Raw genomic sequence first — 452,474 nt, 5'->3', positions numbered from 1 at the left:
ATCGTAGGCCAGGCCTTCGAACCCCTTGTTGCCGCTCATGTGCACGCCGAGGGTCATCTGCTCCGCATCGGCCGCATCGAGGAACGTGGTGTCCTGCTCCAGGTGGATCTTGATCAGCCGCTGCTGGCGCTCGTCGGTGATGACGTAGGTGTCGGCGCTGATGAACTCCACCGCCTCCGGATCGCCGAAGCCGATCAGCGCCACCCGGCGCAGGATCCGGCCGTCCAGCGACAGTTCGATCAGCTCGGCGTTCTTGTTGGTGACGGTGAACAGGCTGTTGCGCACCGGATCGTAGGTCAGGGCCGACACATCGTCGTCCAGCCCGTCGATGGTTTTCGCCTCGACGTCCACCCGGTAGCGGTCAAGGCCGATGGCCTCGGCGCTGTGCGGCTGCCACAGCGCATGCAGGTTGAACCAGGCCCGTTCGAACAGGCGCAGGTACTGGCCGACGGCGATCAACGCGATCAAGGCCACCGCGGACAGCAGAATGAACAGGGGTTTGGGACGGGCGAATCGGCGCATGCGGACGGGCTCGGAATCAAAACGGGCGGATGGAATATCACGCCCGTCTGAACTGAAGCTTAATGGCCGCCGGCCCGTGAGGACAACCGCGCGCCTGGGGCGCCGGGGTCACTTCTGCTTTTCGAAGCGATAGAACAGGTTCGGCTCGCTGACGATGTACAGCGTACCCGCCTCGTCCATGGTCACGCCTTCGGCGCGGGGGATGGTTTTCTTCAGGCCGTTGAAGCCGCCGAGCAAGGTCATGAAGCTGACCTGCTCGCCCTTTTCGTCCAGCTCCAGCAGCAGGTGCGAATCGGCGGACAGCACCAGGGTGTGGCCGGTGCGCGGGTCGACGGCCAGGGCCGAGAGATTGCGCAGGTCCAGCTCGTCGCTCGGCAGCTTCTGCTTGTCACCCTTGAGGGCCTGGCTGCCGTCGCTGCTCCAGGTGAACAACGCCGGCGGACGCTCCTCGCCCAGCAGCAGGCGTTGGTTGCGCTTGTCCCAGGTGATGGCCTCGAACGCCTTGTTCTGATCCTTGGACGGGCCCAGGTCGTACTTCGGATAGTCGTCGCGCTTGAGTTCGCGGGTGGCGGCGTCGACCTTGACGATCGACAGCAGGTGGTCGCGTTCGTCGACGATGGCCAGCAGGCCGTTCTCCATCACGGTGACGCCTTCCGGATTGCTCCAGCCCACCAGCGGCATCTTGCGCAGCACATCGCCCTGCAGGGTCAGCTCGACCAGGAAAGGGTTCTTGCCCATCACCGAAAACAGGGTTTTGGTCTGCGGGTCGTAGGAGAGATCCGACGCCTCGTCCTTTTCCATCCCCGGCAACAGCTTGGCGTCGATCACCGCGCGGTAGTCGGGCAGCCAGATGCTTTCCTTCTGCTCGGCGGCGCTCTCGAAACGCTCCTGCACCCACAGCAGGCCCCGGTCGTCCCAGTGCATGGCGTACGCCAGGCCATAAGCGACGGCGCCCACCAGCAGCAGCCAGGAATACCCACGCATGACGAACCGCGGGCGGCGGGCGGATTTGAGCTTGGGCAGCGATTGAGATGACATCAGAGGACGCGTTCCGAAAATTCAGGCTATGGGTAATAGCACAAAGGGGCCGGCTCAGACGCCAGAATGACCGGAATTATCCGTACAGGATGTGAAAAAAACGGCAAATGGCGGGATCGCCTTGCCTGTGGGGGCCGCTGCACCGATCCATCCCTTGCGGTGGCTGATCCAGCGAATCGCCAGCAGGCTGGCTCCCACAGAGGCCCCCCCGATATCCGCAAGATACCTGACAGGCCCCAAGACCCTGTGGGAGCCTGCCTGCCGGCGATGGCGTCAGCGGCAATGACGGATCAGCGCACGCTGCTGGTGAAGCGGCTGGCGCCCGGCAACTCCAGCACGATGTCGTCGCCGACGTTCAGCGGCCCGACGCCCACCGGCGTGCCGGTGAGGATCACGTCGCCGGCCTGCAGCGAGAAGCAGCCTGCCATGTGCTGGATCATCGGCACGATCGGGTTGAGCATCGCGCTGCTGTTGCCGTCCTGGCGAACTTCACCGTTGATGGTCAGGCGGATGCCGATGTCGGTCAGGTCGGCGAAGGTGCCGGCGGCCACGAACGGGGCGATCACCGCCGCACCGTCGAAGGACTTGGCGATTTCCCACGGCAGGCCCTTGGACTTGAGCTCAGCCTGCTTGTCGCGCAGGGTCAGGTCCAGCGCCGGGGCGAAGCCGGAGATGGCGTCCAGCACTTCCTCGCGGCTCGGCCGGGTGGACAGCGGCTTGCCGATCAGCACGGCGATCTCGGCCTCGTAGTGCACCGAACCGCGCTCGGTCGGAATCTTGAACCCGCCCTCCAGCGGCACCACGCAACTGCCGGGCTTGATGAACAGCAACGGCTCGGTGGGCACCGGGTTGTCCAGTTCCTTGGCGTGTTCGGCGTAGTTGCGGCCGATGCACACCACTTTCCCCAACGGGAAGTGAATCCGCGTACCGTCGACGTATTGGTGCTGATAGCTCATTTACCGACTCCTGCCTTCATTGATTCACAAGGGTTGCGCTCAAACCGCGAAGATCTTGCCCGGGTTCATGATGCCGTTCGGGTCGAACACCGCCTTGACCGCTTTCATGTACTCGATTTCCGCCGGCGAGCGGCTGTAGGTCAAGTAATCGCGTTTGGTCATGCCCACGCCGTGTTCGGCGGAGATCGAGCCGTTGTACTTCTCGACGGTCTCGAACACCCACTTGTTGACGGTGGCGCACTTGGCGAAGAACTCGTCCTTGCTCAGGTTGTCCGGCTTGAGGATGTTCAGGTGCAGGTTGCCGTCGCCGATGTGGCCGAACCAGACGATCTCGAAATCCGGGTAGTGCTTGCCGACGATCGCGTCGATTTCCTGGAGGAACGCCGGGACTTTCGCCACGGTGACCGAAATGTCGTTCTTGTACGGCGTCCAGTGGGAGATGGTTTCGGAGATGTACTCGCGCAGCTTCCACAGGTTCTGCAGCTGGGTTTCGCTCTGGCTCATCACGCCGTCGAGCACCCAGCCCTGCTCCACGCAGTGTTCGAAGGTCTCCAGGGCCAGGTTGGCCACCTCTTCGGTGGTCGCCTCGAACTCCAGCAGCGCGTAGAACGGGCAGTCGGTCTCGAACGGCGCCGGCACGTCGCCGCGGCCCAGCACCTTGGCCAGCGCCTTGTCGGAGAAGAACTCGAACGCGGTCAGGTCGAGCTTGCCCTGGAAGGCGTGCAGCACCGGCATGATCGAGTCGAAGTCCGGGGTGCCGAGCACCATCGCGGTCAGGTTTTTCGGCGCCCGGTCCAGGCGCATGGTGGCCTCGACCACAAAGCCCAGGGTGCCTTCGGCGCCGATGAACAGCTGCCGCAGGTCGTAGCCGGTGGCGTTCTTGATCAGGTCCTTATTCAGTTCCAGCACGTCGCCCTTGCCGGTGACGACTTTCATGCCCGCCACCCAGTTGCGGGTCATGCCGTAGCGAATGACCTTGATCCCGCCGGCATTGGTGCCGATGTTGCCGCCGATCTGGCTGGAACCGGCGGAGGCGAAGTCCACCGGGTAGTACAGGTCATGCTCTTCGGCGGCGTTCTGCAGCTGCTCGGTGACCACCCCCGGCTGGCAGACGGCGGTGCGGTCGGTGAGGTTGATGTCGAGGATGCGGTTCATGTAGTCGAACGACACGACCACCTCGCCGTTGGCCGCCACCGCGGCGGCGGACAGCCCGGTGCGCCCGCCCGACGGCACCAGCGCCACCTTGTGCGCATTGGCCCAGCGCACGACGGCCTGCACCTGTTCGATGGTCTTGGGGAACACGACGGCGCTCGGCGCCGGGGCGAAATGCTTGGTCCAATCCTTGCCGTATGCGTTCAGGGAGTCGGCGTCGGTGAGGACTTTGCCGGGCTCGACCAGGGTCTTCAGTTCATCAATCAGGGCAGGATTGGTCATCGACAGAACTCTCGAACAATTCATGGTCATCCTGAAGACGCTTCACGTCGCAGGAATGAGTGATTAGCGGGGTGGCTATGCTAGCATACCGACCCCGCAGGCCAGTGCCCAACGGCGGTTCTGCGGCGACGGCTTTCCTGCCGTCCGGGTCAGCATCTGTTGACCATTTCCTGCCATTTTTCTCCGGGATACAGGTTTACGCAGATGAGCAAGACTTCTCTCGACAAGAGCAAGATCAAGTTCCTTCTCCTCGAAGGCGTCCACCAATCGGCTGTCGACGTCCTCAAGGCGGCGGGCTACACCAGCATCGAGTACCTCACAGGCTCCCTGCCGGAAGACCAGCTCAAGGAAAAGATCGCTGACGCTCACTTCATCGGCATCCGCTCGCGCACCCAACTGACCGAAGAGATCTTCGATCACGCGAAGAAGCTGGTGGCGGTGGGCTGTTTCTGCATCGGCACCAACCAGGTCGACCTGGAAGCGGCCCGCGAGCGCGGCATCGCCGTGTTCAACGCGCCGTACTCCAACACCCGCTCCGTGGCGGAACTGGTGCTGGCCGAGGCGATCCTGCTGCTGCGCGGCATCCCCGAGAAAAACGCTTCCTGCCACCGTGGCGGCTGGATCAAGTCCGCGGCCAACTCCTTCGAGATCCGCGGCAAGAAGCTGGGCATCGTCGGCTACGGCTCCATCGGCACCCAGCTGTCGGTCCTGGCCGAAGGCCTGGGCATGCAGGTGTACTTCTACGACACCGTGACCAAGCTGCCGCTGGGCAACGCCGTCCAGGTCGGCAACCTGCACGAGCTGCTGGGCATGTCCGACATCGTCACCCTGCACGTGCCTGAAACCGCCGCCACCCAGTGGATGATCGGCGAGAAGGAAATCCGCGCCATCAAGAAGGGCGGCATCCTGATCAACGCCGCCCGCGGCACCGTGGTCGAGCTGGACCACCTGGCCGCCGCGATCAAGGACAAGCACCTGATCGGCGCCGCCATCGACGTGTTCCCGGTGGAGCCGCGCTCCAACGACGAAGAGTTCGAAAGCCCGCTGCGCGGCCTGGACAACGTGATCCTGACCCCGCACATCGGCGGCTCCACGGCCGAGGCGCAAGCCAACATCGGCCTGGAAGTGGCGGAGAAGCTGGTCAAGTACAGCGACAACGGTACGTCGGTATCGTCCGTGAACTTCCCGGAAGTGGCCCTGCCGGCCCACCCGGGCAAGCACCGTCTGCTGCACATCCACGAGAACGTCCCGGGCGTGATGAGCGAGATCAACAAGGTCTTCGCCGAAAACGGCATCAACATCTCGGGTCAGTTCCTGCAGACCAACGAGAAGGTCGGCTACGTGGTGATCGACGTCGACGCCGAGTACTCGGAGCTGGCGCAAGAGAAGCTGCAGCACGTCAACGGCACCATCCGCAGCCGCGTGCTGTTCTGACCGGTCGCTGAGCAACAAAAAAGGGAGCTCCTCGGAGCTCCCTTTTTCATGCCCGCAGAACCGTCATTTCACCGTGATGGTGATCTTCTCCGAAACGATCGGCGGGTCGAACGCCATGTGGTTCTTGTCGCCCAGCTCCAGCTGCAGGGTGTGCTGGCCCGGAGCAAGTTTGATTTCTGCGAACGTCTGGGCCTTGCCGAAATGCATATGGTTGGCGTCGGTCGGCACCACTGCGCCGACCGGAACAGTCTCCTTGGCGTCGATCAGCAGATGGTGGTGACCGGTATTCGGCGTGGCATCACCAGCCGGTGCCAGCGCGACATCCTTGGTGCCGAACTTGACGGTGAAGGTCTGCGAAACCGTGGCTCCGTCCTCGGGAGAAACGATGAACACTTCGGCTCCCTTCGGCGCCGGCGTGGCCGCACTGGCCAGCACCGAAACGCCCATCAGCAAACCAGCCAAAGCAGCACGTGACATGAATGTTTTCATTCTCTTCTCCAGTTTTTCCGTAAAATCCGCGCGGTCATGACAACTTCATGACCATTCGTTGTCGAAGGCACTCGTCAACCATAGCAAAGCGAGCCTGAACATCAGGCCGCGACAATGATTTCAAAGGAGTGACCATGCGTTTCCTGCCTGGCCTGATCTGCCTGCTTCCCCTTCTGAGCCCCCTGGCCCATGCCGAACTGATGGATGACATCAACGACCGCGGCGAGTTGCGCATCGCCCTTGAGGCTAATACACCGCCCTTCAATTTCAAGGACGGCGACACGCTCGCGGGGTTCGAGGTCGAGCTGGGGCAACTGCTGGCCAACGAGCTGGATGTGCGGGCCGACTTCACCGTCACCGACGAAGGCGACCTGCTCCAGGGCGTCGAAAGCGGCAAGTACGACATCGCCCTCAACCACATGGCATTGACCCCGGCGCTCAAGGATCGTTTCGACGTCAGCGAACCCTACGGCCAGGTCAACCCGCGGTGGCTGGCCAAGAAGGACGAGCAGCCGCGCCCGCTGGTGCTGGTGCAGGCCCTGACCGAGGGCAAGCCCAAGGACGAAGCGCCGGTGGCGCTGGCGATTCCGTACCAGAAAGGCAACCCGGCGTTCCACGCGAGCCTGGAGAACGCGTTGCAGCGGATCAAGGCGGACGGCCGGCTGGCGACGCTGACGCAGAAGTGGCTGGAGCAGCCTGCCGAAAACCCATGAGCCTGTAGCCCTGCGGCGCCTTGGCGGACGCCATCGCCAGCAGGCTGGCTCCCACAAGGATCCAGGCTGAGTGCAGCGTCCGCGGTCAACGCAGAAGCGGGGTTCGCCCGCGAAGGCATGGGGTCAGGCGCCGGTGATGTCGGAGGTGCCGGCCCAATCGCCGGCAAGCCGGCTCCCACAGGTTTTGTGCTTGGGCACCGGATCTGTGGGAGCCAGCCTGCTGGCGATGGCGGCAGCGGGAGCGCCGCAGGTCAGTCGAGCGTTGCCAGGGCCTCGGCGGCCTGCGGCAGCTCCAGTTCGCTGAACACCTGCACGCCGTGGCGCTTGAGCAGCGCCGCGGTGACCCCTTCGCCTGAGACCTTCACCCCGCTGAACGTCCCGTCATAGGTCAGCCGGTTGCCGCAGGACGGGCTGTTGGCCTTGAGCACGGCGATCCGGATGCCGTGGCGGCGCACCAGCTCCAGGGCCTGCTGCGCCCCGGACAGGAACTGCGCGCTGACGTCCTCGCCGTCGGTGGTGATGACCGCGGCGGTGCCGTCCAGCACTTCACCGCCCTGCCCGCCCGGGATCTCCGCCGCCGCCCGGGGCGTGGGCAGACCGCCGGCCACCTCGGGGCACGTCGGCACCACGCGCCCCTCGGCCACCCATTGCTCCAGCAGCCCGAACGGCCCGCCGGCCCCGCCGTCGTAACGCACGGGGTGGCCGAGCAGGCAGCGGCTGACCAGGATCCGCTCCATCTCAGAACGGCTCGTTGCCGCGGCGGCGGAACCAGCCGGTCAGCGACAGGCGCTCGCGGTTGGCCGGCAGCACTTCGTGGGGCACGTCGCCGGAGAGGAACACCACCAGGCAACCGCCCGTGGGCTGCACGTCGTGGATGCGTTCGTCGTCCAGGTACATGCGCAGCTGGCCGCCGTCCTCCGGCAGCCAAGCGTCGTTGAGGTAGATCACCGCCGAGACCGCACGCCGGTCGTCGTCGCGGAAACGGTCGACGTGCCGGCGGTAGAACGCCCCCGGCGGATACAGGGCGAAGTGGCACTCGAAGTCTTCGAGGCCCAGGAACAGCCCGCGGTTGAGCGCCTCGCGCAGGCTGTCCATCAGGTTCAGGTAGCGGTCGCTGGCCGCGTCCTGGCCCGGTTCGAGCCATTGGATATGGTCGCCGCGAATGCCTTCGCGGACTTCCGTGGAGGCGCCGCGCCCGACCGCCGCCGGTGCCAGTTCGCCCTCGGCCGCGCGCTTGCGGCACTCGGCCGCCAACGCGCGGGTCAGGTCCTGGGGCAGGAAAATGTTCTGCTGCGACCAGCCATGGTCGGCGAGGTCGTCGACGATGCGCAGCAGCAGCGGGTGATCAGAGGATATGGGCATGGCGCGCATAGTATGCCGGCGGCGAGAAATCCGACAGAGCCACGCGGCGGCCTGATACGAATTCTCGACAAGTACCGGCACCGCACGGAGAATAGTCGGCTGCTGACAGGAGTCCTTATGCGCCGTTTGTTTTTCTCACTGTTGATGTTCTGCGTGTTGCCCGCCTGGGCAGACAGCCACGACCAGCTGTACAAGGTCGCCGGCTGGCCGGAACAGCGCGCGCATTTCAACGACGCCCTGAGCGCCGCGCAGCAGCGCTATCAGAACAGCCTGCCGCCGGCGGTGTTCCAGGCCCTGGTCAACAACAGCAACCAGCGTTTCGCCCCTCAGTCCGTGGATCGGCGCGCCGAAGCGCAACTGCGCCAGAACCTCGCCGACCCGAAACCGGCCCTGTCCTTTTTCCAGTCGCCGCTGGGCAAGAAGATCGTCGCCGCCGAGCTGCTGGCAACCCGCCGCGACCAACTGGCGAAGAACGCCAAAGGCCTGCCGAAGATGCCGGCCAGCGACAGCCGCCTGCTGATCATCGGGCACCTGGCCCAGGCGCTGCCCGCCCGCGAGGCCGGCGCTGAAGTCAGCCTGGCGATCGCCGGTGTGGCGGCCGACAGCCTCAGCTCGATGATTCCCGGCCTGCTCGGCGCCGGCCAGGCCCAGGGCATGCTCGACGGCCAGCGTCAGCGGCTGATGGAGCAGATCGGCGCCGACCTGAACAACACGCTGCTGTACGTCTACCGCGACCTGTCGGACGAAGAGCTGGAAGAGTTCGCGACCTTCGCCGAGTCCGCCGAGGGCAAGGCCTATTACCAAGCGGCGCTGGCGGCGATCCGGGCGGGGCTGGCGGTCGGCCAGAGCGCGTCGAACCTCGGCCAGTGATCCGTATCGCCTTCCGGGCCCTATCGCGGGCAAGTCGAATCGTCGCACCGCCGCTCCCACAGTGATCGCGGTCGTTCAAAAACCTTGTGTACGCCTCGAAACCTGTGGGAGCGGGCTTGCCCGCGATGGCGCCCGGAAGGCCGCTACCGCTGGTTGCCCTTGATCCGCTTGCTCAGGAACTCGAAATACTCCTCGCGCATCTCCACCACCTCGTTGGCCAGGTGATGCCGCGCCTGCGGCAGCATCAGGATCTGCGGCCGGTCGAACTTCCACTTCAGCACCTGAAGGTTGTGCGGCCAGTCCACGGTCATGTCCGCCTGGCCCTGGACGATCAGCGGCCGGCGCGGGCTCTTCTTGGCGTATTCGATGCGCTCGATCCAGCGCGACAGCGCCCCGACCCACTTCGTCGGCAAACGCTTTGGCTGCAGCGGGTCGGCCTGCAGGAACGGCAGGAACGCCGGATCGTTGGTGTTCTCGCTGAAGCGCCGGGCGATGCCCCGGACGAAGGGCCGCAGCAGGTAGTAGCTCAGCTGCGACCAGCCCCAGGCCCGCGGCCGCACCAGCGGCGCCAGCAGGATCACCTGGCCCTGGGCGGGGCTCTCGACGCTTTGGTCGAGCAGATGATCGACCACGATCGCCGCACCCGTGCTTTGCCCGCACAGGTGCCACGGCTGCGGCAAGGCGATCGAGCGCGCCTCGGCGAACAGCCCGTGCAGGGCGTCCTGGTACTCGGAGAAGTCGCGGATGCTCGCCCGCTCGCCGCTCGACAGCCCGTGCCCCGGCAGGTCGCAGGCGATCACCGCGAAGCCCTGGTCCAGCGCCCAAGCGATCACATGCCGGTAGAGCCCGGTGTGGTCGTAGAAGCCGTGGAGCAGGAACAGCGTGCCCTTGGCGGTCTCCGGCCACCAGCAATGGCTGACCAGTTCGTAGCCGTCCACCTCGAAGCGGCCCATGCCGCGCCACACGTCGCGCTCGGGGAAGTCGGTGCGGTAGAACCGCTGGTACGCCTTGGCCTCGTCCGACAGCGGCTGCCACTGGGCCAGGGGCCGCAGGCCGGCACGCAGATGATCGGGGTTGAAGGTCGCAGACATGGGCACTTCCAGAACGGTGAACAGACTTTATCGGCCTGCGATATTCATCTGTCGCGGCAGGCATGGCAAGCTAGCCGGCCTTCGAGGATCGAAAACCATGCGTCCGCCCTACCGCACCGCCCTGTTCGCCAGCCTGCTCGCGCTCGTGTGCGCCGGGGTGCTGTGGGCGGCGTACGACTGGTTCCAGGGCCGTTACCTGCGTGCCTTCAGCTCACACACGGCGGTGTTCTCCGGCGATCCGCTGCGCCTGCCGGACGACCTCGCCGGTCCCGGCAGCATCCGCCTGGTGCATTTCTGGGATCCCGCCTGCCCGTGCAACGTCGGCAACCAGCAGCACCTGACGGAGATGGTCGAGCGCTTCAGCGCCAAGGGCGTGGAGTTCTTCGCGGTGCAGAAGGCCGGCAGCCACGGCCAGTTGCCCGCCGGCCTCGGCAACCTCAAGACCCTCGACGCGCTGCCCGGCGCCGAACAGATCCCCGCAAGCCCGGCGGTGGCGATCTGGGACCGCAGCGGCAAGCTGGCATACTTCGGGCCGTACAGCGAAGGCCTGACCTGCAACTCCGCCAACAGCTTCATCGAACCGATCCTCAATGCGCTCAGCGAAGACCGCCCGGTCAACGCCACCCACACGCTGGCGGTCGGCTGCTATTGTCCGTGGCCGGCGACCGGGCCTTAAGGCATTCCGGACTTTTCGAAAGACAGCGATGCACGGCGCACAAGGTCTGTGCTAATTGTTGACGGCCCCCATGGGCGGGGATCCCGAACGCACAAGGAGTCACCATGAAACGCGTCTTCACCGTTCTTGCCTTGCTCATCGTCGCGCTGCTCGTCGCCGCCGGCGGCTACGTGTACAGCAAGCAGCCGACGCGTCAGGGCCAGATGGCGCTGCGCAACCTGCAAGGCTCGGTGACCGTGCGCTACGACGAACGCGGCGTCCCCCACATCCGCGCCGAAAGCGAAACCGACCTCTACCGCGCCCTCGGCTACGTGCACGCCCAGGACCGGCTGTTCCAGATGGAAGCCATGCGCCGCCTGGCCCGAGGCGAGCTGGCCGAAGTGCTGGGGCCCAAGCTGCTCGACACCGACAAGCTGTTCCGCAGCCTGCGCATCCGCGAACGGGCCGCCAGCTACGTCGCCGGCCTCGACCGCCAGTCACCGGCGTGGAAGGCCCTGGAAGCCTATCTGGACGGCATCAACCAGTATCAGGACAGCCACGCCGCCCCCCTCGAGTTCGACGTGCTGGGCATCCCCAAGCGGCCGTTCACCGCCGAAGACAGCATCAGCGTCGCCGGCTACATGGCGTACAGCTTCGCGGCGGCGTTTCGCACCGAGCCGTTGCTGACCTACGTGCGCGACCGGCTCGGCGCCGACTACCTGAATGTCTTCGACCTCGACTGGCAGCCCAAGGGTGTGCTGGCCAAGGGGCGCAGCCCTTCGGCGCTGGCCCTGGCCGCCAGCGACTGGCAAGACCTGAACGCCCTCGCCCGACTCAGCGAACAGGCGCTGATCGACCACGGCCTGCCGCAGTTCGAAGGCAGCAACGCCTGGGCGGTCGCCGGCAGCCGCAGCAAGAGCGGCAAGCCGCTGCTGGCCGGGGATCCGCACATCCGCTTCTCGGTGCCGGCGGTGTGGTACGAGGCGCAGCTGTCGGCGCCGGGCTTCGAGCTGTACGGCTATCACCAGGCGCTGGTGCCGTTCGCGTTCCTGGGGCACAACCTGGACTTCGGCTGGAGCCTGACCATGTTCCAGAACGACGACCTGGATCTGGTGGCCGAAAAGGTCAACCCGGACAACCCGAACCAGGTCTGGCACCGCGGCCAGTGGACGGACATGGTCAGCAGCGAGCAGCAGATCGCGGTGAAAGGCCAGGCGCCGGTGACCGTCACCCTGCGCCAGTCGCCCCATGGCCCGATCGTCAACGACGCCCTCGGCACCGCCGCCGGCAAGACACCCATCGCCATGTGGTGGGCTTTCCTCGAAACGCCCAACCCGATCCTCGACGGTTTCTACCAGCTCAACCGCGCCGACACGCTGGCCAAGGCCCGCGCCGCGGCGGCCAAGGTGCAGGCGCCGGGGCTGAACATCGTCTATGCCAACGCCAAAGGCGACATCGGCTGGTGGGCGGCGGCCCTGCTGCCCAAGCGTCCGGCCGGGGTGAAGCCGGGCTTCATCCTCGACGGCGCGAGCAGCCAGGCGGACAAGGACGGTTACTACCCCTTCAGCGCCAACCCCCAGGAAGAGAACCCGGCGCGGGGCTACATCGTGTCGGCCAACTTCCAGCCGGTGTCGCCCACCGGCCTGGAGATCCCCGGCTACTACAACCTGGCCGACCGTGGCCAGCAGCTCAACCGCCAGCTCGCCGACAAGTCCGTGAAGTGGGACAATGAGGCCAACCAGAAGCTGCAGCTGGGCACCGCCACCGCCTACGGGCCGCGCCTGCTGGCGCCGCTGCTGCCGGTTCTGCGTGAGGTAGTGAGCGACCCGGCGCAGCTCAAGCTGATCGGGCAACTGACCCAGTGGCAAGGCGACTATCCGCTGGATTCGGTCAGCGCGACGGTGTTCAACCAGTTCCTGTACGACCTCGCCGACGCGGCGATGCGCGATGAGCTGGGCAACGACTTCTTCGAGACGCTGCTGTCGACCCGGGTGATCGACGCCGCGTTGCCGCGCCTGGCGGCGAACGCCGACTCACCGTGGTGGGACAACCGCGCCACCCCGGAAAAGGAAACCCGCGCCGACACCGTCAAGGCGGCCTGGCAGGCCAGCATGGCGCACCTGAAGCAGACCCTGGGCGACGACCCGGCGCGCTGGCAGTGGGGCACGGCGCACACCCTGACCCACGGCCACCCGCTGGGCCAGCAGAAGCCCCTGGATCGGATCTTCAACGTCGGCCCCTACGCCGCGCCGGGCAGCCACGAAGTGCCGAACAACCTCTCGGCGAAGATCGGCCCGGCGCCGTGGCCGGTCACCTACGGGCCGTCCACCCGGCGCCTGATCGACTTCGCCGACCCGGCCCACAGCCTCACCATCAACCCGGTGGGCCAGAGCGGCGTGCCGTTCGACAGCCACTACGACGATCAGGCCGAGGCCTACGTGGACGGGATGTACGTGCAGGCGCACTTCAGCGACGAGGAAGTGACGGCCAACACCCGCAGCACCCTCAAGCTGCTGCCGGCGCGGGCGGCCCAGTAACCTTCAGCGCGGCGCCTGGCAAGTCGAGTCGTCACACCGCAGCTCCCACAGGTATCGAGGATCACCGAAGACCACTGTGGGAGCGGGCTTGCCCGCGATGAGGCCCGCCGGATCGCCCCTGCCCCTCAGACCTGCAACGCAAAGTGCTGCCGGAACTGCAGCGGCGTCACGCCGAGCCTGCGGTTGAACACATTGCGCATGTGCTGCGCATCACGGAAGCCGCACCGGTAGGCGACGGTCTTGAGCGGCAAGGCCGTGCTCTCCAGCATCACCCGCGCCGCATCCACCCGTGCCCGTTCGACGAACTCCGCCGGGGTGACCTGCGCCTCACGGGCAAACACTCGGGAAAACGTGCGTGCGCTCATGTTCGCGGCCTTCGCCAGGTCAGCGATGGCCAGGTTCCCGTCCAGATGGGCCAGCACATACTGCTGCACCTGCGCGACCGCCGACGTCGGCTCGGCGTGGGGCGTCAGGAACGGGCTGAACTGCGACTGGCCGCCGGCGCGCTGGGTGAACACCACCAGGCGCTTGGCCACGTTCAGCGCCACGTCCGCGCCGTGGTCGCGCGCCAGCAGATACAGCGTCAGGTCGATCCCCGCCGTCACCCCTGCCGAGGTGTAGAGCGCGCCGTCCTCGACATACAGGCGGTCCGCTTCGACCCGGGCCTGCGGACACAGCTGCGCCAGGGCCTGGGCATCGTTCCAGTGGGTGGTCACCGTGCGCCCCTCCAGCAGGCCGGCACGGGCCAGCATGAACGCGCCGTTGCAGATCGAACCGAAGCGCCGCGCCCGCCCGCAGGCCTCGCGCAGCCAGCCATCGAACGCCTCGCCGAAGGTTGTGAACGGCAATTGCGGTCCGCCGGCCACCAGCAGCAGGTCGTAGGTTTGCGACGCTTCGCGAAAATGCCGGTCGGGGGTCAGCGCCAAGCCGTTGGAGCAGCGCACCGGCCCGGTTTCGGTGCCGATCACTTCCAGGCGGTAGTGATCCTCCGGCGCCAGAAAGCGCCCGGCCTCGGCCAGCACGTCCATGGGGCCCGTGACATCCAGCGACTGCACGCCGGGGAACACCACGATGGCGACGGTTCTGTTCATGGTTCAGGCAAATCCCTGTGGCGAGGGCCCAAACCTTAGCCAATCCGCGCTCCGGAAGCGAGCTGGCACGATTTGCAGGCGCATTGGCAAGGATCGCAGCCATGGGTCGATTGTCCCGTTCCGGGCCGGGGAACAGACTTTGTCCATCAGCGCCGCCACGGCGTTTTCCACGAGGACGACTCCCATGAGCACCACCATCGCCGGCATCAGCATCCCCGACAGCGCACTGGCCCGCGCCACCACCGAATACATCCGCGACATCGAGTCCGACCTGCTCTATCACCACTCGCGCCGGGTGTTCCTGTTCGGCGCGCTGAGCGGCGAACGCCGGCAACTGGCCTACGACCCGGAGCTGCTCTACGTCGGCGCGATGTTCCACGACCTGGGCCTGGTCGAAGGCCACCGCAGCGACGACGAGCGCTTCGAGGTCGACGGCGCCAACGCGGCCGCAGCCTTCCTCAAGCCTTACGGCTTGAGCGACGACGACATCGAGCAGGTGTGGCTGTCGATCGCCCTGCACACCACCCCGGGCGTGCCCAAGCACTTGCGCCCGACCGTGGCGCTGGTGACCGCCGGCGTGGAGATGGACGTGCTGGGCATGGACTACGCCGCGTTCACCCACGTGCAGCGCGAAGCCGTGGTGCATGCGCACCCGCGGGGCGAGGGGTTCAAGGAGTGCATCATCTGCGCGTTCGCCGACGGCTTGCGCCACCGTCCGCAGACCACGTTCGGCAATGTGAAGACCGATGTGCTGAAGGATCAGGAACCGGGGTTCAAGCCGATGAACTTCGTCGAGGTCATCCGCCACTCACCGTGGATTTCCTGATCACATAAAAACCTGTGGGAGCGGGCTTGCCCGCGATGACGTCATAACAGCCAACAAATTTGTTGAATGTCAGACCGCTATCGCGGGCAAGCCCGCTCCCACAGGGATTGGGGACAACCACAGAACTGTGATCTCCCCCGGATTCAAGCCACTTCCGGGGTGGCCGAGCGGCGCACGTCCGGTTGCTTCCACGAATCGGCAGCGCTTTCCTCGATGGCTTGCTGGATCGCCTTGCGGCGCGCTTCCTCGGCACGGCGGCTGAAGAACCAGACCAGGAAGGTCACCAGCGACACCGCCAGCAGGATCAGGCTGGCCACGGCGTTGATCTCAGGCTTCACGCCCAGGCGCACCGCCGAGAACACTTCCATCGGCAGCGTGGTCGAGCCGGGGCCGGACACGAAGCTGGCCAGCACCAGGTCGTCCAGCGACAGGGCGAACGACATCATGCCGCCCGCCGCCAGCGACGGCGCGATCATCGGGATGGTAATCAGGATGAACACCTTCCACGGCCGCGCGCCGAGATCCATCGCCGCCTCTTCGATCGACAGATCCAGCTCGCGCAGGCGCGCCGACACCACCACCGCCACATAGGCCGCGCAGAACGTGGTGTGGGCGATCCAGATGGTGACGATGCCGCGCTCCTGGGGCCAGCCGATCATCTGCGCCATGGCCACGAACAGCAGCAACAGCGACAGGCCGGTGATCACCTCAGGCATCACCAACGGCGCGGTGACCAGGCCGCCGAACAGCGTGCGGCCCTTGAAGCGGGTGATGCGGGTCAGCACGAACGCCGCCAGCGTACCCAGCGCCACGGCGGCGATCGCGGTGTAGCAGGCGATCTCCAGCGAGCGCACCACCGAACCCATCAGCTGGGTGTTGTCGAGCAGGCCGACGTACCACTTCACCGACCAGCCGCCCCACACCGTCACAAGCTTCGAGGCGTTGAACGAGTAGATCACCAGGATCAGCATCGGCAGGTAGATGAACAGCAGGCCCAGCACCAGCATCAGGCTGGAGAAACGGAAGCGCTTCATTCTTTACCCTCCATTTCCTTGGCCTGGCTGCGGTTGAACAGGATGATCGGCACGATCAGGATCGCCAGCATCACCACCGCCAGGGCGGAGGCCACCGGCCAGTCGCGGTTGTTGAAGAACTCTTGCCACAGCACCTTGCCGATCATGAGCGTCTCGGGGCCGCCGAGCAGCTCAGGGATCACGAACTCGCCCACCACCGGGATGAACACCAGCATGCAGCCGGCGATGATGCCGTTCTTGGACAGCGGCACGGTGATTTTCCAGAAGCTGTTGAAGGTGCTCGAGCCCAGGTCGGACGCGGCCTCCAGGAGGCTCGGGTCATGCTTCACGAGGTTGGCGTAGAGCGGCAGGATCATGAACGGCAGGTACGAGTAGACCACACCGATGTACACCGCAAGGTTGGTGTTGAGGATCTGCAGCGGCTCATCGATAAAGCCCATGCTCATCAGGAAGCCGTTGAGCAGGCCGTTGTTGCTGAGGATGCCCATCCACGCATAGACGCGGATCAGGATCGCCGTCCAGGTCGGCATCATGATCAGCAGCACCAGCACGGTCTGGGTTTCCTTGCGCGCGGTGGCGATGCCATAGGCCATCGGATAGCCGATCAGCAGGCACAGCAGCGTGCTGAAGAACGCCATCTTCAGCGAGCCGAGGTAGGCCGACAGGTACAGCTCGTCGTCGCCCAGCATCGCGTAGTTGCCCAGGTTCAGCAGCAGCTGCAGCTTCTGCTCGGCGTAGCTGTAGATCTCGGTGTACGGCGGGATGGCCACGTCGGCTTCGGCGAAGCTGATCTTCAGGACGATGAAGAACGGCAGCATGAAGAACAGGAACAGCCAGATGAACGGAACCCCGATCACCAGCTGGCGGCCACCGGGAACGATCCGGTTGAGGCGACGCTTGAGTTTGCGCATGTTCATGAGCGAAGCACCACGCCGCTGTCGTCTTCCCACCACACGTAGACCTGGTCGCCCCAGGTCGGACGCTGGCCGCGGCGCTCGGCGTTGGCGACGAACGACTGCACCAGCTTGCCGCTCGGCAGCTCGACGTAGAACACCGAATGGCCGCCCAGGTAGGCGATGTCGTGCACCTTGCCGCTGGACCAGTTGTACTCGCAGGTCGGCATGTCGGCGGTGACCAGCAGCTTCTCCGGACGGATCGCGTAGGTCACGGACTTGTCCTGCACCGAGGTGCTGATGCCGTGGCCGACGTAGATCTGCCGGTCCAGGTCCTTGCAGGTGATGGTCGCGTGGCCTTCGGCGTCGTCGATCACTTCGCCTTCGAAGATGTTCACGTTGCCGATGAATTCACAGACCAGGCGGCTGGTCGGGGTTTCGTAGATGTCGATCGGGCTGCCGATCTGGGCGATCCAGCCCAGGTGCATGATCGCGATGCGCTCGGCCATGGTCATGGCCTCTTCCTGGTCGTGGGTCACCATCACGCAGGTCACGCCCACGCGCTCGATGATCTCCACCAGTTCCAGCTGCATCTGCGAGCGCAGCTTCTTGTCCAGCGCGCCCATCGGTTCGTCGAGCAGCAGCAGCTTGGGCCGCTTGGCCAGCGAACGGGCCAGGGCCACACGCTGACGCTGGCCGCCGGAGAGCTGGTGCGGCTTGCGCTTGGCGTACTGGCTCATCTGCACCAGCTTGAGCATCTCGGCCACGCGGGCGTCGATCTCGGCGGACGGGATCTTGTCCTGCTTGAGGCCGAAGGCGATGTTCTGCGCCACGGTCATGTGCGGGAACAGGGCGTAGGACTGGAACATCATGTTGATCGGACGCTCGTACGGCGGCATGTCGGTGATGTCGACGCCGTCGAGGAAAATGCGCCCCTCCGTGGGCCGTTCGAAGCCTGCCAGCATCCGCAGCAGGGTGGACTTGCCCGATCCCGAGCCGCCGAGCAGGGCGAAGATCTCGCCCTTCTTGATTTCCAGGGACACGTCGTCCACGGCAACCGTCTCGTCGAACTTTTTCGTGACCCGGTCGATTTTGACCAGCACCTGTTTCGGTGTCTGGTCGCCCTCGAGGGCTTTCTTGTAGGCGCCGGAGGCAACTGCCATTTACGAAACTCCCAACAGAATGTGCAGTTCGCCCACGCAAGACGAACGCTGGATAGTTTGATCCTTGAAGTTATTTGCCCGACTTGACCGTGGTCCAGCTGCGGGTCATCAAACGCTGAATCTTGGGCGGCAATTCCTTCGACACGTAGAGCTTGTCGAGGATGGCCTGCGGCGGGTAGACCGCCTCATCGGTGCGGATGGACTGTTCCATCAGCTTGTCCGACCCCGGGTTGGGGTTGGCGTAACCGACGTAGTCGCTGACCTGGGCGATCACCTCAGGCTTGAGCAGGTAGTTGATGAAGGCATGGGCCTCTTTGACGTTGGTCGAATCCTTGGGGATCGCCAGCATGTCGAACCACAGCGCACCGCCCTCTTTCGGGATCGCGTAGGCGATGTTCACGCCCTTCTTGGCCTCTTCGGCGCGGTGCTTGGCCTGGAAGATGTCGCCGGAGAAGCCGACCGCCACGCAGATGTCGCCGTTGGCGAGGTCGGTGATGTACTTGGAGGAATGGAAGTAGGTCACGTACGGACGCACCGCCAAAAGCTTCTCGGTGGCCTTCTTGTAGTCGGCCTCGCTGGTGCTGTTGGCGTCCAGGCCCAGGTAGTTGAGCACGGTCGGCATCATTTCGTCGGCCGAGTCGAGGAACGCCACGCCGCAGCTCTGCAGCTTCTTGATGTTCTCAGGCTCGAACAGCACGCCCCAGGAATCGATCTTGTCGACGCCCAGCACGGCCTTGACCTTGTCGACGTTGTAGCCGATGCCGTTGGTGCCCCACAGGTACGGCACGGCATACAGGTTGCCCGGGTCGTTCTGCTCCAGGCGCTTGAGCAGCGCCGGGTCGAGATTGCCGTAGTTGCCCAGCTGGGACTTGTCGAGCTTCTGGAACGCCCCTGCCTTGATCTGCTTGCCCAGGAAGTGGTTCGACGGCACGACCACGTCGTAGCCGGTGCGGCCGGCCAGCAGCTTGCCTTCCAGGGTTTCGTTGGAGTCGAACACGTCGTAGACCGGCTTGATCCCGGTGGCCTTCTGGAAGTCCGCCAGGGTGGTCTCGCCGATGTAGTCCGACCAGTTATAAATATGCACCGTACCGGCGGCCTGGGCTCCGACAGCGAAGGTCAGGCCGACTGCGGCCAGCAGGGCATTGCGCAACGAAGAAAAAATAGGCAAGTGAAGGTCCTCTAAAATCAGTTGGGCCCAAGTTGCCCCGCATTGCATGACAGCCGTGGCTGCCCGGCAACAAAACCGGCGCGCAACTTACCCTCGAAAAACCGTTCAAGCAAAACTTTCAGTCATTTAATTGCGCCGCTGGCCGCCCTCGCGGGGACGACGGCCAGCGGTCGCTGCCTCAAACCGGCTTATTTGCCGGACTTGATCTTGGTCCAGCTGCGGGTCAGCTCACGCTGGGTCGCGGCCGGCAGGTCGGCGATCGCATACAGCTTGGCCTGCACGTCCGCCGGCGGGTAGATGCCCGGATCGCTGGTGATGTCCTTCTCCACCAGTGGCGTGGCGGCGGCGTTGCCGTTCGGGAAGCGTACGGCGTTGGTGATGCCGGCCATGACTTCAGGCTTCTGCAGGAAGGTCATGAACTTGTAGGCGCCTTCAACGTTTTCGGCATCCTTCGGAATGGCGACCATGTCGAAGAAGCTGCCAGCGCCTTCCTTCGGAATGGCGTAGCTGACTTTCACCTTGTCACCCGCCTCGGCGGCACGGGACTTGGCCTGCTGCACGTCACCCGAGTAGCCGACCGCTACGCAGATGTTGCCGTTGGCCAGGTCCGAGATGTACTTGGAGGAGTGGAAGTAGGTGATCGAAGGACGGATCTTGAGGAACAGTTCCTCGGCCTTCTTGATGTCGTCTTTCTTCTGGCTGTCGGTCGGCAGGCCCAGGTAATGCAGCGCGACCGGGATCATTTCGGTCGGCGAATCGAGGAAGCTCACGCCGCAGCCCTTGAGCTTGGCGATGTTCTCAGGCTTGAGCAGCACGTCCCAGGAATCGATCTTGTCGGTGCCCAGCGCCGCCTTGACCTTCTCCGGGTTGTAGCCGATGCCGATCGAGCCCCACATGTACGGGAAGGCGTGCTTGTTGCCCGGGTCGCTGACCGACACGGCCTTGAGCAGATCCTGGTTCAGGTTCTTCCAGTTCGGCAGCTTGGAGGTGTCCAGCTCCTGGTAGACGCCGGCCTTGATCTGCTTGGCCAGGAAGTTGTTCGACGGCACGACCACGTCGTAGCCGGACTTGCCCGCCAGCAGCTTGGCTTCCAGGGTCTCGTTGCTGTCGAACACGTCGTAGACGACCTTGATCCCCGACTCCTTCTCGAAGTTGGCGATGGTGTCCGGCGCGATGTAGTCCGACCAGTTGTAGACGTGCAGCACTTTGTCGTCCGCGTGGACCGCACCCGCCATCATGCCCGCCACGGACAGGGCGAGCAGTGTCTTGCCAGCAAGCTTTTTACCTAATGCCTTCATGCGTCATGCTCCAAATTTTTCTTTTTTGAACCACTTTGTTCAGCGGCCGAACCCCGACAACCGGAACCGCGGCTAGTCTGGCAAGATCCGGGCCGGTCTTTCAAGGAAAGACCGGCCTTTCTGACAGCTCCGTGCGCGCATGCCGGCGGCACCCACGCAAAGAGCCTAGCACTTAGCCTTGCAACGCACTCAGGGTCAGATCCAGGCATTTGCGCGCCTTGGTCACCAGCTCATCGATTTCCGCCTTGCTGATCACCAGCGGCGGGGCAATGATCATGGTGTCGCCCACGGCGCGCATGATCAGCCCGTTGTCGAAGCAGAACTGGCGGCAGATCATGCCCACGCCCTTGCCTTCGTAGCGCTTGCGGGTGGCCTTGTCCTGCACCAGCTCGATGGCCCCCAGCAGGCCGACCCCGCGCACTTCCCCCACCAGCGGGTGATCGTTGAGTTCACGCAGACGCTTTTGCAAATACGGTGCCGTTTCCTCGTGGGCGCGCTCGATGATCTTCTCTTCGCGCAGGATGCGGATGTTCTCCAGCCCCACCGCCGCCGCCACCGGGTGGCCGGAGTAGGTGAAGCCGTGGTTGAAGTCGCCGCCCTCGTTGAGCACCGCCACCACTTCGTCGCGCACGATCAGGCCGCCCATCGGGATGTAGCCGGACGTCAGGCCTTTGGCGATGGTCATCATGTGCGGCTTGAGGCCGTAGAAATCGCTGCCGAACCACTGGCCGGTACGGCCGAAGCCGCAGATCACTTCGTCCGCCACGAACAGGATGTCGTACTTGGCGAGGATCTCCTTGATGCGCGGCCAGTAGGTGTCCGGCGGAATGATCACGCCGCCCGCGCCCTGGATCGGCTCGGCGATGAAGGCGCCGACGTTGTCCACGCCGATCTCCAGGATCTTCTCTTCCAGCTGGTTGGCCGCCCAGATCCCGAACTCTTCGGGGGTCATGTCGCCGCCTTCGGCGAACCAGTACGGTTGGGCGATGTGGACGATGCCCGGGATCGGCAGGTCGCCCTGCTCGTGCATGTAGGTCATGCCGCCCAGGCTCGCGCCGGCCACGGTGGAGCCGTGGTAGCCGTTCTTGCGGCTGATGATGACTTTCTTGTTCGGCTGGCCCTTGATCGCCCAGTAGTGGCGGACCATGCGCAGCATGGTGTCGTTGCCTTCGGAGCCGGAGCCGGTGAAGAACACGTGGTTCATGCCCTCGGGCGCCACGTCGGCGATGGCCTTGGCCAGTTCCAGCGCCGGCGGGTGGGCGGTCTGGAAGAACAGGTTGTAGTACGGCAGCTCGCGCATCTGTTTCGCGGCGGCGTCGGCCAGTTCGTCGCGGCCGTAGCCGATGGCCACGCACCACAGGCCGGCCATGCCGTCGAGGATCTTGTTGCCCTCGCTGTCCCACAGGTACACGCCCTTGGCATTGGTGATGATCCGCGGGCCCTTCTCCTTCAACTGCTTGAAGTCGCTGAACGGAGCCAGGTGATGCTCGCTGCTCAAGGTTTGCCACTCACGGGTTTGCGGGTTGTTGCTGGTCATGCCAATTCTCCTTGTTATCGGTGAAGGCGCGGCGTGCGACGGCCGCGCCGGGCGCGTCAGACGGCGAACAGCAGGTATTCGCGCTCCCACGAACTGATCACGCGCTTGAAGTTTTCATGCTCGGCCCGCTTGACCGCGACGTAGCCGGTGATGAAGTTCTTGCCCAGGTATTTCTCGATGGTGGCGCTCTTCTCCATGCGCTCCAGGGCATCCTCGATGGTCAGCGGCAGGCGCAGGTTGCGGCGCTCGTAGCCGCGGCCCACCACCGGCGCGCTCGGGTTGAAGCCCTCGACCATGCCGATGTAGCCGCACAGCAGGCTCGCGGCGATGGCCAGGTACGGGTTGGCGTCGGCGCCCGGCAGGCGGTTCTCCACCCGGCGGTTCTGCGGGCCGGCATCCGGCACGCGCAGGCCCACGGTGCGGTTCTCTTCGCCCCACTCCACGTTCACCGGCGCCGAGGTGTCCGGCAGGAAGCGGCGGAACGAGTTGACGTTCGGCGCGAACAGCGGCAACAGCTCGGGGATCAGCTTCTGCAGGCCGCCGATGTGGTGCAGGAACAGCTGGCTCATGGTGCCGTCTTCGTTGGAGAAGATGTTCTTGCCGGTCTCGATGTCGATGATGCTCTGGTGCAAGTGCATCGCACTGCCCGGTTCGCCGGTCATCGGCTTGGCCATGAAGGTCGCGGCCACGTCGTGCTTGAGCGCGGCTTCGCGCATGGTGCGCTTGAACACCAGGATCTGGTCGGCCAGGGACAGCGCGTCGCCGTGACGGAAGTTGATTTCCATCTGCGCGGTGCCGTCCTCGTGGATCAGGGTGTCCAGGTCCAGCTCCTGCAGTTCGCACCAGTCGTAGACGTCTTCGAACAGCGGGTCGAATTCGTTCGCCGCCTCGATGGAGAACGACTGGCGGCCGATCTCCGGACGCCCGGAGCGGCCCACCGGCGGCTGCAGCGGATAGTCGGGGTCGTCGCTGCGCTTGGTCAGGTAGAACTCCATCTCCGGCGCCACGATCGGCTGCCAGCCCTTGTCGGCATAGAGCTTCAGAACCTTCTTGAGCACGTTGCGCGGCGACAGCTCGATGGGGTTGCCCTGCTTGTCGTAGGTGTCGTGGATCACCTGGGCGGTCGGCTCGATGGCCCACGGCACCAGGTACACCGCGCTCTGGTCGGGACGGCAGACCATGTCGATGTCCGCCGGGTCGAGCAGTTCGTAATAGATGTCGTCTTCGACGTAGTCGCCGGTCACGGTCTGCAGCAGCACGCTCTCCGGCAGGCGCATGCCCTTTTCGGCGATGAATTTGTTGGTCGGCGAGATCTTGCCCCGGGTGATGCCGGTCAGGTCGCTGATCATGCATTCGACTTCTGTGATCTTGTGGTCTTTCAACCAATCGGTGAGCTGGTCGAGGTTGGTGCTCATAAGTGCCTCTGGGCTGTCGCCTGACGCGTGTCAGGCCTTGTTTGACGCACGGGGCGTCGCGTTAAAGGGGGCTTGCGTGCGCGCAGTGCCGGCTTACGCCGGGCACCGCGCATCGACAATGAAGGAGGAGCTTACCTGCCCTTTACGCTGGCGTTGCATTTCCTGTGCGAACCTTGGGTGTGCAGAATCGTGTGCACCGCGCCGGGCACCGCACAGGCCGGAGGAATGAAAGCGATCTATATTGAAAGGAGAACCGCTGAAGGGGATGCCGCCGCGTGCGTCCTCAATACCGGACGCCGACGCTTTTCCCGCCGGGGACAGGAGTCCCTTCGACAGGCCACGGGCCTTGCCGGCCGCGCTGCGCACGGACGTGTCGCCACTGATGTGATGAGCATGCTGGCCAGACGGCTGGAAGCCGTCGGTGACGCCGATGATCGGCAGGCGAGACATGAAGCACCCCGGTATTATTGCTGTTATGGGTTTGACCCGAGCTTAGCCTTGTTCATTTTTTTACACAACACCCCCGTAAAAAATACAACACGGCCTGCTCAAGCCCGCGGGTGGCGTGAATTCCGCGGACAAAAAAAAGCCCCAAAGCGCCCCATAAATGCCCCCGTGGCGCTTTTTTAGGGCAAAAAAGGCCTCGCTTGACTTCGGCAGGCCGTTCGGGTTGACTGAAACCCGAAAAGATCAATGATTGATATTTTTAACAAAAAAGGTGTTGCATCATGTCGGTACCCCCGCGTGCCGTTCAGCTCAACGAAGCGAACGCGTTCCTTAAGGAACATCCTGAGGTTCTGTACGTCGACCTTCTGATTGCGGATATGAATGGTGTGGTGCGCGGCAAGCGCATCGAACGCACCAGCCTCCACAAGGTTTACGAGAAAGGCATCAACCTGCCGGCCTCCCTGTTTGCCCTGGACATCAACGGCTCGACGGTGGAAAGCACCGGCCTGGGCCTGGACATCGGCGACGCGGACCGCATCTGCTATCCGATCCCCGATACCCTGTGCAACGAACCCTGGCAGAAGCGCCCGACCGCGCAGCTGCTGATGACCATGCACGAACTCGAAGGCGATCCGTTCTTCGCCGACCCGCGCGAAGTGCTCCGTCAAGTTGTCGCAAAGTTTGACGAACTGGGCCTGACCATCTGCGCCGCGTTCGAGCTTGAGTTCTACCTGATCGACCAGGAGAACGTGAACGGCCGTCCGCAGCCGCCGCGCTCGCCGATCTCCGGCAAACGCCCGCACTCGACCCAGGTCTACCTGATCGACGACCTCGACGAATACGTCGACTGCCTCCAGGACATCCTCGAAGGCGCGAAGGAGCAAGGCATCCCGGCCGACGCCATCGTCAAGGAAAGCGCCCCGGCGCAGTTCGAGGTCAACCTGCACCACGTCGCCGACCCGATCAAGGCATGCGACTACGCAGTGCTGCTCAAGCGCCTGATCAAGAACATCGCCTACGACCATGAGATGGACACCACCTTCATGGCCAAGCCCTACCCGGGCCAGGCGGGCAACGGCCTGCATGTGCACATTTCGGTACTCGACAAGGATGGCAAAAACATTTTTGCCAGCGAGGATCCCGAGCAGAACGCCGCGCTGCGTCACGCGATCGGCGGTGTGCTCGAGACCCTGCCCGCGCAGATGGCTTTCCTCTGCCCGAACGTCAACTCGTACCGTCGCTTCGGCGCGCAGTTCTACGTGCCGAACTCGCCGAGCTGGGGCCTGGACAACCGCACCGTGGCCCTGCGCGTGCCGACCGGCTCCGCCGACGCGGTACGCCTTGAGCACCGCGTAGCGGGCGCCGACGCCAACCCGTACCTGCTGATGGCTTCGGTGCTGGCGGGCGTGCACCACGGCCTGACCAACAAGATCGAGCCGCCGGCCCCGACCGAAGGCAACAGCTACGAGCAGAACGAGCAGAGCCTGCCGAACAACCTGCGCGACGCGTTGCGCGAGCTGGACGACAGCGAGGTGATGGCCAAGTACATCGATCCGAAGTACATCGACATCTTCGTCGCGTGCAAGGAAAGCGAGCTGGAGGAGTTCGAGCACTCCATCTCCGACCTTGAGTACAACTGGTACCTGCATACCGTCTAAGCGGATTGCGGTGATCGAGAACGCCGTCGGCTGAGTCAGCCGACGGCGTTTTTTTATGGCCGCCTGCGGCGGATCGCTGGCAAGCCAACTCCCACAGGGATTAATGGTGCTTACACAATATGTGTTTATCCCGGGACCTTGTGGGAGCTGGCTTGTCGGGTCGCCGCACCGCAGCGATGGCGTCCGGGCAGACAACGCACAGGCCGCCTCGTACAATGCCCGCTGCCCCGCAGGAGACTTCCATGACGCGCCCCGCCCCCGTCCGCAAACCCCGTGCCCGCAGCCAAGCGCGGATCGACTCGATTCTCGATGCCGCACGCACGTTGCTGGCCGCCGAGGGCGTGGGCAGCCTGTCGATCTACAGCGTCGCCGAGCGCGCGCAGATCCCGCCCTCCTCGGTCTACCATTTCTTCGCCAGCGTCCCGGCGCTGCTCGAAGGGCTCACGGCGGATGTCCACGCCGCGTTCCGCGCCTGCCTGCAATTGCCCATCGACCACGAGGCCCTGCGCGACTGGCGCGACCTGTCGCGGCTGGTCGAGCAGCGCATGCTGGAGATCTACGACCAGGACGCCGCCGCCCGCCAACTGATCCTGGCCCAGCACGGCCTCACCGAGGTCACCCAGGCCGACCGCCAGCACGACCTGGAACTGGGCGACCTGATGCACAAGCTGTTCGACCGCCATTTCGAACTGCCGAAACTGCCGGACGATGTGGACGTGTTCGCCCTGGCCATGGAACTGGGCGACCGGGTCTACGCCCGCTCGGTGCAGCAGCACGGGCAGATCACCCCGCGCATGGCCGAGGAAGGGATGCGGGTGTTCGATGCCTACATCGGGCTGTACCTGCCGCCGTACCTGCCCAAGCGGGTTCTCTAGGGCCCTGCCCCACTCAAGCCAGGCACAAAAAAACCCGAAGGGTTCGCACCCTTCGGGGTTGTCTGTATCCACAGCCTCACAACTTGGCGATGGACACCTCGGTAGACTTCACGAAGGCGATCACTTCGCTGCCCACGTCCAGTTCCAGCTCCTTGACCGAGCGGGTGGTGATCACTGAGGTGACGATCCCGGAGGCGGTCTGCACGTCGATTTCCGACAGCACGTCGCCCAGGACGATTTCCTTGATGGTGCCTTTGAACTGGTTGCGTACGTTGATGGCTTTGATGGTCATGGCATGGTTCCTGTCGTTTGCTTGCGTTATTGGGCCCAGCGCAATTGCGTGGGCAAGGGTGAAACAGGTTCCGGCGCCGGCGGTTCGCCGGGCAGGGACAACACGCGGTTGAGCACTTCGGTTTCCAGCGCCGCCAGCCGGTGCGAACCGCGCACCCGCGGGCGCGGCAGCTCCACGGCCAGGTCGAGGCCGACTTCGCCGTCCTCGATCAGGATCACCCGGTCGGCCACCGCCACCGCCTCGCTGACGTCGTGGGTCACCAGCAAGACGGTGAAGCCGTGCTGCTGCCAGAGGCGTTCGATCAGTTGCTGCATTTCGATCCGGGTCAGGGCATCCAGCGCGCCCAGCGGCTCGTCGAGCAACAGCAGGCGCGGCTGGTGGATCAGCGCCCGGGCCAGGGCCACGCGCTGCTTCTGCCCGCCCGACAACGCCGCCGGCCACTCATCGGCCCGGTCCGCCAGGCCCACCGCGTCCAGCGCTTGCAGCGCCTGGGCCCGCCAGTCACCCTTGAGGCCCAGGCCGACGTTGTCGATGATGCGCTTCCACGGCAGCAGCCGGGCTTCCTGGAACATCAGGCGGGTGTCTTCCCGCGCGTCGCTCAGCGGCGCCGCGCCGGCCAACAGGTCGCCGCCGGTGGGCCGGTCGAGGCCGGCGAGCAGACGCAGCAAGGTGCTTTTGCCGCAACCGCTGCGCCCGACCACCGCGACGAACTGCCCCGCCGGGATGTGCAGGTCGATGTCGCGCAGCACCTGCCGCGCGCCGAAGGTCTTTTGCAGGTTGCGCAGCGCCAGCGGGATCCCGCGCAGCAGGCGCGGAGGCTGTTGAGCGGTCATGCCGCACCTCCTTTCACCGACTGATAGGCCGGATGCCAGCGCAGCCACACACGTTCCAGCCCCCGGGCCGCGAGATCGGCCAGCTTGCCGAGCACCGCGTACATCAGGATCGCCAGCACCACCACGTCGGTCTGCAGGAACTCCCGGGCGTTCATCGCCAGATAGCCGATGCCGGAGCTGGCGGAGATGGTTTCGGCCACGATCAGCGTCAGCCACATGAAGCCCAGCGCGAAACGCACCCCCACCAGGATCGAAGGCAGCGCCCCCGGCAGGATCACCTGCCAGAACAGGCCGAACCCGGACAGGCCGTAGCTGCGGGCCATCTCCACCAGCGCCGGATCGACGTTGCGGATGCCGTGGTAGGTGTTGAGGTAGATCGGGAACAGCGTGCCCAGCGCCACCAGGAAAATCTTCGCCGACTCGTCTATCCCGAACCACAGGATCACCAACGGGATCAGCGCCAGGTGCGGCACGTTGCGGATCATCTGCACCGAGCTGTCGAGCAGGCGCTCGCCCCACTTCGACAGGCCGGTGATGAAGCCCAGCGCCAGGCCGATGCCGCCGCCGATGGTGAAGCCCAGCGCGGCGCGCCAGCCGCTGATCGCCAGGTGCGTCCAGATCTCGCCGCTGCGCACCAGGCTGACGCCGGCCTCGACCACCGCCACCGGCGCCGGCAGGATCCGCGTCGACAGCCAACCGGCCGACACCGACAACTGCCACACCGCCAGCAACAGCACCGGCAACGCCCAGGGCGCAAGGCTGTGGATAAGCTTCTTCATGGCGACGCCTCAGCTCTGGGACGCGGCTTTGGGAAGGATGTCGTTGGCCACCATCTCGCCGAACGGGCTGACGTAACCGGCGCTTTTCGGCACCTCCGGCCGTTCGATGTCCAGGTGCGGGAACAGCAGCTCGGCCACCCGGTACGACTCTTCGAGGTGTGGATAACCGGAGAAGATGAAGGTGTCGATGCCCAGGTTCGCGTACTCCTTCACCCGGGCCGCCACGGTCGGGCCGTCGCCGACCAGCGCCGTGCCGGCCCCGCCGCGCACCAGGCCGACACCGGCCCACAGGTTCGGGCTGACTTCCAGGTTGTCGCGGCTGCCGCCGTGCAGCGCGGCCATGCGCTGCTGGCCTACCGAGTCGAACCGCGCCAGCGAGGCCTGGGCCCGCTTGATGGTGTCGTCGTCCAGGTGCGAGATCAGCCGGTCCGCCGCCCGCCAGGCCTCGGCGTTGGTTTCGCGCACGATCACATGCAGGCGGATGCCGAAGCGCACGGTGCGGCCGAGCTTGGCGGCCTTGGCGCGAACCTGTTCGATCTTCTCGGCCACCGCCGCCGGCGGTTCGCCCCAGGTCAGCACCATTTCCACCTGCTCGGCGGCCAGGTCCTGGGCCGCCTCCGACGAACCGCCGAAGTACAGCGGCGGACGCGGCTGCTGGATCGGCGGATAGAGCAGCTTGGCGCCCTTCACGCTGATGTGCTCGCCGTCGTAGTCCACGGTTTCGCCTTCCAGCACCCGGCGCCAGATCCGGGTGAACTCCACCGAGGCCTGATAACGCGCTTCGTGATCGAGGAACAGGCCGTCGCCGGCCAACTCTTCCGGGTCGCCGCCGGTCACCAGGTTGAACAGCGCGCGGCCGCCGGACAGCCGGTCCAGCGTCGCCGCCTGACGCGCCGCCACCGTCGGGGAAATGATCCCGGGGCGCAGGGCCACCAGGAACTTCAGGCGCTGGGTCACCGGAATCAGCGATGCGGCCACCAGCCAGGAGTCCTCGCAGGAACGGCCGGTGGGGATCAGCACGCCGCCGAAGCCCAGACGGTCCGCCGCTTGCGCGACCTGCTGCAGGTAGCCGTGGTCGACGGCGCGGGCGCCTTCGGCGGTGCCAAGGTAATGGCCATCGCCGTGGGTAGGCAGGAACCAGAAAATGTTGAGGCTCATGGAGTGGTCTCCTTGGGAATTCGAGTTAAGGTGCCTTGGCCACGGCGGCCGGCGGGGTCCAGATCACGTCCTTGATGCTCAGCGGCTTGGGGATCAGCTTGAGCTGGAAGAAGGTGTCGGCGATTTTCTGTTGCGCGGCGACCACGTCCGGCGTCAGGAACAGCGCGCCGTAACCCTGGCGCTTCACCGAGGTCAGGGTGATGTCCGCCGGCAGGCCGAGCAGCGGCGAGACTTGGCGGGTGACGTCTTCGGGGTTGGCCTTGGACCATTCGCCGACCGCGCGCACTTCCTCCACGAGGGCGGTGATCACCTCGGGATGCTTCTGGGCGTAGGGTTTGGTCGCCAGATAGAACTGGTGGTTGTCGACGAGGCCTTTGCCGTCGCGCAGGGTGCGCGCCTGCAATTGCTGTTCGGCGGCGGCCTGGTACGGATCCCAGATCACCCAGGCGTCGACGCTGTTGCGCTCGAACGCCGCACGGGCATCGGCCGGCGGCAGGTAGACGGTCTGGATGTCGCTGTACTTGAGGCCGGCGTCTTCGAGGGCGCGCACCAGCAGGTAATGGACGTTGGAGCCCTTGTTGAACGCGACTTTCCTGCCTTTCAGATCCGCGACGGTTTTGATCGGCGAGTCCTTCTGCACCAGGATCGACTCGCTGTCCGGCGCCGGCGGCTCATAGGCCACGTAGAGCAGATCGGCGCCGGCGGCCTGGGCGAAGACCGGCGGGGTTTCGCCGGTGACGCCGAAGTCGATCGAGCCGACGTTCAGGCCTTCCAGCAATTGCGGACCGCCGGGGAACTCGGTCCACTGCACGTCCACGCCTTGGGCGGCCAGACGCTTTTCCAGGGTGCCCTTGGCCTTGAGCAGCACCAGCGTGCCGTACTTCTGATAGCCGATCCGCAACGTCTCGGCCTGGGCCTGGGTGATGGCGCCGAAGGACACAGCCGCAGCAAACAGAGCGACCAGACCGCGACGCAAAAATACAGTGCGCATAGCGCTCTCCTTTTTGCAGTTGGTTTTGGCTGCACCTGCTTGCCCGTTGGCGGGCGAGTAAGGCCAGTGATGTCAGATTCGGGTGAAGCTCAAATGCTCCAGCGGGCACTCAGCAGACGTTCGTTCAGCAGGCCCGGCACCAGAGGCTGGGGACGGCGGGCCATGGCCGCGACGAACAGTTCCAGGGCTTCATGCAGCCGCTGCTCCAGCGCCGGCGCAAGCTGCGGCTGGGCACTGCCTTCGCCATAGGCGATCTGGCTGTCTTCGGCAAAGATGCCCTGCAGCATTTCCTGGGCCTTGAGGGCCGACAGCACCGGCTTGAGGGCGTAGTCGACCACCAGCATGTGGGCGATGCTGCCGCCGGTAGCCATCGGCAAGACGATCTTGTGGCTCAGGGCTCGTTCGGGCAGCAGGTCGAGCACGGTCTTCAGTGCGCCGGAAAACGAGGCCTTGTACACCGGCGTGGCGATCAGCAGGCCGTCGGCGTTTTCGATCTGCCGCAGCAGGTCGAGCACCTTCGGACTGTCGAAACGGGCGTGGAGCAGATCCTCGGCGGGAAAGTCCCGCACCTGGTAACTCACCACCTCCACACCGTGCTGCTGCAACCAGCGTTGCGAACGCTCCAGCAACACCCCGGAACGGGAGCGTTGGCTGGGACTGCCTCCGAGCGATACCACCAGCATTCAAATGATTCCTTGCCTGTTGCGGGCGATTCGCGGGTTGCGGTCTCGCTTGATGGAGTGACCTTACCAGCTCATTTATATATCCATAAATCATATTTATTCATTTGGTTATTCCCTGTAGAGATATGCGCGATCATTTCCTCCAGGCAAAAAAACAGGCCGTCGAAACGGCCTGAAACCCTGCTTTGCGGGTACTGCACTTGAAGTCTGCGTCGAACGGGCCGGCCTCATCGCGGGCAGGCACGCTCCGGGGAATCACTTGTTCGGCTGCGGCGTCAGGCGCAGGTACGGCTTGATCGCCCGATAGCCCTTGGGAAAGCGCCGTTTGATTTCTTCCGGATCCTGGAGCGACGGCACGATCACCACCTCGTCGCCGTCCTGCCAGTTGGCCGGGGTGGCCACCTTGTGGTTATCGGTGAGCTGCAGCGAGTCGATCACCCGCAGGATCTCGTGGAAGTTGCGCCCGGTGCTCGCCGGGTAGGTGATGGTCAGGCGGATCTTCTTGTTCGGGTCGATCACGAACAGCGAGCGCACGGTGAGGGTGTCGCTGGCGTTGGGGTGGATCAGGTCGTAGAGGTCGGACACCTTGCGGTCGGCGTCGGCCAGGATCGGGAAATTGACGACCGTGTTCTGGGTTTCGTTGATGTCTTCGATCCACTTGTGGTGCGAGTCCACCGGATCCACCGACAGCGCGATGGCCTTCACGCCGCGCTGGGCGAACTGATCCTTGAGCTTGGCGGTGAAGCCCAGTTCCGTGGTGCACACCGGGGTGAAGTCTGCCGGGTGGGAAAACAGCACGCCCCAACTGTCGCCCAGCCATTCATGGAAGCGGATCTTGCCGGCGCTGGAGTCTTGTTCGAAATCGGGGGCGATGTCGCCGAGTCTGAGGCTCATGGTGCTGCTCCTGATGAGTGGGTGGAGAAGACAACTGTAGCTCGGCTTTTGATCTTCTGAAAAAGAATAAATAACTAGATATTTAGATCAAACAGAAATATTAAACATCTGTTCACTGGACGCCTCCAAGCATCGCGACCACCATCGGCCCCAAGGTTCGAGAAGGCCTTGAGTTGCAGTAAAGAGGGAAACCTCGGGAAGGGTCTACGGGGGTGGGCCCGACCCGAAACGCAAAAGCCCCGTCCGGCGCAATGCCGGACGGGGCTTTTTTTCATCGGCGACTCAGGCGTGCTATTACAGCAGCGGGATCGAGTAGCTGACGATCAGGCGGTTTTCATCCTGGTCACGCTGACCTGGGATGTCGTTGCGCCAGGTGGCGTTTTTCCACATCAGGCCCAGGTTCTTCAGCGGGCCTTCCGGCACGACGTAGCCGATGGTCAGGTCGCGTTCCCACTCGGAGGCGCCATTGCCGTTTTCGCGGCGGTTGGAACCCACGGTGTCGATGTCGCTGCCGCGCAGGTAGACCATGCCGGCGGTCAGGCCAGGCACACCGATCTTGGCGAAGTCATACGAGTAGCGCGCCTGCCAGGTTTTCTCGCCGGCACGGCCGAACTTCTGGATCTGCATGTCGGTGATGGTGTAGTTCGACGAGCCATCGCCCTGGTTCAGCCAAGGGAAGTCGGAGCTGCCGTTGGACACCTGGTAGCCGCCACCGAAGGTGTGACCTTCAACGGTGTACAGGAACAGGCCGCTGTACAGGTTGTTGTCGATCGGGCCTTTGCCGCTGACGTTGCCGACGTAGTTACCGTTGCCGAAGTAGGCCGCGGTGTTGCCGTTCTTGCCGTCATCGCTGCTGTGGAAGTAGCGGAAGTCGGACTTCAGCACGCCCGGGCCGATTGCCCAGTTGTGCACCAGACCCAGGAAGTGCTGCTTGTAGAAGTCTTCCAGGTTGCCGTAGTAGTACTGGGCAGTCAGGTCTTTGGTGAGCTTGTAGTCACCACCGGCGTAGTAGAACTTGTTGCTGTTGGCCACACGAGCGTTCGCACCGCCGACGGACAGGTTCTCGTTGTTGCTGGAGTTACGGCCTTTCACGGCTTCGATCTGACCGCCGACCAGGGTCAGGTCCTTGATCTCGCCGGAAGTGATCTGGCCGCCCTGCCAGGTCTGCGGCAGCATGCGGCCGTCGTTGGTCACGATGACCGGGTTTTTAGGCTGCAGGGTGCCCAGCTTCAGTTCGGTCTGGGAGATCTTGGCCTTGGCGGTCAGGCCCAGGCTGGAGAAGTTGTCCACGGCTTCGCCGTTGGACTTGCTCGGGAACACGGTGCCGCCGTAGGAGGTCGCGGTGGCGCCGTTGGTGCCGCCGCCCGAATCCAGCTTCACGCCCAGCAGGCCGATGGCGTCGAGACCGAAGCCTACGGTGCCTTGGGTGTAGCCGGAGGTGAAGCGCAGGTCGAAGCCCTGGCCCCATTCTTCGTTCTTGCTTTGGGCGCCTGCGGCTTTGGTGCCGGAGTCACGGTTGTCGGTGTTGATGTAGAAGTTACGCAGCCCCAAGGTGGCCTTGCTGTCTTCGATGAAACCGGCGGCGCTTGCCTGCTGCGCCAAAACCCCTACGGCCACAGCCAGGGCCAAGGTGGACTTGTTCATGTAACGCTCCTCTCGTTTCTAATTCTTGTGTTCCTGGTCCGGGGTCTGATGCCCCTGGATCCTAAGATGCGCGATTAGCGCCAGACCGTGACTGACAAGTCAATCGCAACCTTGTGCGCCTACGACCAAGGTCTAATCGCAGTGATTCGGTCCCTGCAGGGTAATGATTTCCTGATACAGCCAAAAAGAATTTATTGATTCTTTTTAATACCATTATGGAATATTGCCATCCACTGGCCACCACGCCGGGCTACAACGTATCGGCGCCTAAGCTCATTCCTAAACGGTATTTTGTCGCCTTTTTTTAGATCGATTAGCGTTGACACAACCCCAATACGTCAATCCCTTTCGAAAAGGCGACGCCATGATGGCTAAACGCGCACTATCTAGTCAATTTGTTACAGTTTGTGTGTCGGCGATGATTTCTTTTTCTGTCCAGGCATTCGGTCTCACGGTCGGGTATCAGACCGGCATCGACCCGAGCAAGGTGCCCCAGGCCGACGGCACCTATGAAAAGGCCCTCGGCGAGAAGATCGACTGGCGCCGCTTCAACAGCGGCCCGGAAGTTGTGACAGCCATCGCCTCCGGCGACGTGCAGATCGGTAACCTCGGCTCCAGCCCGCTGGCGGCGGCCGCCTCGCGCCGCCTGCCGATCGTGGCGTTCATCGTGTCGGCCCAGATCAACAGCGCCGAAGCCCTGGTGGTGCGCAACGGCAGCGGCATCGACACACCCCAGGACCTGATCGGCAAGACCATCGCCACGCCGTTCGTCTCCACCTCCCACTACAGCCTGCTCGGTGCGCTTAAGCACTGGGGCCTGGACGCCTCCAAGGTCAAGGTGGTGAACCTGCAGCCCGCCGAGATCGCGGCGGCCTGGAAGCGCGGCGACATCGACGGCGCGTTCGTCTGGTCGCCGGCGCTGGGGGAAATCCGCAAGACCGGCAAGACCCTGACCGACGCCGCGCAGGTCGGCCAGTGGGGCGCGCCGACCTTCGAGGTCTGGGTCGCGCGCAAGGACTACGCCGAGAAACACCCGGACGTTGTCGCCGGGTTCGCCAAGGTGACGCTCGATGCGTTCGCCGACTATGCGGCGCATAAGGACAGCTGGACCGCCGACTCGGCGCCGGTGCAGAAAATCGCCAAATTGACCGGTGCCAACGCAGCGGACGTGCCGGAACTGCTCGCCGGCTCGGCGTTCCCCGACGCCCGGGCGCAGCAGACCGCCGCGCTGCTGGACGGCGGCACGGCGAAGGCGATCGGCGAGACGGCGAAGTTCCTGAAGGAACAGGGCAAGGTCGAGACGGTGCTGGCGGACTATTCGCCGTATGTCAGCGCGAAGTTTGTCGCGCCATAAAAGCTTCGCGGGCAAGCCCGCTCCCACAAGGATCGCATCCGTCCTTAGGGAACGGGCCTGCCCGCGATAGGAACGACGCGGTTACAGGCTTTTTTCGAAGATCTTCGAATTGCGCTGATAGTTGTACAGCGACGCCCGCGCCGCCGGCAGGCGTTCGACGCTGCTCGGCTCGAACCCGCGCTCGCGGAACCAGTGCGCGGTGCGGGTGGTGAGCACGAACAGGGTCTTGAGGCCCTGGGCACGGGCGCGGGTCTCGATGCGCTCCAGCAGCTCGTCGCCGCGGCCGCCGTGGCGGTACTCCGGGTTCACCGCCAGGCACGCCAGCTCGCCGGCGTCCGAATCGGCGATCTGGTACAGCGCCGCACAGGCGATGATCATGCCTTCACGCTCGACCACACTGAACTGCTCGATCTCGCGCTCCAGCACCTCGCGGGAACGGCGCACCAGAATCCCTTGCTCCTCCAGCGGGCTGATCAGGTCGAGCAGGCCGCCGACGTCCTCGATGGCCGCCTCGCGCACCAACTCGAACTGCTCCTGGGCCACCAGCGTGCCGCCGCCGTCACGGGTGAACAGCTCGGTGAGCAGCGCACCGTCTTCGGCATAGCTGACGATATGGCTGCGGGCCACGCCGCCGCGGCAGGCTTCGGCGGCGGCGTCGAGCAGTTCCGCCTGATAGTTGCTGCCCAGGCGTTGCAGATGCGCCGGCACTTGCTGCGGACGCAGTTCACGCACCAGGTGGCCGTGCTCGTCGATCAGGCCCAGGTCGGCGCCGAACAGCAGCAGCTTGTCGGCCCCCAGGTCGATGGCGGCGCGGGTGGCGACGTCTTCGCAGGCCAGGTTGAAGATTTCGCCGGTCGGCGAGTAGCCCAGCGGCGACAGCAGCACGATGGAGCGCTCGTCCAGCAGGCGGTTGATGCCCTTGCGGTCGACCCGGCGCACTTCTCCGGTGTGGTGGTAGTCGACGCCTTCGAGCACGCCGATCGGCCGCGCGGTGACCAGGTTGCCGCTGGCCACCCGCAGACGCGAGCCCTGCATCGGCGAGGAGGCCATGTCCATCGACAGGCGCGCCTCGATGGCGATGCGCAGCTGGCCGACGGCGTCGATCACGCATTCCAGGGTGGCGGCGTCGGTGATGCGCATGCCGTGGTGGTAATGCGGGGTCAGGCCGCGGGCGGCCAGGCGCGCCTCGATCTGCGGGCGCGAGCCGTGCACCAGCACCAGGCGCACGCCGAGGCTGTGCAGCAGCACGATGTCATGGACGATGTTGCCGAAGTTCGGATGCTCCACGCCGTCGCCGGGCAGCATGACGACGAAGGTGCAGTCGCGATGGGCATTGATATAAGGGGACGCGTGACGAAGCCAATTGACGTATTCGGGCATGAACCTGGGCCTGTAATAAATAGCAGCCGGAAAAGGGGCGGAACGGAAAACGCACAGCGGGCTGATGGTTATCGTCGGAACAGGCTTGGCGACACGCGCGCTCTCCTCATGAATACGGGTTGGATTGGCGGCAATTTACCGCGTTTGTCTGGATAAAACACAGCGGGTGCCTACAGGTTTTTGTCCGGGGTCAGGCAGTAATGTTCAATCAATTGCCGCAACAGTTGCACGGTAGGCTGCAGACGTGACATTTCAAGGTATTCGCCCGGCTGGTGCGCGCAGGCGATGTCGCCCGGACCCAGCACCAGGGTCTCGCAGCCCAGGCGCTGAAGATAAGGCGCTTCGGTGCCGAACGCCACCGCTTCGGCGGCATGGCCGGTAAGCTTCTCGGCGATGCGCACCAGTTCGCTCCCTTCGGCCTGCTCGAACGGCGGCACCTCAGGGAACAGCGGCCGGTAGTCGATCTTCACCCGGTGCCGTTCGGCGACCGGATTGAGCTTCTGCAGGATCTCGGCCCGCAGCACCTTGGGATCCATGCCCGGCAGCGGCCGCAGGTCGAACTCCAGCGAGCACTGGCCGCAGATGCGGTTGGGGTTGTCGCCGCCGTGGATGCAGCCGAAGTTGAGGGTCGGCTGCGGCACGCTGAACTGCGGATTGTTGAACTCGCGCTGCCACAACAGGCGCAGGCCGCGCAGCTCGCCGATGGCGTCGTGCATGGCCTCCAGGGCGCTGTGGCCCAGACGCGGATCCGACGAATGGCCGCTCTGCCCGAGGATGTCGATGCGTTCCATCATCACGCCCTTGTGCAGGCGGATCGGCTTGAGCCCGGTGGGTTCGCCGATCACCGCCGCCCGCCCCAGCGGCCGCCCGGCTTCGGCCAGGGCCCGGGCGCCGGCCATCGAGCTTTCCTCGTCGCAGGTGGCGAGGATCAGCAGCGGTTGCTTGAACGGCCGCTCCAGCAGCGGTTGCACGGCTTCGATGACCAGGGCGAAGAAGCCCTTCATGTCGCAGCTGCCCAGGCCGATCCAACGGCCGTCGGCCTCGGTGAGCTTGAGCGGGTCGGTCTGCCACAGCGCGTCGTCGTAAGGCACCGTGTCGCTGTGCCCGGCCAGCACCAGGCCGCCGGGGCCGCTGCCGAAGCTGGCGAGCAGGTTGAACTTGCCGGGGCTGACCTGTTGGATGTCGCAGGCGAACCCCAGATCGCCCAGCCATCCCGCCAGCAGATCGATCACGGCCCGGTTGGACTGGTCCAGGCTGGGCTGGGTGCAACTGACCGACGGCACGGCGATCAGCGCGGCGAACTGGTCTTTCATGGACGGCAAAGGCATCGCTGGCTCCCACTCCCGGATTGAAGTCCATCATAGAGCCATCCGGCGCCCGGAATAAACCGCCGCAAGGCGCAGCCCCCGTGAGTCCTGTACACTGCACGGCCTTGGCAGCCGCGCATCCCCCGGCTGCGCTCCCGATCCTGGATTTTCCGGCCATGCAGAAAGAAACCGAAATCAAACTCCGCGTCAGCCGCGAAACCCTCGCCGCCCTGCGCGAGCACCCGCTCCTGAAGAAACGCAACAAAAATGGCTGGGAACGCCGTGAGTTGATGAACCAGTACTTCGACACCCCCGAGCGCGACCTGGCCCAGGCCAAGGTCGCCCTGCGCCTGCGCAAGGACGGCGACGAAGTGATCCAGACCCTCAAGACCCGCGGCCAGAGCGTCGCCGGCCTGTCCGAGCGCAACGAGTACGACTGGCACCTGGCCAAGGCCAAGCTCGATGTGAAGAAGCTCGACGGCGAATGCTGGCCCGAGTCCCTCGCGGAACTGGACAAGAAAACCCTCAAGCCGATCTTCACCACCGATTTCGTCCGCGAGCGCGCCGAGATCGCCTGGGGCCGCGGCAAGGCCAAGGTGGTCATCGAAGCCGCCCTCGACCTGGGCCACGTGGTGGTCGGCAAACAGAAAGAAGAAATCTGCGAGCTGGAACTGGAACTGCGCGAAGGCGAACCCGCCGCGCTGCTGGAACTGGCCGCCGAACTGGCCGAGACCCTGGCCCTGATGCCGTGCGACATCAGCAAGGCCGAGCGCGGCTACCGCCTGTACGACGCCGGCAGCTACTCGCTGAGCCTGCCGGCGCCGCAACTGACCGCCGAGACCCCGCTCGACGACGCGTTCGCCGCCCTGGGCTGGCACCTGCTCGGCAGCAGCCAGCGGCTGGCCGAACAGTATCGCTTCAACGGCCACTGGCGCCTGCTGCAGGACTGGGTCGAACAATTGGCGGAACTGCGCGCCCTGCTCAGCAGCCTCGGCCAGGCCGCGCCGCGACCGTCGACCCACGACCTGCGCGCGGCGCTCGACGCCCTGCTGGAAGACTGGCGCCCGCTGGTGCAGGCCGGCCTGGACGACGAAGACGTGCGCAAGGCCGCGCCGGAACAGTTCCTCGAAGAGCTGGAAGACCCGCGCTGGGGCCTGTTCTCGCTGAACGCCTCACGCTGGCTGCTGGCCCGCGGCTGGACCGCCCAACGCACCACCCGCGGCGACCGCCAGGGCTCGGCCCAGTTGCAGAGCTGGCTGCCTCGCCTCTTGAGCGAAGAAGCCGGTTCGCTGCAGTTGCAGCGCTACCAGCAGCAGCCGGAAGACCTGGCCGAACAGCTGCCGCGCATCGAGCGCATCCAGGTGTGGCTGCACCACGCGCGCGACGTGCTGGAGATCGCCGAAATGGATCGCCTGTACGGCGAACTGAACAAACTGGCGCAACTGGCCAACCAGCCGATCACCGACGAAGCGCTCGATGCCCGCAAGCATCAGGCGATCGCGGTCTATCAGAACCGCGCCTGGAAGACCCTGCTGCGCCTGTGATCCCGCCATCGCCGGCAGGCCGGCTCCCACAAATCCCCTGTGGGAGCGAGCCTGCTCGCGATGAGGCCCTCCCCCTCGACGAAGACCCTCAGACCGGCAGACTGGTGGTCGACTTGATCTCCGACAGCGCCACGATCGAATTCACCTCCTGAATCCCCGGCACCAGCGACAGCTTCTCGAAGAAGAACCGCTCGTACGCCTCGATGTCCGCCGCGACGATGCGCAGCATGAAGTCCACCGCCCCCATCAGCACGTAACACTCCAGCACCTCCGGGAAGCCGCGGATCGCCTCGGTGAACTCGGTGAAGTTCGAGCGGCCGTGGGCGTTGAGCTTCACCTGGGCGAAGATCTGCGTGTTCAGGCCGATCTTCTTGCGGTCGAGCAAGGTCACCTGGCCGCGGATGATCCCCTCCTCCTTCATCCGCTGGATCCGCCGCCAGCAGGGTGACTGCGACAGCCCCACCTGTTCGGCGATCTGCGCGCTGGACAAGGAAGCGTCCGCTTGCAGCAGGGCGAGAATGCGCCGGTCGTAGCTGTCCAGCTCGCTGTGCATAAATAATCCTCACAATCATCAGATGCGAAATAGAACCTGTCGGCCAATCCGCCAATTTGCCCATCTTAGATAAGAAATGCCCGGCGCAGCGTGCAAAAATTTCTCCACCGAATCCGGAGAGCCGCCATGCCCCACCTCGAAGCCGTGAACACCCCCTCGCCCCGCGCCGATGCGTGGAGCGCGCGCAACGCCCATTGCCTGGCGCAATACCGGATCCTCGCCGAAGCCGAACCGGATCTGCCGGTGCGCGTGCTGAACCTGTTCGCCCTGCAATGCCTGACGCCTGAACAGTTCAACCTGCAGCGGCTGGACGACCTGCTGTCGATCGACATCGTCATGGGCGGGCTGAGCTGGCACCGCGCCCAGGTGATCGCGCAGAAGCTGGGCAACCTGGTCAGCGTCTGTTCGGTCACGCTGCACAATGCCGATGCGGCGCGGACGGCACCGGTGCAGGCGGCTGGCTGAAAGATCCCGAAACGGCTTGCGCCCGGTAGTGGCCCAACGGTCTGCGGGGCCGCGGCTATCCTTTGGCGCACTGTCGTTCAAAAGGTGTCCGCATGTCCGTTCAACTCGCCGCTCAGGATCGCTGGCTGGATCTCAACGATGTCTTGCGTGAACTGGTGGCCCAGGGCTTCATCAGCCAGGACGCCGCCGAACAGGCGCTGAACGCGCGCCGCCGCCAAGGCGCCCACAACCCCCTGCACCCGCTGGAGTTCATCGCCGGCCAGCAGCTGGACGACCTCAGCCGCCCGGGCCGGCACCTGGACCTGGAAGGCCTGACCCTGTGGCTGGCCCAGCAGGCCGGCCAGCCGTACCTGCGCATCGACCCGTTGAAGATCAACGTGGCGGCCGTCATTCCGCTGATGTCCTACGCCTTCGCCCAGCGCCACAGGATCCTGGCGGTGGCCGTCGACCGCGACGCGGTGACCGTGGCCAGCGCCCAGCCCTACGTCCGGGGCTGGGAGGCCGACCTGACCCACGTGCTGAAGCTGCCGGTCAAGCGGGTGGTGGCCAACCCGGCGGACATCCAGCGCCTGAGCGTCGAGTTCTTCCGCCTGGCCAAGTCGGTCAGCGGCGCCAGCAGCGCCGACCAGCAGGGCGGCCACCTGGGCAACTTCGAACAGTTGCTCAACCTCGGCGCCAGCGACCAGGAGCCGGACGCCAACGACGCGCACATCGTCAACATCGTCGACTGGCTGTTCCAGTACGCGTTCCAGCAGCGGGCCAGCGACATCCACATCGAGCCGCGCCGCGAGCAAGGCACGGTGCGCTTTCGCATCGACGGCGTGCTGCACAACGTCTACCAGTTCCCGCCGCAGGTGACGATGGCCATCGTCAGCCGCCTCAAGAGCCTGGGCCGGATGAACGTCGCCGAAAAGCGCAAGCCCCAGGACGGCCGGGTCAAGACCAAGACCCCGGACGGCGGCGAGGTCGAGCTGCGCCTCTCGACGCTGCCCACGGCGTTCGGCGAGAAGATGGTCATGCGGATCTTCGACCCCGAAGTGCTGCTCAAGGACTTCGACCAGCTGGGCTTTTCCGCCGACGACCTGCGCCGCTGGCAGGACATGACCCGCCAGCCCAACGGCATCATCCTGGTGACCGGGCCCACCGGGTCGGGCAAGACCACCACGCTCTACACCACGCTCAAGAAGCTGGCGACGCCCCAGGTCAACCTCTGCACCATCGAAGACCCGATCGAGATGGTCGAGCCGGCGTTCAACCAGATGCAGGTGCAGCACAACATCGACCTGGGGTTCGCCGCCGGCGTGCGGGCGCTGATGCGGCAGGATCCTGACATCATCATGATCGGCGAGATCCGCGACCTGGAAACCGCCGAGATGGCGATCCAGGCCGCCCTCACCGGGCACCTGGTGCTGTCGACCCTGCACACCAACGACGCGCCCAGCGCCATCAGCCGCCTGCTGGAGCTCGGCGTGCCGCATTACCTGATCAAGGCCACAGTGCTCGGGGTCATGGCGCAGCGCCTGGTGCGCACCCTGTGCCCGCACTGCAAGGCGCCGCTCACCCTCGACGACGACGGCTGGCAGTCCCTGACCCGGCCATGGCAGGCGCCGCTGCCGGGCAACGCGCAACGCTCCGTCGGCTGCCTGGAATGCCGCGACACCGGTTACCACGGACGGGCCGGCGTCTACGAGATCATGCAACTGAGCGACGGCCTCAAGGCCCTGATCACCCCCGACACCGACCTCACGGCCATCCGGCGCCAAGCGTTCAAGGAAGGCATGCGCAGCCTGCGGCTGTCGGGGGCGCAGAAGGTCGCGGCGGGGCTGACGACCATCGAGGAAGTGCTGCGGGTGACGCCGCAGAGCGAGCAGCGCTAGCCGTCACGGAACTCGACCCGGGAGCGGCGATCCAACGGCACAGTCATCACCCCCCAGCGGAGTCATCCACCATGCGTCTCAAACTTGCTGTCGCCACCCTTGCCCTGCTGTCCCTTCCCGTTGGTTCAGCGATGGCCGACAGCTTTTGGCGTAACGTCATCTCGTCCGGCGCCACCACCGGCTCGACCTACCTGACCTTCAAGGACCACAAACTGATCGTCGCCGCCCAAGACGATGCCGGCAGCTTCGTCGCCAGCGAAGGCAGCATCCGCGGCCCGTACCTGGAAGCCGCGATGCAGAAGGTCCGCGCCGACAACCCGGGCCTGCAGGCGTCGGACATGGAACTGGCGAACGCGATCCTGGCGAAGAACGCCGTGGCTTCCGAGTAAGCCTTGCCCCACAGAAATGCCGCTCCCGGGAGCGGCATTTTTTTTGCCCGCGTTTCTGCGGGAACGACTGGGTGGGTTTCGCCCTGTGGGGCCTGGGCTGACGCCATCGCCAGCAGGCTGGCTCCCACAAAGTGCGCGGAGCGCATGCAGGATCTGCGGCCACCGCAAAGACCTGTGGGAACTTGCCTGCAAGCGATGAGGCCGGCACATCCAGCATCACCCGTGCCTGACCCACCGCCAGCGACCACAGGGGTTCAGCGGTAGTCGTCCACCGGCACGCACGCGCAGAACAGGTTCCGGTCGCCGTAGACGTTGTCCACCCGGTTCACCGCCGGCCAGTACTTGTGCGCCCTGGTGTGCGCATCCGGGGTGATGCCCTGCTCGATGCTGTAGGGCCGTTCCCACACCCCGGTGATGTCCGCCAAGGTATGCGGCGCGTGCTTGAGCGGGTTGTCCTCGGCCGGCCAGTTGCCGTTCTGCACTTCGGTGATCTCTGCGCGGATGCTGAGCATGGCGCCGATGAACCGATCCAGTTCGGCCTTCGACTCGCTCTCGGTCGGTTCGACCATCAGTGTGCCCGGCACCGGGAAGGACATGGTCGGCGCATGGAAACCGTAATCCATCAGACGCTTGGCGACGTCCTCCTCGCTGATGCCGGTGAGGGCCTTGAGCGGCCGCAGGTCGAGGATGCACTCGTGGGCCACCCGTTCGTTGCGGCCGGTGTACAGCACGGGAAAGGCGCCGGACAGGTGCCGGGCCAGGTAATTGGCCGCCAGGATCGCCACTTCGCTGGCGTCCGCCAGTTGCGGCCCCATCATGGCGATGTACATCCAGCTGATCGGCAGGATGCTCGCGCTGCCCCACGGCGCGGCGCTCACCGCGTCGTTCTGCGGTTGCGGGCCGTCGAGCGGCACCACCGGATGGTTGGCGACGAACGGCGCCAGGTGCGCCCGCACGCCGATCGGGCCCATGCCCGGCCCGCCGCCGCCGTGGGGAATGCAGAAGGTCTTGTGCAGGTTCATGTGCGACACGTCGGCGCCGATGTCCGCCGGCCGGGCCAGCCCGACCTGGGCGTTGAGGTTGGCGCCGTCCATGTACACCTGGCCGCCGTGCCGGTGGATCACTTCGCAGATCTCGCCGATGCCCTCCTCGTACACGCCGTGGGTCGAGGGGTAGGTCGCCATCAGGCAGGACAGCTTGTCCCCCGCCTCGGCCGCCTTGGCCTTGAGGTCATCCAGGTCGACGTTGCCGGCGTCGTCGCACTCGACGATCACCACCCGCATCCCCGCCATCTGCGCCGACGCCGGGTTGGTGCCGTGGGCCGAGGACGGGATCAGGCAGATGTCGCGCCCGCCCTGCTGCCGGCTCTCGTGGTATTTGCGGATCGCCAGCAGCCCGGCGTATTCGCCCTGGGCGCCGGAGTTGGGCTGCATGCAGATCGCGTCGAACCCGGTGATCGCGCAGAGCCAACGCTCAAGCTCCTCGATCATCAGCGTGTAGCCGACTGCCTGCTCCCGGGGGGCGAACGGGTGCAGATGAGCGAACTGCGGCCAAGTGATCGGGATCATCTCGCTGGTGGCGTTGAGCTTCATGGTGCAGGAGCCCAGCGGGATCATCGACTGGTTGAGCGCCAGGTCCTTGTTCTCCAGCTGCTTGAGGTAGCGCAGCATCTCGGTTTCGCTGTGGTGGGCGTTGAACACCGGGTGGCGCAGGTACGGCGTGCTGCGCTGCAGGGCGTCAGGGATCCCGGACACCACGTTCTCCGCGTCGAGCGCCTCGACGCTCAGGCCGTGATCGGCCCCCAGCAGCACATCGAACAATTTCGCCACGGTCTGTTCGTCGCAGGTCTCGTCGAGGCTCAGGCCCAGCCGTCCGCGGCCGAGGATCCGCAGGTTGATCTGCGCGGCCTTGGCGCTTTCGATGATCGCGGTCTGCGCACCGCCCACCTCCAGCGTGAGGGTGTCGAAAAAGTGGTCGTTGACCCGGTCGACGCCATGCCGGGCCAGACCGGCGGCGAGGATGCACGTCAGCCGGTGCACCCGCTGGGCGATCCGCTTGAGGCCCTCCGGCCCGTGGTACACCGCATAGAACCCGGCGATGTTGGCCAGCAGCACCTGGGCGGTGCAGATGTTCGAGTTGGCCTTCTCCCGGCGGATGTGCTGCTCGCGGGTCTGCAGGGCCATGCGCAGTGCGACGTTGCCGCGGGCGTCCTTCGACACCCCGATGATCCGCCCCGGCATCGCCCGCTTGTGCTCCTCGCGGGTGGCGAAGTACGCCGCGTGCGGGCCGCCGTAGCCCATCGGCACGCCGAAGCGCTGGCTGGAGCCGAACACCACGTCCGCGCCCAGTTCGCCCGGCGGGGTCAGCAACAGCAGGCTCAGCGGATCGGCGGCCACGCAGGCCAGCGCCTGCTGCGCGTGCAGGTGGTCGATCAGCGGCCGCAGGTCGCGGACTTCGCCGTGGGTGTCGGGGTACTGGAACAAGGCGCCGAACACCTGATGCTGCTTGAGGTTATCCACAGCCTCGACAATCAGCTCGAAACCGAAGCCTTCGGCGCGGGTGCGCACCACGGAAATCGTCTGCGGGTGGCAATTCTCGTCGACGAAGAACAGGTTGCTCCTGGACTTCGCCACCCGCTTGGCCAGCGCCATGGCCTCGGCGGCGGCGGTGGCTTCGTCGAGCAGCGAGGCGTTGGCCAGTTCCAGGCCGGTGAGGTCGATGATCAGTTGCTGGAAGTTGAGCAACGCTTCGAGCCGGCCCTGGGCGATCTCCGGCTGATACGGCGTGTAGGCGGTGTACCAGCCGGGGTTCTCCAGCACGTTGCGCAAGATGACGGCCGGGGTGACGGTGCCGTGGTAGCCCATGCCGATGAGGCTGATCCAGACCTGGTTCTGCTCGGCGTACCCGCGCAGCTTCGCCAGGGCGGCCTGTTCGTCCAGCGCCGGCGGCAGATCCAGTTCACGGTTGAGGCGGATGCCCGGCGGCACCGTCTGCTCGATCAGTTCGACGCGGCTGCCCAGGCCCAGGCTGTCGAGCATCGCCTGCTGTTCGGCGGCATCGGGCCCCAGGTGGCGACGGAGGAAGGCCTGGGGGTCGCGTAACTGGCTCAAGGACGGCATCTTGGACATGACGGGCTCTCTTCTTGGCTGGCGCTCGGCGTCAATGCGACACGGTCAAACCAGCATAGCAGCCGATGCCGTCACGGACGGCTTGGCGCGACGCGCCGGGCAGGCGCATGCTGTGCAGCCTGCATCCGGCCCCACCAATGGACGACCGATCCCCATGAGCCAACCTCCGTTCCTGCCGTTCTCCAAACCTGTCATCGACGACGCCACCATCGCCGCTGTGGGCGATGTGCTGCGCTCGGGCTGGATCACCAGCGGGCCGAAGGTCCAGGCCTTCGAAGCGCAACTGTCAGACTACTTCGGCGGGCGCCCGGTGCGCACGTTCAACTCCGGCACCTGCACCATGGAGATCGCCCTGCGCATCGCCGGCATCGGCCCCGGGGACGAGGTGATCACCACGCCGATCTCCTGGGTGGCCACCGCCAACGTGATCCTGGAGGTCGGGGCGACACCGGTGTTCGCCGACATCGACCCGGTGACCCGCAACATCGACCTTGACCGGCTGGAAGCGGCGATCACCCCGCGCACCAAAGCGGTCATCCCGGTATACCTGGCCGGCTTGCCGGTGGACATGGAGCGCCTGTACGCCATCGCCCGCAGGCACAACCTGCGCATCGTCGAAGACGCCGCCCAGGCCCTGGGCTCCAGCTGGAACGGCCGGCGCATCGGCGCCACCGGGGACTTCGTGTCGTTCAGCTTTCAGGCGAACAAGAACGTCACCTGCGCCGAGGGCGGTTGCCTGGTGCTCAACACCCCCGAAGAGGCACGGCTGGCGGAGAAGTACCGCTTGCAGGGCGTCACCCGCAACGGCTTCGACGGTCTGGACGTCGATGTGCTGGGCGGCAAGTTCAACATGACCGACGTGGCCGCCACCATCGGCCTGGGCCAGTTCGCCCACATCGAGGCCCTGACCGCGCACCGGCGCGAACTCGCCCGGCACTACTTCCGCTGCTTCGGCGACGACTTCGAAGCGACCTTCGGCGCACAGCTGCCCCCGGCGGACTTCGAGAACAGCAACTGGCACCTGTTCCAGCTGGTGCTGCCGGAACGCCAGGACGGGCAGCCGGCGCGGGCGACTTTCATGGAGCAGATGCAGGCCCTGGGCATCGGCATCGGCTACCACTACCCGCCGATCCACTTGCTGAGCCTGTACCGCGAGCGCGGCTTCAAGGAAGGCATGCTGCCGGTGGCGGAACGGGTCGGCCGGCTGATCGTGTCACTGCCGATGTTCACCGCCATGACCCTGGCGGACGTCGAACGCTCGGTGGCGGCGGTGAAGGCCGTGCTGCGCGGCGCCTGAACGGCGGGCATGAAAAAGCCCCGACGGATCGGGGCTTCGGGGTGTCGCGCTGGGGTTACTCGCCGATTTCCTTCTTGTAGGCGGCGGCGTCGAGCAGCTTGTCCAGCTCGGACTTGTCGCTTGGCTTGAGCTTGAAGATCCACGAGTCGTAAGGTTCTTCGTTCAGCAGCTCCGGCGAATCGGCCAGTTCTTCGTTGACCGCGATCACCTCGCCGCCCACCGGCGCATAGATGTCGGAGGCAGCTTTCACCGACTCGACGACGCCGGCCGCATCACCGGCGGCAAAGACCTTGCCCACTTCAGCCAGCTCAACGAACACCACGTCGCCCAGCGCAGCCTGGGCGTGGTCGCTGATGCCCACGGTGACGGTGCCGTCGGCTTCCAGGCGGGCCCATTCATGACTTTCGGCGTAACGCAGGTCGGCGGGGATATTGCTCATCTTCGGTGTCCTCAAGGATTAGGTCAGCGGTCGTACCCGCCGCAATAGATTAGATCAAGGTTTTGCCGTGGCGCACGAAGGTCGGCTTGACCACCCGCACCGGATACCATTTGCCGCGGATTTCCACTTCGGCGCGGTCGGCGGTCGCCATCGGCAGACGCGCCAGGGCGATCGACTTGCTCAGCGTAGGAGAGAAACTACCACTGGTGATCTCCCCTTCGCCAACATCGGCGATGCGCACCACCTGATGGGCGCGCAAAACGCCGCGCTCCTCCAGCACCAGGCCCACCAGTTTGTGCTGCACGCCGGCGGCCCTTTCGGCCTCCAGCGCATCGCGGCCGATGAAGCGGCGGGTGGCCGGCTCCCAGGCGATGCTCCAAGCCATGTTCGAGGCCAGCGGCGAAACGTCCTGGTGGATGTCCTGGCCGTACAGGTTCATGCCGGCCTCGACCCGCAGGGTGTCGCGGGCGCCCAGGCCTATGGGGGAAATGCCAGCGCCCACCAGGTCGTTGAAGAAATCCGGCGCCTCGGCGGCCGGCAGGACGATCTCCAGCCCGTCCTCGCCGGTGTAGCCGGTGCGGGCGATGAACCACTCGCCGTCGGCGCGACCTTCGAAGGGCTTGAGGTGATGGATCAGGTTGGCGCGGGACTGGCTCACCAGTTCAGCCACCTTGTGCCGGGCCTGCGGGCCCTGGATGGCGAGCATCGCCAGTTCGGGACGCTCGCGCAGGCGCACGTCGAGGCCGGGCAGGTGCGCCTGCATCCACTCCAGGTCCTGGTCGCGGGTGGAGGCGTTGACCACCAGACGGTAACCGTCGTCGAGGCGGTAGACGATCATGTCGTCGACGATGCCGCCGCGCTCGTTGAGCATGGCGCTGTACAACGCACGGCCGGGGCTGTGCAGGCGTTCGACGTCGTTGGCCAGCAGGTACTGGAGCCAGGCCTTGGCCTGGGGGCCGGTGACATCGAACACGGTCATGTGGGAAACATCGAACACCCCGCAATCGCGGCGCACCTCGTGGTGCTCCTCGACCTGCGAGCCGTAATGCAGTGGCATGTCCCAACCGCCAAAATCGACCATCTTCGCGCCGAGGGCGAGGTGAAGGTCATACAGAGGCGTACGCTGTCCCATGGGTTTCTCCTTCCGGGCGTGGCGAAGGCGCGGGCAGCCGCTGCACAGGATGAAAGCCTTGGAACACAAGGCCTTGAGCCGATCTCAGCAACTGTTTCTGTCAGACTGACCGCACCGAATGCCGCGCATTGTAGCCGCAAGGCACGGGGCTGGCACCTAGCCGTTTCGGTGGGCCGAACGGCGGATCAGGCCGATGACCGGCAACAGCCCGACCAGCACCAGGGTCAGCGCCGGCAACGACGCCCTCGCCCACTCGCCTTCGCTGGTCATCTCGAAGATCCGCACCGCCAGCGTGTCCCAGCCGAACGGGCGCATCAGCAAGGTCGCGGGCATTTCCTTGAGCACATCGACGAACACCAGCAGCGCTGCGCTCAACGTGCCCGGCAGCAACAGCGGCAGATACACTTTGAAAAACAACCGCGGCCCACCCACCCCGAGGCTACGTGCCGCTTCGGGCAAAGAAGGCCGTATACGCGCCAGGCTGCTTTCCAGCGGCCCGTAGGCCACCGCCATGAAGCGCACCAGGTACGCCAACAGCAACGCCGCCAGGCTGCCCAGCAGCAACGGCTTGCCCGCCCCGCCCAACCAGGCCGACAGCGGAATCACCAGCACCCGGTCCAGGTAACTGAAGGCCAGCATGATCGACACCGCCAGCACCGACCCGGGCAAGGCGTAGCCGAGGTTGGCGAGGCTGACGCCGGAGCGGATCGCCGGCGTCGGCGCCAGGCGCCGGGCGAAGGCCAGCAGCAGCGCCACACCGACGGTGATCAGCGCCGCCAGCGCCCCCAGGTAAAGCGTGTGCAGGATCAGTCCGGCGTAGCGCTCATCCAGGTCGAACCGCCCGCGCCGCCAGAACCACACCGCCAGTTGCAGCACCGGGATGACGAACGCGCAAGCGAACACCAGGACGCACCACCCGGTCGCCGCCCAGGCCTTGGGGCCTCGCAGGTGATACAGCGCCTTGACCCGCGGCCGCTCGTTGCCTGCCCGGTTGGCGCCGCGCGCACGGCGCTCGCCGTACAGCACCAGCATCACCGCCAGCAGCAACAGGCTGGCCAGCTGCGCCGCGCTCGACAGGCTGAAGAAGCCGTACCAGGTCTTGTAGATGGCGGTGGTGAAGGTGTCGAAGTTGAACACCGACACCGCGCCGAAATCCGCCAGGGTCTCCATCAGCGCCAGCGCCACGCCCGCGCCGATGGCCGGCCGCGCCATCGGCAGCGCCACCCGCCAGAACGCCTGCCACGGCGACTGGCCGAGCACCCGCGCCGCTTCCATCAGGCCCTTGCCCTGGGCCAGGAACGCGGTGCGCGCCAGCAGGTAGACGTAGGGATAGAAGACCAGCACCAGCACCACGATCACCCCGCCGGTGGAGCGCACCCGGGGCAGGCGCAGGCCGCTGCCGAACCACTCCCTCATCAACGTCTGCACGGGGCCGGCGAAGTCCAGCAGGCCGACGAACACGAACGCCAGCACGTAGGCCGGCACCGCGAACGGCAGCATCAGCGCCCAGTCGAGCCAGCGCCGGCCGGGGAACTCGCACAGGCTGGTGAGCCAGGCCAGGCTCACGCCCAACAGCGTCACGCCGACGCCGACGCCGAGCACCAGGGTCAGGGTGTTGCCCAACAGGCGCGGCATCTGGGTGTCCCACAGGTGCGACCAGATCTGCGCATCGACGCTCTGCCACGACAGCAGCAGGACGCTCAGGGGCAGCAGCACCAGCGCGGCGATGGCGAAGACGATGGGATACCAGCGGCGTTGGGCGGGGTGGGCCAAGTAAAGACTCTCGTTCAAATGACTGTGCCCACGCTCGGCGTGGGCACACATTCTGTGACGCGCTGCGTCACGCTTTCGGCGATGCGACGCAGGGTACGGGAATGGTCGGTATCAGTTCCAGCCGGCCCGGTCCATCATGCGGATCGCCTCGGCCTGGCGCTTGCCCGCCACTTCCACCGGCAGGGTGTCGGCCACGAACTGACCCCAGGCCGCCACTTCCTCGGACGGTTTCACCGCCGGGTTGGCCGGGAACTCCTGGTTCACGTCGGCGAAGATCTTCTGCGCCTCAGGCGTGGTCATCCACTCCACCAGCGCCTTGGCCGCTTCCGGGTGCGGCGCATGCTTGGTCAGGCCGATGCCCGACAGGTTGACGTGCACGCCGCGGTCCGCCTGGTTCGGCCAGAACAGCTTCACCGGCAGGTCAGGCTTCTGCTTGTGCAGGCGGCCGTAGTAGTAGGTGTTGACGATGCCCACGTCGCACTGGCCGGCGTTGATCGCCTCCAGCACCGCGACGTCGTCGGAGAACACGTCGGTGGACAGGTTGTTGACCCAGCCCTTGAGGATCTTCTCGGTCTTCTCGGCGCCGTGGGTCTCGATCATCGTGGCGGTCAGCGACTGGTTGTAGACCTTCTTCGCCGTGCGCAGGCACAGGCGGCCTTCCCAGTTCTTGTCGGCCAGGGCTTCGTAGGTGGTCAGTTCGCCCGGCTTCACCCGCTCGGTGGAGTAGGCGATGGTGCGGGCACGCAGGCTCAGGCCGGTCCAGGCATGGCTGGAGGCGCGGTACTGCTGCGGGATGTTGGCGTCGATGGCCTTCGAGGTGAACGGCTGGAGAATGCCCATCTGCTCGGCCTGCCAGAGGTTGCCGGCGTCGACGGTCAGCAGCAGGTCGGCGACGGCGTTGTCGCCTTCGGCCTTGATCCGCTGCATCAGCGGCGCTTCCTTGTCGGTGATGAACTTGATCTTCACTCCGGTCTTGGCGGTGTAGGCGTCGAACACCGGCTTGATCAGTTCGTCGATGCGCGAGGAGTAGACCACCACCTCGTCAGCGGCCTGGGCGGCGGTGCTGCCGATCAGGGTCAGGGCCAGTGCGGTCAGAAGACGCTTGGGTGCCAACATGGGAGCGGTCTCTCGGTCGGGAAAAGTGGGCCAAATGATAAGGACTCACATTTACCGACTCAATCGAACGCTGTTCGAAGGAGTTACCAGATGTTGCACAGCCCGGGATTCGCCATCACCCCGCATCCGGGTGGGAGCCAGCCTGCTGGTGATGGCGGCGGGTCAGCCGCCATCCCTTTCTCAGGCCTTGGCCAGGTCCGGCAAGTCCCCGGTCAGCCCCAGCGCCTGACGCACGAACAGTGCCTTGGCCTCCGGCATCTGCTCCACCATCTTCAGCCCGGTGTTGCGCAGCCAGCGCAGCGGCAGCGGATCGGCCTGGAACAGGCGCTCGAAGCCTTCCATCGCCGCCATCAGCGCCAGGTTGTGCGGCATTCGCCGGCGTTCGTAGCGGCTCAGCGTTTTCACGTCCGCCAGGCGTTCGCCGCGTTCGGCCGCCTGCAGCAGCACCTCGGCCAGCACGGCGGCGTCGAGGAAACCGAGGTTCACGCCCTGCCCGGCCAACGGGTGAATGGTGTGCGCCGCATCGCCGATCAGCGCCAGGCCTTCGGCCACGTAACGCTTGGCGTGCCGCTGGCGCAACGGCACGCACAGGCGTGGGTCGGCGCTGACGACCTCGCCCAGGCAGCCTTCGAACGCCCGCTCCAGCTCCCGGCAGAACGCCGTTTCATCCAGCGCCATCAGGCGCTCGGCCTCGCTTGGGGTGGTCGACCAGACGATCGAGCACCAGTCCTGCTGCCCGTCACGCTCAAGCGGCAGGAACGCCAGCGGGCCGTGGTCGGTGAAGCGCTGCCAGGCGGTCATCCGGTGCGGCTTGGCGCTGCGCACGCTGGTGACGATGGCATGGTGCATGTAATCCCATTCGCGGGTGGCGACGCCGGTCAGGCGGCGCACCGCCGAGTGGGCGCCGTCCGCCGCGATCACCAGCGGCGCGCGCAGGGTGCGGCCGTCGGCCAGGGTCAGCAGCCAGTCGTCGCCGGAGCGGCGCATCTGCTCCAGCCGGGCATTGGCCAGAAGGCCCAGGTCGCAGTCGTGCAGACGGTCGAGCAAGGCGTCCTGCACCACGCGGTTCTCGACGATGTGGCCGAGCACGCCGGCGTGCACGCTGCTGGCCGAGAAATGGATCTGCCCGGTGCCGCTGCCGTCCCAGACGTGCATGTCGGTGTAGGGGCTGGTGCGGCGCTGGACGATGCCGTCCCACACGCCCAGGCGCTCGAGGATGCGCTGGCTGGCCGCCGACAGGGCGCTGACCCGCGGTTCGAACGGCGCCTGCGCATCGAAGGGTTTGACGCTCAACGGGCTGCCGTCGAGCAGCAGGACTTCCAGCCCGCTGCCCTGCAACGCCAGCGCCAAGGCGCTGCCGACCATTCCGGCTCCGACAATCAGCAGATCTGCGCGCATTTCCATGCTTTAGGCCTGTCTCGCTTGCGGCTTGAGCCGCACGTAAAGGGTTTTTCCGACCCGCGCCACCAGGGTGCCGGCGCCGTCATGAATGTCGACCTGCAACTGCGGCAGGTACTTGTCGCCGTTGGCGGTCTGCCGGCGGACGTCGTCCAGCAGCGCGTCGTCGATGCTGAACCTTGCGAACACAGGGCCCTTGCCCGGTGAGATGAAATCGATGTCGGCGGCCTTGTCCCAGACGATGTAGCGCGGCCCGAGGTTCTCCATCAGCATCAGCATGAAGAACGGGTCGACCATCGAATACAGACTGCCGCCGAACTGGGTGCCGACGTAGTTGCGGTTGTGCCAGCCCAACCCCATCGACACCCGGATGTCGCGAAAGTCATCGCTGATGTGCCGCACCCGGACGCCGGCGCCCAGATACGGCGGGTAGAACGTCAGGAACCAGCGCATCAGCCGCGCCTTGCCGAAGCGGCGCATCAGCCACTTACGCATCCGGCCGCGTCCCCAGCCCCATGGCCTGGCGGGCGAACCAGCGCTTGGCCGGCGGCAGCAGATCGAGGCCGAGCAGGCCGATGTTGCGCCCCAGCGCCACCAGGGGCTGGGTGCTGCCGAACAGGCGGGTGACCTGGTCGGAGAAGCCCACGGTGAGGGTCTGGTCCAGGCGTTGGCGTTCGCGGTAGGCCTGCAGCGTGGCGAAATCGCCCAACGGCTTGTCGCTGGCCAGCAGCGCGGCCGCCAGCGCATCGGCATCGCGCAAAGACAGGTTGAAGCCTTGCCCGGCGATCGGGTGCAGGCTGTGGGCGGCATTGCCGAGCACGGCCAAATGCGGGCGCACCTGTTCTTCGGCCTCCACCAGCGCCAGCGGGTACAGGTGCCGGGCGCCGACCTGCTTCAGGGTGCCGAGGCGATAGCCGAACACACCTTGCAGTTCGCTGAGGAAATCCCGCTCGCTGAGGCCGGTCAGGCGCTGCGCGTCCATCCCCAGCCGTGTCCAGACCAGTGCGCAGCGGTTGTCCGGCAGCGGCAGCAAGGCCATCGGGCCGTCATCGGTGAAGCGCTCGAAGGCCATGCCGTTGTGCGCTTCGCTCGGGGTGATGTTGGCGATCAGCGCGCTCTGGTTGTACGGACGCTTGCGCACGTTGATGCCCAACTGCTCGCGCAGGCCGGAGCGGCCGCCGTCGGCGAGCACCGCCAGGTCGCATTCGACCGTGGTCTCGTCGTTGAGGGTCAGGCGGTAACCGTCGGGCAAAGGCTCCAGGCGCGTGACCTCCGCCGGGCAGCGCCAGCTGATCACGTCCTTGTCCAGGTGCTGCCACAGGCACTGGCCGAGCCAGGCGTTCTCCACCACGTAACCGAGGGCCGGCACACCCTCCTCCATCGCCGACAGGCGGGCGGTGGAGAAGCGTCCGCGGTCGGACACATGGATCTGCTTGATCGGCTCGGCGCGGCGGGAGATCTCCTGCCACACGCCCAGCCGCTGATAGATCTGCCGCGAGCCGAACGACAGCGCCGACGACCGGGCGTCGTAGCTCGGCTGCCAGGTGTCGCCGGGGGCGAACGGTTCGATCAGCACGATTTTCCAGCCCCGGGCCTTGGCCCCGGCCTGCAGGGCCAACGCCAGGCTGGCGCCGACCAGGCCGCCGCCGATGATCGCCAGATTGACCCGACTCATGCCGCGTCCGCCCGGGCCTGCGCCATCAGGGCCTCGATCTCGGCGACGGTCTTCGGCACGCCGCCGGTCAGGATTTCACAACCGTTCTTGGTCACCACCACGTCGTCCTCGATGCGCACGCCGATGCCGCGCCATTTCTTCGCCACGTTCAGATTGTCCGGGGCGATGTAGATGCCCGGTTCCACGGTCAGCGCCATGCCGACCTCCAGCACCCGCCATTCGCCGCCGACCTTGTACTCGCCGACGTCGTGCACATCCATGCCCAGCCAATGCCCGGCGCGGTGCATATAGAAGGCCTTGTAGGCTTCGGACGCGATCAGCTCGTCGACCTCGCCCTGCAACAGCCCCAGCTCCACCAGCCCGGCGGTGATCACCCGCACCGTGGCTTCGTGCGCCTGGTTCCAGTGCCGGTTCGGGGCGATTTGCGCGAACGCGGCTTCCTGGGAGGCCAGCACCAGCTCGTAGATCGCCTTCTGCTCGGCGGAAAACTTGCCGTTGACCGGCCAGGTGCGGGTGATGTCGCTGGCGTAGCAGTCGATCTCGCAGCCGGCGTCGATCAGCACCAGGTCGCCGTCCTTGAGCAGCGCATCGTTCTGCTGGTAATGCAGGATGCAGCCGTTGCGCCCGGCGGCGACGATCGAGCCGTAGGCCGGCATCTTCGCCCCGCCCTTGCGGAACTCGTAATCGAGCTCGGCTTCCAGGCTGTACTCGTGCAGGCCGGGCCGGCCTGCACGCATCGCCCGGATGTGGGCCTGGGCCGAGATCCGCGCGGCCTCGCGCATCACCTTCACTTCCGCCGCCGATTTATACAGGCGCATGTCGTGCAGCAGGTGATCCAGGGCAACGAATTCGTTCGGCGGCTGGGCGCCGAGGTGGGCCTTGGAGCGGATCACGTTGATCCAGTCCATCAGGTGCCGGTCGAACTCCGGGTTGCTGCCCATGGCCGTGTACACCCGGTCGCGGCCTTCGATCAGGCCCGGCAGGATGTCGTCGATGTCGGTGATGGGGAACGCGTCGTCGGCGCCGTAGTCGCGGACCGCGCCTTCCTGGCCGGCGCGCAGGCCGTCCCACAGCTCGCGCTCGGGGTTGCGCTCACGGCAGAACAGCACGTATTCGCCGTGCTCGCGGCCGGGCATCAGGACGATCACGGCCTGGGGCTCGGGGAAGCCGCTCAGGTACTGGAAATCGCTGTCCTGGCGGTAGACGTGCTCGACGTCGCGGTTGCGGATGGCCACCGCGGCGGCGGGCAGGATGGCGATGCTGTTGGGTTCCATCTGCGCCATCAGCGCCTTGCGGCGACGGCCGTACTCCGCTTTCGGGATATGGATCATGGGCAGACGGACGTCCCTGTTCGGCGATCAGTGCAGAGAAGGCTTGGCGGCCGGTGCGCCAACCTGCTTGTTGGTTTCGGTGAACAGCAAGAGCGGAGCGACCCGCAGGTACTCCATGACTTCCATGTAGTCGCTCTCGCCGTCTTCGGAGTCTTCCAGCGCATCCTGGACCTGGGAGATCGCGACCAGATCCTGCAGCACTTCAGTGGCTTCGGTGCTCAGGCTGCTGCGGTCGGGCGAGTTCTGGCCGAAACCGGAAATGAAGCCCTGGCACCACTGGCCCAGCGCGGCGGCGCGTTCGGCCAGCGGCGCGTCGTCGGTCGGCAGCAGCAGGACCACGGCCATGTCTTCGCCGGTCAGTTCGCTCTTGACCATTTCCTGGAGGCCGATCAGGGCGTTGCGCACGTTGTCCCCAGGCTCGGTCTCGAGCAGGGAGGCCACGTCGCTCAGCCAGCCGTCGACGTCGAAGCCGGCGCCGGCGCAGCTGCGGCCGAGCAGCAGGCCGTGCAGTTCGGCGGGCGAGACGGGATGGCCACTGGCGCTCAGCAGGGTGGCGAAGGCTTGATAAGGGGAATTCTGAATGGGCATGGGCAGCTAGGCGCCAGACGGCGCTATGTCTAGAATGAAGGCCTTGTATCCTACATCGACAGACCCGCCAAGACCATTAAAGGCTGACCGCCAGCCAGGCGCCCGCCTCCGTCAGACACGAAATCAGTGGACACAATGGAAGACATCGACCTGCAAGCGCTGATGGCCAGACTCGAACTGCTGATTGACCGAGTCGAGCAACTTAAGAGGCAAAACGCACTCTTAACAGCTCAGGAAAAGACCTGGCGCGAGGAACGCGCGCATCTCATTGAAAAAAACGAAATCGCCCGGCGTAAGGTCGAATCGATGATTTCGCGTCTCAAGGCCCTGGAGCAAGACTCATGAGTTCAAGCAATAGCGTCACCGTGCAGATCCTCGACAAAGAGTATTCGATCATCTGCCCCCAGGAAGAGCGCAGCAACCTGATCAGCGCCGCCCGCTACCTGGACGGCAAGATGCGCGAGATCCGCAGCAGCGGCAAGGTCATCGGCGCCGACCGCATCGCCGTGATGGCCGCGCTGAACATCACCCACGACCTGCTGCACAAGGAAGACCGCCCGGCCCTGCAGGCCAGCGGCTCGACCCGCGAGCAGGTGCGCGACCTGCTCGAACGCGTCGATCTGGTGCTGGCCACCGATCCGGACGTCAGCAAGGGCTGATTCGCCGGGACGCTTGAGGTATACTCGCGGCACTCCCTGGGGTGCTTGCCAGTTGACGATGTCCCTGAGCCGATTTGCACTACCCTGGGGGTTGCACGTTGGGCTGGTGTGCATGTCCGCCAGACGGAAAGCCTTAAAGCCTACTGCATCCTCCACCTTGAACTCTCGGGTTCAAGGGCTAAGTCGACAGCGGCTCATCCGGGGAGCCTGATTCGAATCCGATGCCGGTGCATGCCGGCATCGGATTTTTTATGCGTACGTTTTCGCACCCCTTCGCCGAAGCCGAACCATGACCGAACCCGCGCCGCCGACCCGCCCCCAATTGCGCCGACAGCTGCGCAAGGCCCGCCGCTCGCTGACGCCGAGCCAGCAACGCGAGGCCGCCGAAGGCCTGTACCGGCAATTGGCGCAGCACCCGCAGTTCCGCCGCGCCAAGCATGTTTCCCTGTACCTGCCCACCGACGGCGAAATCGACCCGCGCCTGCTGCTGCGCGCCGCCCAGCGCCGGGGCAAGGCCACCTACCTGCCGGTGCTCAGCGCCTGGCCGCGGACCAAGATGGTGTTCCAGCGCATCCGCCCCGGCGAGAAGCTTGCGCCCAACCGTTTCCGCATCCTCGAACCGCGGATCAACCCGGCCCGCCAGCGCAGGATCTGGGCGCTGGACCTGGTGCTGTTGCCGTTGGTGGGGTTTGACGATGTCGGCGGACGCCTGGGGATGGGCGGCGGCTTCTACGACCGCAGCCTGGCCTACCTCGCTCGGCGCAAGAACTGGCGCAAGCCGGTGCTGCTGGGGCTGGCCCATGAATGTCAGAAAGTGGGGCGTCTGGCGCAGGCCAGCTGGGATGTGCCGTTGCAGGGCACGGTGACGGACAAGGCGTGGTACGTCGCAGAATAGACGCCGCGAGGGAAAAGGCAGCGTCGCAAGAAGGGGTTCAGCGCTTGAAGGCGGTCGACTGCTGGACCTGCTGCGCCACTTCGACCGGTGCGTCGGCCTTGTTGGCCCACAGGCTCTGCGCATAACCGGTGGTCACGACGCCGAGACCGAACAAGATCACCAATGTCCAAAGCAAATCCGGTTTGCGTTTCATCGATTGCCCCCCTCAAGGCACATCATCACGATGACAGCAGCGGTTTCCGTTCGTAGCCGTGCAGCAGCGTCAAGCTTTAAAGGCCGGCATTTTGCGACAACGTGAACCGCCGCGCAAACGCTGACGTCAACCGACCGTCGGTTTGTCATAAAATTGCCGACGACCTGCCCGACGACCCCAGCGAGGAGCAAGAACCATGGCCTATTGGCTGATGAAATCCGAACCCGACGAGCTCTCGATCAAAGGCCTGCAGCAGCTCGGCAAGACGCGCTGGGACGGCGTGCGCAACTATCAGGCGCGCAATTTCCTGCGTTCCATGGCGGTCGGCGACCTGTTCTTCTTCTATCACTCCAGCTGCCCGGAGCCGGGCATTGCCGGGATCGGCCGGATCGTTCAGGCGGCCTACCCGGATCCGACGGCGCTGGAGCCGGAAAGCCACTACTACGACCCGAAGGCCACACCCGAGAAAAACGCCTGGAGCGCGATCGATGTGGAGCACGTCGAGACGTTCGCCCGGGTGCTCAAGCTCGATTACCTGAAGCAGCAGACCGCGCTGGCGGAAATGCCGCTGGTGCAGAAAGGCTCGCGGCTGTCGGTGATGCCGGTGACGCCGCAGCAGTGGGCGGCGGTGGTTGCGCTCAAGCCTTGAGCCGTTCGTCGGCGCAAAGAATGCCTTGCGATCGATGCTGCCCGGCGGCGCCTCGACTGGCGCCATCGCCAGCAGGCTGGCTCCCGCAGGGTATAGCGGATGAGCAGGATCTGCGTCACCACCAAAACCTTTGGGAGCTTGCCTGCAAGCGATGAGGCCGGCGCAGTCACCCCGTCATTTACTGAATGATCAGGTTGTTGAACAGCAGATCCTCGACCACCGGCTTGCCGGTTTCGTCGTTCATCACCTGCTGGGTCTGCTTCAACGCTTCCTGACGCAGCTTTTCCTTGGCTTCGAGGCTGTTCATGGTCTCGGTCGACTGCTGGGCGAACAGCGCCACCAGTTGATTGCGGATCAGCGGCTCGTTGGCCTTGACCAGCTTGGTCGATTCCTCGCCGGTCACGCGCAGCGCCACGTCGGCCTTGTAGACCTTCAGCTTCGGCGTGCCGTCCAGCCCGTAGTTGCCCACGAACGGCGGGCTCAGGGTGATGTAGTTGACCTTCGGCGCCTCGCCTTCTTTGGCTTCTTCGGCCAGCGCTGCCACAGGCAGAGACAGGGCCAGCAACAACATGATCCACGCTTTCACAATTCGCTCCTTATCCGGTTTGCGGCCTAGCATAACGGCCCGCCGCGCAAGCACAAGCTTATGGCGGACTATCAGGGCCGGGCATGCTCGTTGACCCGTCGACGGCCACACCTACACTTATCGGCCATCACTCCCAAAGGAATAGCCCTGATGAAAGCCGTGCTGTGCAAAGCCTTCGGCCCTGCCGAATCGCTGGTGCTGGAAGAGGTCGCCAGCCCTGCCCCGAAGAAGAACGAAATCCTGCTGGAGGTGCACGCCGCCGGGGTCAATTTCCCGGACACGCTGATCATCGAGGGCAAGTACCAGTTCAAGCCGCCCTTCCCGTTTTCGCCGGGCGGCGAAGCGGCCGGCGTGGTGCGTGAAGTCGGGGAGAAGGTCAGCCATCTCAAGGTCGGCGACCGGGTGATGGCGTTGACCGGTTGGGGCAGCTTCGCCGAGCAGGTCGCGGTGCCGGGCTACAACGCGCTGCCGATCCCGCCGTCGATGGACTTCAGGACGGCCGCCGCCTTCAGCATGACCTACGGCACCTCGATGCACGCCCTCACCCAGCGCGGCAACCTGCAACCGGGCGAAACCCTGCTGGTGCTCGGCGCGTCCGGCGGCGTCGGCCTGGCCGCCGTGGAAATCGGCAAGGCCCTGGGCGCCCGGGTGATCGCCGCCGCCAGCAGCGCCGAGAAGCTCGCGGTGGCCAAGGCCGCCGGCGCCGACGAACTGATCAACTACAGCGAAACCAGCCTCAAGGACGAGATCAAGCGCCTCACCGACGGCCAGGGCGCCGACGTGATCTACGACCCGGTCGGCGGCGACCTGTTCGACCAGGCCATCCGCGCCATCGCCTGGAACGGCCGCCTGCTGGTGGTGGGTTTCGCCAGCGGACGCATCCCTGAACTGCCGGTCAACCTCGCGCTGCTCAAGGGCGCTGCGGTGCTCGGCGTGTTCTGGGGCTCCTTCGCCCAACGCCAGCCCCAGGACAACGCCGCGAACTTCCAGCGACTGTTCGGCTGGTTCGCCGAAGGCAAGCTCAAGCCGCTGGTGTCGCAGGTGTATCCGCTGAGCGAGGCGGCGCAGGCGATCAATGACCTGGGCCAGCGCAAGGCGGTGGGCAAGGTGGTGGTGCAGGTGCGCTGAGCCGGCAAAGTACCGTCAGATCCGGGGCGACATCGCTCCGTCACCCGGCAGCAGGTGCTCCTGGACCTTCTCGCTGCGTGACGGAATGAGTCGCCCCTTGTCGTCGAAACGCAGGACGATCACCCAGTCGTAGACCCCGTCCGGCCACTTGCGCTGGCCCATCAGCGCCGTGGCGTCGCCGCCGAACGCCTTGATCAGCTTGTCGATGTGCCCGTGGTGCCAGGCGATCAGCACCGTCGGCGCCTTGTTGCCTTTGCGCAGCAATTTCACCAAGTCATGGACATCGCCGTTGATGTAGGGCTGCTCGACCGACAGGTTCAGACGCCGGGCCAGCGGGGTCAGGGTCAGGCGCGAGCGGACGCTTTCGGGGCTATCGCCGGCGGCCAGCAGGCGCTGGGGCGTCAGCGCCTGGCCATCCAGCTCCAGCGGGTTGAAGTAATCGGCATAGGCCGCGGCACGCTGCTCGCCCCGGGCGTTGAGTTCGGTTCCGACGTCGGGCTTCTCGGCATGCCGGATGATCAGCACCGTGGCATTGCGCAAACCGGAATGCCCGGGATGGTCAGTGAAGACCAGCGCCAGCAAGCCGGCGGTGAGAACGGCCGCCACCAGCAGGCGGACCACAAGCATGCGCACCTTCAAAGCCATCATTCATCTCTGCAGAACAGTCGGTCGACGGATCGCGAGTCTAAGCCGCCCGATGTTCACAAGTGGTGAAAACGCCCCGTTCTTACAGCTGAGCGACAGGTTCGTAAAAGAACGTGCGTTTTCCAACATTTCCGCTGTTTTGCGGATGGCAGGCGGTGCTATTTTCGGTAACGAAACTGTAACATTCACATCCGCAGTCAAAACAAGAATTCTGGAGCTCTTGAATGTTTGCTTTCTTTCGACCTGCCGCACATCAGGCTCCCCTGCCTGAAGAAAAAATCGACAGTACCTACCGACGCCTGCGCTGGCAGATCTTCGCCGGCATCTTCTTCGGCTACGCGGGCTACTACCTGCTGCGCAAGAACTTCTCCCTGGCCATGCCGTACCTGATCGACCAAGGCTACAGCCGCGGCGACCTGGGCCTGGCGATGTCGGCCATCGCCATCGCCTACGGCCTGTCCAAGTTCCTCATGGGCCTGGTGTCCGACCGTTCCAACCCGCGCTACTTCCTGCCGTTCGGCCTGCTGGTGTCCGCCGGGGTGATGTTCATTTTCGGTTTCGCGCCATGGGCGACCTCCAGCGTGACCATGATGTTCATCCTGCTGTTCATCAACGGCTGGGCCCAAGGCATGGGCTGGCCGCCGAGCGGACGCACCATGGTGCACTGGTGGTCGCAGAAGGAGCGCGGCGGCGTGGTGTCGGTGTGGAACGTGGCGCACAACGTCGGCGGCGGCCTGATCGGCCCGCTGTTCCTGGTCGGCATGGGCCTGTTCAACGACTGGCACGCCGCGTTCTACGTCCCGGCGGCGGTGGCCCTGGCGGTGGCGGCGTTCGCCTTCATCACCATGCGCGACACCCCGCAGTCGGTCGGCCTGCCGCCGATCGAGAAGTACAAGAACGACTACCCGGAAGGCTACGATGCCAGCCACGAAGACGAATTCAGCGCCAAGGAAATCTTCGTCAAGTACGTGCTGCGCAACAAAATGCTCTGGTACATCGCCATGGCCAACGTGTTCGTCTACCTGCTGCGCTACGGCGTGCTGGACTGGGCGCCGACCTACCTCAAGGAAGCCAAGCACTTCGACGTCGACAAGACGTCGTGGGCGTACTTCTTCTACGAGTGGGCGGGGATTCCGGGCACCCTGCTGTGCGGCTGGATGTCGGACAAGATCTTCCGCGGCAACCGCGGCCTGACCGGCATGGTGTTCATGGCCCTGGTGACCGTGGCGACCCTGGTGTACTGGCTGAACCCGGCCGGCAACCCAACCGTCGACATGATCGCCCTGTTCTCCATCGGCTTCCTGATCTACGGCCCGGTCATGCTGATCGGCCTGCAGGCGCTGGAATTGGCGCCGAAGAAAGCCGCCGGTACCGCAGCGGGCTTCACTGGCCTGTTCGGTTACCTGGGCGGTTCGGTCGCGGCCAGCGCCGCAATGGGCTACACCGTCGACCACTTCGGCTGGGACGGCGGTTTCGTGCTGCTGGTGGGCGCCTGCCTGCTGTCGATGGCCTTCCTGGCCCCGACCCTGCTGCACAAGCAAGCCGCCAGTCAGAGCCGCGAAGCGCTCGCCTGATCGGCCTGTGACCGGCAGCGCCTGAGCCGCGCCTCCAGATTGCGGTCTGGCATGGCGTGGCTGCGCAGGGCGTGGGCGGTCTGCTCGACATAGTCGCGCGTCGTGCCGTAGCGCCCGCAGGCGCTTTCGAACACCTGGCTCAGCACATGGTCCGGCAGGTTGCCGGCATAGCTGGGCAGGTGCCGCTCCAACACGAACCCCAACGCCTGAACCTGATTGCCATCCTCCAGACGGCAATTGAGCCAGTGCGGCCGGTAGGACGGAAACGGCATCTCGCGTTTCCACAGGGCATACAGCGCGCTGTCGAGATTGTCTTCCGGCAACCGGTAGGCGAAGCCGCTGCACGAGCCCCCACGGTCCAGGCCGAACACCAGCCCCGGCATCTCCGGCGTGCCGCGGTGCTCGTGAGACCACAGGTAAAGGCCGCGGTGATAGCCGTGCACCCGCCCGCGCACCCGTTCGACCGCCGTGCATTCCGGCCGCCAGATCAGCGATCCGTACGCGAACAGCCACACCGGCCCGCCCTTGTGGCGCGCCATGGTCGATTGCATGGAGAGGAGAAGCTGTTCGTGGGTCAGCTGCGGCCCGAGATCGAGCCGCGGAGGGTAAGCCGGATGCGAAAAACCGTTTTCGATGGCGCTCATGGCGAATAGCGTTCAGCTCCCCGCGGGTGAAGAATTACTAAATAGAACGCACCGCTGTAACAATAAGGCACATATGTTTTAAGGCAATTGAAGTGCCAGGCGCTTTCATTCATCCATTGCCGGATTGATATATAACCTACCGGTATTCATGCAATTACATAAATACCGATCGGCTATATATGGAGGTATATCGAACTTATCCCCGAGGGGCGTAGGCGAACACGTCGGCGCGCATCTGATGGGCGTCCATCCCGGCCTCGACCAGCGCATCGAGCGTGCCGTAGACCATGGCCGGCGAGCCGCTGGCATAGACGTGCAAGGCCTTGAGGTCGGGGAAATCTTCGCACACCGCTTCGTGCAGCATCCCGCAGCGCCCTTCCCAGCCGCATTGATCGCTGACGACCTTGTGCAGGAACAGGTTGGGCAACTTCAGCCATTCGTCCCAATGTTCGATGCGGTAGAAGTCTTCCGGCCGGCGCACGCCCCAATACAGGTGCACCGGGTGCTTGAAGCCGTTGGCCCGGCAGTGTTCGATCAGGCTGTGGATCTGGCCCATGCCGGTGCCGGCGGCGATCAGCACCAGCGGCCCCTCGGGCAGTTCGGCCAGGTGGGTGTCGCCGAACGGCAGCTCGACGCGCACCAGCGGGTTGCGCTGGAGCTGGTCGATCAGGCTCAGCGCGCTGTTCTCACGCGCCAGCACGTGGATCTCCAGGTCGCGGCCGGCGTGGGGCGCCGAGGCCATGGAGAACGCCGATTTCTCGCCGTTCTCGCGCTCGATCATCAGGTACTGCCCGGCGTGGTAGCGCGGCGGCTTGCCGGCCGGCGCCCGCAGGCGCACCCGCCAGGTATCGCCGCCGACGTCCCGGCATTCGACGACCTGACACGACAGGCTGCGCACCGGCAACTCTCCCAGCGCGAGCACGCCATCCCACAGCACGATGCAGTCTTCCAGCGGCTCCGCTATGCAAGTGTAGAACTCGCCGTGGTCATGCACCTTGCCGGCCTGTTCGACCCGGCCTTCCACCAGCAGCGCCGCGCACACATGGCAATTGCCGTTGCGGCAGCTCTGCGGGCATTCGTAGCCCAGGCGCCGCGCACCATCGAGAATCCGCTCGCCGGGCCGTATCTCTAGCACCGCTCCGGAGGGCTGAAGGGTTACACGCATCAATCTATTCCTAACTGATTCCAGATGGCATCGATCCGTTGGGTGACGGCGTCGTCCTTGACGATGACGCGGCCCCATTCGCGAGTGGTCTCGCCCGGCCACTTGTGGGTGGCGTCCAGCCCCATCTTCGACCCCAGCCCCGACACCGGCGAGGCGAAGTCGAGGTAGTCGATGGGCGTGTTGTCGATCATCACCGTGTCGCGCTTGGGGTCCATGCGCGTGGTGATGGCCCAGATCACGTCGTTCCAGTCCCGGGCGTTGATGTCGTCGTCGGTGACGATAACGAACTTGGTGTACATGAACTGTCGCAAAAACGACCAGACACCCAGCATCACGCGCTTGGCGTGCCCCGGATACGACTTCTTCATCGTCACCACGGCCATGCGGTACGAGCAGCCCTCGGGCGGCAGGTAGAAGTCGGTGATCTCCGGGAACTGCTTCTGCAGGATCGGCACGAACACTTCGTTCAGCGCCACGCCGAGGATCGCCGGCTCATCCGGCGGCCGGCCGGTGTAGGTGCTGTGGTAGATCGGCTTGATGCGGTGGGTGATGCGCTCGACGGTGAACACCGGGAAGCTGTCCACCTCGTTGTAGTAGCCGGTGTGGTCGCCGTAAGGGCCTTCGTCCGCCATCTCGCCCGGGTGGATCACGCCTTCCAGGATGATCTCGGCGGTGGCCGGCACCTGCAGGTCGTTGCCGCGGCATTTCACCAGTTCCGTGCGGCTGTCGCGCAGCAGGCCGGCGAAGGCGTATTCGGAGAGGCTGTCCGGCACCGGCGTGACCGCGCCGAGGATGGTCGCCGGATCCGCGCCGAGGGCCACGGACACCGGGAACGGCTGGCCCGGATGCTTCTCGCACCACTCGCGGTAGTCCAGCGCCCCGCCCCGGTGGCTGAGCCAGCGCATGATGACCTTGTTGCGGCCGATCACCTGCTGACGGTAGATGCCCAGGTTCTGGCGATCCTTGTTCGGGCCTTTGGTGACGGTCAGGCCCCAAGTGATCAGCGGCGCGACATCGCCCGGCCAGCAGTGCTGGATCGGCAGCGTAGCCAGGTCGACGTCGTCGCCCTCGATGACCACTTCCTGGCACGGCGCGTCCTTCACGACCTTTGGCGCCATCGCGATGATCTTGCGGAAGATCGGCAGCTTCGACCACGCATCCTTCAGGCCCTTGGGCGGCTCGGGCTCCTTGAGGAACGCCAGCAGCTTGCCGATCTCGCGCAGTTCGTCGGTGGACTCGGCGCCCATGCCCATCGCCACCCGCTGCGGGGTGCCGAACAGGTTGCCGAGCACCGGGATGTCGAAGCCGGTCGGATTCTCGAACAGCAGCGCAGGCCCCTTGGCCCGCAGGGTGCGGTCGCACACCTCGGTCATCTCCAGCACCGGCGAGACGGGCACCTGGATGCGTTTCAACTCTCCGCGCTGCTCAAGCTGCTGCACGAAATCCCGAAGATCCTTGAATTTCATTGACGATGGCACCCTCAAAATAGGCGTACATCCTACCTGCTATGCCGCCCGCTGGCAGCCCGTCAGGCCTCACTTGGCTGCATTGGCCTGCCCTTTGCGAAGGTTCGCCCCGGCCTGCAGGCCGACGAACAACGGTTCGAGGACCGGCGCCACGAACCGCGCGCCGACTTCCGAGAGGTGATTGTCGTCGGTGTACAAGGAATGGCCGTCGAGTTCGGCGCGGCAAAAACCTTCCGCGTCGCACAGCCGCGGCGCCGGATCCACCACCCGCACCGCCGGATCCTGCGCCAGCTGGGCGAACAGCCCGCTGATGAAAGTCTGCCGCTTGAGGTGCTCGCCGAGCGCCAGGCCGACATCGTCCACCGGGCGGTTGAGCATCGCCAGGCGCGTGAGCCGGTACGGCGGGCTGAACGCCTGCAGCGGCGCCTCCTTCACCAGCCAGACCCGATGCCCGCCGGCCCGCAGCTGCGCCACCCGCGCCCGCAGGCCATCGGCCAGGCGCTGCTCGGCGACGGCGCGGTCGTAGTGCCCGTCGGCGGCCTTCAGGGCGTGGGCCAGATCGCCCTTGGCGTCGCCGTAGAGGTAGAGGCTCCAGCGCGCCACCAACACCACGTCGCTCACCGGCGGCGCCAGGGCATGCTCGACCCGCTGGTTGAAGCGCGCGCAGCGGGCGTCATGCTCGAGGCCCTGCACCGGCACGCAACCGGGGGAACTGGCCAGCATCACGCTCACGGCATGGGCCTTGGCGCCGTCGTCGAACACCGGGATCAGCGCGGTGGCGTGGCTGTCGCCCCAGACCAGGGTGCGGGCCGGACCGTTCGCGGCGCCGTAATGGCAGAACAGTTTGTCGTCCGGCGTCTTGTCGTCGGCCAGGCAGGCCATCAGCTCCGGCCGCCACTCGCGCCCCTTGGCGTACTGCAGCGCCTGCTCGGACAGGCGCCACGGCAAGCCGTCGGTCCAGCGCAGGCTCTGTCCGGCCAGGCCGATCACCAGCACGCCGCAGGCACCGGCCAGCAGGATCTGCCGACGGCCGGCGAGCAGGCGACGCTCGCGGAACGGCGTCTCGACGAATTTCCAGGACAGATAGCCCAACACCAGCGTCAGCAGAATCAGGCCCAGGGTGTCGAACGCGCCCGGCTCATCGACACTGGCGTAGCGGGAGAACACGAACACCGGCCAGTGCCACAAGTACCAGGAATACGACACCAGGCCGAGACCGACCATCAACCGGCTGCTCAGGAGCTCGCCGACCCAGGTCCGGCGGTGCCCGTTGGCCAGGATCAGCGCCACCACGCCCAGCACCGGCAGCAGCGCCGCCGCACCGGGGAACGGCGTGGCCTTGTCGTAGCCGAACACCGCCAGCAGGATCAGGGCCAGGCCGAGCAGGCTCAGGCCCTGGGCCGCCATCGGCTTCAGGCGCCAGGCGCTTTTCGGCGCCACCGCCAACATCGCTCCGGCCAGCAGCTCCCAGGCGCGCATGGGCAGCAGGAAGAAGGCTTTTTCCGGGTGGTGGCTGACGGCCCAGACACTCAGGCCGAAGGACACCAGCAACACGCCGAACAGCGCCAGCCGCCAGTGCTTCAGGCGCCCGGACAGCACGGTCAGCAGCAATGGGAAGAGAATGTAGAACTGCTCCTCCACCGCCAGCGACCAGGTGTGCAGCAGCGGCTTGAGGTCGGAGGCGACATCGAAGTAGCCGTCCTGCCGCATGAACAGCAGGTTGGAGACGAACATCACCTGGTAGCGCACCGAGCGCCCCAGCTCTTCGTAGTCCTTTGGCGCCAGCAGGAACCAGCCCACCGCCAGCACGACGAGTATCATCGCAAACAGCGCCGGCAAGATCCGCCGGGCGCGCCGGGCCCAGAAGTCGACGAAGCTGAAGCGCCCGGCCTGGCGCTGGTTCCAGATGATCGAGGTGATCAGGTAGCCGGAAATCACGAAGAACACGTCCACGCCGACAAAACCGCCGGTAAAGCCCGGAACCCCGAAATGGAACAGCACGACGGCGATCACCGCGACTGCGCGCAAGCCGTCGATATCCCTTCGATAAGCGAGAGTGCTCATAATTTGTTCAATGCCGATCAGATGGTTGTTTTCTGTGCGGCCGCGACGCTCTCCATGAGCCGCCCGCACTCGCTGCCTGTTGTTATGCCCAGTCACTGACCATACCAGATCGCGAACCTCCCATCGCCCAGACAAAAAAACAGGCAAAAAAATGGCGCCCCGCAGGGCGCCACTTTTCGGACTCGACCGTCTATGTCACTTGCGCTTCATCGACAGGAAGAATTCGTCGTTGGTCTTGGTCGTCTTCAGCTTGTCGACCAGGAACTCGATGGCCGCGACTTCGTCCATCGGGTGCAGCAGCTTGCGCAGGATCCACATGCGCTGCAGCTCGTCGTCGGCGGTCAGCAACTCTTCGCGGCGGGTGCCGGACTTGTTGATGTTGATGGCCGGGAACACACGCTTCTCGGCGATGCGGCGGTCCAGCGGCAGCTCCATGTTGCCGGTGCCCTTGAACTCTTCGTAGATCACTTCATCCATCTTCGAGCCGGTCTCGACCAGCGCAGTGGCGATGATGGTCAGCGAGCCGCCTTCTTCGATGTTGCGCGCCGCGCCGAAGAAACGCTTCGGCTTCTCCAGGGCGTGGGCATCGACACCACCGGTCAGCACCTTGCCGGAGCTCGGGATCACGGTGTTGTAGGCGCGGGCCAGACGGGTGATGGAATCCAGCAGGATCACCACGTCCTTCTTGTGCTCGACCAGGCGCTTGGCCTTCTCGATCACCATTTCGGCCACTTGCACGTGACGGGTCGGCGGCTCGTCGAAGGTCGAGGCGACCACTTCGCCGCGCACGGTGCGCTGCATTTCGGTCACTTCTTCCGGACGTTCGTCGATCAACAGCACGATCAGGTGAACTTCTGGGTTGTTACGGGCGATGTTCGCTGCGATGTTCTGCAGCATGATCGTTTTACCGGCCTTCGGCGGCGCCACGATCAGACCACGCTGGCCTTTGCCGATCGGCGCGCACAGATCGATCACACGACCGGTCAGGTCTTCGGTGGAACCGTTGCCGGCTTCCATCTTCATGCGCACGTTCGGGAACAGCGGGGTCAGGTTCTCGAACAGAATCTTGTTCTTCGCGTTCTCGGGACGGTCGAAGTTGATCGTGTCGACCTTGAGCAGGGCGAAATAACGCTCGCCTTCCTTCGGCGGGCGGATCTTGCCGACGATGGTGTCGCCGGTGCGCAGGTTGAAACGGCGGATCTGGCTCGGCGAGACGTAGATGTCGTCGGGACCTGCGAGGTAGGAAGCGTCAGCGGAGCGCAGGAAGCCGAAGCCGTCCTGGAGAATCTCCAGCACGCCATCACCGGAGATTTCCTCACCGCTTTTCGCGTGCTTTTTCAGCAGGGAGAAAATCACGTCCTGCTTGCGCGAACGGGCCATATTTTCTATGCCCATGTCTTCGGCCAGCTGGAGCAGGTCGGTAATCGGCTTTTGCTTGAGTTCAGTCAGATTCATATAGGAATGACGTAATCATTTATAGAGGGGGGAAATTAAGCTTTTGGCTTAATGAGGCCGCGCCGCGGAGAAGGCGACAGGATCGCGTACTTGTTCGAAAGGAGTGCGTCGGCGACGGCTAGCAGGGGGCAGTGGAGAAACCAGTGCGGGGCCGAATGTATCACCTGAGTTTCGGAGCGTCTAGCCCTGAATAAGCAAAAAGCCCCGCAATTTGCGGGGCCTTTTTCAGCGGACTTTACAGCGGCGCTCAGAGGCTGGCGTCGAGGAAAGCCTTGAGCTGGGACTTCGACAGCGCGCCGACCTTGGTCGCTTCGACGTTGCCGTTCTTGAACAGCATCAGGGTCGGGATGCCGCGCACGCCGTGCTTGGCCGGGGTTTCCTGGTTCTCGTCGATGTTCAGCTTGGCGACGGTCACCTTGCCCTGGTACTCGGCGGCGATGTCGTCCAGGACCGGAGCGATCATCTTGCACGGGCCGCACCACTCAGCCCAGTAGTCGACCAGGACAGCGCCTTCGGCCTTGAGTACGTCAGCTTCGAAGCTAGCGTCGCTAACGTGTTTGATCAGATCGCTGCTCATGGAATTCTCCAGGTTGTAAGCAAAAAAACGTGGCCCATCATAGCCGCCCTTCCCCTGTTCAGGAAGCCGCAGATGATTGAGTCTCGCTATGGTGGCTCATGAGTTTGGGTATAGCTCAAACCGCGCGTCGCCGGGGCCCCGGCGAAAGGCGGCAGCTCAGGTCGGCCAAGGATCTTGCGCGAATCTGCGCAGGATCAAGGGTTTGGCCCCTGCGCGTTGGCGGCGGCGTTTGATCGTGGCACGATGTCGGGGTTATCGACCGAGACCCCCTGACCATGCCCCAGAACCAAGCCAAGAATCTGTCCCTGATCGCCGCGATCGACCTGGGCTCCAACAGCTTCCACATGGTCGTGGCCAAGGCCCAGAACGGCGAGATCCGCATTCTCGAACGCCTCGGGGAGAAGGTCCAGCTCGCCGCCGGCATCGACGAAGAGCGCCACCTCAACGAAGAATCCATGCAGCGCGGGCTCGACTGTCTCAAGCGCTTTGCCCAACTGATCAACGGCATGCCCCTGGGCGCCGTGCGGATCGTCGGCACCAACGCCCTGCGCGAGGCGCGCAACCGCGTCGAGTTCATCCACCGCGCCGAAGAGATCCTCGGCCATCCGGTGGAGGTCATCTCCGGCCGCGAAGAAGCGCGCCTCATCTATCTGGGCGTCTCCCACACCCTCGCCGACACGCCGGGCAAGCGCCTGGTGGCCGACATCGGCGGCGGCAGCACCGAATTCATCATCGGCCAGCGTTTCGAGCCGCTGCTGCGCGAAAGCCTGCAGATGGGCTGCGTCAGCTTCACCCAGCGCTACTTCAAGGACGGCAAGATCACCCCGGCCCGCTACGCCCAGGCCTACACGGCGGCGCGGCTGGAGATCATGAGCATCGAGCACGCCCTGCACCGCCTGACCTGGGACGAGGCCATCGGCTCCTCGGGCACCATCCGCGCCATCGGCCTGGCGCTGAAGGCCGGCGGCCACGGTTCGGGCGAGGTCAACGCCGAAGGCCTGGCCTGGCTCAAGCGCCGGCTGTTCAAGCTCGGCGACGCGGACAAGATCGACTTCGAAGGCATCAAGCCTGACCGCCGGGCGATCTTCCCGGCAGGCCTGGCGATTCTCGAGGCGATCTTCGACGCCCTCGAACTCAAGCGCATGGATCACTGCGAAGGCGCGCTGCGCGAAGGCGTGCTGTACGACCTGCTGGGCCGCCACCATCACGAAGACGTGCGCGAGCGCACCCTGACGTCGCTGATGGAGCGCTACCACGTCGACCTGGAACAGGCGGCGCGGGTCGAGCGCAAGGCCCTGCACGCCTTCGACCAGGTCGCCGCGGACTGGGACCTGGAGGACGGCATCTGGCGCGAACTGCTGGGTTGGGCGGCGAAAGTGCACGAAGTCGGCCTCGACATCGCCCACTACCACTACCACAAGCACGGCGCCTACCTGATCGAGCACTCGGACCTGGCCGGGTTCTCCCGCGAGGACCAGCAGATGCTGGCGCTGCTGGTGCGCGGCCACCGCCGCAACATCCCCAAGGACAAGTTCGCCGAGTTCGACGACGACGGCATCAAGCTGATCCGCCTGTGCGTGCTGCTGCGCTTCGCCATCCTGTTCCACCACATCCGCGGCACCCAGGCGATGCCGCAAGTGGCGCTGCACGCCAACGGCGACACCCTCGATGTGGAGTTCCCGGAACACTGGCTGGACGACAACCAGCTGACCCAAGCGGACTTTGCCCTGGAGGCGGAGTGGCTGACGCGGGTCGGGATCGTGCTGACTGTCCACTGACCGGTGGCGACCGACCCGCCACAGGAAACCGGCGAAACAAGAAGGCGATCCCGAGGGATCGCCTTTTTTGTGCCTGGCCGTCGGTCAGCTGCTGACCGGCAGGATCGGGCTGCCCAGCCGCTCCAGCAGCGTCGCCTGGGCGCTGCGCGGGTTCTGGTTGCCCGTCGGCGTGTTGCGGATGTAGCGGCCGTCCGACTGCAGGCTCCAGCTGTGGGTGTTGTCGGTCAGGTACAGCTCCAGCTCCTTCTTGACCCGGGTCAGCAGCTTCTTGCCTTCCACCGGGAAGCAAGTCTCGACCCGTTTGTCGAGGTTGCGCTCCATCCAGTCGGCGCTGGAGAGGAACATCTGCTCCTCGCCGCCGTTGAGGAAATAGAACACCCGGGTGTGCTCCAGGAAGCGGCCGATGATCGAACGCACGTGGATGTTGTGCGATACCCCGGCGATGCCCGGACGCAGGCAGCACATGCCGCGCACCACCAGGTCGATGCGCACGCCGGACTGGCTGGCCTTGTACAGCGCGCGGATGATCTTCGGATCGGTCAGCGAGTTGAACTTGGCGATGATGTGCGCCGGCTTGCCGTCGAGGGCGAACTGCGTCTCGCGGGCGATCATGTCGAGCATGCCCTTCTTCAGCGTGAACGGCGCATGCAGCAACTTCTTCATGCGCAGCGTCTTGCCCATGCCGATCAGTTGGCTGAACAGCTTGCCGACGTCTTCGCACAGGGCATCGTCGGAGGTCAGCAGGCTGTAGTCGGTGTAAAGGCGGGCGTTGCCGGCGTGGTAGTTGCCGGTGCCGAGGTGGGCATAGCGCACGATCTCACCCTGCTCGCGGCGCAGGATCAACATCATCTTGGCGTGGGTCTTGAAGCCGACCACGCCGTAGATCACCACCGCGCCGGCCGCCTGCAGACGGCTGGCCAGCTGCAGGTTGGACTCTTCGTCGAAGCGCGCGCGCAGCTCGATGACCGCGGTCACTTCCTTGCCGTTGCGCGCCGCGTCCACCAGGGCATCGACGATTTCCGAGTTGGCGCCGGAGCGGTAAAGGGTCTGGCGCACCGCCAGGACGTGCGGATCCTTGGCCGCCTGGCGCAGCAGATCCACCACCGGCGTGAACGACTCGAACGGGTGCAGCAGCAGGATGTCCTGCTTGCTGACCACACTGAAAATGTTCTCGCTGTTCTGCAGAAGCTTGGGGATCTGCGGGGTGAACGGGGCGTTCTGCAGCTCCGGATGGCTGTCCAGGCCAGTGATGCTGAACAGGCGGGTCAGGTTGACCGGGCCGTTGACCTGATACAGCTCGGTCTCGCTCAGGTTGAACTGCTTGAGCAGGTAGTCGGACAGATGCTTAGGGCAGGTGTCGGCGACTTCCAGGCGCACCGCGTCGCCGTAGCGGCGCGAGAACAGCTCGCCGCGCAGGGCCCGGGCCAGGTCTTCGACGTCTTCGGAGTCGAGCGCCAGGTCAGCGTTGCGGGTCAGGCGGAACTGGTAGCAGCCCTTGACCTTCATGCCCTGGAACAGGTCATCGGCGTGGGCGTGGATCATCGACGACAGGAACACGTAGTTGGCGCCCGGGCCGCCGACCTCTTCCGGCACCTTGATGATCCGCGGCAGCAGGCGCGGCGCCGGGATGATCGCCAGGCCCGAGTCGCGGCCGAAGGCGTCGATGCCTTCGAGCTCGACGATGAAGTTCAGGCTCTTGTTCACCAGCAGCGGGAACGGGTGCGTCGGGTCGAGGCCGATCGGGGTGATGATCGGCGCGATCTCGTCGCGGAAATAGCGGCGCACCCAGGTCTTGAGCTTGGTGGTCCAGTAGCGCCGGCGGATGAAGCGGATCTGGTGCTTTTCCAGCTCCGGCAGGAGGATGTCGTTGAGAATCGCGTACTGGCGGTCCACGTGACCGTGCACCAGTTCGCTGATCCGGGCCAGGGCCTGGTGCGGCTGCAGGCCGTCGGCGCCGGCCTGCTCACGGGCGAAGGTGATCTGCTTCTTGAGGCCGGCGACGCGGATCTCGAAGAATTCGTCGAGGTTGCTGGAGAAGATCAGCAGGAACTTCAGCCGCTCCAGCAACGGATAGGACTCGTCCAGCGCCTGTTCCAGCACGCGGATGTTGAACTGCAGTTGCGACAATTCCCGGTGGATGTACAGGCTGCTGTCATCCAGGCCCGGAATCGCGATCACCGGGGCCGCGGCGGCTTCGGCGGCCGGCGCGGGTGGCGCGGGCTCGAGCTCCGGTGGCGTCTCGGTGATCTGCTCGACCACAGGTTGAGCGTCTTTTACGGCAACTTCAGTGAGTCCTTCGGTATTCATCGAATGTTCCTGGGAGGGCTATTTCTGCTCTCGTAACAATTGGGCGGCACGGACAGCAAAGTAAGTCAGGATGCCATCAGCGCCCGCACGTTTAAAGGCGGTCAGGGATTCGAGGATCACGCCTTCGCTCAACCAGCCGTTCTGGATCGCCGCCATGTGCATGGCATATTCGCCGCTGACCTGATAGACGAAGGTCGGCACCTTGAAGGCATCCTTCACCCGGAACAGGATGTCCAGGTACGGCATGCCCGGCTTGACCATCACCATGTCCGCGCCTTCAGACAAGTCGGCGCCCACTTCGTGCAGGGCTTCGTCGCTGTTGGCCGGATCCATCTGATAGGAGGCCTTGTCGGCCTTGCCCAGGTTCGCCGCCGAGCCCACCGCGTCGCGGAACGGCCCGTAATAGGCACTGGCGTACTTGGCCGAGTAGGCCATGATCCGCACGTTGACGTGGCCGGCCACTTCCAGGGCCTCGCGGATCGCCTGGATGCGCCCGTCCATCATGTCCGACGGAGCCACCACCTGGGCGCCGGCCTCGGCATGGGACAACGCCTGCTTGACCAGCGCATCGACGGTGATGTCGTTCTGCACGTAGCCGCTTTCGTCGAGGATGCCGTCCTGGCCGTGGGTGGTGAACGGATCCAGGGCGACGTCGGTGATCACGCCCAGTTCCGGGAACCGCGCACGCAAGGCCCGGGTGGCGCGCTGGGCGATGCCTTCGGGGTTCCAGGCTTCGGCGGCGTCGAGGGACTTGAGCCCGGGCGGGGTGACCGGGAACAGCGCCAGCGCCGGAATGCCCAGCTCAACCCACTTGGCCGCCTCTTCCAGCAGGAGGTCGACGGTCAGGCGCTCCACACCCGGCATCGAGGCCACGGCTTCACGGCGGTTCTCGCCGTCGAGCACGAACACCGGCAGGATCAGGTCGTCGACCGTCAACACGTTTTCACGCACCAGCCGACGGGAAAACCCGTCACGGCGGTTGCGGCGCAGGCGGGTGGCTGGGAACAAGCGGTTGGCAGGGGTAAAGCTCACGGCAGACTCCTGAGCCCGCGCAGACGGGCGAGCGTGACAGTTATAAGCGGCCATTATGACGGTCGTATTACAGTTATGTGCACCCCTGTGACAGGTAGTCGCATTCCATTGTCAGTGTAGGAATTGTTCACGTCGAGACACATTTCGACACTTTCCTGAATGTGTCCGAAGGGTTAGGCTGCGCGTTCATTTCGCCAGCACCCAGACAATGCTCCAACAACTTCTGCATGACTTCGGCTACTTTGCCTTGTTTCTCGGCACGTTCTTCGAAGGCGAAACCATCCTGGTGCTCGCGGGCTTCCTCGCGTTCCGTGGCTACATGGACATCAACCTGGTGGTGGTCGTGGCGTTCTTCGGCAGCTACGCCGGCGACCAGCTGTGGTACTTCCTGGGCCGCAAGCACGGGCGCAAGCTGCTGGCGCGCAAGCCGCGCTGGCAGATGATGGGCGACCGGGCGCTGGAGCACATCCGCAAGCATCCGGACATCTGGGTGCTGAGCTTCCGCTTCGTCTACGGCCTGCGCACCGTGATGCCGGTGGCGATCGGCCTGTCGGGCTATCCGCCGGGACGCTACCTGCTGCTCAACGGCATCGGCGCGGCCATCTGGGCCGCCGCGCTGGCCGCCGCCGCGTATCACTTCGGCGCCGTGCTCGAAGGCATGCTGGGCAGCATCAAGAAGTACGAACTGTGGGTGCTCGGCGGCCTGCTGGTGCTGGGCCTGCTGCTGTGGCTGCGCCGACGCTTCAAGAATGCGCGGCTGGCCAAGCAGGTCTACGAAGACGAACAGGCCGCCAAGGCCGAGCGGCGCAAGGCCGAACTGGCCAGCGCGGCCGAGACCAAGACGCCTAAGACGCCAGCCGAGTGAGTCGCTGGCGGCAGCAGTACAGGCCGATGCCGCTGAGCAAGGTGTAACTGAGCAGGCCGATCCACGCCACCGGGCTGGCCGGCCACAGCCCCACCAGCGGCGCCAGCCACACCAGCGGCAGGTTCGAGGCCAGCCGCAGCAGCTCCACCCGCAACGCCCACGGGCGATTCTCCAACGCCGTGCCCAACGCGAACAGCCCCAGCGCCACCGCGCCCCAGCCGAGCACCAGCGCACCGGCGGGCAGGCTGTGCTCAAGGTTCATCAGGTAGCTGCCCAACGCAATGTAGACGCCGAACTGCAGCACCACGTACCACTGCTGGCGGCCGTCCAGCGGCACCTCGAACTTGCGGAACTGGCTCAGGTCCGGCTTGCTCATCGGGTACTGCGCCGCCACGTCCGCCGGGCGCCAGCCGGTGCGCATGAACCAGATCCGCAGCTTGTCCCATCTGCTGCGCGTGCGTCGCGCGTCGTCCCACAATTGCGCATAGAACTGCAGGTTGGCCCACAGCGGGTTCCAGCTCGCCAGCGGCGTGGTCACGCCGAAAATCACCGGTTCGTTGTCGTCCTCTTCCTGGAACGAGCCGAACAGCCTGTCCCAAACGATGAACACCCCGCCGTAGTTGCGGTCCATATAGAGAGCGTTCTGCGCATGGTGGGCCCGATGGTTGGACGGCGTGACGAAGAACCACTCGAACCAGCCGAGCTTGGGGATGTGCCGGGTGTGCACCCAGAACTGGTACAGCAGGTTCAGCGCCGCCACGCTGACGAACACCGGCAGCGGCACCCCGGCCAGCGCCATCGGCAGGTAGAAGATCCAGCTCAACAGGAACCCGGTGCTGGTCTGGCGCAGGGCCGTGGAAAGGTTGTAGTCCTCGCTCTGGTGATGCACCGAGTGGGCGGCCCACAGGATGTTGCGCTCATGGCCCATGCGGTGCAGCCAGTAGTAGCAGAAGTCATAGAACACGAAGGCGAACACCCAGACCCAGACGCTGTCGGCCGGCAGCCGCAGCAGGGCCATGTGATCCAGGGCGAACGCATAGGTCACCAGCCCCACGCCCTTGGTCAACAGGCCGGTGGTGGTCGACAGCACGCCGGTGCTGATGCTGTTCACCGCATCGGCCACGCGGTAGTTGCTCACCCCGCGCCAGCGGTCGGCGACGAGCTCCGCCGCGATCAGCACAAAGAAGAACGGTACCGCATACAGAATGAAATCCATGACGCGCCCTGATCGTGATCTTTGAGGACAGATCCTAGGTGTAGCCGCGAATTATCCCTATGGCAACGAGTGACAAATTAGTGGACATTTAACGCCATGAATCTGGAGAAAGCCCCATGAGCAAGAAAATCGCAGTGATCCTGTCCGGCTGCGGCGTGTACGACGGCGCCGAGATCCACGAAAGCGTCATCACCCTGCTGCGCCTCGACCAGCGCGGCGCCCAGGTGCAGTGCTTCGCCCCGAACATCGCGCAACGGCATGTGATCAACCACCTGACCGGCGAAGAGATGCCCGAGTCGCGCAACGTGCTGGTGGAGTCGGCGCGCATCGCCCGCGGCGAGGTCAAGGACCTGCGCGAGGCCGACGTCGAGGACTTCGACGCGCTGATCGTGCCCGGCGGCTTCGGTGCGGCGAAGAACCTGTCCGACTTCGCCGTCGAAGGCCCCGGCTGCACCGTGCAGCCTGAGGTGCTGGCCCTGGCCGAAGCCTTTGCCGAAGCGGGCAAGCCGGTGGGGCTGATCTGCATCTCGCCGGCGCTGGCGGCGAAGATCTACGGCCCGGGCGTGACCTGCACCATCGGCAACGACGCCGACACCGCAGCGGCCATCGGCAAGATGGGCGCCACCCACGAAGACTGCGCGGTGACCGACATCGTCGAAGACAAGGCACGCAAACTGGTGACCACCCCGGCCTACATGCTGGCGAAATCGATCGGCGAGGCGGCTTCGGGGATCAACAAGCTGGTCGACCGCGTGCTGGAACTGACCCACGAGAACGACGCCTGAGCGCAAGCGCCCCTTTGTGGCGAGGGAGCTTGCTCCTTCGCCACCCTGCCTTCTGGGGTCAGGCCGTCGCCCGCCGCTTCTCCGCCACCCGGCTGCGGCCGTAAAGAATGATGATCGCCGCGATCGCCACGGCCTGGGCCGTCAGCGAGTAGGCGTCGGCATGGATCCCCAACCAGTCGAACTCGAAGAACGCCACCGGCCGCGTGCCGAAGATGCCCGCCTCCTGCAACGCCTTCACGCCATGCCCGGCGAACACCACCGACAATGCGCACAGCAGGCCGGCGTTGATGCTGAAGAACAGCGCCAGCGGCAGTTTCGCCGAGCCGCGCAGGATCACCCACGCCAAGCCGACCAGCAGCACCAGCGCCGTGGCGCCGCCCGCCAGCACGGCGTCATGCCCGGCGGGGCCGGCCTGCAGCCACAGGGTTTCGTAGAACAGGATCACCTCGAACAGTTCGCGGTACACCGAGAAGAACGCCAGCACCGCGAAACCGAAGCGCCCGCCGCCGCCCACCAGGCTTTGCTTGATGTAGTCCTGCCAGGCCGCCGCGTGACGGCGGTCGTGCATCCACACTCCGAGCCACAGCACCATCACGGCGGCGAACAGCGCGGTGGCGCCTTCGAGCAGCTCGCGCTGGGAACCGCTGACGTCGATCACGTATGCCGCCAGCGCCCAGGTGCCGAGGCCGGCCAGCAAGGCCAGGCCCCAACCGGCATTGACGCTGCGCACCGCCGACTGTTGGCCGGTGTTGCGCAGGAACGCGAGGATCGCCGCCAGCACCAGAATCGCTTCCAGCCCTTCGCGCAGCAGGATCAGCAGCCCGGAAATGTAGCTCAGCGACCAGCTCAGGCCATCGCTGCCCAGCAGGCCGGCGGACGCCTTGAGCTTGGCCTTGGCCGCGTCCAGGCGCTGTTCGGCCTGGGCCACCGGCAAGCCGTCCTGCAGGGACTGCCGGTAGGCCATCAGGGACTTCTCGGTGTCCTTGCGCACGTTGGCGTCGACGTTGTCCAGGGAGCTTTCGACCAGTTCGAAGCCTTCGAGATAGGCGGCCACCGACAGGTCGTAGGCCTGGTCGCGTTCGCCGGCACGATAGGCGGCGAGGCTTTTGTCCAGGGTCGCGGCGGTGTAGTCGAGCAACTGCGCCGGGCCGCGCTTGACCTGCGGCGGCTGCGCCCGCTGCGCGCGGAACACCGCAGCGGCCTGCGGGCCTTCGGCCGCCTGCACTTCGGCCGGGGTCTGACGGGCCAGGTCGGCGATGTTGTAGGTCTTTTCGGATTTCGGCACGGCCGAATCAGCGCTGAACTGGGCGATGTAGGTCGCCAGGTCCCAGCGCTGACGGTCGTCGAGCTGGTCGGCGAAGGCCGGCATGTCGGTGCCTTCGACGCCTTGGCCGAGGGTGCTGTAGATCGCGTACAGGCTCAGGCGATCCATGCGCACGGCGTCGCGCAGGTTGGCCGGGGCCGGCGTCAGGCCGACGCCCGCCGGGCCGTCGCCGGCGCCGGTCTCGCCGTGGCAGACCGAACAGTGCTGGGCGTAGAGCGGCGCGCCGCGGGTCGGATCGGGGGTGATCACCGGCGCCTGGCTGACCTCGTAGGCCACCGCCAGTTGCGCGCCGAGCTGCCGGGCCTGGCGGGCGACATCCGCGCCGTCCTGCCTGGCCGCGATGGCCCCACGCAACGCGCTGACGCCCTGCTCCAGCCCGGCCTTCTCGGGCTTGGCCGGCATGGCCGCGATCAGCCCTTGCAGCACCTGGGTGAATTCCAGCTGCTCACGGTATTCCGCGTCGTCGATGACCTTGCCGGCCGCCACCGTCGGCGGGTAGTCGGCGCTGATGTAATCGAGCAGGTGCAGCGCCTGCGGCGCGCCTTCCACGGTATCGGCCAGCAGGTCGACGCTGCCCAGCACGCAAAACGGGAACACCAGCCAGGCCAGGAATCGGGACGCGGCAGTCATGAATGAGTCTCAAATGGAAATGCGAAGTTACATATTGTTCACGTCGAACGCATTTCCCTCAAGCTTTCTTGCCGATGCAAAGCACATGGCCAGCACCCGTCCCTATAATGCGCCACCCCAACGCTCAAGGAAGAACCGTTTCCCATGCGCCACTGCCTGCTGCTTCCCTTGCTGTTCAGCCTTCTGGCGCAACTGGGCGGGTGTGCCGCCTACCGCAACTACGACCTGGAAATGCAGCAGACCAACGACCAGCTGATGATGGGCAACCTCGACAACGCGCTGTACCTGATCGAGCGGAACAACCCATGGGAAGACAAGGACCTGCTCTATTACTTCGAGAAAGGCGCCGTCCTCAGCCTCGGCAATGCCCTGCCGGAGAGTCAGGCGACCTGGCGCAGCGCCGACCAGATGATTGTCCGCCGCGAAGAAGCGGTGCCGTCCGCCCCGGTGAAGCTGCTCAACCGCTTCTACAAGGAAATGGGCATGATGCTGGTCAACGACAAGCTGCAGCGCTACGACGGCTACGATTACGAAAAGGTCATGCTGACCACCCAGATGGCCCTCAACCAACTGGCGATGAATGACTTCGACGGTGCGCGGGCCGACATCAAGAAGACCCACGAGCGCGAAACGCTGATCGCCAGCCAGCGCGAACGGCAGTACGAAGAGGTCGAGAACCAGGCCAAGGCCCAAGGCACCCGGCTGCACTACAAGGATCTGCAGGGCTATCCGGTGACCACCCTGGAGGCGCCGGCGGTCATCGAGCTGAAAAACGGATATCAGAGCGCGTTCAGCCATTACCTGGCCGGGTTCACCTATGAAGCGCTGGGGGAACGGACCCTGGCCGCGCCGGGCTATCGGCAGGCGATCGAACTGCGGCCCAACCTCCCCTTTCTCGAACAGGCGCTGCGCAACCTCGACAAACCGCCGGCCAAGGCCGGCGAAAGCGATGTCCTGATTGTCGTGCAGAGCGGCCTGGCGCCGGCCCGGGCGTCCGTCACCGTGCCGATTCCCGTGCGGCTCAACGAGAACCTGGTCATCGTCGCGCCGATCTCGTTTCCGGTGATGATCCCGGACGCGGTCACGCCCAAGTTCGACCACCTCACGGTGGACGGCCGCAAACGCTCGCTGGCCCAGGTCAACAGCGTCACCGACATGGCGGTGCGCACCTTGCGCGACGACATGCCGGCGATCATTTCCGCCGCGATGTTCCGCGCCAACATGGCCGCGATCGGGCAGGCCAACGAAAACGAGCGCAACCCGGCCAAGGCCTCGCTGACGGTGACCGCCAAGGATCCGTTCGAGGAAGCCGACACCCGCACCTGGCGCACGCTGCCGGACAAGACCTTGGTGGCGCGCCTGCGCCTGAAAAAGGGCGAGCACACCCTCGTCCTGCCCAACGCAAAGCGCACGCCGCCGATCACGGTGCGCATCGACCAGGATCATCAGGTCATCAACCTGCGGGCGTTCGGCGATCTGGCGTTCATCATCGGCGCGGCCTACGTGCCGCCGCAGGCGGTATCGAACACGACACAAGTAATGGCACCTCACTAACTAGTGAAATTAAAAAGCTATTACATAGCCAGCACCGCGGACCTATAATGCCGCGCCCTCGCTATCGCGAAACGGCATTAAAGCTCCTCTTTTGATGAGGAATCGGCAGGACGCCAACACCCCTGCCGATCGGTCCCTGCAGCCCGACCCGCACCGGGGCTGTCGCCACTCATGGAAGAAGTACCCCCATGGCATTCCGCGCTCCCACCCTGCTCGCGCTCAGCGCCGTCACCCTGCTGTCCGGCTGTTCGGCGTTTCGCAACTACGATTCCGAACTGGCCCAGACCAACCAGCAACTGGCCGCCGGCAACGTCGACGCCGCCCTGACCCTGCTGGAAAAGAACAATACCGGTCCCGACAAGGACTTGCTCTACTACTTCGAGAAAGGCGAACTGCTGCGCGCCAAGGGCGACCTGTCCGGCAGCCAGGGCGCCTGGACCGCCGCCGACCAGGTGGTGGGCAAGTGGGAAGACTCGGTCAAGCTCGACACCGACAAGTACCTGGCCCAGTTCGGCAGCTTCCTGGTCAACGACAAGGTGCGCCGCTACGAAGGCTACGACTACGAAAAGGTCATGCTGACCACCCAGATGGCCCTCAACCTGCTGGCGGTCAACGACTTCGACGGCGCCCGCACCGCGATCAAGAAGACCCACGAGCGCGAAGCGGTGATCGCCGAGCTGCGCGACAAGGAATACCTCAAGAGCGAGGAAGAGGCCGAGAAGGAAGGCATCAAGACCCAGTACAAGGATCTGCAGGGCTACCCGGTCGCCAGCCTCGACGCGCCGGAAGTGGTCGGCCTGAAGAACAGCTACCAGAGTGCGTTCAGCCATTACCTGGCCGGCTTCGTCTATGAAGCGCTGGGCGAGAAGGACCTGGCCGCGCCGGGCTACCGCAAGGCCGCCGAGCTGCGTCCGAACACACCGTTGCTGGAACAGGCGCTGGTCGACCTCGACAAGCCGGCCAAGTCCGACGACAGCGACATCCTGATCGTGGTGCAGAGCGGCCTGGCGCCGGCCCGCGACTCGATCCGCGTGCCGTTGCCGCTGCCGATCGACAACAACCTGGTGATCACCCCGCTGTCGTTCCCGGTCATCAAGCCGGACACCTCCACCGCCCCCTTCGCCCAGATCGGCGTAGACGGCCGGCAACTGGACCTCACCGCCCTCAACAGCACCACCGCCATGTCCCGCCGCGCCCTGCGCGACGACATGCCGGGGATCATCGTGCGCACCGCCGTGCGGGCGATCACCAAAGGCGCGGCCCAGAAGAAGCTCAACGAAACCAACCCGCTGGCGGGCCTGGCGGTGGGCATCTCTTCAGCCGTGCTCGAAGGTGCCGATACCCGTACGTGGCGCACGTTGCCGGACACCACCCAAGTGGTGCGCCTGCGCCTGAAGAAGGGTGAGCACCAGGTGACCCTGCCAAGCGTGGCCGGTGGCTCGCAGGTCAAGGTCACCGTCGATCAGCGATACCAGGTCATCACTCTGCGCGCCGTCGGCAGCCAGGTGTTCGCCGCCGGCAACGCCGCCCACGTGATCCCGGGCGCCAACGCCACCGCCGTGGCCAGCCTCAAACAACCTTAAGAACGGAGTCTTTGCATGCGTTTCAAACTCTTCGCCGTCGCCGCCCTCGCCCTGTTGGCGAGCGGCTGCGCCACCCCGCCGCCACCGGAACCGGGCAGCGCCGCGAGCAAGGTCGTGGCCATGGGCCCGCAGAAGCACATTGTGGTCGGCGCCATGCGCGTGGCCCGCGAGAACGGCTTCATGACCGTCAACGTGCAGTTGAGCAACACCCTCAACAGCAACAAGACGTTCTACTACCGCTTCGCCTGGCTCGGCCCTGAAGGCTTCCCGGTCGCCGAAGAAGAAGTCTGGAAAAGCCAGATGATGTACGGCGCCCAGACCAGCTTCATCCAGGCCATCGCCCCGACGCCCAAGGCTGTGGACTTCCGCCTGGAACTCAAGACGCCTTAAGCCCGACACCCCATTCCCGATTTAGAGAGCATTCCCATGTTTGCACGCTTTTCCTGCATCGCCGTCCTCGCCCTGCTGGCCACCGGCTGCGCCAACACCTCGCCGACCCTGGGCAGCAAGAACATCAGCTACGGCGACACCAAGGCCGTCGAGACCGTGACCAACGAATTCGGCTCCACCGACCTGCAGATGATCGCCGAGTCGATGACCCGCTCCCTCGCCCAGTCCGGCATCCTGCAGGGCCGTCCTGTGGTTCAGGTCTACGACGTGAAGAACAAGACCAGCGAGTACATCGACACCCGCGAGATCACCACCAGCATCAAGACCCAGCTGATGAAGTCCGGCACCGCCCGCTTCGCCAGCGACAACACCGCGATGCAGAGCCAGGTCGACCAGCTCAAGCTGCAGAACCAGAGCGGCCTGTACAAGAAGAGCACCGTGGCCAAGACCGGCAACATGATCGCCGCCAAGTACCGCCTGGAAGGCTCGATCAGCTCGATCGTCAAGCGCAGCAGCGACTACAAGGACGTCTTCTACAAATTCAGCCTGCAACTGATCGACGTCGAAAGCGGTCTGGCCGAGTGGATGGACGAAAAAGAGATCCGCAAAACCACGGAGCGTTAACCGATGCGCGCATGGATTGGCATGATGGCCCTGGCTTGCGCGTTCGGCGCGCAAGCGGCCCCGAAAGTCGCGGTGACGGACCTGGCGTACCAGGAGCGTGTGGAGCAGTACATCCACATCGTTTCGGCCCAGAACAACTACCGCGAGGGTTACTACAGCGCGAGCGGCTCTTCGAGCTACAACGAGCTGGAGGCCACCACCAGCTACATCGAGCAGGGCGAGCTGCGCAAATTCACCGGCGACATCAAGGGTGAGATCCTGCGCACCGGGATGTTCCAACTGGTGCAGGGCACGCCCTACACCGCCTCGTCCAAGGGCGACGTCTACGACGTCATCAAGCGGATCAAGGCGGGTAACTTCAAGGGCGCCGACTACGTGCTGTTCGGCACCGTGTCGGACATCGACTTCACCCAGGACATGAACGAGCTGGCCCACACCGACAGCTACTCGGCCGTGCTGGGCCTGACGTTGGTGGCGGACTTCAGCCTGATCAACACCAAGACCTACGAGATCACTTCGGCCTTCACGGCGATGGGCGAAGCGCAGGACACCAAACTGGTGAACGGCCGCGACATCAAGATCTCGCTGAACCGCCCGCGGGTGGTGCGTGACGTGTCCAAGGCGCTGGGCGAGGACGTGGCCGGGCAACTGAGCATGCAACTCGGCGGCGGCGGTTACGAGCAGCCGCGCGAGCCGCAGCAGCGCAACAACCTGCCGCGCGACACGGCGCCGGTGATCCTCAAGTGATTGCCCGCTGACGCAGGGAAACACCCGCGGCGGGGAAGGATCCCGAGCCAAAAAAAAGGCGACCTGAACAGGTCGCCTTTTTTTGTGGCCGCAGGATTCAGGCGGCGGCTTTGCGCAGCGTCGCCATGAACGCCGCCGCGCCGATGAACAGCCCGGCGAAGGTACGGTTCATGCGCTTCTGTTGCTTGGGCGTGCGCAGCAGGCGCAGCACCTTCGAGGCCAGGCCGGTGTAGCCGGCCATGACGATCAGGTCGACGCAGATCATGGTCGCGCCGATCACCAGGTACTGGATCAGCAGCGGCGCATGAGGGTCGATGAACTGCGGCAGCACCGCCAGCATGAACACCAGGGCCTTGGGGTTGCTGATGTTCACCAGGAACCCGCGGAACACCAGCGCCATCGGCTTGCCGATCGGCCGCACGGCGGCATCGTCGCTCATGTCGCTGGGCAGCGCACGCCATTGCTTGACCGCCAGGTAGACCAGGTAGGCCACACCGAACCACTTGATCGCGTAGAACGCCGTGGCCGAGGCCGTCAGGATCGCGCCGACGCCGGCGCCGACGATCGCGATCTGCAGGGCCAGCCCCAGCTGCAGGCCGAGGGCGTTCCAGTAACCGCGCCAGAAACCGTACTGCAGACCGCTGGACATCGACGCGATCGCGCCGGCGCCCGGAGACAGGCTGATCACCCAACAGGCGGCGAAGAACGCCAGCCATGTTTGAAACTCCATCGCACACCTCGACTCAGACTCGTGACAGACGTCCAAGCTAATGCGGATCCGGGCGGATGACCACCGATTTTTTGCAGGATGTTGCAGCTTGCCGACCAACGTTTACGGGCCGATGGCGCCTTCACCTTGCCGACGCCACATGACCTGTGCGAGCCAGCCTGCTGGCAATGGCGCCAGCCCAGGCGACGCAGGACAGAAGACTTACTTCTCGAACCCGCTGGAAGGAAACACATCGCTGCCCCGCCAACGCCGCACCGAACGCTGGAAGAACAGGCTGTTGGGCACCTGCACCATGGCGCTGCCCGTGCCGAGCTCCTCGGCCTCGATCAGCGTGGTGTACAGCAGGTTGATCGCCACCACCCGCCCCTTCACCCCGGGCTTGTCGGTGGTGTCCACCAGCTCGACCACATCGCCCAGGCGGAACGGGCCGACGGTGAAGATCAGGATCGCGCAGAGCAGGTTCGACAGCACGCTCCACATGGCGAAGAACGCCACCGCCGCCACCGCGACGAAACCGGACAGCGCCGTCCACAGCACGGTGGCCGACACCCCGAGGCGCTCCAGCACGAAGATCAGCGCGCTGCCCATGATCAGCCAGCGCAGGCCGCCGCGCAGCGGCATCAGCAACTGCGGCGGGAACGGGTAACGCTCGCCCAGGCGGGTCAGGCATTTGGCGACGAAGCGCTGGGCGAAGTAGGCGGCCAGCAGAATCAGCAGGATCTGCACGCCGAGCCAGATCGGCTCGACCCACACCGCCGGCAGCGGCAGCTTGAACGCCTCCATCAAGACAGCGTCTCCAGCTCCGCCTGCATGCTTTCCAGGGTTTCCAGCGCTTGCATCCACGCCTCTTCCAGCTCGGCTTCCCGCGCTTTCAGCTTGGCCTGTTCGGCCAGCAGGTCACGCAGTTCGTTCTTGCGGGCCGGGTCGTAGATGTCGCTGTCGCCGAGGCTGGCATCGACCTTGGCGAGCTTCTCGTGCAGCTTGCCCAGCTCCGCTTCGAGCTTGTCGGCTTCGCGCTTGTGCGGCGCCAGTTGCTGGCGCAACGCGGCGGCGGCCTGGCGCTGGGCCTTCTTGTCGGTCTTGTCCGGGTTCACCGGCGTGCTGCTGACCGGTGCGTTGCGCTGGCGGTAATCCACCAGCCAACGGGCGTAGTCGTCGAGGTCGCCGTCGAACTCTTCGACCTTGCCGTCCGCCACCAGGTAGAAATTGTCCGTGGTGCTCTTGAGCAGGTGCCGGTCGTGGGACACCACCAGCACGGCGCCGCTGAACTCCTGCAACGCCATGGTCAGGGCCAGGCGCATTTCCAGGTCCAGGTGGTTGGTCGGTTCGTCGAGCAGCAGCAGGTTCGGCCGCTCCCAGGCGATCAGCGCCAGGGCCAGGCGCGCTTTCTCGCCGCCGGAGAAGTTCAGCACCGGCTCGTCGATCCGCCCGCCGCGGAAGTCGAAACCGCCGAGGAAGTCGCGCAGGGTCTGCTCGCGTTCGGTCGGCGCCAGACGCTGCAGATGCAGCAACGGGCTGGCCTTGGCGTCCAGCGAGTCGAGCTGATGCTGGGCGAAGTAGCCGACCACGGTGTTCTCGCCGCGGGTCAGGCGCCCGGCCAGCGGCGCGAGCTCGCCGGCGAGGTTCTTGATCAGGGTCGACTTGCCCGCGCCGTTGGGGCCGAGCAGGCCGATCCGCGCCCCCGGGGTCAGCTGCAGCTTGACCTTCTCCAGGATGGTCTTTTCGCCGTAGCCCAGGCGGGCGTCGGACAGGTCGATCAGCGGACTCGAGATTTTGGTCGACTCGCGGAACACGAAGTCGAACGGCGAATCGACGTGGGCCGCCGACAGCTCTTCCATCCGCTCCAGGGCCTTGATCCGGCTCTGGGCCTGACGGGCCTTGGTGGCCTGGGCCTTGAACCGGGCGATGTAGCTTTCCATGTGCGCACGCTGCGCCTGCTGCTTCTCGTAGGCCTGTTGCTGCTGGGCCAGGCGCTCGGCGCGGGCGCGTTCGAACGCGGTGTAGCCGCCGCGGTAGAGCACCAGCTTGCGCTGGTCGACATGGGCCACGTGATCGACGACTTCATCGAGGAAGTCGCGGTCGTGGGAAATCAGCAGCAGGGTGCCGGGGTAGCCCTTGAGCCACTCCTCCAGCCAGATGATCGCGTCGAGATCCAAGTGGTTGGTCGGTTCGTCGAGCAGCAGCAGATCCGACGGGCACATCAAAGCCTGCGCCAAGTTCAGACGCATCCGCCAGCCACCGGAGAAATCTCCTACCTGACGATCCATCTGCTCATTGGTGAACCCGAGGCCGGCCAGCAGCTTGCGCGCACGCGCATCGGCGGTGTAGCCGTCGGCGCTGTCGAGTTCGGCGTGCAGGCGGGCCAGGGCCTCGCCGTCATGGGCCGCTTCGGCCGCCGCGAGGTCGCGCTGCACCTGGCGCAGGCGCAGGTCGCCGTCGAGCACGTAGTCGACCGCCAGGCGTTCGAGCGTGTCGACCTCCTGGCGCATGTGGGCGATGCGCCAGTCGGCCGGCAGCAGGCAGTCACCCGAGTCCGGGTGCAGCTCGCCGCGCAGCAAGGCGAACAGGCTGGATTTGCCGGCGCCGTTGGCACCGATGAGACCGGCCTTATGGCCGGCGTGCAGGGTCAGCTCGGCGTCTTCTAGCAGACGCTGCGGGCCACGCTGTAAAGTCAGGTTCTGAAGTCGGATCATAATGGCGGCGGAGTCTACCAGCTTCGCCCGCAACTGGCGCGAGTAGCACGATGTCCTCTGACCTGTGGAGCTTTGCCCTGGCCGTCTACGCCCGTCCGGACGTGGAGGCCGCCTGCCTGCGCCTGCAATCGGCGGGGGCGAACGTGTGCCTGATGCTGTGCGGCCTGTGGCTTGAACAACGAGACGCGACCTGCGACGACGGGCGCGTGCACCAGCTTCGGCACATCACCGACCCTTGGGACCGCGACGTGGTCCAACCGCTTCGGGCGCTGCGCCTGCAATGGAAAGAGGCGGCCGACACCGACCCGCTGCTCAAGGGCATGCGGGAGCAGATCAAGGGGCTGGAACTGGAAGCGGAGCGCGCGCTGCTGTCGCGGCTGGAAGGCGTGGCCCAGGGTTGGGCGCGGAACTCGAAAGAGTCGAGCGACTGGCTCGAAGGCCTGGCCGGCGAGGCGGCCAACCTGAACCGCGACGCGCTGCGGGTGCTGCGCGTCGCGGCGGCCGGCGCTTAGGAGGCGCTGGTCGGGGTGCTGGCGACGCTCGACACGGCGGCCGGCGCAGGTGTGGGTGCGCTGGTCGGGGTGGCGGCGGTTGGGGCGGTGGCGGCTGCAGGTGCAGCAGCGGCCGGCTTGGCGGCGGCAGCGGTCACCGGCTTGGCGACAGGCTTGGCGGCGGCCGGTTTTTTCGCGGCAGGTTTGGCTGCTGGCTTGGCCGCAGGTTTTGCAGCCGCAGGCTTGGCGGCGGTGGTCGCAGGCTTCGCCGCAGCGGCAGGTTTGGCAGGCGCTTTTGCCGCAGGTTTGGCTGCGGGTTTGGCGGTGGCCGGCTTGGCGGCAGGTTTCGCGGCAGCGGTCTTCGCAGCCGGTTTCGCTGCGGGTTTCGCCGCAGGCTTGGCTACGGGTTTCGCTGCGGGTTTAGCGGCTGCGGTCTTCGCCGGGGCGGCTTTGGCGGCTGCCGGTTTAGCGGCGGCCGGCTTGCTGGCGGCAGCCTTGGCCACAGGTTTAGCGGCGGGTTTGGCCGCAGGCTTGGCGGTGCTGGCCACTGCCGGTTTCTTCGCGGCAGGTTTGGCGGCAGCCTTCGCCGGCGCTTTGGCGGCTACAGGTTTCGCGGCAGGCTTGGCCGGTGCCTTGGCGGCAGCGGTGTTGGCGGCGGCAGGTTTTGCAGCGGGTTTCGCAGCCGGTTTGGCGGCGGCTTTCTTGGCCGGTGCGGCGGCTGCCGGTTTGGCCGTACGGGCAGACAGCGCCTTGCCGGCGGCTTCCTGCACACGACCCACGCCCTGGGCCAGTTTCAGGCTTTCCTGGGCATCGCGCTTGAGTTGCAGGATGTAGCTGCGGGTGTCGGACTGACGGCCCTTCAGCGCGTCGAGCAGGTCTTCGAGTTCCTTCACGGCCGACTTGGCCTTGGCCTGCGCCTTGGCTTTGCCGGCGGCGGCGGCGTCTTGCAGTTTGGTGCGGGACTTGTGCAGTTTCTCTTGCGCCTTGCCGCGTTGCTTCTCCAGTTTGGCGAGCAGTTTTTCAGCATCAGCCAAGGCTTGGGAGCATGCGTTTTCCAGATGTTCGAGCAGGCTGCCCGAGAGCTGTTGGAGTAAGTGCAACGGAGTGTTTACGGGCTTCTTGGTGGCCGACATGGTTTACCTCCTGGCTGACGTGAGTGCGGCTCATACTAGACCTCTGCTGCTACCGCCGCTAGGGCATGTTGACAGTATCGAAAGCGCTCGGTTGCAGCGCTGCGCAAAACTTCTGCGCACAGACAAAAGCAGTTCACCGTTGCAGGTGTCTGCGCTGGCATAATCCACCGCAATTCAGGATGGAGAGTGCCCATGCCGCGCTACCTTTTTTTATCCCTCTGCCTGGTTTTTTCCGTCGCCCAGGCCGACGAGAAAACCACTGCGAACGATGCCCATGACCTGGCCTACAGCCTGGGCGCCAGCCTCGGCGAACGCCTGCGCCAGGAGGTGCCGCAACTGCAGATCCAGGCGTTGATCGACGGTTTGCAGCAGGCCTACCAAGGCAAGCCGCTGGCCTTGAGCGAGGCGCGGATCGAGCAGATCCTGGCCGACCACGAATCGCGCAACGCCGAGCAGGCATCGCAGCCTTCGAGCGAGGCCGCGATGGAAAACGAGCAGCGTTTCCTCACCGCCGAAAAGGCCAAGCCCGGCGTGAAGGAACTGGCCGACGGCATCCTGATGACCGAGCTTGCGCCCGGCACCGGCACCAAGGCCGGCCCCGACGGCAAGGTGCAGGTGCTGTACGTCGGCCGACTGCCGGACGGCACCGTGTTCGACCAGAACACGCAGCCGCAGTGGTTCAACCTCGACAGCGTGATCGCCGGCTGGCGCACCGCGTTGCAGAACATGCCGGTGGGCGCGAAATGGCGACTGGTGATCCCCTCCGATCAGGCCTACGGCGCGGACGGTGCCGGCGACCTGATCGCACCGTTCACGCCGCTGGTGTTCGAGGTCGAATTGAAGGGCGCGACCGGCTGACCGCGCAAACGAAAAACGGTGCGCCATGGCGCACCGTTCTGTGTGTCTTGCCCAAGGGTCGCCGTCAGGCCTGAACCGGGGCTTCTTCCTTGTGGGCGTTGTGCAGCACTTCGATCAGGCAGTCTTCCAGCTCGAAGCGTTCGTGCAACAGCACGCCCAGATTCTTCAGCTCTTCCGCGAAGCGCTCGGTGTCATTGCACTGGCCCTTGTGGCAGTGGTCATTGAAGTCCAGGGCAAGCTGCGTGATCTCGTCGATGCGCGGCCCGATCTGCTCCGCAAGTTTCAGCCCGCGCTTGTCATGGAACGCCTTGGCTTCATCGCTCAATTGTTCATGCACTTCGAAGTGCCAAGCGGACACGTAATCGACGAGGATCTGGCAGAACCGGCCGTTCTTCGACTTGTCGGCGAACGCGGGTTTGGCATCGCGCAGTTTGCTGAACGCGGTCACCAGCTCCTCACGCTCCTGGAGCCAGCGGTCGATCAGCTGATGAACTCCACCCCAACGTTCCTGAGCACTCTGACAACTTTCGAGCATGGCGATCTCTCTTCCCTTGTGGGTCACTGCTCTACACCCGCGCCCCTCTTGTGAAAACGGATTCGGAGGCTGCCGGGCAGAGCGTCATTGAGCAACTGAATTGCAATGACACGTGCGGGCCAGATTATTCCCGCAGGCCAGTGGCTTCAAGGTACGCAGGCGACAAAGTTCATACAAGCGTTTAATCCCGAATCAACAGCCGGTGCGACGCTTCGCCGCCGAACGGACGCTGCACCGCGCCCCAGAGCAGACGCAAGAGCTGGTAGACCGCCAGGATCGACATGCCGAGGAAAAACAGCAGGCTCCACTCCGGAATGCTCAGGTCGAACAGCGTCCAGGAGATCTCGGCGCAGTCGCCGTGGTCGTTGAACATGCCTGACAGCGCGCACATCCACGACAGCGGCGTTTCTGGGGCCGGTATGCAGTTCGCCAACTGGTGCAGCGGGTCGCTCTGCCACAGCACCTGGCGCCAGGCGGCGGTCATGCCCCCGGCGCTGGCGGCCAGCGCCGACATCCAGTAAAGCGACAGGCCCACCCGCCGCGGCCCATGCACCGCCGCCACACCGCAGCAGACGAACAGCGCGACCAGGAACAGGCGCTGCACCAGGCACAGATGGCAAGGCGTCAGGCCGACCGTGTATTCGAGGTAGTAGGAAGCCCCCAGGGCCAGAGCCCCTGCCATGAAAGCCATGAAAAACAGGGAGCGTGAGCAGGTCAACGACATGGCTTATCCGCAACAGTAAAGACAGGCAGTTACGGTAGAGGAAAGCGCGCCGGCCTTTCAAGGCGGGGCACTGCCGACACTTCACCAGAGGTGTAGGGAAATCCCGACAGGTGCGAGAGGATTAGATGTAGTCCCGTGTAGGACGCTGCCTAAGACCCAGATCAGCAGTAACTTTTCTGGCGTCGGGCGTTAACGGGGAGCACGCTCCCCGTCACTCCTTCAGGCACGGGCCGGCACCGGCAACGGTGCGGCCAGCAGACGGTCATCCAGCAGGCCCAGCCCTTCCTGGAACAGCTGATTGCTGCGCTCGGTGTCGCCGAGACGGGCCAACAGGCGGGCGAGTTCGGCACAGGCCTCCGGGTTGCGTTGCGTGCGCAGGCTGCTTTCCAGGTAGTCCCGCGCCTTGCCCCACAAGCTGGCTTGCAGGCACAGGCGACCCAGCGTCAGCAGCAGGCTCGGATCGGCGGGATGTTCCTTGAGCCACCCCTCCGCCGTCTGCAACTGACGCGCCGGATCGTTGCCGCGCACCAGACCGTACAGGCGCGCCAGGTGGCTGTCGTACTGGCGCTTGAGGGCATTGCGCAGCACTTCTTCCGCCTCGACCTGCGCGCCCAACTGACGCAACTGCTCGGCGTAGGCCAGCACCAGCGGCGCCTCCTGACGCTGGGCGGAGGTGAGCTGCTGCCAGGCCCGCTCAAGGGATTGCTGGCCGACCGTGCCGTCCTCTTCACGCTGGGCCGCCAGCGACAGGTTCTGGCCCCAGGCACGGCGTTCCAGCTCCGTCAGTTCGGCCGGCGGCAAGACTTTGTCCTTGCGCAGTTCCGGCAACAGCCGGATCACGGCCGACCATTCCCCGCGCTGCTGATGCAGCCGTTGCAACTGGCGCAGGGTCTGGGCGTTGTGGGGATGGCGCCCGTGCATGGCCTGCAGCGTTTCCAGGGCGCCGTCGGTGTCGCCGCGGTCGGTCTGCAACTGCGCGTGGCTCAGGGCGATCGCCAGTTCGGCCTGGGGCTGACGCTCCAGGGCGCGCTCCAGCAAACGGTCGCATTCGTCATAGTTGCCCTGCTCGTTGGCGGCACGGGCGGCGCCGAGGTAATACAGCAACGGCTGGCGCTCGGCTTCGGCGGCCCGGTACAGGTGACGCTGGGCGCTGGCCCAGCGGCCTTCGGCCAGATCCAGCTGCCCGTGCTCGATCGCCACCTGCACGCGCCGGCTGCGGTTGCGCCGCGACCACGGGTTGACCACCCCGCCGGACGTCAGCACCAGCTCGACCAGCGCCTTGACGGCCCAGATCAGCAGCCACAGAACCGCCACCAGCGCCAGGGTCGCCCACAGGCTCGACTCATAGCGGAAGCTCTTGTACGCGACCAGCACGTAACCGGAATGCTGGGCGATCGCCAGACCCAGCGCCGCCGTGACGGCGATGGCCAGAAACACGATCACATACAGGCGCTTCATGGCGTGGCCTCCTGCGCCGTGCCGGCGGCCGGTTTGGCGAACGGCTTGACCGAGTCTTCGGCATTGACGTTGCGCCGCTCGAGATAGGCCTGCACCGCGCTCAGGGTGCCGGCCAGATCCGGCGTGCTGACCGTCACCGGCTGCTGGCTCAGTTCGGCCACTTGCTCCAGCATGATTTTGCTTTGCGGGTTGTCCGGATTGAAGTTGCCCTTGAGCACGTCCCGCGCCTCGGCCAGCGCCTGGGCGTAGACCGGCGCCTGCCCGTTGAGCGCTGCCCACTGCGCCTGCTCCAGCGCCAGGCTCAGGGCCAGGCGCACCTGGCTCAGGCTCTGCCCGGCCAGCAGCGGCCGCACGTTCTTGTCGGCGTTGAAGTCGATGCGGATGTACCGCGAGACCTGATCCCACCATTGCGCCCAGCGGCTGGCCCCGTCGCCGTCGGCCGTCAGGCCCAGCAGGGATTCGCCGCGGTCCTTGTACTCGGGCGCCAGTTCGGTGAGTTCGATGACCTGATCGCGCAGGGCGCCCAGGCGCAGGAACAGGCCGGTGCGGTCCGGCTGCGCGGTGCTGCGCAGGGCCACCAGGGTTTTCGCCACTTGCTCGCGGGCGGCGAACGAACCGGGATCGTTCTGTTCGCGCAGGATCTCGTCGGCGCCCTGCACCAAGGCCTGGGCGCTGCTGACGTCCTGCAGCGCCGACAGGCGCAGGCTGGCCAGACGCAGCAGGTGCTCGGCCTCGGCCAGGCGCCAGTCCTTGCGGCTGGCGCCGAGGACGGTTTCCAGACGCTGGTTGAGACGTTGCTGATCGCCCTGCAACTGCGTCACCAGCCGCTGGCGCTCATCGAGCTCGTCGGCGCCCGGCAATTGCCCGAGACGTTCGGTCAGGCGCTGCTCGTTGAGCTTGAGCGACTGCGCCTGATCGTTCAGCGCCTGCACCTGGTCCAACTGCTGCCGGGTGTCGGCCTGCAGGTGACGCACCTGCCACACGCCCCAGCCGCCGACCGCGACGCCGGCGGCGCCCAGCAGCAATGCCACGATGGCCAGTCCGTTTCCCCGACGCGGTTCCCGGGCCGGTGGTGGTGGTACGTCAACCGGTGCATCGATCACAGGTTGAACATCATCTTTAGGCAAGGCTGTTTCGCTCACGTATCCATCCTTTGCATTAGAGAACGGGCACGGGATGCTCCCGTAACGCCGTCAGCAAGGCCGCGGCACTGGCGCCGCGGCAATCCACAACTGTTCGGGCCCCGGCGGCACGCGCCTGTTCGGCGACCCTTGGGCTTGGAACAAACAACGGCAACTGCGCCACCTCGGGCCAGGCGTCGCCGGCCAATTGGCGCAGGTGCTCGAAACCCTGTCCACTGCTGACCACCAGCCCGTTCAGGCGTTCCGATCCGATCCTGCGCGTCAGCTCCCCTGGCGCGCAGACCGGCAGGTCGCGGCGGTACAGCTCCAGATACTCGACACTAGCACCAAGCGCGCGCAGGCGCTCGGCGAGCAGCTCGCGCCCGCCCTCGCCGCGCAGGATCAGCACCCGCGAACCGGGCCGCGCCACCGCCTCGCGCAAGCGCTCCAGGCGCAGCAGTGCTTCGCTGTCGTCGCCCTCGTCCGGGAAGTGGGTGTCCAGCCCCCGGTCCTTCAGAATCTGCGCCGTCGCCGCGCCGACGCTGAACCAGGGCAACGACGGCGGCACGTCTGCGCAAGCGTCCAGCAGTTGCACGGCCAGGCGCGCCGCCGGTTTGCTGACCACGATCACCGCAGCGTACTGCGCCAGTTGCCCCAGGGTCCGGCGCATTGTGTCAGAGACCGCCAAAGGGACGATCTCCAAAAGCGGCAGGCAGCTGCTGAAAATCCCCTGCTGCGCCAACACCTCGGCCAGCGCCGTGCAGTCATCCGCCGGACGGGTCAGCAGCAGGCGCCAGCCGGTCACTCGTGACCTGCCTCGCCGTACACTGCCTTGAGGATGTCGTCGGCGCCCTGGCCGAGCAGGTCTTCGGCGACCTGCACGCCCAGCGACTCGGCCGCCTCGCGCGGGGCCCGGGCCTGGGCGCTGAGCAGCTTGCCGCCGCTCGGTTCGCCCACCAGGCCGCGCAGCCACAGCTGATCGCCTTCCAGCACGGCGTAGCAGGCGATCGGCACTTGGCAGCCGCCGTTCAGGTGTTTGTTGAGGGCACGTTCGGCGGTCACCCGCGAAGCGGTGTCGGCGTGATGCAGCGGCGCCAGCAAGGCATGGATTTCGCGGTCGGCGCTGCGGCATTCGATGCCCACGGCGCCCTGGCCGCCGGCGGGCAGGCTGTCGTCGACGCTGATCGCCGAAGTGATGCGGTCTTCGAAGCCGAGACGGATCAGGCCGGCCGCCGCGAGGATGATGGCGTCGTACTCGCCTGCGTCGAGCTTGGCCAGACGGGTGTTGACGTTGCCGCGCAGGAAGCGGATCTCAAGATCCGGACGGCGGGTCAGCAATTGGGCCTGGCGGCGCAGGCTGGACGTGCCGACGATGCTGCCGGCCGGCAGCGCGTCGAGGCTGGCGTAGGTGTTGGAGACGAAGGCGTCACGCGGGTCTTCACGCTCGCAGATGCAGAACAGGCCCAGGCCCTCGGGGAAATCCATCGGCACGTCCTTCATCGAGTGGACGGCGATGTCGGCTTCGTTCTCCAGCAGCGCGGTTTCCAGTTCCTTGACGAACAGCCCCTTGCCGCCGATCTTCGACAGCGGCGAGTCGAGCAGCTTGTCGCCGCGGCTGACCATGGGCACCAGCGTCACCTGCAACCCCGGGTGGGCCGCTTCCAGACGGGCTTTGACGAATTCGGCCTGCCAGAGGGCCAGAGCACTTTTGCGGGTGGCGATGCGGATTTCGCGAGAGGACATGGATCAATCCGTACTGAATAGATACGGCGGATGATAACAGCTCAGCCAAATCCACTTTGACTTGAATCAGCAAGCGCACGGCCTCCCTGGCCCGTGTGCCTGACAGGAAGAAGCGACGGACGCCGGGTCAGAGCCCCTGCATCATCTTGCGCACGCCCGCCACATGCCGGCGGCTGACGATCAAGGCATCGCCGTTCAGGCCTTTGAGGTAGAGCTGGAAGTGCCCCAACGGCGTGCGCTGCAGCCGCTCGATGCGCTCGCGCGCCACCAGGGCGTTGCGGTGGATCCGCACGAAGCGCTCGCCGAACTCGTCCTCCAGCGCCTTGAGCGGCTCGTCCAGCAGGACTTCGCCGTGCTCGTGGCGCAGGGTCACGTATTTGTGGTCGGCGATGAAGTACACCACCTGATCCAGGGGAATCAGCTCGATGCCTTTGCGGGTCCGGGCGCTGATGTGGCTGCGCGGACCGTTGCCGCTTTCGGCGGCGGGACGGGTCAGGGCCGAGAGCTGGGCCCGGTTGGGACGTTCGGCCCTTTTCAGGGCGTCCTGCAAGTGTTCGGTTCGCACGGGTTTCACCACATAGCCCACGGCACCGGCCTTCAGGGCCTCCACGGCAAATTCATCGGAACCTGTGCAGAACACCACGGCGGGCGGGGTTTCTCGTTCGCACAGACGGGCAGCGACCTGCAGGCCATCCAGGCCCGGCATGCGGATATCGAGCAGCACGATATCCGGCTTGTGACTGTCGATCAGGGCCAGCGCCTCTTCGCCATTGGTGGCGCTGGGCTCCAGGACAGTGTAACCCCCGAGTTCGCTCACCATTCGGCTGAGGCGCTCGCGGGCCAAGGGTTCGTCATCAACGATCAGGACATTCATATTGCGCTGGATTCCTGCGTGAGTCTCGCACAAGGATAGCGTAGACAGGTGGAGTGACGTCCGTCACCGCGAACCACGCTAAGACTAGCGCGGACGCCGAAAAGTGCCGTACGTCGGCCGGCAAAATTTGCCGGTGCCCGGATCCTGCGCCTTGCGCAGGGCTTGCCGATGACCAAAGCTCCCACCCCTCTCTTTTTCTTGGCCGGCGCCCGAACCGCATTTGCGCCGACCCTTCAGTCCAACTGTAGACGTTCGTCGGGCCGACATTGCTCAATCGGAAAATATCGTTGCGCAAATCGCGACGGCGACGGCGGCGATTGTGGCGCAGGGGATGAGAAAAAAACGTTTCGACCAGTGTCAGCGACAGGATCGGCAACCCTGTTATCATCCGCGCCAGCATTTGCAGCCTTCTTTCTCCAAGCCGATACGAGCGAATTCATGAGCACTGACAAGACCAATCAGTCCTGGGGCGGCCGCTTCAGTGAGCCCGTCGACGCCTTCGTCGCCCGCTTCACCGCCTCCGTCACTTTCGACCAGCGCCTGTATCGCCACGACATCATGGGCTCGATCGCCCACGCCACCATGCTGGCCAAGGTCGGCGTGCTGACGGATGCCGAGCGCGACAGCATCATCGACGGGCTGAAGACCATCCAGGGCGAGATCGAGGCCGGCCAGTTCGACTGGCGCGTGGACCTGGAAGACGTCCACATGAACATCGAAGCCCGCCTGACCGACCGCATCGGCATCACCGGCAAGAAGCTGCACACCGGCCGCAGCCGCAACGACCAGGTCGCCACCGACATCCGCCTGTGGCTGCGCGACGAGATCGACCTGATCCTGGCCGAGATCACCCGCCTGCAGAAAGGCCTGCTGGAGCAAGCCGAGCGCGAAGCCGGCAGCATCATGCCGGGCTTCACCCACCTGCAGACCGCTCAGCCGGTGACCTTCGGCCACCATATGCTGGCCTGGTTCGAAATGCTCAGCCGCGACTACGAGCGCCTGGCCGATTGCCGCAAGCGCACCAACCGCATGCCGCTGGGCAGCGCCGCGCTGGCCGGCACCACGTACCCGATCGACCGCGAATACACCGCGCAGCTGCTGGGCTTCGACGCCGTGGGCGGCAACTCGCTGGACAACGTGTCGGACCGCGACTTCGCCATCGAATTCTGCTCGGCGGCCAGCATCGCGATGATGCACCTGTCGCGCTTCTCCGAAGAGCTGGTGCTGTGGACCAGCGCGCAGTTCCAGTTCATCGACCTGCCGGACCGCTTCTGCACCGGCAGCTCGATCATGCCGCAAAAGAAGAACCCCGACGTGCCGGAGCTGGTGCGCGGCAAGACCGGCCGCGTGTTCGGCGCCCTGATGGGCCTGCTGACCCTGATGAAAGGCCAGCCGCTGGCCTACAACAAGGACAACCAGGAAGACAAGGAACCGCTGTTCGACGCCGCCGACACCCTGCGCGACTCGCTGCGCGCGTTCGCCGACATGGTGCCGGCGATCAAGCCCAAGCACGCGATGATGCGCGAGGCGGCCCTGCGCGGCTTCTCCACCGCCACGGATCTGGCCGACTACCTGGTGCGCCGCGGCCTGCCGTTCCGCGACTGCCACGAAATCGTCGGCCATGCGGTGAAGTACGGCGTGGACACCGGCAAGGACCTGGCGGAAATGAGCCTCGAAGAACTGCGCACGTTCAGCGACCAGATCGAACAGGACGTGTTCGCCGTGCTGACCCTGGAAGGCTCGGTCAACGCCCGTGACCACATCGGCGGAACCGCACCGGCCCAGGTCAAGGCTGCCGTGGCCCGCGGCCAGGCCCTGCTCGCCGCCCGCTAAGGGCCAAAGGCATCGCCGCTTCCTTGTCCGCCGCGATCTTCTGCACGTGCGGATTCTCCTCCAGCTGTTCCAGCAGCGCCTTGGCCTTCGGCATCTCTGCCAACAGATCCACCCCGAACAGCTTTTGTCCGACCGCGCAGGCCAGCGGTACGCTGTACAGGAAATACAGATCCGCCACACTCAGGCGGTCGCCCGCCACGTACGGCGCGAACTTGCCGTGCCGGCCCAGGGCGGCGAAGCCCAGCAGCAGTTCGGCCTTGGTCTTCTCCTTGATCGCCTCAGGCACCGTCGCGCCGAAGAACGCCTCGCCGTAGCAGGCACGGCCCGGCAGCTCGATGTACAGCTCGATCTCCTTGGCCAGCGCCAGCACCTGCGCCCGCTCGAACGGGTCGGCAGGCAGCAGCGGCGCACCTTGGCCGGTCTGTTCGAGGTATTCGAGGATCACCGATGTCTCATTGATGTAGCCGGGGCCGGCCCCCAGCACCGGCACCTTGCCGCGGGGGCTGATGGCCAGTGCCTCCGGGGTCTGCGTCGGGTAGAACGTGACCTCTTCGAAGGGCAGGCCTTTCTCCAGCAGCGCCAGCTTGACCATGTTGTAGTAGTTGCTGACAGCGAATCCGTACAGTTTGAACATCACATAGCCTCCAGGCCGTGCGGGGTGGGCAGTGCCTGTTTATAGATCCTGCGGGGGATTCGCGCCACCGGCATCACGGCGCTGAATGAGGGTAGACTGACGCCTTTTGCACAGGAGCCTGCCATGAGCGAGCCAACCGACATCGACAACGACGAAGAAGCCTTCACCGAGTCCACCCTGATCGAGGCCGTCGAGAACCAGATCGAAAGCGAGAACCCGCCGGCGGCCAAGGCCACGTTCAACAAGCTGACCCTGGTCGGCTACGAACGCGAGGACATCCTCAACCTGATGGCCCATGTGCTGGCCTACGAGATCGACGCCATGCTCGACGAAGACCGGGCGTTCGACACCCAGTGGTACGAGACGGCCTTGCGCGCGCTCCCTGAGCTGCCGCCGGAAAAGCAGTGAGCCCGACCCAGTGGGAGCGCGCCCGCTCCCACACAATTTGTCACCCATCTCTGCGGCCCGGCGCCGGCGCCTGACTACACTGGACTCCACCCCCAAGAAGGAAAAAACCCGGTCGGCGGCACTGGACAGGCCGCAACGGCAGGTTCACCTTAGGGGCGCTGTCGCTCAATTCCTAGAAAGTCTGGAGTCCTTATGTCGCTTACCCCTGAGTTGGTTGCCGAACTGGAAGTCCTCGCACTCTTCAACCTGGACAGTTCCCAGGAAGGTCTGAAGATTCATCAGACCGCCGCCCCGAAACACATCGCCGCCGCCAAGAGCCTGTTCCAGAAAGAACTCATCGACCAGGTCGACGGTGGCTACCTGACCAGCCTGGGCCGCGATGCCGCAGAACACGTGCAGAGTCTGCTGACCATCCTCGACGTCGCCGAAGAAACCGCCTGACCTTCTCCCCCATTGCCCACGGAAACCCCTGCCACGGGCTTTCCGCGGGCCAGCCCGGCGGCCTGCCGGTGCCGGCGCTGGAAAAATGGCGCCAAAAAACAAATTCAGCTTAATGATTCCCCCGCCCAGGCGCTAAACTCCCCGGCATTGCGAGCCCCTCTGCCCCCGAGCCCTGCGAGCCGACATGCCCCGCACCCACGAAATCCGCCCCGACCTGGACGAAGGCATCGACCGCAAGGTGCTCAGCCAGCTGCGCGCACGCTTCCTCAAACTCAACGAAGGCCGCCTGGACCGGGCACGGGAAGGGCTTTCGCCCCGTCAGCAAAGCGTGCTGACCCTGTTGCCGCTGTTCTTCCACGTCAACCATCCCCTGCTGCCCGGCTATGTGTCGGGCAGCACGCCGGCAGGGCTGTCGAACTATGAGCCGGACGCCGACACGCTCACCGAGGCCCAGCGCCTGACCCGGTCGTTCTCCTACAAGCCGCGCCACGGCAGCAACCCGCCCCGGCCGATCCACGGCCTGTTCCTGATGGGCAGCCTCGGCACGCTGGCCCAGGCCGACCAGAGCGACATGGACGTGTGGGTCTGCCATGCCCCGGACCTGGGCGACAGCGAACTGGCCGAGCTGCGCAAAAAGTGCCAGGCCCTCGAAGCCTGGGCCGCGAGCCAAGGCGCCGAGGCGCACTTCTTCCTGATCGACCCGGCCCGTTTCGTCAAAGGCGAGCGCGACAGCCAGTTGAGCTCCGAAGACTGCGGCACCACCCAGCACTACCTGTTGCTGGACGAGTTCTACCGCACGGCCATCTGGCTGGCCGGCCGCACGCCGATCTGGTGGCTGGTGCCGGTCTATGAGGAAAGCGCCTACGCGCAGTACACCCACACCCTGATCTCTAAGCGTTTCATCCGCACCGACGAAACCCTCGACCTCGGCCACCTGGCGCACATCCCGCCGGGGGAGTTCATCGGCGCCGGGCTGTGGCAGTTGTTCAAGGGCATCGAATCGCCCTACAAGTCGGTGCTCAAACTGCTGCTGACCGAGGTCTACGCCAGCGAGCACCCGCACGTGCAGTGCCTGAGCCTGCGCTTCAAGCAGGCGGTGTTCGCCAACCGGCTGGACCTGGACGAGCTGGATCCGTACATGGTGGTGTACCGGCGGATCGAGGAATACCTCACGGCACGCAACGAACCGGAGCGGCTGGAACTGGTGCGCCGGGCGCTGTACCTCAAGGTCAACCGCAAGCTCACCGGCAACACCCGCACCCAGAGCTGGCAGCGCTCGCTGCTCGAGCGCCTGGCCGACGAATGGCACTGGGACCGTCGGCAACTGGCGCTGCTCGACAGCCGCAGCCAATGGAAAGTGCGCCAGGTCAGCGCCGAGCGCCTGGCGCTGGTCAACGAGCTGAACTACAGCTACCGCTTCCTGACCCGCTTCGCCCGCACCGAGCAGACCGTCAGCCTGATCAACAAACGCGACCTCAATGTGCTGGGCCGGCGGCTGTACGCGGCCTTCGAGCGCAAGGCCGACAAGATCGAATTCATCAACCCCGGCATCGCCCCGGACCTGGCCGAAGACACCCTGACCCTGGTGCAGTCGCCCAACAAGAAAGAACCGGGGCAGACCCAATGGGGCCTGTACAACGGCAGCCTCACGGCGCTGGAATGGGAGCACTTCGCACCGATCAAGCGTAGCCGCGAATTGCTGGAGCTGCTGACCTGGTGCCACCGCAACGGCGTGATCGACAGCAGCACCCGCCTGGCGCTGCACCCCGGCACCAGCGACCTGAGCGAGTTCGAGCTGTTCAACCTGCTCGGCAGCCTGCAGCAGAGCATCGTCCTGCCCTTGCCCACCGTCGCCGAAGAACCGCTGCTGCACGCCAGCGTGCCGAGCGAGGTGCTGTTGCTGGTCAACGTCGGCGTCGATCCGCTCAAGCACCACCGCGACCTGAACATCCTGATGACCACCGAGCGCACCGACTCCCTGAGCTACGCCGGGGTGCGCGAGAACCTGGTGCTGACGCTCGACCAGGTCACGCTCAACAGCTGGAACGAGGTGCTGGTCAACCGCTTCGACGGCCCCCACGCCCTGCTCGACTGCCTGCGCGACTACCTGAACAACCTGCCGACCGGCGCCCGGCAGCCGAAGCTGCGGGTGCGCTGCTTCTGCCACAACCGCGCGCAGTTCATCGCCCGGCGGGTGGAAGAGATTCTCGACACCGCCCAGACCCTGCTGCTCAGCGGACTCAACCACCGCTACCTCATCCAGGTCCAGCAGCACTATCACGTCCTGGAGCTGGTGCCGGGCCAAGTCAGCCACGCGGCGCTCGCCACCTTGCCCGCGCTGCTGGATTACCTGGGCGAAGAGCTGCCGCACTACAGCCCCCTGCACCTGGATCCGATGGCGCTGGAGGACCACGACCTCGCGCTGATCCTGCCCATGGGCCAACCCGAATGCATTCAGGTGTTCTACCGGGTGACCGAACGGCAGGCCGAGCTGTACGTGCTGGATGAGTTCAACGCGCTGTGGCAGCAGCATTTGCCCTACCACGACGAGCAGAGCCTGTTGGTGCCGCTGCAGCGCTTCCTGCAATCGATCCAGTTCCGCCGCGAGACGCAGGCACCGATGGATCAGGGCCCGGCCCCCGACCTCGAGATTTTGTATTACCAGTTATTGCCCCAGGGCCCCGGACGGGCGCGGCGGGTCGAAGCGCGGGCGGCGCCGCAGACCCCGGCCGACGAACCGTACTACGACGTGCAGGCCATCATCGGCAAGGCCGCACCCGGTCAGGTGCAGGTCACGCTGTACTGCAACCAACGGGAATTCAGCGAGCTGGAGCACGGCGACCAGCTGTTCGGCGTGGTCGCCCGAGAGATCATCGGCCAGCGCCGGGAAACCGAACGCTACCGCTGCTACATCACCGACCTGGACCTGTCAGGCCTGCTCGGGGACGGGCAGAGTTCGAGCAATCTTTACCTGCGCTACAAGGCCGACCTGGAGCGCGCCCTGAACGAGGCGCTCGAACAGGCCTGAGGCGGGGTCACACCGGGAAGTCGCCCCCGTTGGCCGGCTGCGACTCGACTTCGAGCAGAGTCAGCTTCAGGGTCTTGCCGCCCGGCGCCGGCCAGTCGATGTGCTGGCCGACCTTGAGTCCCAGCAGCGCGCTGCCCACCGGCGCCAGGATCGAGATCTTGCCCTCGTCGGCGTTGGCGTGCTTCGGATACACCAGGGTCAGGTGGTAGTCCTTGCCGCTGCCTTCCTCGCGGCAGTGCACGCGGGAATTCATGGTGACGACGTCAGCGGGCACGTCATCGTGGCTCACCAGCGTTTCGGCGCGGTCCAGTTCGGTTTGCAACTCATCAACGCCACGGGTGCCTTCAGGCAATCTGTCGATCAGCTGCTCCAGACGTTGCACGTCCAGACGGGTAAGGGTGATGGATGGTGCGGTCATGATCCGGGCAGACTCCTTTCTTCTGCGCAAAAAAGCAAAACCCCGCCAAAAAAGACGGGGTTCTTACCGGGCCTCGATGGGTTGAGGCGTGTCCGGACACTATCACAGCTCAAAAAATATACAAGCCACCCAAAGCCGGACACAAACCTGCGCCGGTCAGGCCCGGGCCTTGCGGGCCACCGCCTGCGCGCAGATCGCTCGGCGGCGTTCGTCATCCGCCGAGCGCCATTCGCGGATGTCTTCGACATGGCGGAAACAGCCCAGGCAGACTTTCTGCTCGTCCAGCCGGCAGACACCGCTGCACGGCGAAGGCACCGCCGGGCTGACGTTGCTGTAGAGCGGCTTGGCAGGCCGGATCTCGGTGCTCATCTCAGATCTCGTCGAAGTCGAGCTTCTCGCCGGCGCGCTCCCAGACGATGCGTTCGAGCATTTCGCCCAGCAGCTCTTCGGTCTTCTCGCACACCCACTTGCCGGCCTGCTCGTCGTAGTCGAAGTGGAAACCGCCGGAACGGTCGGCCAGCCACAACTGGCGCAGCGGCTCCTGGCGGCTGAAGATCAATTGGCTGCCGCTGTCGAACTTGACGGTCAGCACACCGGCCGAGTTCTCCATGTCCAGGTCCAGGTCGCTGTCGTCGAAGATGTCCTCCAGCGCCTGCTGGGTGGCATCGACCAGATCGTGGAAACGGGCTTCGGACAGACTCATTGCGGCAACCTCGGGAAATGACGGATCAGGCTCAAGGGCCGCAAGATACGAGCGACGGCGCCCGATTGCAAAGAATAACGACCGGGCGGGTTCCACGGCCTCCCTCGATTCCTGTGGGAGCCAGCCTGCTGGCGACGGCGCCGGCCAGGGCGCCGCAGGAGTCGCTTGCGCCGCCGCAACAGGCCCCGCCGGACGGGAACCCCGTCGCATAGGCAATCCGCCGGGTCGCCGGTATACTCCGGCGCAATTAACGCATTTTCAAGGATTTCGCCATGAAGCGCCTGATCTCTTCCCTCGCGGCGCTCGTCGCGGTTGCCTGCCTCGTCTCGGCCTGCGGTCAAAAAGGCCCGCTGTACCTGCCCGACGAAGATCAGGACCCGACCGAGCAAGCCAAGTCGTCGCAGCATCAGCCTGCTTCCAAGGCACACAAGCACGACGTCTACTAAGGGATCGCCATGGACGCTTTCAACTACCGTGGCGGGGAGCTGTTCGCGGAAGGCGTGGCGCTGTCCGCCATCGCCGACCGCTTCGGCACGCCGACCTACGTCTACTCCCGCGCCCACATCGAGGCCCAGTACCGGGCCTACGCCGATGCGCTGGCCGGCATGCCGCACCTGGTCTGCTTCGCGGTCAAGGCCAACTCCAACCTCGGTGTGCTGAACGTCCTGGCCCGTCTCGGCGCCGGTTTCGACATCGTTTCCCGCGGTGAGCTGGAACGCGTGCTGGCCGCCGGCGGCAGCGCCGACAAGATCGTGTTCTCCGGCGTCGGCAAGACCCGCGACGACATGCGCCGCGCCCTGGAAGTCGGCGTGCACTGCTTCAACATCGAGTCCACCGACGAGCTGGAGCGCCTCCAGGCCGTGGCCGCCGAGCTGGGCGTCCGCGCACCGGTCTCGCTGCGCGTGAACCCCGACGTCGATGCCGGCACCCATCCGTACATCTCCACCGGCCTCAAAGAGAACAAGTTCGGCATCGCCATCGCCGACGCCGAAGACGTGTACGTGCGCGCCGCGCACCTGCCGAACCTGGACGTGATCGGCGTCGATTGCCACATCGGCTCGCAGCTGACCACCCTGGCGCCGTTCCTCGACGCCCTCGACCGCGTGCTGGACCTGGTCGACCGCCTCGGCGACTGCGGCATCCACCTGCACCACATCGACCTGGGCGGCGGCCTCGGCGTGCGCTACCGCGACGAAGAGCCGCCGCTGGCCGGCGACTACGTCAAGGCCGTGCGCGAACGCCTCGCCGGCCGCGACCTGGCGCTGATGTTCGAGCCGGGCCGCTACATCGTCGCCAACGCCGGCGTCCTGCTGACCCGTGTCGAGTACCTCAAGCACACCGGGCACAAGGACTTCGCCATCGTCGACGCGGCCATGAACGACCTGATCCGCCCGGCCCTGTACGAGGCCTGGATGGACATCGCCGCCGTGCGCCCGCGCGACACCGCGGCGCGGACCTACGACGTGGTCGGGCCGATCTGCGAGACCGGCGACTTCCTGGCCAAGGAACGCGAACTGGCCCTCGAAGAGGGTGACCTGCTGGCCGTGCATTCGGCCGGTGCCTATGGCTTCGTGATGAGCTCCAACTACAACACCCGCGGCCGCGCCGCCGAGGTGCTGGTGGACGGTGACTCAGTTTTCGAAGTGCGCCGCCGCGAAACCGTGGCCGAGCTGTATGCCGGCGAAAGCCTGCTGCCGGAGTGACCCCATGCTGCTGCGTTTTACCAAGATGCACGGCCTGGGCAACGACTTCATGGTCCTCGACCTGGTCAGCCAGCACGCGCACATTCAGCCCAAACACGCCAAACAGTGGGGCGACCGCAACACCGGCATCGGTTTCGACCAGTTGCTGATCGTCGAGGCGCCCAGCAACCCGGACGTGGACTTCCGTTACCGGATCTTCAACTCCGACGGCTCGGAAGTGGAACAGTGCGGCAACGGCGCCCGCTGCTTCGCCCGCTTCGTGCTCGACAAGCGCCTGACCGCCAAGCGTCGGATCCGCGTCGAGACCAAGGGCGGCATCATCGAGCTGGACGTGCGCAACGACGGCCAGATCGGCGTGAACATGGGCGCCCCGCGCCTGGTGCCCGCCGACATTCCGTTCGATGCACAGGCCCAGGCCCAAAGCTATCCGCTGCAGGTCGACGGCGTCACCGTCGACATCGCCGCCGTGTCGATGGGCAACCCGCATGCCGTGCTGCGAGTGGAAGACATCCACAGCGCACCGGTGCATGAGCTGGGGCCGAAGATCGAACACCACCCGCGCTTTCCGGCACGGGTCAACGTCGGCTTCCTCCAGGTCATCGACCGCCACCGCGCGCAGTTGCGCGTCTGGGAGCGCGGCGCCGGGGAAACCCAGGCCTGCGGCACCGGCGCCTGCGCCGCTGCAGTGGCCGCGATCAGCCAGGGGTGGATGGATTCGCCGCTGTCGATCGACCTGCCGGGCGGGCGCCTGTCCATCGAATGGGCAGGCCCCGGCCAACCGGTGCTGATGACCGGTCCGGCAGTGCGTGTATACGAAGGACAAGTGCGTCTTTGAGCGAGCAGAAGCCATGACCGACAAGCCTCAAGCCCCCGCCAGACCGTCCGCCGGATCCGCCGCCGAAAACCTGGAGGCGGCCGCCGTCGCCGCCTACCTGGAGGCCCATCCGGACTTCTTCGCCGAACACGAGGAACTGCTGCCGTCCCTGCGCATCCCCCACCGGCGCGGCGACACCGTGTCGCTGGTCGAGCGCCAGATGGCGATCCTGCGCGAACGCAACATCGAGATGCGCCATCGCCTCTCGCACCTGATGGACGTCGCCCGGGACAACGACCGGCTGTTCGAGAAGACCCGGCGCCTGATCCTCGCGCTGATGGACGCCGCGACCCTCGAAGACGTGGTGATCAGCGTCGAGGACAGCCTGCGCCAGGACTTCCAGGTGCCGTTCGTGAGCCTGATCCTGCTCGGCGACAACCCGGCGCCGGTAGGCCGCTGGGTGACCCACGCCGACGCGCAGACCGCCATCGGCGGCCTGCTCACCGAGGGCAAGAGCGTCAGCGGCAGCCTGCGCGAGCATGAGCTGGACTTCCTGTTCGGCGAGGAGCAGCGCAAGCAGATCGGCTCCACCGCCGTGGTCGCCGTCAGCCATCAAGGCATCCACGGCATCCTCGCCATCGCCAGCCGCGACCCGCAGCACTACAAGAGCTCAGTGGGCACGCTGTTCCTGAGCTACATCGCCGAAGTCATGGGCCGCGTGCTGCCACGGGTCAACAGCTCCCTGCGCAAGGTGCGCTGAACATGGAACGGCAACTGGACGCTTACTGCGAACACCTGCGCAGTGAGCGGCAGGTGTCGCCCCATACCCTGTCGGCCTACCGCCGCGACCTCGACAAGGTGCTCGGTTGGTGCGCCAAGCAGAACATCGGCAGCTGGCAGGCGCTGGACATCCAGCGCCTGCGCAGCCTGATCGCCCGCCTCCACGCCCAGGGCCAGTCCTCGCGCAGCCTCGCCCGCCTGCTGTCGGCGGTGCGCGGGCTCTATCACTTCCTCAACCGTGAAGGCCTCTGCGACCACGACCCGGCCACCGGCCTGACGCCGCCCAAGGGCGAGCGCCGCCTGCCCAAGACCCTCGACACCGACCGAGCGCTGCAACTGCTCGAAGGCGCGGTGGAGGACGACTTCATGGCCCGCCGGGATCAGGCGATCCTGGAGCTGTTCTATTCCTCCGGCCTGCGCCTGTCGGAGCTGACGGGCCTGAACCTCGACCAGCTCGACCTCGCCGACGGCATGGTCCAGGTGCTCGGCAAGGGCAGCAAGACCCGCCTGCTGCCGGTGGGCGCCAAGGCCCGCGAAGCGCTGGAGCACTGGCTGCCGCTGCGCGCCCTGGCCAATCCGGCGGACGACGCCGTGTTCGTCAGCCAGCAAGGCCGGCGCCTCGGCCCCCGGGCGATCCAGGTGCGGGTCAAGCTCGCCGGCGAACGGGAGCTGGGGCAGAACCTGCATCCGCACATGCTGCGGCATTCCTTCGCCAGCCACCTGCTGGAGTCATCGCAGGACCTGCGCGCCGTGCAGGAGTTGCTCGGCCACTCGGACATCAAGACCACCCAGATCTACACCCACCTGGACTTCCAGCACCTGGCGGCGGTCTACGACAGCGCCCATCCACGGGCCAAACGCACCAAAGGCGAGGATTCATGAGCATCCAGTTGATCACCTTCGACCTCGACGACACCCTGTGGGACACCGCTCCGGTGATCCTCAGCGCCGAAGCGGTGCTGCGCCAATGGCTCGGCGAACATGCGCCGAACCTGGGCGCGGTGCCGGTGGAGCACCTGTGGGCCATCCGCGAACGGGTGCTGGCCGGCGAGCCCGGGCTCAAGCACCGCATCAGCGCGCTGCGTCGGCGGGTGCTGTTCCATGCGCTGGAAGAGGCCGGCTACGCCCATGGCGAGGCCTCGGACCTGGCGGACAAGAGCTTCGAAGTGTTCCTCCACGCACGGCACCAGATCGAGGTGTTCCCCGAGGTCGAGCCGGTGCTGGAGATCCTCGCCAACCACTATGCCCTGGGCGTGGTCACCAACGGCAACGCCGACGTGCGCCGGCTGGGGCTGGCCGACTACTTCAAGTTCGCCCTGTGCGCCGAAGACATCGGCATCGCCAAGCCGGATGCGCGGCTGTTCCATGAAGCCTTGCAGCGCGGCGGCGTGAGTGCCGAGGCGGCGGTGCACATCGGCGACCACCCGGGGGACGACATCGCCGGGGCGCAGCAGGCCGGGCTGCGGGCGATCTGGTTCAACCCGGCGGGCAAGGCCTGGGAAGCGGAGCGCCTGCCGGATGCCGAGATCCGCAGCCTGACCGACCTGCCGGCCGTGCTCGCGCGCTGGAACGCCCTCTCCCACTGATGCCACGCCCGTGCAGGAGCCAGCCTGCCGGCGATCGGGCCTGCCCGATGGTGGTGACTGATCCACTGCTATCGCCAGCAGGCTGGCTCCCACAAGGGATGGCTCAAAAACCCGTTGCCACCTCTTTCAGCCGCCCATGAAAAAGCCCGCAGCGACGGCGGGCTTTTTCGGCAAGCGGGCGACGCGCCTCAGATAGGGCGGCTGCCGTACTTGTTGTCGGGCTTCTTGGGCGGGTCGGCGACCACATTGGCCTCCACCTCAACCACTTTGCCGCCACGGGCAAGGAATTCTTCCATGGCCTTGGCCAGGGCATCGCGTTCCTTGTTCTTGGCTTCCATGCTCGGCAGCTCGTCGACCGAGACCGCAGCCTTGGCCTTGCCTTTAGCGGCCGGGGCAGGTGCATCGCCGCCGTCATCGCTGTCCTCGGCGACATCGTCGGCCGCCGCTTCCAGACCTTCTTCGGTATCGTCTTCGTCGCCTACTTCGAGGTCGTCGTTTTCCAGATCATCGTCGCTCATGTTCTACCTCATGACTTGCGAAAAGCAGATTAGTTATAGACCAGCTTAGGCAACTGTCGAAAGTCGCCGGAAAAAATCATCCGCCGCTGCTGACCAGCGGCTCATGCCCCTTCACCGTGGAGGGTGGCGAGGACTTTGCGGGCGCCGCCATGATCGCGGTGCTCGCCCAGGTAAACGCCTTGCCAGGTACCCAGCGCCAGCTTTCCCGCCGAAACCGGCAGGCTCAACTGACAGCCCAGCACGCTGGCCTTGAAGTGCGCCGGGAGGTCGTCCAGGCCTTCGTCGTTGTGCTCATAGCCGTCCGTTCCTTGTGGGACCAGACGATTGAAAAACCGTTCGAAGTCGCGACGTACCGCCGGATCGGCGTTCTCGTTGACAGTCAACGACGCCGAGGTGTGCTGCAGCCACAGATGCAACAGACCGACCTTGCATGCCTTGAGTCCGGGCAGGCCGGCCAGCAACTCGTCCGTCACCAGATGAAAGCCCCGGGGCCGTGCCCGCAGGGTTATCAGAGTCTGTTGCCACATACAGTTCTCCGCACGTTTCGGGGCGCATTCTAGCGCGCTCTGGAAAAAAACAAAGGCCCTAATATTCCTTCAGCGGTGTAAGCCATTGGCCGCATAAACACCCCTGCCTTCGACGGCGCCGAAGCCGCACGCGAAAACCTTCCGGCGGTGTCACGGATGACAAATTCCGGACAAAAAAATGCCCGGCGGACCGGGCAATTTTTTCAGGTCGCTGGCTTACAGGTTGTAGCCACGCTCGTTGTGCTGAGCCAGGTCCAGGCCCACCGACTCTTCCTCGTCGGTCACCCGCAGACCCATCACCGCGTCCAGCACCTTGAGGATGACGAAGGTCACGACCGCGGTGTAGATCACCGTGAAGCCGACGCCCTTGCACTGGATCCAGACCTGCGCCGCGATGTCGGTGACGGTGCCGAAACCGCCCAGCGACGGTGCGGCGAACACGCCAGTGAGGATCGCGCCGAGGATGCCGCCGATGCCGTGCACGCCGAAGGCGTCCAGGGAGTCGTCATAGCCGAGCTTGCGTTTCAGGCTGGTGGCGCAGAAGTAGCAGACCACGCCCGCCGCCAGGCCGATCACCAGCGCGCCCATCGGGCCGACGGTGCCGGCGGCCGGCGTGATCGCCACCAGGCCAGCCACCACGCCCGAGGCGATGCCCAGTGCGCTCGGTTTGCCGTGGGTGATCCACTCGGCGAACATCCAGCCCAGCGCCGCGGCGGCGGTGGCGATCTGGGTGACCAGCATCGCCATGCCGGCGGTGCCGTTGGCGGCGGCGGCGGAACCGGCGTTGAAGCCGAACCAGCCGATCCACAGCATCGCCGCGCCCATCAGGGTGTAACCCAGGTTGTGCGGCGCCATCGGGGTGGTCGGGAAGCCTTTGCGCTTGCCCAGCACCAGGCAGGCGATCAGGCCGGCCACACCGGCGTTGATGTGCACCACGGTGCCGCCGGCGAAGTCGAGCACGCCCCAGTCCCACATCAGGCCGCCGTTGCCGGACCAGACCATGTGCGCGATCGGCGCATAGACGACGGTGAACCAGATGCCCATGAACACCAGCATGGCGGAGAACTTCATCCGCTCGGCGAACGCACCGACGATCAGCGCCGGGGTGATGATCGCGAAGGTCATCTGGAAGGTGACGAACACCGCCTCGGGGAACAGCGCTGCCGGGCCGGTCAGGCTGGCCGGGGTGATGCCGGCGAGGAACGCCTTGCCGAAGCCGCCGACGAAGGAGTTGAAGTTGACGACGCCCTGCTCCATGCCGGTGGTGTCGAACGCGATGCTGTAGCCGTAGATGACCCACAGGACGCTGATCAGACCGGTGATGGCGAAGCACTGCATCATCACGGAAAGGATGTTTTTCGAACGGACCATGCCGCCGTAGAACAGCGCGAGGCCGGGGATGGTCATGAACAGCACGAGGGCCGTGGAGGTGAGCATCCAGGCCGTGTCGCCGGAATTGAGGACCGGGGCCGCCGCTTCGTCTGCCGCCATGGCCAGGCCGGGCATTACGATAGGCAACAGGGCTCCTAGCCCTGCGAATTTACGCAGAGTCATTTTGTTTTCTCCTGGGGCGTTGGGTTTGTGGCGGCTTAGATGGCGTCGGTATCGGTTTCGCCGGTACGGATGCGGATCGCCTGTTCCAGATTGACCACGAAGATCTTGCCGTCACCGATCTTGCCGGTGTTGGCAGCCTTGGTGATCGCCTCGATGACCCGGTCAAGGTCCTTGTCGTCGATGGCGACGTCGATCTTCACCTTGGGCAGGAAATCGACCACGTATTCCGCGCCGCGGTACAGCTCGGTGTGACCCTTCTGCCGGCCGAAGCCTTTGACTTCAGTGACGGTAATGCCCTGCACGCCGATTTCGGACAGCGACTCGCGCACGTCGTCCAGCTTGAACGGCTTGATGATGGCAGTGACTAGCTTCATGAAACTCTCTCCCGAATTGGTGGACTTGCCCCAGGAAAACAAACCCGACTCAAGTCTAAGCGCAGTGCCTGGCTTTGTAACGCATCGTCGGCCCTCCCGGCCCGACCGACGCCAGCTAACCGCATCAGACGAAACTCCCCGCTCCGTCTGCCGCACTGCATTCATCACAGCGACTGCATCAGTGCATGGGTCACCACCGACTAAGCAGAAAGCTTGCCACCTTGCCAAAACCCACTGATTTCAATCCCTTGGCCGCGTCGGCAGAGGCCATCACTTAAATGGCACCGGGGATACGCACAACAACGGTGCGCCGCCGTCCGGCCGCTTGCGCGAAAAGCGTGCATCCCTGCCGGCGCCAATGACTATAGACACTGCGTGATACACTGCCGGCCATTGTTTCCAGGACATTTCCCATGCTCGCGCCCAAAGACTTCCTCGACGCCCTGAGCGGCACCGCCTCCCGTCTGTTCAGCGGCGATACGCCCTTGCCCAAAGCCGAAATCGAAAGCCAGTTCAAGATGCTGATGCAGAGCGCCTTCAGCAAACTGGACCTGGTGAGCCGCGAAGAGTTCGACAGCCAGATGGTGGTGCTGGCCCGCACCCGCGCCCGCCTCGAAAGCCTCGAGGCAAAAGTGGCGGAGCTCGAAGCGAAGCTGAACCCGCCGACCGAGTGAGGCCGCAGCCTGCCGGGCTACGGATCGGCAGCCCATGAAAAACCCCACACCTTCCGGTGTGGGGTTCGCGTATCCGGTGAAGGCGTCCCGCGCCTCAGGCGCCGCGCTTGACCACCCGCCGGTGGCAATCGGCCGGAGACAGCACCTTGCCCGACCTTGAGCGGACCGCAAGGGTCTCGATCGGTTCCGACAGTTCGTCGTCCAGCAGCACCGAATGGCACTCGCCTTCCTTGAAGAGGAAGCGCTCCCCCCACTGGCGCAGGCTGACCACGATGGGAAACACGGAGCGCCCCATTTCGGTCAGCACGTATTCCTTGTAGGCACTGCCGTCGGACGCCGGCTGCACCTCGAACACCCCCAACTCGACCAGCATCTTGAGCTTGACCGTGAGGATGTTGCGGGCCAGGCCCAGGCGTTTCTGGAATTCCGTGAACCGGCGGACGTCGTCGAAGGCGTCGCGGATGATCATCAGCACCCAGCGGTCGCCGATGGCTTCGAGCGTTCGGGCCACGGGGCATTCGCTTTGCGCCAGTTGCTGCTGTCGGGCCATGGTTCTCCGGATTCAATCGGCAAGAAGGAAAAAAGACGCTGCGGGCGTCAGGGTAAGTGCTTCGAACAACTGGTTGTATATTAAAACTTGATTGGGTAAAAATTCACGCATCGGTTTTGTTTCGAAACCACATCAGCTCAAGGATGGATGTCGCGATGCCGGATTCTCAAACGCCCTCGACAATGGATCGCGAGACCGCTGCCCTGGCTGCTCGGGAACACCCGGCGCCGACGCTCGGCCGCTACCGGACGCTGCTGTTCGCCATCACCTGCGCCATGGCGGTGGCCAACGTGTATTTCGCCCAGCCGCTGCTGGAGTCCATGGCCGCGAGCCTTGCGGTCGCGCCCGGCGCCATCGGCGTCGTGGTGACCGCCACCCAGGCCGGTTACGCGGCGGGGCTGCTGTTCATCGTGCCGCTGGGCGATCTGCTCAACCGCAAGCGACTGATCCTGACGCAGATGCTGACGTCCGCCGTCGCCCTCTGCGCGGTCGGCCTGTCGCAGGACTGGCTCACGCTGCTCGGCGCGATGGTGCTGGTGGGTTTGATGGCCGTGGTGGTGCAGGTGGTGGTCGCCTACGCCGCCGCCCTGGCCAGCCCGGAACAGCGCGGCCAGGCCATCGGCACCGTCACCAGCGGCGTGGTGCTGGGCATTCTATTGGCCCGCTTCGTCTCCGGCGCCGTGGCGGACCTGGCGGGTTGGCGCGGTGTGTATTTCGTCTCGGCCGCCCTGATGGCCGGCATGGCGCTGGTGCTGCACCGCACCCTGCCGGCGTCCGCCGCGCCACCGGCCGCCGGCGGCTACCGGCAGTTGCTGCGCTCGGTCTTCCAGCTGTACCTGAGCGAACGCACCCTGCGCGTCAGGGGCACCTTCGCCCTGCTCATCTTCGCCGCGTTCAGCGTGCTGTGGACCTCGATGGTGCTGCCGCTGAGCGCGCCGCCCCTGTCGCTGTCGCACACCCAGATCGGCCTGTTCGGCCTGGCCGGTGTCGCCGGTGCCCTGGCCGCCGCCAAGGCGGGACAGTTGGCCGACCGGGGCCTGGGCAACCGCACCACCGGCATCGCCCTGGCGCTGCTGACCTTGTCCTGGCTGCCCACCGCGTTCGTCGAAAGCTCGCTGCTGGCCATGGTCATCGGCGTGGTGCTGCTGGACTTCGCCGTGCAAGCGGTGCACGTGACCAACCAGAGCCTGATCTTCGCCGCCCGGCCCGACGCGCAAAGCCGCCTGGCGGGCGCCTACATGTGCTTCTACTCGGTCGGCAGCGGCCTGGGCGCCGTAGCGGCCACCTACACCTACGCCCATTACGGCTGGGTGAACGTGTGCCTGCTCGGCGCCGCCATCAGCGGCGTCGCGCTGCTGTACTGGGCATGCCTGAACCGGACTTCCGCCGCGCGATAACCCTCGTCCTCCCCGGAGGTAAACCACCGTTGAGCCATTGCACGTAGCGTTGGCCGTCCTGATCGCGGCCATCGTGGCGTACAACGAAAGCGTGCCGCTGAACAAAGTGCTGGCGGTGATTCTGATCGTCCTCGGCCTCATCGTCGGCCTCTACGGGCCGCGCATCCGCAACGCTGTGCTGGCGCGGCCTGCGCGCACTTAGGGCTGAAACGGCAGGCGTCCGGGAAGACGCCTGCCGCAACATCCGGTGAAGGTTTGCCGCCCCGCGCCCGCCGCCGGATCCGTTTCCCCCGTCTACCCTTGAAGCACCGCAGGAAGCGGCCCGCCCATTTCAAGGAACGCCCATGTCCCTCGCCATCGTCCACAGCCGCGCCCAGATCGGCGTGGAGGCCCCCGCCGTCACCGTCGAAGTCCATCTGGCCAACGGCCTGCCGTCGCTGACCATGGTCGGCCTGCCCGAGACGGCGGTGAAGGAGAGCAAGGACCGGGTGCGCAGCGCGATCATCAATTCCGGGCTGCAGTTTCCGGCGCGGCGGATCACCCTGAACCTCGCCCCGGCGGACCTGCCCAAGGACGGCGGGCGGTTCGACCTGGCCATCGCCCTGGGCATCCTTTCGGCCAGCGTACAGGTGCCGACCCTGACCCTGGACGACGTGGAGTGCCTGGGCGAACTGGCGCTGTCCGGCGCCGTGCGCCCGGTGCGCGGGGTGCTGCCGGCGGCGCTGGCGGCGCGCAGGGCCGGCCGCTCGCTGGTGGTGCCGCGGGCCAACGCCGAGGAAGCGTGCCTGGCGTCGGGGCTGAAGGTGATCGCGGTGGATCACCTGTTGCAGGCGGTGGCGCACTTCAACGGGCACACGCCGGTCGAGCCGTACGTGTCGGACGGCCTGATCCACGCCGCCAAACCCTACCCCGACCTCAACGAGGTGCAAGGCCAGGCGGCCGCCAAGCGCGCCTTGCTGATCGCCGCGGCAGGCGCCCACAACCTGTTGTTCAGCGGACCGCCGGGCACCGGCAAGACGCTTCTGGCCAGCCGCTTGCCGGGGCTGCTGCCGCCGCTGACCGAAAGCGAAGCGCTGGAGGTCGCGGCCATCCAGTCGGTCGCCAACGGCGCGCCGCTGACCCATTGGCCGCAGCGCCCCTTCCGCCAGCCGCACCACTCGGCGTCCGGGCCGGCCTTGGTGGGCGGCAGTTCGAAACCGCAGCCCGGGGAAATCACCCTTGCCCACCACGGCGTGCTGTTCCTCGACGAACTGCCGGAGTTCGACCGCAAGGTGCTGGAGGTGCTGCGCGAGCCGCTGGAGTCAGGCCACATCGTGATTGCCCGGGCCAAGGAACGGGTGCGCTTTCCGGCGCGCTTCCAACTGGTGGCGGCGATGAACCCGTGCCCCTGTGGATATCTTGGCGAACCCACCGGCCGCTGCTCATGCACGCCGGACATGGTGCAGCGCTACCGCAACAAGCTGTCGGGGCCGCTGCTGGACCGGATCGACCTGCACCTGACGGTGGCGCGGGAAGCCACGGCGCTGAATCCGCTGGTGAAACCGGGGGAGGACAGCGCCAGTGCCGCCGGGCAAGTGGCCGAGGCCCGGGAGCGCCAGCAGAAGCGCCAACGGTGCGCCAATGCCTTTCTGGATTTGCCGGGGCTGCGGCACCATTGCGGGTTATCCACAGCCGACGAGGCGTGGCTGGAATCGGCCTGCGAGCGCCTGACGCTGTCGCTGCGCTCGGCGCACCGCCTGCTCAAGGTGGCGCGGACGCTGGCGGACCTCGAACGCTGCGACGGCATCCGCCGCGAGCATCTGGCGGAGGCGCTGCAGTACCGGCCGGCGACGCAGTAGGGGCGGGAACCGCGTCGGGCCCATCGCGAGCAGGCTCGCTCCCACAGGGGATTGGAGGTGCCGGCAAACTGTAGGAGCCAGCCTGCTGGCGATGGCGGTCTGTCCGGCACATCGATGTCGGATGTTCCGCCGCCATCGCGGGCAAGCCCGCTCCCACAGGGCGCGCGGTGAGGCGGCTAGAACTGTGGGAGCCAGCCTGCTGGCGATGGCGGTCTGTCCGGCACATCGATGTCGGATGTTCCGCCGCCATCGCGGGCAAGCCCGCTCCCACAGGGCGCGCGGTGAGGCGGCTAGAACTGTGGGAGCCAGCCTGCTGGCGATGGCGGTCTGTCCGGCACATCGATGTCGGATGTTCCGCCGCCATCGCGGGCAAGCCCGCTCCCACAGGGCGCGCGGTGAGGCGGCTAGAACTGTGGGAGCCAGCCTGCTGGCGATGGCGGTCTGTCCGGCACATCGATGTCGGATGTTCCGCCGCCATCGCGGGCAAGCCCGCTCCCACAGGGCGCGCGGTGAGGCGGCTAGAACTGTGGGAGCCAGCCCTGCTGGCGATGGCGGTCTGTCCGGCGCATCGATGGCGGGGGCGACTCAGCGGAAGCGGTCGACCTCGGAGCGCAGATCCGCCGCCAGCTTCTCCAGCTCCTTGGCGGTGACCGCCAGGTTGGACACCACTTCGCGCTGTTCGCTGTTGGCCAGCGCGATGCTCTGCAGGTTGCTGCTGAGCAGGGTCGCGGTGCTGCTCTGCTCCTGGGTCGCGGTGGTGATCGCCGCGAACTGCTGGCCCGCCGAGCGGCTCTGCTCGTCGATGCGCGCCAGGGCCGAGGCGACGTTGGCGTTGCGCGACAGGCCTTCCTGCATCAGCGCATTGCCCTGCTCCATGGTGCTGATGGCGTTGCCGGTCTCCTGCTGGATGCTCTGGATCATGCCGGAGATCTCGTCGGTCGCCTGACGGGTGCGCGAAGCCAGGTTGCGCACCTCGTCGGCCACCACCGCAAAGCCGCGACCCTGTTCGCCGGCGCGGGCCGCTTCGATGGCGGCGTTGAGCGCCAGCAGGTTGGTCTGTTCGGCGATCGCGGTGATCACGCTGACGATGCCGCCGATTTCCTGGGAACGCTGACCGAGGGTGTTGATGACGGTCGCGGTGGTGTTCAGCGCGCCGGCGATCTGCTCCAGCGACGAAGACGCTTCTTCCATCGAGGTGCGGCCGATCTGGGTCTGCTGTGCGTTTTCCTGGGCCAGGCGCTGGGTGTTGCCCATGTTGTCGGCGATGTTCAGCGAGGTGGCGCTGAACTCCTCGACCGCGCCCGCCATGCTGGTGATTTCGCCGGACTGTTGCTCCATGCCTTCGTACGCGCCGCCGGACAAGCCCGACAGCGCCTGGGCCCGGCGGTTGACCTCTTCGGAGGAACGGCGGATGTGCTCGACCATGGTCGACAGGGCCTGGCTCATCTGGTTGAAGGCGCGGGCCAGCTGACCGATCTCGTCGTTGCTCGAAACGTCCAGGCGCACGCTCAGGTCGCCGGCGCCCAGCGCCTCGGCCTGCCGCACCAGATCCCCCAGCGGCTGCAGCTTGCTGCGCAGCAGCCAGACCACGGAACCCACCGCCAGCAGCATCGCCAGCAGGCTGCCGATGGCCAGTTGCGTGCCGACGCTCCAGGTCACGGCGCGGATCTCGCTTTTCGGCATGCTCGCCACCACCGACCACGGCCCGCCGTCGAACGGTACGGCGATGCTGTAGAAGTCTTCGGCGCTGTCGCTCCAGAAGCGGCCCTTGCCCGGGGTCTTCGCCAGACCGGCGACCACCGACACCGCTTGCTCCGGCGCCTGCACGCCGGCCGGGGCCACCAGCCATTTGCCCTGCTCGTCCAGCAGCGCCAACGAGCCGGTCTGGCCGATGCGGAAGCGCTTGAGGTTGTCGAACTGGGCGTTCTGCGCATCGGTGTAGTCGAAGCCGACGAACAATACGGCGATCACCTTGCCGTCAGCGTCGCGCACTGGGGTGTACTGGGTCATGTACAGGCGCTCGAACAGCAAGGCGCGGCCGACATAGCCCTGCCCCGCCATCAACCGCGCGTAGGCCGGGTGGGCGTGGTCGAGCACGGTGCCGATGGCCCGGGTGCCGTCCTGCTTGCTCAGGGAGGTGCTGACGCGGATGAAGTCTTCGCCGCTGCGCACGAACAGCGTGGCGACGCCGGCGGTCATCTGCTTGAACTCGTCGACTTCCTTGAAGTTGTTGTTCAACACCTCACCGCCCAGGTGCAGGCCCGGCGTGCGGGTGCCGGCGACGGTCACCGGTTCGTCCGGGTGGATGCTCAGGCCCGCGCTGAAGCGCTTCTCGAACAGCCCGCTCAGGCGCTGGGTACTTTCGCGCAGCGTGCCGTGGAAGGTGCTCAGTTGGTCGGCCAGCAGGCGCGCCTCGCTGGCCAGGTGCTCTTCACGGGTGGCGAGGTTGGCCGAATCCAGCGAACGCAAGGCGAACACCGTACTGCCGCTGATGACGACCGCCAGTATCACGGCGAGCGCGAGGCCCAGCTGCGAGGCGATCCGGGCGCGGGGTTGAGACATGGACAGCTCCTGGCCGGGCCTGCGGATCCTCCCTGATCACGGCTCGGAAAATATTCTAATAATGGGGGTGTATCGTGGACCGGCACGACGGTTCCACTTGGACGTATTCGGCTGTGAAAACGAATACTTGAGCGCACAACAGGGTTATGCCCCAGGGCCGGCATTGTGGTGGCTCGAACGATTCAGCTCAAGCGCGCGACCTGCGGCAGTTCCATCGCCCGGACTTCGCCCTGAAGGAAATCGCTGAGGCGGCGTAAACGTTCACCGCCCGGACGGGTCTTGGGCCACACCAGGTAGTAGTTCAGGCCGCTGGCGACGGCGGTGGGCCACGGCAGGCTCAGCCGTCCCTGGGCCACGTCCTCGGCCACCATCAGCAGGTCGCCCATCGATACGCCGTAGCCCCGTGCCGCTGCGATCATTCCCAGCTCCAGGGTATCGAACACCTGCCCGCCCTTGAGCGACACCTGCTCGGACAGGCCCATGCGCTCCAGCCAACTGCGCCAGTCGCGCCGGTCGGGGGTCGGGTGCAGCAGTTCGGTGGCGGCCAGCCGCGCCGCGTCCCAGGGCCGGTCATCAGGCAGGTTGGGCGCGCCCACCGGGATCAGTTCTTCCGGGAACAGCAGGCTGGCTTCCCAGTCCGGGGGAAAATGCCCGTCGCTGAGCAGCACGGCGCAATCGAACGGTTCGTTGTTGAAGTCCACCGAATCCACGTCCATCCAGGCACTGGTCAACTGCACCTCGTTGCCCGGCTGCAGATGGCGGAACCGGCTGAGCCGCGCCAGCAGCCAGCGCATGGTCAGGGTCGACGGGGCTTTCATGCGCAGGATGTCGTCTTCGGCGCGCAAGGTATTGCAGGCCCGCTCCAGCGCCGCAAAACCTTCACGGATGCCGGGCAACAGCAGGCGCGCCGATTCGGTCAGCTGCAGGTTGCGGCCGCTGCGGTGGAACAGCCGGCAGGCGAAGTGCTCCTCGAGCGTGCGGACATGCCGGCTGACCGCACTCTGAGTGATCGACAACTCTTCGGCGGCGCGGGTGAACGAGCTGTGCCGCGCCGCTGCTTCGAATGCGCGCAGGGCATACAAGGGCGGCAGACGACGGGACATAGACAAGGCTCCGGTTGCGGGATGGCGTCAACTTAGCAGAAATGCCCCTGGATGAGTTTTAATCATGCCACCCATCCTTTTTATCCCTTTGTGCCAACCCCGCCGAACCGCGAGAATCGACGGTCTCTTGCTCCCTCGATTAAAAGGATGTGACGACCATGCAGCGTCCCGTGCGTACCGAACTCTGGGCCATCCTCCGGCTGGCGGGGCCGCTGATCGCCTCGCAGTTGGCGCACATGCTGATGGTGCTGACCGACACCCTGATGATGGCGCGCCTGAGCCCGGAGGCCCTGGCCGGCGGCGGCCTCGGCGCGGCGAGCTATTCGTTCGTGTCGATCTTCTGCATCGGCGTGATCGCGGCGGTCGGCACCCTGGTGGCGATCCGTCAGGGCGCCGGCGACATCCTCGGCGCCGCGCGGCTGACCCAGGCCGGGCTGTGGCTGGCCTGGCTGATGGCCCTCGGCGCCGGTCTGCTGCTGTGGAACCTCAAGCCGGTGCTGCTGCTGTTCGGCCAGACCCAAACCAACGTCGACGCCGCCGGGCAGTTCCTGCTGGCCCTGCCGTTCGCCCTGCCCGGCTACCTGAGCTTCATGGCCCTGCGTGGCTTCACCAGCGCCATCGGTCGGGCGACGCCGGTGATGGTCATCAGCCTGGCCGGCACCGTGGCCAACTTCCTGCTCAACTACGCGCTGATCACCGGACTGTTCGGCCTGCCGAAGCTGGGGCTGACCGGCATCGGCCTGGTCACGGCGATCGTCGCCAACTGCATGGCGCTGGCGCTGGCCTGGCACATCCGCCGGCATCCGGCCTACGACGCCTACCCGCTGCGCCAGGGCCTGTCGCGCCTCAACCGGCAATACCTCAAGGAACTGTGGCGCCTGGGCCTGCCGATCGGCGGCACCTACGCCGTGGAGGTCGGGCTGTTCGCCTTCGCCGCGCTGTGCATGGGCACCATGGGCAGCACGCAACTGGCGGCGCACCAGATCGCCCTGCAGATCGTCTCGGTGGCGTTCATGGTGCCGGCGGGGCTGTCCTACGCGATCACCATGCGCATCGGTCAGCATTACGGCGCCGGACAATTGCTCGACGCGCGGATGTCCGGGCGGGTCGGGATCGCCTTCGGCGCGGCGGTGATGCTGTGCTTCGCCATGGTGTTCTGGCTGTTGCCGGATCCGCTGGTGGGCCTGTTCCTGGATCATGACGACCCGGCCTTCGCCGAGGTGATCCGCCTGGCCGTCAGCCTGCTGATGGTGGCGGCGTGGTTCGAACTGTTCGACGGCGTGCAGACCATCGCCATGGGCTGCATCCGCGGGCTCAAGGACGCCAAGACCACGTTTCTGGTCGGGCTCGGCTGCTACTGGCTGATCGGCGCGCCGGCGGCGTGGCTGATGGCGTTCCATCTGCACTGGGGGCCGACCGGCGTCTGGTGGGGCCTGGCGCTGGGGCTGGCGTGCGCGGCGGTGTGCCTGACGCTGGGGTTCGAGTGGAAGATGAAGCGGATGATCCGGCACGAGCCTTCGGATTCGTTCGCGGTCGCCCAGGCTGAATGATCTATTCACGCGGCGTCTGGACTGGCGCCATCGCCAGCAGGCTGGCTCCCACAGGGTTTAGCGGTGCCCCGCAGTTCTCTGCGGGCGCCAGCCTGCTGGCGCTGGCCTCAGCCGAAGCACTGCACCTGCCGGAGTGATCCGCTCAGACCACGACGTCCAGCGCCGGCTCTTCGCCGGAACCGACCGTGAGGTAAGCCACCAGCTCCGCCAGCGGCAGCGGCTTGCTGATCAGGTAGCCCTGCACCTGGTCGCAACCGTACCCGCGCAGCAACGCCATCTGTTCAGGGGTCTCCACCCCTTCGGCCACCACTTCCAGGTGCAGGTTGTGCGCCAGGTTGATCATCGCGTGCACCAGCTTGCGGTTCTCTTCGCGCTGTTCCATGCCGCCGACGAAGCTCTTGTCGATCTTGAGCAAGGTAATCGGCAGGCTGTTGAGGTGCACGAACGAGGAGAACCCGGTGCCGAAGTCGTCCAGCGAGAAGCGCACGCCGAGGCGGCCGAGGGCGTCCATGGTCTGCTTGACCAGGTCGCTGCGGCGCATCACGGCGGTTTCGGTGAGTTCGAACTCCAGCCACTGGGCCTCGACGCCGCGTTCGGCGATCAGGCGACTGAGGGTGGGCAGCAGCTGGCTGTCCTGAAACTGGCGGAACGACAGGTTGATCGCCATGTGCAGCGCCGGCAGGCCGTGTTCGCGCAGGGCCTGCATGTCGCGCAGGGCCCGGGAGATCACCCAGTAGCCCAAAGGCACGATCAGCCCGCTCTGCTCGGCCAGCGGCACGAACTCGCTGGGCGGCAGCAGCCCGCGCTCGCTGTGGCGCCAGCGCACCAGGGCCTCGAGGCCGACGATCTGCCCGTCCGCCAGGTTCAGGCGCGGCTGGTAGTGCAGTTCCAGTTCGTCGCGGCGCAAGGCCCGGCGCAGCTCGCTTTCCAGGTCGGCCATGCTCCGCGCGTTGCGGTTGATCCGTTCGTTGAAGATATGGAAGGTGCAGCCCTGGGTGCTCTTGGCCTGCTGCATGGCGATGTGCGCGTGCCACATCAGCGGGTCGGCGCCGGCATGGGCGCGGGCATGGGCGATGCCCAGGCTGGAGCCGATCAGCAGGCTCTCGCCGTCGATCCAGTAGGGTTCGGCCAGCGCTTCGGTGATGCGCTCGGCCATCCACTCGGCGCGCTGCGGGGCGCGGCGCGTGTCGATCAGCAGGGCGAATTCGTCGCTGCCCAGCCGGGCCAGCTGATCGCCGGCCTCCAGTTGGCTCTTGAGCCGCGCCACCACCTGCAGGATCAGGCGGTCGCCGGCCTGGTGGCCGAGGGCGTCGTTGGCGTGGCGGAAGTTGTCCAGGTCCAGGTGCCCGAGGGCCAGGCCGCGGCCGTCGTTTTCGGCCAAGCGGGCCGTGAGCAACGTCTGGAAACCCTGGCGGTTGGCGATCCCGGTCAGCGGATCCTGTTCGGCCAAACGCTGCAGGGTGTTCTCCAGCACGCCCCGCTCGCGCACATGGCGCAGGCAGCGGCGCAGCATGCCGGTGTCGAGCGCGTCGCGCACCAGCCAGTCGCTGACGCCGTCGGGCGGGTTCGCCGGCTCGTGCTCCAGCAGCAGCACCGTCGGCAGGCTGCAGCGCCCGGGCGCCGGCTGCAGGGCCGGCACGGTCAACAACACCGCGTGGCGGTTGTCTTCGAACAGGCGGCTGACCGAATCCCAGTCCGGCGCGCCGATCAGCACCTCCGAGCTGCCCATCGGCGCCAGGCACTCGCGCAACAACGCTGTCCAGGCCGGCTCTTCGGCCAGCAGCAGCAAACGCAAGGGTTCGACAGGCGTAGACAAGCTGACTCCCTAGACTCTGCAATGATGTGGGCGGCGGGCATTATGCCGTTGCGCCGGCCAATGACCAAATGACATCGGTTATCAAATCGTCGTTTTGTGTCACGAATGAGAACATTAGACGCAAAATCTCCGCACATCCTGCGTGAAAGTATCAAAACCGGCAAACTGTAACCGCGTGCTGCGTCACAAGTCGGACAGGTGCGGCACAATTCGCTGAGCCTGTTAAAATGCCGCCCCATTTCGTCAACGACTCCCGAATTTCCGTATGTCCCGACTCAATCCCCGGCAGCAAGAGGCCGTGAACTACGTCGGCGGCCCTCTTTTGGTGCTCGCCGGCGCTGGCTCCGGCAAGACCAGCGTGATCACGCGCAAGATCGCGCACCTGATCCAGAACTGCGGCATCCGCGCCCAGTACATCGTCGCGATGACCTTCACCAACAAGGCCGCCCGCGAAATGAAGGAGCGGGTCGGCACCCTGCTGCGCGCCGGCGAAGGCCGCGGCCTGACGGTCAGCACCTTCCACAACCTGGGCCTGAACATCATCCGCAAGGAGCACGAGCGCCTGGGCTACAAGCCCGGTTTCTCGATCTTCGACGAGACCGACGTCAAGTCGCTGATGACCGACATCATGCAGAAGGAATACTCGGGCGACGACGGCGTCGACGAGATCAAGAACATGATCGGCGCCTGGAAGAACGACCTGATCCTGCCGGCCCAGGCCCTGGAGAACGCGCGCAACCCCAAGGAGCAGACCGCCGCCATCGTCTACACCCACTACCAGCGCACGCTCAAGGCGTTCAACGCGGTGGACTTCGACGACCTGATCCTGCTGCCGGTGAAGCTCTTCGAGGGCCACGCCGACATCCTCGAAAAGTGGCAGAACAAGGTGCGCTACCTGCTGGTGGACGAATACCAGGACACCAACGCCAGCCAGTACCTGCTGGTGAAGATGCTGATCGGCAAGCGCAACCAGTTCACCGTGGTGGGCGACGACGACCAGTCGATCTACGCCTGGCGCGGCGCGCGGCCGGAAAACCTGATGCTGCTCAAGGAAGACTACCCGTCGCTCAAAGTGGTGATGCTGGAGCAGAACTACCGCTCCACCAGCCGCATCCTGCGCTGCGCCAACGTGCTGATCTCCAACAACCCCCACGAGTTCGAGAAGCAGCTGTGGAGCGAGATGGGCCACGGCGACGAGATCCGCGTGATCCGCTGCCGCAACGAGGACGCCGAGGCCGAGCGGGTGGCCATGGAGATCCTCAGCCTGCACCTGCGCACCGACCGGCCCTACAGCGACTTCGCGATCCTCTACCGCGGCAACTACCAGGCCAAGCTGATCGAGCTGAAGCTGCAGCACCACCAGGTGCCGTACCGCTTGAGCGGCGGCAACAGCTTCTTCGGCCGCCAGGAAGTGAAGGACCTGATGGCCTACTTCCGCCTGATCGTGAACCCGGACGACGACAACGCCTTCCTGCGGGTGATCAACGTGCCGCGCCGGGAAATCGGCTCCACCACCCTGGAGAAGCTCGGCAACTACGCCACCGAGCGCAAGATCTCGATGTACGCCGCCACCGACGAGATCGGCCTGGGCGAACACCTGGACAGCCGCTTCACCGACCGCCTGTCGCGCTTCAAGCGCTTCATGGACAAGGTGCGCGAGCAGTGCGCCGGCGAGGATCCGATCTCGGCCCTGCGCAGCATGGTCATGGACATCGACTACGAGAACTGGCTGCGCACCAACAGTTCCAGCGACAAGGCCGCGGACTACCGGATGAGCAACGTCTGGTTCCTGATCGAAGCCTTGAAGAACACCCTGGAGAAGGACGAAGACGGCGAGATGACCGTCGAGGACGCCATCGGCAAACTCGTGCTGCGCGACATGCTCGAACGCCAGCAGGAAGAGGAAGACGGCGCCGAGGGCGTGCAGATGATGACCCTGCACGCGTCCAAGGGCCTGGAGTTCCCTTACGTGTTCATCATGGGCATGGAAGAGGAAATCCTGCCGCACCGTTCCAGCATCGAGGCCGACACCATCGAAGAGGAACGCCGCCTGGCCTACGTGGGCATCACCCGCGCCCGCCAGACCCTGGCCTTCACCTTCGCCGCCAAGCGCAAGCAGTACGGCGAGATCGTCGACTGCGCCCCGAGCCGCTTCCTCGACGAGCTGCCGCCGGACGACCTGGCCTGGGAAGGCAACGATGACACCCCGACCGAAGTCAAGGCCGTGCGGGGCAACAACGCATTGGCTGATATACGCGCGATGCTAAAGCGTTAGAATCGACCACTTTTTTACTAGACCTTCGGCGCACACGGCGCCAGTAGAGGAACGCTTCATGGAAGCACTGCACAAGAAAATCCGCGAAGAAGGCATCGTGCTTTCCGACCAGGTCCTGAAAGTCGACGCCTTTCTGAACCATCAGATCGACCCGGCCCTGATGAAGCTGATCGGCGACGAATTCGCCGCGCTGTTCAAGGATTCGGGCATCACCAAGATCGTCACCATCGAAGCCTCGGGCATCGCCCCGGCGATCATGACCGGCCTGAACCTGGGCGTACCGGTGATCTTCGCCCGCAAGCACCAGTCCCTGACCCTGACCGAGAACCTGCTGTCGGCGACCGTGTACTCGTTCACCAAGCAGACCGAAAGCACCGTGGCCATCTCCCCCCGTCACCTGACCAGCAGCGACCGCGTGCTGATCATCGACGACTTCCTGGCCAACGGCAAAGCGTCCCAGGCGCTGATCTCGATCATCAAGCAGGCCGGCGCCACCGTGGCGGGCCTGGGCATCGTCATCGAAAAGTCGTTCCAGGGCGGCCGCGCCGAGCTGGACTCCCAGGGCTACCGCGTCGAATCGCTGGCCCGGGTCAAATCGCTGAAGGACGGCGTCGTCACCTTCATCGAGTAACCCGCACAGCAGTGCCCTTGCGGGAGCCAGCCTGCTGGCTCCCGCAGTTGTTTTGGCTGCTGATCTCATTGCGCGGTGGCCTTCAGGCCGGTGAGCAGCAGGCGCTGGAACAGGTCTTCCTTGAGGCCCTCCGGGGCTGTCAGTCGCATCCGCTCAAGGTGCGCGGGGAACGCCGACGCCTGCGGCGCATCCAGCGCCGCTTTCCCCAACTCAAGGACTTCGCTCAGCTTGAACTTGCTCTTGAGCCAGTTCAGCGCCCGCAGCAGATCCCGTTCGGTCTCGGTGAAATCGCACCCCAGCGGATACTCCGGAAACAGGTTCGGATGCCGCGCGGCCATCCCCTGCAAACGCTGCGGGGTGTTGTCGGCGAAACGCGGATCGAGGCGAAAATCCTTCGGCAGTTTGCCGGCCTTCTGCGCCCGCTCGGTCAGCTCCGGCTGAAAGCGCGAGTCGCTGATGTTCAGCAAGGCCTCGATCACCGCCGCGTCGGACTTGCCGCGCAGGTCGGCGATGCCGTACTCGGTCACCACGATATCGCGCAGGTGCCGCGGAATCGTGCAGTGGCCGTACTCCCAGACGATGTTCGAACTGACCTCGCCGCCGGCCTCGCGCCAGCTGCGCAGCAGCAGGATCGACCGCGCCCCCTCCAGCGCGTGGCCTTGGGCAACGAAGTTGTACTGCCCGCCGACGCCGCTGAGCACCCGCCCGTCCTCCAACTGGTCGGCCACACCGGCACCGAGCAGGGTCATGGTGAACACCGTGTTGATGAACCGCGCATCGAGGCGCTGCAGGCGCTTGAGCGCTTCCTGACCGTACAGCTCGTTGATGTAACTGATGCGGGTCATGTCGAATTCGAGGCGCTTACCGTGCGACAGCTCGTGCAAGCGCTCGTAGAAACTGCGCGGCCCGAGAAAGAAGCCGCCGTGCACCGAAACGCCGTCGGATTGCGCGGCCTCATCGAGGGTGCCGGCGTTGGCCTGTTCCTGGGTCGGCACATCCGGGTAGACCTTGCGCCGGATGATCCCCGCCTCCGCCAACACCAGCAGGCCGTTGACGAACATTTCGCTGCAACCGTACAGGCCCTTGGCGAACGGTTCGAGACCGCCCTCGCCCTCGATCAGCCGCGCCCACGGGCTGAGGTTCACCTCGGCCAACAGGCTGCGGTATCCGGCGTTGTCGGCCTGGCGCGCCAGCAGGGCGGCGGTCAGCGCATCGCCCATCGAGCCAATGCCGATCTGCAGCGTGCCGCCGTCGCGCACCAGCGCGCTGGCGTGCAGGCCGATGAAATGATCCTGAAACCCCACCGGCATGTTCGGCGTGGAAAACAGCGTGCTGCTGTCCTTCTCGTCGACCAGCAGGTCGAAGGTGTCGATGTCCACCTCGGCGTCGCCGGGCATGTACGGCAGCTCGGTGTGCACCTGGCCCACCAGCAGGATGGTTTCCCCGGCGGCCCGGCGCTTGGCGATCATCGGCAGCAGGTCGAGGGTGATGTCCGGGTTGCAGCTCAGGCTCAGGCGGTCGGGATGCTCACTGCTGCTGGCCAGCAACTGCGCCACCAGGTTCAGCCCGGCGGCGTTGATGTCGCGGGCCGCGTGGCTGTAGTTGCTGCTGACGTAGTCCTGCTGTGCCTGCGTGCTGTGCAGCAGGCTGCCGGGCTGCATGAAGAACTGCTCGATGCGGATGTTGGCCGGCAGGCTGTCGCGGCGCAGGTCGGCGAGGAACTCCAGTTCCGGGTAATCGCCGAAGACCCGCTCCACGAAGGGCTCCAGGAAGCGCTTCTGCAAACCGTCGCCCAGGGCTGGACGGCCTAGGCACAGGGCCGTATAGACCGTCAGCCGGCGCTGCGGCAGGCCCTTGATGCGCCGGTACAGCGCATTGACGAAGCGGTTAGGTTTGCCCAGCCCCAGCGGCAGGCCCATGTGGATATGCACCGGCAACCGCGCCAGCACATCGTCCACGGCCTGTTCGATCGAACACAGCTGCACCATCTGAAGCCTCCCGCCCGTTCCATGAATAGAGGTACGACCGAGCTTGCCGCCAGATTGCTGCAATGACCAGCCTCAGAGCCGGATCGCGGGCACAAAAAAACCGTCCGAAGACGGTTTTTTCGAGGATGCGGGGCCTTACTTCAGGCCGGACATCTTCTGGATCGCGCCCTTGAGCTCGGCGTCGGAGCAATCGGCGCAGGTGCCCTTCGGCGGCATCGAGTTGATGCCGGTGATGGCCTTGGCCAGGATGCCGTCGAGGCCGCCCTGGTGGTCGGCACGGTCTTTCCAGGCCGCCGTGTCGCCGATCTTCGGCGCGCCCAGCAGGCCGGAGCCATGGCAAGCGTTGCAGTGCTTGGCGATCACTTCGTCCGGCGTCTTCGCGCCGCCACCGCCGCCTGCGGCTGCGGCGACTTCCATCCCCTTGCACTCCTGACCCTGAACGCAGACCTGGCCGACCGGCTCGAGGCGTTTGGCGATATCGTCGTTGGTCGCAGCTTGAGCGCTGGCAGCCCAGAGGGCCAGTACGGTTGCTGGTGCGGCCAGCATTTTCATAATTAGGTTCACGCGTTCACCCTCAATGGTGGCTATTCACGCCTGCGGCCACGGTTCGCAGGCGGGCGCAAGTATAGCGGTAAGCCCGCCACACTGAAACAACCCCAAAGTTGAAGGGGTTTTGTCGCGCATCGGTCAAACGGTTCGCACGCCTTCGCCGCAACGGCCTGGCGCCTCTCGGTTCAGAAGTTCGCCGGCGTGGCTGCGCTGATTAGTCGCGCCGGGGCATCGAACGGATTGCGGAAGCGATGCGGCTTGGTACTTTCAAAGTAGTAGCTGTCGCCCGCTTCGAGGATAAAAGTTTCCAGGCCCACCACCAGTTCCAGGCGCCCTTCCACCAGGATCCCGGTTTCCTCGCCTTCATGGGTGAGCATCTCTTCGCCGGTGTCGGCGCCCGGCGGGTAGATCTCGTTGAGGAAGGCGATGGCCCGGCTCGGGTGGGCGCGGCCGACCAGCTTCATGGTCACGGCGCCGTCCGAAATGTCGATCAGTTCGTTGGCCTTGTAGACGATCTGGGTCGGGACTTCCTGCAGGATCTCTTCGGAGAAGAACTCGACCATGGACATGGGAATCCCGCCCAGCACTTTGCGCAGCGAACTGATCGAAGGGCTGACGCTGTTCTTTTCGATCATCGAAATGGTGCTGTTGGTGACGCCCGCACGCTTGGCGAGTTCACGCTGGGAAAGCCCTTTGAGCTTGCGGATCGATTGCAGCCGTTCGCCGACGTCCAAGGCACGCGCCTCCTGAGGTTGTAGAGATAGTGAGCGTTATCATGGCGACAGCGTTCAGTATTTACAACACTTGGGCCCGGGCCCCGGAGGGGCATGCGGTCGGCGGCGACGGCTTCGGGGCGTCAATCCCCGGAATAGAGCCTCGGCACCCGGCGCAGGTTGCAGAAGATCTGGTACGGGATGGTGTCGGCCCACTTGGCCACGTCGCTGGCGAGGATGTTTTTGCCCCACAGCTCCACGGTGGAACCGAGGCCGGCCTGCGGCACGTCGGTCAGGTCGATGCACAGCATGTCCATCGACACGCGGCCCAGGATGCGGCTGCGCTGGCCGGCCACCAGCACCGGGGTGCCGGTCGGCGCCTGGCGCGGATAGCCGTCGGCGTAGCCCATGGCGACCACGCCGATGCGCATCGGCTTGTCGGTGATGAACCGGGCGCCGTAGCCGACCGGCTCGCCGGCCGGCAATTCGCGCACGCTGATGACCTTCGATTCGAGGGTCATCACCGGTTGCAGGCGCTCGGCCACGGCGTTGGCTTCTTCGAACGGCGTGGCGCCGTACAGCATGATGCCCGGGCGCACCCAATCGCTGGGGATCTGCGGCCAGCCCAGCACCGCCGGCGAGTTGCGCAGGCTGATTTCCGCCGCCAGGCCCTTGCGGGCGGCCTCGAACACCGCGACCTGATCGGCGCTGCTCTGCTCGTGCAGCTCATCGGCGCGGGCGAAGTGGCTCATGAGCACGATCTTGGCCACCTTGCCGCTGGCCAGCAGCCGCTGGTAGGCCGACTGATAATCCTTGGGATGCAGGCCCACGCGGTGCATGCCCGAGTCGAGCTTGAGCCATACGGTGACCGGTTTGCTCAACGCCGCCTGCTCGATCGCTTCGAGCTGCCACAGCGAATGCACCACGCACCAGAAGTCGTGCTCGACGATCAGCGCCAGCTCGTCGGCCTCGAAAAAGCCTTCGAGCAGCAGCACCGGCGCGCGGATCCCGGCGGCGCGCAGTTCCAGGGCCTCTTCGATGCAGGCCACGGCGAAGCCGTCCGCTTCGGCCTCCAGGGCTTGGGCGCAGCGCACCGCGCCATGGCCGTAGGCGTCGGCCTTGATCACCGCCAGCGCCTTGGCTCCGGTGGTCTCGCGGGCGATACGGTAGTTGTGACGCAGGGCTTGAAGGTCGATCAGGGCACGGGCAGGACGCATGGCGGCAGACTTCTGGGCGGTCATGGGAAGAAAAACCGGCGTCGGCTGGCGTTGACCGCCAACAGCGCCGGGAGAGGGATTTTTCAGCGTCGGATCAAGGCTGTGCGGCGATCACCGAGATCTCGACCAGCACATCGGGGCGGGCCATCTTCGCTTCGACGGTGGCGCGGGCCGGGGCGACGCCCTTGGGCAGCCACTGGTCCCAGACCGCGTTCATGGCGGCGAAGTGCGCACCGATGTCGTTCAGGTAGATCGTCGCCGACAGCAGGTGGTGCTTGTCGGTGCCGGCCAGGTCCAACAGCCGCTCGATGTTGGCCAGCACGTCACGGGTCTGCTGTTCGACCCCGGCGCTGAAGTCGTCGCCGACCTGTCCGGCCAGGTACACGGTGCCGTTGTGGGTGACGATCTGACTCATGCGCTCATTGGTGAGCTGGCGCTGGATTGCCATGCTTGGCGGACTCCTGGGTGGTGTTGCCGTAACGGGAAATGTCGAGGCCTTCGGCGCTGATCTGCGGCTTTTTCTTGGCCATAAGGTCAGCCAGCAGACGGCCGGAGCCGCACGCCATGGTCCAGCCGAGGGTGCCGTGGCCGGTGTTCAGGAAGAGGTTCTTGAACGGGGTGGCGCCGACGATCGGGGTGCCGTCCGGGGTGGTCGGACGCAGGCCGGTCCAGAAGCTCGCCTCGGCCAGGTTGCCGCCCTGAGGATAAAGGTCGTTGACGATCATCTCCAGGGTTTCGCGCCGGCGCGGATTGAGCGACAGGTCGAAACCGGCGATCTCGGCCATGCCGCCGACGCGGATGCGGTTGTCGAAACGGGTGATCGCGACCTTGTAGGTCTCGTCGAGGATGGTCGACGTCGGGGCCATCGCCGGGTTGGTGATCGGCACGGTCAGCGAGTAGCCCTTGAGCGGGTACACCGGGGCCTTGATGCCCAGCGGCTTGAGCAGTTGCGGCGAGTAGCTGCCCAGGGCCAGCACGTAGCGGTCGGCGGTCTCCAGCTTGCCGTCGATCCACACGCCGTTGATGCGGTCGCCGGCGAAGTCCAGGCGCTGGATGTCCTGGCCGAAGCGGAACTCGACGCCGAGCTTGGCGGCCATTTCCGCCAGGCGGGTGGTGAACATCTGGCAGTCGCCGGTCTGGTCGTTCGGCAGGCGCAGGGCGCCGGCCAGGATGTCGGTGACGTTGGCCAGGGCCGGCTCGACCCGGGCGATGCCGGCGCGGTCGAGGACTTCGAACGGCACGCCGGACTCCTTCAGCACGGCGATGTCCTTGGCGGCGCCGTCCAACTGGGCCTGGGTGCGGAACAGCTGAGTGGTGCCCAGGCTGCGGCCTTCATAGGCGATGCCGGTCTCGGCGCGCAGTTCGTCGAGGCAGTCGCGGCTGTACTCGGACAGCCGCACCATGCGCTCCTTGTTCACCGCGTAGCGGCTGGCGGTGCAGTTGCGCAGCATCTGCGCCATCCACAGGTACTGGTCGATGTCGGCAGTGGCCTTGATGGCCAGCGGCGCGTGACGCTGCAGCAGCCACTTGATGGCCTTGAGCGGCACGCCCGGCGCAGCCCACGGCGAGGCATAGCCCGGCGACACTTGGCCGGCGTTGGCGAAGCTGGTCTCCATGGCGGCCGCCGGCTGGCGGTCGACCACCACGACTTCAAACCCGGCGCGGGCCAGATAATAGGCACTGGTGGTGCCGATGACGCCGCTACCCAAGACCATGACGCGCATTTTTTGTATCCCTCGCCGCGGCCAGACCGCGAACCTGTTGTCAGAGCAATGATGCGCGCAGTGTAAGAAAGAATCGCCAGTGCTTTTCACTGTATAAGCGCCTATATTTGGCGACAATTCTCGGCAAAAACCCTTTTCACGGAGGCGCATCCCCTATGCGTACCAACACTCAGACCAAACGCGAGCTGGACAAGATCGACCGCAACATCCTGCGGATCCTTCAGGCGGATGGGCGGATCTCCTTCACGGAGCTTGGGGAAAAGGTCGGCCTGTCGACCACGCCGTGCACGGAGCGGGTGCGGCGGCTGGAGCGCGAGGGGATCATCATGGGCTACAACGCCCGGCTCAACCCTCAGCATTTGAAGGGTAGCCTGCTGGTGTTCGTCGAGATCAGCCTCGACTACAAATCCGGCGACACCTTCGAAGAGTTCCGACGCGCGGTGCTGAAACTGCCCCATGTGCTGGAGTGCCACCTGGTGTCAGGGGATTTCGACTATCTGGTGAAGGCGCGGATTTCCGAGATGGCCTCGTACCGCAAACTGCTGGGCGACATCCTGCTCAAGCTGCCCCATGTGCGCGAGTCCAAGAGCTACATCGTGATGGAAGAGGTGAAGGAGAGCCTGAGCCTGCCGATTCCCGACTGACATTTGCGGTGCCTGATCCGGCCCCATCGCTGGCAAGCCAGCTCCCACAGGGTCAAAAGGTGTTCGCAGAATCTACGCTCACCTCTGGACTTGTGGGAAGAGAGCCTGAGCCGGCCGGCCTTATCACTGGCAAGTCACTCCCACAGGGTCAATAGGTGTTCGCAGAATCTACGCTCACCGCTAGACTTGTGGGAGCTGGCTTGCCAGCGATGGGGTCGCCGCGGATTTAGCGCGAACGCTTCAAACCAGCACCTGCCGGTTCTCGGCCATGTACTCGAACACCTGCCGCTCCACCCGCGGATGGATCAGTTCCACAGGCCTGCGCCCGTTCGGGCAAGGCAAGGTCTGTGTCGTACCGAACAGCCGGCAGATCAGCGGCCGTTCGTCATACACCGTGCAGCCTTCGGGTCCCAGGTGCACACAGTTGTAGGCTTCCATGGCCGCGTCCTGTTCGGCGCGGGTCTTGCGCGGCAGGCGCGCCATCTCCTCCGGGGAGGTGGTCACCGGGCCGCAGCAGTCGTGGCAGCCCGGCACGCAGTCGAACGTGGGGATCTGCTGGCGCAGGGAGCGGATTTTCTGGCTGTTGCAGCTCATGGACGCGATGACCGACGTGGAACAGGCGGCGATTGTGCCGCAAAAGCCGTGATCCAGACAGCGATGGCCGACCGGTGTTGCCCGGCTTCCGGCGTCCGGCTTATCCTCCGTCAAATTTTCTCGACACCCGCTCAGGATGACGCCCATGAATGCCCGCGCCCACGCCACCGCGAGCCAGCCCCACGTTGCCTCCTACTACGCCGCCAGCAGCCTGCCGCAGCCCGACCATCCGGTGCTGCAGGGTGAGGTGGCTGCGGACGTGTGCGTGGTCGGCGGCGGCTTCACGGGCCTCAACACCGCGCTGGAGCTGACCGAACGCGGCCTCAGCGTGGTGTTGCTGGAGGCGAACCGGATCGGCTGGGGCGCCAGCGGCCGCAACGGCGGGCAACTGATCCGCGGGGTCGGCCATGGCCTGGATCAGTTCGCCAACGTCATCGGCGCCGAAGGCGTGCGCCAGATGAAACTCATGGGCCTGGAGGCGGTGGAGATCGTCCGCCGGCGCGTGGAACGCTTCCAGATTCCCTGCGACCTGACCTGGGGCTATTGCGACCTGGCCAACAAGCCCCGCGACCTCGACGGTTTCGCCGAAGACGCTGAAGAACTGCGCAGCCTCGGCTACCGCCACGAGACCCGCCTGCTGCCGGCCGACCAGATGCACACCGTGGTCGGTTCCAAACGCTACGTCGGCGGCCTGATCGACATGGGCTCCGGGCATCTGCACCCGCTGAACCTGGCCCTGGGCGAAGCCGCGGCGGCGCAGCAGTCGGGGGTCAAGCTGTTCGAGCGCTCGGCGGTCACCCGCATCGACCACGGCCCCGAAGTGCGGGTGCACACGGCCCAGGGCACGGTGCGCGCCAAGACCCTGGTGCTGGGCTGCAACGCCTACCTCAACGGCCTCGACCCGCAACTGGGCGGCAAGGTGCTGCCCGCCGGCAGCTACATCATCGCCACCGAACCGCTGAGCGAAGCCCAGGCCCATGAGCTGCTGCCGCAGAACATGGCGGTCTGCGACCAGCGCGTGGCGCTCGACTATTACCGGCTCTCGGCGGACCGGCGCCTGCTGTTCGGCGGTGCCTGCCATTATTCAGGGCGCGACCCCAAGGACATCGCCGCCTACATGCGGCCGAAGATGCTGGAGGTGTTCCCGCAGCTGGCGGGCGCGAAGATCGATTTCCAGTGGGGCGGGATGATCGGCATCGGCGCCAACCGCTTGCCGCAGATAGGCCGGCTGGCGGGGCGGCCGAACGTGTATTACGCCCAGGCCTACTCCGGCCACGGGGTGAACGCCACGCACCTGGCGGGCAAGCTGCTGGCCGAAGCCATCAGCGGACAGCACGGCGGCGGGTTCGACCTGTTCGCCCAGGTGCCGCACATCACCTTCCCCGGCGGCAAGCATTTGCGCTCGCCGCTGCTGGCGCTGGGGATGCTGTGGCACCGGCTCAAGGAACTGGTCTGAAGGCCTTGCCCTGATCGCAAGCAGGCTCGCTCCCACCTTTCGCCGCGGGAGCGAGCCTGTTTGCGATGGGGCCGCAAGAGGCTCAGATCCGCCAGAACGGCTTGAGCCCCTCCTCCAGCGCCTGCTCCCGGGTCAGCCCGATGTCCTTGAGCTGCTGCGGCGTCAGCCCCAGCAACGCCCTGCGCGTGTGCAGACGGTGCCAGAACAGGCCCCAGCGGCCCAGGCCGGACGGGGCGTTGCGCAGGGCCTCATTGCGCGCGCTGTCCTGTTGCCCTGCCGCCAGTTCCTGACTGTGTAACGTCAGCCGCACATCGCTCAAGCCGTTCATTTTCTTTGCTCCTGTTTACTTGGGTAGCGAGAGATTCCATGATGCGCGGGCGAGCAAAAGCATTACAGATTCAACGCATCTGTATTAACTCCATACAGATTCGCCGTCCTGAGCTCTGAATTGTCGATTTTCGCCCCATCTGTACCGGTCTACCGGATCACCTGTACGAGGCAGTGCCATGACCCTGTATGTGAACCTCGCCGAGCTGCTCGGCACGCGCATCGAACAAGGCTTCTACCGGCCGGGCGACCGTTTGCCGTCGGTGCGCGCCCTGAGCGTCGAGCACGGGGTCAGCCTGAGCACCGTGCAGCAGGCCTACCGGATGCTGGAGGACAACGGCCTGGCCACGCCCAAGCCCAAGTCCGGCTATTTCGTGCCGGTCAGCCGCGAGCTGCCGGATCTGCCCGTGGTGGGCCGGCCGGTGCAGCGCCCGGTGGAGATCTCGCAGTGGGACCAGGTGCTGGAGCTGATCCGCGCCGTGCCGCGCAAGGACGTGGTGCAGCTGGGGCGCGGCATGCCCGACGTATCCTCGCCGACCATGAAACCGCTGCTGCGCGGCCTCGCCCGGATCAGCCGGCGCCAGGACATGCCCGGCCTGTATTACGACAACATCCACGGCACCCTCGAACTGCGCGAACAGATCGCCCGGCTGATGCTCGATTCCGGCTGCCAATTGAGCGCCGGCGACCTGGTGGTGACCACCGGCTGCCATGAAGCGCTGTCCACCAGCATCCATGCGATCTGCGAGCCGGGCGACATCGTCGCCGTGGACTCGCCGAGCTTCCACGGCGCCATGCAAACCCTCAAGGGCCTGGGCATGAAGGCGCTGGAGATTCCCACCGACCCCCTCACCGGCATCAGCCTCGAAGCCCTGGAACTGGCGCTGGAGCAGTGGCCGATCAAGGTCATCCAGCTCACCCCCAACTGCAACAACCCGCTGGGCTACATCATGCCGGAGTCACGCAAGCGCGCCCTGCTGCACCTGGCGCAGCGCTTCGACGTGGCGATCATCGAGGACGACGTGTACGGGGAACTGGCCTACACCTACCCTCGCCCGCGCACCATCAAGTCCTTCGACGAAGACGGCCGCGTGCTGCTGTGCAGTTCGTTCTCCAAGACCCTGGCGCCGGGCCTGCGCATCGGTTGGGTGGCGCCGGGCCGTTACCTGGAGCGGGTGCTGCACATGAAGTACATCAGCACCGGCTCCACCGCGCCGCAGCCGCAGATCGCCATCGCCGAATTCCTCAAGGCCGGCCACTTCGAGCCGCACCTGCGGCGGATGCGCACCCAGTACCAGCGCAACCGCGACGCGATGATCGACTGGGTGACCCGCTACTTCCCCGCCGGCACCCGCGCCAGCCGCCCGCAAGGCAGCTTCATGCTGTGGGTCGAGTTGCCGGAAGGCTTCGACACCCTGAAGCTCAACCGCGCCCTGCACGACCAAGGCGTGCAGATCGCCGTGGGCAGTATCTTTTCCGCCTCCGGCAAGTACCGCAATTGCCTGCGGATGAACTACGCTGCCAAACCGACGCCGCAGATCGAAGACGCGGTGCGCAAGGTCGGCGCAGCGGCCATCCGCCTGCTGGCCGAGACCGACTGACTTTTCGCGGCCCTTCAGCGTCCATATGCCCATCACCTCCGCCATCCGGAACGATCCCACGTGAGCTTCAGACAGCCCCTGTCCGTTCTGCTGTTGCTGACCGCGCTGCTGGGCGGCTGCGCAACCCTCGACGCTCCCCGCGAGCCGAGCCAGGCGCTGCCGGCGTCGGCGTCCGCCTTCGGCCGCTCGATCCAGGCCCAGGCCGCGCCGCACAACGGCCAGTCGGGCTTCCGGCTGCTGTCCAACAGCACCGAAGCCTTCACCGCACGCGCCGAGCTGATCCGCAACGCGCAGAGCAGCCTCGACCTGCAGTACTACATCGTCCACGACGGCGTCAGCACGCGGATGCTGGTGGACGAACTGCTCAAGGCCGCCGACCGGGGCGTGCGGGTGCGGATCCTGCTGGACGACACCACCAGCGACGGCCTCGACCTGGTCATCGCCACGCTCGCGGCCCATCCGCAGATCCAGATCCGCCTCTTCAACCCGTTGCACCTGGGCCGCAGCACCGGCGTCACCCGGGCGGCGGGGCGCCTGTTCAACCTGTCGCTGCAGCACCGACGCATGCACAACAAGCTGTGGCTGGCGGACAACGCCGCCGCCATCGTCGGCGGGCGCAACCTGGGGGACGAGTATTTCGATGCCGAGCCCAACCTGAACTTCACCGACATCGACATGCTCAGCGTGGGCCCGGTGGCGCAGCAGTTGGGGCACAGCTTCGACCAGTACTGGAACAGCGCCCTGAGCCGACCGGTCGACGAGTTCCTCTCCAGCCGGCCGACGGCCAAGGACCTGCAGAACACCCGCACCCGCCTGGAAGAATCCCTGGAAGACACCCGCCAGCAGAACCACGCGCTGTACCGGCAACTGAAGACTTACAGCACCGATCCGCGCATGGACATCTGGCGCCGCGAGCTGATCTGGGCCTGGAACCAGGCGCTGTGGGATGCGCCGAGCAAGGTGCTGGCCAAGGACAAGCCCGATCCGCAGTTGCTGCTGACCACCCAACTGGCGCCGGAACTGAAGGGCGTCAGCCAGGAACTGATGATGATTTCCGCCTACTTCGTGCCGGGCCAGCCGGGGCTGGTGTACCTGACCGGACGCGCCGATGCCGGCGTCTCGGTGAGCCTGCTGACCAACGCGCTGGAGGCCACCGACGTGCCGGCGGTGCACGGCGGCTATGCGCCGTACCGCAAGGCGCTGCTGGAGCACGGCGTCAGGCTCTTCGAACTGCGCCGCCAGCCCGGCGCCACCGGCGGCAGCGGGCCGCGCCTGTTCTACGGGCCGTCCTCCCGGGGTTCGGACTCGAGCCTGCACAGCAAGGCGATGATCTTCGACGGCAAGAAAGCGTTCATCGGATCGTTCAACTTCGACCCGCGCTCGGTGCTGTGGAACACCGAGGTCGGCGTGCTGGTGGACAGCCCGGCCCTGGCCGCCCATGTGCGGGAACTGGCGCTGCAGGGCATGGCGCCGGCGCTGAGCTACGAAGCGAAGCTGGAGGACGGCAAGGTGGTGTGGGTGACCGAGGACGACGGCAAGCTGCACACCCTGACCCAGGAACCGGGGAGCTGGTGGAGACGGTTCAATGCCTGGTTCAGCACCACCGTGGGCCTTGAGCGGATGCTTTAGGCCCGCCCCTGTGGCGGCCTCGCCACAGGGGTCGATCAGTCAGGCCGGCTCGGCCAACTTGCCGAACGCCCCCTGGCGCATCAGCAGGATCACCAGGCCGAACGCCCCGACCGCCATCAGCAGCGGCAGCGCGTGCCCGCTGATCCACTGGCTGCCCGCGCCTGCCGCCAGCGGCCCCACCAGGCAGCCGATGCCCCACAGCTGCGCGATGTGCGCGTTGGCCCGCACCAGCGCATCGTCACGGTAACGCTCGCCGACCAAGATCAGCGACAGCGTGAACAGACCGCCCGCGCTGGCCCCGAACAGCACCCACAGCGGCCAGATCAGCAAGGTGTCGATCAGCAGCGGAATCGCCAGGCTCGACAGCAGCAGCACCATGGCGCAGCCGGTGAACAGCGTGCGCCGGGACAGCCGGTCCGCCAGCGCGCCAATCGGCAGTTGCAGCAACGCGTCGCCGACCACCACGGTGCTGACCATCGCCAGCGCGATTTCCGCCGTGAAGCCCTGGCGCAGGCAATACACCGGCAGCAGCGTCAGGATCATCGCCTCGAACGCGGCGAACAGCGACACGGCCCAGGCGATCGCCGGCAGTTCCCGGCCAAATCCCAACAAATCGCCGAAGGTCACGCTGCTGGCCTCGCTGCTCGGCGCCCCGCTGCGGCCGAGCAACAGCAGGGGCGCAGCGGTCAGCAAGCCCACGCCGACCCAAAAGCCATAATCGTGCTCGGTGCCCAGCGCCCCCAACAGCAGCGGCCCGGACAGTTGGCTCAGCGCGTAGCTGCTGCCGTACAGCGCCACCAGTCGCCCGCGCCAATGCTCGACCACCAATTGGTTGATCCAGCTCTCGCCGAGGATGAACACGATGGTCAGGATCACGCCGATCATCAGCCGCAGCGCCAGCCACACCGGGTAGCTGGGCAGCAGCGCCAGCAGGCCGATGGACAGCGCCCCGCCCCACAGGCACAGGCGCATCAGGTTCGCCGTGCCCAGGCGCGCCGCCAGATGGCTGGACACCTTCGCCCCCAGCAGCACGCCGATGGCCGGCATCGCCGCCATCACGCCGATGGCGAAGGAGCCGTAGCCCCAGCCCTCCAGCCGCAACGACACCAGCGGCATGCTGACACCCAGGGCCAGGCCGACACTCAAGACAGACGCCAACACGGCGAAATACGTCGCCCAACGCATGTTCCACGCTCCTGTGGATATTGTTATGTGCACCGCAAAACCAATGTGGGAGCGGGCTTGCCCGCGATGGCGGTGGGTCAGACACAAAAATGCCGACTGACACACCGCCATCGCGGGCAAGCCCGCTCCCACAAGGGATCTCTGCTGTTTCGGGGGCCTGACGGGCAGGCCCCCTCAACGGTTCACAGCTTGATCCAGGTCGCCTTGAGCTCGGTGTATTTGTCGAACGCATGCAGCGACTTGTCGCGGCCGTTGCCCGACTGCTTGAAGCCGCCGAACGGCGCGGTCATGTCGCCGCCATCGTATTGGTTGACCCACACGCTGCCGGCCCGCAGGGCCTTGGCGGTCAGGTGCGCCTTGGAAATGTCCTGGGTCCACACCGCCGCCGCCAGGCCGTACGGCGTGTCGTTGGCGATGCGCACCGCCTCCTCGGCGGTGTCGAAGGTGATGACCGACAGCACCGGCCCGAAGATCTCTTCCTGGGCGATCTTCATCGCGTTGCTCACGCCGTCGAAGATCGTCGGCTCGACGTAGGTGCCGCCGGTCTCCTGCAGGGTGCGCTTGCCGCCGACCACCAGCTTGGCGCCGTCGGCGTGGCCGGCTTCGATGTAGGACAGCACAGTGTTCATCTGCTGGGTATCCACCAGCGCACCGACGTTGGTGGCCGGATCCAGCGGGTTGCCCGGCTTCCAGGCCTTCAGGGCCTCGATCACCATCGGCAGGAATTTGTCCTTGATCGAACGCTCGACCAGCAGCCGCGAACCGGCGGTGCACACTTCGCCCTGGTTGAAGGCGATGGCGCTGGCGGCGGACTCGGCGGCGGCCTGCAGGTCCGGCGCGTCGGCGAACACGATGTTCGGGCTCTTGCCGCCGGCCTCCAGCCACACGCGCTTCATGTTCGATTCGCCGGCGTAGATCATCAGTTGCTTGGCGATCTTGGTCGAACCGGTGAACACCAGGGTGTCGACGTCGTTGTGCAGGGCCAGGGCCTTGCCGACGGTGTGGCCATAGCCCGGCAGCACGTTGAGCACGCCTTTCGGGATGCCGGCCTCGACCGCCAGGGCGGCGATGCGGAGGGCGGTCAGCGGGGATTTCTCCGACGGCTTGAGGATCACCGAGTTGCCGGTCGACAGGGCCGGGCCCAGTTTCCAGCAAGCCATCAGCAGCGGGAAGTTCCACGGCACGATGGCGCCGACCACGCCCACCGGCTCACGGGTCACCAGGCCCAACTGATCGTGCGGGGTGGCGGCGACTTCGTCGTAGAGCTTGTCGATGGCCTCGCCGCTCCAGCTCAGCGCCTGCGCCGCGCCGGGAACGTCGATGTACAGCGAGTCGCTGATCGGCTTGCCCATGTCGAGGGTCTCGAGCAGGGCCAGTTCTTCGGCGTGCTGCTTGAGCAGGCCGGCGAAACGGATCATGGCGGCCTTGCGCTTGGTCGGCGCCAGGCGCGACCAGACACCGGAATCGAAGGTGGCGCGAGCGTTCTCCACGGCGCGCTGGGCGTCGGCGGCGTCACAGCTGGCGATCTTGCCCAGCAGACGGCCATCGACCGGGCTGATGCACTCGAAGGTCTCGCCCGAGGCGGCGTCGGTGTACTCGCCATTGAGGTAGGCGCGGCCTTCGATCTTCAGGTCGCGGGCGCGTTGTTCCCAGTCGGCACGAGTCAGGGTGGTCATTCGAGTGTCCTCCTCTTGTTGGATGCGGGCGCCGCGCTCTTCGCGGCCGTCCTCAGGAATTCTGCCCGGCCAGCCTGCATTTCGGCCAAGGGCACCCGCCACCCTAAACCAGTGGCCGGGTTTGTTTCAATATATTTGACATAAGGCCGCGATACGACCTTGCGGTGTTCAATTTAATAAACATAGACTTTGGCCCTTTCCAATCCATCGCGTCGCCACCACAGGAGACAACAACAATGAACATCCAGAACGTCGTCGACATCAGCCAGACCGCCAGCGAAGCCGAACGCTACCGGCCGGATCCGGCCAAGGTGCTCAAGGGCGACCCCGAGCAGGCGGTGTTCAACCAGTACGACAGCCCTTGCGGGCAAATGAACGTCGGCGTGTGGGAAGGCGCGGTCGGGCAATGGACGGTGAACTACACCGAGCACGAGTACTGCGAGATCCTGCAAGGGGTGTCGGTGCTGCGCGACAGCGACGGCAACGCCAAAACCCTGCGCGTCGGCGACCGCTTTGTGATTCCGGCCGGTTTCCGGGGCACCTGGGAAGTGCTGGAGGCGTGCCGCAAGATCTATGTGATCTTCGAGCAGAAGGCCTGAGGATCTGCGCCCCTTTAGCTGACGCCAGCAGGCTGGCTTCCACAGGGAACACCACACAGATCCACGGTGTGGGCTTGCCCGCGAAGGGGCCCGGACCGGCAACCCAAAACCGGGGCAACAAAAAAGGCCCGTATCGTGAGATACGGGCCTTTTTCGTCGGTCGGAAAAATCAATTACTTGATTTTGCCTTCCTTGTAGATCACGTGCTTGCGAACAACCGGATCATATTTCTTGATCTCGATTTTGTCCGGGGTAGTACGCTTGTTCTTGTCGGTAGTGTAGAAGTGACCAGTACCGGCGCTCGAGATCAAACGAATCAATTCACGCATGATTAGCTCCCTTAAATCTTGCCGTCGCGGCGAAGTTCGGCCAGCACGACATCAATGCCGCGCTTGTCGATGATACGCATGCCTTTGGCAGATACGCGCAGACGCACGAAACGTTTCTCGGACTCAACCCAGAAGCGGTGATGCTGCAGGTTTGGCAGGAAACGACGACGGGTTTTGTTGTTTGCGTGGGAAATGTTATTCCCGGTTACCGGACCCTTACCGGTAACTTGACATACTCTAGACATGCCTCAGCCCTCTAAAACCACATGCCCAACCCGGCATGGGTTGGCCGCTTAATCTCTAGTCATTGTGGCGCCAGGCGCCGCGATTCTTTAGAGGTCTTACCGGCTACACCTACAAGCGAAGGAACCGGGCCCCTAGAAAAGAGCGCTGCTTTATACCAGAAAGACCCGAGAGCAACAACAATCGGTGTGCAATCAATTGGCAAAAAGCCGGAATTTGCCCCTGCGGACGCTTTGGATTAAGGCTGTCGAGGATTTCGACCGCTCGTCGCACAAAAGCGGCGATGCCGGCGATCCGCTCCCCCGGCCCCGCCCTCCACCGCCAAAACCCCGCAAACCCGGCCCTGAAATTGCAAAAAGGGATAGTCATTTGCAACCGTGCCCACTAGGGTAGGCCTTTTCCAGACTGCACTTGCAGATGGGCCTCCGATCTGTAAAGGAATCTGACCATGCGCCTCGCTGCCCTCCCCCTTTTGCTCGCTCCGCTGCTGCTGAGCCCCCTCGCCCAGGCCGCCGCCCTGAGCGTCTGCACCGAGGCCAGCCCCGAAGGGTTCGACGTGGTGCAGTACAACTCGCTGACCACCACCAACGCCTCCGCCGACGTGCTGATGAACCGTCTGGTGGACTTCGACACCGCCAGCGGCAAGGTCGTCCCGAGCCTCGCCGAAAGCTGGGACGTCAGCACCGACGGGCTGACCTATGTGTTCAAGCTGCGTGCGCAGGTGAAGTTCCACAGCACCGACTACTTCAAGCCGACCCGCGACCTGAGCGCCGAAGACGTCAAGTTCAGCTTCGACCGCATGCTCGACCCGGCCAACCCGTGGCACCAGGTGGCCCAGAGCGGCTTCCCCCATGCCCAGTCGATGCAGCTGCCGGCGCTGATCAAGAAGATCGACGCCCTGGATCCTTTGACCGTGCGCTTCACCCTCGACCATCCGGACTCGACCTTCCTGGCGACCCTGAGCATGGGCTTCGCCTCGATCTACTCCGCCGAGTACGCCGACCGGCTGCTCAAGGCCGGCGCGACGGACAAGCTCAACAGCCAGCCGGTGGGCACCGGCCCGTTCGTGTTCACCCGCTTCCAGAAGGACGCCTCGGTTCGCTACAAGGCCAACCCGGACTACTTCGGCGGCAAGCCGGCGGTGGATCCGCTGATCTTCGCCATCACCCCGGACGCCAACGTGCGCCTGCAGAAGCTGCGGCGCAACGAATGCCAGATCGCCCTGTCGCCCAAACCGCTGGACGTACAGGCGGCGAAACAGGAGCCGACACTCAAAGTTGAAAAGACCGACGCGTTCATGACCGCTTTCGTCGGCATCAACAGCCAGCATCCGCCGCTGGACAAGCCGGAAGTGCGCCAGGCGATCAACCTCGCCTTCGACAAGGCCAACTACCTCAAGGCCGTGTTCGAAGACACCGCCGAGGCCGCCAACGGCCCCTACCCGCCCAACACCTGGAGCTACGCGAAGAACCTGCCCGGCTACGCCCACGACGTGGACAAGGCCAAGGCGCTGATGGCCAAGGCCGGCCTGAAGGACGGTTTCCAGACCACCATCTGGACGCGCCCGTCCGGCAGCCTGCTCAACCCCAACCCGAGCCTCGGCGCGCAGTTGCTGCAGTCGGACCTGGCGGAGATCGGCATCCAGGCGGAAATCCGCGTGATCGAATGGGGCGAGCTGATCCGTCGGGCCAAGGCCGGCGAACACGACCTGCTGTTCATGGGCTGGGCGGGCGACAACGGCGACCCGGACAACTTCCTCACGCCGCAGTTTTCCTGCGCGGCGGTCAAGTCCGGCACCAACTTCGCCCGGTACTGCAACGCCGACCTGGACCGCTTGATCAGCGCCGGCAAGACCACCAGCGAGCAAGGTGTGCGCAGCAAGCTCTACGAACAGGCGCAGGCCCTGATCCAGCAACAGGCCCTGTGGCTGCCGCTGGCGCACCCGACCGCCTTCGCGCTCACACGCAAGGATGTGCAGGGTTACTCGGTGAGCCCGTTCGGGCGGCAGGACTACGCCAAGGTCACCCTGAAATAGCAGACACAACCCCGCCCCTGTAGGAGCAAGCCTGCTCGCGATGGCGCCGTGTCAGTCAACATCGATGTTGATCGATCTGCCATCGCGAGCAGGCTCGCTCCCACAGTGGACTGCGCTGATTCCGTGCGCAGCTACATCCAGCCGCACTCCGCCATCGACAGCGGCTCGCCCTCGCCGACGATGAAGTGATCGAGCACCCGCACATCGATCAGCTCCAGTGCCTTCTGCAGCCGCTTGGTCAGCACGCGATCCGCCTCGCTGGGGTCGGTGTTTCCCGACGGGTGGTTGTGGCACAGGATCACCGCCGCCGCGTTATTGGCCAGAGAGCGCTTCACTATCTCCCGAGGATGCACGGCCGTGTTGTCGATGGAGCCGCGAAACAGCGTCTCGAAGGTCAGCACCTGGTGCTTGGAGTCCAGGAACAGGCAGCCGAACACCTCGTGCGGCTCGTGGCGCAACATGGCCTTGAGGTAATCGCGCACGACCTGCGGGCTCTCCAGCGCCGGCTTGCGCCGCATGCGTTCCGCCAAGTGCCGACGCCCCATCTCCAGCACGGCCTGCAACTGGGCGAACTTCGCCGGCCCCAGCCCCAGTTGTCCGCTGAAGGCGTTCAGGTCAGCCTCCAGCAAGAAACGCAGGCTGCCGAATTGATTCAACAGGTGTCGCGCCAGATCCACCGCGCTTTTTCCGGACACGCCGGTGCGCAGAAAGATCGCCAGCAGTTCGGCGTCCGAAAGGCTCGCGGAGCCCTGCTCAAGTAGCTTTTCCCGCGGCCTTTCCGCCGCCGGCCAATCGCGAATACTCATACACATTCCTTGTCTGTGGGCGCCGCTGTTCCATAGCGGACGCTGTGATATCGTAGCCCATCTTTTTTGGCGGTCGGCCCGCCCCTGGGGAGGGGGGTGCCGCACCGCTACCATCCATGAAATGAAAGGCAGACCTATGCAGCGGCTGTATCGGAAACGCATCGTTCTGGGCGTCGGCGGCGGCATCGCGGCCTATAAAAGCGCCGATCTGGTTCGCCGCCTGATCGACCAGGGCGCCGAAGTGCGCGTGGTCATGACCCGCGGCGGCAGCGAATTCATCACCCCGCTGACCATGCAGGCCCTGTCCGGGCACCCGGTGCACCTAGACCTGCTCGACCCTGCCGCCGAAGCCGCGATGGGCCACATCGAACTGGCCAAATGGGCCGACCTGGTGCTGATCGCCCCGGCCACCGCCGACCTGCTGGCCCGCCTGGCCCAAGGCATCGCCAATGACCTGCTGACCACCCTGGTGCTGGCCACCGACGCCATCGTCGCCGTGGCTCCGGCCATGAACCAGGCCATGTGGCGCGACCCGGCCACCCAGGCCAACCTGCAGCTCCTGGAAAGCCGCGGCCTGAAGACCTTCGGCCCGGCGTCCGGCAGCCAGGCCTGCGGCGACGTCGGCATGGGCCGGATGATGGAAGCCACCGACCTGGCCCAATGCGCGGCGGACTGTTTCCAGCGTCAGGCGCTGACCGGCAAGCACGTGGTCATCACCGCCGGCCCGACCCAGGAAAACATCGACCCGGTGCGCTACATCACCAACCACAGCTCCGGGAAAATGGGCTTCGCCCTGGCCGAAGCGGCGGTGGAGGCCGGCGCCCGCGTGACCCTGATCAGCGGCCCGGTGCACCTGCCGACCCCGGACCGCGTCACCCGCATCGACGTGGTCAGCGCCCGGGACATGCTCGCGGCGTGCGAAGCCGCGATGCCTTGCGACATCTTCATCGCCTCGGCAGCGGTCGCGGACTACCGCCCGGAAGTCGTGGCCCCACAAAAACTCAAGAAAGACCCTACGAGCGGCGACGGTTTCGTCCTGCAAATGGTACGTAACCCGGACATCCTGGCCACCATCGCCACCCGTTCCGACCGTCCGTTCAGTGTCGGCTTCGCCGCCGAGACCGAACACCTGCTCGACTACGCTGCACGCAAACTCAAGGACAAGAATCTCGACCTGATCGTCGCCAACGACGTCGCCAACCCGAGCATCGGCTTCAACAGCGAAGAGAACGCCTGCAGCGTCATCGACCGTGGGCTGCACGCCACGGTCTTCGCCCAGACCAGCAAGGGCAAGATCGCCCGCCAACTGGTCACATTCATCGCCGAACGGCTGAACCAGGTTTAATTTACATGCACGCTTTGCAAGCCAAGATCCTCGACCCACGCATCGGCACCGAATTCCCGCTGCCGCAATACGCCACGCCCGGCTCCGCCGGCCTCGACCTGCGCGCCATGCTGGAACAGGACACCGTGATCAAGCCGGGCGAGACCGTGCTGATCCCCACCGGCCTGTCGGTGTACATCGGCGACCCGAACCTCGCCGCGCTGATCCTGCCGCGCTCCGGCATGGGCCATAAGCACGGCATCGTGCTGGGCAACCTGGTCGGCCTGATCGACTCCGACTACCAGGGCCCGCTGATGGTCTCCTGCTGGAACCGCGGCCAGACCGACTTCACCATGACCGTCGGCGAACGCCTGGCGCAACTGGTGCTGGTGCCGGTGGTGCAGGCGCATTTCGAGATGGTCGAGGAGTTCGTCGAGACCGAACGCGGCACCGGTGGTTTCGGCCATACCGGCACCAAGTGACCGTTCGTGGCGAGGGAGCCGGCCCCCTCGCCACAGCAAGCGGCCACGCCGGGCGGGGCGTCATGGCCCTTTCATACCACGAACTCTCTGCGGAAAACGCCGTCATACCCTTCAGTTTGAGCCTGCCGCCGAGTGAGTCGCCGGCGCGTCCAGCCACTTTCGAGATGGAGCATTTCCGCCGATGAGCACCCCCGCCCAAGTAGCACCGAAGCTTCCCGACAGCATTTTCCGCGCGTATGACATCCGCGGCACCGTGCCGGAATTCCTCAACGCCGAAACGGCCTACTGGATCGGCCGCGCCGTCGGCTCGCAGAGCCTGGCCCAAGGCGAGCCGAACGTGTCCGTCGGCCGCGACGGGCGCCTGTCCGGCCCGGAACTGGTCGCCCAACTGATCAAAGGCATCGCCGACAGCGGCTGCCACGTCAGCGACGTCGGCCTGGTGCCGACCCCGGCGCTGTACTACGCCGCCAACGTGCTGGCCGGCAAGTCCGCGGTGATGCTCACCGGCAGCCACAATCCGTCGAACTACAACGGCTTCAAGATCATGATCGCCGGCGACACCCTCGCCAACGAGCAGATCCAGGCCCTGCACGAGCGCCTCAAGACCGGCGACCTGAGCAGCGGCCAGGGCAGCGTGACCCAGGTCGAGATCCTCGACCGCTACACCACCGAAATCGTCCGGGACATCAAGCTGGCCCGACGCATGAAAGTCGTGGTCGACTGCGGCAACGGCGCGGCCGGCGTGATCGCCCCGCAACTGATCGAAGCGCTGAACTGCGAAGTGATCCCGCTGTTCTGCGAAGTGGACGGCCACTTCCCCAACCACCACCCGGATCCGGGCAAGCCTGAGAACCTCGTCGACCTGATCGCCAAGGTCAAGGAAACCGGCGCCGACCTGGGCCTGGCCTTCGACGGCGACGGAGACCGCGTCGGCGTGGTGACCGACGCCGGCAGCATCGTGTTCCCGGATCGCCTGCTGATGCTGTTCGCCCGCGACGTGCTGGCGCGCAACCCGGACGCAGAGATCATTTTCGACGTCAAATGCACCCGCCGCCTCATCCCGCTGATCAAGGAATACGGCGGCCGGTCGCTAATGTGGAAGACCGGTCACTCGTTGATCAAAAAGAAGATGAAACAATCCGGCGCCCTGTTGGCCGGCGAAATGAGCGGGCATATCTTCTTCAAGGAGCGCTGGTTCGGCTTCGACGACGGCATCTATAGCGCCGCGCGGCTGCTGGAGATCCTCAGCCAGGAGAAATCCACCGCCGAAGCGCTGTTCGCGACCTTCCCGAACGATGTTTCGACGCCGGAAATCAATATCCATGTGACCGAAGAGAGCAAATTCAGCATCATTGATGCACTGCACGACGCACAGTGGGGCCCAGGCGCGGACCTGACCACCATCGACGGCGTGCGGGTCGACTACGCCAAAGGCTGGGGCCTGGTACGCGCATCCAACACCACACCGGTGCTGGTGCTGCGTTTCGAGGCCGATGACGAGGCAGAACTTGCACGCATCAAGGCTGTGTTCCATGCCCAGCTGAAACGCGTTGCACCTGATCTCCAACTACCGTTCTGATTCACCCGGAGCCCTGAATGACCCTCGAACGCGATGCCGCCGCCCAAACCGCCAAGGTCCTGTCCGAAGCGCTGCCTTACATCCGACGTTATGTCGGCAAGACCCTGGTGATCAAATACGGCGGCAACGCGATGGAAAGCGAGGAGCTGAAGACCGGCTTCGCCCGCGACATCGTGCTGATGAAGGCCGTGGGCATCAACCCGGTGGTCGTGCACGGCGGCGGCCCGCAGATCGGCGATCTGCTCAAGCGCCTGTCCATCGAAAGCCACTTCGTCGACGGCATGCGCGTCACTGACGCCGCCACCATGGACGTGGTGGAAATGGTGCTCGGCGGCCAGGTCAACAAGAGCATCGTCAACCTGATCAACCGGCATGGCGGCAGCGCCATCGGCCTGACCGGCAAGGACGCCGAGCTGATCCGCGCGAAAAAGCTCAACGTCACCCGCCAGACCCCGGAGATGACCACCCCGGAAATCATCGACATCGGCCATGTGGGCGAAGTGGTCGGGATCAACACCGACCTGCTGAACCTGCTGGTCAAGGGCGATTTCATCCCGGTGATCGCGCCGATCGGCGTCGGTGAGAACGGCGAGTCGTACAACATCAACGCCGACCTGGTGGCCGGCAAGGTCGCCGAAGCGCTGAAGGCCGAGAAACTGATGCTGCTGACCAACATCGCCGGCCTGATGGACAAGGAAGGCAAGGTACTGACCGGCCTGAGCACCCAGCAAGTCGACGCGCTGATCGCCGACGGCACCATCTACGGCGGCATGTTGCCGAAGATCCGCTGCGCGCTGGAAGCGGTGCAGGGCGGCGTGGGCAGCTCGCTGATCATCGACGGCCGCGTGCCGAATGCGATCCTGCTGGAAATCTTCACCGACACCGGTGTGGGCACCCTGATCAGCAACCGCAAGCGTTCTTAAGCGCTCACGCAAACGAAAAGACCCCGCTCAGCCTGGCTGAGCGGGGTCTTTTTTTGCCTCAGATCCCTGCAGGAGCGAGCCTGCCCGCGCCTGCAAGGAACCCGTTCAAACGCCGAACTGGGCGCGGTAGGCCTCGACAGCCGGCAGGTGCTGCTTGAGCTGCGGGTCGTCGGCCAGGAATTCCAGCACCTGGTTCAGCGACACGATGCTGATCACCGGGATGCCGAAGTCACGCTCGACTTCCTGGATCGCCGACAGCTCGCCGTTGCCGCGCTCCTGGCGGTTCAGAGCGATCAGCACGCCGGCCGCCTTGGCGCCTTCCTGGGACGCGATGATCTGCATCACTTCGCGGATCGCGGTGCCGGCGGTGATCACGTCGTCGATGATCAGCACGTCGCCGGTCAGCGGCGCGCCGACCAGGCTGCCGCCCTCGCCGTGGGCCTTGGCTTCCTTGCGGTTGAAGCACCATGGCAGGTCGCGGCCGTGGTGTTCGGCCAGCGCGACGGCGGTGGTGGCCGCCAGCGGGATGCCTTTGTAGGCCGGGCCGAAGAGGACGTCGAAGGAAATGCCGCTGTCGGCGATGGCCGCCGCGTAGAAACGGCCCAGCTGGGCCAGCGCGGAACCTGAGTTGAACAGGCCGGCGTTGAAGAAGTAAGGACTGGTGCGCCCGGACTTCAGGGTGAACTCACCGAAGCGCAAAACGCCGCGATCGATGGCAAAACGAATGAAATCGCGCTGATACGCTTGCATGAAAAAAACCCCAAATACCACGGATTTAGCTAATTAGCTTGACGCCGTGTATCATACACGCACGCGATTTTTGGGGCCATTTATGCGGATCATCAGTGTGAACGTCAATGGTATTCAGGCTGCAGTCGAGCGAGGTTTGCTCAGTTGGCTGCAGGCTCAGAATGCCGACGTCATCTGCCTGCAGGACACCCGTGCCTCCGCCTTTGAACTGGACGACCCAGCCTTCCAACTGGACGGCTACTTCCTTTATGCCTGCGACGCCGAAGTTCCCGCCCAAGGCGGTGTGGCTTTGTACTCGCGGTTGCAACCGAAGGCTGTCATCAGCGGTCTCGGTTTCGAGACGGCCGACCGCTACGGGCGCTACCTGCAAGCAGATTTCGACAAAGTCAGTATTGCCACCTTGCTGCTTCCTTCGGGGATGAACGGCGATGAGGACTTGAACCAGAAGTTCAAGCTCATGGACGACTTCGGCAAGTACCTGGACAAACAGCGGCGCAAACGTCGCGAGTACATCTATTGTGGCTCGCTGTACGTGGCGCAGCAGAAGCTCGACATCAAGAACTGGCGCGACAGCCAGCAATCCCCGGGCTTCCTGGCGCCGGAACGCGCCTGGATGGACGAGATCGTCGGCAACATGGGTTATGTCGACGCCTTGCGCGAAGTCAGCCGTGAAGGCGACCAGTACAGCTGGTGGCCGGACAACGAACAGGCCGAGATGCTCAACCTCGGCTGGCGCTTCGACTACCAGATCCTGACCCCGGGCTTGCGTCGCTTCGTGCGCAGCGCACGCCTGCCGCGTCAGCCACGGTTCTCGCAGCACGCACCGCTGATCGTGGACTACGACTGGACGCTGACCATCTGAGCGCCTTTTCGCAGCCGCAAAAAAACCGACATCGCTGTCGGTTTTTTTGTGCCTGAAGGCTTTGCCCGGTAGGAACCGTCGGTCGTTACTTGATCAGGCGCCAGGTGAACGGATACCGGTAGGCGATCCCTTCGTTGGCCTTCACCCCGCCGATGATCGTCAGCACCAGCGCGCCGATGGCCAGCAGGCCGAACAGCACGAAGCCGATGATCAGCACCATCAGCAGGAAGCAGACCATCGAGGCGATCGCCACGGTGATCTGGAAGTTCAGCGCTTCCTTGCCCTGGGCATCGATGAACGGATCAGTCTCGCGCTTCATCTGCCAGAGGATCAGCGGCCCGATCAGCGTGCCGAAGGGCACCCAGATCCCCAGCAGGGCGGACAAGTGACAAAACATGGCCCACTGGCGCACCTCGTGGCTCGGCCTGGGCTGCAGCTCTTGTTCGTCACTCATCGCATCCTCCTTGGGGTCGCCCGGCGGCTCAGTCAGCCAGCGCCGCCTTCTGCAGTTCGAAGATCTCGGTCATGCCCTTCTTGGCCAGCTCCAGCATGGCGGTCAGTTCCTCAGGCTGGAACGGCGCGCCTTCGGCGGTGCCCTGCACTTCGATGAAGCCGCCGGTGCCGGTCATCACCACGTTCAGGTCGGTCTCGGCGGCGGAGTCCTCAAGATAGTCCAGATCCAGCACCGGCTCGCCCTGGTACATGCCCACAGAAACGGCGCCGACCATCTGCTTGAGCGGGTCGCCGCCCTTCAGGCCGCCGCGCTTCTTGATCACCTTCAGCGCATCGACCAGCGCGACCATGGCGCCGGTGATCGACGCGGTGCGGGTGCCGCCGTCGGCCTGGATCACGTCGCAGTCGACGTACAGGGTGACATCGCCCAGCTTGGACATGTCCAGGGCCGCGCGCAGGGAACGGCCGATCAGGCGCTGGATCTCCAGGGTGCGCCCGCCCTGCTTGCCGCGGCTGGCCTCGCGCTGGTTACGCTCGCCGGTGGAGCGCGGCAGCATGCCGTACTCGGCGGTCAGCCAGCCCTGGCCCTGGCCCTTGAGGAATCGCGGCACGCCGTTTTCGACGCTGACGGTGCAGATGACCTTGGTATCACCGAATTCGACCAGTACCGATCCCTCGGCATGCTTGGTGTAGTTGCGGGTAATGCGGATCGAGCGGAGCTGATCGGCAGCGCGACCACTTGGACGTTTCATAGGAGATACCTGTACTGGGGACGGAAAACTGCGGAGCATTATAGGGCCGTGCACCGCGCCTGGGCAGTCGTCAAAAATGCCCGCCGACGACCGAGGGCCCTGCAACGCCTGTCCCCGACGGCCTGCAGCCCTTTGTCACAGCGTGTGTTTGGGCGCATCCGCCGCACTGCGCTACAATCCTGCGCCTTTGCTGCCAGTCGGCTTACATTCATTGAGAGCGATGAGGCGGAACGCAGGTTCCGCACCGTTCTGCATTGCGAGGTACCACCATGGTGCACAGCATGACCGCCTTCGCCCGCGTCGAGAAAGCCGGCGTCCAGGGCACCCTGAGCTGGGAACTGCGCTCGGTCAACAGCCGCTACCTGGAACCGCACCTGCGCCTGCCGGAGTCCTTCCGCGACCTCGAAGGCGCCGTGCGCGAAGCGCTGCGCCAGGGCCTGTCGCGGGGCAAGCTGGAATGCACCCTGCGCTTCACCGAAGAAAGCACCGGCAAACCGCTGCAGGTGGACCGCGAGCGCGCTGCGCAACTGGTCGCCGCCGCCGAGACCGTCGCCGGCCTGATCAAGAACCCCGCCGCCCTGAACCCGCTGGAAGTGCTGGCCTGGCCGGGCGTGCTGGTCGCCGACGCCAGCGATCCGCAGGCGCTCAACGCCGAGGCGCTGGCCCTGTTCAACCAGGGCCTGAAGGAGCTCAAGGCCGGCCGCGAGCGCGAAGGCGCGGAGCTGGCCCGGTTGATCGACGACCGCCTGACCTCCATCGAAGAAGACGTATCGACCCTGCGCGAACTGGTTCCGCAGATGCTCGCCACCCAGCGCCAGAAGGTCCTGGACCGCTTCGCCGACATGAAGGCCGAGCTGGATCCGCAGCGCCTGGAGCAGGAAATGGTCATGCTCGCGCAAAAGAGCGACGTGGCCGAAGAACTGGATCGCCTGAGCACCCACATCATCGAAGTCCGCCGCGTGCTCAAGTCCGGCGGCGCGGCCGGGCGGCGCCTGGACTTCCTGATGCAGGAGCTCAACCGCGAAGCCAACACACTGGGCTCCAAGGCCTTCGACCCGCGCAGCACCCAGGCGGCGGTCAACCTCAAGGTGTTGATCGAGCAGATGCGCGAACAAGTGCAGAACATTGAGTAAGGCTATTCCCATGACCCACAGCACCGGCACCCTTTACATCATTTCCGCCCCCTCGGGCGCGGGCAAGAGCAGCCTGGTCAAGGCGCTGACCGACGCCAACCCGGAAATCCGCGTATCGATCTCCCACACCACCCGCGCCATGCGTCCGGGCGAGGTGGACGGCGTGAACTACCACTTCGTGACCCGCGAAGCGTTCGTGAAGATGGGCGAACACGGCGATTTCCTCGAACGTGCCGAAGTGTTCGGCAACTTCTACGGCACCTCGCAAAGCCGCCTGCAGCAGACCCTGGACGAAGGTCATGACCTGATCCTGGAAATCGACTGGCAAGGCGCCGAACAAGTGCGCAAGCTGATGCCCCAGGCCCGCTCGATCTTCATCCTGCCGCCTTCGCTGCAAGCCCTGCACCAGCGCCTGACCAACCGCGGCCAGGACAGCGACGAGATCATCGACGGACGCATGCGCGAGGCGGTCAGCGAGATGAGCCACTACGTCGAATACGACTACGTGATCATCAATGACGATTTCGCCCATGCGCTGGACGACCTGAAAGCGATTTTCCGTTCCAACCAGCTGCTGCAGAAACGCCAGCAAGTGCGTTTCGGCAAACTGCTGGCCGAACTGCTCGGTTGACCGGCTCTTCCCAAACGCGCCGCAAGGGCTTTACATTGGCACTTGCAGCGCGTTGAAGGGTCTGGTCAAAAAATCAGCGCTTCCCTAATCGCTGGTGTTTTTTTAAACTGCCGAGTCCGCTCGCCCATCCGGGCACCGCGCATATCGCATTTGCTACGAGGAAGACCATGGCCCGCGTAACCGTTGAAGACTGCCTAGAACACGTGGATAACCGCTTTGAGCTGGTCATGCTCTCGACCAAGCGTGCCCGTCAACTGGCAACCGGCGGCAAAGAGCCGAAGGTCGCATGGGAAAACGACAAGCCTACCGTCGTCGCCCTGCGTGAAATCGCCGAAGGCATCGTGACCCCTGAATTCATCGCCGCCGAAGAAATCGTCACCGAAGACCCGGTCTTCGCTGCATTTACCGAGGACGAGTCCAACGAGGCCGTCTAAGCCTATGCCTGGTCGACGTAGCACGGCGCGGGAACACAGCTTGCGGCAGGAGTCATCATGCCGAGCATAGACGCCCTCGCCGATCGCTTATCGGCCTACCTCGGCCAGGACCAGGTCAACCTGGTCCGCCGGGCCTACTTCTACGCCGAACAGGCCCACGACGGCCAGCGCCGCCGCAGCGGCGAGGCGTACGTCACGCACCCGCTCGCGGTCGCGAGCATCCTTGCCGACATGCACATGGACCATCAGAGCCTGATGGCCGCGATGCTGCATGACGTGATCGAAGACACCGGCATCGCCAAAGAGGCGCTGCAGGCGCAGTTCGGCGAAACCGTGGCCGAACTGGTCGACGGGGTCAGCAAACTGACCCAGATGAACTTCGAGACCAAGGCCGAAGCCCAGGCCGAGAACTTCCAGAAGATGGCCATGGCCATGGCGCGCGACATCCGCGTGATCCTGGTCAAGCTGGCCGACCGCCTGCACAACATGCGCACCCTGGAAGTGCTCTCCGGCGAGAAGCGCCGGCGGATCGCCAAGGAAACCCTGGAGATCTACGCCCCCATCGCCAACCGGCTGGGCATGCACTCGGTCCGCGTGGAGTTCGAAGACCTCGGCTTCAAGGCCATGCACCCGATGCGTTCCGCGCGGATCTACCAGGCGGTCAAGCGCGCCCGGGGCAACCGCAAGGAAATCGTCAACAAGATCGAAGAGTCCCTGAGCCACTGCCTGGCCATCGACGGCATCCAGGGCGAGGTCAGCGGCCGCCAGAAGCACCTCTACGGCATCTACAAGAAAATGCGCGGCAAGCGCCGGGCCTTCAACGAGATCATGGACGTGTACGCGTTCCGGATCATCGTCGACAAGGTCGACACCTGCTACCGCGTGCTGGGTGCCGTGCACAACCTGTACAAGCCGCTGCCGGGGCGCTTCAAGGACTACATCGCGATCCCCAAGGCCAACGGCTACCAGTCGCTGCACACCACGCTGTTCGGCATGCACGGCGTGCCCATCGAGATCCAGATCCGCACCCGCGAGATGGAAGAGATGGCCAACAACGGCATCGCCGCGCACTGGCTGTACAAGTCCAGCAGCGACGAACAGCCCAAAGGCACCCACGCCCGCGCCCGCCAATGGGTCAAAGGCGTGCTGGAAATGCAGCAACGCGCCGGCAACTCGCTGGAATTCATCGAAAGCGTGAAGATCGACCTGTTCCCGGACGAGGTCTACGTGTTCACGCCCAAAGGCCGGATCATGGAGCTGCCCAAAGGCTCCACCGCCGTCGACTTCGCCTACGCGGTGCACACCGACGTCGGCAACAGCTGCATCGCCTGCCGGATCAACCGCCGCCTCGCCCCGCTGTCCGAACCGCTGCAGAGCGGCTCCACGGTCGAGATCGTCAGCGCCCCCGGCGCTCGGCCGAACCCGGCGTGGCTCAACTTCGTGGTCACCGGCAAGGCCCGCACCCACATCCGCCATGCGCTCAAGCTGCAGCGCCGCTCCGAATCCATCAGCCTGGGCGAGCGCTTGCTGAACAAGGTGCTGAACGGTTTCGACAGCTCGCTGGAGAACATCTCCGCCGAGCGGATCCAGGCCATGCTCGCCGAGTACCGCCTGGAGCTGATCGAAGACCTGCTCGAAGACATCGGCCTGGGCAACCGCATGGCCTATGTGGTGGCCCGCCGCCTGCTCGGCGAGGACGAACAGCTGCCGGCGCCGGAAGGCCCGCTGGCGATCCGCGGCACCGAGGGCCTGGTGCTCAGCTACGCCAAATGCTGCACGCCGATCCCCGGCGACCCGATCGTCGGTCACCTGTCGGCGGGCAAAGGCATGGTCGTGCACCTGGACAACTGCCGCAACATCAGCGAAATCCGCCACAACCCGGAAAAATGCATCCAGCTCTCGTGGGCCAAGGATGTCAGCGGCGAATTCAACGTCGAGCTGCGGGTCGAGCTGGAGCACCAGCGCGGCCTGATCGCGCTGCTGGCCAGCAGCGTCAACGCCGCCGACGGCAACATCGAGAAAATCAGCATGGACGAACGCGACGGCCGCATCAGCGTCGTCCAGCTGGTGGTCAGCGTCCACGACCGCGTGCACCTGGCCCGCGTGATCAAGAAACTGCGCGCCCTGGCCGGGGTGATACGCATCACCCGCATGCGCGCCTAAGCCCGCCATCACAAGGAGTCATACATGACCAAGACCGTTATCAGCAGCGACAAGGCCCCGGCCGCCATCGGCACCTACTCCCAGGCGATCAAGGCCGGCAACACCGTGTACATGTCGGGTCAGATCCCGCTGGACCCGAAAACCATGGAACTGGTCGAAGGCTTCGAAGCCCAGACCGTCCAGGTGTTCGAGAACCTGAAAGCCGTGGCCGAAGCGGCCGGCGGTTCGTTCAAGGACATCGTCAAGCTGAACATCTTCCTCACCGACCTGAGCCACTTCGCCAAGGTCAACGAGATCATGGGCAAGTATTTCGAACAGCCGTACCCGGCCCGCGCCGCCATCGGCGTCGCCGCCCTGCCTAAGGGTTCGCAGGTCGAAATGGATGCCATCCTGGTCATCGAGTAATGCGCACGGCGCAGCGTGCGAACGCTGCGCCGACTGCTTTGCCGTCAAGAAAAGGTTTCGAAAGGATTTCTCCATGCGCAAAGCGCTTGCTCTCTCGCTAGTCGCCGTTTTCCTCGGCGGCTGCGCCAGCGACCCTGCCGACCGCGACATCAGCGGCACCTGGATCAACCAGACCGCCATCGACGCGGCCGCAAAAGGCGGCCCCCTGCGCGAAGCGCTGCAGGCCTACGGCCCGAACCTGGAATGGGACGTCAACACCCGCGCCGGCCAGGCCCGCTACACCAACGGTTTCGAGAATGTCGAAGGACGCTTGCAGGGCGAGCAGTCCGGCGCGTGGAAAATCGACTTCTACGGCGGTTCCGGCAGCGAGCTGAAGCGCGACGGCAGCCAGATGAAACAGGCCGCCACCGAAAACGAACCGGAACAGCTGTTCGACCGCGCCCAGATCCCGGTGCCGGACGGCGCGCCCATCGGCGCCAGCTTCGAACGCGCCCTGTACTCGGCCTACCTGGGCGGCAACTGGACCATCGCCAGCGGCCAGGGCGAAGGCAGCACCGTGCAGTTCCAGGCCGACGGCCAGGTCTCCGGCCTGCCCGGCGCCGACCGCTACGCCCTGTGCCTGGCAGGCGACTGCGCGTCGATGAACAGCGACCACGACAGCATGTGGCTGCAGCTCAACGGCCAAGGCAACAACTGGATCTTTGCGCGCAAGGGCAAGGAACTGGAGATCTTCCAGGCGGTGAACACCGCGCTGGCGGACGAACAGCCGCAGTTCACCCCGGGTGAGCGCAAGTGGCTGCTCGAGAAGCAGTGACCCGCTTCTGAACCCCGGCGGCGCCCTCACTGCCGCCATCGCCAGCAGGCTGGCTCCTACAGGAATTTCGGTCGATCGCAGCATCTGCGGCCGCCGCTGAGCCCAGTGGGCGCCAGCCTGCCGGCGTTGGGGTCAACAGCGTCCTTCCAGAATCGCCGCGTAGCCTTCGCGATAGCTCGGATAGCTCGGTGCCCAACCCAAGGCCCTGGCCCGGGCGTTGCTGCACCGCTTGCTGCCGGTACGCCGCACGCTCGCATCCTCAGCCCATTCGGTGACACCCAGGTACTCGCGCAGCCAGGCCACGACCTCGGCCAACGGCGCCGGCGCGTCATCGACGCCGATGTACACCTCATCCAGCGCCGCCCCGCCACGATCCGCCTCCAGCAGGAACGCCAGCAGTCCGGCCGCGTCGTCCGCATGGATGCGGTTGCCGTACAGGGGCGGCTCGACCGCCACCCGATAGCCGCGACGCACCTGGGTCAGCAGCCATTCCCGGCCGGGGCCGTAGATCCCGGTCAGGCGCACGGTGCTGGCCGGGATGCCGCTGCCGAGCGCCACCTGCTCGGCCTCCAGCATCACCCGCCCCGAATAGCCGGCTGCGACCGTCTCGGCGCCTTCATCGACCCACTCCCCGTCCTGCTGCCCGTACACGCTGCTGCTGGAGACGAACAGAATCCGCTTGGGCCGCTGGCCGTGCTGCTTCAGCCAACCCAGCACATGCCGCAGGCCCTCGACGTAGGCGGCGCGGTAGCCGGCCTCATCATGCTCGGTGGCGGCCGCGCTGAACACCAGATAGTCCAGCGAACCGGTCGGCCAATCGGCCGGACAGGCCTCGCCGAGCAGGTCGCCCGCCACCCCGAGCACCCCCGCCGGCAAACGGGAAACCGTGCGGCGCAGGCCGTAGACCTGCCATCCGCCGCCGAGCAATTGCGTGGCCAGACGACCGCCGACATCACCGCAACCGGCGATCAAAACAGAAGGCGCAGACATCGAAAAACTCCTATCGGAAAGAACCAGACTAGCCTCGGCGACTGACGAGTGGCTAGCAATGCAGGAAAAAAAGCAACTCTATTACTTCTGTTAACAAGAATTACTTGCAATAATGCACGCCACTTTGTTCTCGGCCTTTCGAGGCCTGGAAGAGCATCACCGTTTTTCTACTTCAGGTCCGGCCAGCATGACACGCATTCAAACCTCCGCTTCGCCAACCAACCGACCTCGCGCCTGGCGCGCCGCGGCAGCCCTGCTGCTCAGCCTGATGCTGGCGCCGGTCGCCGCGTTCGCCGACACCCAGGCCACCCCTGCCACCCCTGCCACCCCTGCCGCCACCGAGCAGGCCGCGCCAGCCGCCCCTGCCGCAGCGCCAGCCGCCACCGACGCGATCCAGGCCGTTGATGCCGGCGCCGCCGACCAACCGGAAGTCCTCGAAGCGGACAACACCCTGGGCATGGCCCACGACCTGTCGCCCTGGGGCATGTACCAGAACGCCGACGCGGTCGTTAAGTCCGTGATGATCGGCCTGGCCCTCGCCTCGATCCTCACCTGGACCATCTGGATCGCCAAGGGCTTCGAGCTGATGGGCGCCAAGCGCCGTCTGCGCGGCGAGATCGCCAGCCTGAAGAAAGCCGCCTCCCTCAAGGAAGCCAGCGTATCCGCCGCGAAGGAAGGCACCCTGGCCAACCTGCTGGTGCACGATGCCCTTGAAGAGATGCGCCTCTCGACCAACGCCCGCGAGAAGGAAGGCATCAAGGAACGCGTCAGCTTCCGCCTTGAGCGTCTGGTGGCCGCCTGCGGCCGCAACATGAGCAACGGCACCGGCGTGCTCGCCACCATCGGTTCCACCGCGCCGTTCGTCGGCCTGTTCGGCACCGTGTGGGGCATCATGAACAGCTTCATCGGCATCGCCAAGACCCAGACCACCAACCTTGCCGTCGTCGCGCCGGGCATCGCCGAAGCGCTGCTGGCCACCGCAATGGGCCTGGTGGCAGCGATCCCGGCGGTCGTCATCTACAACGTGTTCGCCCGCTCCATCGCCGGCTACAAGGCCCAGGTGTCCGACGCGTCGGCCCAGGTGCTGCTGCTGGTCAGCCGCGACCTCGACCACCAGCCTGAGCGCAGCTCGCAACCGCACATGGTGAAAGTGGGGTAACCGGCCATGGGCCTGCATTTGAAAGAAGGCGCAGACGACGATCTGGCCGAGAACCACGAAATCAACGTCACGCCGTTCATCGACGTGATGCTGGTGCTGTTGATCATCTTCATGGTGGCCGCGCCGCTGGCCACCGTGGACATCAAGGTCGACCTGCCCGCCTCCACCGCCAAGCCCGCGCCGCGCCCGGAAAAACCGGTGTTCCTCAGCGTCAAGGCCGACCAGCGCCTGTACCTGGGCGACGACGAAGTGAAGCCTGAAACCCTCGGCGCCGCCCTCGACGCCAAGACCCAGGGCAAGAAGGACACGACGATCTTCTTCCAGGCCGACAAAGGCGTGGACTACGGCGACCTGATGAGCGTGATGGACAAGCTGCGCGGCGCCGGCTACCTGAAGGTCGGCCTGGTGGGCCTTGAGACGGCAGCCAAGAAATGATCGAGCCGCGCCATAAGCTGACGCGTTACGGCGGTAGCCTGGCCGTGGTGCTGGGCGTCCACGCGCTGGCCATCGCGCTGGCAGTGAACTGGACCGCCCGGCCGCCCATCGAACTGCCGCCGCAGGCCATGATGGTCGAGCTGGCCCCGGTGCCCGCACCGCCGCCGCCCGCACCGCCGAAAGTGGTCACGCCGCCGCAGCCGCCGGCCCCGGTCGAGGAACTGCCGATCCCGAAACTGGCGGAAGCGCCGAAGGCCGAGATCGCCGTGCCCAAGCCTAAACCCAAGCCGAAGCCGAAGCCCAAGCCTCAGCCGCCCAAACCGGTCGAGAAACCAGAGCCGCCGAAGGAAAAGCCTTCCGAGGAAAAACCGGCCGACACGCAACCGACCCAGGCGCCCACGGAGAAATCCGCGCAACCGGCACCGGGCCCGTCGCCGGCGCAACTGGCGGCCAAGGCCAGCTGGCAAGGTACGCTGCTCGCGCATTTGCAGAAGTACAAAAGGTATCCGGACAGCGCCAGGATGCGGAACAAGACTGGCACCAACCGTCTGCGTTTCGTGGTCGATGGCGAAGGCAACGTGCTGTCGTTCGAGTTGGTGGATCGCTCCGGCAATGCCGATCTGGATCGGGCCACTCTGGAAATGATCCGCAAGGCCCAACCGCTGCCCAAACCGCCGACGGACATGCTGAGCAACGGCTCGATCGAAATCACTGCGCCGTTTGTGTACACGATCGACAAACGACGCTGATCTCGTCTGACAGCAGCTCCGCTTCCAATGGGTTCTGCGCCACAAAAGGCACCGCGAGGTGCCTTTTGTGTATCCATTCCTGCCAAACCGGCATTGCCCGGTGTCGCATGCCGCACTCAGTCTGATAACGTGCGTCTATCGATTGCAGCCGGTATGCTTGGCCCGCAAACCCACGGACGCTTGCCATGACTCTCACAGAATTACGCTACATCGTCACCCTCGCCCAAGAGCAGCATTTCGGCCATGCGGCCGAGCGTTGCCACGTCAGCCAGCCGACCCTTTCGGTGGGCGTGAAAAAACTTGAAGACGAACTCGGTGTGCTGATTTTCGAGCGCAGCAAAAGCGCCGTGCGCCTGACCCCGGTCGGCGAAGGCATCGTCGCCCAGGCGCAGAAGGTGCTGGAGCAGGCCCAGGGCATCCGCGAACTGGCCCAGGCCGGCAAGAACCAGCTCACCGCCCCGCTGAAGGTCGGCGCGATCTACACCGTCGGGCCGTACCTGTTCCCGCACCTGATCCCGCAGTTGCACCGGGTCGCCCCGCAGATGCCGCTGTACATCGAAGAAAACTTCACCCACGTGCTGCGCGACAAGCTGCGCAACGGCGAGCTGGACGCGATCATCATCGCCCTGCCGTTCAACGAAGCCGACGTGCTGACCCTGCCGCTCTACGACGAGCCGTTCTACGTGCTGATGCCGGCCCAGCACCCGTGGACGCAAAAAGAGTCCATCGACACCGCCCTGCTCAACGACAAGAGCCTGCTGCTGCTCGGCGAAGGTCACTGCTTCCGCGACCAGGTGCTGGAAGCCTGCCCGACCCTGACCAAGGGCAACGACGGCGCCAAGCACACTACGGTGGAGTCCAGTTCGCTGGAAACCATCCGCCACATGGTCGCCTCGGGCCTGGGCGTGTCGATCCTGCCGTTGTCGGCGGTCGACAGCCACCACTACGCCCCCGGCGTGATCGAAGTGCGGCCGCTGTCGGCGCCGGTGCCGTTCCGCACCGTGGCCATCGCCTGGCGCGCCAGCTTCCCGCGCCCGAAGGCCATCGAGATCCTCGCCGACTCCATCCGCCTGTGCTCCGTGGCCAAACCCGCCGCCGCGGTCACGGCCGGTTAAGCCAGCGTCATGGGCGAGCTGTCGCAAGTGTCGGTGACGGCACTCAAGGGTGTCGGCGAAGCCATGGCCGAGAAACTGGCCAAGGTCGGCCTGGAGAACCTCCAGGACGTGCTGTTCCACCTGCCGCTGCGCTACCAGGACCGCACCCGCGTGGTGCCCATCGGGGCGTTGCGCCCGGGGCAGGACGCGGTGGTCGAAGGCACCGTCAGCGGCGCCGACGTGGTCATGGGCCGGCGCCGCAGCCTGGTGGTGCGCCTGCAGGACGGCACCGGCGGCCTGAGCCTGCGCTTCTACCACTTCAGCAATGCGCAGAAGGAAGGCCTCAAGCGCGGCACGCGGATCCGCTGCTACGGCGAAGTCCGGCCCGGCGCGTCGGGGCTGGAGATCTACCACCCGGAATACCGCGCCATCACCGGCGACGAACCGCCGCCGGTGGATGAGACCCTGACCCCGGTCTACCCGCTCACCGAAGGCCTGACCCAACAGCGCCTGCGCCAGCTCTGCCTGCAGACCCTGACCCTGCTCAAGCCGTCCAGCCTGCCCGACTGGCTGCCGACCGAACTGGCCCGCGACTACCAACTGGCGCCGCTGGCCGACGCGATCCGCTACCTGCACAACCCGCCCGCCGACGCCGACGTCGAAGAGCTCGCCCTCGGCCATCACTGGGCCCAGCACCGGCTGGCGTTCGAGGAGCTGCTGACCCACCAGCTATCCCAGCAGCGCCTGCGCGAGAGCCTGCGCTCCCTGCGCGCCCCGGCCATGCCCAAGGCCACGCGGCTGCCGGCGCAGTACCTGGCCAACCTCGGCTTCAGCCCCACCGGCGCCCAACAGCGGGTCGGCAACGAGATCGCCTACGACCTCAGCCAGCAAGAACCGATGCTGCGCCTGATCCAGGGCGACGTCGGCGCGGGCAAGACCGTGGTCGCCGCCCTCGCCGCCCTGCAAGCGCTGGAGGCCGGCTATCAGGTCGCCCTGATGGCGCCCACCGAGATCCTCGCCGAACAGCACTACCTCACCTTCAAGCGCTGGCTCGAACCGCTGGGCATCGAAGTGGCTTGGTTGGCCGGCAAGCTCAAAGGCAAGAACCGCGCCGCCGCGCTGGAGCAGATCGCCGGCGGCACGCCAATGGTGGTGGGCACCCACGCGCTGTTCCAGGACGAAGTGCAGTTCCGGAACCTCGCCCTGGTGATCATCGATGAACAGCACCGCTTCGGCGTCCAGCAGCGCCTGGCGCTACGGCAGAAAGGCGTCGGCGGGCGGATGTGCCCGCACCAACTGATCATGACCGCCACACCGATCCCGCGCACCCTGGCCATGAGCGCCTACGCCGACCTCGACACCTCGATCCTCGACGAACTGCCGCCGGGCCGCACGCCGGTCAACACCGTGCTGGTCACCGACACCCGCCGCGTCGAAGTCATCGAGCGGGTGCGCAGCGCCTGCGCCGAGGGCCGCCAGGCCTATTGGGTGTGCACGCTGATCGAAGAGTCCGAAGAGCTGACCTGCCAGGCCGCCGAAACCACCTTCGAAGACCTCACCGCCGCCCTCGGCGAGCTGAAGGTCGGGCTGATCCACGGGCGCATGAAGCCCGCCGAAAAAGCCGCCGTGATGGCCGAATTCAAGGCCGGCCACCTGCAATTGCTGGTGGCCACCACCGTGATCGAGGTCGGCGTGGACGTGCCCAACGCCAGCCTGATGATCATCGAGAACCCCGAGCGCCTGGGCCTGGCCCAGCTGCACCAGCTGCGCGGCCGCGTGGGCCGGGGCAGCGCGGTCAGCCATTGCGTGCTGCTCTACCACCCGCCACTGTCACAGATCGGTCGTCAGCGCCTGGGCATCATGCGCGAGACCAACGACGGCTTCGTCATCGCCGAAAAGGACCTCGAACTGCGCGGCCCCGGCGAAATGCTCGGCACCCGCCAGACCGGCCTGCTGCAATTCAAGGTCGCTGACCTGATGCGCGACGCCGACCTGCTGCCCGCCGTGCGCGACGCCGCGCAAGCGCTGCTGGAGCGCTGGCCCACCCACGTCAGCCCGCTGCTCGACCGCTGGCTGCGGCACGGGCAGCAATACGGCCAAGTGTGAGCACCGTCGCAGTTTCTCAAAGCCCGCGACGACCAAGCTGGTTATACTCCTGCCATTGTTTCAAAAACGGATACAGACCATGACCGAAGCTGCTCTCGCCCCCGACACCCCGCACGCTCCGTCTGTCATTCGGCTGCTGCTCAACAAACTCGGCATCGCCTACGAAGAAGTGATCGACCACCACGGCCTCAACGCCTCGCGCAAAGTGCAGGCCGTGTTGCTGGACGACGCCGTCGGCGCGCTGATGGTGCTGTTCCCACAGAGCCAGTTGCTGGATCTCAACCGCCTCGCCGAATTGACCGGCCGTCGCCTGACCGCCGTGTCCACCGAGCGCCTGGACAAGATGCTCGGCAAGCACAGCCTGAGCCTGCTGCCGGGCCTGCCGGCGCTGACCAGCTCGCCGTGCCTCTACGAAGAAAGCCTGCTGCGCGAGCCCAAGCTGCTGATCCACTCCGGCGAGCCGGGCGTTCTGCTGGAGATCACCAGCGAAGCCTTCAAGACCATGCTGACCAAGGCCAGCGCCGCCAACTTCGGCGAAGCCCTGAGCAGCATCCGGCCCAACCTCGACCGCCCGGACGACGACCGCGAGGAAATCACCCAGGCCGTGCAGGCGTTCACCGCACGGCGCATCCAGCAGCGCCTGGAAGCGACCATCGAGATCCCGCCGCTGGCCGAGACCGCGCAAAAGATCATCAAACTGCGGGTCGACCCCAACGCCACCATCGACGACATCACCGGCGTGGTCGAGACCGACCCGGCGCTGGCCGCGCAAGTGGTGAGCTGGGCGGCGTCGCCGTACTACGCCTCGCCGGGCAAGATCCGCTCGGTGGAAGACGCCATCGTCCGCGTGCTGGGCTTCGACCTGGTGATCAACCTGGCCCTGGGCCTGGCCCTCGGCAAGACCCTGAGCTTGCCCAAGGATCACCCGCAACACACCACGCCGTACTGGCAGCAGTCGATCTACACCGCCGCCGTCATCGAAGGCCTGACCCGCGCCATGCCGCGCGCCCAGCGCCCTGAAGCCGGCCTGACCTACCTTGCCGGCCTGCTGCACAACTTCGGCTACCTGCTGCTGGCCCACGTGTTCCCGCCGCACTTCTCGCTGATCTGCCGGCACCTGGAGGTCAACCCGCACCTGTGCCACAGCTTCGTGGAACAGCACCTGCTGGGCATCAGCCGCGAACAGATCGGCTCCTGGCTGATGCGCTACTGGGACATGCCCGACGAACTGGCCACCGCCCTGCGCTTCCAGCACGACCCGAACTACGACGGCGCCTACGCCGAGTACCCCAACCTCGTGTGCCTGGCCGTGCGCCTGCTGCGCGCCCGCGGCATCGGCTCCGGCCCCGACGAAGACATCCCGGACGCGCTGCTGGAACGCGTCGGCCTGACCCGCGACAAGGCCAACGACGTCGTCAGCAAAGTCCTCGAAGCCGAAGTCCTGCTGCGCGAACTGGCTTCGCAGTTCAGCCAGGCCTAAACGCCAACAGGCCCGCTCCCTCAGGGTTTACACAACCCCTGTGGGAGCGAGCCTGCTCGCGATGAATCCAACCCGGTCTACCTGACCGCATCAAGCCTTAGGCTTGGCCTTCTTAGGCTTCAAATACTTGGTCAACCCCTGGAACCACATCACCAGCGCCGGGTTGCCCTTGAGCTGAATCGACTTGTCCTGAATCCCCTGCATGAACGCCAGCTGCTTGTTCTTGGCCTGCATCGTGGCAAACCCGTATGCCGCGTCCTTGAACGCAATCGCAAACGCCGGCTCCGCCACCGCCCCGGCCTTGCTGGTGATGCGCTGCCCCTTCACCACGAAATGCCGCGCCACCTTGCCGTCCAGGGTCTGCAGCTGAAACACCAGATCCTTGTCACCCAACTGCTGCTGGAACGCCGGATTGGTCCGACTGGCCTTGCCCATCAACAGCCCCAGCATCCACAGAAGAAAACGAAATTTCATGCGCACAGCCTCAAAAGGAAAATGAACGGCTGGGGGAGTGTAAGGGATTCATGGGATAACGCCACTATCGAGTGACGTTGCAAGACGATGGCGAGCTTTTCTCGCATGATGACTGCCAAGTCACGATTTCCAACCCCGCGTCCTACACGTGTTGAAACACATCCCTGTAGGAGCTGCCGAAGCTGCGATCTTTTGATCTTGCGCCTCGCAAACCTATAGGAAATTTCCCTCAAAACGCCGGGATGCCCATGAACTAGGCGGGCTAGCGGTTCGTCGATAGCCTCTGTGTGTCGCCGCAAAATCGGTGACTCGGACGTGCAAGTCCGTACTCGTCATTCATCCGGTTATGGCTATTCACCAAGCATTTTCCTATGCTCGCGAATCGTTATGGCGGCTGTGTGTGGGAGACCTTCGGGTCTGCCGGTTACCGAGTCCGGTCTTGCACACCTATGCACAGCTGCCACCCTTTCGAAGCAAGCGAAGTGATGGCGGCTCCATAACTCGGTGAAATCACGATGTTCAAACCAACACCCAATCCCCCCGCAACACCAGAAACCTCCCCCTACGAATCCCTTGATTCAAGGAAACTCCACGAAGCCGCCGAACGCGCCCTCGACCACCACTTGAAACCCGCCACCGCGCGTCCCAAACGCCTCGGCGGCCTGTTCATCCTCTGCCCCAACGCCGACGCCGAAGCCCTCATGGCCAACGCCTCCGAAGACCTCCTGTGCATCAGCGCCATCGCCGCCAACCTGGCCGACGAACTCGACGGCCCCCGCCGCTCGATGGCACTGGGCCTGAGCAGAATGGCGGATGGCGTGCGCTTGATGGTGGAAGGCACAATCGATCACATTGAGTTCAGGGAGTATCAGGTCAGGCCGTAGCTGGATCGTGGGCGGAAAAAAGGGGACGTTGAGTCCCCTTTTCTGATGGTTCCGGGATCACCACTGGCAACCCGTCTCAGGTGAAAAATCTATACCGAAATCTTCCTCGAATGAGTACTTCTTCCCAGACTTGTAGTTCGTGTAGACCATGCTGTAGACACGGGCACCCTGACTGACCATCTCATATTCACCTGTTAGAGCACCTTCGGAGACCTCCACCCAAGTCGTCGTGAACTCATACGGTCGATCCTCTGCCAGGATTATTTGCTCGGTGTTCCGATGCACAAGCGTAATAAATCGCTTGGACTGCCTATACCGGACACCCACCCCGCCCCATATGGACACGGAGTCGTGATACGTCCTGAACTCAAAATTGATGTTCTTGCCTTCCGACGAACGAAAACAGCGAACCTCGGATGTGAGTTCCCCATAGGCAGCCAAAGGACAGAGCAATAGCGCAACCAAAGGCAGCACAGACAAATACTTCAAACCGATCATTCCTTAAGCGGTACGGATAGCCACAAATCTACGTGGCGGTTCAGATGAATGCCAAAGCGCTAAAGCGAAAAGTCCGAAACCTCTTCAAGCACCCAGCACGCCCCTCGAACAAACCGGTACTCGAACACATAGTCCGTATCCGGCTTCTGCAGAATTGCCGTGGCACTGTTGCCCTGCACTTCCTTGACGGTCAACGTCAGGCCCTCGGCATCGCGCTTTTCGCGACCGGGGATGAGCGGAAACTTAATCTGATCACCGCTCACACTGCGTTTTTCCAATCCCGGCTCGGGATCGCCCGGTACGGTGGTGACCAGTTGCAACGGCTGTTGGGCAAATGCTTTTTGCACTTCTGCGCGTTCGGAAAAGGCTGTAAGAAACGCTGAAAACTCGCTGTAGGGACAGGCAGTATTAGCCGTGCCCCCTGCAGCATCAGGAGTTTCACGACTCAGCCCATCCTGCTGTTTTTGATCCTGACTTGCGCCCCCATCAAGTTCCGCAAGACGCTTTTTCACGCTCGCGGCATCCTTGTAAGCACACACCACCTTCTGGCCCGTCTCCGGATCGGTGCCGTCGTGGCAGTTTTGCAGTTCAGGATCAGGCGGGTCACCACGGAAAAAATGCAAAGACAATTCGTCGCCGCTTTTCCGGAGCGGCAGCTCTATCACTGAATAGTCATATCCCTCGAAACCGCCGTACGACCTTTTGCTTTTCGTCAGCACGTACATGGACTTCCCTGCCAACTCCGGCTGCTTTCGGACGTAGAAAAATACTGATACGACTTCCTCGCCCTCAAGCTTCCATACGTAATTCAGCGTGGGTGTCTTTGCATTCACGGGTGAGTAGAAAATTTCGGCGCCCGGCACGTGAACCCCAGTCACATGGCCCTTCAAATTGTTCTTCAAAAAAAACACTGTGATCTTTTGATCACCCAACGAAGCCACCACCGGCGGATGCAATTGGCCAATGGTTTGCGGGTCACTTGCCGATACCGGCTGGATCAACAAGCCGGCCATGACGCCGAGCAAACAGATACGACTCAATATCCAGTTCAAGTCCAGTCACTTCCCTATTGATCAATCTACGAATGCAATCACGATTCGGGGGCTTCCACGCTGCGCTCCGACACTCTGGGAGGAATCCTCGAAGCCTTTCCCGCTTCCGACATTCGCGATGCGTATTGCTTGTACGCGACTGACGCACGCTGCTTATCGTCCACACCCCAATAGCCATCGGCGAGATTCAGGTAAGCCACTGTCCGCTCCGGGTTGTGCGCAATCACCGCATTCAGCAGTTGAATAGACTCCGCGTAGTAACCCGCCTCGCCCAGCAGAAACCCGAGGTCATTGGACCAACCTGGATGCTGCGGGTAGTAGTACTTTTTGACGATGTAGCTTTCCGGAGAACACGCACCATGAGCGTCATCTCCCATCACCGTATAACTCATCATTTCCTTGAAGGAGTCGCTATCACCCTTTCGATACGCTGCCAGCGCTCTGTCCAGCAGGTCAGCGGAATCGACCGTCATCAGTTTTTTGTAGCCGCCCGCAGGTTGACTGACGTTAGCAGCCCGTAACTTTTGAAGAGCCTCGAGACCGTTGAAGGAAGCCAAGGTAATTGGGCCCAATGTCCCTAACGGCAATTCCGATACGCTCACCAGCGAGCGATCACAGGAATCGTTGCTGACCAACTGCAGCACTTCTTTAAGTTCAAATTGCCTTGAGCCCTTGTTGTAGGCGAACAACAGATTGAAGTTGAAAACCGTGTTGCCTTCTTCGTTGGTCACCAGCGCAATGTAGTCCCCAGCCTCAACGAATCGCTGCTTGACCAGAACCTCCTCCTCTTGCGGATCCACAACCGTCATGGCTGCAGACCGCCCTTTGAGAACCCGTACGCTGAAACTGTCCAGAAGCTCAGACGAATACTGACTCTTGGTCAGAGGCAACGCCTTGGACGTATCGAGCAAAATGTCCTCATTGCGCGCTTGCACAGGTGCGATCAATAACCGGTTGGAAGCCCCATCTGCATCACCCGCAAGAACGAAAACGTTCTGCCGTGATGCATCGCCAAGCAGGCTTGCCGGGATTTCCTTGAGGACGTGCGGCGCAGCGAGCGCGTATGAAGTGGGAATAAACCCAAGGCTCAATGCGATAAAACGAACAATCCTGTTCAATTTCTCATTTCCTGATCTGCAATTCGCTCAACGACACGTTTTGGAATTTTCTGCGCTTTGCGATCCGCACTCATCGCGTCACGGTACTGGCTGTAATAGCGCTGCGCTTCGTCTTTGCGATCAAGGCGCCAGAGGGAATCGGCGATATTCAACATCAGCACCGTGCGTTTTCCGACCGCCTCAACGCCGCGATAAAACTTCAGCGCCAGCTCATCTTTACCGCCCTCGGCCAAGTAGTAGGCCAGGTCGTTGAAAGCTTGAACATTGCGCGCCGGTGGGTGGCAAGCCATATAGGCGTCTGGGCTTATTGTGCGAAGACTGAATGTGAGTTCTTCCACGCGGGATTGCGGCACCTCAATACTTGAGACTTGCTTCAGCAACTCCTTTGGAGAAGGTGTCGTCAAGGCAAGGTCAAGAACTTCCCCCTCACCGGAGGCCCATCGATTGCCCTCCCACTTGCCGTAGCAAAACCTGGCTGCATGCTGACTCAGTACGCAACCGGTCTCCATCGAAACGACACCGCAGCCAGTCTCCTCAGTCGGGATTTCTTCACCCTCTTGACCAACGACAACGCCATACAGCGTCTGAAGGATCAGCATTGTTTTCTTGTCAGGACTTAGCCCACTGTCGTGTGCTTCGGTACCAACGTCGGCAACATAGAGGGGGAAAGTCTTGCCATTCGCGGTAAACGAGGCGACTGCTGTCTCCGCTGCCGGCCTGCCCCATTTCTTGTCCTTCAGCGTCAATACATGCCCGCCCACCCCGACAATCTGGGTGTCCTCGGCCAAAGCATTGGCTGAGGCAAACAGGCTCACGACAATCATCACCCACTTAAGGCTGGCCATAGACGATCCTTTTCACCGAGGGACTTTCCGACTGCTCAATGGTCAGGGCTGCTGAAAACGCTCACACATAACACCAGCAGTCGTTTCACTTCTCATCCTTCGAATTCATCAGTTCCAGCTCACCATCCCGATACACCACCTCACACCCCACCCAAGCCAAATCCACCTGCGGCATCACCGCCGACGGCTTGCGCAGTTCCCGCAACAACGTCGAACCATGCGACAACCGCCCACCCATCCGCGCAATCACCGCCCGCGCGGCCTGATAGTGCGCGTGACGCCCCGGATCGAGGGTGTCTTCCAGCAAAATGTCTTCGCCAAGAATGCCCCGCACCTGCCCCGGGTAAATCATGAATCCGGTAGCCTGTTCGGCACCTTCGCGGCCGTCCTGCCAGAAGCTGCCGTCGCGCGTGCGGATGTCCGGGTGCGGCGCAAACCAGTGTTCGCGATCCGCCAGAGGCATAGCGTGATGCAGGCGGAAGAAGATGCGCATCAGGTTGTCGCGATACCACTCGCGCACTTGCAGGTAGTAACCACGCAGGCCCGGCAGGCCGGTCGAATGGGCGAGGCGGATCAGCCCTGACCATTGCGGGAACGCCTGCAGCGGCAGTTCGTTCGACGCAGGCCGAGGTGTGGCCGGGTCGGTCTCCCACGGCAGTCGGTGAGGGCTGTTGTCCAAGTTGTCGTAAGCGGTGGGCGGTCGGCCCAGCCAGTCCCCGCCGCTGCTGGCCAGCGCCGTGGCGATGCACAGATTGCCCTGCACCACGAACACATAAAACCGGGTGAACCAGTCGGCCAGTCGCTGACCGTCAGCCCCTTGGGTGACGAGGTCGGTCAGCTCCCGGTCGAAGCGCTGCAAGCCGTGCTCAAGGCTCAGCAAATGCCCGCGGGCGATACGCTGCATGCGCAGGAACAACGGTAGCGAACGCAACATCCGCAGCGGTCGCCACGGCAGATGCGGGGTCGCGCCGCCGACTTCACCGGCGTAACTGCTTGCGCTGATGCCCCAGTCGGCCAACCGTGCGAGAAACAGGTCATTGTTGATGTAGGACGCGCCGCCAAACACAGCCGTGAACGGCTCGTTGTCCTGCAGCACCCGCGCATCCCAACGAGCCATGATCGCCGGAATGCTCGCAGCGGCCCGGCGCTGGGCGTACTCCACCAGCACGCTGGGTTGCGGCGGCAGGATCTCGGCGATGTTGGCGGCCGTCAGGTGCCGGCGCCAGCCGTAGTCGCTGATCGGCCGGTATTGCAGCAGCCACAGTTGCGCGCCGTCCCAGGCCCATTCGACATCGCCGGGCATGTAGTGGAACACCCGCAAGACATCCTGGAGAAAGCGCCACAGCGCGTCTTCGGTCAACCCATGAGTGGACGTGAATGTGCCGCTGCGCCAGGCGTCGCCGAGCCGCGAAAGCGTCGCCCGCTCCGGGCTGACCTGGCCATCGGCCAACGATTCCAGATGACCTTCAACCCATTCGAGCTCCACCGACAGATGACGCACAAACGCGATGCCCGACACCTGCGGCGTGATGAAGCGCTGCACCACCACTTCCTCGACACCTTCGGCAGTCAGCTCGGCAATGCGCGCCGGCACGTTGGCGGCCGGCTCGCGCAGGTAAGTCGTGCTCAAACCGGCATTCGCCGAGTCGGCCTGATCTTCGCCATAACTGGAGGAACGCACCGCCCAGGTCGCCTGCGGTTCCCTGGCGAGGAAGGCCGGCAGACGCGAATCGTTGCAATCGTTAAGGCTCAGCGCCGCCGGCACCGGTTGCCGGGCCAGTTCCGCCAGGCGCAAGCGCCCGCCCTTGGTGTGCGCGACGAACCCGCGCTCGCCCGACTCCAGCCACTGCGCAAACGGCGCGGGCGCGTCGATCCACGGGTAATGGCCCCAACCGGGTTTGAGGCTGATGGTCAGGTCCGCGCGCGCAAGAATCGCCGACCATGCCGCCGCTTGTTCGATGCCGAGCACCTGATCCTGATCGCCCCAGACCAGTTCCACCGGGTCGGTGATCCACTCCAGCAAGGGCAGCGCGGTGTCGGCACGGATCAGATCCCAGTGCGGCACAAACGCACGGCAGCGCGCATAACCGGCGCCCATGCGCTGATATTGCGCAGGCGTCCAGGTCTGGTTGGAGAACTTGCGCGCGAACAGCGTGGGTTTGTTCGACAGCAACCAGTGAATGCTCTTGCGGATCGGCAGCGGTGACATCAGCGCCGGCAATCGGCGCTGCCACAAAAAGGCGCCCACCGGCGCCAGCAACACACTGCGGGAAAAGTGCCCGGGCCGACGTTGCAGCGCATGCAGCACCAGCAACGCGTTGACCCCGACGGCCATGATCGCGCTGCCCTTTTGCGTCATCGCCAACAAGGTCTTGGCGTAATCCGCCAGGTCCTCGCAGGGGGGCTGCGGGTTGGCGCCGAAGCCCGGCAACTCCAGCGGCACCACGTCGTACCGCTGAAAATGCGGCAGCGCGTCATCCCACCAATCGGCGGCACTGCCGTTGCCGGCCAGCAGGTACATCACAGGCTTGCTCATGGGCGATCCTCAGGCCAGATCGCGCAGCGCGGCGTCGAGGGTCGGATAGCGGAACGTGTAGCCCGCCTCGCTCAAACGTTGCGGCACCACACGCTGACCGTCGAAGAACAACTGAGCCATTTCCCCGGCCAACGCACGCACTGGCGCTGCGGGAATGTGAAACCACACCGGACGCTTGAGAACCTTGCCGACGTTCTCGGCGAACGCTGCCTGGCTGACGGCTTCGGGCGCGACCATGTTGTAGGTGCCACGCAGATTTTCATCGTGGAAGGATCGGGCGATCACCTGGATCACATCATCGCGGTGCACCCAGCTCATGATCTGCCGGCCATCGCCCATGCGACCGCCGAAGCCCAAGCGGAACGGAATCAGCAACGGAAGCAACGCACCGCCCGGCCCGAACACCACGCCGAGGCGCAGCACCACCTGACGCACGCCAAACTGCGTGGCGGGCTGTGCCGAAGCCTCCCAGCGCGCACAGAGCTCGGCCATGAATCCGTCGCCCTTGCTGGCGTGTTCATCGAGGCTTTCACTGGCATCGCGTACACCGTAGAAACCGATGGCCGAGGCTTGAATCCATAGCGCGGGTTTATGGCGGACGTTCTTCAGCCAGTTCATCAGCGCTTCGGTTGTGTTGACCCGACTGGCCAGCAGTTGGGCCTGCCGCTTGGAACTCCAGCGCGGGCCGGCGACCGGTGCGCCAGCAAGATTGATCACCACGTCGAAGGTTTCGTCATAGCCGAGTTTGCTCAGCGAGCGCACACAGCGTGCTCGGCCGTCGAACAGGTAAGCGGCTTTCAACGGATCACGGGCCAGCACGCTGACGGTGTGGCCGGCGTCGAGTAACTGATTGACCAGGATTTCACCAATGAACCCGGTGCCACCGGTGACCAGCACACGTTTGTAGGCACCGCCGGCAAACGGGTTGGAGGGTTTTCCCTCGCGCTGCATGCGTAACGCCGCCAGGCCATCGCGAATACCCGACGCAGTCACGCCCAGCGCAAACAGCGTCAGCACCCAGCCTTTCCAGCCGAAATCGGCGGCGCTCAAGCCGCTTGGCAGACTCGCCCATTGCACCAGTTGCACGCCGTACAGCGCAAAGAACGCCCCGCCGTTGACCGCCAGCACCGTGTGCATGATGCGCTCGATGGCCGGTAGCTTGCGGCTTCGATCCTCGACCACGAAATCCCACAGCGTAAGACCGATCTCCAGCGCGAACAGCAGCGCAACGACCACCGCCCACGCGCCATGGAACTCAAGATGCGCCATGCCGAGAAACAGGATCCCGTAGAAACACGAACGCAGCGCATGGATCGACAACTCCAGCCGCGCGCTGTGGCGGTACGGTAACGCTACCGTCAGTTCGTGGTGATATAGAGTGTCGAGCGCTCCCAGGCATGCCTGGGCAATCAGCAAGGCGAGCGCCCAATCCAGTAACGAAAAATCAGGCATGGTTTTGCTCACTCAAGGAAGTTTGGGAAGAGGAAATTCGGCGGTCGTGGCGATAGAGCCAGAGCAACGGCGGCAGCAGCACGAGCAGCGCAGCGCAGTCGAACCAAAGGTGCGACCACACCTGTTTTTGCGCGGAGAACAACATGTCCTGCGGCGCCCACAAAACAATACCGGCCATCAACCCGCCCCAGGCCAGCGGGGTTTTCAGGCGATTGCCAATGTGCACCAAGGTAAGCATGAACAGCGAGTAGCTTTGCAGCGTCGCCCCGAACAACGCGAGCCACCAGACCTGTTGCTCACGAGCGGCAACAGGCACTGCATCGGCGCCCCAGAAAACCTGTTCAAGGGTTTGCAAATAAACCTCAAGCAAACCGGAATGACCGGCCCAACTCAGGGTGAGACCGGCGAGCAAATGCACCAGCGCAGCGGCGTACAGCCACAGCACCCATGCGCGGCGAAGGGAGAAAGAGGGGACTGGCATTCCGTGTCCTGAGCGTGTTCCTTGAGGGCGGGGAGTTTAAAGGAAAACCGTACGGCTTCGGTGGCTGTCAGAAGCAATAACTGGGTTTGATCTCAGTGGTGTAGTTCTTCTGCAGATGCTCCAGACCGAAGTTCGCCCCTTCGTAGCCTTGGGCGAGAGCCAGTTGATAGCAGGCCATGGCTCGGGAGGCGTCTTGGGTGCCCCACTCGCCGCTCGCAAAGGTTGATCCCAACTTGCTGATCGCGATGGCACTGCCCATTTTCACGGCGCCCATCAGTGCTTGCTCTGCGAGCGCGGGATTTTTGCAGGGCCCGTCGGAGGTGAGCTCGTTGCCGTCACAGTAAAACTCAGAAAGCCCCATCGCACCGCTGGGCAACGTAGTGGCTGCTGCTTTGAATAAAGACTCCAGCGTGTCTGTCGGCACCTGCGGCGCCATACCCGAGAGACTCAGAATGGCCGCTTTGTAACTGGCGAGTGGGTCTCCAGAGCGTGCTGCGCACAACAGATTTTCCAAGGTGGCTTCAAACAACTCGACCGTGAGCGGTTGATCTTCCGGAGCCCCCAACGCTTCGAACGCCTCGGCACGTTGGTAACAGAAATTCTCTTCCTTGCTCAGCTTGGGCTTGCTCGCAACGACCAGATCTTTATCACTGATCGACCAGTCTTCAACGCCCTCAAGCACCCAACAGGCCTGCCGCGAAAAATTGAAGACTTTAACGTGGCTCCAACCTGCGCGCTTATCCACAACGATGGAGTGGCTATCGTCGAGCTCTTGTATCTTGACTCCCGGAATCTCGCGGGAGGGGATGGGTGCCATTAACGGATAACCCAACTCGGCACCCTTCATACCCATAACGATCGGTTCGAAACGACCGGGTTCGACTGTCGGTTTCAACGCGAGCGATTTGACCGTCATCGCCGTGAACCTGCGCTGAGATTGGCTATCGGCAGAAAATGCCGCAAGGAACGGCATGAAGTCGTCAGCTGGGCACGCAGCGCTTTTATCGGTTGACTGCTCAGGTTGTCCAGGCGCGATCTTGTCCAGATAAACCGAGCGCTCGCGGCTCATTCTGGCGATGCACGAGTTAACCGCAAACACATGCGCCGGCACCCCCGCCTCGATCTCGAATGCTTCCAAGGGGCAGTTCGCATCACGCAATTTCAGCCACGCACGTTGCGACTCTTTAACCTTCGCCGCGTACTCCGCGCCCAATGCCGGATCGGCTCGATAATCAGACTCAAGCCGCGCCATCAATTGTTTGTAGCTGACATTCAACTGCGTATCGGCAGCCTTTTTTGCCGCCTCCGAGCAGGGCACCATTTCCAGGCTAGAGGTGACATGACTGCAGTCATCCTGCGCGTACACCGCTGAAACAGGCAGCAGCACGGCCAGCAGGGCAAAAACAAAACGTTTCACAGCGTTCTTCCTTGGGTCATTCAGGCTTTGCGTTTGGCGAACCGGGTGATGCATTGCTTGGGTATGTTCATGTCCCAATAGGTGCTGAGCAACGCTTTACGCTTTTTGTCGACGCGCAAATTAACAAAGCCATCGCCGCAGTCCGGCTGCAACTCTTCGAAGGTGCCGCTTTTGGCGTGGTAAATGAACACCCGAGAGTAGCCGTAAGTGCCCATGCCGTCATCAAGCTGCCAGACCGCGAAATCCTGGGCGCCGTCGAAATTGAAATCATCGACCTGCACATGGAGTTCGTTTTCGGCTTCAAAATCGATTGTCCGCGACTCATTACGCGCTTCGCCTTTAACCGTGACGTTCAGTGTGGAGCCTCCGAGAACCAGCGTCGCCTCGACGCCTTTGGCTGGGCTGAACGTAGTGGTTTCGGCTAGCACCGGCATCGCCCACAGCAAGCCGAGCAGTGATGCTGCTAGAGTTTTTGATCGCATGTGTTCGCTCTATTCATAACTCCGCGACATCAACATCCATCAGCATCACCACACAAGATCCATCCGCGAATTTCTTTACCTTTCGGTGTTTTGAACATGACCGAGAGCCATCCAGCCTCAACAGCCTCCTGCTGAACCTTGTCCCCGGCAATCAAATACATACGCGTGACATCGTCAAAAACAGGAGAACTATAAATTTTGGCCTTTTTGTTTATCGTCAGTTGAACGGGGACGCCTTCATTCCATTTAGAAAATGCCGGAGTAGCAAGTTTATTAATAACAGACAATTGATCCTTGTAGGGAAACGCGTACAACAACCCCTGGTAATCATCATTCAATATATCTCCACCCTCACCAAAATACTTGGAAATACGCTCATCTCTTGAGTAACCATCTTCGCTTTTTTTGTACACATGCACACTATAGTACTCGCCAGAGTATTTAACTCCGGTATCAGAGTGTATCCCCACACTATGAATTACAAAAAGTTCACTTTCAGAGCTACCTTCTATATCAACAAAAAAAGCCGCGCGCACTTGCCCTGTATCTGCCAAATACGGCAATTGTCCGACCAGCCTCTTAGCCTTACTCACACAATCAATGTAGCTAACATCAATCCCCTTTTGACTACTTGATCCGTCACCACTCGCCTCACTCTCTATTGGGACTAGATCAAATACAATCGTACCGCCTTTTGTTGAGATCGAGTGGTAAGCTTTACTCTCGGGGACATCACAAGCAAACGAAGCTATCGAATATAGAAAAAATGAAATTAGCAATCCAGATTTAAACAAAGCTCTCATCAATAAACACCTCCCTTTTGCCATCCTTGCACTTTGTTTGACTAATTTTTGCTAGGCTTCATAGCCTCAAATGACTCTTTAATACCAACCAAGTTGGGATCACTTTTTAGATTTGACCTAGGTACGCATGCAGAAAAATTTACTGTCACACCTTTTATACCTTTCAACCCATAAAAGCAGTCGAACAACAGACCATTCTGTGCCAAAGAGAATTTTCTCTCAGCAGCGGCAACTTCATCATCAGAATTCCAGAGCATGAAAGGAGATATTAGTACCTTGACTTCGGCAGAACCCGATACTGAAAAATTAGCAAAATCTACTGTTCCTGTTTCCAGTCTCTGCTAAAACGAATCATCCGCGGCGTAGTTGTAAATATATTTACCATTTCCATCGAACCGGCCGGATGCTGCCAAGCTCCTTTCAAACTCGACAGGCTCAATCAGGAAAATATTTTCTTCTGTCAAAACATCTGGATTTAAATTGACACTCGAAATAAGTTCGCCATAGCACACACCACCCTCGACTCTCACGCTCAACTTAAAACCGGGAATCTCGGGGATTAAAACACCACATCTATCCAAAGATTCTGATTGAGCATTTGGCAAAAAGAACGCAATAAAATAAAAACCACTGACCAGCATAAACAAAACTTTCATCACAACACCCTTTTAGCCAAATAAATCTGCCCCCCTTTCAATCTCTATTCCCACTTGCATCCGGACTCCGGAGAGGAGTCGATGCTGGTATTGATTCCGAAGCTGTATACCTTGCCGTTGGACTGCTTTGTGTAAGACATCGACACGATCTGTGAGCCTTGCGTCATCAACTCATAAGTCCCCGTGACCTTGCCTTTGGCGACTTCAAACCAAGTTCTGGTGTACTGCCAAGGCGCGTCCGGGTCGAGGATTTCGCTCTTGGAATCAGCCAACACAATGGAAATGGGTTCGCTGGATTTGGCGTACTTCACAAAACCACCAGACCATTTGCTGGCGTCGTCATAGTAGGTTCGGAGTTCGAATTTTACCGGGCTCGATTGGGTAAGTTCGAAGCAAAGTGATTCGGTGGTGACTGCGCTTTGAGCACCTAAAGGGAATAGCGCAAAAGAGAGAAAGAAAAGTTTGTTCATACTCATCCATGAAGCAACAAATGAACCTGTCCCAATTTCCTCACAACTTCCTCACTCCATAAACCTACTGGTCAAACGCTTTAGTTCACTGTTTGCTCTTGTCCGGAGCCATAGCCAATTGACGGGCTCGCTCTATCGTCGCGCGGATCAAGCAGGAGCTCGACCATTCCCCGAAAACCGATTTATACGATTTCGACTCAGGCAAACACTCCGCGTCTCGAAATTTCATCCAGGCCCTTTGGGTTTCCCTCAGGCCTTTCTGTGCATTTTCGTCCAACCGTTCCATGCGCTCCCGGTAAACGAGGTTGAGCAGTGCATCCGTATCCGTCACAACCAGATCAAGCGTCCCACTCGGCGCAATTGGCCACACGACATCCGCCAACGCCTGTTTGGTTTCGTTGTTCCAATTGTAGAAACCGTTCTCTTCAACTTTCAGCCAGGCAGAGCGCCCGTAATGATTGGTCGGATCGCTTGCACTGACTTCAGATTGGTAGACGATTTCCAGATAGATCGGGTCGGTTGAGCGCTGAGGATCATTCAGCAGCGTTTGCCGAACAATGGCCCGTTGCTTTTTGCTCTCGGTGATTTCAATCGAAAAGCATGGGTCCGGGCCGGGACGGTCAGACGATTTCACCCTCGCCAGACACTCTTTACGAAGGGCCATGGACGGAGCATCCGGCCCCCATCCCATGTCTACAACCCTCACGAGCAGCCGTACTTCCGGATCCTTGGAAAAATCGGCCTGAAGCACGGTTGCAACCATAGTTCCTTCTGCTTTCACAACCGAAGACAGCAAAGAAAAAGCCAAAACAAGACTAAATCTAAAATTCATAATCCCTTGACATCCGCAAAAATCCAACAGCAAACTAGAACCTGCTTGATTCTAAATACACGGAACAGATCTATTTAAACGCCGCACCAAAATCAAAGCCGCTGAGCGCAGCACCACAAATAAATTTGTCACCTTTTCCAACAGTCACCTTTTCTAAACAAGCAATGGCATAACCACTAATTCAAACGCCCAACAACTCTCTCAGGAACCTTATCTCCCAAACCTTTTTTTATCATTGCGTCACGATACTTGGCATAATAACTCTTTGCATCTTCATGCCTACCTAGAGCCCAAAGGGAGTCGGCAGCATTTAACTTCAATGGAATTCTATCTTCAGCAATCGGCAACAAATAATTATAAATCTGCATCGCTAAAAGATGCTCACCACCTTGAGCAAGATAGAATGCAATATCATTATACTCAGATATGTTTTTTCCAGGAGGATAGCACGTAAAATAAGAAGATACCCCCATAAATAAAGAGTCCTTAAGCGAATTCGCCCGCGAGTCTTTTTCAGTCAAGCCAACCGCTTCAGAAAGTAGCTTTCTCGGAGGGACACCCCCTTTTGAAAACTCAAAAAACTCTCCCCGAGTACTCTTCCATTTATTATCTATCCACTGACCATCGCACTGTTGTACCGAGCCAATATTTTCTATACATCCGGTTTCTAGCGAAATCATATCGCAATATGCCTGCGAAGAGACGATTTTATTTCCGTCCCCATCAACCATTTCCGCTGCATTAGTTCGCTGAACCACCACGTACTTTTTATCAGCTGATAAACGGTTTATATCTGAATTTGCTACAACCCCCTCCTCGAAACCTTCTAGCTTTTTCGGTAGCGAATACATACTAAATCCATATTTCTCGCTCCGATATTGAACGTCACCCCACCCTCCAAAATCTTCATTATATTTATCAAAGACTAAAGCACTTTCATTATAGCCGACAATTTTTAACGACTGTGTATCGGCATAGCTTACTCCAGCAAGCGAAGCCGAAAATAAAATCACGAGAGAATATCTATTAAACATTTACTGCCGCCTTTAGCTTCGCATATCTAACATTAGGAGTTGTCATTCCAGTACGACCCGGGCCGTAAATATCAGTAATTTTCCGCTCATAACTAGCATGATTACTTCCCCATGTACTTACATTCTTACTGATAGTGGGATTTTCTGAGAAAAATCTATCTAAAGCGTTCTTAAGATTTTCCGCTACGTTACCAGGACGGTTAACGTGCTCATCCAGAACTGTAGCCTGTCCGAGGGTCGATAAAAATAATTGCCCAACTGTAAAGTCGTAAGAGCTTGGTTTTTTTGACTGCAGCTCTTTCAAGCGCTTTATAAAATCTGAAATTTGAAGCTCCACAAAAGAAGGAGACCCCACTGCACAAGCCAAAACAGAGACTGGCTTACATTGAATAACATTTCCAAATGTTGACTCTCCGCACCCGACTCTCAATTTGCTTTTTAATTCAGCTCGCTCAAGCTTTTCGCCATTGGCGAATTCAGGATCTTTGTAATACATCTTAGGTTTATCAGCGCTTAAATCCAAATACCATCCTTGGTTCTCAAAAAGCTCAGCAAACTCATCAGGGTACTGCTCCTTAAATGATTTCACTTGAATTGGAAATTCACCTTCACCCTGAGGGTTCACGGTTTTCTGCATCGCGCCCGCAGAAATTAGCTCACTATCATAGGACTGAACTGTATTGATCTTCCCCTCATTTTCACACATAACGGCAATAACTTTCTTTTCAAAAGCCGTCACTTTACCAGCTGCTTCAAAATCAGCCCACTGAGGTACATCCCCAAGTTTTACCTCTCCCCACACTACAGGTCCGTAATGAGAGCCCCAGCGGGTAACTTTAACAACAACGTTACAATCACATTGTTTTTTGGTGTTAAAATTCCCTATCACCCCAACAGGATGCATATGCCAAACCTTACCATCTGGGCTCAATGTCTCCTTCGTAGCCACCTCTTCCCACCACGACATTTCCTTGATTCGTTTTTTTTGCGCAACCCAGTTTAAATTGGGTACGTTTTCTGAATGCCCCATTAATCCATCCAACGCATCCCATTTGGCCGCTTCATAGAACCACTCACTTTCACACTTAGTAATAAGCTGCGATATAGATTGCGCAAACCAAGGCTTTGCAAGTGCCGCCTGTATTTCCGTAGCTGTCAGCTTATCGTTCTTGTCAGCATCAATAATGTCATACAAGCCTTCCTTTACCGGCCCTTTAGTCGACTTACTGGCCATCGGGACAAAAGTAGCCTTTTCTTCTTCGGTAAGAAGATCACGATCATGTAGAAATGAGGATAGATGCTCAGCGTTACTACTGTTCTCTTCGATGAATTGGAATCCTTCCCACTCCCATGGATTATGGCGGGTGGTAATCAGATCTTTCTCGCCTAGCCATCCATTAATCGAGTTACCATGTGCGTCACCCAGAACCCCCTCAAGATGCCACCAACGAATAGTGCTTGACGTAGCTGGGCTTGAACCCACCCCAGGAGTTGTTACCGACTGCCTAATTTTTTTTGAAGCCGGCAATGCCTCCAGCACGCCAAGTGGCATGATCAAATCATATCCAATTACTAAACCGGCATCGCTCACTTGTGGTGGGTTAGTCGCGTTGATATCTGGTCGATGGGTAATTAACTTTGTACCTTTATAAATTTTTATAAGTCTTTTTTGATCCGTAGGCAAGGTAGCGGATTTGTTTCGACTAAGAGAAACAAAGCTCTCAATCTCTTCGCATGTAAAAACCTCTACATGAACCAAGTTACGAGCCGTTCCCTCATCGTGTTCCTGATAATGACCGGCAAATCCCACTAACGCTCCAGCCTTAATAGCTACTGGATTATCGAGCAGAACAACCTTTCCCAGATCTTTGGGTTCGGTCTTGGTCTCAAGTGAAGGTAACCATACATAACCGCCAACATTTCCGTTCTCATCAGTGGCAAGTGCGGGGATCGGTGCTCCACTTACGACCTTTACGAGTTTCCGATAGTTTCCAACCGCTCCCTCTTGGCTAATCTCAACTTGAGTGCCAGCAGGCAGTATCGACATAACCTCACCGGTAGTCGAACCAGTCCTACGCACTCTCAAACCCTTAGCTTGATTAGAAGGGATATTTTTCGCTAGTTCGCCAATCAGGTATTCATTTACGCCTTTACTGTTCATTTGGTTTTTGAATACCCACCCGCCTATAGCTGCGGATTGGTCAGCTTCTGGCGCCACACTGACAACTTTTAGCCATTTTCCATCTGTACTTGCGACTCCCGTTGTAACAGTAGTGCCACGGGGCAATGTAGTCAGAATATCGGTGTAGCCCGCTGTCCCTGGGAGGTCGGCGCGTACGTTCAAACCCTCGACGGGATCACTTACACTCGCTTTTACCTGATAGCCACCATTAACCCAGTATGAGGGCCGTTCCAACATGGGTGTTTTCGTCCTGTAGCCTTCCATGTCCAACAGATGCATATAGAGACTATAAAACGTCAATATTGGGCCCGCAGCCTGAGCGGCGCCCGAGTCGGCAGAAGGTGTAGGGGGGGCGGGCATCTCCAAGAGATGCTTTACCAGCACGAAGCCTGTCGAAGCAAAAGCGGTGCGATCCGTATATACCGTGGCTGGATAGGTGTCATCGATACGATAGGCAACTACTTGCCCATCAGCGATACAGCGTACCTCGCTCTGTGCAGAGACTAATCCGGAAGCCTCATCAAAATGCACGCCGCCATGCCACAAGCCATTGCTACCAAGTGGGTAATAACCATCCTGCGCCTTCGCTAAGGCCGCGTAATACCGCTGTGGATCTGTGCCACCCGCACCACCAATCTTTATCGGGTAAGACCACTTTTTAACTTTCACTGGCTCTGTCATTTGTACTTTTACCTAATCCTTTTTTTCCGTTGGCGGTCAACCAGAGAACCTGATCATTCGCATTGGTCGAGGGTCAGCTTTCTGAGGCACCGCATTCAACAACGCCTGATCCATCAAACTCCCCGCCTTATCCTTATCCGCCGCCCCCGGCAGCACCGGCGGCTTGATCCCGATCCCGGTGCCCGAGCCAGCCGACCCGCCGGCATTGATCTTCACCACCGGCCCCACCACGGTCACGCCGCCACCGTCGAGCTTGATGAAGCTGCCGCCGCCCTGGATGGTCAGTTCGGTGCCGGCTTCGATGACGATCTTGTCGCCGGCCTTGAGGTGGATCTCTTTGCCTGCGCTGGTCAGTTGCGCGGTGCCCAGTTTCACGTGCTGGTTCTGGCCGACGGTCAGGTGGTCGTCCATTCGCGCTTCGATCTTGCGGTCCGCGATGGTCGTGCGGTGTTCTTCGGCCTTGAGTTCGGTGTAGCTGTTCTTCACCACGGTGTCGTGGCGTTCATTGCCGACGCGGATCTTCTGGTCGTGTTCGATGTTTTCGTCCCAGTCGCGCTGGGCGTGGATGTAGATCTGTTCTGCGCCTTTCTTGTCTTCGATGCGCAGTTCGTTGTACCCGCCGCCGCCCGGGGAGCTGAGGGACTTGAAGACGCTGCGGGTCTTGTTCGCCGGCAGGGCGTAGGGCACCGGGTTTTCCTTGTGGTACAGGCAGCCGGTGACGAGGGGTTGGTCGGGGTCGCCTTCAAGGAAGGTGACGAGGACTTCCATGCCGATGCGCGGGATGGAGATGGCGCCGTAGCGGTCGCCGGCCCAGGCGCTGGAGACGCGCAGCCAGCAGCTGGTCTTGTCGTCGGCCAGGCCTTCGCGGTCCCAGTGGAACTGGACTTTGACGCGGCCGTACTGGTCGCAGTGGATCTCTTCGCCCTTGGGGCCGGTGACGGTGGCGGTCTGGCTGCCGAGCACGCGGGGTTTGGTGTGTTCCAGGGCCGGGCGGTAGAAGACGTCCCACGGGGTGGCGAGGAAGCGGTTGCGGTAGCCCTGGTGGAAGTCGTCCTTGTTGTCGGTGGTGTCGCTGGTCACCGACTCTTCGAGCACTTGCGGCTGCTTGCCTTCGTGGACGATCTCGGTGAGCAGCCACAGGTCGTTCCACTCGCTGCGCGGGTGGTCGGACAGGGCCATGAAATGGCCGCTGACCAGTTTGGTCTGGTCGCCCCGGCCCTCGGCCTGGCGGTAGTCGGCGCGGTGGCGTTCGAGGGCGCGCTGGCTGAGGAACTTGCCGCGCGCACGGTCGAGGAAGCGGCCCGGGTAGTCGTAGTCTTCCAGATCCGGCTCTGTGCTTTCTCCGTCCGGCTTGTAGGCCGCCTCCAGTTGCAGGCGCGGCTTCTCGAAGTCGTAGTCGCGGCGGGTGACGCGGCCGGTGCGGGTTTCCAGGCGCAGCTTGAAGCCCTTGATCACCGGCTCTTCGGCGACCATGCCGCTGCCCTGCACATACGCGGTCGGCTGGCCGAGGTCGGGGAACACGGTCTGGTCGTCGCCGAACACCAACAGGTGGCCCTTCTTGCTGTGCTGGAAGTGGTAGTGGATGCCCTCCTCCTCGCACAGGCGCTGGATGAAGTGCAGGTCGGTCTCGTCGTACTGGACGCAGTAGTCGCGGTCCGGGCACTTCTGGCTGAGCTGGAAGCTGTAGGCGTTGGCCTTGATGCCGTGCTCGTCGAGGATCAGCGCGATGATCTTCGGCACCGACATCTGCTGGTAGATGCGCTGGTTGGTGCGGTGATGCAGGTACTGCATCTGCGGCACCAGCGACACCTTGTAGCGGGTCAGGCGCTTGCCGGCGTCGCCCTGGGCGACGCGGTAGATCTGGCCGTGGATGCCCGAGCCCTGCGGGTCGAAGGCGAGGAAGGCCTGCTTGTGCAGGAGCTGCTCCAGGTCCAGGTCGGGGTTTTCGCTGACCAGTTCCAGGTCGAAGCGGAACGGCTGGCTGATGCCTTCGGTGCCGGTGAACGACAGCACTTGCAGGTCGCCCACGTAGTCTTCGACGGTGAGGCTGAAGTGGGTTTCGTTAGCGGGGTTGAACATAAAGGGCTCCCTGTTCGAATGTCATCCGTGGCGCCGCAGCGCCAGACGCTGCAGCCAGGACGGATCGGCGCTCAGTGCTTCATGCAGTTGGCGGGCAGTGACGGTGCGCTGCGCCGCGTCGAAGGCCAGCGCGGTGCGCAGCGCGGGCCAGCAGTGTTTCGGTAGGTTGTCCGGGGCCTCCAGGCCGCGGTCCAGGCCTTCGTCCCGGGCCTGGGTCGAAGGCAGGCGACGGAACGGGTGTTTGCCGCCCGCCAGCTCGTAGATCACGCAGGCGGCGCCGTACACGTCCGCGCTGGCCGACAGCGGCCGGCCCTCCAGCAGTTCGGGGGCGGCGTAGCCCGGTGTCCAGGCATTGAAGCGTTCGCGGCTCAGGTGCGGCAGGCCGGGCAGCACGCCCTCTTCGGCTTGACCTAAGCCGAAGTCGAACAGGCGCAGGCCGTCTTCGCTGAGCATCACGTTGCTCGGTTTCATATCGCCGTGCAGCACGCCGCGGCGGTGGGCGCAGGCCAGCGTGTCGAGCAGCGGCAGCGCAATGTCGCGCAGTTCTTTCCACGGCAGGCCCAGGGGCCGCTCGCAGAGCAATTTGTCCAGGGTCAGGCCACGCATGAGTTCCATGGTGATGAAGGCCCGCTGGCAGTCGGTGTCCACTTCGAACGTGTGCACGCGCACCACGTTGTCGTGGCGCAGGCGCCGGGTCAGGGCGAACTCGCTGTAGAGCAAGGCGCTGGCGTCCGGCGATTCGGCGAACTCTTCGCCGAGGATCTTCAGCGCGATGTAAGGGTCGGGATCGCCGAACTGCTCATGCAAAAGGTCCCGCGCCCGGTAGACGGCGCCCATGCCGCCGGCCCCGAGCAGGCGCTCGAGGTGGTAGCGGCCCGCCAGGATCTGGGGCAGCTCGCCGATGCTGGCCTTGGTCGGCGCCAGCGCGGGCTCTGCCTTGTGGGACTTGGCGAAGGCGAAGTAGGTCAGGTTGTTGGCCTGCTCTTCGCTCATGAGCAGGTCGTCGACCGAGGATTCGAGCCCGTTCATTGGCGCACCACCACGGCGGTCAGGTTGTCCCGCGCGGCGCCGCGCAGGGCGCCGTCGAACAGGCGCTCCAGCGCCACATGCGGCGCGCTCAGGCTCAGGGCGTTGCCCATCGCGTCGCTGCTCAGGCCCTGGTAGAGGCCGTCGCTGCACAGCAGGAACACGTCGCCCGGATACACCTCAAGCTCCAGCACATCCAGGGTCAGTTGTTCGGCGGCGCCGACCGCCCGGGTCAGCGCCTGGGCCGCCGGGTGCGCGGCGGCCTGTTCGGCGCTCATCTGCTGCTCGTCGATCAGTTGCTGCTGCAGCGAATGATCCTTCGACAGTTGATACAGACGCTGCCCGCGCCACAGGTAGCAACGGCTGTCGCCGGCCCAGATGCACGCCGCGCGGTTGCCTTCCACCAGCAGCGCCACGACGGTGCTGCCCATGATGCTGTCGTGGCGGCCGGCGGTGACGGTCAGCTCCTGCCCCAAACGCCGGTTGAGCCAGTGCAGGCACTGGCGGATGGCCTTGAGGCGTTCGTCGAAGTCGTCCTGCTGAGGCAGCTCCGCGAGGCTGGCGACGATCAGCTGGCTGGCGACGTCGCCGCCCTGGTGACCGCCCATGCCGTCGGCGACCGCCCACAGCCCCTGCTGCGGACAGTCGAGGAAGGCGTCCTCGTTGCGCGAACGCACCTTGCCCGCGTCGGTGCGGGCCGCGCTGCGCCAAGGGCTGGCCACCAGCATCAGAGCTGCACCGGCATGCGGAAGGTGCGCAGCACGCTGAGGTCGAACGGGTTCGGCGTGCGCTGGCTGGTCAGCAGGTAGTTGGCGCGCAAGCCACCCACGTCCGCCTTCAGCACCAGCACGTCGCGGCCGGTCAGGTATTCCGTCTGCATCAGGTCGAACAGGCGGAACAGCGACCAGGGGCCGGTGTTCTTCTCGATGCCGATCGGGCGGCCCGCCATCTTGTCCATCACCAGGCTGGTGCGGCCGTCTTCAGCATCGGTCGGCCACTTGAAGGACATCGGCAGGATCGGGCCGTGGCGGTATTCCATGACCTTGTCGCCAAACTTGAACTCGGAGCGGCTGACCGCCGGATCCAGGGTGTACGGCTCCAGCTTGAACTGCACCTGCGGCTCGGCCGGGTTGATCGAGAAGAAGCTCTGGCGGATCACCAGCGCCGCGGCCATCTGGTCGAGGTAGACCTTGGACACCGGCAGGCTGTGGCCATCGACGCTGCGCATCCGGTAGTTGCCCGGATCGCCGCTGACGAACGGACGCATGTAGGTGTCGAAGAAGCGGTCGACGATGCCCTGGGCCTTGAAGAAGTCGCGGAAATCGCTGATCGCCACGTCGCTGGTGCTGGTGGCGCTGAACGGATAGCGCTTGCTGATGGTCTTGCCGTACACGCTGTACAGCTCGTTCTGGTAACGGCCGTTGAGGTACTGGTAGGCGTCGTTGAGCACCAGGCGCCAGGAGTCCTCGGCCAGCACGTTGAACCACACGCTGAGCGGACGCGGCAGGCGGCCGGAGGCGTTGCGCAGGTTGGTCAGCGCATCGCGCTGGCCGCTCATGCGGGTCTTGGCCATTTCGAACGAAGCTTGTTCCGGCGAGCTGGAACGGGCCAGGCTGGCCAGTTGCAGTTGCAGGTCGTTGAGCGCGTTGAGGGCCGGGGTCAGGTCGGCGGCCGGGCCGTTGTTGTCGTCCAGCAGACGGTGCAGCGGCTCGAAGCGGCGTTGCAGAGACTTCTTGGCGGTGTCCGGCAGGTTCTTCGCCACCTTCATGGCCGACGCCTTGTCGGCCACGGCGGAAGCGATCTTGCCGACCTTGCCCAGCTTGCCCTTCTGCCCGGCTAGCGCATCGGCGGCGTCGCCGGCTTCGTCCACCGGCTCGGCGACCACCGGGAAGCGGGTGTTCTCGCGCACTTCCGACAGCAGCGCCAGCACCGGCGAGTTGGCCGAGGTCAGGCCCGCCAGTTGCTCGGCGCCTTCGCCGGCGTCGTTGATCGGCGGCAGGGCCACCTGGCCGACAGCCTCGCTCCAGTAGTTGGCGTAGTCGCGGAAGTACAGCTGCTCCAGCTCGACCATCAGGCGACGCAGGTCCATGTCGCTGATGCCCGCGCCTTCGCCCAGCACCCAGTTGTCACGCAGGATGTCGGTGACCAGCGCCGAGCCCTGCACCGAGAAGTACTGCTGATAGCCCTGCAGGGTGTAGAACCCCGGGATCACGTACTCGGTGCCGATGAACAGCGAGCCCTGCGGGCCCAGGTGCTGGCTGAAGCGGTAGTCCGGCAGGTTGCGCGCCTGCTCGCGGAGCATGCGGTACACCACGGCGGCCAGGGATTCGCTGCGCAGCACCTGACGGGCCTGGGTCACCAGTTGCTCGTTGAGCGGGTAGATGAACGGCTGTTGCAGCAGACGCTCCAGGTGAGTGGTCAGGCCGTTCTGCACCGCGGTGTTGCCGGAGTAGCGCATCGACCAGTCGTTGGCGACCCAGTCCTTGAGCCACGCGGCGTCGCGGCGGTCCTTCATGTTCAGCATCAGGTACGCGCGCAGGCTGTTGATCAGCTTTTCGCGGTCCTTCATGTTGGCGCGGATCTGCCCTTCGAGCTGGGTCGCGACCCGTGGCAGCAGTTGCTTCTCAAGCTCGCGCTCGTAGGCTTCCTTGACCACCGGGTTGACGTCGGAGCCCTGGTACAGGCCGAAGCGCTCGTGGTACGACACGTCGCCCTTCTTCGGGAACACCTGGGTGGCGGCGTAGCTGGTGTCGAGGGTCTTGAGCACGCCCATCGCGTCGTCGCGCGGGCTCAGCGCGGTGCGCTGCTGCGTCCAGTTCTGCGCCAGCGCACGGAGGTTCTCCAGGCGCTCGTAGTTGGCCGAGAAACCACCGGCCCAGAGCATGCCGAACAGTGCCAACGCCCCCAGCGCGCCCACGTACAGGGCACGCTGGCCCCAGTGGATGCGGCTGCGCTCGCGCTTGTCCAGGCCGGCCAGGTCGGCCTCGGGGAAGATCACCCGACTGAGCAGGTGATGGATGAACCGCGAACGGCCGCTGCGCAGGGTCGGCAGCACGCCGGCGCTCATGCCCAGGCTGGCGCCGATGCCGGCGGTGGCGGAGTCCATTTCCTGGGTCAGGTGCGGAGCGCTGATCAGGTAGAAGCCGCGCAGTTGGCTGGCCCGCTGGTAGCGGTTGCCGGTGAACGCCATGTCGACGAACAGGCACATGCGCTCGCCGATCTGGCCGAGCTGGTGCGGGAAGTCGAGGATGCGGCCGCGGCGCTGGGTGTCGCGCTCGGAGTGCATGCGCATGATCACCTGGCTGTTGAGGCGACGCAGCAGCTCTTCGAATTCACCGCGCAGCACGGTCACGTCGGTGCCGACCTGATCCTTGCGGAAGCTGGTGCCGAGCACCTGGTCGCTTTCCTCGCGGGTCAGCTGGTCGAAGAATTCGTCGAAGCCCAGCAGCTTGTCGGCCTTGCTCAGCACCAGATACACCGGCACATCCACGTGCAGCTTCTGGTACACGTCCTGCAGACGGCCGCGCACCTGGCGGGCCAGGGTCTCGATGTCCTGCTCGCTGCCGCCGGTGAGGGTCTCTACCGGGATGGTCACCAGCACGCCGTTCAGCGGACGGCCGCGGCGGCGCTTGCGCAGCAGCTCCAGCAGGGTCGTCCAGGCGCTGCCGTCGACTTCCGCGTCCGGCTGGCTCATGTAGCGCCCGGCGGTGTCGATCAGCACGCCGTGGTCGGCGAAGTACCAGTCGCAGTGACGGGTGCCGAGGGTGTCGCGGGTCAGCTTGCGGTCGATCTTGTTGATCGGGAATTCCAGCCCGGAGAAGTCCAGCAGGCTGGTCTTGCCGCTGCCCTGGGGGCCGATCAGCAGGTACCACGGCAAGTCGTTGCGCCAGCGCTCGCTGCGGCCACGGTACAGGCTCGAGGTCTTGAGGGTCTTCAGCGCATCACGAAAGCGCGCCTTCAGTTCCTTCTGCTCTTCGTCGATCAGCTCTTCGCGGCGGATGCGGTCCTGGCCGTCTTCGGTCTCTTCCACGGCCTTCTTGCGGATCCCGGCGCGCCAGCTGACGAAGACCATGGTCAGGCCCCAGATCAGGAACAGCACGCTGATGGTCAGCAGGCGGGAGGTCGAGCCTTCCCAGAACTTGTAGTCGGCCACCGCCAGCAACGGCCCGACGAACCACACCAGCAACGCCACGAACAGCACCAGCAGCAGGGTCCAGACCCAGGTCTGGCGCAGGAAGGCGCCGACTTTCTTGAAAAACTTTTTCATCACACGTCCCTGTTTACGGCTGCGACTGCGGCGCCGCCGCGGCCGGATCAAACGGCTGATAAGGTTGCAGAACGGTGTCGCGCTGCTCGCCCAGCACCCAGGCGAACCCCGAGAACATCATCACCAGACAGACGAAGGTGAACAGCACCACCATCCACGCCGGCACGATGCGCACCAGGTTGCGGCGCTGGTCGTTCAGGCCTTCCCACTGCGGCGACAGCTCGCGCGGCACGTCGCCGCGCAGCTGGCGGATCTGCCGGTAGAGGGCGTCGCGGATGCCTTCGAGCTCCAGCATGCCGCGGGCCTGCACCCGGTACTTGCCTTCGAAGCCGAGGGACAGGCACAGGTACATCAGCTCCAGCATCGGCAGGTGCTTGACCGGGTTCTTCGACAGCCGGTCGAGCAGCTGGAAGAACTTCTCGCCGCCGAAGGTCTCGTTGTGGAAGCTGCTGAGCAGGCTCATCTGCGACCACTCGCTTTCGTTGCCCCACGGCGTGGTGACGACGGCTTCGTCGACCACGGTGCAGAGCACGTAACGGGCGGCCATCACCTGGCTGCTCTCGGCACCGTTGTGCAGGGCCCGCACCTCGAACAGCTTGAGCCCGGCGGTCAGGCGCTCGTTGAGCGCGTACAGGTCTTCGCGGGTTTCGCTGTGCTTGAGCCGCACCACTTCCGACAGCAGTTCGGAGGACGCCGCCACCAGCGAATTGAGGCTGATGTTGAAGGCTTCCGCCGGGCGCAGACGCGCGGCGTAGATCATCCGTTCTTCCAGTTGCTCGAAGCGCGGCGGCGCAGCGAAGTCGGTCAGCGGACCCGACGCCGGGCCATGGCCCTGACGGTCGAGCAGGACGGTCTTGTCGTCCTGGTTGTGTTCCATGTCCTTGATCATGTCGGTCAGTTCCTGATGGCCCAGAATTTCAGTTCAAGCTCGGCGAATTCGCCGGACACGTGGAACGCGAAGCCACCGGAGCGCTCGAGCTGCGCCAGGTCTTCGGAACTGAGTTCGAGGATGAAATAGGTTTTGTTCGAGTGGAACGCGATCTGCCGCGGGGCCACCGGCAACGGTTTGACCTTGATCCCCGGCAGGTGCAGGTTGACCAGTTGGCGGATGCGCTCCACCGGGCCGACCTTGAGGTGCGCCGGCAGGCGGTGGCGCAATTCTTCGGAGTCGCAGTTGGCGCTGGCCGCCAGCACGAACGAGGCCGAGCCGAGCAGTTTGTGGTCGTGCAACGGCGACACGATGATCCCGTACTGGCGCGCCTGCAGGATCAGCTCGATGGCGTGCTGTTCCAGCACCATCGACAGCACCTGGCGGATCGATTCCATCAGCTTGCGGAAGCTCGCGCCCTGGTCGGCGTGGGAGTAGCGGCTGTCCAGGCGCGGGCGCTTGTTTTCGCTGGAGAACGTCGCCAAGTCGCCGAGCATGGTCAGCAGCGTGCGGTACAGCTCTTCCGGGTGCACCTGCTCCAGGCCCAGGTAGTGGCGCAGCAGCAGTTCGGTGCGGTTGATCAGCTGCAGCATCATGAAGTCGCCGACTTCCGCGCCGCCCACCTTGCCGTTGGAGCGGATGCGCTCGGCGATGGTGTCGCCCCGGTGGTTGAGCATGCTGATGACTTCTTTCAGGCACGACAGCAGGTAGCTGGAGGCGTGGGCCTGGATGTAGGTCGGCACGAAATCCGGGTCGAGGCTGATCACCCCGTCCGGCGTGGTGTCGAGCACGTCGCAGATCTTCAGCTTCACGTAGGCCTGGTCGCTCTGTTGCTCGCCGAGCAGCAGCTTGAAGTCCGGGCGGCCGCACTTGACCTGGCTCGACGAATCGTCGCCGGCGTTGGAGTCGGCCACTTCGGTCTCGTAGGCGGTGTAGCGCGCCAGCACGTCGGACTGCTCCGGACGGCGGGCCTCGATGTGGTTGCCGGTGACCAGCGGCAGCGCCAGGTAGATCGGCGTGTTGCCGGTGTTCGGCGGCACGTCCAGGGCCAGCGGCTCGGTGTTGCCGCCGAGCTCGAACAGGCTGCCGTCCGGCAGGATCCCCGAGGCTTCGCTGATCACGAGCTTGCCCATGTTGAGGAACTGCAGGTCGATCTCAAGGTTCAGGAAGCCCCAGGTGTAGCCGCCCAGCAACTGGGTGCGGGTCTTCATCTGGTGGTCGTAGTAGCGGTCGTTGTGCTGGAAGTGCTGCGGACGCAGCAGCATGCCTTCCTGCCAGATGACTTTATGGGTATTCATGGTCAGTCACCCGCCTTGGCCAGCACGGCATGGGTATTGCGGATGCCGGCCTGATCGAGGGTCAGGTCGACGTCGTTGATTTCCACCGGGGTGATCTGCACCGTGTGGCGCCATTGGGCGTCCGACAGGTCGCGGTAGGCGGCGAGGATGCCGACGTAGCGGCTGCCCTCCTCCACGCTGAGCTTGAGCTCGACGGTTTCGCCCGGGCGCAGCTCCAGTTCTTCGCTGGCCACCAGGTCCGGGTTGAGGGATTCCTTGGCGCGTTCGTAGAGGCTGAAGAAGTCGGCGTTCTCGAAGGTCACCGGATGCTTGAGCTCGAACAGGCGCACCACGATCGGCGAAGGCCGGCCGTTGAGGTCCAGGTTCAGCTGGTCGCTGCCGGTCAGCTTCAGGTTGACCTTGGTCATCGTCGAATACGGCGTCAGCGACGAGCAGCCGGCCAGCAGCACCAGCGCGGCGAAGGCTGTCAGCGTCTTGAGAAAAGCGGTCGAGCGGCGAGGCATGCGCATCATCCTTGAAGATCGGTGTGTAGGGTGGAGATCAGGCGGATCTGTTCTTCGTAGGCCTGGGCGAAGTCGCGGGCCAGCAGGCGCTCGCTCCAGTCGTCGTCCTGGCGCAGCGCCTGGTGGTAGCGGCCGAAGGCTCTCCAGCGGCCGCCGGAGGTGGCGATCAGCGGCTTGTTGTCGCGCTCGAAACGCAGGGTCAGCTGCTCCGGCGAGAAGTGCTCCAGGGTGCCGCGCACCGCCGCACGGCTGGCGGTCAGCAGGGCCACCTGATGCGCCTGCAAGTCGCGGAACGCACGGGACACCGCCTGCGCCGCCGGCAGGTGCCCCGGCTTGTGCGGCTGCAGCAGCATGCCCAGCGCTTCGCCGGCATCCACCGCGAACTTCAGCGGGTTCTTGTTGGTGCCCTGGGCGGTGGTCTGGGCCAGGCGCAGTTCGTTCTTGAGCTCCGAACGGGTGCGCAGGCTCTGCTGCAGGCCGCCGATGCTCTGCTTGAGCAGGCGCGCCGCGTTCAGCGCCAATTCTTCGCGCTCGTCGTGGCTCAGGCCTTTGAGGTCCACGCCCAGCGCCGCGCCGAAGTGTTCCCAGAACCCTTCGCTCTGGCGCTCGACGGCTTTCGGCACCGGGGCCGGCTCAGGCTTGGCCGGCTCGCTGATCAGCTCCGGCACCATCAGGCTTTCCATGTCGATGCGGGCGTAGTCGGCGCGCTGACGGGAGTCCTCAGGCTTGGTGTTGGGCGCCAGCAGCTCTTCGATCTCCGAGTACACGCGCTCCTGCTGCTCCAGCGCGTTGAGCGGGTCGAGGTCGAGGAAGGCGTCGTCCGGGATGATGCTGCCGGCGGCACGGGGGCGCCCGGCTTCGCCGTCGAAGGTCGCCGGGTCGCGCACCAGCCGCGCGCGGATCTCGAAATCGCCCAGCACGTAGGTGCTGCCGTGCTCGATGCGCACCGGCTCGCCCTTGTGCAGGCGGGCGCCGCTCTCACCGTCCTGCACGCCGTTGCTGCTGGTGTCGGTGAGGAAAAACGTGCCCTCGCGGTAGCTGACGATCGCGTGGTGGTTGGACAGGTGCCGCTTGCGGTCCGGGATGATCCAGTCGCAGTCCTCGCCCCGTCCGATCACGCCGCCGGCCTGCTTGAAGGTCTTCTGGCACAGTTCGGTGGGCACGAACTGCTTGGTGTTCAGCATTTCGAAAACCAGTTCCATGTTTGATGCTCCTTGCGGTCACTTGCCGCGATTGGCCGCCTGCGGATCACCCAACGGGCGATAGTCCTTGTCGTTGTATTTGTAGTTGCCGCTGCAGCCGCCGAGGCCGCATAGAACGACGAGGGTCAGCAGGACGGCTTGCCAGTGACGTACAGGCATCAGAGGGTCTCCAGGTGTAGACAAAGCACAAAGCGCCGACCCTTGCGGGCGGCGCTGAAAGAGGTGTTCGGGGTGTTGGCGAAGGCTCTGCATCGGGGCCTTCGCGCCATCCTCGGTGAGGATGCAAGCCATTGCAGGTCAGCCATCGAAGTCCCCCAGATTGATGTTCAGGCGGCCGAGCCGGTACAGCAACGTGCGCCGGGGCAGGCCCAGTTCGCGGGCGGCCAGGGTCTGGTTGCCGTCGTTCTTGCGCAGGCAGTCGAGCAGCAGCGTGCGCTCGACCCGCTCCAGTCGTTCGCGCAGGTTCAGGCCGCTGTTGTCTTCCGGCGGCGGTTCCAGGCGCAGGGAAAAATGCTCGGCCAAAAGCTCGCCGCCTTCGCACAGCAGCACCGCCCGCTCGACCAGCCCTTTGAGCTCGCGCACGTTGCCGGGGAAGCTGTAGCCGCACAGGTGCTCCAGCGCCGCCTCGGACCAGCGCACCGGGTCGCGCTGCAGGAACGCGCAGGCCTTGTCGGCGAAGTGCCGGGCCAGGTCGAGGATGTCGCCTTCGCGGTGACGCAGGGCCGGCAGTTCGATCGGGAACTGCGCGAGGCGGTAGTACAGGTCTTCGCGGAACTTGCCTTCGCTGACCAGCACCGACAGGTCGCGGTGGGTCGCGGCGATGATGCGCACGTCGATCTTGTGGGTGTCGTTGGAGCCCAGCGGCCGGATCTCGCTTTCCTGCAACACGCGCAGCAGCTTGGCCTGCAGCGACAGCGGCATGTCGCCGATCTCGTCCAGCAGCAGGGTGCCGCCGTTGGCCGCGTCGAACAGCCCGGCGCGGTCGCGGTCGGCGCCGGTGAAGGCGCCCTTGCGGTAGCCGAACAGCTCGCTTTCCAGCAGGTTTTCCGGGAACGCCGCGCAGTTCTGCACGATGAACGCCTGGGAGCGGCGCGGGCCGCAGTCGTGGATCGCCCGCGCCACCACTTCCTTGCCGGTGCCGGTCTCGCCGCGCAGCAGCACGGTGTAGGGGCTGTGCAGCACCTTGCCGATCAGCGAGTAGGTCTGGCGCATCGCCGGGCTCTTGCCGATCAGGCCGTAGCCGCTGATGCTCGGCACACTGCGCAGGGCCGGTTCGGCGGCGCACGCCGGTTGCCGCAGGCGTTGCAGCAGGTGCAGTTGGCCGAGCACGAACGAGCCGAGCTGGCCCAGGGAGTCGGCGAAGCCTTGCAGGTCGGCATGGCGGCGGCTGGCGCACAGCAGCAGCCCTTCGACCGCCTTCTGCGGGTTGACCAGCGGCACGCACAGCAGCGACTGCCACGGCGCGGAGGTCGCCGGCAGGAAGCTGGTCTCGTGCAGGCTGCCGCTCAGTTCGCTCAGGCACACCACGCGGTTCTGGCACAGGGCGAACTGCAGCAGCTGTTCGCCGTTGTAGTCCGCCGGAAGGCTCGCCGCCTCGCGCGGCTGCAGCACGCCGTCGAGGCATTCGGCGTTCATCCCAAGGGACGTGTGCGTGGCGTCGAGCAGGTACAGCTGCGTCAGCTCGCAACCGCTCAGTTCCGCCAGGCCGCGCACGAAGTCACCCAGCAGCGCAGCGCCGTCCGCCGCCCGCGACAGGCTGGCGAACTGCGCCAGCAAGGCTTCGGCATAGGCCAGCGGCTGCGGCACTTGAGTGAACATCACACCCACCTCAGGCGAACTCGCAGGTCACGCCGGCATCGCCGTCGAGGGTGGCGTGCACCCGCTGCAGGCTTTCGCCGGTGGCCATGGCGTCGAGCAGGCGGTCGGCCACCAGCGGCAGCACGTGCTGGTCGAGCAGATGGTCGATCAGGCGCGCACCGCTTTCGCTCTGGGTGCAGCGCTCGGACAGGTGATCGACGAGGTTCTGGCACCAGGTGAAGTCCAGCTGACGGCGGTTCAGGCGCTCGCCCAGACGGCCCAGCTTGATCTCGATCAGCTCGCGCAGCACCGGGCCGCCCACCGGGTAGTACGGCACCACTTTCATGCGCGCCAGCAGCGCCGGCTTGAAGTGCTTGCTCAGCACCGGGCGGATGGTCTCTTCCAGCACTTCGGCGGTCGGCCGCTGGCCGTTCTCGCACAGGTCGCTGATGCGGTCGCTGCCCAGGTTCGAGGTCATCAGGATCAGCGTGTTGCGGAAGTCGATCTCACGCCCTTCGCCGTCGTTGGCCACGCCTTTGTCGAAGATCTGGTAGAACAGGTTGAGCACGTCCGGATCCGCCTTCTCGACTTCGTCGAGCAGCACCACCGAGTACGGCTTCTGGCGCACGGCTTCGGTGAGCATGCCGCCCTCGCCGTAGCCGACGTAGCCCGGCGGTGCGCCGATCAGGCGGGAAACGGTGTGTTTCTCCTGGAACTCGGACATGTTGATGGTGGTGATGAAGCGGTCGCCGCCGTACAGCAGGTCGGCCAGCGCCAGCGCGGTTTCGGTCTTGCCGACGCCGCTCGGGCCCACCAGCAGGAACACGCCCACCGGCGCGTCCGGCTTGTTCAGGCCGGCGGCGGTGGCGCGCATCGAACGGTCGAGGGCGTGCACGGCCTGTTCCTGGCCACGGATGCGGGTGCGCAGATCGGTGGCGAAGCTCGCGACCTTGGCGTTGTGTTCGCGGGCCAGCTGCGCCAGCGGCACGCCGGTCCAGGCGCTGATCACCTCGGCCACCAGGCGCGGGCAGACTTCGAAGCTGACCAGACGCTCCTTGGCCTGGGCGGCGGTCAGGGCGCTGTGGGTCTCATGCAGCTCGGCCTCCAGCGCCTCGACGCTTTGGGCCTCATCGCTCTCGGCCACGAGGGTCTCGATCACGGTGCCTTCGGCGTCTTCCTCGATGCTCACCACCGGCTCGACCGCCGCCGCTTCGCGGGCCTTGGCCAGTTGCTGGCGCAGATCCAGCAGGCGCTCGGCCAGTTGCTTCTGTTCGGTCCACAGGGTTTCCAGCGCGGCCATTTCGTCTTCGGCCTCGTCCAGACGCGCTTCCAGCGCCTCCAGCGCTTCGTGGTCGACCGGCAGGCCGGCCTCGGCGTCGCGGCGCAGGGCCTGACGCTGACGGCCACCTTCGGCCAGCTCGCCGCGCAGGCGCTCCAGGCTTTCCGGGGCGGCGGCCAGGCTGATGCGCACGCGGGCGCAGGCGGTGTCGAGCACATCGACGGCCTTGTCCGGCAGTTGGCGGCCGGCCAGGTAACGGGCGGACAGTTCCGCCGCCGACACCACGGCGTCATCGCGCAGGTAGATGCCGTGGCTCTTCTCGTAGACCTGGGCCAGGCCACGCAGGATGGTCACGGCTTCGTTGACGGTCGGCTCGTGCAGCTGGACCGGCTGGAAGCGGCGGGCCAGCGCCGGATCCTTCTCGAAGTATTTCTTGTACTCGGCCCAAGTGGTGGCGGCGATGGTGCGCAGTTCGCCGCGGGCCAGCGCCGGTTTGAGCAGGTTGGCCGCGTCGGAACCGCCGGCATTGCCGCCGGCGCCGATCAGGGTGTGGGCTTCGTCGATGAACAGGATGATCGGCTTCGGCGAGGCTTTGACCTCGTCGATCACGCCCTTGAGGCGGCGCTCGAACTCACCCTTCACGCTGGCGCCGGCCTGCAGCAGGCCCATGTCCAGGGCCAGCAGCTCGACGCCCTTGAGCACCTGCGGCACTTCGCCGGCGGCGATGCGCGAGGCCAGGCCTTCGACGATGGCGGTCTTGCCGACGCCGGCCTCGCCCACCACGATCGGGTTGTTCTTGCGGCGCCGGGCGAGGATGTCGACCATCTGGCGAATCGCGCCGTCGCGGCACAGCACCGGGTCGAGCTTGCCGTCGCGGGCCTGCTGGGTCAGGTTGTGGGTGAAGCGCTGCAGCAACGATTCGCCCTGGACGGCGGGTTTGCCGCCGGCCGCCGGTTGCTCCTGCTGCGACAGGGCGAATTCCTTCAGGCGGTCGATGTTGAGCTTGGCGAGCAGCGGCTGGTAGCGGCTGCCGGCGTAGCGCATCGGGTTGCGCAGCAGCGCGAGGATCAGCGCGGCCTGCTCGACCTGGGTCTGGCCCAGCTCAAGGTTGGCCACCAGCAACGCGTCCTGCAGCCACTGCACCAGCTCCGGGGCGAACACCGGGTTGCGCGAGGCGCTGTGCTCGACACGGGTCTGCAAGGCGGCGCTCAGCTCGCCGGCGTCCACGTCGGCGTCTTGCAGGGCGCGGCCGAGCAGGCCGTTCGGGCGCTCCAGCAGGCCCAGCAGCAGGTCTTCGACCAGGATCTTGCTGCCGCCGCGGGCGACGCAACGCTCGGCCGAACGCTCCAGGTCACGGCGGGTTTCGGCGTCCAGCGCCTGGATGAGTTGTTGCAGGTCTACGTTGATCATGGCTCACGTCCTTAATGAATTTTGCTGCCCAGGGTCACCACGCCGTCCGCTTTCTCGCAGCCCAGCCAACTGGTCCAACCCAGGCGACAGTCGTTCTTCTCGCCGATGCGCAGTTCGCGGATCTCTTCCGGACGCAGCACCAGGCGGATGTCGTAATCGAGCGGGTCACGCAGGGTGAACCGCACCAGCGCGCACAGCGGCTGGTAACCGAAACCGATGGGCAGGAATTCGTGGAACCGCTCCCAGTCGAGTTCGGTGATGTGGATGCGGAACTTGCCGCTGCGGTCGCGCACGTGCTCGCCCAGCACCAGGTCTTCGCCGAGCACGCTGTTGTTGCGGCCCAGACGGTTGCGCTGCTCATCGAGAATCTCCACGCGACGCTCGATGCATTGCTCGATCACCAGGTCCTCGTGCTTGAAGTAGTACCGCAGCACCGCTTCGATCAGCGCCGCCGAGTGGGCCCGCAGGCTCAGGAGGCCGAGGTACGGCAGCAGGCGCTTCCAGTTCAGTTCCTTGGCCTTGCGGATCTCGTCGCCGCCCAGGCCGATCAGGGCGAACAGCTGCGACGAGAACGGGTCGATGGCGCCGCTCTGGAAACTGGCGCGGTAGCGGTACTTGCGCCAGATCGGCAGCAGCAGCCGCTGCAGGCGATGGTGGAACAGGTCGAGGAAGTTGCGCGTCGGGTTGCCTTCTTCGCTGTCGCCCAGGGCCTGTTCGCCGTAGAACGCCGGCAGCGGCGAACCGGAGCCGACCAAGCCGATCAGGTTGAAGCGCATGCGCGCGCGCATCTGCCCGTGCTCTTCGAAGAACTCCACGCGGTCGACGTCGCAGCCGGGGAACCCGAGGCTCGGGTTGGCCTGGAATTCCAGCTGGTCGTACAGGTCGTCTTCGCTCAGGTACGGGTGCGCATCGCGCAGCCGGTCGATCACCAGCAGCACGGCCTGGAACAGCGAGTACTCGCGTATTGCCCGGGTCAGCCCGCTTAGAGCAGGGGCTGCAGACCCATACGTGGTGTCCATTGGTACACCTCTCCCTGTGTGCTCTTGACCCGCAGTTCGTGGAACGAATTGAGACTGGCGTAAAGCGCGAAAAACTCGTTGAGGACCGAGGCGAAGACGAACAGGTCGCCTTCACCGATGTAGCCTTCCGGGTCGATGGTCAGTTCGGTGCGCAGGCCGCGCACCGGCAGCCCACGGTGCAGGCGGTCCACGTGATGGTGCTTGATGTGCTTGAGGCCGCCGAGCAGGCGTTTGCTGACCTTCTCCGCGTGCTGGTCGTAGTAGCGCGGCAGGTCGTAGGTCTCCAGGATCACCTTCAGCGCGTTGACGTCGGCCAGCGACAGGTAGTTGAGCGACATGTTGCTGATCAGCTTCCACAGGAAGTCACGGTTCAGCGGCGGCGCGAAGCTCGACGTGGCCGGGGTGATGTTGCGGAAACTCAGGAACTCCGGCGTCTCTTCGCAGGCCATGCAGATATCGCCGAGCTTGAGCTTGCGCGGCAGGTTCTGGTTTGTGCACGTCAGCTCGATCGACAGGGTCTCGTGGGCCTCGGTGTGGCGGATGCCGAAGCTCAGGTAGGTGTCGAGGCCGTCGTGCAGCAAGGACGAGCGCTGGCGGATGCTGTAGTGCGGACGGCTGTTGGGCACGTCGAAGCTCGGGTCGTGCTCAAACGATTCGAACGGCACGTACTCCTGATAGCCGAGGCCGCCGGGCTTCCAGCCGGTGACGGTCTCCACCGAGAACACGCCGCAGTTCTCCAGGTCGAATTCCGCCGGCAGCAGCAGGTATTCGTCCTGCTTGCCGTCGAGGCGGATCGGCAGCGCGTCGTGCTTGAACAGGTTGACGATCGGCGTGCAGAACAGCTTCACGTTGTCCAGGGTCGGGCGCATGCGCATGATCCCGCTCTTGCGGATGTCGAAGCGCAGCTCCAGGCCGCGCATCTGCTTAAGCGTGTCTTCCGGCAGCGCCTTGAGGATGTCGAGGCCGTTGACGTCGACGAACAGGAACTTGTCCTGGAAGGCGAAGTATTCCTGCAGGTAGCGGTAGCCGCGGAAGGTGTTGAGCGGGTACGGGATCAGCGCCTCTTCTTCGGCGAAGCCCACCGGCTTGACGCGGTCGCCCGGGATCTTGAACGCCATCGGCTTGCCGCTGACCCCGTCGATGGGCTTGCCGGCGCCGTCCAGCGGGATCAGCTCGATACCTTCGAGGTTGCGCAAGAGGCTCAGGTAAAGCATCTGGCTGATGTAGCGCTCGCCGGCGAAGTGCAGGCGCAGCTTGCTCAGTTCCAGCTCGCCGAGGTGGCCGTCGGCGCTCATCTCCAGGCGCAGGCTGAGCAACGAGCCGTCGCCCTTCACCGAGTAGTTCAGCGCGGCCAGGTCCAGCGGCAGCACTTCGGTCGGGTAGCAGGTGCGGAAGCGGCAGCGCACGTCTTCGATCGGCACGCTCTCGATCGGTGTGTCCCGCTCGACCTTCAGCGCCGGCCCCGAACGCTTGAGCGGGTCGAACTGCAGAATGCTGAACGCCGGCAGCGGCCGCATGTAGTTCGGCCACAGCAGTTGCATCAGCGAGTGGCTGAGCTCCGGCAACTCGTCATCGAGCTTCTGGCGCAGACGCCCGGTCAGGAACGCAAAGCCTTCCAGCAACCGCTCCACATCCGGATCCCGCCCGGCCTGCCCCAAGAACGGCGCCAACGCCGGACTACGCTCGGCGAAACGACGGCCCAGTTGGCGCAGTGCGGTGAGTTCGCTTTGGTAGTAGTGGTTAAAGGACACGGGAAAGTACCTGCCTGGTAATGGAGCTCACGTAAGTGGTGCCCTGTGTTTTGCGTCCTGCGACTGCACTGTTCATGCGAGACCGCCTTCTGGCCGGTTCTGCACACGACCGGCAATGCTTCGGGCCGCCCAACGCAACTCGATGACCTGAGTAGCGAGAATTGACAGCAACGTGGCGCAGCCCTGAGCCACGCCATAAAACAACGCCCTCAAGGGCTGATCCGGCAGCATCCAAAGCAAGATGAAACCCACCATCAGACACAGCAGCAGTAGCTTGGCGAACAGGTTCGGCACCAACGCGACAATCAGATTGATGGCCAAAAAGATGTAGAAAAGCGCGTAGCTGGCCATGCCGACGGCAACGCCCCTGGAGGTGAAGCCGCCGTTCAACCCTTTGTAGGCAAGCACAACGGCGTCATTCAGAAATGCATAGGCCACGCATCCGAGGGCATGGACAAACAGGCACATGGCAAGTCGACTGGAATGGCTCATGCTGGCCTCAGGTTCAGGTACCAGGTACCGGTGCCATGGATCGCGACGACCATCATCAGGACGAACAGCGTCAGAACCCGGTGCACACGCGAAGCTCGGGCAGCACGATGCAAGGCAGTCACCAGCAGGACAAAGCTCAGCAAGGCCAGACAGCCGAACAGATCGCTGTCGGCGACACCGGCCAGGTAACCCTGAAATTCGTTCGTCCGATCCATATCGTTCAATTTTCCAGATGCGTGTATGAGGTATTGCTGATGAACATGTTCATCCAACTTTCTTCCCATTCCGGCATGGCAATTTCAAAGGACTTCTTGTTGCGATCAAAATATATCCAGACGATCCCGACAGTGGATTCGGTCTCGTTTGTGTTCATGTCCAGGGACTGAGTGTCATACAAGGGCGTGCGATAGACGACTTGAGGGTTTTCTCTGTCGATGACCCTGAGGTAAGCCATGCCGCCGAATGGAAAAATTTTTCCCACTCGTACGTTTTCCAGAATGTATCGACCGGAGGGACTGATCTGGGTAATGCCTGCGGGAAAGCCGATCATTGCATTGACGCAATACCAGGTCCAGAAGGACAAAACCACCAGGACTGCGCCAGCAAGCAAAAGATATTTACTCTTCATAAATTGAAAATACTGGGAGACCCCAACTTTTCCAGCATTAGTAAATGTCATTGAACACCCAATAATTAAAGCCATACAGAGCGACAGCGCCAATGACGGCCGCCGCCAACGACAAAGAACCCTTTCGAAGTTCTTTTTTCCGCACAAACATCAGCAACGACTTCACAAAAAAAACAAAAGCAGCAACCATCAAAGGAATGTAAACAATGATGCAAAAAATAAAGAAGTAACCATACAGTTCCACTCCGCCCACTAGCCATTTGCTCTTTGGGTCGGTGAACGGCATCAACAGCATCACCGTTGATATCAACAGATAGAGCAGACGGAACATTTAACGAAGCCCCTTGGAGAAAAGCAGCTTTGCAAGCTCACGACGTCTGACCCTGCCTTCAGGCGTATCACCGGAATAGTAGAAGTGCCCCTCTGCGGTCGGCATCTGCTTTCCTAGCTTGAGCGCAGAGTCCACCAACTCCTTGTCGGTCATGCCTGCGTAGATGGGGTCGCCCTTATCCTGCAAATTGATGACTATTGCTTTACCAATATTGGGATGATTACTAACAGCATCTTTCAGGCTTTTATTTATCGGAGATCCGATGAGCACAACATTGCTGACCTTGACCCCGGAACGCGCATAGTACATGGCCGTACGAGCCGCGATGACAGATCCCCAGGAGTACCCAACAATATTAAACTGCCCGACCTTCGGCAGCGGCTTGGTGATTTCCATCGAGCTAAGAGGAAACTCCGTCGCTTTGATTTTGGAAACGTCTCGACCGATTTTGATCGCTAGGATGTCGCTGGTTGGCGTGCACTCCACTACACTGTTACTCTTGATAGTGATCAATCCATAGAGATACTTTTTCTCTATGTATTCTCCACCATAAGTACACTTCTGAAGTTCGCCATATTCGAAAATAACAGGATCACTTTCATCCTGATTATATAAAACCACAGAGGCGGCATCGCTAAGCATGTCGACCATATCCGGGACATGCTTATCCAATCCAGCCGTCAATGATGAGTAGTTCCCATATACCGCGTTAGGGATACCGGCTTCCTTGAGAGCCGCTACCATGTCCGCGTTATAGGCTCCAATCATCCCTGCTCCCCCAAGGAAGACCGTCAGGCCATGTTCGACAGCAATTGGCTTGGGAGTGAGATCTTTAGTCGGCGTGCTTTGCATGGTCGCGACTTTTGCAAAGGCACCACTCGAAGTTTTGATAGTGTCGGCGCCCACTTATCAGTCCTCCTGTGCAACGTAGATTTCGATCTTCTCCGCACTGTCGTGGCGAGCAAGCCGATGAGTGAAGCCTTTTGCGTTGGTCACTCCTTCCTCGTGCGAGCCATCCTGGCGAACAATCAGGTATCGCCGGTCTGCCATCGGCGCACCGGACACATCGGTGAGCGCAAACTGCTCATCAAACCCAGGAAGAATGAGCGGCAACGGCGGCACAAACGGCGCCGGCGAATGCGAATTGCCGATGATCACCGTCCCGGAACCCGCCGTGACCTTGTTGCCATGAGCCCCGACCGAACCCACGGTCGCAGCCGGTTTGCCGTTGATCAGCACCGTGGTGGCGAGGTCGCCGACCAGGGCGCCGCCGCAGGCCGAGGCATCGCCCTGGCGGGCGGCCGGGAGGCCGTCGAAGAAGACGTCGCCGGAACCGGCGGCGATCGGGTTGGTGCCGTGGCCTGGGAGCGGGCAAGCGGTGGGGTCGGAGACGCGGGCTGCGGGTTTGCCGGACATCGGGGATTTCCTTAGTTGACCTTCACTTGGCCGCTGCCGTCCAGGCGCGCGGAGAAACTGACCTGACGCTTGAAACCGTCCACCTCCAGCAGGCCTTCGATGCTGAAGGACAGGCGGAGCTGGTCGTGGTCACGCGGCAGGGAAATGACACGCACGTTGCTCAGGCGCGGCTCGTAGGCTTCGATGAAGCTTTCGATGGCCAGGCGGGCCTGGCTCAGGGAGTCGTGCAGGCTCAGGCGCATGTCATTGAGATCGGGCAACCCGTAGTCGGACAGCGTCTGCACGCTGCCCGCCCGGGTGCTGAGCATTTTGGCCAGATGGGCAGCCACCGACGCCATGGCCGAAGCCTCGCGGCTCCAGCCGGCGCGCAGGTCCGCGTCGCCGTTCAGGCGTTCGAAAAGGCTGCCGTATCCGTCCATGAGTCGCTCTTACTCTTTGTCCAGCTTGCCGACCAGCGACAGGGTGAAATCGGCACCCATGTACTTGAAGTGCGGACGCACGTTCAGGCTGACGCGGTACCAGCCCGGCTCGCCTTCGACGTCGCTGACGATCACCTGCGCAGCGCGCAGAGGACGGCGGCCACGGACTTCGGCGCTCGGGTTTTCCTGGTCGGCCACGTACTGGCGGATCCACTTGTTCAGTTCCAGCTCGAGGTCGGTGCGCTCTTTCCACGAACCGAGTTGCTCGCGCTGCAGGACCTTCAGGTAGTGGGCCAGACGGTTGACGATCATCATGTACGGCAGTTGGGTGCCGAGCTTGTAGTTCAGCTCAGCCGCCTTGCCTTCTGCGCTGATGCCGAAGAACTTCGGCTTCTGCACCGAGCTTGCGGAGAAGAACGCCGCGTTGTCGGAGCCTTTGCGCATGGTCAGGGAGATGAAGCCTTCCTCGGCCAGTTCGTACTCGCGGCGGTCGGACACCAGGACCTCGGTCGGGATCTTGGTCTCGATCTCGCCCATGCTCTCGAAGTGGTGCAGAGGCAGGTCTTCAACGGCGCCGCCGCTCTGCGGGCCGATGATGTTCGGGCACCAGCGGAACTTGGCGAAGCTGTCGGTCAGCTTGGTGCCGAACGCGTAGGCGGTGTTGCCCCACAGGTAGTGTTCGTGGCTGTTGGCGACGTTTTCCTTGTACACGAACGATTTGACCGGGTTCTCTTCCGGGTCGTACGGGTTGCGCAGCAGGAAACGCGGCACGGTCAGGCCGACGTAGCGGGCGTCTTCGGAGGTACGGAAGCTCTGCCACTTGGTGAATTGCGGGCCTTCGAAGTGGTCTTTCAGGTCCTTCAGGTCCGGCAGGCCGGTGAAGCTTTCCAGGCCGAAGAATTTCGGGCCGGCGGCGGCGATGAACGGCGCGTGGGACATGCAGGCGACGCTGGACACGTACTGCATCAGCTTCACGTCCGGCGAGCTTGGGGACAGGTAGTAGTTGGCGATGATCGCGCCTACCGGCTGTCCACCGAACTGGCCGTATTCAGCGGTGTAGATGTGCTTGTACAGGCCCGACTGCATCACTTCCGGCGAGTCTTCGAAGTCGTCCAGCAGGTCGTCCTTGGAGACGTTGAGGATTTCGATCTTGATGTTTTCGCGGAAGTTGGTGCGGTCCACCAGCAGTTGCAGGCCGCGCCACGACGATTCCAGGGCCTGGAAGTCCGGGTGGTGCAGGATTTCGTCCATCTGACGGCTGAGCTTGGCATCGATCTCGGCGATCATGCGGTCGACCATGGCCTTCTTGACCGGCTCACCGTTGTTCTGCGGCTTGAGCAGCTCTTCGATGAACGCCGACACACCGCGCTTGGCGATGTCATAGGCTTCGTCGTCCGGCGTCAGGCGGGTCTCGGCGATGATGCTGTCGAGGATGCTGTATTCGCCGTTCTCGGCGGCGTTCTGTTGTGCTGCGCTAGTGCTCATTGTGTTGGCTTCCTTGGCTGCTGGAGTCTCAGGCGTCCGGGGCTGCGGCGTTCAGGCCCAGCTCACCGAGTACGCGACCGCGGGATTCGTCGTCGGCGAGCACGCCTTCGATGGCTTTACGGAACGCAGGGGCGTTGCCCAGCGGGCCTTTCAGGGCCACGAGCGCATCGCGCAGTTCCATCAGCTTTTTCAGTTCAGGCACTTGCTCGACCAGGCTGGCCGGGTTGAAGTCCTTCATGGAGTTGACGCGCAGCTGCACGGCCAGCTCGTCGGCTTCGCCGTCTTCCTGCAGACGGTTCGGCACGCTCAGGGTCAGGCTCAGCTCCTGCTTGGCCAGCACCTCGTCGAAGGTCATCTTGTCGATGCTGATCGGCTTGCGATCCTCGATCTTGCGCTCGTCCTTGCGGTGGGTGTAGTCACCGATCGCCAGCAGTTTCAGCGGCAGTTCAATCTCTTCCTGAGCACCGCCGGTGGCGGGTTTGAAGGTGACGTTGATGCGTTCCTTGGGGGCTACCGAGCCTTCTTTGGCCATGGCTTTTCTCCTTGCGGTTGTGGCCCTGGGGCCTATTCGAGTACCACTTCGAGGTCGAGGTGGCACAGCCTGCGATAAATCTCATCCTTGCGTTCACGTACGGCATGGTTCTGCGGCATCAGCTCGCAGCAACTGTGCAGCAGGTGCAGCACTTCCAGCGCAAGATCGGGCTCCCAGGCGTGCAGGCCTGAGTCCTGTAGTGTCTGATCGAGGGTTTCGAGCTGGTTCTTGGCCAGTTCGTACTTCTTGGCCATGAAGCACAGGCGCGCCAGGGCGAACTGCCAGAAGAAGCGCACCCGCCCGCCGTGGGCGGCCTGCAGGCCTTGCTTGAGGATCTGCACGGCGGCCTTCAGGCCTTCCTTGCGCAGGATCGGCATCACCTCTTCGAGGGCCTTTTCCCAGGCCGGCTGGGTCTCGACCTCGGCCTCGACCTTGCGCGGCGCGCTGGCGCTCTGCAGGTGCGGCATGACGTTGGCGGCGATCCAGGCGCGGGTGGCCGGATCGGCGAACGGCACGCCGTCGTGAAAACGCAGCTCGACGATGCCGGGCAGGCGCTGAACCAAAAGCGCGAAGTGGATCTCCACTTCGCGCATGGCCATTTCGGCGTTGAGGTTCTGCAGGCATTCCCAGACCATCCGCTGGCCGTCGAACCAGAACGGCGCCTTCGCCAGGCTCGCCTCCAGCTCCACCAGCAGGTCGGCGTACTTGCCCTGGTCGAAACGATCCTGATAGGCCTTGAGCTTGTCCGTCGGCAGGTTGCGCAGCACGGTGATCTGCTCGGCGTTGCGCTCGGGCACCGCGTCGATCGGCAGCCACAGCAGCGTGCGGTTCAGGCGCAGGGCGCGCAGGTCGGTGGCCTTCTGCTTGAGCCACCAGGCGCACAGCGGACGGGCGCTCTCCTGCTGGGCGCGCAGGGCCTTGTAGGCCTCTTTCTCGTTGTCGATCGGTGCGCCGGGGGTGAACAGCTGGGTGGCGGCCTGCTTGACCTGGGCCACCGCCGCGCCGACCACGCCGGGCTCCGGCTGGTTGTCGGCGGCGCGCTGGATCATGGTCTTCAGCCGGCGGCTGACCGGCAGCAGCAGCGGCGCGTCGTCGCCCAAGTGCTGGCTGCAGGCGGCGTCGAGGCCGTCCAGATGCTCGGACAGGCGCCGGAACATCGGCAGCTGTTCCTTGATCGCGACGTTTTCGGTGATGACCTGCTCCAGCCGCGGCACCAGCCAGCCGATGGCGGCGGCCCGGGTGCGGGGCTTGAGCGGGTGGATGTCGGCCCAGTTGTTTTCCGACAGATGGTGCAGCAGGCCGAGGCCGGCGAGCAGGCCGGGGAAGGATTCGCGCTGGTACAGCGACCACGTCAACCAGGCGCCGACCCGCAGATCCTTGGACTGCGTGCGCAGGAGGGTTTCGCTGTTTTCGCGGATTTTGAGCCAGTCGATCTGGCCGCTTTCGTGCATCGACGAAGCCTTGGCCAGCTCGCTTTCCAGCGCCTCGAATTCGCTCGAGAAGCGAACGTCTTCGCCCGCAAAATTCTCTTTGGAAACAGAGACTTTAGCGAGTTCGAGGTAATGGGCGGAAAGTTTGCTCGAGTAGGACATCCATGGCCTTTAGTTTGGATTACGGTCGTGCGCCCATTGGAATGGCAGCGGCGCGGGACAGTAGCGAAGAGCGGTGAAGCGACTCATCCAATTGAGTTTCTGCTCTTTCAAGTGCGCGCATCGTAATCACTATGATGGCCACTAGCAAGCATCCGATTAAACAACAAGACGAAGTGTTCATTGGGCTCTGTAAGAGATTGCCCTATATGCCGCAAGGGTTTCCCTGATGCCTGTTTATATTCCACGTTTACCTCCCTCAAGGCCGAAACCTCCGACCTAGAGCGGCCCGCGAAACCGCCACCGGACAGCTGCACGCTCGTCCCACAAGTAAGGGCGACAAGCATGACAAATCCGGAAAAAAAATGAAGTAGGACGGTTCTGAAAATGGGACGGTATCTATGAACAAAGGGTGAAAAACCACCGGGAACAATAAAAGTGCCATCACAATGATGGCATCCTATATATCCACTAGTTCCAAAGGCCTTGCACAAAAGGGGGTTCATGCATCGAATGCTTTATCCCGACATCACTCTTCCTACAGCCCTTTCCTCAAACAGAACCCGCACTTTGAAACACGGATCGGTCTGACTCAAGCGCCGGACACTTCTTACATAAACATGTTTCACGCCTTGTTAGCGTGCAGCCAAACATCGGCGTGCGCTGGCCAGGGACGGTTTCGACACCACGCCGGTTTTCCCCGCGATCCAGGGACACGCGCATGTCTGAAACTGTCAATTCCGCCTCCGTCACGCTGCACATTCCCGGCGTCCGCCATGACTTCCAGGTGCTGGCGTTCAACGGCACCGAAAGGGTCAGCGGCCTTTATGCCCTGCGCATCGAGCTGGTCAGCGAACACCCTGATTTCGACATGGAAAGCCTGCTCGGCCAGCCGGCCTTCCTCCGGTTCGGCCACCACGGCGAGGGGATCCACGGCCATATCGAAGAGGCGTCGGCCGGTGACTCGGGAAAGCGTCTGACGCACTACGGCCTGTCGCTGGTGCCCTTCCTGCACTACTTGCAGTTCAGCCACGACCAGCGGATTTTCCAGGGGCTGACGGTCGCGCAGATCATCGCGCAAGTCCTCAAACGTCACGGCATCCAGCCCGACGCCTTTGCCTTTCATGTCCAACCGTTGCCGCCGCGCGACTATTGCACCCAATACGGCGAGAGCGATTTCGCGTTCATTCAGCGCCTGTGCGCCGAAGAAGGCATCGCCTGGCATCACCGCCATTCGGCCGATCGCCATCTGTTGGTGTTCACCGATGACCCGGTGTACCTGATCACACTGCCCGCCACGCCCTACCGACCGGACAGCGGCATGGTCGCCGGGCACCCGGTGGTCAGACGGTTTTCCTTGAGCGCCAGAACCCGCACCAGCGCCGTCACGCGCCGCGACTACGACTTGAATCGTCCAAGCCTGACGCTCGAAAGCCGCTTCCGCGCCGAGTTCGAGCCACCCCTTGAGGACTACCGCTATCCGTTGCTTCTGGAGGGCGAGAAGCGCGGCAAACGGCTCGCCCGCCAGGCGCTGGAGCGGTATCGGGCCGACTACGAACTGGCCGAGGCCGCAAGCGACCAGCCGACCCTGCGCAGCGGCCACCTGTTCGAGCTGAACGAACATCCCCGGAAAAGATGCAACGCCCTGTGGCTGCTGCTCAGCGTGACGCACGAGGGCCGGCAACCCCAGGTGCTGGAGGAAACGGCGCCCCACGGCATTCAACCCGGCGAAGACTTTGCCCGAGGCTACCGCAACACCTTCACCGCGGCCCCTGCCGACGTGGTGTACCGCCCGCCCCTGCCGGCGCGCCGGCCGCCGCTCGTCAGCCAGACCGCAAGGGTCACAGGCCCCAAAGACGAAGACATCTACTGCGACGAAAACGGACGGGTGAAGGTCGAGTTCCCTTGGGATCGGGCGCACTTCAACAGCGAGCGCAGCAGTTGCTGGGTGCGCGTGTCGTCGGCATGGGCCGGAGACGGTTTCGGGGCGGTGACTGTTCCGCGCGTCGGCATGGAAGTGGTGGTGACCTTCCTGGAGGGCGATCCGGACAAGCCGCTGATCACCGGCTGCGTGGTCAACAAGGTCACGCCCACGCCCTACCGGCTGCCCGCCCACAAGACCCGGACAACCCTGCGCAGCCGCAGCTCGCCCCGCACGGGCGGCTACCACGAACTGACCCTTGAAGACCGGGCCGGGCAGGAACTGATCTACCTACGCGCCCAGCGCGACATGGAGCGGCAGATCCTCAACGACTGCCGCCTGGAGGTCGGACGCGACCGGCGCGAATCGATCAAGGGCCGCAGCCAGACCGACGTGGGCAGCGTCCTCAGCTTGGAGGCCGGCCAACAAGTGCATCTGCGGGCGGGCGCCAGCGTGGTGCTGGATGCGGGGGCCAGCATCACCTTGAAGGCTGGCGGGCATCACATCGTGATCGACGGGGGCGGGATCTTCAGCAGCACGGAGATCGAGACCGGGGGCAAGACGCTTGAAGGAGAAGGCGCTGATTGGCGGCTACCCGGCATGGACGGTGCGCTGGCTGCTGCGCCCGCGTCCGGGGCGAAGGCAGCGGTTGAAAATGAACTTGAAGAGGAGGAGGAAGAGGTTGAGCTGGAGGATGAGGCACCTGCCGGGATTACGCTGCGGATCGGGGTGTTTTTTGACGGGACGGGGAATAACCGGCTGAACAGCGAAAGCGTTGCCGGGTGCCATGCGCGGGACGTGGGGCTGGAGGCGAAAGCAGAAGACCTTCAGAAGTTTTGCGAAACTCAGGGATACGACGGGCAGGGAGGGGCGCCGGACAACAGCTACGGGAATGATTTGAGCAATGTGGCGAGGCTTCATGGTCTCTACCGAGACGATACCAAGAGCCGTTTGGCAGAGGACGAACGCATGGCGTACATCCCCGTTTACCTGGAAGGAATCGGCACTGCCAGCGGTGCCGAAGACTCGTTGTACTCGCAGGCGACAGGGATGGGTGTCCAGGGAGTATTGGCGAGAGTCGAACAGAGCCCTTCCGCGATTCTGGAACAGATTGAGCTTTTTCAGCAGGCCAATCCGGATCGAAAAGTTGCTCAAGTAGAATTCGATATTTTCGGCTTCAGTCGCGGAGCTGCAGCCGCAAGACATTTCGCCAATGACGTCTTCAACGACCAAAAAAGTCTTGTAGCAACAGCACTCAGCGAAAACTCCATGTTCGTTGAGGGTTTCAGCTGGAGCACCCGTTCAGATGTCACCATCAACTTCATTGGCATATTCGATACCGCTGCCGCCATCGCAAAACTCTCATCGGGCGACTTCAGCGTCCACGATGCAGTCAACCCGGGGCTCAATCTGTACCTCGCGCCGGACATTGCCAAAAAAGTCGTACACCTCGTGGCCAGAGATGAGCGTCGTCACAACTTCTCGCTCAACAAGGCCGATGCTGCGGATATCGTGTTGCCGGGGGTGCATTCCGATCTGGGCGGTGGCTACCTGCCGCGATCCATCGAGCGGGTGTTGCTCAGCAAACTGCACTCAAGCGATGAAGACGTTCGCTTGCCCTTGCATGAATCCAAAGCGTTTGTGGCTGCGCAATATGAACTCAGACGTCTGCAGGATCAGTTGAATCTTCATGATTTGCCGCTGGAAATACGCACATGGGAGAAGCGCGTCGTACAGAACGTCAAAGGCGACAGAACCCGTTGGAAGCGGGTCTTCGCTGTCGTCAGCTGTCAGCGGGAAATGCGCAATGAACTGTCATTGATCTATCTGCGGATCATGCGTGCGTTGGCGGTGAAGCATGATGTGCCGTTTCTTTCCGTCGAACCGGATGGCCGCTTCGCATTACCGGAAGAACTGGTGCCTATCGCGACAAAATTGATGCGTTTTGCGCTGGGGGAAACTCGCCGCATCGACCTCACTCCCGAAGAAGAGACGCTACTCGTCACCCGCTACATTCATTTGTCCGCGAACTGGAACGCCGCCAGAAACTTCGGCAGCAGTGATCTGGACATTGTGTTCATCAATCGACCGGCAGAAAAATTCACTCGCGTGGTGCATCCCAATGCTTGAACGAAGCAGCTCCCCCCTGAAGATCTGCGTCTTGCTCCTCTCTATCCTGCTGACAGGTTGTTCGTCCGTGAAGGCCCGGAAACTGCCCTATGACGCCTGGAGCCTTAACTTTTACTCTCCGGACTACATGGATGTCTGGATAGAGACAGCCGCAGTTCTGGATATTGACGGGAAGGTCTTCGGGAACGCAGGCAGTGGCATACCCGCTCAAGGATATCCACGCCCCTTAAGCAAGGGTGTTCCTGCAGAGTTCAGAGGAAAGCCCGCAGGCTGGCCCGAAATCCCGGGAGGCAAAGGTCGACGTGTCGTTGGCGCAAACCTGCCTGAGTTGCTCTATGTTCGCTGGCAATCAATCGCCGAGCCTCAGACCTACAACGCCCTCATCAGAATCCCGGAATCCACCCGCGAGCTGATGCGCAATAGCGAGGACGTGTTTTGTCGAGCCTATCAAAAAGTGGCCACAAGACATCGCAAATGGCTAGTGGTCGGACTCGCCCCCGGCGGCATCGTCAAAGTCTGGATCACCGGCCCCTGCCTTCAGGCAATTGAGGTCACCCGCGAACAGGCCAGCGTTGTCCCCCTCGGCCCGCACTTGGGTAAGGCACTGGGCGAGTATTACTTTTTCCAGGAAGAGTCCAAAGCCTACGTAGAAAAATTCGGCATCCCCTACGGTTCCTGGTAACTAAAATCAGTCGAACACCGTCAACGCCCCGTAACCGTTTTTTTGCAACGCAGCACCGACAAGGACATTGGCAAATGGATGAAAACAGAAGGCCCATCAAGACACGGTCTGCCGGTTGGGCGAGGCGGGTCACTGACGGTCTGGTGAAGCGGGACATTTCGCCCAATCAGATTTCCGTCGTCAGCATGGTCTTCGCGCTCTTCGGCGCGCTGACGTTGTGGATCGACAACGGCGTGGCCGGGTCGGTCTTCTGCATCATCGGCATTCAACTGCGCTTGTTGTGCAACCTGTTCGACGGAATGGTGGCCATCGAGGGCGGCAAGCAGTCGGCGATCGGCAGCCTGTACAACGAGTTTCCCGACCGGGTGGCGGACAGCCTGTTGATCGTCGGGTTGGGTTACGCCATCGGCCAAGCGGACCTTGGCTGGTTCGCGGCACTGGCGGCGGCGCTGACCGCTTATGTGCGGGTATTCGGCGGCGCCATCGGGCTCAAGCAGAGCTTCATGGGGCCGATGGCCAAGCAGCACCGCATGGCGGTGATGACCGTGGCGCTGCTGTTGAACGTGTTCGAAACCAGCGTTTACGGCACCCATCATGTTCTGTTGATCGCATTGCTGATCATCGCCGTCGGTTCGGTCGCCACCTGCGTCACGCGGACGCTGGCCATCTCCGAGCAACTGAAGGGGAATGCCCATGTGGATCAGTAATGCGCTGATTTCGCTGCTGCGATTCCTGATCGGCGTGACGGCCCGCTGGGAAAGCCCGCCGGATCTCACCCGCCAGCGGATCTACTTCGCCAATCACACCAGTCACATGGACACCCTGGCGATCATCGCTGCGCTGCCGGCGCAGGCCCGGCGCGATGTGAAGCCTGTGGCGGCCGCCGACTACTGGGGCAAGAACCGCTTTCTGTCCTACATTTCCCAAACCGTCCTGAACGCCGTGCTGATCGAGCGCAACCCTGCGCCGGGCACCAATGTGCTGGAGCCGATTTTCGACGTGGTGCGGGCCGGGCACTCGATCATCATTTTCCCCGAGGGCACCCGTTCCACCCAGCCGCTGCCAGGCCCCTTCAAGTCCGGCATCTTCCGGTTGGCCGAGACCTTCCCCGAGGTCGACCTGGTGCCGATCTATCTGGAAAACCTGCACCGCTCGATGCCGAAGGGCAAACACGTGCCGCTGCCGATCATCTGCACCATCCGCATAGGCGATCCGTTGCCACGCCTTGCCGGCGAAGAAAAGCAGGCGTTCCTCGAACGCGCACGCGATGCCATCGTGAGGTTGTCGAAATGAGTCTGGAAACCAAATTCCTCTGGTTCTTCGCAGCCATTGCCTGCCTGCTGGCCGTGGCTTCGCTCACCGGTAGCGTCCTGGCCCGGCGGGCCACCTCCGAAAGCTCGGTGGCGACCATCGAAAACCTCAACCAGCGGGTGAACGCCTGGTGGGGGATGGTCATCGTTTTCTTCGTGTCCTGGTTGCTCGGCCCCAACGCCACGGTCGTGCTGTTCGGCTTCATTTCCCTGTTCGCGCTGCGCGAGTTCATCACGCTGACGCCCACTGCGCGTGGCGACCACAACGCGCTGTTCTCGGCGTTTTTCATTCTGATCCCCCTGCAATACCTGCTGATCGGCACGCACTGGTACTCGATGTTCACGTTGCTGGTGCCGGTGTATGCGTTCCTGCTGCTGCCGGCGATCGCCGTCCTGAGCCAGGACACCGAAGGTTTTCTGGAGCGCACGGCGAAGATCCAATGGGGGGTGATGATCTGCATCTACTGCATCAGCCACGCGCCGGCGCTGTTGCTGCTGGATCTGCAAGGCTTTCAGGGTCAGAACGCCCTGCTGCTGTTCTACCTGGTCTTCGTGGTGCAGATGAGCGATGTCCTGCAGTACGTGTTCGGCAAACTGTTCGGCAAACGCAAGGTCGCGCCGCTGGTGAGCCCGTCGAAGACCGTGGAGGGTCTGATCGGGGGAGGCCTGTCGGCCACGCTGATCGGCGGCTGCATGTTCTGGATGACGCCGTTCAGCTTCTGGGCGGCGCTGCTGATGTCGCTGGTCATCGTGACCATGGGCTTTCTCGGTGGCCTGGTCATGTCCGCGATCAAGCGCAGCCTGAGCGCCAAGGACTGGGGCACGATGATCAAGGGCCACGGCGGCATGCTCGACCGGATGGACTCGATCTGCTTCGCGGCGCCGATCTTCTTCCACCTGACCCGCTATTTCTATTCGGCCTGATCCGCACCTTCCCTTGCGCCAGGCACAAAAAAGGGCATCCGACCTGGTCGTGATGCCCTTTCTTCACTGCGGCCCCCCCGCTCTTCCCGAGGGCGCACTTCAATTACGGATTGACGCTGTCCTTCAACGACTTGCCTGGCTTGAACGCCACGGTGTTGCTGGCCTTGATCTTCACCGGCTCGCCGGTTTGCGGGTTCTTGCCGGTGCGGGCACCGCGGTGGCGTTGCAGGAAGGTGCCGAAGCCCACGAGGGTGACGCTGTCCTTGCGGTGCAGGGCGCCGGTGATTTCTTCGAGAACGGCATTGAGGACGCGGTTGGCCTGCTCTTTGGTCAGATCCGCTTTTTCTGCGATGGCGGCGGCGAGTTCTGGTTTACGCATTAGTGAAGCCCCTTTGACGGTTTTTTGTTGTTATGTCCGTGCTGTCCTCGTTGGAACAGCGCCCAAGGCGCCGCAGGCTCTACGCTGCGGCAGACGGGAGTGAGGATGGCACGCGGTTCGGGGCGGCGCCAGTCTCCGCGCGACCTTTGTGGGGGCAAAAGCGGGGTGATTCCGACAGAACGACCGGTATTTACGCCAGCAGGGCCGGAAGTTGTTTGTTCAGGGCGAGTTTTTCGGTCACGGCCGCGCCGGTCAGGGCGTAGCCCAGCAGCTGGCCTTCGCCGTCATGGCACAGCGCTTTGACGTCGGCGCCCTGCCCCTCGACCGTCCACACGCCCTCGCGGCCCCGTGGCGGCGGGGACACCACCAGCGGGCAGACGGGGGTCTTCACGGTAATCGGCATCGGCCCGTAGCTGACCGCCGTCGGGTTGCCGCTGAGGGTCTGCGCCAGCGCTCTCGCACAGCTCATGAGGGGCATTACGTACAGAAGATTCAGCCCGTCGACCTCGGCGCAGTCGCCCAAGGCGTAAATGTTGGCGTGGGACGTCCTGAGCTGACGGTCGACCGTCACACCGCGGTTGACCTGCAGCCCGGCGGCGGCCGCCAGGTCGATCCGCGGACGCAGGCCAATGGCCGACACCACCGCGTCGCAGGCGATCACCTGGCCGTCGGACAGGTGCGCCTCCAGGCCGTCCGCGACCTTCTGCAGGCGGGCCAGCACCGGACCTAAGTGAAAACGCGCACCGAGGCCTTCGAGCCCCGCCTGCACGGCCGCAGCGGCGGCCGGGTGCAGGAGGGTCGGCATGACTTGTTCGCACGGCGCAACCACTTGCACCTCGTAGCCGCCCAGGATCAGGTCGTTGGCGAACTCGCAGCCGATCAGCCCGGCCCCGAGCAGCAGCACCCGGCGCTTGCCGTCCACGGCGGCGCGGAAACGCGCGTAGTCTTCGAGGTCGTTGATCGGGAACACCCGGTCCGCCGCATCGCCGGCGATCGGCACGCGCACGGTCTCGGCGCCCCAGGCGAGGATCAGGTCGCGGTACTCGACCGCCTCCTCGCCGATCCACAGGCGCTTGTGGCCCGGGTCGATGCCGCTGATGCGGGTGTGGGTGCGCACTTCGGCCTTGAGCAGATCGGCCATGTCGCCCGGCTCGGCCATGCTCAGGCCGTCGGCGTCCTTGTTCTTGCCGAAGCCGGTGGAGAGCATCGGCTTGGAGTAGGAACGGCCGTCATCGGCGGTGATCAGCAGCAGCGGGGTGTCGCCGTCGAGCTTGCGAAACTCTCGGGCCAGGTTGTAGCCGGCCAGCCCGGTGCCGATGATCACTACAGGTGCGTTCATGCCCTACTCCTTGTGTTTTCTCAGTTGATTTCGATCATTTCAAAGTCCGTCTTACCGACGCCGCAGTCCGGGCAGAGCCAGTCCTCAGGCACGTCTTCCCAGCGGGTGCCTGCCGCGATACCGTCATCCGGCCAGCCTTCGGCTTCGTTGTAGATCAGGCCGCAGACGATACATTGCCACTTCTTCATTCCGGTGTTTCCTCAGAGGTTCAGGCGGGTGTCGGCGCAGAGGGTCGATGGTATCGCGCTGCCCTCCGGCTCAGGGCGTTTTGTACTGGGGGTGCCGGGCAGATGCAAGCCTGTTCGGCGCAATGGCGACCCGGATCAATCAATATCGCCGCCTGCCATGGTAAGCTCGCCGCCTCATTTGCGGCCAAAAACGACTCATTGTGCAACCCACAGAATCCCGCCCGGCCCCGCTCTGGCTGGCGCAAACGCAGTTGATGCCCCTCCCCGCCCCGAAGGTTTCGGACTGGCTGTTCGACGAAGGCTCCCTGACCCGCCGCCTGACCGGCCTGTCCGACGGCGGCTTCAGCATCACCCCGCTGTTCGAAGGCTGGCAGCCCCTGCGCGCCGACGAATGCGCGGCGCTGGACCTGGCCGAGGGCAGCGAAGGCTGGGTGCGCGAGGTTTACTTGCGCGGCCACGGCGAGGCTTGGGTGTTCGCCCGCAGCGTGGCCTCGCGCAGCGCCTTGCAGGGCGACGGCCTGCACATGGACGAACTGGGCAGCCGCTCCCTGGGCGAGCTGCTGTTCTGCGACCACGCCTTCAGCCGGCGCGCCATCGAAGTCTGCCGCTATCCTGAGCAATGGCTGCCCGCCGAGTGCCGCGCGCCTGGGCTGTGGGGCCGCCGCTCACGCTTCGACCGCGGCGCGCTGAGCGTGCTGGTGGCGGAGGTCTTCCTGCCGAGCCTGTGGGCCGCCACCGCCGCCGAACCGGAGAACCGCTGATGTACCAGAGCCTGCTCAAGTCCCTGAACCGCCTGAACCCGCGGGCCTGGGACTTCATCCAGCTGACCCGCATGGACAAGCCGATCGGCATCTACCTGCTGCTGTGGCCGACGCTGTGGGCGCTGTGGATCGCCGGCAAGGGGTCGCCGTCGCTGGCCAACATCGTTATTTTCGTCCTCGGCGTGGTGCTGACCCGCGCCGGTGGCTGCGTGATCAACGACTGGGCCGACCGCAAGGTCGACGGCCACGTCAAACGCACCGCGGAGCGCCCGCTGGCCGCCGGCCGGATCAGCTCCAAGGAGGCGCTGGCGTTCTTCGCCCTGCTGATGGGCGTGAGTTTTCTGCTGGTGCTGTGCACCAACGCCGCAACGGTTTGGCTGTCGCTGGGCGGCCTGGCGCTGGCGTTCACCTATCCGTTCATGAAGCGCTACACCTATTACCCGCAGGTGGTGCTGGGCGCGGCGTTTTCCTGGGGGATGCCGATGGCGTTCACCGCCGAGACCGGCGAGCTGCCCGCGACCGCGTGGCTGCTGTGGATCGCCAACCTGCTGTGGACCGTGGGCTACGACACCTATTACGCGATGACGGATCGCGACGATGACCTGAAGATCGGCGTGAAGTCCACGGCGATCCTGTTCGGCGATGCCGACCGGGTGATCATCCTGACCTTGCAGGGGCTGGCGCTGGGCTGCCTGCTGCTGGCCGGGTCGAAGTTCGGGCTGGGCGTGTGGTTCCACCTCGGCCTGCTGGCGGCCGCCGGCTGCTTCGCGTGGGAATTCTGGTTTACCCGTGACCGCGACCGGATGAAGTGCTTCAAGGCGTTCCTGCACAACCATTGGGCGGGGATGACGATCTTCATCGGGATCGTGCTGGATTACGCGCTGCGCTGAGCCGCCGCGCAGAACCGTTGTGGGAGCGAGCCTGCTCGCGATGGCGGCGCATCAGTCAACGGATCTGCCGACTGACCTGACGCCTTCGCGGGCAAGTCCGCTCCCACAGGGTTCCACAGAGGGAAAAGATCAAGCGGTCACTTGTGCTCGTGCACGACGTGCCACACGTCCTTCATGCCGTCGCCCTTCATTTCCCCGGGCTTTTCATCCTTCACGAAGGTGTACAGCGGCTTGCCGTCGTAGGCGTACTGCATCATGCCGTCGTCACGCTTGATGACCGTCCACTTGCCTTCGGCCTTGGCCCCCGCCGGCGCCATCATCGGCGGCCAGTTCTTGGCGCAGTCGCCGTTGCACATCGACTTGCCGCCGGCGTCCTTGTCGAACGTGTAGACGGTCATGCCTTTGTGGTCGACCATCATGCCGTCCTTCATCATGGCCGGCTCGGCCGCCATGGCCAGGCCCGGCAGTGCGAGTGCGGCGGCCATCAGCAGGGCCTTGAGAGAAACAGTCGTCTGAGTCATGGAAACCTTCTTTTGTGGTTGTCAGGATTCGAACTCAGAGCTTAGTCCAGGATTTGCACAATCGCCGGGCGCCGAATACTGTCACACGACTGCAATAATTCCGTTATCTAATGCGGCGCACGACAGTTAAATGACAAGAGGATTAAGGCATGGTTGGCAGGAACATTCTGATCGTCGACGACGAAGCGCCCATCCGCGAGATGATCGCCGTGGCGTTGGAAATGGCCGGCTACGACTGCCTTGAGGCCGAGAACTCGCAGCAGGCCCACGCCATCATCGTCGACCGCAAGCCGGATCTGATCCTGCTCGACTGGATGCTGCCCGGCACCTCCGGCATCGAACTGGCGCGGCGACTCAAGCGCGACGAGCTGACCGGGGACATCCCGATCATCATGCTCACCGCCAAGGGCGAAGAGGACAACAAGATCCAGGGCCTGGAAGTCGGCGCCGACGACTACATCACCAAGCCGTTCTCCCCCCGCGAGCTGGTGGCGCGCCTGAAGGCCGTGCTGCGCCGCGCAGGCCCCACCGACGGCGAAGCGCCGATCGAGGTCGGCGGCCTGCTGCTCGACCCGATCAGCCACCGCGTGACCATCGACGGCCGCCCGGCCGAAATGGGCCCCACCGAATACCGCCTGCTGCAGTTCTTCATGACCCACCAGGAACGCGCCTACACCCGCGGGCAATTGCTGGACCAGGTCTGGGGCGGCAACGTCTATGTCGAGGAGCGCACCGTCGACGTGCACATCCGGCGCCTGCGCAAGGCCCTCGGCGACGCCTATGAAAATCTGGTGCAAACCGTGCGCGGCACCGGCTACCGGTTTTCCACCAAAGCCTGAGCCCGGCGCCAGCCAAGCAGACAAGGACCGCATTTCCCGTGAACCAAAACTGGCATGGCACCCTGATTCGCCACATGCTGTTGCTGGTCACCGCCTGCCTGGTGATCGGCCTGATCACCGGTCACTACGGCTGGAGCCTCGCCGCGGGCCTGGGGCTGTACCTGGCCTGGACGCTCAAGCAGTTGCTGCGCCTGCACGAATGGCTGCGCCTGCACCAACCCGACGAAGCGCCGCCCGACGGTTACGGCCTGTGGGGCGAGGTGTTCGACAGCATCTACCACCTGCAACGCCGCGACCAACGGGTGCGCGGACGCCTGCAAGCGGTGATCGACCGCGTCCAGGAATCCACCGCCGCCCTGAAGGACGCGGTGGTCATGCTCGACAGCGAAGGCAACCTTGAGTGGTGGAACCGCGCCGCCGAGACCCTGCTCGGCCTCAAGACCCCGCAGGACAGCGGCCAACCGGTGACCAACCTGGTGCGCCATCCGCGCTTCAAGGAATACTTCGAGCAGGACAGCTATGCCGAACCGCTGGAAATCCCCTCGCCGACCAACGACCGCCTGCGCATCCAGCTGTACATCACCCGCTACGGCAACAACGAGCACCTGATGCTGGTGCGCGACGTCACCCGCATCCACCAGCTGGAACAGATGCGCAAGGACTTCATCGCCAACGTTTCCCACGAACTGCGCACGCCGCTGACGGTGATCTGCGGCTACCTGGAGACCCTGCTCGACAACGTCGAGGAAGTGAACCCGCGCTGGGGCCGTGCCCTGCAGCAGATGCAGCAACAGGGCGGACGCATGCAGACCCTGCTCAACGATCTGTTGCTGCTGGCCAAGCTGGAAGCCACGGACTACCCGTCCGACAATCACCCGGTGCTGATCGATGCATTGCTTCAATCGATCAAGAGCGATGCGCAGCAGTTGTCCGGCAGCAAGAACCAGCGCATCAGCCTGGAGGCCGACGGCGGGATCCTGCTCAAGGGCAGCGAGGCGGAACTGCGCAGCGCCTTCTCCAACCTGGTGTTCAACGCCGTGAAGTACACCCCGGCCGAAGGCAGCATCCGCATCCGCTGGTGGGGCGACGAGCAAGGCGCCCACCTGAGCGTGCAGGATTCCGGGATCGGCATCGACAACAAGCACCTGCCGCGCCTGACCGAACGCTTCTACCGCGTCGACTCCAGCCGCAACTCCAACACCGGCGGCACCGGCCTGGGCCTGGCCATCGTCAAGCACGTGCTGCTGCGCCACCGCGCCCGCATGGAGATCAGCAGCGTGCCCGGCCACGGCAGCACGTTCACCTGCCATTTCGCCCCGGCCCAGATGGTGCGTTCGCGCGCCGTCAGCGCCGCCGAGTAAGCCCGCACTAGGCAATCGCCCGGTCAGCCGCTACATTGGCTGACTTGCGCCTGCCCTTTCAGGTGCGCTCCTTCTCATTTTTCGAATCACACGGAACCCGCAAAACTCCATCATGGACCCTTCCCCTGGCTTGTCCCTCGCAACCATTTTCGCCGACTTCGGCATGATTCTCTTCGCTCTGATCCTGGTCCTGCTCAACGGCTTCTTCGTTGCGGCGGAGTTCGCCATGGTCAAGCTGCGCTCGACCCGGGTCGAGGCCATCGCCGAGCAGCACGGCTGGCGCGGCCACATCCTGCGCACCGTGCACAGTCAGCTCGACGCCTACCTCTCGGCCTGCCAGCTGGGCATCACCCTCGCCTCCCTGGGCCTGGGCTGGGTCGGCGAGCCGGCGTTCGCGCACCTGCTGGAGCCGGTGCTCAGCGCCGTCGGCGTGCAGTCGGCCGAGGTCGTCAAGGCGATCTCGTTCTTCACCGCGTTCTTCATCATTTCCTACCTGCACATCGTGGTCGGCGAACTGGCGCCCAAGTCCTGGGCGATCCGCAAGCCCGAGCTGCTGTCGCTGTGGACGGCGGTGCCGCTGTACCTGTTCTACTGGGCCATGTACCCGGCGATCTACCTGCTCAACGCCAGCGCCAACGCCATCCTGCGCATCGCCGGCCAGGGCGAGCCCGGCCCGCACCATGAGCATCACTACAGCCGCGAAGAACTGAAGCTGATCCTGCACTCCAGCCGTGGCCAGGATCCGAGCGACCAGGGCATGCGCGTGCTGGCGTCGGCGGTGGAGATGGGCGAGCTGGAAGTGGTCGACTGGGCCAACTCCCGCGAAGACCTGATCACCCTGGAGTTCAACGCCCCGCTCAAGGAAATCCTCGCGTTGTTCCGCCGCCACAAGTTCAGCCGCTACCCGGTGTACGACAGCGAGCGCCAGGAGTTCGTCGGCCTGCTGCACATCAAGGACCTGCTGCTGGAGCTGGCGGCCCTGGACCACATTCCGGAGTCGTTCAACCTCGCCGAGCTGACCCGTCCGCTGGAGCGGGTGTCGCGGCACATGCCGCTGTCCCAGCTGCTGGAGCAGTTCCGCAAGGGCGGCTCGCACTTCGCCGTGGTCGAGGAGGCCGACGGCAACATCATCGGCTACCTGACCATGGAAGACGTGCTGGAAGTGCTGGTGGGCGACATCCAGGACGAACACCGCAAGGCCGAGCGCGGCATCCTCGCCTACCAGCCGGGCAAGCTGCTGGTGCGCGGCGACACGCCGCTGTTCAAGGTCGAGCGCCTGCTGGGCATCGACCTTGACCACATCGAGGCGGAAACCCTGGCCGGCCTGATCTACGAAACCCTCAAGCGGGTGCCGGAAGAGGAAGAGGTGCTGGAGGTGGAAGGCCTGCGGATCATCATCAAGAAGATGAAGGGGCCGAAGATCATCCTGGCCAAGGTGCTGATGCTCGATTGACGGGCTGGCCGGGGGGCGAGCCGATCCCACTCCTGCAGGTTCAGTGCAGGAGTGCTGCTTTCACTGCTTGCCCAGCGCAAAGTTGGGCAGCGCCCCCAGCGGCTGCTTGAATTGATAGGGAATCGACACCAACCCCTCGCCCGTATTGCGCTGCACCACGAAGTGCAGGTGCGGGCCGCTGCTGTTGCCGGTATTGCCCGAGAGTCCCAGAGGGCTGCCCACCGTCACGCGCTGCCCTTCCTTCACGCTCACGGAATTTTGCTTGAGGTGCAGGTACACGCCCATGGTGCCGTCATCGTGCAGGATCCGCACAAAGTTGCCGGACGGGTCGGTGCCGCGCCCGTTCTGGGAATTCTCGGTCTTCACCACCACACCCGCCCGCGCCGCGATGATCGGCGTCCCCACCGGCATGGCGATGTCCATGGCGTATCTGTTCTTCGGCCCGAAGTGGCTGTAGTCGCCATTGGCACCTTGGCTTAAGCGGAACGGCCCGCCGCGCCAGGGAAACGGATACCGATAGCTCTGCGCTGCGCCAGCGGGGTCGCCCAGGGAATAGTGGAACATCGGCGTGTACACCAGCGGCTTGCCGCCGGACACCGCCGTCAGCAACGCCAACCGGGTATTGCTGCGCGCCGGCAGCACCCGGCGGATCGTTTGCGCCGGGGCGCCACGCACGTTGCTCATCCCGGTGAACGCCAGTGCCACTTCCACCGGCGCATACAGGTCGTTGCGCACGAACACCACGTCCACGCCCTTCTGCTTCTTGATGTCCAGGTACACCTGGCGCTCCAGGCGCTCGACCATCCGGTCCTGGAAGACGAACACCTGGGAGCCTTTGCTCGGACGGTCGCTGTACGAAACCACTCCGTTGGCATCGGTGGACTTGTAGATCGTCATGGCCACGGTCGAGGTGGAGGCCATGAACAGACCACAGAAAAACAGCAGGCGCAGGGGCATGGGCGAACGTTCTGTCGAGGAAGGCCTGGAAGTGAGCCTAGCAGCTGAGACAGACCAGGCTAGCCGACAGATGTTTCAAATGTGGCACAGGGGGGAGATGGGCGGCGCTTTCGTTGACGCCATCGCGAGCAGGCTGGCTCCCACAGGGGTTCTGTGGTGCAGCTCCCCTGTGGGAGCTAGCCTGCTGGCGATGGCGCCAGCCACTGCCTGGCGGTCAGGCGCCCGGCACGAAGTGCTTCTGCGCCGTGCCGCGGGCGATCAGGCGGGAGAGGTAGTCGAGCTTCTGCGCGTCCTGGTCGACGAAGCGGAAGGTCAGTTGCAGCCAGTCGCTGTCAGGCTTCGGCTCGTGGGCGACGACGGCGTGCAGGTAACCGTTGAGGCGCGCGGTTTCGGCGTTCTCGCCCTGCTCCAGGTCGAGCACGGCGCTGTCGAGGATCTGCGGCAGGTTGTCGGTGCGTTTGACCACCAACAGCGCTTCCTTGATGCTCAGGGCCTTGATCACGCACTGCTGGGTGCCGCTCGGCAGGCGCAGTTGGCCCTGGCCGCGGCCGCTGGCCGGTGCCGGCGCAGCGGCCGGTGCCTTGGGCGCAGGAGCGTTGTTGAGCAGGCCACGGGACGGCGCAGCGGCGGCCGGTGCCGGCGCAGCGGCAGGCTTGGCGAACGGGTTGACCGCAGGCGCCGCGGCCGGGGCGCCGCCGACCACGGCCGGCTTGCCGCCGGTCAAAGCGCTCAGGGAGTCGTTGCCGAACGCCGAGTTCATCTTGGTCGGCGCGCTGTTCATCAGGGTGTCGAGCTTGCCGACCTTGTTCAGCGCCTGCTTGACCTTGGTCAGCAGCTGCTCGTTGGTGAACGGCTTGCTGACGTAGCCGGTGACGCCGGCCTGGATCGCCTGCACCACGTTCTCTTTGTCGCCGCGGCTGGTGACCATGATGAACGGCATGGTCTTGAGGTTGTCCTGCTCACGGCACCAAGTCAGCAGCTCAAGGCCCGACATCTCCGGCATTTCCCAGTCGCACAGCACCAGGTCGAAAGCTTCCTTGGCCAGCATGGCCTGGGCCTTGCGCCCGTTGATGGCGTCCTCGGTGCGAATCCCCGGGAAGTAATTGCGCAGGCACTTTTTCACCAGGTCACGAATGAACGATGCATCGTCCACGACCAACACACTGATCTTGCTCATCCAACACCCCTAAAAAAAATCCCGGCAAGCATAACGCTTGAATGATGGCACTTTGCCAAAACTTTTCAGTCACGCCGGGACTTTTCGTTCGCGGGTGCTGCTTTTTCGATTCGCGCCCCAAACGAAAACGCCCGGCCAAAGGACCGGGCGTGCTTCTTGGGCAATCTTACTTATCGTCAGCTTCGTCCGGAACATTAGCGGTTTCGCCGCTTGTGCCTTCAACTTCTTCCTTCATGCGCTTGAGGCCCATGTGGCGCACATCGGTGCCGCGCACCAGGTAGATCACCAGCTCCGAGATGTTGCGCGCGTGGTCGCCGATCCGCTCCAACGAACGCAGCACCCAGATGATGCTCAGAACCCGCGAGATAGAGCGCGGGTCTTCCATCATGTAGGTCGCCAGCTCGCGCAGGGCGGTCTTGTACTCGCGGTCGATGATCTTGTCGTACTGCGCCACGGACAGCGCCAGGTCGGCGTCGAACCGGGCGAACGCGTCCAGCGCGTCGCGCACCATGTTGCGCACCTGATCGCCGATGTGGCGCACTTCGACGTAACCGCGCGGCGCCTCGCCTTCTTCGCACAGCTGGATCGCGCGGCGGGCGATCTTGGTCGCTTCGTCGCCGATGCGCTCAAGGTCGATCACCGACTTGGAGATGCTGATGATCAAGCGCAGGTCAGAAGCCGCCGGCTGGCGGCGGGCCAGGATGCGCAGGCATTCCTCGTCGATGTTGCGTTCCATCTGGTTGATCTGGTCGTCGATCTCGCGCACCTGCTGGGCCAGGCCCGAGTCGGCCTCGATCAGCGCGGTGACCGCGTCGTTGACCTGCTTCTCGACCAGCCCGCCCATGGCCAGCAGGTGGCTGCGCACTTCTTCCAGTTCGGCGTTGAACTGCGCGGAAATGTGATGGGTTAAACCTTCCTTCGAAATCATGGTTTTGCTCCGCAAAAGCTGTGAGCCGCAAGCTACAAGCCGCAAGCTGTTTCGTTTTTTACTCGGTCCGCCCTTACTTGCCGCTTGAAACGTGCGGCTCGCAGCTGCGAACTAGCCGTACCGGCCGGTGATGTAGTCTTCGGTCTGCTTCTTCGCCGGATTGGTGAACAGGGTGTCGGTGTCGCCGAACTCCACCAGTTTGCCCATGTACATGAACGCCGTGTAGTCGGACACCCGCGCGGCCTGCTGCATGTTGTGGGTCACGATGACGATGGTGAACTTGGACTTCAGTTCATAGATCAGCTCTTCGACCTTCAGGGTCGAGATCGGGTCGAGGGCCGAGCACGGTTCGTCGAGCAGCAGCACTTCAGGCTCCACGGCGATGGTGCGGGCGATCACCAGACGCTGCTGCTGGCCGCCGGACAGGCCGAGCGCCGAGTCATGCAGACGGTCCTTCACTTCGTCCCACAGGGCCGCACCCTTCAACGCCCACTCGACGGCTTCGTCGAGCACACGCTTCTTGTTGATGCCCTGGATGCGCAGGCCGTAGACCACGTTCTCGTAGATGGTCTTGGGGAACGGGTTGGGCTTCTGGAACACCATGCCGACCCGGCGGCGCAGCTCGGCCACGTCTTCGCCCTTGCGGTAGATGTTGTTGCCGTACAGGTTGATCGCGCCTTCGACGCGGCAGCCGTCCACCAGGTCGTTCATGCGGTTGAAAGTGCGCAGCAGCGTGGACTTGCCGCAGCCGGACGGGCCGATGAAGGCGGTCACGCGCTGTTTCGGGATGTTCATGCTGACGTCGTACAGCGCTTGTTTCTCGCCGTAGAACAGGCTCAGGCCCGGCACTTCGATGGCGACGGTTTCCTGTTCCAGGTTCAGGCTCTGCTTGTCGCGGCCCAGGGCGGACATGTTGATGCCGTGGGTATGTGTTTCGTGCTGCATGGGAGGTCCCCTGTGCTAACAAATTCGGTTCTGTATGCCACTGGCCTGGCCAATGGGTTTCGCAAAATCTGTGGCGGGCGCCGATCCTTGTGGGAGCTGGCTTGCCAGCGATGCAGACGACTCGGTCTGACGCTGGCACCGCCGCGATGCCATCGCTGGCGAGCCAGCTCCCACAGGATTTGTGCCGGCCTTAGCTGTCCAGTGCTTTGTATTTTTCGCGCAGGTGGTTACGGATCCACACCGCCGACAGGTTGAGCACCGCGATCACCAGCACCAGCAGCAGCGCCGTGGCGTACACCAGCGGCCGCGCGGCCTCGACGTTCGGGCTCTGGAAGCCGACGTCGTAGATGTGGAAGCCCAGGTGCATGATTTTCTGATCCAGGTGCAGGTACGGGTAGTTGCCGTCCACCGGCAGCGACGGCGCCAGTTTCACCACGCCCACCAGCATCAGCGGCGCCACTTCGCCGGCGGCCCGGGCCACAGCGAGGATCATGCCGGTCATCATCGCCGGGCTGGCCATCGGCAGGACAATCTTCCACAGGGTCTCGGCCTTGGTCGCGCCCAGGGCCAGCGAGCCCTCGCGCACGGTGCGCGGGATCCGCGCCAGGCCTTCTTCGGTGGCCACGATCACCACCGGCACCGCCAGCAGCGCCAGGGTCAGGGAGGCCCAGAGCAGGCCCGGCGTGCCGAAGGTCGGCGCCGGCAGCGCCTCGGGGAAGAACAACCGGTCGAGGGAGCCGCCCAGCACGTAGACGAAGAAGCCCAGGCCGAACACGCCGTAGACGATCGCCGGAACGCCCGCCAGGTTGTTCACCGCGATGCGGATGACCCGGGTCAGGGTGTTCTGCTTGGCGTATTCGCGCAGGTACACCGCCGCCAGCACGCCGAACGGGGTCACGATCATCGCCATGATCAGGGTCATCATCACGGTGCCGAAGATGGCCGGGAAAATCCCGCCTTCGGTGTTCGCTTCACGGGGGTCGTCCGACAGGAATTCCCAGACCTTGCTGAAGTAGAAGCCGACCTTGGTGAAGGTGCCCATGGCGTTCGGCTGGTAGGCATGAACCACCTTGCCCAGGCCGATCTCGACTTCCTTGCCGTTGGCGTCGCGGGCGGTCAGGGCGTCGCGGTTGAACTGCGCGTGCAGGTCGGACAGCCGCGCCTCGACCTCCTGATAACGGGCGTTCAGCTCGGCGCGCTCGGCGTCCATGTCCGCTTGCGCGGCCGGGTCGAGCTTGCCTTCGAGCTCCAGCTTGCGGCCGTGCAGGCGGATGCGTTCGAGGCCGGCGTTGATCGCGCCGATGTCGACCTTCTCCAGGGTCTTGAGCTGGGCGGCAAGCTTGTTCACCCGGTCGATCCGCGCCTGCAGTTCGGGCCAGGCGGCTTCGCCTTCGGCGATGACCTTGCCGTCCTGCTTGACGTTGACCAGGTAGCCGTAGAAGTTGCCCCACTCGCGGCGCTCGACGGCCATCAGCTCCACCGGCGTGGTCTGGTCGTTCAGCCACTCGCCGACGGTCCAGGTGAAGTCGTTGCCGTTCAGGTCACGGTTGCCGACCTTGATCAGCTCACGGGTCATGAACTCCGGGCCTTCGTCCGGCACCGGCAGGCCGGCGCTCTTGAGGCGGGCGCGGGGTACTTCTTCCTTCTGCACCACTTCGCCGATGACCAGGTGCTTGCCCTGGCCCGGCACGTCGTAGCTGGCGTGGAGCAGGTCCGCCGGCCAGAAGTGACCCAGGCCGCGCACGGCGATCACCGCCAGCAGGCCAATGGTCATGATGACCGCGATGGACACCGCGCCACCGCTGATCCAGACGCCCGGGGCGCCGCTCTTGAACCATCCTTTCAGGGAGTTCTGTTTCACAGACTTCTACCTTTCTTAAAGCGACGAGTATTTCTTGCGCAGACGCTGACGAATCAGTTCCGCGAGGGTGTTCATGACGAAGGTGAACAGCAGCAGCACCAGCGCCGAGAGGAACAGCACGCGGTAGTGGCTGCCGCCGACTTCCGACTCGGGCATTTCCACCGCGACGTTGGCCGCCAGGGTGCGCAGGCCTTCGAACAGGTTCATTTCCATGACCGGGGTGTTGCCGGTGGCCATCAGCACGATCATGGTCTCGCCCACCGCACGGCCCATGCCGATCATCAGCGCCGAGAAGATGCCCGGGCTGGCGGTGAGGATCACCACGCGGGTCATGGTCTGCCACGGCGTGGCGCCCAGGGCCAGCGAGCCCAGGGTCAGGCCGCGCGGCACGCTGAACACGGCGTCTTCGGCGATGGAGTAGATGTTCGGGATCACCGCGAAGCCCATGGCCAGGCCGACCACCAAGGCGTTGCGCTGGTCGTAGGTGATGCCCAGGTCGTGGGAGATCCACAGGCGCATGTCGCCGCCGAAGAACCAGTTCTCCATGTACGGGCTCATGTACAGCGACAGCCAGCCCACGAACAGGATCACCGGGATCAGCAGCGCGCTTTCCCAGCCGTCCGGGATCTTCAGGCGGACCGATTCGGGCAGGCGGCTGAAGGTGAAGCCGGCGATCAGGATGCCGATCGGCAGCAGCATCAGCAGGCTGAAGATGCCCGGCAGGTGCCCTTCCACATACGGCGCCAGGAACAGGCCGGCGAAGAAGCCGAGGATCACCGTCGGCATCGCTTCCATCAGTTCGATCACCGGCTTGACCTTGCGGCGCATGCCCGGGGCCATGAAGTAGGCGGTGTAGATCGCGGCGGCGATGGCCAGCGGCGCGGCCAGCAGCATGGCGTAGAAGGCGGCCTTCAGGGTGCCGAAGGTCAGCGGCGACAGGCTCAGCTTCGGTTCGAAGTCGGTGTTGGCGGCGGTCGACTGCCAGACGTACTTGGGCTCGTCGTAGTTCTCGTACCAGACCTTGCTCCACAGCGCGCTCCACGACACTTCCGGGTGCGGGTTGTCGAGCAGCAGCGGCTGCAGCTTGCCGCCGGCCTCGACGATCACGCGGTTGGCCCGCGGCGACAGGCCGAACAGGCCTTGGCCCTCGACCACCTGATCGACCAGCAGGGTGCGGTGCGCGGTGCTGTGGAACACGCCGAGCTTGCCGCTGGCGTCGAGGGCGGCGAAGCCCTTGCGGCGCTCTTCGGCACCGATTTCCACGATCGGCGCCTTGCCCATCTGGAAGGTGCGGATCTGCTTCAGGCGCTGCTCGCCGTCGGTGTCGCGGGCCATGAACCACTGGGCCAGGCCGCCCTTGGAGTCACCGACGATCAGCGAGATGCCGCCCACCAGCTGGGTGGCGGCGGTGACCTGCGCTTCGCCGTCCTCCAGCAGCTTGTAGCGGCCGTTGAGGCTCTTGTCGCGCAGGCTGAACACGTCAGCCTGAGCCCGGCCGTTGACCACGTACAGCCACTGCTGGCGCGGGTCGACGAAGATGTTCTTCACAGGCTCAGTCATCTGCGGCAGATCGATGCGCTTCTGCTCGTTGGTGACTTCGCCAGTCATCATGTTTTCTTCGCTGGTCAGCGCCAGCACGTGCAGCTGCGCACCGGTGGAACCGGCCAGCAGCAGGGTCGAATCGTTGGCGTTGAGGCTGACGTGCTCCAGCGCGCCGCCGCTCTCGTTCAGCGCGATCGGCGCTTCGCCGTACGGGTACTCGATCGCCGGGGTGATGGTTTTCTTGCCTTCCGGGTAGCTGACCTTATAGGTGTGACGGAACACCAGCGCCTGGCCGTTGGACAGGCCCACGGCCACCAGCGGATGGCCCGGCTGGTCTTCGCCGATGGAGGTCACGGAAGTGCCGGCGGGCAACGGCAGATCGACGCGCTTGAGCTCGGCGCCACTGTCGATGTCGAAGAACAGGGCCTGGCCCTTGTCGGAAACGCGCATGGCCACCTGGTTCTGCTCTTCCAGCGAGATCATCAGCGGCTTGCCGGCGTCCTGCATCCAGGCCGGGGCCAAGGTGTCGTTCGCGGTCAGGCTGGCGCCCTGGAACAGGGGCGCGACCACATAGGCGAGGAAGAAGAAGATCAGGGTGATCGCCGCCAGCACCGCCAGGCCGCCGACGAGGACGTACCAACGGGTGAAGCGATCCTTGAGCGCACGAATGCGGCGCTTGCGTTGCAACTCAGGCGTATTGAAGTCAATGCGCTTGGGAGGGTTCGTAGTCATTTTGGAATTGGCCAGATCATTCATGCGCACACCCTAGCGATCCTGTATGACAGAAAGATGACAATGCAGTGACGCACCAAATCCGCCGCCAGCAGGGCACTGGCGGTGGATAGAAGAATTCGGGGAGTGTGGGGCCGGGCCGCTTGCGGGCCGGGCCCCACACGGGAGTCAGGCGGGGTTCACCCCCTGACTCAGTTTGTTACTTTTTTGCGACTTCGGCGCCGCCTTCCTGCAGGCCCAGGTCAGCCAGCGCTTTGGCGGCGACTTTGGCCGGCAGCGGGATGTAGCCGTCCTTCACCACGACTTCCTGACCCTGCTTGGACAGGACCAGCTTCACGAACTCGGCTTCCAGCGGGGCCAGAGGCTTGTTCGGGGCCTTGTTGACGTAGACGTACAGGAAGCGGGACAGCGGGTACTTGCCGTTCAGGGCGTTTTCTTCGCTGTCTTCGATGTAGTCGGTGCTGCCTTTCTTCGACAGGGCGACGGTCTTCACGCTGGCGGTCTTGTAGCCGATGCCCGAGTAGCCGATGCCGTTCAGCGAGGAGCTGATCGACTGCACGACCGAAGCCGAACCAGGCTGTTCGTTGACGTTAGGCTTGTAGTCGCCTTTGCACAGGGCCTCTTCCTTGAAGTAGCCGTAGGTGCCGGACACCGAGTTGCGGCCGAACAGCTGCACCGGCTTGTTGGCCAGGTCGCCGGTCACGCCCAGGTCGCCCCAGGTCTTCACGTCGGTCTTGGCGCCGCACAGGCGGGTGGACGAGAAGATCGCATCGACCTGTTCCATGGTCAGGTGCTGGATCGGGTTGTCCTTGTGCACGAACACGGCCAGGGCATCCACGGCGACCGGGATGGCGGTCGGCTTGTAGCCGTACTTCTGCTCGAAGGCAGCCAGTTCGGTGTCCTTCATCTTGCGGCTCATCGGGCCCAGGTTGGAGGTGCCTTCGGTCAGCGCGGGCGGCGCGGTGGCGGAACCGGCGACCTGAATCTGGATGTTTACGTTCGGGTATTCTTTCTTGTAGTTCTCGGCCCAGAGGGTCATGAGGTTGGCCAGGGTATCGGAACCGACGCTGGACAGGTTGCCCGACACACCGGTGGTCTTGGTGTAGCTCGGGATAGCAGGGTCAACAGCGGCAACCGCGTTGGCGGTCGCAACGCCAGCGGCGACAAAGGTCATGGCCGCCATCAAACGCTTCAGTTTCATGCCTTACTCCTAGCAGATAGGGTGTGTTAAGTCGGGGCCAAGTATCGGCAGGCCGTATGAACACTCTATGGCCGAAATATGACAATTGGATGAAAGGCCAGCATCCAGGTCTTACTTAATGCTTCAGGCCGGCTCCCACACCGAAACGCCTTTCGATGGGGAGCGGACAAAACATCAGCGGCCCTTGCTCCAGAGCCACGCCCCCACCACGATCCCCATGCCGCACAGCACCGCCACGTAATAGGCCGGGCCCATTGCGCTCTCCTTGAGCAGCAGGCTGACCACCATCGGCGTCAGGCCGCCGAAGATTGCGTAGGCGACGTTATAGGAGAAGGACAGGCCACTGAACCGCACCACCGGCGGAAACGCCTTGACCATCACATAAGGCACCGCGCCGATGGTGCCGACCAGAAGGCCGGTCAGCGCATAGAACGGGAACAGCCAGTCCGGATGGTCCGCCAGGCTGTGGTAGAAGGTCCACGAACTGGCCAGGAGGCCCAGGCAACCGAACACGAACACGCGCCCGGCACCGAAGCGGTCGGCCAGCGCGCCGGCCAGGATGCAGCCCACGCTCAGGAACACGATCGCCAGGCTGTTGGCCTGCAGCGAAACGGTCGGCGTGAAGTGGTAGACGGTCTGCAGCACGGTCGGGGTCATCAGGATCAGCACGACGATGGCGGCGGACAGCAGCCAGGTCAGCAGCATCGACACCAGGATCGCCCCGCGGTGGTCGCGCAGCACCGCCCGCAGCGGCACTTCCTCGGCCAGGGCCTTGCGCAGCTGCAGTTCGGCGAACACCGGCGTCTCGTGCAGCCAGCGGCGCAGGTAGACCGAGAACAGGCCGAACACGCCGCCGAGCAGGAACGGGATCCGCCAGGCGTAATCCGCCACTTGCTCCGGCGTATAGAGGCTGTTGATCGCCGTGGCGACCAGCGAGCCCAGCAGGATGCCGGCGGTCAGGCCGCTGGTCAGCGTGCCGCAGGCGTAGCCGATGTGCCGGTCGGGCACGTGTTCGGAAACGAAGACCCATGCCCCCGGCACCTCGCCGCCGATGGCTGCGCCCTGGATCACCCGCATCAGCAGCAGGAGGATCGGCGCCCACAGGCCGATCTGCGCGTAGGTCGGCAGCAGGCCCATGATCAGGGTCGGCACGGCCATCATGAAGATGCTCAGGGTGAACATCTTCTTGCGCCCAAGCAGGTCGCCGAAGTGCGCCATGACGATCCCGCCCAGCGGCCGCGCCAGGTAGCCGGCGGCGAAGATGCCGAAGGTCTGCATCAGGCGCAGCCACTCGGGCATGTCCGCCGGGAAGAACAGCTTGCCGACCACGGTGGCGAAGAAGACGAAGATGATGAAGTCGTAGAACTCCAGCGCACCGCCCAGGGCGGACAGCGACAGCGTCTTGTAGTCGTTGCGGGTCAGGGGTCGTGCGGGCTGGTCGGACTGCGCGAGGCTCGAGGGCGCTGTGGTCATGGCAAGGTCTTCTCTTATAGTCGGATCTGCCGCCGCAGCAACGCTGGCTGCGGCTCGGGCAGGTTCGGCACCATAGCAAATTGTTCGAAAAAGCACATAGGGGCGCATTTGGCGGGCGAAATGAGAACCTGACGGTCGTCGCGGAGTCTACCGACCGATATACTCGCAACCTCGCCCCGGCTTGTAGGGGGTTGCTGTGCGAAAACGCCGTTGGCCGCATTTCCGTGCCGGGCCAGCCGGTTTCGCAGAGTTTCCCTAAAGGCGCCTTATGGAAAACGTGACGAACGTAGTATGTTCGGTGCTGAATCGTTTTTCCTGAAGACGGCCGTCACCCGCATCACCAACGAAGAGTCACGGGTCAGAGGCACCCTCGGCATGATAGAGCTCGAACAAGAAGATCCGATCCCGCAAGGCGACCTGGCCCTGCAAATCACCGCGCTTCCCCGCGAAACCAACGGCTTCGGCGATATTTTCGGCGGCTGGCTGGTGGCGCAGATGGACCTGGCCGGCACGGCGATGGCCAGCCGTGTCGCCGGCGGCCGGGTGGCCACCGTGGCCATCGACCGCATGGCGTTCCTGGTGCCGGTGGCCGTGGGCGCGCAACTGTCCTTCTATACCCAGACCCTGGAGATCGGCCGCAGCTCGATCCAGATGATGGTCGAGGTGTGGAGCGACGATCCGTTGTCCAGCGAGTGGCGTAAAGTGACCGAAGCGGTGTTCGTGTTCGTCGCCATCGACGGCAGCGGCCGTACCCGTTCGGTTCCGCCCCGCGCCCGCTAAACCTTGCGGCCGCCGGCGGGTCAATAACCGTCCCGAATCGCTGATCGAGAGCAGTCCCATGAACACGCCCAACGTCGAAGCCGTAAAACTGGATGAACTGAACTGCTGGCGCATCCGCCACGGCCGTGCCGAAGTGCTGGTGGCCCAGCAAGGCGCGCACATCCTCAGTTACCAGGTCGACGGCCAGCCGCCGCTGATCTGGCTCAACGACAAGGCCGCGTTCAAGGCCGGCAAGAGCATCCGCGCCGGCGTGCCGGTGTGCTGGCCGTGGTTCGGCGTATTTGCGCGCAACCCGCAGAGCGTGCAGGCCATGCGCACCGGCGCCGAACCGGCCGCCGCCCACGGGTTTGTCCGGGCGACGGACTGGGAACTGGGCGGAATCGAGGCCGAAGGCGAAAGCCTGAAGGTCGAATTCACCCTGCCCTGCCCCGAAGGCGGTTTCGCCGAGTGGCCACACCCGGTGGACCTGACCCTGACCCTGCGCCTGGACGACCGCCTGCACATCGGCCTGACCAGCCGCAACCGCGGCGCCGACACCGTCAGCCTGAGCCAGGCGCTGCACACGTACTTCGCGGTCAGCGACGTGCGCGACGTGCAGGTCGAAGGCGTGGACAGCCTCAGCTACATCGAGACCCTGGACGACTGGAAGACCGTCACCCAGAAAGGCAACCTGCAGTTCGCCGGGGAAACCGACCGCATCTACCTCAATGTTCCGCCACGGCTGAGCATCAACGACCCGGCCTGGGAACGGCGCATCGTGCTGAACGCCACCGGTTCGCGCACCGCCGTGATCTGGAACCCGTGGATCGACCGCGCCGCCGCATTCGCCGACATGGCCGACGACGGCTGGCAGCGCATGCTGTGCATCGAGACCGCGAACGTGATGGACGACATCGTGAACCTGGCGCCCGGCGCCAGCCACACCATGGCCGTGAGCATCGGCAGCGAACCTCTCTGATTCACCCCGCTTGCGGGAGCCAGCCTGCCGGCGAAAGCGGTCCGTCAGTTAACGATGAATCGACTGACACGACGCAATCGCCAGCAGGTCGGCTCCTACAGCGATTTTGGCGGGCTGATCAGAGGTCCGATTCCTGCACCACCTTCACCTTGTCCGCGTCCAGCGCATACGCCGCGTCGGCCAGGTCATTGCTGACCTGCTCGACCTTCAGCGTGCCGGTCACCCACAGCGGTGTGTAGATGTCATCCAGCTTGAGCCCCTTGGGATAGCGCACCAGCACCAGTTGATTGGGCGGCGGTGGCGGCACGTGGATGCAGGCGCCCGGGTACGGCACGAGGAAGAACAGGGTGCTGCGGCCCTTGGCGTCCGACTCCAGCGGCACCGGATAACCGCCGATGCGGATGCGCTTGTCGTTCATCGACGCCACGGTCTTGGTCGAGTACATCACCGCCGGCAGGCCCTTGGCCTGCTTCATCCCGCCCTTCTGGGTGAAGGTGCCGTTGGCCTCCGGGGAGTTGTGGTCGATTTCCGGCATGGCTTCGAGGGCTTTCTGATCCGACTTGGGCATCAGTTCCAGCCAGTCGGTTTCCGGCAGTTCGCCGGCGTGGGCCAGACCGCTGCCCAGCAAAAGGAGAGTCAACAGGAGACGACGCATGAAGGGGCTCGTTGAGAATGCTCGTGAAAGGAAGTCGCGGATCGCCGAGCATTGCGGCCCTTCCCCCAATATCTGCGGGAAGGGCCTTGTCGCTTTGGATCAGCTCTTTTTGATCAGGCCGTAGATCACCAGCAGGATGATCGCGCCGACCAGCGCGCCGAAGAAGCCGGCGGCCTGGCCTGCGTGGTAAATGCCCAGGGCCTGGCCGCCGTAGGTGGCCGCCAGCGAACCGCCGATACCGAGCAGGATGGTCATGATCCAGCCCATGCTGTCGTCGCCCGGTTTGAGGAACCGCGCCAGCAGGCCGACGATCAGGCCGATGAAGATGGTACCGATAATTCCCATGGCATTTCCCTCTGATTGATTGGCTATAGCCTAGCCAGACTTTGGCATCCTGCCATCAGAGAACGGCGGCCCCCGAAGGTTCCGCCGCCGCCAGATGAAACTCTCGTCACTCGGCGATCAGCGCCTCGACCTTGAGGATCTGCTGCGCCAGGGTCGCCTTGTCGGCGCAGCGCAGGTTGGCGTGGCCGACCTTGCGCCCGGCCTTGAACGCCTTGCCGTAGTGGTGCAGGTGGCAATCGGCGATGGCCAGCACCTTCTCGGTCTCCGGCACCTTGCCGATGAAGTTCAGCATCGCGCTCTCGCCGACCTTGGCGGTCGAACCCAGCGGCAGGCCGGCCACCGCCCGCAGGTGGTTCTCGAACTGACTGCACTCGGCGCCTTCGGTGGTCCAGTGCCCGGAGTTGTGCACCCGCGGAGCGATTTCGTTGGCCTTCAGGCCGCCGTCGACCTCGAAGAACTCGAACGCCATCACGCCGACGTAGTTCAGCTTCGTCAGCACACGGCTGGAGTAGTCTTCGGCCAGGGCCTGCAACGGGTGATCGGTGCTGGCCACCGACAGCTTGAGGATGCCGCTGTCGTGGGTGTTGTGCACCAGCGGATAGAACCGGGTTTCCCCGTCGCGGGCGCGCACGGCGATCAGCGAGACTTCGCCGGTGAACGGCACGAAGCCTTCCAGCAGGCAAGCCACGCTGCCCAGCTCGGCGAACGTGCCGACCACATCCTCAGGCTTGCGCAGGACCTTCTGGCCCTTGCCGTCGTAGCCCAGGGTGCGGGTCTTGAGCACGGCCGGCAGGCCGATGGCCGCCACGGCGGCGTCCAGGTCGGCCTGCGACTGGATGTCGGCGAACGCCGGGGTCGGAATCCCCAGCTCCTTGAACATGCTCTTCTCGAACCAGCGGTCGCGGGCGATGCGCAAGGCTTCGGCGCTCGGGTACACCGGCACGAACTGAGAAAGGAAGGCCACGGTCTCGGCCGGGACGCTTTCGAACTCGAAGGTCACCAGGTCCACTTCATCGGCCAGTTGGCGCAGGTGGTCCTGATCGCCGTAGTCGGCCCGCAGGTGTTCGCCCAGCGCGGCGGCACAGGCGTCCGGCGCAGGATCCAGGAAAGCGAAGTTCATGCCCAGCGGGGTGCCCGCCAGGGCCAGCATGCGGCCCAACTGGCCGCCACCGATCACACCGATCTTCATCTCAACAACCTCAGGCAATGCGTGGGTCTGGATTGTCCAGGACGCTGTCAGTCTGCTCGGCGCGGAAGGTCTTCAGCACCGCGTGGAACTGCGGGTGCTTGGCGCCCAGGATACTGGCCGACAGCAGCGCGGCGTTGATCGCGCCGGCCTTGCCGATGGCCAGGGTGGCGACCGGAACGCCGGCCGGCATCTGCACGATCGACAGCAGCGAATCGACGCCCGAGAGCATGGCCGACTGCACCGGCACGCCCAGCACCGGCAAGTGGGTCTTGGCCGCGCACATGCCCGGCAGGTGGGCCGCGCCGCCGGCACCGGCGATGATCACCTCGATGCCGCGGCCTTCGGCCTCCTCGGCGTACTGGAACAGCAGGTCCGGGGTGCGGTGGGCGGAAACCACTTTCACCTCGTAGGGGATGCCGAGCTTTTCCAGCATATCGGCGGTGTGGCTAAGGGTGGACCAATCGGACTTGGAGCCCATGATCACGCCAACCAGTGCACTCATCGTCGCGCCTCTTCTTCTCTGGGCGCCCGCAGGCGCGTCAAAAACAACAAGCCACGCAAGTTGCGTGGCTTGATTGTACGGAAAATGGCCGGACAAACCGGCCGAAGGCCGCGCAGTATACCGCAAAGAAGCCAATAAACAGCCCCCGTCTCGACCATCTGTCATCTGCCGCAAAGCCCCGGTTTTATTGACCCGAAGGTCAGTGCCTGCGCACCGCAAATTGCCCTGCGGGAGCAGGCTTGCTCCCGGATTGGATTGTGGCGGTCGCCGCTCTGCATTGCGCCGCCCCCTTGTGGGAGCCAGCCTGCTGGCGATGGCGTCAGTCCAGGCAGCGCAAGCGTCAGATCAGTTGCATCCCCATTGAATCTTGTCAGGCGCTCTGCGCAGCCCCGCCTTCGAGCTTGCGCCACAGCAGCCGCACGTTGGCCTTGCGCACCAGCGCGCAGCGGTACAGGCGGATCTCCAGCGGCACATGCCACTGCGGGCCGCCGCAGATCACCAGCTCGCCGCGGGCCAGTTCGGCGCGCACGCTCAACTGCGGCACCCAGGCGATGCCCAGGCCTTCGAGCGCCATGCTCTTGAGGCTGTCGGCCATGGCGGTCTCGTAAACGGTGGTGAAGCGCAATTGGCGCTGGCGCAGCAGGCCGTTCACCGAACGCCCCAGGAACGCCCCGGCGCTGTAGGCCAGCAGCGGCACGCTCGCCTCGCCTTCCAGGTCGAACAGCGGCTTGCCGTTGGCGTCCGCCGCGCACACCGGGAGCATTTCGGTGTGGCCCAAGTGCAGCGACGGGAAGATGTCCGCGTCCATCTGCATCGCCGCATCCGGGTCATAGAAGGCCAGCATCAGGTCGCAGCCGCCTTCGCGCAGGGCATGCACGGCGTCGCCGACGTTGGTCGCCACCAGCCGCGTGGCGATGTTCAGGCCTTCGTTGCGCAGTTGCGCGATCCAGCGCGGAAAGAAGCCCAGCGCCAGAGAGTGCGCCGCCGCCACCTGGATCACCTCGCCCTGCCCGCCCTCCAGATGGTGCAGGTGGCGCAGCACTTCGCCGAGTTGCTCGACCACCGTGCGCGCCGTCACCAGGAACAGTTGGCCCGCCGCCGTCAGCTCGATGGGCGTGCGCGAGCGGTTGACCAGGGTCAGCCCCAGCGCGGCCTCCAGGCTGCGGATCCGCCGGCTGAACGCCGGCTGGGTCACGAAGCGCCGTTCGGCCGCCTGCGAGAAGCTGCGGGTGGCGGCCAGGGCACTGAAGTCCTCAAGCCATTTGCTTTCCAGATTCATCACACCCTCCGGGGCGCACCAAAATAGGTCACACGTCTGCCGCGCGAGCGGCGTCACACGGGCATTATGCCGAATGTGCATAGGGCAGTGTTTAACAGCATTGGCCCAAAAATTCCCACAAGCCTAGCATTCGCAGCGTTCCGGCACAGACCGGGTCCCTATCGAGATGATTTCTATCATGTCCTCCGCTGCATCTTTCCGCACAGAAAACGACCTGCTTGGCTCCCTCGAAGTACCGGCTCAAGCGTACTACGGCATCCAGACCCTGCGAGCGGTGAACAACTTCCGTCTCTCCGGCGTTCCGATCTCGCATTACCCGAAGCTGGTGGTCGGTCTGGCCATGGTCAAACAGGCCGCCGCTGACGCCAACCGTGAGCTGGGCCATCTGAGCGAAGCCAAGCACGCTGCCATCAGCGAAGCCTGTGCCCGACTGATCCGCGGTGATTTCCACGAAGAGTTCGTGGTCGACATGATTCAAGGTGGCGCCGGTACGTCCACCAACATGAACGCCAACGAAGTGATCGCCAACATCGCGCTGGAAGCGATGGGTCACCAGAAAGGCGAATACCAGTACCTGCACCCGAACGACGACGTGAACATGGCACAGTCGACCAACGACGCCTACCCGACCGCGATCCGCCTGGGTCTGCTGCTGGGTCACGATGCGCTGCTGGCCAGCCTCGACAGCCTGATCCAGGCGTTCGCGGCCAAGGGTGAAGAATTCAACCACGTCCTGAAGATGGGCCGCACCCAGCTGCAGGACGCCGTGCCGATGACCCTGGGCCAAGAGTTCCGCGCCTTCGCCACCACCATGGGCGAAGACCTGGCCCGCCTGAAGACGCTGGCCCCGGAAGTGCTGACCGAAGTGAACCTGGGCGGCACCGCCATCGGCACCGGCATCAACGCCGACCCGCGCTACCAGGCCCTGGCCGTGCAGCGTCTGGCCCTGATCAGCGGTCAGCCGCTGGTGCCGGCCGCCGACCTGATCGAAGCCACCTCCGACATGGGCGCCTTCGTGCTGTTCTCCGGCATGCTCAAGCGCACCGCGGTCAAGCTGTCGAAGATCTGCAACGACCTGCGCCTGCTGTCCAGCGGCCCGCGCACCGGCATCAACGAGATCAACCTGCCGGCGCGCCAGCCAGGCAGCTCGATCATGCCAGGCAAGGTCAACCCGGTGATCCCGGAAGCCGTGAACCAGGTGGCCTTCCAGGTCATCGGCAACGACCTGGCGCTGACCATGGCGGCCGAAGGCGGCCAGCTGCAGCTGAACGTGATGGAGCCGCTGATCGCCTTCAAGATCCTTGACTCGATCCGCCTGCTGCAACGCGCCATGGACATGCTGCGCGAGCACTGCATCGTCGGCATCACCGCCAACGAAGCCCGCTGCCGTGAACTGGTCGAGCACTCGATCGGCCTGGTCACCGCGCTGAACCCGTACATCGGCTACAAGAACGCCACCCGCATCGCCCGCGTCGCCCTCGAGACCGGCCGCGGCGTGCTGGAACTGGTGCGCGAAGAAGGCCTGCTCGACGACGCCATGCTCGCCGACATCCTGCGCCCGGAAAACATGATCGCCCCACGTCTGGTTCCGCTCAAAGCCTGAACCGACGCGAAATTCGCTGTACCGCTCACCAGGTCGAGGGACTAGACACCTCTCACCTTTTGAGGGCTTGGGGATTGCTCCCCAAGCCCTTTTTTTTAACTTTCCGATCCTGAGACCCGTATGTCTGGGGATTGCTCGCACAAAAAAAAGAGCAGTCTCCACACAAGCCCGGCGCCGGTAACGCCGGGTGTTTCAAAGCCTACGTTCCGTCGCTTGCACCACAACCGTGCAGACGGGCGCCGCACTGATAGGTATAGTGCCGCCCCTCTTCGCGTGAGCGGTCGTCGGTAACGAGGCCCAAACCCATGCGAAACCCGAACTAATAACAAACCCGCGATATGGAACCGGGACGAAACCATCGCCTCGCCCGTTGTGCCGCCCGCACACCGGTGTAACGCGATGTTTCCGACCTTCCAGCATTTGCTTACACAAAAAACAGCGAGGAAAAATCCATGCTAGAAGTCATCAACGACTTCCTCTCAGGCAAAGTACTGATCCTGCTCATTGTCGGGCTCGGCAGCTACTTCACGATTCGCTCGCGTTTCGTTCAACTGCGCCACTTCACCCACATGTTCGCGGTGTTCCGCGACAGCCTCAAAGGCAACGCCGGGCAGCTCAGCTCGTTCCAGGCCCTGATGCTCAGCCTCGCCGGCCGTGTCGGCGCGGGCAACATCGCCGGCGTCGGCATCGCCGTGACCCTGGGCGGCCCGGGCGCGGTGTTCTGGATGTGGGTGACCGCACTGGTCGGAATGTCCAGCAGCTTCTTCGAATGCACCCTGGCCCAGGTCTACAAGCGCGCCGACGGCGACGGCCTGTACCGCGGCGGCCCGGCCTACTACATCCAGCACGGCCTGAAGCTCAAAGGCATGGCGGTGGTGTTCTCCATCCTGCTGCTGGTCACCTACGGCTTCGCCTTCATCGGCCTGCAGTCGTACACCGTGACCCACTCGCTGCAGAACGCCTTCGACTTCGATCCGCGCCACACCGGCATCGTCCTGGCGGTGCTGCTGGCCATCACCTTCATCGGCGGCATCAAGCGCATCGCCGCGGTGTCCGACCTGCTGGTGCCGGTCAAGACCCTGGCCTACATCGCTGTGACCCTGTACGTGATCGGCACCCAGATCGAACACGTGCCGGCCATGCTGGAAACCATCTTCAAGAGCGCCTTCGGCCTCGACCCGGCCTTCGGCGGCCTGCTCGGCAGCGCCATCGTCATGGGCGTGAAGCGTGGCGTGTTCGCCAACGAAGCGGGCCTGGGCAGTGCGCCGAACGTGGCTGCCGTGGCCGCCGTGAAGCACCCGGGCGCCCAGGGCGTGGTCCAGGCCTTCAGCGTGTTCCTCGACACCTTCGTGATCTGCACCTGCACCGCGCTGCTGATCCTGCTGTCGGGCTTCTACACCCCGGGCTTCGAAGGCGACGGCATCGTCCTGACCCAGAACTCGCTGGCCGCCGTGGTCGGTGACTGGGGCCGCCTGTTCGTGAGCGTCGCGCTGTCGCTGTTCGTGTTCACCTGCATCCTCTACAACTACTACCTGGGCGAGAACAGCCTGCAATTCCTCAGCCGCAACCGCGTGGTGCTGATGGTGTTCCGCGGCCTGGTGCTGGCGCTGGTGGTCTGGGGTTCGATGCAGGATCTGTCGACCGTGTTCGCCTTCGCCGACATCACCATGACCTGCCTGGCCTTCGTCAACCTGATGGCCCTGGCCATGCTGTTCAAGGTCGGCCTGCGCGTGATGCGCGACTACGACGAGCAGCGCCGTGCCGGCGTCGACCAGCCTGTGTTCGACTCGCGCAAGTTCGCCGACCTGGACCTGGACCTGCAGGCCTGGCCTGCCGAAACTTCGCCGGCCGCCAAGGCCGAGCCGCAAGGCGTGCCCGCAGCGCAACGCTGACGGGTGAACGGCGGGCGCATCCTCTGCGCCCGTCGGTTACAGTGCGTTAAATGTCGGAGCGGGCGTGCCCGCTCCCACAGCACCTCACCGTTTCGGAGAATCCCATGAACCCTTCGACCTACCCTGCCGCCCAGCACGTCATGGTGCTGTACACCGGCGGCACCATCGGCATGCAGGCCAGCGCCAACGGCCTGGCCCCGGCCTCCGGTTTCGAGGCGCGGATGCGCGAGTACCTGCACGGCCAGCCTGAGCTGGTGGTGCCGCAGTGGCGCTTCCGTGAGATGGCGCCGCTGATCGACAGCGCCAACATGACCCCGGCCTACTGGCAGCAACTGCGCGAAGCGGTGGTCGACGCCGTCGATGTGCAGGGCTGCGACAGCGTGCTGATCCTGCACGGCACCGACACCCTGGCCTACAGCGCCGCGGCGATGAGCTTCCAGCTGCTGGGCCTGCACGCCCGCGTGTGCTTCACCGGCTCGATGCTGCCGGCCGGCGTCACCGACAGCGACGCATGGGAAAACCTCAGCGGTGCGCTGACCGCCCTCGGCCAGGGCCTGGCGCCGGGCGTGCACCTGTACTTCCACGGCGAGCTGCTGGCGCCGACCCGCTGCGCGAAGGTGCGCAGCTTCGGGCGTCACCCGTTCAAGCGGCTGGAGCGCCAGGGCGGCGGCACGCACGCCGCTTCGCTGCCTGCCCAACTGACCTACGGCGCGCCGAAGCAGTTGGCGAACGTCGCGGTGCTGCCGCTGTTCCCCGGCATTTCGGCACAGGTCATCGACGGCCTGACCGCCAGCGGCATCCAGGGCCTGGTGCTGGAGTGCTACGGCAGCGGCACCGGCCCGAGCGACAACCCCGAATTCCTCGCCAGCCTCGGCCGGGCGCGGGACAAGGGCGTGGTGGTCGTCGCCGTGACGCAATGCCATGAGGGCGGGGTCGAGCTGGACATCTACGAGGCCGGCAGCCGTTTGCGCGGCGTGGGCGTCCTGTCCGGCGGCGGCATGACCCGCGAGGCGGCGTTCGGCAAGCTGAACGCGCTGCTGGGCGCGGGGCTGGACGACGCCGATGTGCGGCGCCTGGTCGAACTGGACCTGTGCGGCGAACTCGCCTGACACCGACCGAACCTTGCGGCGAGTGAGCCCGCTCGCTCGCCGCAACGGTTCACCCTTGCCGTTCCCGTCCGGCATGCAACTTGCTGCGTTCCAGCCATCCCCAGGCTGGAAGATCCCATGCTCCACTCCCACCTCACCACCCTCAACGCGGTCTCGCTGATCCTCAACACCTTCAAGGACCAAGGATTGTCGGACGATGCGCTGCTGGCCGGCAGCGGCATCAGCACCGCAGACCTGAGCCGCGCCGACACCCGCATCACCACCAACCAGGAGATGCAGGTGTGCGCCAACGCCGTGGCGCTCAAGCACGACATCGGGCTGGAGCTGGGCCGGCGCATGCATGTTTCCTGCTACGGGATACTCGGTTACGCCCTGCTCACCTGTGCCACCTTCGGTGACGCCCTGCGCCTGGCGGTCCGTTATCCGGCGCTGCTGGGCACCCTGTTCGAACTGAGCCTGGAAGACGACGGCGAACAGGTCTGGTTCGTCGCCGCCGACTACCGCGAAAGCCCGGCGATGGCGGTGTTCAACGCCGAGTTCTGCCTGGTCTCGCTGAAAGTCATCTGCGACGACCTGCTCGGCCACCCGCTGCCGCTGCGCGCCGCCCGTTTCGAACACGCCGCCCCGGACTACCGCGACAGCTACGCCCAACCGTTCGACTGTCCGCTGCACTTTCGCGCCAAGGACAATGCCTTCGCGTTCGAGCGGCGTTGGCTCGACCAACCGCTGCCGCTGGCCGACACCATCACCCACCAGGCCATGGCCGAGCGCTGCCGCAAGCAGAACACCGAGTTCACCGGGCGCCAGGCCTGGCTGGGACGGATCCGCCAGTTGCTCGGCGCGCAGCTCAATTGCGCACCGGGGCTGGAGGGCCTCGCGCAGCAGATGAACTGCTCGCCGCGCACCCTGCGCCGGCACCTCAAGGACATGGGCTGCAGCTATCAGGAACTGCTTGATGAGCTGCGCTTCGAGCGGGCCAAGCAACTGCTGTGCGAAGACCAGATGCCGATCTACCGCATCGCCGAGACCTTGGGCTTCAGCGAGACCGCGAGCTTCCGCCATGCGTTCGTGCGCTGGAGCGGCGTGGCCCCGAGCCAGTTCCGCCCCCACGGCTGAGCCCCGCCTCAGCAGGCGCGAGGGGCGAATTGAGGTCAGCACTTTTGGCCGCATCGATCCCCTTTTGGCCGCTCCCGCCGTTCTCCGATCCGCCTCGGGCCGCAACACTGTGTTCAACCGAATCAGCCCTGCGGAGAACAACAAATGCTGACGATCTACTCGGACGACCACCACCTGCACCACGGCCGCTGCGAACTCATCGACGGCCAGCTCAAGCCGTGCTTCGAGATGCCGTCCCGCGCCGACCACGTGCTGCAACGGGTCAGGCACCAGAACCTGGGCCCGGTGCAGGCGCCGAAGGATTTCGGCCTCGAGCCGATCGCCCGCATCCACAGCCGCGACTACCTCGATTTCTTCAAGGGCGCCTGGACGCGCTGGACCGAATTCAACACCGACGGCGACCTGCTGCCCTACACCTGGCCGGCGCGCACCTTGCGCCAGGTGAAGCCGACCAGCCTGCACGGCCAGCTCGGCTACTACAGCTTCGACGGCGGCGCACCGATCACCGCCGGCACCTGGCAGGCGGCCTACAGCGCCGCGCAGGTGGCGCTGACCGCCCAGGCGCAAATCCAGCGCGGCGCCCACAGCGCCTTCGCCCTGTGCCGTCCGCCGGGACACCACGCCGCCAGCGACCTGATGGGCGGCTACTGCTACCTCAACAACGCCGCCATCGCCGCCCAGGCGTTCCTCGATCAGGGCCACAAGAAAGTCGCGATCCTCGATGTGGACTACCACCACGGCAACGGCACCCAATCGATCTTCTACGAACGCAGCGACGTGCTGTTCACCTCGATCCATGGCCACCCGGAGGCGGAGTTCCCGTTCTTCCTCGGCTATGAAGACGAGCGCGGCGAAGGCGCCGGCGAAGGCTTCAACTTCAACTACCCGCTGCCGGCCGGCGCAGGCTGGGACGTCTGGAGCGCCGCGCTGGAGCAGGCCTGCCAAGAGATCGAGCGCTACGGCGCCGACATCGTCGTCGTGTCCCTGGGCGTGGACACCTTCAAGGACGACCCGATCTCGCAGTTCAAGCTCGACAGCCCGGACTACCTGGCCATGGGCAAGCGCATCGCCGCCCTGGGCAAGCCGACGCTGTTCGTCATGGAAGGCGGCTACGCCGTGGAGGAAATCGGCATCAACGCGGTGAACGTGCTCGAAGGCTTCGAACAATGAACAGCCTCAAGACCCTCATCGCTTGCGCGCTGTGCGCCGCGCTGCTCGGCGGCGCGGCCCACGCCGAAGAACGCACCCTGCGCGTCTACAACTGGTTCGACTACATCACCCCCAAGGCCCTGGAGGATTTCAAGGCACAGAACGCCCAGACCAAACTGGTCTACGACATCTTCGACACCAACGAAGCGCTGGAGGCCAAGCTGCTGACCGGCAACTCCGGCTATGACGTGGTGGTGCCGTCCAACGTGTTCCTGGCCAAGCAGATCGAGGCCGGGGTGTTCCAGCCGCTGGACCGCAGCCGTCTGCCGAACTGGAACCACCTCGACCCCAAACTGATGAAGCTGATCGAGGCCAACGATCCGGGCAACAAGTTCGCCGTGCCGTACATGTACGGCACCATCCTGATCGGCTTCAACCCGGCCAAGGTCAAGGCGGTGCTGGGCGACGACGCCCCGGTGGACAGCTGGGACCTGATCTTCAAGGAAGAGAACATCAGCAAACTCAAGCAGTGCGGCGTCGCCCTGCTCGACTCGCCGTCGGAGATCCTGCCGCTGGCCCTGCAGCACCTGGGGCTGGACCCCAACAGCAAGAACCCGCAGGACTACGCCAAGGCCGAAGCGCTGCTGCTGAAGATCCGTCCGTACGTCACCTACTTCCATTCCTCCAAGTACATGGCCGACATCGCCAACGGCGACATCTGCGTGGCGGTGGGCTACTCGGGCAGCTTCTCCCAGGCCGCCAACCGCGCCAAGGAAGCGAAGAACGGCGTGGTGGTGGACATGCGCCTGCCCAAGGAAGGCGCGCCGATCTGGTTCGACATGCTCGCCATCCCCAAGGGCGCGCAGAACCCGCAGGACGCCTATACCTTCATCAACTACTTGCTGCAGCCGCAGGTGATCGCGCCGGTCAGCGACTTCGTCGGCTACCCGAACCCCAACAAGGACGCCACGCAACAGGTCGACCCGGCGATCCGCAACAACCCCAACCTGTACCCGACCGACGCGGCCATGAACACGCTCTACACCCTGCAGCCGCTGCCCCGCGACGCCGAGCGCGCCCGCACCCGGGCCTGGACCCGGATCAAGTCCGGCACCTGATCCGGCTCCAACCGACAAGACCCGCCCCGTGCGGGTCTTTTTTTTGCCTGCGGTAACCGACTACCGCAGGCACCGTCCGAGGCACGGATACCGTGGCAGCGAACAAGATTCCCCACAGGCCTCCCAACGGTTGCGACCCATGAGCGAAACCCCGACAGAAACGCCCGTCCCGCTGCTGCAGAACAAAAGCCACGTGATCGAACAGATCAGCCGCGGCCCGACCCTGCATGCCGCCACGACACGACAATTGCGCGACGCACTGAAGCAGCGCTTTCCCGACCTCGACATCGATCCGGACGTGGCGGTGGTGATGGCCCCGGTCTGGCACGAGCGCAACGGCGCGCTGGTCAGCGGCAGCAGCCACTTCGAATCGCTGAGCCATGCACTGGTGCGCCTGGCCCTTGACCGGAACAGCGCCAACTACATCGAAGGCGAACATTTCCTGACCCTGACGCCCTATGCCCAGGAGCCGGTCCACTTGCCCGTCGGCATGGATGCACTGACGACGCTGCTCAACGAGCAGGCGCCGCAGATCTTCACGAACTTCCAGCAATCCCAGCTGGACTACTGGAACGAGGCCGTCGGTGCGCTGCCGCGCTGGCAACGGCTGTCCGACATGCTCAGGGCCGCGCTTGACGTGGGCGCGGTCAACGATTGGGATACGGATCAATGCGCCTTGAGCCGCCTGGTCTCAAGGTTCCCCGACAAGGCCTCGCGTCCGCTGGAGGACAGCGGTCTGTCGAATGTCCGCGCCCGCCTGCCGGACCTGGACTATGCCTTCGATTTCGCCGACTCCTTCGACACCCGGCACCTGATGTCACCCGGTGCGCTGGTGCTGACCGCCAACTGCGGCGACCGCGAACTGATCGTGATGTACACCGTCTCCGACGGTTACGAAGCCTTCGATTCGATGGAGCAGCTGGGTGCCGTGCTGCCCGAACGGATCGACGTCAATCTCGGCGGCTTCAGCCTGAAGTGGCGCCTCTACGAGCCGGAAGGAAACGTCTTCGACGCCATGGCCTGGGCGCTGGTGAACTGCCAGCTCGACTCCATCGACGCGCTCGACCCGGCCAGCCGCTCGGCCGAGGCCCGGTTCGCGCCGCGCCAGACCGAGATCCGCACCCTCAGCCCCCGCGACAACCAACGCATCGCCCAACTGGCCGACGCGATGCCGCCATGGTTGTCGACCGCCTCGCTGGAGGACATCCAGACCTACAGCGCATGCCTGAACACCTTGGGCCTGCTGCACGAGGAGGCCGAGGACGCCTTCGACCCCGCAGGCCTCCCGTCGATACAGACCTACGCCCAACGGCGAATGCGCGAAGCCATCGTTGCCGAACGAAAGGGCGACACGGCTGCGACGCTGCACCTGGATGACGTGCGGATCACCGTGACCCAAAGCTTCGAGGTCGGCGGCCTCTTCCTGCCTTCGCCGTTCGAGCGCAGCGTCCAGACCCTCGGCCAGTTCGCCCTGAGCAACACGCCCCCCTACATGGCGGCCGTCGCCTACGCCGACGGGTCGGCGACGCCGGACTGGATGACGCCAGCGTTTCTGACACGCATCGCCGAAAAGGTCGATGTCGGCGAAATCTACCCGCAGTTGGTCAAGCGCACCCTGATCGACGACCCGGAGCGGGCCCGGCGCCACAGGCGGCTCTACTGCCTTCAGTTGCCGACCCTGCTGCAACTGCGGGCTTTGGAGTGCAAGCTCAAGCACGAAGGCAGCGTGGATGAACGGGGATACCGGCAGATCTGCCGGCTGGCGGCGTCCATGGCCGGCAGCACCCCGCCCGCCGACTGGCCGGTGCAGATCCGGCCCTTGGCGTTCTTGCCGCGGTTCCGGCTGGGCAGCGGAACCGACACCGTCACCGGCATGTACGTCATCGGCCCGGACCAGGGCCGCAGCGAGCCGTGCCTGCTGTACCGGCCCCTGATGAAGCGCTCGCTGCTCCAGTTCGAGTCCGCGCAGAACATGCTGTACGCCTTCCACCAGCCCGGCGAACTGCGTGACTCGGTGCTCGCCTGGCTGGCCGACGAGGAGCGCAGCTTCGAGTACGCCCAGTACGTGTTTCCCAACGGCATCCCCTCGCCGCGCACCATCGTCGACCTGGCGTTCGAGCCGTTCATCCACCTCGGCCTGTCCCCCTCGATCGAGCTGGCCGGCGCGCCGTTTGCGGGCGATATCCCCACCGCGCTGTACAACGACCACAGCCGGGCACTGGTCAGCCTCGCCGACCGCCAGTCGACCTCGAACGCCGAACGGCGCCGGACACTGCTGGTGGAGAGCGGCTGGGCGATGTTCGGTGTGGCCGCCAGCTTCCTCAGCGGCCCGGCCAGCACCGCCGTCTGGGTCTGGCAAGGCATCAGCCAGATCCAGCAGGCCCTCGAAGCCCACGAACGCGGCGATACGGTGGTGCAATGGTCGTCCACCGGCGATGTGCTGCTGACGCTGAGCATCCTGCTGACCCACCGCATGGCGTGGAGCCGGCTCCGGCTTGCAGGCCCCACGGTTAAGGGCACCGAGGCCGAACCCTTGCCGGAGCCGGCCCTGATCGAAGCACCAGGCTCACCGGTGCAGGCGAGGGTCTTCCAGAATCCGCCCCTGCCGCAAGCCGCCCTGCCTGAGGCCCACCTTGGCGACCTGGCACCGATCAACGGAGTGCGCACCGCCTCCGGAACGCGGTTCGAGCAATTCATCGACCGGCTGCAGGCGGCACCGGAGCTGTCCGCAGCATCGACCCCGGACGCAGACCGTTTGTACGGGGCGGGAGGAAAACGCTACGCCCAGGTGGGCAAACGCTGGTTCCAGGTGCGCACCGACGGCGATGGGGCCACCTGGGTGACCGACCCCGAAGATGCCGGCCGACCAGGGTTGGCCATCCGCTTCGACGCGGCGGAAAACCGCTGGGTCTGGGACCTCAGGCTGAGGTTGCGCGGCGGCCAGCCGACGAGCAAGATCGCGGCGCTGCGGCAAAAGAAAGCCGCTGAGCGGGACAAGGCCTGGGCCGCGCTGCAGGCGTTCTGGGCACAGGAACCCACCCAGCAGGCGGCCTTGCAAAAGATCCTGGTGCCTTCCGAGGACCATGACCTGACATCGGAGATGTCGCCGCAGGCCATTGCCGCCTACCTGACGCAATCCGAAAGTCTCGCCAACGGCTACACCCAGGCTTTGACCGACCTGCTTGCCTGGCGCACCGCCGGAGGCACCGGCAAGTTCTATGAAGCGCAATTGATGCGCCTCACCGCCGAACAGCACCGATTCATCAACGGCTGGATGAGGATGAAATTGCGCGAGTACGCCCAACAGGTCGTACCGCTGATCCGCCAGACGGCGGAATCGCCGCCCTTGCCCCGTGCCGAGCAGATCGAAAACATACGGCGGTCCATCGCCATCAGCGACGAAATCGTCGCACAGCTCGATCAGCTGGACAGCTCGCTGGATCGGCTGATGAAAGAGTCCGGACAGACCCGCAAGACCGCATTGGGCCTGCGCGACCTGCGCCCGACACTGTCGCGCTATGACTTTCTCGGCAATGAGATCGGCATGTCTCCCGAACTGTGCCTGATCGACGGGCCGGGCAAGGACGCCGAGGCGTTGCGCCAGAGTGTCATGACCGTGTTCGACGAAGCGGGAATCGCGGGCCACGCACTGGCCGGGCGCAGCGCCGATCCCGAAACGGCGGTCACGCCCCTGCAAGAGATGGAGGAGGCCACCGCGCTGGTCGATCGCCTGGAGGCCTGTGACCGGCGTCTGCGGGAACTGCTCGCCGACTCGCCCGGACAGTTGGAGCCGATCCGCTTCCGCCGGGTTCAGGGGCTGGTCACCGAGTTCCTCGAACTGTCGCGCAAACGCCTGCTCGAACGGCTGCCCGAACCGGAGGAGATTCCGTTGGCCGCCATGGCCAGGCTGGATCCCGGGCCGTCGACCTCGCGGCCCCTCGGCAAAGTGAACAGGCTGCAGCCACGGGTTCTTGAGGCGGTGCGGGCAGGCCCTGCGCCCAAACCGACCCCGGTCGAGAAGGTGCCCGTCTTCAAGGCTCCCGTTCGCCGCACCGTGCAGCCCCTTCCGGCGGAGGACGGTCAGATCCTCGAACGGGGCCGTTCGCTGTACGACGACAACGATCTCTTCATCAAGCACACAAGCGCGGATTCCCGGCGGCCCCGGCGCATTCCCGCGGACATGAAGGATCTGTTCGACCAACAGGCCGTCCGCCTTCAGCAGGCGGCCAAGGACGTCGATGCGGCCTACGGGCGCATGAGCGCGTCGGGCAACACGCCTTACGCCTTCAGCAGGCTGAGCCAGGATCTACGTTCGGCGGCCGCCAAATGCAATCGGGAAGGCATCCGGATCTACGGCGACATGATCAAACGACGCAAACCCCGGGAAACCTACCTTCAATGGCTGCATGAACACGGCCAGGTCAACATCGTCAAAGACCCGCGCGGCCGCATCAGGACCCGGCAACGCAAGGACTGGTTCCAGGAGTACCGCGTGCTCGACAAGACACAGCAGAACAAGCCGCTGTGGGTCGCTCACTTCCACTACGCCAACGTGACCGACGCCGAAGGCGGGTTCACCGTCGCCCACCTCAAGCCCGCCGACGAGTACCTCAAATCCCTGCCGGAAGCGGCGCGCCAGGAACTGGGCACGTTCGACGAGGTGGACAACGCCCTGCGCCGGTTGATCAAGCCCGAGGCGATCGACCTGTTTCTGAAGGTCCGCTCGCCCGCCCCGCCCGGGTCTTGAGCCCCAGGGCACACGGCGTCAATCGCGCCACGCCGTGGCCAGGCGTGCCAGCGCAGCCTCTATGGCCGGCTCGGGCACCGCCGCGAACCCCAGCACCAGGCCGGCGCACCGATCCGCCGGCGGTGACGGATCGGGCAGCCAGTAACCGCTCAGCCCGTTGACCTCGACGCCGGCGTTTCGGGCCTTTTCGACCAGTTCGAGCTCGCGCGCCATGCTGTCGACCGGCACCGTCAGGTGCAGGCCGGCCATCACGTCGGGCAACGGGCCGACGCCACGGATGCCGGCGGGCCAATGGGCCTGCAGACAGTTGAGCCGGCTCAGGGCGGCGCGGCGCATGCGCCGGATATGCCGCTGGAAGTGGCCGGCGGCCATGAACTCGGCCATGACCGCCTGGGTGCTCACCTCGGAGTGCCGCACGTCCACGGCGCGCCGCTGCGCGAACGCCTGCACCAGCCCCGCAGGCAGCACCAGATAGCCCAGGCGCAGCGCCGGGAACGCCACCTTGCCGAAAGTGCCGACGTACAGCACGCGGCCGTGACGGTCGAGCGCCGCCAACGGTGCCAGCGGCGCGCCGCGGTAGCGGTATTCGCCGTCGTAGTCGTCCTCGACGATCCAGCCTCGGGTGCGTTCGGCCCAGGCCAGCAGCTCCAGGCGCCGGGCCAGGCTCATGACCACACCGCTGGGGTACTGGTGCGAAGGCGTGACGTAGGCCAGCCGGCAATCGCCGAGCCGCTCCAGCCCGCCGCAGTCAATGCCTTCGCTGTCCACCGCCACCCCGTGCAGGTTCGCGCCGGCCAGCGCAAAAGCGTGGCCCGCCGCCCGGTAACCCGGATTCTCGATGGCCACACCGTCGCCCGGCTCCACCAGCAACTGTGCACAAAGGCTGATTCCCTGTTGCGCGCCACTGGTGATCACAATTTGTTCAGCGGTGCACTGCATGCCACGCGAACTGCGCAGGTAAGCCGCGATCATCCCGCGCAGCCGCGCATCGCCGGCCGGGTCGCCGTAGCACAGCTGATGCAGGTCGGGCTTGCGCCAGAACCCCGCGTTCAGCTTGGCCCAGACCTCGAACGGGAACAGGTCGAACGCCGGAATGCCGACGCGGAACGCCTTGGGCGGCCCGCTGGGCGGCATCGGCAAATGGTTCTCCGTGACCCGTGCCAAGGCAGCGCTGTGGATAACTTTGCTGGATAAATACCCAGGAAAATCTTCGCATTTTGTGGATAAGGTTGTGGGTAAGCTTGTTGAAAACCCTGTGGATACTTTTGTGGAAAACTTTTCCGCCGAGAGCGACGCCTGCGGCAAATGCGCCACGTACGTTCCATCGCCGACCCGCCCTTCGATGAACCCTTCGGCATACAACTGATCGTAGGCCCGCACCACGCTGTTGCGGGAGATTCCCAGCGCGGCGGCCAGGTCCCGGCTCGCAGGCAGGCGCATGCCGCTGGCCAGGCGCCCGTCCAGCACCCGCAGGCGCAACGCCTGGTACAGCTGACGGCTCAGGCCCTGGCGTCGGTCCAGTTCGATGCCCGCCGGGTTGAAGGACAAGGACAACGGCTCGGTGGCCATGGCAATGGCTCCATGAAATTGGTCGTGAGTGGCTCTTACAACAGACCAATAGCCTGCCTAGGATGCAGGCAACCGCCAAGGAAATTTTCTTCATGTACACGCCACGCGCCTTCGCCGTCGACGACCTCTCCCAGCTGCACGAACTGATCCTCGCCACCCGCCTCGCCATCCTCGTCACCCACGGGGCGCAAGGTCTGCAGGCCAGCCACGTACCGGTGCTGCTGCATCGTGAACAAGGCGAACACGGCACGCTGTACGGTCATCTGGCCAAGGCCAATCCGCAATGGAAAGACTTGCGCGACGGCGCCGAAGCGATGGTGATCTTCGCCGGCCCCGACGCCTACGTCAGCCCCGGGTTCTACCCGAGCAAGGCCGAGCACGGCAAAGTCGTGCCGACCTGGAACTACATCGCCGTGCACGCTTACGGCCACGCCGAGACCTTTAGCGACGGCGGACGTCTGCTCGACATCGTCAGCACCCTCACCGACCGCCATGAAGCGAACCGCCCCACACCGTGGAAAGTCGAGGACGCCCCCGCCGACTACATCGACGGCATGCTCAAGGCCATCGTCGGCTTCGCGATCCCCATCGACCGCCTCGAAGGCAAACGCAAGCTCAGCCAGAACCGCAGCGCCGAAGACATCGCCGGCGTGCGCGAAGGGCTGGCCGCCAGTCCCGACTTCACCGACCGCACCCTCGCCCACTTGATGCGCTAAGGACCCTCACCATGAGTCAAATCGACATCCGCCCGGTCACCGCCGACGACCACTCAGCCTGGCTGCCGCTGTGGCAGGCCTACCTGCGCTTCTACCAAACGGAGTTGCCGGACGCCGTGACACAGAGCACCTGGCAGCGTTTCCTCGACCCCGCCGAACCGACCCATGCGGCCCTCGCCTGGGCAGACGGCAAAGCCGTCGGCATGGTGCATTTCATCTACCACCGTTCGAACTGGAGCATCGAGAACTCCTGCTACCTGCAGGATCTGCTGGTGGCGCCCGAAACCCGCGGCACCGGCGTCGGGCGTCTGCTGATCGAACACGTCTACGCCACGGCCAAGGCCGACGGCTGCTGCAAGGTGCACTGGCTGACCCACGAAACCAACGCCACGGCGATCCGCCTCTATGAGCGCATCGCCGAGCGTCCGGGCTTCATCCAGTTTCGCAAAGCCATTTGAGGATCAACCTTCATGACCACCCCGCTCGCTGACTGGAAAGGCGTTCCGCCCCCCTCGACCACACTGATCGAAGGGCGCTTCATCCGCCTGGAAAAACTCGACCCGGCCCGCCATGGCGATGACCTGTTCAACGCCCTGCAAGGCCCCGGCGCCGATCCGAAACTGTGGGACTACCTGCCTTACGGCCCTTTCCCGCAACGCAGCGCGTTCAACGACTGGCTGAACCATCACGCCGCCGCCAGCGACCCGTATTTCTTCAGCGTGATCGACCGCGCCAGCGGCCAGGTCCAGGGCATCCTCAGCCTGATGTCCATCGTGCCGGCCCAGGGCCGCATCGAAATCGGCCACGTCACCTTCGGCGCCCCGATGCAGCGCTCGCCGAAAAGCACCGAAGCGGTGTACCTGTTGGCCAAGGAATCCTTCGCCCTGGGCTACCGCCGCCTGGAGTGGAAGTGCAACAACGCCAACGCCCGCTCCAAATACGCCGCCGAACGCCTGGGCTTCACCTTCGAAGGCGTGTTCCGCCAGCACATGGTGGTCAAGGGCCAGAACCGCGACACGGCGTGGTATTCGATCCTGGACTCGGAATGGCCGGCGGTGGCGGCAGGGTTCGAGCGTTGGCTGAGCGACGAAAACCAGACGGCGTCGGGGCAGGTGAAGGGCCTGGCCGAGTGCCGCGCATAAGGCTTACCCTGCATCGGGTGTGCTGCGGGGCCAGCGGTCATCGCTGCGGATCCTCAGCACGCCCATCTTCAGCCCGAACGGGCGGAACACAGCATTCAGCGACTTGAGCGTCTGATTGCCTTCCCCGTGCTCGATATGCACCAGCGTGCGCACCGATATCCTGCACATCTTCGCGAACTGGGTCTGGTGCAATCCGGTCACTTCCACGCGCAAACGGCGAACGGCTTCGCCGATCTCCAAGGTTCCTTGGGCCAGCGCTGCTGAATGCTTTCGATGAGCACTGTGCTCTCGACGACAGTCATGCTCATTTCAGATCCCACATATTCAAATACTGCCCCAGTTTTGTAGGTGAACTGTAATGCGTTCGTTGGGCGCCAAGCGCCCCCAGATCTGCAACAAAATGCAGATGTGGCTGTTTCTCGTCGTAAAAAACGCAAAACAATGCAGATGCATTCAGGGCATCACCATCGCACTCGGTAGATGGGCTTCTGACATTTCGCCAATCGAAGTTTCAGCACCGACCGTAGGCAATAGCGTCATGTCGCTGGGTGAAATGACGAACGTCGGCCGATCATCCTCCTCCCGGCTACGAAACCGGATTCCATCCCCTGCACGACACGCAGAATCGCCCGGCATCGGCGCACCGGCATCGACTTTTAGAGTTTGGCCTCCTTTCCAGCGAGGCAGAACCCGATGCTCAACCGACCTACGTTTCGCCCACACTGCGTGGCCTTGGCAGTCGCCGTCGCCCTCGGCCATGCCGGTTACGCGGCGGCTCAGGACCTTCCCGCCGCACTCATGCCGCTCGATGAGCACAAGGCGCGGATCGACAGCTATCTCAAGGATCCGGACACGCAAGCGACTTCGGTCATCCGGCCGGAATCCGGCTCCGACGGCATCGCGCGAAAACTGGGCGAGGCCAACGATCTGGTCAATGTCAGCCGCAAAGGCCGGTTCGACGGCATCGTCGACGGCGGCGAAGGCGTCAACGCCATGACGCTCGACACGGCCAACGTCGGCGAACTCGGGGAAAGCCGCAACTTCGATCATGTGCGAATCAAGCGCGGCCAATGGACATTGACCGGAACGGGCGACTTCCCCGGCGGCGCCTTCGTCGCGGACAACGCCACGCTGAACAACCGGGGAAGCATTTTTGGCCAGGTCTCGGTGGATCGGCGAGCGACCTTGCGCGGCAACGGCGAAGCCGGCCATCTGCTGGTTGCCGGCAAGCTGGAGGTCAACGCGCTTCACGGGGCGCCTCGGGTGCGGGGCGATCTCGAGTTGCAAAAGACGGCCGTATTGGCCTATGGAATCGACGCCGCCAACGTCGGCGAAACAATCAATGTCGGCGGCACCGCCCGCCTCGGCGACGCGACCCTGAACATCATCGCGGCGCCGGGCGACTATGCGCAGACGAGCCAACATACGATCATCCAGGCCAGCCTGGTCGAGGGCCAGTTCGGTCAGGTCACCAGCGATCTGGCCTTCATGACCCCAACCGTGAACTACACCGGTCAGACGGTCGGCCTGACCTATGCCCGCAACGATGTTCCGCTCGATGACGCAGCCGCCAGTGAAAACGGGCGCGAACTCGCCAAAAGCATCGAGGAGCCAGCACTCGATCCGGGCATGCCGCAAAACACTGTCCCTCAAGACCCGGTCGCCGAACAGCCTGCCGGGACCGACGGGCCACCGACGCCCCCCGAGGCGCCTGGTCCATCGGCGCCGGCCAGCCCGGGCATTGTCACCGCAGGAGCGACGGCCCCAGGCAACACCGCCGTCAAAGCCTTGCTGACCACGAACCGGATCACCGCATCCCATGCCCTCGAACAACTGTCCGCCGGCGGCAACGCCAACCTGGCGGGAGCGACGCTGGGCAGTGTCGCACCGGTCGGCGCCAGTCTGCTGTCCGCCATGCGCCAGACGGGCGATGGCCCCTCGGTGGAGCGCAACCCGCCGCTCCTGGCCAACGGCGGCGAAACCGGCAGCCGTGTCTGGCTGCAGGCTCTCAGCGACGGCGGCACGCTGGATCGCAGCGAAAGCGCCAGTACGCTGCGGCATGCGACCCAAGGTTTGCTGCTGGGGGTGGACTGGGCAGTGGATGAGCATTGGCGTCTGGGAGTGCTCGGAGGGCAGTCGCGAACCCGACTGGACGGGCGGCAATACGAGGGCCGGCTCGACAGTTGGCACCTGGGGGCCTACGCCTTGCGCCAGAGCGGGCCGATGGCCATTCGGTTAGGCGCTGCCTACGGCAACCATGCCGGCGCCAGTAACCGCAGCGTCACCTACAACGGATTCAGCGACCGACCCAAGGGCAAATATGAGGCGCACACCGGTCAGGCCTTTGCCGAGCTCGGCTACAACCTCGGCCAAGGCCGGTTGAGCGCCGAACCCTTTGCCAGCCTCGGCATTCAACGCTATCGGCGCGACAGCCATGCCGAAAAGGGTGGCGATGCCTCGCTGCAGGTCCATGGCCAGACGCAACAGAACGTCAGCAGCACCCTTGGGCTGCGCCTTGCCTACGTCAAGGCACTGGAGGACGGCCTGCAACTGACGCCGCGGTTCAGCGCCGGGTGGAAACACACCTACGGCGACGTCCAAAGCCACACCCGCCAGAAACTGGCGGCCGGCAGCAGGGACTTCACCGTGAAAGGCACAGCGTTGGACCGCAACAACCTGACGCTGGACGCGGGGCTGGACCTGGCCGTTTCGCCAAGACATTCGTTGGGCGTGGGCTACAGCGGCGATATCGGTCACCGCAGCCGCCGGCACGGCGTGTCAGGCCAATGGCGCATGGCCTTCTGACGGCGCCGGCCCGATCTGTTCTGCGGGAACGGCGGAGTGTGCCGTTCCCGCCGGAAACAGCGGACAAAAAAAGGGGGGCACATGCCCCCCCGAGGTATAAAGCGTTGCATCGGCGCTGTCGGTCAGCCCTCGATCTCGATCAGGATCTCGCCCGGATTCACCCGGTCACCCTTGGCGACATGAATGGCGGTGACCTTGCCGGCGATGGCCGCCTGGACTTCGGTCTCCATCTTCATGGCTTCGGTGATCAGCACAGCCTGGCCGGCCTTGACGGTATCGCCCTCTTTCACCAGCACATCGACGATGTTGCCCGGCATGGTGGTGCTGACGTGGCCCGGCGCCGAAGCCTGCTTGCGCTTGCTGCTGCCGCCGCCGACGAACTCGTTGAGCGGTTCGAACACCACCTCTTCCGGCATGCCGTCGATGGACAGGTAGAAGTGGCGCTTGCCTTCGGCCTTCACGCCGACACCGGTGATATCCACCCGGTAGGTTTCGCCGTGGACGTCGATGACAAACTCGGTCGGCACGCCTTCACCGCCCGCCGAAGCCACCTTGCCCGCTTCCGGGATCGGTAGCAGCACTTCAGGCGTCAGGGTGCCGGCGGCACGCTCTTCGAGGAACTTGCGGCCGATGTCCGGGAACATGGCGAAGGTCAGCACGTCCTCTTCGGACTGGGCCAGGGTGCCGATGTCGGCCCGCAGCTTGGTCATTTCAGGCTTGAGCAGGTCCGCCGGACGCACGTCGATCACCTCCTCGCTGCCGATGGCCTGGCGGCGCAGCTGCTCGTTCACCGTGCCCGGGGCCTTGCCGTAACCGCCTTGCAGGTAGAGCTTCACTTCGTTGGTGATGGTCTTGTAGCGCTCACCGGCCAGCACGTTGAAGAACGCCTGGGTGCCGACGATCTGCGACGTCGGGGTCACCAGCGGCGGGTAGCCCAGGTCTTCGCGCACCCGCGGGATTTCCGCCAGCACTTCGTTCATGCGGTTCAGGGCGCCCTGCTCTTTCAGCTGGTTGGCCAGGTTGGAAATCATGCCGCCCGGCACCTGGTTGACCTGCACACGGGTGTCGACCGCCGTGAACTCGCTTTCGAACTGGTGGTACTTCTTGCGCACGGCGTAGAAGTACAGGCCGATCTCTTGCAGCAGCTCCAGGTTCAGGCCGGTGTCGAACTCGCTGCCCTTGAGGGCGGCGACCATCGATTCGGTGCCCGGGTGGCTGGTGCCCCAGGCGAAGCTGGAGATGGCGGTGTCGATGTGGTCGGCACCGTTTTCGACGGCCTTGAGCTGGCACATCGCGGCCAGGCCGGCGGTGTCGTGGGAATGGATGAACACCGGCAGCGACTGCTCGGCCTTCAAGGCCTTGACCAGTTCGCCGGTGGCGAACGGGGTCAGCAGGCCGGCCATGTCCTTGATCGCCACCGAGTCGCAACCCATGGCTTCCATCTGCTTGGCCTGGTTCACGAAAGCCTCGATGGTGTGCACCGGGCTGGTGGTGTAGGCGATGGTGCCCTGGGCGTGCTTGCCGGCGGCCTTCACCGCTTCGATGGCCACCCGCAGGTTACGCACGTCGTTCATCGCGTCGAAGATGCGGAACACGTCGATGCCGTTGACTGCGGCCTTGGCGACGAACGCCTTGACCACGTCGTCGCTGTAATGGCGGTAGCCCAGCAGGTTCTGGCCGCGCAGGAGCATCTGCAGGCGGGTGTTCGGCAGCGCGGCGCGCAGTTGGCGCAGGCGCTCCCACGGGTCTTCCTTGAGAAAGCGCACGCAGGCGTCGAACGTCGCGCCGCCCCAGACTTCCAGCGACCAGTAGCCGACCTTGTCGAGCTTGTCGCAGATCGGCAGCATGTCTTCGGTGCGCATGCGGGTCGCGAGCAGCGATTGGTGGGCGTCGCGCAGGATGGTGTCGGTTACATGAATCTTCTTGCTCATTGTTCTTTTCCTCACAGGCCTGCGTGGGCGGCGATGGCGGCGGCGATGGCCAGGGCCAGCTCTTCGGGTTTGCGCTTGATCGAGTAGTTGGTCAGTTCCGGATGGCTTTCGACGAAGCTGGTGTTGAACTGGCCGCTGCGGAATTCCGGGTTGCGCAGGATTTCCTGATAGTACGCCGCAGTGGTCTTGACCCCTTGCAGGCGCATGTCGTCGAGGGCGCGCAGGCCGCGGTCCATGGCCTCTTCCCAGGTCAGCGCCCAGACCACCAGCTTCAGGCACATCGAGTCGTAGAACGGCGGAATGGTGTAGCCGGTGTAGATCGCCGTGTCGGTGCGCACACCCGGGCCGCCGGGGGCGTAGTAGCGGGTGATCTTGCCGAAGCTCGGCAGGAAATTGTTTTTCGGGTCTTCGGCGTTGATCCGGAACTGCAGCGCGAAACCGCGGTGCTGGATGTCTTCCTGTTTCACCGACAGCGGCAGGCCGGAGGCGATGCGGATCTGTTCGCGGACGATATCGATCCCGGTGATTTCCTCGGTGATGGTGTGTTCCACCTGCACCCGGGTGTTCATCTCCATGAAGTACACCTCGCCGTCGGCGAGCAGGAACTCCACGGTGCCGGCGTTCTCGTAGCCCACAGCCTTGGCGGCGCGCACCGACAGGTCGCCGATGTAGGCGCGCTGCTCCGGGGTCAGCTGGGGGCTTGGGGCGATCTCGATCAGCTTCTGGTTGCGGCGCTGGATCGAGCAGTCACGCTCGAACAGGTGCACCACGTTGCCGAAGCTGTCACCGAGGATCTGCGCCTCGATGTGCTTCGGGTTGACGATGCACTTTTCCAGGAACACTTCCGCCGAGCCGAACGCCTTGGTGGCCTCGGAGATCACGCGGGGGAAGTTCTGTTCAAGCTCTTCGCGGCTGTTGCAGCGGCGGATGCCCCGGCCGCCACCGCCGGAGGTGGCCTTGAGCATCACCGGGTAACCGATGCGGTCGCCTTCGCTCAGGGCCTCTTCGAGCCCCGACACGTTGCCTTCGGTGCCCGGCGTGACCGGCACGCCGGCCTTGATCATGCTGCGGCGCGCTTCGGTCTTGTCGCCCATGCGGCGGATCACTTCCGCCGACGGGCCGATGAATTTGATCCCGCGTTCGGCGCAGATCTCCGCCAGTTCGGCGTTTTCCGACAGGAAACCGTAACCGGGGTGCAGCGCATCGCAGCCGGTCTCCACCGCCAGGTTCACCAGCTTGCGCGGGTTGAGGTAACCGGCCAGCGGCTCGGCACCGATGCTGTGGGCCTCGTCCGCACGCTTCACATGCAAGGCATGCCGGTCGGCGTCGGAGAAAATCGCTACCGAGCGGATGCCCATCTCGGCGCAGGCACGCACGATTCGTACGGCGATCTCACCACGGTTGGCGATCAGGATCTTTGTTATCACTTGGAGGTTCCCTTGAGCCGGTGGTAACCACGACCTGCTAGACCCAGGTCGACGCGTGACCAAATGTTTCAATCTGGTCGCCGCTTCACACTAGCGCCGGCAAAGGATTAACAAAAATGAATAAAAATTGGGACATACATAAGTAAAGACTTATAGTCATTGCACCCAGTCGTCGCCAGAGCCGGTAGAAAATGCGTAAGTCCTTGATGCGTATGACATTGCGTCAATTGCAGATCTTCAACGAAGTGTGTGACTTGCGCTCCTACAGCCGCGCCGCCGACGAAATGTCCCTCACGCAACCGGCCGTCAGCCTACAGATCCGTCAGCTCGAAGAGCTGATCGGCCAGCCGCTGTTCGACTATGTAGGCAAGAAACTCTACATGACCGAGGCCGCCGAAGCGCTGCAACGGGCCAGCCGGGACATCTTCGGCCGCCTGGAAAACCTCGACATGCAGCTTTCGGACATGCAGGGATCGTTGCAGGGCCAGCTGAAACTGGCGGTAGAGTCCAGCGCCAAGTACTTCGTGCCGCACCTGTTCGCCGCCTTCAAGCGCCAGCACCCGGAAGTGAACCTGCAACTGACGGTGGTCAACAGGGGCCAGGTCATCCGCCGCCTTTCCGACAACCGCGACGACCTGGTGATCATGTCCATGGTGCCCCAGGACATGGGCCTGGAATTCCTGCCGTTCCTCAACAACCCGATCGTGGCGGTGGCGCCGCCGGACCATCCGCTGTCGCACATGGGGCCGCTGCGCCTGCAGGATCTTGAACCTTATACCCTGCTGATCCGCGAGCCCGGCTCCGGCACGCGGCTGGCCTGCGAGGAATACTTCAAGGAGAAGCGCGTGCACTTCACCCAGACCCAGGAAGTGGCCTCGGCCGAAGCCCAGCGCGAATGCGTGTTGGCCGGCCTGGGCCTGGCGCTGCTGACGCGCCACGCCCTGAACCTGGAACTGGCGACCGGCGGCCTGGTGGAGTTGCCGGTCGAAGAACTGCCGCTGCTGCGCAGTTGGTGCCTGGTGCAGGCCAAGGCCAAGCGCCTGTCACCGGTGGCTCACGCCTTCCTGGCGTTCATCCGCAGCGAACGTGCGCAGATCAGCGCGCTGGTTGAGCGCTTCGCCGGGAAGCCGACGGTGCCGCCTGCCAGTAGTTGAACTCGAAATCCGAGGGCACGTCGCTGATTTCGGCCTGAAGCTGGCGCAACTCGAAGCGGTCTTCGATGGCGCGGCGAAACTCCATGCGGCGCTGGTCTTCCTGTTGACGGCGGGTTTTCGCAGCGCTGTTGCGTTCTTCGTAGGGCTGAGCCATTTCGAGTCTCCCAAGGCGAGTACGGGAGTTTCACGATAGGCCCGGGGGATGACGGTTTGGCGGCGCGGAGGTTACAGGCGGATGAATGTGGCGAGGGCGCCGGCTCCCTCGCCCCAGGATCCTGCAGCGTCAGTCGTCCAGGGGTTTCACGGCCTTGGGCGACAGCCGCAGGCTGCGCAGGCTGCGCTTGACGCTCTTGAGGTGGTTGACCAGGCTCGGGCCGCGGGCCATTGCCACGCCCATCGCCAGCACGTCGATCACCACCAAGTGGGCGATGCGCGAAGTCAGCGGCGTGTAGATCTCGGTGTCTTCATGCACGTCGATCGCCAGGTTGACGGTGGACAGCTCGGCCAACGGCGTCTGGCTCGGGCACAGGGTAATCAGCGAAGCGCCGCTTTCACGCACGAGGTTGGCGGTGATCAGCAGATCCTTGGAGCGGCCGGACTGGGAAATGCAGATCGCCACGTCGGTCGGCTTCAGCGTCACGGCGGACATCGCCTGCATGTGAGGGTCGGAGTACGCCGCCGCCGTCAGCAGCAGCCGGAAGAACTTGTGCTGCGCATCCGCCGCCACCGCGCCGGATGCGCCGAAGCCATAGAACTCGACGCGTTGGGCCTGGGACATCAGGGTCACCGCCCGCTGCAGCTCCTGAGGGTCGAGCTTCTCGCGCACCTCCATCAGCGTGTGCAGGGTGGTGTCGAAGATCTTCAGGCTGTAGTCGGCGACCGAATCGTCTTCATGGATGGCGAATTGACCGAAGCTGGCGCCCGCCGCCAGGCTCTGCGCCAGCTTGAGCTTGAGGTCCTGGAAACCGGAACAGCCGATGGCCCGGCAGAAGCGCACGATGGTCGGTTCGCTGATGCCGACGCTGTGGGCCAGGTCGGCCATGGAACTGTGCATCACCGCCGCCGGGTCAAGCAGCACGTGGTCGGCGACCTTGAGCTCCGACTTGCGTAACAGGTGACGTGACTGGGCGATATGTTGCAGCAGATTCAAGGGCTGGACTCTTGTTGTGGTCAGGCGCTTGCCATGGGCAGTCGCAAGGCATGTAGCAAGCTTGTAGTTATACTACATGAATTGGCTTTTTGCCTGCTCAATGCATCACTCGATATCCCCGTATCAGGCGGCATCCGCCGCATGTAGCCCTTCAGCGCAGGTTTTCCTGCCCGCGCAGCAGGTCGGCCAGGGCGTCGGCCTCCACCGGACGACTGATCAGATAGCCCTGCACTTCGTCGCACCCCTCGGCCTTCAGGAAGGCCAGTTGCTCGGGCCGCTCGACGCCTTCGGCCACCACCTTCAGCGTCAGTCCGTGGGCCATGGCGATGATCGCCCGGGTGATCGCCGCGTCCTCGCTGCCCTCGCCCAGGCCACGGATGAACGCCTGGTCGATCTTCACGTAATCCACCGGGATCCGCTTGAGGTAGCTGAGGGAGGAATAGCCGGTGCCGAAGTCATCGATGGCCAGCTTCACCCCCAGGTCGCGCAGCTGCTGGAACGTGGCGATGATGTGCTCGACGCTGTCGAGCAACTGGCTTTCGGTCAGTTCCAGCTCCAGGTAGTGCGGGGCCAGGCCGGTTTCCTCCAGCACTTGGCGCACCAGGCTGGCCAGCTTGCCCTGGCGCAGCTGATGCACCGACAGGTTCACCGACACCCGGATCGGCTCCAGCCCCTGGCGCTGCCACTCGCAGGCTTGCTGGCAGGCGTGGCGCAGGACGAATTCGCCGATGGGGCCGATCAGCCCGGTCTCCTCGGCGAGCCCGATGAAGTCCCCCGGCGGCACCCGGCCCAGGGTCGGATGATCCCAGCGCACCAGTGCTTCGGCGGCGTTCAGGCGGCCGGTGGCCAGGCACAGCTTCGGTTGGTAGAACACGTGCAGTTGCTTGTCTTCGATCGCCTTGCGCAACTGGTTTTCCAGCTGCAGGCGCTCAAGGGTGCTGGCTTGCAGGTTGTCGGTGTAGAACTGGAAGTTGTTGCCGCCCAGGTGCTTGGCGTGCTGCATGGCCATGTTCGATTGGCTGACCAGCGCGGCGATCTCCCGGGCGCTGTCCGGCAGCAGGCTGATGCCCATGGAGGCGCTGACCACCAGTTCGTGCCCTTCCACGGTCAGCGGCAAGCGCAGCTTGGCCAGCAGGCGCGTGGCGACCCGCGCCAGGCTCGACAGGTTGCCGTAGGCATCGAACAGCACCGCGAACTCGTCGCCGGACAACCGCGCGATGGTGTCCGCCTCCGGCAGCGCGCTGACCAGCCGCCGGGCCATCCGTTGCAGCAACTGGTCGGCGACCTCATGGCCCAGGCTGTCGTTGAGCAGCTTGAACCGGTCCAGGTTGATGTGCAGCAGCGCCAGGCTGCGGCGCCCGCCCTGACGCACACGCTGATGGGCCTCGTGCAGGCGCTCGCGGAACAGCGAGCGGTTGGCCAGGCCGGTGAGTTCGTCGTAGTGGGTCAGGAAGCGCATGCGCTCCTCGGATTCGCGCCGGGCCGACAGATCGGCGAAGAAGCCCACGATATGACTGACGTTTCCCCGATCATCGCGCACAGCGTTCAGTTGCAGCCACTGCGGGTACAGCTCGCCGTTCTTGCGGGTTTCCACCAGTTCGCCCTGCCAGGTGCCGTGCTGCTCCAGCGCATGGCGGATGGCGACGTAGTGCCGGCGTGCATCGCGGCTGCACGGCAGTTCGACGACGTTGCGCCCGAGCATGTCTTCGATGTCGTAACCGGTGACCCGGCTGAACGCCTGGTTGATGGCGATCAGCGAGTAGTTCGGATCGAGGATCACGATGCCCTCGCTGGCCGCCTCGAACACCGTCGCCGCCAGTTGCCGTTGCGCTTCCTGGCTTTTGCTGACGCTGATGTCGCGCCGGGTGCCGACCATGCGGGTGACCTGCCCGCTGTCGCTGCGTTCCACGGCGCGGCCGCGGTCTTCGATCCAGACCCAGTGACCGTCGCCGTGGCGCACGCGGTACTCGATCTGATAGTCCTCGGTGCGGCCCTTGAGGTGCTCGATCAGCGCCCGCTTGAGCGGCGGCACGTCTTCGGGGTGCAGGCGCGGACGCAGATGCCTGAGCAGCCCGGTGACGTACTCAGGGTCGATGCCGAACAGTTCCTGGATTTGCGTGTGATGGACTTCGTCGGTCTGCAGGTTCCAGTCCCACAGGCCCAGCTCGCTGGCCTTGAGCGCCAGCGCCAGGCGCGCCTCGCTTTTGCTCAGGGCCTGGTTGGCGGCGTCCAGCTCACGGCTGCGCTGGGCGACCCGGTCTTCCAGCTCGACCTGGGCCTCGCGCAAACGTCCCTCGGCGCAGCGGCGCTGCTCGATTTCCTTCGCCAGCTCCTGGTTGAGCTGCTCGCTGCGCGCCTGCGCCCGCTGCAGGTGTTCGATCAGGTGCTGGTTCTGGAAACGCCGCAGCAGGCCGCGGTCGATCAGCCGGTTGATCTGCCAGGCCACCACGCTCAGCGAACCGAGCAGGATCAGCCCCAGCCAGCCCCAGCCGCGGGCCTGCTCGTCGCCGCCCCAGAACAGGTAACCGATGGCCGGCAGCAGGCAAGGCAAGGTAAAGGACAGGAACGCCGGAATGCTCACGGCGTAGGCGACGCTGGCCGACAGGGTCGCGGCGCCGATCAGGCCGAACACCCACGCCTGCTGCATGAAGTTGTCCGCCGGCACCAGGGCGATGCCCGCGCCGGCCAGAGTCAGTCCGGTCATGGTCGAGCCGAGCAGGAACATCCGGCGCCAGACGGGCTGGGCTTGTCGGTCGGGGATCGCCGAATCGAAGGCGGCGACCTGAATCACCCGCAAGGCGACCAGCGACAGCAGCCATACCAGCCAGACGCTGACCACGAAGTAGCGCTGCGGGCTCCAGAGCAGGCCGGCGCAGACCAGACCGTTGATCAGCATGAACAGCGTGGGCAACAGTGAGCCCTGATACAGCAGGCGCGTGCGCTCGACCGCCATCTGCATGGCGTAGTGCTTGCGGATAGCCCGGGGCTCCACGAGGGGGCCCGACAGGTCGGGGCTGAGGGTCATAGGCAACGTTCTTGTTCTTATAAGGTGAGCATGGGCCCGAAACGTGGACGGAGCATACACAAGCCGATTCACTTGCCAAACTGCTCCAGATCATAATTTCGCCGAAACTTCGCCCCGCCGGCTGCCCCGCGAAAGCCCCGGAACCAAGCGGGCCAACGCATGCGGCCGGTGACTGGCCGGTCGTCATCGGCAGCGCTTTCATCGGTTCATGCAACGCTTGGTTTGCCCGGGCCTGCGGCGCACCCTAGAATGCCCCGATGCGCGATGATCTCTCCCTTCTGCTGAACTCCCTCAACGATGCCCAACGCCAGGCCGTAGCGGCCCCCGTTGGCCGTCAATTGGTCCTGGCCGGTGCCGGCTCCGGCAAAACCCGAGTGCTGGTGCACCGTATCGCCTGGTTGATCCAGGTCGAAAACGCCTCGCCCCACTCCATCCTGTCGGTGACCTTCACCAACAAGGCCGCCGCCGAGATGCGCCACCGCATCGAACAGCTGCTGGGCATCAACCCGGCCGGCATGTGGGTCGGCACCTTCCACGGCCTGGCGCACCGCCTGCTGCGGGCGCACTGGCAGGAGGCCGGGCTGAGCCAGACCTTCCAGATCCTCGACAGCGACGACCAGCAGCGGCTGGTCAAGCGGGTGATCCGCGAGCTGGGGCTGGACGAGCAACGCTGGCCGGCCCGCCAGGCCCAATGGTTCATCAACGGGCAGAAAGACGAAGGCCTGCGCCCGCAGCACATCCAGGCCGGCGGCGACCTGTTCCTGGCCACCATGCGCGGCATCTATGAAGCCTACGAGGCCGCGTGCCTGCGCGCCGGGGTCATCGACTTCTCGGAACTGCTGCTGCGCGCCCTGGATCTGTGGCGCGACCATCCGGGCCTGCTGGCCCATTACCAGAAACGTTTCCGGCACATCCTGGTGGACGAGTTCCAGGACACCAACGCCGTGCAGTACGCCTGGTTGCGCCTGTTGGCCAAGGGCGGCGACAGCCTGATGGTGGTGGGCGACGACGACCAGTCGATCTACGGCTGGCGCGGGGCGAAGATCGAGAACATCCATCAGTATTCCGCCGACTTCCCGGACGCCGAAACCATCCGCCTGGAGCAGAACTACCGCTCCACCGCCGGCATCCTCAAGGCTGCCAACGCCCTGATCGCCAACAACACCGGGCGTCTGGGCAAAGAGCTGTGGACCGACGGCGGCGATGGCGAAGCGATCAGCCTGTACGCCGCGTTCAACGAACACGACGAAGCGCGCTACGTGGTCGAAACCATCGAAAGCGCCCTGAAGACCGGCCTGTCCCGCAGCGACATCGCGATTCTCTACCGCTCCAACGCCCAATCCCGCGTGCTGGAAGAGGCCCTGCTGCGCGAACGCATCCCGTACCGCATCTATGGCGGCCAGCGCTTCTTCGAACGGGCCGAAATCAAGAACGCCATGGCCTACCTGCGCCTGCTGGAAGGCCGCGGCAACGACGCGGCGCTGGAACGGGTGATCAACGTTCCGGCCCGGGGCATCGGCGAGAAGACCGTCGAGGCGATCCGCGAGCACGCGCGCCACAGCGATGTGTCGATGTGGGAAGCGATGCGCCAGCTGGTCGCCAACAAAGGCCTGACCGGCCGCGCGGCAAGCGCCCTGGGCGCGTTCATCGAACTGATCGAGAACCTCGCCGCCAAGTGCATCGACATGCCGCTACACCTGATGACCCAGACCGTCATCGAGCAGTCCGGCCTGATCGCCTACCACGAGGCGGAAAAAGGCGAGAAAGGCCAGGCCCGGGTGGAAAACCTTGAGGAACTGGTCAGCGCCGCGCGCAACTTCGAGAACACCGACGAGGACGAGGACCTGACGCCGCTGGCGGCGTTCCTCGGCCACGCGTCGCTGGAGGCCGGCGACACCCAGGCCGACGAGCACGAAGACAGCATTCAGCTGATGACCCTGCACAGCGCCAAGGGCCTGGAATTCCCTTACGTGTTCCTGGTGGGCATGGAAGAAGGCCTGTTCCCGCACAAAATGAGCCTGGAGGAACCGGGACGTCTCGAAGAGGAACGGCGTCTGGCCTATGTCGGCATCACCCGCGCCATGCAGAACCTGGTGATGACCTATGCCGAGACCCGACGCCTGTACGGCAGCGAGACCTACAACAAGGTGTCGCGTTTCGTGCGGGAAGTGCCCAAGGGCCTGATCCAGGAAGTGCGCCTGTCGAACAGCGTCAGCCGTCCGTTCGGCGGCAACCAGTCGATGAGCGGCAGCAATCTGTTCAGCGGCAGCGCGATCCCGGAGACCGGCCTGAGCCTCGGCCAGGCCGTGCGCCATTCGATCTTCGGCGACGGCGTGATCCTCAACTTCGAAGGCGCCGGCGCCCAGGCGCGGGTGCAGGTCAACTTCAGCGAAGGCAGCAAGTGGCTGATGCTGGGCTACGCGAAGCTGGAAGCGATCTGAAACTGAATCCGCCTTTGTGTGGGAGCGAGCCTGCTCGCGATGGCTTCAATGCGGTTCGTCAGTCGAACCGCGGCGTTTCAATCGCGAGCCGGCTCGCTCCCGCACCGGCGTGTGTGAACCTTGATCCGACAGGGAGCGATTCATGGGCTCAGGCTTCTTCTCCTCGTGGACCTTCTGGGCCCTGCTCTCGGCCTTGTTCGCCGCGCTGACCGCGATTTTCGCCAAGGTCGGCATCGAGAACGTCAATTCCGACTTCGCCACCCTGCTGCGCACCTTCGTGGTGCTGGTCAGCCTGGCCTTGATTTTGTACGCGACGGGCCAATATCAGTCGTTGGGATCGATCTCCGCCAAGAGCTACCTGTTCCTGCTGCTGTCCGGGTTGGGCACCGGCGCGTCGTGGCTGTGCTACTTCCGCGCCCTGAAGGTCGGCCCGGCCTCGCTGGTCGCCCCGGTGGACAAGCTCAGCGTGGTGCTGGTGGCGGTGCTCGGCGCGCTCCTGCTCGGCGAGAAGCTCGACCTGCGCCAATGGGGCGGGATCGGCCTGATCACCGCGGGCGTCGTCTTGTTGGCCTTGCGCCGCTGAATAGAAACCCGCTGAACCTTCCTATTTTTCCTACAGACAAATGTACATGGGCCTATTGCCTCGACCGAGCTGAACCTAGCCTGTCAGGCAAAAGCCCGAAACACTCTGCCGCTAGCCAGTGACACTTCAGCTGTGCAACATGGCGCGCGTGCTCTCCACAAACGGGAATACCCTTTATGAAACGTTTCCTCAGCATCGCCATGGCGTTGTGCATCGGCCTGACGATGAGCCTCGATGTCAACGCAGCCAAGCGCTTCGGTGGTGGCAAAAGCTCCGGCGCCGCGCCGACGCACCAGACCAGCCAGATGGCTCCTTCTTCCCCGGGCATGGGCGGCGCTGCGGCGACCGCCGGTGCTGCCGGTGCCGCAGGCGCGGCCGCCAAGGCCGGCGGTGCCTCGCGCTGGCTCGGCCCGCTGGCCGGCATCGCCGCCGGCGGCCTGCTCGCCTCCATGTTCATGGGCGACGGCTTCCAGGGCATGCAGTTCTTCGACATCCTGATCATGGCCCTCATCGCGTTCGTGATCTTCCGCTTCATCGCCGCCCGTCGCCGCAAGCAGCAGGACCAGTTCGCGCCGGCCGGCCATGCGCCGATGCAGCGTGAAGCGTTCGAGCAGAAGCCGGCCGCCATGGGCTCGATCTTCGGCGGGTCGGCAGCCCCTGCCGCCCGTCCGGTGATCAACGCACCGGCCTGGTTCAACGAACAGCGTTTCCTCGAAGCCGCCCGCAGCCACTTCCAGGCCCTGCAGCAGCATTGGGACGCCAACGAAATGGACAAGATCGCCGAGTTCGTGACCCCGCAGATGCTCGAGTTCCTCAAGCGCGAGCGCGCGGACCTGGGCGACGGCTTCCAGTCCACCTACATCGACAACCTCCAGGTGCAACTGGACGGCGTGGATGACCGTGCAGACAAGACCATCGCCACCCTGACCTTCAGCGGCGTGTCGAAGACCTCGCGTTTCGACCAGGGCGAAGTGTTCAGCGAAAGCTGGAACATGGAACGTCCGCAGGGCGAAAACCAGCCATGGCTGGTGGCCGGCATCCGCCAGAACGGCTGATCCCAGGCGCGTCAGGCCTGCAGTACCGAAAACCCCGGCCATGGCCGGGGTTTTCTATTTCGCGGTTGCATCCATAGCGAGCTACTGTATAAACCGCCCCATGCAAACCGCGCCATACAAGCAAGAGGATCCCGGACGTGGAAGAAATCATCGAACAACTGCGCGAAGCCAACGAGCCCGTGCCGGTTCCCCTGGAACTGCCTGACGAAGACCAACTGGTTGAGATCGAAGAACAGCTCTTCATCAACATCCCGTTCGTCTTCAAGGAGTTCCTGCTGACCGTCAGCGACGTGGTGTACGGCAGCCTGGAGCCGGTGACCGTCACCGACCCGCAGTCCCACACCTACCTGCCGGAAGTGGCCGCAAACGCCTGGGACACCGGCGTGCCGCGCGACCTGATCCCGATCTGTCAGGACGGCGATGATTACTACTGCGTCGAAGAGGACGGCACCGTGGTGCTGTGGTCGGGCGAAGAGGAACTGGTCACCGAAGAGTCCTGGGAGTCGGTCTGGCACTGGGCACGGGACGTCTGGCTGGAAAGCTGATCCGCCCCGTCGCCCAGGGCGGCCTTCAGTGCCCCGACGGCTCCTTGTGGTTGTCGAGGGTCTCCAGCAAGGCCACCTGCATCCGCGTGTGCACCCGGATGAACCAGCGCCACAGCAGCGCCGCCACGGCGGCCGCCACCACGGCGACCAGCACCAGCAACTTGTTGGTCGGCAAGATACTGGCCGACAAGGCTGCCAACAGCAGGAAAATCACCAGCAGCGAAAGAAGCGGAATCACTTCGGCGATCACCCGCCGCACCCGCTGCGTATGGCGTCCGGCCATTTCCGGCTTGACGCCCATCTCCGCCAACAGCATCGACAGCGCCTTGAGCTTGCGGTAAGCCGCGATCAGGAACGGCAACGACAGCAGCAGCGCCGCCCCCCAGATCAATGCCTTCTGCCAGCCCGGATCGGCGATCCAGTCCTGCAGCCAGACCGAAATGCGCCCGGCGAAAAAGGCGCCGGCCAGGAAAATCGCGATCACCAGCGCCAGATTCACCCCGACCTGCAGCAGGATCCGCCGGATCATCGACGCCAGCAAAGCCCCTTCGCCACGGGGCTGGATGCTGCGCAGCCATTCGCCGTAGAGGCCGAACACCCGCCCCAGGCGCTGCGGCATGGCGGCGGACAGCTTGATCGACAGCGGATCGGCGGCGCGGATCAGGTACGGCGTCAGCAACGTGGTGATGACCGAGACCGCCACGGCCACCGGATAGAGGAAATGGCTGGTGACCTGCAGCGTCATGCCCAGCGCCGCGATGATGAAGGAAAACTCGCCGATCTGCGAAAGCCCCATCCCGACCCGCAGCGAGGTGCGTCCGTCGTTGCCGGCGATAAAGGCACCGAGGCCGCAGGACAGCATCTTGCCCAACACCACCGCCACGGTGATGACCGCGATCGGCCAGGCGTACTGCAGCAGGATCATCGGGTCGAGCATCAGGCCGATGGCGACAAAGAAAATGGCGCTGAACAGGTCGCGGACCGGCTCGATCAGACGCTCGATCTTCAGCAGCTGCCGCGACTCGGCCATGATCGCGCCGATCAGGAAGGCCCCCAGCACCATGCTGTATTCCAGCTTGACCACCAGCAGGCAGAAGCCGAAGCACAGGCCCAGCACGGTGATCAGCAGCATCTCGTTGCTTTCGAATTTCGCCACGTAGGCCAGGAGGCGCGGCACCAGCAGGATGCCGATGACCAAGGCGACGATCATGAACAGCGACAGCTTGCCGACCGTGGAGAACACTTCGCCGGAACTCACCGTGCCGCTGACGGCGATGCTCGACAGCAAGGCGATGATGCCGATGCCCAGGATGTCCTCCACGATCAGCACACCGAAGATCAGTTGGGCGAAACGCTCGTTCTTCATCTTCAGGTCATTGAGTGCCTTGACGATGATGGTGGTCGAGGAAATGGCCAGGATCGCGCCGAGGAACAGCGAATCCATGGTGTTCCAGTCGAACCAGCGGCCGATTTCGTAGCCGATCCAGATCATCAGCACGATTTCGAGGAAGGCCGCGATGAACGCCGTGGCGCCGACCTTGAACAGCTTGCGCAGGCTGAACTCCAGGCCCAGGCAGAACATCAGGAAGATCACCCCCAGTTCGGCGAGGGTCTTGATGGTGTCTTCGTCGTGGATCAGGCCGAACGGCGGCGTGTGCGGGCCGATGATGAACCCGGCGACGATGTAGCCGAGCACCACCGGCTGCTTGAAGCGGTGGAACAGCACGGTCACCACGCCCGCGACCAACATGATCACTGCCAGGTCCTGAATGAAACTGATGGCATGCATGGCGTGGGCTCCTTGAATGGCAAGGCTCGCCGCTGGCCTGGGAAACAGGCTGGGCAAGCTGAATGAAAATCCGCTTTTGGTGTGGGAATCGCCCTTGGGAAGTGGCTTTGGCAGGGTAACACCGCGACTTCCGGCCGGAAGGCGGTGCAATATATGGAAACAGATCGATCGGGCGTGACGGCGGCCAGTTGCCCGGCGTCCCGATAACGGTGGTTTGAAAAACGACCAGGCGCCCGCAGAGGCGCTTCTTCCAGCAATCCTGCCTTGACCCGTGAGAACGTTATGGAACCCGGAAACGCCCAGCTGTCGATGACGGTACTGATGACACCCGACATGGCCAACTTCTCTGGCAATGTCCATGGCGGCACCCTGCTCAAATACCTCGACGAAGTGGCCTACGCCTGCGCCAGCCGTTACGCCGGCCGGTACGTGGTGACCTTGTCGGTGGACCAGGTGATTTTCCGCGAGCCGATCCACGTCGGCGAACTGGTGACCTTCCTGGCGTCGGTCAACTACACCGGCAACACCTCGATGGAAGTCGGCATCAAAGTCGTGACCGAGAACATCCGCGAGCGCTCGGTGCGCCACACCAACAGTTGCTTCTTCACCATGGTCGCGGTGGATGACCAGCGCAAGCCTGCGCCGGTGCCGCCGCTGCAGCCGCAGAACAGCGAGGAGAAGCGCCGTTTCATGCAGGCCCAGCAGCGCCGGCAGATTCGTCAGGAGCTGGAGAAGCGCTATCAGGAGATCAAGGGCGACGCGTGAGCCCTTCGGCCTGGAGCCGCTTCATCGACAGCCTTCGCGGGCACGTCGCACCGCCGCTGTCAGGCGGTGTCCCTGCTGACGCCATCGCCAGCAGGCTGGCTCCCACAGTTTGCGTGGGTCACAGGCTGATCGGGGTCGCCTCGAATTTCACCCGCGGATGGGCGATCCGGTCCTGGGCCCGCACCAGCTGCAATTCGTAGCTGGCGCAGGCCTGGGTCTCCAGCAGCACCTCATGCACCGCCGCCGCCGTGAACTCGAACGCCGCCAGCAGGCTGTCGCCCAGCAGCACCCGTGCCAGGAACAGCCCGGACGTCAGGTCGCCCACGCCCACCGGCTGCCGCGGGAACGCCAGCAGAGGACGGCGCAGATGCCAGCTGCCCTCGGCCGTCACCAGCAACATCTCGAACCCTTCGGCCGGCTTGCCCGGATAGTCCAGGTGCTTGACCAGCACAGCCTTGGGACCGCGGGCGAGCAACGCGCGGGCCATCGCCAGGCAGTCGAACAACGACTGCGGCTTGCGTCCGGCGAAGCTGTCCAGCTCCAGCTGGTTCGGGCACATGATGTCGGCCACCGCCGCCGCCTCTTCCAGCAGAAAGTCGCTGACCTCCGCCGGCACGCTGCAGCCCTTCTCCGGATGCCCCATCACCGGATCACACAGGTAAAGGGCCTTGGGATTGACCGACTTGATCCGCGCCACCCCTTCGAGAATCGCCCGGCCCTGGGCGGCGCTGCCCAGGTAGCCCGACAGCACCGCATCGCAGTTGCCCAGCTCGCCGATGGCGGCGATGCCTTCGACCAGCTCCGGAATCCGCTGCGGCTGCAGCACTTCGCCGGCCCACTGGCCATACTGGGTGTGGTTGGAAAACTGCACGGTGTTGAGCGGCCAGACATTCACCCCGACCCGCTGCATCGGAAAAACCGCAGCGCTGTTGCCGGCGTGGCCGAACACCACATGGGACTGGATGGCGAGCAGATGAGGCGTACGTTTCATTCGGGATTTTCCGTAAAACGATTGAAATTCAAGCCGCGCAGTATGCGACGAAACGCAGCCTGTACGACAGACCGGCGACGCAGTTAAGCTGATGCCCTCTTTTGGAGTTCCCCGTTGATGCTGACCCTGGAAAACATATTCGTGCTGATGCTGTTCGCCGCCGCCGGCGCATGGCTCTGGCACAACCACGGCTTGCGGGAGCGCGCGCTGGAACGGGTCAAGCAGCATTGCGTGAACGTCGGCGTCGAGCTGCTCGACGGCAATGTCGCGCTGAAGCGGATCGGCTTCATCAAGGACGCCAGCGGCCGCCTGCGGCTGGCCCGGGTCTACGGCTTCGAATTCACTGTGACGGGCGAGACCCGCCACAACGGCACCATCACTCAGTTCGGCGCGCACAGCGCACAGATCGAACTGGCACCCTACCCGGCGCCGTTCGACGAGGCGCCGCCGGTGGCGGACGTCGCCAAGCCCCGGGCCGAAGTGATCGAGCTGAGCCAGTGGCGGCAGGAACACACCAAGTGGAAGCCCTGAGCTAGGCGACCCCGATCCGGCAACCCGCCAGCCCTGCCTGCAATGTCGCGGCATCCTGCCGCTCGGCGAAGATCAGCTCGATCCGCGAGTCCTTGCGCCATTCGCTGGGCTGCCATGGCGCCGGCGCGTTATCCAGGGCATTCATCGATCGCCAGCCGTCCGCGCTGTGGATCACCAGTTTCGCCCGACGCCAGGCCAGGCTTTCCAGCCACTGCCGGACACGCGCGCTGTCGAAAACCTGCCCCGGGTGCCAGCGCCAGCCGATGCTCCAGCCATCGTCCTGGGCCTGGTGCAGGCAAATCGGCAGCGCCGGATCGCTCCAGACCGCCGGGATCTGCGCCAACCCCTTCGGCACATTCAACGGCTCCGCCCCCGCCACCGCCTGCGCCGTCAGGCCCGGCAGCTCGCTCAGCGGCATCCGGGCTTGCTCCGTCCAGATAAACCTGACCGCCGGCAATTGCGCGGCGATCGCTTGCCGCGCTGGCTCTGCGAGGTTTTCCGATTTGTTCAGCAACAGCAGGCCGGCGCCGGCCAAGGCCTGCCTTTGCGTGTCCGGCAGCGGCTTGCCGTCCGCCAGCGCCTGGGCATCCAGCACCAGCACGCAAGGCTGCACAGCCAGGACACCCAGCCAGGGCGCCTCACCCAACTGCTTGAGCAACTGCGCCGGATGCCCAAGCCCTGACGGTTCGATGAACAGGCGATCCGGCCTGGCCTTGCGCAGCAGCCGACCGAGCCCGACCTGGAACGGCGCGCCGTTGACGCAGCACAAACAGCCGCCGGCCACTTCGCCCAGTGCGATACCATCGGCGTCGCGGGTCAGCAGCGCGGCGTCGAGGCCGATCTGGCCGAATTCGTTGATCAGCACCGCCCAGCGCTCGTGCGCCGGGCGCTGGGCCATGAGCTGGCGGATCAGGCTGGTCTTGCCTGCACCCAGCGGCCCGGCGATGACGTGGGTGGGAATGTTCTGCAACATGGCTGAAGTATTCTGGAGGTCGAAGATGCGGTGGATGGGATGGTCGTTGCTGCTGGCGCTGGTGTCGAGCGAGGCGCTGGCCCAGGCCTGCGTGGTGCACAGCCAGGCGGAACGGCTGGACGTGAAGGTCTGCCAGCAGAACCGCAACATCCCGCAGAAACTGTTCAGCGACGGCTTCTGCCGACCCACCCTGGCCGGGCAGACCGTCGAGGTCCGGTACGTCGACCAATGCCCCGCCGGCGCCTTCGGCGTCTGCAGCGACGCGCAAGTCGCCAATATGCCCTATCGCCAGGATATCCACTATTACGGCGTGGCCTCCGACGCGGCGTACCTGCAACCGTACTGCGAGAACCAGAGCCACGGCCGCTGGCTCAAGCCTTGAGGCGCTAGCCGAGCCAGTCGAGGGTGAGCATCAGCCGGCGCTGGCCCGGCGCCGGTTGCGGCGAACGGTGGATCAGGCCGAACCCTTCGTTTCCATGCCATTTCTCGCCCTTGAGCAAGGCCACTTCACCAGCCTTCAGCCGCTGGATGCTCGACGGCTCTGCGGGCTCGGCGTCGGGGTTGCCCAGCAGACGGCGATCCATCGATCCTTCGCTGAGCCATTCGCTGCCGATGCCCGCATAGGTGGTGATCAGGCGCACCGGCACATGATCGACGTGAAACCGCGGGCACATGGCCTTGTCCAGCACCCGCAGGCGCAGGCCGATGCGCGTGGCGCCGAGCAGGCAGGCGAAGGCGCCGGTCAGCCATTTCAGGTCGGCGACAAACGCTTCGTGACCGGCCAGGTCGCGGAACTCGCCAGCGAGGCCGTCCAGGTCCGGCTCCGCCTCTTCGTCAGGCAGCTCCAGGCACAGCGCTTCGGCGTACGGCACCTCCAGCGACAGGAGCAGATCCGCAAAATCCGCGATGTGCAGCGGCAGTTGCCGTTGCCAGACCGCGAGGTTGATGTCGTCCTCAAGGATCCGCGCCAGATCCTGCGGCGTGGGCCCCTGATGCTGCACACGGGTGGCGCGATACGACGGGTTCAAGGCGAGCATCAGGCAGCCTCTTCGTGCCAAGGGCCGAACGGATCCGGCCACTGCCGCCAGCCCTGCGCGCCGACGGCCATTTCCGCGTCGCTCAGCAGGCAGTCATCGAGGTCCGCCGTGAGCTGCGCGAAATCGATGTCCTGACCGATGAACACCAGCTCCTGTCGGCAATCCCCCACACTGGCCGTCCAGTTTTCCATGATCGCGGCAGTGCTTTCCCGATCCTGCGGCCATTGCTCCTTCGGTACGAACCGCCACCAGCGCCCGGCGAACCCATGGCGCATCAGGCCGCCGGCCTGCGACCAACTGCCGGCGTCGGCGGGTTTGCTGGCCAGCCAGAAGAATCCCTTGGAGCGCAGCAGTTTTCCGTTCAGCCAGGGCCGGTTGAGGAAGTCGAAAAAACGCTGGGGGTGGAACGGCCGCCGGGCCCGATAGGCTGTGGAGGCGATGCCGTACTCTTGGGTTTCGGGAACATGCTCGCCGCGCAGCTCCTGCAGCCAGCCCGGGGCCTGGGCGGCCTTCTCGAAGTCGAAACGGCCGGTGTTGAGGATCTTCGCCAGCGGCACTTCACCCATCACCATCGGGATGATCTCGGCCTGAGCGTTCAGGCGCCTGAGGATGGCCATCAGCTCTTCCCGTTCACGGCTGCCGATCAGGTCGATTTTGCTGATCAGCAGCACGTCGGCGAACTCGATCTGTTCGATCAGCAGGTCGGTGATGGAGCGCTCGTCCTCCTCCCCGAGGACTTCACCCCGTGCGGCGAGGCTTTCGGCGGCTTGGTAGTCGGGCAGGAAATTCAGGCCGTCGACTACAGTGACCATGGTGTCGAGGCGAGCGATGTCAGCCAGGCTTTGGCCCTGCTCGTCGCGGAAGGTGAAGGTTTCGGCGACCGGCAACGGTTCGGAGATACCGGTGGACTCGATCAGCAGGTAATCGAAACGGCCTTCACGGGCCAACTGGCCGACTTCTTCGAGCAGGTCTTCGCGCAACGTACAGCAGATGCAGCCGTTGCTCATCTCCACGAGTTTCTCTTCGGAGCGATTCAGGCTGACATCACGTTGGACTTCGCTGCCATCGATGTTGATTTCGCTCATATCGTTGACGATGACGGCCACACGCAGGCCGCCCCGATTACGTAGTACGTAATTCAGAAGCGTACTTTTTCCGGCGCCGAGAAAGCCTGACAAAACGGTCACTGGCAACATGTATGACATGGGGTAATCCTCATCAAACGGTCGGTTTTTGCGATCTGGCGCTCTTGAAGCCTCCAGGAGGCCACCACAGAAGCAGGCGCTTGAAAATCAGGGGGGTAAAGGCGATTCAAATTAATGTTATAGTATAACAATATAAGTTGACCACTCTTCTCTTGCCCCAAGCGCCGTCGCGCAGGAAGCTGTACACCGTCTAACCCGTCGGAAATTGCCATGAAACAGGCGCTGAAACGCACGCTGCTGGGCCTTGGATTGCTGCTGGCCTCAACCGCCTGGGGACAACTCCCCGGCCTGGCCACGTGCACACGCAGCGCCAATCTGCTGGCCTGCGTCGATGCCGAGGGCAACGCCTACAGCGTCAACACCGCGGGCAGCACGATCTACCTGCGCGGCTTCGACAAGGCCGGCCAACGCTATTGGGCGCAGACCAACAGCCGCTACGGACAACTGACCTTCTTCACAGGCATCGCCACCGACGGCGAAGCCTGGGTCGGCTATAACCGCCGCGTGGGCTGGACCACGATCAACCGCTATTCCAGCTCCGGCGGCGGCAGCGCCAAATTCACCTGCAACCGCCTTACGGGCTGCTAGACCACGGGACTTTTCTGCGCCTGCTGCCAGGCGAGGTAGCTGTCGAGCGGCGGATTCTTCTGAAAGTAGCGCTGCAATCCCTCGAACAAACCATCGGCAATTGCCTGTTGGTGGCGGGGGTTCACCAGTCGTTGGCTGTCGCGGGCATTGGAGATGAAACCGGTCTCCACCAGGATCGACGGCACATCGGGTGACTTCAGCACGGCAAATCCGGCCTGTTCCACACGTTTCTGATGCAGCGTGGTGATGCCGGCGAGACTGCCGAGCACCGTACTGCCCAACTGCAGGCTGGCGGCGATGGTGGCATTCATCGACATATCGAGGATCACGCCAGCGAGCATTGGATCCTTGTCTTTGAGGTTGAGCAGACTGGTGGCGCCAAGCAGATCCGCACCGTTTTCACGCTGGGCCATGAAGCGTGCGGTGGCCGACGTCGCACCCCCTTCAGACAAGCAGTACACCGACGCCCCGGCTGCCGTCAGACGAGGGGCCGCATCGGCGTGCACGGAGATGAACATATCGGCCTTGTGCTGACGGGCGATGTCCACACGCTTGCGCAGTGGAACAAAGAAGTCGTCGTTGCGCACGAGCTTCACATCAAACCCTTTCTCCCGTTTCAAGCGCCGCGCGAGCAACTGCGAAATGGACAGCACGACGTCCTTTTCCCGCGCACCTTTGGCGCCCACGGCCCCCGGATCCTTGCCGCCGTGCCCCGGATCCACCACGACAATGATGTCGCGTTTGGCGTGCGCCCTGGAGGTCTGCGCGAGTGTTTCACGTGGAACCATCGGTGCTGGCGCTGCGCTGCTTACCAGATCCAGCACCAAGCGATGACCTTGGCTGTCCTGGGGTGCCAGCAAGAAGCTGTTCAACTGCGTTGGGTTCTTCAGATCCAGCACGATCCGTGTATCACCGCGCCCATAACGTCCGGAACGGATGGAGCGGATGACCGTGTCCTTCAACGGCAGTTGACTGAAATCACCGCTCGCCTCCGCTCCTGCCACATCGATGATCAGACGATCCGGCGAGCCCAAGGAGAACGTCTTGTAGCTCACCGGGCCGCTGAGATCGAACACCAACCGCAGCTTGTCGTCGGATCGCCACAGCCGCGCCTGACGGATCTGCGCGGCTTTCGCACCAAAGGGAAAGGCCAAGGCGACGCTGGCCAGCATCAGGTGAAGCAAGTGACGTCTGTGCATAGGAAAGCCCGCTCATGAAAAAGGCATCGCGATTGTAATTGTTATAATATAACATTAATTCAAATCACACGATGGACCCGCTCATGAATGCGTTGACGCTTCCGGATATCGCAGCGCAAGCCGCTCGCCAGCCCCTTGCGCTCGAATGGGTGGGCATGCGCGGCATCGCACTGCCCGTTTTGATCGAGGGACAACGCCTGTGCGCCAAAGCGGATGCTGGCGTCAGTCTGGACGATGGCGAGGCCCGGGGGATTCACATGTCCCGGCTTTACTTGGCGCTCGAAAGCCTTGAAGCACAGAACCTGAGTGCCAGCCTCATGCGCGAGGTTCTGCAAACTTTTCTCGACAGCCACACAGGACTGTCGAGCAGCGCTTACCTGAACATCCATACCGATCTGATGCTCAAGCGACCGGCATTGGTCAGTCCGTTGGCCGGCTGGAAGGCCTATCCCGTCACCCTCGCCGCGCACCTGAAAAACGGAATGTTCCACGTGGAACTCAAAATCGAGGTGCCGTATTCGTCGACCTGTCCGTGCTCGGCGGCGCTCGCGCGGCAGTTGATCCAGCAACAGTTCGTTGACGACTTTGCCAATAAGCCTCTTCAACACGCCGATGTGTTGGCCTGGCTGGGCTCGACCCGAGGCATTGTCGCCACGCCCCACAGCCAGCGCAGCACCGCGCAATTGCACCTGCACCTCGATGCTGCGACAGAACACCTCTCGCTGACCGACTTCATCAACCAGGCCGAAGCCGCCCTCGGCACTGCCGTCCAGACGGCCGTGAAACGCGCCGACGAACAAGCCTTCGCCCTCGCCAACGGGCAAAACCTGATGTTCTGTGAGGACGCTGCCCGTCGCTTGAATCTGGCCCTGCGCAGCTCGCCCGGAATCCGTGAGTTCCACCTGAGAGTGATCCACGCCGAAAGCCTCCACGCACATGACGCCGTCGCCGAAAGCCGCTGGCGGCGGGAGGCTCAATGATCCGTTGCCAGTCCCTGACGTGGGGAGCGCTCGGCCAACCGTTGACCCCCGCTCTCTCTCTTTCACTGGAGACCGGCAGCCTGACCGCCGTGGTCGGCGTGAACGGCAGCGGCAAGAGCAGCCTGCTCAAGGTCATCGCGAAACTGCAGAAGCCGTTATCGGGCAGAGTCGACTTGGGTGTTCCACGGCAAGGCGGGCTGTCCTTCTTGCCCCAGCAACAGCACTTCGACCGCCAGTTCCCCATTACCCTGCGGGAACTGGTGGCGGCGGGTTTCTGGGGACGCCGGTTGTCTTCACCCTTGCGAAAGCGGCGCCTCGCGAGCGCACTGGAGGACTGGCAACTGAGCGGCCTGGAACAGCGCCCGCTGATGGCCCTCTCCGGCGGCGAGCTGCAACGCGCCCTGCTCGCCCGCCTGAGCCTTGCCGATACGCCTTTGCTGTTGCTCGACGAGCCGCATGCCGCACTCGATGAACAGGGGCAGGCCCTGCTGTGGCAGCACCTGCATGCCTGGCACGCGCAAGGGCGAACCCTCGTGGTGGTTTGCCACGACCTCGCCGCCGTCCGTCAACACATCCCCCATACCCTGCTGATCAGGCACACCGGCTGCGTATACGGCAGCACCGCCGAACTGATCGAGCAGACACTCCCACCGCAGGTGGCCTGATGCACACCTTCGTCCACCTCTGGCAACCGTTCCACGAATTCATGTTCATGCGCCGGGCCCTGATCGGCGGGCTGCTGCTGGCCTGCAGCACAGCCCCCTTGGGCGTGTTCCTGATCCTGCGCCGCATGAGCCTGATCGGCGACGCCGTCGCCCACGGCATTCTCCCCGGCGCGGCGCTCGGCTTCTGGTTCGCCGGGCTGAGTCTGCCCGCCCTCACCGTCGGCGGACTCGGCGCAGGTTTAGGCATGGCCGGGCTCGCTGCCTGGATCACCCGCCGCACCGGCCTTCGCGAAGACGCCAGCCTCGCGGCGATCTATCCCATGTCGCTGGCGGCCGGCGTGCTGATTCTGGGCATCGCCGGCAAGCGTCTGGATTTGCTGCACCTGCTGTTCGGTTCGGCACTCGCGGTGGACGGGCCGACGCTCAACGGCATGCTGGGGGTATCCGCCCTGAGCCTGGTTGCCATGGCGCTGATCTATCGGCCTCTGATGCTCGACACCCTCGACCCGCTGTTCCTGCAGACCGTCAGCCGGCTCGGCCCGATCGCCCATGGTGTGTTTCTGACCCTGGTAGTGCTGAACCTAGTGATCGGCTTTCAGGCCATCGGCGCGCTCATGGTGGTCGGGCTGATGATGCTGCCCGCCGCCGCTGCGCGCTTTTGGAGCCGGCGCCTGCCGGTTCTGATCGCCATCGCGGCGCTGATCGGCTGCCTGTCGGTCTGGTTCGGTTTGCTGTTGTCGTTCCACTGCTCGCTGCCCAGCGGCCCCGCCATCGTCCTGATCGCGGGCGTCGGCTACCTGCTGTCCGTGGTGTTCGGACCGATCCACGGTCTGTTGCGCCGCCCGTCTTTGCTCACATCACCATGAGGTGTTTTCCGATGCGCGTTCTATTACTGCTGTTCAGCCTGACGCTGTCGATGTCGTTGTCGGCGGCGGAAAAGATGCCGGTGGTCACCAGCTTCAGCATTCTCGCCGACCTGATGCACCAGGTCGGCGGCGAGCATGTGCAGATCACCGACATGGTCGGGCCGGATGCCGATGCCCATACCTACGAGCCCACGCCGGACGACGCCAAGGCCCTGCTCAAGGCCCGGCTGATCGTGAAGAACGGCCTGGGGTTCGAACCCTGGCTGGATCGCCTGGTGAGCAGCACCGCCACCACCGCGACGGTGGTCACCGCCAGCCGCGGCGTGATTCCGCGCTCGCTTGACGAGGACGGCGAAACCGTCCCCGACCCGCACGCCTGGCACAACCTGGCGAACATCGAGCTGTACATCGCCAACATCACCAAAGCGCTGAGCGCCGCCGACCCGGCCAATAAATCCGACTACGAGCGCAACGGCCAGGCCTACCTGAAACAGATCCACGCCCTGCTGGCCGACGCCCGCGCCAAGCTCGGCTCGCTGCCGCCGGGCAACCGCAAGATCGTCACCAGCCACGACGCCTTCGGCTACCTGGGCCAGGCCTACGGCATCGACTTCATGGCGCCGCAAGGACTGTCCACCGAGCGTGAGCCGTCCGCCGCCGAAGTCGCTGCATTGATCACCCAGATCCGCCAGGCGAAGGTCAAAGCGGTGTTCATGGAAAACATCAAAGACGCACGCCTGCTCAAGCAGATCGCCGAAGAGACCGGCGCCCGCATCGGCGGCACCCTGTACTCCGACGCCCTCGCCGCCACCGGACCGGCCAGCACGTTCGCCGGCCTGTTCGAACACAACCTCAACACCCTCTACCAAGCCCTGGGCCAACCATGATCCGCAAGAACCCTTCCGGCGACCTGCCGCTGATTGCCGAATCCGCCTACGTCGACAAAACCGCGATCATCTGCGGCAAAGTGGTCATCGGCGAAAACGTGTTCGTCGGCCCCTACGCGGTGATCCGCGCCGACGAAGTGGACGCCTCCGGCGCCATGGAGCCGATCACCATCGGCGCCAACTCGAACATTCAGGACGGCGTGGTGATCCACTCCAAGTCCGGCGCGGCGGTGACCATCGGCGAGTACAGTTCCATTGCCCACCGTTCAATCTTGCATGGCCCGTGCAAGGTCGGCGATCGGGTGTTCATCGGTTTCAACAGCGTGCTGTTCAACTGCGCCGTCGGCAACGGTTGCGTGGTGCGGCACAACTCGGTGGTGGACGGACGCGACCTGCCGGATGCGTTCTATGTCCCCTCCACCACCCGCATCGGCCCGGGCACCGACCTTTCGCAGTTCCCGCCGGTGAGCGTCAGCGCTTCGGAGTTTTCCGAGGACGTGGCGCGCACCAACGTCGATCTGGTGCGCGGCTACAAAGCCCTGCAGAACGAGTTCTGAGCCATGGGCAACCTGCTGATCCGCCATGTTCGGCTGGTGAACGAAGGACGGGAATTCGAAGCGGACGTGCTGGTCAGCCATGGCCGCATCGTCAAAATCGCCTCAAGCATCTTCGGCGAGAACGCAGCGCAGGAAATCGACGCCGCCGGCCAGTGGCTGCTGCCGGGCATGATCGACGACCAGGTGCATTTCCGCGAACCGGGCTCGCCGGCCAAGGGCAGCATTCACTCTGAATCCCGCGCGGCCGTCGCCGGGGGCATCACCAGTTTCATGGACATGCCCAACACCTCCCCGGCCACCCTCACCCTCGACGCGCTGGCCGACAAGAAGCGCCGGGCCGCCATCGGTTCCGTGGCCAACTACGGCTTTCACTTCGGCGTCAGCCAGGACAACCTCGACACGGTGGCCGCGCTCAACCCGTGCGAAGTGGCCGGGGTGAAAGTGTTCATGGGCGCCTCCACCGGCAACCTGCTGGTGGACGATCCACGGATCCTGGAACGGCTGTTCGCCGAGGTGCCGACGATCTTGCTGGCCCACTGCGAACACACGCCCAGCATCGAGGCCAATGCCGCCAGGCTGCGCGAGCGCTACGGCGAGCACCTGCCGCCCGACGCCCATGCGCTGATCCGTGATGCCGAGACCTGCTACCGCTCCTCTTCGCTCGCCGTGGACTTGGCCAGACGCCACGGCACCCGCCTGCACGTCCTGCACCTCACCACCGCCCGCGAGCTGGAACTGTTCGAAGACAAACCGCTGACCCAAAAACGCATCACCGCCGAAGTCTGTCTGCACCATTTGCTGTTCGACGACCGCGACTACCCGACGCTGGGCAACCGGATCAAATGCAACCCGGCGATCAAATCCCGCACCGACCGCGACGCCTTGCGCCAGGCCTTGCTGAGCAACCGCCTGGATGTGATCGGCAGCGATCATGCGCCGCACACGTGGGCCGAAAAGCAGCGACCGTACGACCAGGCGCCGGCGGGCTTGCCGCTGGTGCAGCACGCCTTGCCGGCGCTGCTGGAGCTGGTGGCCGACGGCGTGTTGCCGATCACCACCCTGGTGGCGAAGACCAGCCACCGGGTGGCGGATCTGTTCGCTATCCCGGACCGGGGTTATTTGCGTGAGGGATATTGGGCGGATCTGGTGCTGATACGACCGGAGCCGCAAGGGGTCGCCGTGTCACGCCAACCGGTGCTGTCGCAATGCGGGTGGACGCCGTTCGCCGAACGGCGGTTCAGGCATCGGGTGAGCCTGACCGTCGTGTCGGGACAGATCGCCTGGGATGGCCAGCGGGTGAACGAAGGGTGTCGGGGGTTGCCCCTGAGGTTCATGCGTTGAATCGGTGACGCGTTCGCGGGCAAGCCTTCACGGCTTGCCCGCGAAGCCTTTCAGGCTCTTGGCTTGACGGTGCCGCAGTCCTGCCCCAACCACACCGCGCGGGTTTCCAGGCTGCCCTTCTGGTTGATGCCGATGGCATTGAAGGTGCCGTTGGCGACCGTGGTGAACTCCCGGTCGCTGAGGAACGTCGCCACGCCGGTGCCTTGGGCCCGCGGGCAACTGAAGCGGAATTTCCACTGGTTGCCGTTGCGCTCGGTGATCTGCTGCTTGCACCCCGACTGCGGATCCGCCAGGGGAATGTCGTTGGTCGCCACTTGCTGCGGCGTCAGGCAGGCGCGGATGCCCTTGCCGCCGATGTTGATGCCTTGCTTCTCCAGCGCCGCCCGTTGCTGCGGCGTGATTTGCCCTTGAATCTGGCCGAGGATCGATTGCACGTCCATGGCCTGGTCATCGACCTTGACGTTGCTCGACGTCATTTCCCACAAACCCGGCTGCAGCATTTGCGCTTGAGCAACCACCGGCAAAGCCAAACCCAGGCCCAGCGCCAAACCCAGCAGACGAACGTTCATTGCGAGACTCCTGATCAGTAGTGGCCGTTAGACGTCGGCCGGTCGCTTCGGTTCATGCTCCAATTAAATGGCGACAACCGCAACGGAACATGGTCTGTTAGGCATTGAAACTTCAGGAGCACGGCTGCCCCATGGATTACTTCGGACCGCACCTCTTCGGTTACCTGATCGCCCTGATCCACACCCTGGGCTCGATCGCCGCCCTTCACGCGGTGCTGACCGTGCGCACAGCGCAAGGCTCGATCGCCTGGGCGCTGTCGCTGATCTTCATTCCCTACCTGACGCTCATCCCGTACCTGGTCTTCGGCCGCAGCACCTTCGACGGCTACATCAAGGCGCGACGCCAGGCCAACGAACAGATGCGTCAGGCGATCTCCGAACTCAACTGGCGACCGTGGGTGGAAGAGGCCCTGACCGCCCGCGCCTCGAATGCCTACGCCTCGTTGCGCGCGATGCCCCGGCTGGGACGGATGCCGTGCCTGGCCAACAACGACGTGCAACTGCTGGTGAACGGCCCGGCCACGTTCAAGGCCTTGTTCAACGCCATCGGCCAGGCCAGGGAGGCGGTGCTGATCCAGTTCTTCATCATCCACGACGATCAGCTCGGCCAGCGCCTGCGCGACCTTTTGCTGAAGAAGGCCGCCGAAGGCGTGGCGGTGCATCTGCTCTACGACCGCATCGGCAGCCATGCCCTGCCCCACAGCTACGTGCAGGCCCTGCGCGACGGCGGCGTCGAGGTGCGGGCGTTCGCCACCCGCAGCGGCTGGCTCAACCGCTTTCAGGTGAATTTTCGCAACCACCGCAAGATCGTCGTGGTGGACGGCATGACCGGTTTCGTCGGCGGCCACAACGTCGGTGACGAGTACATGGGCGAGAAACCGCCGCTGGCACCGTGGCGCGATACCCACATTCAAGTGCGCGGCCCGGTGGTGGCCTGCATGCAGGAATCGTTCGCCGAGGACTGGTTCTGGGCCGCGCGCGCCCTGCCGCCGATGATCCTGCCGGAGGCCTATCCGGAGGACGGCGTGCTCTGCCAATTGCTCGCCAGCGGCCCGGCCGACCCCTACGAGACCTGCTCGCTGTTCTTCGTCGAAGCGATCCACGCCGCCACCGAACGGGTGTGGATCACCAGCCCCTATTTCATTCCGGACGAAGCGGTGTTCGCGGCATTGCGCCTGGCGGTGCTGCGCGGCGTCGATGTGCGGCTGCTGCTGCCGTCGCGCCCCGACCACCGCATCGTCTACGCCGCCTCCAGCCTCTATGCGTTCGAAGCCGTGCGCGCCGGGGTGCGGGTGTTCCGCTACAAGCCCGGGTTCCTGCACCAGAAGGTGGTGCTGATCGACAGCGAAATCAGCGCCATCGGCAGCGCCAACCTGGACAACCGCTCCTTCCGCCTCAATTTCGAAGTGATGCTGCTGACCGTGGACAGCGAATTCGCCACCCGCGTGGAGCAGATGCTCAACGATGACTTCGCCCAGGCCAACGAGATCGCCAAAGACGAAAGCCGGGAGATCCACCACCTGCAACAGGTCGGCATGCGGATCGCCCGGCTCATTTCGCCGATTCTCTGAGGCCTACGGATTGTAGATGTCGTCCCGGGTCCACGGCAGTTCATGGCTGCCGTCGGGGTGGGCCTTCACGGCGAGGATCTGGTGCAGGTTGATCCAGCCGTGGGCGAAGGCGTAGGCGCATCCGGCCAGATACAGGCGCCAGATGCGCAGCGCTTGCTCCGGCACCAGTTTGGCGGCGGTCTCCAGGTTGTCCTCCAGGCGCTCGCTCCAGTGGTCCAGGGTGCGCGCGTAATGCAGGCGCAGGCTTTCGACGTCGACGATCTCCAGACCCGCCTCGCTGATCTCGGCAGAGATCATCGCCAGGTGCGGCAGCTCGCCGTTGGGGAACACGTACTTCTCGATGAAATCCCCGGCGCCGCGTCCCACCGGACGACCGTCGGTGTGCTTGGCGGTGATGCCGTGGTTCATCACCAGGCCGCCCTCCTTCACCGCACCGAACAGGGTCTTGCAGTATTCGGCGAGGTTGGCGTGGCCCACATGCTCGAACATGCCGACACTGACCACTTTGTCGAAACGGCCGTCCTGGGGCAGGTCGCGGTAGTCGAGCAACTGCAGCTCGACCTGGTCTTCCAGCCCTTCGGCCTTGACCCGCTCGCGGGCCAGCGCCAGTTGTTCCTTGCTCAACGTGATGCCGAACACCTTCGCGCCGAACTCACGGGCGGCGTACCGCGCCAGCCCGCCCCAGCCGCAGCCGACATCCAGCAGGTAGTCGCCGGGCTGCAGGCGCAGCTTGCGGCACAGATGGCGGAACTTGGCCTGCTGGGCCTGTTCCAGGGTTTCGCTGCCGGTTTCGAAGTAGGCGCAGGAATACGCCATGTCGCTGTCCAGCCACAGCTGGTAGAACGCGTTGGACAAGTCGTAGTGATAGGAAATGGCCTTGGCGTCGGTTTCCTTGTCGTGGAGCGAGCGCACCGGCTGGCTGCCTTCGTCTTCGTCGAGCAGCGCATTGCTCAGCTCGTCGCAGACCCGGATGACTTCGCTGATCGAACCTTCCAGTTCAAGCTTGCCCTCGACGAACGCCGCCCCCAGCGCGTCCAGGCTTGGATGGGTGAACTGGGTGACCATCTGCGGGTCCTTGACCACGATGGTGACGCTGGGCGTCGGCCCGAGATTGAACTCATGGCCGTCCCAGAGCCGCAGGCGAAGCGGTAGCTGCAGTTTCTGTAAGGCCGGTGGAAGTTGCGCGAGCATGGAATATCCCCCTGGTTTCAGACGTCTGATCTGAGGGTAGACCATCCTTGAAAAATAGCAGGCTATCGATTTAATAGCCGTCCGCTATGAACCGGAACGCCTGCGCCTGCACGGTCATCCTTGTACGGTGCGCCTGTTCGGAAGACTTCGGGGCCGGCGCACCGTTCAAAAAATGATCAATCTTCCTTCAGTTTCAGCAACGGTTCCTGGAACCGCAGCAGGCGCCCGGCATTGCCCAGCACCAGCAAGGTGCTGAGGTTGTGCAGCAGCGCAGCGATCATGGCCCCGGCTGCACCGAGCCAACCGAACGCGGCGAACACGACGATGGCCAGCGTCCAGCCCAGGCCGATGACCACGTTCACCTGTAACGTGCGCCGGCACTGGCGACTCAGCCGCACGCAGGTGCCCAGGCGTCGCAGGTCGCTGCCGATCAGCACGATGTCGGCCGAGGCCAGCGCGATGTCGGCGCCTCCCGCCCCCATCGCCACACCGACCACCCCGGCCTTGAGCGCCAATGAGTCGTTGATGCCGTCGCCGACCACCATCGGCCGGAAGCCGCTGTCGATCTCCTTCAGCACCCGGTTGAGCTTGTCCTCCGGCAACGCTTGGGCCTCGACTTCGTGCAGGCCGACATCCCGGGCCAGCGCGTTCGCCACACTGTGGCGATCGCCGGTCAGCAGCAATTGCCGGCCCAGGCCCAGGTCGCGCAACTCACCCAAGGCCAGCCGCGCTTCCGGCTTGACGCTGTCGGCGAGCAGCAGCCAGGCGAGGAATTCGCCGTTCAGGGCCAGCCCGGCGATCGGGCCGTCGTGCTCCGGTACGGCGGTGGTGACGATGCCCAACTGCGTGAACAGCTCCGGGCGACCCAGCGCCGCTTCGCCCCGGGTCGTCATCGCGACCACGCCCAAGCCTTGCCGCTCGTGGATGTCGGTCAGCGCCAGGTCACTGTCCGGCTCGGCCAGACCGGCCAGCGCACGGCTGACCGGATGGCTGCTGGCTGCACCGAGCGCCGCCGCCAGCGCAATCACCGTGCCGTGCTCGACGCGGGGGCTGTCGACCGACTGCAAGCGCAAGGTGCCGAACGTCAGGGTGCCGGTCTTGTCCACCACCAACGAGGTGAGATCGGCCAGCTCCTCAAGGAACGCCGAACTGCGGATCAGGATCCCGTGCCGCGCCGCCACCGCCACACCGGCAATCGCGGTGGCCGGCGCCGACAGCACCAACGCGCACGGGCAAGCCGCCACCAGCACCGCAAGCATCGCTTGCGCATCGTGGGTGATGAACCAGGTCACCGCCGCCAGCAGCAACACCAGCACCATGTAGCTGCCGGCGTAACGCTCCAGCAGGCGAGTGATCGGCGGCTTGGAGCGTTCGGCGTTCTGCATCAGGCCGATGACCTTGCCGAGGGTCGATTCATCGCCGGTGCGAGTCACCTCGATGCGCAGCAGGCCGTCGAGGTTGATCGCCCCGCCGAACACCTCCATGCCGACGCCCGCCTCCACCGGCACCGACTCGCCGGTGATCGACGCCGTGTCGAGGCTGGCCTGGCCGGACAGCACCCGCCCGTCCGCCGGCACCCGGTCCCCCGCCCGGACCTCAACCGTGTCGCCGGCCTTGAGCGTGCCGTTGTCGACTTCGATGACCGAGCCGTCGGCCTGAAGCTTGCGTGCATGGCTGCGGGTCAACTGGCCCAGCGCATGGATCGCCTCCTGGGAGCCGATCACGCTGCGTTCTTCCAGCACGTGGCCGAAGATCATGATGATCGGCAGCAACGCCGCCGTGAGCAGGTCACCGGTGGCCCAGGCGCCGAGCAGGGCCAGCGCGATCAACTGATCGGTGATGCCGTGCAGGCTCGGATAGCGCAGGCTGAACCAGGCCGAACGCATGACCGGCACCGCCACCAGAACCGACGCGACGCCCAGTAGCAACTGGCTGACGCCGGTCTGCTCCGGCATCAGCCAGCGCCAGATCAGCCCCAGCCCGAGCAGGCCCAGGGCGAGCATCGCCAGGGTCAACTGGCGTGCGGCGCGGCGCTGTTCCGCCGAGGACAACAGGCTCGGCGCAGGAAGGGTGTTCGTGGTCATTTGCTGGCTCCCTGAATGATCAGCCGGGCATCGTCCTTCGGATCCACCGTGGTGACTGAACCGGCCTGGCCGAGGATCTTCGGAATGCGCTCGCGGTACAGACGCAGCAACATCTGCGGGTCGCTGCCTTGCTGCCGGGCCTTGGCCAGGCTCAGGACCGTCGCCGTGTCGGCGGTGGCTTTGGCGAGCCGCTCACCGGCCTGCGCATGGGCGACCTGCAGTGTGCGGTCGGCTTGTTCGTTGGCGGTCTGGGTGAGCTTCTCCGCTTCGGTGCGGGCGTTGGCCACGGCTTTGTCGGCCTGTTGACTGGCGGTCAAGACGGCATTGAACGCACTCACCGCCGGCGCCGGCAGACTCGACTGCACGTCGACCCGCACCGTTTCGATGCCGATGCCCTGCCCGTCTGCCTTCAGCTCGGCCAGGCGTCGGTTGATGCCTTGCACCAGATCGCCGCGCAACCGTTCACGACGCTCGGCGGCCTGGTTATCGGCGCCGATCAGTTCAGGTCGGGCCACCAGAATCGTGTCCAGGTCCCGGGCGGCCGTCAGGGCCACCGCACTGCGGGTCACCAGGCGATCCAGCGCGGGCAGCACATGGTCACCTTGAAGCACATACGCATAAGGGTCGGTCACTTTGTAGAACACCCGAACATCCAGTTGCACGACGCCAGCATCCCCGGTGAGCAAATAGCCGGAACCGGCCAGCGCGTCGCTCAACGGTGTGGCGAATGTCGCCACGCGATCCGCCTGCAAGGCCGCGTCGCTACGCAGCAGATTGTCGACCCGACGCTCGATCACCCGATCCGCCGCCGGCAGCAGCACCACTTGCTCGAAGGGTTCGGGCCAGGCCAACAGCAAACCGGCATTCTGTATCCGATCCAAGGCACCGAAATGCAAAACCACCGCGCGGTTTTGCGGATCGATCTGCCGCACATTGGAGAATGCCCAGGCCAGCGCCGCCAGCACGGTCACGGCGTACAGCGCAAAGAACGCAAGGCGTCCGGCCTGTATCCACGGGCTGTTCAACGGTTGTGTTCCACGTGGAACTTCACTCATGGCTGCGATCCGCTTTTGCTGTCGAGCGTCGGCGGACCGTCCACCAAGGCGCGGAACGGCGCGGCGTCGGTGCGCAGAATCAGCTTGGTGTCAGGCGTGACGATGGTGCCAAGGGTGTCCAGCGAACGCAGCAAGTTGTACAACTGCGGCGACCCGGCATAGGCGCGTCCGTAGATCTGCGCCGCCTCGACCCGGGACTGCGCCTCGATTTCTGCCGCCTTCACTGTGGCGTCGGCCTGCACCATGCGCGCATCGCGTTCGGCCGCGGAGCGGATCTGCGCCGCTTCGCGCTTGCCGACCGCCGTGCGTTCGGTGGCGATGGTTTCACGCTCGGCGCGCATCCGATCGACGGTGGCCGTGAGCGTCACCGACGGCAAGGTCAGCCGCTCAATGCCGACCTGCACCACCCGCACCCCGTAGGTCGCCAGCAATTGCTGGTCGATCTGTTGGCGCAACTGCGCCTCGAAGTCACCGATGCGCACCTGAGCGGCATCGGTGTTCACCAGATTCGCCAGGTCGAAACGGCTGGCGGTGGTCTCCAGCGCCGAACCGACAAACGTGCGGATCTGCCGCGCGGCTTCGTCCGGCTGGTTCTGCACGGCGCGCATGAAACGCTGCACGTTGTCCGGATCGCCCTGCACCTGCCACGCCACGTACGCCTGCACGATGATGCGCAAGCCGTCGCGGGTGCCGACATCCTGCAGGCCGCTGGACGTGGTGCGCAGACGCAAGTCCACCGGAATCGCCGCCTCGAACGGCGCCGGCCAGCGCCAGCCCAGCCCGGGATCCAGCAGCACCCGGGTCGGGTTGCCGAAGCGGGTGATCACCGTCGCCTCCCCGGAGCGCACCTGCACCAGGCTCGCCGCCGCGACGGCAAAGGCCACCAGCAACGCCGCCCAGCCCATGCGCCGCCACGGGAACGGCCCCGCTTCTTCCGGCTCGCCGTGGTGATGGTGATGATGACCGTGGTGATGGTGATGCCCGCCATGAGCATGACCGTGGCCGCTGTGATCGGAATGATCGTGAGTGTGCGACTGGCTCAATGGGTGACTCCTGGTTGAGCAACATTGCGTGCGGGCGCGGGATCGGCCGGCAGTGTGAAGGTGCGCAGGTCAATGGTCGGCGCATTGCCGCTGCCGCCCAGGCGGTGGTCGAGCACCAGCAGCCGGGCTTTGCTCAGGCCTTGGCTGAGCTGAGCGAAGTACTGCTCCAGCACGAACGCTTGACCGGCGCTGGCGTAGGCCTTTTGTTCGGCCGAAAACTTCAGGTCCGCCGCCTGTGCCGCCGCTTCCGTTTCACGGGCGTTGGCGGTGGCTTGATCCCCGGCGAGGCTGGCCTGCAGTTGCGCTTGGTTGCTGGCCTCGGCTGCCGCGCCGCGCTCGCGGGCGATCAACGCCTGCGCGCCGATCTGTGCGGCCTGCACGCCGTGGTAGGCATTGGCCGCACCGGCTGGCGGATGAATGGCCTCAACCACCGTGGCGAGGATTTCCACACCGCTGTCGAGTTTCTGCAGGTCGTGCTGCACCGCCCGGCCGATCTCCTCGGCGAGCCCTGTCCTGTCTTGCCCCAGCAAACCGTCGAGGGTGCGTGAGGCGAAATCGTGCACCAGAATCCGGCTGGCCGTGCTGCGGATCAGCGTCGGCACATCGGCGCTGTTGTAGGTGGCGGCCAAGGCAGCCTGATCGCTCAAACCGATGCGGTAGACGAAGCGCACGTCCATGTTGACGATCTGGAAGCTCTGCTGCCCGCCCCGGCTGCCGGCGATCACCTGGGACTTGTCGTTGACGTGGCTGGCGTCCCACAAGCGGTTGGCCGTCAGCGGCGGCGGACCTTCGGCGGGCTCCGCCTGAACGGGCGCCGGGTTTTCGCCGACGCTGGTGGCCAGCTCATGCATCACGCCGTTCTCGACGCTCAGCACCCGCCCCAACGGCCAGGGCAGACCGGCGTGCAGGCCGGGGCCGAACACCTGCACCGGTTTGCCGAAACGCTCGTAGATGCCGCGGCCTTGCATCGGGATTTCATGAAGCCCGGTCAGCAGCCACCCCACCGCTGCGACCAGCGCCAGCACCGGCAGCAGGGCCCGGCGCATGTAGCTGAAGGCCCAGATCTGGCGCAGATCGATGCCGAAGCGGTTGTGCAGTTCATGCTGCAAGGCCAGCAGCGGCTGCGGCGGCCAGCGCAGCAGATCCGCCACAACGCTGCGCGCCAGCAGGGTCGGCTCGAGCGTCTCCCGGCGCGGGCTGAACAGCGACAACACCGCACGCAGCAGCAACTCCACCGCCACCACGCCCGGCAGGAGGCCAATCAGCACCGCGACGCGCACCGGCCACACGGCGCTTTCGCTGGCGAACAACAGGCACAACGCCGCCAATACCAGACAGATGATCGCCACGCGCGCCAATTGCGCCAACGACCCCGCTTCAGGCCATTGCGCTGGAGGCTCCTGGGCCCATTGCCGTTCCAGCACCAGCAACCCGAACGCCAGCACCAACGCCAGCGCGGCGCCGACCGTCGCCGACATGCCCACAGCGGCGGACGGCAACGCCAGGTTCCACGTCTGATCGACGCTCAACGCGGCCGCCAAGGCCCAGCCGCCCAGCCATAACGTGGGCGCGCCGACCTGCCCGAGCAGATGCAGGCCGCGACGACTCAACCGGTCGAGCAACCGCTCGTACCAACCGTCCGGCGCAGGCGAATCATCTTCGGGGACGACCGATGCGGGCGGATCGATCACCCGTGCCCGCCAGCGGCTCACCCACCACGCCGATTGCAGCCCGGCCACCAATACCAGCAACGCAGCGCTGAGGTTGACCAGCAGCGCCGGCCACAACGATTGCGGGGCAAACAGCCCGACAAAGAACGCCAGCACCCACCCTGCCCCGGCCAGCGAGCCCAGCCCGACGGCCAACCGGCGCAAGCGGCGCCCCTGGGCCGCGGCCTGCTGAAAGCGCGGCAGTCCGGTCACGTGGGTGCCATCCCCCTCCAGATCGACTTGCATATCCCCCCAAAACCCTTGGCTAACGGCACATATCGTTACGATATAACAAATGCCGTGAAATATTCGTACACAAATCCACTATCTAAAGACGACCCACCTGTCGCTTGCCTGAAGCCTTGACCGAAATGTCTGGAAACGCACATATTACGTTCGTAATTTTTAGTGCGGACTACCGTTACCGATCCGCATCCATCAACCGGGAGCAAGCGCATGAGCAACTATGACGTGGTGATTCTGGGCGGCGGCCCCGGCGGCTACAACGCGGCGATCCGCGCCGGCCAGCTCGGCCTCAAGGCCGCCTGCGTGGAGGGCCGCGCCACCCTCGGCGGCACCTGCCTGAATGTCGGCTGCATGCCCTCCAAGGCGTTGCTGCATGCCTCCGAACTGTACGAAGCGGCCTTGGGGCCGGAATTCGCCAACCTCGGCATCGAGGTCAAACCCTCGCTCAACCTCGCGCAGATGATGAAGCAGAAGGACGAAAGCGTCGCCGGCCTGACCAAAGGCATCGAGTTCCTGTTCCGCAAGAACAAGGTCGACTGGATCAAGGGCTGGGGCCATATCGACGGCCCCGGCAAGGTCAGCGTGACCGGCGATCAGGGCAGCCGCATCGAGCTGACCGCCAAGGACATCGTCATCGCCACCGGCTCCGAGCCCACGCCCCTGCCCGGCGTGGAGATCGACAACAAGCGCATCCTCGACTCCACCGGCGCGCTGTCGCTGGGCGAAGTGCCCAGACACCTGGTGGTGATCGGCGCCGGGGTGATCGGCCTGGAGCTGGGCTCGGTCTGGCGCCGGCTCGGGGCGCAAGTGACGGTGGTCGAATACCTGGACCGCATCTGCCCCGGCGTCGACGGCGAGGCCGGCAAAGCCTTGCAGCGCTCACTGGGCAAGCAAGGGATCGCGTTCAGGCTGAGCTCGAAAGTCACCAGCGCCACGACCACGGCCAACGGCGTGCAACTGAGCGTCGAACCCGCCGCCGGCGGCGACGCCGAATTGCTGGAAGCCGATTATGTGCTGGTCGCCATCGGCCGCCGGCCGTACACCCGCGGGCTGGGCCTGGAGAACGTCGGCCTGGGCACCGACAAGCGCGGCATGCTCGCCAACGACCGCCACCGCACCGAGGCCGCCGGGGTGTGGGTGATCGGCGACGTCACGTCCGGGCCGATGCTCGCGCACAAGGCCGAAGACGAAGCCATGGCCTGCATCGAGCGGATCGCCGGCAAGGCGGCCGAGGTCAACTACGACCTGATCCCCAACGTGATCTACACCCGGCCGGAACTGGCCAGCGTCGGCAAGACCGAAGAGCAGCTCAAGGCCGAAGGCCGGGCCTTCAAGGTCGGCAAGTTCCCGTTCACCGCCAACAGCCGGGCCAAGATCAACCACGAGACCGAAGGTTTCGCCAAGGTCATCGCCGACGAGCGCACGGACGAAGTGCTGGGCGTGCACCTGGTCGGCCCGAGCGTCAGCGAGATGATCGGCGAGTACTGCGTGGCCATGGAGTTCAGCGCCTCGGCCGAGGACATCGCCCTGACCTGCCACCCGCACCCGACCCGCTCGGAGGCGCTGCGCCAGGCCGCGATGGATGTGGAGGGGATGGCGACGCAGATGTAGGCCGCCTGCAGACAGACCGCTATCGCGAGCAGGCTCGCTCCCACAGAGATTGATGCAGTCCCTGTAGGAGCGAGCCTGCTCGCGATGGGCTCAACTCGGCCTCAAGCCGGAAGATGCCCCAACGGCAACGCCCCCGGCGTCTTCACCGTGTTGATCGCAAAGTTGCTGCGGATGTCACTCACCCCCGGCAACTTCAGCAGGCAACCGGTGAGAAAGCGGTCATAGGCCCGCAGGTCAGGCACCACCACCTGCAACAGGAAGTCCGACTCGCCGGACACCAGAAACGCCGAAATCACCTCCGGCAGCGCCGTCACCGCCGCCCGGAACGCTTCGGCCCGCTCATCGTTGTGCCGCTCCACCTTGACCCCGACGAACACCGTCAGCCCCAGGCCCACTTCATCGCGGTCGAGGTTGGCCTGGTAGCCGCGGATCACCCCCGCCTCCTCCAGCATCCGCACCCGCCGCAGGCACGGCGACGCCGACAGGCCGATCTCGTCGGCCAGCTGCACGTTGCTCAGGCGTCCGTCCCGTTGCAGCGCGGCGAGAATCTTGCGGTCGAAGGCGTCCAGTTTCATGGTTGGCAGATCCTGATGGTCTATGCGCAAAAAGAAAGCAGGTTATGCCAATCCTAAGCGCATTTGAAGCGAACTACGCAACCACCTGCCCTGCCCTTCGGCCCTAGACTGAGCCGACCGAATCGACAACGAAAGGGGTGCGGCATGGCGAGTCTCTGGCTGTTTTTCCTGGCATTGGCGGTGGTCTACCTGCTGCCCGGCCCGGACATGATCCTGCTGTTGCAGACCGGCGCCCGTCAGGGCCGCGGTGCGGCGCTGGCCACTGCCGTCGGGCTGGCGGTGGCCCGGGGCTGCCATGTGGCGCTGGCGGGGCTGGGGCTGGCGGCGCTGTTCAAGGCCGCGCCGTGGACGTTCGACGTGGTGCGCCTGGCCGGGGCGGCCTACCTGCTGTGGCTCGGTGTCCAGTGCCTGCGCAGCACGTTGCTGCCGGACCTGAACGCGGCGCAAGTGCCGGACGCGAAGGCGCAGTGGCGCGAAGCGGTGCGCCGCGGCCTGCTGACCAATCTGCTCAACCCCAAGGCGTTGCTGTTCTGCTCGGTGCTGCTGCCGCAGTTCATCGTCGCCGACGGTGCGCCGGTGCTCACCCAGTTCGCCGTGCTCGGTGCCTTGCTGGTGGGCGCAGGGCTGCTGTTCGACAGCGCCTACGCCCTGGCCGGCGCCGCCCTGGGCCGCTGGCTGCACAACAGCCCTTCGGCCCAGCGCCTGCAACAGTGGCTGTTCGGCAGCCTGTTGATCGGTTTCGCCGTGCGCCTGACGTTCGTCCAGCAGGCCTAGGCTTTGCGGGCCTTGCGTCGGCGGCCGAACAGCCACAGCGCAGCGCCCGCAAGCACCACGGCCGCGCCGATCTGCACCGGCCACTTGTAAGGACGCAGCGTCGAGCGCACGGCGTCAGTGACCTGGGTCACGTAACGCTTGTCCGCGTTCTCGAAGTCCGGATACGGGCACTGGTGGCCGAAGTCCACCGCCCACGGCACGTACGGGCCTTCCTTCACATAGCGCTGGTACAGCCCGCGCTGATCCTCCTCGCTGCTGTTCCAGCCGGCCGCCGTACACAGCACGGCGGCGAACGCCTGGCTGGTGTGCGGCAGGTTGTCGGCCGCGCGGTTGGCCAATGCGGTGGCGACGAACCGGTAGTGGTAACGCACGTCGGGCTGCGCCTCGCTGGCCTTCTGGCGCTGCACTTCGGCGTCGGCCACCAACGGGCCGACTTTCAGTTCGGTGGTTTCCAGGCTGTAGTTGCCGCCGAACGTCGCGTAATCCGGCGCCATCTCGTAGCCGAGGATGTCCATGCCCCATTCCCGGGCCGTCCAGGCCGCGTTGAACAGCGCGGCGGCGCGTTTGGTCGGCCACCAGGCCGAGTCGGCGTTCAGGCGCTGCTGACCGTACAGCCGGGCCTTGTTCTGCAGGTCGGGATTGTCGAAGTAGCCGACCGCCTCTTCGTAGCGACCTTCGCGCAGCAAGCGCCGGCCCAACAGGTTGCGCAGGTTCGCCGCCACCGACAGCGGCACGTAGTTGTCGCGGTCCTGCTGGCTCAGCACCGGCGGCGCCGGCACTTTCTCATCGACGTAGCGCTTGAGCTCATCGAGGGTCAGCACCCGCTCGGCCACGGTCGCGGCGTCGAACCAGTAAATGTCCTGGCTCTGGTACAGCCGGTCGAAGGCTTGCAGGTAATCGCCGCGCTGCAGGTCGAGGATCGCGCTTTCGCCGTCCACCCGGCACTTGGGCCGCAGGGTTTCGAAGGCCCAGTCCGGCGTGCGCCGCTCGCCCCACGATTCGTCCTTCGGGAAGGCCTGGGCGGCTTTGGCGTACGCCGCTGCGGCGGCGTTGGAATCGCCGTCGCGCACCGCCAGTTTCGCCCGCAGCCACCAGGCCAGCCCACCGTCCCCGGCGTGTTCGAGAAACGCCTTGGCGGTGGCGTAGTCGCCCTGCTGATAGTTCATCGCCGCCAGGCGGTCGGCGTTGTCCAGGCTGCCGCGGGTGCTGTCCTGCAGCAGTTTGATCAGCGCTTTCTCGCGCTCCGGCTGTTCGCCGAACGACCAGCCGATCCGGCTGATCAGCGAGGCCGTGACCAGTTGCTGCACCGCTTTGCCCCGCAGCAGCTTGGCCAGTTGATCCTCGGGTAAAGCCACCAGGTCGTTCACCAGCAGTTTCAGCGAAGACGCGCCCACCATCGAGCCATGCTGGTTCTGCGCCGCGTACAGTTCGATGGCGCCGTTCCAGTCGCCGGCGGTGCGCAGCACCCGGGCCTCTTCGCCGAGGCTGGCCACGCCCAGTTCCAGCGGGTCGCTGAAACCGTCGATGTTCAGCTGGCGGGTCTGGCGGAACGCGGCGAGCGCCTGCTCCAGCGGGTCGAGGGCGTCGTCCGCCTGCCCGCTCATGGCGTACAGGGAACGGCCCAGGGAGTACGCCGCCCACGTGCTGCGCAACGGACGCTGATCCGCCGGCAGCGCCAGCACCTGTCTGAAGTAGTCGGCGGCCAGCGGGTAATCGGCGGCGGCGAACGCCACGGCGCCGGCCACGTACAGGCGAACTTCGGCGGGAAGGCCGGTTCCCTGCTCATAGGCCTGACGGGCATCGCCGAGGCTGCGCAAGCGCTTGACCTGCGCCTGCGCAGCTTCGCTCAGGTCCGCTTGCTCGGCCTGCTCGCGCTCGTCGACGTACTCGCCGGGCTCGCCGTAGGCGTCCGGGTTGTGGGTGGCCACCGTCGTGAGCTTGAGCCCGTCGATGGCTTTGCCCAGGCGGTTGATCTCGAAGTTGAAGTTGCCCTCCGGCAGCTCCGCCAGCGATTGCCCGCGGTTGTCGAGCAGGCGCATCGGGAAGTCCGGGCCGCAGGCCAGCGCCGTGCCCAGCGGCAGGCTGAGGCTCAGGCAGAGCAGGTGGCGGGGCCAGTTACGGGTCAACATGCGAACCTCCTTGATCAATGTGTGCACAACGCGCCCAACCGACAGCACGCTGACCGCCCGCCGGCAACCGGCCGTCGCGCAGGCGGGTGAAGGTAAGCAGATCCGGCGTTTGTTGCAACGAGTAACCGGCCAGGGCGTCGGCGCCGACGCAGTCCCGGGCCTTGACCGTCAGGCGCGCGGGCCAAGGGCTGTCGAGATTGCCCCGGTTGGCGAGGCCGATGTCGTAAAGTCCGTCCTGCACCGTGAAGCTCACGCCGAGGCTGCTCGACAGGGGTTCGCCGCGGGCAACGGCACGCAACGTGGTCAGGCTCCAGGCCCGGCGGTCGTTGGCCAGCGGCAGGCGGAACCAGATCAGGCCGGCCAGATGCGCCGGGCGGTCTTCGCGCAGTGCGCTGGCCAGCCGGCTCAAGGCTTGTGGATCGGCGAGCAGTTCGCGGCGTTCGCCGCGCCGCGGGATCGCGACCTCGCTCTCCACTTCCGGCGCCCCGCCGCTGTCCGGCAACAGCGCCACACCGTAGGCCGGCAGCGCCAGGTAGAACGGCTTGTCGCTGACCCGTCCCCAGGCGTCCGCCCAGCGCCGCGCCTGATCCGCATCGAACAGGCCCCGACGCGGATCGCTCACCGCATGCACCTGCAGCACACTGCTGTCGACCGTCGCCAGCAACGCCGGCAATTGCGGGCTGTCCAGCCACGCCGGCAACGCGGTGATGCTCAGCGGCAACGAGGGCGGCAGCGCCGGGCGCAGATGGGCGAGGAATTCGGCATAGGCCGGCAGCCGTGCGCTGCCGGCATCGTGGTCGATCTCAACGCCGGCCAACGTCAGCCCCTGTCCGCGCCAGTCGTCGAGCACCTGAAGGATCTGCGCCGTGGCGTGCGCAAGGTCCAGGGACTTGAGCTGGCCGTCGAGTCGAACCACCGCAATCAGCGGCCGACCGTCCTGGCGGAGCAACGCCGGATCGATCCGCGCCCGGCTCCATCCCGCCTGTGGAAACGCCTGCAACGCCAGCACCCGCACCGTGGAAAAGTCAGCGCGGCTGTCACGCAGCGCAGCCCCGTGGGCGGGCGTCCATTGGCGCTGCCAGATGTAGAGCTGCTGGTCGAGGGGCGGCGCCGACGTCCGCTCACAGGCCGTGAGCCAAGTGGCGATGGCCAGCACCGCCGACAGCCCGATGAAAAACCGCATTGCTTGCGACTCCCTGACCACGCAAAGCGCCAAGGGTACACAAAACCTTTGCAAGCGACCGACATCTTGGTTGACTGAACTGACGCCATCGGCGGATCGCCGCCCGGGGCAAGCCCGCTCTCACAGTGGCCGGCGCGGCCCACACACGGTGGGGCCAGCCTGCGATGGCGTCAGTCACCGCACCGCACTATCCCGCTCCGGCACTACGGCTTGCGGGCGATGATCACCTGACTTTTCGCCACGACCGCATCCAGCGCCTGCTTGATCTGCGCGCCACGCGGCGAGTCGAGCACGGTTTTCCAGGTGTCGGCCCAGTGGTTGAGCAGCGGATGGTCGGCGTTGCTGAAGTCCACCTTCGCCTCCCAGAACAGCAGCATCCACATCGACCAGTAGAAGCCGTACGAACTGTGGCTGATGATCTCCAGGCCCGCGTCGCTGACCATGCCCTTGAACTGCTCCTCGCCGATGATCCGGATGTGGTTCGGCTTCTGGAAATACTCCGGCGCGGCGATGTCCTTCTGCAGGTCTTCGGAGCTTGGGTGCGGCACGCTCAGCAGGTACAGCGCCCCCGGCCGGCCGACCCGCACCAGTTCGGCGAGGAACTGCGCCGGGTCGTCGACGTGCTCGATGACTTCGGTGGACACCACGCGGGTAGCGGTGGCGTCGGCGATCGGCAGCGGGTTGCAGTCGGTGACATGGCACTCGACGTCGCGCGCCGGCGTGTCGCCCAGACGCTGGCGAGTGGCCTCGACCTTGGCGCCGTCGATGTCGGCGATGATGATCTTCGCCCCGCGCATCCCGCAGAAATGCACGTTGCCGCCGTCGCCGCAGCCTACATCCAGCAGGGTATCGTCGGCCGTCACCGGAAAGCCTGTGAACAGCTCGCCGGTCTCCTGGTTGAACCAGCCGCTGAGCATGGCGTCGCGCAGCCCGAGCATGTACGGATCGACCTTGTCGGCGACCGGGGCGACAGGCTCGGCGGACGGCGCCGCCGTGAGTTTCTTCAAAAGGCTCAGCATGAGGTGGCTCCAGGGGATGGGACGGCGGTGGGTGACGTGCGCAGGCGCCGCACCAGGGCGGCGCCGCGGTTGCGCATGGGCATTTCGATCAGGTGGTAGTTCAGTTCGCTCAGCAGCGCGATCAGGCCGGCGGCGGCCAGGAGCGTGGCGACCGGGTGGCCGCCGAAGTCGGGAAGGCCGGCGGCCTGCAGGCGCCAACTCAGTTCGCGCACCAGTTGATAGGCCGGAATGTGGATCAGGTAGATGCCGTAGGAGCGGCTGCCGATCCACGCCATCAGTCGTTGCGTCCGACCCGCCGGCAGCAGGTAGTTGCCGTTGTACGATGCGATCCACACCAGCGCCGCGCCGAGCACGGCGATCGAGCCGATGCGGTAAGGGGCGAAGGTGAAACGGTCGGTGGCCATGAAGCTCAGCAACGCCGCGACCGCGATCAACGTCGGGAGGCCGAGCCAGGGCCGGCTCAGGAACCTCGGTTCGAAGCGCCGCCACGACGCTTGCGCGCTCCACATCGCCAGCAGCACGCCCAGCGCCAGCGCATCGGTGCGGATCACCATCAGCAGCGGCGTGCGCACGGTGAAGAGCTGCACCGCGACCAAGGCGAGCAAGGCCCAGACCAGTCGCTTGCGGCACACCAGGATCAACAGCGGAAACAGCAGGTAGAACTGTTCCTCCAGCGACAGGCTCCAGTAGACGAAACTGCTGCCGTACTCGTAATGGAAAAAACTGTCGGCGAAGCGGAAGTTGGCGTATTGAAACACCCCGGCGAAGGTGGCCTGCACGTTGGCCTGCCAGGTGCCGAAGGCCCCCGAACGGTTGAGGAACACGCAGGCCAGCAGCATCAGCGCCAGCCACAGCCAGGCCGACGGCAGCAGCCGGAACGCCCGGCGCAACCAGAAGTCGCGCACCTGCAGCCACTGCGCCTGGCGGCCTTCGCAACCGCGCAGCACCGGAATCAGGCTGCGGGCGATGACGAACCCGGAGATCGCGAAAAACAGGTCGACGCCCCACCACGGCTGCGCCCAGGCATGGATCGTCTCCAGCAACGGCACCGGATCGGTGAACAGGCTGCCTTGCAGGTGATGGAACAGCACCCCCAGCACCGCAATGGCCCGCAGCACTTCGATGTCCAGGATCCGCCGTTCGCTCATCGGCTCAGGCACCGCAGGTTTGCGCAGGGACCGTCGCGCACAACTCCTGCGCCCGCCCCAGGAAATCGCGCAAGCGCTGCTCCGCCACGGCCTGGCTGCAAAAGGCCTGAAGGCTGCGCACCGCGTGCGCCGACATCTGCGCGTAGCGTTGCGGATCGTGCTTGGCCACCTCGTAGCTGGCCCGGTAGGCGTCGCGCACCGACGCCCAGTCGGTGATGTAGCGCAAGGTTCGGTAGGCCTTGCGCGGGTCATGGGGCCACGCGGTGAGTTCGTCGGTGGTGCGCACCAGGAACGCGTTGTCCCCGTCCAGGTAATCGATCATCGCCGTGGTGCGCGGGGCCACGGCCGGCTTGCCGCAGGACATGAACTCCATCAGCGGCAGGCATTGCCCTTCGCCGTAGGAGGTGTTCACCACATAGCGGGTCGCCTGCACCAGCCGTTCGTAGTCCGCATCCGCCAGGTAGCCGTGGATCAGCACGATGCGGCAGCGATAGGACTGGTTCTTGTAGAGGTGATGGAGGATGTCGCCGAGCGCCTCTTCGGCGTCGTGATGCGTGAGCTTGAGCACCAGCGTCGCATCCTCGGTGTCGCGGAAGGCGACGCAGAAGGCGCTGAGCATGTCCTCCCAGTTCTTGCGGCCGTCGCCGGGGTTGAACACCGAGGTGTACACCACGCCGTCGAGCACCAGTTCCTGCTCCTGGACCGGCGCCTTGAAGTCGATGGCCTTGCCGCGGCGCAGATGCACCGGGCCGAACGCCTCCAGGTCGAGCTGACGGCTGTCGGCCACCAGCCCTTTGATCGTCAAACGCACCGGCCCCGTCTGCGGCCGAGCCTGAGCCGACGTGCCACGGGCGCTGAAGCGGTCCCATACCGGCGCCGGCACGGAGATGATCGGGTAATCGGTTCCCATCGCCTGGTGCACGGCATCGACCGTGTAGCCGGAATGCGTGATGGCCGCGCCGCAGGCCTGCAGCACGGTGCGCCAGTCGTTGCGCGGCTCGCCGGCGAACGGCTCGTTGGGGATGGTGCTGAACTCCCAGGCGAACACCGGCAAGGTCGGGCAGGCCAGGTGCACCGGCGTGCGGTGCGGCGGCGAAAAGGACAGGAATACGCAAGGCTCGCCGCGGGCGACGCACTCAAGGTACAGCGCATCGACCTCGCGCTGCGGATCGCGGACTTCGACCACCCGCCCCAGGCGCTCGAGCACGGGCCGATACTCCTTGAGCACGAAGTAATAGCTGTACTCGGAGCGGCCGAGGTTGCGCTCGATGGTGTGCTGGTTGGTTTCGGAATGAATGATGATCAGCATGAGGCGTCTTCCGTAACGGGTGCGGCAACGGCGCTCGGCGGCACCAGCCCAAGGAAGTCCGCCAGCCTTTTTTGCACCGGCGCGAACGCACAGTAGGCGCGCATGCGTTCGAGCGCAGCGACGGACAAGTGCCGGTAAGCCTGCGGCTGGCTCTTGGCGAGCCGGTAGCTGTTTTCGTAGGCGTCCTTGAGCGATCCCCAGTCGGGCCGGTGGCGCAGCGTGCGGTAGATGATCCGCGAGTCCTGGGGCCAGATGGTCAGCTCTTCGCTGGACTTGACCACGAACGCCACGCTGTCGTCGATGTAGTCCTCCATGGCCGTATGGTCCGGAGCGATGGCCGGCTTGCCGCTGGCCATGAACTCCATCAGCGGCAGGCACAGGCCTTCGCAGCGCGACGCGTTGACGTAGAAACTGGCGGCCTCGTACAGCCGGGCATATTGGGCATCGTCCAGGTAGCCGTGCATCACCACGACGCGGCACGCGAAAGGCGAAAGCTGCGCCAGCAGGGTCATCAACTCGCCGTGGTAGGACGCCAGATCGTTCTGGGTGATCTTCAGCACCAGCGTCGCGTCAGGCGTTTCGCGAAACGCCCAGCAGAACGCGGTGATCATCTGGTGCCAGTTCTTGCGGCCGTCCTTGGGGTTGAACACGGTGACGTACACCACCCCGTCGACCCGGGTCTCGACCACCTGCGAGGTGTCCGGCAGGTTCAGCGGCGCAGGCGCAGGCTCAGCCACCGCCTGCGGGCCGGCGATCGCCGGCAGTTGCCGGGCCAGCCACCCGTGGGCCTTGTCCGACAGCAGGTCGCGGATCCCTTCCCAGTACCAGTGGTGCAGGAACTTGACCCGCGGCACGCCTTGCTCGCGGCCGAGATCCAGCGCCCACTGGCGCAAGAAGTGCCGGGCGATGACGAAACGGCGCTTGAGGGTCAAGGGCGGCGGACGCAGCGCCTCGAGCGCCGCTTCCTCTTCCGGCGTCAGCGGCTTGGGCACCAGGTCGTCGGCCGACAGGGCCAGGGTGCGGGTGTCGAAAATGCAGCCCTTGATCGACAGCGTCATGCCCGGGTTCACCGGCGCATCGGCCTGCCGCTCGCGGATGGCGGCAAAGTTCTCCCACAGCGGGGTGGGCAGGACCAGCACGGGAAAGTCGTCGCCCATGGCCCGGCGAATCGCCCGGGCGGTGTGGCTCGACAGCGTGATCACCCGGCCATGGCGCGCCAGCATGCGCGTCCAGTCATGGCGCGGATCGTCGTCCCACTGCTCGTCGGGGATCGAATCGAACTCCCAGGCGACCACGCAGACCATCGGGCAGGCCAGCTCGGTCGGGGTTTTCTGGGGCGGTGCGAACGACAGGAAAAGACAGTCTTCGCCACGGGCGAGCAACTGCCGGTAAAGGGGATCGACTTCGGCCGGGGAAGACACCACATGCACTTGCCCGAGGCTTTCGAGCACCGGCCGGTAGGCCTTGAGCACAAAGTAGTAGCTGTATTCGGGACGTCCCAGGCTCTGGCTGATGGAGTGGTCGTTGACGTCGGAGTAGAGAATGAAATTCATGGCATCCCACGATGAAACAGCCGTCCCGGCCATTTCATTTCATGACGGAGAACTGCAACCGGGCAAGTCGCGGATGGCGCAGGCCCTGGTGTTCGATCCGTCTACGTTCTTGTTTTAGTGGTCAGCTTCACAGGGTTCTCGCGTCGCCCTGCCGAACCTCGGCCAATCGTGACGAGGGGCATTCTAAACACATCCGCCGCGACTTCGTGAACCATCCGGCGCGAATAAATGGGGCAGCGCAAAGCAGAACTGACCGGTCACGGTAAGACTTGTTGAAATTGCTGATTAATTGGCACAGATTGGCAACCAAACAACTACAACAACCTCGCCTGTCCTCTTACAGGGGCTCTAGCTCCGGTCTGACAGACATTCCCCCCAAGCCTGTGGGAAAACGGTGAGAGTTCAAGACCAAGGGATCGCGGTTTGAAAAACTGTCCGTTCGTTCCGGTGACCAAAGGCTCCGGTGAGCCACCTGCCAAGCTGCATCCGGACACGGCCGGCGGGCGTCTGCCGGGGGGCATGTCATGACGCGCCTGCTGGTGGAATGCACCCACGTTTTCCAGCATCCGCAGATCAACTCCGGCATCCAGCGGGTGGTGCGCAACGTCATCAACCAATTGCCGCCCAGCGTGGACGGCGTCGAGTGCGTGCCGGTGGTGTTCCTCAACGGCAAGCTGTACCGCGTGCTGCGCCTGGCCCCCTTGGACACGCCCCTGTCCAACCGCATCGTAGAGTTCGGCGGACGCCTGGAGCGTCTGGCCCATCATTTCCTGCAGTGGTATCAGGCCCGTGACCGCCGCCTCACCAGCCGGATCGCCCGCCGGGCGTTTTACGCAGCCTACCGGCTCAGCGCCATGGCCGTCTTCAGCGTGCCGCTGCGCCTGGTCGAACGGATCAACCGCCATCAACTGCCCAGCCGCTGCGAACCGCTGCAGCATCGGCCGGGGGATCAACTGGTGCTGCTCGACTCCTCGTGGAACCCGGACTTCTTTCCCCACGCCGAACAGCTCAAGCGTGAAGGCGTCGGCATCACGGCCGTGATCTACGACCTCATTCCGCTGACCCACCCGCATTTCTACGACGCGCGCCTGGTGCAGGTCTTCAACACCTGGTTCGACTGGATCACCCGCATCGCCGACGGTTACGTCGCCATTTCGGCGACCGTGCGCGACCAGATGCGCAGCGAACTGGAGCGGCGCCTCGGCCACGCGGCGGCGCGCAAAACCTGGTTCGACTATTTTCACCTGGGCTGCGAGCTGGACTTGAGCGCCGCCGACGCGGCCGTCGAGCCAGGCCTGGAACGCCTGTTCTCCACCCCCGAGCCGGTGTACCTGATGGTCAGCACCATCGAGCCACGCAAGAATCACAGTTACCTGCTCGACGCCTTCGAACGCGCCTGGGCCGCCGGCTCCAAGGCGCGCCTGTGCATCGCCGGGCACATCGGCTGGAAGTGCGAAACGTTGCTTGCGCGGATCCGCAACCACCGCGAGTTCAACCAACGGCTGTTCATGTTCAACGACCTGAACGACACCAGCCTGGAATACGCCTACTCCCGCGCCAGCTCGCTGGTCTTTCCTTCCTACGTCGAAGGCTTCGGCCTGCCGCTGGTGGAAGCGATGCAGCGCGGCTTGCCCGCGATGGGCAGCGACATTCCGGTGTTCCGCGAGATCGGCCGCGAGTTCATGGCCTATTTCGACTTGAACGACCCGCAGACGCTGGCCGACCTGATCGGCGACTTCGAACGCAGCGGCCGCTTCCCGGCAGCCCGTGACGTCGCCGACTGGAAATGGCTCACCTGGCGCGAGGCCAGTGCGCAAATGGCGGCACACACCTTGCGCAACCTGCCGTCCGGCCCTGTCCCGCAACACGTGCATTCCCTTCAATACACCTGAACCGGTCGCCGGCCCCCGGCGAACCGGTTATCCACAGGCCCGTCCGGTCACAGGTCCAGCACCAGGGCCTGGGTTCCGGCGGCCGGCACCGCGCAGCAGATCAGCACATGCCCGTCCTCCGGGCTTTCGGCCGGGGGCTGTGGATAATGCACCGCGCCGCTGACCAGCCGTGTCCGGCACGTGCCGCACGAACCGCCCCGGCAACTGAACTCCGGACGCAGGCCGCGGCTTTCCGCCAGCTCCAGCAGGCTGCCGCGCTCCGGATGCCAACGGGCTTCCTTGGCCGACCGCTCGAACACCACCGGCACCGGGGCAGTGGCCGCCGGCGGCTGATCGATCACCACCGCGTCCGGATCCGCCCGGCGGCGCAACGTCGACGGGCCGAAGGTTTCGGCATGGATCTGCGCATCCCGCACATCCAGCGCCAGTAGGCTGTCGTACACGCCTTGGGTAAAGGCGCCGGGGCCACACAGAACGAAGTCCACCTGATCGAAGTCATCGACCGTCAACAGATTGCGCAGCAGGTCGCCGTCGATCCGTCCGCGCAGGTCGAAGTCCTCGCCTTCGCGCAGGCCGTCCTCGGGTTGACTGAGCAGGCGCAGCACCCGCACCGCGTCCCCGGTGTCCTCCAGCAGCCGGTCCAGCTCGGCGCGGAACGGCTGGTCGGCCAGGCTGCGGGAACTCTGGATGAACCAGGTCGGCCGGATCCGCCGCGTGCGCAGGCCCTGATACACGACCTCACGCAGCATCGACAGCAGCGGCGTGACCCCGACCCCGGCGGCCAGCAGCACCAGAGGCCGCCGCTCCAGCGCCGCCACGGTGAAATGCCCTTGGGGCGCACGCGCCTCCAGCACATCGCCGACACGCACCTGTTCATGCAGATAGGTGGAGATGCGACCTTCACGCTTCACGCTGATCCGGAAGAAATCGTCCGACGGCGCCCCGGACAGGCTGTAGGTGCGGATGTGCGTCTCACCGTCGAGGGTGAAGCGCAGCGGCAAATGCTGGCCGGCCTGAAACACCGGCAGCCCGGCGCCGTCCACCGGCTCCAGATAGAACGAGCGGATGTTGCGGCTCTGCGTCTCGATCCGCGCCACCCGCAACGGCCGCCAGCGGTCGCCCAGCGCCTGGGCCTGCAGGCGCGCCTCGGCCTGGGGCCAGTTGCCGGTCAGCAGGCTGGTGGGCGACATGCCCTCGAAGCGCCAGCGCAAGGCCAACGCCGCCGGCCGCCGCACCAGTTTTTCTACCTCGAACGTCCACAGCCGCTCGGCCCCTTGGAACGCGGCGATCTGCGGATCATCGAGGATCACTTCGGTGCGCCCGCTGAGCTGCAGCAGGTCGCCTGTGGAAAAGTCGATGAACAGCAGCCCCGCCCGGGGGTTGAGCAACAGGTTGCCGAGGGTGTTGAAATGCAGGTTGCCGGCGAAGTCCGGAATGGTCAGGCGATTGCCCTGCACCCGGACGAAACCGGCCTGGCCGCCACGGTGCGAGACGTCCACCGAACGCTGGCCGTCGACCTCGACGTAACTGGCGACAAAGAAGGTGTCGGCCCCTTCGATCAGGGCGCGGGCGTCATCGTCGAGGGCGTCCAGGTGCGTGGCCGGCCGCGTCGCCGGATCCGTCAGCGGCACGCGCTGAAACTGACGCAACTGAATGTACTGCGGACAGTTGCCGAAGGATTGCTCAACCGTCACCTCGAAACCGTCGGCCCCAAGGGCGCCGATGCGCCCGTTGAGCCGGTTGCGGCGGCGGGTGTGCAATTCGATGCCGAGCAGGCCGATGGCGGCGCCGTCCTGCAACGCCGCCGGGTCATCGGCGGCGGGCAGGCCCAGGAAGTGCAGATGCTCCGGATCCGGCGAGCGGGCGAACCCCGGCTCGCCTTCCAGCACGCTGGCCCAGGGCCGGCCTTCGCCATCCACCGCGCCGTACAGCATGAACGGCAGTTGCCGGTAGAACTCGCGGTGCTGGTCCGGCATCCAGGTGCGGATCACCTTGCGCCCGAACGCCTCCATCCGCTCGGCGACGCCGACATGGTTTTGCAGTTGCCGTTCGCCGGCGTGCCAGGGTGAACGTTCCATCACAGAGCCTCCCCTACGCCGCCGGCGCAGTGTGGATGGCCCGGCTCGGCCGGGCCGTGGACATCAGGCGGTTTTCTGCAGGCCGGCCACCGTACGCGGCATGCCGACGAAACCGGGCAAGGCTTCGACACGCTGCAGCCAAGCGCGGACATTGGCGTAGTCGTCCAGCGACACGTTGCCTTCCGGCGCGTGGGCGATGTAGCTGTAGGCGGACACATCGGCGATGGTCGGCTCCGCACCGGCCAGGTACGGGGTCTTGCCCAGCTCCAGGTCCATGACCTTGAGCAGGTTGTGGGCGCGGGTGATGAGTTCCTCGGCATTCAGTTGCGCGCCGAACACCGTGACCAGCCGCGCCGCCGCCGGACCGAAGGCGATGGGGCCGGCCGCCACCGACAGCCAGCGCTGCACCCGTGCCGCGCCCACCGGGTCGGCCGGCAGCCAGCGGCCGTTGCCGTACTTCTGCGCCAGGTACACCAGGATCGCGTTGGAGTCGGCCAGCACCACGCCGCCGTCGTCGATCACCGGCACTTGGCCAAAGCTGTTGAGGGCGAGAAACGGCGCTTGCTTGTGCTCGCCCTTGGCCAGGTCGACCAGGATCAGTTCGACGGGCAGTTGCAGCAGCGAGAGCATCAACTCCACGCGGTGTGCGTGGCCGGAACGCGGGAAGTTGTACAGTTTGATCGCTTGCATGGTCGACTCCGCAGGAGGAAAGCGCCGCCCGGAATGGGCGACAACCGTGGCGGCCATCTTCCGCCTTTCACCAGACCTATAGAATCACCAGCAAACGCAATCGATTATTTCACTGGGCGAAATAACGCCGCATTCTTCAACCCCGGATGCTCGCGCAGCGCCTTCACGGCGTAGTCGACAAAACTGCGCACCCGCGCCGCAGCCTTGCGCCCGCCCTGATACACCACGTGGATCGGCAGCGGCGGCAGCTCGAACTCGGCGAGGACGATCTCCAGTTCGCCGGACGCGATCTTGCCGGCCACCTGATAAGACAGCACCCGCGTCAGCCCAAGCCCCAGGCACGCGGCGGCGATGGCGGCCTGGTTGGCGGTCACCACCAGTCGAGGCTCCGGGCGCACGCTGACCGGTTCGCCGTGCTCGATGAACGGCCAGTTGCGCACCTGACCGATGGAAGAGGTCGCCACCACCGGCGCCCCGGCCAGATCCTGCGGGCTCTCCGGCCGCCCGTGCGCGGCAAAGTACGACGGCGAACCGCAGATCACCCGCCGCACCTCGCCGACCCGGATCGCGTGCTGGTTGCTGTCCGGCAACTCCCCGATGCGCACCGCCACGTCGACGCCCTCCTCGACCATGCTCACCACACGATCCACCAGCAAGGCATTGATCGACACCTCGGGATACTGCGCCAGGTAACCGGCCATCACCGGCGTGACGAACAGCTCGCCGAACAGCACCGGCGCGGTCACCGTCAACTGCCCACGGGGCCGGGCATGGCTGCCGGCGGCGGAATCCTCGGCCTCCTGCACCTCGGCCAGGATCCGCCGGCAGTCCTCCAGATACCGCTGCCCCGCCTCGCTGACATGCACGCTGCGGGTGGTGCGCACCAGCAACTGCGTGCCGATCCGCTGCTCCAGCGCCGCCACCGCCCGGGTGACACTGGCCGCCGACAACCCCAACCGCCGCGCCGCCGCCGAGAAGCCTTGCTCCTGGGCGACGGCGGTGAAGACCTGCATTTCCTGGAAGCGGTCCATCGAAATCCTCGAGTCGAAAAAAATCGCAGCCGAAGCTGCGATTCTTGAGGGTACGCCAGCTGTGGATAAGTTATTCCACCGTCACCGACTTCGCCAGGTTGCGCGGCTGGTCCACGTCGGTGCCCTTGAGCACGGCGACGTAGTACGACAGCAGTTGCAGCGGGATGGTGTAGAGAATCGGCGACAGGATGTCGTTGATGTGCGGCATCTGCACCACGTGGGTGCCTTCGCCGTTGGACATCCCGGCCTTTTCGTCGGCGAACACAATGAGTTCGCCGCCGCGGGCGCGGACTTCCTGCAGGTTGGACTTGAGCTTCTCCAGCAGTTCGTTGTTCGGCGCGACGGTGACCACCGGCATGTCGTTGTCCACCAGCGCCAGCGGGCCGTGCTTCAGCTCGCCGGCCGGGTAGGCCTCGGCGTGGATGTAGGAGATCTCCTTGAGTTTCAGGGCCCCTTCCATCGCCACCGGGAATTGCGCGCCACGGCCCAGGAACAGGGTGTGGTTCTTCTCGGCGAACAGCTCGGAGATCTTCTCCACGGTGCTGTCCATGGCCAGGGCCTCGCCGAGGCGGGTCGGCAGGCGGCGCAGTTCTTCCACCAGGGTGGCTTCGACACCGGCGCCCAGGGTGCCGCGCACCTGACCCAGGGACAGGGTGAGCAGCAGCAAGCCCACCAGTTGGGTGGTGAAGGCCTTGGTCGAGGCCACGCCGATTTCGCGGCCGGCCTGGGTCAGCAGGGTCAGGTCGGACTCGCGCACCAGCGAGCTGATGCCGACGTTGCAGATCGCCAGACTGGCGAGGAAGCCCAGTTCCTTGGCGTTGCGCAGCGCGGCCAGGGTGTCGGCGGTTTCGCCGGACTGGGAAATGGTGACGAACAGGGTATCCGGCTGCACCACCACCTTGCGGTAGCGGAACTCGCTGGCGACTTCGACCTGGCACGGAATGCCGGCCAGCTCTTCGAGCCAGTAACGGGCGACCATGCCGGCGTGGTAGCTGGTGCCGCACGCGACGATCTGCACGTTGCGCACCTTGGCGAACAGTTCGGCGGCCTGCGGGCCGAAGGCTTGAACGAGGACCTGGTCCTGGCTCAGGCGACCTTCCAGGGTGCGTTGCACCACCGTTGGCTGCTCATGGATTTCCTTGAGCATGTAGTGGCGGAACTCGCCCTTGTCGGCGGCTTCGGCGCCGTCGCTGTACTGCACGGTCTGGCGCTCGACGGCCTGGCCGTTGACGTCCCAGATCTGCACGCTGTCGCGGCGGATGTCGGCGATGTCGCCCTCTTCCAGGTACATGAAGCGGTCGGTGACCTGACGCAGGGCCAATTGGTCGGAGGCGAGGAAGTTCTCGCCCAGGCCCAGGCCGATCACCAGCGGGCTGCCGCTGCGGGCGGCGACCACGCGATCGGGCTGCTGCGCGCTGATCACCGCCAGGCCGTAGGCGCCGTGCAGTTCCTTGACGGTGGCCTTGAGGGCGACGGTCAGGTCCTTCAGCTCCTTGAGCTTGTGGTTGAGCAGGTGGGCGATGACTTCGGTGTCGGTGTCCGAGGAAAAGACATACCCGAGCGCCTTCAGTTGTTCGCGCAAGGCTTCATGGTTCTCGATGATGCCGTTGTGCACCACGGCGATGTCGCCGGAGAAATGCGGGTGGGCGTTACGCTCGCTCGGCGCGCCGTGGGTCGCCCAGCGGGTGTGGGCGATGCCGAGGCGACCGACCAGCGGGTGCTCGGCCAGGGCCGCGTCCAGTTCGCTGACCTTGCCCACGCGGCGGGTGCGCTCCAGGGTGTTGGCGTTGGTGTACACCGCCACGCCGGCGCTGTCGTAGCCCCGGTATTCGAGGCGCTTGAGGCCTTCGAGCAGGATGGCGGTGATGCTGCGTTCAGCGACGGCGCCGACAATTCCACACATGCTTATTTCTCCTGACTGACAGTCGCGCAAATCAAATTGATGCCGCGGGCCTGTATCTGATCCCGTGCCTCCTGAGGCAGGCGATCATCGGTGATGAGGGTATGGACGCTGCTCCAGGGCAGCTCCAGGTTGGGAATCTTGCGGCCGATCTTGTCGGCCTCGACCATCACGATCACCTCCCGCGCCACTTCGGCCATCACCCGGCTCAGGCCGAGCAGCTCGTTGAACGTCGTGGTGCCGCGCACCAGGTCAATGCCGTCGGCGCCGATGAACAACTGGTCGAAGTCGTATGAGCGTAGTACCTGCTCGGCGACCTGGCCCTGAAAGGACTCCGAATGCGGATCCCAGGTGCCGCCGGTCATCAGCAGCACGGGTTCGTGCTCGAGCTCGCTCAAGGCATTGGCGACGTGAAGGGAGTTGGTCATGACCACCAGGCCCGGCTGATGGCCGAGTTCCGGGATCATGGCGGCGGTGGTGCTGCCGCTGTCGATGATGATGCGGGCGTGCTCGCGGATGCGCGTGACCGCCGCGCGGGCGATGGCCTGCTTATATTTCGAGACGTTCTGGCTGGTGTCCGCCACCAGTTCCTGCGGCATGGTGATGGCGCCGCCGTAACGGCGCAGCAGCAGGCCATGGCTTTCCAGTGCGGCCAGATCCTTGCGAATCGTAACTTCGGAGGTTTCGAAGCGTTTCGCCAGTTCATCCACGCTCACTTCGCCCTGCTCGTTGAGCAAGGCCAGGATGTTATGGCGGCGTTGGGGCGTGTTGCGTTTCGACATGGCCGATTAAGTTTCGATTCGAAAGATAATGGGCGCAATCAAAACCTATCAGGGGAAAATGGTCAAGCCTGCCGCTGGAATTTCTTCTGTGGAAAAGCTTCGCGGGCAAGCCCGCTCCCACCATGATTCTCAAGGAACCTGTTGGAGCGGCTTGCCCGCGAAAGGGAGGAGCCGAGCTGTGCATAACTGTCGGCCCGCCTGCTGATGTGGATAACTCAGCCCTTCTTGATCTTCTCCGGTCGTTTCCAGCCGTCGATGTTGCGCTGTTTCGCACGGCCGACCGCCAATTGGGCCTTATCCACATTCTGGGTGATGGTCGATCCGGCCGCGGTGGTCGCACCGGCAGAGATATCCACAGGCGCCACCAACGAGTTGTTGGAGCCGATGAACACGTCCTCGCCCAGCACGGTCTTCCACTTGTTGGCGCCATCGTAGTTGCAGGTGATGGTGCCGGCGCCGATGTTGGTGCGGGCGCCGATCTGCGCATCGCCCAAGTACGTCAGGTGCCCGGCCTTGGCGCCCTCGCCCATGTGGGCGTTCTTCAGTTCGACGAAGTTACCCACATGGGCCCGGGCTTCCAGCACGGTGCCCGGGCGCAGGCGGGCGAACGGTCCGGCATCGCTGCCTTCGCCCAGCACCGCCCCTTCGAGGTGGCTGTTGGCCTTGACCACCGCGCCCTTGCGCAGGGTGCTGTCCTTGATCACGCAGTTCGGGCCGATGACCACGTCGTCCTCGATGACCACCTTGCCTTCGAGAATGACGTTGATGTCGATCAGCACGTCCCGACCGACGGTCACTTCCCCGCGCACATCGAAACGGGCCGGGTCACGCAGCGTCACGCCCTGGGCCATCAGCCGGCGGCCGGCGCGCAACTGATAGTGGCGCTCCAGTTCGGACAGCTGCTTGCGGTCGTTGGCGCCCTGCACTTCCATCGCGTCGTCTGGCTGCTCGGTGGCCACCACCAGGCCGTCGCTGACCGCCATGGCGATCACATCGGTCAGGTAATACTCGCCCTGGGCGTTGTTGTTGGAGAGCCGGCCCATCCAGTCGCCCATGCGCCGGAACGGCAGGGCCAGAATGCCGGTGTTGCCTTCGGTGATGGCCCGCTGGGCCTCGTTGGCGTCCTTCTGCTCGACGATGGCCGTGACCTTGCCGTCGGCGTCGCGCACGATGCGGCCGTAGCCGGTCGGGTCGTCGAGCTCGACGGTCAGCAGCCCGAGCTGTTCAGGGCCTGCCTGCTTCAGCAGGCGGCGCAGGGTGTCGACCTCGATCAACGGCACATCGCCGTAGAGGATCAGCACGGTATCGGCCTGGATGAACGGCACGGCTTGGGCGACGGCGTGGCCGGTGCCCAGTTGCTTGTCCTGCAGCACGAAATTCAGGTCATCGGCCGCCAGGCGTTCGCGCACCGCATCGGCCCCGTGCCCGATCACCACATGGATGCGCTGCGGCTCCAGCTGGCGGGCGCTGTGGATAACATGGCCGAGCATGGAGTTGCCGGCGATCGGGTGCAGCACCTTCGGCAGCGCCGAACGCATGCGGGTGCCTTGGCCGGCCGCGAGGATAACGATTTCAAGAGACATGACTGGCTACCAATCCTGGGTGGTCAGCGATTGCGACCGGGTTGTGAAAATCGGAAATAAAAAAGGGTAGCCGAGGCTACCCTTTTTTAACAATCGCACAACAAGCGACCGGTGGATTAACCACCGAACTTCTTGCGGATCTGCTGGACGGTACGCAGCTGAGCTGCGGCCTCGGCCAGACGTGCGGACGCAGCGCCGTAATCGAAATCAGCGCCTTTGTCGTGCAGAGCCCGCTCGGCGGCCTTGACGGCTTCCTGAGCAGAGGCTTCATCCAGGTCGGCAGCACGTTGCACGGTGTCGGCGAGAACCTTGACCATGTTCGGCTGAACCTCGAGGAAACCGCCGGAGATGTAGAACACCTCGGCATCCCCGCCTTGCTTGATCAGGCGGATCGGACCCGGCTTGAGATTGGTGATCAGCGGCGCGTGACCCAGGGCGATACCCAGATCACCCAGTGCACCGTGCGCAATCACCATCTCGACCAGGCCGGAAAAGATTTCCCCTTCCGCACTGACGATGTCGCAATGGACTGTCATAGCCATCTGATTGCCTCAACCTAAATTAGCGCCCGTTGCCGGGCGCCGGGATTACAGTTTCTTGGCTTTCTCGATCGCTTCTTCGATGCCGCCAACCATGTAGAACGCTTGTTCCGGCAGGTGGTCGTAGTCACCGTTGAGGATGCCTTTGAAGCCAGCAATGGTGTCCTTCAGGGAAACGTATTTACCCGAAGCACCGGTGAAGACTTCAGCCACGAAGAACGGCTGCGACAAGAAGCGCTGGATCTTACGGGCGCGGGCCACCAACTGCTTGTCGGTTTCCGACAGCTCGTCCATGCCCAGGATCGCAATGATGTCCTTCAGCTCTTTGTAGCGCTGCAGCACGTACTGAACGCCGCGAGCGGTTTCGTAGTGCTCGTTGCCGATCACGTTCGGGTCCAGCTGACGCGAAGTCGAGTCCAGTGGGTCTACCGCTGGGTAGATACCCAGGGAAGCGATGTCACGGGACAGAACGACGGTGGCGTCCAAGTGGGCGAAGGTGGTCGCCGGCGACGGGTCGGTCAGGTCGTCCGCAGGTACGTATACGGCCTGGATCGAGGTGATCGAACCTTGCTTGGTCGAAGTGATGCGCTCTTGCAGCACGCCCATCTCTTCAGCCAGGGTCGGCTGGTAACCTACCGCCGATGGCATACGGCCCAGCAGTGCGGACACTTCGGTACCGGCCAGGGTGTAACGGTAGATGTTGTCGACGAACAGCAGAACGTCGTTACCTTCGTCACGGAACTTCTCGGCCATGGTCAGGCCGGTCAGGGCTACGCGCAGACGGTTTCCCGGCGGCTCGTTCATCTGGCCGTAGACCAGTGCCACTTTGTCCAGAACGTTGGAGTCCTTCATCTCGTGGTAGAAGTCGTTACCCTCACGGGTACGCTCGCCCACACCGGCGAACACGGAGTAACCGCTGTGCTCGATGGCGATGTTACGGATCAGTTCCATCATGTTTACGGTCTTGCCTACACCGGCACCACCGAACAGACCGACTTTACCGCCCTTGGCGAACGGGCAGACCAGGTCGATAACCTTGATGCCGGTTTCGAGCAGGTCGTTGCCGCCGGCTTGTTCCGCGAAGGAAGGAGCGGCGCGGTGGATGCCCCAGCGCTCTTCTTCGCCGATCGGGCCGGCTTCGTCGATCGGGTTGCCCAGCACGTCCATGATCCGGCCCAGGGTCGCTTTACCGACCGGTACGGAGATGGCTGCGCCAGTGTTGTTGACGTCCAGACCACGCTTCAGGCCTTCGGTCGAGCCCATCGCAATGGTACGAACCACGCCGTCGCCCAGCTGCTGCTGAACTTCCAGGGTGGTTTCGGCGCCTTGAACCTTCAAGGCGTCGTAGATGCTCGGTACGCTGTCGCGTGGGAATTCCACGTCGATGACGGCGCCGATGATTTGAACGATACGTCCGCTACTCATAGCTGGATCCTCTGAATATTTGAACCGTTAAACCGCGGCAGCGCCGCCGACGATTTCCGAGATCTCTTGGGTGATCGCAGCCTGACGCGCCTTGTTGTAGATCAGCTGCAAATCGCTGATCAAATCACCGGCGTTGTCGGTGGCGTTCTTCATCGCGATCATCCGCGCAGCTTGTTCAGCCGCGTTGTTCTCGACCACCGCCTGGTACACCTGCGACTCCACGTAACGCACCATCAGGCCGTCAAGCAGCTCTTTGGCGTCCGGTTCGTAGAGATAGTCCCAGTGGTGCTTGAGTTCTTGATCCGGGGTCGCCACCAGTGGAATCAACTGCTCCACGGTCGGCGTCTGCGTCATGGTGTTGACGAACTTGTTGGACACCACGGACAGGCGGTCGATACGGCCTTCCAGGTAGGCATCCAGCATTACCTTGACGCTGCCGATCAGGTCATTGATCGACGGCTCTTCACCCAAGTGGCTGATGGCTGCGACGACGTTACCGCCGAAGTTGCGGAAAAACGCCGCACCCTTGCTGCCTACAACGCACAGATCAATCTCGACGCCGTTTTCGCGGTTTACCGTCATGTCCTTGACCAGGGCCTTGAACAGGTTGGTGTTCAAGCCGCCGCACAGACCACGGTCACTGCTCACCACGACATAGCCGACACGCTTCACTTCGCGGTCGATCATGAACGGATGGCGGTATTCCGGGTTGGCGTTGGCCAGATGCCCAATTACCTGGCGGATACGCTCCGCATAAGGACGGCTAGCAGCCATGCGCAGTTGTGCCTTGCGCATTTTGCTGACCGCCACTTTTTCCATGGCGCTGGTAATTTTTTGCGTGCTTTTGATGCTCGCAATCTTACTGCGAATCTCTTTTGCGCCTGCCATGTAACACCTATCAGGTTAGCAAGCGGGAGCCTTGCGGCTCCCGCTGCGGCTTACCAGGTTTGGGTGGCCTTGAACTTCTCGATACCGGCTTTGAGGCCAGCGTCGATTTCGTCATTGAAGTCACCCTTCACGTTGATCTTGGCCATCAAATCGGCGTGATCGCGGTTGAAGTAAGCAATCAGCGCTTGCTCGAAGCTGCCGACTTTGGCGATTTCGATGTCGGTCAGGAACCCACGCTCAGCGGCATACAGCGACAGCGACATGTCGGCGATCGACATCGGCGCGTATTGCTTCTGCTTCATCAGCTCGGTAACGCGCTGACCATGCTCGAGTTGCTTGCGGGTCGCTTCGTCCAGGTCCGATGCGAACTGGGCGAATGCCGCCAGTTCACGGTACTGGGCCAGCGCGGTACGGATACCGCCCGACAGCTTCTTGATGATCTTGGTCTGAGCGGCACCACCCACACGGGATACCGAAACACCGGCGTTCACTGCAGGGCGGATGCCCGAGTTGAACATGGCCGATTCCAGGAAGATCTGACCGTCGGTGATGGAGATCACGTTGGTCGGAACGAACGCGGAAACGTCGCCAGCCTGGGTTTCGATGATCGGCAGAGCGGTCAGGGAACCGGTTTTGCCGGTCACTGCGCCGTTGGTGAACTTCTCGACGTACTCTTCCGAAACGCGGGATGCGCGCTCCAGCAGACGGGAGTGGAGATAGAACACGTCGCCTGGGTACGCTTCGCGTCCTGGCGGACGGCGCAGCAGCAGGGAGATCTGACGGTAGGCTACGGCCTGCTTGGACAGGTCATCGTAGACGATCAGTGCGTCTTCACCGCGGTCACGGAAGAATTCGCCCATGGTGCAACCGGCGTAAGGAGCCAGGAATTGCAGTGCGGCGGATTCCGAGGCGCTGGCGGCAACGATGATGGTGTTGGCCAGTGCACCGTTCTCTTCCAGCTTGCGAACCACGTTGGCGATGGTCGATTGCTTCTGACCAACGGCTACGTAGACGCAGAAAATGCCGCTGTCTTTCTGGTTGATGATCGCGTCGATCGCCAGAGCGGTCTTGCCGATCTGACGGTCGCCGATGATCAGCTCACGCTGGCCACGGCCGACAGGGATCATGGCATCGACGGCCTTGTAGCCAGTCTGTACAGGCTGGTCTACCGACTTACGCCAGATCACGCCCGGAGCAACTTTCTCGACCGCGTCGGTCTCGGTGTTGTTCAGCGGACCCTTGCCGTCGACAGGGTTGCCCAGTGCGTCGACGACGCGACCCAGCAGTTCCTTACCGACAGGAACTTCCAGGATGCGGCCGGTGCACTTGGCGCTCATGCCTTCAGCCAGACTGGTGTACGCGCCCAGTACAACGGCACCTACGGAGTCTTGCTCCAGGTTGAGGGCCATACCGTAGACGCCGCCCGGAAACTCGATCATCTCGCCGTACATGACGTCGGCCAGACCGTGAATCCGCACGATGCCGTCAGATACGCTGACGACAGTGCCTTCGTTACGGGCTTGAGAGGTCACATCGAGCTTTTCGATGCGGCCCTTGATAATTTCACTAATTTCGGAAGGATTGAGTTGCTGCATTGCTCTGCTGCCCCTTCAAACTCAAGATTTCAATGCTTCGGCCAGTTTCGCGAGTTTGCCGCTAACTGAGCCATCGATAACCAGGTCGCCGGCGCGGATGACAACGCCCCCGATAAGGGAGCTGTCTTCCTCGACCTGCAGGCGCACTTCCCGGTTGAGTCGTGCACTGAGAACCTTGGCGAGTTTGTCTTGCTGTTCTTGGTTCAATGCGAATGCACTGGTGACTTCCACATCTACCGACTTCTCCTGCTCGGCCTTGTACAGGTCGAACAGGGCGGCGATCTCCGGCAACAGCGGGAGACGGTCGTTTTCGGCAACGACGTGGATGAAGTTCTGTGCCTTGTCATCAAACTTGTCGCCGCACACGTCAATGAACGTGGCGGCCTTTTCTGCGCTCGTCAGTCGCGGGGCCTTGAGCACGCGCTGCATGGTGCCGTCTTGCGACACCGCTGCTGCCAGGCCGAGCATGGCTGACCAATTGGCCAGTTGCTGGTGGGCCTGAGCGTGCTCGAAGGCCGCCTTAGCGTAAGGTCGGGCCAACGTGGTCAGTTCTGCCATGATCGCCCTCGCTTAGATTTCAGCAGCCAGTTGGTTAACCAGCTCTGCGTGCGCGTTTTGATCGATTGACTTGCCCAGGATCTTCGAAGCGCCGCCAACGGCCAGGCTGCCCACTTGGGCACGCAGCGCGTCTTTGACACTGTTCAGTTCCTGTTCGATCTCGGCCTGAGCCTGAGCCTTCACACGGTCAGCTTCGACGCGAGCCTGTTCACGGGCTTCGTCAACGATCTGGTTACCGCGCTTCTTGGCTTGCTCGATGATTTCAGCTGCCTGGGCTTTCGCTTCGCGCAGTTGCTGACCCGCTTTCTCTTGGGCCAACTCCAGGTCGCGAGCTGCACGGCTGGCAGCGTCCAGACCATCAGCGATCTTCTTTTGACGTTCGTGCAGAGCCGCGATGACCGGAGGCCATACGAACTTCATGCAGAACAGTACAAAAATCAGGAACGCAACGGACTGGCCAATCAGGGTCGCATTAATGTTCACGCCAACACCTCGCAGTTACGTTGTCCATCACACCAAATTACCCGGAAGATCCGAGTAATCAGCCAGCGATCTGACCAACGAACGGGTTCGCAAAGGTGAAGAACAGAGCGATACCAACACCGATCATGGTTACGGCGTCGAGCAGACCGGCAACGATGAACATTTTGACTTGCAGCATTGGAACCATTTCCGGCTGACGCGCAGCGCCTTCCAGGAACTTGCCGCCCAGCAGGCCGAAACCAATTGCGGTACCCAGTGCGCCCAGGCCGATCAACAGTGCAACAGCGATAGCGGTTAGACCAACTACAGTTTCCATCTTTCCTCCCGACTTTTACGTCGTATGGTTTAGGTTTTTTAGATTAAAGCGGTAAAACAAATCGTTTCAGAGGCCCCGTCAGGAGCCCCCTCCCGTTTGACCGGGAGGGACATCAGACCAGCCGAAGCTGCCCTTAATGGTTTTCTTCGTGCGCCATCGACAGGTAGACGATGGTCAGCATCATGAAGATGAACGCCTGCAGGGTGATGATCAGGATGTGGAACACAGCCCACGCCCACTGCAGCGCAACGCCCAGGCCGCTCAGCCACAGCAGGCCGGAGCCGAACATCACGGCGATCAGGATGAACACCAGCTCGCCGGCATACATGTTGCCGAACAGACGCAGTGCCAGAGAGATCGGTTTGGCGATCAGGGTCACGAACTCCAGCAGGAAGTTCACCGGGATCAGGAGCGCCTGGACCAGGATGTTCTTGCTGCCGAACGGGTGCAGGGTCAGCTCGCCGATGAAGCCGCCGATGCCCTTGACCTTGATGCTGTAGAAGATGATCAGTGCGAAAACCGAGAACGCCATGCCCAGGGTCGCGTTCGGGTCGGTGGTCGACACGGCGCGGAACGGGATGTGGTGGTCACCGGAGATCAGGATGGCCAGTTGAGGGATCCAGTCCACCGGCACCAGGTCGACGGCGTTCATCAGGAACACCCATACGAAGATGGTCAGCGCCAGCGGTGCGATCACCGGGCTGCGGCCGTGGAAGCTGTCCTTCACGCTGCCGTCGACGAACTCGACCAGGACTTCAACGAAGTTCTGCAGCGCGCCCGGCTGACCGGAGGTCGCCTTCTTGGCCGCCATGCGGAACAGGAATACGAAGATCAGGCCCAGGGCAACCGACCAGCCGAGGGTATCGACGTGGAAAGCCCAGAAACCCATTTCCTTGGCTTCTGCCGCGGTGTGGGCAAAGCCCCAGCCGCCGTTGGGTAGCTGACCGAAGGTCAGGTTCTGCAAGTGGTGCTGGATATAGCCCGAAGCCGTTGTTTCTGCCATGGTTGCCTCAAACGCCCTAAGGTCTCGAAAGTCTTGTTCTCATCAGCAGGGGAGCGAACCAGCTGACCGACTGGGTCAGCACGAACGCGCCGAACACAGCGATCGGCGCCAATGGCTTCACACCTGCAAACACCAGTGCAAACAGCACTGCCGTCAAAATCAGTTTGCCTGCCTCGCCGGCGTAAAAAGACCGGACGATGGACTGGGCTGCTCGGGCGCCGGAAAACCGAAATGCCTTGTGAGCGAAATAAACATTGGGCAGCAAGGCTATCAGGCCTCCGCAAAGACCCGAGTATCCGGCAACGACTCCGCGCCATTGCCAAAGCGCCAAAGCGGCGATCAGCAGAATGACCAACTGAGCCATCAACACCGGAAAAACCGCCAGGCGATGGAAAGGCAAGCGGTTTGGCGTGCGGGTTTCCATCACTGTTGCTCTCCAATGGTCGGCTGCCGAAATTCAATAACTTGGCATAATTTGTGCCGACAAAATGCGCGCAGAGTATAGGGGCGGTTCTGCCCCTATTCAACTGTCAGGTAGTGATTTCCGACTGCGCGCTACAAGAGGAATTGTTTCAGCGGATGTGTGCAAGCACGCCCTGAAGCTCGTCGAGGGAGTTGTAGCCGATCACCAGCTGACCCTTGCCCTTCTTGCCGTGGCGGATCTGCACCGCAGAGCCTAGGCGCTCGGCCAGACGCTGTTCGAGGCGGGCGATGTCCGGGTCCGGTTTGGCCGGCTCCGCAGGCTGCGGTTTGCCGCTGAGCCATTGCCGAACCAGTGCCTCGGTTTGGCGCACGGTGAGGCCGCGTGCGACAACATGTCGCGCCCCTTCGACCTGCTGATTGTCCGGCAAACCGAGCAAGGCACGGGCGTGCCCCATTTCCAGGTCACCGTGGGACAGCATGGTCTTGATCACTTCAGGCAAGGCGATCAGCCGCAGCAGGTTGGCCACCGTGACGCGGGACTTGCCCACCGCCTCGGCGACCTGTTGCTGGGTCAGCTGGAATTCCTGCTGCAGGCGCTGCAGGGCGATCGCTTCTTCGATCGGGTTCAGGTCTTCGCGCTGGATGTTCTCGATCAGCGCGATGGCGATGGCCGTTTCGTCCGGCACGTCGCGCACCATCGCCGGGATGGTTTCCTGCCCGGCCTGCTGGCTGGCGCGCCAGCGGCGCTCGCCGGCGATGATTTCGAAGCGGCCGCTGCCGATGGGGCGCACCACGATCGGCTGCATCACGCCCTGGGCCTTGATCGATTGCGCCAGCTCTTCGAGCGCTTGCGGATCCATGTCCCGGCGCGGTTGGTACTTGCCGCGCTGGAGCAGGTCCAGCGGCAGGTGCTGCAGTTCGCGCAGATCGGCCTGCGCCGCCTGCTCTTCCAGTGCGCTGACGCTCGGACCGCTCAGCAGTGCATCCAGTCCACGTCCGAGACCTCGTTTCTTGACGGCCATGGGGATTCCTTAAGTTGGCTGGGCGGCGGCGATGCGTGAATTCTTGCGCTGACGGCGAACCATCTCGCCGGCCAGGGCCAGGTAGGCCAGCGCACCGCGCGATTGCTTGTCGTAGGCCAGGGCCGGCATGCCGTAGCTCGGCGCTTCGGCCAGGCGCACGTTGCGCGGGATCACCGTGTCGTACAGCTGATCGCCGAAGTGCTCCTTGAGCTGCGCGGAGACGTCGTTCATCAGGCTCAGGCGCGGGTCGAACATGGTGCGCAGCAGCCCCTCGATCTTGAGGTTGGGGTTCAGCAGTTCAGCGATGCGCTTGATGTTATCCACAAGGTCGCTCAAGCCTTCGAGCGCGTAGTACTCGCACTGCATGGGGATGATCACGCCATCGGCGGCCACCAGCGCGTTGAGCGTCAGCATCGACAGCGACGGCGGGCAGTCGATCAGGATGTAGTCGTAGTTCTCGCGGATCGGCGCCAGGGCGCTGCGCAGACGGCTTTCCTTCATCTGCATTTCCAGGAGTACGACTTCCGCCGCGGTCAGGTCGCGGTTGGCCGGCAGCAGCTGATAACCGCCGTGCTCGGAAAAGTGCATGGCCTGGGCCAGGTCGCATTCGCCGATCAGCAAGTCGTAGACCGAGTTTTCCAGGCCATGTTTATCCACACCGCTACCCATGGTGGCGTTGCCCTGTGGATCGAGATCGATCAGCAGCACCCGGCGCTTGGTCGCGACCAGGGATGCTGCGAGGTTGATGCAGGTGGTGGTCTTGCCCACACCACCCTTCTGGTTCGCTATCGCGAATACCTTAGCCATTCTTGCTTGTGTTCCCAATCATGCCGTGCGGCGCAGTATCAGCAGATGGCGTTGGCCTTGGCAACCGGGTACGGCCAGGGCGTGTTCGCTATCGAGTTTGAAGTCTGCCGGCAATGCTACCAGCTCATCGGCCGGATGGACGCCCTTCATTGCCAGCCAGCGGGTGTCGGCGTCGCCGAGGTGGCGGGTCCAGCCGGTGAAGTTCTCCATGCTGCTGAACGCCCGGGAAATGATCCCGTTGAACGGCTGCGCAGGCTGGAAGGCCTCGACCCGGCTGTGGACAACTTGCAGGTTATCCAGTTTGAGCTCGAGTTTGACCTGGGTCAGGAAGCGGGTCTTCTTGCCGTTGGCGTCCAGGCACGTCACTTGTGCGTCCGGATACAGGATCGACAACGGGATGCCCGGCATGCCGCCGCCGCTGCCCACATCCAGCCAACGGCCGTTTTCGATGAACGGCATCACGCTCAGGCTGTCGAGCAGGTGACGGGAAACCATCTCGTCCGGATCGCGCACGGCGGTCAGGTTGTAGGCCTGGTTCCATTTGATCAACAGGGCCAGGTAACCCAGCAGTTTCTCGTGCTGGGTTTCGCTGAGGTTGACACCGAGCGCACGGGCTCCTGTGGATAACTCTTCGGCGTGTTGCGAAGTGACCTTAGAACTCAAGCGCTTTGCTCCAACTGACGGCCCGCGCCGCGTTTTTTCAAATGAATCATCAACAGGGAAATCGCCGCCGGGGTGACGCCCGGAATCCGCGACGCCTGGCCCAGGGTCTCAGGGCGGGTCGCGCCGAGCTTGCCCTGGATCTCCTTGGAGAGACCGGAAATGCTCGCGTAATCGATATCCACAGGCAGTTTCGTGTCTTCGCTGGCGCGCAGGCGGGCGATCTCGTCCTGCTGCCGGTCGATGTAACCGGCGTACTTGGTCTTGATCTCGACCTGTTCGGCGACCTGTGGATCTTCGGCGCCCTGCCCGGTCACTTCGACCAGACCAGCGTAGTCGATTTCCGGACGGCTCAAGAGGTTGAGCAAGTTGTATTCGTGGGTCAGCGGCGTGCCGAACTTTTCGGCGATCGCATCGCCCTGGGGTGTGCCCGGGCGAACCCAGGTGCTTTTCAGCCGCTGCTCTTCCAGCTCGATGCCTTCGCGCTTCTTGCAGAACGCCGCCCAGCGCGCGTCGTCGACCAGGCCGAGTTCGCGGCCTTTTTCGGTCAGGCGCAGGTCGGCGTTGTCCTCGCGCAGGATCAGGCGGTACTCGGCACGGGAAGTGAACATGCGGTACGGCTCTTGGGTGCCGAGGGTGATCAGGTCGTCGACCAGCACGCCGATGTACGCCTCGTCGCGGCGCGGGCACCAGGCTTCTTTGCCCTTGGCCCGCAGCGCGGCGTTGGCGCCGGCCAGCAGACCTTGGGCGCCGGCCTCTTCGTAGCCGGTGGTGCCGTTGATCTGGCCGGCGAAGAACAGGCCGCCGATGACTTTGGTCTCCAGGCTGTACTTCAGGTCGCGGGGGTCGAAGTAGTCGTACTCGATCGCATAGCCCGGCCGCACGATGTGCGCGTTCTCCATGCCGCGGATCGATTGCACGATCTGCAGCTGCACGTCGAACGGCAGGCTTGTGGATATCCCGTTCGGGTACAGCTCATGGGTGGTCAGGCCTTCAGGTTCGATGAACACCTGATGGCTTTCCTTGTCGGCGAAACGGTGGATCTTGTCTTCGATCGACGGGCAGTAGCGCGGGCCGATGCCCTCGATCTCGCCGGCGTCGGAGTACATCGGCGAACGGTCGAGGTTCGCCGCGATGATCTCGTGGGTGCGCGCGTTGGTGTGGGTGATCCAGCAGCTGACCTGCCGCGGATGCTGTTCCTTGTTGCCCAGGAACGACATGACCGGGATCGGCGTGTCGCCCGGCTGCTCGGTCATCACCGAGAAATCCACAGACCGGCCGTCGATGCGCGGCGGCGTACCGGTCTTCAGGCGGCCGACGCGCAGCGGCAGCTCACGCAGGCGACGGGCCAGGGCGATCGAGGGCGGATCGCCGGCGCGGCCGCCGGAATAATTCTGCAGGCCGATGTGGATAAGTCCGCCGAGGAACGTGCCGGTGGTCAGCACCACGGAATCGGCGAAGAAACGCAGACCCATTTGGGTGACGACACCGCGCACTTGTTCCTGCTCGACGATCAGGTCGTCGGCGGCCTGTTGGAATATCCACAGGTTGGGCTGGTTTTCCAGGATCTCGCGGACAGCGGCCTTGTACAGGATCCGGTCGGCTTGTGCGCGGGTCGCCCGCACCGCCGGGCCTTTGCGGCTGTTCAATACGCGGAACTGAATGCCGCCCAGATCGGTGGCCATGGCCATCGCGCCGCCGAGGGCGTCGATTTCCTTGACCAGATGGCTCTTGCCGATGCCGCCGATGGCCGGGTTGCAGCTCATGGCGCCGAGGGTTTCCACGTTGTGCGTCAGCAACAGGGTCTTTGCCCCCATGCGCGCTGACGCCAGTGCTGCCTCGGTACCGGCATGACCGCCGCCGATGACGATCACTTCAAAACGGGAAGGGAAATCCACCACGCACCTCGTGCCTGCTTAAGTAGGTATTTAAGGAAAAATTCGATCTCAGGTTTCTGGACCTGGTCGGCAAGTATAGGGACTTCGCCTTTCCTAAAGAACCCTTTGCACAAAATTTAACCAGCTGTGGAAAAATCGCGGACAAAAAAATTAAAAAGGAAAGAAATGTATAAAACCTTGTTTTTATGTTTATTCTTAGGCCCGCCCCTATCTGTGGATAACAGGCTGAACGCCTTTGTTTTCAATCTGTACAGAGATTCATAAGTCTGTGTCCATGTGCCACGGAGCCATTGGGATAACCGCCTTAAGCCTGTGGATGAAAGGGGTCGTTATCCACAGATGCGGTTATATCCAGTTTTCAGGCCCTGTTATCAACTGACCTCATCGGCAGTTATTCACAGGGCTTAATCCACAGAAATCAGACGAACGAGAACGCTCCGGGCATGGAAAATCCGACCGGGCAGAACGTGTCTGGCCGACGTTTGAGAGAGGAATGATGGGAAGGAAGGGCAGACAGGCCGCGATTGGGCCTGTCTATGGGAGACGGCTGGATTACTTGCCGATGCAGAAGCTGGAGAAGATTCGTCCCAGCAGGTCGTCCGAACTGAACGCGCCGGTGATTTCCCCCAGGGATTGCTGGGCCTGGCGCAAGTCTTCGGCCAGCAGTTCACCGGCGCCGGCGAGGGTCAGTTGCGCGCGGCCGTGCTCCAGCGCCGCACTGGCGTGACGCAGGGCTTCGAGGTGCCGGCGTCGGGCGCTGAAGCTGCTTTCCGCCGTCTGTTCGTAGCCCATGCAGGCCTTGAGGTGTTCGCGCAGCAACTCAAGCCCCTCGCCCGCCGACTTCGCACTGAGGCTGATCGTGACATGGCCATCGTCGCTGACCTCCAGGGCGATCGCCTCCCCGGTCAGGTCAGCCTTGTTGCGGATCAGGGTCACGCGGGCCGGATCCGGCTTCGTTTCCAGGAATTCCGGCCACAGAGCGAACGGATCGGCGGCCTCCGGCGCGGTGGCGTCGACCACCAGCAGCACCCGGTCCGCTTCATTGATGGCTTTGAGGGCGCGTTCGACGCCGATCTTTTCCACATGGTCGTCGGTGTCGCGCAGGCCGGCGGTGTCCACGACATGCAACGGCATGCCGTCGATGTGGATATGTTCGCGCAGAATGTCCCGGGTCGTGCCGGCGATCTCGGTCACGATCGCCGCTTCCCGGCCGGCCAGCGCATTGAGCAGGCTGGATTTGCCGGCATTCGGCCGACCGGCGATCACGACGGTCATGCCGTCGCGCAACAATGCGCCCTGCCCGGCTTCACGGAGCACGGTGGACAAGTCGTCACGCACCTTGTCGAGCATACTCAGCACATGGCCATCGGCGAGAAAGTCGATCTCTTCCTCGGGGAAGTCGATGGCGGCCTCCACATAGATGCGCAGGCCGATCAGTTGCTCGGTGAGTTCATGCACACGCTGGGAGAACGCACCCTGCAGGGAGCGCAACGCATTGCGCGCCGCTTGTGCGGAACTGGCTTCGATCAGGTCGGCGATGGCCTCTGCCTGAGCCAGGTCGAGCTTGTCGTTGAGGAACGCGCGTTCGCTGAATTCGCCGGGGCGCGCCAGTCGGCAGCCCAGTTCCAGGCAGCGCTTGAGCAGCATGTCCAGCACGATCGGGCCGCCATGGCCCTGCAGTTCCAGCACGTCCTCGCCGGTGAAGGAATTGGGGCCCGGGAAATACAGCGCCAGTCCTTCGTCCAGCACCTCTCGGTCGGCGCTGAAGAACGGGCCGTAGTGGGCGAACCGGGGTTTCAGTTCGCGGCCGCTGATGGCTTTCGCCGCGGCACCGGCCAGCGGGCCGGAAATGCGGACGATGCCCACACCGCCGCGCCCCTGGGCAGTGGCGACGGCGGCGATGGTTTCACGAGGTGCGCTCATAAACCGGTATCCAGACAAAAGTGGCAGATAGCAAAACGCCCCACTAGGGGGCGTTTTGAGTGGTTATCCACAGAGTAAGTTACGCCTCGGCTTTTTTCGTCGCCGATTCGATCTTACGCGTGATGTACCACTGTTGGGCAATCGACAGGCAGTTGTTCACAACCCAGTACAGCACCAGACCGGCCGGGAACCACAGGAAGAAGAAGGTGAAGATGATCGGCATCATTTTCATCACCTTGGCCTGCATCGGATCCGGCGGCGTCGGGTTCAGCTTCTGCTGGATGAACATGGTGGCGCCCATGATGATCGGCAGGATGAAGAACGGATCCTTGATCGACAGGTCGGTGATCCACAGCATGAACGGCGCCTGGCGCATTTCCACGCTTTCGAGCAGTACCCAGTACAGCGAGAGGAAGACCGGCATCTGCACCAGGATCGGCAGGCAGCCGCCCAGCGGGTTGATCTTCTCTTTCTTGTACAGCTCCATCATGGCTTGCGACATTTTCTGCCGGTCGTCGCCATGCTGTTCCTTCAGTGCAGCCAGTTTCGGCGCCACGGCGCGCATGCGGGCCATGGACTTGTAGCTGGCGGCCGACAGCGGGAAGAACAGACCCTTGATCAGCATGGTCAGGAAGATGATCGACCAGCCCCAGTTGCCGACGATGCTGTGGATATGTTGCAGCAGCCAGAAGATCGGCTGGGCGATGAACCACAGGATGCCGTAGTCGACGGTCAGTTCCAGGCCTGGGGACAACTCTTTCAGGACGGCCTGGCTCTTTGGACCTGCGTACAGCACGGCGCTGGTTTCGACCTTGGCGCCTGGCGCAGCGGTCAATGTGGAGCCGGTGTAGCCGATGATGTAGTTGCCTTTGCTGTCCTTGCGGGTCTGGACGATGTTGCTTTCGCCCTTCGGAGCCACCCACGCGGTCACGAAGTAGTGCTGCAGCCAGGCGACCCAACCACCGTTGACGGTTTCCTTGAGCTGACCTTTGTCCATGTCCTTCATGGACACTTTCTTGTACGGCTCGGAACTTGTCCACAGAGCGGCGCCCAGGTAGGTCGCGGTGCCGGTGGCAGTTGTGGACGACGGATCGGCGCTGGCGTCACGCTTGAGCTGGGCGAACATCGCGCCAGTCCAGGGTTGTGCGCTCTGGTTGTCGATCAGGTAGGAAACGGTCACGTCGTACAGGCCGCGCTTCAGGGTGAAACGCTTGATGTAGTTGACGCCGTCCTTGCTGAACTTCAGGTCGACGACCAGTTGGTCCTGGCCGTCGGCCAGTTGATAAGTCTTCTTCTCCGACGCGTACAGCGGACGGCCGGCCGGGTTCGCGTCCGGGCCGTTGGTGCCGATCAGGCCGCTTTGCGCCAGGTAGATGCGCTCGCCGCCGTTGTCGAACAGCTGGAACGGCACGTCCGGACGGTCCTGGCGACGCGGATACAGCGGCAGGGTCAGTTGAGCGACGTCGCCACCCTGTGGATCGATCGCCAGATCGAGCACGTCGGTCTTGATCTGGATCAGGTCCTTGCTGACGGCGACCGGCGCTTCGGCGGGCGCGTTGCTGTCGCTCGCGGCGTGCGGAATGTCGTCGTTGGCGGAGGCGTTATTGCCGGTTGCGGTGTCCGGCAAGCCAGATGTGGTCGTGCTCGAGGCAACATTCTGAGTCGGCAGGGCAGTTTGACCGTAGTCCTGGTTCCATTTAAGGACCATGACGTAGGACACGATTGCCAGGGCGACGATCAGGACCGTGCGTTTGATATCCATGATTACTCGGCCATCGAAGAAGAACGGGAGGTAGGGACAGGTGGAACCGGGTCATAACCACCGGGATTCCACGGATGACAGCGACCTAAACGACGAAAGGTCAGCCAGCCACCGCGCAGAAGGCCATGATTTTCGATGGCTTCGTACGCGTAGCAAGAACAGCTGGGGTAAAAACGACAGTGACTGGCCATCAGCGGACTAATGGCATAGCGATAGAACCGGATCGGAACGAGCGCCAGTTTACGCATCTGGACTGTCAGCCCCCACAGTTTCGGTTTTGGCTGGAGATGCCGGCTTGTTGCGCGCCAGGCGTTTCCAGAGCTTGCCGAAATGTTGGATCAATTCGGGGTTTTCAACATCGCCCAAACCTTTGCGCGCGACGATGACGATGTCCCAGCCGACCAGTGAATCCTGGTTCAGACGGAACGACTCGCGCATCAGGCGTTTGAGGCGATTGCGCTCGACGGAGAGCTTTACGCTCTTTTTCCCGATGACCAGCCCGAGGCGGGGGTGATCGAGATCGTTGTTGCGCGCAAGGAGCAGGAGATTTTTCCCCGGAACCTTGCCGGTAGGGGAGTCAAAGACTGCCTTGAAGTGCCGGGGTGTAAGCAGACGCTTTTCCCGACTGAAGTCCTGACTCACCTCCAGTACCGGGATATCAAACGGTCAGACGCGCACGGCCTTTGGCGCGGCGACGCGACAGGACGGCACGACCGTTCTTGGTGGCCATGCGAGCACGGAAACCGTGGGTACGAGCGCGTTTGATAGTGCTTGGTTGGAAAGTACGTTTCATGTCGTGTTACCTGGTTCGTCCACAACGGCCGGAATGGCCCCTGTTTTAAGAGACCGGGGATTCTAGAGAAAGCAAGTCCTCAGGTCAATTTCCAACCAACGTTTCCTTATGGACAGATCGTCATCGGCTTTCTGGCTTGAGAACCCGGTGGCAAACATAAAAATAAAGAAACGAAGAATTTAAAGCTTTTCTGTAAAGCTTGTTAAAGCTAGTGTGGCCTTCCTTTGTGGATAACTACTCTGAGGCCTTATTCCATCTGATGTACAGAGAATGACAACTAGGCTGGAAAACCGTGGTCAGCCTGTGCCGCGAGGCCGGAAAACCTGTGTGTGCAATGGATGGTTATCCACAGGCCGGTTATCCACGCGCTTTTGCCCCCAGTTGTCCAGTGCCCTCATCGGCGGTTATCCACAGAGCTCCCTGGAGCACCGTCGGTCGCCTTTTTCCCGGTTAACGCATTGATAATTCGCCTCCATCGGGTCACCTGCGTGTGGATAAGTGGACGGCTGGCCGCTACAATGGCCGCTTGTTTTTGCCTCACCGGCTTTCAACTTAGGGGATCTCCGTGTCAGTGGAACTTTGGCAGCAGTGCGTGGAGCTTTTGCGCGAAGAGCTGCCTGCCCAGCAATTCAACACTTGGATCCGTCCACTGCAGGTCGAAGCCGAAGGCGACGAGTTGCGCGTCTATGCGCCCAACCGTTTTGTTCTGGACTGGGTCAACGAAAAGTACCTGGGACGCGTCCTCGAGCTGCTGGATGAGCACGGCAACGGCATGGCGCCGGCGCTTTCCTTATTAATAGGCAGCAAACGCAGCTCGGCCCCCCGCGCCGCGCCGAACGCCCCGTTGGCGGCCGCAGCGGCACAGGCCCAGGTGAATGCGGCGCCTGCCGCGCCCGCACCGGCCCCGGTGGCAGCGCCGGCCAAGCGTGCTGCGCAGAAGGCCGAAGCCGAAGAAGTCATCGAGGAGCCGTCGCGCGACAGTTTCGATCCGATGGCCGGCGCCGCTTCCCAGCAGGCCCCGGTGCGCACCGAACAGCGCACCGTGCAGGTCGAGGGCGCCCTCAAGCACACCAGCTACCTGAACCGCACCTTCACCTTCGAGAACTTCGTCGAAGGCAAGTCCAACCAGCTCGCCCGTGCGGCGGCCTGGCAGGTGGCGGACAACCCCAAGCACGGCTACAACCCGCTGTTCCTGTACGGCGGCGTCGGCCTGGGTAAGACCCACTTGATGCACGCGGTGGGCAACCACCTGTTGAAGAAGAACCCGAACGCCAAGGTCGTGTACCTGCATTCCGAGCGTTTCGTGGCCGACATGGTCAAGGCGCTGCAACTGAACGCGATCAACGAGTTCAAGCGGTTCTACCGTTCGGTGGACGCCCTGCTGATCGACGACATCCAGTTCTTCGCCCGCAAGGAACGCTCCCAGGAGGAGTTTTTCCACACCTTCAACGCCTTGCTTGAAGGTGGCCAGCAGGTGATCCTCACCAGCGACCGCTATCCGAAGGAGATCGAAGGCCTCGAAGAGCGCCTGAAGTCCCGTTTCGGCTGGGGCCTGACCGTGGCGGTCGAGCCTCCGGAACTGGAGACCCGCGTCGCGATCCTGATGAAGAAGGCCGACCAGGCCAAGGTCGAGCTGCCCCACGATGCGGCGTTCTTCATCGCCCAGCGCATCCGTTCCAACGTCCGTGAGCTCGAAGGCGCGCTCAAGCGCGTGATCGCCCACTCGCACTTCATGGGCCGCGAGATCACCATCGAGCTGATCCGCGAATCCCTCAAGGATCTGTTGGCGCTGCAGGACAAGCTGGTCTCTGTGGATAACATTCAGCGCACCGTCGCCGAGTACTACAAGATCAAGATCTCCGATCTGCTGTCCAAGCGCCGTTCGCGCTCGGTGGCGCGCCCGCGTCAGGTCGCCATGGCGTTGTCCAAGGAACTGACCAACCACAGCCTGCCGGAAATCGGCGATGTGTTCGGCGGCCGCGACCACACCACCGTTCTGCACGCCTGCCGCAAGATCAACGAACTTAAGGAATCCGACGCGGACATCCGCGAGGACTACAAGAACCTGCTGCGTACACTGACCACTTGATGAACGCCAGCGCAGCTTATTGAGGCAAGGGACTAGACCATGCATTTCACCATTCAACGCGAAGCCCTGTTGAAACCCCTGCAACTGGTCGCAGGTGTCGTCGAACGCCGACAGACCTTGCCGGTGCTGTCCAACGTGCTGCTGGTCGTCGACGGCCAGCAGCTGTCGCTGACCGGCACGGACCTTGAAGTCGAGCTGGTCGGCCGCGTGCAGCTCGAAGAGCCTGCGGAAACCGGCTCCATCACCGTGCCTGCGCGCAAGCTGATGGACATCTGCAAGAGCCTGCCGAACGACGCGCTGATCGACATCAAGGTCGACGAGCAGAAACTGGTGGTGAAGGCCGGCCGCAGCCGCTTCACCCTGTCGACCCTGCCGGCCAACGATTTCCCGACCGTGGAAGAAGGCCCGGGCTCGCTGACCACCAGCCTTGAGCAAAGCAAGCTGCGTCGCCTGATCGAGCGCACCAGCTTCGCCATGGCCCAGCAGGACGTGCGCTACTACCTCAACGGCATGCTGCTGGAAGTGTCCACCGGCGTGATCCGCGCCGTGGCCACCGACGGTCACCGCCTGGCGATGTGCTCGATGCAGGCCGACATCGGCCAGCAGGACCGCCACCAGGTGATCGTGCCGCGCAAAGGCATCCTGGAACTGGCGCGCCTGCTCACCGAGCCGGACGGCAACGTCAGCATCGTGCTGGGCCAGCACCACATCCGCGCGACCACCGGCGAATTCACCTTCACCTCGAAACTGGTGGACGGCAAGTTCCCGGACTACGAGCGCGTCCTGCCCAAGGGTGGCGACAAGCTGGTGCTGGGCGACCGCCAGGCCCTGCGTGAGGCGTTCAGCCGTACCGCGATCCTGTCCAACGAGAAGTACCGCGGTATCCGTCTGCAACTGGCCAGCGGCCAGCTGAAGATCCAGGCCAACAACCCGGAGCAGGAAGAGGCGGAAGAAGAAGTGGGCGTGGAATACAACGGCAGCTCGCTGGAGATCGGCTTCAACGTCAGCTATCTGCTGGACGTGCTGGGCGTGATGACCACCGAGCAGGTTCGCCTGATCCTGTCCGACTCCAACAGCAGTGCGCTGGTGCAGGAATCCGACAACGACGATTCGGCTTACGTTGTCATGCCGATGCGTCTGTAATCAGCGCCAACTAGATGTCGCTCAGTCGCGTCTCGGTCACCGCGGTGCGCAATCTGCACCCGGTGACCTTCTCCCCCTCTCCCCGCATCAACATCCTTTACGGCGCCAACGGCAGCGGCAAAACCAGTGTCCTGGAAGCCATTCACCTGCTGGGGCTTGCCCGTTCGTTTCGCAGCACGCGGCTGTTGCCGGTCATTCAGCACGAACAGCTCAGCTGCACCGTGTTCGGCCAGGTCGAGCTGGCCGAAGGCGGACACAGCGCGCTGGGGATATCCCGCGACCGCCAGGGTGAGTTCCAGATCCGCATCGACGGGCAGAACGCCCGCAGCGCTGCGCAACTGGCGGAAATCCTGCCGCTGCAGTTGATCAACCCGGACAGTTTTCGCCTTCTGGAAGGCGCGCCGAAGATCCGCCGGCAGTTTCTGGACTGGGGCGTGTTCCACGTCGAACCGCGGTTCATGGCCACTTGGCAGCGTTTGCAGAAGGCCTTGCGCCAGAGAAACTCCTGGCTGCGGCATGGTACACTTGACGCCGTTTCGCAAGCGGTTTGGGACAGGGAACTGTGCCAGGCCAGCGCTGAAATCGATGAATACCGCCGCGCTTACATCAAAGCCTTGAAACCGGTCTTTGAACAGACCTTGAGCGAACTGGTTGAGCTCGAGGGTTTGACGCTCAGCTATTACCGGGGCTGGGACAAGGATCGGGAACTGAGCGCCGTGCTTGCCGGCTCCCTGCAACGGGATCAGCAGATGGGCCATACCCAGGCCGGGCCGCAACGCGCTGACCTGCGCCTTCGATTGGGTGCGCACAACGCCGCGGACATCTTGTCCCGGGGGCAGCAGAAGCTGGTGGTCTGCGCCTTGCGGATCGCCCAGGGGCACCTGGTGAGCCAGGCCCGTCGCGGGCAGTGTATTTATCTGGTGGATGACTTGCCGTCCGAGCTGGACGAGCAGCACCGCCGTGCGCTGTGCCGCTTGCTGGAAGACTTACGCTGCCAGGTCTTTATCACCTGTGTAGACCACGAATTTTTGAGGGAAGGCTGGCAGACGGAAACGCCAGTCGCTCTGTTCCACGTGGAACAGGGCCGTATCACCCAGACCCACGACCATCGGGAGTGAAGGCATTGAGCGAAGAAAATACGTACGACTCATCGAGCATTAAAGTGCTGAAAGGCCTGGATGCCGTGCGCAAACGTCCCGGTATGTACATTGGTGACACCGACGATGGCAGCGGTCTGCACCACATGGTGTTCGAGGTGGTCGACAACTCGATCGACGAAGCCCTCGCCGGCCATTGCGACGACATCGCCGTCATCATCCACCCAGATGAATCCATCACCGTGCGCGACAACGGTCGCGGCATCCCGGTGGATGTGCACAAGGAGGAAGGCGTTTCCGCCGCCGAGGTCATCATGACCGTCCTCCACGCCGGCGGTAAGTTCGACGACAACTCCTACAAGGTCTCCGGCGGCCTGCACGGTGTAGGTGTGTCGGTGGTGAACGCCCTGTCCGAAGAGCTGGTGCTGACCGTTCGCCGCAGCGGCAAGATCTGGGAGCAGACCTACGTGCACGGCGTGCCTCAGGCGCCGATGGCGATCGTGGGCGACAGCGAAACCACCGGTACCCAGATCCACTTCAAGGCTTCCAAGGAAACCTTCAAGAACATCCACTTCAGCTGGGACATCCTGGCCAAGCGCATTCGCGAACTGTCGTTCCTCAACTCCGGCGTCGGCATCGTCCTCAAGGACGAGCGCAGCGGCAAAGAGGAGCTGTTCAAGTACGAAGGCGGCCTGCGCGCATTCGTTGAATACCTGAACACCAACAAGACCGCGGTCAACCAGGTGTTCCACTTCAACATCCAGCGTGAGGACGGCATCGGCGTCGAAATCGCCCTGCAGTGGAACGACAGCTTCAACGAAAACCTTCTGTGCTTCACCAACAATATTCCGCAGCGCGACGGCGGCACCCACCTGGTGGGCTTCCGTTCCGCGCTGACCCGTAACCTGAACAACTACATCGAGCAGGAAGGCCTGGCCAAGAAGCACAAGGTCGCCACCACCGGTGACGACGCCCGTGAAGGCCTGACCGCAATCATCTCGGTGAAGGTGCCGGATCCGAAGTTCAGTTCCCAGACCAAGGACAAGCTGGTCTCTTCCGAAGTGAAGACCGCGGTCGAACAGGAAATGGGCAAGTACTTCTCCGACTTCCTGCTGGAGAACCCGAACGAAGCCAAGCTGGTCGTCGGCAAGATGCTCGACGCGGCCCGTGCCCGTGAAGCGGCGCGCAAGGCCCGTGAGATGACCCGCCGCAAAGGCGCGCTGGACATCGCCGGCCTGCCGGGCAAATTGGCCGACTGCCAGGAAAAGGATCCTGCGCTGTCCGAACTGTACCTCGTGGAAGGTGACTCCGCGGGCGGCTCTGCCAAGCAGGGGCGCAACCGCAAGACCCAGGCCATCCTGCCGCTCAAGGGCAAGATCCTGAACGTCGAGAAGGCCCGCTTCGACAAGATGATCTCGTCCCAGGAAGTGGGCACGCTGATCACCGCGCTTGGCTGCGGCATCGGCCGCGAAGAGTACAACATCGAAAAGCTGCGTTATCACAACATCATCATCATGACCGATGCTGACGTCGACGGTTCGCACATCCGCACCCTGCTGCTGACCTTCTTCTTCCGTCAGTTGCCTGAGCTGATCGAGCGCGGCTACATCTACATCGCCCAGCCGCCGCTGTACAAGGTCAAGAAGGGCAAGCAGGAGCAGTACATCAAGGACGACGACGCCATGGAAGAGTACATGACGCAGTCGGCCCTGGAAGACGCCAGCCTGCACCTGGACGAAGACGCCCCGGGCATTTCCGGCGAAGCGCTGGAGCGCCTGGTGAACGACTTCCGCATGGTGATGAAGACCCTCAAGCGCCTGTCGCGCCTGTACCCGCAGGAGCTGACCGAGCACTTCATCTACCTGCCGGCGGTGAGCCTGGAGATGCTGGGCAACCACGCCGCCATGCAGGAATGGCTGGCCAAGTACGAAGTGCGCCTGCGCACCGTCGAGAAGTCCGGCCTGGTCTACAAGGCCAGCCTGCGCGAAGACCGCGAGCGTGGCGTGTGGCTGCCGGAGGTCGAGCAGATCTCCCACGGCCTGTCGAACTACGTCACCTTCAACCGCGACTTCTTCGGCAGCAACGACTACAAGACCGTCGTTTCCCTCGGCGCCCAGCTGAGCACCCTGCTGGACGAGGGCGCGTACATCCAGCGCGGCGAACGCAAGAAGCCGGTCACCGAGTTCAAGGAAGCCCTGGACTGGCTGATGGCCGAAAGCACCAAGCGCCACACCATCCAGCGATACAAAGGTCTGGGTGAGATGAACCCGGATCAGCTGTGGGAAACCACCATGGACCCGACCGTGCGCCGCATGCTGAAAGTGACCATCGAAGATGCCATCGCCGCGGACCAGATCTTCAACACCCTGATGGGTGATGCGGTCGAGCCTCGTCGTGACTTCATCGAGAGCAATGCCCTGTCGGTGGCGAACCTGGATTTCTGATCTAGACGCGGTCTACGGCCAACAAATGAACAGCCCGGTGAGTCTTGGATTCACCGGGCTGTTCACATTTTGAATCAGTACAGGTTCCTCTGGAAACCGTATGTCCCCGCCCGACAATGTGTGCAGTTGTTAATACGCCATTGATCAGTCGATGTATCAGTGCGAGTCTCACGTGAGTTTTGAGCTGAGTCTGTTCCGGCTCTCCATGGGAGGATTGACCTTTGAGTGAGCAACACCAGTCTTTTGAGGAGATCAGGCATCTATCCGATGAGGATGGGGAATACTGGTCTGCACGAGAGCTTGCTCCCCTCTTGGAGTACCGGGAGTGGCGGAACTTCGAAAACGTCATCGGCAAAGCGGTACAGGCTTGCGAGCTCAGTCATCATCCAGTCGGCAACCATTTTGTTGAAACCACCAAAATGGTTTCTTTAGGGTCAGGGGCTCAGCGGGAGCTGAAGGATTTTCACCTTTCTCGCTATGCCTGCTATCTGACTGTCCAGAATGGCGATCCTGCGAAATCTGTCATCGCGGCGGGACAGACCTATTTCGCGGTTCAGACAAGACGCCAAGAACTCTCAGACGATGCCTCCTTTCAGGCGTTGAGGGATGATCAGAAGCGTTTGCTGCTGCGTAACGAGTTACGAGAACACAACAAGCAATTAGTTGAAGCTGCGCAGCAGGCTGGGGTCGAATCGGGTCTCGATTTCGCTGTCTTCCAGAATCATGGTTATCAGGGGCTTTATGGCGGCCTCGATCAAAGGGCCATTCATCAGCGGAAAGGTTTGAAAAAAAGTCAGAGAATACTGGATCACATGGGGTCGACCGAACTGGCCGCCAATCTGTTCCGTGCCACCCAGGCTGAGGAAAAGCTGCGTCGCGATAAGGTGCAAGGTAAGCAGCAGGCCAATCAGGTGCATCTGGAGGTTGGCAGAAAGGTACGGGAAACCATCGCTGACTTGGGTGGAACCATGCCTGAGGAACTTCCCGTACCGAAAAAGAGCATCCAACAAATCGAAGCAGCCGCGAAAAAGCTCCGTGGCAACTCCTCCGAAGAGTGAATGCTCACGGGTGCACTGGTGACTAAGTCCCCACACTCTCCAACCGATACCCATACCCATAGATCGTCAATAACTGCCAACCCCGGTCCGCCGTCAGCCCCAGCTTGTTGCGCAGGCGATAGATGTGGGTGTCCAGCGGTCGTGAAGACGACATTTCCTCATGGGGCCAGAAGCGTTCGTACAGGTAGTCCCGGGACAGCGGCCGGCCGAGGTTGCTGAACAGGCAGCGGGCCAGGCGGTATTCGCGTTCGGTCATGGCGATCGGTCTGCCGTCGCGGGTGACGGTCAGTTCGCCGTCGTCGAACACCAGATCGTTGAAGTGCAGCACTTCGCCGGCGGCCGGGCGTTGTTGGGCGTGGCGGCGCAGCACGGCCGACACCCGGGCTTTCAGTTCATTGGGACGGAACGGCTTGCTGACGTAGTCGTCGGCCCCGGCATTGAGCGCCTGGACGATGTCGTTTTCGCCGTCGCGGCTGGTGAGCATGATGGCGGCCGGCGGCGCTTCCATGTGCTCGCGGGTCCAGCGCAGCAATGACAGGCCGGTGAGGTCCGGCAGTTGCCAGTCGAGGATCAGCAGGTCGAAGGTTTCCCGGCGCAGTTGCCGCAGCAGCTCTTCGCCCCTCTCGAAGCTGTGCAGCGACCAGGGCTGTTCGCCGTTCTCGGCCATTTGCTGCAGGGTCTGCTCGACCCGGCGCAGTTCGGCCGGTTCGTCGTCCAGTATCGCAACGCGCATACGCGATCATTCCTTTTCGTTGGGCGGTGGGTCGGGACTGCAAAAGTCGGCGGCCCGGTGTTCCGGCGTCCGCTATGATTCCTTGAAATCATTCAGACACGCCCTCAGACCTTTGGCCGATGAAACCATTCAACCCGCCCTGCCCCGTTCCCCATGAATAACCCGCGCCGGCATGAAAGTCGGGTGCCGAGCCAAGTGCAGAGGCTGTTTCGGCGACTGGTGCGTGAGTGGTTGTGGATAAGTCTAGTGCTATTGCCGCTGACTGCGCTGCTGTCGTGGCGTTCGCAAATCAACCTGGATGACCCCTCGCCCGTCATGGGCGCGCTGCTGTCGGTGGCGCTGGTGACGAGCGTGCTGGGCTTGCTGCTGTGGCGTCCGCGCCTGGCGCTGTGGCTGACCTTGATCGGCATGGCCTGCGCGCTGCTGGCCAGCGTCGGGCTGGCGGAACTGCGCCATTGGTGGTCGCCGACGCCGGCGGTGCTGGGCATGCTGTTCGGTTATCTGATCTGGAACTGGCGGCGCCTGAGCGTGGTGCTGACGTACTTCGGCTGGGAGCTGGCGCGACTGGACAGCGAACCGAAGGTGTTCCCTGAGCGCCGCCGCGCCCGGTTTCAGGGCGCCGACCGTCTGCAGGGGCAGATCATGGCGCTGGAACAGGCCATGAGCCGCACCCGCGATACCCGACGTTTCATTGCCGATGGCCTGGAATACCTGCCGGTGGCCACCCTGATCAGCGATCCTCATGGCCAGATTCTGCTGGGCAACCGCAATGCGCGGAACCTGTTCGGCAGCGACCTGGTGGGGGACGACGTGCTCGATCAACTGGCCCGCCTCGGCTACCCGGAGCTGGACCAAGTGCCACGCCCGCTGCTGTCTGCCCTGCCCCTGCTGGAGTTCCGCGACCGCAAGGAACGCAGCCTGCGGCTGGAACGGGCGGCGTTGCTGCCGGTGGACGGCGACATGCCGATCGGCTGGCTGCTGAGCCTGACTGACCTCAGCGCCGAGCGTGCGGCGGAAGAGCAGCGCAGCGTGCTGTTGCGGTTTCTCTCCCACGATCTGCGCGCCCCGCATTCGGCGATCCTCGCCCTGCTGGACGTGCACCGGCACCAGGCCGGCGCGGACTCGCCCTTGTTCGAGCAGATCGAGCGCCAGGTGCGGCGGGCGCTGGATCTCACCGATGGCTTCGTGCTGCTGGCCCGCGCCGAATCCCAGGCCTATCAGTTCCAGCCGAGCCTGTTCGCGATGCTGGTGCTGGACGTGCTGGATCAGGCCCTGCCCATCGCCCAGCAAAAGCGCATCGAATTGCTTCACGACATAGACGAGCCTGCCCAGGAGCGCTTGGTCATGGCCGATCAGGGCCTGCTGACCCGGGCCCTGTTCAACTTGCTGGAGAACGCGATCAAGTACAGCGATCCGGGAACGGCAGTGCGCCTGCGGATCCGTTGTCACGAAGACTGGTTGTGCATCGAACTGACGGATCAGGGCAAGGGCATCGCCGCCGGGGAACTGCCTGAACTGTTCAGCCAGTACCGGCGTTTTTCCTCTGCCCAGGGCATCGACGGCGTCGGGTTGGGGCTTTCGATGGTCAAGGCGGTGGTGGATCACCACGGCGGGCGGATCGAGTGCCTGAGCGTGGTCGGTCAAGGCACTACGTTCCGTCTGGAGCTGCCGCTGTTGGCGGAAGAGCACGCATAAAAAAACCGGCTATATCAGCCGGTTCCTTTGCGCCCGGAAAAACTTATGCACCATTTCCGGGGTTTTATGAGCTTGGGAAATATATAAGTAAATCAACCAGTTAAAACTTGAATCCGCCACTTTTCAACGAACTCGTACACAGGTTATCCACAAAATCTCAGACCGTGGCCTCACCATTGGCGACAGGCGCCGGCGGCAGCGAGCCCATATCCCGTTGGGCCTGCTCGTTCCAGGCCTGGACCCGGTCGTTCAGCTCGGCGATGGCCCGAGGTCCTGCGCCTTCGGCGTACATCGGCTGACCGATGACCACGGTGATGACGCCCTGTTTCTTGCCCCAGCCGGTCTTGGGCCAGAACTTGCCGGCGTTGTGGGCGACCGGCAGCACCGGCAGCGACGCGTTCACCGCCAGGGCAGAACCGCCCCGTGAGAACTTGCCCATGGTGCCGTAGGGAACGCGGGTGCCTTCAGGGAAGATCAGTACCCACACGTTGTCCTTGAGCAGTTCGTCGCCCTTGGCCGCCACATGCTTGAGCGCGGCTTTCGGGTTGTCGCGGTCGATGGCGATGGGGCGCAGCATGGCCATCGCCCAGCCGAAGAACGGCACGTACAGCAGTTCGCGCTTGAGCACCTGGCTCAAGGGCTGGAAATAGGCGGAGAGAAAGAACGTCTCCCAGGTGCTCTGGTGGTTCGACTGAATCACGCAGGGCCGGTCAGGCACGTTTTCCGCGCCTTTGACTTCGTAGCGGATGCCGAGGAATACCTTGCTCAGCCACAAGGCGCAGCGGCACCAGTACACGTTGATGAAGCGATAGCGCGCCTTGAACGGCAGAAAGGGCGCGATGAAAAAGCTCAGGCTGCACCACAGCAGGGAACTGGTGCCCAGCAGCAGGTAAAAGAGAGCAATTCTGATGGCCTGCAGTATCGACATGGCGACGTTTACCGTTACGGGCGATGCCCGACTGTTCAAGCGCACTCCCGATCAATCCTTGGTCAGGAACGTCAGAAGCACTCTAGTTGTGGATAAGTTCTGCGGCAATCGCCGCCAGATCGTCAAAAATCAAGGTGCCGACCGGCAAGTTTTTGGCTTGGGTCTTTTCGCCCTTTCCGGTCTTCACCAGAACAGGCTGTGAATCGACGGCTTTGGCGGCCTCCAGGTCACCAAGGCTGTCGCCCACGAACCACACGCCGGCCAGGGGCACGCCGTAATGCTGCGCAACGGCCTTGAGCATGCCGGGTTTGGGTTTGCGGCAATCGCAGCCCTCGTCCGGCCCGTGCGGGCAATGCACGATCAGCCCGACTTCGCCGCCCTGCTCGGCCACGAGCGCGCGCAGGCGCGCGTGCATGGCCTCCAGGGTGGCGAGGTCGTAGTAGCCGCGGGCAATGCCCGACTGGTTGGTGGCCACCGCCACCGTCCAGCCGGCCTTGCTCAACTGCGCGATCGCTTCGATCGAGCCGGGCAACGGAATCCACTCCTCCACCGACTTGATGTAAGCGTCGGAGTCGTAATTGATCACTCCGTCCCGATCGAGAATCAGCAGTTTCAACGGCAATACCTCAACCCAGCAGCGAAATGTCGGCGACGCCGAGGAACAGGTTACGCAGGCGCGCCAGCAGCGCGTAGCGGTTGGCCCGTACGTTGGCGTCGTCGGCATTGACCATCACGGCCTCGAAGAACGCGTCCACCGGCTCGCGCAGGGCGGCCAGGCGCGCCAGCGATTCGCTGTACTGGCGCGAAGCGGCCATCGGCTGCACGGCCTGGTCGGCCTGCTGGATGGCGGAGTACAGGGAGAACTCGTTGGCGTTGTCGAAGTACTTGGCCTCGACCACGGTCGGCACCGAGCCTTCCACCTTGCTCAGCAGGTTCGACACACGTTTGTTCACCGCCGCCAGCGCCGCCGCTTCCGGCAGTTTGCGGAAGGACTGCACCGCTTGCACGCGCTGGTCGAAGTCCAGCGCCGAACCCGGCTTCAGGGCACGCACCGACAGGTAGGTGGCGACATCCACGCCTTCGTCTTCGTAACGGGCACGCAGACGGTCGAAGATGAACTCCAGCACCGAGTCGGCCAGCCCTGCCGCCTTGACCTTGGCGCCGAAGCCGTTCACCGCGAAGGCCACGGCATCGTTCAGGTCCAGGTCCAGTTGCTTCTCGATCAGAATCCGCAGCACGCCCAGGGCCGCACGGCGCAGGGCATACGGGTCCTTGCTGCCGGTCGGCAGCATGCCGATGCCGAAGATGCCGACCAGGGTGTCGAGCTTGTCGGCGATTGCCACGGCTGCACCGGTCAGGGTGGCCGGCAGTTCGGCGCCGGCGCCGCGCGGCATGTACTGCTCGTTCAGCGCCAGGGCGACGTCTTGCGGCTCGCCGTCATTGAGGGCGTAGTAGTAGCCGGCCACGCCTTGCATTTCCGGGAACTCGCCGACCATTTCGGTGGCCAGGTCGCATTTGGACAGCAAGCCTGCGCGGGCCGCCCACGACGCGTTGCCGCCGATGCGCGCAGCGATGTAGGCCGCCAGCTTGGAAACGCGTTCGGCCTTGTCGTAGACGCTGCCGAGCTTTTCCTGGAAAACCACGTTCTGCAGACGGTCGTTGAACGCTTCGAGCTTCTGCTTCTTGTCCTGCTTGAAGAAGAACTCGGCGTCGGTCAGGCGCGGGCGAACCACTTTCTCGTTGCCGGCGATGATCTGCTGCGCATCGGTGCTCTCGATGTTGGCCACGGTGATGAAGCGCGGCAGCAGCTTGCCGTCGGCGTCCAGCAGGCAGAAGTACTTCTGGTTGTCCTGCATGGTGGTGATCAGGGCTTCTTGCGGCACATCGAGGAAACGCTCCTCGAACGAGCACACCAGCGGCACCGGCCATTCGACCAGCGCGGTCACTTCGTCGAGCAGCGCCGGCGGCACGATCGCGGTGCCTTCCTGGCGGGTGGCCAGCTCTTCGGTGCGCTTGCTGATGATCTCGCGGCGCTCGTTGGCGTCGGCCAGCACGTAGGCGGCGCGCAGGTCGGCCAGGTAGCTCGACGGCGAGCCGATGCGCACGTTTTCCGGGTGGTGGAAACGGTGGCCGCGGGACTCACGGCCGGCCTTCTGGGCCAGGATGGTGCAGTCGATGACCTGGTCGCCGAGCAGCATCACCAGCCATTGGGTCGGACGCACGAACTCTTCCTTGCGCGCAGCCCAACGCATGCGTTTGGGGATCGGCAGGTCGTTCAGCGAGTCTTCGACGATGGTCGGCAGCAGGCTGGCGGTCGGCTTGCCGGCGATGTTCTGGCTGTAGCGCAGCTTCGGACCGCTCTGGTCGATTTCGCTCAGCTCCACGCCGCACTTCTTGGCGAAGCCCAGGGCGGCCTGGGTCGGATTGCCTTCGGCGTCGAAGGCGGCCTGGCGCGGCGGGCCGTCGAGATTGATGCTGCGATCCGGCTGCTGGGTGTCCAGCGCGGAAATCAGCACGGCCAAACGGCGCGGCGCAGCGTAGACGGCCTTGCCCCGGTAGTTCAGGCCGGCGGCCTGCAGGCCTTTCTCGATGCCGGCCAAAAACGCTTCGGCCAGGGTGTTCAGGGCTTTGGGTGGCAGTTCTTCGGTGCCCAGTTCAACCAGAAAATCTTGAGCACTCATTGTGCAGCCTCCAGCTTGGCCAGTACTTCGTCACGCAGATCCGGGGTCGCCATCGGGAAGCCCAGCTTGGCGCGGGCCAGCAGGTAGGCTTGGGCGACGGAACGCGCCAGGGTGCGCACGCGCAGGATGTATTGCTGACGCGCGGTCACCGAGATCGCCCGGCGCGCATCCAGCAGGTTGAAGGTGTGCGAAGCCTTCAGCACCATTTCGTAGCTCGGCAGCGGCAGCGGCTGGTCGAGTTCGATCAGGCGCTTGGCTTCGCTTTCGTAGAAGTCGAACAGTTCGAACAGCTTGTCGACGTTGGCGTGCTCGAAGTTGTAGGTGGACTGTTCCACCTCGTTCTGGTGGAACACGTCGCCGTAGGTCACCTTGCCGAACGGGCCGTCGGCCCAGACCAGGTCGTAGACCGAGTCCACGCCTTGCAGGTACATGGCCAGGCGCTCAAGGCCGTAGGTGATTTCGCCGGTCACCGGGTAGCACTCGATGCCGCCCGCCTGCTGGAAGTAGGTGAACTGGGTCACTTCCATGCCGTTGAGCCAGACTTCCCAGCCCAGGCCCCAGGCGCCGAGGGTCGGCGATTCCCAGTTGTCTTCGACGAAACGGATGTCGTGCACCAGCGGGTCGAGGCCCACGTGCTTGAGGGAGCCCAGGTACAGCTCCTGGAAGTTTTCCGGGTTCGGCTTCAGCACCACCTGGAACTGGTAGTAGTGCTGCAGGCGGTTCGGGTTCTCGCCGTAGCGGCCGTCAGTCGGGCGGCGGCTTGGCTGCACGTAGGCGGCGTTCCAGGTTTCGGGACCGATGGCGCGCAGGAATGTAGCGGTGTGGAAAGTGCCGGCGCCTACTTCCATATCGTAGGGCTGAAGTACCACACAACCTTGCTCGGCCCAGTACTGCTGGAGCGCGAGGATCAAGTCTTGGAAGGTACGCACGGCTGGCGTAGGCTGGCTCACGAAATTCACCTGTTTCTTGGGCTGCGATTTAAAGAGCGGGAGTATACCCGATTCAGTCGCGCCACCACCCCCTGGAGCCTTATGCCACGCTGCTTTTGGTGCACCGAAGATCCGCTGTACATGGCTTACCACGATCAGGAGTGGGGAACGCCGCTGCGCGAGGCGCAGGGATTGTTCGAGTTGCTTTTGCTCGAAGGGTTCCAGGCCGGGCTGTCGTGGATCACCGTGCTGCGCAAGCGCGAACGCTACCGCCAGGTGCTGTTCGGCTTCGACGCGCAGCGGGTGGCGCAGATGAGCGACGCGTACATCGCCGAGCTGATGCTCGATCCGGGCATCATCCGCAACCGCCTCAAGCTTGAGGCCGCCCGGCGCAACGCCCGGGCCTGGCTGGCGCTGGAGGATCCGGCGGGGTTCCTCTGGTCGTTCGTCGGCAACGAGCCGGTGGTCAACCATTTCCAGGACCGCAGCGAAGTCCCGGCCATCACCCCGCAGGCCGAGGCCATGAGCAAAGGCCTGAAGAAGGCCGGCTTCACCTTCGTCGGCCCGACCATCTGCTACGCGCTGTTGCAGGCCTCGGGCATGGTCATGGACCACACCCGGGACTGCGACCGCTACGCGCAGCTCGTCAACGCCGGTTAGAATGGCCGCCTCGCGCACAGCACAAGATCAGGAGTGACCTGTGGATAAGTTTAAAGGCGCCTTGCTGGTAGGCGCTCTGCGGCTGTTTGCCCTGCTTCCGTGGCGGGCCGTGCAGGCCGTGGGTTCGGCGATCGGCTGGATCATGTGGAAAACCCCCAACCGCTCCCGCGACGTGGTGCGGATCAACCTGGCCAAGTGTTTTCCCGCGATGGATCCGGCCGAGCGCGAGCGCCTGGTCGGCCAGAGCCTGAAGGACATCGGCAAGTCCCTGACCGAAAGCGCCTGCGCCTGGATCTGGCCGGCCCGGCGCTCCATCGAACTGGTGCGCGAAGTCGAAGGCCTGGACATCCTCAAGGACGCCTTGGCGTCCGGCAAGGGCGTGGTCGGCATCACCAGCCACCTGGGCAACTGGGAAGTGCTCAACCACTTCTACTGCAGCCAGTGCAAACCGATCATCTTCTACCGCCCGCCGAAGCTCAAGGCGGTGGACGAATTGCTGCGCAAGCAGCGGGTGCAGTTGGGCAACCGTGTCGCCGCCTCCACCAAGGAAGGCATCCTCAGCGTCATCAAGGAAGTGCGCAAAGGCGGTGCAGTGGGCATCCCTGCCGACCCGGAACCGGCCGAATCCGCCGGGATCTTCGTGCCGTTCTTCGCCACCCAGGCCCTGACCAGCAAGTTCGTGCCGAACATGCTGGCCGGCGGCAAGGCGGTCGGCGTGTTCCTGCACGCCCTGCGGCTGCCCGACGGCTCCGGCTACAAGGTGATCCTCGAAGCCGCGCCCGAAGCCATGTACAGCACCGACACCGAGGTGTCCTGCGCGGCCATGAGCCAGGTGGTCGAGCGTTACGTCGCGGCCTACCCCAGCCAGTACATGTGGAGCATGAAACGCTTCAAGAAACGTCCGCCGGGTGAGGCCCGCTGGTATTGAGTCGATTGGCACGATCTGTGGATAACCTTCTTGGGCAAGGTTATCCACAACCGTTCATTCAAGGGCGCAGCAGATGTCCGAACACCGCAAATCGTTTCGCATCAAGATCACTCACGAAAGCTTCGGCGAATGCCTGGGCCAGACCCGCAACCTATCCACGACCGGGGTGTACGTCGAGCATCCGCGCCTGGCGTCGTTGCCCAAGGGCGCCGTGGTGTACGGCCAGGTCCAGGACTTGCCCACAGGCGCGCCGCGGGTGCGGATGGAAGTGGTGACGGTGGACGCCGAAGGCATCGGCCTGCGTTACCTGTAGCGTCACGGGATCAGCGGGGCTGGCGGTCGAGCTTCTTGAGGAACACCGTCATTTCCTTTTCCGCCTGCTTGTCGCCGTGGGCGCGGGCGGCCTCCAGGCCTTGCTCCCAGGCCTGGCGCGCGGCATCGGGCGAGCCCGCCGCGAGCTGCGCCTTGCCCAGCAGCTTCCACGCCGCCGAATACTTCGGATCGAACGTCACGCAGCGCTGCAGATGCTCCGCCGCCTTGGCGTTCTCCCCCAGATCCAGGTAGCCCTTGCCCAGGCCGAAGCGCAGCAGTGCGTTATCCACACCCTTGGCGAGCATTTTCTCCAGGGATTCGATCATCGGTGGACTCCTTTTCCGGTTGTGTCAGTTGTCGGTCGGGCTCAGACAGACCGCTATCGCGAGCAGGGGCCGGAGCAAGCGCCGCAAGCCTCAGAAGAAGCTCAACCCCACATGGAACAGCTTCTCCACATCGCGGATGTGCTTTTTGTCCACAAGGAACAGGATCACATGGTCGCCGGCCTGAATAACCGTGTCGTCGTGGGCGATGATCACTTCTTCGTCGCGGATGATCGCGCCGATGGTGGTGCCCGGCGGCAGGGCGATGTGTTCGATGGCCTTGCCGATGACCTTGCTCGACTTCGCGTCGCCGTGGGCCACCGCCTCGATGGCCTCCGCCGCGCCCCGGCGCAGCGAATGCACGCTGACGATGTCGCCGCGGCGCACGTGGGCCAGCAGGGTGCCGATGGTCGCCAGCTGCGGGCTGATGGCGATGTCGATGTCGCCGCCCTGGATCAGGTCCACATAGGCCGGGTTGTTGATGATCGTCATCACCTTCTTCGCCCCGAGGCGCTTGGCCAGCAGCGACGACATGATGTTGGCCTCGTCGTCGTTGGTCAGGGCCAGGAAGATGTCGGCGTCGGCGATGTTCTCTTCCAGCAGCAGGTCGCGGTCCGAAGCGCTGCCCTGCAGCACCACGGTGCTGTCGAGGGTGTCGGAGAGGTAGCGGCAGCGCGCCGGGTTCATCTCGATGATCTTCACCTGATAGCGGCTTTCGATGGCTTCGGCCAGCCGTTCGCCGATCTGCCCGCCGCCGGCGATGACGATGCGCTTGTAGGTTTCGTCGAGGCGGCGCATTTCGCTCATCACCGCGCGGATGTCCTCCCGGGCGGCGATGAAGAAGACTTCGTCGTCGGCCTCGATCACCGTGTCGCCCTGGGGCAGGATCGGCCGGTCGCGGCGGAAGATCGCGGCGACCCGGGTCTCGACGTTCGGCATGTGCTCGCGCAACTGGCGCAGCTGCTGGCCCACCAGCGGCCCGCCGTAGTAGGCGCGCACGGCCACCAGCTGGGCCTGGCCTTCGGCGAAGTCGATCACCTGCAATGCGCCCGGGTGCTGGATCAGGCGCTTGATGTAGTTGGTGACCACCTGCTCGGGGCTGATCAGCACGTCCACCGGAATCGCTTCGTTCTGGAACAGCTGCTCCTCGCGGGTCAGGTAGGCGGCCTCGCGCACCCGGGCGATCTTGGTCGGGGTGTGGAACAGGGTGTGGGCGACCTGGCAGGCGACCATGTTGGTCTCGTCGCTGTTGGTCACCGCCACCAGCATGTCGGCGTCGTCCGCGCCGGCCTGGCGCAGCACGGTGGGCAGCGAGCCGCGGCCCTGCACGGTGCGGATGTCGAGGCGGTCGCCGAGATCGCGCAAGCGCTCGCCGTCGGTGTCGACCACGGTGATGTCGTTGGCTTCGCTGGCCAGGTGTTCGGCCAGCGTGCCGCCGACCTGCCCCGCGCCGAGGATGATGATCTTCATCCAGTCACTCCGTTGAATCCGTTTAGCCGCGCGCGGCAGCGATCTTGATCAGCTTGGCGTAGTAGAACCCGTCGTGTCCGCCTTGCTGGGCCAGCAATTGACGGCCGTGGGGCTGCCTGATGCCGGCCGCCGTGGCCAGGTCCAGCTCCCGGGCGCCCGGGGTGCGCTCAAGGAACGCGGCGATGACCTCGGTGTTCTCGGTGGGCAAGGTCGAGCAGGTGGCGTAGAGCAGGATGCCGCCCACCTCCAGGGTTTTCCACATCGTGTCGAGCAGCTCGCCCTGCAGTTGCGCGAGGGCGGCGATGTCCTCGGCTTGGCGGGTGAGCTTGATGTCCGGATGGCGGCGGATCACGCCAGTGGCCGAGCACGGCGCGTCGAGCAGGATCCGCTGGAACGGCTTGCCGTCCCACCAGGCGGCGGTGTCGCGGCCGTCGGCGGCGATCAGTTCGGCGCTCAGGCCGAGGCGTTCGAGGTTTTCCTTCACCCGCACCAGCCGCTTGGCTTCCAGGTCCACCGCCACCACGCCGGCCAGCGCCGGTTCGGCTTCGAGGATATGGCAGGTCTTGCCGCCGGGGGCGCAGCAGGCGTCCAGCACCCGTTGGCCCGGCGCCAGGTCCAGCAGGTCGGCGGCCAGTTGCGCGGCTTCATCCTGGACGCTGATCCAGCCCTCGGCGAAGCCCGGCAGGCTGCGCACGTCGGCGGCGGCCTCAAGCACGATGCCGTCGCGGCTGAAGGCGCACGGTTGCGCGGCGATCCCGGCGTCGGTCAGCAGCGCGAGGTAGGCGTCGCGGCTGTGATGGCGGCGGTTGACCCGCAGGATCATCGGCGGGTGCGCGTTGTTGGCCTCGCAGATCGCTTCCCACTGCTCGGGCCAGAAGGCCTTCAGGGATTTCTGCAGCCAGCGCGGGTGGGCGGTGCGCACCACCGGGTCCCGGGCCAGTTCGGCGAACAGCGCTTCGCTTTCCCGTTGCGCCCGGCGCAGCACGGCGTTGAGCAGGCCTTTGGCCCAAGGCTTCTTCAGCTTGTCGGCGCAGCCGACGGTTTCGCCGATGGCCGCGTGGGCCGGCACCCGGGTGTAGAGCAATTGGTAGAGGCCTACCAGCATCAGGGCCTCGACGTCGGCGTCGGCGGCCTTGAACGGCTTCTGCAGCAGTTTTTCCGCCAGGGCCGACAGCCGCGGCTGCCAACGGGCGGTGCCGAACGCCAGATCCTGGGTGAAGCCGCGGTCGCGGTCCTCGACCTTGTCCAGTTGCGTGGGCAGGGAACTGTTGAGCGAGGCTTTTCCGCTGAGGACGGCGGCCAAGGCCTTGGCGGCTGCCAGACGTGGATTCATGGGGTGTCCGCCGTTTCGCCGAGGACGATGCCGACGGCGAATTTCTCGCGGCGGCTGTTGAACAGGTCGCTGAAGTTCAGCGCCTTGCCGCCGGGCAGTTGCAGGCGGGTCAGGCACAGCGCCTGCTCGCCGCAGGCGACGATCAGGCCGTCCTTGCTGGCGCCGAGGATGGTGCCGGGGGCGCCCTTGCCGTCGGCCAGGGTGGCCGCCAGCACTTTCAGCGCTTCGCCGTCGAGGGTGCTGTGAGTGATCGGCCACGGGTTGAAGGCGCGCACCAGGCGTTCCAGTTCGATGGCCGGACGGCGCCAGTCGATGCGGGCCTCGTCCTTGTTCAGCTTGTGGGCGTAGGTGGCGAGGCCGTCGTCCTGCACCTCGCCTTCCAGCGTCCCGGCGGCGAGGCCGGCGATCGCCTGCACCACGGCCGGCGGGCCCATTTCGGCGAGACGGTCGTGCAGGCTGCCGCCGGTGTCGTCGGCGCTGATCGGGGTGACGACCTTCAGCAGCATCGGCCCGGTGTCCAGGCCGGCCTCCATGCGCATCACGGTCACGCCGCTTTCGGCGTCGCCCGCTTCCACGGCGCGCTGGATCGGCGCCGCACCGCGCCAGCGCGGCAGCAAGGACGCGTGGCTGTTGATGCAGCCCAAACGCGGGATGTCCAGCACCGCCTGCGGCAGGATCAGGCCGTAGGCCACCACCACCATCAGGTCAGGCTTGAGGGCGGCCAGTTCGGCCTGGGCGTCGGCGTTGCGCAGGGTCGGCGGCTGCAGCACCGGGATATGGTTATCCACAGCCAGCTGCTTGACCGGGCTCGGCATCAGTTTTTGCCCGCGGCCGGCCGGACGGTCCGGTTGGGTGTAGACCGCCACGATCTCGTAAGGGCTGGCCAGCAGGGCCTTGAGGTGTTCGGCGGCGAATTCCGGGGTGCCGGCAAAAACGATGCGCAGTGGCTCAGTCATTCGGGGGTCTCTAAGTGCAAAGCGTCTTGAAAAAGAAAAAGGCTTGCCGCAGCAAGCCTTTGAAGGAGGGCATCAAGCGTTCTGGCGGTGGAGCTTTTCCAGCTTCTTCTTGATGCGGTCGCGTTTGAGCGTGGACAGGTAATCGACGAACAGCTTGCCGTTGAGGTGGTCGCATTCGTGCTGGATGCACACCGCGAGCAGGCCTTCGGCGATCAGTTCGTAAGGCTGGCCTTCGCGGTCCAGGGCCTTGATCTTGACCTTCTGCGGGCGGTCGACGTTTTCGTAGAAGCCCGGCACCGACAGGCAGCCTTCCTGGTACTGATCCATTTCGTCGGTCAGCGGCTCGAACTCGGGGTTGATGAACACCCGGGGCTCGGTGCGGTCTTCGGAAAGGTCCATCACGACGATACGCTTGTGCACGTTGACCTGGGTCGCGGCGAGGCCGATGCCCGGCGCTTCATACATTGTTTCAAACATGTCATCGACCAGTTGACGCACTTCGTCGTCCACTACGGCCACGGGTTTGGCGATAGTGCGCAGGCGCGGGTCCGGAAATTCGAGGATGTTCAAAATGGCCATAGGCTTGATTGCTGCACGTGTGAGGTAAAGTCGGGTCGATGGCCTGGCGGGTCCGAGGATGCAGGCTACCGTTGTGAAGCGTAGCCCCTGGCTTTTGCAGTGCAGGCCGGGGCGAGCCACGGGGGCTCTGACGATTCACGCGAATGCACATGATAAAGGGATTCACCGCATGAGGAAAACACTGTTCGCCCTGCTGCTTCTGGCCTCGGCCGGCGCCGCGCACGGGCAAGTGCAGCTCAAGGAAGGTTTTCCACGGCAATACACGGTGGTTTCGGGGGACACCCTCTGGGACATCTCCGGCAAATACCTGCGCGAGCCCTGGCAATGGCCGCAGCTGTGGCACGCCAACCCGCAGATCGAAAACCCCAACCTGATCTACCCGGGCGACACGCTGACGCTCGACTACGTCAACGGCCAGCCGCGCCTGACCCTCAACCGCGGCGCCTCGCGCGGCACCATCAAGCTGTCGCCGCGGGTGCGCAGCAGCCCGGTGGCCGAGGCCATCCCGAGCATTCCGCTCAAGTCCATCAACAGCTTCCTGCTCAGCAACCGGATCGTCGACAAGGTCGAGGATTTCGACAAGGCGCCGTACATCGTCGCCGGCGATGCCGAACGGGTGCTCAGCGGCACCGGCGACCGGATCTTCGCCCGCGGCCGCTTCGACATGAGCCGGCCGGTGTACGGGATCTTCCGCCAGGGCAAGGTCTACACCGACCCGCAGAGCAAGGAGTTCCTGGGGATCAACGCCGATGACGTCGGCGGCGGCGAGATCATCGCCACCGAAGGCGACGTGGCCACCCTCGCCCTGCAGCGCACCACCCAGGAAGTGCGCCTGGGTGACCGTCTGTTCAGCGGCGAGGAGCGCTCGATCAACTCGACCTTCATGCCCAGCGCGCCGCAGACCGACATCAACGGCCTGATCATCGACGTGCCGCGGGGCGTCACCCAGATCGGCGCCATGGACGTGGTGACGCTGAACAAGGGCAAGCGCGACGGCCTGGCCGAAGGCAACGTGCTGGTGGTGATGAAGACCGGGGAAACCGTGCGCGACCGGATCACCGGCCAGCCGCTGAAGATCCCGGACGAGCGCGCCGGCCTGCTGATGGTGTTCCGCACCTACGACAAGCTCAGTTACGGCCTGGTGCTGAACGCCACGCGCTCGTTGGCGGTGCTGGACAAGGTGCGCAACCCTTAGTTGGCTTCACAAGTTACCAACAGAGTTATCCACAGCTTGTCCCGAATGGTTCGGGACGCCCGACGGTCAAGGATGATCCATGCAACTGTCTGCCTGTACGCCGGTTTCCCCGGCGGAACTGGAGGCGCGTCTGCGCCTCCACCGTATGCCGGACATCGGTCCCAAACGTTTCGCCAAACTGCTCGAAGCCTTCGGCTCGGCGTCCAAGGCCATCAGCGCTCCGGCCAGCGCCTGGCGGGCGCTGGGGTTGCCGGCGACCTGCGCCGAGGCCCGGCGTTGTCCGCAGGTGCGCGATGGCGCCAGCCACGCATTGCGCTGGCTAGAGCGGCCGGACCGGCATGTGCTGATGTGGGGCCAGCCCGATTACCCGGCGCTGCTGGCGCAGATTGCCGATCCGCCGCCGCTGCTGTTCGTGGCCGGCGACCCGCAGATCCTGGAGAGGCCGCAACTGGCGATGGTCGGCAGCCGCCGCGCGTCGCGCCCTGGAATGGACAGCGCCGCCGCGTTCTCGCGCAGCCTGGCCGGGGCCGGGTTCGTCATCACCAGCGGGTTGGCGTTGGGCATCGACGCGGCGGCGCACCAGGCCGCCGTGGACGTCGGCGGGCGCACCGTCGGCGTCTTGGGCACGGGGCTGGAAAATTTTTATCCACAGCGCAACCGACGGCTGGCCGACGCGATGATCGCCTCCGGCAGCGCAGTGGTGTCGGAGTTTCCGCTGGACACCGGCCCCGTCGCCAGCAACTTTCCCCGGCGCAACCGGATCATCAGCGGCCTGGCGCTCGGCGTGCTGGTGGTCGAGGCCAGCGTGGCCAGCGGTTCGCTGATCACCGCCCGGCTGGCGGCGGAACAGGGGCGCGAGGTCTTTGCGATACCTGGTTCGATCCATCATCCCGGCGCCCGGGGCTGCCATCAGCTGATCCGCGACGGCGCGGCGCTGGTGGAGACCATCGAGCACATCCTCGAAGCCCTGCGCGGCTGGCAGCGCGTGCCGTTGTCCACAGCCCCGTCGCCGGCCGATCACCCGTTGCTGCGGCTGCTGCATGCCGCGCCGCACACCAGCGAAGCCCTGGCCGAAAGCTGCGGCTGGGCGCTGCCCAAAGTGCTGGCGGCGCTGACCGAGCTGGAGATGGACGGCCGCGCCGTGTGCGAAAGCGGCCGCTGGCTGGCGCGGGTGAGCTGACGCTCGGGAGGCTGGGTTTTACGGGGAAGATCGGTAAACTGCGCGAAACCTGTTTGCGGAGAGTGTTTCATGGTCAACAGTTGGCGTGTGCAGCAAGCCGCACGAGAGATTCGCGCCGGGGCGGTGATTGCCTACCCAACCGAAGCCGTCTGGGGGCTGGGGTGCGACCCGTGGAACGAGGAGGCGGTGGATCGGCTGCTGGCGATCAAGAACCGGTCGGCGGACAAGGGGCTGATCCTGGTCGCCGACAACATCCGTCAGTTCGACTTCCTGTTCGAAGACTTCCCGCAGGAGTGGATCGACCGCATGGCCGCCACCTGGCCCGGGCCCAACACCTGGCTGGTGCCGCACCAGAACCTGCTGCCCGAGTGGATCACCGGCGTGCATGACACCGTGGCGCTGCGGGTCAGCGATCATCCGCAGGTGCGTGACCTGTGCGCGCTGGTGGGGCCGCTGGTGTCGACGTCGGCCAACCCCCAGGGGCGTCCGGCGGCGCGCACCCGGCTGCGGGTCGAGCAGTATTTCCGCGGCCAGGTCGACCTGGTGCTCGGCGGCATGCTCGGCGGGCGCAAGAACCCGAGCCTGATCCGCGACCTGGCGACCGGCAACGTGGTGCGCCCGGCCTGAGACAGGCTGCACCGCCATCGCCAGCAGGCTGGCTTCAGGGCAACAGGATGGTCGAGCCGGTGGTGCGGCGCGCCGCCAGGTCGGTCTGCGCCTTGGCGGCGTCCGCCAATGGATAGCGTTGGCCGATCTCCACCTTGAGCTTGCCGGCGGCGATCATCCCGAACAGCTCGTCGGCCATGCGCTGCAGGTTCTCGGCGTTGTTGGCGTAGGTCGCCAGGGTCGGGCGGGTCACGTACAGCGAACCTTTGGCCGCGAGGATCCCCAGGTTGACCCCCTCCACCGCGCCGGACGCATTGCCGAAGCTCACCACCAGCCCGCGCGGGGCCACGCTGTCGAGCGAGGCCGGCCAGGTGTCCTTGCCGACGCCGTCGTACACCACCGGAACCTTCTTCCCGTCGGTCAGTTCCAGCACCCGTTGCGCGACGTTCTCGTGGCTGTAGTCGATGGTCGCCCAGGCACCGTTGGCCTTGGCCAGTTCAGCCTTTTCCTTGGAGCTGACGGTGCCGATCAGCTTCACGCCCAAGGCCTTGGCCCACTGGCAGGCGAGCAGGCCGACGCCGCCGGCCGCCGCGTGGAACAGAATGGTTTCGCCGCCCTTGAGCTCGTAGGTCTGGCGCAGCAGGTACTGCACGGTCAGGCCCTTGAGCATCACGCCGGCGGCGGTCTCGAAACCGATGGCGTCCGGCAGGTGCACCAGGTTGGCTTCGGGCAGCACATGCACGTCACTGTAGGCCCCCAGCGGGCCGCTGCCGTAGGCCACGCGGTCGCCGACCTTGAACCGGGTCACCGCGCTGCCCACCGCCTCGACGATGCCCGCGCCTTCGGCGCCGAGCCCAGACGGCAGGGACGGCGGCGAATACAGACCGCTGCGGTAGTAGGTGTCGATGAAGTTCAGGCCGATGGCCTTGTTGCTCACGCGGACCTGCTGCGGGCCGGGCTCGACGGGCGAGTAGTCGACGTATTCGAGCACGTCGGGGCCGCCGTGGGCGCGGAACTGGATACGCTTGGCCATCTGCCTGCTCCTTGAGACATTCGGGAAGCCTGCTATCGAACCCCCAAGCTTGATCTTCGTCAACTGCGGCAGGCTCGCCTGCGATGGTATGCTGTGCGCCCATTTGCGCGGCGCCCCTTGTTTGCGGGGGCCGCGCGCAGTTTTGCCCGATCCAAGGTGATGCCATGACGACCCGCACCGACGCCGTAAAGGCGTATCTGCTCGACCTGCAAGACCGCATCTGCGCCGCGCTGGAGACCGAAGACGGCGGCACGCGCTTCGTCGAAGACGCCTGGTCCCGTCCGGCCGGCGGCGGCGGTCGCACCCGGGTGATCGAGAACGGCACGGTGATCGAAAAGGGCGGCGTCAACTTTTCCCACGTCTTCGGCAGCGGCCTGCCGCCGTCGGCCAGCGCCCACCGGCCGGAGCTGGCCGGACGCGGCTTCGAGGCCCTGGGCGTGTCGCTGGTGATCCATCCGCACAATCCGCACGTGCCGACGTCCCACGCCAACGTGCGCTTCTTCATCGCCGAAAAGGAAGGCGAAGAACCGGTCTGGTGGTTCGGCGGCGGCTTCGACCTGACCCCGTACTACGGCAACGAAGAAGACTGCGTCCACTGGCACCGCATCGCCGCCCAGGCCTGCGCGCCGTTCGGCCCGGACGTCTACCCGCGCTACAAGGCCTGGTGCGACACCTACTTCCACATCAAGCACCGCCACGAGCCGCGCGGCATCGGCGGCCTGTTCTTCGATGACCTGAACGAGTGGGACTTCGACACCAGCTTCGCCTTCATGCGCGCCATCGGCGATGCCTACATCGACGCCTACCTGCCGATCGTCCAGCGCCGCAAGCACGAGGCGTTCACCGCCAAGCAGCGTGAGTTCCAGGAATTCCGCCGCGGGCGCTACGTCGAGTTCAACCTGGTGTACGACCGCGGCACCCTGTTCGGCCTGCAGTCGGGCGGGCGCACCGAATCGATCCTGATGTCGCTGCCGCCACAGGTGCGCTGGGCCTACGACTGGAAAGCCGAGCCGGGCAGCGAAGAGGCGCGCCTGACCGACTACTTCCTGCAAGACCGCGACTGGCTGGCTCAGGCCTGAGGAGTGTCGATGGACCGTTACGTCGTTTTCGGCAACCCGATCGGCCACAGCAAATCGCCGATGATCCACTCGCTGTTCGCCGGGCAGACCGGCCAGCAGCTTGACTACAGCACCCTGCTGGCGCCGCTGGACGGCTTCAGCGACTGCGCCACGGCGTTCTTCCGGGAAGGACGCGGCGCCAACGTCACCGTACCGTTCAAGGAAGAGGCCTATCGCCTGGCCGACAGCCTGACCGCCCGCGCGCAACGGGCCGGTGCGGTGAACACCCTGAGCCGGCAGGCCGACGGCAGCCTGCTGGGCGACAACACCGACGGCGCCGGGCTGGTGCGCGACCTGACGGTCAATGCCGGTTTCAGCCTGACCGGCAAACGCATCCTGCTGCTGGGGGCCGGCGGCGCGGTGCGCGGCGCGCTGGAGCCGTTGCTGGCCGAGCGGCCGGCGTCGGTGATCATCGCCAACCGCACGGTGGACAAGGCCGAGTTGCTGGCCGAACTGTTCTGCGATCTCGGGCCGGTGTCGGCCAGCGGTTTCGACTGGCTGCAGGAGCCGGTGGACGTGATCATCAACGCCACCTCGGCCAGCCTCACCGGCGACGTGCCGCCGATCGCCCCGAGCCTGATCGAGCCGGGCAAGACCCTGTGCTACGACATGATGTACGGCAAGGAACCCACCGCGTTCTGCCGCTGGGCCAGCGAACACGGCGCCGGGGTGGTCATGGACGGGCTGGGGATGCTCGCCGAGCAGGCGGCGGAAGCGTTTTTCCTGTGGCGCGGGGTGCGCCCCGACACCGCGCCGGTGCTGGCCGAACTGCGCCGCCAATTGGCGCAATGACCCTGAAGGAGCGAGCCTGCCCTCGATGAAGGCGTCACCTCCAGCATCGCTGTGACAGACAGACCGCCATCGCGAGCAGGTCCGCTCCCCCAGTGGGCTCTGCGGTCAATCCTCGAAGCGGATCGGGCACTTCTGCGGCCCTTCCAGCTTGAGCAACTCCTCCACCACCTGCGGCCGCGCCCGGCGCAACGTCAGGCAACGGTTCTGGCTCAGCAGGCGCCGGGCTTCCTGGTGCAGCATCTCCACCCCCGAGTAATCGATGAAGTTGATCTGCTGCGCCTCGATCACCACCCGGGCGCCGTGCAGGCGTTGCAGGCGCACCTGCAGGTAGTGGCTGGCGCCGAAGAAAATCGAGCCGCCGACCCGCAGCACATCGTCCTCGCCGTCGCGCCAATGCTGCACCCGCGGCTGCGAGGTGCGCTTGAGGTAGAAGAACAGCGACGCCAGCACCCCGGCGTAGATCGCCGTCTGCAGTTCCAGCAGCAGCGTGGCGGCGCAGGTCAGGGCCATCACCGCGAACTCGGCGCGGCTGACCCGCAGCAGGGCGCGGATGCCGCGATGGTCCACCAGCCCCCAGGCGATCAGCAGGATGCTGCCGGCCATGGCCGGGATCGGAATGTGCGCGATCAGCGCGGCGCCGAACAGCGCGAACAGCGCCACCCACACCGCCGAAAACACCCCGGCCAGCGGCGAGCAGGCGCCGGCCTCGTAGCTCAGCCCCGAGCGGGTGAACGACCCGGCGGACAGCGAACCGGAAAAGAACGCCCCGACGATGTTCGACAGCCCCTGGGAGCGGACTTCCTGGTTGGCGTCGAGCAACTGTTGCGAACGGGCGGCGATGGAGCGGGCGATCGACAGGCTGGTGACCAGCCCGAGCATGCCCACCGCCACCGCGCTGGGCAGCAGACGCAGGACCAGGTCCAGATCCAGCGGCAGCGCACTGAACGGCGGCAGGCTGCCGGTGAACGCGCTGACCAGGCGCACATGGCCGAACATCGCCGGCCACAGCCACACCAGCAGGCTGCCCAGCGCCAGGGTGATCAACAACGTCGGCCAGCGCGGCAACAGGCGCTTGAGCATGGCGCCCACCCCCACGGTGGCCAGGCCCAGGGCCAGCGACGGCTTATCCACAGCCCCCAGGTGGCTCAGCAGATCCGTCAGGCTCGCCAGCGCCGTGGCCTTGGCGGGCAGGTCCAGGCCCAGCAGGTTCGGCAACTGGCCGACGGCGATCACCACCGCCGCGCCGAGGGTGAAGCCGAGCACCACCGAGTGCGACACGAAATTCACCAGGGCGCCGAAGCGCAGCAGGCCGAGCAGCCACTGGAAGATCCCGGCCAGGAAGGTCAGCAGCAGGATCAGGGTGACGTAGTCCTGCGAGGCGGGGACGGCCAACGGGCTGACGCTGGCGTACAGCACGATCGAGATCGCCGCCGTCGGTCCGCAGATCAGGTGCCAGGAGGAGCCCCACAGGCAGGCGATCAGCACCGGGACGATCGCCGCATACAGCCCGTACTCCGGCGGTAGCCCGGCGATCAGGGCGTAGGCGACCGACTGGGGCAGCGCGAGGATCGCGCCGCTGAGGCCGACGATCAGGTCGCGTCCGACGCTGGCGCGGGTTTGCCGGGGCAGCCAGGTCAGGAAGGGCAGCAGTGAGCGGCGGCTGGGGAGGGCCATGGATCCTCTCGGACGGGATTTTGCGCAAGGGTATCAGGCACACACCCTCACGGGTGGCTTGCAGTTTTAGCTTGTGGCTTGTGACGAGGGCGCTTGCTCCCACTGGAGTGCGCAGCCCGGCGGGAGCAAGCGCCCTCGCCACAGCGTTCAGAGCCGGGCCTTGACCGCAGGCAGTGCGTCTTTGCCGTCCACGGTCTTCACCCCGTCCAGCCATTTCTCCAGCACCGCCGGGTTGGCCTTGATCCACGCCTTGGCCGCGTCGGCGTTGCTGATCTTCTTGTTCACCACCTCGGCCATGATGCTGTTCTCCATCTGCTGGGTGAACGACAGGTTGGTCAGCAGCCGGCCCACGTTCGGGCAGGCTTCGGCGTAACCTTTGCGCGTCAGGGTGTGCACGCTGCCGGTGTCGCCGAAGTACTTCTCGCCGCCCTTGAGGTAATGCATTTTCAGCTGCACGTTCATCGGGTGCGGCGTCCAGCCGAGGAAGGTGACGAACTTCTGCTTCTTCACCGCCCGCGACACTTCGGCAAGCATCGCCTGTTCGCTGGACTCGATCAGCTTCCACTGGCCCATGCCGAAGTCGTCCTTCTTGATCATCTCCTGCAAGGAAATGTTGGCCGGCGCGCCGGAGCCGATGCCGTAGATCTTCTTGTCGAACTTGTCGGCGTACTTGTTCAGGTCGGCGAAGTCATGCACGCCGGCGTCCCACACGTAGTCGGGCACGGCCAGGGTGAACTCGGTGCCGTCGAGGTTCTTCGCCAGTTGGGTGACGTCGCCGGTGGCCACGAACTTGTCGTAGAACCCCTGCTGCGCCGGCATCCAGTTGCCGAGGAACACGTCGACCTGGCCGTCCTTCAGGCCGCCGAAGGTGATCGGCACCGCGAGGGTGTCGACCTTGGGCTTGTAGCCCATGCCGTCCAGCAGGAACCCGGTGATGGCGTTGGTGGCGGCGATGTCGCTCCAGCCGGGGTCGGCCATCTTCACGGTTTCGCAGCTTGCCTCGGCCCAGGCCTGGGCGCTGCTCAGCGTGATCAGGCCGACCGTCACGATTGTGGATAACTTGACCATGGACTTCCCCTTTGCGTTATTGGTTTTGGCAGGGTTGTGGATAACGGGCCTTGCGCTCCAGGTCATCGAGGTCGATGTGGTTGCGCATGTACTGCTGGCTGGCGTCCACCAGCGGCTGGTGATCCCAGCTCTTGAGCGTGCCGAGGGTCAGCGCCCCGGCGACGAAGCGCCGCCGGCGCTGGCTGGCGAGCACGTCCCGGTGGATCGCCGGGATGTCCCAGCGGGCCCGCGCCTCGGCGAGAAAATCGTCGAACAGCTGGCGATGCTGCGGCGATGCGCTGAGTTCTTCCAGCTCGTGCGGATCATTGTCCACATCGAACAGCAGGCAAGGGTCGTCTTCACTGTAGATAAATTTGTAGGCGCCGCGCCGGATCATCATCAACGGGCTCACGGTGCCTTCGGCCATGTATTCGCCGAACACTTCGTCGTGCCCGCCCTGCCCTTGCAGGTGCGGCACCAGCGACCGGCCGTCCAGCGGCAGGCCCGGTTCCAGGCTGCCGCCGGCCAATTCGACGAAGGTCGGCAGCAGGTCGGCGGTGGACACGGCGGCGCTGACCCGGCGGGCGCCGAATTGGCCGGGGGCGCTGATCAGCAGCGGCACCCGGGCGGCCATCTCGAACCAGTGCATCTTGTACCAGAGCCCGCGCTCGCCGAGCATGTCGCCGTGGTCGCCGGAGAACACGATGACGGTGTCGTCGGCCAGCCCGGTTTCCTCCAGGGTCTGCAGGAGCTTGCCGACGTTGTCGTCGATGTAGCTGCACGCGCCGAAGTAGGCTCGGCGCGCGTCGCGGATCTTATCCACAGGCAGCGGCTTGTCCCACAGGTCGTAGACCTTGAGCAGTCGCTGGGAATGCGGGTCGAGCGAATGTTGCTCCGGGGTGACCGGAAGCGGGATGTCGGCATCGTCGTACAAGTCCCAGAACGCCTTGGGAATCGTGTACGGGTCGTGCGGGTGGGTCATCGACACGGTCAGGCAGAACGGCCGGTCGCCGTCCTCGCGGACGTGGTCGTACAGGTACTGGCGGGCCTTGAACACCACTTCTTCGTCGAAATCGAGCTGGTTGGTGCGCACGCACGGCCCGGCCTGCAGCACCGAGGACATGTTGTGGTACCAACTGGGGCGCACGTCCGGCTCGTCCCAGTTCACCGCCCAGCCGTAGTCGGCGGGGTAGATGTCGCTGGTCAGGCGTTCTTCGTAGCCGTGCAGTTGGTCCGGGCCGCAGAAGTGCATCTTGCCCGACAGCGCGGTGCGGTAGCCGAGGCGGCGCAGGTAATGGGCGTAGGTCGGGACGTCGGCGGGGAAATCGGCGGCGTTGTCGTAGGCGCCGATCTTGCTGGGCAATTGGCCGCTGACCAGGGTGAAGCGCGACGGCGCGCACAGCGGGCTGTTGCAGTAGGCGGCGTCGAACACCACGCCCTGCTCGGCGAGACGGCTGAGGTTCGGCAGCTTGACGGGCGACGGGCCGTAGAACGGCAGCATGGGCGCGGCCATCTGATCGGCCATGATGAAAAGAATGTTCTTGCGCTTCATGTGATCGCGGCATTCCATAGTGGAGAGTTATGCGACATTGCTGCGATTGAGCATGGATTCCATGCCCGGTTCGGTAAAGCCCGCGCCGAACAATGACTAGGATAAGCACCGCTTATGTATGAAGCCCTTGGCGACCTCTCCCTGGACCTGCTCCGCGCCTTCGAGGCGGCGGCCCGTCACCGCAGTTTCACCGCTGCGGCGGTGGAGCTGGGCACCACGCAGCCGGCCGTCAGCCAGCAGATCAAGCGGCTGGAGGAGCAGCTCGGCGCGCGGTTGTTCGACCGGATCTACCGAGGCATCGGCCTGACCGAGGTCGGCGCGTTGCTGTTCGAGCAGGTTGCCCTCGGTTTACAGAACATCGACGCAGGATTGAGCGCGATCAGCGCACAACAGCAGCATGAGGTGTTGCAGGTCGCCACCGATTTCGCCTTCGCCGCCTACTGGCTGATGCCGCGCCTGCACCGCTTCCACGCGGCCAATCCGCAGGTGGACGTGAGCCTGGTCACCAGCGAGCGCAGCCACAACATGCTGCGCACCGACATCGACGTGGCGGTGCTGTTCGGCGACGGGCGCTTCAAGCAGGGCGAAAGCCACTGGCTGTTCAGCGAAGAAGTGTTCCCGGTGTGTAGCCCGCAACTGCTCAAGGACCGCGCCCTTCCCCTTTCGCCCCAGGCGTTGCTGGAGTTTCCGCTGCTGCACCTGCGGGGCGAGAACAGCAGCCGCTGGTTCGACTGGAGCGGACTGTTCCGCGAGCTCGGCCTCACCACCCCGCCGGCGCCGGGGCAATTGCGTTTCGACAACTACACGCTGCTGATCCAGGCGGCCATCGGCGGCCAGGGCGTGGCCATCGGCTGGCGCCACCTTGTGGATAACTTGCTGAGCCAGGGCTTGCTGTGCCGGCCCATCGCCGAGACCACCCTGTCGCGGCTCGGCTATTACGTGGTGCTGCCGCCGCGCAAACGACGCGGGGCATTGATCCAACGGTTCGTCGACTGGCTGATGGCCGAGCAGGCCGACAGCGCCCAGTCGTTGAACGGGTTGGCGTTGCCGTCGGTGGCGGTGTGAGCGGCTTTCAATTTCGATGCAGAGGATTGCAGATGCAACAGATCAAGGGTTATCACGCCCACATCTACTACGATGCCGGCACGATCGAGCAGGCCCGGGCCCTGTGCGAGCAGGCCGCGCAACGGTTTCCCCTGAAAATGGGCCGGATGCACGAGCGCCCGGTCGGCCCGCACCCGGACTGGAGCTGCCAACTGGCGTTCGGCCCCGAGCTCTTGGGGGATGTGTTGCCTTGGCTGGCGCTCAACCGCAAGGGGCTGGTGGTGTTCCTGCACCCGGACACCGGCGACGACCTGCTCGACCACACCGAGCACGCGATCTGGATGGGTGCGGTGCGGCCGCTGAACCTGTCCATTTTTTGATCAGAGGGTTTCTTCCGGCTCTTGCGGCAGGTGCTCGTCCAGGTGCAGCCACGGCAGCCGGCTGTCGGTCCAGATATGCCGGTCGGCCGGCGCCTGTTCCGGGTGGTCGAGGGTGGCGACGGTGACGTCGATGCTCTCGGGGCTCAGCCGCGTCGCCAGCGCCAGCTGCGCCCCGCACTGCGGGCAGAAGAACCGCGTGCAGGTGTCCGACGACGCATAGTGCGCCGGCGTGCCGGCCAGCCAGCGGAAATCCGCCGCCGGCGCCGTCAGCCACGTGGTGACGATGCCGCCGCTGACCCGTCGGCAGATCGAGCAATGGCAGTGGGCGATGTCATGCAGGGGCCCGCTGATCTGATAGCGGATGTGTCCGCAGTGGCATCCGCCGTGGTGCAGTTCGTTCATGGCCTTTCCCTCCCGTGCCCGGATCCGTTGACTCTAGCCGCTTCCGACGGCCGGTTGGCCGTTCGCCCAAAGCTTTCGCCGGCGAAAGCTGGCTGAAAGCTTCCCCGATTAGGATCGCCCCCACTGCCGGCACCAGACCGGCTGGCCAATGCGTGCGCAACCTCGCCCGCCCGGCCCAATTAACAACAACAATGGTGATTCTGATGTCCTCTGCAACCCGCCTCCTCGCTGTCACTCCGCCCGTACGTTCCGTGCTTCCCGTTCTGCGCTGATCCCCCAAGGTCGGCCCATTCCCTAGCCGCGCTACGCCTGGAGTATTCCCATGCTGACTTTCCTTGGCTTCGCCATGGTCATCACGTTCATGTTCCTGATCATGACCAAGCGCCTGTCCGCGCTGATCGCCCTGATCATCATCCCGATCCTGTTCGCGCTGTTCGGCGGCTTTGCGCCGAAGATCGGCCCGATGATGCTCGAAGGCATCACCAAGCTTGCGCCGACCGGCGTGATGCTGATGTTCGCCATCCTGTATTTCGCCCTGATGATCGACTCCGGCCTGTTCGACCCGGCCGTGCGCAAGATCCTCAAGCTGGTCAAGGGCGACCCGCTGAAGGTGTCGGTCGGCACCGCCGTCCTGGCGCTCGTCGTGTCCCTGGACGGCGACGGCGCGACCACCTACATGATCTGCGTGGCCGCCATGCTGCCGCTGTACAGCCGCATCGGCATGAGCCCGCGGATCATGGCCGGCCTGATCATCCTCGCCGGCGGCGTGATGAACATGACCCCGTGGGGCGGCCCGACCGCCCGTGCCGCCAGTGCGCTGCACGTGGATCCGTCGGACATCTTCGTGCCGATGATCCCGGCCATGGCCGCTGGCGTGGTGGCGATCCTGGTCATCGCCTACTTCTACGGCAAGCGTGAGCGCGCGCGTCTGGGCGAGCTGCACCTGGTCGGCGACGAGATCGACCACAGCGAAATCAGCGTCTCGCAGTTCCCGGACGCCCGCCGTCCGAAGCTGATCTGGTTCAACGGCCTGCTGACCCTGGCCCTGATGTGCACCCTGATCGCCGGCCTGCTGCCGCTGCCGGTGCTGTTCATGGTGGCGTTCAGCATCGCGATGATCGTCAACTACCCTTGCCTGCAGCAGCAGAAGGACCGTGTCGCGGCCCACGCCGGCAGCGTGCTGTCAGTGGTCAGCCTGATCTTCGCGGCGGGCATCTTCACCGGTATCCTGTCGGGCACCGGCATGGTCGACGCCATGTCCAAGAGCCTGCTGGCGGTGATCCCGGATTTCCTGGGCCCTTACCTGGCGGTGATCACGGCGCTGGTGAGCATGCCGTTCACGTTCTTCATGTCGAACGACGCGTTCTACTACGGCGTGCTGCCGGTGCTGTCCGAAGCGGCCAGCCATTACGGCATCACCGCGGTGGAAATGGCCCGTGCCTCGATCGTCGGCCAGCCTGTCCACCTGCTCAGCCCGCTGGTGCCGTCCACCTACCTGCTGGTGGCCCTGGCCGGGATCGAGTTCGGCGACCACCAGCGCTTCACGCTCAAGTGGGCAGTGCTGGTCTGCCTGTGCATACTGGCGGCCGCGTTGCTGTTGGGGACTTTTCCGCTGTTCAGCACTCTGTAACTGCAACGGCGCCAAACTTCCACGCCGCCAGCTCCATGCTGGCGTCGTGGTTTAACACTCGCTCAAAGGAATACACATGGAATGGCTGACCAACCCTGAGATCTGGGTTGCCTTCTTCACTCTGACCGCCCTGGAGATCGTCCTGGGGATCGACAACATCATCATGATTTCGATCCTGGTCAGCCGCATGCCCAAGCACATGCAGGCCCGCACCCGGATCTTCGGCCTGGGCCTGGCCATGATCACCCGGATCCTGTTGCTGCTGTCGATCACCTGGGTCATGCGCCTGACCGCCGACCTGTTCGTGGTGTTCGGCCAAGGCATTTCCGGCCGCGACCTGATCCTGTTCTTCGGCGGGCTGTTCCTTTTGTGGAAAAGCTCCCAGGAGATGTACCACGCGCTGGAGGGCGAAGACGAAGGCGACGACGCGCCTTCGGGCAAGGGCGGCAATTTCTTCTACACGATCATCCAGATCGCGATCATCGACATCGTGTTCTCCCTGGACTCGGTCATCACCGCCGTGGGCATGGTCTCCCACGTGCCGGTCATGGTCGCTGCGATCGTCGTGGCCGTGCTGGTGATGATGCTGGCCTCGGGCAAGATCAGCGAGTTCATCGACAAGCACCCGTCGCTGAAGATGCTCGCGCTGTCGTTCCTGCTGGTGGTCGGCACCGTGCTGATCGCCGAAGCGTTCGACGTGCATGTGCCTAAAGGCTACGTCTACTTCGCCATGGCGTTCTCGCTGGCCGTCGAAGCGATCAACATCAAGATGCGCGGTGCAATCGCCCGGAAGAAGCAGCAGCAGGAACCGGTGAAGCTGCGCAAGGACGTGCCGGGCCAGTAACCCGTCAGGTCACGCGCAATACCCTGTGGGAGCGGGTTTGCCCGCGATGGCGGTTTGTCAGTCGACCCAACGGTCGAACGTGACGGCCCCATCGCGAGCAGGCTCGCTCCCATCGTTTTTTGCGGTGGGCCTTGCCCGGGTTTCATGACGCTTTTGTTTCAATCGACGCTTGGGCTGTGCGATGCTGGCGCCCAGACCGTTAGCCGACTACAGCTTAAATACAACTCGTAGAAAACGCGCGGCACCGTCCACTTGCCCCTCTGGGGCGCCGTCATCACAGGGGGCCTGCAATGCTCACCCTGCTCAATCTGCTTTCCGCCGTGGCCCTGCTGATCTGGGGCACGCACATCGTCCGCACCGGGATCCTGCGGGTCTACGGCTCCAACCTGCGCCACGTCATCGGCCAGAACATGTCCAAGCGCTGGCTGGCCTTCATCGCCGGCATCGTCGTGACCGCGATGGTGCAGAGCAGCAACGCCACCGCCATGCTCGTCACCTCCTTCGTCGGCCAGGGCCTGATGGCGCTGACCCCGGCCCTGGCCACCATGCTCGGCGCCGACGTCGGTACGGCGCTGATGGCACGGGTGCTGACCTTCGACCTGTCGTGGCTGTCGCCGCTGCTGATCTTCATCGGGGTGATCTTCTTCCTGTCGCGCAAGCAGACGCGGCTGGGCCAGATGGGCCGGGTCGCCATCGGCCTGGGGCTGATCATTCTGGCGCTGCAGCTGATCGTCGAGGCGGCCACGCCGATCACCCATGCCCAAGGGGTGAAGGTGATCTTCGCCTCGCTGACCGGCGACATCCTGCTCGACGCCCTGGTCGGTGCGTTGTTCGCGATGGTTTCCTATTCCAGCCTCGCCGCCGTGCTGCTGACCGCGACCCTGGCCGGCGCCAACGTGATCAGCCTGCCGGTGGCGATCGGCTTGGTGATCGGCGCCAACATCGGCAGCGGCGTGCTGGCGTTCATGAGCGCCAGCATGCAGAACGCCGCCGGCCGGCAGGTGGCGCTGGGCAGCCTGCTGTACAAGCTGATCGGGCTGCTGCTGATCATTCCGGTGCTCGACCCGTTGGTGCACTGGCTGGACAGCCTGGATTTCAGCGCCCAGGAAATGGTCATCGGCTTCCACCTGCTCTACAACACCGTGCGCTGCCTGGTGCTGTTGCCCAGCGTCGGGCCGATGGCGCGGCTGTGCGCCTGGCTGCTGCCGGAGCGCGAACAGGCCAACGGCACCGCCCGGCCCCGCCACCTCGATCCGACGGCGCTGACCACGCCGAGCCTGGCCCTGGCCAACGCCGCCCGGGAAACCCTGCGCATGGGCGACCTGATCGACAACATGCTCGACGCCGCCCTCGATGCGCTGCGCGGCAAGCAGACCGCCGTGACCCAGGAAGTGCGCCGGCTGACCGATGACGTCGAGGCGCTGTACAGCGCGATCAAGCTGTACCTGGCGCAGATGCCCCGGGAAGACCTGGGCGAACAGGACAGCCGGCGCTGGGCGGAAATCATCGAACTGGCGATCAACCTCAAGCTGGCCGCCGACCTGATCGAACGCATGCTGCGCAAGGTGCAGCAGCAAAAGACGTCCCAACGCCGTTCGTTCTCCGAGGACGGGCTGGAGGAACTGGCCGGGCTGCAGGCTCAGCTGATCGCCAACCTGCGGCTGGGGCTGTCGGTGTTCCTCAGCGGCGACAAGGAAAGCGCGCGCCAACTGCTGCGGGAGAAGCGCCGGTTCCGCGCCCAGGAGCGGCGCCTGGCCCACGCCCACGTCAGCCGTCTGCAGCGCAAGATCGTGCAGAGCATCGAAACCAGCTCGCTGCACCTGGAACTGATCGCGGACATGAAACGGCTCAATTCACTGTTCTGCGGCAGCGCCTATGTGGTACTGGAGACGTCGGACACCGGCGCGCTGGCGGTGGACGACATGACGGACATCACGCATTCGCCTTGAACGTCTGCAACCGTGGCCAGTCAGTTACAGTGATCCGGCCTTCAGGCCCTCATTGGAACCATATCCCCCTGCGGGAGCCAGCCTGCTGGCGGTGAGGGCCTTTCAGGCACCCCGGATCCCCCTTTCAGCCGTACGGAAACTCGTTATGCGTCGCCTGCTGTTCGCCTGCCTGCTGCTCGGTTCCCTGCCCGCCCTGGCCCTGGATCGCTTCCAGGTCGAAGGCTACGCCCTGCCCAACGGCCTGCAGGTGTTGCTCAAGCCCGGCACCGAGCGCGGGCATGTGGCGATCCGGCTGGTGGTCGGGGTCGGCATCGACGATTTCGGCTGCGACGAAAAGGAACTGCCGCACCTGCTCGAACACCTGCTGTTCAGCGGCACCGACGCCACCGGTGAAGGCGGCCTCGAGGAGCGCATGCAGGCCCTGGGCGGTGAATGGAACGCCTTCACCAGCAACGCCGACACCACGTTCGTCATCGAGGCGCCGGCGAAGAACCAGCGCAAGGTGCTCGACCTGTTGCTGGATCTGCTGACCCGCACGCGCATCGACGACAACGCGATCATCGCGGCCAAGCGCGTGGTCGAGCGCGAGGACGGCGGCCATTACACGCACCTGCGGCGCTGGCTCGACCGCCAGGACCTGGGCCACAGCGCGAGCAATCAACTGGCGGTGGAACTGGGGCTCAAATGCCCGCAGCGGGCCGAGGTCGACGGCCTGACCCGCGAGCAGCTGGAGAAGGTGCGCAAGGCCTGGTACGCGCCCAACAACATGACCCTGATCGTGGTCGGCGAGCTCGACCGGCTGCTGCCGGCCTATCTGGAACGGGCCTGGGGCTCGCTGGAGCCGGTCGACCCCAGCGAGCACCGGACGCTGCCGGACATCAGCAGCAGCGCCGCCCACGAGCGCACGCTGATGCGCGGCTTCATCGGCAACGGCGCCAAGCTGCACTGGCTGGTGCCCGAACCGGTGCTGGACGACCAGTACGACGAAACCTTCGACCTGCTCAAGAACTACCTGGACTGGGCGCTGTACCGCCGCTTGCGCCTGGACCACGCGCTGTCCTACGGGCCGTGGGCCGAGCGCGAGGTGTTCGGCGGCGTCGGCTTCATGAGCCTCAACGCCGATGTGGACCGCGACGACATCACCCAGGCCGAACGCGAACTGGAGGGGCTCAAGGCCGACCTGCTCAGGGACGGCCTGGACCCCGACACCTTCGCCCGCCTCAAGCAGGCGGCCATCGCCCACCAGGCCTGGGCCGTGCAGGGCAACAGCGCGCTGGCAGACTATTACTGGAGCGCCCTGGGCGACTATGAGGACGGGCGCTTCGCCGACCCCGCCCGGGAGCTGCAAGGGGTGACGCTTGCGGCGGCGAACAAGGCGATGCGCGAACTGCTGCTGCAGCCCGGCTACCTGCGGATCGAGAAGCCGCTGCTCGGCGACGACCAGGTGCTGTGGCTGCTGGGCGGCGGCCTGGGCGCCCTGCTGCTGATCGTGCTGGGCTGGCGCCTGCGCCACGGGAAAACACCGCCCAACTGATCGGCAGCCTCGCCACGGCGCCCGGCGGGCGGTACTCTGTCGCAGTTTTTCCTCGACCGCCGCGAACTGCCCCCATGCTCAAACTGACCCAGCTGATCCAGCGCATCCTCGAACTGATGAAGCGCTATCCCGGGGTCATTGCGCTCGGCGGTTTCATCTCGGGGGCCGGCAGCTTCATCCTGGTGGACCGCCAGCAAGGGCTGGCCAGCTGGATCGCCACGATCATGCTGCTGAGCTGGATCTGGCTGATGCTGGAAAACAGCCTCACCCAGCTGTTCACCCGGATCTTCAAGCGCGAGATCCCCGAACCGCTGCTGCGCTACGCCACGCAGATGATCCACCAGGAAAGCCTGTTCTTCGTCCTGCCGTTCTTTTTCATCACCACGACCTGGAACAGCGGCCAACTGGTGTTCACCGGCCTGCTGAGCATCGCCGCGTTCATTTCGATCACCGACCCGCTCTACTACAAATGGCTGGCGCGGCGGCGCTGGGCGTTTCTGGCGCTGCACACCCTGACCCTGTTCGCCGCCCTCCTCACCGCGCTGCCGGTGATCCTGCACCTGACCACCTCGCAGAGCTTCAAATGGGCGCTGGGCATCGCCGTGGCGCTGTCGTTCCCCAGCCTGGCGTCGATCTTCCCGATCCGCACCGTGCGCAACGCGCTGGCCATCCTCAGCATCACCCTGGGCATCGGCGCCGTCGGCTGGGTGCTGCGTTCGTGGGTGCCGCCGGCCACGCTGTGGATGACGGATGTGGCGATCAGCACCCAACTGCAGGACCGCACCCCCGGCGACAGCCTCGAAGAGGTCAGCGTCGAGCAGATCCGCAACGGCGGGCTCTACGCCTACACCGCGATCAGCGCGCCGCGGGGGCTGGACGAGCGGATCTATCACGTGTGGCAGTTCAACGGCAAAGAGGTCGACCGCATCGCCCTCGACATCCACGGCGGGCGCAAGGAAGGCTACCGGGCGTGGACGCACAAGCAGAACTTCCCGGCCGACCCGGCGGGCAAATGGCAGGTGCGGGTGTTGACCGAGGACGGCCAGGTGATCGGCGTGCTGCGTTTCACCGTCCCGGACAGCACACCGGCCAAAGAAAAGTAATCGGGTTCGTGCTATTACGTAGGTTCCCGTAACAGCCGCACACGCACGGAGCCTATGACCAGCAGCCCGATGGCCGGCAACGCCCGGCTGGACACCACGCTCACCCCTGCCCGCCTGCGGGTCACGGGCGACTGGACGCTGGCCCACTACGCCGGGCTCAAGCACCTGTGCCAAACGCTGCGCGGCCAGTACGGCGCCGACACCCCCATCGACCTCAACGGCCTCGGCGCCCTCGACACCGCCGGCGCCTCGTTGCTGGTGGAACTGCTCGGTTCCGAACGCCTGGGCCAGTCCGCCGAACACCCCGACTGCACCCTCTCCAACGCCGACCGTGCGTTGCTGCAGACGGTGTACCGCTCGCTGACCGACTTCTGCGTGCCGGTCAAGGAACCGGAAATCAGCGTCAGCGTGCAACTGCTGACCCGCATCGGCCGCGCGGTGGACACGGTCTGGCAAGACACCCTGCAACTGCTGGGCTTCATCGGCCTGATCCTGGAAACCATCGCCCGCAGCCTGCTTAGGCCCAAGCGCTGGCGGATCACCCCGGTGGTGGCGCATATCGAGCAGACCGGCCTCGACGCCGCGCCCATCGTCGCCCTGCTGACCTTCCTGGTAGGCGCCGTGGTGGCGTTCCTCGGGGCGACGGTGCTGGCCGGTTTCGGCGCGAGCATCTTCACCGTGGATCTAGTGGCGTTCTCTTTCCTGCGCGAATTCGGCGTGTTGCTGACCGCGATCCTGATGGCCGGCCGCACTGCCAGTGCCTTCACCGCGCAGATCGGTTCGATGAAGGCCAACGAAGAGATCGACGCGATCCGCACCCTCGGGCTCGACCCGATGGAACTGCTGGTGGTGCCCCGGGTGCTGGCGCTGCTGGTGGCCCTGCCGATGCTGACGTTCCTGGCGATGCTCTGCGGCATCGTCGGCGGCGGTGTGGTCTGCGCGGTGTCGCTGGGGATTTCCCCGGCGATGTTCCTGTCGCTGCTGCAGACCGACATCGGCGTACAGCACTTCCTGGTGGGGCTGGTGAAGGCGCCGGTCTTCGCGTTCATCATCGCGGCGATCGGCTGCCTCGAAGGCTTCAAGGTCAGCGGCAGCGCCGAATCGGTCGGCGCCCACACCACCTCCAGCGTGGTGCAGTCGATTTTCGTGGTCATCGTGTTCGACGCGGTGGCCGCCCTGTTCTTCATGGAGATGAGCTGGTGAGCCGTCCACCCCGCGCGCCCGCCGAGGCGGTCATCGAAGTCCGTGGCCTGTGCAACCGTTTCGGCCGCCAGAGCGTGCATGAGAACCTGGACCTGGACCTGTACAAGGGCGAGATCCTGGCCGTGGTCGGCGGCTCCGGCAGCGGCAAGTCGGTGCTGCTGCGCAGCATCGTCGGCCTGCGCCGGCCCAGCGAAGGCAACGTCACGGTGTTCGGCCAGAACCTGCCGAGCCTGCCGGAGCACGAGCGCTCGCTGATCGAGCGGCGTTTCGGCGTGCTGTTCCAGAAGGGCGCGCTGTTCTCCTCGCTGACCGTGACCGAGAACGTCGCCCTGCCCCTGATCGAGCACGCGGGCCTGAGCCGCGACGACGCCGAACACCTGGCGGCGGTGAAGCTGGCGCTGGCCGGGCTGCCGCTGTCGGCGGCGGACAAGTACCCCGCATCCCTGTCCGGCGGCATGATCAAGCGCGCGGCGCTGGCCCGGGCGCTGGCGCTGGATCCGGACATCCTGTTCCTCGACGAGCCCACCGCCGGGCTCGACCCGATCGGCGCCGCCGCGTTCGACCAACTGATCCTGACCCTGCGCGACGCCCTGGGCCTGAGCGTGTTTCTGGTGACCCACGACCTGGACACGCTCTACACCATCACCGACCGCGTGGCGGTGCTGGCGCAGAAGAAGGTGCTGGTGGCCGGGCCGATCGACCAGGTCTCGGAAACCGACGACGCGTGGATCCACGAATACTTCCACGGCCCCCGGGGCCGCTCGGCGCTCGGCGCCGCTTCACAGCTCAACGAGGTCTGACATGGAAACCCGAGCCCATCATGTGTTGATCGGCCTGTTCACCGTGATCGTGGTGGCGGGCGCCCTGCTCTTCGGCCTGTTTTTGGCCAAGTCCAGCGTCGACACCGAGTTCAAGGATTACGAAGTGGTGTTCAACGAGGCGGTCAGCGGCCTGTCCAAGGGCAGCGCGGTGCAGTACAGCGGGATCAAGGTCGGCGACGTGGTCAGCCTCAGGCTTGATCCGGAAGACCCGCGCCGGGTGCTGGCGCGGATCCGCCTGGGCGGCGACACCCCGATCAAGGAAGACACCCTGGCCAAGCTGGCCCTGACCGGCATCACCGGCACCTCGATCATCCAGCTCAGCGGCGGCACTCCGCAGAGCCCGAACCTCAAGGGCCGCGACGGCAAGCTGCCGACCATCGTCGCCACGCCCTCGCCCATCTCCCGCCTGCTCAATGACAGCAACGACCTGATGACCGGGGTCAACGAGCTGCTGCACAACGCCAACCAGATGTTTTCGGCGCAGAACGTCGAGCGCATCAGCAACACCCTCGCCCACCTGGAACAGACCACCGGCGCGATCAACGACCAGCGCGGCGACCTGCGCCAGGCCATGCAGCAACTGGCGGCGGTGGGCAAGCAGGCCGGCAGCATGCTCGAACAGACGTCGGCGCTGATGCGCAACGCCAACGGCCTGCTCAACGATCAGGGCAAGCAGGCTCTGGGCAGCGCCGAGCAGGCGATGAAATCCCTGGAGCAAAGCAGCGCCACGATCAACGGCCTGCTGAGCAAGAACCAGACGTCCCTGGACAGTGGCCTGCAAGGCCTCAACGGCCTGGCGCCGGCGGTGCGGGAACTGCGCGAAACCTTGAGCTCGCTGCGCGCCATCTCCCAACGCCTGGAGGCCAACCCCAGCGGCTACCTGCTGGGCAACGACAAGAACAAGGAATTCACCCCATGAAGCCGACCCGCCTCGCCCTTTTCGCCGGTTTCGTGCTGGCCGCTTCGTGTTCGATCCTGCCCAAGCCGGAGCCGCTGGACGTCTACCGCCTGCCCGCCGCCCAGGCTCCCGCCCCGACCGGCCCGGCGGCCGTCCAACACTGGTCGCTGCGCCTGAACAAACTGCAGGCCAGCGAAGCGCTGAACCGGCCGGGCATCGCCGTGATCCCTCAGGGCGACGTGATCAGCACCTACAAGGCCTCGCGCTGGAGCGACCCGGCGCCGGTGCTGCTGCGCAACCGCCTGCTCGACGGTTTCCAGCGTGACGGCCGGGTGTCGCTGCTGAGCACCGACGACAGCAACTTCCAGGCGGACCTGGAGCTGGGCGGCAGCCTGCAAGCGTTTCAGACGGAATATGAGGGCAACGGCGCCAGCGTCGTGGTGCGCCTGGATGCGTTGCTGGTGCGTGGCTACGACCAGCGCATCCTCGCCAGCCGCCGCTTCGAGGAACGCCAGCCGCTGAGCGATGTAAAGGTGCCGGCGGCAGTCGCCGGGTTCGGCCAGGCCAGCGACCGCCTGACCGCGAAGGTGGTGGCGTGGGCGGTGGAGCAAGGCCAGCGATTCGCATCGCAACCCCGGCCTTGAGCACCGCACAGAATCCTCTGGGAGCCAGCCCTGCTGGCGATGGCGGCCTGTCGGCCTACGGGCAATCGCCGGCAGTCCGGCTTTCGTCTCAGATCGGCGATCAGCCGAAGAACCAGTAGCACACGCCGATGGCGCCGAGCACGCCGGCCAACTCCGCCAGCAGCGCACACCCCACCGCGTGCCTCGCCCGCTGGATGCCCACCGCGCCGAAGTACACCGCCAGCACGTAGAACGTGGTCTCGGTGCTGCCCTGGATCGTCGCCGCCACCAGCGCCGGGAAGCTGTCCACGCCGGAGGTCTTCATGGTCTCGATCAGCATCGCCCGCGCGGCGCTGCCGGAGAACGGCTTGACCATCGCCGTCGGCAGCGCATCGACGAAACGGGTGTCCCAGCCGGCCCACTGCACCAGGTGGCGGATCCCGTCGAGGCCGAAGTCCAGCGCCCCGGAGGCCCGCAGCACGCCGATGGCGCAAAGCATGGCCACCAGGTACGGCAACAGGTTCTTGGCCACGTCGAAGCCCTCTTTGGCCCCTTCGACGAACGCTTCGTACACCTTCACCTTGCGCAGCGCGCCGATCACCAGAAACAGCATGATCAAGCCGAACAGCGTCAGATTGCCGAGGATCGACGACAATCCGGCCAACGCCGTGGCGGACATCGTCGCCAGCAGCGCCATGAAGCCGCCGAGGATCAGCGCGCCGGGCAGCAGGTAGGCCAGCACCACCGGATCCCAGATACGCAGGCGCTGCATGACCGCCACCGAGAGAAAGCCGACGATGGTCGAGCAACTGGTGGCCAGCAGGATCGGCAGGAACACCAGGGTCGGGTCTGGCGCGCCTTGCTGGGCGCGGTACATGAAAATGGTGACCGGCAGCAGGGTCAGGGATGAGGCGTTGAGCACCAGGAACAGGATCTGCGCGTTGCTGGCCACGGTGGCGCTGGGGTTGAGCTCCTGCAGGGCCTTCATGGCCTTGAGGCCGATGGGGGTGGCGGCGTTGTCCAGGCCCAGGCCGTTGGCGGCGAAGTTGAGGGTGATCAGGCCGATGGCCGGATGGCCCGGCGGCACTTCCGGCATCAGGCGCAGGAACAGTGGGCCCAGGGCCTTGGCCAGCCATTCGACGATGCCGGCCTTCTCGGCGATGCGCAGGAAGCCCAGCCACAGGGTGAGGGTGCCGAACAGCAGCACCATGACCTCGACCGACAGCTTGGCCATGGCGAAGATGCTTTCGACCATCGCCGCGAAGATCCCGGCGTTGCCGCCCACCAGCCACTGCGCCAGCGCCGACACGGCCGCCACGATGAAGAAGCCAAGCCACAGGCCGTTAAGCATCAGTCAAATTCCCCCGGAAGATGCGGCGAATGATAGCGGGGCTGCCGAAAACGACAAACCCCGGAAATGATCCGGGGTTTGTTTGTGCGGCCGCTGACTGCAGGAAGCCAGCAGGGCGTGTGTCAGTTCTTGGTGGCCTGGGCCGCCGGAACCTTGTCCTTGCTGCGCCAGTGCGGCAGGGAGTTCCAGTAGCGCTGGCCCTTGGCGTCGTCGTACATGCCTTCCCAACGGGCGATGACCAGCACGGCCAGGGCGTTGCCGATCACGTTCAGGGCGGTGCGCGCCATGTCCATGATGCGGTCGACGCCGGCGATGAACGCCAGGCCTTCCAGCGGAATGCCGACGCTGCCCAGGGTGGCCAGCAGCACCACGAAGGACACGCCCGGCACGCCGGCGATGCCTTTGGAGGTGACCATCAGGGTCAGCACCAGCAGCAGCTGCTGGCTGATCGACAGGTCGATGCCGTACAGCTGGGCGATGAAGATCGCCGCGATGCTCTGGTACAGGGTCGAGCCGTCAAGGTTGAACGAGTAGCCGGTCGGCACCACGAAGCTGCAGATGGCCTTCGGCGCGCCGTAGGCTTCCATCTTCTCGATCACGCGCGGCAGCACGGTTTCGGACGAAGCGGTGGAGTAGGCCAGCACCAGCTCATCCTTGAAGATGCGCATCAGCTTGATCACCGAGAAGCCGAACAGGCGAGCGATCAGGCCCAGCACCACGAAGCCGAAGAACGCGATGGCGACGTAAACCAGGATCACCAGCTTGGCCAGCGGCAGCAGCGAGGCGAAACCGAAGTTGGCCACGGTCACCGCGATCAGGGCGAACACGCCGATCGGGGCGTAGTTCATGATCATGTGGGTGACTTTGAACATGCTTTCCGAGACGCCCTGGAACATCTTCACCAGCGGTTCGCGCAGGTCCGACTGCAGGCTCGACAGACCGAGGCCGAACAGCACGGAGAAGAAGATGATCGGCAGCATCTCGCCGCGGGCCATGGCCGCGAAGATGTTCGACGGGATCAGGTTGAGGATGGTCTCGATGAACGCGTGTTCATGCTGTACTTCGGCGGCGGTGGCCTTGTACTTGGAGATGTCCACGGTGCCCAGGGTGCTCATGTCGATGCCGGCGCCCGGATGGAACACGTTGGCCAGCAGCAGGCCGACGACGATGGCGATGGTGGTGACGATCTCGAAGTAGATGATGGTCTTCAGACCGATGCGCCCGAGCTTCTTGGCGTCGCCCACGCCGGCGATGCCGACGATAAGGGAGGAAATGACGATCGGGATCACGATCATCTTGATCAGACGGATAAAGATATCGCCTGCCGGTTGCAGGACGTTGCTGATCCACCAGGCCTTTTCGGCGCTGAAGTGGTTGAGCAACGCGCCAATGGCAATCCCCAATACGAGACCGATCAGGATTTGCCAGGCGAGGCTGAGCTTTGCCTTCTTCATTATTTTTACCCTTACTTGCGTTTGACTCAGGCACATGCAGGAACTGGAACGCGCTCGGCGCAAAAGTCTGTGCATCTGCCTCCGTATAAGGTGCTCCGGAGCGCATGATTACGCTCTCCGGCAGGCGAAAAAAGGCGCAACTATTCCGATGCGGGGTTGCGCCGTCTAATGCCGTAAGCGACTACCCTATGCCGAATCGGCATGAGATTTTTCAATTGAAACTGGCGTCCCAAGCGGTTCGATTGCGACATTCAAGCAGGCATAAGCGCCGTGAACCGGCCATTTCAGCGTAGCTGGCTTGTTTTTACGGTGTCCTGAATCGGAAGAAAATTTGGGAAAAAACCTACAACGGAAAACGAAAAGGCCCGATGTGAAATCGGGTTCTTTATCGATATACGGTCGCCGCGAAACACGGCGAAACGGTTTTCGCCACAGTCTGAACGATTCAACGGTGAGCAGGACGCTCTAGATCAACGTTTGGCGCGTTCGAAGCTTTCGGCAAGTCCGTCGGACCTCGGACGGGCCGGCGAACTTGCGCGCAGCTTCATTGCCCTGGCCCGGCCCTCATCGCAGGCACTCCCTGTACCCGTAGGTCACTCCGACCCTGCAACAGTCAGAACGTCCCGGCCCCTTGGCCATGCGCCGGCCTTCCTCGGGCGGGCGCAATGAAGGGCAGCTTGGCGCTGCCCTCATGTTCAATACCAGTTCGGATCCTTCCTCAGCGTTTCGGTCAGCAGTCCCTGCATGCCTTCATCGGGCTTGCCCAGGAATCGGTAAGTGGCATGCCGCGTCGGCGACTTGTCCGCCGGCAGCCCCTCCGGCACATCGACCAGCAGGGCGTAGGCCTGCTTCTTGTCGAAGCTGAAGGCGACGATCAGGCGGTGGTTCAGGCAGGTCTGCTCGGTCTCGCACAGCGGCCCCACCAGGTACTGGTCGCCATCCTCTTCGACGGCATTCATTTGCTGCTGCGGCGCTCCGGAGAGGTTCATCACCCATTCCGGCAGGCGTTCCTCTTTCTTCACCACTTTTTGCCAGGTGTCCCGGTATTGGGGGTCGGCATTGAGCAGCTCGTTGACGCGCGTCTGGCCATCATTGGCCGCCATCGCCATGGCGCAGCCGCCCATGAGCAGGGCGGCCGCCAGTGTCTTCACGACGCTCATGGTCAGCCTCGGCCGCGGCGGCCGAAGATGAAGGACGCGATGAACATCACCAGGAACACGACAAAGAGAATCTTGGCGATGCCCGTGGCAGTGCCCGCGATACCACCGAAGCCCAGCACGGCGGCGATGATGGCAATGATCAGGAAGGTGATTGCCCAGCTCAACATGATGATTCTCCTCACTTCTGTTTTAAGGGTGTTGCCCGTCTCGGCGTTCGACGCCCAGATTCATTCAAAAGATCCAGCGTTCTTCGCGGGGCGCCTGATCCAGCGGTTGCGGCTGGTCGACGTCGACCATGCGCAGCGCGACGTCTTCAGCCTGGCGGCTGGCGACCGCGCTGAAATGGGTCTGTACGGGGTGTTGGATCGAGATCAGGGGCTCAGGTGTCTGGCTCTGTTCCCAGCGCAGGTATTGCTGGCACCCGATCAGGGTGACCAACAGCGCGAGCAGGCCGAACAGGCCTTGCTGGATGTGCAGGGACGAGAGGCGGGCGGCGGTGGCGCTTGGGCGAGTCATCCTGGTGTCCTCACTCTTATTCGTTGGGGCGATCGATGTCTGCCCGGTCTGAGAGAGTCTTTGCAGAGCGCATGCCAGCTTTTTTTGATCAAAAATAATCAATAAAATCAATAATTTATAAAATCAATCAAGGAAAATGACGACGCATCCTGCACGATGCCGCCTGTCACCGTCGTGCGAATTGCACGACCGCTCCGACAGACATTTCATTCTTTTTGAATGGATGGCGGGGCGCGGATGTCAGAAATGAGGCGGGAGGTAATGGCGAAATCCGTGATCGACCGCAAAAGTCAGAAAAATCAGCGGATTAGCCGTAAGGGCAGGAGGGAGCTACCCTGCCATGACTGGAATCGATCAGAATCGACCATGCAACTTGCCCGATTTTTCCGGGACTAAACCAAGACATTCACTTATGGAGCGTAGGAAAAATGGAATCAGCCACTGAGCATCAAGGCCGCATTCTGCTGGTGGACGATGAATCCGCCATCCTGCGAACGTTCCGCTATTGCCTCGAAGACGAGGGCTATACGGTGGCCACCGCCACCAGCGCCGCCCAGGCCGATGCGCTGCTGCAGCGGCAGGTGTTCGACTTGTGCTTTCTGGATCTGCGCCTGGGCGAGGACAACGGTCTGGACGTCCTGGCGCAGATGCGCGTTCAGGCGCCGTGGATGCGGGTGGTGATCGTCACCGCCCATTCGGCGGTCGACACCGCGGTGGATGCGATCCAGGCCGGCGCCGCCGATTACCTGGTCAAGCCGTGCAGCCCCGATCAGTTGCGCTTGGCCACGGCCAAGCAACTGGAAGTGCGCCGGCTCTCGGCACGCCTGGAAGCCCTCGAAGGCGAAATCCGCCAGTCGAAGGACGGCCTCGACTCCCACAGCCCGGCAATGAAGGTGGTGCTGGAGACCGCGCGCCAAGTGGCGGGCACCGATGCCAACATCCTGATCCTGGGCGAGTCCGGCACCGGCAAGGGCGAGCTGGCCCGGGCCATCCATGGCTGGAGCAAGCGCGAGAAGAAGTCCTGCGTCACGGTCAACTGCCCGTCGCTGAACGCCGAACTGATGGAAAGCGAACTGTTCGGGCACAGCCGCGGCGCGTTCACCGGCGCCAGCGAAAGCACGCTCGGGCGAGTCAACCAGGCCGACGGCGGCACGCTGTTTCTCGACGAGATCGGCGATTTTCCCCTGACCTTGCAGCCGAAACTGCTGCGTTTCATTCAAGACAAGGAATACGAGCGGGTAGGGGATCCGGTCACTCGGCGCGCCGATGTGAGGATCTTGGCAGCCACCAACCTCAACCTGGAAGACATGGTGCGTGACGGGCGTTTCCGCGAGGATCTGCTGTACCGCCTGAACGTCATCACCCTGCACCTGCCGCCGCTGCGTGAACGAAGCGAGGACATCCTCACCCTGGCCGAGCGTTTCCTGGCCCGTTTCGTCAAGGAATACGCGCGTCCGGCCCGGGTGTTCAGCGACGAGGCCCGCGAGGCGATGCTCAGCTACCGCTGGCCGGGCAACATCCGGGAGCTGCGCAACGTGGTCGAGCGCGCCAGCATCATTTGCCCTCAGGAGCGGGTGGAAATCAGCCACTTGGGCATGGCCGAGCAACCGGCCGCCAATACGCCGCGGATCGGCGCCGCCCTGAGCCTCGACGAACTGGAGCGGGCCCACATCGGCGCGGTGCTGGCCACCGCCGGCACCCTCGACCAGGCGGCCAAGACACTGGGCATCGACGCCTCGACCCTGTACCGCAAGCGCAAGCAATACAACCTGTGAGCGGGTGACGATGAAGCTGGCAATGAAGTTGCGTACCCGGTTGTTCTTGAGCATTTCCGCGCTGATCACCGTGGCCCTGCTGGGGCTGCTGCTGGGCCTGGTCAGCGTCATGCAGATGGCCGGCAGCCAGGAAGCGCTGGTGCGCAACAACTTTGTCACCCTCGACCTGGGGCTCAAGCTGCGCCAGACCCTGGGCGACCAATTGATCATGATGCTGTCGGCAAAGCCCGACCCTGCGGCGTTCGAAGCCTCGCGACAGCATTACCGCGAACTGCTGGAGGAGGGCATCGCCCACGAAGCCCAAGGCGACGACAACCCGTACGGGTTCAAGCAGGCCAAGGACGATTACCAGCGTTTCATGGAGGCTTATGACCGGTCGGCCACCTCCTTGAGCGACAGCGGTGAGTTGCGCGAACGCTTCAACACTCTGCGCAACGGTTTGGTCACCGAACACAAGCGCGCCCTCGACAACATCAATGCGGTGCAGCAGGCCGCCCGCCAACGGGCGTTGCTGATCGCCGGCCTGCTCGGGCTGGTGGGCCTGGCGGTGCTGATCATCGGTTTTGTGACCGCCCACGGGATCGCCCGGCGTTTCGGCGCCCCCATCGAGGCCCTGGCCAAAGCGGCCGACAGCATCGGCCAAGGCAATTTCGAGGTGACCCTGCCGATTTCCCCCGCCCTGGAAATGAACCAGCTGACCCGGCGTTTCGGCCTGATGGCCGAAGCCCTGCGCGAGCACCAGGCCACCAACGTCGACGAGCTGCTGGCCGGCCAGCAGCGCTTGCAGGCGGTGCTCGACAGCATCGATGACGGCCTGCTGATGATCGACCGCGAAGGGCGCCTGGAACACCTCAACCCGGTGGCCCAGCGGCAGTTGGGCTGGGACAGCGACCGGTGCGGGCAAGGATTGGGCGCGGCGCTGGGCCGGCCCGAACTGGATGTCCAGTTGCAATCGGTGCTGCGGGGCGGCTCGCTGGAGCGCGCGCCGGAGGATCTGAGTGTCGAAGTCGACGGCGAGGCGCGGCTGCTGACGTTCAGCCTGACCCCGGTCTGCCACACCCAGGGCCATATCCTCGGGGCGGTGATGGTGCTGCACGATGTGACCGAGCAGCGCGCGTTCGAACGGGTCCGCAGTGAATTCGTCCTGCGCGCGTCCCATGAGCTGCGCACGCCGGTGACCGGCATGCACATGGCGTTCGGCCTGTTCCGCGAGCGGGCGAAGTTCGCCGAGGACTCCCGGGAATCCGATCTGCTGGACACGGTCAACGAAGAGATGCAGCGCCTGATGCAACTGATCAACGACCTGCTCAACTTCTCGCGCTACCAGAGCGGTCTGCAGAAGCTGTCGCTGGCGCCGTGCTCGATCGGGGATCTGTTGGAGCAGGCGCAATCGCGTTTTGCCGGCGCGGCGGCCGAGAAGGGCGTCACCCTGAGCGTCGAGGTGCAGGAGCCGTTGCCGCGGCTGCAAGCCGATCAGGCGCAGCTGGACCGGGTGCTGGACAACCTGATCGACAATGCCTTGCGCCACACCGCCCGGGACGGGCTGATCCGCCTTCAGGCCCGGCGCCACGGCGAGCGGGTGATCATCAGCGTCGAGGACAACGGCGAAGGCATCGCCTACGGTCAGCAGGGACGGATTTTCGAACCGTTCGTTCAGGTCGGGCGCAAGAAGGGCGGCGCGGGGCTGGGCCTGGCGCTGTGCAAGGAAATCGTCCAACTGCACGGTGGCCGGATGGGCGTCTATTCGCGGCCGGGGCAGGGCACGCAGTTCTACATGGCGTTGGCAGTCTAGGCTTCGTCGTCGATCCGGCGCCCGGCCAGGCGCCGGCCTCGGGTGATCAGCTCGATGAACTGCACCGCGCTCAGGGCGTGGGCGAACAGCCAGCCCTGGCCGAACTTCACGCCTTCGCTGCTGAGCAGCGCCGCCTGGGACTCGAGCTCGATGCCCTCGGCGATCACCTTCAGATCCAGCGCCTGCGCCATGTGAATGATGTGCGGCGCGACCCCGCTGCTGGCGGCGTCGTGACCGAGGGCATCGATGAACGCCTTGTCGATCTTCAGGCAGTCCACCGGCAGGGTCTGCAGGTAGGCGAGGCTGCAATAGCCGGTGCCGAAATCGTCGATCAGCACCTGATGCCCCACGTCGCGCAGCGCTTGCAGGTTCTCCCGCGCCACCACCACGTCGATCAGGCCGCGTTCGGTGACCTCGAACGCGATCTGCCGCGCCGCGACCCGGTGCAGGGCCAGCAGCCGGGCCATGACCTGGCCGATGCGCGGCACCATCACATCGCAGGCCGCCAAGTTCACCGAGATGTACAGCTGCGGATTGGCCCGCAGCAGCTGGCCCAGCTGCTCCAGCAGGCGCTGCAGGACGAAGTCGGTCATCTGCCGGATCTGCCCGGTGTTCTCCGCCATCGGGATGAACAGATCGGGGCTGGTCAGCGTGCCGTCCGGCCGGCGCCAGCGCAACAGGGCCTCGGCGCCGACGCAGTTGCGGCTGTCGAGGTCGAAGATCGGCTGGTACAGCACCTGCAGCTCGCCCCGGCGGATCGCGCCGTGCAGCTCGGCGTCCAGCGACTGCCGCTGGCGCACCAGCCAGAACACCAGCAGGCCGACGAAGGCGCCGAGCATCAGGCACAGCGGCACCATCCACCACCAGAGCTCCGGGATGTGCATGCCGGTGCGCGGGGTGATCAGCACCAGCTGGTACTCCGGGTTGTCGGTGGGCATGCGATAGATCAGGCGCGTCTGGGTCACCTGCAGCGCGTCCGGGTTCTTCGGCGGCCAATGGTCGGTGGGCGGCCAGGCCTGCGGCACGCCGAGCACCGGAATCGCCCGCGACCCGTGATCGAGCACCACCAGCAGGCTGCTGCCGGGCGACAGGTCGACCATGTCGGTCAGGTGCCCGCGGGAGGTGGCCACGCGGAAGTTGCCGCGGCCGAGCATCAGGGCGGCGCGGTTTTCGTCGGGTTCGGTGGTGGTGTTGAGCCAGTAGCTGTAGGTCGGGCCCTTGATGTCCGGCGGGCGCACCACCGAGAGGGCATCCTGGCGCGGACGGTTGGAGCAGATCCGCGAAGCGTCCATGTAGGCGGCTTCGTAGACGAAGCGGTAATTGAAGGTGACTTGCTGCAGGGTGGCGATCATTTCCTCGTCGCAGCTGCGCAGGGGTTGGGCCTCCAGGTCGTCGAGGCTTTCGCGCAGCTGGCCGAACAGTTGCTCGAGGCGGGCGAGGAAGCGTGCGCCCTGGGCGTTCATCTCCTGGCTTTCGTTCTGTTCGACCTGGCGCACCGCCACGAACAGCCCGCCGGTGATCAAAAGGCTTGCGCTGAGGACAGCCGCGAGCATCGCCAAAAACCACGGGCGATAAAACCAGCCACGCAACGTCTCTCGGGTAGCTACCATCATGGATATCCGAAGAATTACCAATGAGTTATAGCTGCTGATTGCGATTTCGCCCTGACCGTCGGGCGGGCGTCATTATTTTGTCTGGTTCAGCACCACCAGCAACGCTGCCGTTTGCGCGTCCGGCGTGCCGTCGAAGCGCGAAGGGCGGTAATGCATCTGGAACGCCGCGAGCACGTGGCGGGTCGCCACATCCAGTTCGCCGGTCTGCGGGGTGGCGTAACCCAGCCGCGCCAACTGCATCTGGAACCAGCCGATGTCCGGCAATTGCGCATTGAACTGCGCCTGCCGCTGGGCGACCGCCTGCTCGTTCGGCCACAGGCCCAGCCCTTCGGCGGCCAGGCGCTTCCAGGGGAAGAGCGGGCCCGGATCGAGCTTGCGCAGCGGCGCGATGTCGCTGTGGCCGATGATGTGGCGCGGGCTGATGCCGTTGCGTTTGCTGATGTCCTTGAGCAGCACGATCAGCGACTGCACCTGGGCTTCGCTGTACGGATACCACACACGGCCGTTCGGGGTGTCCCGGAAGCCGGGGTTGACGATTTCGATGCCGATCGAGCTTGAGTTCAGCCAGGTGCGGCCCTGCCACTCGCTTTCGCCGGCGTGCCAGGCACGCAGGTTTTCGTCCATCAGTTTGTAGATGGTCGCCTTCTTGTCGTCGCCGATCAGGTAATGGCTGCTGACTTCGCCGTGGGTCAGCAGTTGCAGCGAGCGCTCCAGCGAGGCAGTGGTGTAGTGCACCACCACGTATTGGATGCGGCTGTCGTGGTTGGCCGAAGGGTGACTGGTGTCGAATCGCGGGCCGCTGGCGCAACCGGCCAGCACGAGCAGCGACACGAGGAGAGCAAGGAATTTCATGGTTTAGGGCAGTACACGCAAGACAATAATGCAACAGTGTAACGTACTGCCCGGCCCGCAGACGGCCATCGGCCCGATTTAAACAAAATGGAACAATTGCCTCAGCCGATCTCCACCCGGTTGCGTCCGGCGTTTTTTGCCCGGTACAGCGCCTGATCGGCTCTTTTTAGCACCTGATCGCTGCGTTCTCCCGGTCTGAACGACGCCAACCCCATGGAAATGGTGATCGTGACCCGCTCCCCCTTGAAGTGGAACGGGCACGCCTCGATGGCCGCGCGCAAGGTCTCCAGCAACCGGGCGCCGACCGCCGGGGTGGTGGCCGGCAGCAGCAGGACAAATTCCTCGCCACCGAAGCGGGCGATGAAATCGGTGCCGCGCAGGCGTTTGCGCAGCACCGTGGCGATGATCTTCAGCACCTTGTCGCCGGCCAGGTGGCCGTAGTTGTCGTTGATCCGCTTGAAGTGGTCGAGGTCGAGCATGGCCAGGCTCAAGGTGTTGCCGTGTTGCTGCCACTGGGTCATTTCCTGCTCGAGCCGCTCGCTCCAGGCGGCGCGGTTAGGCAGGCCGGTGAGGGGATCGATCAGGGCCTTCTGGCGTTGCTCTTCGAGGTGCTCGCGGTAGCCGAGCGCTTCTTGCTCCATGTGGGCCACGCGCTCGGCCAGGCTCTTGAGGCGTGCGGCGACTTCCTGCTCGCGGGCGTCGCGCTGCTTCTGGTGCTGATCCATGGTGCCGAGCAGGCCTTCCAGGTGGTTTTCCAGCACTTGCTTGAGGTCGTCCAGGTCGGCGGCTTCCTGCACGCTGTTCTGCAGGCCGTCGACCTGCTCACGGATCTGCGTGTCCATGGCCCGGGCGGCGGAGCTGTTGTCGGCGTGCCCCTCGCTGGCGGCCTTGAGGTTGCTCTGGAACGCTTCGAGGCGTTCGTTGAGCTGTTGCAGGTACACCTCGAATTCGTGTTGGCCGCTGTCGGTGATGGCCAGCATCAACGTCGCCAGATCGTCGAGGATCGGCAACAGTTCGTACCAGTTCAAGCCGTTCTTCAACCTATCGCGCATTGCCTCGGCTTGTGGGCGATGGCGCTCGGGCAGCGTCAGGTCGTCCAGCAGGCCGATCAGGGTGTCTTCGATGTGCCGAGCCACCGAGCTGTAGGACGGCTCAGGGGAATCCGGCAGGGCGTAGAGGATGTCGTGCTCGGCCTGTTCGGGGTCGATGGCCGCCAATGCCAGGGCGATGGGCTCGGGCAGGGGCAGGCTGTCGAGGATCATCGCGGCGGTGTTTTCGCCGGGTTGGATCAGCTCGTCCGGATTGACCGCGACCGGCGCGGGCATTGGTGCAGCCGGAACCGGTTCGGGGGTGGCCGGTTCGGTGATCGCCGCAACGGGTGCCTGGGGCGTGCGCTCGGCGACCGGTGGCTGCGGCGTGAAGGCGAATACTTCCGGCTCCGGCTCCGGCTCCGGCGGGCTGGCCGGGCTCGGCAGCGGTGCGGGCGCCGTCGCTTCGGTGGCGAGGCTGGCCCCCGGCAGGTGGCCGGCGGGTGCGGCCTCTTCAGGCTCGGCGACTGGGCTGGGGGCGGTCTCTTGCCGCAGGTCGGCCGGTGGGGCGTGCGTCGGTTCGGTGTGCTCGGAAGCCGGAGCCGTCGGTATCGGCAGCACCGGCTCCGGCTGCTCGTCATTGTCGCGATGGCCGAACAGGCGCTGCAGCAGTCCGGGCCGGCCCGGTTCCGCCGGCGTCTCCAACTGGCTCAGGGCCTTGCCCTGCAAGCCGCTGAGTTCGCTGAGCAGCAGCGGCATTTCCCGGGCCTGTCCGACCCGGTCGTCGAGTTGTTTGGCGAACTTCTTCAGCGGCCGGGCGACGTCCCGCGGCAGCGGCAAGGCCTGCAACTGGGTGACCAGCGCATTCAGCGCGGTGCTGACCTGGTTGATCCGCGTCTCCCGGCGCTGCTCGGAGTCGAGCACGGCTTTTTCCAGGCGCGGCAGCAGAGCGGCGAGGCCGGCGTCCATGTCGTCGGTGCGCACCACATCACGCATCTCTTTCATGCACTGGTCGACCACCCGGTCGGTGCCTTCGGCCGCCAGGGTGCTGCGCACCAGGCCGCGGCGCAGCAGGTCGAGCCGGGCGTCCCAACGACGTTCGAGCTTTTCCTGCTGTTCGATGCTTTTGAGGTATTTCTCTTTCCAGCGCTGGGCTTCGTCGCTCATTCAGGGCTTCCGCGAAGGGCAGGACTCAACGCGGGCAATGCATCGGCCGTGAGCGAACCCGGCAGACGAATCTCTACCGCGACCGGCAGGTGATCGGAAATCGGTTGCGGCAGCACTTCGACCTTTTCCAGGGTCAGGGTCGGGCTGAGCAGGATATGGTCCAGGCAGCGCTGGGGGCGCCAGCTGGGGAAAGTCGCTTCAAGCTGCGGGGCCAGCAGGCCGAGGTCGCGCAGCGGAGAGTGCTGCAGCAGGTCGCTGGCGTGGGTGTTCATGTCGCCCATCAGCACCTGGTGCCTGTAGTCGCCGATCAGGTCGCGGATGTACGCCAGTTGCAGCGTGCGTGCGCGGGGGCCGAGGGCCAGGTGCATCATCACCACCACCAGCGCCTCCGGGCCTTCGCCGAAGCGCAGCAGGATGGCGCCGCGGCCCTTGGGCCCGGGCAGCGGATGGTCTTCGATCGCCCACGGCCGCAAGCGGCTGAGCACGCCGTTGCTGTGCTGGGCCAGGCGGCCGAGGTTGCGGTTGAGCTGTTGGTACCAGTAGGGGAAAGCGCCGAGCTGGGCCAGGTGCTCGACCTGATTGACGTAGCCCGAGCGCAGGCTGCCGCCGTCGGCTTCCTGCAGGGCTACCAGATCGAAATCGCCGAGCAGGCTGCCGATCTTCTGCAGGTTGCCGGAGCGCCCGTTGTGCGGCAGCAGGTGCTGCCAGCTGCGGGTCAGGTAGTGCCGGTAGCGCTCGGTGGAGATGCCGACCTGGATGTTGAAGCTGAGCAAGCGCAGACGGCTGTCTGCGGGCAGGCCCGTGGACTCCAGGTGATGCTCGTTGACCTGCGGATCGTGCAGGCCGACGAGGCGTTCGGCTCTCCAGCGGCGCATGGCGGTCGCCGCGCTTAGTTGGCGGCGGCCTTGTTGGACGCTCGCTCTTTGGCGACCAGTTGGTCAGCCAGTTTCAGGGCCTCTTCGGCACCACCGGCAGAGCCGATGTCGAAGCGGTACTTGCCGTTGACGATCATGGTCGGAACGCCGGAGATTTCATATTTCTTGGCCAGTTCACGAGCCTTGACGATCTGGCCCTTGATGGCGAAGGAGTCGAAGGTGGCGAGGAACTTGTCCTTGTCCACGCCCTGGGTGGCGAGGAAGTCGGCCATGTCGTTCTTGTCGGTCAGCTTCTTGTGTTCCTTCTGTATGGCGTTGAACACGGCGGCGTGGACGTTGTGCTCGACGCCCATGGCTTCCAGGGTCAGGAACATCTGGCCGTGGGCGTCCCACGGGCCGCCGAACATGGCCGGGATGCGCACGAAGTTGACGTCGGCCGGCAGCTTCTCGACCCATGGGTTGATCACCGGCTCGAACGCGTAGCAGTGCGGGCAGCCGTACCAGAACAGCTCCACCACTTCGATCTTGCCAGGCACGGCGACCGGCACCGGATTGCTCAGTTCGACGTAAGGGGCGGCAGGGGCCTCGGCGGCCTGGGCGGTCACGCCGAACAGGCTGGCAGCGACGAGGGCGGCGCTGATGATCAGATTACGCATGCTTTACTCCTGGGCAAATGGGTCGCCTCGCGCAGCCTGTCTGCGGACAGGTCGTGGCGGGCATGAGTCCTGTAGTGTAACGGCAGCGGCCACAAAAAAGGGCGGCCAAGGCCACCCTTTTTATACTTGCTTGAGCGGATTAATCGAGCGTTAACGTAGCGGGGGATTCCCTTGCGCGCAACGCCCGGATCACGCCGGCAAGCCTGGCCTCAGTGCAGGCCTTGAATGTAGCTGGAGACGGCGGCGATGTCCTCGTCGCTCAGCTTGCGGGCGATGGTGCGCATGGTCATGGCGTCGCCGTCGTTGGTGCGTCCGGCTTCTTCCTTGCGGAAATCGGTCAGCTGCTTGGTGATGTACTGGGCGTGCTGGCCACCCAGGTGCGGGAACCCGGCGGCCGCGTTGCCGGCGCCGTTCGGGGAGTGGCAGCCGGTGCAGGCCGGCAGGCCTTTTTCAAGGTTGCCGCCACGGAACAGCGCTTCGCCGCGGGCCACGATCTTGGGATCGGCGGCGCCGACGCTGCCTTTCTGGCTGGCGAAGTAGGCGGCGATGTCGGAAAGGTCCTGATCGCTCAGGTTGGTCAGCAGGCCGGTCATTTCCAGGACGGTGCGTTTGCCCGACTTGATGTCGTGCAGTTGCTTGGTCAGGTAGCGTTCGCCCTGGCCCGCCAGTTTCGGAAAGTTTGGCGCCATGCTGTTGCCATCCGGGCCATGGCAGGCACCGCATACGGCGACTTTGGCCTGGCCTGCGGCGGCATCGCCTGCAGCATGGGCGAAGCCTGAGATTCCCACGGTCAACAGCAGACTCACGATCAGTTTGTTCATCAGCTAATCCAACTACGGCTAAGGGTTAAGAGTTATGGACCGGGCTTACTCGCTCATCCAGAGGATGATGGCTCGGTAATCCTCGGTACTGCAGTCCATGCACAAACCACGCGGCGGCATCGCCTTGAAACCCTGGGTCACGTGTTGCACCAGCGTCTCCATGCCCTTGGCCAATCTCGGCGTCCAGGCTTCCCGATCGCCCTTGCGGGGCGCCGCAGGGAGCTGGCCGGAATGACAGGCACCACAGACACGGTTGTACACGGCTTCCGGATCCTGTGCGGCCTGAATGCTGTGAAGCGGCATCAGAAGCCCGGCAGCCAGCAGCCATTTCGTCATAAAACGACCTTTTCAGGGTTGAGAGCGTTCTGCGTTCTGTTGCGCAATCAAGGTCTGTCGCTCTCGTGAACTTCATCCTACGCTGGGACAAAGCGCACACAAAATCTGCGGCATTATATACTGGCGTCACTGAAACGGAAGCGACCTCGCTTGCCGCGCCCATTCCCGGCGCCGTCCACATCGGAAATCCCATGCAGCTCAAGAACCCCATCCTCGGCCTGTGCCAACAGTCCACCTTCATGCTCAGCGCCGCCAAAGTCGATCAATGCCCCAGCGACCAGGGCTACGAAGTGGCCTTCGCCGGCCGCTCCAACGCCGGCAAGTCCAGCGCGCTGAACACCCTGACCCACGCCAGCCTGGCGCGCACCTCGAAAACCCCGGGCCGCACGCAGCTGTTGAATTTCTTCAAGCTAGACGATGAACGCCGTCTGGTCGACCTGCCGGGCTACGGTTATGCGAAAGTGCCGATCCCGCTCAAGCAGCACTGGCAGCGTCACCTCGAGGCTTACCTGGGCGGTCGCGAGAGTCTGATGGGGGTGATCCTGCTGATGGACATCCGCCACCCGATGACCGACTTCGACCGGCTGATGCTCGACTGGGCCGTCGCCGCCGGCATGCCGATGCACATCCTGCTGACCAAGGCGGACAAGCTGACCTACGGCGCCGCCAAGAACACGCTGCTCAAGGTGCAGTCGGAGATCCGCAAGGGGTGGGGCGATACGGTCTCGATCCAGCTGTTCTCCGCGCCCAAGCGCATGGGCCTGGAAGAGGCCTACACCGTGCTGGCGGGCTGGATGGAGCTTGCGGACAAGGGCGCCGAAGCGGCGGCCGAGTAAATCGCGGGCAAAAAAAAGCCCCGGACTTCATATGGGGAGGGAGAAGTTCCGGGGTTCAAGTTCCGAACCGCTAGGGCGGGGTTCAGATATCTGCCAACACTTAACACAACATAGGAGCATCGAAGGGCTTCACCAGCCATTCAGTAACTCTGAGTGGCCCTTCGCAAGATTAGTTCAGATTTTTTTCAAAAAGCTTTGGAATAATTCCAAGAGCGATCGGAACTAAGCCCGTTCCCGGGCGTTCGCCGCGACGCCATGCCGCAGCGAAGGCCCGTCCCAGACGGCTCAGTGAGCCTCGTCCCAGTTGTTGCCGATACCCACTTCGACCAGCAGCGGAACATCCAGTTTCGCCGCGCCGCTCATGTGCGTGCGGATTTCTTCGCTGACCTGACCGACGAGATCCTCGCGGACCTCCAGAACCAGTTCGTCGTGGACCTGCAGGATCACCTTGGCATCCAGTCCCGACGCCTGCAGCCAGTTGTCCACCGCCACCATGGCCTTCTTGATGATGTCCGCCGCCGTGCCCTGCATCGGGGCGTTGATCGCCGTGCGTTCGGCGGCGGCGCGTTCCTGCGGCTTGTTGGAGTTAATCTCCGGCAGGTACAGGCGGCGGCCGAAGAAAGTCTCCACGTAGCCCTGGTCGGCCGCCTGCTTACGGGTGCGCTCCATGTATTCGCGCACGCCGGGGTAACGGGCGAAGTAGGTGTCGATGTAAGCCTTGGCGGTCTTGGTGTCGACGCCGATGTCCTTGCCCAGCTTCTGCGCGCCCATGCCGTAGATCAGCCCGAAGTTGATCGCCTTGGCGCTGCGGCGCTGATCGGAGGTCACTTCGTTGAGTTCGACCTTGAACACTTCGGCGGCGGTGGCGGTGTGCACGTCCAGGTTGTTGCGGAACGCGTTCATCAGGCCTTCGTCGCGGGACAGGTGGGCCATGATCCGCAGTTCGATCTGCGAGTAGTCCGCCGCCAGCAGCTTGTAGCCGGCCGGCGCGACGAACGCCTGACGGATCCTGCGGCCTTCGGCGGTGCGCACCGGGATGTTCTGCAGGTTCGGGTCGCTGGAGGACAGCCGTCCGGTGGACGCCACCGCCTGATGGTAGGAGGTGTGGATGCGTCCGGTGCGCGGGTTGATCTGTTCCGGCAGGCGGTCGGTGTAGGTGCTTTTCAGCTTGCTCATGGAGCGGTACTCCATCAGCACCTTCGGCAACCGGTAGTCGTCCTCCGCGAGCCGCGCCAGCACGTCTTCGGCGGTGGAGGGCTGCCCGGTGGCGGTCTTCTTCAGCACCGGCAGGCCGAGCTTCTCGTAAAGGATCACGCCCAGCTGCTTCGGCGAGCCCAGGTTGAATTCCTCACCGGCGATCTCGAACGCTTCGCGCTCCAGAGCGACCATCTTGTCGCCCAACTCGATGCTCTGCACGCCGAGCAGGGCGGCGTCGACGAACGCGCCCTGACGCTCGATGCGCGCCAGCACCGGCACCAGCGGGATCTCGATGTCGGTCAGCACGCTGGCCAGGCTCGGGATGGCGTTGAGCTTTTCGATCAGGGCCTGGTGCAGGCGCAGGGTCACGTCGGCGTCTTCGGCGGCGTACGGGCCGGCCTGTTCCAGGGCGATCTGGTCGAAGGTCAGTTGCTTGGCGCCCTTGCCGGCGATGTCCTGGAAGCTCACGGTGGTGTGGTCCAGGTACTTCTGCGCCAGGCTGTCCATGTCGTGGCGGGTGGCGGTGGAGTTCAGCACGTAGGATTCGAGCATCGTGTCGAAGGCGATCCCGCGCACGGTGATGCCGTTGGCCGGGTCGCCGCCGATGGCGCAGTTGGCGAGGATGTTCATGTCGAACTTGGCGTGCTGGCCGACCTTGAGCTTGTTCGGGTCCTCCAAGATCGGCTTGAGCGCGCGCAGCACGGTGTCGCGGTCGAGCTGATCCGGTACGCCGATGTAGGAGTGGGTCAGCGGAACGTAGGCCGCTTCGTTGGCCTGCACGGCGAACGACAGGCCGACCAGTTGCGCCTGTTGCGCGTCGATGCCGGTGGTTTCGGTGTCGAAAGCGAACAGTTCGGCGCTTTTGAGCTTTTCCAGCCAGACATCGAAACGCGCCTGGTCGAGGACGGTCTCGTAGCGGGTTGCGCCGGTCGCTTGCGGCGCTTCGGCTTCGGCGGCGCTGAACAGGTCGGCGGCCGGCTCAGGCTCGGCCGCGGCCTTGAGTTCGACGCGCTTGGCGTCGCGCTCCAGGTCGTTGATCCAGCCCTTGAACTCCATCAGCGTGTAAAGCTCAAGGAGCTTGGCCGGATCCTCGGCGCCCATGTGCAGGTCGTCGAGAGTGATGTCCAGCGGCACGTCGACCTTGATGGTCGCCAACTGATAGGAGAGGAACGCCATCTCCTTGTGCTCTTCGAGCTTGGCCGGCAGGGTCTTGGCGCCGCGGATCGGCAGGGTCGGCACGATGTCGAGCTGCGCGTAGAGTTCGGTCAGGCCGCCGTTGACGCCCACCAGCAGGCCTGAAGCGGTTTTCGGACCGATGCCGGGCACACCGGGGATGTTGTCGGAGGAGTCGCCCATCAGGGCCAGATAATCGATGATCTGCTCCGGTGCGACACCGAACTTCTCCTTAACGCCCTCCACGTCCATCGAACTGCCGGACATGGTGTTGACCAAGGTAATGTGCCCGTCGACCAGTTGCGCCATGTCCTTGTCGCCGGTGGAGATGATCACCGGCCGGTCGGCGGCCGCGCTGCTGCGGGCCAGGGTGCCGATCACATCGTCGGCCTCGACGCCTTCGACGCACAGCAGCGGGAAGCCGAGGGCGATCACGCTCTGGTGCAGCGGCTCGATCTGCACGCGCATGTCATCGGGCATGCTCGGCCGGTTGGCCTTGTATTCGGCGTACATTTCGTCGCGGAACGTCCCGCCCTTGGCGTCGAAGACGACGGCGAACGGGCTGTCCGGGTATTGCTTGCGCAGGCTCTTGAGCATGTTCAGCACGCCTTTGACCGCGCCGGTCGGCATGCCTTTGGAGGTGGTCAGCGGCGGCAGCGCATGAAAGGCGCGGTAAAGGTAGGACGAACCGTCCACCAGGACGAGGGGGGCTTGGCTCATGTGCAGGATCAACCTTTTCGGCGGGTCCGGCGCTAGAATAGCGGGACCGTTGACGACAAAGGGACAAGGTTATCATGCGTACGTTAAATCGCTTGCTGCTGGTCAGTCTGATCGCTGTCTCACCGCTGGCCGCGATCGCGGCGGATGATGCGCCGTCGGCGGATCCGGAGGTCACCATTCGCACGGAGGGCGACAGGACGATCCAGGAGTACCGCCAGAACGGGTTCCTGTATGCGATCAAAGTCACCGTGAAGGGCGCGCCGCCGTACTTTCTGGTGCGTGCCGACGGTACCGACGCGAACTTCATCCGTTCGGACCAGCCGGATATGCTGATTCCGTCATGGAAGATCTTTGAATGGAAGTAGTTCCTTAATTTCACCCGGCGCCGGCCCGACCCCGGCGCCAGAACTGAGCAGTTTTTGACCATGTCTGTGTTCACCCCCCTGGCTCGGCCCGAGCTGGAAACCTTTCTCGCCCCTTACGGGCTCGGCCGTCTGCTCGATTTCCAGGGGATCGCCGCCGGCAGCGAAAACACCAATTTCTTCATCAGCCTGGAACAGGGCGAGTTCGTCCTGACCCTGGTCGAGCGCGGCCCGGTGCAGGAGATGCCGTTCTTCATCGACCTGCTCGACGTGCTGCATAAGGCCGACCTGCCGGTGCCGTACGCCTTGCGCACCACCGACGGCGAGGCCCTGCGCGAGCTCAAGGGCAAGCCGGCGCTGCTGCAGCCGCGCCTGGCCGGCAAGCACATCAAGCAGGCCAACGCCCAGCACTGCGCGCAGGTCGGCGAGCTGCAGGCCCATCTGCACCTGGCGACCCAGGGCGCCAACATGATCAAGCGCAAGACCGACCGCGGCCTGGACTGGATGCTGGAGGAGGGGACGCAGTTCCTGTCGCATCTGGGCGACGAGCCGCGGGCGCTGCTGCAAAAGGCGCTGGACGAAATCACCGTGCAGAAAGAGAAGATCCTCGCGTTGCCGCGGGCGAACATCCACGCCGACCTGTTCCGCGACAACGCCATGTTCGAAGGCACGCACCTGACCGGGCTGATCGACTTCTACAACGCCTGCTCGGGGCCGATGCTCTACGACGTGGCCATCGCCTTGAACGACTGGTGCTCCGACGACGCCGGGCAGATCGACGGCCAGCGGGCGCGGGCGTTTCTGGGGGCCTACGCGGCGCTGCGTCCGTTCACGGCGGCGGAAGCCGAACTGTGGCCGGTGATGCTGCGGGTGGCGTGCGTGCGGTTCTGGCTGTCGCGTTTGATCGCGGCGGAGTCGTTCGCCGGGCAGGACGTGCTGATCCACGATCCGAAGGAATTCGAGCAGCGCCTGGCGCAGCGCCAGGCCATCAGCGTCCAGTTGCCGTTCGCGCTCTGACCGGGTGGCGGGCGAACGTGCTCGCATCGGGTGCCATGCCCCTTCAAGGTTCCGGGCAGTCGACGGAACCTTGAGCGCTAAACGGAAGCAAGATCCCTCGCCACAGGATCGCTTACAGCGACTCCAGGCAACCCGCCAGGTCGTTGCCCAGCTTTTCCAGCACTTGCTCGTAACCCTGGGCGGTCGCCGGGGTGTAGCCGCCGAGCGCGTCCAGTTCCGCCAGTTTCACCGGCAGCCCGGCCACCAGGGTTTCCGCCAGGCGTGGGCGCAGCGGCGGTTCGCTGAACACGCAGGTCTTGCCGACTTCCTGCAGCCGCGCCCGCATCGCCGCCACGTGCTGTGCGCCCGGCTGCACCTCCGCCGCGACGCTGAACACGCCGGCGTGCTTGAGGCCGTAGGCGTCTTCGAAGTAGTCGAAGGCTTCGTGGAACACGAAGTAGGGTTTGCCTTCGATGCCGGCCAGACGTTTCTTCAGGCGCGCGTCCAGCGCATCGAGGCGCCCGTCGAACGCCTTGGCGTTGCTTTGGTAGCGCTGGGCGTTGGCCGGGTCGGCGGCGCTCAGGTCGGCGGCCATCTTGTCGGCGATCACCCGTGCGTTCACCGGAGACAGCCACAAATGCGCGTCCAGGGTACCCGGACGGTGGTCGTGGTCATGCTCGTCGGCCTCTTCGGCGTGCGAGTGGCTGTCCTCGGCGAAGCGGCGCAGCTTCAGGCCAGGCAGATCCTGCACGGCGACGCTCGGCAGCGTGCGGCCGTTCAGCACCCGGGGCAGGAAACCTTCCATGTCCGGGCCGATCCAGTACAGCAGATCCACCGACTGCACCTTGCGCACGTCTGACGGGCGCAGGGCGTAGTGGTGCGGCGAGGCGCCGGGCGGCAGCAGCACTTCGGGAATCGCCACGCCGTCCTGCACGGCGGCGGCGATCAGTTGCAGCGGCTTGATGCTGGTGAGCACCTTGACCTCGGCCTGGGCCGTGCCGATCAGCAGGAAACCGGTGACGAATGCGACAAAAACAGAAAAAAGTCGGGACACGATGACCACTCAAGGAGGCGAGAACGGGTAACATAATAACGTCTCTAGCCAAACTCGTCGCCGCTCATGCCCATTACACCGATTGCCAGCCGCCCCCACGACCACTCTCATTGCGTGCACAGCGCTTTGTCCGAGGCCGACGCCCTGTGCGCACGCAAGGGCCTGCGCCTGACCGCGCTGCGTCGGCGGGTGCTGGAACTGGTCTGGCAGAGCCACAAGCCGCTGGGCGCCTACGACATCCTCGCGGTGCTGAGCGAGCAGGACGGCCGTCGCGCCGCGCCGCCGACCGTGTACCGGGCGCTGGATTTCCTGCTGGAGAACGGCCTGGTGCACCGCATCTCCTCGCTCAACGCCTTCATCGGCTGCGTCCACCCGGAGCACGCGCATCAGGGCCAGTTCCTGATCTGCCGCCAATGCCACGCCGCCATCGAGCTTGAGCAGAAGGCCATCAGCGACGCGATCATCCACAGCGCCAAGGATGTCGGCTTCGTCGTCGAGGCCCAGACCGTGGAAGTGGTCGGCCTCTGCTCCGGCTGCCGGGGGGCTTGATGAGCGACACGCTGATCCGTCTCGAGCAGGTCGCGGTCCGGTTCGCCGGGCAGAGCGTGCTGGACAACATTCACCTGAGCGTCGAGCCGGGGCAGATCGTAACCCTGATCGGCCCCAACGGCGCCGGCAAGACCACCCTGGTGCGCGCCGTGCTCGGGTTGCTCAAGCCGGACAGCGGCCGCGTCTGGCGCAAGCCGAAGCTGCGGGTCGGCTACATGCCGCAGAAGCTGCATGTCGATCCGACCTTGCCGCTGTCGGTGCTGCGTTTTCTGCGTCTGGTGCCGGGCGTCGACCGCACACGGGCCCTGGCGGCACTCAGGGAGGTCGGCGCCGAGCACGTCATCGACAGCCCGGTGCAGAGCGTTTCCGGCGGTGAGATGCAGCGCGTGCTGCTCGCCCGGGCGCTGCTGCGCGAACCCGAGCTGCTGGTGCTCGACGAGCCGGTGCAGGGCGTCGACGTGGCCGGCCAGGCCGAGCTGTACAGCCTGATCACGCGGCTGCGCGACCGCCACGGCTGCGGCGTGCTGATGGTCTCCCATGACCTGCACCTGGTGATGAGCACCACCGACCAGGTGGTCTGCCTCAACCGCCACGTCTGCTGTTCCGGGCATCCGGAGCAGGTCAGCGGCGACCCGGCCTTCGTCGAGCTGTTCGGCAACAACGCGCCGAGCCTGGCGATCTATCACCACCATCACGACCACGCCCACGACCTGCACGGTTCGGTGGTCAAGGCGGCCCCGGCGGGCCAACCCCATGTTCACGGAGATGGCTGCAAGCATGGCTGATTTTCTGTTCTACGCCCTGCTTGCAGGTCTGGCGCTGGCGGTGGTCGCAGGGCCGTTGGGCTCGTTCGTGGTCTGGCGGCGCATGGCCTACTTCGGCGACACCCTGTCCCACGCCGCCCTGCTGGGCGTGGCCCTGGGATTTCTGCTGGATGTCAGTCCGACCGTGGCGGTCACCGTCGGCTGCCTGCTGCTGGCGGTGGTGCTGGTGACGCTGCAGCAGCGCCAGCCGCTGGCCTCCGACACGCTGCTGGGAATTCTCGCGCCGAGCACGCTCTCCCTTGGCCTGGTGGTACTAAGCTTCATGCATGAAGTGCGGATCGACCTGATGGCCTATCTGTTCGGCGACCTGCTGGCGATCAGCCCCACCGACCTGGCCTGGATCCTCGGCGGCAGCGCGGCGGTGCTGGCGTTGCTGGTGACGCTGTGGCGGCCGTTGCTGGCGATCACCGTGCACGAAGAGCTGGCCAAGGTCGAAGGCCTGCCGGTGGCCGGGCTGCGCATGGCGCTGATGCTGCTGATCGCGGTGGTGATCGCGGTGGCGATGAAGATCGTCGGCGTGCTGTTGATCACCTCGCTGCTGATCATCCCGGCGGCTGCGGCACAGCGTCACGCCCGCTCCCCGGAGCAGATGGCGCTGGGTGCGAGCCTGTTGGGCATGCTGGCCGTGTGCGGCGGGCTGGCGCTGTCCTGGTTCAAGGACACCCCGGCCGGCCCTTCGATCGTTGTGACGGCGGCCGCACTGTTTCTGCTCAGTTTTGTCCTGCCCCGTCGAGGGGTGTAGACTTGCTCGCTTTTTGCGCAATTAGAGAGTCGCAGGAATGAAGCCGTTCGCCTCCCGTTATCTGCTCCTTGTCGCATTTTCCGTGCTGCTGGGCGCTTGCCAAAGCACGCCGCCGGTGGCCGAAGCCCCCGACGCGCGGGCCACGGCCATCGCACAACTGGAGCAAAGCCTGGCCAGCAGCGAACTGGCCACCGCCGAAGACCAATTGGCGGCCTTGCAGGCGGAAACCCCCAACGACCAGTCCCTTGAGCAGTACCAGAGGCAACTGGCCGAAGCCTACCTGCGCCGCAGCCAGATCGTGCTGCAGAAGGGCGACGTGAACGCCGCCGCCATGGCCCTGAGCCGTGCCCGGGCCCTGATGCCCAAGGCCCCGGCGCTGACCGGCGGCGTCAACGGCGCCATCACCGAAGCCCGCAAGGCCGAGCTGGAAAAGGCTGAAGCGGCGCTGCAGGCGGCGGAGTCCAAGCCCAAGGCGCGGGTGATCGACCCGACCGCGGAAAGCACCACGGTGGCGCTGAACATCACCGATAGCCGCAAATTGCGTCGGCAACTGGATGCGATCGCCGCCGATGTGGTGAATTACGACTGCGCAGTGACCCTGCAGGCCCCGCGCACCGCCGACTACCCGTGGCTGGCGACCTTGCTGACCAAGCGCGTGAAGAAGCTGGATCCGGGCTTCGACCTGCAGATCCGCAAGCAGACCGTGCGCACCGTACCGGCGCAGATGGTCTTGAGCCCGCGCAAGCCTTAAGCGCCAAGTCCGGAGTCCATCGCCAGCAGGCTGGCGCCCACAGGGATCTGCGGCGTTCCGAATCCTGTGGGAGCCAGCCTGCTGGCGATGGCGCCCTCATGGGCACCGGGGATCCCTTATGCAGGAACCGCCTTCGCCTTGGCTTCCCGTTCCCAGACCCGGTGCTGCCCGATCGCGGCAAAGAACGCCTGGGTCAGCGCCCCGGCGTCTTTGCCCGTCACCAGTCCCGCGTCCTTTTCCAGCTTCAGCATGTCCAGCAATTGTTCGGCCTCGCCCTGCAAGGCGATTGCCTTCAGGTGCTTGTACGCCTCCAGCAGGTAGTGCAACGCCACCCCGTCACCGCCCAAGGCCTTGACCGACGCCGCACCGCCCGGCACGAACACCGCGTCGAAGGCCACCGACGGCATGCCTTCCATCGACGCGTCCACCGCCAGGGTCTTGCCGTTGGCGGCCTTGAGCGGCGCCGAGGTCGGGCCGAGCAGCTTCCCGTGGGCGCCTTCGGCCTTGAGTGCTTTCTTCATGGCGTCGATGGCTGCACTATCGACGCCGTTCGCGGCCAGAATCGCCACTTTTCGGGTTTTTATGTTTTCCGGCACCAAGTTGGCCTGACTCAGCGCGGGCGAGCGCTCCAGCGAGGTCTTGCGCACCGCCACCGTGCCTTTGGCCGGCGCCGGCAGGCCTAGGTTTTCCGCGACGCGCCTGGCCAGCTCCAGGTCGATGTTGGCGAGGATGTCGTTGACCTCCCGCGCCCGGATGGTCTCGCGCTCCACCTTGCCCAGTTCGAAGCTGTAGGCCGCGATGATGTGCTCCTGCTCGTGGGGGCTCATGCTGTTGAAGAACAGCCGGGCCTGGGAGAAGTGATCGCCGAAGGATTCGCTGCGCTGGCGGATCTTGTTTGCGTCGATGCGCTCCGGATAACTCTCGAAACCGCCGTCCTGCGCGGCGGGCGGGGTTTCCTTCGGCCAGCCGCCGTCGATCGAATTCGGCTCGTAAGAGGCGCGGCCTTTGTCGATGGTCGAACGGTGCTGGGCGTCGCGTTGGCCGTTGTGGAACGGCGCCAGCGGACGGTTGATCGGCAGCTCGTGAAAGTTCGGCCCGCCGAGTCGGCTGATCTGCGTATCGGTGTAGGAAAACAGACGCCCCTGCAGCAGCGGATCGTTGGAGAAGTCAATCCCCGGCACGATGTGGCCGGGGCAGAACGCGACCTGCTCGGTCTCGGCGAAGAAGTTGTCCGGGTTGCGGTTGAGGGTCATCTTGCCCAGCGGCGTGATCGGCACGATCTCCTCGGGAATCAGTTTGGTGGGGTCGAGCAGGTCGAACTCGAAGTCGTGCTCGTGCTGTTCCTCGATGACCTGCACCCCTAGTTCCCACTCCGGGTAGTCCCCGGTCTCGATGGCTTCCCAGAGGTCGCGGCGATGGTGGTCGGTGTCCTTGCCGGCGAGCTTCTGGGCCTCGTCCCACACCAGCGAGCAGGTGCCGGCGGTGGGGCGCCAGTGGAACTTGACGAAGCGCGAGGTGCCCTCGGCGTTGACCAGCCGGAAGGTGTGCACGCCGAAGCCCTGCATGCTGCGCAGGCTTTTCGGGATCGCCCGGTCGGACATGGCCCAGATCACCATGTGCGCCGACTCGGGCACCAGCGAAACGAAATCCCAGAAGGTGTCGTGGGCCGAGCCGCCGGTGGGGATTTCGTTGTGCGGCTCGGGTTTCACCGCGTGGACGAAATCGGGGAACTTCACCGCGTCCTGAATGAAGAAGACCGGCATGTTGTTGCCCACCAGGTCGAAGTTGCCTTCCTCGGTGAAGAACTTCACGGCGAAGCCGCGCACGTCGCGCACCGTGTCGCCGGAGCCGCGCGGCCCCTGCACGGTGGAAAAACGGACGAACACCGGTGTTTTCTTCGCCGGATCCTGCAGGAAACCGGCCTTGGTCAGCGCCGAATGGTTCCCGTAGCTCTGGAAAAAGCCGTGGGCGCCGGCGCCGCGAGCGTGGACGATGCGTTCCGGGATGCGCTCATGGTCGAAGTGCGTGATCTTCTCACGCATGATGAAGTCTTCCAGCAGCGACGGCCCGCGGTCGCCGGCCTTGAGGGTGTTCTGGTTGTCGGCGACCTTGACGCCCTGGTTGGTGCGCAGGGCCTGGCCGGTGGCGTCGGAGCGGAACGGCTCCAGACGGTCGAGCTTGGCGTTGGTGTTGGCGCGGTCGGGGGTGTCCGTTCCGGCCAGTCGGCTCTTCTCGGCAGCGGGTTTTTTGGTGCTCATCAGGCTTGAACTCCTCGTTTGGGTCGGGGCCCGTCAGGTTTTCCGGCGCGGTGCCGATAGCCATGGGGCATTTCCAGGGGTTATTCGAGTGACTGACCGAGACGCCGGACCGTTCCTTTTTTATGACCTTTGATCGCGTTATTGCCAAAAGAAAGGTTGTTTGCGAAATAAATGCTAAGAACCTCTATACGGACAGGCTAAAATGCGCGCCCGGCTAACCGCTGACCCTTTTCAACGCGCCCCACAAGGTTCGCTACGTGATCGAGTTTCAAAACGTCCATAAGACTTACCGCGTCGCCGGTAAGGACATCACTGCGCTGCACCCGACCCGTCTGTCGATTGAGAACGGTCAGGTGTTCGGCCTGATTGGCCATTCCGGCGCGGGCAAAAGCACCCTGCTGCGTCTGATCAATCGCCTGGAGGACGCCAGCGGCGGCAAGATCATCGTCGACGGCGAAGAGATCACCGCGCTGGACGCCAACGGCCTGCGCCGTTTCCGGCAGCAGGTCGGGATGATCTTCCAGCACTTCAACCTGCTGGCGTCCAAGACCGTGGCCGACAACGTCGCGTTGCCGCTGACCCTGGCCGGCGAACTGTCGCGCAGCGAGATCGACCGCCGCGTGGCCGAACTGCTGGCCCGGGTCGGTCTGTCCGACCATGCCAAGAAGTACCCGGCGCAACTGTCCGGCGGCCAGAAGCAGCGCGTCGGCATCGCCCGCGCCCTGGCGACCAAGCCGAAGATCCTGTTGTGCGACGAGGCCACCAGCGCCCTCGATCCGCAGACCACCGCCTCGGTGCTGCAACTGCTGGCCGAGATCAACCGCGAGCTGAAACTGACCATCGTCCTGATCACCCACGAGATGGACGTGATCCGCCGCGTCTGCGACCAGGTGGCGGTGATGGACGCCGGCACGATCGTCGAGCAAGGCCCGGTGGCGGACGTGTTCCTGCATCCGAAGCACCCGACGACCAAGCGTTTCGTCCAGGAAGACGAGCAGATCGACGAAAACGAACAACGCGATGACTTCGCCCACGTGCCGGGCCGCATCGTGCGCCTGACGTTCCAGGGCGACGCGACCTACGCGCCGCTGCTCGGCACCGTCGCCCGGGAGACCGGGGTGGACTACAGCATCCTGGCCGGCCGCATCGACCGCATCAAAGACGTTCCCTACGGGCAATTGACCCTCGCCGTCACCGGCGGCGACATGGACGCGGCGTTCGCCCGCTTCACCGCCGCCGACGTTCACATGGAGGTGCTCCGCTGATGGAACTGCTCAAGTCCCTGTTCGAAAACATCGACTGGCTGGAAATCTGGCTGGCCACCGGCGACACCCTGATGATGCTCGGCGGCTCGCTGCTGTTCACCGTCCTGCTGGGCCTGCCGCTCGGCGTGCTGCTGTTCCTGTGCAGCCCGCGCCAATTGCTGGAGAACCGCGGCGTCTACGCGATCATGTCGCTGGTGGTGAACATCCTGCGTTCGCTGCCGTTCATCATCCTGCTGATCGTGATGATCCCGTTCACCGTGCTGATCACCGGCACGTCGCTGGGCGTGGCCGGTGCGATTCCGCCTTTGGTGGTGGGCGCGACGCCGTTCTTCGCGCGGCTGGTGGAAACCGCCCTGCGCGAGGTGGACCGCGGCATCATCGAAGCCACCCAGTCGATGGGCGCGACCACCCGGCAGATCATCGTCAACGCGCTGCTGCCGGAGGCCCGTCCGGGCATCTTCGCGGCGATTACGGTGACAGCGATTACACTGGTGTCCTACACGGCGATGGCCGGTGTGGTCGGCGCCGGCGGCCTGGGCGACCTGGCGATCCGTTTCGGCTACCAGCGCTTCCAGACCGACGTGATGGTCGTGACCGTGGTGCTGCTGCTGATCCTGGTGCAAGTGCTGCAAATGGTGGGCGACCGGCTGGTCGTCCACTTCTCGCGCAAATAATCGATCCTGTCACAGAAAAACATGAGCCGGCCTTCCCCGGCAGGCGCCAAGGCGCCGCCGGCGGATACCCACAAGGAGTTAGCTGAATGAAAAGACTGTTCGTTGCCCTCGCTGCCGCCGCCGCTTTCTCGGCCCACGCCGCCGAAACCCTGACCGTGGCCGCGACCCCGGTGCCCCACGCCGAGATCCTCGAGTTCGTGAAACCGGCGCTGGCCAAGGAAGGCGTGGACCTGAAGGTGAAGGTGTTCACCGACTACATTCAGCCGAACGTGCAGGTGGCCGAGAAGCGCCTGGACGCCAACTTCTTCCAGCACCAGCCGTACCTCGATGAGTTCAACAAGGCCAAGGGCACCAGCCTGGTGGCCGTGGCCGGCGTGCACCTGGAACCCCTGGGCGCCTACTCCAGCAAGTTCAAGAAGCTCGACGAGCTGCCGAGCGGCGCCAACGTGGTGATCCCGAACGACGCCACCAACGGCGGCCGTGCGCTGCTGCTGCTGGACAAGGCCGGCGTGATCAAGCTCAAGGACTCGAAGAACATCCTGTCCACCGTCAAGGACATCGCCGAGAACCCGAAAGACCTGAAGATCCGTGAACTGGAAGCCGCGACCATCCCGCGCGTGCTGACCCAGGTCGACCTGGCGCTGATCAACACCAACTACGCGCTGGAAGCCAAGCTTGATCCGTCCAAGGACGCGCTGGTGATCGAAGGCAACGACTCGCCGTACGTGAACATCCTGGTGTCCCGCGGGGACAACAAGGACAGCGACGCGATGAAGAAACTGGCCGCCGCCCTGCACAGCCCGGAGGTGAAGCAATTCATCACCGAGAAGTACAAGGGTGCGGTGCTGCCGGCGTTCTGATCGCTGCGGCAATGAAAAAGGGACGCCTCGGGCGTCCCTTTTTTTGTGCCTGCTTCACTGCCGGTTGAGCATCACCGGCAACTGCGCCACCAGCTTGGCGTTGTTCAGCGGCGCGCGGATGAAGCCGCGCTGGGTGCCGTCCGGGCCGATCACCGCGAGGTTGCCGCTGTGGTCGACGGTGTAGTTCGGCTTGCTGGTGTCAGCCGGGATGAACGGGATGCTCACCGCGTTGGCGACCTTCTGCAGTTCCTCCACCGACTTGGGCGTCAGGCCGATGAACTGCGGATCGAAATAGCCCAGGTACTGCTTGAGCTGTTTCGGGTTGTCGCGGTTGGGGTCGACGCTGACCAGGACGATCTGCAGCTTGTCGACCGCGTCCTTGGGCAGTTCGCTCTTGATCTGGCGCAGTTGGGCGAGGGTGGTCGGGCAGATGTCCGGGCAGAAGGTGTAGCCGAAGAACAGCAGGCTCCATTTGCCCTTGAGCTCGTTGACCGTGACGGCCTTGCCGTCCTGGTCGGTCATGGTCACGTCCGGCAGGCTGCGGCTCTGCGGCAGCAGGATGATGCCGGCGTCGATCAGCGCGGTGGGGTCGCCCTGGCCCTTGCCGCTCAGCACCTTGTTGACGGTCAGGCCGAGGATCAGCGCGATCACGGCGACGAGGATGAAGACGGTTTTCTGGGTTCGAGTCATAGGTTCAACAATAGGTAGTGGTCTACGAGCAGGGCGATGAACAGCAGGAACAAGTAATAAATAGAGTACTTGAAGGTGTTGATCGCCGCGTGCGGCCGAGTGCCACGGTACAGCACAACGGCCCATTGCAGAAACCGGGCGCCCAGCCCCAGCGCGCAGATCAGGTACAGCAGCCCGCTCATGTGGATCACGTAAGGCAGGAGGCTGACCGCCAGCAGGGCGAAGGTGTACAGCAGGATGTGCACCTTGGTGTAGTGCTCGCCGTGGGTGACCGGCAGCATCGGGATGTCGGCCTTGGCGTATTCCTCCTTGCGGTGGATGGCCAGGGCCCAGAAGTGCGGCGGCGTCCAGGCGAAGATGATCAGCACCAGCAGCAGGGGTTCGGCGCTGACGTGGCCGGTGGCGGCGGTCCAGCCCAGCAGCGGCGGGGCGGCGCCGGCGAGGCCGCCGATGACGATGTTCTGCGGGGTCGCCCGTTTCAGGAAACCGGTGTAGACCACCGCGTAGCCGAGCAGTGAGGCCAGGGTCAGCCAGGCGGTCAGGGCATTGGTGAAGGCCAGCAGCAGGGCCTGGCCGGCCAGCGCCAGCGCCAGGGCGAACGTCAGTGCCGCCAGTGGCGCCACCCGGCCTTCGGCCAGCGGCCGCTTGTGGGTGCGGGCCATCACCGCGTCGATGCGCCGGTCCACCACATGGTTGACCGCCGCCGCGCCGCCGGCGCACAGCGCGATGCCCAGGTTGCCGAACACCAGCACGGTCCACGGCACGCCGGCCCGGGTCGCCAGGAACATGCCCACCAGCGAGGTGATGAGCATCAGCACCACCACCTTCGGTTTGGTCAGCTCCAGGTAGTCGCGCCACAGCGCTTGGGCAGGGCGTTCGCCGATCAGAATCGCCATGGCGTCTCTCCTTTGAGGGTGACCGGCGCGGCAGGGTGCCTGCGCGGGCTCAGGCGCCAGCCGGCCGGCATCGGCCGTTTGATCCGCACCAGGGCGGTGCGCGCGTGATAGTTGACCAGCACCATCGTCAGCAGCAGCGCGGCGCCGCCGGCGTTGTGCGCCACGGCCACCGGCAGCGGCAGATGGAACAGCACGTTGCTGACGCCCAGGGTGATCTGCGCGGCGAGGGCGGCCAGCACCAGCCCGGCGAGGCGGGTCATGCCCACCGCCTTCAGTTGCCAGGCCAGCCCCAGCAGCACCAGGGTCACCAGCAGGGCACCGATGCGGTGGGTCAGGTGGATGGCGGTGCGGGCGTCGCTGTCCAGTTGCCCGCCCAGGTAGTTGGGGCCGATGTGCTGGGTCAGGTGGAAGCCGTTGGCGAAGTCCGCCGGCGGCAGCCATTGGCCGTGGCAGGTGGGGAAGTCGATGCAGGCCACCGCCGCGTAGTTGGAGCTGACCCAGCCGCCGAGGGCGATCTGGCCGATCACCAGCACCAGGCCTGCGGTCGCCCAATATTGCAGGCGACGCGGCACGCTCAGGGCCGGCAGCACGCCGGACAGCCGCAACGTCAGCAGGAACAGCAGGCTCAAGGTCGCGAAGCCGCCCAGCAGGTGCCCGGTGACCACTTGCGGCCACAGTTTCAGCGTTACCGTCCACATGCCGAACGCCGCCTGGGCGAACACCACCGCCAGCAGGAACAGCGGCAGCTTCAGCGGTTGCCCCGGGTGCCGGCGATCGACCCACGCCCGCCCGGCCAATACAGCGATGAGCATGCCCAGGGTGCCGGCGAAATAGCGGTGGATCATCTCGTTCCAGCCCTTGTGCGCCTCCACCGGCGAGTCCGGGAAGTGCAGCTCGGCATGGGCCAGCTGGGCTTCGCTCTTGGGCACGCTGATGAAGCCGTAGCAGCCCGGCCAGTCGGGGCAGCCGAGGCCGGCGTGGGTCAGGCGGGTGTAGGCGCCGAGCAGCACCACGATCAGCGCCAGCAGGGTGGCGAACAGCGCAAGGCGAAATCCGGGTTTGGCCATGACGATGTCCCTATCCGATGTTCGACAGTTTCAGCAGGTGGCGCAGATCGTTGAGCAGATCCTTGCCGTTGACGTCCGGGCCGTAGCGCAGCACCAGGTTGCCGTGGGGGTCGATGATCCACAGCTGCGGCGCGGACGCGTCCCCGGCGGTCTTGCGCAGGCCGGCGGTGTCCAGCGGGTAGCGCTGAAGTTGCGGGTAGTCGCGGGCCAGCCGGGCTTCGTAGTCGGCGCCCAGCGGCTGCGCGGCGGCGAGGGCGTGGCTGGCTCGCCCGGCGTCGCGGCCCAGGCCGATCTGGATCTGCCGCGCCAGGTACACCAATTGCTGGCAGTCCGCTACGCAATCGCCGGGTGCGGTCACCAGCATCTGCCAGCGCTCCTCGTCGGCCTTCACGCCGAGGTCGGCGCGGGTCTGGCCGTTGCCGATCAGCTCGCCGTGGTAGCTGCGGCCTTCCGGCACCCAGAACTGCAGTTTGTACATGCCGGTGGCGAGGATCATCGGGCCGACCACGCCCAGCACGATCAGCAGCAGCTGGATGCGTCCGCGGCGGCGACCGGCCGCCGGCTTGGCTTCAGACATGCTGGGTGGATTCATGGCCGCTCCCATGGTGTTTCTCCTTTGCGTTGTGCCAGCCGAGATACAGGTAAAGGCCGAGCAGGGCGGTGGCCATGGCGAACCACTGCACGGCATAGCCGAGGTGTTTTTCCGGGCCCATCGCCACCACCGGCCAGTCGGTGACGTAGCTGGCGGGGCCGGGTTCTGCGCGCACTTCATAGGCGAAGCCGTCGCGGTCGAGGGTTTTCCACAGCCGCGCCGGCTCGACGGCGGTGACGGTCTGCGGCCAGGCGTCGCTGACCGGATCGGCATGCAGCTGGAAGGTCGCCCCGGGGGCGACGTAGACCCAGGCATCCATGTCCACCGCGTCGGCCGGGGTCGTGAACTGTGGGGCAAGGCGCCGATCCGGCCACGGCAGCCAGCCGCGGTTGACCAGCAGCCACTGGCCGGTGCGCCGGTCCTGGAACGGCTGCAGCAGCTCGACGCCCACCTTGCCGTCGCGCTGGCGGTTGTCGAGCAGCAGGCTGTGGTCGGCATCGAAGCGGCCGTGCAGGTGCACCCGGCGGAAGGCCGGATCGGCGCTGTGCAGCAGTTCGGCGGCGGCCATCGGTTCGGCGGCGCGGCGTTCGGCGTAGCTGGCGAGCAAGGCGGTCTTCTCAGCGCCGCGGCCCAGCTGCCAGACACCCAGCGACACCATCAGCGGCAGCAGCAGAACCACCGCCACCGTCGGCACGACGCCGGGCCGGAAGCGCTTCATGGCCGTGCCCCGGAGCCGGTGCGTGCGACCGCTATACTCAATTGCATCGCCTGTCCCCCCGGAGTCTTGCCATGATGCTCAAGGCAGCCATCGTCCTGATGCTGATCGCCACGGTGATCAGCCTGTTCAGCGGCCTGTTCTTTCTGGTCAAGGACGACAGCGGCTCGAACCGTCTGGTGATCGCCTTGAGCGTTCGGGTCACCCTGGCCGCCGCCACCGTCGGCCTGATCGCCTGGGGCTTCTGGAGCGGCCAACTGGTCTCGCATGCGCCCTGGTGAGCCTCAGAGCACGTAGACGAACACGAACAGGCCGATCCACACCACGTCCACGAAGTGCCAGTACCAGCTCGCCGCCTCGAAGCCGAACTGGTGCTCGGCGTCGAAATGCCCGCGCATGATGCGCACCAGCATCACGAACAGGATGATCGTGCCGATGGTCACGTGGGCGCCGTGGAAACCGGTGAGCATGAAGAACGTCGCGCCGTAGATGCCCGAACCCAGGGTCAGGCCCAGTTCGTGGTAGGCGTGCATGTACTCCTCGGCCTGCAGCGCGAGGAACCCGCAGCCCAGCAGCACGGTGATCGCCAGCCACAGCTTCAGCGCGCCGCGGTGGCCCTTTTTCAGGGCATGGTGGGCGATGGTCACGGTGACGCTGGAGCTCACCAGCAAGATGGTGTTGATCAGCGGCAGGCCCCAGGGGCTGATGACTTCCTTGGGCGGCGGGAACAGCTTGGAGTCCGGGTTGTTCAGCAGCGGCCAGACGAACTCGAAGTTCGGCCACAGCATGTGGGCGATGCCCTTGGTGCCTTCGCCGCCCAGCGCCGGCCCCGACACGTGCCGCACATAGAACAGCGCGCCGAAGAAGGCGATGAAGAACATCACCTCGGAAAAGATGAACCAGCTCATGCCCCAGCGGAACGAGCGGTCCAGCTGCGGGCTGTACAGCCCCGCACGGCTTTCCTTGATCACCGCGCCGAACCAGCCGAACAGCATGTACGCCAGCAGCAGGCCGCCGATGAAGAAGATCAGCGGGCCGTGGGATTCCGGGCGCGCCGCCTTCAGGTCGTTGAACCAGGTCGCCAGCCCATACACCGTGGTGACCATGCCGACGGTCGCCACGATCGGCCACTTGCTCTGGGCCGGAACGTAATAGTGCTCATGAGTCGCCATTTATTGTTCTCCTTATCGGGCACGCTTAACCGCCAGTGCTTGCGGCCACCGGTGGATGACGGGCGGTGATGTCGAACAGCGTGTAGGACAGCGTCAGGTGCTTCACATCCTTGGGCATGTCGCGGTCAACGATGAAGCGCACGGGCATCTCGATCTGCTGACCGGGCTGCAGCACCTGCTGGGTGAAACAGAAGCATTCGGTCTTGTGGAAATACGCCGCCGCGTTGCTCGGCGCGATGCTCGGCACGGCCTGGGCGCTCATCGGCTTGTCGGTGGGGTTGCGGGCGATGAAGATCATCTCGTTGACCGCACCGGGGTTGGCTGTCAGCTCGTCATGCTTGGGGTAGAAGTCCCACGGCATGTCGGCGGTGTTGGTCGACAGGAACTGCACGCGCACCTGGCGCGAGGTGTCGACGGTCTGCTCGCCCTCGTATTGCCCGGCGGTCTTGCCGTTGATGCCGAAGGCCTTGCACATCACGTCGTACAGCGGCACCAGGGCGAAGCCGAAGACAAACATCGCCACCACCACGCTCAGCAGGCGGGTGACCAGTTTTTTCATCGAGACCGAGTCAGCCATGGTTCCAGCTCCTCACCGAGCCCCCTGCAGGCGCGAGCCTGTTCGCGAAGCGGACGACCCGGTGCTGCAGGCACAGCGCGTCATCGTTCTTCGCGAGCAGGCTCGCGCCTGCAGGGCGGCCGGTGTTCATTTGACTTCCGGCGGCGTGGTGAAGGTGTGGTACGGCGCCGGCGACGGCACGCTCCACTCCAGTCCTTCGGCGCCGTCCCAAGGCTTGGCCGGCGCCGGCGCGCCGCCGCGGATGGTCTTGATCACGATGAACAGGAAGAAGATCTGCGTGGCGCCAAACATGAACGCGCCGATCGACGACACCATGTTGAAGTCGGCGAACTGCAGGTTGTAGTCCGGGATCCGCCGGGGCATGCCCGCAAGTCCCACGAAGTGCATCGGGAAAAACGTCAGGTTCATGCCGATGAAGGACAGCCAGAAATGCAGCTTGCCGAGGGTTTCGTCGTACATGTGGCCGGTCCACTTCGGCAGCCAGTAGTAGGCCGAGGCGAAGATCCCGAAGATCGCCCCCGGCACCAGCACATAGTGGAAGTGGGCGACCACGAAGTAGGTGTCCTGGTACTGGAAGTCCGCCGGGGCGATGGCCAGCATCAGCCCGGAGAAACCGCCGATGGAGAACAGGATCACGAACGCCACCGCGAACAGCATCGGCGTCTCGAAGGTCATCGAGCCTTGCCACATGGTGCTGGCCCAGTTGAACACCTTCACCCCGGTCGGAACCGCGATCAGCATGGTGGCGTACATGAAGAACAGTTCGCCCACCAGCGGGATGCCCACCACGAACATGTGGTGCGCCCAGACGATGAACGACAGGAACGCGATGCTCGCCGTGGCGTAGACCATCGAGGTGTAGCCGAACAGCGGCTTGCGCGCAAAGGTCGGGATGATCGCGCTGACGGCGCCGAAGGCCGGCAGGATCATGATGTACACCTCGGGGTGGCCGAAGAACCAGAACACATGCTGGAACAGCACCGGGTCGCCGCCGCCGGCGGCGCTGAAGAAACTGGTGCCGAAGTGGATGTCCATCAGCATCATCGTCACGCAGCCGGCCAGCACCGGCATCACCGCGATCAGCAGGAACGCGGTGATCAGCCAGGTCCAGACGAACAGCGGCATCTTCATCAGGGTCATGCCGGGGGCGCGCAGGTTGAGGATGGTGGCGATCACGTTGATCGCGCCCATGATCGAGCTGATCCCCATCAGGTGGATGGCGAAGATGAAGAACGTCACGCTTTCCGGCGCGTAGGTGGTGGACAGCGGCGCGTAGAACGTCCAGCCGAAGTTCGGCCCGCCGCCGGGGGTGAACAGGGTCGAGACCAGCAGCAGGAACGCCGCCGGCAGCAGCCAGAAGCTGAAGTTGTTCATCCGCGGCAAGGCCATGTCCGGCGCGCCGATCATCAGCGGGATCATCCAGTTGGCGAGGCCGACGAACGCCGGCATCACCGCGCCGAACACCATCACCAGGCCGTGCATGGTGGTCATCTGGTTGAAGAACGCCGGCTCGACGATCTGCAGGCCGGGCTGGAACAGCTCGGCGCGGATAACCATGGCGAACGAGCCGCCGAGCAGGAACATGCAGAACGCGAACCACAGGTACAGCGTGCCGATGTCCTTGTGGTTGGTGGTCAGCACCCAGCGCATCAGGCCTTTGGCGGGGCCGTGGGCGTGGTCGGCATGACCGTGGTCATCGATAACGGCGCTCATGGCCTTTCTCCTTCAAGCGGACGGGCAGGGCCGTGCGGGGCGCGCAGCCCCGGACGTTGGCGGGAGGACGTGGCGGCGCGGCTCATTTGCTTTCCGCCTGTTTGAGCTCCAGCACTTCTTTGGGCGTGACCATGTCGCCCTTGTTGTTGCCCCAGGCGTTGCGTTCGTAGGTCACGACGGCGGCGATGTCGACTTCCGACAGCTGTTTGCCGAACGCCGCCATGGCGGTGCCGGGCTTGCCGTGGAACACCAGGCTCAGGTGCGCCTCTTTGGGGCCTGTGGCGATCTTCGAGCCCTTGAGCGCCGGGAACATCGGCGGCAGGCCCTGGCCCTCGGCCTGGTGACAGGCCACGCAGGTGGTGTGGTAGATCTTGTCGCCGCGCTCCTTGAGCTCGTCCAGCGTCCATTCCTTGCTGGTCAGCTCCTTGAGCTGCGCGGCCTCGGCCTTGCGCTCGGCGAGCCACTTGTCGTAGTCGGCCTTCTCCTTCACGTCGACCACGATGGGCATGAAGCCGTGGTCCTTGCCGCACAGCTCGGCGCACTGGCCGCGGTAGAGGCCGGGCTTGTCGATGCGTGTCCAGGCTTCGTTGACGAACCCGGGGATGGCGTCGCGCTTGACCGCGAAGGCCGGCACCCACCAGGAGTGGATCACGTCGGCGGAGGTGACGAGGAAGCGCACCTTGGCGCCGGTCGGCAGCACCAGCGGCTTGTCGACCTCCAGCAGGTAGTGGTCGCCCTTGGCCTGCTTGTTGTGGATCTGTTCGGCGGGGGTGGCCAGGTTGCTGAAGAACTCGACGTCCTGGCCCAGGTACTTGTAGTGCCACTTCCACTGGTAGCCGGTGATCTGGATGTCGATGTCCGGCTCGCTGGTGTCGTACATCTTGATCAGGGTGGCGGTCGCCGGAACGGCCATCGCCACCAGGATCAGGAACGGCACGACGGTCCAGAGGATCTCGACGGTGGTGCTTTCGTGAAAGCGTGCCGCGACCTGGCCGGTGGAGCGGCGGTGCAGGATCATCGACCAGAACATCGCGCCGAAGACGATGATCCCGATCACCACGCAGATCCAGAAGATGGTCATGTGCAGGTCGAACACAGCGTGACTGATCTCAGTCGCTCCAGGCGCCATATTCACAGTCCAGGCCGCTTGCGCCTGGCTGAAAATCGACCACAACAGGAGGCCCATCCAGACGTGTGGATGTCGCATCATTGCGGGTTCCCCTTATCGTTCTTGTTGTCCCGTAGGCGCAACGCCTGCGGCAAGGGAGCGGCTGCATCAGACTACGAACTTGAATCGCCGGGCCTTGCTGCGCGGGCAGTCAGGCATCATCAGCTAACTCCATTCACTGGCGAGTATAGACAGCGACTTGAACCTCGCAACGCGAGCGCGTAAATCGCATGAAACAGCTGGCACTTGCGTTCCAGGGCACGAATGGAGAAGGATGCAGCGGAGTGGTGGCACACCGATATAACCCCGGTGTATCAAGGATGAAATAATTATGACAAATGCGTCTTAGCATTTTTCGTAAGCCAGCTAAGTTATGTCTTCCCTATTTCATTGCCCTGTACCCTGGAGTTTTCATGAACACCGCCGCATTGCGCGAGCAGATCCGAATAGCCCGAGAACACGAGAAAGACACCGGACGGCTGACCCGTCAGCTGGAAAATCAATTGCCTCACCTGCACCCGGCGATCCAGTTGCCGGAAACCGGTGCCGAAGCCGTCCTGACGCGCTTCGTCGCCGCCTACATCGATGAAGTGCCGGATCTGCTGGACGCAGCCAATGAAGTCGCCAGGGAAGCGGGAATCGAGTCACAGATCAAACCGGTGCTGAAGATCGCCGAGCAGTACTTCCTCCAGCCCCCCGTGGGCCTGGACAGCCTGCTGGACGAGGCCTATCTGGCCCACCGGTTTGTCGAAGAGGTCAACGACCTGTACATCAAGCATTTCGGCCAGCCACTGATCCCCTTGGACATGACGGTCGCCAATCTGATTGCCCACCAGTTGCTGGGTGAGGCATTCGCCAACCAACTCGACGAAGTGGTGCACCACGCGGTGGACAGCATGCTCGACGACGACAGCTTCGCGCTGGAGTCGGTGGAGGCCTACCGCGAGAAGCTCAGCAGCCCGGACACCGGCGCCGCCTGGAAACGCTGGCCGTGCATGGGCCGCCGCCTGGGCGTGGGCCTGGAGCTGGACCAGCCGGCCGCCTGATCCCGGCTCCCACAAGGTTTGTTTCAGCCGGCCGTGCCGATGCCGACGGTGGTGCGCACCCGCCCTTCAAGCCTGCGCTTGAGCCCCCGGGATTCGATCAGCAGCCTCGACCCCTTGGCGGCATTGGCCCTGCCCCATTCCTCCAGCAGTTCCAGGCAGGCGTGGTCGATGTAGCTCAGGTTGTTGAGCGGCACATGCACCGTCGTGCCCGGCGGAACGCTGGCCAGGGCCTGGGTCAGCGCCGGCACCTTGAGGAACGTCGCCGCGCCCGTCAGGCGCATCTCCATTTCCCCTTCCTGCGGCAGGTCGATCAGGCTGATCTTCAGCCGTGCGGCCTTCAGCGCCAGTTTCAGCAGCGTCAGGCCGAAGCCGATCAGCACGCCGGTCAACAAGTCCGTGAAGATGATCGCCAGCGCCGTGGCGGCGTAGGTGAACATCGGCATCCGGCCGTAACGGCCCAGGCCGCGGAACACCTTCAGATCCACCAGCTTGAACCCGGTGTAGACCAGCACGCCGGCCAGGCTCGCCACCGGAATGCTCTGCAGCAGGCTCGACAGCAACAGCACGAACGCCAGCAGCCACAGGCCGTGGAAGATTGTCGAATAGCGTGTGGTGGCACCCGCCTGGACGTTGGCCGAACTGCGCACGATCACCCCGGTCATCGGCAACGCGCCGACCAGGCCGCAGAGCATGTTGCCTACCCCCTGCGCCGACAGTTCGCGGTCGAAGTCCGAGCGCGGGCCGCTGTGCATGCGGTCCACCGCCGCAGCGGACAGCAGGGTCTCGGCGCTGGCGATGAAGGCCACGGCGAACGCCGCGACCAGCAAGGCAGGGTCGGCGAGGTTGAGCAGGTCCGCCGGCTTGAGCCAGTCGATGGCCTCTGCCAGGTTGTCCGGCACCTCGACGCGTTTGACCGGCAGCGCCAGCAACAGACTGGCGCCCGTGGCCAGGCCGACGCCCAGCAGCGCGCCGGGCACGAAGCGCAGCGAATGCGGGCGGAATTTCTCCCACAGCCACATCACCGCGATGGTTCCCAGCCCCAGCAGCCCGGCCTGCCAGCCGAACGACGGCAGGGCCTGGGCCACGGCGCCGGGGAACGCGGTGAGGTTGTCCAGGCCGGAGGGTTTCGGCGCGGCGTCGAGCATCACATGCACCTGGGACAGGATGATCAGCACGCCGATCCCGGCGAGCATGCCGTACACCACCGCCGGCGCAGTGACCCGGAACCAGCAGCCGAGCTTCAGGCGCCCGGCCGCCAGTTGCAGCAGCCCGGCCAGCAGCAGGATCGGCCCGAGCATCTCGACGCCGTGCTGGCGCACCAGCTCGAACACCAGCACCGCAAGACCCGCCGCCGGCCCGCTGACCTGCAGCGGGGAGCCGGCCAGCCAACCCACCACCAGCCCACCGATGATTCCGGTGATCAGGCCCTTGGCCGGCGGCAGGCCGGACGCGATGGCGATGCCCATGCACAGCGGCAGGGCGACCAGGAACACAACCACCGAAGCCAACAGCTCCCGTGGCAGAACAGCTTTCAATTGAGCGGCACGCATAGGGATTCTCCCGGACTTTTCTTCAGGCGTGGCGAGGCCGGACCGCTGAAACAGCGGCCGGCGTCAAACCACAGAGATTTTTAGGAGGATCTAGAAGCGCGCTTTTGGCGTCGCCACCGGGATCGGATGGCTGCCGTCCAGCGGCAGGAAGCAGCCCTGGTCCGCGTCGTACGCTTTGATTTCGCTGGTTTCGATGTTGTAGACCCAGCCATGGATGAACAGATGACCGTTCGCCATGCGCGAGGCTACCGAGGGATGGGTACGCAAGTGCTGCAGTTGGGCGATGACGTTTTCCTCGGTGAGGATCGGCATGCTTTCTTTTTCGTTGGCGCAGTTGCAGTTGTCCTGCACCATGGTTTTCGCGACTTCGGCGTGGCGCAGCCAGGCCTTGACCGTCGGCATCTTCTCCAGGCTGTCCGGGTTGAGCACCGCACGCATGGCGCCGCAGTCGGAGTGGCCGCAGATGATGATGTGCTGCACGCCCAGGGCGAGCACGGCGTATTCGATGGCGGTGGACACGCCACCGTTCATCTGGCCGTAGGGCGGTACGACGTTGCCGACGTTGCGGGTCACGAACAGATCGCCGGGGGAGCTCTGGGTGATCAGTTCGGGGACGATGCGCGAGTCGGCGCAGGTGATGAACATCGCCCGTGGCGACTGGGCCGTGGCGAGTTTCTTGAAGAGTTCTTCCTGCTGCGGAAAGACCTCATGATGAAAATGCAAAAAGCCGTCGACGATGTGCTTCAGCGCTGCATCGGCGGTTTCCGCCTCAGGGGCCGGCGCCGACGCAGCCAACGGCTGTTTATCCTTGTCACTCATGATTCATCCTCTTTGGCGGATTCGGGGAGTCATTCCCGTGTATTCCGGTGTGAAGCCAGTGGCTGTTCAAACATCCGGGCCGATCCTGACCCGTCAGTCACTCGATGAACAAGGTAACCGCCGAAACTTAACTCAAACTGAATCAAAGGCTCTGGAACCTGTGTTCCAGGTCACAAAAAACGTGACCGGCGCAACCGGTCGAGCGGTTCCGTCACTCGACCTTGGGTCAATTGTCGCTAAATCAGCGACATCTGGCGACCCGGCGGACAAAAGGCCGAGCAATCGAGGCCGAAGCCTTCCCGGCGGTCGAGCCCCAGACGCTTCAGCGCCTTGGCGAACCGCTGGGCCAGCAGGTCGGCGAACGGCCCTTCGCCCCGCATGCGGGCGCCGAAGCGGCTGTCGTACAGGTCGCCGCCCCGGCTCTGGCGGATCAGGCTCAGCACGTGGGCCGCGCGCTGCGGGTAATGCGCCTGGAGCCACTGCTCGAACAGCGGCGCCACCTCCAGCGGCAGGCGCAGCATCATGTACGCCGCGCTCTGGGCGCCGGCCGCGTGGGCCTCGGTGAGCAGGCTTTCGATCTCGCTGTCGTTGATCATCGGAATCATCGGCGAGCACAGCACGCCCACCGGGATGCCCGCTTCGCGCATCACCCGGATTGCCCGCAGCCGGGCCTTGGGCGCGGCGGCGCGGGGCTCGAGGATGCGCTTGAGCTCGTCGTCCAGGGTGGTGAGGCTGATCATCACCGCCACCAGCCTCTGTTGCGCCAGTTCGGTGAGCAGGTCGAGGTCGCGCAGGATCAGCGAACCCTTGGTGACGATGGTCACCGGATGCCGGTGGCGCAGCAGCACTTCGAGGATCTGCCGGGTGATCCGTTGCTCGCGTTCGATGGGCTGGTAGGGATCGGTGTTGGAGCCCAGGTTGATCGGCGCGCATTGGTAGCCGCGCTTGCCCAGCTGTTCTTCCAGCACCTGGGCGGCGTTGGTCTTGGCGATCAGTTTGGTTTCGAAATCCAGCCCCGGCGACAGGTCCCAGTAGGCGTGACTGGGCCGGGCGTAGCAATAGATGCAGCCGTGCTCGCAACCGCGGTACGGGTTGACCGAGCGGTCGAAGGGCAGGTCTGGTGAGGTGTTGCGGGTGATGATGGTTTTCGCCGTCTCGATCCGCACCTCGGTGCCTTGGGTCTGCGGCACTTCCTGATGCCAGCCGTCGTCCTCGGCCACCGAGCGGCTCGGAGCGAAGCGGTTGTGCGGGTTGGCGGCGGTGCCGCGGCCGCGGGGAGGCAAGGGCGTGTGCATCGGCGGTGTCCTGTGTGCTGTATGTGCATACAGTATCCTTGGTCTTCGCAAACGGCCAGTGCCGTTCGGCGATTCTGCCGCTCGGCCCCTGCGGGTTCTGACTCCGCAACGCGTCGGTATCGGGATCGTTAGTTGAGAGAAACGTGAGGTTATATATTCAGCGTAGTTTCGTTAGTTGCTATGGCGTTAGGATTGCCTGCGTTGTAACTCGGATGATTTAAATAAAAGGAATTAACCATGTCTTACCTCAATCCTCGTGGCATCTTTTTGCAGAAACTCGGCCCCACTCCGGTCAATCCCAAGGAAGTGCTGGTATCCCTGCAATTCGCGCTGAAGGAGTCCGGCTGGGATGCTGAGAACGCTGTGTCGACGGACTCCCTGGTCGATTCCCGCACACTCATCGCCGCTTCCTACGACGGCGGCAAGACGTTCACTGTTCGCAACGAAAAAGACATCGATGGCGACGGTGATATCGATGCAGACGATAAGGCCAAGTTGCTGGCGTTGGTCAAGGCTTATGTCAGTATCAAAACGCCTTGAGGCTTGGCATGCCGCGAAAGTTGCGGCGTGCAATAAAAAAGGCCCTGCCCGCATTGCCGCGGGGAGGGCCTTTTTTATGTTGCGGTGTGTCAGTGGGCAGGCTCTTGCGTCGATGCCGTCTTCATCTGTTCGGCACGCAAGTGTTTGACCTCATCTGCGCTGACCGGCGCTCCCTTGTTGCCCCAACTGCCGCGGATGAAGCTCACCACGTCCGCCACTTCCTGGTCCGACAGCCGCCAGCCGAACCCCGGCATGGTGATGGCCGACGGCGCCGCGTGGGTCGCCGGCAGCGTGCCGCCCTGGAGCACGATGTGGATCAGCGAGGCCGGGTCTTCCGATTGCAGCACCGGATTGCCCGCCAGCGCCGGGAACACGCGGGTGTAGCCGTGGCCGTCGGTGCGGTGGCAGGCCGCGCAGTTGTCGATGTACACCGCTGCGCCGCGCTGGCTGTCGTCGCCGTTCCACAGGGCCTTGGCGGCCGTTTCGTCGTATTGGTGCGGGCGGTCGGCGGGATCCTTGGCCGGCAGCGATTTCAGGTAGCGGGCGATCGCGGTCAGGTCGGCGTCAGTCATGTACTGCATGCTGTGGGTGACCACGTCGCTCATGCCGCCGAACACCGCGCTGCGGTCGCTGCGCCCGGTCTTCAGGAACTGCACCAGTTGCTCTTCGCTCCAGCCGCCGAGGCCGTCCTTGTGGTCGCCGCGCAGGTTCTTGGCGATCCAGCCTTCCAACGGTGCGCTGCCTGACAGGAAAGTGCTGCCTTCGCCTGCACTCAGGGATTTTTCCTGCATGGTCAAGGCACGTGGCGTATGACAAGCGCCGCAATGTCCGAGGCCTTCCACCAGATAAGCCCCACGGCTGATGACGGCATCGTCCGAGGTAGCTTTGTAGTCCTCGACCTTCGGCGCAAACAGCCAGCGCCAGCCCGTCAGCGGCCAGCGCATGCTCAACGGCCAGGGAATGTCGCTGGCCTTGTTCTCCTGGGCCACCGGCTCGACGCCGTGCATGAAGAACGCGTACAGCGCCTTCATGTCGGTTTCGTTGACGCGGGCGTAGGACGGGTACGGCATCGCCGGGTACAGCGTGCTGCCGTTGCGGGCCACGCCATGGCGCACGGCCCGGTCGAAGTCCTCGAAGCTGTAGCCGCCGATGCCGCGCTTGTCCGGGGTGATGTTGGTCGAGTAGATCGTGCCGATCGGGGTTTCCATCGGCAGGCCGCCGGCGAACGGTTTGCCGTCCTTGGCGGTGTGGCAGGCCACGCAGTCGCCTGCGCGGGCCAGGTACTCACCTTGCCTGATCAAAGATGGATCGACGTCGGCGCCGTACAGGGAGGCACTGCCGAGCAACGCCAGGGTCGCGATAACGAAAGTCTTCATGGTCATCGCTCCTTAAGCCTGGACCAGCGGGCCGGGGTTTTTCAGGTACTGCTCGCGGATCGCCTTCGCCGACCAGTAGGTCAGGGCGGCGACCAGCCCGGTCGGGTTGTAGCCCAGACCTTGCGGGAATGCCGAGGCGCCAGGGACGAACACGTTGTGCACGTCCCAGCTCTGCAGGTAGCGGTTCAGCGCACTGGTCTTCGGATCGGTGCCCATGATCGCGCCGCCGTTGAGGTGGGTGGTCTGGTAGGACGCGGTGTTGAAGTGCTCGCCGACCTTCTTGCTGATCACGTTGATGGCCTTGGGGCCCATGGCTTCGGCGATCTTGCCCATCTTCTCGACCATGAAGCGGTTCATCTTGATGTCGTTTTCCTGCCAGTCGAAGGTCATCCGCAGCAGCGGCAGGCCGTAGGCATCGCGGTACACCGGATCCAGATCGAGGTAGTTGCCCCGGTAGGACTGATGCGCGCCGTGGGCGTCCATCGACACCTGATGGGTGTAGTAGTCGGCGGTGGCGCGTTTCCAGGCGCTGCCCCAGGCGGGCGTGCCCGGCGGGTTGGAGGTGCCGGCGATCGGCCGGCTGCCGGCCTGGTTGACCCACATCGGCGAGCCGCCGACGAAACCGTGGGGGCCGTGGTCGAAGTTGTCGGCGTTGAAGTCGTCCACCGCGACCCCGTTGCCGCCGGCGCCGATGAAGTTGTTGGTGTGGGTGTCCTTGTCGAAGAACGCCTTGATCGTGGCCATGTTCTGGTAGGCGAAGTTACGCCCGACCACGCCTTCGCCGCTGACCGGGTCGTACGGCTTGCCGATGCCGGACAGCAGCATCAGCCGCACGTTGTGCAGCTGGAACGCGCCGAGGATCACCAGATCCGCCGGCTGCTCGATCTCCCGGCCCTGGCCGTCGACGTAGGTGACGCCGGTGGCCTTGGTCTTGCTGCTGTCGAGGTTGACCCGAAGCACATGGGCGTTGGGCCGCAGCTCGAAATTCGGCAAAGGCTTGAGCGCCGGCAGGATGTTCACGTTCGGCGAGGCTTTGGAGTACATGTAGCAGACGTAGCCGCTGCAGAATCCGCAGAAGTTGCACGGGCCCATCTGTGCACCGTAGGGGTTGGTGTAAGGTCCCGAGGTATTGGCGGAAGGCAGGTTGTAGGGTTTGTAGCCGACCTCCGTGGCCGCTTTGCCGAACAGCTGTGCGGAAACGGTGTTTTTCTGCGATTCCAGCGGGAACGGGTTCGAACGATCCGGCGCATAGGGGTTGCCGCCCTTGCCCTGGCCCACCAGTTGCCCCTTCACCGTCCAGGCCTGGCCGGAGGTGCCGAAGACCTTTTCGGCGAAGTCGAAGAACGGCTCCAGCTCTTCATAGCTGACGCCGAAGTCCTGGATGGTCATGTCCTTGGGGATGAAGTGCTTGCCGTAGCGCTCTTCGTAGTGGCTGCGCATGCGCAGCTCGATCGGATCGACCCGAAAGTGCACGCCCGACCAGTGCAGGCCTGCACCGCCCACGCCGTTGCCCGGCAGGAACGCGCCCAATTGGCGGTTCGGCAGGGCGATGTCGTTGACGCTGTGGCGGATGGTGACGGTTTCCTTGGAAACGTCCTGGAAGAGTTTTTTACGCACGCTGTAGGTGAGTTCGTCGATCACCTGGGGATAGTTGCCGTCAGGGTAGGTGTCCTGCATCGGCCCGCGCTCCAGCGCCAGCACGTTGAGGCCAGCCTCGGTCAGCTCCTTGGCCATGATTGCGCCGGTCCAGCCGAAGCCGACGATCACCGCATCTACTTTTTTCATTACCGTTGCCATGTTCACGCCCTCTCGCCGCGGATCGAAACGGCCGGGAAGGGGTACGCCTCGTTGCGCTCCACCCAGTCCATGAAGTCGGCGCGGGCGCCGGGGAAGCCGATCAGGGTCCAGCCGACCATGCCTTTATTGCCGCCGTGGATCGGGTCGCAGAAGAACCCTTCCTTGGTGTTCTGCAGCAGCAAGCCGAAGAAAACCTTGGCCGGGACGGCGTCGAACTGCGGTTTTCCGGCTTCGAGCTGCTTGAGCAATTCGTCTCGGGTAGCGCTGTCTTGCTCGGCAAATGTTTTGCCGTTGAGGGATTTTGCCCACTGATCCGCAGCGGCGATGCCCAGGCGATAGATCTCTTTGGGCACCAGTTTGCTCTGCCAGCCCATTTCCGGCGCGGCGTCGGCGTTGAACGGGCCTTGCATGTACCACAGGGCGCCGGCGGCGTAAGGCGTGTTCATCTGACGGTCGATGTATTCCGGCACGCCGGCTTCGAGGGCGCCGGGGCCTTGGGCGTCGTTGGGGATCAACTGCGCGACGGCGGCGTTGATGAACGCCCACTCTTCGGCGGTGAAATAGCTTGGCTGATACTCGCCCGTCTGGGCCGCAGCCGGTTTTGCGGCAGGCGCAGCAGGCGCGGCTTCAGGGGCGGCCTGCAGCACGCTGCTGCCCAGACCGCTGCCGGCCAGGGTGACGACGGGAATCAGGGTCAGGGACTTGCGCAAGAACTCACGCCGCGGGTTGTCTCGACTTTCATCAGACATGGGGGTGCACCTCATCAGGCATTGATGGTTGTCAGCCGCCTCTGCGGGTGGCTTAAGGTTGTTTGGCTGCGACGTGGCCGGAACGGCCAGGAGATGGGGAACGCGTCTGCAACATCATGTGACAAATGGTAGCAGGCTAAGCATCGAGATGAATCGATTCATCTGAAAAAAACCGTGATTGCGACGAAGGGCACCGGCCGGTTCACGATTCTTTGACAAGCGCCTCACAGGGATTTGACTGCCGAACCCTGAAGCTGCGAGGCCCCTCAATCATGAATCCCTACGGTCCACCGAGCATGTCCCGATTGCGTTTCCTCCCCGCCATGTGTCTTTCGCTTGCTGTCGTGTTGCACTGGGTGCCGGTCCAGGCCGCCGAGGCTCCGGCGGCCCGTCCTGCCGAATGGGCGCAGCCGGTGGAGGTGCAATACAATCTGTTCCAGATGTCGCCGACCCTCTACCGCAGTGCGTTGCCCGACGGCGGCGCCGTGCCGCTGCTGAAGAACCTGAAGGTGGCCACGGTCATCAACTTTTTGCCGGAGTCAGACTCGGGCTGGCTGAAGTCCCCTGGCGTGAACCTTGTGCAGTTGCCTTACCGCACCAATCACGTGGATGACAGTGATGTGCTCAAGACGTTGCGTGCGATCCAGACCGCCGAGGCCGAGGGCCCGGTGCTGATGCACTGCAAGCACGGCTCCGACCGCACCGGCCTGATGGCGGCGATGTACCGAATCGTGGTGCAGGGCTGGAGCAAGGAAGATGCGCTGAATGAGATGACTCAGGGCGGGTTCGGCGAAAGCGGGCACTTCAAGGACGGCGTCCGCTACGTGATGCAGGCCGATGTCGACAAGTTGCGTACGGCGCTGGCCAATGGCGACTGCAGCACCAGCCCCTTCGCCACGTGCTCGATGAAGAGCTGGTTCCAGAGCGTCAACCTCAAGTGAACCGGACCTTCTGCGGCGAGGCACTGGCGCCCTCGCCGCAGAGGCTCCCTGTCCGGGGCTGACGGCAGGTCAGTCGTCTGACTTTTTCTTCAGCTTCGGATTCGGGAAGAACTGCACCGCCTGCACGGTCTTGTCCGGCGCAGGCTTGAGCGCGACGGTGTTGACCCGCGTGCCCAGCTCCTTCGGAACCGACAGGCCTTGCTCGTTGAGCGTGTCCGCGTAACCGCAGGCCACGCATTCGCGATGGGGAATGTCGTCCTCGCTCCACATCATCAGCTTGTCCGGCTCGCTGCACGCCGGGCAGACCGCTCCGGCGATAAAGCGTTTCTTCGTCTTCACAGGTGCCTCGCTCATGCTGCCGCGTCCTCGCTCAGGCCGCTGTGACGCAAGAGTGCGTCAATCGACGGCTCACGGCCACGGAAGTCGACGAACAGCACCATCGGCTCCTGCGAGCCACCGCGGGCCAGGATGGCTTCGCGGAAGGCGCGGCCGGTGTCGGCGTTGAGCACGCCGTCCTCTTCGAACTTGGAGAACGCATCCGCCGACAGCACTTCCGCCCACTTGTAGCTGTAGTAGCCGGCCGCATAACCGCCGGCGAAGATGTGGGCGAAGCTGTTGGGGAAGCGGTTGTAGGCCGGCGGACGCATCACCGAGACCTCGTCGCGCACGCCTTCGAGCACTTGCAGCACGCTGCGGCCGTCGCCATGGGTGGCGTGCAGCTCGAAGTCGAACAGCGAGAACTCCAGTTGGCGCACCATCATCAGGCCGGACTGGAAGTTCTTCGCCGCGAGCATTTTCTCCAGCAGGTCCTGGGGCAGCGGTTCGCCGGTTTCGTAATGGCCGGAGATCAGCGCCAGGCCTTCCGGCTCCCAGCACCAGTTCTCCATGAACTGGCTCGGCAGCTCGACCGCATCCCACGCCACGCCGTTGATGCCGGACACGCCGGCATGGTCGACGCGGGTCAGCAGGTGGTGCAGGCCATGGCCGAACTCGTGGAACAGGGTGGTGACTTCATCGTGGGTCAGCAGCGCCGGCTTGCCGCTGTCGGCCGGGGTGAAGTTGCACACCAGGTTGGCCACCGGGCTCTGCAGCACGCCTTCGACGGTGCGGCGACGGTCGCGGGCGCCGTCCATCCAGGCGCCGCCGCGCTTGTTGGCGCGGGCGTACAGGTCGAAGAAGAAGCGGCCCACGTGCTGGCCGTTTTCCTTGATCTCGAACAGGCGCACGTCCGGATGCCAGGCGTCGAAGCCTTTGAGCTCGGCGATCTCGATGCCGTACAGGCGCTGGACGATGGCGAACAGGCCGCTGAGCACCTTGTCGATCGGGAAGTAGGCGCGCAGGGTTTCCTGGGCCACGCTGTAGCGTTGTTCACGCAGCTTTTCGCCGTAGAAGCCGCTGTCCCAGCTCTGCAGGTCCGCGCAGCCCTGCTCGGCGGCGTAGGCCTTGAGCTGCTGCAGGTCCTGGGCGGCGAACGGCTTGCTGCGCTTGGCCAGATCGCGCAGGAAGCTCAACACCTGGTCGCTGGACCCGGCCATCTTGGTGGCCAGGCTCAGCTCGGAGAAGCTGGCGAAACCCAGGAGCTTGGCCAGTTCCTGGCGCAGGTCGAGGATCTGGTCCATCACCGGACCGTTGTCGTTCTGGCCGGCGTTCGGGCCTTGGTCCGAGGCGCGGGTGCAGTAGGCGGCGTAGACTTCCTCGCGCAGCGCGCGGTCCTGGGCGTAGGTCATCACCGCGTAGTAGCTGGGGAACTCCAGGGTGATCAGCCAGCCGTCCAGCCCCTTGGCCTGGGCGGCGGCGGCCATCTGCGCCTTGGCCGAGTCGGTCAGGCCGGCGAGGGAGGCCTCGTCGGTGAGGTGCTTGGTCCAGGCCTGGGTGGCGTCGAGCAACTGGTTGGAGAAGCGGCTGCCCAGCTCCGACAGTTTGCTCTGCACTTCGGCGTAGCGCTTCTGCTCGGCTTCCGGCAGGTCGATGCCCGACAGGCGGAAGTCGCGCAGAGCGTGCTCAAGGATGGTTTTCTGGCCCACGTCGAAGCCGGCGGCTTCCGGGCTGTTGGCCAGCGCTTCGTACGCCTGGAACAGCTCGCGGTTCTGGCCCATCTCGGTGGAGTAGGCGCTCAGGGCCGGCAGGCAGGCCTCGTAGGCTTCGCGCAGTTCGGCGCTGTTGCACACGGCGTTGAGGTGGCTGACCGGGCTCCAGGCGGCGCCGAGGCGGTCGTTGAGTTCGTCCATCGCCAGCACCAGGCCGGCCCAGGTCGGGTTCGTGCCCTGGGCCTTGAGGATCTCGGCGATGGCGGCGCGGTTGTCGGCCAGGATGGTTTCGATGGCGGGCTGCACGTGTTCGGCACGGATCGCGGAGAACGGCGGCAGGTCGTAGGGCTGCAGAAGTGGGTTGTTCACGCTCACGGTTGGCACCTTGGCAGAAGGGAACAGGCATTTAGAATCGTGGGCCCATCTTAATTACAATCGGCAGCGACCGCAGCTATCGGCGACAGAGAGAGAACTTATCGTGTCCCTTCGCAAGTACCAGAACCACACCCCGCGCCTTGGCAAAGGCGCCTTTGTCGACGGCTCCGCGGTGGTGATCGGCGACGTCGAAATCGGCGAAGACAGCTCCGTGTGGCCGCTGACCGTGATCCGCGGCGATATGCACCGCATCCGCATCGGTGCGCGCACCAGCATCCAGGACGGCTGCGTGCTGCACATCACCCACGCCGGCCCCTTCAACCCGGACGGTTTCCCGTGCCTGATCGGCGACGACGTGACCGTCGCCCACAAAGTCATGCTGCACGGCTGCACGGTGGGCAGCCGGGTGCTGATCGGCATGGGCAGCATCGTCATGGACGGCGCGGTGGTCGAGGACGACGTGATCGTCGGCGCCGGCAGCCTGGTGCCGCCGGGCAAGCGCCTGGAAAGCGGCTTCCTGTACGTGGGCAGCCCGGTGAAGCAGGCCCGGCCGCTGACCGACAAGGAACGCGCCTTTTTCACCTACAGCGCGGCGAACTACGTGAAGCTCAAGGATCTGCACCTGGCCGAAGGCTACGACCAGATCTGAACCGTCCCGCACAAGCCCAGGAATTTTCATGCATTACCAGACCGTACTGTTCGACCTCGACGGCACCCTGACCGACCCGCGCGAGGGTATCACCCGCTCCATCCAGTTCGCCTTGGCCAAGCTCGGCATCGACGAGCCGGACCTGAGCAAGCTGGAACACTTCATCGGCCCGCCGCTGCTGCAGGCGTTCATGCAGTTCTATGGCTTCGACGAGGCCAAGGCGTGGGAGGCGGTGAATTTCTACCGTGAGCGCTTCAAGGTCACCGGTCTCTACGAAAACCGGGTGTTCGACGGTGTCATGCCGTTGCTGGAAACCCTCGGTGGCCAGGGCCGGCAGCTGTACATCGCGACCTCCAAACCCTGGGTGTTCGCCCGGGAGATCGCCCGTCATTTCGATTTCGCCCGGCACTTCAAGGTGATCTACGGCAGCGAACTGGACGGCACCCGCACCGACAAGGTCGAGCTGATTGCCCATTTGATCGCCGAGGAAGGACTGGATCCGGCCGACACACTGATGATCGGCGACCGCAAGCACGACCTGATCGGCGCACGCCGCAACGGGCTGGACGCGGCGGCGGTGGGCTATGGGTTCGGCAGCCATGAGGAGCTGAGCGCCGAGGCACCGGCCTATCACTTCGAGACGCTGGACGAGCTGCATCAGGCGTTCCTGCGGCGCTGATCGGGCAGCCATCGCCAGCAGGCTGGCTCCCACACGTGTTGAGGCGTTTCTGTGGGAACCAGCCGGTCGGTTCAGCCGGCTGGTTCAGGGTTCGCCAAGGCCTTGAGCGCCGACTTGCGCTCAACTGCGCCCAATTTGCCTAACTTCTCGACTTCGGCGTAGAACCTCACCCAATCCCCACCCACCTGCCCGAACAGCGCCGCAAACGCCGGCACCCACTGGTCATACAGCCCGAACGGCAACAGCCGCGCATTGTTCAGCGGCGCGTTCACCCACGCATCGTAGCGTTTGTCCCCGGCCCACTGCCGGTCACGCAGGGCCCGGTAATCCCGGCGAAACCGTTCGAACGCCTCGGCCTTGCGCTGGCGCATGACCTCGGCCGCCAGCGGTTGTGCGTAGAGCGCTTCCAGACGGGCACGGGTGTCGAGGATCAGGCCGATGAACTGGTCGCGCTGCTGCAGGCGCGAGCCGTTGTCCGGCGCCAGCCCGCGGAACGCCCGCCATTGCCGCGTGCCTTCCTGCTCGACGAACGTGGCGAAGGACTCGTTGAACTCGGTGTCGTCCTGCACATAGAAGCGCTGATGGGCCAGTTCGTGAAAGATCAGCGTGGCCAGGCGCTCGTCGCCCCAGCCCGTCATCGAATTGAGGATCGGGTCGTTGAACCAGCCCAGGGTCGAATAGGCCTCGACACCGCCGATCGACACGTCCATGCCCTTGAGGCGCTGGATCGCCGCTTCGCCCCGGGCCGCGCCCTGGCTGTAGTAGCCGCGGTAGGCCACGCAGCCGGCGATGGGGAAGCAATGGTTTTGCGGGCTCAAGGAGAACTCCGGGGTGGCGAACACGTTCCACACCACGAACGGCCGGCCGATGTCGGCGTAGAGCCGGTAGCTCTGGTTGTCCGGCAGGTGCAGGTGACGGCTGGCGAAGTCCCGGGCCTTCTGCGACTCGGCCAGGTGCGCGCGCAGTTTGGGGTCGCGGGCGGGGTCGGCGATCACCTCGGCGACCGGTTCCCGGGCCCGCAGCAGTTGCAGCTGACCGCCGGCCAACTGGCTGTAGTAACTGAGGCTTGCGCAACCGTTGAGCAGCAAAAGCAAAACACCCGGAAACAAAATCCGCAAAACGCGATCAAGTAACCCAAGGCTGGGTAGCGGCCTGAACAAAATAAGAAACCCCCGGACAGTCTGCCCGCAAGACTATCCCGCCCATAGGAGCTTCGCCATGCGCAAGTTGATGCTGACCGCCGGCCTGCTGACGCTGACCGGCTGTGCCGGATTCGGAATGCCCGCCCCTGACCCTTCGCAAGCCTGGATCGACCTGGAGTCCCGCCAGCAGGACACGGCGCTGCAGGCTCTGGAGGTCGATGCCAGGGCGGCGGTCGACAAACGATATTTCGAAGTGCAGCCCGGCAGCCATGAGCTGAAGGTGCGTTACCAGTTCCCGGTGGAGGCGACCAACATCGGCCCGGATGCCGAGCCGCTGTGGCGCGATTGCCGGTTGAGCCTGACCTTCAAGGACTTCAACGCCGGCGAGCGCTATCAGTTGCAGGCCGGCAACATCGGTTTCCGGCCATGGGCCAAACTGTACGATCAGCAGCGCAAGGTGGTGGGGCAGGCCAAGCCGGCGGGCTGTCAGCGCACCTGATCGGCGTTATGCTGGGTGCCCGAATCCACGGACATTCATCATGCGCACGTTGATGCTGTTGCTGGCGGCCGGCCTGATCGCCGGTTGCCAGACGCCGATGCCGCCGGTCGATCCCGCGATGGCCTGGGTCGACTTCTCGACGCCCACCCCTGGCGGCAAGTTGTTGATGGCCGAGCGGCTCGACAACCAGCGCCTGAGGGACGGGCGCTTCTTTCAGGTCACACCCGGCAGCCATGAACTGCGGGTGCGCTTCGACTTTGAAGTGTTCGGCGGCGGCGGCAGCCTGATGACCGGGCCCGTCGAGCGCCTGTGCTACCTGACTATCCGCTACGACCATTTCGAGGCGGGCCAGCGCTACCTGCTCGAAGGCCGCTCCCTGGCTTTCACGCCGAGCGCCCGGCTGTACAACGCCAAGCGGGAAATCGTCGCCGAGGACCGTGAGGTCAACTGCATCATCTAGCCCGGATCAGCGGTCGTTCTTCTGGTAGATGATCTTCTTCGTGCCGTTTTCGCACGAGCCGACGACCATGTTCTGATCGTGGACTTCCTCGTTGGCGACAATCTCCAGGGTGTAGGAGGTCACGCCCTGGGCCTGGATCTTGGCTTCGATCTCGGCCTTGAGTTCCTCGCAGGGTTTCGGGGCCGCCAGCACCGCACTGGCCAGGGTCAGACCGAACACCGCCACAGCAAAAAGTTTCATGGTTGAAGCTCCCTCGACGCAGCGCGCACGAAGATGCGCGAAGGCTGCGGTCAACCATTCGACCACCGTTTGGCCGGGCAGGTTCTGACCCGGCTCAAACCTCTGCCCCATGAGAATCGTTGACTTTTTTAGTAGGAATTTTCCAATCGGCTATTGAAACTCGGGTATATGCCCTCATTGCACAGGACACGCCTATGAACGGGGCAGGTCGGCGTTCGCATGGATGAACCTGCACCCTCACCCGGAGAAGCACTTTATGAAGCAACTGTCCGACGTAAAGTTTTCCACCCTCGATCTGGTGCCGGTGCGCGAGAACGGCAGCCCCGGCCAGTCGCTGCGCAACTCGCTGGATCTGGCCCGGCACGTGGAGAAGTTCGGCTACACCCGGTTCTGGGTCGCCGAGCACCACAACATGGACGGCATCGCCAGTTCCGCCACCTCGGTGTTGCTGGCCTACCTGGCGGGCGGCACGTCGAGCATCCGCGTCGGCTCCGGCGGGGTGATGCTGCCCAACCATGCGCCGCTGGTGATCGCCGAACAGTTCGGCACCCTGGAGAGCCTGTATCCGGGCCGGATCGACCTGGGCCTGGGCCGTGCGCCCGGCTCCGACCAGATGACCGCCCGGGCGTTGCGCCGTGAGCGTTCCGGCAGCGCCGACGATTTTCCCGAGGACGTCGCCGAACTGGTGCGCTACCTCGGCCCGCGCACCCCGGACCAACGGGTGATCGCGATGCCGGGCACCGGCACCCAGGTGCCGGTGTGGCTGCTGGGCTCCAGCCTGTTCAGTGCGCAACTGGCGGGCCAGCGGGGCCTGCCCTACGCCTTCGCCTCACACTTCGCCCCGCGCTACATGCACGAGGCGATCCGCGTCTACCGCAACCACTTCCAGCCGTCGGCGGTGCTCGACAAGCCGTACGTGATGCTGGGCGTGCCGCTGGTGGCGGCCGACACCGACGAGCAGGCCGATTACCTGGCCACCTCGGTGTACCAGCGGATCCTGGCGCTGATGCGTGGGCAAAGCCTGGTGCAAAGGCCGCCGGTGAAGACCATGGACGGCCTGTGGCTGCCCCATGAGCGCGAGGCGGTGGGGGACTTCCTCGGCTTGGCGATGGTCGGCGGTCCGCAGAAGATCCGCGCCAAGCTGGAGGTGCTGATCGAGCAGACGCAGGCCGATGAACTGATCTTCACCTGCGACCTGTACGAGCACGCTGACCGGCTGCATTCCTATGAGCTGCTGGCGCAGGTGATGAAGGGCTGAGTCCGTTTCGCTGGAAACGATGGCCACAAAAAAGCCGACGCGTTGCGTCGGCTTTTGATTTTCAGGCGCCGTCAGCCTCGCTTGTAGACGATTTCCTTGGCGCCGGCTTCGCATTTGCCGACGACCTTGCCGCCCGCCGCTGCCCCCTTGTCCACGATCTCCAGCGAATAGCCGGAAACGCCCTTGGCATCCAGCTTGGCCGCGATCTCGGCCTTAAGTTCCTCACACGACTTGCCGGCAGCGAATGCGCCACCCGCAAGGCTCAACAAACCTACCGCCAACATGAACTTCTTCATCGGTTGCACTCCCTGGTCGGATCGAAAGAGACGGCACCGGAGCGTTCGTCCGGTGCGCTCGCCCTGTAGCGCTTTGCCATTCCTATGGCACTCGGCCAGCGCGCAAGTTCAGAAGCGTAGACCAAACTCAGCTGCTGGCAATCCGGAACCCGACCTTGAGGGTCACCTGAAAATGGGCGGCCTTGCCGTCCCTGATGTGGCCGCGGGTCTCGGTCACTTCGAACCATTCCATGTACTTGACGCTCTTGCTGGCTTCGGCCAGCGCGTTGTTGATGGCGTCTTCGATGCTGCTGGTGGACGAACCGACCAGCTCGATCTTCTTGTAGGTGTGATGGTCGCTCATGGCGCTCTCCTTGAAGTGTGCCATAGAGCCTAGCAGCGATTTGCCGTGTCGGTTCCGGCATGCCGCGGGGGAGGCGGCTCAGATTTTCTGCACTTTCCGGGACGGGCGAAGTCCCAACCATCACACGCCGTTTCTCACCAATGCAGGAGAACCACCATGGCCAACACCTCGTTACGCAAAGCTTCGCTGCAAAGCATGGAAGCCGAGATCGAGAGTCTGCTCAAGTCGCTGGAAAGCCTGAAGGACGACGCTTCGGACGAGTCGCGCAAGACCCTCAAGGCACTCAAGGGCAATGCCGAAAGTGCGTTGCGGCATTCGCGCAGCCTGCTCAGTGACGCCTATGAAGAGGTCAAGACCAAGACCCGCGAGACCGGGATCGCCACCCGTGACTACGCGCAGGAACATCCCTGGACGACCGCCGGCGTGGCGGTCGGTGCGTTGGGCCTGCTGGCCGCTTACCTGCTGTTCAAGCGCGGCGAGTGATCGGTCTGGCGCAATTCGTTCTTCAGCCATTGCGCCAATTGCCGGGCGCGCCCGTCGGCGGCGCGCTTGGGCAGCCATAGCGCCAGTCGCGCCGGGGTTTCGCAAAAGCCCCACGGCGCGATCAGGCGCCCGGCCTTCAAGTCTTCCGTCACCAGCGGTTCCGGCGCGATGGCCACGCCGAGGCCGGCGACCGCCGCCTCCAGCAAGTAATACAGATGCTCGAAACCCTGCCCCAGCTTCAGCGCCTTGGCGTCGAGGCCGCTTTGCCGTGCCCAGGCCGGCCAGGCTTGCGGACGGGAGGTGGTGTGCAGCACCGGCTCGCTCAACAGGGCCTCGGCCGGTGCGCCGTGCAGCCTGGCGGCGCCGCTGAACAACGGGCTCATGACCGGGCCGATGCGCTCGGCGGCCAGCTCGTAGACTTGCATGTCCGCCGGCCATGGCGGTTCGGCGAACAGCAGCAGGGCGTCGAGGCCGGGCCGCCGGGGGTCGAGGTCGCCTTCGCCGGCCGACAGGTGCAGGCGCAGGTCCGGCAAGTCTGCGTTCAGCCGTCCCAGCCGTGGAATGAACCAGCGTGCCAGCAGGCTGCCGGAGCAGCCGAGCACGAACGGGGCGTCGGCGGTGCTCTGGCTGAGTTCGGCGCACACGTTGCGCAGCCGCTCGAACGCTTCGCCGCTGACGTCCCGCAGCCGGGCGCCGGCATCTGTGAGTTTCAGGCCGCGCCCTTCCTTGACGAACAGGCTCACGCCCAAGTGTTCTTCCAACACCTTGAGCTGGCGGCTGACGGCGCCGTGGGTGACGTGAAGCTGCTCGGCGGCCTGGCTGACACTGTTCAGCCGGGCGGTGGCCTCGAAGGCGCGCAGGGCGTTCAGCGGGGGGAGGTCATGGCTCATTTTATTTGTGAGTTTTCCTGACAGGTTGCGGCGATCTTATCGGTTTTCAGCCCGGATCGTCAGGGGTAGAGTGAACGCCATTGTCCCTTAGGCGAATTCACCGGGAGTCATCCATGACCCAGACTTCGAACACCTCCAACCTGCGCAGCGGCCCGGACGACAACGGCCTGTTCGGCGCGTTCGGCGGCCGTTACGTCGCCGAGACCCTGATGCCGCTGATCCTCGACCTGGCCCGCGAATATGAAGCGGCGAAGGAAGATCCGGCATTCAAGGAGGAACTGGCCTACTTCCAGCGCGACTACGTCGGACGTCCTAGCCCGCTGTACTTCGCCGAACGCCTGACCGAGTTCTGCGGCGGCGCCAAGATCTACCTCAAGCGCGAAGAGCTGAACCACACCGGCGCGCACAAGATCAACAACTGCATCGGCCAGATCCTGCTGGCGCGGCGCATGGGCAAGAAACGCATCATCGCCGAGACCGGCGCCGGCATGCACGGCGTGGCCACCGCCACCGTGGCCGCGCGCTTCGGCCTGGACTGCGTGATCTACATGGGCACCACCGACATCGAGCGCCAGCAGGCCAACGTGTTCCGCATGAAGCTCCTGGGCGCCGAGGTGATCCCGGTGGTCGCCGGCACCGGCACCCTGAAGGACGCGATGAACGAAGCGCTGCGCGACTGGGTGACCAACGTCGACAACACCTTCTACCTGATCGGCACCGTGGCCGGCCCGCACCCGTACCCGGCGATGGTGCGTGACTTCCAGGCCGTCATCGGCAAGGAAACCCGCGAGCAGCTGCAAGCCCAGGAAGGCCGTCTGCCGGACAGCCTGGTGGCGTGCATCGGCGGCGGCTCCAACGCCATGGGCCTGTTCCACCCGTTCCTCGACGACAAGAGCGTCGAGATCGTCGGCGTCGAAGCCGCGGGCTACGGCATCGAGACCGGCAAGCACGCGGCCAGCCTGAACGGCGGCGTGCCGGGCGTGCTGCACGGCAACCGCACCTTCCTGCTGCAGGACGACGACGGCCAGATCATCGACGCCCATTCGATCTCCGCCGGCCTCGACTACCCCGGCATCGGCCCCGAACACGCCTGGCTGCATGACATCGGTCGCGTCCAGTACACCTCGGTGACCGACGACGAAGCCCTGGCCGCCTTCCACCAGTGCTGCCGACTGGAAGGGATCATCCCGGCCCTGGAAAGCTCCCACGCCCTGGCCGAAGCCTTCAAGCGCGCGCCCAAGCTGCCGAAGGATCACCTGATGGTGATCAACCTGTCCGGCCGCGGCGACAAGGACATGCAGACCGTCATGCACCACATGGAACAATCGACGCAGGAGAAACACTGATGAGCCGCCTGCAAACACGTTTTGCCGCCCTCAAGCAGGAAAACCGCGCCGCACTGGTGACCTTCGTCACCGCCGGCGACCCGGACTACGACACTTCGCTGGCGATCCTCAAGGGCCTGCCGGCCGCCGGCGCCGACGTGATCGAGCTGGGCATGCCGTTCACCGACCCGATGGCCGACGGCCCGGCGATCCAGCTGGCCAACATCCGTGCCTTGGGCGCCAAGCAGAACCTGGCGAAAACCTTGCAGATGGTGCGCGAGTTCCGTCAGGGCAACAGCGACACGCCGCTGGTGCTGATGGGCTACTACAACCCGATCCACAAGTACGGCGTCGAGCGCTTCATCAGCGACGCCAACGAGGCCGGCGTCGACGGCCTGATCGTGGTCGACATACCGCCGGAGCACAACGCCGAGCTGTGCGACCCGGCCCAAGCGGCAGGCCTGGACTTCATCCGCCTGACCACCCCGACCACCGACGACGCGCGCCTGCCGAAGGTGCTCAACGGCAGCTCCGGCTTCGTCTACTACGTGTCGGTGGCCGGTGTGACCGGTGCCGGCGCCGCGACGCTGGAGCATGTCGAGGAAGCGGTGGCGCGCCTGCGTCGCCACACCGACCTGCCGATCAGCATCGGTTTCGGCATCCGCACCCCGGAGCAGGCGGCGTCCATCGCGCGCCTGGCCGACGGTGTCGTGGTGGGTTCGGCGCTGATCGACCACATCGCCAATGCGCAGACGCCGGCGCAGGCGGTCGACGGTGTGCTGGGCTTGTGCGCTTCGCTGGCCGAAGGCGTGCGCAAGGCGCGCATCGGCTGAGGGCAAGGCTCCCGTTGCGGGGGCCGCTCGCCATCGACTGATCAGGCAGTAAAAAGGGATCCGGGGCTAAGCTCCGGATCCCTTTTTTCGTTCGGCCCATGCGGCAGGCCGGTCAAGGCAACTCCAACCCGCCCGCTGCCTTGTGCAGTTTGCGCAGATGCTCGCCGATCTGCTTCACATTGGCCTCGCTGGCCGCGATCTCCGCAGCGCGCTTGGGCTCCAGCAAGGCCCGCACTTCCTTGTCCAGGTCGCCGCTCAGCGCCAGCAACTGCTTCTGGCGCTGGCTGCTTTCGGCCTCCAGCCGGCTGAACTCGCTCGGCTGCGGCAGGCCGTAGCCGCGGGAGTCGAGCAGCTCCGCCGGACGGCTGAGGAAGCCGCTGTTGGCGAGGATCTGCTGCAGGGTGGCGTTGGCCTTCTCCATGCCGCCGTTCTCCAGTTCCCGGGCACCGAGGTAGCGCTGCTTCACCTCGTCCTGGGCCAGCAGCAACTGGCGGCGGAAACTGGCCTGTTCCAACAGCAGCAACGCGGCGCTGGTGCGAAGGTCAGCGCGCTCGAACCAAGGCCGGCGTTCTTCGGCGGACAGCGACAGCCAGTCTTCGACGGTGGCCTGCGGGATCGGCAACTGTTTCTTCAAGACATCGAACATCGCCTGATAGCGCTCGCGGAACGAGTCGAAGCGATAGCCCAGGCGCAGGGCTTCCTTCGGATCGTCGAGCACCCGGGTGTCCGCCAGGCCGCGTCCCTTGAGCACCTCCAGCAGGCCGTTGGGCATGATGCTGTCCAGGCCGGCAAGCTGTGCGTTATTGCTGCCGCTGCGCAGCAGTTTCAGGCTTTCCACCGCGCAGTTGTTGGACAGGAAGAAGTAGTTGCCGTCGTAGCTCCAGTGCATCTCGGCAGCGTGCTCGACCACGTCTTCGATTTCGCTGCGCGACAGGTTCAGCGGCACCGAGGCCAGGCTGCGCAGTTCGGTCTTGGTGTATTCGTCGATCACCTGGGCCAGCGGCAGCACGAACAGCCGCGACGGGTATTTGCCCACCAGGCCGTCCCAGCTCGACAGTTGCACGTCGCCGACGAAGGCGCGGTACGACAGCACCAGGTGCTGGTCCAGGTCTAGCCGGCAGTCCGGGCCACGGGGCCGGCCGGGGGCGCAGATCACCAGGCGCAGCATGCTGTGACCCCAGCGGCTGACCCAGTTCTGGTTGGCCTCGGCCAGCAGGTAGTCGACGGCGTAGACCCGTTCCGGGTCGACCTGGCCCAGCGGCTGCTTGGCGAAGTCGTTGCCGGCGTTGAGGAAGGCGAAGGTCTTGGCGCACGTGTCCTTGGCGGGCGGCGCCCAGCCGAAGTGTTCCTTGTAGTAGCGATACAGCGCGGGCCGGCGGCAGGCGTAGCTCGGGTCAAGAAGGAAGTACTCCATGTTGACCGCGACGAACTCCTTGGGGCTGGAGGTTTCGTACAGATCCGGGCTGCGGGCGATCTGCCGGTTGTGCTGCTCGCGTTCGCCGCGGCGGCCGACGTATTGCTGCCAGCCGGCGAGATCCAGCAGGCGGGGATCGTCGCTCAAGGTGAAGCGGCGGCCGTTCTGGCCACGGCATTCATCCGGGATGCCGACCAGGCCACTGCTGTCGTTGCGCCGGGTGCAGCGCTGGATCAGCGTGCGTTCGGCGGCGGGCCACAGCCGGGCGCGGTCGTAGATATGGGTGATTTCGTGCAGCACCGTGGCCAGCAGTTCCTGGCGGACGGTGCCGTGGGGGCGGCCGGTCTTTTCCTTGGCGGCGCTGCCGTCGGTGAGGCCGGCCAGCAATTTGCGGTTCAGGTCCAGTTCGGCCACCAGCGTGGCCTGGCCGTAGGCGTTGCCGGGCATGTCGTCGGTCCAGCCGACGTCGATCCGCCGGTCCAGCCGCTCTATAAAGCTGGGCGGAAGCGCCTGCATGGCTTCATCGAGCAGCGCCTGGCTGGCCTGTTGCTGGGCGGGGCTCAGGCCGTCGGTCTTGAGCCGCAGTTGCAGGCCGGCGTGGGCGCTGTGGCCGGTCAGCAACAGCGCCCCGGCCAGCAGCCAGGTGCCGAGTGACTTCACAGTGCGAGGATGGCTTCGGCCAGCACCTGGTCGCTGGCGTCACGGGCTTCCGGAACGCGGGTGCGCAAGGTATTGAGTGCGGCTTCCAGGTGCGCGCCACGGATGTCGCCGTTGCTGGCGACGAAGCTGGCGGCGTCGTCATGGGCTTCGTGGATGATCTTCGAATCGCGGATCGACGTGGTGGTGTCGGAGGTGAAATCGATGGTGCGCTGGGAGGCGCGGACAATGATGTTACTGGTGGCTACCAGGGTGTGCGCCTGGGCCATATCGGCCAACAACAGCAGGCCAAGGGCGGCAGCAATCAGCGGGCTACGCATGGAACGACTCCGAAAGGGCATGGATGACTATTGGACGAGAATTGCCTGTGCCAGTTCAAGGTCACTGACATGAAGTTTGGGCCGGGATTTGCGCAGGTAATGCAGTGCGGATTCCAGCCGGGCGCCTCGCAGTTCGCCGTCACTGGCAACGAAGGCCGCGGCATCGTCGTGCGCGGCGAGCAGCAGTTTACGGTCGAACGGCGCGGAAGACACCATGCCGGTGGCGTAGACGCTGACCACGGTGCTCTGCGTGGACACATCGAAGGCGTTGGCCGGCGTGGCCCAGCAGGCTGCCGTCAGAACGGAAGGGATAAGCAGATTGGCAAGAAAACGCATGGGGCTCGGCTGCGGTTGAAGAGCCTGAAGGCTAACGCAACGCCCGGGCCAGAGCCAGCGCCGAAACATCGGGACACGGCTGGCGTGTCCCGTGACGCAACGGTTTCAGAGGGTCAGGATGGCCTGGGCCAGCTGCGCGTCGGTGGCGTTCAGTTGCGGTGCCTGATGGCGGATGTGATCCAGGGCGCTTTCCAGCTTCACGCCGCGGATGTCGCCTTCGCTGGCCACGAAGCTGGCGGCGTCGTCACGGGCGGCCAGGACGATCTTGTCGTCGCGGAAGGACGAAGTGACGTCGGAGGTGGCGTCGGAGGAGGACTTGAGTGCGCCGACCACGGCATCGGTGGTGACGATGAAGCTGGTGGCGCTGGCATTGGCGGCGACGGCCAGCAGGGCGGCAGCGCTGAGCAGGCGAAGAGCGGACATGGGAGAACTCCTGTGGATAAAACCGTATTGAGAGGTGGCACGGTGTCTGGGAGTCAGACGCCGATCGCACAGCATTCGCCACGTTCTGCGTGGATATTAGGCTTGCGCACCGGATTCGCCCAGTGGGCAGAGTGCTAGCGCCAGAACGGCTTATCCATTTCATTCAGCCGGTCGGCGTGGCTGAGGCCCAAGTCGGCGAGATCCCGGCCATCGAGCCCGGCCAGCAGGCGCCGGGTTCTGGCACGTTCCAGACCTTGCAGCAGGCCTTTGAGCAGCCGCGTGAACGGACGTTGCGCGCAGGGCCGGTCCTGTTCTTTGGATACGTCCTGTAACTCATTCATGACCTGTTCCTTGGGCGGCGGGAGAGAAGGTCATGTTGAGCCTGGCGCCGAGAACGGAGCAGACACACCGAGGCTAAATTGTACTGGTTCAGTTTGAGTAATTTTAAAACTGTACCTGTCATTGTGCGGTGCACCTGTTCCGCAGATTCTGGCACGCCCAAACGACAAGGCCCGTCGCGGTTTCCCGCGACGGGCCTTGTCGTTTCAATTCGGGTGCTGGCGGTGGGTCTTGCGACCAGGGCCAGCGACGCTGCTTAGCGCCAGAACGGCTTGCTGAGCTCTTCGTAGCGTTGTGCTTCGCTGATACCGGCGTCAGCCAGCAGGCGCGAATCCAGACGGGCCAGTTGGTGGCGGCTGGAGATGCGGCGCTGCCACAGCATCAGGTTGGCGAGAACGCGCAGAGGCATGGAAGCCTGGGATTTTACAGCTTTGTCTTCGAAGAACAGTTCGGAACTGAGTGTACGTTCCATGGTGGTCATCCTTCCGCTTGTGGCGGGATCAGGTAGTGGTTTAACTGGTGCCCATGATCCTCTCGTTTGCCCAGTCTCTGTAGATACAGTTCACTTGTATTGTGAGTGACCAGTTAACTGTTTATAGGGGGTGTACGGGTCAAAATTGAGCAAACTGTACCTGTCCGCACCTGATTGGTGCGTTATTGCTCATTTGGAGAGAAAGGTGCGGGGAAAACAGCTGAAAAGTACCGGTACAGAAGTACAGTTTTTGTCAGGTTAAGTGTTTGCAATCCCCCGCTGACGAAAACTGTGTTTGCGTCAGCGGGGGATCTGTGTGAATTACACAGCCAGCATGCGCCCGGTTTCTTCCAGGTTCATGTGCCAGCTCAGGGCATCCCGCAGGATGTGCGGCGTGTGGCCGCCGATGGCGCAGGCGGCGGCGAAGTAATCGTTCAGGGCCTGGCGGTAGTCTGGGTGCACGCAGTTGTCGATGATCGCCCGGGCGCGCTCGCGCGGGGCCAGGCCGCGCAGGTCGGCCAGGCCGATCTCGGTGACCAGGATGTCGACGTCATGCTCGGTGTGGTCGACGTGGCTGACCATCGGCACCACGCTGGAGATCGCGCCGCCCTTGGCGATCGACTTGGTCACGAACACCGCCAGGTGGGCGTTGCGCGCAAAGTCGCCGGAGCCGCCGATGCCGTTCATCATCCGGGTGCCGCAGACGTGGGTGGAGTTGACATTGCCGTAGATGTCGAACTCCAGCGCCGTGTTGATGCCGATGATGCCCAGGCGCCGCACCACTTCGGGGTGGTTGGAGATCTCCTGGGGCCGCAGCACCAGCTTGTCCTTGTACCGTTCCAGGTTGCCGAACACATCGCTGTTGCGGCGTTCGGACAGCGTGATCGAACTGCCCGAGGCGAAGCTCAGCTTGCCGGCGTCGATCAGGTCGAAGGTCGAGTCCTGCAGCACTTCGGAGTACATGGTCAGGTCGTGGAACGGCGAGTCGATCAGTCCGCACATCACCGCGTTGGCGATGCTGCCGATGCCGGCCTGCAGCGGACCGAGCTTGTCGGTCATGCGCCCGGCGTCGACTTCCTGCTTGAAGAACGCGATCAGGTGGTCGGCGATGGCCTTGGTGTCGGCATCCGGCGGCAGCACGGTGGACGGCGAGTCGGGCTGCTGGGTGATGACGATGCCGACGATCTTCTCCGCAGGGATCGGGATGGCGGTGCTGCCGATGCGGTCATCGACCTTCACCAGGGGGATCGGCGTGCGGGTCGGACGGTAGGTCGGGATATAGATGTCATGCAGGCCTTCGAGGTTGGCGTTGTGCGCCATGTTGATCTCGACGATCACCTGCTTGGCGAAGATCGCAAAGCTCGCCGAGTTGCCCACAGAGGTGGTCGGCACGATGTGGCCCTGCTCGGTGATGGCCACGGCTTCGATCACGGCGATGTCCGGCAGCTTGAGCTGCTGGTTGCGCAGTTGCTCGACGGTTTCCGACAGGTGCTGGTCGATGAACATCACCTCGCCGGCGTTGATCGCCTTGCGCAGGGTGCTGTCGACCTGGAACGGCATGCGCCGCGACAGCACGCCGGCCTCGGTCAGTTGCTTGTCGAGGTCGTTGCCCAGGCTCGCGCCGGTCATCAGGCTGATCTTCAGCGGCGTGACCTTGGCCCGCTCGGCCAGTGCATGGGGGACGGCCTTGGCTTCGCCGGCGCGGGTGAAGCCGCTCATGCCGACGGTCATGCCGTCCTCAATCAAAGCGGCGGCCTCGGCGGCGCTCATCACTTTATCCAACAACGAAGGCAGGCGAATACGGTCACGGTACATGGATTTTTATCTCGGGCAGCGAGTAGCAGGATGCGCAGTCTATTGAATTTCGCGAACGCCTGTCCCGCTACCAAGGTCGCAAAAGAGGCGTCTATTCAGCGGGTTCCGAGTAAAACACCGTTACCGGATCGGTAACAACGCGGCAAATTGTCCAACGATCTGCGCCAACGAAAACGCCCCGACGGAGCGGGGCGTTTTGGTGGTGCGGGAGAGGGTTACTCGACCGCTTTGACCATGTCTTCGATGACCTTTTTCGCGTCGCCGAACACCATCATGGTCTTGTCCAGGTAGAACAGTTCGTTGTCCAGGCCGGCATAGCCGCTGGCCATCGAACGCTTGTTGACGATGATGGTCTTGGCCTTGAACGCCTCAAGGATCGGCATGCCGGCGATCGGCGATTTCGGATCGTTCTTGGCGGCCGGGTTGACCACGTCGTTGGCGCCGAGCACCAGCACCACATCGGCCTGGCCGAACTCGGAGTTGATGTCTTCCATCTCGAACACCTGGTCGTACGGCACTTCGGCTTCCGCCAGCAGCACGTTCATGTGCCCCGGCATCCGGCCGGCCACCGGGTGGATCGCGTACTTCACGGTCACGCCATGGTGGGTCAGCTTCTCGGTCAGTTCCTTCAGCGCATGCTGGGCACGGGCCACCGCCAGGCCGTAGCCCGGCACGATGATCACGGTGTCGGCGTTGGTCAGCAGGAAGGTGGCGTCGTCGGCCGAACCGGACTTCACCGGGCGGGCCTCTTTCGAGCCGGCCGGGCCCGCGTCGGCGGTATTGCCGAAACCGCCCAGCAATACATTAAAGAAGGAGCGGTTCATCGCCTTGCACATGATGTACGACAGGATCGCACCGCTTGAACCCACCAGCGAACCGGCGATGATCAGCATCGAGTTGTTCAGCGAGAAGCCGATGCCCGCCGCCGCCCAGCCCGAATAGCTGTTGAGCATCGACACCACCACCGGCATGTCGGCGCCGCCGATCGGGATGATGATCAGCACGCCCATCACGAACGCCAGAGCCAGCATCAGCGCGAACGCGGCCAGGTTGCCGGTGACCATGAAGGTCACGCCGAGCGCCAGCGTGGCCAGGCCCAGCAGCAGGTTCAGCTTGTGCTGACCGCCAAACTGTACCGGTGCACCCTGAAACAGACGGAACTTGTACTTGCCCGACAGCTTGCCGAAGGCGATCACCGAACCGGAGAAGGTGATCGCGCCGATGGCGGCACCGAGGAACAGTTCCAGACGGTTGCCCGCCGGGATCGGGTCGCCCAGTTGCTTGACGATGCCCAGCGACTGCGGCTCGACCACCGCCGCGATGGCGATGAACACCGCCGCCAGGCCGATCATGCTGTGCATGAACGCGACCAGCTCAGGCATCTTGGTCATTTCCACGCGCTTGGCCATGATCGAACCGGCGGTGCCGCCGATCAGCAGGCCGACGATCACGTAACCGATGCCGGCGGTGGCAAGCTCAGCGCCCAGCTTATAGATGAGGCCTACGGTCGTGAGGATCGCCAGCGCCATGCCGAGCATGCCGAACAGGTTGCCGCGGCGCGACGTGGTCGGGTGCGACAGGCCCTTGAGGGCCTGGATGAAGCAGATCGACGCGATCAGGTAGAGCGTCGTGACGAGATTCATGCTCATTACTTCGGCGCCTCTTCTTGTGCGGCTTTCGGGGCTTTCTTCTTGAACATCTCAAGCATGCGGCGGGTGACCAGGAAGCCACCGAACACGTTGACCGCCGCCAGCGCCACGGCGAGGGTGCCCATGGCCTTGCCCAGCGGGGTGATGGTGAGGGCGGCGGCGAGCATGGCGCCGACGATCACGATCGCCGAAATGGCGTTGGTCACCGCCATCAGCGGCGTGTGCAGCGCAGGCGTAACGTTCCAGACCACGTGGTAACCGACATAGATCGCCAGCACGAAGATGATCAGGTTGTAGATACCGGGGGAGATAAGCTCTTCCATCGTCTGAATCCCTGCTTAGGCGTTTTTGCGGATGACTTGGCCGTCGCGGCACATCAGGCACACGGCGACGATGTCGTCTTCGAGGTTCACTTCGAACTGGCCTTCCTTGGTGAAGACCAGCTTCAGGAAGTCCAGCAGGTTGCGGGCATACAGCGCCGAGGCGTCCGCCGCGACCTCGCCGGCCAGGTTGGTCGGGCCGACGATGGTCACGCCGCTGTTCACCACGACCTGGTCGGCCACGGTCAGCGGACAGTTGCCGCCCTGGGCTGCGGCCAGATCGATGACCACGGAACCTGGCTTCATCTGCGCCACGGTTTCCGCGCTCAGCAGCGTCGGCGCCTTGCGGCCCGGAATCAGGGCGGTGGTGATGACGATGTCGGCCTGTTTGGCGCGCTCGTGCACGGCCTGGGCCTGGCGCTGCATCCAGCTCGCCGGCATCGGACGGGCGTAACCGCCGACGCCGACCGCGCATTCGCGCTCCTCGTCGGTCTCGTAGGGCACGTCGACGAACTTGGCGCCGAGGGATTCGATCTGCTCCTTGACGGCAGGACGCACGTCAGACGCTTCGATCACCGCACCCAGACGTTTCGCCGTGGCGATCGCCTGCAGCCCGGCCACGCCCGCGCCGAGGATCAGCACGCGCGCCGCTTTCACGGTGCCGGCTGCCGTCATCAGCATCGGCATGAAGCGCGGGTAGTAGTGGGCGGCCAGCAGCACGGCCTTGTAACCGGCGATGTTCGCCTGGGACGACAGCACGTCCAGGCTTTGGGCCCGGGAGGTGCGCGGCGCCGCTTCCAGGGCGAAGGCGGTGATCCCGCACTCGGCCATTTTGGCGATGGTTTCGTTGCTGAAGGGGTTGAGCATGCCCACCAGCACCGTTCCGCGCTTGATCAGCGTCAGTTCGGCGTCGCTGGGGGCGACCACCTTGAGGATCAGCTCGGCGCCGAACGCATCGTTGGCGCTGCCGATGGTTGCGCCTGCTGCCTCATAGGCACTGTCCACAACACTGGCCTTGATGCCGGCGCCGCTTTGCACAGTGACCTTATGACCTTGGCCGATCAGCTTCTTGATGGTTTCCGGGGTTGCAGCAACCCGTGTTTCACCGGTCTGGGTTTCGAGAGGAACACCAATGTGCACGTCAAATCTCCTGCGTGATCTTATTGAGTAAACCCATGCACTTCGGATGGTGCGGCTGGGGCGGCCGATCAGCACGACCCCGCCGAATCAAGGCGGGGCGCGGCATTTTGCAGGCGAAGTTTATGCCCTTCAAGGGATTATGACGGGTGACGGAAAATTAACTACAAGTCATCCCGTGACCGAATGTCGCAGATGGCCAGCTGAATCCCTTGCAGGCCGTGCCTTTCAAGGATTCTGGCTGAATTTGAAAAAAAATCTCATCGGTGGCGTGAATGGGCCGTGATGAGTCGCATTGGGTGGCGCAAAGCCACGTCGTCAGGCGCTTGTGGGACGTCTGTACGACTTTCGGATACAGTCTGCGGATTTGCGACAAATACTTATATCTGTAGTGCTTCAGTTTTGTTGACTACGAGGTCAGCAAAAGCTGTAGGCCTTTATTCCTCTAGGTTGTAGCCGTGTGCCTGGTTCACCAGCCAGTCGCGAAATGCCTTCAGCGACGCCGATTCCACTTTTCGCTCGGGAATCATCAGGTAATACGCCTTGATGCTGGAGAGCGCGTTCGGGTTGGCGATCACCAAGCGTTTTTCGGCCAGTTCACGCTGGATCAGGAACGGCGGAATCAGCGCAATGCCCATGTCGTGCATGGCCGCCTGGGCAAGCATGGAGAATAGCTCGTAGCGCGGGCCTGTCATGTCGCGGGGCACATTCAGGTGCTGTGAGTTGAACCACTGGCGCCAGGCATACGGGCGAGTGGTCTGCTGCAGCAGGGGCAGATCGGCGATCTCGTCCGGCGTCAGGTGCGTCTTGTGGCCGAGCAGGGCCGGGCTGCACACCGGCATCGGATTCTCGCCCATCAGCCTGTGGGATTCCGTACCGGACCAGTCGGCGTCACCGAAGTAGATTGCGGCGTCGAAGTCGGTGTCGGCGAACAGGAACGGCCGGGTGCGGTTGGTCAAGTTGACGGTCACTTCCGGATGCTTGAGCTGGAAGTCCTTGAGCCGGGGCAGCAACCATTGGGTGCCGAAGGTGGGTACCACCGCCAGTTCGATCACGTTTGCGCCCTGCTGGCCCATCACCGACAGCGTGTCGCGCTCGACGGCGTCCAACTGCGTGGCGACCCGGCGGCTGTAGGAAAGCCCTGCTTCGGTGAGTTTCACGCCGCGCCGCGAACGTCGGAACAGTTCGACGCTGAGGAACTCCTCCAGGCTGGCGATCTGTCGGCAGATGGCGCCCTGGGTGAGGGAAAGTTCTTCGGCGGCCTTCGTGAAACTCTCGTGCCGGGCGGCGGCTTCAAAGCTGATGAGGGCCGTGGTGCTGGGGATCTTTCTGCGCATGTACGTCAACCTCACTAATACATCGCACGAAAGGCATCTGGCGATGTTTCGGAGTGAGAAATTAGCACAACAGGATGCGAAATCCTCGTTTGCCGCGACGGCGAACCGAGCCTAGGATCAATGCCACGTCAATTCACCTGATTTGCGAGGACTCACTCATGGGCGGTAAAGCTAGCTTCAACTGGATCGATCCCCTGCTGCTGGATCAACAGCTCACCGAAGAAGAGCGCATGATCCGCGACAGCGCCGAGCAGTTCGCCCAACAGAGCCTCGCACCGCGTGTGCTGGAGGCTTTCCGCCATGAGCAGACCGATCCTGCGATTTTCCGCGAAATGGGCGAGGTCGGCCTGCTGGGCGCGACCATTCCCGAGCAGTACGGCGGCAGCGGCCTGAACTATGTGAGCTATGGCCTGATTGCCCGTGAAGTCGAGCGTGTCGACTCCGGCTACCGCTCGATGATGAGCGTGCAGTCTTCTCTGGTGATGGTGCCGATCAACGAGTTCGGCACCGAAGCGCAGAAGCAGAAGTACCTGCCGAAGCTGGCTTCCGGCGAATGGATCGGCTGCTTCGGCCTGACCGAGCCGAACCACGGTTCCGACCCGGGCGCGATGATCACCCGTGCGCGCAAGGTCGACGGCGGCTACAGCCTGACCGGCGCCAAGATGTGGATCACCAACAGCCCGATCGCCGATGTGTTTGTGGTCTGGGCCAAGGACGATGCCGGCGACATCCGCGGCTTCGTGCTGGAGAAGGGCTGGAAAGGCCTGAGCGCACCTGCCATTCACGGCAAGGTCGGCCTGCGCGCTTCGATCACCGGTGAGATCGTCATGGACAACGTGTTCGTGCCGGAAGAGAACATCTTCCCTGACGTGCGTGGCCTGAAAGGCCCGTTCACCTGCCTCAACTCGGCACGTTACGGCATTTCCTGGGGCGCACTGGGCGCCGCCGAGTTCTGCTGGCACACGGCTCGTCAGTACACCTTGGACCGTCAGCAGTTCGGCCGCCCGTTGGCCGCCACGCAACTGATCCAAAAGAAGCTGGCGGACATGCAGACCGAAATCACCCTGGCCCTGCAAGGCTGCCTGCGTCTGGGCCGCATGAAGGACGAAGGCACGGCAGCCGTCGAAATCACCTCGATCATGAAGCGCAACTCCTGCGGCAAGTCCCTGGAGATCGCGCGCATGGCCCGTGACATGCTCGGCGGCAACGGGATCTCCGATGAGTTCGGTGTGGCTCGCCACCTGGTCAACCTGGAAGTGGTCAACACCTATGAAGGCACCCACGACGTGCACGCGCTGATCCTGGGGCGTGCGCAGACCGGTCTGCAGGCGTTCTATTAATAGGAGAGCGAGCATGGGTGCGCTGTCTCATCTGCGGGTTCTGGATTTGTCGCGAGTGTTGGCGGGCCCGTGGGCCGGGCAGATACTGGCCGACCTTGGCGCCGAGGTGATCAAGGTCGAGCGTCCGGGCAACGGTGACGATACCCGCGCCTGGGGGCCGCCCTTCCTTAAGGACGCCTACGGCGAGAACACCTCCGAGGCGGCCTATTACCTGTCGGCCAATCGCAACAAGCAGTCGGTGACCATCGATTTCACCCGCCCGGAAGGGCAGCGACTGGTTCGGGAGCTGGCCGCCAAGTCCGACATCCTCATCGAGAACTTCAAGGTGGGTGGGCTGGCGGCCTATGGCCTGGATTACGCATCGCTGAAAGCCATCAACCCTAACCTGATCTATTGCTCGATCACCGGGTTCGGCCAGACCGGCCCGTACGCCAAGCGCGCCGGTTATGACTTCATGATCCAGGGCTTGGGCGGCTTAATGAGCCTGACCGGCCGGCCGGAGGGTGATGAGGGTGCCGGGCCTGTGAAGGTCGGCGTTGCGCTGACGGATATCCTGACCGGGCTCTACTCGACGGTCGCGATCTTGGCGGCGCTGGCTCACCGTGATCAGGAAGGTGGGGGACAGCACATCGACATGGCATTGCTCGACGTGCAGGTGGCGTGCCTGGCGAACCAGGCGATGAACTACCTGACCACGGGCAATGCGCCCAAGCGCCTGGGGAATGCGCACCCCAATATCGTGCCGTATCAGGATTTTCCTACGGCCGATGGTGATTTCATCCTGACGGTGGGTAATGACGGGCAGTTCCGCAAGTTCGCCGAAGTGGCCGGGCAACCCCAGTGGGCGGATGACCCTCGCTTTGCCACCAATAAGCAGCGGGTGGCGAACCGGGCGGTGCTGATTCCGCTGATCCGTCAGGCGACAGTGTTCAAGACGACGGCCGAATGGGTGGCTCAGTTGGAGCAGGCCGGCGTGCCGTGCGGACCGATCAATGATCTGTCGCAGGTGTTCGAGGATCCGCAGGTGAAGTCCCGTGGGTTGGCGATTGATCTGCCCCATGCATTGGCTGGGAGGGTGCCGCAGGTGGCGAGCCCGATCCGGTTGTCGCAGACACCGGTGGAGTATCGTCAGGCGCCGCCGCTATTGGGCGAACATACGCTCGAGGTATTGCAGCGGGTGCTGGGCCTGGAAGCCGATGCGGTCGCCGGGTTGAAGGAGAATGGAGTGCTGTGATGCTTCTTCTATATAGAGGCTGGGGTGTCCGGCCTCTATATAGGGTGTTTTGGGATGCTTTTTGATCAATCTGCAAGTTATTGAAAGAAAACCGAAAATAGCGGTTGACGGCAGATTTCAGTTCTCTATAATTCGCCCCACTTCCGGCGCAGTCGAAACGGAAAACTCCTTGAGATTCAACGGGTTACGAAGTTTTCGGCAGCGGGTCGCTTCAGTTCAGCGAAGCCCGGAGGGAGTCGAAGAGGGTGGTGCTGTTTGGCCCTTTCGGCGTTTCGATCCTCCCGGTCGAAAGCGGAGAAAAAGAGGTGTTGACAGCAGCGTGCAACGCTGTAGAATTCGCCTCCCGCTGACGAGAGATCGAAAGCGCAAGTGGTTGAAGTTGAAAAAGAAATTTTGAAAACTTCTGAAAATAACCGCTTGACAGCAAATGAGGCTGCTGTAGAATGCGCGCCTCGGTCGAGACGAAAGGCTTGACCAACCGCTCTTTAACAACTGAATCAAGCAATTCGTGTGGGTGCTTGTGGGGTCAGACTGACAGTCAAAAAGATTATCAGCATCACAAGTTACTCCGCGAGAAATCAAAGATGTAACCAACGATTGCTGAGCCAAGTTTAGGGTTTTCAC

General features: G+C 64.5%; 422 protein-coding genes, 1 other RNA gene and 4 pseudogenes (1 of these 427 running past the window's edge). 165 read left to right on the top strand and 262 right to left on the bottom strand.

The annotated features are described in order from the left end of the window. The 4 genes from CAG29_RS02130 to CAG29_RS02115 form a co-directional block, all read right to left on the bottom strand. A protein-coding gene (locus tag CAG29_RS02130; protein ID WP_085580967.1) for an SdiA-regulated domain-containing protein crosses the window boundary here: on the bottom strand, window positions 1-522 show its 5' portion. 396 nt of this gene lie to the left of the window's left edge; the window shows 522 of its 918 coding nt (coding positions 1-522); the start codon lies at window positions 520-522; its stop codon lies beyond the left edge, outside the window. A 108-nt stretch (window positions 523-630) separates the two neighbouring features. Next, the gene (locus tag CAG29_RS02125; RefSeq protein ID WP_085580970.1) at window positions 631-1,560 is read right to left on the bottom strand and encodes an SdiA-regulated domain-containing protein; all 930 of its coding nucleotides are present in this window, start codon (window positions 1,558-1,560) and stop codon (window positions 631-633) included. 290 nt (window positions 1,561-1,850) lie between these two features. Further along, window positions 1,851-2,516, bottom strand: a complete 666-nt coding sequence (locus CAG29_RS02120; RefSeq protein ID WP_085580972.1) for a fumarylacetoacetate hydrolase family protein — start codon at window positions 2,514-2,516, stop codon at window positions 1,851-1,853. A gap of 39 nt (window positions 2,517-2,555) precedes the next feature. After that, entirely contained in the window at window positions 2,556-3,950 is a 1,395-nt protein-coding gene (locus tag CAG29_RS02115) for an FAD-binding oxidoreductase (protein WP_085637078.1), read from the bottom strand. A gap of 204 nt (window positions 3,951-4,154) precedes the next feature. On the opposite strand from CAG29_RS02115, the gene serA reads away from it, so the two are divergent. Further along, on the top strand, window positions 4,155-5,384 hold the full coding sequence (gene serA, locus CAG29_RS02105) for a phosphoglycerate dehydrogenase (protein WP_085580977.1): 1,230 nt from the start codon (window positions 4,155-4,157) through the stop codon (window positions 5,382-5,384). A 63-nt stretch (window positions 5,385-5,447) separates the two neighbouring features. Here the strand turns inward: serA and CAG29_RS02100 are convergent, their stop codons facing one another. After that, window positions 5,448-5,873, bottom strand: a complete 426-nt coding sequence (locus CAG29_RS02100; protein ID WP_085580979.1) for a DUF4399 domain-containing protein — start codon at window positions 5,871-5,873, stop codon at window positions 5,448-5,450. Window positions 5,874-6,007: 134 nt separating this feature from the next. Here CAG29_RS02100 and CAG29_RS02095 point away from each other — a divergent pair, with 134 nt between their 5' ends. After that, window positions 6,008-6,586 (top strand): transporter substrate-binding domain-containing protein, encoded by a 579-nt coding sequence (locus CAG29_RS02095; RefSeq protein ID WP_085637081.1) that lies wholly within the window; start codon window positions 6,008-6,010, stop codon window positions 6,584-6,586. Window positions 6,587-6,837: 251 nt separating this feature from the next. Here CAG29_RS02095 and CAG29_RS02090 read toward each other — a convergent pair whose 3' ends face one another. Continuing rightward, window positions 6,838-7,323, bottom strand: a complete 486-nt coding sequence (locus CAG29_RS02090) for a DUF523 domain-containing protein (RefSeq protein WP_085655866.1) — start codon at window positions 7,321-7,323, stop codon at window positions 6,838-6,840. A 1-nt stretch (window position 7,324) separates the two neighbouring features. Next, window positions 7,325-7,957 (bottom strand): 2OG-Fe(II) oxygenase, encoded by a 633-nt coding sequence (locus CAG29_RS02085; protein ID WP_085580983.1) that lies wholly within the window; start codon window positions 7,955-7,957, stop codon window positions 7,325-7,327. Window positions 7,958-8,065: 108 nt separating this feature from the next. Here CAG29_RS02085 and CAG29_RS02080 point away from each other — a divergent pair, with 108 nt between their 5' ends. Then, window positions 8,066-8,818, top strand: a complete 753-nt coding sequence (locus CAG29_RS02080; protein ID WP_085580986.1) for a DUF2059 domain-containing protein — start codon at window positions 8,066-8,068, stop codon at window positions 8,816-8,818. A gap of 143 nt (window positions 8,819-8,961) precedes the next feature. Here CAG29_RS02080 and CAG29_RS02075 read toward each other — a convergent pair whose 3' ends face one another. Next, on the bottom strand, window positions 8,962-9,909 hold the full coding sequence (locus tag CAG29_RS02075) for an alpha/beta hydrolase (protein ID WP_085693805.1): 948 nt from the start codon (window positions 9,907-9,909) through the stop codon (window positions 8,962-8,964). A 97-nt stretch (window positions 9,910-10,006) separates the two neighbouring features. Here CAG29_RS02075 and CAG29_RS02070 point away from each other — a divergent pair, with 97 nt between their 5' ends. Both CAG29_RS02070 and CAG29_RS02065 read left to right on the top strand, forming a co-directional pair. After that, window positions 10,007-10,585: a DUF6436 domain-containing protein gene (locus tag CAG29_RS02070; RefSeq protein WP_085580990.1), complete on the top strand. Its 579-nt coding sequence runs from the start codon at window positions 10,007-10,009 to the stop codon at window positions 10,583-10,585. Between the two features lie 104 nt (window positions 10,586-10,689). Continuing rightward, window positions 10,690-13,101, top strand: coding sequence for a penicillin acylase family protein (locus CAG29_RS02065; protein WP_085693804.1), 2,412 nt, complete (start codon window positions 10,690-10,692; stop codon window positions 13,099-13,101). A 125-nt stretch (window positions 13,102-13,226) separates the two neighbouring features. Here CAG29_RS02065 and CAG29_RS02060 read toward each other — a convergent pair whose 3' ends face one another. Continuing rightward, window positions 13,227-14,192, bottom strand: coding sequence for a GlxA family transcriptional regulator (locus tag CAG29_RS02060; protein WP_085580994.1), 966 nt, complete (start codon window positions 14,190-14,192; stop codon window positions 13,227-13,229). Window positions 14,193-14,376: 184 nt separating this feature from the next. Between CAG29_RS02060 and CAG29_RS02055 the strand changes: the two genes are divergently transcribed. Then, window positions 14,377-15,018: an HD domain-containing protein gene (locus CAG29_RS02055; protein ID WP_085580996.1), complete on the top strand. Its 642-nt coding sequence runs from the start codon at window positions 14,377-14,379 to the stop codon at window positions 15,016-15,018. 143 nt (window positions 15,019-15,161) lie between these two features. On the opposite strand, the gene CAG29_RS02050 is transcribed toward CAG29_RS02055, so the two are convergent. From CAG29_RS02050 to CAG29_RS28060, 8 genes are all read right to left on the bottom strand, one after another. Continuing rightward, window positions 15,162-16,052, bottom strand: coding sequence for an ABC transporter permease subunit (locus CAG29_RS02050; protein ID WP_085580998.1), 891 nt, complete (start codon window positions 16,050-16,052; stop codon window positions 15,162-15,164). Beyond that, window positions 16,049-16,969 carry an ABC transporter permease subunit gene (locus CAG29_RS02045; RefSeq protein WP_085581000.1) on the bottom strand — a complete coding sequence of 307 codons (921 nt, stop codon included), beginning with the start codon at window positions 16,967-16,969 and terminating at the stop codon, window positions 16,049-16,051. The genes CAG29_RS02050 and CAG29_RS02045 overlap by 4 nt, the downstream gene beginning before the upstream one ends. After that, on the bottom strand, window positions 16,966-18,108 hold the full coding sequence (locus CAG29_RS02040; protein ID WP_085581002.1) for an ABC transporter ATP-binding protein: 1,143 nt from the start codon (window positions 18,106-18,108) through the stop codon (window positions 16,966-16,968). Before CAG29_RS02040 ends, CAG29_RS02045 begins: the two co-directional genes overlap by 4 nt. A gap of 70 nt (window positions 18,109-18,178) precedes the next feature. Continuing rightward, on the bottom strand, window positions 18,179-19,276 hold the full coding sequence (locus tag CAG29_RS02035; protein WP_085581004.1) for a polyamine ABC transporter substrate-binding protein: 1,098 nt from the start codon (window positions 19,274-19,276) through the stop codon (window positions 18,179-18,181). A 188-nt stretch (window positions 19,277-19,464) separates the two neighbouring features. Continuing rightward, on the bottom strand, window positions 19,465-20,574 hold the full coding sequence (locus CAG29_RS02030) for a polyamine ABC transporter substrate-binding protein (RefSeq protein WP_085581006.1): 1,110 nt from the start codon (window positions 20,572-20,574) through the stop codon (window positions 19,465-19,467). Window positions 20,575-20,746: 172 nt separating this feature from the next. Next, entirely contained in the window at window positions 20,747-22,111 is a 1,365-nt protein-coding gene (locus tag CAG29_RS02025) for an aspartate aminotransferase family protein (RefSeq protein WP_085581008.1), read from the bottom strand. Between the two features lie 56 nt (window positions 22,112-22,167). Next, window positions 22,168-23,526: a glutamine synthetase family protein gene (locus tag CAG29_RS02020; RefSeq protein WP_085581010.1), complete on the bottom strand. Its 1,359-nt coding sequence runs from the start codon at window positions 23,524-23,526 to the stop codon at window positions 22,168-22,170. Window positions 23,527-23,619: 93 nt separating this feature from the next. Beyond that, window positions 23,620-23,976: a glutamine amidotransferase gene (locus CAG29_RS28060; RefSeq protein WP_139831472.1), complete on the bottom strand. Its 357-nt coding sequence runs from the start codon at window positions 23,974-23,976 to the stop codon at window positions 23,620-23,622. A 278-nt stretch (window positions 23,977-24,254) separates the two neighbouring features. Between CAG29_RS28060 and CAG29_RS02015 the strand changes: the two genes are divergently transcribed. Together CAG29_RS02015 and CAG29_RS02010 are read left to right on the top strand one after the other, a co-directional pair. Then, complete coding sequence (locus tag CAG29_RS02015; RefSeq protein WP_085581012.1) at window positions 24,255-25,631, top strand: glutamine synthetase family protein; 1,377 nt, start codon at window positions 24,255-24,257, stop codon at window positions 25,629-25,631. 242 nt (window positions 25,632-25,873) lie between these two features. Further along, a complete protein-coding gene (locus tag CAG29_RS02010) occupies window positions 25,874-26,506 on the top strand; it encodes a TetR/AcrR family transcriptional regulator (protein WP_085581015.1) in 633 nt (210 codons plus the stop codon). 76 nt (window positions 26,507-26,582) lie between these two features. Here CAG29_RS02010 and CAG29_RS02005 read toward each other — a convergent pair whose 3' ends face one another. From CAG29_RS02005 to CAG29_RS01970, 8 genes are all read right to left on the bottom strand, one after another. Then, window positions 26,583-26,798, bottom strand: a complete 216-nt coding sequence (locus CAG29_RS02005; protein WP_085581017.1) for a molybdopterin-binding protein — start codon at window positions 26,796-26,798, stop codon at window positions 26,583-26,585. Window positions 26,799-26,824: 26 nt separating this feature from the next. Further along, window positions 26,825-27,631: an aliphatic sulfonates ABC transporter ATP-binding protein gene (ssuB, locus tag CAG29_RS02000; protein WP_085581019.1), complete on the bottom strand. Its 807-nt coding sequence runs from the start codon at window positions 27,629-27,631 to the stop codon at window positions 26,825-26,827. Beyond that, the gene (ssuC, locus tag CAG29_RS01995; protein ID WP_085693803.1) at window positions 27,628-28,410 is read right to left on the bottom strand and encodes an aliphatic sulfonate ABC transporter permease SsuC; all 783 of its coding nucleotides are present in this window, start codon (window positions 28,408-28,410) and stop codon (window positions 27,628-27,630) included. Before ssuC ends, ssuB begins: the two co-directional genes overlap by 4 nt. A gap of 9 nt (window positions 28,411-28,419) precedes the next feature. Then, window positions 28,420-29,568, bottom strand: coding sequence for an FMNH2-dependent alkanesulfonate monooxygenase (gene ssuD / locus CAG29_RS01990; RefSeq protein ID WP_085581023.1), 1,149 nt, complete (start codon window positions 29,566-29,568; stop codon window positions 28,420-28,422). Window positions 29,569-29,593: 25 nt separating this feature from the next. Continuing rightward, the gene (locus CAG29_RS01985) at window positions 29,594-30,559 is read right to left on the bottom strand and encodes a sulfonate ABC transporter substrate-binding protein (protein ID WP_085693802.1); all 966 of its coding nucleotides are present in this window, start codon (window positions 30,557-30,559) and stop codon (window positions 29,594-29,596) included. An 89-nt stretch (window positions 30,560-30,648) separates the two neighbouring features. After that, on the bottom strand, window positions 30,649-31,242 hold the full coding sequence (gene ssuE / locus CAG29_RS01980; RefSeq protein ID WP_085581027.1) for an NADPH-dependent FMN reductase: 594 nt from the start codon (window positions 31,240-31,242) through the stop codon (window positions 30,649-30,651). Between the two features lie 255 nt (window positions 31,243-31,497). Beyond that, a complete protein-coding gene (locus tag CAG29_RS01975; RefSeq protein WP_085581029.1) occupies window positions 31,498-32,136 on the bottom strand; it encodes a peroxiredoxin in 639 nt (212 codons plus the stop codon). 294 nt (window positions 32,137-32,430) lie between these two features. Next, window positions 32,431-33,780, bottom strand: a complete 1,350-nt coding sequence (locus tag CAG29_RS01970) for an OprD family porin (RefSeq protein ID WP_085630129.1) — start codon at window positions 33,778-33,780, stop codon at window positions 32,431-32,433. Window positions 33,781-34,198: 418 nt separating this feature from the next. On the opposite strand from CAG29_RS01970, the gene tauA reads away from it, so the two are divergent. After that, window positions 34,199-35,134, top strand: a complete 936-nt coding sequence (gene tauA / locus CAG29_RS01965) for a taurine ABC transporter substrate-binding protein (RefSeq protein ID WP_256576776.1) — start codon at window positions 34,199-34,201, stop codon at window positions 35,132-35,134. 81 nt (window positions 35,135-35,215) lie between these two features. Here the strand turns inward: tauA and argA are convergent, their stop codons facing one another. Then, entirely contained in the window at window positions 35,216-36,514 is a 1,299-nt protein-coding gene (gene argA, locus CAG29_RS01960; RefSeq protein ID WP_085581035.1) for an amino-acid N-acetyltransferase, read from the bottom strand. A gap of 170 nt (window positions 36,515-36,684) precedes the next feature. Further along, window positions 36,685-37,842, bottom strand: coding sequence for an acetylornithine deacetylase (argE, locus tag CAG29_RS01955; protein WP_085581037.1), 1,158 nt, complete (start codon window positions 37,840-37,842; stop codon window positions 36,685-36,687). Between the two features lie 155 nt (window positions 37,843-37,997). On the opposite strand from argE, the gene CAG29_RS01950 reads away from it, so the two are divergent. After that, the gene (locus CAG29_RS01950) at window positions 37,998-39,365 is read left to right on the top strand and encodes an inorganic triphosphatase (protein ID WP_085581039.1); all 1,368 of its coding nucleotides are present in this window, start codon (window positions 37,998-38,000) and stop codon (window positions 39,363-39,365) included. An 88-nt stretch (window positions 39,366-39,453) separates the two neighbouring features. Here CAG29_RS01950 and CAG29_RS01945 read toward each other — a convergent pair whose 3' ends face one another. Beyond that, on the bottom strand, window positions 39,454-39,918 hold the full coding sequence (locus CAG29_RS01945) for an Lrp/AsnC family transcriptional regulator (RefSeq protein ID WP_085581042.1): 465 nt from the start codon (window positions 39,916-39,918) through the stop codon (window positions 39,454-39,456). A 126-nt stretch (window positions 39,919-40,044) separates the two neighbouring features. Between CAG29_RS01945 and CAG29_RS01940 the strand changes: the two genes are divergently transcribed. From CAG29_RS01940 to CAG29_RS01930, 3 genes are all read left to right on the top strand, one after another. Continuing rightward, window positions 40,045-40,383 carry a hypothetical protein gene (locus CAG29_RS01940; protein ID WP_085581044.1) on the top strand — a complete coding sequence of 113 codons (339 nt, stop codon included), beginning with the start codon at window positions 40,045-40,047 and terminating at the stop codon, window positions 40,381-40,383. Window positions 40,384-40,475: 92 nt separating this feature from the next. Continuing rightward, a complete protein-coding gene (locus CAG29_RS01935; RefSeq protein WP_085581046.1) occupies window positions 40,476-42,260 on the top strand; it encodes a GspE/PulE family protein in 1,785 nt (594 codons plus the stop codon). 71 nt (window positions 42,261-42,331) lie between these two features. Continuing rightward, window positions 42,332-42,649 carry a DUF2388 domain-containing protein gene (locus CAG29_RS01930; RefSeq protein ID WP_085581048.1) on the top strand — a complete coding sequence of 106 codons (318 nt, stop codon included), beginning with the start codon at window positions 42,332-42,334 and terminating at the stop codon, window positions 42,647-42,649. A gap of 254 nt (window positions 42,650-42,903) precedes the next feature. On the opposite strand, the gene gcvP is transcribed toward CAG29_RS01930, so the two are convergent. Continuing rightward, a complete protein-coding gene (gcvP, locus tag CAG29_RS01925; RefSeq protein WP_085581050.1) occupies window positions 42,904-45,777 on the bottom strand; it encodes an aminomethyl-transferring glycine dehydrogenase in 2,874 nt (957 codons plus the stop codon). A 154-nt stretch (window positions 45,778-45,931) separates the two neighbouring features. Between gcvP and CAG29_RS01920 the strand changes: the two genes are divergently transcribed. Further along, a complete protein-coding gene (locus CAG29_RS01920; protein ID WP_085655873.1) occupies window positions 45,932-47,074 on the top strand; it encodes a DegT/DnrJ/EryC1/StrS aminotransferase family protein in 1,143 nt (380 codons plus the stop codon). Between the two features lie 55 nt (window positions 47,075-47,129). On the opposite strand, the gene gcvH is transcribed toward CAG29_RS01920, so the two are convergent. The 9 genes from gcvH to CAG29_RS01875 all read right to left on the bottom strand — a co-directional run bounded on the left by gcvH (window position 47,130) and on the right by CAG29_RS01875 (window position 56,526). Beyond that, a complete protein-coding gene (gene gcvH / locus CAG29_RS01915) occupies window positions 47,130-47,513 on the bottom strand; it encodes a glycine cleavage system protein GcvH (protein WP_085581054.1) in 384 nt (127 codons plus the stop codon). 49 nt (window positions 47,514-47,562) lie between these two features. Next, window positions 47,563-48,645 (bottom strand): glycine cleavage system aminomethyltransferase GcvT, encoded by a 1,083-nt coding sequence (gene gcvT / locus CAG29_RS01910; RefSeq protein WP_085693800.1) that lies wholly within the window; start codon window positions 48,643-48,645, stop codon window positions 47,563-47,565. Between the two features lie 156 nt (window positions 48,646-48,801). After that, complete coding sequence (locus CAG29_RS01905) at window positions 48,802-50,418, bottom strand: iron ABC transporter permease (RefSeq protein ID WP_085630137.1); 1,617 nt, start codon at window positions 50,416-50,418, stop codon at window positions 48,802-48,804. A gap of 111 nt (window positions 50,419-50,529) precedes the next feature. Continuing rightward, window positions 50,530-51,534, bottom strand: coding sequence for an extracellular solute-binding protein (locus CAG29_RS01900; RefSeq protein WP_085581060.1), 1,005 nt, complete (start codon window positions 51,532-51,534; stop codon window positions 50,530-50,532). Window positions 51,535-51,714: 180 nt separating this feature from the next. After that, window positions 51,715-52,932: a 2-octaprenyl-3-methyl-6-methoxy-1,4-benzoquinol hydroxylase gene (locus CAG29_RS01895; RefSeq protein ID WP_170929955.1), complete on the bottom strand. Its 1,218-nt coding sequence runs from the start codon at window positions 52,930-52,932 to the stop codon at window positions 51,715-51,717. A gap of 9 nt (window positions 52,933-52,941) precedes the next feature. Next, a complete protein-coding gene (locus tag CAG29_RS01890; protein WP_085581064.1) occupies window positions 52,942-53,427 on the bottom strand; it encodes a DUF4442 domain-containing protein in 486 nt (161 codons plus the stop codon). Further along, window positions 53,420-54,607, bottom strand: coding sequence for a 2-octaprenyl-6-methoxyphenyl hydroxylase (gene ubiH, locus CAG29_RS01885; RefSeq protein WP_085581066.1), 1,188 nt, complete (start codon window positions 54,605-54,607; stop codon window positions 53,420-53,422). The genes CAG29_RS01890 and ubiH overlap by 8 nt, the downstream gene beginning before the upstream one ends. Next, window positions 54,604-55,938, bottom strand: a complete 1,335-nt coding sequence (gene pepP, locus CAG29_RS01880; protein WP_085581068.1) for a Xaa-Pro aminopeptidase — start codon at window positions 55,936-55,938, stop codon at window positions 54,604-54,606. Before pepP ends, ubiH begins: the two co-directional genes overlap by 4 nt. Window positions 55,939-55,965: 27 nt before the next feature. Next, window positions 55,966-56,526: a YecA family protein gene (locus tag CAG29_RS01875; protein ID WP_085581070.1), complete on the bottom strand. Its 561-nt coding sequence runs from the start codon at window positions 56,524-56,526 to the stop codon at window positions 55,966-55,968. Window positions 56,527-56,661: 135 nt separating this feature from the next. On the opposite strand from CAG29_RS01875, the gene CAG29_RS01870 reads away from it, so the two are divergent. The 4 genes from CAG29_RS01870 (at window position 56,662) to CAG29_RS01855 (ending at window position 58,080) form a co-directional block, all read left to right on the top strand. Continuing rightward, window positions 56,662-56,871, top strand: a complete 210-nt coding sequence (locus tag CAG29_RS01870) for a TIGR02449 family protein (protein WP_085581072.1) — start codon at window positions 56,662-56,664, stop codon at window positions 56,869-56,871. Beyond that, complete coding sequence (locus CAG29_RS01865) at window positions 56,868-57,185, top strand: cell division protein ZapA (RefSeq protein ID WP_085581074.1); 318 nt, start codon at window positions 56,868-56,870, stop codon at window positions 57,183-57,185. Before CAG29_RS01870 ends, CAG29_RS01865 begins: the two co-directional genes overlap by 4 nt. A 30-nt stretch (window positions 57,186-57,215) precedes the next feature. Next, window positions 57,216-57,394: non-coding RNA, 6S RNA (gene ssrS, locus CAG29_RS01860), on the top strand. A gap of 80 nt (window positions 57,395-57,474) precedes the next feature. After that, complete coding sequence (locus tag CAG29_RS01855) at window positions 57,475-58,080, top strand: 5-formyltetrahydrofolate cyclo-ligase (RefSeq protein WP_085581076.1); 606 nt, start codon at window positions 57,475-57,477, stop codon at window positions 58,078-58,080. 37 nt (window positions 58,081-58,117) lie between these two features. On the opposite strand, the gene CAG29_RS28425 is transcribed toward CAG29_RS01855, so the two are convergent. Then, complete coding sequence (locus CAG29_RS28425; RefSeq protein WP_170929950.1) at window positions 58,118-58,273, bottom strand: hypothetical protein; 156 nt, start codon at window positions 58,271-58,273, stop codon at window positions 58,118-58,120. 196 nt (window positions 58,274-58,469) lie between these two features. Between CAG29_RS28425 and CAG29_RS01850 the strand changes: the two genes are divergently transcribed. Next, window positions 58,470-58,922 (top strand): EVE domain-containing protein, encoded by a 453-nt coding sequence (locus CAG29_RS01850; protein ID WP_085693799.1) that lies wholly within the window; start codon window positions 58,470-58,472, stop codon window positions 58,920-58,922. A gap of 178 nt (window positions 58,923-59,100) precedes the next feature. On the opposite strand, the gene CAG29_RS01845 is transcribed toward CAG29_RS01850, so the two are convergent. Beyond that, window positions 59,101-59,508, bottom strand: coding sequence for a flagellar basal body-associated protein FliL (locus CAG29_RS01845; RefSeq protein WP_085581080.1), 408 nt, complete (start codon window positions 59,506-59,508; stop codon window positions 59,101-59,103). A gap of 150 nt (window positions 59,509-59,658) precedes the next feature. Here CAG29_RS01845 and CAG29_RS01840 point away from each other — a divergent pair, with 150 nt between their 5' ends. Next, entirely contained in the window at window positions 59,659-60,636 is a 978-nt protein-coding gene (locus CAG29_RS01840; RefSeq protein WP_085581082.1) for an NADPH:quinone oxidoreductase family protein, read from the top strand. 15 nt (window positions 60,637-60,651) lie between these two features. Here CAG29_RS01840 and CAG29_RS01835 read toward each other — a convergent pair whose 3' ends face one another. Beyond that, the gene (locus CAG29_RS01835) at window positions 60,652-61,281 is read right to left on the bottom strand and encodes a flagellar basal body-associated protein FliL (RefSeq protein WP_085581084.1); all 630 of its coding nucleotides are present in this window, start codon (window positions 61,279-61,281) and stop codon (window positions 60,652-60,654) included. A gap of 224 nt (window positions 61,282-61,505) precedes the next feature. On the opposite strand from CAG29_RS01835, the gene glpT reads away from it, so the two are divergent. Continuing rightward, window positions 61,506-62,855, top strand: a complete 1,350-nt coding sequence (gene glpT / locus CAG29_RS01830; protein WP_085581086.1) for a glycerol-3-phosphate transporter — start codon at window positions 61,506-61,508, stop codon at window positions 62,853-62,855. Here the strand turns inward: glpT and CAG29_RS01825 are convergent. The 6 genes from CAG29_RS01825 to trxA all read right to left on the bottom strand — a co-directional run bounded on the left by CAG29_RS01825 (window position 62,831) and on the right by trxA (window position 70,226). Then, window positions 62,831-63,499: a gamma-glutamylcyclotransferase gene (locus CAG29_RS01825; RefSeq protein WP_085581088.1), complete on the bottom strand. Its 669-nt coding sequence runs from the start codon at window positions 63,497-63,499 to the stop codon at window positions 62,831-62,833. The two genes, glpT and CAG29_RS01825, sit on opposite strands and share 25 nt — an antisense overlap. A gap of 196 nt (window positions 63,500-63,695) precedes the next feature. Further along, window positions 63,696-64,664 carry a CDP-6-deoxy-delta-3,4-glucoseen reductase gene (locus CAG29_RS01820; protein ID WP_085581090.1) on the bottom strand — a complete coding sequence of 323 codons (969 nt, stop codon included), beginning with the start codon at window positions 64,662-64,664 and terminating at the stop codon, window positions 63,696-63,698. Continuing rightward, entirely contained in the window at window positions 64,664-66,130 is a 1,467-nt protein-coding gene (gene ubiD, locus CAG29_RS01815) for a 4-hydroxy-3-polyprenylbenzoate decarboxylase (RefSeq protein WP_085581092.1), read from the bottom strand. Before ubiD ends, CAG29_RS01820 begins: the two co-directional genes overlap by 1 nt. Before the next feature lie 69 nt (window positions 66,131-66,199). Continuing rightward, on the bottom strand, window positions 66,200-68,194 hold the full coding sequence (locus tag CAG29_RS01810; RefSeq protein ID WP_085693798.1) for an acyltransferase family protein: 1,995 nt from the start codon (window positions 68,192-68,194) through the stop codon (window positions 66,200-66,202). Window positions 68,195-68,389: 195 nt separating this feature from the next. Beyond that, a complete protein-coding gene (rho, locus tag CAG29_RS01805) occupies window positions 68,390-69,649 on the bottom strand; it encodes a transcription termination factor Rho (RefSeq protein ID WP_085581097.1) in 1,260 nt (419 codons plus the stop codon). 247 nt (window positions 69,650-69,896) lie between these two features. Then, entirely contained in the window at window positions 69,897-70,226 is a 330-nt protein-coding gene (gene trxA / locus CAG29_RS01800; RefSeq protein ID WP_085581099.1) for a thioredoxin TrxA, read from the bottom strand. A gap of 275 nt (window positions 70,227-70,501) precedes the next feature. On the opposite strand from trxA, the gene ppx reads away from it, so the two are divergent. Beyond that, the gene (ppx, locus tag CAG29_RS01795; protein ID WP_085581101.1) at window positions 70,502-72,004 is read left to right on the top strand and encodes an exopolyphosphatase; all 1,503 of its coding nucleotides are present in this window, start codon (window positions 70,502-70,504) and stop codon (window positions 72,002-72,004) included. Between the two features lie 84 nt (window positions 72,005-72,088). On the opposite strand, the gene ppk1 is transcribed toward ppx, so the two are convergent. Together ppk1 and hemB are read right to left on the bottom strand one after the other, a co-directional pair. Next, window positions 72,089-74,311, bottom strand: coding sequence for a polyphosphate kinase 1 (gene ppk1, locus CAG29_RS01790; protein WP_085581103.1), 2,223 nt, complete (start codon window positions 74,309-74,311; stop codon window positions 72,089-72,091). Between the two features lie 18 nt (window positions 74,312-74,329). Further along, a complete protein-coding gene (hemB, locus tag CAG29_RS01785) occupies window positions 74,330-75,343 on the bottom strand; it encodes a porphobilinogen synthase (RefSeq protein ID WP_085581105.1) in 1,014 nt (337 codons plus the stop codon). A 208-nt stretch (window positions 75,344-75,551) separates the two neighbouring features. Here hemB and CAG29_RS01780 point away from each other — a divergent pair, with 208 nt between their 5' ends. After that, window positions 75,552-76,208, top strand: a complete 657-nt coding sequence (locus tag CAG29_RS01780; protein WP_085581107.1) for a DedA family protein — start codon at window positions 75,552-75,554, stop codon at window positions 76,206-76,208. Here CAG29_RS01780 and CAG29_RS01775 read toward each other — a convergent pair. Continuing rightward, the gene (locus tag CAG29_RS01775) at window positions 76,189-77,424 is read right to left on the bottom strand and encodes a sterol desaturase family protein (protein ID WP_085581109.1); all 1,236 of its coding nucleotides are present in this window, start codon (window positions 77,422-77,424) and stop codon (window positions 76,189-76,191) included. The two genes, CAG29_RS01780 and CAG29_RS01775, sit on opposite strands and share 20 nt — an antisense overlap. 116 nt (window positions 77,425-77,540) lie before the next feature. Here CAG29_RS01775 and elbB point away from each other — a divergent pair, with 116 nt between their 5' ends. Then, complete coding sequence (elbB, locus tag CAG29_RS01770; RefSeq protein ID WP_085581111.1) at window positions 77,541-78,209, top strand: isoprenoid biosynthesis glyoxalase ElbB; 669 nt, start codon at window positions 77,541-77,543, stop codon at window positions 78,207-78,209. 58 nt (window positions 78,210-78,267) lie between these two features. Here the strand turns inward: elbB and CAG29_RS01765 are convergent, their stop codons facing one another. Continuing rightward, window positions 78,268-80,163, bottom strand: coding sequence for an FTR1 family protein (locus CAG29_RS01765; protein WP_085630143.1), 1,896 nt, complete (start codon window positions 80,161-80,163; stop codon window positions 78,268-78,270). Window positions 80,164-80,307: 144 nt separating this feature from the next. Between CAG29_RS01765 and CAG29_RS01760 the strand changes: the two genes are divergently transcribed. The 5 genes from CAG29_RS01760 (at window position 80,308) to CAG29_RS01740 (ending at window position 85,061) form a co-directional block, all read left to right on the top strand. Further along, window positions 80,308-81,717, top strand: a complete 1,410-nt coding sequence (locus CAG29_RS01760) for a COG3014 family protein (RefSeq protein ID WP_085637120.1) — start codon at window positions 80,308-80,310, stop codon at window positions 81,715-81,717. A gap of 188 nt (window positions 81,718-81,905) precedes the next feature. Beyond that, entirely contained in the window at window positions 81,906-83,300 is a 1,395-nt protein-coding gene (locus CAG29_RS01755) for a COG3014 family protein (RefSeq protein ID WP_085581117.1), read from the top strand. Between the two features lie 15 nt (window positions 83,301-83,315). Beyond that, entirely contained in the window at window positions 83,316-83,690 is a 375-nt protein-coding gene (locus CAG29_RS01750; protein WP_085581119.1) for a YcfL family protein, read from the top strand. A gap of 36 nt (window positions 83,691-83,726) precedes the next feature. Continuing rightward, the gene (gene lpoB / locus CAG29_RS01745) at window positions 83,727-84,314 is read left to right on the top strand and encodes a penicillin-binding protein activator LpoB (RefSeq protein ID WP_085581121.1); all 588 of its coding nucleotides are present in this window, start codon (window positions 83,727-83,729) and stop codon (window positions 84,312-84,314) included. 3 nt (window positions 84,315-84,317) lie between these two features. Next, window positions 84,318-85,061 carry a penicillin-binding protein activator LpoB gene (locus CAG29_RS01740; protein ID WP_085581123.1) on the top strand — a complete coding sequence of 248 codons (744 nt, stop codon included), beginning with the start codon at window positions 84,318-84,320 and terminating at the stop codon, window positions 85,059-85,061. Between the two features lie 97 nt (window positions 85,062-85,158). Here the strand turns inward: CAG29_RS01740 and CAG29_RS01735 are convergent, their stop codons facing one another. The 3 genes from CAG29_RS01735 to CAG29_RS01725 form a co-directional block, all read right to left on the bottom strand. Continuing rightward, entirely contained in the window at window positions 85,159-85,791 is a 633-nt protein-coding gene (locus CAG29_RS01735; RefSeq protein ID WP_085581125.1) for a LysE family transporter, read from the bottom strand. A 201-nt stretch (window positions 85,792-85,992) separates the two neighbouring features. Beyond that, complete coding sequence (locus CAG29_RS01730; protein WP_085581127.1) at window positions 85,993-86,574, bottom strand: mechanosensitive ion channel family protein; 582 nt, start codon at window positions 86,572-86,574, stop codon at window positions 85,993-85,995. Next, window positions 86,574-88,484, bottom strand: a complete 1,911-nt coding sequence (locus CAG29_RS01725; protein ID WP_085693797.1) for an ATP-binding cassette domain-containing protein — start codon at window positions 88,482-88,484, stop codon at window positions 86,574-86,576. The genes CAG29_RS01730 and CAG29_RS01725 overlap by 1 nt, the downstream gene beginning before the upstream one ends. Window positions 88,485-88,534: 50 nt before the next feature. Here CAG29_RS01725 and CAG29_RS01720 point away from each other — a divergent pair, with 50 nt between their 5' ends. Beyond that, window positions 88,535-88,996 (top strand): TIGR02444 family protein, encoded by a 462-nt coding sequence (locus CAG29_RS01720; RefSeq protein ID WP_085655880.1) that lies wholly within the window; start codon window positions 88,535-88,537, stop codon window positions 88,994-88,996. On the opposite strand, the gene CAG29_RS01715 is transcribed toward CAG29_RS01720, so the two are convergent. Further along, window positions 88,993-90,108 (bottom strand): AlgP family protein, encoded by a 1,116-nt coding sequence (locus tag CAG29_RS01715; RefSeq protein ID WP_085693796.1) that lies wholly within the window; start codon window positions 90,106-90,108, stop codon window positions 88,993-88,995. The genes CAG29_RS01720 and CAG29_RS01715 overlap by 4 nt on opposite strands. A gap of 192 nt (window positions 90,109-90,300) precedes the next feature. Between CAG29_RS01715 and CAG29_RS01705 the strand changes: the two genes are divergently transcribed. Continuing rightward, window positions 90,301-90,966 carry an FKBP-type peptidyl-prolyl cis-trans isomerase gene (locus CAG29_RS01705; RefSeq protein WP_085637123.1) on the top strand — a complete coding sequence of 222 codons (666 nt, stop codon included), beginning with the start codon at window positions 90,301-90,303 and terminating at the stop codon, window positions 90,964-90,966. Between the two features lie 64 nt (window positions 90,967-91,030). On the opposite strand, the gene rsd is transcribed toward CAG29_RS01705, so the two are convergent. The 8 genes and pseudogenes from rsd to CAG29_RS28940 all read right to left on the bottom strand — a co-directional run. Further along, window positions 91,031-91,501 (bottom strand): sigma D regulator, encoded by a 471-nt coding sequence (gene rsd / locus CAG29_RS01700; protein ID WP_085581137.1) that lies wholly within the window; start codon window positions 91,499-91,501, stop codon window positions 91,031-91,033. A 181-nt stretch (window positions 91,502-91,682) separates the two neighbouring features. Further along, entirely contained in the window at window positions 91,683-92,225 is a 543-nt protein-coding gene (locus tag CAG29_RS01695) for a disulfide bond formation protein B (RefSeq protein ID WP_085581139.1), read from the bottom strand. Between the two features lie 219 nt (window positions 92,226-92,444). After that, window positions 92,445-93,683, bottom strand: a complete 1,239-nt coding sequence (locus tag CAG29_RS01690) for a heme biosynthesis protein HemY (protein ID WP_085581141.1) — start codon at window positions 93,681-93,683, stop codon at window positions 92,445-92,447. Next, window positions 93,680-94,825 (bottom strand): uroporphyrinogen-III C-methyltransferase, encoded by a 1,146-nt coding sequence (locus tag CAG29_RS01685; protein WP_085630157.1) that lies wholly within the window; start codon window positions 94,823-94,825, stop codon window positions 93,680-93,682. The genes CAG29_RS01690 and CAG29_RS01685 overlap by 4 nt, the downstream gene beginning before the upstream one ends. A gap of 16 nt (window positions 94,826-94,841) precedes the next feature. After that, on the bottom strand, window positions 94,842-95,609 hold the full coding sequence (locus tag CAG29_RS01680; RefSeq protein ID WP_085630159.1) for a uroporphyrinogen-III synthase: 768 nt from the start codon (window positions 95,607-95,609) through the stop codon (window positions 94,842-94,844). Further along, the gene (hemC, locus tag CAG29_RS01675) at window positions 95,606-96,547 is read right to left on the bottom strand and encodes a hydroxymethylbilane synthase (RefSeq protein ID WP_085581147.1); all 942 of its coding nucleotides are present in this window, start codon (window positions 96,545-96,547) and stop codon (window positions 95,606-95,608) included. The genes CAG29_RS01680 and hemC overlap by 4 nt, the downstream gene beginning before the upstream one ends. Window positions 96,548-96,674: 127 nt before the next feature. Further along, a complete protein-coding gene (locus CAG29_RS01670) occupies window positions 96,675-97,421 on the bottom strand; it encodes a LytTR family DNA-binding domain-containing protein (RefSeq protein WP_085630161.1) in 747 nt (248 codons plus the stop codon). Continuing rightward, window positions 97,418-97,537 (bottom strand): annotated as a pseudogene (locus CAG29_RS28940) (sensor histidine kinase); the annotation flags it as partial. The gene CAG29_RS01670 and the pseudogene CAG29_RS28940, both read right to left, overlap by 4 nt. Window positions 97,538-97,859: 322 nt before the next feature. Between CAG29_RS28940 and argH the strand changes: the two are divergent. Then, window positions 97,860-99,254 carry an argininosuccinate lyase gene (gene argH / locus CAG29_RS01660; RefSeq protein ID WP_085581152.1) on the top strand — a complete coding sequence of 465 codons (1,395 nt, stop codon included), beginning with the start codon at window positions 97,860-97,862 and terminating at the stop codon, window positions 99,252-99,254. Here the strand turns inward: argH and CAG29_RS01655 are convergent. Next, a complete protein-coding gene (locus tag CAG29_RS01655) occupies window positions 99,208-99,888 on the bottom strand; it encodes a glutathione S-transferase family protein (protein WP_085693794.1) in 681 nt (226 codons plus the stop codon). The genes argH and CAG29_RS01655 overlap by 47 nt on opposite strands. Window positions 99,889-100,011: 123 nt before the next feature. Between CAG29_RS01655 and CAG29_RS01650 the strand changes: the two genes are divergently transcribed. From CAG29_RS01650 to CAG29_RS01640, 3 genes are all read left to right on the top strand, one after another. Then, the gene (locus CAG29_RS01650) at window positions 100,012-100,296 is read left to right on the top strand and encodes a hypothetical protein (RefSeq protein ID WP_085581156.1); all 285 of its coding nucleotides are present in this window, start codon (window positions 100,012-100,014) and stop codon (window positions 100,294-100,296) included. A 192-nt stretch (window positions 100,297-100,488) separates the two neighbouring features. After that, window positions 100,489-100,737, top strand: a complete 249-nt coding sequence (locus CAG29_RS01645; protein ID WP_085581158.1) for a TIGR02647 family protein — start codon at window positions 100,489-100,491, stop codon at window positions 100,735-100,737. A gap of 184 nt (window positions 100,738-100,921) precedes the next feature. Next, complete coding sequence (locus CAG29_RS01640) at window positions 100,922-103,765, top strand: class I adenylate cyclase (protein WP_085637126.1); 2,844 nt, start codon at window positions 100,922-100,924, stop codon at window positions 103,763-103,765. A gap of 7 nt (window positions 103,766-103,772) precedes the next feature. Here the strand turns inward: CAG29_RS01640 and rnk are convergent, their stop codons facing one another. The 3 genes from rnk to cyaY all read right to left on the bottom strand — a co-directional run bounded on the left by rnk (window position 103,773) and on the right by cyaY (window position 104,886). Further along, on the bottom strand, window positions 103,773-104,183 hold the full coding sequence (gene rnk / locus CAG29_RS01635; protein ID WP_085581162.1) for a nucleoside diphosphate kinase regulator: 411 nt from the start codon (window positions 104,181-104,183) through the stop codon (window positions 103,773-103,775). Window positions 104,184-104,339: 156 nt separating this feature from the next. Continuing rightward, a complete protein-coding gene (locus CAG29_RS01630) occupies window positions 104,340-104,552 on the bottom strand; it encodes a DUF1289 domain-containing protein (RefSeq protein WP_085581164.1) in 213 nt (70 codons plus the stop codon). Between the two features lies 1 nt (window position 104,553). After that, window positions 104,554-104,886 (bottom strand): iron donor protein CyaY, encoded by a 333-nt coding sequence (gene cyaY / locus CAG29_RS01625; RefSeq protein WP_085637132.1) that lies wholly within the window; start codon window positions 104,884-104,886, stop codon window positions 104,554-104,556. Between the two features lie 272 nt (window positions 104,887-105,158). On the opposite strand from cyaY, the gene CAG29_RS01620 reads away from it, so the two are divergent. Genes CAG29_RS01620 through CAG29_RS01595 form a run of 6 tightly spaced genes read left to right on the top strand, consistent with a single transcriptional unit; the run spans window position 105,159 to window position 109,769 of the window. Beyond that, a complete protein-coding gene (locus CAG29_RS01620) occupies window positions 105,159-105,332 on the top strand; it encodes a lipoprotein (protein WP_085630167.1) in 174 nt (57 codons plus the stop codon). A 9-nt stretch (window positions 105,333-105,341) separates the two neighbouring features. Continuing rightward, entirely contained in the window at window positions 105,342-106,589 is a 1,248-nt protein-coding gene (gene lysA, locus CAG29_RS01615; protein WP_085581172.1) for a diaminopimelate decarboxylase, read from the top strand. Window positions 106,590-106,593: 4 nt separating this feature from the next. After that, on the top strand, window positions 106,594-107,424 hold the full coding sequence (gene dapF / locus CAG29_RS01610; protein ID WP_085581174.1) for a diaminopimelate epimerase: 831 nt from the start codon (window positions 106,594-106,596) through the stop codon (window positions 107,422-107,424). Between the two features lie 13 nt (window positions 107,425-107,437). Further along, window positions 107,438-108,163, top strand: a complete 726-nt coding sequence (locus CAG29_RS01605; RefSeq protein WP_085581176.1) for a DUF484 family protein — start codon at window positions 107,438-107,440, stop codon at window positions 108,161-108,163. 2 nt (window positions 108,164-108,165) lie between these two features. Further along, a complete protein-coding gene (xerC, locus tag CAG29_RS01600; RefSeq protein WP_085655886.1) occupies window positions 108,166-109,065 on the top strand; it encodes a tyrosine recombinase XerC in 900 nt (299 codons plus the stop codon). Continuing rightward, entirely contained in the window at window positions 109,062-109,769 is a 708-nt protein-coding gene (locus CAG29_RS01595) for an HAD family hydrolase (protein WP_085655887.1), read from the top strand. The genes xerC and CAG29_RS01595 overlap by 4 nt, the downstream gene beginning before the upstream one ends. A 188-nt stretch (window positions 109,770-109,957) precedes the next feature. On the opposite strand, the gene sutA is transcribed toward CAG29_RS01595, so the two are convergent. The 4 genes from sutA to glnK form a co-directional block, all read right to left on the bottom strand. Continuing rightward, window positions 109,958-110,287 carry a transcriptional regulator SutA gene (gene sutA, locus CAG29_RS01590; protein ID WP_085581184.1) on the bottom strand — a complete coding sequence of 110 codons (330 nt, stop codon included), beginning with the start codon at window positions 110,285-110,287 and terminating at the stop codon, window positions 109,958-109,960. A 101-nt stretch (window positions 110,288-110,388) separates the two neighbouring features. Next, window positions 110,389-110,814 carry a secondary thiamine-phosphate synthase enzyme YjbQ gene (locus CAG29_RS01585; RefSeq protein ID WP_085581187.1) on the bottom strand — a complete coding sequence of 142 codons (426 nt, stop codon included), beginning with the start codon at window positions 110,812-110,814 and terminating at the stop codon, window positions 110,389-110,391. Window positions 110,815-111,030: 216 nt separating this feature from the next. Next, window positions 111,031-112,368, bottom strand: coding sequence for an ammonium transporter (locus CAG29_RS01580; protein ID WP_085655888.1), 1,338 nt, complete (start codon window positions 112,366-112,368; stop codon window positions 111,031-111,033). 35 nt (window positions 112,369-112,403) lie between these two features. Continuing rightward, window positions 112,404-112,742, bottom strand: a complete 339-nt coding sequence (gene glnK / locus CAG29_RS01575) for a P-II family nitrogen regulator (protein ID WP_002555808.1) — start codon at window positions 112,740-112,742, stop codon at window positions 112,404-112,406. Window positions 112,743-113,155: 413 nt separating this feature from the next. Here glnK and CAG29_RS01570 point away from each other — a divergent pair, with 413 nt between their 5' ends. Further along, window positions 113,156-113,416: an accessory factor UbiK family protein gene (locus CAG29_RS01570; RefSeq protein ID WP_085693793.1), complete on the top strand. Its 261-nt coding sequence runs from the start codon at window positions 113,156-113,158 to the stop codon at window positions 113,414-113,416. A 94-nt stretch (window positions 113,417-113,510) separates the two neighbouring features. On the opposite strand, the gene CAG29_RS01565 is transcribed toward CAG29_RS01570, so the two are convergent. Continuing rightward, complete coding sequence (locus tag CAG29_RS01565; protein ID WP_085637136.1) at window positions 113,511-113,966, bottom strand: helix-turn-helix domain-containing protein; 456 nt, start codon at window positions 113,964-113,966, stop codon at window positions 113,511-113,513. 182 nt (window positions 113,967-114,148) lie between these two features. On the opposite strand from CAG29_RS01565, the gene CAG29_RS01560 reads away from it, so the two are divergent. From CAG29_RS01560 to CAG29_RS01555, 3 genes are all read left to right on the top strand, one after another. Then, window positions 114,149-115,363 (top strand): MFS transporter, encoded by a 1,215-nt coding sequence (locus CAG29_RS01560; protein WP_371916609.1) that lies wholly within the window; start codon window positions 114,149-114,151, stop codon window positions 115,361-115,363. A gap of 37 nt (window positions 115,364-115,400) precedes the next feature. Next, window positions 115,401-115,565 (top strand): hypothetical protein, encoded by a 165-nt coding sequence (locus CAG29_RS28420; protein ID WP_170929951.1) that lies wholly within the window; start codon window positions 115,401-115,403, stop codon window positions 115,563-115,565. Window positions 115,566-115,707: 142 nt separating this feature from the next. Beyond that, window positions 115,708-117,201, top strand: a complete 1,494-nt coding sequence (locus CAG29_RS01555) for a YifB family Mg chelatase-like AAA ATPase (protein ID WP_085693791.1) — start codon at window positions 115,708-115,710, stop codon at window positions 117,199-117,201. Window positions 117,202-117,786: 585 nt separating this feature from the next. Here the strand turns inward: CAG29_RS01555 and CAG29_RS28935 are convergent. The 3 genes and pseudogenes from CAG29_RS28935 to CAG29_RS01545 form a co-directional block, all read right to left on the bottom strand. Next, entirely contained in the window at window positions 117,787-118,509 is a 723-nt protein-coding gene (locus CAG29_RS28935; RefSeq protein WP_371916608.1) for a methyl-accepting chemotaxis protein, read from the bottom strand. 132 nt (window positions 118,510-118,641) lie between these two features. Further along, a pseudogene (locus CAG29_RS28930) lies at window positions 118,642-119,763 on the bottom strand (Cache 3/Cache 2 fusion domain-containing protein); the annotation flags it as partial. 182 nt (window positions 119,764-119,945) lie between these two features. Continuing rightward, window positions 119,946-120,866, bottom strand: a complete 921-nt coding sequence (locus tag CAG29_RS01545) for a LysR substrate-binding domain-containing protein (protein WP_085578905.1) — start codon at window positions 120,864-120,866, stop codon at window positions 119,946-119,948. A 158-nt stretch (window positions 120,867-121,024) separates the two neighbouring features. On the opposite strand from CAG29_RS01545, the gene CAG29_RS01540 reads away from it, so the two are divergent. Continuing rightward, the gene (locus CAG29_RS01540) at window positions 121,025-122,416 is read left to right on the top strand and encodes a NorM family multidrug efflux MATE transporter (protein ID WP_085693789.1); all 1,392 of its coding nucleotides are present in this window, start codon (window positions 121,025-121,027) and stop codon (window positions 122,414-122,416) included. Between the two features lie 142 nt (window positions 122,417-122,558). Here CAG29_RS01540 and CAG29_RS01535 read toward each other — a convergent pair whose 3' ends face one another. Continuing rightward, on the bottom strand, window positions 122,559-124,232 hold the full coding sequence (locus CAG29_RS01535; protein WP_085693788.1) for a bifunctional diguanylate cyclase/phosphodiesterase: 1,674 nt from the start codon (window positions 124,230-124,232) through the stop codon (window positions 122,559-122,561). A gap of 265 nt (window positions 124,233-124,497) precedes the next feature. Between CAG29_RS01535 and rep the strand changes: the two genes are divergently transcribed. Continuing rightward, a complete protein-coding gene (gene rep / locus CAG29_RS01530) occupies window positions 124,498-126,507 on the top strand; it encodes a DNA helicase Rep (protein ID WP_085578912.1) in 2,010 nt (669 codons plus the stop codon). Window positions 126,508-126,565: 58 nt separating this feature from the next. Then, window positions 126,566-127,138, top strand: coding sequence for a xanthine phosphoribosyltransferase (locus tag CAG29_RS01525; protein ID WP_085578914.1), 573 nt, complete (start codon window positions 126,566-126,568; stop codon window positions 127,136-127,138). A 65-nt stretch (window positions 127,139-127,203) separates the two neighbouring features. Here CAG29_RS01525 and CAG29_RS01520 read toward each other — a convergent pair whose 3' ends face one another. From CAG29_RS01520 to dadA, 6 genes are all read right to left on the bottom strand, one after another. Then, a complete protein-coding gene (locus CAG29_RS01520) occupies window positions 127,204-129,126 on the bottom strand; it encodes an acetyl-CoA hydrolase/transferase C-terminal domain-containing protein (RefSeq protein ID WP_085638547.1) in 1,923 nt (640 codons plus the stop codon). Window positions 129,127-129,261: 135 nt separating this feature from the next. Next, window positions 129,262-129,678 carry a cytochrome c5 family protein gene (locus tag CAG29_RS01515; protein ID WP_085578918.1) on the bottom strand — a complete coding sequence of 139 codons (417 nt, stop codon included), beginning with the start codon at window positions 129,676-129,678 and terminating at the stop codon, window positions 129,262-129,264. 182 nt (window positions 129,679-129,860) lie between these two features. Beyond that, entirely contained in the window at window positions 129,861-130,409 is a 549-nt protein-coding gene (locus CAG29_RS01510; protein WP_007920393.1) for a cupin domain-containing protein, read from the bottom strand. Window positions 130,410-130,531: 122 nt separating this feature from the next. Continuing rightward, window positions 130,532-131,605, bottom strand: a complete 1,074-nt coding sequence (alr, locus tag CAG29_RS01505) for an alanine racemase (protein ID WP_085579509.1) — start codon at window positions 131,603-131,605, stop codon at window positions 130,532-130,534. A 94-nt stretch (window positions 131,606-131,699) separates the two neighbouring features. Further along, entirely contained in the window at window positions 131,700-132,053 is a 354-nt protein-coding gene (locus CAG29_RS01500) for a RidA family protein (RefSeq protein WP_085578920.1), read from the bottom strand. Beyond that, window positions 132,025-133,329: a D-amino acid dehydrogenase gene (gene dadA, locus CAG29_RS01495; RefSeq protein WP_085578923.1), complete on the bottom strand. Its 1,305-nt coding sequence runs from the start codon at window positions 133,327-133,329 to the stop codon at window positions 132,025-132,027. The genes CAG29_RS01500 and dadA overlap by 29 nt, the downstream gene beginning before the upstream one ends. Before the next feature lie 155 nt (window positions 133,330-133,484). Here dadA and CAG29_RS01490 point away from each other — a divergent pair, with 155 nt between their 5' ends. Next, window positions 133,485-133,973 carry an Lrp/AsnC ligand binding domain-containing protein gene (locus CAG29_RS01490; RefSeq protein WP_003177284.1) on the top strand — a complete coding sequence of 163 codons (489 nt, stop codon included), beginning with the start codon at window positions 133,485-133,487 and terminating at the stop codon, window positions 133,971-133,973. A gap of 240 nt (window positions 133,974-134,213) precedes the next feature. On the opposite strand, the gene CAG29_RS01485 is transcribed toward CAG29_RS01490, so the two are convergent. Beyond that, complete coding sequence (locus CAG29_RS01485) at window positions 134,214-134,567, bottom strand: YkgJ family cysteine cluster protein (protein ID WP_085630191.1); 354 nt, start codon at window positions 134,565-134,567, stop codon at window positions 134,214-134,216. 145 nt (window positions 134,568-134,712) lie between these two features. Here CAG29_RS01485 and CAG29_RS01480 point away from each other — a divergent pair, with 145 nt between their 5' ends. Next, a complete protein-coding gene (locus tag CAG29_RS01480; RefSeq protein ID WP_085693787.1) occupies window positions 134,713-136,023 on the top strand; it encodes an FAD-binding oxidoreductase in 1,311 nt (436 codons plus the stop codon). A gap of 82 nt (window positions 136,024-136,105) precedes the next feature. Here the strand turns inward: CAG29_RS01480 and CAG29_RS01475 are convergent, their stop codons facing one another. Next, entirely contained in the window at window positions 136,106-136,351 is a 246-nt protein-coding gene (locus tag CAG29_RS01475) for a DUF1127 domain-containing protein (protein ID WP_085578929.1), read from the bottom strand. A 178-nt stretch (window positions 136,352-136,529) separates the two neighbouring features. Between CAG29_RS01475 and CAG29_RS01470 the strand changes: the two genes are divergently transcribed. Further along, window positions 136,530-137,951 carry a PLP-dependent aminotransferase family protein gene (locus CAG29_RS01470; RefSeq protein WP_085578931.1) on the top strand — a complete coding sequence of 474 codons (1,422 nt, stop codon included), beginning with the start codon at window positions 136,530-136,532 and terminating at the stop codon, window positions 137,949-137,951. A gap of 60 nt (window positions 137,952-138,011) precedes the next feature. After that, window positions 138,012-139,580 (top strand): phospholipase D family protein, encoded by a 1,569-nt coding sequence (locus tag CAG29_RS01465; protein ID WP_085693786.1) that lies wholly within the window; start codon window positions 138,012-138,014, stop codon window positions 139,578-139,580. A gap of 39 nt (window positions 139,581-139,619) precedes the next feature. Here CAG29_RS01465 and CAG29_RS01460 read toward each other — a convergent pair whose 3' ends face one another. Next, on the bottom strand, window positions 139,620-140,765 hold the full coding sequence (locus tag CAG29_RS01460; protein ID WP_085693785.1) for an MFS transporter: 1,146 nt from the start codon (window positions 140,763-140,765) through the stop codon (window positions 139,620-139,622). 182 nt (window positions 140,766-140,947) lie between these two features. Continuing rightward, entirely contained in the window at window positions 140,948-142,441 is a 1,494-nt protein-coding gene (locus CAG29_RS01455) for an aldehyde dehydrogenase (RefSeq protein ID WP_085578937.1), read from the bottom strand. Window positions 142,442-142,677: 236 nt separating this feature from the next. Between CAG29_RS01455 and CAG29_RS01450 the strand changes: the two genes are divergently transcribed. Next, window positions 142,678-143,040 (top strand): cupin domain-containing protein, encoded by a 363-nt coding sequence (locus CAG29_RS01450; protein ID WP_085578939.1) that lies wholly within the window; start codon window positions 142,678-142,680, stop codon window positions 143,038-143,040. Between the two features lie 173 nt (window positions 143,041-143,213). Here the strand turns inward: CAG29_RS01450 and rpmG are convergent, their stop codons facing one another. Both rpmG and rpmB read right to left on the bottom strand, forming a co-directional pair. After that, window positions 143,214-143,369: a 50S ribosomal protein L33 gene (rpmG, locus tag CAG29_RS01445; RefSeq protein ID WP_003177274.1), complete on the bottom strand. Its 156-nt coding sequence runs from the start codon at window positions 143,367-143,369 to the stop codon at window positions 143,214-143,216. Window positions 143,370-143,380: 11 nt separating this feature from the next. Continuing rightward, complete coding sequence (gene rpmB / locus CAG29_RS01440; RefSeq protein ID WP_085578941.1) at window positions 143,381-143,614, bottom strand: 50S ribosomal protein L28; 234 nt, start codon at window positions 143,612-143,614, stop codon at window positions 143,381-143,383. A 446-nt stretch (window positions 143,615-144,060) separates the two neighbouring features. Between rpmB and CAG29_RS01435 the strand changes: the two genes are divergently transcribed. Continuing rightward, on the top strand, window positions 144,061-145,647 hold the full coding sequence (locus tag CAG29_RS01435; RefSeq protein ID WP_085638556.1) for an ABC transporter substrate-binding protein: 1,587 nt from the start codon (window positions 144,061-144,063) through the stop codon (window positions 145,645-145,647). A 131-nt stretch (window positions 145,648-145,778) separates the two neighbouring features. Here the strand turns inward: CAG29_RS01435 and radC are convergent, their stop codons facing one another. Next, entirely contained in the window at window positions 145,779-146,453 is a 675-nt protein-coding gene (gene radC, locus CAG29_RS01430) for a DNA repair protein RadC (RefSeq protein ID WP_085578945.1), read from the bottom strand. Window positions 146,454-146,589: 136 nt separating this feature from the next. Here radC and coaBC point away from each other — a divergent pair, with 136 nt between their 5' ends. The 4 genes and pseudogenes from coaBC (at window position 146,590) to argB (ending at window position 150,761) form a co-directional block, all read left to right on the top strand. Next, a complete protein-coding gene (coaBC, locus tag CAG29_RS01425; RefSeq protein WP_085578947.1) occupies window positions 146,590-147,798 on the top strand; it encodes a bifunctional phosphopantothenoylcysteine decarboxylase/phosphopantothenate--cysteine ligase CoaBC in 1,209 nt (402 codons plus the stop codon). A gap of 5 nt (window positions 147,799-147,803) precedes the next feature. Next, entirely contained in the window at window positions 147,804-148,259 is a 456-nt protein-coding gene (gene dut / locus CAG29_RS01420) for a dUTP diphosphatase (protein WP_085578949.1), read from the top strand. Window positions 148,260-148,434: 175 nt separating this feature from the next. Continuing rightward, window positions 148,435-149,838: pseudogene (locus CAG29_RS01415) on the top strand (phosphomannomutase/phosphoglucomutase); the annotation flags it as partial. A gap of 17 nt (window positions 149,839-149,855) precedes the next feature. Then, window positions 149,856-150,761, top strand: coding sequence for an acetylglutamate kinase (gene argB / locus CAG29_RS01410; RefSeq protein WP_085630201.1), 906 nt, complete (start codon window positions 149,856-149,858; stop codon window positions 150,759-150,761). Window positions 150,762-150,866: 105 nt separating this feature from the next. Here argB and pyrE read toward each other — a convergent pair whose 3' ends face one another. Then, window positions 150,867-151,511, bottom strand: coding sequence for an orotate phosphoribosyltransferase (gene pyrE / locus CAG29_RS01405; protein ID WP_085630203.1), 645 nt, complete (start codon window positions 151,509-151,511; stop codon window positions 150,867-150,869). A gap of 82 nt (window positions 151,512-151,593) precedes the next feature. Between pyrE and CAG29_RS01400 the strand changes: the two genes are divergently transcribed. Beyond that, window positions 151,594-152,373 (top strand): exodeoxyribonuclease III, encoded by a 780-nt coding sequence (locus CAG29_RS01400; protein ID WP_007920349.1) that lies wholly within the window; start codon window positions 151,594-151,596, stop codon window positions 152,371-152,373. Window positions 152,374-152,458: 85 nt separating this feature from the next. Here the strand turns inward: CAG29_RS01400 and CAG29_RS01395 are convergent, their stop codons facing one another. Then, on the bottom strand, window positions 152,459-152,827 hold the full coding sequence (locus CAG29_RS01395) for a DUF4870 domain-containing protein (protein WP_085578957.1): 369 nt from the start codon (window positions 152,825-152,827) through the stop codon (window positions 152,459-152,461). Window positions 152,828-152,855: 28 nt separating this feature from the next. Continuing rightward, window positions 152,856-153,578: a ribonuclease PH gene (rph, locus tag CAG29_RS01390; protein ID WP_085578959.1), complete on the bottom strand. Its 723-nt coding sequence runs from the start codon at window positions 153,576-153,578 to the stop codon at window positions 152,856-152,858. 269 nt (window positions 153,579-153,847) lie between these two features. Between rph and CAG29_RS01385 the strand changes: the two genes are divergently transcribed. The 6 genes from CAG29_RS01385 to CAG29_RS01360 all read left to right on the top strand — a co-directional run bounded on the left by CAG29_RS01385 (window position 153,848) and on the right by CAG29_RS01360 (window position 159,158). Further along, entirely contained in the window at window positions 153,848-154,711 is an 864-nt protein-coding gene (locus CAG29_RS01385; RefSeq protein WP_085578961.1) for a YicC/YloC family endoribonuclease, read from the top strand. A gap of 10 nt (window positions 154,712-154,721) precedes the next feature. Next, complete coding sequence (gene gmk, locus CAG29_RS01380) at window positions 154,722-155,342, top strand: guanylate kinase (protein ID WP_085578963.1); 621 nt, start codon at window positions 154,722-154,724, stop codon at window positions 155,340-155,342. A gap of 167 nt (window positions 155,343-155,509) precedes the next feature. Next, complete coding sequence (rpoZ, locus tag CAG29_RS01375; protein WP_085578965.1) at window positions 155,510-155,776, top strand: DNA-directed RNA polymerase subunit omega; 267 nt, start codon at window positions 155,510-155,512, stop codon at window positions 155,774-155,776. A gap of 57 nt (window positions 155,777-155,833) precedes the next feature. Continuing rightward, window positions 155,834-157,939: a bifunctional GTP diphosphokinase/guanosine-3',5'-bis pyrophosphate 3'-pyrophosphohydrolase gene (gene spoT / locus CAG29_RS01370; RefSeq protein WP_085578967.1), complete on the top strand. Its 2,106-nt coding sequence runs from the start codon at window positions 155,834-155,836 to the stop codon at window positions 157,937-157,939. 24 nt (window positions 157,940-157,963) lie between these two features. Then, a complete protein-coding gene (locus CAG29_RS01365) occupies window positions 157,964-158,344 on the top strand; it encodes a RidA family protein (RefSeq protein WP_065258184.1) in 381 nt (126 codons plus the stop codon). A 73-nt stretch (window positions 158,345-158,417) separates the two neighbouring features. Continuing rightward, complete coding sequence (locus CAG29_RS01360) at window positions 158,418-159,158, top strand: hypothetical protein (protein WP_085655891.1); 741 nt, start codon at window positions 158,418-158,420, stop codon at window positions 159,156-159,158. A 132-nt stretch (window positions 159,159-159,290) separates the two neighbouring features. On the opposite strand, the gene CAG29_RS01355 is transcribed toward CAG29_RS01360, so the two are convergent. After that, a complete protein-coding gene (locus CAG29_RS01355; RefSeq protein WP_085693784.1) occupies window positions 159,291-160,148 on the bottom strand; it encodes an NAD-dependent epimerase/dehydratase family protein in 858 nt (285 codons plus the stop codon). A 187-nt stretch (window positions 160,149-160,335) separates the two neighbouring features. Here CAG29_RS01355 and exbB point away from each other — a divergent pair, with 187 nt between their 5' ends. The 6 genes from exbB to CAG29_RS01325 all read left to right on the top strand — a co-directional run bounded on the left by exbB (window position 160,336) and on the right by CAG29_RS01325 (window position 167,171). Beyond that, the gene (exbB, locus tag CAG29_RS01350) at window positions 160,336-161,307 is read left to right on the top strand and encodes a tonB-system energizer ExbB (protein ID WP_085693783.1); all 972 of its coding nucleotides are present in this window, start codon (window positions 160,336-160,338) and stop codon (window positions 161,305-161,307) included. 6 nt (window positions 161,308-161,313) lie between these two features. Next, window positions 161,314-161,742 (top strand): TonB system transport protein ExbD, encoded by a 429-nt coding sequence (exbD, locus tag CAG29_RS01345; protein ID WP_085630212.1) that lies wholly within the window; start codon window positions 161,314-161,316, stop codon window positions 161,740-161,742. Next, window positions 161,739-162,491, top strand: a complete 753-nt coding sequence (locus CAG29_RS01340; RefSeq protein WP_085655893.1) for an energy transducer TonB — start codon at window positions 161,739-161,741, stop codon at window positions 162,489-162,491. The genes exbD and CAG29_RS01340 overlap by 4 nt, the downstream gene beginning before the upstream one ends. 185 nt (window positions 162,492-162,676) lie before the next feature. Then, window positions 162,677-163,606, top strand: a complete 930-nt coding sequence (locus CAG29_RS01335) for a hydrogen peroxide-inducible genes activator (protein WP_085578979.1) — start codon at window positions 162,677-162,679, stop codon at window positions 163,604-163,606. Between the two features lie 9 nt (window positions 163,607-163,615). Then, window positions 163,616-165,691 carry an ATP-dependent DNA helicase RecG gene (gene recG / locus CAG29_RS01330; protein WP_085578981.1) on the top strand — a complete coding sequence of 692 codons (2,076 nt, stop codon included), beginning with the start codon at window positions 163,616-163,618 and terminating at the stop codon, window positions 165,689-165,691. 79 nt (window positions 165,692-165,770) lie between these two features. Continuing rightward, a complete protein-coding gene (locus CAG29_RS01325; RefSeq protein ID WP_085578983.1) occupies window positions 165,771-167,171 on the top strand; it encodes an aminoacyl-tRNA deacylase and HDOD domain-containing protein in 1,401 nt (466 codons plus the stop codon). 90 nt (window positions 167,172-167,261) lie between these two features. On the opposite strand, the gene CAG29_RS01320 is transcribed toward CAG29_RS01325, so the two are convergent. After that, complete coding sequence (locus CAG29_RS01320; protein WP_085578985.1) at window positions 167,262-167,645, bottom strand: helicase; 384 nt, start codon at window positions 167,643-167,645, stop codon at window positions 167,262-167,264. Between the two features lie 515 nt (window positions 167,646-168,160). On the opposite strand from CAG29_RS01320, the gene CAG29_RS01315 reads away from it, so the two are divergent. After that, the gene (locus tag CAG29_RS01315; protein ID WP_085655895.1) at window positions 168,161-168,529 is read left to right on the top strand and encodes a DUF6124 family protein; all 369 of its coding nucleotides are present in this window, start codon (window positions 168,161-168,163) and stop codon (window positions 168,527-168,529) included. A gap of 557 nt (window positions 168,530-169,086) precedes the next feature. Here the strand turns inward: CAG29_RS01315 and CAG29_RS01305 are convergent. From CAG29_RS01305 to tssA, 37 genes are all read right to left on the bottom strand, one after another. Next, a complete protein-coding gene (locus CAG29_RS01305; RefSeq protein ID WP_085655960.1) occupies window positions 169,087-170,040 on the bottom strand; it encodes a hypothetical protein in 954 nt (317 codons plus the stop codon). 77 nt (window positions 170,041-170,117) lie between these two features. Further along, on the bottom strand, window positions 170,118-171,197 hold the full coding sequence (locus tag CAG29_RS01300) for a M48 family metallopeptidase (protein WP_085693782.1): 1,080 nt from the start codon (window positions 171,195-171,197) through the stop codon (window positions 170,118-170,120). Then, window positions 171,194-172,042, bottom strand: coding sequence for a type IV pilus biogenesis/stability protein PilW (locus CAG29_RS01295; protein WP_085630221.1), 849 nt, complete (start codon window positions 172,040-172,042; stop codon window positions 171,194-171,196). Before CAG29_RS01295 ends, CAG29_RS01300 begins: the two co-directional genes overlap by 4 nt. 85 nt (window positions 172,043-172,127) lie before the next feature. Next, a complete protein-coding gene (locus CAG29_RS01290) occupies window positions 172,128-174,578 on the bottom strand; it encodes an alpha/beta hydrolase (RefSeq protein ID WP_085578995.1) in 2,451 nt (816 codons plus the stop codon). Window positions 174,579-174,587: 9 nt separating this feature from the next. Further along, a complete protein-coding gene (locus CAG29_RS01285; RefSeq protein WP_085578997.1) occupies window positions 174,588-176,030 on the bottom strand; it encodes a TIGR01777 family oxidoreductase in 1,443 nt (480 codons plus the stop codon). Further along, entirely contained in the window at window positions 176,023-176,511 is a 489-nt protein-coding gene (locus CAG29_RS01280; RefSeq protein WP_085578999.1) for a cell division protein, read from the bottom strand. Before CAG29_RS01280 ends, CAG29_RS01285 begins: the two co-directional genes overlap by 8 nt. A gap of 67 nt (window positions 176,512-176,578) precedes the next feature. Then, the gene (locus CAG29_RS01275; protein ID WP_085693781.1) at window positions 176,579-177,928 is read right to left on the bottom strand and encodes a lysozyme inhibitor LprI family protein; all 1,350 of its coding nucleotides are present in this window, start codon (window positions 177,926-177,928) and stop codon (window positions 176,579-176,581) included. A gap of 20 nt (window positions 177,929-177,948) precedes the next feature. Further along, window positions 177,949-178,410, bottom strand: coding sequence for a hypothetical protein (locus CAG29_RS01270; protein ID WP_085693780.1), 462 nt, complete (start codon window positions 178,408-178,410; stop codon window positions 177,949-177,951). Window positions 178,411-178,439: 29 nt separating this feature from the next. Next, a complete protein-coding gene (locus CAG29_RS01265) occupies window positions 178,440-179,213 on the bottom strand; it encodes a hypothetical protein (RefSeq protein WP_085693779.1) in 774 nt (257 codons plus the stop codon). A gap of 341 nt (window positions 179,214-179,554) precedes the next feature. Beyond that, window positions 179,555-179,869 (bottom strand): hypothetical protein, encoded by a 315-nt coding sequence (locus CAG29_RS28055; RefSeq protein ID WP_139831335.1) that lies wholly within the window; start codon window positions 179,867-179,869, stop codon window positions 179,555-179,557. 44 nt (window positions 179,870-179,913) lie between these two features. After that, on the bottom strand, window positions 179,914-180,339 hold the full coding sequence (locus CAG29_RS01260) for a hypothetical protein (protein WP_085693868.1): 426 nt from the start codon (window positions 180,337-180,339) through the stop codon (window positions 179,914-179,916). 85 nt (window positions 180,340-180,424) lie between these two features. Continuing rightward, the gene (locus tag CAG29_RS01255; RefSeq protein ID WP_085579009.1) at window positions 180,425-181,171 is read right to left on the bottom strand and encodes a lysozyme inhibitor LprI family protein; all 747 of its coding nucleotides are present in this window, start codon (window positions 181,169-181,171) and stop codon (window positions 180,425-180,427) included. Window positions 181,172-181,347: 176 nt separating this feature from the next. Then, window positions 181,348-182,205 (bottom strand): hypothetical protein, encoded by an 858-nt coding sequence (locus CAG29_RS01250; protein ID WP_085579011.1) that lies wholly within the window; start codon window positions 182,203-182,205, stop codon window positions 181,348-181,350. Continuing rightward, window positions 182,198-185,068 carry an SH3 domain-containing protein gene (locus CAG29_RS28690; RefSeq protein WP_256575510.1) on the bottom strand — a complete coding sequence of 957 codons (2,871 nt, stop codon included), beginning with the start codon at window positions 185,066-185,068 and terminating at the stop codon, window positions 182,198-182,200. Before CAG29_RS28690 ends, CAG29_RS01250 begins: the two co-directional genes overlap by 8 nt. Window positions 185,069-185,104: 36 nt before the next feature. Beyond that, window positions 185,105-187,147: a type VI secretion system tip protein VgrG gene (gene tssI / locus CAG29_RS01240; protein ID WP_085579014.1), complete on the bottom strand. Its 2,043-nt coding sequence runs from the start codon at window positions 187,145-187,147 to the stop codon at window positions 185,105-185,107. Window positions 187,148-187,168: 21 nt separating this feature from the next. Further along, window positions 187,169-188,176 carry a serine/threonine-protein kinase gene (locus CAG29_RS01235; protein WP_085579016.1) on the bottom strand — a complete coding sequence of 336 codons (1,008 nt, stop codon included), beginning with the start codon at window positions 188,174-188,176 and terminating at the stop codon, window positions 187,169-187,171. Then, window positions 188,173-188,901 carry a PP2C family serine/threonine-protein phosphatase gene (locus CAG29_RS01230; RefSeq protein ID WP_085579018.1) on the bottom strand — a complete coding sequence of 243 codons (729 nt, stop codon included), beginning with the start codon at window positions 188,899-188,901 and terminating at the stop codon, window positions 188,173-188,175. Before CAG29_RS01230 ends, CAG29_RS01235 begins: the two co-directional genes overlap by 4 nt. Then, window positions 188,901-192,440 (bottom strand): type VI secretion system membrane subunit TssM, encoded by a 3,540-nt coding sequence (gene tssM / locus CAG29_RS01225; RefSeq protein ID WP_085693778.1) that lies wholly within the window; start codon window positions 192,438-192,440, stop codon window positions 188,901-188,903. The genes CAG29_RS01230 and tssM overlap by 1 nt, the downstream gene beginning before the upstream one ends. 13 nt (window positions 192,441-192,453) lie before the next feature. Beyond that, complete coding sequence (icmH, locus tag CAG29_RS01220) at window positions 192,454-193,329, bottom strand: type IVB secretion system protein IcmH/DotU (protein ID WP_085579022.1); 876 nt, start codon at window positions 193,327-193,329, stop codon at window positions 192,454-192,456. A 5-nt stretch (window positions 193,330-193,334) separates the two neighbouring features. Continuing rightward, complete coding sequence (gene tssK / locus CAG29_RS01215; protein ID WP_085630239.1) at window positions 193,335-194,666, bottom strand: type VI secretion system baseplate subunit TssK; 1,332 nt, start codon at window positions 194,664-194,666, stop codon at window positions 193,335-193,337. A gap of 2 nt (window positions 194,667-194,668) precedes the next feature. Further along, on the bottom strand, window positions 194,669-195,169 hold the full coding sequence (gene tssJ, locus CAG29_RS01210; protein WP_085630241.1) for a type VI secretion system lipoprotein TssJ: 501 nt from the start codon (window positions 195,167-195,169) through the stop codon (window positions 194,669-194,671). A 5-nt stretch (window positions 195,170-195,174) separates the two neighbouring features. Beyond that, window positions 195,175-196,371, bottom strand: coding sequence for a type VI secretion system-associated FHA domain protein TagH (tagH, locus tag CAG29_RS01205; RefSeq protein ID WP_085693777.1), 1,197 nt, complete (start codon window positions 196,369-196,371; stop codon window positions 195,175-195,177). 18 nt (window positions 196,372-196,389) lie between these two features. After that, window positions 196,390-196,530 (bottom strand): type VI secretion protein, encoded by a 141-nt coding sequence (locus CAG29_RS01200; RefSeq protein WP_085579031.1) that lies wholly within the window; start codon window positions 196,528-196,530, stop codon window positions 196,390-196,392. Between the two features lie 138 nt (window positions 196,531-196,668). Next, on the bottom strand, window positions 196,669-198,189 hold the full coding sequence (locus CAG29_RS01195) for a sigma-54-dependent Fis family transcriptional regulator (RefSeq protein WP_085638607.1): 1,521 nt from the start codon (window positions 198,187-198,189) through the stop codon (window positions 196,669-196,671). 10 nt (window positions 198,190-198,199) lie between these two features. Beyond that, window positions 198,200-200,857: a type VI secretion system ATPase TssH gene (gene tssH, locus CAG29_RS01190; RefSeq protein WP_085579036.1), complete on the bottom strand. Its 2,658-nt coding sequence runs from the start codon at window positions 200,855-200,857 to the stop codon at window positions 198,200-198,202. A gap of 11 nt (window positions 200,858-200,868) precedes the next feature. After that, the gene (tssG, locus tag CAG29_RS01185; RefSeq protein WP_085693776.1) at window positions 200,869-201,876 is read right to left on the bottom strand and encodes a type VI secretion system baseplate subunit TssG; all 1,008 of its coding nucleotides are present in this window, start codon (window positions 201,874-201,876) and stop codon (window positions 200,869-200,871) included. Next, a complete protein-coding gene (tssF, locus tag CAG29_RS01180) occupies window positions 201,840-203,627 on the bottom strand; it encodes a type VI secretion system baseplate subunit TssF (protein WP_085579040.1) in 1,788 nt (595 codons plus the stop codon). Before tssF ends, tssG begins: the two co-directional genes overlap by 37 nt. 72 nt (window positions 203,628-203,699) lie before the next feature. After that, entirely contained in the window at window positions 203,700-204,119 is a 420-nt protein-coding gene (locus CAG29_RS01175; RefSeq protein WP_085693775.1) for a hypothetical protein, read from the bottom strand. Further along, the gene (locus CAG29_RS01170) at window positions 204,116-204,334 is read right to left on the bottom strand and encodes a hypothetical protein (protein ID WP_085579045.1); all 219 of its coding nucleotides are present in this window, start codon (window positions 204,332-204,334) and stop codon (window positions 204,116-204,118) included. The genes CAG29_RS01175 and CAG29_RS01170 overlap by 4 nt, the downstream gene beginning before the upstream one ends. Window positions 204,335-204,339: 5 nt before the next feature. Next, window positions 204,340-204,747 (bottom strand): hypothetical protein, encoded by a 408-nt coding sequence (locus CAG29_RS01165; protein ID WP_085693774.1) that lies wholly within the window; start codon window positions 204,745-204,747, stop codon window positions 204,340-204,342. Between the two features lie 37 nt (window positions 204,748-204,784). Then, the gene (locus CAG29_RS01160; RefSeq protein ID WP_085579050.1) at window positions 204,785-205,078 is read right to left on the bottom strand and encodes a hypothetical protein; all 294 of its coding nucleotides are present in this window, start codon (window positions 205,076-205,078) and stop codon (window positions 204,785-204,787) included. Then, window positions 205,079-205,984, bottom strand: coding sequence for a hypothetical protein (locus CAG29_RS01155; protein ID WP_085579052.1), 906 nt, complete (start codon window positions 205,982-205,984; stop codon window positions 205,079-205,081). 3 nt (window positions 205,985-205,987) lie between these two features. After that, window positions 205,988-206,494 carry a PAAR domain-containing protein gene (locus CAG29_RS01150; protein ID WP_085579054.1) on the bottom strand — a complete coding sequence of 169 codons (507 nt, stop codon included), beginning with the start codon at window positions 206,492-206,494 and terminating at the stop codon, window positions 205,988-205,990. 11 nt (window positions 206,495-206,505) lie between these two features. Further along, window positions 206,506-206,913, bottom strand: a complete 408-nt coding sequence (tssE, locus tag CAG29_RS01145) for a type VI secretion system baseplate subunit TssE (RefSeq protein ID WP_085579056.1) — start codon at window positions 206,911-206,913, stop codon at window positions 206,506-206,508. A 9-nt stretch (window positions 206,914-206,922) separates the two neighbouring features. Further along, the gene (tssC, locus tag CAG29_RS01140; protein WP_085579058.1) at window positions 206,923-208,398 is read right to left on the bottom strand and encodes a type VI secretion system contractile sheath large subunit; all 1,476 of its coding nucleotides are present in this window, start codon (window positions 208,396-208,398) and stop codon (window positions 206,923-206,925) included. Window positions 208,399-208,426: 28 nt separating this feature from the next. Then, complete coding sequence (gene tssB / locus CAG29_RS01135; RefSeq protein WP_008007671.1) at window positions 208,427-208,930, bottom strand: type VI secretion system contractile sheath small subunit; 504 nt, start codon at window positions 208,928-208,930, stop codon at window positions 208,427-208,429. A gap of 32 nt (window positions 208,931-208,962) precedes the next feature. Then, entirely contained in the window at window positions 208,963-210,522 is a 1,560-nt protein-coding gene (gene tssA / locus CAG29_RS01130) for a type VI secretion system protein TssA (protein WP_085579060.1), read from the bottom strand. A gap of 718 nt (window positions 210,523-211,240) precedes the next feature. Between tssA and tssI (CAG29_RS01125) the strand changes: the two genes are divergently transcribed. The 5 genes from tssI (CAG29_RS01125) to CAG29_RS01105 all read left to right on the top strand — a co-directional run bounded on the left by tssI (CAG29_RS01125) (window position 211,241) and on the right by CAG29_RS01105 (window position 217,486). Further along, window positions 211,241-214,570 carry a type VI secretion system tip protein TssI/VgrG gene (gene tssI / locus CAG29_RS01125; protein ID WP_085693773.1) on the top strand — a complete coding sequence of 1,110 codons (3,330 nt, stop codon included), beginning with the start codon at window positions 211,241-211,243 and terminating at the stop codon, window positions 214,568-214,570. Then, window positions 214,563-215,252, top strand: coding sequence for a DUF2931 family protein (locus CAG29_RS01120; RefSeq protein ID WP_085579064.1), 690 nt, complete (start codon window positions 214,563-214,565; stop codon window positions 215,250-215,252). Before tssI (CAG29_RS01125) ends, CAG29_RS01120 begins: the two co-directional genes overlap by 8 nt. A 74-nt stretch (window positions 215,253-215,326) precedes the next feature. After that, entirely contained in the window at window positions 215,327-215,959 is a 633-nt protein-coding gene (locus tag CAG29_RS01115; RefSeq protein ID WP_085579066.1) for a CDP-alcohol phosphatidyltransferase family protein, read from the top strand. After that, window positions 215,946-216,545 (top strand): 1-acyl-sn-glycerol-3-phosphate acyltransferase, encoded by a 600-nt coding sequence (locus CAG29_RS01110; protein ID WP_085579068.1) that lies wholly within the window; start codon window positions 215,946-215,948, stop codon window positions 216,543-216,545. The genes CAG29_RS01115 and CAG29_RS01110 overlap by 14 nt, the downstream gene beginning before the upstream one ends. Continuing rightward, window positions 216,542-217,486 (top strand): phosphatidate cytidylyltransferase, encoded by a 945-nt coding sequence (locus CAG29_RS01105; RefSeq protein WP_085579070.1) that lies wholly within the window; start codon window positions 216,542-216,544, stop codon window positions 217,484-217,486. The genes CAG29_RS01110 and CAG29_RS01105 overlap by 4 nt, the downstream gene beginning before the upstream one ends. A 103-nt stretch (window positions 217,487-217,589) precedes the next feature. Here CAG29_RS01105 and CAG29_RS01100 read toward each other — a convergent pair whose 3' ends face one another. From CAG29_RS01100 to CAG29_RS01090, 3 genes are all read right to left on the bottom strand, one after another. Further along, the gene (locus CAG29_RS01100; protein WP_003213368.1) at window positions 217,590-217,865 is read right to left on the bottom strand and encodes an HU family DNA-binding protein; all 276 of its coding nucleotides are present in this window, start codon (window positions 217,863-217,865) and stop codon (window positions 217,590-217,592) included. 190 nt (window positions 217,866-218,055) lie between these two features. Then, entirely contained in the window at window positions 218,056-219,204 is a 1,149-nt protein-coding gene (locus tag CAG29_RS01095; RefSeq protein ID WP_085579072.1) for an NAD(P)/FAD-dependent oxidoreductase, read from the bottom strand. Between the two features lie 20 nt (window positions 219,205-219,224). Continuing rightward, entirely contained in the window at window positions 219,225-219,392 is a 168-nt protein-coding gene (locus CAG29_RS01090) for a rubredoxin (protein WP_085579074.1), read from the bottom strand. A gap of 200 nt (window positions 219,393-219,592) precedes the next feature. Here CAG29_RS01090 and CAG29_RS01085 point away from each other — a divergent pair, with 200 nt between their 5' ends. Together CAG29_RS01085 and ubiA are read left to right on the top strand one after the other, a co-directional pair. Further along, entirely contained in the window at window positions 219,593-220,153 is a 561-nt protein-coding gene (locus CAG29_RS01085) for a chorismate lyase (RefSeq protein ID WP_085638613.1), read from the top strand. Then, entirely contained in the window at window positions 220,153-221,043 is an 891-nt protein-coding gene (gene ubiA, locus CAG29_RS01080; protein WP_085579078.1) for a 4-hydroxybenzoate octaprenyltransferase, read from the top strand. The genes CAG29_RS01085 and ubiA overlap by 1 nt, the downstream gene beginning before the upstream one ends. Before the next feature lie 137 nt (window positions 221,044-221,180). Here the strand turns inward: ubiA and CAG29_RS01075 are convergent, their stop codons facing one another. Continuing rightward, window positions 221,181-221,564, bottom strand: coding sequence for a hypothetical protein (locus CAG29_RS01075; RefSeq protein WP_085638619.1), 384 nt, complete (start codon window positions 221,562-221,564; stop codon window positions 221,181-221,183). Between the two features lie 149 nt (window positions 221,565-221,713). Here CAG29_RS01075 and phoB point away from each other — a divergent pair, with 149 nt between their 5' ends. From phoB to CAG29_RS01060, 3 genes are all read left to right on the top strand, one after another. Next, on the top strand, window positions 221,714-222,403 hold the full coding sequence (gene phoB, locus CAG29_RS01070) for a phosphate regulon transcriptional regulator PhoB (RefSeq protein ID WP_085579082.1): 690 nt from the start codon (window positions 221,714-221,716) through the stop codon (window positions 222,401-222,403). A gap of 74 nt (window positions 222,404-222,477) precedes the next feature. Then, window positions 222,478-223,764, top strand: coding sequence for a phosphate regulon sensor histidine kinase PhoR (gene phoR / locus CAG29_RS01065; protein ID WP_256576738.1), 1,287 nt, complete (start codon window positions 222,478-222,480; stop codon window positions 223,762-223,764). A gap of 112 nt (window positions 223,765-223,876) precedes the next feature. Beyond that, on the top strand, window positions 223,877-225,217 hold the full coding sequence (locus CAG29_RS01060) for a hemolysin family protein (protein WP_085579087.1): 1,341 nt from the start codon (window positions 223,877-223,879) through the stop codon (window positions 225,215-225,217). Between the two features lie 60 nt (window positions 225,218-225,277). Here CAG29_RS01060 and CAG29_RS01055 read toward each other — a convergent pair whose 3' ends face one another. The 8 genes from CAG29_RS01055 to CAG29_RS01020 form a co-directional block, all read right to left on the bottom strand. Continuing rightward, on the bottom strand, window positions 225,278-226,174 hold the full coding sequence (locus CAG29_RS01055) for a M23 family metallopeptidase (protein ID WP_085579089.1): 897 nt from the start codon (window positions 226,172-226,174) through the stop codon (window positions 225,278-225,280). A 214-nt stretch (window positions 226,175-226,388) separates the two neighbouring features. After that, window positions 226,389-227,351 carry a response regulator gene (locus CAG29_RS01050; RefSeq protein WP_085630270.1) on the bottom strand — a complete coding sequence of 321 codons (963 nt, stop codon included), beginning with the start codon at window positions 227,349-227,351 and terminating at the stop codon, window positions 226,389-226,391. 166 nt (window positions 227,352-227,517) lie between these two features. Then, window positions 227,518-228,279, bottom strand: coding sequence for a phosphate signaling complex protein PhoU (gene phoU, locus CAG29_RS01045; RefSeq protein WP_085579093.1), 762 nt, complete (start codon window positions 228,277-228,279; stop codon window positions 227,518-227,520). A 111-nt stretch (window positions 228,280-228,390) separates the two neighbouring features. Further along, window positions 228,391-229,224: a phosphate ABC transporter ATP-binding protein PstB gene (gene pstB, locus CAG29_RS01040; RefSeq protein WP_085579095.1), complete on the bottom strand. Its 834-nt coding sequence runs from the start codon at window positions 229,222-229,224 to the stop codon at window positions 228,391-228,393. Between the two features lie 190 nt (window positions 229,225-229,414). Next, a complete protein-coding gene (pstA, locus tag CAG29_RS01035; protein ID WP_085630273.1) occupies window positions 229,415-231,085 on the bottom strand; it encodes a phosphate ABC transporter permease PstA in 1,671 nt (556 codons plus the stop codon). Window positions 231,086-231,100: 15 nt separating this feature from the next. Beyond that, complete coding sequence (locus tag CAG29_RS01030; protein WP_170929993.1) at window positions 231,101-233,134, bottom strand: ABC transporter permease subunit; 2,034 nt, start codon at window positions 233,132-233,134, stop codon at window positions 231,101-231,103. Between the two features lie 424 nt (window positions 233,135-233,558). Continuing rightward, window positions 233,559-234,560: a phosphate ABC transporter substrate-binding protein PstS family protein gene (locus tag CAG29_RS01025; protein WP_085693771.1), complete on the bottom strand. Its 1,002-nt coding sequence runs from the start codon at window positions 234,558-234,560 to the stop codon at window positions 233,559-233,561. A 174-nt stretch (window positions 234,561-234,734) separates the two neighbouring features. Then, window positions 234,735-236,033, bottom strand: a complete 1,299-nt coding sequence (locus tag CAG29_RS01020; RefSeq protein ID WP_085579103.1) for an MFS transporter — start codon at window positions 236,031-236,033, stop codon at window positions 234,735-234,737. Between the two features lie 375 nt (window positions 236,034-236,408). On the opposite strand from CAG29_RS01020, the gene CAG29_RS01015 reads away from it, so the two are divergent. Together CAG29_RS01015 and CAG29_RS01010 are read left to right on the top strand one after the other, a co-directional pair. Then, on the top strand, window positions 236,409-236,813 hold the full coding sequence (locus CAG29_RS01015; RefSeq protein ID WP_003229628.1) for an acyl-CoA thioesterase: 405 nt from the start codon (window positions 236,409-236,411) through the stop codon (window positions 236,811-236,813). A gap of 58 nt (window positions 236,814-236,871) precedes the next feature. Beyond that, complete coding sequence (locus tag CAG29_RS01010; RefSeq protein ID WP_085693770.1) at window positions 236,872-237,771, top strand: D-hexose-6-phosphate mutarotase; 900 nt, start codon at window positions 236,872-236,874, stop codon at window positions 237,769-237,771. A gap of 118 nt (window positions 237,772-237,889) precedes the next feature. Here the strand turns inward: CAG29_RS01010 and CAG29_RS01005 are convergent, their stop codons facing one another. The 5 genes from CAG29_RS01005 to CAG29_RS00985 all read right to left on the bottom strand — a co-directional run bounded on the left by CAG29_RS01005 (window position 237,890) and on the right by CAG29_RS00985 (window position 241,741). Further along, window positions 237,890-238,426, bottom strand: a complete 537-nt coding sequence (locus CAG29_RS01005) for a DUF3299 domain-containing protein (RefSeq protein WP_085693769.1) — start codon at window positions 238,424-238,426, stop codon at window positions 237,890-237,892. Window positions 238,427-238,525: 99 nt separating this feature from the next. Continuing rightward, complete coding sequence (locus CAG29_RS01000; protein ID WP_085579109.1) at window positions 238,526-238,771, bottom strand: GlsB/YeaQ/YmgE family stress response membrane protein; 246 nt, start codon at window positions 238,769-238,771, stop codon at window positions 238,526-238,528. A 106-nt stretch (window positions 238,772-238,877) separates the two neighbouring features. Next, the gene (locus CAG29_RS00995; protein ID WP_085579111.1) at window positions 238,878-239,960 is read right to left on the bottom strand and encodes a 5-(carboxyamino)imidazole ribonucleotide synthase; all 1,083 of its coding nucleotides are present in this window, start codon (window positions 239,958-239,960) and stop codon (window positions 238,878-238,880) included. Window positions 239,961-239,970: 10 nt separating this feature from the next. After that, on the bottom strand, window positions 239,971-240,462 hold the full coding sequence (gene purE / locus CAG29_RS00990; protein WP_085579114.1) for a 5-(carboxyamino)imidazole ribonucleotide mutase: 492 nt from the start codon (window positions 240,460-240,462) through the stop codon (window positions 239,971-239,973). 370 nt (window positions 240,463-240,832) lie between these two features. Further along, window positions 240,833-241,741 carry a LysR substrate-binding domain-containing protein gene (locus tag CAG29_RS00985; RefSeq protein WP_085579116.1) on the bottom strand — a complete coding sequence of 303 codons (909 nt, stop codon included), beginning with the start codon at window positions 241,739-241,741 and terminating at the stop codon, window positions 240,833-240,835. 178 nt (window positions 241,742-241,919) lie between these two features. Here CAG29_RS00985 and aspA point away from each other — a divergent pair, with 178 nt between their 5' ends. From aspA to CAG29_RS00950, 7 genes are all read left to right on the top strand, one after another. After that, entirely contained in the window at window positions 241,920-243,344 is a 1,425-nt protein-coding gene (gene aspA / locus CAG29_RS00980; protein WP_085579118.1) for an aspartate ammonia-lyase, read from the top strand. A 452-nt stretch (window positions 243,345-243,796) separates the two neighbouring features. Then, window positions 243,797-245,236, top strand: coding sequence for a sodium:alanine symporter family protein (locus CAG29_RS00975; RefSeq protein WP_085579121.1), 1,440 nt, complete (start codon window positions 243,797-243,799; stop codon window positions 245,234-245,236). A 104-nt stretch (window positions 245,237-245,340) separates the two neighbouring features. Next, complete coding sequence (locus CAG29_RS00970) at window positions 245,341-246,345, top strand: asparaginase (RefSeq protein WP_085579123.1); 1,005 nt, start codon at window positions 245,341-245,343, stop codon at window positions 246,343-246,345. A 117-nt stretch (window positions 246,346-246,462) separates the two neighbouring features. Then, window positions 246,463-247,461, top strand: a complete 999-nt coding sequence (locus CAG29_RS00965) for an AraC family transcriptional regulator (RefSeq protein WP_085693768.1) — start codon at window positions 246,463-246,465, stop codon at window positions 247,459-247,461. Between the two features lie 144 nt (window positions 247,462-247,605). Continuing rightward, window positions 247,606-248,631 carry a histone deacetylase family protein gene (locus tag CAG29_RS00960; protein WP_085579127.1) on the top strand — a complete coding sequence of 342 codons (1,026 nt, stop codon included), beginning with the start codon at window positions 247,606-247,608 and terminating at the stop codon, window positions 248,629-248,631. Then, complete coding sequence (locus tag CAG29_RS00955) at window positions 248,628-249,728, top strand: polyamine ABC transporter substrate-binding protein (RefSeq protein ID WP_085579129.1); 1,101 nt, start codon at window positions 248,628-248,630, stop codon at window positions 249,726-249,728. The genes CAG29_RS00960 and CAG29_RS00955 overlap by 4 nt, the downstream gene beginning before the upstream one ends. 139 nt (window positions 249,729-249,867) lie before the next feature. Then, window positions 249,868-254,475 carry a DUF6543 domain-containing protein gene (locus CAG29_RS00950; protein WP_085693767.1) on the top strand — a complete coding sequence of 1,536 codons (4,608 nt, stop codon included), beginning with the start codon at window positions 249,868-249,870 and terminating at the stop codon, window positions 254,473-254,475. A gap of 18 nt (window positions 254,476-254,493) precedes the next feature. Here CAG29_RS00950 and CAG29_RS00945 read toward each other — a convergent pair whose 3' ends face one another. Next, window positions 254,494-256,044: a PLP-dependent aminotransferase family protein gene (locus tag CAG29_RS00945; RefSeq protein ID WP_085693766.1), complete on the bottom strand. Its 1,551-nt coding sequence runs from the start codon at window positions 256,042-256,044 to the stop codon at window positions 254,494-254,496. Window positions 256,045-256,136: 92 nt separating this feature from the next. Here CAG29_RS00945 and CAG29_RS00940 point away from each other — a divergent pair, with 92 nt between their 5' ends. Genes CAG29_RS00940 through CAG29_RS00930 form a run of 3 tightly spaced genes read left to right on the top strand, consistent with a single transcriptional unit; the run spans window position 256,137 to window position 257,902 of the window. Then, on the top strand, window positions 256,137-256,760 hold the full coding sequence (locus CAG29_RS00940) for an FMN-binding negative transcriptional regulator (RefSeq protein WP_085579515.1): 624 nt from the start codon (window positions 256,137-256,139) through the stop codon (window positions 256,758-256,760). Between the two features lie 11 nt (window positions 256,761-256,771). After that, complete coding sequence (locus tag CAG29_RS00935; protein ID WP_085579135.1) at window positions 256,772-257,218, top strand: GNAT family N-acetyltransferase; 447 nt, start codon at window positions 256,772-256,774, stop codon at window positions 257,216-257,218. 12 nt (window positions 257,219-257,230) lie between these two features. Further along, window positions 257,231-257,902, top strand: a complete 672-nt coding sequence (locus CAG29_RS00930; RefSeq protein ID WP_085579137.1) for a GNAT family N-acetyltransferase — start codon at window positions 257,231-257,233, stop codon at window positions 257,900-257,902. Window positions 257,903-257,905: 3 nt separating this feature from the next. Here CAG29_RS00930 and CAG29_RS00925 read toward each other — a convergent pair. Then, window positions 257,906-258,210: pseudogene (locus tag CAG29_RS00925) on the bottom strand (helix-turn-helix domain-containing protein). Window positions 258,211-258,595: 385 nt separating this feature from the next. Between CAG29_RS00925 and CAG29_RS00920 the strand changes: the two are divergent. Further along, the gene (locus CAG29_RS00920) at window positions 258,596-260,707 is read left to right on the top strand and encodes an autotransporter domain-containing protein (RefSeq protein ID WP_085693765.1); all 2,112 of its coding nucleotides are present in this window, start codon (window positions 258,596-258,598) and stop codon (window positions 260,705-260,707) included. Between the two features lie 122 nt (window positions 260,708-260,829). On the opposite strand, the gene oadA is transcribed toward CAG29_RS00920, so the two are convergent. Beyond that, a complete protein-coding gene (gene oadA, locus CAG29_RS00915; protein ID WP_085693764.1) occupies window positions 260,830-262,638 on the bottom strand; it encodes a sodium-extruding oxaloacetate decarboxylase subunit alpha in 1,809 nt (602 codons plus the stop codon). Between the two features lie 11 nt (window positions 262,639-262,649). Next, the gene (locus CAG29_RS00910; protein WP_085579143.1) at window positions 262,650-264,065 is read right to left on the bottom strand and encodes an acetyl-CoA carboxylase biotin carboxylase subunit; all 1,416 of its coding nucleotides are present in this window, start codon (window positions 264,063-264,065) and stop codon (window positions 262,650-262,652) included. A gap of 191 nt (window positions 264,066-264,256) precedes the next feature. On the opposite strand from CAG29_RS00910, the gene CAG29_RS00905 reads away from it, so the two are divergent. Further along, window positions 264,257-265,219, top strand: a complete 963-nt coding sequence (locus tag CAG29_RS00905) for a LysR family transcriptional regulator (protein WP_085579145.1) — start codon at window positions 264,257-264,259, stop codon at window positions 265,217-265,219. Here CAG29_RS00905 and CAG29_RS00900 read toward each other — a convergent pair. From CAG29_RS00900 to CAG29_RS00890, 3 genes are all read right to left on the bottom strand, one after another. Then, complete coding sequence (locus CAG29_RS00900; protein WP_085579147.1) at window positions 265,161-265,373, bottom strand: PA3496 family putative envelope integrity protein; 213 nt, start codon at window positions 265,371-265,373, stop codon at window positions 265,161-265,163. The genes CAG29_RS00905 and CAG29_RS00900 overlap by 59 nt on opposite strands. Window positions 265,374-265,502: 129 nt before the next feature. Further along, complete coding sequence (hexR, locus tag CAG29_RS00895) at window positions 265,503-266,369, bottom strand: transcriptional regulator HexR (protein WP_085579149.1); 867 nt, start codon at window positions 266,367-266,369, stop codon at window positions 265,503-265,505. Window positions 266,370-266,520: 151 nt separating this feature from the next. Further along, on the bottom strand, window positions 266,521-269,394 hold the full coding sequence (locus CAG29_RS00890; RefSeq protein WP_085693763.1) for a GGDEF domain-containing phosphodiesterase: 2,874 nt from the start codon (window positions 269,392-269,394) through the stop codon (window positions 266,521-266,523). Between the two features lie 257 nt (window positions 269,395-269,651). Between CAG29_RS00890 and uvrD the strand changes: the two genes are divergently transcribed. From uvrD to CAG29_RS00870, 4 genes are all read left to right on the top strand, one after another. Next, a complete protein-coding gene (gene uvrD / locus CAG29_RS00885) occupies window positions 269,652-271,835 on the top strand; it encodes a DNA helicase II (RefSeq protein WP_085630291.1) in 2,184 nt (727 codons plus the stop codon). A gap of 142 nt (window positions 271,836-271,977) precedes the next feature. Continuing rightward, window positions 271,978-272,418: an EamA family transporter gene (locus tag CAG29_RS00880; protein ID WP_085579156.1), complete on the top strand. Its 441-nt coding sequence runs from the start codon at window positions 271,978-271,980 to the stop codon at window positions 272,416-272,418. Window positions 272,419-272,594: 176 nt separating this feature from the next. Further along, window positions 272,595-273,473, top strand: a complete 879-nt coding sequence (locus CAG29_RS00875) for a Tim44 domain-containing protein (RefSeq protein ID WP_085579158.1) — start codon at window positions 272,595-272,597, stop codon at window positions 273,471-273,473. Between the two features lie 137 nt (window positions 273,474-273,610). After that, window positions 273,611-274,018, top strand: coding sequence for an SMI1/KNR4 family protein (locus CAG29_RS00870; RefSeq protein WP_085630293.1), 408 nt, complete (start codon window positions 273,611-273,613; stop codon window positions 274,016-274,018). Window positions 274,019-274,043: 25 nt separating this feature from the next. Here the strand turns inward: CAG29_RS00870 and CAG29_RS00865 are convergent, their stop codons facing one another. Then, window positions 274,044-275,807: a cation:proton antiporter gene (locus tag CAG29_RS00865; protein ID WP_085579162.1), complete on the bottom strand. Its 1,764-nt coding sequence runs from the start codon at window positions 275,805-275,807 to the stop codon at window positions 274,044-274,046. A 282-nt stretch (window positions 275,808-276,089) separates the two neighbouring features. On the opposite strand from CAG29_RS00865, the gene CAG29_RS00860 reads away from it, so the two are divergent. Then, on the top strand, window positions 276,090-276,572 hold the full coding sequence (locus tag CAG29_RS00860) for an acyl-CoA thioesterase (RefSeq protein WP_085579164.1): 483 nt from the start codon (window positions 276,090-276,092) through the stop codon (window positions 276,570-276,572). Between the two features lie 118 nt (window positions 276,573-276,690). Here CAG29_RS00860 and pdxY read toward each other — a convergent pair whose 3' ends face one another. Continuing rightward, entirely contained in the window at window positions 276,691-277,563 is an 873-nt protein-coding gene (pdxY, locus tag CAG29_RS00855) for a pyridoxal kinase PdxY (protein WP_085579166.1), read from the bottom strand. A gap of 117 nt (window positions 277,564-277,680) precedes the next feature. On the opposite strand from pdxY, the gene CAG29_RS00850 reads away from it, so the two are divergent. Then, window positions 277,681-278,094: a DUF3301 domain-containing protein gene (locus CAG29_RS00850; RefSeq protein WP_085579517.1), complete on the top strand. Its 414-nt coding sequence runs from the start codon at window positions 277,681-277,683 to the stop codon at window positions 278,092-278,094. A gap of 1 nt (window position 278,095) precedes the next feature. Here CAG29_RS00850 and CAG29_RS00845 read toward each other — a convergent pair whose 3' ends face one another. Continuing rightward, on the bottom strand, window positions 278,096-279,067 hold the full coding sequence (locus CAG29_RS00845) for a GTP-binding protein (protein ID WP_085693762.1): 972 nt from the start codon (window positions 279,065-279,067) through the stop codon (window positions 278,096-278,098). A gap of 25 nt (window positions 279,068-279,092) precedes the next feature. On the opposite strand from CAG29_RS00845, the gene CAG29_RS00840 reads away from it, so the two are divergent. Then, a complete protein-coding gene (locus CAG29_RS00840) occupies window positions 279,093-279,449 on the top strand; it encodes an NADH:ubiquinone oxidoreductase (RefSeq protein WP_085579170.1) in 357 nt (118 codons plus the stop codon). Between the two features lie 4 nt (window positions 279,450-279,453). Here the strand turns inward: CAG29_RS00840 and CAG29_RS00835 are convergent, their stop codons facing one another. Together CAG29_RS00835 and zigA are read right to left on the bottom strand one after the other, a co-directional pair. Further along, window positions 279,454-280,104 (bottom strand): DUF1826 domain-containing protein, encoded by a 651-nt coding sequence (locus tag CAG29_RS00835; RefSeq protein WP_085579172.1) that lies wholly within the window; start codon window positions 280,102-280,104, stop codon window positions 279,454-279,456. Continuing rightward, window positions 280,104-281,309, bottom strand: coding sequence for a zinc metallochaperone GTPase ZigA (gene zigA, locus CAG29_RS00830; protein WP_085630302.1), 1,206 nt, complete (start codon window positions 281,307-281,309; stop codon window positions 280,104-280,106). The genes CAG29_RS00835 and zigA overlap by 1 nt, the downstream gene beginning before the upstream one ends. A gap of 210 nt (window positions 281,310-281,519) precedes the next feature. Here zigA and CAG29_RS00825 point away from each other — a divergent pair, with 210 nt between their 5' ends. Continuing rightward, entirely contained in the window at window positions 281,520-281,897 is a 378-nt protein-coding gene (locus CAG29_RS00825; RefSeq protein WP_085579177.1) for a glutamine synthetase, read from the top strand. Here the strand turns inward: CAG29_RS00825 and CAG29_RS00820 are convergent. Beyond that, window positions 281,894-283,096, bottom strand: coding sequence for an N-acetylmuramoyl-L-alanine amidase (locus tag CAG29_RS00820; RefSeq protein ID WP_085693761.1), 1,203 nt, complete (start codon window positions 283,094-283,096; stop codon window positions 281,894-281,896). The two genes, CAG29_RS00825 and CAG29_RS00820, sit on opposite strands and share 4 nt — an antisense overlap. 83 nt (window positions 283,097-283,179) lie before the next feature. On the opposite strand from CAG29_RS00820, the gene folE2 reads away from it, so the two are divergent. Genes folE2 through CAG29_RS00790 form a run of 6 tightly spaced genes read left to right on the top strand, consistent with a single transcriptional unit; the run spans window position 283,180 to window position 288,392 of the window. Beyond that, the gene (gene folE2, locus CAG29_RS00815; protein WP_085693760.1) at window positions 283,180-284,076 is read left to right on the top strand and encodes a GTP cyclohydrolase FolE2; all 897 of its coding nucleotides are present in this window, start codon (window positions 283,180-283,182) and stop codon (window positions 284,074-284,076) included. Continuing rightward, window positions 284,073-284,741, top strand: a complete 669-nt coding sequence (locus CAG29_RS00810) for a metal ABC transporter ATP-binding protein (RefSeq protein ID WP_085655926.1) — start codon at window positions 284,073-284,075, stop codon at window positions 284,739-284,741. The genes folE2 and CAG29_RS00810 overlap by 4 nt, the downstream gene beginning before the upstream one ends. Then, window positions 284,741-285,607, top strand: coding sequence for a metal ABC transporter permease (locus tag CAG29_RS00805; RefSeq protein ID WP_085693759.1), 867 nt, complete (start codon window positions 284,741-284,743; stop codon window positions 285,605-285,607). The genes CAG29_RS00810 and CAG29_RS00805 overlap by 1 nt, the downstream gene beginning before the upstream one ends. An 11-nt stretch (window positions 285,608-285,618) precedes the next feature. Continuing rightward, window positions 285,619-286,494 (top strand): metal ABC transporter substrate-binding protein, encoded by an 876-nt coding sequence (locus tag CAG29_RS00800; protein ID WP_085693758.1) that lies wholly within the window; start codon window positions 285,619-285,621, stop codon window positions 286,492-286,494. Continuing rightward, the gene (locus CAG29_RS00795) at window positions 286,491-287,051 is read left to right on the top strand and encodes a DapH/DapD/GlmU-related protein (protein ID WP_085693757.1); all 561 of its coding nucleotides are present in this window, start codon (window positions 286,491-286,493) and stop codon (window positions 287,049-287,051) included. The genes CAG29_RS00800 and CAG29_RS00795 overlap by 4 nt, the downstream gene beginning before the upstream one ends. Window positions 287,052-287,054: 3 nt before the next feature. Continuing rightward, complete coding sequence (locus tag CAG29_RS00790) at window positions 287,055-288,392, top strand: dihydroorotase (RefSeq protein WP_085693756.1); 1,338 nt, start codon at window positions 287,055-287,057, stop codon at window positions 288,390-288,392. Between the two features lie 50 nt (window positions 288,393-288,442). Here the strand turns inward: CAG29_RS00790 and CAG29_RS00785 are convergent, their stop codons facing one another. Beyond that, window positions 288,443-288,961, bottom strand: coding sequence for a DUF3617 domain-containing protein (locus CAG29_RS00785; RefSeq protein WP_085579193.1), 519 nt, complete (start codon window positions 288,959-288,961; stop codon window positions 288,443-288,445). Window positions 288,962-289,092: 131 nt separating this feature from the next. Between CAG29_RS00785 and cls the strand changes: the two genes are divergently transcribed. Continuing rightward, a complete protein-coding gene (gene cls, locus CAG29_RS00780) occupies window positions 289,093-290,532 on the top strand; it encodes a cardiolipin synthase (RefSeq protein ID WP_085630316.1) in 1,440 nt (479 codons plus the stop codon). 3 nt (window positions 290,533-290,535) lie between these two features. On the opposite strand, the gene cfaB is transcribed toward cls, so the two are convergent. The 5 genes from cfaB to CAG29_RS00755 form a co-directional block, all read right to left on the bottom strand. Continuing rightward, window positions 290,536-291,723 (bottom strand): C17 cyclopropane fatty acid synthase CfaB, encoded by a 1,188-nt coding sequence (gene cfaB, locus CAG29_RS00775; RefSeq protein ID WP_085579199.1) that lies wholly within the window; start codon window positions 291,721-291,723, stop codon window positions 290,536-290,538. Between the two features lie 176 nt (window positions 291,724-291,899). Continuing rightward, window positions 291,900-293,807, bottom strand: a complete 1,908-nt coding sequence (locus tag CAG29_RS00770; protein WP_085693755.1) for a heavy metal translocating P-type ATPase — start codon at window positions 293,805-293,807, stop codon at window positions 291,900-291,902. After that, window positions 293,804-294,862, bottom strand: coding sequence for a protease modulator HflK (hflK, locus tag CAG29_RS00765; protein ID WP_085693754.1), 1,059 nt, complete (start codon window positions 294,860-294,862; stop codon window positions 293,804-293,806). The genes CAG29_RS00770 and hflK overlap by 4 nt, the downstream gene beginning before the upstream one ends. Beyond that, on the bottom strand, window positions 294,859-295,905 hold the full coding sequence (hflC, locus tag CAG29_RS00760; RefSeq protein ID WP_085630320.1) for a protease modulator HflC: 1,047 nt from the start codon (window positions 295,903-295,905) through the stop codon (window positions 294,859-294,861). The genes hflK and hflC overlap by 4 nt, the downstream gene beginning before the upstream one ends. Then, window positions 295,902-297,860 (bottom strand): protease modulator HflK, encoded by a 1,959-nt coding sequence (locus tag CAG29_RS00755; RefSeq protein ID WP_085693753.1) that lies wholly within the window; start codon window positions 297,858-297,860, stop codon window positions 295,902-295,904. The genes hflC and CAG29_RS00755 overlap by 4 nt, the downstream gene beginning before the upstream one ends. A gap of 210 nt (window positions 297,861-298,070) precedes the next feature. On the opposite strand from CAG29_RS00755, the gene lpdA reads away from it, so the two are divergent. Next, window positions 298,071-299,471: a dihydrolipoyl dehydrogenase gene (gene lpdA / locus CAG29_RS00750; protein ID WP_085630324.1), complete on the top strand. Its 1,401-nt coding sequence runs from the start codon at window positions 298,071-298,073 to the stop codon at window positions 299,469-299,471. Between the two features lie 101 nt (window positions 299,472-299,572). Here the strand turns inward: lpdA and CAG29_RS00745 are convergent, their stop codons facing one another. Beyond that, the gene (locus CAG29_RS00745; RefSeq protein ID WP_085579211.1) at window positions 299,573-300,046 is read right to left on the bottom strand and encodes an Lrp/AsnC family transcriptional regulator; all 474 of its coding nucleotides are present in this window, start codon (window positions 300,044-300,046) and stop codon (window positions 299,573-299,575) included. Window positions 300,047-300,190: 144 nt separating this feature from the next. Between CAG29_RS00745 and CAG29_RS00740 the strand changes: the two genes are divergently transcribed. Then, window positions 300,191-300,820 carry a LysE family translocator gene (locus CAG29_RS00740; RefSeq protein ID WP_085630326.1) on the top strand — a complete coding sequence of 210 codons (630 nt, stop codon included), beginning with the start codon at window positions 300,191-300,193 and terminating at the stop codon, window positions 300,818-300,820. Here CAG29_RS00740 and CAG29_RS00735 read toward each other — a convergent pair. The 6 genes from CAG29_RS00735 to CAG29_RS00710 all read right to left on the bottom strand — a co-directional run bounded on the left by CAG29_RS00735 (window position 300,817) and on the right by CAG29_RS00710 (window position 309,161). Next, window positions 300,817-302,949 carry a hypothetical protein gene (locus CAG29_RS00735; RefSeq protein ID WP_085693752.1) on the bottom strand — a complete coding sequence of 711 codons (2,133 nt, stop codon included), beginning with the start codon at window positions 302,947-302,949 and terminating at the stop codon, window positions 300,817-300,819. The two genes, CAG29_RS00740 and CAG29_RS00735, sit on opposite strands and share 4 nt — an antisense overlap. After that, a complete protein-coding gene (locus CAG29_RS00730; RefSeq protein ID WP_085693751.1) occupies window positions 302,936-304,132 on the bottom strand; it encodes a DUF3142 domain-containing protein in 1,197 nt (398 codons plus the stop codon). Before CAG29_RS00730 ends, CAG29_RS00735 begins: the two co-directional genes overlap by 14 nt. A 203-nt stretch (window positions 304,133-304,335) precedes the next feature. Further along, window positions 304,336-305,151: a class I SAM-dependent methyltransferase gene (locus CAG29_RS00725; protein WP_085579219.1), complete on the bottom strand. Its 816-nt coding sequence runs from the start codon at window positions 305,149-305,151 to the stop codon at window positions 304,336-304,338. Further along, complete coding sequence (locus CAG29_RS00720) at window positions 305,145-306,299, bottom strand: acyltransferase (RefSeq protein WP_085638686.1); 1,155 nt, start codon at window positions 306,297-306,299, stop codon at window positions 305,145-305,147. The genes CAG29_RS00725 and CAG29_RS00720 overlap by 7 nt, the downstream gene beginning before the upstream one ends. A 4-nt stretch (window positions 306,300-306,303) precedes the next feature. Continuing rightward, complete coding sequence (locus CAG29_RS00715) at window positions 306,304-307,608, bottom strand: glycosyltransferase (protein ID WP_085693750.1); 1,305 nt, start codon at window positions 307,606-307,608, stop codon at window positions 306,304-306,306. Then, window positions 307,602-309,161, bottom strand: coding sequence for a glycosyltransferase (locus tag CAG29_RS00710; RefSeq protein WP_085638693.1), 1,560 nt, complete (start codon window positions 309,159-309,161; stop codon window positions 307,602-307,604). Before CAG29_RS00710 ends, CAG29_RS00715 begins: the two co-directional genes overlap by 7 nt. Before the next feature lie 524 nt (window positions 309,162-309,685). Here CAG29_RS00710 and CAG29_RS00705 point away from each other — a divergent pair. Continuing rightward, window positions 309,686-311,053 (top strand): glycosyltransferase family 1 protein, encoded by a 1,368-nt coding sequence (locus CAG29_RS00705; protein ID WP_085693749.1) that lies wholly within the window; start codon window positions 309,686-309,688, stop codon window positions 311,051-311,053. Between the two features lie 47 nt (window positions 311,054-311,100). On the opposite strand, the gene CAG29_RS00700 is transcribed toward CAG29_RS00705, so the two are convergent. The 24 genes from CAG29_RS00700 to rpmH all read right to left on the bottom strand — a co-directional run bounded on the left by CAG29_RS00700 (window position 311,101) and on the right by rpmH (window position 335,212). Further along, on the bottom strand, window positions 311,101-313,131 hold the full coding sequence (locus CAG29_RS00700; RefSeq protein ID WP_085693748.1) for a pyridoxamine 5'-phosphate oxidase family protein: 2,031 nt from the start codon (window positions 313,129-313,131) through the stop codon (window positions 311,101-311,103). A gap of 63 nt (window positions 313,132-313,194) precedes the next feature. Next, the gene (locus CAG29_RS00695; protein WP_085579229.1) at window positions 313,195-313,821 is read right to left on the bottom strand and encodes a glutathione S-transferase family protein; all 627 of its coding nucleotides are present in this window, start codon (window positions 313,819-313,821) and stop codon (window positions 313,195-313,197) included. 104 nt (window positions 313,822-313,925) lie between these two features. Next, window positions 313,926-314,852, bottom strand: a complete 927-nt coding sequence (locus CAG29_RS00690) for a LysR family transcriptional regulator (RefSeq protein WP_085630345.1) — start codon at window positions 314,850-314,852, stop codon at window positions 313,926-313,928. 70 nt (window positions 314,853-314,922) lie between these two features. Next, on the bottom strand, window positions 314,923-316,755 hold the full coding sequence (glmS, locus tag CAG29_RS00685) for a glutamine--fructose-6-phosphate transaminase (isomerizing) (RefSeq protein WP_085638699.1): 1,833 nt from the start codon (window positions 316,753-316,755) through the stop codon (window positions 314,923-314,925). A 2-nt stretch (window positions 316,756-316,757) separates the two neighbouring features. Continuing rightward, complete coding sequence (locus tag CAG29_RS00680; RefSeq protein WP_085579242.1) at window positions 316,758-317,534, bottom strand: DeoR/GlpR family DNA-binding transcription regulator; 777 nt, start codon at window positions 317,532-317,534, stop codon at window positions 316,758-316,760. 215 nt (window positions 317,535-317,749) lie between these two features. Beyond that, window positions 317,750-319,117, bottom strand: a complete 1,368-nt coding sequence (glmU, locus tag CAG29_RS00675; protein ID WP_085579245.1) for a bifunctional UDP-N-acetylglucosamine diphosphorylase/glucosamine-1-phosphate N-acetyltransferase GlmU — start codon at window positions 319,115-319,117, stop codon at window positions 317,750-317,752. Between the two features lie 116 nt (window positions 319,118-319,233). After that, window positions 319,234-319,659: a F0F1 ATP synthase subunit epsilon gene (locus CAG29_RS00670; RefSeq protein WP_085579247.1), complete on the bottom strand. Its 426-nt coding sequence runs from the start codon at window positions 319,657-319,659 to the stop codon at window positions 319,234-319,236. Between the two features lie 45 nt (window positions 319,660-319,704). After that, window positions 319,705-321,081 carry a F0F1 ATP synthase subunit beta gene (gene atpD, locus CAG29_RS00665; RefSeq protein WP_065260117.1) on the bottom strand — a complete coding sequence of 459 codons (1,377 nt, stop codon included), beginning with the start codon at window positions 321,079-321,081 and terminating at the stop codon, window positions 319,705-319,707. Window positions 321,082-321,108: 27 nt separating this feature from the next. Beyond that, window positions 321,109-321,969 carry a F0F1 ATP synthase subunit gamma gene (gene atpG / locus CAG29_RS00660; RefSeq protein WP_085579249.1) on the bottom strand — a complete coding sequence of 287 codons (861 nt, stop codon included), beginning with the start codon at window positions 321,967-321,969 and terminating at the stop codon, window positions 321,109-321,111. 50 nt (window positions 321,970-322,019) lie between these two features. Further along, window positions 322,020-323,564, bottom strand: a complete 1,545-nt coding sequence (gene atpA / locus CAG29_RS00655; RefSeq protein ID WP_085579251.1) for a F0F1 ATP synthase subunit alpha — start codon at window positions 323,562-323,564, stop codon at window positions 322,020-322,022. A 21-nt stretch (window positions 323,565-323,585) separates the two neighbouring features. Further along, window positions 323,586-324,122 (bottom strand): F0F1 ATP synthase subunit delta, encoded by a 537-nt coding sequence (locus CAG29_RS00650; RefSeq protein WP_085579253.1) that lies wholly within the window; start codon window positions 324,120-324,122, stop codon window positions 323,586-323,588. Window positions 324,123-324,134: 12 nt separating this feature from the next. Beyond that, a complete protein-coding gene (locus tag CAG29_RS00645) occupies window positions 324,135-324,605 on the bottom strand; it encodes a F0F1 ATP synthase subunit B (RefSeq protein ID WP_085579255.1) in 471 nt (156 codons plus the stop codon). Window positions 324,606-324,663: 58 nt separating this feature from the next. Further along, window positions 324,664-324,921: a F0F1 ATP synthase subunit C gene (atpE, locus tag CAG29_RS00640; RefSeq protein ID WP_003097235.1), complete on the bottom strand. Its 258-nt coding sequence runs from the start codon at window positions 324,919-324,921 to the stop codon at window positions 324,664-324,666. 133 nt (window positions 324,922-325,054) lie between these two features. Further along, a complete protein-coding gene (atpB, locus tag CAG29_RS00635; RefSeq protein ID WP_085579257.1) occupies window positions 325,055-325,924 on the bottom strand; it encodes a F0F1 ATP synthase subunit A in 870 nt (289 codons plus the stop codon). A gap of 16 nt (window positions 325,925-325,940) precedes the next feature. Next, the gene (locus CAG29_RS00630) at window positions 325,941-326,348 is read right to left on the bottom strand and encodes a F0F1 ATP synthase subunit I (protein WP_085579259.1); all 408 of its coding nucleotides are present in this window, start codon (window positions 326,346-326,348) and stop codon (window positions 325,941-325,943) included. A gap of 148 nt (window positions 326,349-326,496) precedes the next feature. Further along, entirely contained in the window at window positions 326,497-327,369 is an 873-nt protein-coding gene (locus tag CAG29_RS00625; protein ID WP_085630347.1) for a ParB/RepB/Spo0J family partition protein, read from the bottom strand. 9 nt (window positions 327,370-327,378) lie between these two features. After that, window positions 327,379-328,176 carry a ParA family protein gene (locus CAG29_RS00620; protein ID WP_085579263.1) on the bottom strand — a complete coding sequence of 266 codons (798 nt, stop codon included), beginning with the start codon at window positions 328,174-328,176 and terminating at the stop codon, window positions 327,379-327,381. An 18-nt stretch (window positions 328,177-328,194) separates the two neighbouring features. After that, window positions 328,195-328,839, bottom strand: a complete 645-nt coding sequence (gene rsmG / locus CAG29_RS00615) for a 16S rRNA (guanine(527)-N(7))-methyltransferase RsmG (RefSeq protein WP_085579265.1) — start codon at window positions 328,837-328,839, stop codon at window positions 328,195-328,197. Further along, window positions 328,836-330,734: a tRNA uridine-5-carboxymethylaminomethyl(34) synthesis enzyme MnmG gene (gene mnmG, locus CAG29_RS00610; RefSeq protein ID WP_085579267.1), complete on the bottom strand. Its 1,899-nt coding sequence runs from the start codon at window positions 330,732-330,734 to the stop codon at window positions 328,836-328,838. Before mnmG ends, rsmG begins: the two co-directional genes overlap by 4 nt. A 552-nt stretch (window positions 330,735-331,286) precedes the next feature. Continuing rightward, a complete protein-coding gene (gene mnmE, locus CAG29_RS00600) occupies window positions 331,287-332,657 on the bottom strand; it encodes a tRNA uridine-5-carboxymethylaminomethyl(34) synthesis GTPase MnmE (RefSeq protein WP_085579270.1) in 1,371 nt (456 codons plus the stop codon). A 79-nt stretch (window positions 332,658-332,736) separates the two neighbouring features. After that, window positions 332,737-334,419, bottom strand: a complete 1,683-nt coding sequence (yidC, locus tag CAG29_RS00595) for a membrane protein insertase YidC (RefSeq protein WP_085579272.1) — start codon at window positions 334,417-334,419, stop codon at window positions 332,737-332,739. A gap of 2 nt (window positions 334,420-334,421) precedes the next feature. Next, window positions 334,422-334,667 (bottom strand): membrane protein insertion efficiency factor YidD, encoded by a 246-nt coding sequence (yidD, locus tag CAG29_RS00590; protein WP_085579274.1) that lies wholly within the window; start codon window positions 334,665-334,667, stop codon window positions 334,422-334,424. After that, the gene (gene rnpA, locus CAG29_RS00585) at window positions 334,660-335,061 is read right to left on the bottom strand and encodes a ribonuclease P protein component (protein WP_170929990.1); all 402 of its coding nucleotides are present in this window, start codon (window positions 335,059-335,061) and stop codon (window positions 334,660-334,662) included. Before rnpA ends, yidD begins: the two co-directional genes overlap by 8 nt. 16 nt (window positions 335,062-335,077) lie before the next feature. Then, on the bottom strand, window positions 335,078-335,212 hold the full coding sequence (gene rpmH, locus CAG29_RS00580; RefSeq protein WP_013793569.1) for a 50S ribosomal protein L34: 135 nt from the start codon (window positions 335,210-335,212) through the stop codon (window positions 335,078-335,080). A 565-nt stretch (window positions 335,213-335,777) separates the two neighbouring features. On the opposite strand from rpmH, the gene dnaA reads away from it, so the two are divergent. The 5 genes from dnaA to dinD all read left to right on the top strand — a co-directional run bounded on the left by dnaA (window position 335,778) and on the right by dinD (window position 343,043). After that, on the top strand, window positions 335,778-337,301 hold the full coding sequence (gene dnaA / locus CAG29_RS00575; protein ID WP_085579278.1) for a chromosomal replication initiator protein DnaA: 1,524 nt from the start codon (window positions 335,778-335,780) through the stop codon (window positions 337,299-337,301). Between the two features lie 39 nt (window positions 337,302-337,340). Beyond that, window positions 337,341-338,444: a DNA polymerase III subunit beta gene (gene dnaN, locus CAG29_RS00570; RefSeq protein WP_085579280.1), complete on the top strand. Its 1,104-nt coding sequence runs from the start codon at window positions 337,341-337,343 to the stop codon at window positions 338,442-338,444. Between the two features lie 14 nt (window positions 338,445-338,458). Then, window positions 338,459-339,562, top strand: a complete 1,104-nt coding sequence (gene recF / locus CAG29_RS00565; RefSeq protein ID WP_085579282.1) for a DNA replication/repair protein RecF — start codon at window positions 338,459-338,461, stop codon at window positions 339,560-339,562. A gap of 5 nt (window positions 339,563-339,567) precedes the next feature. After that, window positions 339,568-341,985, top strand: coding sequence for a DNA topoisomerase (ATP-hydrolyzing) subunit B (gene gyrB, locus CAG29_RS00560; protein WP_085579284.1), 2,418 nt, complete (start codon window positions 339,568-339,570; stop codon window positions 341,983-341,985). Between the two features lie 221 nt (window positions 341,986-342,206). Then, window positions 342,207-343,043: a DNA damage-inducible protein D gene (dinD, locus tag CAG29_RS00555; protein ID WP_085579286.1), complete on the top strand. Its 837-nt coding sequence runs from the start codon at window positions 342,207-342,209 to the stop codon at window positions 343,041-343,043. A gap of 22 nt (window positions 343,044-343,065) precedes the next feature. Here dinD and CAG29_RS00550 read toward each other — a convergent pair whose 3' ends face one another. Next, window positions 343,066-343,776 (bottom strand): response regulator transcription factor, encoded by a 711-nt coding sequence (locus CAG29_RS00550; protein ID WP_085579288.1) that lies wholly within the window; start codon window positions 343,774-343,776, stop codon window positions 343,066-343,068. 153 nt (window positions 343,777-343,929) lie between these two features. Here CAG29_RS00550 and CAG29_RS00545 point away from each other — a divergent pair, with 153 nt between their 5' ends. Next, the gene (locus CAG29_RS00545) at window positions 343,930-345,471 is read left to right on the top strand and encodes a HAMP domain-containing sensor histidine kinase (protein ID WP_085579290.1); all 1,542 of its coding nucleotides are present in this window, start codon (window positions 343,930-343,932) and stop codon (window positions 345,469-345,471) included. 157 nt (window positions 345,472-345,628) lie between these two features. On the opposite strand, the gene CAG29_RS00540 is transcribed toward CAG29_RS00545, so the two are convergent. The 4 genes from CAG29_RS00540 to glyQ all read right to left on the bottom strand — a co-directional run bounded on the left by CAG29_RS00540 (window position 345,629) and on the right by glyQ (window position 350,030). Next, complete coding sequence (locus CAG29_RS00540; RefSeq protein ID WP_085579292.1) at window positions 345,629-346,399, bottom strand: 1-acyl-sn-glycerol-3-phosphate acyltransferase; 771 nt, start codon at window positions 346,397-346,399, stop codon at window positions 345,629-345,631. 82 nt (window positions 346,400-346,481) lie between these two features. Further along, entirely contained in the window at window positions 346,482-347,021 is a 540-nt protein-coding gene (gene gmhB, locus CAG29_RS00535) for a D-glycero-beta-D-manno-heptose 1,7-bisphosphate 7-phosphatase (RefSeq protein WP_170929991.1), read from the bottom strand. Window positions 347,022-347,025: 4 nt separating this feature from the next. Then, a complete protein-coding gene (glyS, locus tag CAG29_RS00530) occupies window positions 347,026-349,080 on the bottom strand; it encodes a glycine--tRNA ligase subunit beta (protein ID WP_085579296.1) in 2,055 nt (684 codons plus the stop codon). Beyond that, window positions 349,077-350,030 carry a glycine--tRNA ligase subunit alpha gene (glyQ, locus tag CAG29_RS00525; RefSeq protein ID WP_022641565.1) on the bottom strand — a complete coding sequence of 318 codons (954 nt, stop codon included), beginning with the start codon at window positions 350,028-350,030 and terminating at the stop codon, window positions 349,077-349,079. Before glyQ ends, glyS begins: the two co-directional genes overlap by 4 nt. 81 nt (window positions 350,031-350,111) lie before the next feature. Between glyQ and CAG29_RS00520 the strand changes: the two genes are divergently transcribed. The 3 genes from CAG29_RS00520 to CAG29_RS00510 all read left to right on the top strand — a co-directional run bounded on the left by CAG29_RS00520 (window position 350,112) and on the right by CAG29_RS00510 (window position 351,910). After that, entirely contained in the window at window positions 350,112-350,669 is a 558-nt protein-coding gene (locus CAG29_RS00520; protein ID WP_085693747.1) for a DNA-3-methyladenine glycosylase I, read from the top strand. A gap of 40 nt (window positions 350,670-350,709) precedes the next feature. Further along, the gene (locus CAG29_RS00515) at window positions 350,710-351,597 is read left to right on the top strand and encodes a lysophospholipid acyltransferase (RefSeq protein ID WP_085579300.1); all 888 of its coding nucleotides are present in this window, start codon (window positions 350,710-350,712) and stop codon (window positions 351,595-351,597) included. Window positions 351,598-351,670: 73 nt separating this feature from the next. Next, a complete protein-coding gene (locus CAG29_RS00510; RefSeq protein WP_085579302.1) occupies window positions 351,671-351,910 on the top strand; it encodes a PilZ domain-containing protein in 240 nt (79 codons plus the stop codon). A gap of 10 nt (window positions 351,911-351,920) precedes the next feature. On the opposite strand, the gene CAG29_RS00505 is transcribed toward CAG29_RS00510, so the two are convergent. The 5 genes from CAG29_RS00505 to def all read right to left on the bottom strand — a co-directional run bounded on the left by CAG29_RS00505 (window position 351,921) and on the right by def (window position 356,570). After that, window positions 351,921-352,235, bottom strand: coding sequence for a tetratricopeptide repeat protein (locus tag CAG29_RS00505; protein WP_085579304.1), 315 nt, complete (start codon window positions 352,233-352,235; stop codon window positions 351,921-351,923). A gap of 90 nt (window positions 352,236-352,325) precedes the next feature. Further along, window positions 352,326-353,702, bottom strand: a complete 1,377-nt coding sequence (gene trkA, locus CAG29_RS00500; RefSeq protein ID WP_085579306.1) for a Trk system potassium transporter TrkA — start codon at window positions 353,700-353,702, stop codon at window positions 352,326-352,328. A gap of 22 nt (window positions 353,703-353,724) precedes the next feature. Then, entirely contained in the window at window positions 353,725-355,035 is a 1,311-nt protein-coding gene (rsmB, locus tag CAG29_RS00495; RefSeq protein WP_085693746.1) for a 16S rRNA (cytosine(967)-C(5))-methyltransferase RsmB, read from the bottom strand. Continuing rightward, a complete protein-coding gene (gene fmt, locus CAG29_RS00490) occupies window positions 355,032-355,991 on the bottom strand; it encodes a methionyl-tRNA formyltransferase (protein ID WP_085579310.1) in 960 nt (319 codons plus the stop codon). Before fmt ends, rsmB begins: the two co-directional genes overlap by 4 nt. Before the next feature lie 72 nt (window positions 355,992-356,063). After that, entirely contained in the window at window positions 356,064-356,570 is a 507-nt protein-coding gene (gene def, locus CAG29_RS00485; protein WP_085579312.1) for a peptide deformylase, read from the bottom strand. A gap of 169 nt (window positions 356,571-356,739) precedes the next feature. On the opposite strand from def, the gene CAG29_RS00480 reads away from it, so the two are divergent. From CAG29_RS00480 to CAG29_RS00470, 3 genes are all read left to right on the top strand, one after another. After that, window positions 356,740-357,765 carry a LysM peptidoglycan-binding domain-containing protein gene (locus tag CAG29_RS00480; RefSeq protein ID WP_085638717.1) on the top strand — a complete coding sequence of 342 codons (1,026 nt, stop codon included), beginning with the start codon at window positions 356,740-356,742 and terminating at the stop codon, window positions 357,763-357,765. A gap of 79 nt (window positions 357,766-357,844) precedes the next feature. Next, window positions 357,845-358,945, top strand: a complete 1,101-nt coding sequence (gene dprA / locus CAG29_RS00475; protein WP_085579316.1) for a DNA-processing protein DprA — start codon at window positions 357,845-357,847, stop codon at window positions 358,943-358,945. Between the two features lie 69 nt (window positions 358,946-359,014). After that, window positions 359,015-359,572: an L-threonylcarbamoyladenylate synthase gene (locus CAG29_RS00470; RefSeq protein WP_085579318.1), complete on the top strand. Its 558-nt coding sequence runs from the start codon at window positions 359,015-359,017 to the stop codon at window positions 359,570-359,572. A gap of 34 nt (window positions 359,573-359,606) precedes the next feature. Here the strand turns inward: CAG29_RS00470 and CAG29_RS00465 are convergent, their stop codons facing one another. Then, window positions 359,607-360,584 carry an NADPH:quinone reductase gene (locus CAG29_RS00465; RefSeq protein ID WP_085579321.1) on the bottom strand — a complete coding sequence of 326 codons (978 nt, stop codon included), beginning with the start codon at window positions 360,582-360,584 and terminating at the stop codon, window positions 359,607-359,609. Window positions 360,585-360,748: 164 nt separating this feature from the next. Between CAG29_RS00465 and hemF the strand changes: the two genes are divergently transcribed. After that, window positions 360,749-361,663: an oxygen-dependent coproporphyrinogen oxidase gene (gene hemF / locus CAG29_RS00460; RefSeq protein ID WP_085579323.1), complete on the top strand. Its 915-nt coding sequence runs from the start codon at window positions 360,749-360,751 to the stop codon at window positions 361,661-361,663. A 9-nt stretch (window positions 361,664-361,672) separates the two neighbouring features. Beyond that, entirely contained in the window at window positions 361,673-362,494 is an 822-nt protein-coding gene (gene aroE, locus CAG29_RS00455; RefSeq protein ID WP_085638720.1) for a shikimate dehydrogenase, read from the top strand. 105 nt (window positions 362,495-362,599) lie between these two features. Here aroE and CAG29_RS00450 read toward each other — a convergent pair whose 3' ends face one another. From CAG29_RS00450 to betC, 3 genes are all read right to left on the bottom strand, one after another. After that, entirely contained in the window at window positions 362,600-364,168 is a 1,569-nt protein-coding gene (locus tag CAG29_RS00450; protein ID WP_085693745.1) for a SulP family inorganic anion transporter, read from the bottom strand. 147 nt (window positions 364,169-364,315) lie between these two features. Further along, window positions 364,316-365,236 carry a choline ABC transporter substrate-binding protein gene (gene choX / locus CAG29_RS00445; protein ID WP_085630367.1) on the bottom strand — a complete coding sequence of 307 codons (921 nt, stop codon included), beginning with the start codon at window positions 365,234-365,236 and terminating at the stop codon, window positions 364,316-364,318. A gap of 16 nt (window positions 365,237-365,252) precedes the next feature. After that, window positions 365,253-366,767 (bottom strand): choline-sulfatase, encoded by a 1,515-nt coding sequence (gene betC, locus CAG29_RS00440; RefSeq protein WP_085630369.1) that lies wholly within the window; start codon window positions 366,765-366,767, stop codon window positions 365,253-365,255. A gap of 114 nt (window positions 366,768-366,881) precedes the next feature. Between betC and CAG29_RS00435 the strand changes: the two genes are divergently transcribed. Beyond that, window positions 366,882-367,832: a LysR family transcriptional regulator gene (locus CAG29_RS00435; protein WP_085630371.1), complete on the top strand. Its 951-nt coding sequence runs from the start codon at window positions 366,882-366,884 to the stop codon at window positions 367,830-367,832. Between the two features lie 32 nt (window positions 367,833-367,864). After that, entirely contained in the window at window positions 367,865-368,191 is a 327-nt protein-coding gene (locus tag CAG29_RS00430; RefSeq protein WP_085579338.1) for a DOPA 4,5-dioxygenase family protein, read from the top strand. On the opposite strand, the gene CAG29_RS00425 is transcribed toward CAG29_RS00430, so the two are convergent. Continuing rightward, window positions 368,192-368,593: a GFA family protein gene (locus CAG29_RS00425; RefSeq protein WP_085630373.1), complete on the bottom strand. Its 402-nt coding sequence runs from the start codon at window positions 368,591-368,593 to the stop codon at window positions 368,192-368,194. Between the two features lie 322 nt (window positions 368,594-368,915). Between CAG29_RS00425 and CAG29_RS00420 the strand changes: the two genes are divergently transcribed. The 9 genes from CAG29_RS00420 (at window position 368,916) to CAG29_RS00380 (ending at window position 379,219) form a co-directional block, all read left to right on the top strand. Next, a complete protein-coding gene (locus CAG29_RS00420; protein ID WP_085579342.1) occupies window positions 368,916-370,223 on the top strand; it encodes a CitMHS family transporter in 1,308 nt (435 codons plus the stop codon). 76 nt (window positions 370,224-370,299) lie between these two features. Continuing rightward, window positions 370,300-371,067: a TerC family protein gene (locus CAG29_RS00415; RefSeq protein ID WP_085693744.1), complete on the top strand. Its 768-nt coding sequence runs from the start codon at window positions 370,300-370,302 to the stop codon at window positions 371,065-371,067. Between the two features lie 290 nt (window positions 371,068-371,357). Further along, complete coding sequence (locus CAG29_RS00410; protein WP_085638740.1) at window positions 371,358-373,016, top strand: Na/Pi cotransporter family protein; 1,659 nt, start codon at window positions 371,358-371,360, stop codon at window positions 373,014-373,016. Between the two features lie 145 nt (window positions 373,017-373,161). Next, window positions 373,162-374,550, top strand: coding sequence for a pitrilysin family protein (locus CAG29_RS00405; protein WP_085693743.1), 1,389 nt, complete (start codon window positions 373,162-373,164; stop codon window positions 374,548-374,550). 74 nt (window positions 374,551-374,624) lie between these two features. Beyond that, entirely contained in the window at window positions 374,625-375,653 is a 1,029-nt protein-coding gene (locus tag CAG29_RS00400; RefSeq protein WP_085579350.1) for a DUF5924 family protein, read from the top strand. Window positions 375,654-375,707: 54 nt separating this feature from the next. Beyond that, a complete protein-coding gene (locus CAG29_RS00395; protein WP_085579352.1) occupies window positions 375,708-376,856 on the top strand; it encodes an ABC transporter permease in 1,149 nt (382 codons plus the stop codon). Next, window positions 376,853-377,656, top strand: a complete 804-nt coding sequence (locus CAG29_RS00390) for an ABC transporter ATP-binding protein (RefSeq protein ID WP_085579354.1) — start codon at window positions 376,853-376,855, stop codon at window positions 377,654-377,656. Before CAG29_RS00395 ends, CAG29_RS00390 begins: the two co-directional genes overlap by 4 nt. Before the next feature lies 1 nt (window position 377,657). Further along, window positions 377,658-378,596 (top strand): MlaD family protein, encoded by a 939-nt coding sequence (locus CAG29_RS00385; RefSeq protein ID WP_085579356.1) that lies wholly within the window; start codon window positions 377,658-377,660, stop codon window positions 378,594-378,596. Continuing rightward, window positions 378,593-379,219: an ABC-type transport auxiliary lipoprotein family protein gene (locus CAG29_RS00380; RefSeq protein WP_085579358.1), complete on the top strand. Its 627-nt coding sequence runs from the start codon at window positions 378,593-378,595 to the stop codon at window positions 379,217-379,219. Before CAG29_RS00385 ends, CAG29_RS00380 begins: the two co-directional genes overlap by 4 nt. 100 nt (window positions 379,220-379,319) lie before the next feature. On the opposite strand, the gene CAG29_RS00375 is transcribed toward CAG29_RS00380, so the two are convergent. The 5 genes from CAG29_RS00375 to CAG29_RS00355 all read right to left on the bottom strand — a co-directional run bounded on the left by CAG29_RS00375 (window position 379,320) and on the right by CAG29_RS00355 (window position 383,679). Beyond that, window positions 379,320-380,549 carry a nucleoside recognition domain-containing protein gene (locus CAG29_RS00375; protein WP_085579360.1) on the bottom strand — a complete coding sequence of 410 codons (1,230 nt, stop codon included), beginning with the start codon at window positions 380,547-380,549 and terminating at the stop codon, window positions 379,320-379,322. A 122-nt stretch (window positions 380,550-380,671) separates the two neighbouring features. Then, window positions 380,672-382,003, bottom strand: coding sequence for a glutamate/aspartate:proton symporter GltP (gene gltP, locus CAG29_RS00370; protein WP_085579362.1), 1,332 nt, complete (start codon window positions 382,001-382,003; stop codon window positions 380,672-380,674). A 695-nt stretch (window positions 382,004-382,698) separates the two neighbouring features. Further along, window positions 382,699-383,163: an inhibitor of vertebrate lysozyme family protein gene (locus CAG29_RS00365; RefSeq protein ID WP_085579364.1), complete on the bottom strand. Its 465-nt coding sequence runs from the start codon at window positions 383,161-383,163 to the stop codon at window positions 382,699-382,701. A gap of 2 nt (window positions 383,164-383,165) precedes the next feature. Next, entirely contained in the window at window positions 383,166-383,330 is a 165-nt protein-coding gene (locus CAG29_RS00360) for a DUF1328 domain-containing protein (protein ID WP_085579366.1), read from the bottom strand. A 64-nt stretch (window positions 383,331-383,394) separates the two neighbouring features. Beyond that, window positions 383,395-383,679: a hypothetical protein gene (locus tag CAG29_RS00355; RefSeq protein WP_085693742.1), complete on the bottom strand. Its 285-nt coding sequence runs from the start codon at window positions 383,677-383,679 to the stop codon at window positions 383,395-383,397. A gap of 428 nt (window positions 383,680-384,107) precedes the next feature. Between CAG29_RS00355 and algB the strand changes: the two genes are divergently transcribed. Both algB and CAG29_RS00345 read left to right on the top strand, forming a co-directional pair. Then, window positions 384,108-385,454 carry a sigma-54-dependent response regulator transcription factor AlgB gene (algB, locus tag CAG29_RS00350; protein WP_085579371.1) on the top strand — a complete coding sequence of 449 codons (1,347 nt, stop codon included), beginning with the start codon at window positions 384,108-384,110 and terminating at the stop codon, window positions 385,452-385,454. Between the two features lie 10 nt (window positions 385,455-385,464). Continuing rightward, complete coding sequence (locus tag CAG29_RS00345; RefSeq protein ID WP_085693741.1) at window positions 385,465-387,246, top strand: KinB sensor domain-containing domain; 1,782 nt, start codon at window positions 385,465-385,467, stop codon at window positions 387,244-387,246. Here the strand turns inward: CAG29_RS00345 and CAG29_RS00340 are convergent. The 7 genes from CAG29_RS00340 to CAG29_RS00305 form a co-directional block, all read right to left on the bottom strand. Continuing rightward, entirely contained in the window at window positions 387,243-388,859 is a 1,617-nt protein-coding gene (locus CAG29_RS00340; RefSeq protein ID WP_085579375.1) for an EAL domain-containing protein, read from the bottom strand. The genes CAG29_RS00345 and CAG29_RS00340 overlap by 4 nt on opposite strands. Before the next feature lie 72 nt (window positions 388,860-388,931). Further along, entirely contained in the window at window positions 388,932-389,711 is a 780-nt protein-coding gene (locus CAG29_RS00335; RefSeq protein WP_085579377.1) for an N-acetylmuramoyl-L-alanine amidase, read from the bottom strand. Between the two features lie 101 nt (window positions 389,712-389,812). Next, window positions 389,813-391,906, bottom strand: coding sequence for a GGDEF domain-containing protein (locus CAG29_RS00330; RefSeq protein ID WP_085693740.1), 2,094 nt, complete (start codon window positions 391,904-391,906; stop codon window positions 389,813-389,815). After that, window positions 391,903-392,781, bottom strand: coding sequence for an endonuclease/exonuclease/phosphatase family protein (locus CAG29_RS00325; protein ID WP_085579381.1), 879 nt, complete (start codon window positions 392,779-392,781; stop codon window positions 391,903-391,905). The genes CAG29_RS00330 and CAG29_RS00325 overlap by 4 nt, the downstream gene beginning before the upstream one ends. A gap of 14 nt (window positions 392,782-392,795) precedes the next feature. Next, window positions 392,796-393,437: a thiol:disulfide interchange protein DsbA/DsbL gene (locus tag CAG29_RS00320; protein WP_085579383.1), complete on the bottom strand. Its 642-nt coding sequence runs from the start codon at window positions 393,435-393,437 to the stop codon at window positions 392,796-392,798. A gap of 209 nt (window positions 393,438-393,646) precedes the next feature. After that, window positions 393,647-394,258 carry a cytochrome c gene (locus tag CAG29_RS00310; RefSeq protein ID WP_085693739.1) on the bottom strand — a complete coding sequence of 204 codons (612 nt, stop codon included), beginning with the start codon at window positions 394,256-394,258 and terminating at the stop codon, window positions 393,647-393,649. Between the two features lie 45 nt (window positions 394,259-394,303). Next, window positions 394,304-394,594 carry a cytochrome c5 family protein gene (locus CAG29_RS00305; protein WP_085630385.1) on the bottom strand — a complete coding sequence of 97 codons (291 nt, stop codon included), beginning with the start codon at window positions 394,592-394,594 and terminating at the stop codon, window positions 394,304-394,306. 191 nt (window positions 394,595-394,785) lie between these two features. Here CAG29_RS00305 and yihA point away from each other — a divergent pair, with 191 nt between their 5' ends. Continuing rightward, a complete protein-coding gene (yihA, locus tag CAG29_RS00300) occupies window positions 394,786-395,430 on the top strand; it encodes a ribosome biogenesis GTP-binding protein YihA/YsxC (RefSeq protein ID WP_085630388.1) in 645 nt (214 codons plus the stop codon). A 285-nt stretch (window positions 395,431-395,715) separates the two neighbouring features. On the opposite strand, the gene polA is transcribed toward yihA, so the two are convergent. Further along, a complete protein-coding gene (gene polA / locus CAG29_RS00295) occupies window positions 395,716-398,520 on the bottom strand; it encodes a DNA polymerase I (RefSeq protein WP_085630390.1) in 2,805 nt (934 codons plus the stop codon). 74 nt (window positions 398,521-398,594) lie between these two features. Between polA and CAG29_RS00290 the strand changes: the two genes are divergently transcribed. After that, complete coding sequence (locus CAG29_RS00290) at window positions 398,595-398,885, top strand: DUF2782 domain-containing protein (RefSeq protein WP_085630392.1); 291 nt, start codon at window positions 398,595-398,597, stop codon at window positions 398,883-398,885. A gap of 60 nt (window positions 398,886-398,945) precedes the next feature. Next, entirely contained in the window at window positions 398,946-399,899 is a 954-nt protein-coding gene (locus CAG29_RS00285; protein WP_085579523.1) for a homoserine kinase, read from the top strand. A 112-nt stretch (window positions 399,900-400,011) separates the two neighbouring features. On the opposite strand, the gene CAG29_RS00280 is transcribed toward CAG29_RS00285, so the two are convergent. Then, window positions 400,012-400,941 carry a zinc ABC transporter substrate-binding protein gene (locus CAG29_RS00280; protein ID WP_085579398.1) on the bottom strand — a complete coding sequence of 310 codons (930 nt, stop codon included), beginning with the start codon at window positions 400,939-400,941 and terminating at the stop codon, window positions 400,012-400,014. A gap of 57 nt (window positions 400,942-400,998) precedes the next feature. Here CAG29_RS00280 and CAG29_RS00275 point away from each other — a divergent pair, with 57 nt between their 5' ends. Genes CAG29_RS00275 through CAG29_RS00260 form a run of 4 tightly spaced genes read left to right on the top strand, consistent with a single transcriptional unit; the run spans window position 400,999 to window position 403,798 of the window. Further along, the gene (locus CAG29_RS00275; protein ID WP_085579400.1) at window positions 400,999-401,481 is read left to right on the top strand and encodes a Fur family transcriptional regulator; all 483 of its coding nucleotides are present in this window, start codon (window positions 400,999-401,001) and stop codon (window positions 401,479-401,481) included. Further along, a complete protein-coding gene (gene znuC, locus CAG29_RS00270; RefSeq protein ID WP_085579402.1) occupies window positions 401,481-402,266 on the top strand; it encodes a zinc ABC transporter ATP-binding protein ZnuC in 786 nt (261 codons plus the stop codon). Before CAG29_RS00275 ends, znuC begins: the two co-directional genes overlap by 1 nt. After that, window positions 402,259-403,047: a zinc ABC transporter permease subunit ZnuB gene (gene znuB / locus CAG29_RS00265; RefSeq protein WP_085579404.1), complete on the top strand. Its 789-nt coding sequence runs from the start codon at window positions 402,259-402,261 to the stop codon at window positions 403,045-403,047. Before znuC ends, znuB begins: the two co-directional genes overlap by 8 nt. Window positions 403,048-403,084: 37 nt before the next feature. After that, window positions 403,085-403,798, top strand: a complete 714-nt coding sequence (locus CAG29_RS00260; RefSeq protein WP_085579406.1) for a PA5502 family lipoprotein — start codon at window positions 403,085-403,087, stop codon at window positions 403,796-403,798. Between the two features lie 116 nt (window positions 403,799-403,914). On the opposite strand, the gene katE is transcribed toward CAG29_RS00260, so the two are convergent. Beyond that, entirely contained in the window at window positions 403,915-406,056 is a 2,142-nt protein-coding gene (gene katE / locus CAG29_RS00255; protein ID WP_085693738.1) for a catalase HPII, read from the bottom strand. A 257-nt stretch (window positions 406,057-406,313) separates the two neighbouring features. Here katE and CAG29_RS00250 point away from each other — a divergent pair, with 257 nt between their 5' ends. The 3 genes from CAG29_RS00250 to CAG29_RS00240 all read left to right on the top strand — a co-directional run bounded on the left by CAG29_RS00250 (window position 406,314) and on the right by CAG29_RS00240 (window position 408,855). Next, window positions 406,314-407,321, top strand: coding sequence for a methionine ABC transporter ATP-binding protein (locus CAG29_RS00250; protein ID WP_085579410.1), 1,008 nt, complete (start codon window positions 406,314-406,316; stop codon window positions 407,319-407,321). Next, window positions 407,321-407,995 carry a methionine ABC transporter permease gene (locus CAG29_RS00245; RefSeq protein WP_085579412.1) on the top strand — a complete coding sequence of 225 codons (675 nt, stop codon included), beginning with the start codon at window positions 407,321-407,323 and terminating at the stop codon, window positions 407,993-407,995. The genes CAG29_RS00250 and CAG29_RS00245 overlap by 1 nt, the downstream gene beginning before the upstream one ends. 86 nt (window positions 407,996-408,081) lie before the next feature. Further along, window positions 408,082-408,855: a MetQ/NlpA family ABC transporter substrate-binding protein gene (locus CAG29_RS00240; RefSeq protein WP_085579415.1), complete on the top strand. Its 774-nt coding sequence runs from the start codon at window positions 408,082-408,084 to the stop codon at window positions 408,853-408,855. A gap of 54 nt (window positions 408,856-408,909) precedes the next feature. Here CAG29_RS00240 and CAG29_RS00235 read toward each other — a convergent pair whose 3' ends face one another. The 5 genes from CAG29_RS00235 to CAG29_RS00215 are packed head-to-tail and all read right to left on the bottom strand — an operon-like array spanning window position 408,910 to window position 412,818. Continuing rightward, window positions 408,910-409,545 carry an SCO family protein gene (locus tag CAG29_RS00235; RefSeq protein ID WP_085655953.1) on the bottom strand — a complete coding sequence of 212 codons (636 nt, stop codon included), beginning with the start codon at window positions 409,543-409,545 and terminating at the stop codon, window positions 408,910-408,912. Then, the gene (cyoE, locus tag CAG29_RS00230) at window positions 409,542-410,441 is read right to left on the bottom strand and encodes a heme o synthase (RefSeq protein ID WP_085579419.1); all 900 of its coding nucleotides are present in this window, start codon (window positions 410,439-410,441) and stop codon (window positions 409,542-409,544) included. Before cyoE ends, CAG29_RS00235 begins: the two co-directional genes overlap by 4 nt. Continuing rightward, window positions 410,429-411,508, bottom strand: a complete 1,080-nt coding sequence (locus CAG29_RS00225) for a heme A synthase (protein WP_085579421.1) — start codon at window positions 411,506-411,508, stop codon at window positions 410,429-410,431. The genes cyoE and CAG29_RS00225 overlap by 13 nt, the downstream gene beginning before the upstream one ends. 10 nt (window positions 411,509-411,518) lie before the next feature. Next, window positions 411,519-412,112: a hypothetical protein gene (locus tag CAG29_RS00220; RefSeq protein WP_085693867.1), complete on the bottom strand. Its 594-nt coding sequence runs from the start codon at window positions 412,110-412,112 to the stop codon at window positions 411,519-411,521. Then, the gene (locus CAG29_RS00215) at window positions 412,078-412,818 is read right to left on the bottom strand and encodes an SURF1 family protein (RefSeq protein ID WP_085579426.1); all 741 of its coding nucleotides are present in this window, start codon (window positions 412,816-412,818) and stop codon (window positions 412,078-412,080) included. Before CAG29_RS00215 ends, CAG29_RS00220 begins: the two co-directional genes overlap by 35 nt. Before the next feature lie 74 nt (window positions 412,819-412,892). On the opposite strand from CAG29_RS00215, the gene CAG29_RS00210 reads away from it, so the two are divergent. After that, on the top strand, window positions 412,893-413,096 hold the full coding sequence (locus CAG29_RS00210; RefSeq protein WP_085579525.1) for a twin transmembrane helix small protein: 204 nt from the start codon (window positions 412,893-412,895) through the stop codon (window positions 413,094-413,096). A gap of 3 nt (window positions 413,097-413,099) precedes the next feature. On the opposite strand, the gene CAG29_RS00205 is transcribed toward CAG29_RS00210, so the two are convergent. From CAG29_RS00205 to coxB, 5 genes are all read right to left on the bottom strand, one after another. Beyond that, window positions 413,100-413,987 (bottom strand): cytochrome c oxidase subunit 3, encoded by an 888-nt coding sequence (locus tag CAG29_RS00205; RefSeq protein ID WP_085630398.1) that lies wholly within the window; start codon window positions 413,985-413,987, stop codon window positions 413,100-413,102. Between the two features lie 25 nt (window positions 413,988-414,012). Then, window positions 414,013-414,564, bottom strand: a complete 552-nt coding sequence (locus tag CAG29_RS00200) for a cytochrome c oxidase assembly protein (protein WP_085579430.1) — start codon at window positions 414,562-414,564, stop codon at window positions 414,013-414,015. Further along, window positions 414,557-414,694: a hypothetical protein gene (locus CAG29_RS28415; protein WP_170930256.1), complete on the bottom strand. Its 138-nt coding sequence runs from the start codon at window positions 414,692-414,694 to the stop codon at window positions 414,557-414,559. Before CAG29_RS28415 ends, CAG29_RS00200 begins: the two co-directional genes overlap by 8 nt. Beyond that, on the bottom strand, window positions 414,691-416,277 hold the full coding sequence (gene ctaD / locus CAG29_RS00195; protein ID WP_085579432.1) for a cytochrome c oxidase subunit I: 1,587 nt from the start codon (window positions 416,275-416,277) through the stop codon (window positions 414,691-414,693). The genes CAG29_RS28415 and ctaD overlap by 4 nt, the downstream gene beginning before the upstream one ends. Before the next feature lie 82 nt (window positions 416,278-416,359). Beyond that, window positions 416,360-417,487 (bottom strand): cytochrome c oxidase subunit II, encoded by a 1,128-nt coding sequence (gene coxB / locus CAG29_RS00190; RefSeq protein ID WP_085579434.1) that lies wholly within the window; start codon window positions 417,485-417,487, stop codon window positions 416,360-416,362. 371 nt (window positions 417,488-417,858) lie between these two features. Here coxB and CAG29_RS00185 point away from each other — a divergent pair, with 371 nt between their 5' ends. Continuing rightward, window positions 417,859-418,491 carry a hypothetical protein gene (locus CAG29_RS00185; protein WP_085579436.1) on the top strand — a complete coding sequence of 211 codons (633 nt, stop codon included), beginning with the start codon at window positions 417,859-417,861 and terminating at the stop codon, window positions 418,489-418,491. A gap of 23 nt (window positions 418,492-418,514) precedes the next feature. On the opposite strand, the gene CAG29_RS00180 is transcribed toward CAG29_RS00185, so the two are convergent. The 3 genes from CAG29_RS00180 to CAG29_RS00170 all read right to left on the bottom strand — a co-directional run bounded on the left by CAG29_RS00180 (window position 418,515) and on the right by CAG29_RS00170 (window position 422,155). Next, window positions 418,515-420,041, bottom strand: coding sequence for a SulP family inorganic anion transporter (locus CAG29_RS00180; RefSeq protein WP_085630402.1), 1,527 nt, complete (start codon window positions 420,039-420,041; stop codon window positions 418,515-418,517). A gap of 90 nt (window positions 420,042-420,131) precedes the next feature. After that, window positions 420,132-420,860, bottom strand: a complete 729-nt coding sequence (locus tag CAG29_RS00175) for a carbonic anhydrase (protein WP_085579440.1) — start codon at window positions 420,858-420,860, stop codon at window positions 420,132-420,134. Window positions 420,861-421,096: 236 nt separating this feature from the next. Next, on the bottom strand, window positions 421,097-422,155 hold the full coding sequence (locus CAG29_RS00170) for a PA0069 family radical SAM protein (protein WP_085693737.1): 1,059 nt from the start codon (window positions 422,153-422,155) through the stop codon (window positions 421,097-421,099). Between the two features lie 237 nt (window positions 422,156-422,392). Between CAG29_RS00170 and CAG29_RS00165 the strand changes: the two genes are divergently transcribed. Then, entirely contained in the window at window positions 422,393-422,695 is a 303-nt protein-coding gene (locus tag CAG29_RS00165) for a hypothetical protein (RefSeq protein ID WP_085579444.1), read from the top strand. Between the two features lie 89 nt (window positions 422,696-422,784). Here the strand turns inward: CAG29_RS00165 and CAG29_RS00160 are convergent, their stop codons facing one another. The 3 genes from CAG29_RS00160 to CAG29_RS00150 are packed head-to-tail and all read right to left on the bottom strand — an operon-like array spanning window position 422,785 to window position 426,617. Continuing rightward, window positions 422,785-424,071, bottom strand: coding sequence for a cytochrome c (locus tag CAG29_RS00160; RefSeq protein WP_085693736.1), 1,287 nt, complete (start codon window positions 424,069-424,071; stop codon window positions 422,785-422,787). A gap of 12 nt (window positions 424,072-424,083) precedes the next feature. Next, window positions 424,084-425,868: a GMC family oxidoreductase gene (locus CAG29_RS00155; protein WP_085579448.1), complete on the bottom strand. Its 1,785-nt coding sequence runs from the start codon at window positions 425,866-425,868 to the stop codon at window positions 424,084-424,086. A gap of 2 nt (window positions 425,869-425,870) precedes the next feature. Then, on the bottom strand, window positions 425,871-426,617 hold the full coding sequence (locus CAG29_RS00150) for a gluconate 2-dehydrogenase subunit 3 family protein (RefSeq protein ID WP_085630410.1): 747 nt from the start codon (window positions 426,615-426,617) through the stop codon (window positions 425,871-425,873). A gap of 296 nt (window positions 426,618-426,913) precedes the next feature. Here CAG29_RS00150 and CAG29_RS00145 point away from each other — a divergent pair, with 296 nt between their 5' ends. Then, entirely contained in the window at window positions 426,914-427,558 is a 645-nt protein-coding gene (locus tag CAG29_RS00145; RefSeq protein WP_085579452.1) for a tyrosine-protein phosphatase, read from the top strand. A 69-nt stretch (window positions 427,559-427,627) separates the two neighbouring features. Here CAG29_RS00145 and CAG29_RS00140 read toward each other — a convergent pair whose 3' ends face one another. Beyond that, the gene (locus CAG29_RS00140) at window positions 427,628-427,912 is read right to left on the bottom strand and encodes a YheV family putative zinc ribbon protein (protein ID WP_085693735.1); all 285 of its coding nucleotides are present in this window, start codon (window positions 427,910-427,912) and stop codon (window positions 427,628-427,630) included. Next, window positions 427,909-429,960, bottom strand: a complete 2,052-nt coding sequence (prlC, locus tag CAG29_RS00135; protein ID WP_085693734.1) for an oligopeptidase A — start codon at window positions 429,958-429,960, stop codon at window positions 427,909-427,911. Before prlC ends, CAG29_RS00140 begins: the two co-directional genes overlap by 4 nt. A 103-nt stretch (window positions 429,961-430,063) precedes the next feature. Here prlC and CAG29_RS00130 point away from each other — a divergent pair, with 103 nt between their 5' ends. Then, window positions 430,064-430,609, top strand: coding sequence for a gamma carbonic anhydrase family protein (locus CAG29_RS00130; protein ID WP_085579458.1), 546 nt, complete (start codon window positions 430,064-430,066; stop codon window positions 430,607-430,609). 28 nt (window positions 430,610-430,637) lie between these two features. Then, window positions 430,638-431,288 (top strand): HAD family hydrolase, encoded by a 651-nt coding sequence (locus CAG29_RS00125; protein WP_085638785.1) that lies wholly within the window; start codon window positions 430,638-430,640, stop codon window positions 431,286-431,288. Between the two features lie 71 nt (window positions 431,289-431,359). Here CAG29_RS00125 and CAG29_RS00120 read toward each other — a convergent pair whose 3' ends face one another. Then, window positions 431,360-432,448, bottom strand: a complete 1,089-nt coding sequence (locus CAG29_RS00120) for an aminopeptidase (protein WP_085579462.1) — start codon at window positions 432,446-432,448, stop codon at window positions 431,360-431,362. 58 nt (window positions 432,449-432,506) lie between these two features. Between CAG29_RS00120 and CAG29_RS00115 the strand changes: the two genes are divergently transcribed. Together CAG29_RS00115 and CAG29_RS00110 are read left to right on the top strand one after the other, a co-directional pair. Continuing rightward, entirely contained in the window at window positions 432,507-432,929 is a 423-nt protein-coding gene (locus CAG29_RS00115) for a hypothetical protein (RefSeq protein ID WP_085579464.1), read from the top strand. Between the two features lie 40 nt (window positions 432,930-432,969). Next, window positions 432,970-433,389 (top strand): hypothetical protein, encoded by a 420-nt coding sequence (locus CAG29_RS00110; RefSeq protein WP_085579466.1) that lies wholly within the window; start codon window positions 432,970-432,972, stop codon window positions 433,387-433,389. A gap of 6 nt (window positions 433,390-433,395) precedes the next feature. Here CAG29_RS00110 and CAG29_RS00105 read toward each other — a convergent pair whose 3' ends face one another. Further along, complete coding sequence (locus CAG29_RS00105) at window positions 433,396-433,629, bottom strand: DUF1161 domain-containing protein (protein WP_085630420.1); 234 nt, start codon at window positions 433,627-433,629, stop codon at window positions 433,396-433,398. A gap of 256 nt (window positions 433,630-433,885) precedes the next feature. Between CAG29_RS00105 and CAG29_RS00100 the strand changes: the two genes are divergently transcribed. Next, window positions 433,886-434,887 carry an LLM class flavin-dependent oxidoreductase gene (locus tag CAG29_RS00100; protein ID WP_085579470.1) on the top strand — a complete coding sequence of 334 codons (1,002 nt, stop codon included), beginning with the start codon at window positions 433,886-433,888 and terminating at the stop codon, window positions 434,885-434,887. A 71-nt stretch (window positions 434,888-434,958) separates the two neighbouring features. On the opposite strand, the gene CAG29_RS00095 is transcribed toward CAG29_RS00100, so the two are convergent. Both CAG29_RS00095 and CAG29_RS00090 read right to left on the bottom strand, forming a co-directional pair. Further along, window positions 434,959-435,183: a DUF1161 domain-containing protein gene (locus CAG29_RS00095; RefSeq protein WP_085579472.1), complete on the bottom strand. Its 225-nt coding sequence runs from the start codon at window positions 435,181-435,183 to the stop codon at window positions 434,959-434,961. A 127-nt stretch (window positions 435,184-435,310) separates the two neighbouring features. Then, window positions 435,311-435,526, bottom strand: a complete 216-nt coding sequence (locus CAG29_RS00090) for a dodecin (RefSeq protein ID WP_085579474.1) — start codon at window positions 435,524-435,526, stop codon at window positions 435,311-435,313. A gap of 156 nt (window positions 435,527-435,682) precedes the next feature. Between CAG29_RS00090 and CAG29_RS00085 the strand changes: the two genes are divergently transcribed. Then, the gene (locus CAG29_RS00085) at window positions 435,683-436,009 is read left to right on the top strand and encodes a YqjD family protein (protein WP_085630422.1); all 327 of its coding nucleotides are present in this window, start codon (window positions 435,683-435,685) and stop codon (window positions 436,007-436,009) included. Here the strand turns inward: CAG29_RS00085 and CAG29_RS00080 are convergent. After that, window positions 435,982-436,899 (bottom strand): LysR family transcriptional regulator, encoded by a 918-nt coding sequence (locus CAG29_RS00080; protein ID WP_085655958.1) that lies wholly within the window; start codon window positions 436,897-436,899, stop codon window positions 435,982-435,984. The two genes, CAG29_RS00085 and CAG29_RS00080, sit on opposite strands and share 28 nt — an antisense overlap. 113 nt (window positions 436,900-437,012) lie before the next feature. On the opposite strand from CAG29_RS00080, the gene trpB reads away from it, so the two are divergent. Beyond that, window positions 437,013-438,245, top strand: a complete 1,233-nt coding sequence (trpB, locus tag CAG29_RS00075) for a tryptophan synthase subunit beta (protein ID WP_085579481.1) — start codon at window positions 437,013-437,015, stop codon at window positions 438,243-438,245. Next, window positions 438,245-439,057 (top strand): tryptophan synthase subunit alpha, encoded by an 813-nt coding sequence (gene trpA, locus CAG29_RS00070; RefSeq protein WP_085579483.1) that lies wholly within the window; start codon window positions 438,245-438,247, stop codon window positions 439,055-439,057. Before trpB ends, trpA begins: the two co-directional genes overlap by 1 nt. A gap of 112 nt (window positions 439,058-439,169) precedes the next feature. Here trpA and CAG29_RS00065 read toward each other — a convergent pair whose 3' ends face one another. From CAG29_RS00065 to CAG29_RS00015, 11 genes are all read right to left on the bottom strand, one after another. Then, window positions 439,170-441,131, bottom strand: coding sequence for a DUF4105 domain-containing protein (locus CAG29_RS00065; protein WP_085579485.1), 1,962 nt, complete (start codon window positions 441,129-441,131; stop codon window positions 439,170-439,172). Then, on the bottom strand, window positions 441,128-441,448 hold the full coding sequence (locus CAG29_RS00060) for a DUF2388 domain-containing protein (protein ID WP_085693733.1): 321 nt from the start codon (window positions 441,446-441,448) through the stop codon (window positions 441,128-441,130). The genes CAG29_RS00065 and CAG29_RS00060 overlap by 4 nt, the downstream gene beginning before the upstream one ends. 27 nt (window positions 441,449-441,475) lie before the next feature. After that, the gene (locus CAG29_RS00055) at window positions 441,476-441,784 is read right to left on the bottom strand and encodes a DUF2388 domain-containing protein (protein ID WP_085579487.1); all 309 of its coding nucleotides are present in this window, start codon (window positions 441,782-441,784) and stop codon (window positions 441,476-441,478) included. A gap of 105 nt (window positions 441,785-441,889) precedes the next feature. After that, window positions 441,890-442,207 carry a DUF2388 domain-containing protein gene (locus CAG29_RS00050; RefSeq protein WP_085579489.1) on the bottom strand — a complete coding sequence of 106 codons (318 nt, stop codon included), beginning with the start codon at window positions 442,205-442,207 and terminating at the stop codon, window positions 441,890-441,892. A gap of 134 nt (window positions 442,208-442,341) precedes the next feature. After that, window positions 442,342-442,548 (bottom strand): DUF1127 domain-containing protein, encoded by a 207-nt coding sequence (locus tag CAG29_RS00045; protein WP_085638792.1) that lies wholly within the window; start codon window positions 442,546-442,548, stop codon window positions 442,342-442,344. Between the two features lie 254 nt (window positions 442,549-442,802). Further along, window positions 442,803-443,018: a DUF1127 domain-containing protein gene (locus CAG29_RS00040; RefSeq protein WP_085579493.1), complete on the bottom strand. Its 216-nt coding sequence runs from the start codon at window positions 443,016-443,018 to the stop codon at window positions 442,803-442,805. Between the two features lie 321 nt (window positions 443,019-443,339). Then, window positions 443,340-444,833 (bottom strand): acetyl-CoA hydrolase/transferase family protein, encoded by a 1,494-nt coding sequence (locus tag CAG29_RS00035; protein ID WP_085638795.1) that lies wholly within the window; start codon window positions 444,831-444,833, stop codon window positions 443,340-443,342. 215 nt (window positions 444,834-445,048) lie between these two features. Next, window positions 445,049-446,482: an NAD(P)(+) transhydrogenase (Re/Si-specific) subunit beta gene (locus CAG29_RS00030; RefSeq protein ID WP_085579497.1), complete on the bottom strand. Its 1,434-nt coding sequence runs from the start codon at window positions 446,480-446,482 to the stop codon at window positions 445,049-445,051. Next, window positions 446,482-446,805 (bottom strand): NAD(P) transhydrogenase subunit alpha, encoded by a 324-nt coding sequence (locus tag CAG29_RS00025; protein WP_085579499.1) that lies wholly within the window; start codon window positions 446,803-446,805, stop codon window positions 446,482-446,484. The genes CAG29_RS00030 and CAG29_RS00025 overlap by 1 nt, the downstream gene beginning before the upstream one ends. A gap of 15 nt (window positions 446,806-446,820) precedes the next feature. Then, window positions 446,821-447,942: a Re/Si-specific NAD(P)(+) transhydrogenase subunit alpha gene (locus CAG29_RS00020; RefSeq protein ID WP_085693732.1), complete on the bottom strand. Its 1,122-nt coding sequence runs from the start codon at window positions 447,940-447,942 to the stop codon at window positions 446,821-446,823. Window positions 447,943-448,376: 434 nt separating this feature from the next. Next, window positions 448,377-449,276, bottom strand: a complete 900-nt coding sequence (locus tag CAG29_RS00015; RefSeq protein ID WP_085579503.1) for a LysR family transcriptional regulator — start codon at window positions 449,274-449,276, stop codon at window positions 448,377-448,379. A gap of 158 nt (window positions 449,277-449,434) precedes the next feature. Here CAG29_RS00015 and CAG29_RS00010 point away from each other — a divergent pair, with 158 nt between their 5' ends. Both CAG29_RS00010 and CAG29_RS00005 read left to right on the top strand, forming a co-directional pair. Next, window positions 449,435-450,616 carry an acyl-CoA dehydrogenase gene (locus CAG29_RS00010; protein ID WP_085579505.1) on the top strand — a complete coding sequence of 394 codons (1,182 nt, stop codon included), beginning with the start codon at window positions 449,435-449,437 and terminating at the stop codon, window positions 450,614-450,616. A 13-nt stretch (window positions 450,617-450,629) separates the two neighbouring features. After that, window positions 450,630-451,850, top strand: a complete 1,221-nt coding sequence (locus CAG29_RS00005) for a CaiB/BaiF CoA-transferase family protein (protein ID WP_085630428.1) — start codon at window positions 450,630-450,632, stop codon at window positions 451,848-451,850. Window positions 451,851-452,474 lie beyond the last annotated feature (624 nt).

The organism is Pseudomonas sp. B7(2017) (assembly GCF_002112745.1).
Taxonomy (GTDB): Bacteria; Pseudomonadota; Gammaproteobacteria; order Pseudomonadales; family Pseudomonadaceae; genus Aquipseudomonas; species Aquipseudomonas ekonensis.
This window is presented reverse-complemented; position numbering and strand designations above follow the sequence as displayed.

Bases quoted from the DNA above. Each gene is read 5' to 3' on its own strand.
- CAG29_RS02005 (WP_085581017.1), bottom strand. From the start codon at position 26,798: ATGACCATCAAAGCCATCAACGTACGCAACCAGTTCAAAGGCACCATC.
- CAG29_RS02120 (WP_085580972.1), bottom strand. From the start codon at position 2,516: ATGAGCTATCAGCACCAATACGTCGACGGTACGCGGATTCACTTCCCG.
- CAG29_RS00725 (WP_085579219.1), bottom strand. From the start codon at position 305,151: ATGCTGAGCCTTTTGAAGAAACTCACGGCGGCGCCGTCCGCCGAGCCT.
- CAG29_RS00240 (WP_085579415.1), top strand. From the start codon at position 408,082: ATGAAAAGACTGTTCGTTGCCCTCGCTGCCGCCGCCGCTTTCTCGGCC.
- def (WP_085579312.1), bottom strand. From the start codon at position 356,570: ATGGCCATTTTGAACATCCTCGAATTTCCGGACCCGCGCCTGCGCACT.
- ssuC (WP_085693803.1), bottom strand. From the start codon at position 28,410: ATGAAGAAGCTTATCCACAGCCTTGCGCCCTGGGCGTTGCCGGTGCTG.
- ubiA (WP_085579078.1), top strand. From the start codon at position 220,153: ATGTACCAGAGCCTGCTCAAGTCCCTGAACCGCCTGAACCCGCGGGCC.
- CAG29_RS00235 (WP_085655953.1), bottom strand. From the start codon at position 409,545: ATGACTCGAACCCAGAAAACCGTCTTCATCCTCGTCGCCGTGATCGCG.
- CAG29_RS00010 (WP_085579505.1), top strand. From the start codon at position 449,435: ATGGGCGGTAAAGCTAGCTTCAACTGGATCGATCCCCTGCTGCTGGAT.
- CAG29_RS00060 (WP_085693733.1), bottom strand. From the start codon at position 441,448: ATGCGTAGCCCGCTGATTGCTGCCGCCCTTGGCCTGCTGTTGTTGGCC.
- CAG29_RS00095 (WP_085579472.1), bottom strand. From the start codon at position 435,183: ATGAAGAAGTTCATGTTGGCGGTAGGTTTGTTGAGCCTTGCGGGTGGC.
- gcvP (WP_085581050.1), bottom strand. From the start codon at position 45,777: ATGTCCAAGATGCCGTCCTTGAGCCAGTTACGCGACCCCCAGGCCTTC.
- CAG29_RS00930 (WP_085579137.1), top strand. From the start codon at position 257,231: ATGACCACCCCGCTCGCTGACTGGAAAGGCGTTCCGCCCCCCTCGACC.
- CAG29_RS01890 (WP_085581064.1), bottom strand. From the start codon at position 53,427: ATGCGTAAGTGGCTGATGCGCCGCTTCGGCAAGGCGCGGCTGATGCGC.
- CAG29_RS00845 (WP_085693762.1), bottom strand. From the start codon at position 279,067: ATGTTGCAGAACATTCCCACCCACGTCATCGCCGGGCCGCTGGGTGCA.
- CAG29_RS01110 (WP_085579068.1), top strand. From the start codon at position 215,946: ATGTGGATCAGTAATGCGCTGATTTCGCTGCTGCGATTCCTGATCGGC.
- CAG29_RS02065 (WP_085693804.1), top strand. From the start codon at position 10,690: ATGAAACGCGTCTTCACCGTTCTTGCCTTGCTCATCGTCGCGCTGCTC.
- CAG29_RS00380 (WP_085579358.1), top strand. From the start codon at position 378,593: ATGAAGCCGACCCGCCTCGCCCTTTTCGCCGGTTTCGTGCTGGCCGCT.
- CAG29_RS01570 (WP_085693793.1), top strand. From the start codon at position 113,156: ATGCTCGCGCCCAAAGACTTCCTCGACGCCCTGAGCGGCACCGCCTCC.
- CAG29_RS01730 (WP_085581127.1), bottom strand. From the start codon at position 86,574: ATGGAGGCGTTCAAGCTGCCGCTGCCGGCGGTGTGGGTCGAGCCGATC.
- znuB (WP_085579404.1), top strand. From the start codon at position 402,259: ATGGCTGATTTTCTGTTCTACGCCCTGCTTGCAGGTCTGGCGCTGGCG.
- CAG29_RS00540 (WP_085579292.1), bottom strand. From the start codon at position 346,399: ATGTCGATACTGCAGGCCATCAGAATTGCTCTCTTTTACCTGCTGCTG.
- CAG29_RS01265 (WP_085693779.1), bottom strand. From the start codon at position 179,213: ATGAGAGCTTTGTTTAAATCTGGATTGCTAATTTCATTTTTTCTATAT.
- CAG29_RS01810 (WP_085693798.1), bottom strand. From the start codon at position 68,194: ATGAGCACTCTCGCTTATCGAAGGGATATCGACGGCTTGCGCGCAGTC.
- ubiD (WP_085581092.1), bottom strand. From the start codon at position 66,130: ATGAAATTCAAGGATCTTCGGGATTTCGTGCAGCAGCTTGAGCAGCGC.
- CAG29_RS01565 (WP_085637136.1), bottom strand. From the start codon at position 113,966: ATGGCCCGACAGCAGCAACTGGCGCAAAGCGAATGCCCCGTGGCCCGA.
- CAG29_RS00620 (WP_085579263.1), bottom strand. From the start codon at position 328,176: ATGGCTAAGGTATTCGCGATAGCGAACCAGAAGGGTGGTGTGGGCAAG.
- CAG29_RS00285 (WP_085579523.1), top strand. From the start codon at position 398,946: ATGTCTGTGTTCACCCCCCTGGCTCGGCCCGAGCTGGAAACCTTTCTC.
- CAG29_RS01400 (WP_007920349.1), top strand. From the start codon at position 151,594: ATGCGGATCATCAGTGTGAACGTCAATGGTATTCAGGCTGCAGTCGAG.
- purE (WP_085579114.1), bottom strand. From the start codon at position 240,462: ATGAGTGCACTGGTTGGCGTGATCATGGGCTCCAAGTCCGATTGGTCC.
- cyaY (WP_085637132.1), bottom strand. From the start codon at position 104,886: ATGAGTCTGTCCGAAGCCCGTTTCCACGATCTGGTCGATGCCACCCAG.
- CAG29_RS01825 (WP_085581088.1), bottom strand. From the start codon at position 63,499: ATGAGCGCCATCGAAAACGGTTTTTCGCATCCGGCTTACCCTCCGCGG.
- tssE (WP_085579056.1), bottom strand. From the start codon at position 206,913: ATGGACGGATACGGCAGCCTTTTCGAACGCCTGAACGGCGACGCGGAC.
- atpA (WP_085579251.1), bottom strand. From the start codon at position 323,564: ATGCAGCAACTCAATCCTTCCGAAATTAGTGAAATTATCAAGGGCCGC.
- tssH (WP_085579036.1), bottom strand. From the start codon at position 200,857: ATGATCAACGTAGACCTGCAACAACTCATCCAGGCGCTGGACGCCGAA.
- CAG29_RS00290 (WP_085630392.1), top strand. From the start codon at position 398,595: ATGCGTACGTTAAATCGCTTGCTGCTGGTCAGTCTGATCGCTGTCTCA.
- CAG29_RS01640 (WP_085637126.1), top strand. From the start codon at position 100,922: ATGCCCCGCACCCACGAAATCCGCCCCGACCTGGACGAAGGCATCGAC.
- CAG29_RS01195 (WP_085638607.1), bottom strand. From the start codon at position 198,189: ATGTTCACTCAAGTGCCGCAGCCGCTGGCCTATGCCGAAGCCTTGCTG.
- CAG29_RS01760 (WP_085637120.1), top strand. From the start codon at position 80,308: ATGCGCCACTGCCTGCTGCTTCCCTTGCTGTTCAGCCTTCTGGCGCAA.
- ssuD (WP_085581023.1), bottom strand. From the start codon at position 29,568: ATGAGCCTCAACATTTTCTGGTTCCTGCCTACCCACGGCGATGGCCAT.
- pdxY (WP_085579166.1), bottom strand. From the start codon at position 277,563: ATGAAACGTACGCCTCATCTGCTCGCCATCCAGTCCCATGTGGTGTTC.
- CAG29_RS02115 (WP_085637078.1), bottom strand. From the start codon at position 3,950: ATGACCAATCCTGCCCTGATTGATGAACTGAAGACCCTGGTCGAGCCC.
- CAG29_RS01540 (WP_085693789.1), top strand. From the start codon at position 121,025: ATGCAGCGTCCCGTGCGTACCGAACTCTGGGCCATCCTCCGGCTGGCG.
- CAG29_RS01850 (WP_085693799.1), top strand. From the start codon at position 58,470: ATGGCCTATTGGCTGATGAAATCCGAACCCGACGAGCTCTCGATCAAA.
- CAG29_RS01255 (WP_085579009.1), bottom strand. From the start codon at position 181,171: ATGAATTTTAGATTTAGTCTTGTTTTGGCTTTTTCTTTGCTGTCTTCG.
- CAG29_RS00395 (WP_085579352.1), top strand. From the start codon at position 375,708: ATGACCAGCAGCCCGATGGCCGGCAACGCCCGGCTGGACACCACGCTC.
- tagH (WP_085693777.1), bottom strand. From the start codon at position 196,371: ATGGAACTGGTTTTCGAAATGCTGAACACCAAGCAGTTCGTGCCCACC.
- CAG29_RS00810 (WP_085655926.1), top strand. From the start codon at position 284,073: ATGATCCGTTGCCAGTCCCTGACGTGGGGAGCGCTCGGCCAACCGTTG.
- betC (WP_085630369.1), bottom strand. From the start codon at position 366,767: ATGAAGCGCAAGAACATTCTTTTCATCATGGCCGATCAGATGGCCGCG.
- rep (WP_085578912.1), top strand. From the start codon at position 124,498: ATGTCCCGACTCAATCCCCGGCAGCAAGAGGCCGTGAACTACGTCGGC.
- CAG29_RS01235 (WP_085579016.1), bottom strand. From the start codon at position 188,176: ATGAACGGGCTCGAATCCTCGGTCGACGACCTGCTCATGAGCGAAGAG.
- CAG29_RS01030 (WP_170929993.1), bottom strand. From the start codon at position 233,134: ATGCAGGACGCCGGCAAGCCGCTGATGATCTCGCTGGAAGAGCAGAAC.
- CAG29_RS01020 (WP_085579103.1), bottom strand. From the start codon at position 236,033: ATGACCACAGCGCCCTCGAGCCTCGCGCAGTCCGACCAGCCCGCACGA.
- CAG29_RS01490 (WP_003177284.1), top strand. From the start codon at position 133,485: ATGCGTACCAACACTCAGACCAAACGCGAGCTGGACAAGATCGACCGC.
- CAG29_RS00505 (WP_085579304.1), bottom strand. From the start codon at position 352,235: ATGATCGAATCCCTGGAGAAAATGCTCGCCAAGGGTGTGGATAACGCA.
- ppk1 (WP_085581103.1), bottom strand. From the start codon at position 74,311: ATGAATACCGAAGGACTCACTGAAGTTGCCGTAAAAGACGCTCAACCT.
- sutA (WP_085581184.1), bottom strand. From the start codon at position 110,287: ATGAGCGACGATGATCTGGAAAACGACGACCTCGAAGTAGGCGACGAA.
- CAG29_RS02010 (WP_085581015.1), top strand. From the start codon at position 25,874: ATGACGCGCCCCGCCCCCGTCCGCAAACCCCGTGCCCGCAGCCAAGCG.
- CAG29_RS02050 (WP_085580998.1), bottom strand. From the start codon at position 16,052: ATGAAGCGCTTCCGTTTCTCCAGCCTGATGCTGGTGCTGGGCCTGCTG.
- CAG29_RS28425 (WP_170929950.1), bottom strand. From the start codon at position 58,273: ATGAAACGCAAACCGGATTTGCTTTGGACATTGGTGATCTTGTTCGGT.
- CAG29_RS01740 (WP_085581123.1), top strand. From the start codon at position 84,318: ATGCGCGCATGGATTGGCATGATGGCCCTGGCTTGCGCGTTCGGCGCG.
- dnaN (WP_085579280.1), top strand. From the start codon at position 337,341: ATGCATTTCACCATTCAACGCGAAGCCCTGTTGAAACCCCTGCAACTG.
- glpT (WP_085581086.1), top strand. From the start codon at position 61,506: ATGTTTGCTTTCTTTCGACCTGCCGCACATCAGGCTCCCCTGCCTGAA.
- coxB (WP_085579434.1), bottom strand. From the start codon at position 417,487: ATGATGCGACATCCACACGTCTGGATGGGCCTCCTGTTGTGGTCGATT.
- CAG29_RS01690 (WP_085581141.1), bottom strand. From the start codon at position 93,683: ATGAAGCGCCTGTATGTGATCGTGTTTCTGGCCATCGCCGTCACGGCG.
- CAG29_RS00100 (WP_085579470.1), top strand. From the start codon at position 433,886: ATGAAGCAACTGTCCGACGTAAAGTTTTCCACCCTCGATCTGGTGCCG.
- cls (WP_085630316.1), top strand. From the start codon at position 289,093: ATGGATTACTTCGGACCGCACCTCTTCGGTTACCTGATCGCCCTGATC.
- yidC (WP_085579272.1), bottom strand. From the start codon at position 334,419: ATGGATATCAAACGCACGGTCCTGATCGTCGCCCTGGCAATCGTGTCC.
- CAG29_RS00860 (WP_085579164.1), top strand. From the start codon at position 276,090: ATGGAACCCGGAAACGCCCAGCTGTCGATGACGGTACTGATGACACCC.
- ssuB (WP_085581019.1), bottom strand. From the start codon at position 27,631: ATGACCGCTCAACAGCCTCCGCGCCTGCTGCGCGGGATCCCGCTGGCG.
- CAG29_RS01820 (WP_085581090.1), bottom strand. From the start codon at position 64,664: ATGCGTGTAACCCTTCAGCCCTCCGGAGCGGTGCTAGAGATACGGCCC.
- CAG29_RS01450 (WP_085578939.1), top strand. From the start codon at position 142,678: ATGAACATCCAGAACGTCGTCGACATCAGCCAGACCGCCAGCGAAGCC.
- CAG29_RS00995 (WP_085579111.1), bottom strand. From the start codon at position 239,960: ATGAAGATCGGTGTGATCGGTGGCGGCCAGTTGGGCCGCATGCTGGCC.
- rnk (WP_085581162.1), bottom strand. From the start codon at position 104,183: ATGACCGCACCATCCATCACCCTTACCCGTCTGGACGTGCAACGTCTG.
- CAG29_RS01285 (WP_085578997.1), bottom strand. From the start codon at position 176,030: ATGCCTGATTTTTCGTTACTGGATTGGGCGCTCGCCTTGCTGATTGCC.
- CAG29_RS01340 (WP_085655893.1), top strand. From the start codon at position 161,739: ATGATCGAGCCGCGCCATAAGCTGACGCGTTACGGCGGTAGCCTGGCC.
- phoU (WP_085579093.1), bottom strand. From the start codon at position 228,279: ATGATTTCGAAGGAAGGTTTAACCCATCACATTTCCGCGCAGTTCAAC.
- gcvT (WP_085693800.1), bottom strand. From the start codon at position 48,645: ATGGGACAGCGTACGCCTCTGTATGACCTTCACCTCGCCCTCGGCGCG.
- CAG29_RS01120 (WP_085579064.1), top strand. From the start codon at position 214,563: ATGCTTGAACGAAGCAGCTCCCCCCTGAAGATCTGCGTCTTGCTCCTC.
- CAG29_RS01840 (WP_085581082.1), top strand. From the start codon at position 59,659: ATGAAAGCCGTGCTGTGCAAAGCCTTCGGCCCTGCCGAATCGCTGGTG.
- lysA (WP_085581172.1), top strand. From the start codon at position 105,342: ATGGACGCTTTCAACTACCGTGGCGGGGAGCTGTTCGCGGAAGGCGTG.
- CAG29_RS00115 (WP_085579464.1), top strand. From the start codon at position 432,507: ATGCGCAAGTTGATGCTGACCGCCGGCCTGCTGACGCTGACCGGCTGT.
- mnmE (WP_085579270.1), bottom strand. From the start codon at position 332,657: ATGAGCGCACCTCGTGAAACCATCGCCGCCGTCGCCACTGCCCAGGGG.
- CAG29_RS01175 (WP_085693775.1), bottom strand. From the start codon at position 204,119: ATGAGCCATTCCAGTCGACTTGCCATGTGCCTGTTTGTCCATGCCCTC.
- CAG29_RS01895 (WP_170929955.1), bottom strand. From the start codon at position 52,932: ATGCGCGCAGATCTGCTGATTGTCGGAGCCGGAATGGTCGGCAGCGCC.
- CAG29_RS01385 (WP_085578961.1), top strand. From the start codon at position 153,848: ATGGTGCACAGCATGACCGCCTTCGCCCGCGTCGAGAAAGCCGGCGTC.
- gmk (WP_085578963.1), top strand. From the start codon at position 154,722: ATGACCCACAGCACCGGCACCCTTTACATCATTTCCGCCCCCTCGGGC.
- CAG29_RS00180 (WP_085630402.1), bottom strand. From the start codon at position 420,041: ATGCGTGCCGCTCAATTGAAAGCTGTTCTGCCACGGGAGCTGTTGGCT.
- katE (WP_085693738.1), bottom strand. From the start codon at position 406,056: ATGAGCACCAAAAAACCCGCTGCCGAGAAGAGCCGACTGGCCGGAACG.
- CAG29_RS02045 (WP_085581000.1), bottom strand. From the start codon at position 16,969: ATGAACATGCGCAAACTCAAGCGTCGCCTCAACCGGATCGTTCCCGGT.
- CAG29_RS01870 (WP_085581072.1), top strand. From the start codon at position 56,662: ATGGAAGACATCGACCTGCAAGCGCTGATGGCCAGACTCGAACTGCTG.
- CAG29_RS00320 (WP_085579383.1), bottom strand. From the start codon at position 393,437: ATGCGTAATCTGATCATCAGCGCCGCCCTCGTCGCTGCCAGCCTGTTC.
- CAG29_RS01875 (WP_085581070.1), bottom strand. From the start codon at position 56,526: ATGCCCATTCAGAATTCCCCTTATCAAGCCTTCGCCACCCTGCTGAGC.
- CAG29_RS01670 (WP_085630161.1), bottom strand. From the start codon at position 97,421: ATGAATGTCCTGATCGTTGATGACGAACCCTTGGCCCGCGAGCGCCTC.
- argB (WP_085630201.1), top strand. From the start codon at position 149,856: ATGACCCTCGAACGCGATGCCGCCGCCCAAACCGCCAAGGTCCTGTCC.
- choX (WP_085630367.1), bottom strand. From the start codon at position 365,236: ATGGTCAAGTTATCCACAATCGTGACGGTCGGCCTGATCACGCTGAGC.
- glnK (WP_002555808.1), bottom strand. From the start codon at position 112,742: ATGAAGCTAGTCACTGCCATCATCAAGCCGTTCAAGCTGGACGACGTG.
- CAG29_RS00335 (WP_085579377.1), bottom strand. From the start codon at position 389,711: ATGAAATTCCTTGCTCTCCTCGTGTCGCTGCTCGTGCTGGCCGGTTGC.
- CAG29_RS00160 (WP_085693736.1), bottom strand. From the start codon at position 424,071: ATGAAGACTTTCGTTATCGCGACCCTGGCGTTGCTCGGCAGTGCCTCC.
- CAG29_RS00520 (WP_085693747.1), top strand. From the start codon at position 350,112: ATGCCACGCTGCTTTTGGTGCACCGAAGATCCGCTGTACATGGCTTAC.
- atpB (WP_085579257.1), bottom strand. From the start codon at position 325,924: ATGGCAGAAACAACGGCTTCGGGCTATATCCAGCACCACTTGCAGAAC.
- tssC (WP_085579058.1), bottom strand. From the start codon at position 208,398: ATGAGCACTAGCGCAGCACAACAGAACGCCGCCGAGAACGGCGAATAC.
- CAG29_RS00245 (WP_085579412.1), top strand. From the start codon at position 407,321: ATGGAACTGCTCAAGTCCCTGTTCGAAAACATCGACTGGCTGGAAATC.
- CAG29_RS00225 (WP_085579421.1), bottom strand. From the start codon at position 411,508: ATGGCCAAACCCGGATTTCGCCTTGCGCTGTTCGCCACCCTGCTGGCG.
- CAG29_RS01780 (WP_085581107.1), top strand. From the start codon at position 75,552: ATGCTCCAACAACTTCTGCATGACTTCGGCTACTTTGCCTTGTTTCTC.
- CAG29_RS00155 (WP_085579448.1), bottom strand. From the start codon at position 425,868: ATGGCAACGGTAATGAAAAAAGTAGATGCGGTGATCGTCGGCTTCGGC.
- CAG29_RS01480 (WP_085693787.1), top strand. From the start codon at position 134,713: ATGAATGCCCGCGCCCACGCCACCGCGAGCCAGCCCCACGTTGCCTCC.
- yidD (WP_085579274.1), bottom strand. From the start codon at position 334,667: ATGCGTAAACTGGCGCTCGTTCCGATCCGGTTCTATCGCTATGCCATT.
- CAG29_RS00355 (WP_085693742.1), bottom strand. From the start codon at position 383,679: ATGACTCGCCCAAGCGCCACCGCCGCCCGCCTCTCGTCCCTGCACATC.
- atpD (WP_065260117.1), bottom strand. From the start codon at position 321,081: ATGAGTAGCGGACGTATCGTTCAAATCATCGGCGCCGTCATCGACGTG.
- CAG29_RS00045 (WP_085638792.1), bottom strand. From the start codon at position 442,548: ATGAATGAGTTACAGGACGTATCCAAAGAACAGGACCGGCCCTGCGCG.
- exbD (WP_085630212.1), top strand. From the start codon at position 161,314: ATGGGCCTGCATTTGAAAGAAGGCGCAGACGACGATCTGGCCGAGAAC.
- CAG29_RS01460 (WP_085693785.1), bottom strand. From the start codon at position 140,765: ATGCGTTGGGCGACGTATTTCGCCGTGTTGGCGTCTGTCTTGAGTGTC.
- CAG29_RS01720 (WP_085655880.1), top strand. From the start codon at position 88,535: ATGTCCTCTGACCTGTGGAGCTTTGCCCTGGCCGTCTACGCCCGTCCG.
- ubiH (WP_085581066.1), bottom strand. From the start codon at position 54,607: ATGAGTCGGGTCAATCTGGCGATCATCGGCGGCGGCCTGGTCGGCGCC.
- alr (WP_085579509.1), bottom strand. From the start codon at position 131,605: ATGCGTCCTGCCCGTGCCCTGATCGACCTTCAAGCCCTGCGTCACAAC.
- argE (WP_085581037.1), bottom strand. From the start codon at position 37,842: ATGCCTTTGCCGTCCATGAAAGACCAGTTCGCCGCGCTGATCGCCGTG.
- CAG29_RS01105 (WP_085579070.1), top strand. From the start codon at position 216,542: ATGAGTCTGGAAACCAAATTCCTCTGGTTCTTCGCAGCCATTGCCTGC.
- tssM (WP_085693778.1), bottom strand. From the start codon at position 192,440: ATGAAAAAGTTTTTCAAGAAAGTCGGCGCCTTCCTGCGCCAGACCTGG.
- CAG29_RS01055 (WP_085579089.1), bottom strand. From the start codon at position 226,174: ATGCCCCTGCGCCTGCTGTTTTTCTGTGGTCTGTTCATGGCCTCCACC.
- glmS (WP_085638699.1), bottom strand. From the start codon at position 316,755: ATGTGTGGAATTGTCGGCGCCGTCGCTGAACGCAGCATCACCGCCATC.
- CAG29_RS01715 (WP_085693796.1), bottom strand. From the start codon at position 90,108: ATGTCGGCCACCAAGAAGCCCGTAAACACTCCGTTGCACTTACTCCAA.
- CAG29_RS00940 (WP_085579515.1), top strand. From the start codon at position 256,137: ATGTACACGCCACGCGCCTTCGCCGTCGACGACCTCTCCCAGCTGCAC.
- CAG29_RS01015 (WP_003229628.1), top strand. From the start codon at position 236,409: ATGATAGAGCTCGAACAAGAAGATCCGATCCCGCAAGGCGACCTGGCC.
- CAG29_RS00480 (WP_085638717.1), top strand. From the start codon at position 356,740: ATGAGGAAAACACTGTTCGCCCTGCTGCTTCTGGCCTCGGCCGGCGCC.
- CAG29_RS00710 (WP_085638693.1), bottom strand. From the start codon at position 309,161: ATGAATTTCATTCTCTACTCCGACGTCAACGACCACTCCATCAGCCAG.
- CAG29_RS01060 (WP_085579087.1), top strand. From the start codon at position 223,877: ATGGACCCTTCCCCTGGCTTGTCCCTCGCAACCATTTTCGCCGACTTC.
- algB (WP_085579371.1), top strand. From the start codon at position 384,108: ATGGAATCAGCCACTGAGCATCAAGGCCGCATTCTGCTGGTGGACGAT.
- CAG29_RS00745 (WP_085579211.1), bottom strand. From the start codon at position 300,046: ATGAAACTGGACGCCTTCGACCGCAAGATTCTCGCCGCGCTGCAACGG.
- CAG29_RS02060 (WP_085580994.1), bottom strand. From the start codon at position 14,192: ATGAACAGAACCGTCGCCATCGTGGTGTTCCCCGGCGTGCAGTCGCTG.
- CAG29_RS00105 (WP_085630420.1), bottom strand. From the start codon at position 433,629: ATGAAACTTTTTGCTGTGGCGGTGTTCGGTCTGACCCTGGCCAGTGCG.
- CAG29_RS01365 (WP_065258184.1), top strand. From the start codon at position 157,964: ATGACCAAGACCGTTATCAGCAGCGACAAGGCCCCGGCCGCCATCGGC.
- CAG29_RS00385 (WP_085579356.1), top strand. From the start codon at position 377,658: ATGGAAACCCGAGCCCATCATGTGTTGATCGGCCTGTTCACCGTGATC.
- CAG29_RS00865 (WP_085579162.1), bottom strand. From the start codon at position 275,807: ATGCATGCCATCAGTTTCATTCAGGACCTGGCAGTGATCATGTTGGTC.
- CAG29_RS00275 (WP_085579400.1), top strand. From the start codon at position 400,999: ATGCCCATTACACCGATTGCCAGCCGCCCCCACGACCACTCTCATTGC.
- hemF (WP_085579323.1), top strand. From the start codon at position 360,749: ATGACGACCCGCACCGACGCCGTAAAGGCGTATCTGCTCGACCTGCAA.
- CAG29_RS00145 (WP_085579452.1), top strand. From the start codon at position 426,914: ATGTCCCGATTGCGTTTCCTCCCCGCCATGTGTCTTTCGCTTGCTGTC.
- CAG29_RS00425 (WP_085630373.1), bottom strand. From the start codon at position 368,593: ATGAACGAACTGCACCACGGCGGATGCCACTGCGGACACATCCGCTAT.
- CAG29_RS00340 (WP_085579375.1), bottom strand. From the start codon at position 388,859: ATGATGGTAGCTACCCGAGAGACGTTGCGTGGCTGGTTTTATCGCCCG.
- CAG29_RS00705 (WP_085693749.1), top strand. From the start codon at position 309,686: ATGACGCGCCTGCTGGTGGAATGCACCCACGTTTTCCAGCATCCGCAG.
- dapF (WP_085581174.1), top strand. From the start codon at position 106,594: ATGCTGCTGCGTTTTACCAAGATGCACGGCCTGGGCAACGACTTCATG.
- tssI (WP_085693773.1), top strand. From the start codon at position 211,241: ATGTCTGAAACTGTCAATTCCGCCTCCGTCACGCTGCACATTCCCGGC.
- CAG29_RS01525 (WP_085578914.1), top strand. From the start codon at position 126,566: ATGGAAGCACTGCACAAGAAAATCCGCGAAGAAGGCATCGTGCTTTCC.
- CAG29_RS01160 (WP_085579050.1), bottom strand. From the start codon at position 205,078: ATGTTCCGTCTGCTCTATCTGTTGATATCAACGGTGATGCTGTTGATG.
- CAG29_RS00400 (WP_085579350.1), top strand. From the start codon at position 374,625: ATGCTCAAACTGACCCAGCTGATCCAGCGCATCCTCGAACTGATGAAG.
- CAG29_RS01985 (WP_085693802.1), bottom strand. From the start codon at position 30,559: ATGCGCACTGTATTTTTGCGTCGCGGTCTGGTCGCTCTGTTTGCTGCG.
- CAG29_RS00205 (WP_085630398.1), bottom strand. From the start codon at position 413,987: ATGGCGACTCATGAGCACTATTACGTTCCGGCCCAGAGCAAGTGGCCG.
- CAG29_RS00730 (WP_085693751.1), bottom strand. From the start codon at position 304,132: ATGCGGTTTTTCATCGGGCTGTCGGCGGTGCTGGCCATCGCCACTTGG.
- rho (WP_085581097.1), bottom strand. From the start codon at position 69,649: ATGAATCTGACTGAACTCAAGCAAAAGCCGATTACCGACCTGCTCCAG.
- CAG29_RS00695 (WP_085579229.1), bottom strand. From the start codon at position 313,821: ATGCAAGCGATCAAACTGTACAACTTCCCGCGTTCCGGCCACGCACAC.
- CAG29_RS01200 (WP_085579031.1), bottom strand. From the start codon at position 196,530: ATGCCTGTACGTCACTGGCAAGCCGTCCTGCTGACCCTCGTCGTTCTA.
- CAG29_RS00185 (WP_085579436.1), top strand. From the start codon at position 417,859: ATGAACACCGCCGCATTGCGCGAGCAGATCCGAATAGCCCGAGAACAC.
- CAG29_RS01500 (WP_085578920.1), bottom strand. From the start codon at position 132,053: ATGGCAATCCAGCGCCAGCTCACCAATGAGCGCATGAGTCAGATCGTC.
- CAG29_RS00200 (WP_085579430.1), bottom strand. From the start codon at position 414,564: ATGGCTGACTCGGTCTCGATGAAAAAACTGGTCACCCGCCTGCTGAGC.
- CAG29_RS01395 (WP_085578957.1), bottom strand. From the start codon at position 152,827: ATGAGTGACGAACAAGAGCTGCAGCCCAGGCCGAGCCACGAGGTGCGC.
- coaBC (WP_085578947.1), top strand. From the start codon at position 146,590: ATGCAGCGGCTGTATCGGAAACGCATCGTTCTGGGCGTCGGCGGCGGC.
- CAG29_RS01280 (WP_085578999.1), bottom strand. From the start codon at position 176,511: ATGCCAGTCCCCTCTTTCTCCCTTCGCCGCGCATGGGTGCTGTGGCTG.
- argA (WP_085581035.1), bottom strand. From the start codon at position 36,514: ATGCCCGAATACGTCAATTGGCTTCGTCACGCGTCCCCTTATATCAAT.
- CAG29_RS01835 (WP_085581084.1), bottom strand. From the start codon at position 61,281: ATGGCTTTGAAGGTGCGCATGCTTGTGGTCCGCCTGCTGGTGGCGGCC.
- CAG29_RS00090 (WP_085579474.1), bottom strand. From the start codon at position 435,526: ATGAGCGACCATCACACCTACAAGAAGATCGAGCTGGTCGGTTCGTCC.
- rpoZ (WP_085578965.1), top strand. From the start codon at position 155,510: ATGGCCCGCGTAACCGTTGAAGACTGCCTAGAACACGTGGATAACCGC.
- CAG29_RS01900 (WP_085581060.1), bottom strand. From the start codon at position 51,534: ATGTTGGCACCCAAGCGTCTTCTGACCGCACTGGCCCTGACCCTGATC.
- ssuE (WP_085581027.1), bottom strand. From the start codon at position 31,242: ATGCTGGTGGTATCGCTCGGAGGCAGTCCCAGCCAACGCTCCCGTTCC.
- CAG29_RS01605 (WP_085581176.1), top strand. From the start codon at position 107,438: ATGACCGACAAGCCTCAAGCCCCCGCCAGACCGTCCGCCGGATCCGCC.
- CAG29_RS01050 (WP_085630270.1), bottom strand. From the start codon at position 227,351: ATGAGCAAGATCAGTGTGTTGGTCGTGGACGATGCATCGTTCATTCGT.
- CAG29_RS01100 (WP_003213368.1), bottom strand. From the start codon at position 217,865: ATGCGTAAACCAGAACTCGCCGCCGCCATCGCAGAAAAAGCGGATCTG.
- CAG29_RS01005 (WP_085693769.1), bottom strand. From the start codon at position 238,426: ATGCGTCGTCTCCTGTTGACTCTCCTTTTGCTGGGCAGCGGTCTGGCC.
- CAG29_RS02075 (WP_085693805.1), bottom strand. From the start codon at position 9,909: ATGTCTGCGACCTTCAACCCCGATCATCTGCGTGCCGGCCTGCGGCCC.
- xerC (WP_085655886.1), top strand. From the start codon at position 108,166: ATGGAACGGCAACTGGACGCTTACTGCGAACACCTGCGCAGTGAGCGG.
- CAG29_RS00005 (WP_085630428.1), top strand. From the start codon at position 450,630: ATGGGTGCGCTGTCTCATCTGCGGGTTCTGGATTTGTCGCGAGTGTTG.
- tssK (WP_085630239.1), bottom strand. From the start codon at position 194,666: ATGAATACCCATAAAGTCATCTGGCAGGAAGGCATGCTGCTGCGTCCG.
- CAG29_RS28935 (WP_371916608.1), bottom strand. From the start codon at position 118,509: ATGGCGGGCGCGGTCGAGGAGTTCAGCGCCACCTCGCTGAACATCGCC.
- zigA (WP_085630302.1), bottom strand. From the start codon at position 281,309: ATGTCATACATGTTGCCAGTGACCGTTTTGTCAGGCTTTCTCGGCGCC.
- CAG29_RS01355 (WP_085693784.1), bottom strand. From the start codon at position 160,148: ATGTCTGCGCCTTCTGTTTTGATCGCCGGTTGCGGTGATGTCGGCGGT.
- CAG29_RS00305 (WP_085630385.1), bottom strand. From the start codon at position 394,594: ATGACGAAATGGCTGCTGGCTGCCGGGCTTCTGATGCCGCTTCACAGC.
- CAG29_RS00405 (WP_085693743.1), top strand. From the start codon at position 373,162: ATGCGTCGCCTGCTGTTCGCCTGCCTGCTGCTCGGTTCCCTGCCCGCC.
- CAG29_RS00055 (WP_085579487.1), bottom strand. From the start codon at position 441,784: ATGCGTTTTCTTGCCAATCTGCTTATCCCTTCCGTTCTGACGGCAGCC.
- CAG29_RS01945 (WP_085581042.1), bottom strand. From the start codon at position 39,918: ATGCACAGCGAGCTGGACAGCTACGACCGGCGCATTCTCGCCCTGCTG.
- CAG29_RS01855 (WP_085581076.1), top strand. From the start codon at position 57,475: ATGACCGAACCCGCGCCGCCGACCCGCCCCCAATTGCGCCGACAGCTG.
- CAG29_RS00085 (WP_085630422.1), top strand. From the start codon at position 435,683: ATGGCCAACACCTCGTTACGCAAAGCTTCGCTGCAAAGCATGGAAGCC.
- CAG29_RS00125 (WP_085638785.1), top strand. From the start codon at position 430,638: ATGCATTACCAGACCGTACTGTTCGACCTCGACGGCACCCTGACCGAC.
- rph (WP_085578959.1), bottom strand. From the start codon at position 153,578: ATGAAACGTCCAAGTGGTCGCGCTGCCGATCAGCTCCGCTCGATCCGC.
- CAG29_RS00510 (WP_085579302.1), top strand. From the start codon at position 351,671: ATGTCCGAACACCGCAAATCGTTTCGCATCAAGATCACTCACGAAAGC.
- CAG29_RS01920 (WP_085655873.1), top strand. From the start codon at position 45,932: ATGAGCCAACCTCCGTTCCTGCCGTTCTCCAAACCTGTCATCGACGAC.
- gltP (WP_085579362.1), bottom strand. From the start codon at position 382,003: ATGAAGAAGGCAAAGCTCAGCCTCGCCTGGCAAATCCTGATCGGTCTC.
- CAG29_RS01000 (WP_085579109.1), bottom strand. From the start codon at position 238,771: ATGGGAATTATCGGTACCATCTTCATCGGCCTGATCGTCGGCCTGCTG.
- CAG29_RS00110 (WP_085579466.1), top strand. From the start codon at position 432,970: ATGCGCACGTTGATGCTGTTGCTGGCGGCCGGCCTGATCGCCGGTTGC.
- CAG29_RS28055 (WP_139831335.1), bottom strand. From the start codon at position 179,869: ATGAAAGTTTTGTTTATGCTGGTCAGTGGTTTTTATTTTATTGCGTTC.
- trpA (WP_085579483.1), top strand. From the start codon at position 438,245: ATGAGCCGCCTGCAAACACGTTTTGCCGCCCTCAAGCAGGAAAACCGC.
- CAG29_RS00770 (WP_085693755.1), bottom strand. From the start codon at position 293,807: ATGACCACGAACACCCTTCCTGCGCCGAGCCTGTTGTCCTCGGCGGAA.
- CAG29_RS00975 (WP_085579121.1), top strand. From the start codon at position 243,797: ATGCTAGAAGTCATCAACGACTTCCTCTCAGGCAAAGTACTGATCCTG.
- CAG29_RS00420 (WP_085579342.1), top strand. From the start codon at position 368,916: ATGCTGACTTTCCTTGGCTTCGCCATGGTCATCACGTTCATGTTCCTG.
- CAG29_RS00330 (WP_085693740.1), bottom strand. From the start codon at position 391,906: ATGAGCGACGAAGCCCAGCGCTGGAAAGAGAAATACCTCAAAAGCATC.
- CAG29_RS00215 (WP_085579426.1), bottom strand. From the start codon at position 412,818: ATGAAGCGCTTCCGGCCCGGCGTCGTGCCGACGGTGGCGGTGGTTCTG.
- rpmG (WP_003177274.1), bottom strand. From the start codon at position 143,369: ATGCGTGAATTGATTCGTTTGATCTCGAGCGCCGGTACTGGTCACTTC.
- CAG29_RS01975 (WP_085581029.1), bottom strand. From the start codon at position 32,136: ATGAGCCTCAGACTCGGCGACATCGCCCCCGATTTCGAACAAGACTCC.
- CAG29_RS02100 (WP_085580979.1), bottom strand. From the start codon at position 5,873: ATGAAAACATTCATGTCACGTGCTGCTTTGGCTGGTTTGCTGATGGGC.
- CAG29_RS00670 (WP_085579247.1), bottom strand. From the start codon at position 319,659: ATGGCTATGACAGTCCATTGCGACATCGTCAGTGCGGAAGGGGAAATC.
- CAG29_RS01630 (WP_085581164.1), bottom strand. From the start codon at position 104,552: ATGAGCACCGAGATCCGGCCTGCCAAGCCGCTCTACAGCAACGTCAGC.
- CAG29_RS01290 (WP_085578995.1), bottom strand. From the start codon at position 174,578: ATGAGCAAGCCTGTGATGTACCTGCTGGCCGGCAACGGCAGTGCCGCC.
- CAG29_RS01865 (WP_085581074.1), top strand. From the start codon at position 56,868: ATGAGTTCAAGCAATAGCGTCACCGTGCAGATCCTCGACAAAGAGTAT.
- CAG29_RS01165 (WP_085693774.1), bottom strand. From the start codon at position 204,747: ATGAAGAGTAAATATCTTTTGCTTGCTGGCGCAGTCCTGGTGGTTTTG.
- CAG29_RS01935 (WP_085581046.1), top strand. From the start codon at position 40,476: ATGTCCGTTCAACTCGCCGCTCAGGATCGCTGGCTGGATCTCAACGAT.
- icmH (WP_085579022.1), bottom strand. From the start codon at position 193,329: ATGATCAAGGACATGGAACACAACCAGGACGACAAGACCGTCCTGCTC.
- CAG29_RS01755 (WP_085581117.1), top strand. From the start codon at position 81,906: ATGGCATTCCGCGCTCCCACCCTGCTCGCGCTCAGCGCCGTCACCCTG.
- CAG29_RS00470 (WP_085579318.1), top strand. From the start codon at position 359,015: ATGGTCAACAGTTGGCGTGTGCAGCAAGCCGCACGAGAGATTCGCGCC.
- CAG29_RS00415 (WP_085693744.1), top strand. From the start codon at position 370,300: ATGGAATGGCTGACCAACCCTGAGATCTGGGTTGCCTTCTTCACTCTG.
- CAG29_RS00905 (WP_085579145.1), top strand. From the start codon at position 264,257: ATGCGTAAGTCCTTGATGCGTATGACATTGCGTCAATTGCAGATCTTC.
- CAG29_RS01470 (WP_085578931.1), top strand. From the start codon at position 136,530: ATGACCCTGTATGTGAACCTCGCCGAGCTGCTCGGCACGCGCATCGAA.
- CAG29_RS01095 (WP_085579072.1), bottom strand. From the start codon at position 219,204: ATGAACGCACCTGTAGTGATCATCGGCACCGGGCTGGCCGGCTACAAC.
- CAG29_RS00970 (WP_085579123.1), top strand. From the start codon at position 245,341: ATGAACCCTTCGACCTACCCTGCCGCCCAGCACGTCATGGTGCTGTAC.
- CAG29_RS02095 (WP_085637081.1), top strand. From the start codon at position 6,008: ATGCGTTTCCTGCCTGGCCTGATCTGCCTGCTTCCCCTTCTGAGCCCC.
- rsd (WP_085581137.1), bottom strand. From the start codon at position 91,501: ATGCTCGAAAGTTGTCAGAGTGCTCAGGAACGTTGGGGTGGAGTTCAT.
- CAG29_RS00465 (WP_085579321.1), bottom strand. From the start codon at position 360,584: ATGGCCAAGCGTATCCAGTTCCGCGCCCACGGCGGCCCCGACGTGCTC.
- CAG29_RS00790 (WP_085693756.1), top strand. From the start codon at position 287,055: ATGGGCAACCTGCTGATCCGCCATGTTCGGCTGGTGAACGAAGGACGG.
- CAG29_RS01025 (WP_085693771.1), bottom strand. From the start codon at position 234,560: ATGAAACTGAAGCGTTTGATGGCGGCCATGACCTTTGTCGCCGCTGGC.
- CAG29_RS01315 (WP_085655895.1), top strand. From the start codon at position 168,161: ATGTTCAAACCAACACCCAATCCCCCCGCAACACCAGAAACCTCCCCC.
- CAG29_RS00960 (WP_085579127.1), top strand. From the start codon at position 247,606: ATGCTGACGATCTACTCGGACGACCACCACCTGCACCACGGCCGCTGC.
- CAG29_RS01250 (WP_085579011.1), bottom strand. From the start codon at position 182,205: ATGTTTAATAGATATTCTCTCGTGATTTTATTTTCGGCTTCGCTTGCT.
- CAG29_RS01970 (WP_085630129.1), bottom strand. From the start codon at position 33,780: ATGAACAAGTCCACCTTGGCCCTGGCTGTGGCCGTAGGGGTTTTGGCG.
- CAG29_RS02125 (WP_085580970.1), bottom strand. From the start codon at position 1,560: ATGTCATCTCAATCGCTGCCCAAGCTCAAATCCGCCCGCCGCCCGCGG.
- CAG29_RS00375 (WP_085579360.1), bottom strand. From the start codon at position 380,549: ATGCTTAACGGCCTGTGGCTTGGCTTCTTCATCGTGGCGGCCGTGTCG.
- atpG (WP_085579249.1), bottom strand. From the start codon at position 321,969: ATGGCAGGCGCAAAAGAGATTCGCAGTAAGATTGCGAGCATCAAAAGC.
- CAG29_RS00360 (WP_085579366.1), bottom strand. From the start codon at position 383,330: ATGTTGAGCTGGGCAATCACCTTCCTGATCATTGCCATCATCGCCGCC.
- CAG29_RS00550 (WP_085579288.1), bottom strand. From the start codon at position 343,776: ATGCGCGTTGCGATACTGGACGACGAACCGGCCGAACTGCGCCGGGTC.
- CAG29_RS01765 (WP_085630143.1), bottom strand. From the start codon at position 80,163: ATGACTGCCGCGTCCCGATTCCTGGCCTGGCTGGTGTTCCCGTTTTGC.
- CAG29_RS00310 (WP_085693739.1), bottom strand. From the start codon at position 394,258: ATGAACAAACTGATCGTGAGTCTGCTGTTGACCGTGGGAATCTCAGGC.
- tssJ (WP_085630241.1), bottom strand. From the start codon at position 195,169: ATGCCTCGCCGCTCGACCGCTTTTCTCAAGACGCTGACAGCCTTCGCC.
- CAG29_RS00345 (WP_085693741.1), top strand. From the start codon at position 385,465: ATGAAGCTGGCAATGAAGTTGCGTACCCGGTTGTTCTTGAGCATTTCC.
- tssG (WP_085693776.1), bottom strand. From the start codon at position 201,876: ATGGACACCACGTATGGGTCTGCAGCCCCTGCTCTAAGCGGGCTGACC.
- CAG29_RS00820 (WP_085693761.1), bottom strand. From the start codon at position 283,096: ATGCACAGACGTCACTTGCTTCACCTGATGCTGGCCAGCGTCGCCTTG.
- CAG29_RS02015 (WP_085581012.1), top strand. From the start codon at position 24,255: ATGTCGGTACCCCCGCGTGCCGTTCAGCTCAACGAAGCGAACGCGTTC.
- CAG29_RS00700 (WP_085693748.1), bottom strand. From the start codon at position 313,131: ATGGAACGTTCACCCTGGCACGCCGGCGAACGGCAACTGCAAAACCAT.
- rpmB (WP_085578941.1), bottom strand. From the start codon at position 143,614: ATGTCTAGAGTATGTCAAGTTACCGGTAAGGGTCCGGTAACCGGGAAT.
- polA (WP_085630390.1), bottom strand. From the start codon at position 398,520: ATGAGCCAAGCCCCCCTCGTCCTGGTGGACGGTTCGTCCTACCTTTAC.
- serA (WP_085580977.1), top strand. From the start codon at position 4,155: ATGAGCAAGACTTCTCTCGACAAGAGCAAGATCAAGTTCCTTCTCCTC.
- CAG29_RS01545 (WP_085578905.1), bottom strand. From the start codon at position 120,866: ATGTCCCGTCGTCTGCCGCCCTTGTATGCCCTGCGCGCATTCGAAGCA.
- pyrE (WP_085630203.1), bottom strand. From the start codon at position 151,511: ATGCAAGCGTATCAGCGCGATTTCATTCGTTTTGCCATCGATCGCGGC.
- CAG29_RS00210 (WP_085579525.1), top strand. From the start codon at position 412,893: ATGCTCAAGGCAGCCATCGTCCTGATGCTGATCGCCACGGTGATCAGC.
- CAG29_RS28060 (WP_139831472.1), bottom strand. From the start codon at position 23,976: ATGTCTCGCCTGCCGATCATCGGCGTCACCGACGGCTTCCAGCCGTCT.
- CAG29_RS01090 (WP_085579074.1), bottom strand. From the start codon at position 219,392: ATGAAGAAGTGGCAATGTATCGTCTGCGGCCTGATCTACAACGAAGCC.
- CAG29_RS02040 (WP_085581002.1), bottom strand. From the start codon at position 18,108: ATGGCAGTTGCCTCCGGCGCCTACAAGAAAGCCCTCGAGGGCGACCAG.
- gcvH (WP_085581054.1), bottom strand. From the start codon at position 47,513: ATGAGCAATATCCCCGCCGACCTGCGTTACGCCGAAAGTCATGAATGG.
- CAG29_RS01950 (WP_085581039.1), top strand. From the start codon at position 37,998: ATGCAGAAAGAAACCGAAATCAAACTCCGCGTCAGCCGCGAAACCCTC.
- CAG29_RS00890 (WP_085693763.1), bottom strand. From the start codon at position 269,394: ATGACCCTCAGCCCCGACCTGTCGGGCCCCCTCGTGGAGCCCCGGGCT.
- CAG29_RS00840 (WP_085579170.1), top strand. From the start codon at position 279,093: ATGCGGTGGATGGGATGGTCGTTGCTGCTGGCGCTGGTGTCGAGCGAG.
- CAG29_RS01555 (WP_085693791.1), top strand. From the start codon at position 115,708: ATGTCCCTCGCCATCGTCCACAGCCGCGCCCAGATCGGCGTGGAGGCC.
- CAG29_RS00935 (WP_085579135.1), top strand. From the start codon at position 256,772: ATGAGTCAAATCGACATCCGCCCGGTCACCGCCGACGACCACTCAGCC.
- CAG29_RS01735 (WP_085581125.1), bottom strand. From the start codon at position 85,791: ATGGAGTTTCAAACATGGCTGGCGTTCTTCGCCGCCTGTTGGGTGATC.
- CAG29_RS01775 (WP_085581109.1), bottom strand. From the start codon at position 77,424: ATGGATTTCATTCTGTATGCGGTACCGTTCTTCTTTGTGCTGATCGCG.
- CAG29_RS28690 (WP_256575510.1), bottom strand. From the start codon at position 185,068: ATGACAGAGCCAGTGAAAGTTAAAAAGTGGTCTTACCCGATAAAGATT.
- CAG29_RS00800 (WP_085693758.1), top strand. From the start codon at position 285,619: ATGCGCGTTCTATTACTGCTGTTCAGCCTGACGCTGTCGATGTCGTTG.
- CAG29_RS00035 (WP_085638795.1), bottom strand. From the start codon at position 444,833: ATGTACCGTGACCGTATTCGCCTGCCTTCGTTGTTGGATAAAGTGATG.
- exbB (WP_085693783.1), top strand. From the start codon at position 160,336: ATGACACGCATTCAAACCTCCGCTTCGCCAACCAACCGACCTCGCGCC.
- CAG29_RS01260 (WP_085693868.1), bottom strand. From the start codon at position 180,339: ATGAACAAACTTTTCTTTCTCTCTTTTGCGCTATTCCCTTTAGGTGCT.
- CAG29_RS01645 (WP_085581158.1), top strand. From the start codon at position 100,489: ATGTCGCTTACCCCTGAGTTGGTTGCCGAACTGGAAGTCCTCGCACTC.
- CAG29_RS00715 (WP_085693750.1), bottom strand. From the start codon at position 307,608: ATGCTGATCATCATTCATTCCGAAACCAACCAGCACACCATCGAGCGC.
- CAG29_RS01360 (WP_085655891.1), top strand. From the start codon at position 158,418: ATGCGCAAAGCGCTTGCTCTCTCGCTAGTCGCCGTTTTCCTCGGCGGC.
- CAG29_RS01750 (WP_085581119.1), top strand. From the start codon at position 83,316: ATGCGTTTCAAACTCTTCGCCGTCGCCGCCCTCGCCCTGTTGGCGAGC.
- CAG29_RS00795 (WP_085693757.1), top strand. From the start codon at position 286,491: ATGATCCGCAAGAACCCTTCCGGCGACCTGCCGCTGATTGCCGAATCC.
- CAG29_RS01560 (WP_371916609.1), top strand. From the start codon at position 114,149: ATGGATCGCGAGACCGCTGCCCTGGCTGCTCGGGAACACCCGGCGCCG.
- CAG29_RS01455 (WP_085578937.1), bottom strand. From the start codon at position 142,441: ATGACCACCCTGACTCGTGCCGACTGGGAACAACGCGCCCGCGACCTG.
- CAG29_RS01435 (WP_085638556.1), top strand. From the start codon at position 144,061: ATGCGCCTCGCTGCCCTCCCCCTTTTGCTCGCTCCGCTGCTGCTGAGC.
- CAG29_RS01515 (WP_085578918.1), bottom strand. From the start codon at position 129,678: ATGAAAATGCTGGCCGCACCAGCAACCGTACTGGCCCTCTGGGCTGCC.
- recG (WP_085578981.1), top strand. From the start codon at position 163,616: ATGGGCGAGCTGTCGCAAGTGTCGGTGACGGCACTCAAGGGTGTCGGC.
- CAG29_RS00260 (WP_085579406.1), top strand. From the start codon at position 403,085: ATGAAGCCGTTCGCCTCCCGTTATCTGCTCCTTGTCGCATTTTCCGTG.
- CAG29_RS01520 (WP_085638547.1), bottom strand. From the start codon at position 129,126: ATGGTGCAGCTGTGTTCGATCGAACAGGCCGTGGACGATGTGCTGGCG.
- CAG29_RS01295 (WP_085630221.1), bottom strand. From the start codon at position 172,042: ATGGCCAGCCTTAAGTGGGTGATGATTGTCGTGAGCCTGTTTGCCTCA.
- CAG29_RS00945 (WP_085693766.1), bottom strand. From the start codon at position 256,044: ATGGCCACCGAGCCGTTGTCCTTGTCCTTCAACCCGGCGGGCATCGAA.
- CAG29_RS02085 (WP_085580983.1), bottom strand. From the start codon at position 7,957: ATGCGCGCCATGCCCATATCCTCTGATCACCCGCTGCTGCTGCGCATC.
- argH (WP_085581152.1), top strand. From the start codon at position 97,860: ATGAGCACTGACAAGACCAATCAGTCCTGGGGCGGCCGCTTCAGTGAG.
- CAG29_RS01620 (WP_085630167.1), top strand. From the start codon at position 105,159: ATGAAGCGCCTGATCTCTTCCCTCGCGGCGCTCGTCGCGGTTGCCTGC.
- pstB (WP_085579095.1), bottom strand. From the start codon at position 229,224: ATGCAGCACGAAACACATACCCACGGCATCAACATGTCCGCCCTGGGC.
- CAG29_RS00965 (WP_085693768.1), top strand. From the start codon at position 246,463: ATGCTCCACTCCCACCTCACCACCCTCAACGCGGTCTCGCTGATCCTC.
- trkA (WP_085579306.1), bottom strand. From the start codon at position 353,702: ATGAAGATCATCATCCTCGGCGCGGGGCAGGTCGGCGGCACGCTGGCC.
- CAG29_RS01010 (WP_085693770.1), top strand. From the start codon at position 236,872: ATGAACACGCCCAACGTCGAAGCCGTAAAACTGGATGAACTGAACTGC.
- CAG29_RS01115 (WP_085579066.1), top strand. From the start codon at position 215,327: ATGGATGAAAACAGAAGGCCCATCAAGACACGGTCTGCCGGTTGGGCG.
- CAG29_RS00140 (WP_085693735.1), bottom strand. From the start codon at position 427,912: ATGAGCGAGGCACCTGTGAAGACGAAGAAACGCTTTATCGCCGGAGCG.
- CAG29_RS00165 (WP_085579444.1), top strand. From the start codon at position 422,393: ATGTCTTACCTCAATCCTCGTGGCATCTTTTTGCAGAAACTCGGCCCC.
- dadA (WP_085578923.1), bottom strand. From the start codon at position 133,329: ATGCGCGTCATGGTCTTGGGTAGCGGCGTCATCGGCACCACCAGTGCC.
- CAG29_RS00825 (WP_085579177.1), top strand. From the start codon at position 281,520: ATGAAACAGGCGCTGAAACGCACGCTGCTGGGCCTTGGATTGCTGCTG.
- CAG29_RS02080 (WP_085580986.1), top strand. From the start codon at position 8,066: ATGCGCCGTTTGTTTTTCTCACTGTTGATGTTCTGCGTGTTGCCCGCC.
- folE2 (WP_085693760.1), top strand. From the start codon at position 283,180: ATGAATGCGTTGACGCTTCCGGATATCGCAGCGCAAGCCGCTCGCCAG.
- CAG29_RS00030 (WP_085579497.1), bottom strand. From the start codon at position 446,482: ATGAGCATGAATCTCGTCACGACGCTCTACCTGATCGCGTCGATCTGC.
- hflK (WP_085693754.1), bottom strand. From the start codon at position 294,862: ATGAGTGAAGTTCCACGTGGAACACAACCGTTGAACAGCCCGTGGATA.
- CAG29_RS00150 (WP_085630410.1), bottom strand. From the start codon at position 426,617: ATGTCTGATGAAAGTCGAGACAACCCGCGGCGTGAGTTCTTGCGCAAG.
- CAG29_RS00880 (WP_085579156.1), top strand. From the start codon at position 271,978: ATGGGCTCAGGCTTCTTCTCCTCGTGGACCTTCTGGGCCCTGCTCTCG.
- CAG29_RS01305 (WP_085655960.1), bottom strand. From the start codon at position 170,040: ATGGCCGGCTTGTTGATCCAGCCGGTATCGGCAAGTGACCCGCAAACC.
- CAG29_RS00985 (WP_085579116.1), bottom strand. From the start codon at position 241,741: ATGAATCTGGAAAGCAAATGGCTTGAGGACTTCAGTGCCCTGGCCGCC.
- aroE (WP_085638720.1), top strand. From the start codon at position 361,673: ATGGACCGTTACGTCGTTTTCGGCAACCCGATCGGCCACAGCAAATCG.
- yihA (WP_085630388.1), top strand. From the start codon at position 394,786: ATGCAGCTCAAGAACCCCATCCTCGGCCTGTGCCAACAGTCCACCTTC.
- cfaB (WP_085579199.1), bottom strand. From the start codon at position 291,723: ATGCTCGCGCAACTTCCACCGGCCTTACAGAAACTGCAGCTACCGCTT.
- ppx (WP_085581101.1), top strand. From the start codon at position 70,502: ATGCCCCAGAACCAAGCCAAGAATCTGTCCCTGATCGCCGCGATCGAC.
- CAG29_RS00875 (WP_085579158.1), top strand. From the start codon at position 272,595: ATGAAACGTTTCCTCAGCATCGCCATGGCGTTGTGCATCGGCCTGACG.
- CAG29_RS01725 (WP_085693797.1), bottom strand. From the start codon at position 88,484: ATGATCCGACTTCAGAACCTGACTTTACAGCGTGGCCCGCAGCGTCTG.
- phoR (WP_256576738.1), top strand. From the start codon at position 222,478: ATGCTGTTGCTGGTCACCGCCTGCCTGGTGATCGGCCTGATCACCGGT.
- CAG29_RS01170 (WP_085579045.1), bottom strand. From the start codon at position 204,334: ATGGATCGGACGAACGAATTTCAGGGTTACCTGGCCGGTGTCGCCGAC.
- CAG29_RS00690 (WP_085630345.1), bottom strand. From the start codon at position 314,852: ATGGACCGCTTCCAGGAAATGCAGGTCTTCACCGCCGTCGCCCAGGAG.
- CAG29_RS00430 (WP_085579338.1), top strand. From the start codon at position 367,865: ATGCAACAGATCAAGGGTTATCACGCCCACATCTACTACGATGCCGGC.
- CAG29_RS00080 (WP_085655958.1), bottom strand. From the start codon at position 436,899: ATGAGCCATGACCTCCCCCCGCTGAACGCCCTGCGCGCCTTCGAGGCC.
- trpB (WP_085579481.1), top strand. From the start codon at position 437,013: ATGACCCAGACTTCGAACACCTCCAACCTGCGCAGCGGCCCGGACGAC.
- CAG29_RS01580 (WP_085655888.1), bottom strand. From the start codon at position 112,368: ATGACTCTGCGTAAATTCGCAGGGCTAGGAGCCCTGTTGCCTATCGTA.
- aspA (WP_085579118.1), top strand. From the start codon at position 241,920: ATGTCCTCCGCTGCATCTTTCCGCACAGAAAACGACCTGCTTGGCTCC.
- cyoE (WP_085579419.1), bottom strand. From the start codon at position 410,441: ATGGCGATTCTGATCGGCGAACGCCCTGCCCAAGCGCTGTGGCGCGAC.
- CAG29_RS00755 (WP_085693753.1), bottom strand. From the start codon at position 297,860: ATGCAAGTCGATCTGGAGGGGGATGGCACCCACGTGACCGGACTGCCG.
- lpoB (WP_085581121.1), top strand. From the start codon at position 83,727: ATGTTTGCACGCTTTTCCTGCATCGCCGTCCTCGCCCTGCTGGCCACC.
- oadA (WP_085693764.1), bottom strand. From the start codon at position 262,638: ATGAGCAAGAAGATTCATGTAACCGACACCATCCTGCGCGACGCCCAC.
- glyS (WP_085579296.1), bottom strand. From the start codon at position 349,080: ATGAGTGCTCAAGATTTTCTGGTTGAACTGGGCACCGAAGAACTGCCA.
- lpdA (WP_085630324.1), top strand. From the start codon at position 298,071: ATGAGCAACTATGACGTGGTGATTCTGGGCGGCGGCCCCGGCGGCTAC.
- dprA (WP_085579316.1), top strand. From the start codon at position 357,845: ATGCAACTGTCTGCCTGTACGCCGGTTTCCCCGGCGGAACTGGAGGCG.
- CAG29_RS00435 (WP_085630371.1), top strand. From the start codon at position 366,882: ATGTATGAAGCCCTTGGCGACCTCTCCCTGGACCTGCTCCGCGCCTTC.
- CAG29_RS00950 (WP_085693767.1), top strand. From the start codon at position 249,868: ATGAGCGAAACCCCGACAGAAACGCCCGTCCCGCTGCTGCAGAACAAA.
- pepP (WP_085581068.1), bottom strand. From the start codon at position 55,938: ATGATCCATATCCCGAAAGCGGAGTACGGCCGTCGCCGCAAGGCGCTG.
- CAG29_RS01695 (WP_085581139.1), bottom strand. From the start codon at position 92,225: ATGTCGTTGACCTGCTCACGCTCCCTGTTTTTCATGGCTTTCATGGCA.
- tssB (WP_008007671.1), bottom strand. From the start codon at position 208,930: ATGGCCAAAGAAGGCTCGGTAGCCCCCAAGGAACGCATCAACGTCACC.
- CAG29_RS00900 (WP_085579147.1), bottom strand. From the start codon at position 265,373: ATGGCTCAGCCCTACGAAGAACGCAACAGCGCTGCGAAAACCCGCCGT.
- hemC (WP_085581147.1), bottom strand. From the start codon at position 96,547: ATGTCCTCTCGCGAAATCCGCATCGCCACCCGCAAAAGTGCTCTGGCC.
- tauA (WP_256576776.1), top strand. From the start codon at position 34,199: ATGATTTCTTTTTCTGTCCAGGCATTCGGTCTCACGGTCGGGTATCAG.
- trxA (WP_085581099.1), bottom strand. From the start codon at position 70,226: ATGAGCAGCGATCTGATCAAACACGTTAGCGACGCTAGCTTCGAAGCT.
- CAG29_RS01940 (WP_085581044.1), top strand. From the start codon at position 40,045: ATGCCCCACCTCGAAGCCGTGAACACCCCCTCGCCCCGCGCCGATGCG.
- CAG29_RS00955 (WP_085579129.1), top strand. From the start codon at position 248,628: ATGAACAGCCTCAAGACCCTCATCGCTTGCGCGCTGTGCGCCGCGCTG.
- CAG29_RS00040 (WP_085579493.1), bottom strand. From the start codon at position 443,018: ATGGAACGTACACTCAGTTCCGAACTGTTCTTCGAAGACAAAGCTGTA.
- CAG29_RS01230 (WP_085579018.1), bottom strand. From the start codon at position 188,901: ATGCTGGTGGCCAGCCCTTGGCGCAGCGCGGCCCGCACCGACGCGGGC.
- CAG29_RS01075 (WP_085638619.1), bottom strand. From the start codon at position 221,564: ATGACTCAGACGACTGTTTCTCTCAAGGCCCTGCTGATGGCCGCCGCA.
- CAG29_RS01655 (WP_085693794.1), bottom strand. From the start codon at position 99,888: ATGTTCAAACTGTACGGATTCGCTGTCAGCAACTACTACAACATGGTC.
- CAG29_RS00625 (WP_085630347.1), bottom strand. From the start codon at position 327,369: ATGGCCGTCAAGAAACGAGGTCTCGGACGTGGACTGGATGCACTGCTG.
- CAG29_RS01585 (WP_085581187.1), bottom strand. From the start codon at position 110,814: ATGTGGCAACAGACTCTGATAACCCTGCGGGCACGGCCCCGGGGCTTT.
- CAG29_RS01320 (WP_085578985.1), bottom strand. From the start codon at position 167,645: ATGAAATTTCGTTTTCTTCTGTGGATGCTGGGGCTGTTGATGGGCAAG.
- CAG29_RS00220 (WP_085693867.1), bottom strand. From the start codon at position 412,112: ATGGGAGCGGCCATGAATCCACCCAGCATGTCTGAAGCCAAGCCGGCG.
- CAG29_RS01335 (WP_085578979.1), top strand. From the start codon at position 162,677: ATGACTCTCACAGAATTACGCTACATCGTCACCCTCGCCCAAGAGCAG.
- CAG29_RS02030 (WP_085581006.1), bottom strand. From the start codon at position 20,574: ATGAAGGCATTAGGTAAAAAGCTTGCTGGCAAGACACTGCTCGCCCTG.
- znuC (WP_085579402.1), top strand. From the start codon at position 401,481: ATGAGCGACACGCTGATCCGTCTCGAGCAGGTCGCGGTCCGGTTCGCC.
- CAG29_RS00680 (WP_085579242.1), bottom strand. From the start codon at position 317,534: ATGTCGAAACGCAACACGCCCCAACGCCGCCATAACATCCTGGCCTTG.
- CAG29_RS00325 (WP_085579381.1), bottom strand. From the start codon at position 392,781: ATGCGCCGCTGGAGAGCCGAACGCCTCGTCGGCCTGCACGATCCGCAG.
- CAG29_RS00850 (WP_085579517.1), top strand. From the start codon at position 277,681: ATGCTGACCCTGGAAAACATATTCGTGCTGATGCTGTTCGCCGCCGCC.
- ctaD (WP_085579432.1), bottom strand. From the start codon at position 416,277: ATGAGCGCCGTTATCGATGACCACGGTCATGCCGACCACGCCCACGGC.
- CAG29_RS02070 (WP_085580990.1), top strand. From the start codon at position 10,007: ATGCGTCCGCCCTACCGCACCGCCCTGTTCGCCAGCCTGCTCGCGCTC.
- CAG29_RS00410 (WP_085638740.1), top strand. From the start codon at position 371,358: ATGCTCACCCTGCTCAATCTGCTTTCCGCCGTGGCCCTGCTGATCTGG.
- CAG29_RS01930 (WP_085581048.1), top strand. From the start codon at position 42,332: ATGCGTCTCAAACTTGCTGTCGCCACCCTTGCCCTGCTGTCCCTTCCC.
- radC (WP_085578945.1), bottom strand. From the start codon at position 146,453: ATGAGTATTCGCGATTGGCCGGCGGCGGAAAGGCCGCGGGAAAAGCTA.
- CAG29_RS00450 (WP_085693745.1), bottom strand. From the start codon at position 364,168: ATGGCCCTCCCCAGCCGCCGCTCACTGCTGCCCTTCCTGACCTGGCTG.
- atpE (WP_003097235.1), bottom strand. From the start codon at position 324,921: ATGGAAACTGTAGTTGGTCTAACCGCTATCGCTGTTGCACTGTTGATC.
- fmt (WP_085579310.1), bottom strand. From the start codon at position 355,991: ATGACTGAGCCACTGCGCATCGTTTTTGCCGGCACCCCGGAATTCGCC.
- CAG29_RS00835 (WP_085579172.1), bottom strand. From the start codon at position 280,104: ATGCTCGCCTTGAACCCGTCGTATCGCGCCACCCGTGTGCAGCATCAG.
- CAG29_RS01270 (WP_085693780.1), bottom strand. From the start codon at position 178,410: ATGCGATCAAAAACTCTAGCAGCATCACTGCTCGGCTTGCTGTGGGCG.
- glmU (WP_085579245.1), bottom strand. From the start codon at position 319,117: ATGTCTCTTGAAATCGTTATCCTCGCGGCCGGCCAAGGCACCCGCATG.
- CAG29_RS00050 (WP_085579489.1), bottom strand. From the start codon at position 442,207: ATGTCCGCTCTTCGCCTGCTCAGCGCTGCCGCCCTGCTGGCCGTCGCC.
- CAG29_RS00630 (WP_085579259.1), bottom strand. From the start codon at position 326,348: ATGGAAACCCGCACGCCAAACCGCTTGCCTTTCCATCGCCTGGCGGTT.
- CAG29_RS01595 (WP_085655887.1), top strand. From the start codon at position 109,062: ATGAGCATCCAGTTGATCACCTTCGACCTCGACGACACCCTGTGGGAC.
- CAG29_RS01485 (WP_085630191.1), bottom strand. From the start codon at position 134,567: ATGAGCTGCAACAGCCAGAAAATCCGCTCCCTGCGCCAGCAGATCCCC.
- CAG29_RS00015 (WP_085579503.1), bottom strand. From the start codon at position 449,276: ATGCGCAGAAAGATCCCCAGCACCACGGCCCTCATCAGCTTTGAAGCC.
- CAG29_RS01650 (WP_085581156.1), top strand. From the start codon at position 100,012: ATGAGCGAGCCAACCGACATCGACAACGACGAAGAAGCCTTCACCGAG.
- elbB (WP_085581111.1), top strand. From the start codon at position 77,541: ATGAGCAAGAAAATCGCAGTGATCCTGTCCGGCTGCGGCGTGTACGAC.
- rpmH (WP_013793569.1), bottom strand. From the start codon at position 335,212: ATGAAACGTACTTTCCAACCAAGCACTATCAAACGCGCTCGTACCCAC.
- tssA (WP_085579060.1), bottom strand. From the start codon at position 210,522: ATGTCCTACTCGAGCAAACTTTCCGCCCATTACCTCGAACTCGCTAAA.
- CAG29_RS00740 (WP_085630326.1), top strand. From the start codon at position 300,191: ATGGCGAGTCTCTGGCTGTTTTTCCTGGCATTGGCGGTGGTCTACCTG.
- rsmB (WP_085693746.1), bottom strand. From the start codon at position 355,035: ATGAATCCACGTCTGGCAGCCGCCAAGGCCTTGGCCGCCGTCCTCAGC.
- CAG29_RS00920 (WP_085693765.1), top strand. From the start codon at position 258,596: ATGCTCAACCGACCTACGTTTCGCCCACACTGCGTGGCCTTGGCAGTC.
- CAG29_RS01150 (WP_085579054.1), bottom strand. From the start codon at position 206,494: ATGTCCGGCAAACCCGCAGCCCGCGTCTCCGACCCCACCGCTTGCCCG.
- CAG29_RS00720 (WP_085638686.1), bottom strand. From the start codon at position 306,299: ATGAGCGAACGGCGGATCCTGGACATCGAAGTGCTGCGGGCCATTGCG.
- CAG29_RS00025 (WP_085579499.1), bottom strand. From the start codon at position 446,805: ATGGAAGAGCTTATCTCCCCCGGTATCTACAACCTGATCATCTTCGTG.
- CAG29_RS00170 (WP_085693737.1), bottom strand. From the start codon at position 422,155: ATGCACACGCCCTTGCCTCCCCGCGGCCGCGGCACCGCCGCCAACCCG.
- CAG29_RS01475 (WP_085578929.1), bottom strand. From the start codon at position 136,351: ATGAACGGCTTGAGCGATGTGCGGCTGACGTTACACAGTCAGGAACTG.
- CAG29_RS02090 (WP_085655866.1), bottom strand. From the start codon at position 7,323: ATGGAGCGGATCCTGGTCAGCCGCTGCCTGCTCGGCCACCCCGTGCGT.
- CAG29_RS28415 (WP_170930256.1), bottom strand. From the start codon at position 414,694: ATGAACACCGGCCGCCCTGCAGGCGCGAGCCTGCTCGCGAAGAACGAT.
- CAG29_RS00175 (WP_085579440.1), bottom strand. From the start codon at position 420,860: ATGAGTGACAAGGATAAACAGCCGTTGGCTGCGTCGGCGCCGGCCCCT.
- tssI (WP_085579014.1), bottom strand. From the start codon at position 187,147: ATGTTCAACCCCGCTAACGAAACCCACTTCAGCCTCACCGTCGAAGAC.
- dut (WP_085578949.1), top strand. From the start codon at position 147,804: ATGCACGCTTTGCAAGCCAAGATCCTCGACCCACGCATCGGCACCGAA.
- CAG29_RS00545 (WP_085579290.1), top strand. From the start codon at position 343,930: ATGAATAACCCGCGCCGGCATGAAAGTCGGGTGCCGAGCCAAGTGCAG.
- CAG29_RS02025 (WP_085581008.1), bottom strand. From the start codon at position 22,111: ATGACCAGCAACAACCCGCAAACCCGTGAGTGGCAAACCTTGAGCAGC.
- spoT (WP_085578967.1), top strand. From the start codon at position 155,834: ATGCCGAGCATAGACGCCCTCGCCGATCGCTTATCGGCCTACCTCGGC.
- CAG29_RS01325 (WP_085578983.1), top strand. From the start codon at position 165,771: ATGACCGAAGCTGCTCTCGCCCCCGACACCCCGCACGCTCCGTCTGTC.
- CAG29_RS00785 (WP_085579193.1), bottom strand. From the start codon at position 288,961: ATGAACGTTCGTCTGCTGGGTTTGGCGCTGGGCCTGGGTTTGGCTTTG.
- CAG29_RS01705 (WP_085637123.1), top strand. From the start codon at position 90,301: ATGCCGCGCTACCTTTTTTTATCCCTCTGCCTGGTTTTTTCCGTCGCC.
- CAG29_RS00735 (WP_085693752.1), bottom strand. From the start codon at position 302,949: ATGTTGACCCGTAACTGGCCCCGCCACCTGCTCTGCCTGAGCCTCAGC.
- uvrD (WP_085630291.1), top strand. From the start codon at position 269,652: ATGCGCGATGATCTCTCCCTTCTGCTGAACTCCCTCAACGATGCCCAA.
- CAG29_RS02055 (WP_085580996.1), top strand. From the start codon at position 14,377: ATGAGCACCACCATCGCCGGCATCAGCATCCCCGACAGCGCACTGGCC.
- recF (WP_085579282.1), top strand. From the start codon at position 338,459: ATGTCGCTCAGTCGCGTCTCGGTCACCGCGGTGCGCAATCTGCACCCG.
- CAG29_RS00805 (WP_085693759.1), top strand. From the start codon at position 284,741: ATGCACACCTTCGTCCACCTCTGGCAACCGTTCCACGAATTCATGTTC.
- phoB (WP_085579082.1), top strand. From the start codon at position 221,714: ATGGTTGGCAGGAACATTCTGATCGTCGACGACGAAGCGCCCATCCGC.
- CAG29_RS02020 (WP_085581010.1), bottom strand. From the start codon at position 23,526: ATGAGCACCAACCTCGACCAGCTCACCGATTGGTTGAAAGACCACAAG.
- CAG29_RS00365 (WP_085579364.1), bottom strand. From the start codon at position 383,163: ATGAGCGTCGTGAAGACACTGGCGGCCGCCCTGCTCATGGGCGGCTGC.
- CAG29_RS00650 (WP_085579253.1), bottom strand. From the start codon at position 324,122: ATGGCAGAACTGACCACGTTGGCCCGACCTTACGCTAAGGCGGCCTTC.